319 protein-coding genes, 2 tRNA genes, 16 pseudogenes and 1 riboswitch (1 of these 338 cut by a window edge) are annotated in these 400,916 nt (G+C 70.7%); of the genes and pseudogenes, 200 read left to right on the top strand and 137 right to left on the bottom strand.

Annotated elements, in window-relative coordinates; all coding sequences use genetic code 11:
• Both ccrA and AC07FA_RS09400 read right to left on the bottom strand, forming a co-directional pair.
• Positions 1-940: crotonyl-CoA carboxylase/reductase (gene ccrA, locus AC07FA_RS09405; protein WP_479074230.1), on the bottom strand; the 940-nt coding region annotated here is incomplete at its 3' end.
• 361 nt (positions 941-1,301) lie between these two features.
• A complete protein-coding gene (locus AC07FA_RS09400) occupies positions 1,302-2,093 on the bottom strand; it encodes a GNAT family N-acetyltransferase (protein WP_479074229.1) in 792 nt (263 codons plus the stop codon).
• 148 nt (positions 2,094-2,241) lie between these two features.
• Between AC07FA_RS09400 and AC07FA_RS09395 the strand changes: the two genes are divergently transcribed.
• Positions 2,242-3,012, top strand: a complete 771-nt coding sequence (locus AC07FA_RS09395) for a restriction endonuclease (RefSeq protein WP_479074228.1) — start codon at positions 2,242-2,244, stop codon at positions 3,010-3,012.
• Positions 3,013-3,022: 10 nt separating this feature from the next.
• On the opposite strand, the gene AC07FA_RS09390 is transcribed toward AC07FA_RS09395, so the two are convergent.
• The gene (locus tag AC07FA_RS09390; protein ID WP_479074226.1) at positions 3,023-3,838 is read right to left on the bottom strand and encodes a TetR family transcriptional regulator; all 816 of its coding nucleotides are present in this window, start codon (positions 3,836-3,838) and stop codon (positions 3,023-3,025) included.
• 91 nt (positions 3,839-3,929) lie between these two features.
• Positions 3,930-5,711: a 3-hydroxyacyl-CoA dehydrogenase family protein gene (locus AC07FA_RS09385; RefSeq protein WP_479074225.1), complete on the bottom strand. Its 1,782-nt coding sequence runs from the start codon at positions 5,709-5,711 to the stop codon at positions 3,930-3,932.
• Positions 5,712-6,081: 370 nt separating this feature from the next.
• On the opposite strand from AC07FA_RS09385, the gene AC07FA_RS09380 reads away from it, so the two are divergent.
• The gene (locus AC07FA_RS09380; protein ID WP_479074223.1) at positions 6,082-6,657 is read left to right on the top strand and encodes an adenylosuccinate lyase; all 576 of its coding nucleotides are present in this window, start codon (positions 6,082-6,084) and stop codon (positions 6,655-6,657) included.
• A gap of 43 nt (positions 6,658-6,700) precedes the next feature.
• Here the strand turns inward: AC07FA_RS09380 and AC07FA_RS09375 are convergent, their stop codons facing one another.
• Together AC07FA_RS09375 and AC07FA_RS09370 are read right to left on the bottom strand one after the other, a co-directional pair.
• Positions 6,701-8,326, bottom strand: a complete 1,626-nt coding sequence (locus AC07FA_RS09375) for an alpha/beta hydrolase (RefSeq protein ID WP_479074222.1) — start codon at positions 8,324-8,326, stop codon at positions 6,701-6,703.
• A 153-nt stretch (positions 8,327-8,479) separates the two neighbouring features.
• Complete coding sequence (locus AC07FA_RS09370; RefSeq protein WP_479074221.1) at positions 8,480-9,535, bottom strand: Rv2578c family radical SAM protein; 1,056 nt, start codon at positions 9,533-9,535, stop codon at positions 8,480-8,482.
• Between the two features lie 133 nt (positions 9,536-9,668).
• On the opposite strand from AC07FA_RS09370, the gene AC07FA_RS09365 reads away from it, so the two are divergent.
• Entirely contained in the window at positions 9,669-10,112 is a 444-nt protein-coding gene (locus AC07FA_RS09365) for an SRPBCC family protein (RefSeq protein ID WP_479074220.1), read from the top strand.
• A gap of 188 nt (positions 10,113-10,300) precedes the next feature.
• A complete protein-coding gene (locus tag AC07FA_RS09360; protein WP_479074219.1) occupies positions 10,301-12,736 on the top strand; it encodes an MFS transporter in 2,436 nt (811 codons plus the stop codon).
• A gap of 37 nt (positions 12,737-12,773) precedes the next feature.
• Here the strand turns inward: AC07FA_RS09360 and AC07FA_RS09355 are convergent, their stop codons facing one another.
• Entirely contained in the window at positions 12,774-13,664 is an 891-nt protein-coding gene (locus tag AC07FA_RS09355; protein WP_479074218.1) for a LysR family transcriptional regulator, read from the bottom strand.
• 126 nt (positions 13,665-13,790) lie between these two features.
• Between AC07FA_RS09355 and AC07FA_RS09350 the strand changes: the two genes are divergently transcribed.
• The gene (locus tag AC07FA_RS09350; RefSeq protein WP_479074216.1) at positions 13,791-14,783 is read left to right on the top strand and encodes an aldo/keto reductase; all 993 of its coding nucleotides are present in this window, start codon (positions 13,791-13,793) and stop codon (positions 14,781-14,783) included.
• Between the two features lie 9 nt (positions 14,784-14,792).
• Here the strand turns inward: AC07FA_RS09350 and AC07FA_RS09345 are convergent, their stop codons facing one another.
• Positions 14,793-15,875, bottom strand: coding sequence for a magnesium and cobalt transport protein CorA (locus tag AC07FA_RS09345; RefSeq protein ID WP_479074272.1), 1,083 nt, complete (start codon positions 15,873-15,875; stop codon positions 14,793-14,795).
• Positions 15,876-16,019: 144 nt separating this feature from the next.
• On the opposite strand from AC07FA_RS09345, the gene AC07FA_RS09340 reads away from it, so the two are divergent.
• Positions 16,020-18,719: a SpoIIE family protein phosphatase gene (locus AC07FA_RS09340; protein ID WP_479074214.1), complete on the top strand. Its 2,700-nt coding sequence runs from the start codon at positions 16,020-16,022 to the stop codon at positions 18,717-18,719.
• Positions 18,720-18,744: 25 nt separating this feature from the next.
• Here AC07FA_RS09340 and AC07FA_RS09335 read toward each other — a convergent pair whose 3' ends face one another.
• Positions 18,745-19,260 carry an MmpS family transport accessory protein gene (locus AC07FA_RS09335; RefSeq protein ID WP_479074213.1) on the bottom strand — a complete coding sequence of 172 codons (516 nt, stop codon included), beginning with the start codon at positions 19,258-19,260 and terminating at the stop codon, positions 18,745-18,747.
• Between the two features lie 1,315 nt (positions 19,261-20,575).
• On the opposite strand from AC07FA_RS09335, the gene AC07FA_RS09330 reads away from it, so the two are divergent.
• The 10 genes from AC07FA_RS09330 to AC07FA_RS09285 all read left to right on the top strand — a co-directional run bounded on the left by AC07FA_RS09330 (position 20,576) and on the right by AC07FA_RS09285 (position 39,965).
• Positions 20,576-28,204: a golvesin C-terminal-like domain-containing protein gene (locus AC07FA_RS09330; RefSeq protein ID WP_479074271.1), complete on the top strand. Its 7,629-nt coding sequence runs from the start codon at positions 20,576-20,578 to the stop codon at positions 28,202-28,204.
• Entirely contained in the window at positions 28,191-28,730 is a 540-nt protein-coding gene (locus AC07FA_RS09325) for a hypothetical protein (protein ID WP_479074211.1), read from the top strand. The genes AC07FA_RS09330 and AC07FA_RS09325 overlap by 14 nt, the downstream gene beginning before the upstream one ends.
• A gap of 171 nt (positions 28,731-28,901) precedes the next feature.
• Positions 28,902-29,735 carry a M55 family metallopeptidase gene (locus AC07FA_RS09320; protein ID WP_479074210.1) on the top strand — a complete coding sequence of 278 codons (834 nt, stop codon included), beginning with the start codon at positions 28,902-28,904 and terminating at the stop codon, positions 29,733-29,735.
• The gene (locus tag AC07FA_RS09315) at positions 29,728-31,071 is read left to right on the top strand and encodes a M20/M25/M40 family metallo-hydrolase (protein WP_479074209.1); all 1,344 of its coding nucleotides are present in this window, start codon (positions 29,728-29,730) and stop codon (positions 31,069-31,071) included. The genes AC07FA_RS09320 and AC07FA_RS09315 overlap by 8 nt, the downstream gene beginning before the upstream one ends.
• A gap of 20 nt (positions 31,072-31,091) precedes the next feature.
• Positions 31,092-33,110 (top strand): prolyl oligopeptidase family serine peptidase, encoded by a 2,019-nt coding sequence (locus AC07FA_RS09310; protein WP_479074208.1) that lies wholly within the window; start codon positions 31,092-31,094, stop codon positions 33,108-33,110.
• Positions 33,107-34,051, top strand: a complete 945-nt coding sequence (locus AC07FA_RS09305; protein WP_479074206.1) for a S66 peptidase family protein — start codon at positions 33,107-33,109, stop codon at positions 34,049-34,051. The genes AC07FA_RS09310 and AC07FA_RS09305 overlap by 4 nt, the downstream gene beginning before the upstream one ends.
• Before the next feature lie 127 nt (positions 34,052-34,178).
• The gene (locus AC07FA_RS09300; protein WP_479074205.1) at positions 34,179-35,966 is read left to right on the top strand and encodes an alpha/beta fold hydrolase; all 1,788 of its coding nucleotides are present in this window, start codon (positions 34,179-34,181) and stop codon (positions 35,964-35,966) included.
• 249 nt (positions 35,967-36,215) lie between these two features.
• Positions 36,216-38,267, top strand: coding sequence for a SpoIIE family protein phosphatase (locus tag AC07FA_RS09295; RefSeq protein WP_479074204.1), 2,052 nt, complete (start codon positions 36,216-36,218; stop codon positions 38,265-38,267).
• A 104-nt stretch (positions 38,268-38,371) separates the two neighbouring features.
• The gene (locus tag AC07FA_RS09290; protein ID WP_479074202.1) at positions 38,372-39,010 is read left to right on the top strand and encodes a LysE family translocator; all 639 of its coding nucleotides are present in this window, start codon (positions 38,372-38,374) and stop codon (positions 39,008-39,010) included.
• An 88-nt stretch (positions 39,011-39,098) separates the two neighbouring features.
• Positions 39,099-39,965 carry a hypothetical protein gene (locus AC07FA_RS09285; RefSeq protein ID WP_479074201.1) on the top strand — a complete coding sequence of 289 codons (867 nt, stop codon included), beginning with the start codon at positions 39,099-39,101 and terminating at the stop codon, positions 39,963-39,965.
• Positions 39,966-40,029: 64 nt separating this feature from the next.
• Here the strand turns inward: AC07FA_RS09285 and AC07FA_RS09280 are convergent, their stop codons facing one another.
• On the bottom strand, positions 40,030-40,917 hold the full coding sequence (locus AC07FA_RS09280; protein ID WP_479074199.1) for an alpha/beta fold hydrolase: 888 nt from the start codon (positions 40,915-40,917) through the stop codon (positions 40,030-40,032).
• Positions 40,914-42,329 (bottom strand): carotenoid oxygenase family protein, encoded by a 1,416-nt coding sequence (locus AC07FA_RS09275; RefSeq protein WP_479074198.1) that lies wholly within the window; start codon positions 42,327-42,329, stop codon positions 40,914-40,916. Before AC07FA_RS09275 ends, AC07FA_RS09280 begins: the two co-directional genes overlap by 4 nt.
• 92 nt (positions 42,330-42,421) lie before the next feature.
• On the opposite strand from AC07FA_RS09275, the gene AC07FA_RS09270 reads away from it, so the two are divergent.
• Positions 42,422-43,042 (top strand): TetR/AcrR family transcriptional regulator, encoded by a 621-nt coding sequence (locus tag AC07FA_RS09270; protein WP_479074196.1) that lies wholly within the window; start codon positions 42,422-42,424, stop codon positions 43,040-43,042.
• 104 nt (positions 43,043-43,146) lie between these two features.
• A complete protein-coding gene (locus AC07FA_RS09265) occupies positions 43,147-43,935 on the top strand; it encodes a hypothetical protein (RefSeq protein ID WP_479074195.1) in 789 nt (262 codons plus the stop codon).
• 74 nt (positions 43,936-44,009) lie between these two features.
• Here AC07FA_RS09265 and AC07FA_RS09260 read toward each other — a convergent pair whose 3' ends face one another.
• The 5 genes from AC07FA_RS09260 to AC07FA_RS09240 form a co-directional block, all read right to left on the bottom strand.
• Positions 44,010-45,206, bottom strand: coding sequence for an amidohydrolase (locus AC07FA_RS09260; protein WP_479074194.1), 1,197 nt, complete (start codon positions 45,204-45,206; stop codon positions 44,010-44,012).
• An 86-nt stretch (positions 45,207-45,292) separates the two neighbouring features.
• On the bottom strand, positions 45,293-46,747 hold the full coding sequence (locus AC07FA_RS09255; RefSeq protein ID WP_479074192.1) for an MFS transporter: 1,455 nt from the start codon (positions 46,745-46,747) through the stop codon (positions 45,293-45,295).
• Positions 46,748-47,022: 275 nt separating this feature from the next.
• Positions 47,023-47,751: a TetR/AcrR family transcriptional regulator gene (locus AC07FA_RS09250; RefSeq protein ID WP_479074191.1), complete on the bottom strand. Its 729-nt coding sequence runs from the start codon at positions 47,749-47,751 to the stop codon at positions 47,023-47,025.
• 338 nt (positions 47,752-48,089) lie between these two features.
• Positions 48,090-48,965 (bottom strand): PaaX family transcriptional regulator C-terminal domain-containing protein, encoded by an 876-nt coding sequence (locus tag AC07FA_RS09245; protein WP_479074190.1) that lies wholly within the window; start codon positions 48,963-48,965, stop codon positions 48,090-48,092.
• Positions 48,962-49,606, bottom strand: coding sequence for a GNAT family N-acetyltransferase (locus tag AC07FA_RS09240; protein ID WP_479074189.1), 645 nt, complete (start codon positions 49,604-49,606; stop codon positions 48,962-48,964). Before AC07FA_RS09240 ends, AC07FA_RS09245 begins: the two co-directional genes overlap by 4 nt.
• Before the next feature lie 111 nt (positions 49,607-49,717).
• Between AC07FA_RS09240 and AC07FA_RS09235 the strand changes: the two genes are divergently transcribed.
• On the top strand, positions 49,718-50,761 hold the full coding sequence (locus AC07FA_RS09235; RefSeq protein ID WP_479074188.1) for an alpha/beta hydrolase family protein: 1,044 nt from the start codon (positions 49,718-49,720) through the stop codon (positions 50,759-50,761).
• 11 nt (positions 50,762-50,772) lie between these two features.
• Here the strand turns inward: AC07FA_RS09235 and AC07FA_RS09230 are convergent.
• Together AC07FA_RS09230 and AC07FA_RS09225 are read right to left on the bottom strand one after the other, a co-directional pair.
• Positions 50,773-50,943: pseudogene (locus AC07FA_RS09230) on the bottom strand (hypothetical protein); the annotation flags it as partial.
• Between the two features lie 229 nt (positions 50,944-51,172).
• Positions 51,173-51,526, bottom strand: a complete 354-nt coding sequence (locus AC07FA_RS09225; protein ID WP_479074186.1) for a DUF6204 family protein — start codon at positions 51,524-51,526, stop codon at positions 51,173-51,175.
• 230 nt (positions 51,527-51,756) lie between these two features.
• Between AC07FA_RS09225 and AC07FA_RS09220 the strand changes: the two genes are divergently transcribed.
• Positions 51,757-53,721, top strand: coding sequence for a DUF5107 domain-containing protein (locus AC07FA_RS09220; RefSeq protein WP_479074185.1), 1,965 nt, complete (start codon positions 51,757-51,759; stop codon positions 53,719-53,721).
• A gap of 117 nt (positions 53,722-53,838) precedes the next feature.
• On the opposite strand, the gene AC07FA_RS09215 is transcribed toward AC07FA_RS09220, so the two are convergent.
• The 3 genes from AC07FA_RS09215 to AC07FA_RS09205 form a co-directional block, all read right to left on the bottom strand.
• Positions 53,839-54,192, bottom strand: coding sequence for a VOC family protein (locus AC07FA_RS09215; RefSeq protein WP_479074184.1), 354 nt, complete (start codon positions 54,190-54,192; stop codon positions 53,839-53,841).
• Between the two features lie 59 nt (positions 54,193-54,251).
• Positions 54,252-55,061 carry a class I SAM-dependent methyltransferase gene (locus AC07FA_RS09210; protein WP_479074182.1) on the bottom strand — a complete coding sequence of 270 codons (810 nt, stop codon included), beginning with the start codon at positions 55,059-55,061 and terminating at the stop codon, positions 54,252-54,254.
• Between the two features lie 92 nt (positions 55,062-55,153).
• Entirely contained in the window at positions 55,154-56,638 is a 1,485-nt protein-coding gene (locus AC07FA_RS09205; RefSeq protein ID WP_479074181.1) for a phosphatase PAP2 family protein, read from the bottom strand.
• A 225-nt stretch (positions 56,639-56,863) separates the two neighbouring features.
• Here AC07FA_RS09205 and AC07FA_RS09200 point away from each other — a divergent pair, with 225 nt between their 5' ends.
• The 4 genes from AC07FA_RS09200 (at position 56,864) to AC07FA_RS09185 (ending at position 60,988) form a co-directional block, all read left to right on the top strand.
• Positions 56,864-57,637, top strand: a complete 774-nt coding sequence (locus AC07FA_RS09200; RefSeq protein WP_479074180.1) for an IclR family transcriptional regulator — start codon at positions 56,864-56,866, stop codon at positions 57,635-57,637.
• Complete coding sequence (locus AC07FA_RS09195; protein ID WP_479074179.1) at positions 57,634-58,482, top strand: SMP-30/gluconolactonase/LRE family protein; 849 nt, start codon at positions 57,634-57,636, stop codon at positions 58,480-58,482. The genes AC07FA_RS09200 and AC07FA_RS09195 overlap by 4 nt, the downstream gene beginning before the upstream one ends.
• Positions 58,483-58,726: 244 nt before the next feature.
• Complete coding sequence (locus tag AC07FA_RS09190; RefSeq protein WP_479074177.1) at positions 58,727-59,953, top strand: aminotransferase class I/II-fold pyridoxal phosphate-dependent enzyme; 1,227 nt, start codon at positions 58,727-58,729, stop codon at positions 59,951-59,953.
• Positions 59,954-59,965: 12 nt separating this feature from the next.
• Positions 59,966-60,988, top strand: coding sequence for an MBL fold metallo-hydrolase (locus AC07FA_RS09185; RefSeq protein ID WP_479074175.1), 1,023 nt, complete (start codon positions 59,966-59,968; stop codon positions 60,986-60,988).
• On the opposite strand, the gene AC07FA_RS09180 is transcribed toward AC07FA_RS09185, so the two are convergent.
• On the bottom strand, positions 60,982-61,629 hold the full coding sequence (locus AC07FA_RS09180) for a DedA family protein (RefSeq protein WP_479074174.1): 648 nt from the start codon (positions 61,627-61,629) through the stop codon (positions 60,982-60,984). The genes AC07FA_RS09185 and AC07FA_RS09180 overlap by 7 nt on opposite strands.
• A complete protein-coding gene (locus AC07FA_RS09175) occupies positions 61,623-62,405 on the bottom strand; it encodes an MBL fold metallo-hydrolase (protein ID WP_479074173.1) in 783 nt (260 codons plus the stop codon). Before AC07FA_RS09175 ends, AC07FA_RS09180 begins: the two co-directional genes overlap by 7 nt.
• Before the next feature lie 196 nt (positions 62,406-62,601).
• Here AC07FA_RS09175 and AC07FA_RS09170 point away from each other — a divergent pair, with 196 nt between their 5' ends.
• From AC07FA_RS09170 to AC07FA_RS09150, 5 genes are all read left to right on the top strand, one after another.
• The gene (locus AC07FA_RS09170; protein WP_479074270.1) at positions 62,602-64,722 is read left to right on the top strand and encodes a phage holin family protein; all 2,121 of its coding nucleotides are present in this window, start codon (positions 62,602-62,604) and stop codon (positions 64,720-64,722) included.
• A gap of 68 nt (positions 64,723-64,790) precedes the next feature.
• Positions 64,791-66,896 (top strand): NAD-dependent DNA ligase LigA, encoded by a 2,106-nt coding sequence (gene ligA, locus AC07FA_RS09165; RefSeq protein ID WP_479074172.1) that lies wholly within the window; start codon positions 64,791-64,793, stop codon positions 66,894-66,896.
• Positions 66,897-67,031: 135 nt separating this feature from the next.
• Positions 67,032-67,838, top strand: coding sequence for a rod shape-determining protein (locus tag AC07FA_RS09160; protein WP_479074171.1), 807 nt, complete (start codon positions 67,032-67,034; stop codon positions 67,836-67,838).
• 694 nt (positions 67,839-68,532) lie between these two features.
• Complete coding sequence (secD, locus tag AC07FA_RS09155) at positions 68,533-70,827, top strand: protein translocase subunit SecD (protein ID WP_479074169.1); 2,295 nt, start codon at positions 68,533-68,535, stop codon at positions 70,825-70,827.
• A gap of 93 nt (positions 70,828-70,920) precedes the next feature.
• Complete coding sequence (locus AC07FA_RS09150; RefSeq protein WP_479074167.1) at positions 70,921-71,226, top strand: 4a-hydroxytetrahydrobiopterin dehydratase; 306 nt, start codon at positions 70,921-70,923, stop codon at positions 71,224-71,226.
• Positions 71,227-71,262: 36 nt separating this feature from the next.
• On the opposite strand, the gene AC07FA_RS09145 is transcribed toward AC07FA_RS09150, so the two are convergent.
• A complete protein-coding gene (locus AC07FA_RS09145) occupies positions 71,263-72,225 on the bottom strand; it encodes a LysR family transcriptional regulator (protein ID WP_479074165.1) in 963 nt (320 codons plus the stop codon).
• Between the two features lie 91 nt (positions 72,226-72,316).
• On the opposite strand from AC07FA_RS09145, the gene AC07FA_RS09140 reads away from it, so the two are divergent.
• Positions 72,317-73,057, top strand: coding sequence for a class I SAM-dependent methyltransferase (locus AC07FA_RS09140; protein WP_479074163.1), 741 nt, complete (start codon positions 72,317-72,319; stop codon positions 73,055-73,057).
• 53 nt (positions 73,058-73,110) lie between these two features.
• On the opposite strand, the gene AC07FA_RS09135 is transcribed toward AC07FA_RS09140, so the two are convergent.
• On the bottom strand, positions 73,111-73,962 hold the full coding sequence (locus AC07FA_RS09135; RefSeq protein ID WP_479074161.1) for a Rossmann-fold NAD(P)-binding domain-containing protein: 852 nt from the start codon (positions 73,960-73,962) through the stop codon (positions 73,111-73,113).
• 81 nt (positions 73,963-74,043) lie between these two features.
• On the opposite strand from AC07FA_RS09135, the gene AC07FA_RS09130 reads away from it, so the two are divergent.
• Together AC07FA_RS09130 and AC07FA_RS09125 are read left to right on the top strand one after the other, a co-directional pair.
• Entirely contained in the window at positions 74,044-75,033 is a 990-nt protein-coding gene (locus AC07FA_RS09130) for an AraC family transcriptional regulator (protein WP_479074160.1), read from the top strand.
• A 20-nt stretch (positions 75,034-75,053) separates the two neighbouring features.
• On the top strand, positions 75,054-75,998 hold the full coding sequence (locus AC07FA_RS09125) for a class I SAM-dependent methyltransferase (protein WP_479074159.1): 945 nt from the start codon (positions 75,054-75,056) through the stop codon (positions 75,996-75,998).
• Between the two features lie 4 nt (positions 75,999-76,002).
• Here the strand turns inward: AC07FA_RS09125 and AC07FA_RS09120 are convergent, their stop codons facing one another.
• The 5 genes from AC07FA_RS09120 to AC07FA_RS09100 form a co-directional block, all read right to left on the bottom strand.
• The gene (locus AC07FA_RS09120) at positions 76,003-76,623 is read right to left on the bottom strand and encodes a hypothetical protein (protein ID WP_479074158.1); all 621 of its coding nucleotides are present in this window, start codon (positions 76,621-76,623) and stop codon (positions 76,003-76,005) included.
• Positions 76,624-76,718: 95 nt separating this feature from the next.
• Positions 76,719-77,201 carry an RICIN domain-containing protein gene (locus tag AC07FA_RS09115; RefSeq protein WP_479074156.1) on the bottom strand — a complete coding sequence of 161 codons (483 nt, stop codon included), beginning with the start codon at positions 77,199-77,201 and terminating at the stop codon, positions 76,719-76,721.
• Between the two features lie 122 nt (positions 77,202-77,323).
• Positions 77,324-78,160, bottom strand: coding sequence for an aldo/keto reductase (locus tag AC07FA_RS09110; RefSeq protein WP_479074154.1), 837 nt, complete (start codon positions 78,158-78,160; stop codon positions 77,324-77,326).
• A gap of 109 nt (positions 78,161-78,269) precedes the next feature.
• Positions 78,270-80,069: an AMP-dependent synthetase/ligase gene (locus AC07FA_RS09105; RefSeq protein WP_479074153.1), complete on the bottom strand. Its 1,800-nt coding sequence runs from the start codon at positions 80,067-80,069 to the stop codon at positions 78,270-78,272.
• 279 nt (positions 80,070-80,348) lie between these two features.
• A complete protein-coding gene (locus AC07FA_RS09100) occupies positions 80,349-81,233 on the bottom strand; it encodes a LysR substrate-binding domain-containing protein (protein ID WP_479074151.1) in 885 nt (294 codons plus the stop codon).
• Positions 81,234-81,349: 116 nt separating this feature from the next.
• On the opposite strand from AC07FA_RS09100, the gene AC07FA_RS09095 reads away from it, so the two are divergent.
• Positions 81,350-82,369, top strand: a complete 1,020-nt coding sequence (locus AC07FA_RS09095; RefSeq protein ID WP_479074149.1) for a bile acid:sodium symporter family protein — start codon at positions 81,350-81,352, stop codon at positions 82,367-82,369.
• Positions 82,370-82,465: 96 nt separating this feature from the next.
• On the opposite strand, the gene fdhD is transcribed toward AC07FA_RS09095, so the two are convergent.
• From fdhD to AC07FA_RS09075, 4 genes and pseudogenes are all read right to left on the bottom strand, one after another.
• On the bottom strand, positions 82,466-83,314 hold the full coding sequence (fdhD, locus tag AC07FA_RS09090; protein ID WP_479074148.1) for a formate dehydrogenase accessory sulfurtransferase FdhD: 849 nt from the start codon (positions 83,312-83,314) through the stop codon (positions 82,466-82,468).
• 5 nt (positions 83,315-83,319) lie between these two features.
• A pseudogene (locus AC07FA_RS09085) lies at positions 83,320-83,460 on the bottom strand (2Fe-2S iron-sulfur cluster-binding protein); the annotation flags it as partial.
• Positions 83,461-83,545: 85 nt separating this feature from the next.
• Positions 83,546-84,073, bottom strand: a pseudogene (locus AC07FA_RS09080) (molybdopterin-dependent oxidoreductase); the annotation flags it as partial.
• Positions 84,046-84,438, bottom strand: a pseudogene (locus AC07FA_RS09075) (ketopantoate reductase family protein); the annotation flags it as partial. The pseudogenes AC07FA_RS09075 and AC07FA_RS09080, both read right to left, overlap by 28 nt.
• A gap of 153 nt (positions 84,439-84,591) precedes the next feature.
• On the opposite strand from AC07FA_RS09075, the gene AC07FA_RS09070 reads away from it, so the two are divergent.
• The 17 genes from AC07FA_RS09070 (at position 84,592) to AC07FA_RS08990 (ending at position 106,688) form a co-directional block, all read left to right on the top strand.
• A complete protein-coding gene (locus AC07FA_RS09070) occupies positions 84,592-85,542 on the top strand; it encodes a beta-ketoacyl-ACP synthase III (protein WP_479074147.1) in 951 nt (316 codons plus the stop codon).
• A gap of 64 nt (positions 85,543-85,606) precedes the next feature.
• Positions 85,607-86,284, top strand: a complete 678-nt coding sequence (locus AC07FA_RS09065) for a GntR family transcriptional regulator (protein ID WP_479074146.1) — start codon at positions 85,607-85,609, stop codon at positions 86,282-86,284.
• 276 nt (positions 86,285-86,560) lie between these two features.
• A complete protein-coding gene (locus AC07FA_RS09060; protein WP_479074145.1) occupies positions 86,561-87,742 on the top strand; it encodes an ROK family transcriptional regulator in 1,182 nt (393 codons plus the stop codon).
• Positions 87,743-87,961: 219 nt separating this feature from the next.
• A complete protein-coding gene (locus tag AC07FA_RS09055) occupies positions 87,962-89,461 on the top strand; it encodes a sugar ABC transporter ATP-binding protein (protein WP_479074144.1) in 1,500 nt (499 codons plus the stop codon).
• On the top strand, positions 89,458-90,510 hold the full coding sequence (locus AC07FA_RS09050) for an ABC transporter permease (protein WP_479074142.1): 1,053 nt from the start codon (positions 89,458-89,460) through the stop codon (positions 90,508-90,510). Before AC07FA_RS09055 ends, AC07FA_RS09050 begins: the two co-directional genes overlap by 4 nt.
• A gap of 68 nt (positions 90,511-90,578) precedes the next feature.
• Complete coding sequence (locus AC07FA_RS09045; protein ID WP_479074140.1) at positions 90,579-91,625, top strand: substrate-binding domain-containing protein; 1,047 nt, start codon at positions 90,579-90,581, stop codon at positions 91,623-91,625.
• Between the two features lie 71 nt (positions 91,626-91,696).
• Positions 91,697-92,929 (top strand): Gfo/Idh/MocA family protein, encoded by a 1,233-nt coding sequence (locus AC07FA_RS09040; protein ID WP_479074139.1) that lies wholly within the window; start codon positions 91,697-91,699, stop codon positions 92,927-92,929.
• A 12-nt stretch (positions 92,930-92,941) separates the two neighbouring features.
• Positions 92,942-93,946: a sugar phosphate isomerase/epimerase family protein gene (locus tag AC07FA_RS09035; protein WP_479074138.1), complete on the top strand. Its 1,005-nt coding sequence runs from the start codon at positions 92,942-92,944 to the stop codon at positions 93,944-93,946.
• Positions 93,947-94,225: 279 nt separating this feature from the next.
• Positions 94,226-97,954 (top strand): ThuA domain-containing protein, encoded by a 3,729-nt coding sequence (locus AC07FA_RS09030; protein WP_479074136.1) that lies wholly within the window; start codon positions 94,226-94,228, stop codon positions 97,952-97,954.
• A 139-nt stretch (positions 97,955-98,093) separates the two neighbouring features.
• The gene (locus AC07FA_RS09025) at positions 98,094-99,212 is read left to right on the top strand and encodes an inositol-3-phosphate synthase (RefSeq protein WP_479074135.1); all 1,119 of its coding nucleotides are present in this window, start codon (positions 98,094-98,096) and stop codon (positions 99,210-99,212) included.
• A 164-nt stretch (positions 99,213-99,376) separates the two neighbouring features.
• On the top strand, positions 99,377-100,627 hold the full coding sequence (locus AC07FA_RS09020; RefSeq protein ID WP_479074269.1) for an SCO3242 family prenyltransferase: 1,251 nt from the start codon (positions 99,377-99,379) through the stop codon (positions 100,625-100,627).
• Complete coding sequence (locus tag AC07FA_RS09015; protein WP_479074134.1) at positions 100,624-101,484, top strand: sugar phosphate isomerase/epimerase family protein; 861 nt, start codon at positions 100,624-100,626, stop codon at positions 101,482-101,484. Before AC07FA_RS09020 ends, AC07FA_RS09015 begins: the two co-directional genes overlap by 4 nt.
• 21 nt (positions 101,485-101,505) lie before the next feature.
• Complete coding sequence (locus AC07FA_RS09010; RefSeq protein ID WP_479074132.1) at positions 101,506-102,198, top strand: EboA domain-containing protein; 693 nt, start codon at positions 101,506-101,508, stop codon at positions 102,196-102,198.
• Complete coding sequence (locus AC07FA_RS09005; protein WP_479074131.1) at positions 102,198-103,046, top strand: TatD family hydrolase; 849 nt, start codon at positions 102,198-102,200, stop codon at positions 103,044-103,046. Before AC07FA_RS09010 ends, AC07FA_RS09005 begins: the two co-directional genes overlap by 1 nt.
• A gap of 4 nt (positions 103,047-103,050) precedes the next feature.
• The gene (eboE, locus tag AC07FA_RS09000; protein ID WP_479074130.1) at positions 103,051-104,226 is read left to right on the top strand and encodes a metabolite traffic protein EboE; all 1,176 of its coding nucleotides are present in this window, start codon (positions 103,051-103,053) and stop codon (positions 104,224-104,226) included.
• On the top strand, positions 104,223-105,632 hold the full coding sequence (locus tag AC07FA_RS08995; RefSeq protein WP_479074129.1) for an alkaline phosphatase family protein: 1,410 nt from the start codon (positions 104,223-104,225) through the stop codon (positions 105,630-105,632). Before eboE ends, AC07FA_RS08995 begins: the two co-directional genes overlap by 4 nt.
• A 36-nt stretch (positions 105,633-105,668) precedes the next feature.
• Entirely contained in the window at positions 105,669-106,688 is a 1,020-nt protein-coding gene (locus AC07FA_RS08990; protein ID WP_479074127.1) for a sugar phosphate isomerase/epimerase family protein, read from the top strand.
• A 55-nt stretch (positions 106,689-106,743) separates the two neighbouring features.
• Here the strand turns inward: AC07FA_RS08990 and AC07FA_RS08985 are convergent.
• Positions 106,744-107,307, bottom strand: a pseudogene (locus tag AC07FA_RS08985) (MFS transporter); the annotation flags it as partial.
• Between AC07FA_RS08985 and AC07FA_RS08980 the strand changes: the two are divergent.
• A pseudogene (locus tag AC07FA_RS08980) lies at positions 107,296-107,610 on the top strand (aldehyde dehydrogenase family protein); the annotation flags it as partial. The pseudogenes AC07FA_RS08985 and AC07FA_RS08980 overlap by 12 nt on opposite strands.
• 21 nt (positions 107,611-107,631) lie before the next feature.
• Here AC07FA_RS08980 and AC07FA_RS08975 read toward each other — a convergent pair.
• A complete protein-coding gene (locus AC07FA_RS08975; RefSeq protein WP_479074125.1) occupies positions 107,632-108,936 on the bottom strand; it encodes a DUF2254 domain-containing protein in 1,305 nt (434 codons plus the stop codon).
• Between the two features lie 201 nt (positions 108,937-109,137).
• Here AC07FA_RS08975 and AC07FA_RS08970 point away from each other — a divergent pair.
• Positions 109,138-109,225, top strand: a tRNA-Leu gene (locus tag AC07FA_RS08970).
• A gap of 75 nt (positions 109,226-109,300) precedes the next feature.
• Here the strand turns inward: AC07FA_RS08970 and AC07FA_RS08965 are convergent.
• A complete protein-coding gene (locus AC07FA_RS08965) occupies positions 109,301-110,968 on the bottom strand; it encodes a hypothetical protein (protein WP_479074124.1) in 1,668 nt (555 codons plus the stop codon).
• Between the two features lie 239 nt (positions 110,969-111,207).
• On the opposite strand from AC07FA_RS08965, the pseudogene AC07FA_RS08960 reads away from it, so the two are divergent.
• The 6 genes and pseudogenes from AC07FA_RS08960 to rbsD form a co-directional block, all read left to right on the top strand.
• Positions 111,208-111,898 (top strand): annotated as a pseudogene (locus AC07FA_RS08960) (MFS transporter); the annotation flags it as partial.
• A gap of 261 nt (positions 111,899-112,159) precedes the next feature.
• Positions 112,160-113,176 carry a LacI family DNA-binding transcriptional regulator gene (locus AC07FA_RS08955; RefSeq protein WP_479074123.1) on the top strand — a complete coding sequence of 339 codons (1,017 nt, stop codon included), beginning with the start codon at positions 112,160-112,162 and terminating at the stop codon, positions 113,174-113,176.
• Positions 113,173-114,714 carry a sugar ABC transporter ATP-binding protein gene (locus tag AC07FA_RS08950; RefSeq protein WP_479074121.1) on the top strand — a complete coding sequence of 514 codons (1,542 nt, stop codon included), beginning with the start codon at positions 113,173-113,175 and terminating at the stop codon, positions 114,712-114,714. The genes AC07FA_RS08955 and AC07FA_RS08950 overlap by 4 nt, the downstream gene beginning before the upstream one ends.
• Complete coding sequence (locus tag AC07FA_RS08945; protein WP_479074119.1) at positions 114,704-116,659, top strand: ABC transporter permease/substrate-binding protein; 1,956 nt, start codon at positions 114,704-114,706, stop codon at positions 116,657-116,659. Before AC07FA_RS08950 ends, AC07FA_RS08945 begins: the two co-directional genes overlap by 11 nt.
• 76 nt (positions 116,660-116,735) lie before the next feature.
• Positions 116,736-117,662, top strand: coding sequence for a ribokinase (locus AC07FA_RS08940; RefSeq protein WP_479074268.1), 927 nt, complete (start codon positions 116,736-116,738; stop codon positions 117,660-117,662).
• Entirely contained in the window at positions 117,659-118,048 is a 390-nt protein-coding gene (gene rbsD, locus AC07FA_RS08935) for a D-ribose pyranase (RefSeq protein ID WP_479074118.1), read from the top strand. The genes AC07FA_RS08940 and rbsD overlap by 4 nt, the downstream gene beginning before the upstream one ends.
• A 16-nt stretch (positions 118,049-118,064) precedes the next feature.
• Here rbsD and AC07FA_RS08930 read toward each other — a convergent pair whose 3' ends face one another.
• The 8 genes from AC07FA_RS08930 to AC07FA_RS08895 form a co-directional block, all read right to left on the bottom strand.
• Complete coding sequence (locus AC07FA_RS08930) at positions 118,065-118,886, bottom strand: N-formylglutamate amidohydrolase (protein WP_479074116.1); 822 nt, start codon at positions 118,884-118,886, stop codon at positions 118,065-118,067.
• 67 nt (positions 118,887-118,953) lie between these two features.
• Positions 118,954-119,934: a sphingomyelin phosphodiesterase gene (gene sph, locus AC07FA_RS08925; protein ID WP_479074115.1), complete on the bottom strand. Its 981-nt coding sequence runs from the start codon at positions 119,932-119,934 to the stop codon at positions 118,954-118,956.
• A gap of 60 nt (positions 119,935-119,994) precedes the next feature.
• Positions 119,995-121,248, bottom strand: coding sequence for a TIGR02679 family protein (locus AC07FA_RS08920; protein ID WP_479074113.1), 1,254 nt, complete (start codon positions 121,246-121,248; stop codon positions 119,995-119,997).
• Positions 121,245-125,360 carry a TIGR02680 family protein gene (locus AC07FA_RS08915; RefSeq protein WP_479074112.1) on the bottom strand — a complete coding sequence of 1,372 codons (4,116 nt, stop codon included), beginning with the start codon at positions 125,358-125,360 and terminating at the stop codon, positions 121,245-121,247. Before AC07FA_RS08915 ends, AC07FA_RS08920 begins: the two co-directional genes overlap by 4 nt.
• On the bottom strand, positions 125,357-126,619 hold the full coding sequence (locus AC07FA_RS08910; RefSeq protein ID WP_479074111.1) for a TIGR02678 family protein: 1,263 nt from the start codon (positions 126,617-126,619) through the stop codon (positions 125,357-125,359). The genes AC07FA_RS08915 and AC07FA_RS08910 overlap by 4 nt, the downstream gene beginning before the upstream one ends.
• On the bottom strand, positions 126,616-128,148 hold the full coding sequence (locus tag AC07FA_RS08905; protein ID WP_479074267.1) for a TIGR02677 family protein: 1,533 nt from the start codon (positions 128,146-128,148) through the stop codon (positions 126,616-126,618). Before AC07FA_RS08905 ends, AC07FA_RS08910 begins: the two co-directional genes overlap by 4 nt.
• Before the next feature lie 449 nt (positions 128,149-128,597).
• Complete coding sequence (locus AC07FA_RS08900) at positions 128,598-128,987, bottom strand: hypothetical protein (RefSeq protein ID WP_479074110.1); 390 nt, start codon at positions 128,985-128,987, stop codon at positions 128,598-128,600.
• A 329-nt stretch (positions 128,988-129,316) separates the two neighbouring features.
• Positions 129,317-129,790, bottom strand: a complete 474-nt coding sequence (locus AC07FA_RS08895; RefSeq protein WP_479074108.1) for a GtrA domain-containing protein — start codon at positions 129,788-129,790, stop codon at positions 129,317-129,319.
• A 313-nt stretch (positions 129,791-130,103) separates the two neighbouring features.
• On the opposite strand from AC07FA_RS08895, the pseudogene AC07FA_RS08890 reads away from it, so the two are divergent.
• The 6 genes and pseudogenes from AC07FA_RS08890 to AC07FA_RS08865 form a co-directional block, all read left to right on the top strand.
• A pseudogene (locus AC07FA_RS08890) lies at positions 130,104-130,762 on the top strand (alpha/beta fold hydrolase); the annotation flags it as partial.
• A gap of 1,149 nt (positions 130,763-131,911) precedes the next feature.
• The gene (locus AC07FA_RS08885) at positions 131,912-132,925 is read left to right on the top strand and encodes a hypothetical protein (protein WP_479074106.1); all 1,014 of its coding nucleotides are present in this window, start codon (positions 131,912-131,914) and stop codon (positions 132,923-132,925) included.
• A gap of 70 nt (positions 132,926-132,995) precedes the next feature.
• A complete protein-coding gene (locus AC07FA_RS08880) occupies positions 132,996-134,261 on the top strand; it encodes a DUF4145 domain-containing protein (RefSeq protein WP_479074104.1) in 1,266 nt (421 codons plus the stop codon).
• Positions 134,258-135,115 (top strand): carbohydrate kinase family protein, encoded by an 858-nt coding sequence (locus tag AC07FA_RS08875; RefSeq protein ID WP_479074103.1) that lies wholly within the window; start codon positions 134,258-134,260, stop codon positions 135,113-135,115. Before AC07FA_RS08880 ends, AC07FA_RS08875 begins: the two co-directional genes overlap by 4 nt.
• The gene (locus tag AC07FA_RS08870; RefSeq protein ID WP_479074101.1) at positions 135,112-135,738 is read left to right on the top strand and encodes a 2'-5' RNA ligase family protein; all 627 of its coding nucleotides are present in this window, start codon (positions 135,112-135,114) and stop codon (positions 135,736-135,738) included. The genes AC07FA_RS08875 and AC07FA_RS08870 overlap by 4 nt, the downstream gene beginning before the upstream one ends.
• A complete protein-coding gene (locus AC07FA_RS08865; RefSeq protein WP_479074100.1) occupies positions 135,735-136,514 on the top strand; it encodes an inositol monophosphatase family protein in 780 nt (259 codons plus the stop codon). Before AC07FA_RS08870 ends, AC07FA_RS08865 begins: the two co-directional genes overlap by 4 nt.
• A gap of 25 nt (positions 136,515-136,539) precedes the next feature.
• On the opposite strand, the gene AC07FA_RS08860 is transcribed toward AC07FA_RS08865, so the two are convergent.
• The 3 genes from AC07FA_RS08860 to AC07FA_RS08850 form a co-directional block, all read right to left on the bottom strand.
• Positions 136,540-138,672: a UvrD-helicase domain-containing protein gene (locus AC07FA_RS08860; RefSeq protein ID WP_479074099.1), complete on the bottom strand. Its 2,133-nt coding sequence runs from the start codon at positions 138,670-138,672 to the stop codon at positions 136,540-136,542.
• A gap of 95 nt (positions 138,673-138,767) precedes the next feature.
• On the bottom strand, positions 138,768-140,936 hold the full coding sequence (locus AC07FA_RS08855; protein WP_479074097.1) for an AIPR family protein: 2,169 nt from the start codon (positions 140,934-140,936) through the stop codon (positions 138,768-138,770).
• Between the two features lie 98 nt (positions 140,937-141,034).
• Positions 141,035-142,618 (bottom strand): serine/threonine-protein kinase, encoded by a 1,584-nt coding sequence (locus AC07FA_RS08850; RefSeq protein ID WP_479074095.1) that lies wholly within the window; start codon positions 142,616-142,618, stop codon positions 141,035-141,037.
• 220 nt (positions 142,619-142,838) lie between these two features.
• Between AC07FA_RS08850 and AC07FA_RS08845 the strand changes: the two genes are divergently transcribed.
• The 3 genes from AC07FA_RS08845 to AC07FA_RS08835 are packed head-to-tail and all read left to right on the top strand — an operon-like array spanning position 142,839 to position 145,280.
• Entirely contained in the window at positions 142,839-143,276 is a 438-nt protein-coding gene (locus AC07FA_RS08845) for a hypothetical protein (RefSeq protein ID WP_479074094.1), read from the top strand.
• Between the two features lie 52 nt (positions 143,277-143,328).
• The gene (locus AC07FA_RS08840) at positions 143,329-144,768 is read left to right on the top strand and encodes a hypothetical protein (RefSeq protein ID WP_479074093.1); all 1,440 of its coding nucleotides are present in this window, start codon (positions 143,329-143,331) and stop codon (positions 144,766-144,768) included.
• The gene (locus AC07FA_RS08835) at positions 144,765-145,280 is read left to right on the top strand and encodes a hypothetical protein (protein WP_479074091.1); all 516 of its coding nucleotides are present in this window, start codon (positions 144,765-144,767) and stop codon (positions 145,278-145,280) included. Before AC07FA_RS08840 ends, AC07FA_RS08835 begins: the two co-directional genes overlap by 4 nt.
• A gap of 13 nt (positions 145,281-145,293) precedes the next feature.
• Here AC07FA_RS08835 and AC07FA_RS08830 read toward each other — a convergent pair whose 3' ends face one another.
• A complete protein-coding gene (locus AC07FA_RS08830; protein ID WP_479074090.1) occupies positions 145,294-145,809 on the bottom strand; it encodes an ATP-binding protein in 516 nt (171 codons plus the stop codon).
• A 166-nt stretch (positions 145,810-145,975) separates the two neighbouring features.
• On the opposite strand from AC07FA_RS08830, the gene AC07FA_RS08825 reads away from it, so the two are divergent.
• A complete protein-coding gene (locus tag AC07FA_RS08825; RefSeq protein WP_479074266.1) occupies positions 145,976-146,839 on the top strand; it encodes a helix-turn-helix domain-containing protein in 864 nt (287 codons plus the stop codon).
• Positions 146,836-147,048, top strand: a complete 213-nt coding sequence (locus AC07FA_RS08820) for a DUF397 domain-containing protein (protein ID WP_479074088.1) — start codon at positions 146,836-146,838, stop codon at positions 147,046-147,048. The genes AC07FA_RS08825 and AC07FA_RS08820 overlap by 4 nt, the downstream gene beginning before the upstream one ends.
• A gap of 59 nt (positions 147,049-147,107) precedes the next feature.
• On the opposite strand, the gene AC07FA_RS08815 is transcribed toward AC07FA_RS08820, so the two are convergent.
• The 6 genes from AC07FA_RS08815 to AC07FA_RS08790 all read right to left on the bottom strand — a co-directional run bounded on the left by AC07FA_RS08815 (position 147,108) and on the right by AC07FA_RS08790 (position 157,844).
• Positions 147,108-150,317, bottom strand: a complete 3,210-nt coding sequence (locus AC07FA_RS08815) for a type I restriction endonuclease subunit R (protein ID WP_479074087.1) — start codon at positions 150,315-150,317, stop codon at positions 147,108-147,110.
• Between the two features lie 2 nt (positions 150,318-150,319).
• Positions 150,320-150,940, bottom strand: a complete 621-nt coding sequence (locus AC07FA_RS08810; RefSeq protein WP_479074085.1) for a DUF4276 family protein — start codon at positions 150,938-150,940, stop codon at positions 150,320-150,322.
• Complete coding sequence (locus AC07FA_RS08805) at positions 150,937-152,244, bottom strand: AAA family ATPase (protein WP_479074084.1); 1,308 nt, start codon at positions 152,242-152,244, stop codon at positions 150,937-150,939. Before AC07FA_RS08805 ends, AC07FA_RS08810 begins: the two co-directional genes overlap by 4 nt.
• The gene (locus AC07FA_RS08800) at positions 152,241-153,497 is read right to left on the bottom strand and encodes a restriction endonuclease subunit S (protein ID WP_479074083.1); all 1,257 of its coding nucleotides are present in this window, start codon (positions 153,495-153,497) and stop codon (positions 152,241-152,243) included. Before AC07FA_RS08800 ends, AC07FA_RS08805 begins: the two co-directional genes overlap by 4 nt.
• Positions 153,494-155,611: a type I restriction-modification system subunit M gene (locus AC07FA_RS08795; protein ID WP_479074081.1), complete on the bottom strand. Its 2,118-nt coding sequence runs from the start codon at positions 155,609-155,611 to the stop codon at positions 153,494-153,496. The genes AC07FA_RS08800 and AC07FA_RS08795 overlap by 4 nt, the downstream gene beginning before the upstream one ends.
• A gap of 79 nt (positions 155,612-155,690) precedes the next feature.
• Entirely contained in the window at positions 155,691-157,844 is a 2,154-nt protein-coding gene (locus AC07FA_RS08790; RefSeq protein ID WP_479074080.1) for an N-6 DNA methylase, read from the bottom strand.
• A gap of 217 nt (positions 157,845-158,061) precedes the next feature.
• On the opposite strand from AC07FA_RS08790, the gene AC07FA_RS08785 reads away from it, so the two are divergent.
• The 9 genes from AC07FA_RS08785 (at position 158,062) to AC07FA_RS08745 (ending at position 168,930) form a co-directional block, all read left to right on the top strand.
• Positions 158,062-159,288 carry a DNA sulfur modification protein DndB gene (locus AC07FA_RS08785; RefSeq protein ID WP_479074078.1) on the top strand — a complete coding sequence of 409 codons (1,227 nt, stop codon included), beginning with the start codon at positions 158,062-158,064 and terminating at the stop codon, positions 159,286-159,288.
• Between the two features lie 93 nt (positions 159,289-159,381).
• Positions 159,382-159,936, top strand: a complete 555-nt coding sequence (locus AC07FA_RS08780; protein WP_479074077.1) for a hypothetical protein — start codon at positions 159,382-159,384, stop codon at positions 159,934-159,936.
• 227 nt (positions 159,937-160,163) lie between these two features.
• Entirely contained in the window at positions 160,164-161,834 is a 1,671-nt protein-coding gene (locus AC07FA_RS08775; protein WP_479074076.1) for a DUF6119 family protein, read from the top strand.
• A gap of 553 nt (positions 161,835-162,387) precedes the next feature.
• Positions 162,388-163,218 carry an ABC transporter substrate-binding protein gene (locus AC07FA_RS08770; protein ID WP_479074074.1) on the top strand — a complete coding sequence of 277 codons (831 nt, stop codon included), beginning with the start codon at positions 162,388-162,390 and terminating at the stop codon, positions 163,216-163,218.
• 50 nt (positions 163,219-163,268) lie between these two features.
• Positions 163,269-164,057: an amino acid ABC transporter permease gene (locus tag AC07FA_RS08765; RefSeq protein ID WP_479074265.1), complete on the top strand. Its 789-nt coding sequence runs from the start codon at positions 163,269-163,271 to the stop codon at positions 164,055-164,057.
• A gap of 7 nt (positions 164,058-164,064) precedes the next feature.
• Entirely contained in the window at positions 164,065-164,832 is a 768-nt protein-coding gene (locus AC07FA_RS08760; RefSeq protein WP_479074072.1) for an amino acid ABC transporter ATP-binding protein, read from the top strand.
• 159 nt (positions 164,833-164,991) lie between these two features.
• Positions 164,992-166,272: a cytochrome P450 gene (locus tag AC07FA_RS08755; protein WP_479074071.1), complete on the top strand. Its 1,281-nt coding sequence runs from the start codon at positions 164,992-164,994 to the stop codon at positions 166,270-166,272.
• Positions 166,269-167,495 carry a cytochrome P450 family protein gene (locus tag AC07FA_RS08750; RefSeq protein ID WP_479074069.1) on the top strand — a complete coding sequence of 409 codons (1,227 nt, stop codon included), beginning with the start codon at positions 166,269-166,271 and terminating at the stop codon, positions 167,493-167,495. The genes AC07FA_RS08755 and AC07FA_RS08750 overlap by 4 nt, the downstream gene beginning before the upstream one ends.
• A 421-nt stretch (positions 167,496-167,916) precedes the next feature.
• Complete coding sequence (locus AC07FA_RS08745) at positions 167,917-168,930, top strand: LacI family DNA-binding transcriptional regulator (RefSeq protein ID WP_479074067.1); 1,014 nt, start codon at positions 167,917-167,919, stop codon at positions 168,928-168,930.
• A 79-nt stretch (positions 168,931-169,009) separates the two neighbouring features.
• Here the strand turns inward: AC07FA_RS08745 and AC07FA_RS08740 are convergent, their stop codons facing one another.
• The 5 genes and pseudogenes from AC07FA_RS08740 to AC07FA_RS08720 all read right to left on the bottom strand — a co-directional run bounded on the left by AC07FA_RS08740 (position 169,010) and on the right by AC07FA_RS08720 (position 176,918).
• Entirely contained in the window at positions 169,010-170,989 is a 1,980-nt protein-coding gene (locus AC07FA_RS08740) for a beta-galactosidase (protein ID WP_479074065.1), read from the bottom strand.
• A 14-nt stretch (positions 170,990-171,003) separates the two neighbouring features.
• A pseudogene (locus tag AC07FA_RS08735) lies at positions 171,004-173,230 on the bottom strand (1,4-beta-glucanase).
• 67 nt (positions 173,231-173,297) lie between these two features.
• A complete protein-coding gene (locus AC07FA_RS08730; RefSeq protein WP_479074263.1) occupies positions 173,298-174,194 on the bottom strand; it encodes a carbohydrate ABC transporter permease in 897 nt (298 codons plus the stop codon).
• Between the two features lie 41 nt (positions 174,195-174,235).
• Positions 174,236-175,246 carry an ABC transporter permease gene (locus tag AC07FA_RS08725; protein ID WP_479074063.1) on the bottom strand — a complete coding sequence of 337 codons (1,011 nt, stop codon included), beginning with the start codon at positions 175,244-175,246 and terminating at the stop codon, positions 174,236-174,238.
• Position 175,247: 1 nt separating this feature from the next.
• Positions 175,248-176,918, bottom strand: a complete 1,671-nt coding sequence (locus AC07FA_RS08720; RefSeq protein WP_479074061.1) for an extracellular solute-binding protein — start codon at positions 176,916-176,918, stop codon at positions 175,248-175,250.
• Between the two features lie 393 nt (positions 176,919-177,311).
• On the opposite strand from AC07FA_RS08720, the gene AC07FA_RS08715 reads away from it, so the two are divergent.
• From AC07FA_RS08715 to AC07FA_RS08685, 7 genes are all read left to right on the top strand, one after another.
• Complete coding sequence (locus tag AC07FA_RS08715; RefSeq protein WP_479074059.1) at positions 177,312-180,182, top strand: glycoside hydrolase family 3 C-terminal domain-containing protein; 2,871 nt, start codon at positions 177,312-177,314, stop codon at positions 180,180-180,182.
• Positions 180,179-182,455, top strand: a complete 2,277-nt coding sequence (gene yicI / locus AC07FA_RS08710) for an alpha-xylosidase (protein ID WP_479074058.1) — start codon at positions 180,179-180,181, stop codon at positions 182,453-182,455. The genes AC07FA_RS08715 and yicI overlap by 4 nt, the downstream gene beginning before the upstream one ends.
• Positions 182,456-182,747: 292 nt before the next feature.
• Positions 182,748-184,250, top strand: a complete 1,503-nt coding sequence (locus AC07FA_RS08705; protein WP_479074057.1) for an aldehyde dehydrogenase family protein — start codon at positions 182,748-182,750, stop codon at positions 184,248-184,250.
• 65 nt (positions 184,251-184,315) lie between these two features.
• Entirely contained in the window at positions 184,316-185,881 is a 1,566-nt protein-coding gene (locus AC07FA_RS08700) for a GMC family oxidoreductase (RefSeq protein ID WP_479074056.1), read from the top strand.
• Positions 185,878-186,939, top strand: a complete 1,062-nt coding sequence (locus AC07FA_RS08695; RefSeq protein ID WP_479074055.1) for a quaternary amine ABC transporter ATP-binding protein — start codon at positions 185,878-185,880, stop codon at positions 186,937-186,939. Before AC07FA_RS08700 ends, AC07FA_RS08695 begins: the two co-directional genes overlap by 4 nt.
• On the top strand, positions 186,939-188,924 hold the full coding sequence (locus tag AC07FA_RS08690) for an ABC transporter permease (protein WP_479074054.1): 1,986 nt from the start codon (positions 186,939-186,941) through the stop codon (positions 188,922-188,924). The genes AC07FA_RS08695 and AC07FA_RS08690 overlap by 1 nt, the downstream gene beginning before the upstream one ends.
• A gap of 1 nt (position 188,925) precedes the next feature.
• Positions 188,926-189,909 (top strand): ABC transporter substrate-binding protein, encoded by a 984-nt coding sequence (locus AC07FA_RS08685; protein WP_479074053.1) that lies wholly within the window; start codon positions 188,926-188,928, stop codon positions 189,907-189,909.
• A gap of 58 nt (positions 189,910-189,967) precedes the next feature.
• On the opposite strand, the gene AC07FA_RS08680 is transcribed toward AC07FA_RS08685, so the two are convergent.
• The 4 genes from AC07FA_RS08680 to xylB all read right to left on the bottom strand — a co-directional run bounded on the left by AC07FA_RS08680 (position 189,968) and on the right by xylB (position 195,317).
• A complete protein-coding gene (locus tag AC07FA_RS08680; RefSeq protein WP_479074052.1) occupies positions 189,968-191,377 on the bottom strand; it encodes a cytochrome P450 in 1,410 nt (469 codons plus the stop codon).
• Positions 191,378-191,636: 259 nt separating this feature from the next.
• Complete coding sequence (locus tag AC07FA_RS08675; protein ID WP_479074050.1) at positions 191,637-192,491, bottom strand: hypothetical protein; 855 nt, start codon at positions 192,489-192,491, stop codon at positions 191,637-191,639.
• A complete protein-coding gene (locus AC07FA_RS08670; protein ID WP_479074049.1) occupies positions 192,491-193,765 on the bottom strand; it encodes a VWA domain-containing protein in 1,275 nt (424 codons plus the stop codon). The genes AC07FA_RS08675 and AC07FA_RS08670 overlap by 1 nt, the downstream gene beginning before the upstream one ends.
• Positions 193,766-193,835: 70 nt before the next feature.
• Positions 193,836-195,317: a xylulokinase gene (gene xylB, locus AC07FA_RS08665; protein ID WP_479074048.1), complete on the bottom strand. Its 1,482-nt coding sequence runs from the start codon at positions 195,315-195,317 to the stop codon at positions 193,836-193,838.
• A 206-nt stretch (positions 195,318-195,523) separates the two neighbouring features.
• On the opposite strand from xylB, the gene xylA reads away from it, so the two are divergent.
• Positions 195,524-196,693 carry a xylose isomerase gene (gene xylA, locus AC07FA_RS08660; RefSeq protein ID WP_479074047.1) on the top strand — a complete coding sequence of 390 codons (1,170 nt, stop codon included), beginning with the start codon at positions 195,524-195,526 and terminating at the stop codon, positions 196,691-196,693.
• 112 nt (positions 196,694-196,805) lie between these two features.
• Here the strand turns inward: xylA and AC07FA_RS08655 are convergent, their stop codons facing one another.
• The 5 genes from AC07FA_RS08655 to AC07FA_RS08635 all read right to left on the bottom strand — a co-directional run bounded on the left by AC07FA_RS08655 (position 196,806) and on the right by AC07FA_RS08635 (position 200,478).
• Positions 196,806-197,243, bottom strand: a complete 438-nt coding sequence (locus AC07FA_RS08655) for a protein-tyrosine phosphatase family protein (protein WP_479074046.1) — start codon at positions 197,241-197,243, stop codon at positions 196,806-196,808.
• A complete protein-coding gene (locus AC07FA_RS08650; RefSeq protein ID WP_479074045.1) occupies positions 197,240-198,499 on the bottom strand; it encodes an ROK family protein in 1,260 nt (419 codons plus the stop codon). Before AC07FA_RS08650 ends, AC07FA_RS08655 begins: the two co-directional genes overlap by 4 nt.
• Before the next feature lie 122 nt (positions 198,500-198,621).
• Positions 198,622-199,245 carry a DUF305 domain-containing protein gene (locus tag AC07FA_RS08645; protein WP_479074262.1) on the bottom strand — a complete coding sequence of 208 codons (624 nt, stop codon included), beginning with the start codon at positions 199,243-199,245 and terminating at the stop codon, positions 198,622-198,624.
• Positions 199,246-199,271: 26 nt separating this feature from the next.
• A complete protein-coding gene (locus AC07FA_RS08640) occupies positions 199,272-199,928 on the bottom strand; it encodes a DUF3105 domain-containing protein (protein ID WP_479074043.1) in 657 nt (218 codons plus the stop codon).
• Positions 199,929-200,049: 121 nt separating this feature from the next.
• Positions 200,050-200,478 (bottom strand): hypothetical protein, encoded by a 429-nt coding sequence (locus AC07FA_RS08635; protein ID WP_479074042.1) that lies wholly within the window; start codon positions 200,476-200,478, stop codon positions 200,050-200,052.
• A gap of 175 nt (positions 200,479-200,653) precedes the next feature.
• Between AC07FA_RS08635 and AC07FA_RS08630 the strand changes: the two genes are divergently transcribed.
• The 3 genes from AC07FA_RS08630 (at position 200,654) to AC07FA_RS08620 (ending at position 203,649) form a co-directional block, all read left to right on the top strand.
• Positions 200,654-201,091 carry a MarR family winged helix-turn-helix transcriptional regulator gene (locus AC07FA_RS08630; RefSeq protein WP_479074041.1) on the top strand — a complete coding sequence of 146 codons (438 nt, stop codon included), beginning with the start codon at positions 200,654-200,656 and terminating at the stop codon, positions 201,089-201,091.
• Positions 201,092-201,373: 282 nt separating this feature from the next.
• Positions 201,374-203,146, top strand: coding sequence for an FUSC family protein (locus tag AC07FA_RS08625; RefSeq protein ID WP_479074040.1), 1,773 nt, complete (start codon positions 201,374-201,376; stop codon positions 203,144-203,146).
• Entirely contained in the window at positions 203,143-203,649 is a 507-nt protein-coding gene (locus AC07FA_RS08620; protein WP_479074039.1) for a MarR family winged helix-turn-helix transcriptional regulator, read from the top strand. The genes AC07FA_RS08625 and AC07FA_RS08620 overlap by 4 nt, the downstream gene beginning before the upstream one ends.
• A 13-nt stretch (positions 203,650-203,662) precedes the next feature.
• Here the strand turns inward: AC07FA_RS08620 and AC07FA_RS08615 are convergent, their stop codons facing one another.
• Complete coding sequence (locus AC07FA_RS08615) at positions 203,663-204,460, bottom strand: IclR family transcriptional regulator (RefSeq protein WP_479074038.1); 798 nt, start codon at positions 204,458-204,460, stop codon at positions 203,663-203,665.
• Positions 204,461-204,868: 408 nt separating this feature from the next.
• On the opposite strand from AC07FA_RS08615, the gene AC07FA_RS08610 reads away from it, so the two are divergent.
• From AC07FA_RS08610 to AC07FA_RS08585, 6 genes are all read left to right on the top strand, one after another.
• The gene (locus AC07FA_RS08610; RefSeq protein ID WP_479074036.1) at positions 204,869-206,500 is read left to right on the top strand and encodes a sensor histidine kinase; all 1,632 of its coding nucleotides are present in this window, start codon (positions 204,869-204,871) and stop codon (positions 206,498-206,500) included.
• The gene (locus AC07FA_RS08605; RefSeq protein WP_328906935.1) at positions 206,497-206,904 is read left to right on the top strand and encodes a roadblock/LC7 domain-containing protein; all 408 of its coding nucleotides are present in this window, start codon (positions 206,497-206,499) and stop codon (positions 206,902-206,904) included. Before AC07FA_RS08610 ends, AC07FA_RS08605 begins: the two co-directional genes overlap by 4 nt.
• Positions 206,901-207,269, top strand: a complete 369-nt coding sequence (locus AC07FA_RS08600) for a DUF742 domain-containing protein (protein ID WP_479074035.1) — start codon at positions 206,901-206,903, stop codon at positions 207,267-207,269. The genes AC07FA_RS08605 and AC07FA_RS08600 overlap by 4 nt, the downstream gene beginning before the upstream one ends.
• Positions 207,250-207,864, top strand: coding sequence for a GTP-binding protein (locus tag AC07FA_RS08595; RefSeq protein ID WP_479074033.1), 615 nt, complete (start codon positions 207,250-207,252; stop codon positions 207,862-207,864). Before AC07FA_RS08600 ends, AC07FA_RS08595 begins: the two co-directional genes overlap by 20 nt.
• Before the next feature lie 161 nt (positions 207,865-208,025).
• Complete coding sequence (locus AC07FA_RS08590) at positions 208,026-209,558, top strand: cytochrome P450 (RefSeq protein ID WP_479074032.1); 1,533 nt, start codon at positions 208,026-208,028, stop codon at positions 209,556-209,558.
• A gap of 66 nt (positions 209,559-209,624) precedes the next feature.
• Positions 209,625-210,971 (top strand): 6-phospho-beta-glucosidase, encoded by a 1,347-nt coding sequence (locus AC07FA_RS08585; protein ID WP_479074030.1) that lies wholly within the window; start codon positions 209,625-209,627, stop codon positions 210,969-210,971.
• Positions 210,972-211,036: 65 nt separating this feature from the next.
• On the opposite strand, the gene AC07FA_RS08580 is transcribed toward AC07FA_RS08585, so the two are convergent.
• The 3 genes from AC07FA_RS08580 to AC07FA_RS08570 form a co-directional block, all read right to left on the bottom strand.
• Positions 211,037-214,654 (bottom strand): DUF4132 domain-containing protein, encoded by a 3,618-nt coding sequence (locus AC07FA_RS08580; RefSeq protein WP_479074029.1) that lies wholly within the window; start codon positions 214,652-214,654, stop codon positions 211,037-211,039.
• Between the two features lie 130 nt (positions 214,655-214,784).
• A complete protein-coding gene (locus AC07FA_RS08575; RefSeq protein ID WP_479074028.1) occupies positions 214,785-215,225 on the bottom strand; it encodes a hypothetical protein in 441 nt (146 codons plus the stop codon).
• Positions 215,219-215,677: an ATP-binding protein gene (locus tag AC07FA_RS08570; RefSeq protein WP_479074027.1), complete on the bottom strand. Its 459-nt coding sequence runs from the start codon at positions 215,675-215,677 to the stop codon at positions 215,219-215,221. Before AC07FA_RS08570 ends, AC07FA_RS08575 begins: the two co-directional genes overlap by 7 nt.
• 204 nt (positions 215,678-215,881) lie before the next feature.
• On the opposite strand from AC07FA_RS08570, the gene AC07FA_RS08565 reads away from it, so the two are divergent.
• The 3 genes from AC07FA_RS08565 to AC07FA_RS08555 all read left to right on the top strand — a co-directional run bounded on the left by AC07FA_RS08565 (position 215,882) and on the right by AC07FA_RS08555 (position 217,871).
• Positions 215,882-216,742 (top strand): helix-turn-helix domain-containing protein, encoded by an 861-nt coding sequence (locus AC07FA_RS08565; protein WP_479074026.1) that lies wholly within the window; start codon positions 215,882-215,884, stop codon positions 216,740-216,742.
• The gene (locus AC07FA_RS08560; RefSeq protein ID WP_479074025.1) at positions 216,742-216,978 is read left to right on the top strand and encodes a DUF397 domain-containing protein; all 237 of its coding nucleotides are present in this window, start codon (positions 216,742-216,744) and stop codon (positions 216,976-216,978) included. The genes AC07FA_RS08565 and AC07FA_RS08560 overlap by 1 nt, the downstream gene beginning before the upstream one ends.
• A 74-nt stretch (positions 216,979-217,052) precedes the next feature.
• Positions 217,053-217,871, top strand: coding sequence for an SAM-dependent methyltransferase (locus tag AC07FA_RS08555; RefSeq protein ID WP_479074024.1), 819 nt, complete (start codon positions 217,053-217,055; stop codon positions 217,869-217,871).
• A gap of 10 nt (positions 217,872-217,881) precedes the next feature.
• Here AC07FA_RS08555 and AC07FA_RS08550 read toward each other — a convergent pair whose 3' ends face one another.
• Together AC07FA_RS08550 and AC07FA_RS08545 are read right to left on the bottom strand one after the other, a co-directional pair.
• Positions 217,882-219,369 carry a polymer-forming cytoskeletal protein gene (locus tag AC07FA_RS08550; protein WP_479074023.1) on the bottom strand — a complete coding sequence of 496 codons (1,488 nt, stop codon included), beginning with the start codon at positions 219,367-219,369 and terminating at the stop codon, positions 217,882-217,884.
• A gap of 59 nt (positions 219,370-219,428) precedes the next feature.
• Positions 219,429-219,845 carry a cupin domain-containing protein gene (locus tag AC07FA_RS08545; RefSeq protein WP_479074022.1) on the bottom strand — a complete coding sequence of 139 codons (417 nt, stop codon included), beginning with the start codon at positions 219,843-219,845 and terminating at the stop codon, positions 219,429-219,431.
• 53 nt (positions 219,846-219,898) lie between these two features.
• Here AC07FA_RS08545 and AC07FA_RS08540 point away from each other — a divergent pair, with 53 nt between their 5' ends.
• Genes AC07FA_RS08540 through AC07FA_RS08530 form a run of 3 tightly spaced genes read left to right on the top strand, consistent with a single transcriptional unit; the run spans position 219,899 to position 221,987 of the window.
• Complete coding sequence (locus tag AC07FA_RS08540; protein ID WP_479074020.1) at positions 219,899-220,864, top strand: helix-turn-helix domain-containing protein; 966 nt, start codon at positions 219,899-219,901, stop codon at positions 220,862-220,864.
• Between the two features lie 45 nt (positions 220,865-220,909).
• Complete coding sequence (locus AC07FA_RS08535) at positions 220,910-221,356, top strand: YchJ family protein (RefSeq protein ID WP_479074019.1); 447 nt, start codon at positions 220,910-220,912, stop codon at positions 221,354-221,356.
• A 43-nt stretch (positions 221,357-221,399) separates the two neighbouring features.
• Positions 221,400-221,987 carry a GNAT family N-acetyltransferase gene (locus AC07FA_RS08530; RefSeq protein ID WP_479074018.1) on the top strand — a complete coding sequence of 196 codons (588 nt, stop codon included), beginning with the start codon at positions 221,400-221,402 and terminating at the stop codon, positions 221,985-221,987.
• Positions 221,988-221,990: 3 nt separating this feature from the next.
• On the opposite strand, the gene AC07FA_RS08525 is transcribed toward AC07FA_RS08530, so the two are convergent.
• The 6 genes from AC07FA_RS08525 to AC07FA_RS08500 form a co-directional block, all read right to left on the bottom strand.
• The gene (locus AC07FA_RS08525; RefSeq protein ID WP_479074017.1) at positions 221,991-224,075 is read right to left on the bottom strand and encodes an MDR family MFS transporter; all 2,085 of its coding nucleotides are present in this window, start codon (positions 224,073-224,075) and stop codon (positions 221,991-221,993) included.
• A gap of 55 nt (positions 224,076-224,130) precedes the next feature.
• Positions 224,131-225,009: an ATP-grasp domain-containing protein gene (locus AC07FA_RS08520; RefSeq protein WP_479074015.1), complete on the bottom strand. Its 879-nt coding sequence runs from the start codon at positions 225,007-225,009 to the stop codon at positions 224,131-224,133.
• 26 nt (positions 225,010-225,035) lie between these two features.
• Complete coding sequence (locus AC07FA_RS08515) at positions 225,036-226,250, bottom strand: acyl-CoA dehydrogenase family protein (RefSeq protein WP_479074013.1); 1,215 nt, start codon at positions 226,248-226,250, stop codon at positions 225,036-225,038.
• Positions 226,251-226,254: 4 nt separating this feature from the next.
• Positions 226,255-226,728, bottom strand: a complete 474-nt coding sequence (locus AC07FA_RS08510) for an SCP2 sterol-binding domain-containing protein (protein WP_479074012.1) — start codon at positions 226,726-226,728, stop codon at positions 226,255-226,257.
• 97 nt (positions 226,729-226,825) lie between these two features.
• Positions 226,826-227,089, bottom strand: a complete 264-nt coding sequence (locus tag AC07FA_RS08505) for a hypothetical protein (RefSeq protein ID WP_479074011.1) — start codon at positions 227,087-227,089, stop codon at positions 226,826-226,828.
• Between the two features lie 196 nt (positions 227,090-227,285).
• Positions 227,286-228,500, bottom strand: coding sequence for a PucR-like N-terminal domain-containing protein (locus AC07FA_RS08500; RefSeq protein ID WP_479074009.1), 1,215 nt, complete (start codon positions 228,498-228,500; stop codon positions 227,286-227,288).
• Positions 228,501-229,116: 616 nt separating this feature from the next.
• Between AC07FA_RS08500 and AC07FA_RS08495 the strand changes: the two genes are divergently transcribed.
• From AC07FA_RS08495 to AC07FA_RS08415, 17 genes are all read left to right on the top strand, one after another.
• A complete protein-coding gene (locus AC07FA_RS08495; RefSeq protein WP_479074007.1) occupies positions 229,117-230,049 on the top strand; it encodes a hypothetical protein in 933 nt (310 codons plus the stop codon).
• A gap of 161 nt (positions 230,050-230,210) precedes the next feature.
• The gene (locus AC07FA_RS08490; RefSeq protein ID WP_479074006.1) at positions 230,211-230,876 is read left to right on the top strand and encodes a hypothetical protein; all 666 of its coding nucleotides are present in this window, start codon (positions 230,211-230,213) and stop codon (positions 230,874-230,876) included.
• Positions 230,877-231,190: 314 nt separating this feature from the next.
• Positions 231,191-232,678 (top strand): DUF6801 domain-containing protein, encoded by a 1,488-nt coding sequence (locus AC07FA_RS08485; protein ID WP_479074005.1) that lies wholly within the window; start codon positions 231,191-231,193, stop codon positions 232,676-232,678.
• 554 nt (positions 232,679-233,232) lie between these two features.
• Positions 233,233-234,216, top strand: a complete 984-nt coding sequence (locus AC07FA_RS08480) for an ABC transporter ATP-binding protein (protein WP_479074004.1) — start codon at positions 233,233-233,235, stop codon at positions 234,214-234,216.
• Complete coding sequence (locus AC07FA_RS08475; RefSeq protein ID WP_479074003.1) at positions 234,213-235,058, top strand: MlaE family ABC transporter permease; 846 nt, start codon at positions 234,213-234,215, stop codon at positions 235,056-235,058. Before AC07FA_RS08480 ends, AC07FA_RS08475 begins: the two co-directional genes overlap by 4 nt.
• A 3-nt stretch (positions 235,059-235,061) precedes the next feature.
• Complete coding sequence (locus tag AC07FA_RS08470) at positions 235,062-235,865, top strand: MlaE family ABC transporter permease (protein ID WP_479074001.1); 804 nt, start codon at positions 235,062-235,064, stop codon at positions 235,863-235,865.
• A complete protein-coding gene (locus tag AC07FA_RS08465; protein WP_479074000.1) occupies positions 235,865-237,172 on the top strand; it encodes an MCE family protein in 1,308 nt (435 codons plus the stop codon). The genes AC07FA_RS08470 and AC07FA_RS08465 overlap by 1 nt, the downstream gene beginning before the upstream one ends.
• On the top strand, positions 237,169-238,200 hold the full coding sequence (locus tag AC07FA_RS08460; protein ID WP_479073999.1) for an MCE family protein: 1,032 nt from the start codon (positions 237,169-237,171) through the stop codon (positions 238,198-238,200). The genes AC07FA_RS08465 and AC07FA_RS08460 overlap by 4 nt, the downstream gene beginning before the upstream one ends.
• Positions 238,197-239,213 (top strand): MCE family protein, encoded by a 1,017-nt coding sequence (locus AC07FA_RS08455; protein WP_479073998.1) that lies wholly within the window; start codon positions 238,197-238,199, stop codon positions 239,211-239,213. The genes AC07FA_RS08460 and AC07FA_RS08455 overlap by 4 nt, the downstream gene beginning before the upstream one ends.
• Before the next feature lies 1 nt (position 239,214).
• Positions 239,215-240,336: an MCE family protein gene (locus AC07FA_RS08450; protein WP_479073997.1), complete on the top strand. Its 1,122-nt coding sequence runs from the start codon at positions 239,215-239,217 to the stop codon at positions 240,334-240,336.
• Complete coding sequence (locus AC07FA_RS08445; protein ID WP_479073996.1) at positions 240,333-241,487, top strand: MCE family protein; 1,155 nt, start codon at positions 240,333-240,335, stop codon at positions 241,485-241,487. Before AC07FA_RS08450 ends, AC07FA_RS08445 begins: the two co-directional genes overlap by 4 nt.
• Complete coding sequence (locus tag AC07FA_RS08440; protein ID WP_479073995.1) at positions 241,484-242,737, top strand: MCE family protein; 1,254 nt, start codon at positions 241,484-241,486, stop codon at positions 242,735-242,737. The genes AC07FA_RS08445 and AC07FA_RS08440 overlap by 4 nt, the downstream gene beginning before the upstream one ends.
• A complete protein-coding gene (locus AC07FA_RS08435; RefSeq protein ID WP_479073994.1) occupies positions 242,734-243,255 on the top strand; it encodes a hypothetical protein in 522 nt (173 codons plus the stop codon). The genes AC07FA_RS08440 and AC07FA_RS08435 overlap by 4 nt, the downstream gene beginning before the upstream one ends.
• On the top strand, positions 243,252-243,893 hold the full coding sequence (locus AC07FA_RS08430) for a hypothetical protein (protein WP_479073993.1): 642 nt from the start codon (positions 243,252-243,254) through the stop codon (positions 243,891-243,893). Before AC07FA_RS08435 ends, AC07FA_RS08430 begins: the two co-directional genes overlap by 4 nt.
• A gap of 75 nt (positions 243,894-243,968) precedes the next feature.
• Positions 243,969-244,499: a nuclear transport factor 2 family protein gene (locus AC07FA_RS08425; protein ID WP_479073992.1), complete on the top strand. Its 531-nt coding sequence runs from the start codon at positions 243,969-243,971 to the stop codon at positions 244,497-244,499.
• 41 nt (positions 244,500-244,540) lie between these two features.
• Positions 244,541-245,293, top strand: coding sequence for a hypothetical protein (locus AC07FA_RS08420; protein WP_479073991.1), 753 nt, complete (start codon positions 244,541-244,543; stop codon positions 245,291-245,293).
• A gap of 20 nt (positions 245,294-245,313) precedes the next feature.
• Positions 245,314-246,567: a lytic transglycosylase domain-containing protein gene (locus tag AC07FA_RS08415; protein ID WP_479073990.1), complete on the top strand. Its 1,254-nt coding sequence runs from the start codon at positions 245,314-245,316 to the stop codon at positions 246,565-246,567.
• On the opposite strand, the gene AC07FA_RS08410 is transcribed toward AC07FA_RS08415, so the two are convergent.
• The gene (locus AC07FA_RS08410) at positions 246,556-247,617 is read right to left on the bottom strand and encodes an ATP-dependent DNA ligase (protein WP_479073989.1); all 1,062 of its coding nucleotides are present in this window, start codon (positions 247,615-247,617) and stop codon (positions 246,556-246,558) included. The genes AC07FA_RS08415 and AC07FA_RS08410 overlap by 12 nt on opposite strands.
• Before the next feature lie 89 nt (positions 247,618-247,706).
• Between AC07FA_RS08410 and ligD the strand changes: the two genes are divergently transcribed.
• Positions 247,707-248,720, top strand: coding sequence for a non-homologous end-joining DNA ligase (gene ligD / locus AC07FA_RS08405; protein ID WP_479074261.1), 1,014 nt, complete (start codon positions 247,707-247,709; stop codon positions 248,718-248,720).
• On the top strand, positions 248,717-249,784 hold the full coding sequence (locus AC07FA_RS08400) for an ABC-2 transporter permease (RefSeq protein ID WP_479073988.1): 1,068 nt from the start codon (positions 248,717-248,719) through the stop codon (positions 249,782-249,784). Before ligD ends, AC07FA_RS08400 begins: the two co-directional genes overlap by 4 nt.
• 14 nt (positions 249,785-249,798) lie before the next feature.
• Here AC07FA_RS08400 and AC07FA_RS08395 read toward each other — a convergent pair whose 3' ends face one another.
• Together AC07FA_RS08395 and AC07FA_RS08390 are read right to left on the bottom strand one after the other, a co-directional pair.
• Positions 249,799-252,030 (bottom strand): OmpL47-type beta-barrel domain-containing protein, encoded by a 2,232-nt coding sequence (locus tag AC07FA_RS08395; protein WP_479073987.1) that lies wholly within the window; start codon positions 252,028-252,030, stop codon positions 249,799-249,801.
• The gene (locus tag AC07FA_RS08390) at positions 252,027-254,459 is read right to left on the bottom strand and encodes a ThuA domain-containing protein (RefSeq protein ID WP_479073986.1); all 2,433 of its coding nucleotides are present in this window, start codon (positions 254,457-254,459) and stop codon (positions 252,027-252,029) included. Before AC07FA_RS08390 ends, AC07FA_RS08395 begins: the two co-directional genes overlap by 4 nt.
• A gap of 270 nt (positions 254,460-254,729) precedes the next feature.
• Between AC07FA_RS08390 and AC07FA_RS08385 the strand changes: the two genes are divergently transcribed.
• Complete coding sequence (locus tag AC07FA_RS08385; protein ID WP_479073984.1) at positions 254,730-255,740, top strand: multicopper oxidase domain-containing protein; 1,011 nt, start codon at positions 254,730-254,732, stop codon at positions 255,738-255,740.
• 7 nt (positions 255,741-255,747) lie between these two features.
• On the opposite strand, the gene AC07FA_RS08380 is transcribed toward AC07FA_RS08385, so the two are convergent.
• Positions 255,748-257,931 carry a DEAD/DEAH box helicase gene (locus AC07FA_RS08380; RefSeq protein WP_479073983.1) on the bottom strand — a complete coding sequence of 728 codons (2,184 nt, stop codon included), beginning with the start codon at positions 257,929-257,931 and terminating at the stop codon, positions 255,748-255,750.
• Positions 257,932-258,126: 195 nt separating this feature from the next.
• Between AC07FA_RS08380 and AC07FA_RS08375 the strand changes: the two genes are divergently transcribed.
• Entirely contained in the window at positions 258,127-258,918 is a 792-nt protein-coding gene (locus tag AC07FA_RS08375) for a VOC family protein (protein WP_479073981.1), read from the top strand.
• 72 nt (positions 258,919-258,990) lie between these two features.
• Complete coding sequence (locus AC07FA_RS08370; protein WP_479073979.1) at positions 258,991-259,245, top strand: WhiB family transcriptional regulator; 255 nt, start codon at positions 258,991-258,993, stop codon at positions 259,243-259,245.
• 68 nt (positions 259,246-259,313) lie between these two features.
• On the opposite strand, the gene AC07FA_RS08365 is transcribed toward AC07FA_RS08370, so the two are convergent.
• The 4 genes from AC07FA_RS08365 to ssgD form a co-directional block, all read right to left on the bottom strand.
• The gene (locus AC07FA_RS08365; RefSeq protein WP_479074260.1) at positions 259,314-260,222 is read right to left on the bottom strand and encodes a chitosanase; all 909 of its coding nucleotides are present in this window, start codon (positions 260,220-260,222) and stop codon (positions 259,314-259,316) included.
• A gap of 192 nt (positions 260,223-260,414) precedes the next feature.
• Positions 260,415-261,389, bottom strand: coding sequence for an acyl-ACP desaturase (locus tag AC07FA_RS08360; RefSeq protein ID WP_479073978.1), 975 nt, complete (start codon positions 261,387-261,389; stop codon positions 260,415-260,417).
• 116 nt (positions 261,390-261,505) lie between these two features.
• Positions 261,506-262,282: a dimethylargininase gene (gene ddaH / locus AC07FA_RS08355; protein WP_479073977.1), complete on the bottom strand. Its 777-nt coding sequence runs from the start codon at positions 262,280-262,282 to the stop codon at positions 261,506-261,508.
• A gap of 211 nt (positions 262,283-262,493) precedes the next feature.
• On the bottom strand, positions 262,494-262,910 hold the full coding sequence (gene ssgD, locus AC07FA_RS08350) for a spore wall synthesis regulator SsgD (RefSeq protein WP_479073976.1): 417 nt from the start codon (positions 262,908-262,910) through the stop codon (positions 262,494-262,496).
• 181 nt (positions 262,911-263,091) lie between these two features.
• Between ssgD and AC07FA_RS08345 the strand changes: the two genes are divergently transcribed.
• Positions 263,092-264,195, top strand: a complete 1,104-nt coding sequence (locus AC07FA_RS08345) for a WD40/YVTN/BNR-like repeat-containing protein (RefSeq protein WP_479073975.1) — start codon at positions 263,092-263,094, stop codon at positions 264,193-264,195.
• 29 nt (positions 264,196-264,224) lie between these two features.
• Here the strand turns inward: AC07FA_RS08345 and AC07FA_RS08340 are convergent, their stop codons facing one another.
• Complete coding sequence (locus AC07FA_RS08340) at positions 264,225-264,512, bottom strand: YciI family protein (protein ID WP_479073974.1); 288 nt, start codon at positions 264,510-264,512, stop codon at positions 264,225-264,227.
• Positions 264,513-264,661: 149 nt separating this feature from the next.
• On the opposite strand from AC07FA_RS08340, the gene AC07FA_RS08335 reads away from it, so the two are divergent.
• Together AC07FA_RS08335 and mmpA are read left to right on the top strand one after the other, a co-directional pair.
• Positions 264,662-265,339, top strand: a complete 678-nt coding sequence (locus AC07FA_RS08335; RefSeq protein ID WP_479073973.1) for an endonuclease V — start codon at positions 264,662-264,664, stop codon at positions 265,337-265,339.
• A 49-nt stretch (positions 265,340-265,388) separates the two neighbouring features.
• Positions 265,389-265,532 (top strand): morphogenic membrane protein MmpA, encoded by a 144-nt coding sequence (mmpA, locus tag AC07FA_RS08330; protein ID WP_479073971.1) that lies wholly within the window; start codon positions 265,389-265,391, stop codon positions 265,530-265,532.
• A 10-nt stretch (positions 265,533-265,542) separates the two neighbouring features.
• On the opposite strand, the gene AC07FA_RS08325 is transcribed toward mmpA, so the two are convergent.
• A complete protein-coding gene (locus AC07FA_RS08325; RefSeq protein ID WP_479073969.1) occupies positions 265,543-266,733 on the bottom strand; it encodes a saccharopine dehydrogenase family protein in 1,191 nt (396 codons plus the stop codon).
• A gap of 202 nt (positions 266,734-266,935) precedes the next feature.
• Between AC07FA_RS08325 and AC07FA_RS08320 the strand changes: the two genes are divergently transcribed.
• The 4 genes from AC07FA_RS08320 to AC07FA_RS08305 are packed head-to-tail and all read left to right on the top strand — an operon-like array spanning position 266,936 to position 272,701.
• On the top strand, positions 266,936-268,087 hold the full coding sequence (locus AC07FA_RS08320; RefSeq protein ID WP_479073968.1) for a CaiB/BaiF CoA transferase family protein: 1,152 nt from the start codon (positions 266,936-266,938) through the stop codon (positions 268,085-268,087).
• 10 nt (positions 268,088-268,097) lie between these two features.
• Positions 268,098-269,240 carry an acyl-CoA dehydrogenase family protein gene (locus AC07FA_RS08315; protein ID WP_479073966.1) on the top strand — a complete coding sequence of 381 codons (1,143 nt, stop codon included), beginning with the start codon at positions 268,098-268,100 and terminating at the stop codon, positions 269,238-269,240.
• 36 nt (positions 269,241-269,276) lie between these two features.
• Positions 269,277-270,491, top strand: a complete 1,215-nt coding sequence (locus AC07FA_RS08310) for an acetyl-CoA C-acetyltransferase (protein ID WP_479073964.1) — start codon at positions 269,277-269,279, stop codon at positions 270,489-270,491.
• 38 nt (positions 270,492-270,529) lie between these two features.
• Positions 270,530-272,701 carry a 3-hydroxyacyl-CoA dehydrogenase NAD-binding domain-containing protein gene (locus AC07FA_RS08305; RefSeq protein WP_479073962.1) on the top strand — a complete coding sequence of 724 codons (2,172 nt, stop codon included), beginning with the start codon at positions 270,530-270,532 and terminating at the stop codon, positions 272,699-272,701.
• Positions 272,702-272,732: 31 nt separating this feature from the next.
• On the opposite strand, the gene AC07FA_RS08300 is transcribed toward AC07FA_RS08305, so the two are convergent.
• Positions 272,733-273,464, bottom strand: coding sequence for a MerR family transcriptional regulator (locus AC07FA_RS08300; RefSeq protein ID WP_479073961.1), 732 nt, complete (start codon positions 273,462-273,464; stop codon positions 272,733-272,735).
• A gap of 252 nt (positions 273,465-273,716) precedes the next feature.
• On the opposite strand from AC07FA_RS08300, the gene AC07FA_RS08295 reads away from it, so the two are divergent.
• The 4 genes from AC07FA_RS08295 (at position 273,717) to AC07FA_RS08280 (ending at position 278,680) form a co-directional block, all read left to right on the top strand.
• The gene (locus AC07FA_RS08295) at positions 273,717-274,346 is read left to right on the top strand and encodes a TetR/AcrR family transcriptional regulator (RefSeq protein ID WP_479073960.1); all 630 of its coding nucleotides are present in this window, start codon (positions 273,717-273,719) and stop codon (positions 274,344-274,346) included.
• A gap of 119 nt (positions 274,347-274,465) precedes the next feature.
• Positions 274,466-275,362: an oxygenase MpaB family protein gene (locus AC07FA_RS08290; protein ID WP_479073958.1), complete on the top strand. Its 897-nt coding sequence runs from the start codon at positions 274,466-274,468 to the stop codon at positions 275,360-275,362.
• Between the two features lie 133 nt (positions 275,363-275,495).
• Positions 275,496-276,839, top strand: a complete 1,344-nt coding sequence (locus tag AC07FA_RS08285) for a M14 family metallopeptidase (protein WP_479073957.1) — start codon at positions 275,496-275,498, stop codon at positions 276,837-276,839.
• 74 nt (positions 276,840-276,913) lie between these two features.
• Positions 276,914-278,680: a BCCT family transporter gene (locus AC07FA_RS08280; RefSeq protein ID WP_479073956.1), complete on the top strand. Its 1,767-nt coding sequence runs from the start codon at positions 276,914-276,916 to the stop codon at positions 278,678-278,680.
• Positions 278,681-278,833: 153 nt separating this feature from the next.
• On the opposite strand, the gene AC07FA_RS08275 is transcribed toward AC07FA_RS08280, so the two are convergent.
• On the bottom strand, positions 278,834-279,766 hold the full coding sequence (locus AC07FA_RS08275) for an NAD(P)/FAD-dependent oxidoreductase (protein ID WP_479073954.1): 933 nt from the start codon (positions 279,764-279,766) through the stop codon (positions 278,834-278,836).
• A 109-nt stretch (positions 279,767-279,875) separates the two neighbouring features.
• Between AC07FA_RS08275 and AC07FA_RS08270 the strand changes: the two genes are divergently transcribed.
• Positions 279,876-281,513: an ABC-F family ATP-binding cassette domain-containing protein gene (locus AC07FA_RS08270; RefSeq protein ID WP_479073953.1), complete on the top strand. Its 1,638-nt coding sequence runs from the start codon at positions 279,876-279,878 to the stop codon at positions 281,511-281,513.
• A 60-nt stretch (positions 281,514-281,573) separates the two neighbouring features.
• On the opposite strand, the gene AC07FA_RS08265 is transcribed toward AC07FA_RS08270, so the two are convergent.
• The 3 genes from AC07FA_RS08265 to AC07FA_RS08255 all read right to left on the bottom strand — a co-directional run bounded on the left by AC07FA_RS08265 (position 281,574) and on the right by AC07FA_RS08255 (position 285,289).
• On the bottom strand, positions 281,574-284,063 hold the full coding sequence (locus AC07FA_RS08265; protein WP_479073951.1) for a Tex family protein: 2,490 nt from the start codon (positions 284,061-284,063) through the stop codon (positions 281,574-281,576).
• Positions 284,064-284,215: 152 nt separating this feature from the next.
• A complete protein-coding gene (locus tag AC07FA_RS08260; protein WP_362838937.1) occupies positions 284,216-284,344 on the bottom strand; it encodes an LPFR motif small protein in 129 nt (42 codons plus the stop codon).
• Between the two features lie 81 nt (positions 284,345-284,425).
• On the bottom strand, positions 284,426-285,289 hold the full coding sequence (locus tag AC07FA_RS08255) for an SCO6745 family protein (RefSeq protein ID WP_479073950.1): 864 nt from the start codon (positions 285,287-285,289) through the stop codon (positions 284,426-284,428).
• 121 nt (positions 285,290-285,410) lie between these two features.
• Between AC07FA_RS08255 and AC07FA_RS08250 the strand changes: the two genes are divergently transcribed.
• Together AC07FA_RS08250 and AC07FA_RS08245 are read left to right on the top strand one after the other, a co-directional pair.
• Positions 285,411-286,373 (top strand): GlxA family transcriptional regulator, encoded by a 963-nt coding sequence (locus AC07FA_RS08250; RefSeq protein ID WP_479073949.1) that lies wholly within the window; start codon positions 285,411-285,413, stop codon positions 286,371-286,373.
• A 30-nt stretch (positions 286,374-286,403) separates the two neighbouring features.
• Entirely contained in the window at positions 286,404-287,039 is a 636-nt protein-coding gene (locus tag AC07FA_RS08245) for a DJ-1/PfpI family protein (RefSeq protein ID WP_479073947.1), read from the top strand.
• On the opposite strand, the gene AC07FA_RS08240 is transcribed toward AC07FA_RS08245, so the two are convergent.
• Positions 287,026-287,820 (bottom strand): enoyl-CoA hydratase/isomerase family protein, encoded by a 795-nt coding sequence (locus tag AC07FA_RS08240; protein ID WP_479073946.1) that lies wholly within the window; start codon positions 287,818-287,820, stop codon positions 287,026-287,028. The two genes, AC07FA_RS08245 and AC07FA_RS08240, sit on opposite strands and share 14 nt — an antisense overlap.
• Positions 287,821-287,897: 77 nt before the next feature.
• On the opposite strand from AC07FA_RS08240, the gene AC07FA_RS08235 reads away from it, so the two are divergent.
• A complete protein-coding gene (locus AC07FA_RS08235) occupies positions 287,898-288,536 on the top strand; it encodes an HdeD family acid-resistance protein (protein WP_479073944.1) in 639 nt (212 codons plus the stop codon).
• Positions 288,537-288,670: 134 nt separating this feature from the next.
• Positions 288,671-289,126, top strand: coding sequence for an ATP-binding protein (locus AC07FA_RS08230; RefSeq protein WP_479074259.1), 456 nt, complete (start codon positions 288,671-288,673; stop codon positions 289,124-289,126).
• Positions 289,127-289,147: 21 nt separating this feature from the next.
• Here the strand turns inward: AC07FA_RS08230 and idi are convergent, their stop codons facing one another.
• The 4 genes from idi to galE form a co-directional block, all read right to left on the bottom strand.
• Positions 289,148-289,741, bottom strand: a complete 594-nt coding sequence (gene idi / locus AC07FA_RS08225) for an isopentenyl-diphosphate Delta-isomerase (RefSeq protein WP_479073942.1) — start codon at positions 289,739-289,741, stop codon at positions 289,148-289,150.
• A gap of 170 nt (positions 289,742-289,911) precedes the next feature.
• Positions 289,912-291,180, bottom strand: a complete 1,269-nt coding sequence (locus AC07FA_RS08220) for a GNAT family N-acetyltransferase (RefSeq protein ID WP_479073941.1) — start codon at positions 291,178-291,180, stop codon at positions 289,912-289,914.
• 216 nt (positions 291,181-291,396) lie between these two features.
• Positions 291,397-292,338 carry a cation diffusion facilitator family transporter gene (locus tag AC07FA_RS08215; protein ID WP_479073940.1) on the bottom strand — a complete coding sequence of 314 codons (942 nt, stop codon included), beginning with the start codon at positions 292,336-292,338 and terminating at the stop codon, positions 291,397-291,399.
• A 168-nt stretch (positions 292,339-292,506) separates the two neighbouring features.
• Positions 292,507-293,490: a UDP-glucose 4-epimerase GalE gene (galE, locus tag AC07FA_RS08210; RefSeq protein WP_479073939.1), complete on the bottom strand. Its 984-nt coding sequence runs from the start codon at positions 293,488-293,490 to the stop codon at positions 292,507-292,509.
• Between the two features lie 378 nt (positions 293,491-293,868).
• Between galE and AC07FA_RS08205 the strand changes: the two genes are divergently transcribed.
• The 18 genes from AC07FA_RS08205 to AC07FA_RS08120 all read left to right on the top strand — a co-directional run bounded on the left by AC07FA_RS08205 (position 293,869) and on the right by AC07FA_RS08120 (position 313,709).
• The gene (locus tag AC07FA_RS08205) at positions 293,869-295,551 is read left to right on the top strand and encodes a DUF5941 domain-containing protein (RefSeq protein ID WP_479074258.1); all 1,683 of its coding nucleotides are present in this window, start codon (positions 293,869-293,871) and stop codon (positions 295,549-295,551) included.
• Positions 295,548-296,285 carry a phosphocholine cytidylyltransferase family protein gene (locus AC07FA_RS08200; protein WP_479073938.1) on the top strand — a complete coding sequence of 246 codons (738 nt, stop codon included), beginning with the start codon at positions 295,548-295,550 and terminating at the stop codon, positions 296,283-296,285. The genes AC07FA_RS08205 and AC07FA_RS08200 overlap by 4 nt, the downstream gene beginning before the upstream one ends.
• Positions 296,273-297,334 carry an iron-containing alcohol dehydrogenase family protein gene (locus tag AC07FA_RS08195; RefSeq protein WP_479073936.1) on the top strand — a complete coding sequence of 354 codons (1,062 nt, stop codon included), beginning with the start codon at positions 296,273-296,275 and terminating at the stop codon, positions 297,332-297,334. The genes AC07FA_RS08200 and AC07FA_RS08195 overlap by 13 nt, the downstream gene beginning before the upstream one ends.
• Positions 297,312-298,091 carry a CDP-alcohol phosphatidyltransferase family protein gene (locus AC07FA_RS08190; RefSeq protein ID WP_479073935.1) on the top strand — a complete coding sequence of 260 codons (780 nt, stop codon included), beginning with the start codon at positions 297,312-297,314 and terminating at the stop codon, positions 298,089-298,091. The genes AC07FA_RS08195 and AC07FA_RS08190 overlap by 23 nt, the downstream gene beginning before the upstream one ends.
• 8 nt (positions 298,092-298,099) lie before the next feature.
• On the top strand, positions 298,100-298,972 hold the full coding sequence (locus tag AC07FA_RS08185; RefSeq protein ID WP_479073934.1) for a glycosyltransferase family 2 protein: 873 nt from the start codon (positions 298,100-298,102) through the stop codon (positions 298,970-298,972).
• A 110-nt stretch (positions 298,973-299,082) separates the two neighbouring features.
• The gene (locus AC07FA_RS08180; protein ID WP_479073933.1) at positions 299,083-300,012 is read left to right on the top strand and encodes an ABC transporter permease; all 930 of its coding nucleotides are present in this window, start codon (positions 299,083-299,085) and stop codon (positions 300,010-300,012) included.
• Complete coding sequence (locus AC07FA_RS08175; RefSeq protein ID WP_479073931.1) at positions 300,005-300,790, top strand: ABC transporter ATP-binding protein; 786 nt, start codon at positions 300,005-300,007, stop codon at positions 300,788-300,790. The genes AC07FA_RS08180 and AC07FA_RS08175 overlap by 8 nt, the downstream gene beginning before the upstream one ends.
• A gap of 409 nt (positions 300,791-301,199) precedes the next feature.
• On the top strand, positions 301,200-302,120 hold the full coding sequence (gene hpnC, locus AC07FA_RS08170; RefSeq protein ID WP_479073930.1) for a squalene synthase HpnC: 921 nt from the start codon (positions 301,200-301,202) through the stop codon (positions 302,118-302,120).
• Positions 302,121-302,149: 29 nt separating this feature from the next.
• Positions 302,150-303,070 (top strand): presqualene diphosphate synthase HpnD, encoded by a 921-nt coding sequence (gene hpnD, locus AC07FA_RS08165; RefSeq protein WP_479073928.1) that lies wholly within the window; start codon positions 302,150-302,152, stop codon positions 303,068-303,070.
• 139 nt (positions 303,071-303,209) lie between these two features.
• Positions 303,210-304,598, top strand: a complete 1,389-nt coding sequence (gene hpnE / locus AC07FA_RS08160) for a hydroxysqualene dehydroxylase HpnE (RefSeq protein WP_479073927.1) — start codon at positions 303,210-303,212, stop codon at positions 304,596-304,598.
• Positions 304,595-305,698 carry a polyprenyl synthetase family protein gene (locus AC07FA_RS08155; protein WP_479073925.1) on the top strand — a complete coding sequence of 368 codons (1,104 nt, stop codon included), beginning with the start codon at positions 304,595-304,597 and terminating at the stop codon, positions 305,696-305,698. Before hpnE ends, AC07FA_RS08155 begins: the two co-directional genes overlap by 4 nt.
• Before the next feature lie 107 nt (positions 305,699-305,805).
• Entirely contained in the window at positions 305,806-307,806 is a 2,001-nt protein-coding gene (gene shc, locus AC07FA_RS08150) for a squalene--hopene cyclase (protein ID WP_479073924.1), read from the top strand.
• Positions 307,806-308,459: a phosphorylase family protein gene (locus AC07FA_RS08145; RefSeq protein ID WP_479073923.1), complete on the top strand. Its 654-nt coding sequence runs from the start codon at positions 307,806-307,808 to the stop codon at positions 308,457-308,459. Before shc ends, AC07FA_RS08145 begins: the two co-directional genes overlap by 1 nt.
• A 6-nt stretch (positions 308,460-308,465) precedes the next feature.
• Positions 308,466-309,485, top strand: a complete 1,020-nt coding sequence (hpnH, locus tag AC07FA_RS08140; RefSeq protein WP_479073922.1) for an adenosyl-hopene transferase HpnH — start codon at positions 308,466-308,468, stop codon at positions 309,483-309,485.
• Between the two features lie 45 nt (positions 309,486-309,530).
• Positions 309,531-311,441, top strand: a complete 1,911-nt coding sequence (dxs, locus tag AC07FA_RS08135; protein ID WP_479073921.1) for a 1-deoxy-D-xylulose-5-phosphate synthase — start codon at positions 309,531-309,533, stop codon at positions 311,439-311,441.
• Positions 311,438-312,835, top strand: a complete 1,398-nt coding sequence (locus AC07FA_RS08130; protein ID WP_479073920.1) for an aspartate aminotransferase family protein — start codon at positions 311,438-311,440, stop codon at positions 312,833-312,835. Before dxs ends, AC07FA_RS08130 begins: the two co-directional genes overlap by 4 nt.
• Positions 312,836-312,900: 65 nt before the next feature.
• On the top strand, positions 312,901-313,509 hold the full coding sequence (locus AC07FA_RS08125; protein ID WP_479073919.1) for a helix-turn-helix domain-containing protein: 609 nt from the start codon (positions 312,901-312,903) through the stop codon (positions 313,507-313,509).
• Between the two features lie 26 nt (positions 313,510-313,535).
• Positions 313,536-313,709: a DUF6126 family protein gene (locus AC07FA_RS08120; RefSeq protein WP_479073918.1), complete on the top strand. Its 174-nt coding sequence runs from the start codon at positions 313,536-313,538 to the stop codon at positions 313,707-313,709.
• A 13-nt stretch (positions 313,710-313,722) separates the two neighbouring features.
• On the opposite strand, the gene AC07FA_RS08115 is transcribed toward AC07FA_RS08120, so the two are convergent.
• Positions 313,723-314,535, bottom strand: a complete 813-nt coding sequence (locus AC07FA_RS08115; RefSeq protein WP_479073917.1) for a tyrosine-protein phosphatase — start codon at positions 314,533-314,535, stop codon at positions 313,723-313,725.
• A 550-nt stretch (positions 314,536-315,085) separates the two neighbouring features.
• A riboswitch (cyclic di-AMP (ydaO/yuaA leader) is annotated at positions 315,086-315,244 on the top strand.
• Between the two features lie 4 nt (positions 315,245-315,248).
• Between AC07FA_RS08115 and AC07FA_RS08110 the strand changes: the two genes are divergently transcribed.
• Together AC07FA_RS08110 and AC07FA_RS08105 are read left to right on the top strand one after the other, a co-directional pair.
• Positions 315,249-316,217, top strand: coding sequence for a M23 family metallopeptidase (locus AC07FA_RS08110; protein WP_479073916.1), 969 nt, complete (start codon positions 315,249-315,251; stop codon positions 316,215-316,217).
• Positions 316,218-316,403: 186 nt separating this feature from the next.
• A complete protein-coding gene (locus tag AC07FA_RS08105) occupies positions 316,404-317,258 on the top strand; it encodes an SGNH/GDSL hydrolase family protein (RefSeq protein WP_479073915.1) in 855 nt (284 codons plus the stop codon).
• Here AC07FA_RS08105 and AC07FA_RS08100 read toward each other — a convergent pair.
• The 5 genes from AC07FA_RS08100 to AC07FA_RS08080 are packed head-to-tail and all read right to left on the bottom strand — an operon-like array spanning position 317,244 to position 322,441.
• Positions 317,244-318,125 (bottom strand): STM4011 family radical SAM protein, encoded by an 882-nt coding sequence (locus tag AC07FA_RS08100; RefSeq protein WP_479073914.1) that lies wholly within the window; start codon positions 318,123-318,125, stop codon positions 317,244-317,246. The two genes, AC07FA_RS08105 and AC07FA_RS08100, sit on opposite strands and share 15 nt — an antisense overlap.
• Before the next feature lie 8 nt (positions 318,126-318,133).
• A complete protein-coding gene (locus AC07FA_RS08095) occupies positions 318,134-319,507 on the bottom strand; it encodes an STM4012 family radical SAM protein (protein ID WP_479073913.1) in 1,374 nt (457 codons plus the stop codon).
• Complete coding sequence (locus AC07FA_RS08090; protein ID WP_479074257.1) at positions 319,504-320,316, bottom strand: STM4013/SEN3800 family hydrolase; 813 nt, start codon at positions 320,314-320,316, stop codon at positions 319,504-319,506. Before AC07FA_RS08090 ends, AC07FA_RS08095 begins: the two co-directional genes overlap by 4 nt.
• Before the next feature lie 34 nt (positions 320,317-320,350).
• Positions 320,351-321,484 carry an STM4014 family protein gene (locus AC07FA_RS08085; protein WP_479073912.1) on the bottom strand — a complete coding sequence of 378 codons (1,134 nt, stop codon included), beginning with the start codon at positions 321,482-321,484 and terminating at the stop codon, positions 320,351-320,353.
• 6 nt (positions 321,485-321,490) lie between these two features.
• Positions 321,491-322,441 (bottom strand): STM4015 family protein, encoded by a 951-nt coding sequence (locus AC07FA_RS08080; protein ID WP_479073911.1) that lies wholly within the window; start codon positions 322,439-322,441, stop codon positions 321,491-321,493.
• Between the two features lie 172 nt (positions 322,442-322,613).
• Here AC07FA_RS08080 and AC07FA_RS08075 point away from each other — a divergent pair, with 172 nt between their 5' ends.
• Both AC07FA_RS08075 and AC07FA_RS08070 read left to right on the top strand, forming a co-directional pair.
• Positions 322,614-322,940: a hypothetical protein gene (locus tag AC07FA_RS08075; protein WP_479073910.1), complete on the top strand. Its 327-nt coding sequence runs from the start codon at positions 322,614-322,616 to the stop codon at positions 322,938-322,940.
• A gap of 96 nt (positions 322,941-323,036) precedes the next feature.
• Complete coding sequence (locus tag AC07FA_RS08070) at positions 323,037-324,038, top strand: DUF6745 domain-containing protein (RefSeq protein WP_479073909.1); 1,002 nt, start codon at positions 323,037-323,039, stop codon at positions 324,036-324,038.
• Positions 324,039-324,092: 54 nt separating this feature from the next.
• Here the strand turns inward: AC07FA_RS08070 and AC07FA_RS08065 are convergent, their stop codons facing one another.
• The gene (locus AC07FA_RS08065; RefSeq protein WP_479073908.1) at positions 324,093-324,704 is read right to left on the bottom strand and encodes a TetR/AcrR family transcriptional regulator; all 612 of its coding nucleotides are present in this window, start codon (positions 324,702-324,704) and stop codon (positions 324,093-324,095) included.
• Between the two features lie 56 nt (positions 324,705-324,760).
• Positions 324,761-325,978 (bottom strand): Glu/Leu/Phe/Val dehydrogenase dimerization domain-containing protein, encoded by a 1,218-nt coding sequence (locus AC07FA_RS08060; protein ID WP_479073907.1) that lies wholly within the window; start codon positions 325,976-325,978, stop codon positions 324,761-324,763.
• Between the two features lie 192 nt (positions 325,979-326,170).
• Between AC07FA_RS08060 and AC07FA_RS08055 the strand changes: the two are divergent.
• From AC07FA_RS08055 to AC07FA_RS08010, 10 genes and pseudogenes are all read left to right on the top strand, one after another.
• Positions 326,171-326,610, top strand: a pseudogene (locus AC07FA_RS08055) (PPOX class F420-dependent oxidoreductase).
• Positions 326,611-326,721: 111 nt separating this feature from the next.
• The gene (locus tag AC07FA_RS08050; RefSeq protein WP_479073906.1) at positions 326,722-327,963 is read left to right on the top strand and encodes an MBL fold metallo-hydrolase; all 1,242 of its coding nucleotides are present in this window, start codon (positions 326,722-326,724) and stop codon (positions 327,961-327,963) included.
• A gap of 68 nt (positions 327,964-328,031) precedes the next feature.
• A complete protein-coding gene (locus AC07FA_RS08045) occupies positions 328,032-328,154 on the top strand; it encodes a hypothetical protein (protein WP_479073905.1) in 123 nt (40 codons plus the stop codon).
• A complete protein-coding gene (locus AC07FA_RS08040) occupies positions 328,155-328,325 on the top strand; it encodes a hypothetical protein (RefSeq protein WP_479073904.1) in 171 nt (56 codons plus the stop codon). It begins immediately after the preceding gene.
• A 3-nt stretch (positions 328,326-328,328) separates the two neighbouring features.
• Positions 328,329-328,514 (top strand): hypothetical protein, encoded by a 186-nt coding sequence (locus AC07FA_RS08035; protein ID WP_479073903.1) that lies wholly within the window; start codon positions 328,329-328,331, stop codon positions 328,512-328,514.
• 473 nt (positions 328,515-328,987) lie between these two features.
• Positions 328,988-331,108, top strand: coding sequence for a sensor histidine kinase (locus tag AC07FA_RS08030; RefSeq protein WP_479073901.1), 2,121 nt, complete (start codon positions 328,988-328,990; stop codon positions 331,106-331,108).
• Positions 331,109-331,115: 7 nt separating this feature from the next.
• Positions 331,116-331,550 (top strand): roadblock/LC7 domain-containing protein, encoded by a 435-nt coding sequence (locus AC07FA_RS08025; protein WP_479073899.1) that lies wholly within the window; start codon positions 331,116-331,118, stop codon positions 331,548-331,550.
• A gap of 2 nt (positions 331,551-331,552) precedes the next feature.
• Positions 331,553-331,924: a DUF742 domain-containing protein gene (locus tag AC07FA_RS08020; protein ID WP_328911596.1), complete on the top strand. Its 372-nt coding sequence runs from the start codon at positions 331,553-331,555 to the stop codon at positions 331,922-331,924.
• Complete coding sequence (locus AC07FA_RS08015; protein ID WP_479073898.1) at positions 331,902-332,525, top strand: GTP-binding protein; 624 nt, start codon at positions 331,902-331,904, stop codon at positions 332,523-332,525. The genes AC07FA_RS08020 and AC07FA_RS08015 overlap by 23 nt, the downstream gene beginning before the upstream one ends.
• On the top strand, positions 332,522-333,103 hold the full coding sequence (locus tag AC07FA_RS08010) for a GAF domain-containing protein (protein WP_479073897.1): 582 nt from the start codon (positions 332,522-332,524) through the stop codon (positions 333,101-333,103). The genes AC07FA_RS08015 and AC07FA_RS08010 overlap by 4 nt, the downstream gene beginning before the upstream one ends.
• A 40-nt stretch (positions 333,104-333,143) precedes the next feature.
• Here AC07FA_RS08010 and AC07FA_RS08005 read toward each other — a convergent pair whose 3' ends face one another.
• The 5 genes from AC07FA_RS08005 to AC07FA_RS07985 all read right to left on the bottom strand — a co-directional run bounded on the left by AC07FA_RS08005 (position 333,144) and on the right by AC07FA_RS07985 (position 341,168).
• Positions 333,144-335,054 (bottom strand): DUF2264 domain-containing protein, encoded by a 1,911-nt coding sequence (locus tag AC07FA_RS08005; protein WP_479073896.1) that lies wholly within the window; start codon positions 335,052-335,054, stop codon positions 333,144-333,146.
• 21 nt (positions 335,055-335,075) lie between these two features.
• Positions 335,076-337,478 carry a polysaccharide lyase 8 family protein gene (locus AC07FA_RS08000; protein ID WP_479073895.1) on the bottom strand — a complete coding sequence of 801 codons (2,403 nt, stop codon included), beginning with the start codon at positions 337,476-337,478 and terminating at the stop codon, positions 335,076-335,078.
• A gap of 20 nt (positions 337,479-337,498) precedes the next feature.
• Positions 337,499-338,857, bottom strand: a complete 1,359-nt coding sequence (locus AC07FA_RS07995; protein WP_479073893.1) for a M60 family metallopeptidase — start codon at positions 338,855-338,857, stop codon at positions 337,499-337,501.
• 167 nt (positions 338,858-339,024) lie between these two features.
• Positions 339,025-340,119, bottom strand: coding sequence for a LacI family DNA-binding transcriptional regulator (locus tag AC07FA_RS07990; RefSeq protein WP_479073892.1), 1,095 nt, complete (start codon positions 340,117-340,119; stop codon positions 339,025-339,027).
• Between the two features lie 62 nt (positions 340,120-340,181).
• Positions 340,182-341,168 carry a hydroxyacid dehydrogenase gene (locus AC07FA_RS07985; protein WP_479073890.1) on the bottom strand — a complete coding sequence of 329 codons (987 nt, stop codon included), beginning with the start codon at positions 341,166-341,168 and terminating at the stop codon, positions 340,182-340,184.
• A gap of 339 nt (positions 341,169-341,507) precedes the next feature.
• On the opposite strand from AC07FA_RS07985, the gene AC07FA_RS07980 reads away from it, so the two are divergent.
• From AC07FA_RS07980 to AC07FA_RS07955, 6 genes are all read left to right on the top strand, one after another.
• Positions 341,508-342,455 (top strand): ABC transporter permease, encoded by a 948-nt coding sequence (locus AC07FA_RS07980; RefSeq protein ID WP_479073889.1) that lies wholly within the window; start codon positions 341,508-341,510, stop codon positions 342,453-342,455.
• A 91-nt stretch (positions 342,456-342,546) separates the two neighbouring features.
• Positions 342,547-343,407 carry a carbohydrate ABC transporter permease gene (locus AC07FA_RS07975; protein WP_479074256.1) on the top strand — a complete coding sequence of 287 codons (861 nt, stop codon included), beginning with the start codon at positions 342,547-342,549 and terminating at the stop codon, positions 343,405-343,407.
• 47 nt (positions 343,408-343,454) lie between these two features.
• Positions 343,455-345,128: a type 2 periplasmic-binding domain-containing protein gene (locus AC07FA_RS07970; RefSeq protein ID WP_479073887.1), complete on the top strand. Its 1,674-nt coding sequence runs from the start codon at positions 343,455-343,457 to the stop codon at positions 345,126-345,128.
• Positions 345,125-346,591 carry a M1 family metallopeptidase gene (locus AC07FA_RS07965; RefSeq protein WP_479073886.1) on the top strand — a complete coding sequence of 489 codons (1,467 nt, stop codon included), beginning with the start codon at positions 345,125-345,127 and terminating at the stop codon, positions 346,589-346,591. The genes AC07FA_RS07970 and AC07FA_RS07965 overlap by 4 nt, the downstream gene beginning before the upstream one ends.
• 8 nt (positions 346,592-346,599) lie before the next feature.
• Complete coding sequence (locus tag AC07FA_RS07960) at positions 346,600-348,798, top strand: right-handed parallel beta-helix repeat-containing protein (protein ID WP_479074254.1); 2,199 nt, start codon at positions 346,600-346,602, stop codon at positions 348,796-348,798.
• A gap of 27 nt (positions 348,799-348,825) precedes the next feature.
• Positions 348,826-350,013, top strand: a complete 1,188-nt coding sequence (locus AC07FA_RS07955) for a Gfo/Idh/MocA family protein (protein WP_479073885.1) — start codon at positions 348,826-348,828, stop codon at positions 350,011-350,013.
• Positions 350,014-350,061: 48 nt separating this feature from the next.
• Here AC07FA_RS07955 and AC07FA_RS07950 read toward each other — a convergent pair whose 3' ends face one another.
• The gene (locus tag AC07FA_RS07950; protein WP_479073884.1) at positions 350,062-351,105 is read right to left on the bottom strand and encodes a LacI family DNA-binding transcriptional regulator; all 1,044 of its coding nucleotides are present in this window, start codon (positions 351,103-351,105) and stop codon (positions 350,062-350,064) included.
• 276 nt (positions 351,106-351,381) lie between these two features.
• Here AC07FA_RS07950 and AC07FA_RS07945 point away from each other — a divergent pair, with 276 nt between their 5' ends.
• Genes AC07FA_RS07945 through AC07FA_RS07935 form a run of 3 tightly spaced genes read left to right on the top strand, consistent with a single transcriptional unit; the run spans position 351,382 to position 354,101 of the window.
• Complete coding sequence (locus AC07FA_RS07945) at positions 351,382-352,245, top strand: ABC transporter permease (protein ID WP_479073882.1); 864 nt, start codon at positions 351,382-351,384, stop codon at positions 352,243-352,245.
• A gap of 24 nt (positions 352,246-352,269) precedes the next feature.
• Positions 352,270-353,289, top strand: a complete 1,020-nt coding sequence (locus AC07FA_RS07940; RefSeq protein ID WP_479073881.1) for an ABC transporter substrate-binding protein — start codon at positions 352,270-352,272, stop codon at positions 353,287-353,289.
• Entirely contained in the window at positions 353,286-354,101 is an 816-nt protein-coding gene (locus AC07FA_RS07935) for an ABC transporter ATP-binding protein (RefSeq protein ID WP_479073880.1), read from the top strand. Before AC07FA_RS07940 ends, AC07FA_RS07935 begins: the two co-directional genes overlap by 4 nt.
• 193 nt (positions 354,102-354,294) lie before the next feature.
• Here AC07FA_RS07935 and AC07FA_RS07930 read toward each other — a convergent pair whose 3' ends face one another.
• A complete protein-coding gene (locus AC07FA_RS07930; RefSeq protein ID WP_479073879.1) occupies positions 354,295-355,152 on the bottom strand; it encodes a sugar phosphate isomerase/epimerase family protein in 858 nt (285 codons plus the stop codon).
• A gap of 66 nt (positions 355,153-355,218) precedes the next feature.
• Entirely contained in the window at positions 355,219-358,704 is a 3,486-nt protein-coding gene (locus AC07FA_RS07925; RefSeq protein WP_479073877.1) for a ThuA domain-containing protein, read from the bottom strand.
• Positions 358,705-358,869: 165 nt separating this feature from the next.
• On the opposite strand from AC07FA_RS07925, the pseudogene AC07FA_RS07920 reads away from it, so the two are divergent.
• A pseudogene (locus AC07FA_RS07920) lies at positions 358,870-359,265 on the top strand (MmcQ/YjbR family DNA-binding protein); the annotation flags it as partial.
• A gap of 42 nt (positions 359,266-359,307) precedes the next feature.
• Here AC07FA_RS07920 and AC07FA_RS07915 read toward each other — a convergent pair.
• Complete coding sequence (locus AC07FA_RS07915) at positions 359,308-360,207, bottom strand: transketolase family protein (protein WP_479073876.1); 900 nt, start codon at positions 360,205-360,207, stop codon at positions 359,308-359,310.
• Between the two features lie 38 nt (positions 360,208-360,245).
• Complete coding sequence (locus AC07FA_RS07910) at positions 360,246-360,944, bottom strand: transketolase (protein WP_479073874.1); 699 nt, start codon at positions 360,942-360,944, stop codon at positions 360,246-360,248.
• Between the two features lie 127 nt (positions 360,945-361,071).
• Here AC07FA_RS07910 and AC07FA_RS07905 point away from each other — a divergent pair.
• Positions 361,072-361,145 (top strand) — tRNA-Pro (locus tag AC07FA_RS07905).
• 162 nt (positions 361,146-361,307) lie between these two features.
• Here AC07FA_RS07905 and AC07FA_RS07900 read toward each other — a convergent pair.
• A pseudogene (locus tag AC07FA_RS07900) lies at positions 361,308-361,689 on the bottom strand (site-specific integrase); the annotation flags it as partial.
• Between the two features lie 208 nt (positions 361,690-361,897).
• Here AC07FA_RS07900 and AC07FA_RS07895 point away from each other — a divergent pair.
• Complete coding sequence (locus AC07FA_RS07895; RefSeq protein WP_479073873.1) at positions 361,898-362,917, top strand: hypothetical protein; 1,020 nt, start codon at positions 361,898-361,900, stop codon at positions 362,915-362,917.
• 13 nt (positions 362,918-362,930) lie between these two features.
• The gene (locus tag AC07FA_RS07890) at positions 362,931-364,016 is read left to right on the top strand and encodes a hypothetical protein (RefSeq protein ID WP_479073871.1); all 1,086 of its coding nucleotides are present in this window, start codon (positions 362,931-362,933) and stop codon (positions 364,014-364,016) included.
• 1,019 nt (positions 364,017-365,035) lie between these two features.
• On the opposite strand, the gene AC07FA_RS07885 is transcribed toward AC07FA_RS07890, so the two are convergent.
• Positions 365,036-365,794, bottom strand: a complete 759-nt coding sequence (locus AC07FA_RS07885) for a MerR family transcriptional regulator (protein WP_479073870.1) — start codon at positions 365,792-365,794, stop codon at positions 365,036-365,038.
• 171 nt (positions 365,795-365,965) lie between these two features.
• On the opposite strand from AC07FA_RS07885, the pseudogene AC07FA_RS07880 reads away from it, so the two are divergent.
• From AC07FA_RS07880 to AC07FA_RS07870, 3 genes and pseudogenes are all read left to right on the top strand, one after another.
• Positions 365,966-366,061, top strand: a pseudogene (locus tag AC07FA_RS07880) (M15 family metallopeptidase); the annotation flags it as partial.
• Between the two features lie 28 nt (positions 366,062-366,089).
• Positions 366,090-367,028 carry a MerR family transcriptional regulator gene (locus AC07FA_RS07875; RefSeq protein WP_479073869.1) on the top strand — a complete coding sequence of 313 codons (939 nt, stop codon included), beginning with the start codon at positions 366,090-366,092 and terminating at the stop codon, positions 367,026-367,028.
• A gap of 75 nt (positions 367,029-367,103) precedes the next feature.
• Positions 367,104-367,598: a GNAT family N-acetyltransferase gene (locus tag AC07FA_RS07870; RefSeq protein WP_479073868.1), complete on the top strand. Its 495-nt coding sequence runs from the start codon at positions 367,104-367,106 to the stop codon at positions 367,596-367,598.
• Between the two features lie 298 nt (positions 367,599-367,896).
• On the opposite strand, the pseudogene AC07FA_RS07865 reads toward AC07FA_RS07870, so the two are convergent.
• Positions 367,897-368,044: pseudogene (locus tag AC07FA_RS07865) on the bottom strand (IS1380 family transposase); the annotation flags it as partial.
• 66 nt (positions 368,045-368,110) lie between these two features.
• Positions 368,111-369,085, bottom strand: coding sequence for an LLM class flavin-dependent oxidoreductase (locus AC07FA_RS07860; protein ID WP_479073866.1), 975 nt, complete (start codon positions 369,083-369,085; stop codon positions 368,111-368,113).
• 86 nt (positions 369,086-369,171) lie between these two features.
• Between AC07FA_RS07860 and AC07FA_RS07855 the strand changes: the two genes are divergently transcribed.
• Entirely contained in the window at positions 369,172-369,951 is a 780-nt protein-coding gene (locus AC07FA_RS07855) for a helix-turn-helix domain-containing protein (protein ID WP_479073865.1), read from the top strand.
• Here the strand turns inward: AC07FA_RS07855 and AC07FA_RS07850 are convergent.
• From AC07FA_RS07850 to AC07FA_RS07810, 9 genes are all read right to left on the bottom strand, one after another.
• A complete protein-coding gene (locus AC07FA_RS07850; protein WP_479073864.1) occupies positions 369,930-370,352 on the bottom strand; it encodes a hypothetical protein in 423 nt (140 codons plus the stop codon). The genes AC07FA_RS07855 and AC07FA_RS07850 overlap by 22 nt on opposite strands.
• A 190-nt stretch (positions 370,353-370,542) precedes the next feature.
• The gene (locus AC07FA_RS07845; RefSeq protein ID WP_479073862.1) at positions 370,543-371,118 is read right to left on the bottom strand and encodes a TniQ family protein; all 576 of its coding nucleotides are present in this window, start codon (positions 371,116-371,118) and stop codon (positions 370,543-370,545) included.
• A gap of 69 nt (positions 371,119-371,187) precedes the next feature.
• The gene (lepB, locus tag AC07FA_RS07840) at positions 371,188-371,856 is read right to left on the bottom strand and encodes a signal peptidase I (protein ID WP_479073860.1); all 669 of its coding nucleotides are present in this window, start codon (positions 371,854-371,856) and stop codon (positions 371,188-371,190) included.
• Between the two features lie 47 nt (positions 371,857-371,903).
• Positions 371,904-373,340 carry a serine/threonine-protein kinase gene (locus tag AC07FA_RS07835; protein WP_479073859.1) on the bottom strand — a complete coding sequence of 479 codons (1,437 nt, stop codon included), beginning with the start codon at positions 373,338-373,340 and terminating at the stop codon, positions 371,904-371,906.
• Positions 373,337-374,146 (bottom strand): serine/threonine protein kinase, encoded by an 810-nt coding sequence (locus AC07FA_RS07830; RefSeq protein ID WP_479073858.1) that lies wholly within the window; start codon positions 374,144-374,146, stop codon positions 373,337-373,339. Before AC07FA_RS07830 ends, AC07FA_RS07835 begins: the two co-directional genes overlap by 4 nt.
• Before the next feature lie 494 nt (positions 374,147-374,640).
• A complete protein-coding gene (locus AC07FA_RS07825; protein WP_479073857.1) occupies positions 374,641-376,674 on the bottom strand; it encodes a DUF8189 domain-containing protein in 2,034 nt (677 codons plus the stop codon).
• 83 nt (positions 376,675-376,757) lie between these two features.
• Positions 376,758-378,179, bottom strand: coding sequence for a DUF8189 domain-containing protein (locus AC07FA_RS07820; protein ID WP_479073855.1), 1,422 nt, complete (start codon positions 378,177-378,179; stop codon positions 376,758-376,760).
• Positions 378,180-378,288: 109 nt separating this feature from the next.
• Positions 378,289-379,800 carry a DUF8189 domain-containing protein gene (locus AC07FA_RS07815; RefSeq protein WP_479073853.1) on the bottom strand — a complete coding sequence of 504 codons (1,512 nt, stop codon included), beginning with the start codon at positions 379,798-379,800 and terminating at the stop codon, positions 378,289-378,291.
• 70 nt (positions 379,801-379,870) lie between these two features.
• On the bottom strand, positions 379,871-380,860 hold the full coding sequence (locus AC07FA_RS07810) for an alpha/beta hydrolase-fold protein (RefSeq protein ID WP_479073851.1): 990 nt from the start codon (positions 380,858-380,860) through the stop codon (positions 379,871-379,873).
• Between the two features lie 411 nt (positions 380,861-381,271).
• On the opposite strand from AC07FA_RS07810, the gene AC07FA_RS07805 reads away from it, so the two are divergent.
• A complete protein-coding gene (locus AC07FA_RS07805; protein ID WP_479073849.1) occupies positions 381,272-382,717 on the top strand; it encodes a glyceraldehyde-3-phosphate dehydrogenase in 1,446 nt (481 codons plus the stop codon).
• 128 nt (positions 382,718-382,845) lie between these two features.
• Here AC07FA_RS07805 and AC07FA_RS07800 read toward each other — a convergent pair whose 3' ends face one another.
• Complete coding sequence (locus AC07FA_RS07800; RefSeq protein WP_479074253.1) at positions 382,846-383,742, bottom strand: DUF2510 domain-containing protein; 897 nt, start codon at positions 383,740-383,742, stop codon at positions 382,846-382,848.
• A 228-nt stretch (positions 383,743-383,970) separates the two neighbouring features.
• Between AC07FA_RS07800 and AC07FA_RS07795 the strand changes: the two genes are divergently transcribed.
• The 4 genes from AC07FA_RS07795 (at position 383,971) to AC07FA_RS07780 (ending at position 387,780) form a co-directional block, all read left to right on the top strand.
• Positions 383,971-384,711 carry a FadR/GntR family transcriptional regulator gene (locus AC07FA_RS07795; RefSeq protein ID WP_479073848.1) on the top strand — a complete coding sequence of 247 codons (741 nt, stop codon included), beginning with the start codon at positions 383,971-383,973 and terminating at the stop codon, positions 384,709-384,711.
• Between the two features lie 128 nt (positions 384,712-384,839).
• The gene (locus tag AC07FA_RS07790) at positions 384,840-385,607 is read left to right on the top strand and encodes a (Fe-S)-binding protein (RefSeq protein ID WP_479073846.1); all 768 of its coding nucleotides are present in this window, start codon (positions 384,840-384,842) and stop codon (positions 385,605-385,607) included.
• Positions 385,604-387,136 (top strand): LutB/LldF family L-lactate oxidation iron-sulfur protein, encoded by a 1,533-nt coding sequence (locus tag AC07FA_RS07785; protein ID WP_479073845.1) that lies wholly within the window; start codon positions 385,604-385,606, stop codon positions 387,134-387,136. Before AC07FA_RS07790 ends, AC07FA_RS07785 begins: the two co-directional genes overlap by 4 nt.
• Positions 387,136-387,780 (top strand): LutC/YkgG family protein, encoded by a 645-nt coding sequence (locus tag AC07FA_RS07780; protein WP_479073843.1) that lies wholly within the window; start codon positions 387,136-387,138, stop codon positions 387,778-387,780. The genes AC07FA_RS07785 and AC07FA_RS07780 overlap by 1 nt, the downstream gene beginning before the upstream one ends.
• 59 nt (positions 387,781-387,839) lie before the next feature.
• Here the strand turns inward: AC07FA_RS07780 and AC07FA_RS07775 are convergent, their stop codons facing one another.
• The gene (locus tag AC07FA_RS07775; RefSeq protein ID WP_479073841.1) at positions 387,840-389,741 is read right to left on the bottom strand and encodes a DUF2264 domain-containing protein; all 1,902 of its coding nucleotides are present in this window, start codon (positions 389,739-389,741) and stop codon (positions 387,840-387,842) included.
• A gap of 190 nt (positions 389,742-389,931) precedes the next feature.
• On the opposite strand from AC07FA_RS07775, the pseudogene AC07FA_RS07770 reads away from it, so the two are divergent.
• A pseudogene (locus tag AC07FA_RS07770) lies at positions 389,932-390,706 on the top strand (sulfite exporter TauE/SafE family protein).
• A gap of 88 nt (positions 390,707-390,794) precedes the next feature.
• Here the strand turns inward: AC07FA_RS07770 and AC07FA_RS07765 are convergent.
• Together AC07FA_RS07765 and AC07FA_RS07760 are read right to left on the bottom strand one after the other, a co-directional pair.
• Complete coding sequence (locus AC07FA_RS07765) at positions 390,795-392,324, bottom strand: amino acid permease (RefSeq protein WP_479073839.1); 1,530 nt, start codon at positions 392,322-392,324, stop codon at positions 390,795-390,797.
• 79 nt (positions 392,325-392,403) lie between these two features.
• On the bottom strand, positions 392,404-393,411 hold the full coding sequence (locus AC07FA_RS07760; protein WP_479073837.1) for a hypothetical protein: 1,008 nt from the start codon (positions 393,409-393,411) through the stop codon (positions 392,404-392,406).
• Between the two features lie 362 nt (positions 393,412-393,773).
• Between AC07FA_RS07760 and AC07FA_RS07755 the strand changes: the two genes are divergently transcribed.
• From AC07FA_RS07755 to AC07FA_RS07745, 3 genes are read left to right on the top strand one after another with little or no spacing between them, the layout of a single operon-like run.
• Positions 393,774-395,207 (top strand): FGGY family carbohydrate kinase, encoded by a 1,434-nt coding sequence (locus tag AC07FA_RS07755; RefSeq protein ID WP_479073835.1) that lies wholly within the window; start codon positions 393,774-393,776, stop codon positions 395,205-395,207.
• On the top strand, positions 395,204-396,661 hold the full coding sequence (locus AC07FA_RS07750; RefSeq protein ID WP_479073833.1) for an FAD-dependent oxidoreductase: 1,458 nt from the start codon (positions 395,204-395,206) through the stop codon (positions 396,659-396,661). Before AC07FA_RS07755 ends, AC07FA_RS07750 begins: the two co-directional genes overlap by 4 nt.
• Positions 396,658-397,917: an NAD(P)/FAD-dependent oxidoreductase gene (locus AC07FA_RS07745; protein ID WP_479073831.1), complete on the top strand. Its 1,260-nt coding sequence runs from the start codon at positions 396,658-396,660 to the stop codon at positions 397,915-397,917. The genes AC07FA_RS07750 and AC07FA_RS07745 overlap by 4 nt, the downstream gene beginning before the upstream one ends.
• A 62-nt stretch (positions 397,918-397,979) precedes the next feature.
• Here the strand turns inward: AC07FA_RS07745 and AC07FA_RS07740 are convergent, their stop codons facing one another.
• Complete coding sequence (locus AC07FA_RS07740) at positions 397,980-398,666, bottom strand: TetR/AcrR family transcriptional regulator (protein ID WP_479073830.1); 687 nt, start codon at positions 398,664-398,666, stop codon at positions 397,980-397,982.
• A gap of 140 nt (positions 398,667-398,806) precedes the next feature.
• Between AC07FA_RS07740 and AC07FA_RS07735 the strand changes: the two genes are divergently transcribed.
• The 3 genes and pseudogenes from AC07FA_RS07735 to AC07FA_RS07725 all read left to right on the top strand — a co-directional run.
• Positions 398,807-399,538, top strand: a complete 732-nt coding sequence (locus AC07FA_RS07735) for an NAD(P)-dependent oxidoreductase (protein ID WP_479073828.1) — start codon at positions 398,807-398,809, stop codon at positions 399,536-399,538.
• Positions 399,539-400,056: 518 nt separating this feature from the next.
• Positions 400,057-400,548, top strand: a complete 492-nt coding sequence (locus AC07FA_RS07730) for a hypothetical protein (RefSeq protein WP_479073826.1) — start codon at positions 400,057-400,059, stop codon at positions 400,546-400,548.
• Between the two features lie 112 nt (positions 400,549-400,660).
• Positions 400,661-400,916: pseudogene (locus AC07FA_RS07725) on the top strand (SDR family NAD(P)-dependent oxidoreductase); its annotated part runs 68 nt beyond the window's last position; the annotation flags it as partial.

Here is a 400,916-nt window from a genome sequence, read left to right as displayed (position 1 = left end):
CGATGTCGACGTCCTCGCCGCCGGTCAGCTCACGGATGCGCTTGCCGAACCGCTTCCACTCGCGCGGGTCCTGGTTGTGCTCGTCCTTCCAGAACTTGTAACCCTCGGCGTTGCGGTCGATGATCGCGGTCGCGCCCATCTTCCGGCAGATGTCCGCCTTCTGGTCGCTGGAGACGACGCAGATCGGGTTGGCGCCGCCGGCCAGCGCGAACTGGGTGGCGTACGAGCCGAGTCCGCCGCTCGCGCCCCAGATCAGCACGTTGTCGCCCTGCTTCATGCCGGCGCCGTTGCGTGAGACGAGCTGGCGGTACGCGGTGGAGTTGACCAGGCCCGGGGACGCGGCCTCCTCCCAGCTGAGGTGCTTCGGCTTGGGCATCAGCTGGTTGGACTTGACGAGCGCGATCTCGGCCAGGCCGCCGAAGTTGGTCTCGAAGCCCCAGATCCGCTGCTCGGGGTCGAGCATCGTGTCGTTGTGGCCGTCGGAGGACTCCAGCTCGACCGAGAGGCAGTGCGCGACGACCTCGTCACCCGGGTTCCAGGCGTTGACGCCCGGCCCGGTACGCAGCACGACGCCCGCCAGGTCCGAGCCGATGACGTGGTAGGGCAGGTCGTGGCGCTTGCTGAGGTCGCTGAGCTTCCCGTAGCGCTCCAGGAAGCCGAAGGTCGAGACCGGCTCGAAGATCGAGGTCCAGACGGAGTTGTAGTTCACCGAGCTGGCCATGACCGCGACCAGGGCCTCGCCCGGGCCGAGCTCGGGGACCGGCACGTCCTCGACGTGGAGGGACTTGCGCGGGTCCTTGTCACGGCTGGCGACGCCGGCGAACATCTCGGCCTCGTCCTTGTGCACGGTCACCGCGCGGTACGACTCGGGGATGGACAGGGCCGCGAAGTCTGCGGCGGTGCTGTCCTGCGATTGGATCGCGTCCAGGATTTCCTTCACGGTGATGCCTCCGGCAAAGCTGGGCGTCGAGAGAACGCTTGAGTGGTCCCCGCTGGCTGGCAGGGGTGGGTGCGGTGTGGAGGTGTGCCGTCGGTTCGGCGGGTGGAGCTTCGGCTTGCTCTGTGGAGCAGAAGGGTTTGCCTGTGACGCAGGCGTCCGGGCGCGCAGACACATGGTTTGCGGGGACAGCCGGCGTACGTGGGATCTCAGCACGCCGGCCGCCCGGACACCTTCAACGTATGGCACTCCGTGACACCTGACAAGGCACCGAGTGCCAACAATTTCTCTCACTTGTCATCCGCAGGGCACGCATGAGCAACACCATGGGCGTTACGGAAGGGTCTGTCCCGCCGACGAGCGGTCAGCGCGCGGGGCGGTACACGTACGGCGTCGTCGTGCTCAGCTCCGAGAATCCCAGCCTGCGCAGGATCGGCGCGGACTGGTCACTGGCGTCGACCTGGAGATGGCGGTAACCGCGCTCCGCCGCGATACGGGCACGGAAGGCGACCATCGCCCGGTAGATGCCCCTGCCGCGCCAGGAGGCCACCGTCCCGCCGCCCCAGAGCCCGGCGAAGCCCGTGCCCGGGCAGAACTCCATCCGGGACGAACTGACCGGTTCCTCGCCGGCCATCGCGAGGACCCCCACGAAGCTGTCCGGGTCCTCCTCCAGCCGGCACAGCACCTGGTGGCCGAGCCGCGACCAGTCCGTGCCGAACGCCTGCTCGTGGGCCCGGCCCATCAGCGCCACACCGGCCGCGTCGGTCACGGTCCGCAGCTCGATGCCCTCGGGCAGGACGACGGCGGTCGCCAGGTCCGCGACCGGGGCGACCAGCAGGGTCTCCGGCGGCTCCGGTACGAATCCGGCCGCCCGCAGCCGCTCCGGCAGGTCAAGGGGCCGGTCGTGGGCGTACACCTTCCACTCGAACTCGTCGTGGCCGAGTGAGGTGAAGTACGCGATCTGGGCGGCGATCGCCGCGTCCGCCCGTACGGAGTCGAGGTCCGGAGCGGACCACACGACCCCGTTCCAGTCGTCGGCAGCGCCGACCTGACGGACGACGTCACCCGCCCGCTCGACCCGTACCCCGGGGCCGTCGGGGCGGGCGTGCTCGCGCATCTCGTTGTCGAAAAGGGCCAGAAGTTCTGTGGGTTGCATCCGGTCACCCGACCACGCGCCCCGTGAACGCACAACGAGGTTTCCGTGGCCCCGAGTCGACGCCGCGGGCCGGGGCAGATGGCAGATGCAAGTGATCTTGGACGATCCGTATCCGGACGACCCGCATCCAGGGAAAGAGGTACCGAAGATGGCGATATCCGCCCGCAGACGGACGGCGCCGAACGGCAGGCCCGTATTCAGCATCCGCCGCACGGCCGTGGGCTTCGCTCTCGCCGCCCTGCTGGTCTGGGGAGGAGGGACCGTCCTGCGGGCAGCCTGGGAGAGCGCCGGGAGGCATCCGGCCGTCGCCGTGGTGGTGGCGGCAGCCCTGGTGACGGGGGCGGTGGCGCTGTTGCGCCACCGCCGTAACCGCAGGATGGCGCGAAAGGCCACCGTGGCGGTCACCGAGGTCACCTACGACCTCGTGGACACCGGGCTCTCGGAGGTGGCCGCGGCCCTGCGGCCGCAGGACGCCGCCGAACCGGTGGAAGCCGCCGGACCGGTGGACTACGCGGTGATGGACGCGGACGAGTTCGAACAGGCCGTCGCAGGACTCTGCGAGCGCGACGGCTGCCGGGACGTCCAGGTCGTCGGCGGAGCGGGAGACCTCGGGGCCGACGTCGTGGCCACCACCCCCGACGGGCGGCGCGTCGTCATCCAGTGCAAGCGGTACGGCCCCGAGAACAAGGTCGGCTCGCAGGACGTACAGCGTTTCGGGGGCACCTGCTTCGCCGTCCACGAGGCCGACGTCGCGCTCGTCGTGACGACCAGCGCCTTCACCGACCCGGCACTCGACTACGCGGACCGGTGCGACATCCTCTGCGTGGACCACGAAGCACTCAGGACATGGAGCGACGAAGGCGCCTCACCGCCCTGGGGGGCGGCGGTTCCGGTGGACGACGGGTACGGCGGACGCTGACCCCGTGGCCTCAGCGGTCCTTCAGCGCCTGCTGGATCGTGCGCATCACCTCGTCGAGCGGTGCGTCCGTGCGCGCCACCGCGACCAGCACCTCGCCCTCCGCGGCCACCGAGGCGGCCGGGGGCTTCGCGGGCTCGGCCCCGGCGGTCCGGCCGGCCCCGATCCCGGACCCGAAGGTGTCCCGGACGATGGCGAAGGCGTGGTCGAGCTGGGCCTCCACATCACCCTGGCCGCCCGCCCGCAGCCAGCGCCGCAGGACATGGTTGTGCGCGGTCACGACGGCCGACGCGGCGACCTCGGCCAGCAACGGGTCGTCATTGCCGACGTGGTGGTCGCGCTCGTCGAAATGGCCCAGCAGATAGCGGGTGAACAGCCGCTCGTAGCGGGCCACCGAGGCGATCTCCGCCTCCCGCAGCGTGGGGACCTCACGGGTCAGTTTGTAGCGCGCCACGGAGACCGCGGGCTTGGCCGCGTACATCTTCATGACTTCCTTGATGCCGCGGCAGACCGTGTCGAGCGGGTGCTCGTGCGCCGGCGCCGCGTTGAGGACGGCCTCGGCCCGCACGAGCGTGTCGTCGTGGTCCGGGAAGATCGCCTCTTCCTTGGAGCGGAAGTGGCGGAAGAAGGTCCGCCGGGCGACGCCCGCGGCGCCCGCGATCTCGTCGACCGTCGTCGCCTCGTACCCCTTCGTCGCGAAGAGTTCCATCGCCGCGGCCGCCAGCTCGCGGCGCATTTTGAGCCGTTGGGCGGCGGCGCGTGTGCCCGCGGCGGTTTCCGGGGCGTCGGGCGCGGCTGAGGTACGGAGGGGCTTGGCGGGCTGGGACATGGTGTGAACGTACTGCATCGGTGCGGGGGGACGCGCCCGTGGGGGCGGGCCGCCGGAACGGCCCAGCAGCCCGCCCCACCCGGCTCCCGGCTCAGCGACGGGCATATTCGCGGAAGCCGCGGCCCGTCTTGCGGCCGAGGCAGCCCGCGGCCACCAGATGCTCCAGCAGGGGGGCCGGTGCGAGGCCCGGGTCGCGGAACTCGCTGTGCAGGACCTTCTCGATGGCCAGCGAGACATCGAGCCCGACGACGTCCAGGAGCTCGAACGGCCCCATCGGGTAACCGCCGCCCAGCTTCATCGCGGCGTCGATGTCGTCGAGCGTCGCGTAGTGCTCCTCGACCATCTTGATCGCGTTGTTGAGGTACGGGAACAGCAGCGCGTTCACGATGAAGCCCGCCCGGTCCCCGCAGTCCACCGGGTGCTTGCGCACCTTCGCGCAGACCTCGCGGACGGTGGCGTGGACGTCGTCGGCGGTCAGCACCGTGCGGACCACCTCGACCAGCTTCATCGCGGGCGCGGGGTTGAAGAAGTGCATCCCGACCACGTCCTCGGGCCGCGTGGTCGCCCGTGCGATCGCTATGACGGGCAGTGACGAGGTCGTGGTGGCCAGCACCGCGCCGGGCCGGCACACCTTGTCCAGGGTGGCGAAGAGCTGCTGCTTGACCGCCAGGTCCTCGGCGACCGCCTCGACCGCGAGGTCGACGTCGGCGAAGGCGTCCAGCGACCCGGCGGCGGTGATGCGCGCGAGGGTCTCGTCCCGCGCCTCGGCCGTCAGCCGGCCCTTGGTGACCGAACGCTCCAGCGACTTCGCGATCCGGCCCCTGGCCGTGTCCGCCTTCTCCTGGCTGCGCGCGGCCAGCACCACGTCGTACCCGGCCTTCGCGAAGACCTCGGCGATGCCCGAGGCCATCGTCCCGGAGCCGGCGACACCCACGGTGCGCACCGGGCGCCCGGCGACCGCCCCCGCGCTCTCCTGCGGCGTCAGCGCGTCCGGGACCACCGTCTGGCCGCCCGGAGCGTTGTACGTGTAGAAGCCGCGGCCCGTCTTGCGGCCGGTCAGACCCGCCTCGCTGAGCTGCTTGAGGACCGGGGCCGGGGCGTGCAGCCGGTCGTGCGACGCGGAGTACATGGCCTCCAGGACCGTACGCGCGGTGTCGACACCGATCAGGTCGAGCAGGGCCAGGGGGCCCATCGGCAGCCCGCAGCCCAGCTTCATCGCGGCGTCGATGTCCTCGCGGGACGCGTAGTTCGCCTCGTACATCGCGGCGGCCTGGTTGAGGTAGCCGAACAGCAGGCCGTCGGCGACGAAGCCCGGACGGTCACCGACGGCGACCGGCTCCTTGCCCAGCTCCCTGGCCAGCCGGGTGACGGTCTCGACGGCCGACGGCGCGGTGAGCACCGAGGAGACCACCTCGACCAGCTTCATCGCGGGCGCCGGGTTGAAGAAGTGCAGGCCCAGCACCCGCTCGGGGTGCTGCGACTCGGCGGCCAGCCGGGTCACGGACAGCGCGTTGGTGCCCGTCGCCAGGATCGCGGTGGGGGAGACGACCGCGTCGAGGTCGCGGAAGACCTGCTGCTTGATCTCGTACGACTCGGGCACGACCTCGATGACCAGCTCGGCCGCAGCGGCGGCCCGGAGGTCGGAGAAGGTGCGGAACCGCGCGAGGACGTCGCTCCGCTCCTCCTCGGTGATCCGCTCGCGCCGCACGGCGCGGGCGGTGGACGCTTCCAGGGAGGCGACGGCCCGGCGGGCGGCCTCGTCACTGATGTCGATGCCGATGACCTCGCGGCCCGCACGGGCCAGGACCTCGGCAATGCCGGTTCCCATGGTGCCGAGACCGACGACGGCGATGGTGCTGAGCGGGATGTCCATCACGGGACTCCAGGGTGAGTGACGACTGAAGAGGAAGCACGGAGCGCGCGAGGAAGACGACCGGGCGCGGGGCGTGCGCGAGCTGCGTGTCGTGGTGTACGGGCCGGGGCGCCACAGGCGTACCCGGAACCGGGAAAGGTGACGGACTCTGTCCCGAGTCGCGTCGCACAAAGCTGCCGAACCGACAAGCACTCCGGGTGGCTGCGTCACCAGGCCACCGGAGCTGCGGGGTTGTGCCCCGCTCACATGAGGTTAACCGGCGAGTAACGAGCGCGCCAGCCCTGGGTCTCTGTGCCCTGGACCACACTTTCCGGCCGCCCGGACGCCGGCCCGGTCCGCACGGTCCGTGATCGCCGATACGCTGAGCGTCATGGACGAGGAGTTCCGGTCGCTGACGGACCGGCTGCGCGACGAGGCGGGGCGGTCGGCGGCGTACGACCGGCTCGTGGCCACCGATGACGACGAGGAGCTGGCCCTGGTCCTCGTGGAGCCCGCGCGCCCTCTGTGGGCTCGGGAGATCGCCGCGTTCCGGCTCGGCTGCGCGGGGGACCGCCGGGCCTTCGAGGCGCTGGTCCTCCTCCTCAATCACCGCGATCCGGAACGCTGCGTCTCCGCCGCCCACGCCCTGGTGCGGCTGGGCGACCCCCGCACGCCCCGCGCCGCCGCCGCGCTGGCCACCAACACCCTGCGCACGGCCTACGCGCTGCATCCGGTGCGGCTGCTGACCGATCTGCGGGCGCCCGAATCGGTCCCCGCCCTGGTCAGCACCCTGGAGCGGCTGCTGAACCGGGACGAGCCGCACTGGCGCGTGGCCCTCGCCTGTGTGGAGGGACTGGGCCGACTGGGTGACGGAGCGGCCCGCCCGGTGCTGGAGGCGGCGCTGCCGCACCCCCGCCTCGGCGGAGCGGCGGCCGAAGCCCTCAGCCGGCTGCCGGCCGGCCGCTGAGCCGCCGGCCGGCCACGGGATGGGGTGGCCAGGGAGCGGATGGTCAGCCGCGGAAGCCGAGCAGTCCGTGCAGCGCCTTGCCCTCGGAACCGCCGGCGCCGTCCGTGCTCCGCAGGGCCTTCTCCGCGGCCAGCGGCTTCGGGTCGGCGAGCGCCTCGCAGACCGCGTCCACCCGGCCGCTCTCGCCGCGCGGGACGGTGCCCTTGGCGAGGTAGTCCACCAGATACGCGTCCAGGCAGGTGTTGCCGCTCAGCGTGATGCCGTGGTTCCCGCCGCCCTGTTCGACGACCAGGCTGGAGCCCTTCAGCTTGCGGTGCAGGGTGACACCGCCCTCGTACGGAGTGGCCGCGTCGTCGGTGGCCTGGAAGAGCAGGACCGGCGGGAGCCGGTGGTTGGTGACCCGTACCGGGTTCAGCGGCTCCACCGGCCACGAGGCGCACGGCGCGTTGTACCAGGTGTTGTTCCAGGCCATGAACGGGGCCTTGGCGTGCACCGTCGCCGTGTCGTTGCGCCAGGTGTTCCAGTCCTGCGGCCATCCGGCGTCCCGGCACTGCACGGCCGTGTAGACCGAGTAGCTGTTGCCGCCCCCCGCGCCGACGGCGCCGAAGTTCTCGTACGCCGAGACCAGCGCGTCCTCGTCGCCGTGGTGGACGTACTCGGCGAACGCCTGGGCCAGATACGGCCAGTAGCCGTTGTAGTAGCCGCCGGGCATGAAGGTGTCCTCCAGCTCGCTCGCCCCCACCTTGCCGCCCGCGGGCCGCACCCTGACGGACTCGCGCATCTCGTACCAGGCGGCCTCGGTCTCCGCCGGGTCGCGGCCGAGGCCGTACGTGGCGTCGTGCTTCGCGACCCAGGCCGCGAACGCCTTGTGGCGCGCGTCGAACGCGTAGTCCTGGCCGAGGTTGTCGTCGTACCAGACCCCCTCGGGGTCCACGACGGAGTCGAGCACGAGACGGCGGACGCGCTCGGGGAACAGCTTCGCGTACACGGCGCCCAGATAGGTGCCGTAGGAGTAGCCGAAGTAGTTGATCTGCCGTGCGCCCAGGGCCCCGCGGATCACGTCCAGGTCCCTGGCGGCGCTGACCGTGTCCATGTACGGCAGCAGGTCCCCGTGCTTCTCGCCGCACGCCTCGGCGAAGGCCGTGGCCCGCGCCCGCCCGGCCTGCTCGTCCTGGTACGAACGCGGTACGGAGTCGGGCCGCACCGGATCGAAGTGCTGGGGAAGGCAGTTCAGCGCCGGGGTGCTCTTCCCGACCCCGCGGGGATCGAAGCCGATCACGTCGTACTGCGCGGCGAGCTTCGCGGGCAGCGAGGCGGCCACGAAGCCGGCCATCGAGAGTCCGCTGCCGCCGGGGCCGCCCGGATTGACCAGGAGCGGGCCCTGCGAGGTCGCGGCCGTGTGCGGAATCCGGGACAGCGCCAGGGTGACCTGACGGCCCGACGGCCGGTCGTGGTCGAGCGGGGAACGGACCGTCGCGCACTGCATCGTCGGATACGACGTGGTCGCGCAGTCCTTCCACGTGAGCGGTGCGGCGCCCGGCCTGGTCTGCGCGGCGCCCGGCGTGCCCGCGCCCGGTCCCGTTCCGGCGGTCGCGGCGGACGGCACGGCGGTCACCAGACCCGCCACCGCCGCGCCGACGGCGACCAGAATTCCTGCACGTTTCGTCATACGGCCTCCCGAGGTGGAGGGAGCGCGGCCGAGGGTGCCGCTGCCCCCGCCGCATGCTCCCCGCATTCGGGCCCCGAAGGACACGTTCTGCCGAGAGTTGACCCATTTGGAGAGGGCGACACGCGTGGCCGGGGTGACGCGGGACACGCGACGTCAGAGCAGGGTCAGCTGGGTGGGCCCGCTTCCGGGACCGTCCGCGACCGGCACGGCCGCCTCGTGCGCCTCCGGTGCGGGGATGCGGCGGGCCTGCCCCCGGTGCGCGGGCCCGATGCCGAACTCGGCCGCCAGCTCGTGCACCCGGCGGGTGATCCGGCGCTGGTACCAGGTGGGCGCGTACGCCCCGTCCGCGTACATCCGCTCGTACCGCCGCACGAGATGCGGGTGGTGCCGGCCGAGCCACTGCATGAACCACTCCCGCGCGCCGGGGCGCAGATGCAGGACGAGCGGGGTCACCGAGGTCGCGCCGGAGGCCGCGATCGCGCGGACCGTGGCGCGCAGCTGCTCCGGGCTGTCGCCCAGGAACGGGATGACCGGGGCCATCAGGACGCCGCAGCCGATCCCGTGGTCCGTGAGGGTGCGGATGGCGTCGAGGCGGCGCTCGGGCGACGGGGTTCCCGGCTCGACCGTGCGCCAGAGCTCGGAGTCGACGAAGCCGACCGAGACGGAGACGCCGACCTCGGTGACGTCGGCCGCCTGCTTCAGCAGCTCCAGGTCGCGCAGGATCAGCGTGCCCTTGGTCAGGATCGAGAACGGGTTCGCGTGGTCCCGCAGGGCCGTGATGATGCCGGGCATCAGCCGGTAGCGGCCCTCGGCGCGCTGATAGCAGTCGACGTTCGTCCCCATCGCGATGTGCGCCCCGTGCCAGTGGCGCGAGGAGAGATGGCGGCTCAGCAGCTCGGCGGCGTTGATCTTGACGACGATCTGGGAGTCGAAGCCGAGCCCCGTGTCGAGGTCCAGATAGCTGTGGGTCTTGCGGGCGAAGCAGTACACGCAGGCATGGGAGCAGCCCCGGTACGGATTCACAGTCCATTCGAACGGCATCCGGCTCGCCCCCGGGACCCGGTTCACGATGGACCGGGCACGCACCTCGTGGAAGGTGATGCCTCGGAATTCGGGTGTGTCGAACGTGCGCGTGGTCACCGCGTCCGCGGCGAAGAGCGCGCTGTTCCCGGCCTCTGGGGTGTTTTCAGCCAAATTGTCCCAGCGCATGGACGCCTCCTTGGTAGCACTGCTCAGAGAATAGAACACTTGTTCCCTTGATCGTGCGCGACCGATTTTGAGGGGCGTGCCCGAGGTGGTTGGCTCAGCACACCCCGAACAGTCGAGTGGTGGAGGAACAGGCATGGCGCAGGTCGAGGCAACGACAGAGCGGATCATCGCGGCGGACGCGGAGGCGGTGTTCGATGCGTTGGCCGACTACAAGGAGGTCCGGGGCAAGGTGCTGACCGGGCACTTCAGCGAGTACGAGGTGCGCGAGGGCGGCGACGGCGAGGGCACCCTCGTGCACTGGAAGCTCCAGGCCACCAGCAAGCGTGTCCGTGACTGCCTGCTGGACGTCACCGAGCCGACCGACGGGCAGCTGGTCGAGAAGGACCGCAACTCCTCGATGGTCACGACCTGGACCGTCACCCCGGCCGGCGAGGGCACGTCCCGCGCCGTCGTCTCGACCGTGTGGGACGGCGCCGGCGGCATCGGCGGTTTCTTCGAAAGGACCTTCGCGCCCAAGGGACTTGGCCGCATCTACGACGAGCTGCTCCAGAACCTCGCCACCGAGGTCGAGAAGTAGCCTCCGGGCGCTGTCGGCCGGCCTCACCGGAACGGGTGGTTTTCCGGGACGGCCGGTTGTGCGCCGTAGTGCCTCCGACCGGCGCATAAGCCCTCCGTGTGCGCCGGTCGTGCCCCCGGTCGCGTTTGCCCCGCCTTGCCGCGTGATGCGAGAAATGGGCGGCGCAGGTGCGACGAGGGGAGCGTTTCGTGGTGGGTGGGATCACTCTGGTGAAGGACGAGCCGGGCGGCTCGGGGGGAGCCGGGGCCCGGACCTCGCCACCCCCGCCGCCGTCCGACGCGGACACCGCCGCCCTCGCCGCGCCGCCCGCCGGGATCAGCCACGGCCGGGTCCGGATGGTCTTCCTCGGCCTGATGCTCACCCTGCTGCTCGCGGCCCTCGACCAGATGATCGTCGCCACCGCACTGCCGAAGATCGTCGGCGAGCTGCACGGCCTGGACAAGATGTCCTGGGCGGTCACCGCCTACCTGCTCGCCTCCACGATCGGACTGCCGGTCTACGGGAAGCTCGGCGACCTCTTCGGCCGCAAGGGCGTCTTCCAGTTCGCGATCGTCGTGTTCGTCATCGGCTCCGCGCTCGCCGGCTGGTCCCGCACCATGGAGGAGCTCATCGCCTTCCGCGCCGTCCAGGGAATCGGCGGCGGCGGACTCATGATCGGCGTCCAGGCCATCATCGCGGACATCGTCCCGCCCCGGGAGCGCGGCCGCTTCATGGGCCTCATCGGCGCGGTCTTCGGCCTCGCTTCCGTCGCGGGCCCGCTGCTCGGCGGCTTCTTCACCGACCATGCGTCCTGGCGCTGGTGCTTCTACATCAACGTCCCCTTCGGTGTGGTCACCTTCGCCGTCATCGCCGTCGTGCTGAAGCTCCCCAAGCCCGCCGTACGCCCCCGGCTCGACGTACTCGGAGCCCTGCTGCTCGCCGCCGCTTCCACCTGCCTCGTGCTGATCACCAGCTGGGGCGGTACCGAGTACGCCTGGGGCTCGCGCACCATCCTGGGGCTCGCCGCCGGAGCTGCCGGAACGACTCTGCTCTTCCTCGCCGTTGAACACCGCGCCCCCGAACCGGTCATTCCGCTGCGTCTGTTCCGCGACTCGGTCTTCACCGTCACGGCTCTCGTCGGCGCGGTCATCGGCGTCGCCCTGTTCGGCGCCGCCAGCTACCTGCCGACCTACCTCCAGATGGTCGACGGCGCCTCCGCCACCGAGTCGGGGCTGCTGATGCTGCCCATGATGGGCGGCATCGTCGGCGCCTCCGTGGTCTCCGGGCACCTGATCTCCCGTACCGGCCGCTACCGGGTCTACCCCCTGCTCGGCAGCGGGATCTCGGCGGTCGGCATGTGGCTGCTCTCCCGGCTCGAAACCGGCACGTCCCGGTTCGAGTACAGCGTCTGGCAGGCCGTCCTCGGCCTCGGCATCGGGCTGGTGATGCCGGTACTGGTGCTCGCCGTGCAGAACTCCGTGCGCCCCGCCGACCTCGGCACCGCCACCAGCGCCAACAACTACTTCCGGCAGATCGGCGGCAGCGTCGGTGCCGCGATCTTCGGAACGCTCTTCGCCGGGCGGCTCTCGGACGCCCTCGACGTACGCCTCCCGTCCGGCACCGCGCTTCCCGACCCGGAGTCGATCACCCCGCAGCTGGTCCATGCCATGGAGCCCGCCCTGCGCGACGCCTACATCCAGGCGTACGCCGACGCGATGCCGCGGATCTTCCTGTACCTCGTGCCGGTCCTTCTGCTCGGCCTGTTCCTCGCCTTCTTCCTCAAGGAGAAACCGCTGGTGTCCCACCCCATCCCCGACACGGCAGCCGCCCCGGCGACCGTTCCCGCCGCCCGGACCGACTCGGCCACCGTGACGGTCGGTCACGCGTCCGGTGTGCCGGTCTGCGGCCACGTCCAGCACCCCGACGGCACGAAGGTCCCGCGCGCCGCCCTCACCCTCATCGACGGCCAGGGGCAGCAGGCCGGCCGGGGCGCCAGCGGCGACGACGGGCGGTACGCGCTGAGCGCGCCCGGCTCCGGTTCGTACGTCCTGATCGCCGCCGCGGGCGGACACCAGCCGCAGGCCGTCAGCGTCACCGTCGGCGAACGGCCCGTCGAGCTCGATGTGGTGCTCGGCGGCGCGGGCCGGCTCGCCGGTACGGTCGTCACGGCCGACGGAATCCCGGTACGCGACGCCGCGGTGACCCTCACCGACGTACGCGGCGAGGTCGTCGCGACCACCCGTACGGGCCGCGAGGGCAGCTATGTGATCACGGAGTTGGTGGCCGGCGAGTACACGCTGGCCGCCAGCGCCCCGGCCTTCCGTCCCGCCGCCCTGCCGGTCAGTGTGCAGGCGGCCCGCGAGACCAGGCAGGACATCGAACTGGCGGGTGGCGCGGTCCTGCGCGGCACCGTACGGGCGAACGGCGGGCGGCCCGTGGAGGACGCCCGGGTCACCCTGCTCGACGCGGCTGGCAATGTGGTCGACACCCTCACCACGGGGCCCGACGGCACCTTCCGGTTCGTCGACCTGTCCTCCGGGGAGTACACGGTGATCGCCGCCGGATACCCGCCGGTGGCCACGGTCCTGCGGATGGCGGGCGGCGGCCGCACCGAACGGGACCTCCAGCTCGGCCACGAGGACTGAGGCCCCGGACAGCACGTCCCCCCCCGGCCCTCCGCCGTCAGCAGCGGCCGTCCGTGCCGACCAGACTCATCAGGGCCCGTGCCCCGGGACTCATCGCCAGGGCCGGCGGGAGTACCACCACACTCTCGTACACCGGCCGGTGCGGGCCCTGCGGTTCCACCTCCACCAGGCGCCGTGCCTCGGGCTTGCGGGCGAAGTGCTGAGGTACCACCGCGATGCCCAGCTTCTCGTGGACCAGCTCCAGGAGGCTGTGTACGTCGTTCACCTCAAGCGCCACCGTGCGCCGCACCCCGGCCGCCGAGAACGCCTCGTCCGCGGCACGCCGGGGGCCCCAGTCCGGATGGAAGTCGATGAACGACTCACCGGCCAGATCCGTCCACGCCACCGAGGACTCCCGCGCGAAACGGTGGCCCGGAGCGCACAGGACGACCATCGGCTCCCTGGCCAGCGGCTTCAGTTCGCCGCGCCACTCCAGCGGGCTGACCGTGGCCGCGAACGCGATGTCGAGCCGTCCGCCCGCCACCCCGTCGAGCAGACTCGACGTGCCCTCCTGCCGGAGCCGGATCTCCATGTGGGGATGAGCCCGGTGGAAGGCGGCCAGCAGCCGCGCGGGGCTGACTCCCGCCACGCACTGCTCGACCCCCACGGTCAGTGTCCCGCGCAGCAGCCCCCGTACGGCGTCGACGGCGTCCTTCGCCGCCCGCGCCCCCGCCAGCGTGCGCTCCGCCTCCACCAGGAGCGCCCGGCCCGCCTCGGTGAGCCGGACCGAACGCGTCGTCCGGCTGAACAACGGGGTCCTCAGCTCCTGCTCCAGCGCGCGCACGGACGCGGACAGCCCCGACTGGGACACGGCGAGACGCTCGGCGGCGCGGGTGAAGTGCTGCTCCTCGGCGACGGCGACGAAGTGCTCCAGCTGACGCAGTTCCATGATTGAGAAATGTAGACGATGAATCCGACCGGAATCTCCTGTTGGACTGCTGGATCGTTCTGCGCCAGCCTGGGGACGCGCACCGAGCCCGGCGCGTATCCAGGACCTCTTCCGTGGAGCCCGCGTATGTACCTCCCGTCGGCCGACCGCTACTCCGCCATGCCGTACCGGCGCACCGGACGCAGCGGGCTGCTGCTTCCCGCGCTGTCCCTCGGGCTGTGGCACAACTTCGGCGGCGACCGGAACCCGGAGGACCAGGGCCGCATCCTGCGCAGGGCCTTCGACCTCGGCATCACCCACTTCGACCTCGCCAACAACTACGGCCCGCCGCCCGGTTCCGCCGAGATCACCATGGGCCGCGCCCTGAAGACGGACTTCGCCCACCTCAGGGACGAGATCGTCATCTCGACGAAGGCGGGTTACGGCATGTGGGACGGGCCGTACGGGGAGTGGGGATCGCGGAAGTACCTGCGCGCCTCGCTGGACCAGAGCCTGACCCGGCTCGGCCTCGACTACGTCGACATCTTCTACTCGCACCGGCCCGACCCCGGGACGCCGCTCGAAGAGACGATGGGCGCGCTCGACACCGCGGTACGCCAGGGCAAGGCGCTGTACGCCGGTATCTCCAACTACTCGCCCGAGCAGACCCGCGAGGCCGCCCGCATCCTGCGGGAACTCGGCACCCCGCTGCTCATCCACCAGCCGCGCTACTCGATGCTGGACCGCCGCCCCGAGGAGGGGCTGCTGACCGCGCTCGACGAGCTCGGCACCGGCTCGATCGCCTACTCGCCGCTGGAGCAGGGCATCCTCTCCGACCGCTACCTGCGCGGCATCCCGGAGGGTTCACGGGCGGCCGGCGCCAGCCCGTTCCTCACCCCGGACGCCGTCACTCCGGAGCTGGTGCGCCGGCTGGGGGCGCTGGACCAGGTGGCCAAGGAGCGCGGCCAGACCCTGGCACAGCTGGCCCTGGCCTGGGTACTGCGAGGCGGCCGGGTCACCTCCGCCGTGGTCGGCGCGAGCAGCGTCGCCCAGCTGGAGAGCAGCGTCGGGGCGGTGGCGAATCTGGAGTTCGGCGACGAGGAGCTGGCCAGGATCGAGGAGATCCTGACCGCCGGCTGACGCCTCCCGTCAGAGCCAGCCGTTGCGGCGGAAGCCGCGGTGGATGACGAAGCAGGCGGTGGCCATGAGGCCGACGACGAGCGGATAACCGTAGGTCCACCGCAGCTCCGGCATGTACGTGAAGTTCATGCCGTACACCCCGCAGACCATGGTGGGGACGGCGATCACGGCGGCCCAGGCCGTGATCTTGCGCATGTCCTCGTTCTGGGCGACGGTCACCTGCGCCAGGTGGGCCTGGAGCACCGAGTCGAGCAGCGCGTCGAACGAGGTGATCTGGTCCGTGGTCCGGGCCAGATGCCCCGCGACATCGCGGAAGTACGGCTGGAACTCCGGGCCCACCGGCTCCATCGGCCGGCTCGCCAGTTCCTGGATCGGCCGGCTCAGCGGTGTCACCGCCCGCTTGAACTCCAACAGCTCACGTTTGAGCTGGTAGATCCGCCCGGCGTCGCCCCGGCCCGCGTGCTCGCTGAAGACCGCGGTCTCCACCGCGTCGATGTCGTGCTGCACCGAGTCGGCGACCAGCAGATAGTTGTCGACCACCTGGTCGGCTATCGCGTGCAGCACGGCGGCGGGTCCCTTGGCCAGCTGCTCCGGGTCCGCCTCCAGGGCCTCCCTGAGCGGGCCGAGCGAGCCGTGGCTGCCGTGCCGCACGGTGATCACGAAGTCGCCGCCCGTGAAGATCATGATCTCGCCGGTGTCCACCACCTCGCTGGTCGCGGTGAGCTCCTCGTGCTCGACGTAGCCGCAGGTCTTGAAGACGGCGAACAGCGTCGTGCCGTACCGCTCCACCTTGGGCCGCTGGTGGGCCGTCACCGCGTCCTCGACGGCCAGGGGGTGCAGCCCGAACAGCTCGGCGACACCGGCGAACTCCTCGGTGGACGGCTCGTGCAGACCGAGCCAGACGAAGCCGCGGCCGGAGCGGCGGACCCGGCGCAGTGCCTCGTCCGCCGGGCAGGCCACCGGATGCCGGACGCCTCCCTCGTACAGCACGCAGTTGACCACCGCGCTGCCCAGCGGCGAGCGTGCGGGGTGGCTGAGGTCCACGCCGGGCCGGGGGGTGCGGCGTACCGCATGGCGTAGTTTGCGGACGATCGGCACTGCGGGCTCCTTCACGCGGCGGGCGGCGCGGCCAGTGTGCCACTGGATCAACGGGCTGCGAGGCCCGGGAGGCGGTCCCCCGGACCCGATCCGGCCGTGCGGCTCGCCTGGCGTATGCGGAGGGTGTAAAAAGAGGGCATGGCCGGACGCTACGGCCGCCCGCGCTCGGTTCTCAGGATGCGTACCGTCGCCGGTCAGGTCTTTCTCCTGCAAGTGGCGATCGTGGTGTTGCTGGTCGCCGCTGCCGTGGCCGCGCTCGTGCTCCAGTCCCGGGCGGACAGCGAGTCGGAGGCCCGCAACCGGTCCGTCGCGGTGGCCGAGACCTTCGCCAACGCACCGGGTACCGCGGCGGCGCTCAGGAGCCCCGACCCGACCGCGGTGCTCCAGCCCAGCGCCGAGGAGGCCCGAAAACGCTCCGGCGTCGACTTCATCGTCGTACTGAACACCGACAGCATCCGTTACACCCACCCGCTGCCCGACCGCATCGGCAAGAAATTCGTCGGCGAGGTGGGGCCCGCCCTGCGCGGCGGCACCGTCGTGGAGCGGATCGACGGGACCATCGGGCCGCTCGTACAGGCCGTGGTGCCGGTCACCGGCCCGGACGGCACCGTCGTGGGCCTGGTGTCCGCCGGAATCACCATCGAGCGCGTGAGCGGCGTCGTCGAGGACCAGTTCCCCCTGCTGTTCGGCTCCGCCGCGGGAATCCTGCTCCTCGCCACGGGCGGCACCGCGCTCGTCAGCCGCCGCCTGCGCCGCCAGACCCACGGCCTCGGACCCACCGAGATGACCCGGATGTACGAGCATCACGACGCCGTCCTGCACGCCGTACGGGAGGGTGTGGTCATCGTCGGAGGCGACGGCAGGCTCCTGCTCGCCAACGACGAGGCGCGCAGGCTCCTCGTCCTGCCGCCGGACGTCGACGGACGTACGGTCGCCGAGCTGGGCCTCGACCCGGTCACCACGGAGCTCCTCGCCTCGGGCCGTACCGTGACCGACCAGCTCCACCCGGTGGGCGACCGCCTCCTCGCCGTCAACCAGCGGTCGACGGACAAGGACGGCGGACCGCCCGGCAGTGTGACGACCCTCCGTGACACCACCGAACTCCGCGCCCTGACGGGCCGGGTCGATGTGGCACGGCGACGCCTGAATCTCCTCTACGAGGCCGGAGCGGAGATCGGCACCACCCTCGACGTGGTGCGCACCTGTGAGGAGCTGGCGGCCTTCGCCGCGGCCGGCTTCGCCGACCTCGCCACCGTCGACGTCGTCGAGGCGGTGCTCCAGGGCGACGAGCCGGCCGCCATCAGCGGCGGAACCGAGATGCGGCGCACGGCACTCAGCGCCGACCAGGAGGACGTGGGTCTGCACCCGGTCGGCTCCACCATCCGCTTCATGCAGACCACGCCCATGGGGTCAGGACTGGGCCGGGGCGACGCCGTCCTCGAAACGGAGCTGGCGGAGTTCTCCGGCTGGCAGCGGCAGAACCCCGAGCGGGCCCGGAGGCTCGTCGACAACGGCGTCCACTCCATGATCGCGGTGCCGCTGCGGGCCCGCGGCGCGGTGCTCGGCGTGGCGATGTTCTGGCGCTCGGCCAACCACGAACCGTTCGACGAGGAGGACCTGTCCCTCGCCGAGGAACTGGTGGCCCGCGCCGCCGTCAGCATCGACAACGCCCGCCGCTACTCGCGCGAGCACACCATGGCGGTGACCCTGCAGCGCAGCCTGCTGCCGCACGGCCTCCCCGAGCAGAACGCCCTCGACGTCGCCTATCGCTACCTGCCCGCGCACGCCGGGCGCGGCGGCGTCGGCGGCGACTGGTTCGACATCATCCCGCTGCCCGGCGCGCGGGTCGCGCTCGTGGTGGGCGATGTCGTGGGCCACGGACTCCACGCGGCCGCCACCATGGGACGGCTGCGCACGGCGGTCCACAACTTCTCCACCCTGGACCTCCCGCCCGGCGAGATCCTCTGGCACCTGGACGAACTGGTCGCCCGCATCGACCAGGGCGAGGCCTTCGACCCGGCCGAGGCGTCGGTCACCGGAGCCACCTGCCTCTACGCGATCTACGATCCGGTCACCGGACGCTGCACCATGGCCCGGGCAGGCCACCTCCAGCCGGTGATCGTCCGGCGGGACGGCACCGCCGAGCTCGCCGACGTGCCCGGCGGCCCGCCGCTCGGGCTCGGCGGTCTGCCTTTCGAGACCTTCGACGTACTGCTCCCCGAGGGCAGCGAGCTGGTGCTCTACACGGACGGGCTCGTCGAGGACCGCAGACGTGACATCGACGAAGGACTGGAGCTGCTGCGCCGCACCCTCGCCGCGCACGCGGCCGACCCGCCGGAGGAGACCTGCGAGGCGGTCGTCCGGACGCTGGTGAGCGACCAGGCCCGCGACGACATCGCGCTCCTCATCGGCCGTACACACAGGCTCGACGCGGCGGACGTGGCCGACTGGGACGTGCGGAGCGACCCTTCGGCCGTCTCCCTCGTACGGGCCGATGTGTCCCGCAAGCTGGACGAGTGGGGGCTGACCGAGGAGTCCTTCATCACCGAACTGATCCTCAGCGAACTGGTCACCAACGCCATTCGCCACGCGGACGGTCCCATCCGCGTACGGCTGATCCGTGACCGCTCGCTGATCTGCGAGGTCTCCGACCACAGCAGTACCTCGCCGCATCTGCGGCAGGCGGCCACCACCGACGAAGGGGGCCGAGGACTGTTCCTCGTCGCCCAGTTCGCCGACCGGTGGGGAACCCGCTACACCGACGACGGCAAGGTCATCTGGACGGAACAGACCCTGGCGGCGGCTCCTCCGCCCCCGCACGTCCGACGGAAGGTATGAGCGCGCCGCCCCGACGGGCCGGCCGTCAGCCTGTGCCCTCCGCGGGCGCGGTCGGCTCCGGTGCGGGCAGTTCGCTCGTGCAGGTGGTGCGTCCGAAGGTCCCCGAGGCCGTGGCACGTTGCAGGTGCCTGCCGTCGATGGCGAGTGTGCAGCTCGCCTGACCGCCCTTCGCGCCGAGGGTGACGTTGACGATGGGGGAGGTGCCGAGCGGCACGTTCACCGTCTTCTTCCAGGGGAGTTCGGCGTTCTTCACGGTGCTCGCCCGGTCGCCTTCGCCGTCTCCGCGGTAGGAGATGTCGGCCACGCCCTCACCGAGCACCTCGTAGGTGACGGCGGCGGTGGGCACCGCGGCCTCCTCGCCGGTCCGTTCGTCGCCGGAGTCGAGGATTCCGTAGGTGACGAGCGCGCCACAGGCAAGGAGCAGTGCCGCGGCGACGGCGATGCCGCGGCGGTCGGGGCTCCGGGACACCGGGCCGGCTGCTTCCGGGGTTTCGGCTTCTTCGGGCTGTTCCGGATCGGTCGTTTCCTGCGTGGTGGGCATGGCCGCGCTTTCGGTCGAAGCGAGTTCGCCTGGGTTATACACCATTCGAATCCGCACATGCCAGGGCGTGGAAATAGCGGGTGAATTGGGGCGGCCCATGTCCCGCGGGTTTTCTGTCGGAGGGTCAAATATCCGAATTCTGACGTCCCTTGACCAGAGTTCGGGCCATCGGTTAGACAGCGTCCGACTTTGATCGACACGTCTCTGGTCAGGCCACTTTCCCAGGTGCGGGAGGTGGTCCGGTTGGCATGCCCGGAGACGGCCGAACGGGTCGGCATTTCAGTGCGACTGGCAGGGGGGTCCTCGCCGGCGTGCCGATGAAGGGAATGGCGTGAAAGTGAGACTCGGGCGGGCCGTGGCCTGCCTCGTGGTGTCGGCGGTCGCTTCCACTCTCCTGCCACAGGTCGCTTACGCGGCTGAGGTTTCGGGTGAGGACGGCGATGGAATCGTTGATGCCTTCACGGGCTGGTTCTCGGACAGCCATGACGAGAACGAGCCGAAGGAGCCGTCGACCGGCGGGACCCCCGTGCTGCCGAGCCGGGAGAAGCTGCCCGCAGGGAAGGCGGCTCCGAAGGCGAAGCGTGTCGCTGAGCTGACGGGGCGGCGGACGGCGAACGAGCGGTTCTGGCAGCTGTCGGACGGCCGCGTGCAGGCCGAGGTGTCGGTGACACCGACCGGGTACCGGGCGGGCAAGTCGTTCAAGGACATCGACCCGACGGTGAAGCCGTCCGGTGCCAAGGGCTTCGCCCTGGCCAACACGACGAACGCGGCGCGCAGTTGGTTCGGCACCGACGCGGACCGGCTGCTGCGGTTCGAGGCCGCCGGCCATACGGTGACGCTGGGCCTGGAGGGTGCGGGCAAGCTCGACCCCGTGGCCGAGGGCAACACCGTGACGTACGAGAACGCGGTGGCCGGCGCGGACCTGTCCTACGTGGTGGGCCCGGGGCGGGTGAAGGAGAACATCGTCCTGGCCGAGCGGCCGAAGGGTCCGGTGTCGTTCACGTTCACCCTGGACGCGGGTGGTCTGACGCCGAAGGCGGGCAAGGACGGCTCCGTCGCGTTCTACGGCGAGGCACCCAACCCGGTGCTCGTCATCCCCGCCGCGTTCATGACGGACGCGAACTCCTCGGCTGATTCCCCCTACGGTTCCGGCTACAGCCCCGCCGTCGAGCAGAAGCTCACGCGGGCGGGCAAGGGCTGGAAGCTGACGGTCGTACCCGATGCGAAGTGGCTGGCCGCCAAGGAGCGGCAGTACCCGGTCACGGTCGACCCGACGATCACGATCGCACCGACGCCGTCGTCCGCGCAGGACGTGATGATCTCCTCGGACGGCCCGGCGTCGAACTACGACGACAACTGGCGTCTGTCGGTCGGCAACACGAGTACGGGCTCCTCGCGTGCCCTGCTGCGCTTCCCGCTCGGTACGGTCCCGGCGGGCACCAAGCTGGATTCGGCCGACCTCAAGCTGTACTACGACCAGACGCACACCGCGGGTGACACCGAGGTGCAGCTGGAAGCGCACCGGGCCACCCAGCCGTGGACCGAGGCCGGCGCGACGTGGAACAACGCCAATGCCCTGACCGGCGAGCTGTCGGGCACCTCCGTCGTCGTCGACGACGGTGACACCGGGCGGACCGCTGCCGTCGGAGCCTGGCCCGCGTCCGGGAACACCGCGTACACGCAGTACGCGCTCAATCAGGACTACCTGTACAACAAGGACACGGTCGCGGGAGACACCTACACCTGGCAGCCGAGTCTGCCGGAGGACGGGGACTACCAGGTCGAGACGCACTACGTCCCGGCCGCCGACCGCGCGTCCAACGCCCCCTACACCGTCACGTACAGCGGTGGCACGAAGGCGTACACCGTCAATCAGCAGGCCGGCAGCGCCGGGGTGTGGAAGACGCTGGGCACCCACCCGTTCAAGGCGGGCACCCTGGGCAAGGTCGTGCTCGGTGACGGGCCCGCCTCCGCCTCCACCACGGTGCTGGCGGACGCGGTCCGCTTCACCAAGGGCGGTGTCGTCACCAAGAAGCCCGGTGAGCTCAACACCTGGCACTCCTTCCCCGTGACCAGGACCGTCCAGTCGTGGATCGACGGCACGAACACCAACAACGGCTTCGTGATCAAGGCCGGCGACGAGACGGCGAACGGGCCCAAGGGCGGGCCGCGTTACGAGGGCAGCGAGTTCGGTTACGCGGGTGAGTCCGCGAACTACCCGAAGCTGGTGCTGACCTACGGCCGCCAGGGCGTCGACCTCGCCGCCCCGGCCACGATCCACGACACCGGGGCCGAGCTCAGCTGGTCGGCGTACACCGACCCGTCGGCTGTGAGCACGGACGACGACCTGGTGGAGTACCAGGTCCACCGGTCCATCAACCAGACGTTCACGCCGTCGGCCGCCACGATGGTGGCGCCGGTCGCGCCGGACACGACGTCGTTCACCGACACCACGGCCGCGCCGACGAAGGCGGACGACGCTGATCCGTTCGGCCGCGCGTACTACTACATGGTCGCGGTCAAGACGAAGGACCGCCAGGTCCTGCCGGCGCAGACACAGCTGGTCCGCCTCCCCAAGGCGGGCCGCACCACCAAGGTGCTGGAAGCATCCGCGGACACCACCCTGTCCTCGGCCGAACCTGCTCTCGCGCACGACACGCTCACCGAGGGTGTTCCGCAGAACTGGATCTCCGCCGGGAACAACTCCCTCAGCTACGGCAAGACCCGCGCCCTGCTGAAGTTCCCCCAGCTCGGCATCCCCGCGACCGCACGCGTACTGGACGCCACGGTACGGCTGTGGGGCACCCAGACCAGCCAGGACGCCCCCGGAGCCGTCTATGAACTGAGGCCCCTCACACGGGACTTCGACGAGACGGCCACCTGGGTGAAGGCGAACGCCGCCACCAGCTGGACCACCCAGGGCGGTGACGTCGGCGCGACCGTGTCCGACACCGGAGCCAAGACCAACGACCCGGCCCGCCACGACTGGAACGTCACCTCACTCGCCCAGTCCTGGGTGAGCACCCCGACGTCCCAGAAGGGCGTCGCCATCAAGATGGCCGACGAGACGGTCCAGCAGGAACGCACCCTGTTCCTGTCCTCCGAGGGTGCTGAGCCCAGGCTCCACCCCAAGATCGTGGTCACCTACATCGACTCGACCACGGCCTCGACGTACTTCGCGCCGCAGACCCCGGCCCGGATGACGCCGAACACCACCTACACGGTCGACTTCAACCTCACCAACACCACCGCGGCCACGTGGAAGGCCACCGACCAGGTCCTCACCTACAAGTGGGCCCTCCCCGACGGCACCGACGTCACCAACGGCGGCAACCAGATCCAGACCGCCCTGCCCAGTGATGTCGCTCCCGGCGACTCGGTCAGCCTCCAGGCCCAGGTCAAGACCCCGATCAACTCCGACTCGGGCAACAAGCGCACCGACTACGCCCTGACGTGGGACGTCCTGAACAAGACGACCAGCACCTGGGTCTCCGGCACCGCCGGCATACCCGGCCTCTCGCAGAACGTCGCGGTGGAGGACCCCACCTCCAACCAGCTCGGACTGGAGAAGTTCTACTCCTACGCGGGGAAGAACACCGGCGCCGGCTCCACGGTCATGAACAACACGGCTTCCGGAAACAGCGTCTGGTCCTACAACGCGTTCTCCAATCCGGGGCGTGGTGTCAGCACCTTCGCCCGCTTCTCCTACAACACGCTCGACACCTCCGACACCGTCCTCGGACACGGCTGGTCCGGCCAGCTGGCCGGACCCACCCGCCTGGGCGCGCCGTTGGAGTTCCACCCCAAGCCGCACCCGACCGAGGTCAAGCTCCCGGACGGCGACGGCACCACGCACATCTTCAGCAAGCAGCCCGACGGCTCGTGGAAGGCCCCGGCCGGTGTCCACTACAAGCTGGAAGCCAAGCCCGGGCTGGACTGCACCCCGGACAAGGACCCGATTCCCGACGCCTGGACGATGAACCGTCCGGACGGCACGCGGTTCGTGTTCGGCTGCGACGGCTACATGACGTCGACCGTCGACAAGAACGGCAACGCGCAGACGTACACGTACGAGGAGCGCAAGTCCAACAACAAGCCGACCAAGTTCCTCAAGTACATCACCGACCCCGCGGGCCGTCAGAGCCTGACCGTGGAGTACTACGCCAAGGGTGAGGTCGCCACGAAGATCGTCGACCACGTCAAGTCGATGACCGACATCTCCGGCCGCAAGGTCACCTTCGAGTACTCCGACAAGGGGCTGCTCACCAAGCTCACCGACGGCGCCGGCTCGTCCCAGCCGAAGGTGTTCGGCTTCGAGTACGACGCCACCCAGGGCAACAAGAACGTCAAGCTGGTCAAGGTCACCGACCCGCGCGCCCACTCCACCGCCCTGGCGTACTACTACCCGAAGGAGGGCGACGACCCGAAGTACCACTGGTGGACCCAGACCCTCACCGACCGGCTCCAGGGCACCACCGACTTCGCGTACAAGGTGAACACGGCCAACCCGAAGTTCACCGACACCACGGTCATCGACGCCGAGCGGAACAGCTCGACGTTCGTCATGGACGACTTCGGCCGCGCCGTGCAGACCACCAACGCCAAGGCGCAGACCACCAAGCTCCTCTGGGACGCGGACAACAACGTCACGTACCTCGAAGAGGCCAACGGCGCCAAAACCGCGTACTGCTACGACCAGAAGACCGGCTACCCGCTCTGGCAGCGTGACGCCGAGAACAACAAGGGCGGAGTCCCGGCGCAGAGCGAGTGCGCGCCCGGTGTCCGCCCGGCCAACGCGCAGACGTACGAGTACAAGCCGCGTCCCGACGGCTTCGGGGCCGACCTGGCCAAGAAGATCTCGCCGGAGGGCCGCAGCTGGCAGTTCGGCTACGACACCTTCGGCAACCTCACGAAGGTCACCGACCCGAAGGGCGTCGCCACCGCGACGGTGGACGACTACGTCACGACGTACGAGTACGACACCTTCGGCCAGCTGACCAAGGCCGTGGACGCGAACGGCAACGCGACCGTGAACACCGGTTTCGGTGCGACGGGTTACCCGGCCACGATCACCGACGCGCTGAACAGGCCGACGGCGTTCGTCTATGACGAGCGCGGCCAGGTCACCCAGGTCACCGACGCGCTGTCCAAGAAGACGACCCAGGGCTACGACGTCTTCGGCCGTCCGACGACCAGCACCTCGCCCAAGGACCAGAACGCCGGGGTGCTCATCACGACACCGGCGCCGGTCTACGACGTCAACGACAACGTGACCCTGTCCAAGGCGCCCAACCTGGCCGAATCGACCGCCGTCTACGACGCGGCCGACCAGCTGATCTCGGCGACCGCGCCCAAGGACACGACAACCGCCGCCGAGCGGGTGGCGACGTACACGTACGACAAGGTGGGCAACCTCAAGAGCTCGACCGAACCCAAGGGCACGCTGACCACGACCACCCCGGACGACTTCCGGACCGTCAGCACCTACAACGAGATCTACCAGCTGACCTCGGTCGCCAACATGGTGGGCGACAAGATCTCGTACGAGTACGACAACGTCGGCAACGTCACGAAGGTCATCGACCCCAAGAAGAACGCGACCGCCGACACGACCGACTTCACCAGCAAGTCGGCGTACGACCTCAACCACCGGGTCACGTCGGTCACGGATGCCGCGGGCACGTCCACGTCGAGCACGTACGACAAGGACTCGCTGACGGTCTCGTCGACGGACGCGGAGAACAACACCACGCTGATCACCTACGACGAGCGGGGTATGCAGAAGGAGGTGAGGACGCCGCACGAGGGCACCAGCCCCCTCACCTACCGCACGACCCGGTACGAGTACGACCAGGTCGGCAACACCACCAAGGTCGTCTCCCCGCGCGGTACCGCCACGGCCGGCACCGAGGACTTCGTCCAGGAGACCACGTACGACCAGCTGAACCGGCCCAAGCGGCAGATCCAGCCGTACGACCCGAACGACACGCGCTACAACCACAAGGTCTGGTCGGAGACCGAGTACGACGAGGTGGGCCGGGTCAGGAAGACCTCCCTGCCGCCGTCGGAGGGCCAGACGGTCCGTAACGACACCGTCTTCGAGTACTTCGACAACGGCTGGACCAAGAAGTCCACGGACCCGTGGGACATCGTCACCACCTACGACTACAACAACCTCGGGCAGCAGACCGCCCGTACGCTCACCTCGGCAGGCGGTTCCTCCAACCGCACCATGACCTGGGGCTTCTACCCGGACGGCAAGCTGAAGTCCAAGGCGGACGACGGTGTGCCGGTGGGCAGCTCGGTGGTCCTGGTCGACAACTCCGACACCCAGAACACCTCCGCGACGGGTACCTGGACGAAGGGCAGCATCACCGGTCAGCAGGGCTACGACCATCAGGTCCACGCCGCGGGCATCGGTACCGAGGCCTTCACCTGGAAGCTCAACATTCCGCAGGACGGTTCCTACACGGCGTACGTCAAGTACCCGAAGGTCACCGGCGCCGCCACGGCCGCGAAGTACACGGTCACGCACTCCAGCGGCACCACGAACGTGACCAAGGACCAGAACGCGAACACCGGGACCTGGGTCTCACTGGGCTCGTTCACCTTCACTCGGGGCAACACGGCCAAGCTCCAACTTGCCCGGAACACCGGCGGCGCGGTCGTCGCCGACGGCGTGAAGCTGGTGCGGAACAACGCGGGCGACACGGACAGCGAGAAGCGCTCGTTCTCCTACGCCTATGACGCCAACGGCAACCTGACGTCGATCGACGACACCTCGTCCGGCGCACGGGTCGACGCGTACACCATCGCCCACACGGGCCTGAACCAGGTACAGAAGGTCACCGAGGCGCTCGCGGGCCAGGAAAAGAAGTCCACCTCCTACACCTACGACGCCAACGGCAAGCCCGAGACGGTCGTGCACCCGGACCAGTTCTCCAGGTACACCTACGACCTCCGGGACCTGGTGAAGACGGTGTCGGTCGGCAAGACCGCCACCGATGCCGCGCCCAAGGTCACGTCGTACACGTACACCGACCGCGGCCAGCGCCTCAAGGAGACCAAGGCCAACGGCAACACGGTCGACCTCACCTACTACCTCGACGGAGTCGTCAGGACCCAGGCCGAGAAGAAGGCCAACGGCACCCTGGTGTCGTCGCACACCTACACCTACGACCCGAACGGCAACAAGTCGCAGGACGTGGCGAAGAAGATGAACGCCGACAACAACGCGGCGTACCTCGACTCCACCACCACCTACACCTACGACCCGGCCGACCGGCTCTCCAAGTCGGTCAAGACCGGCAACGGCGCGGGTACCGACACCTACACCCACGACGACAACGCCAACGTCGTGTCCCAGACCGTCAAGGGCGACACGACCACGTACGACTACGACCGCAACCGGCTGCTCTCCGCGACCACCGCGGGGGCCAAGGCCACGTACGACTACGACCCGTTCGGCCGCCAGCAGTCGGTGACCAGCGGGGGCAAGGTCGTGGAGCGCACCGTCTACGACGGCTTCGACCACGTCACCGAGAGCACGAGCCTCGACGACGCCGGAGCCGAGAAGACCACCAAGTACACCTACGATCCGCTGGACCGCACCGCGACCAAGACCGTGGACGCCAAGACGACCGACTTCGACTACCTCGGTCTGTCCGGCGAGGTGCTGGACGAGAAGGTGGCCGGCGAGCTGACCAAGTCGTACCAGTACAGCCCGTGGGGCGAGCGGCTCTCCCAGGTCAAGCACAACACCGACGGTACGAGTGAGGACGGCTTCTACGGCTACAACAGCCACACCGACGTCGAGACGCTGACCACCGAGGACGGCGACACGAAGGCCACCTACGGGTACACGGCCTACGGGAACGACGACGAGTCGGAGTTCACCGGGATCGACAAGCCCGAGGCGGGCGACCCGACCGAGGAGAGCTACAACCCCTACCGGTACAACGCCAAGCGCTGGGACGCCCAGTCAGGCACGTACGACATGGGCTTCCGCAACTACAGCCCGGGCCTCAACCGCTTCACCACCCGGGACATGTACAACGGTGCCCTCGCGGACATGGGCCTCGGCTCCGATCCGTACACCAGCAACCGGTACGCCTTCACCGGCGGCAACCCCACCAGCTTCATCGAGCTGGACGGGCACCTGCCGTGCGCCGAGGGCATCAAGGACGTGTGCGGTGGCGGCAGCACGATGACCAGCCTCTTCCTGGCACCCTCCAAGCCGGCCAGCGGTGGCGGCTACACGGAGGGCTCGCCCAGTGAGCCCAAGGTCACGTACGACGACGATTTCCCGTACGACCCCAACTCCGAGCCCACCGCGGGCGACTACGTGAGCTGGAACAAGTGGAAGGCCAAGATGATTGGTGGCGGCGTGCTCGCCTCGCTCGGCTTCTACGGTGACGGCGCACTCGACGACGCGGTCCCCGCGTACGCCCACTACAGGGAGAACACGGGGGCGGACTTCGAGGTGAACTACAACGAGGGGTACCACGAGGACGAGGCCATCGGCGCCTTCGTGGACGGCGAGATCGCCCGCGCGCAGAACGCCGCGGAGATCCTCAGCGGCAAGACCGGGAAGTCGACCTTCGACATGACCGGCGGGGCGCGGAGCATGACGGGCAGCGACCTGTACACGAAGACCGAGAACTGGGACAAGACCCTTGGTGATCACAAGATCTGGGGCAGCGCGCAGGTCTCGTCGCAGGGCGACAAGTTCACGATGACGATCACGGTCCACGCCATGGACCGCTACGACTTCAACAAGGGAATGACCGACAAGACCTCGGGTGCGGCGGACGACGAGAACGGCCGCTTCGCTACGCTCGGCTGGGCCAAGCCGTTCATGGTGAGCGGATCGCTCACCCGGGTCGTGACATGGAACAGGGGAGACGTGGGAAGCAGCACGGTGGTGACCAATGGCCCGCGGTGACGTCCGCCGGGCGCGCGGAGGGGTCGTGCTGGTCGCGGCACTGGCACTGATCACCGGCTGCGGCAGCGATGTCGCCGACACGGCGAGTGTCCGGAGCCCCGCCGGGTCGTCGGCCCGTTCGCCGGAGACGGCGGAGCCGGAGCAGACGATCGAGCGGGACAAGGGGCCGGTCCTCGAACGGTTCCCGGAGTTCGGGGACATCACCGGCGTCGAATGGGTCACGAAGAACTTCGGGAGGCCGTCCAAGGTGGCGGGCCCCACGGACTTCCGTGTCTCGGGCGTGGCGCAGCTGGCGAAGGCGGATGCCGAGCGGCTCCAGCGGGAGCACGACTGGGTACCGGCAGAAGAGCCCCCGGCCACGCTGGCGGGGATCTCCTCCAGGGTGCCCAAGGGGGTGGCCTGGGAGGTGAGTGAGGGATTCACCTCCCAGGTGACGGGAGGAGCGTTCGAAGCGACGTTCTTCCTCGACCCCGTGGCCGGGGTCATGGTGTTCGACGCCGTGAATCCGTCGGTCGCCCATCCCTGAGCACTGCCGCAGTGCTCACAAGCCGCCGGCCGTACGCACCCGCGTACGGCCGGCGGCCGCACGTCACCGGGGTGTCCGGCGGCCCCGGAGGGGGACCCCGTCACAGGACTGGACCATTAAACCTTCCTGGGGTTCTGGTCCGGCCGTTCGACGACGCGTAACGTGACGCCGATGAAGATCCTCATCAGCGCGGACATGGAGGGCGCCACGGGAGTGACGTGGCCCGCCGATGTGCTGCCCGGAACTCCGCAGTGGGAGCGGTGCCGCTCCATGTTCACCTCCGACGTGAACGCGGCCGCCCTCGGGTTCTACGACGGGGGAGCCGACGAGGTGCTCGTCAACGAAGCCCACTGGAGCATGCGCAATCTGCTCCTGGAGCGGCTCGACGAGCGGGTGCAGATGCTCACCGGCAAGCACAAGTCCCTCTCCATGGTCGAAGGCATCCAGCACGGTGACGTGGACGCCGTCGCGTTCGTCGGCTATCACACCGGGGCCGGCACGGAGGGCGTGCTCGCCCACACCTATCTCGCCAACTCCATCACCGGGGTCTGGCTCGACGGCGTCCGCGCGAGCGAGGGGCTGCTCAACGCGCACGTCGCCGCCGAGTACGGGGTGCCCGTCGTCCTCGTCACCGGCGACGACCTGACCTGCGTCGACGCCGAGGGATACGCGCCCGCCGCCCGCAAGGTCGCGGTGAAGGACTACGTGTCGCGGTACGCGGCGGTGTGCCGCACCCCGGCCCGTACCGCTGCGGACATCAGGGCCGCGGCCAAGGACGCCACCGCACTCGCCGTGCGTCACGAACCGGTCACGGGCGGCTCCCGCACGGTGGAGCTGGAGTTCGACGCCGAGCATCTGGCGGCGGCCGCCACGGTCGTACCCGGCGTGGCGCCCAGCGGTGAGCGGCGTGTCGCGTACACCAGCGGGACGATGTATGAAGGTATTCGCACGTTCAAGGCGGTGACCACGATCGTGTCGTCCGCCGTGGAGGAACAATATGGCTGAGGCGACCGGCCCGCTCGGTCCGGTGGACGAGCAGGCACTCGACGAATCGGTGACGTTCACCTCCGAACTGATCCGCATCGACACCACCAACCGGGGCGGCGGCGACTGCCAGGAGCGCCCCGCGGCCGAGTACGTGGCCGAGCGGCTGGCAGCCGCCGGACTGGAACCGGCCCTCCTGGAGCGCACTCCCGGGCGCACCAACGTCGTCGCCCGTATCGAGGGCACGGACCCGTCCGCCGACGCACTCCTCGTGCACGGCCACCTCGACGTGGTGCCGGCCGAAAGCGCCGACTGGACCGTGCACCCCTTCTCCGGGGAGGTCCGCGACGGTGTCGTCTGGGGCCGCGGGGCCGTCGACATGAAGAACATGGACGCGATGGTCCTCGCGGTCGTACGCGCCTGGGCACGCGCCGGAGTCCGCCCCCGCCGCGACATCGTCATCGCGTACACCGCCGACGAGGAGGCCAGCGCCGAGGACGGCTCGGGCTTCCTCGTCGACCGTCACGCGGGCCTCTTCGACGGCTGCACCGAGGGCATCAGCGAATCCGGGGCCTTCACCTTCCACGCGGGCGGAGGCATGTCCCTCTACCCGATCGCCGCCGGCGAGCGCGGTACCGGCTGGCTCAAGCTGACCGCCGAGGGCAGGGCCGGGCACGGTTCCAAGGTCAACCGTGCCAACGCCGTGACCACGCTGGCCTCGGCCGTCGCCCGGATCGGCGCGCACCCGTGGCCGGCCCGGCTCACCCCGACCGTCCGGGCGGCCCTCATCGAGATCGCCGCGCTGCACGGCATCCCCGTCGACACCGAGGTGCCCGGGTTCGATGTCGACGAGCTGCTGGGCAAGCTCGGACCGGCCGCCGCACTCGTCGAGTCCACGGTCCGCAACAGCAGCAACCCGACGATGCTGGAAGCCGGTTACAAGGTCAACGTGATCCCGGGCAGTGCCACCGCCTACATCGACGGCCGGATGCTGCCCGGCGGCGAGGAAGAGTTCCACGAGACCCTGGACCGGCTGACCGGTCCCGGAGTCTCCTGGGAGTTCCACCACCGGGAGGTCCCGCTCCAGGCCCCGGTCGACTCACCCACGTACGCCAAACTGCGCGCCGCCGTCGAACGCTTCGACCCGGACGGCCATGTCGTGCCCTACTGCATGTCCGGTGGCACGGACGCCAAGCAGTTCTCCCGGCTCGGCATCACCGGATACGGCTTCTCGCCCCTGAAACTGCCCGTCGGCTACGACTACCAGGCCATGTTCCATGGCGTCGACGAGCGCGTCCCGGTGGACGCCCTGCACTTCGGCGTCCGCGTCCTCGACCACTACCTGCGCACCGCCTGACCCGACACGGGGGGAATCACATGGTCACCACAGCGCCCTACGGAACCTGGCCGTCGCCGATCGACGCGGCACTCGCCGCCTCGCACGACGGCCGCCCCGAGTTCGTCGGCACCGTCGGCGACGAGGTGTGGTGGACGGAACCGCGCCCGGCCGAGGGCGGCCGCCGCGCCCTGGTGCGCCGCCGCGCGGACGGCACCACCGCCTCCGCGCTGCCCGCGCCCTGGAACGCCCGCAGCCGTGTCATCGAGTACGGCGGACAGCCCTGGGCCGGCGCCGAGCGCTCCGAGGGCGGTCCGCTGATCGTCTTCGTGCACTTCGACGACCAGCGGCTCTACGCGTACGAACCGGACGGCCCCGGCGACCCGTGGCCGCTCACCCCCGTGTCCGACGTGGGTGACGGGCTGCGCTGGGCCGACCCGCAGCTCCGCCCGGTCCGCACGGAGAGCGGCGCACAGGGCGAAGTCTGGTGCGTCATGGAGGAGTTCACCGGGGACGCGCCCACCGACGTGCGCCGGGTGATCGTGGCCGTGCCCCTGGACGGCTCGGCCGCCGACGACCGCGGCGCCGTGCGGGAACTCTCCGACGACCGCCACCGCTTCGTCACCGGGCCGAAGATCTCGTACGACGGGCGCCGGGCCGCCTGGATCGCCTGGGACCACCCGCGGATGCCGTGGGACGGCACGGTCGTGATGGTCGCGGACCTCACCGACGAGGACACCTTCACCGGCGTGCGCCCGCTCGTCGGAGACATCGACGAGTCCGTCTGCCAGGTCGAATGGGACCGGGACGGTTCGCTGCTGTTCGTCTCCGACGTCAGCGGCTGGTGGGAGCTCCAGCGCATCCGCCCGGACGCCCCGGTGGGCTCCGTCGTACCGAGCAGCAGGCTCTGCGGCGGCCGGGGCGAGGAGTTCGGCGGCCCCATGTGGCGGATCGGGCTGCGGTGGTTCCGGCTCCTGGACAACGGACTCATCGCCGTCATCCACGGCAAGGGCACCACCCGGCTCGGTGTGCTCGACCCGGAGACCGGCGAGCTCGCCGACGTGGCAGGGCCCTGGACCGCCTGGGCGGAGACCCTCGCCGTACAGGACACCCGGGTCATCGGCATCGCCGCGAGCCCGCACACCGCCTACGAGGTGGTCGAGCTGGACACCGCCGACGGACACACCCGGATCATCGGCGCGGGGCACCGGGACGCCGTTGATCCCGCGTACTACTCCCAGCCGCGGGAGCGCACCTTCACCGGCCCGGACGGGCGCGAGATCCACGCCCACGTCCACCCGCCGCACCACCCCGGTTTCGCCGGGCCCGAGGGCGAGAAGGCCCCGTACGTGATCTGGGCGCACGGCGGCCCCACCGGGCACGCCCCGCTCGTACTGGACCTGGAGATCGCCTACTTCACCTCGCGCGGCATCGGTGTCGCCGAGGTCAACTACGGCGGTTCCACCGGTTACGGCCGCGCCTACCGCGAACGGCTCCGCGAACAGTGGGGCGTCGTGGACGTCGAGGACTGCGCCGCCGTGGCCGAGGCACTGGCCGCCGAGGGCGCGGCCGACCGCGACCGGCTGGCCGTGCGCGGCGGCAGCGCCGGCGGCTGGACCACGGCGGCCTCCCTGACCGGCACCGACGTCTACGCCTGCGGGACGATCCTGTACCCCATCCTCGATCTGGCGGGCTGGGCCACCGACGAGACGCACGACTTCGAGTCGCAGTATCTGGAATCGCTCGTCGGCCCGTTCGCCGAGGTACCGGAGCGCTACCACGAGCGTTCTCCCATGCACCGCACCGACCGGCTCACCGTGCCGTTCCTGCTGCTCCAGGGGCTCGACGACGTGATCTGCCCGCCCGTGCAGAGCGAACGGTTCCTGGCCGAACTGGAGGGCAGGGCGGTTCCGCACGCGTACCTCGCCTTCGAGGGCGAAAGCCATGGATTCCGGCGCGCGGAGACCCTGATCCGGGCGCTGGAGGCTGAACTCTCCCTGTACGCGCAGACCTTCGGCATCGACCGCCCCGACGTCCCGCGACTGGAGCTGGACAAGTGACGCTCAGGCCCCTCACCCGGCCCGCCCGGCTGCGGCCGGGTGCCAGGGTCGCCGTCGTGGCCCCCAGCGGACCCGTACCCGCCGACCGGCTCGACGCGGGGCTCGACCTGCTGCGCGGCTGGGACCTGGAGCCGGTCGTGGCACCCCACGTCCTGGACGCGCACCCGGAGCTGGACTACCTGGCCGGTACCGACGAGGGCCGCGCCCGGGACCTCCAGGAGGCCTGGTGCGACCCCTCGGTGGACGCCGTGCTGTGCGCCCGCGGGGGATACGGCGCCCACCGCATGGTCGACCTCCTCGACTGGACCGCCATGCGGGCGGCCGGGCCCAAGGTGTTCGTCGGCTACAGCGACATCACCGCACTTCACGAGGCGTTCGCCGTGCGGACGGGGATCTCCACGCTGCACGGCCCGATGGTCGCCACGGAGACCTTCCTCAAGGACGCCGCGACCCAGGAGTCGTTGCGCGCCACCCTCTTCGAGCCGGATTCGGTACGCACCCTCGGCCTGGAGCCGGCGACCGCGCTGGTACCGGGCCGTTCCCGGGGCATCACGTACGGCGGCTGCGTCAGCCTGCTCGCCGCCGACATCGGCGCCGCACACGCCCGGAGGTCGGCCCGGGGCGGACTGCTGGTGATGGAGGACGTGGGCGAGGACCCGTACAGGATCGACCGGATTCTCACCCAACTGCTGCGTACCGGCGCCCTAGACGGCATCTCCGGGGTGGCCTGCGGGTCCTGGGAGAACTGCGGACCGTATGCGCAGGTGCGGGCCGTGCTCGCCGACCGGCTCGGCGGTCTGGGCATACCGGTGGTCGAGGAGCTGGGCTTCGGTCACAGCCCTACGGCACTGACGATTCCGCTGGGGGTGCCCGCCGTGCTGGACGCGCCCTCGGACGGCGGCCGGTGCACGCTCACCGTCGACGTGCCCGCCCTCGTCTGAAGTCACCGCACGCGTGCAGAAGTTGAACAGCCTTCAGGAAACGCTGTCATGAGCGTTGACACACCTATGACGCCTGTCACAGCATGAGCGCGGCCCGGTACTTACCGGTCGGTAAGGTGCCCTCGGTGTGGAGGTCTTCGTGTCAGGTGCTGTCTCCAGGTTCCGCAAACCACTCGTCCTCGCAGCGGGAGCGGCCCTGGCCGCGCCCCTCGCCCTCGCCGGCCCGGCCCAGGCCGAAACGGCTTCGTACACCGTCACCCCGCTGAAGTTCACCGTCCGCGCGGGCGACCGCACCTGCACCGTCGACGCCGACCTCTACCGCCCCGCGGGCGTCGACGCCGCGCACCCCGCCCCCGCCGTCCTCGCCACCAACGGCTTCGGCGGCAGCAAGTCCGACGGAACGACCGACGCCATCGGCAAGGCATTCGCCGCCCGCGGGTACGTCGGACTCGCCTACTCCGGACTCGGCTTCGGCAAGTCCGGCTGCCTGATCACCCTCGACGACCCCGCCGTCGACGGCAGGGCGGCCTCCGGACTCCTCGACTTCCTGGCCGGGTCCCGCGCCGCCGACGACGGCACCATGGCCGACTACGTCACCAAGGACGGCGCGGGCGATCCGCGCGTCGGCATGATCGGCGGTTCGTACGGCGGCGCGGTCCAGATGGCCACCGCCGCCGTCGACCACCGGGTCGACGCGCTCGTCCCGCTCATCACCTGGAACGACCTGGGATACGCGCTCGCCCCCAACAACACCGGTGCGCGCCAGGGCGTCTCCTCCGACACCCCCGGCGTCTTCAAGTGGCAGTGGACCAACGGCTTCTACCTGATGGGGGAGGGGCAGACCCTGCTCAACGCGAGCCTGGACCCGTCCAGGTTCGGCAGCCTCACCTGTCCCCACTTCGCGGCGCGGGCCTGCGACACCATCCGGCTGCTGAACTCGGGGCGCTACCCCAAGGACGAGTCGGACGCGATGCTCGCCTACGCGCGCAGCGTCTCGCCCGCCTCCTACCTCGGCCGCGTCAGGACCCCGACCCTCCTCGTACAGGGCCAGACCGACAGCCTGTTCAACCTCAACGAGGCCACCGCCACGTACAAGACGCTCAAGGCGCAGGGCACCCCGACGAAGATGATCTGGCAGTCCTGGGGACACAGCGGCGGCCACGTGCCCGGCGAACTCAGCCTGGGTGAAGGGAATCTGGAGACCAGTTACGTCGGACAGCGCGTGCTCGCCTGGTTCGACCGCTACCTCCAGAAGAAGGACACCGACACCGGCCCGGCCTTCGCCTACTACCGTGACTGGCAGAGCGGTTACGGCACGGCGGGCGCCGTGCCGGCCCTCTCGCAGAAGATGTATCTCTCCGGGGACGGCAAGCTGGTCGACAACCGCTCCAAGGTCGTCCGGGGCAGCCGCCAGTACAGCAACTGGCTGGTGCCGACCAGCCACTCCGAGAGCTCGCTCGCCGGTCTGACCGGACTGCCCGACCGTGCGCCGTACGACACCAAGGGCACCTACCTCGGCTGGACCAGCGCTCCGCTGACCTCACCCGTCGATGTCGTCGGCGCCCCGAAGGCCACCCTGAAGGTCGTGTCACCCAAGACGGAGCGGGTCCAGAACAGCGGCGACGCCTCCGACAAGCTGGTCCTGTTCGCCAAGGTCTACGACGTGGCACCGGGCGGCAGCCGCGAGCTGGTGAACCGCCTCGTCTCGCCCGTGCGGGTCCCCGACGTCACCCGCCCCTTCACCGTGGAACTGCCGGGCATCGTCCACCGGTACGAGACGCGGCACCGGTTCGAGTTCGTGATCGCGGCGAGCGACACCGCGTACTTCGGTAACCGGGGCATCAAGCCGGTGACCGTCGTCAGCGCCCCCGAGGACACCGGAGTGCTGGAACTGCCGGTGGTTCCGGCCGGCTGACCGGCCACCGGGGCGGCGTCCGGGCGGTCACCCGAATGGCGGTATCCCGCTGCCCTCCGGGCCTGGGGTGGAGACACTCTGGGAACCGGGGGGCGACTGCGGGGGTCACGTGTTCCGCCGGCGCACCAAGTGACGGGGGAGGGTGTTCTGCCCCTGTCCGCGACCGTGCGGGGGGCACCCCGCGAAGTTATGCTCGGGACAGCACTGGAGCAGCACCCACGGTGAGACCGGCCCCTGCGGAGTGTACGCATGGCAGCACGTGATCGACCGGACATCGGTGCGCGGGAGCGGCTGGCCCTCAACCGCATGGGCACGTTCGACTGGGATCTGGAACGGTCCACGCTCGTGTTCGACGAAGGAGGCCTGGCCGTCTTCGACCTGCGCCCGGACGAGTTCGACGACATGGCCGATTCGCTGATCCTGCGCGTACCCCCCGAAGAATGCGCCCGGATGGAATCGGCGTTCCGCAAGGCCGTGGCCGCGGGGCAGTCGTCCTACGGCGCCTACTTCCAGATCCGGCGCCGCGACGGAATGCGGCAGTGGACCCACGTACGCGGTCGCATCGTCCGTGACGACGAGGGCGTCCCCTTCCGCGTGCTCGGCATCGTACGGAACGCGACGACGGACCTCTCCGAGTTCAGCGTGGTCAGCCCGCTCGAAGCGGGCCGGCAGCGTATGACCGCCATGGTCCAGGGCACCACCGAGGCACTCGCGCAGGCGGTGACCGTCGAAGACGTCACCGCCGTGCTGACGGGCGCCGGAGGTATGGAGCGGTTCGGCGCCGACGGACTGGTCCTGGGGCTGGTCGAAGGGAGCGGGCTCAAGCTCGTCGGCCTCGCCGGAGAACCGTTGTCGGTCCTCACCGAACTGAAACTCGACCAGGTGGACCAGTCGCTGCCGCTGGCCGAGGCAGTCCTCACCCAGCAGCCGCGCTTCGTGGCCTCGCTGCCCGAGCTGGCCGACCGATTTCCGCGGCTCGGCCCCTACATCCGGCGGCGCCGCCTCGACGCGGCGGCCTTCCTGCCCCTGGTCGCCCAGGCCCGCTCCATCGGCGGGCTGGGGCTCTTCTACCGCGGGCGCACCGAGTTCTCGGCGGAGGACCGCAACCTGTGCATCGGTCTCGCGGGCATCGTCGGGCAGTCCCTGCAACGGGCCATCCTCTTCGACGAGGAGCGGCAGTTCGCGACCGACCTCCAGTCCTCCATGCTGCCGCGCCACATCCCTGACGTCGAGGGCGCGGACATCGCGGTGTGCTACCGGACGGCGCGGAGCGGCAGGGACGTCGGCGGCGACTGGTACGACGTGATCGTGCTGCCCAGAGGGCGCATCGGGATCGTCGTCGGCGACGTCCAGGGGCATGACACGCACGCCGCGGCCATCATGGGGCAGCTCCGCATCGCGCTGCGCGCCTACGCGGGCGAGGGCCACACCCCTGCCACGGTGCTCGCACGTGCCTCGCGCTTCCTGGCGGAACTCGACACGGAGCGCTTCGCCACCTGTACGTACGCGCAGGTCGACCTCGTCTCGGGGGCGGTGAAGGCGGTACGGGCCGGACATCTGGGGCCGATGGTCCGGCACACCGACGGACGGATCGGGTGGCCACGGCTGCGCGGCGGGCTCCCGCTGGGGCTGGCGACGACGTTCGGGGACGACGAGTACCCCGAGACGCGCCTGGACCTCGTGCCCGGCGAGACCCTGGTCCTGTGCACGGACGGACTCGTGGAGGAGCCCGGACTCGACATCGAGGTGGGCCTCGACGCGCTGGCCGAGGCCGTGCGCACCGGCCCGGCGGGGGCGCAGGCCCTCGCCCGGCATGTGACGGAGGGGCTGTGGGGCCGGGCGAAGTCGGGCGACGACATCGCGCTCCTGGTCCTGCGCAGAAACCCGGACGTGGGGACGGACCAGGCGCCGCGCATCCATCAGTACATCCACCAGGCCGACCCGGAGGGGCTGGCGGAGGCCCGCGCCGCCCTGCGGCAGAGCCTTGAGCACTGGGGGCTGGGCATGCTCGCCGACGACGTGGAGGTGGCGGCCGGCGAGCTGCTCGGGAATGTGCTCCTGCACACGGAAGGCGGCGCGGTCGTCACCCTGGAGGTCCTGCTGGAGCCGGACCGGCGGGTCCGGCTCTGGGTCAACGACCGCTCAAGCGCCCGTCCCCACCGGCGCACTCCGGGCGAGGCGGCGACCTCCGGAAGAGGGCTGATGATGATCGAGGCGGTCGCCGACCGCTGGGGCGTCGAACCCCGGGGCGAGGGCAAGGCGGTCTGGTGCGATTTCGTGCCGCCCGCCGCCGAGGAGTGACGGCCGAAGCCGAGGCATGAGCCCGGTGCCGGGGAGTGACGGCCGCCGCCGGGGCCCCGGCAAATGCTTCGGACTTCCGCGAAATCCGTGCTTACATGCGCCCCATGGTGTCTACCGACCGACTCATGGCGTTCGCCGCCATGTCGTTGCTGCTGATCGTGATCCCGGGCCCCAGCGTGCTCTTCGTGATCGGCCGGGCGCTGGCGCAGGGACGCCGTGCCGCGCTGACCACGGTCGTGGGGAACACACTCGGGGCGTACGTGCTCGTCGTGGCCGTGGCACTCGGGGTCGGGTCCCTCGTGGAACGTTCCGTCCTCGCCTTCACGGTGCTGAAGCTCGTGGGCGCGGCGTACCTGGTGTACCTGGGGGTCAAGGCGGTGCGGCAACGCGGATCGCTGCACGCCGCGTTCACCGGTGACGGCCCCGCACACGGAGGTCTGCGCACCCTGGGGGAGGGGTTCGTGGTCGGCGTGGCCAACCCCAAGACCATGGTGTTCTTCGCCGCCGTGCTCCCGCAGTTCGTCGACCGCGGCCAGGGGCACGTGACCGTCCAGATGCTGCTGCTCGGCGTGGTCTTCAACGTCATCGCGCTGGCTAGCGACAGCGTGTGGGGGCTGGTCGCGGCCACCACGCGCACCTGGTTCGCCCGGTCACCGCAGCGGCTGGCCCTGGTCGGCGGGGCCGGCGGACTCGCGATGATCGGCCTCGGCGTCACCGTCGCGGCGACCGGCCGTAAGGACTAGCGCCTGTCCGGCCGTTGAACCGGCGTCGGTGTTTTCCTCGTTGTGGTCCGTGTCCGCGCCACGATCCTGAGGGAAGAGGAGAGCCGCCGTGCCACCGGTTGCGAGAGACGAGTCCTACGAGATGAGCAGGCTGGCCTTCGACCGCCTGATCACCGATGCCGGGGGACGCCCGCCGAGTCCGGGCAGCGAGGACTCGATTCTCGCGGACCTCCACGACGAGGCGGCCGGCGAGATGGTCAGGGTGACCGTGCAGCGCACGGCCGACGGTCAGCCCGCCCACGCGACGGCCACGCAGGACGGCTACACGATCACCTACGATCCGGCCTACCAGCCCCAGGAACACACCGACGCGGCCGCGTTCGTCCGGGCCACCGTCGCCCACGAGCTGCTGCACGTGTCAACGGACGTCCGGTACCAGCGCCCCGCCGATCCCGGCCTGACCTACGTCAACTTCCACCTCCCCGAGGACATCGGCAGCCCGCAGTTCCGCGAGGCGTACCAGGCTCAGTCGACGGCGGCCGAGACGAACCTGGGCCGACTCGAAGAGATCATGCAGCGGGAAGCCGGGAGCAACGTGCTGGACGGCGACATGCGCGAACATCTGCAGGACCGGCTCAACTACGGCATGGCCCAGCCGCATGTGCACTACGACACCGTGCTGGCCGACGTCGTCGTGTACATGGGCGGGATGCGAGCGACGGACTCCGACACCTACCGGTACGCGTCCCAGCTGTCCCACGAGGCCTACAACCGGCGCATCCACGGTACGCGCGACAGCCACCTGGAGCAGCAACTGCCCGGACCCAGGCCTCAGCACCGGCCGTCACTCGCCGAAGCGGCCGGTATGCGGTTGTCCATCGCGCGAGGTCCGGCGGCCGGAGACTCCCAGCAGAGCGTGCCTGTTTCGGGCCCCACCAGCACGCAGAGCACCTCCCGGCGGATGGGCGGGCCCTGACCGCGGAGGCGGCCGGCCCCGACGCCGACCGGCACGCCGCCGTGATGTCCGTACGGGCCCGCCGCTACCGCGTACCCCGGGGCGAGTTCGTGAGGTGACGGTGCAGGAGCCCCGCCACTTCGACGGCGGCCTGTTCCGGGATCCAGTGCCCGATTCCGGTCAGGGTGTGGAAGGTGTACGGGCCGGTCACGAACCGGCGTGTGAGCTCGCCGCCCGCCCGGCCCAGTGCCGGGTCGCTGTCGCTGTTGACGAACAGGGTCGGGACGGCGACCTTGGTGAGCTGCCCGGGTGTGCTGAAGGGCATCGCCCGGTACCAGTGGAGAGCCGGGGTGAGCGCGCCCGAGGTCACCAGGAACTCCAGGTCGCGGGCGAGGGCGGCCGGGCTCTGCCCGCCCGCCATCCGTTCGGTGACGCGTGGTGCCGCGGCCGGGTCGAGCCTGCGGATCAACAGTTCGGGAATCCACGGCAGTTGGAAGAAGAACATGTACCAGGACATCAGGAACTGGCGGCTGGTGAAGAGGGCCCGCATGAAGGCGGCGGGGTGGGGGACGGACAGGGCGGTCAGGGTGGCCACCACGTCCGGCCGGGCGGCGGCGAGCGTCCAGGCGACCGCGGCGCCCCAGTCGTGTCCGACGACGTGCACCGCCCGGCCGCCCGGTCCGGCCGCCTCGATGAGGGCGGCGGCGTCGTCGGCGAGCTGGGACATCCGGTAGGCGAACCTGCCGCGCGGCCGGGCCCGGGGCGAGTATCCCCGCTGGTCGGGCGCCAGTGTGCGGTATCCCGAGGCATGCAGCAGGGGTGCGAGCAGGTCCCAGGAACTCGCCGTCTGGGGGAACCCGTGCAGGAGCACCACGACATCCCCGTCGAGCGGGCCCCGGTCCACGACGTCGAAGACCAGACCGTCGCGCTCGAAGGACGTGAGCCGCCCCTCGGTTCCCCGCGCGGCCGTCATGCCTGGACCCACTGGCCGTGGAAGGTGTAGCCGAGGCTCTCGGGGACGGGGAGGGTGCAGACGGGGCCGTCGGCGACGGCTTGGGCGTCGAAGACGACGATGTTCGTGGTCCCGGCGGTGAGCTGGGCCTCGTAGGCGACGAGCCAGCCCCGCTCGTCGAGCCGGCCCGGGTCGCGCGGGACGAAGAGCGGCTCGCTGACCAGGTGGCCGGGGCCGTAGTCGTAGACGTCGGCCTCGCCGCGCTCGGTGTCGTAGCGTGCGACCGCCGTGAACGCGACGCCCGAGGTGGGGGTGCCGATGGTGGCGCCGTAGACGTTGCGGTGGGCGGTGGTGGAGCGGCGGGGGTCGATGGTGGGCCACTCCGTGGGCAGCCCGTGGAGCTGGTGGTCCTCGACCTTGCCCGAGGGGCTGACGCGGTAGCGCCACAGCCGGCCGACGGGCAGACAGGACGGATCGGTGAGGTGACTCATGCTGGAGATGGCCTCGTGCATGACGGTCCAGGACCGGAAGCGGACCAGGTCGAAGACGATGTCGTCGCCGTCGTCGTAGGCGCCGGCGAAGTGCCACTGGAACCACGGATCGGCCTCGACGACGCGGAACGGGCCTCCCGCGCGGGGAACGAGCAGGATGCGGGTGGCCTCCTCGCCGTGCCACCGCATCGCCTGGAAGGCCGGGACCCGGCCGGAAGCGACGGCGGCCAAGTCGAGGACGACGGGGCCGAGACAGAACACCAGGTGGGTGGCGGTCATCGCGAAGTCGTGGACCATGTAGCGGCGGGGCAGCCTGATGGACCGCAACCGCTCGGTCGGCCGGCCCCGCTCGGTGCGGTAGATGTCCAGCCGGGGGCGCGGGCCGTAGACGCAGCCGAAGTTCCACACCTCGGCGCTGCCGGGGTCCCAGCAGGGGTGGGCCGAGTACGGGCTGCCCAGCCGGCGGCCGAGGGGACCCGACGGCGCGAGCGCACGGTCGAGGTCGCACCGGCCGAGGGTCTCCAGCGTGCCGGGGTCCAGCTCCCAGGGCATGTCGCCCTCCCAGAGCGCGAGCAGCCGGCCGTCGATCACCGTCACCGAGGTGCTGGCCTGGGAGGAGGCCGGGCGCAGCAGCAGGTTGCGGAGCCGGCCGCCCGCGGCGTTGGCTCCGGGCAGGCGCAGCGGCGGCGCGTCCGACTCCGGGGCGTCCAGGGACGCCTGGTAGGAGGGGGTCCTGACATAGCGGGAGCGGACGCGCACGGGGCTGCCGGGAGCGAAGGTCACGGCACTGACCAGGCCGTCCCCGTCGATGAGGTAGTCGGACAGATGGTTGCCCGCGCCATTGCGGTAGAGGGTCCCGGCCAGGCCGCCGGGGACGGCCCCCTGACTCGGCCGGAGCTCGGCATCGACTTCGCGTGCCCAGCCGCCATGACGCAGATCCATGAACACTCCAATGTGATCAGCGAACACATTCATGTGAGCGCTGATTACATTCGCTCCTGGGTGGCGTGTCAAGGTGTGGTACCACTGGCTGTATGAACACCCGGGAGGCCGGCCGGCCTTACCACCACGGATCGTTGCCGGAGACGCTGGTCGCGCACGCCGTCCAGCTGCTGGACGAGGGCGGCGCCGAAGCGGTGACCGTCCGTGAGGTGGCCCGCAGGGCGGGCGTCTCCCCCTCGGCGCCGTTCCGGCACTTCCCCGACCGGGCCGCCCTGCTGGCCGCGGTCGCCGAGGCCGTCGCGGTGGACTTCGGCGCGATCCAGATGGCGGCGGTGAGTTCGGCCGGCTCCGTCCCGTTCCGGGCGTTGGGTACCGCGTTCGTGCAGTACGCACTGGCCCACCCGCACCGGTTCGCGCTCCTGCGCGGCGCCCTGTTCGGCGCGGATCGAACGCCCGCCCTGGACGCGGGGCATCGCGCCTTCACCCAGGGCGTCGTCGAGCTCATCATCGCCGGGCAGCAGCGCGGAGAGCTGCGCCGAGCCGATCCCGAACTGATCAGGATCGCCGCTCAAGCGCTGGTCTACGGCCTCTCGCAGATGTTCGTCGACGAGTACCTCGACGCTTCACGCGCGAACGTACTGATCAACCAGGTCGTCGACCTGTTCGGCCTGGGCGTCCTCGCGCCCGGAAGCGACGTACGCGGAGAGACCTGAACGCAGTAGTCACTCATGCGGAACGTCTCCTTCGGGTCGTGTTCGCCGCGGATTCGTCCGGCCCGACAAGGATTGTGCGGATACGACACCGAGAAGGGCACCCCGTGCAACGACGTGAGTTCGCAGCCGCTTTCACCGCCGCCATCGCCGCACCTGCCGTCCTCGGCACGCCGTCGGCGCACGCCGCGGGCCGTGCGAGCGAGGGGAGTGGAACGGCGGGCCTCCCGCACCACATGTTCGCGGTGCTCGCCTCCGCGCTCGATGACAGGACCGCCGCCCGCGCCCTCGTCCCGCACATCCACGACGTCGGCTTCGACTGGCGGCCGGAGACCGCGGCTCTCGACGAGCTGGACTTCATCGTCGCGTACGGCTTCGGGAACCGGCCCCCGGCCGGCGGCGGCGACCCGTCGAAGGTGCGCTACGAACCCGGTCCGGTCAACGAGGAACTGGCCGGCACCGTCGCAGCGGTCCGCAGGCGCAGGAACGTCCCCGTCTACGCGCAGTGGGAGATCGCGCGCTTCCTCGAGTCGAAGTACCGCATGAAGAACGTGACGTCGATCGAGCCGCTCGTCGCCCCCGACGGCACGATCACCTATCTCAGCACCGACGGAGTCGCCGCCCAGGTCGCCGAGGCCCGCAAGAACCTGCCCGGCGGGATCGGCACGGCCGGCGTCGTCGGCTTCCGCGACCACGTCAAGCGGTGCGTGCTGACCACCCGCGACCGCGGGATGCGGGCGTACGCCCCGCGCGGCTTCGAGATGCCCGGGACGTACGACCCGGAGTCGGGTCAGGTGTGGACGCGCCGCCGCGATCTGTACCTGGTCAATGACATGACGGCCCAGTGGACCGTCCTGCGCCAGAAGCTGATCACCGAGGCGTACCCCAACGGCTGACTCCGCCGGCCGCTTTCGTGTACGGGCTGCTCCTCGTGGAGATCCGCAGCGGCCGGCGAGGGAGCCGGGGCCCGTCAGCCGGCGGGCTGCCCGGGCAGGTCACGGGGTGCCCGCCCCCGGAGATGCGCCAGCAGCCGTCGACGGTGGCCGGGGTCGGCCGCGAGTTCGACTCCGGTCCAGGCCAGTGCCACCGCCGCGTCCAGGAGCGCCCGGTCCGCCTGTGCGGACGTGCCGGCGTCGGCGAACGCGCGGGTGTGCTGGACGGCGCCCCCGGTGTCGTAGCCGATCATCGGGTGGATGGTGGGCAACAGGTGCGAGACGTTGCCCATGTCGGTGGAGCCTCCGCGTTCCGGAGTCCGGCCGACGGTCCGGCCCAGCGCCTCGGCGGCACCGGCGTAGATCTCCGCCATCGCGGTGTCCTGGCGGAGTTCGGCGAAGTCCCGCCCGCGCGTCGTCATCGTCAGTTCGGCCCCGGTCGCCAGCGCCCCCGCTTCGAAGCAGGCTTTCACCCGGTGCTGGAGGCTTCGCATGCGGCCGAGAGTCCCGGCGCGTACCTCGTAGTGGGCGGCCGTACGCGCGGGGATGACGTTGGCGGCCTGACCGCCGTCGGTGATGATGCCGTGGACCACACTGTCGGGCGGGAGCTGCTGGCGCAGCAGGCCGAGCGAGGTCTGTGCGACGGTGAGCGCGTCCAGGGCGTTGACGCCTTCCCAGGGAGCCGCGGCCGCGTGGGCGGGGCGGCCCGAGTAGGTGATGTCCCAGGCGCCGATGGCCAGCGAGGTGGTGGCCACCGTGTCCGTCGCGTTGGCGTGCGCCATCATCGCGGCGGCCACGTCGTCGAAGAGGCCCGCCTCGATCATGTAGGCCTTGCCGCCGGAGTCCTCCTCGGCGGGCGTGCCCAGGAGCTTGACGGTGACGCCGAGCCGGTCGGCGACCTCACCCAGGGCGATCGCCGCTCCCAGGGCGGCGGCGCCGTTGACGTTGTGTCCGCAGGCGTGGCCGATCCCCGGCAGCGCGTCGTACTCCGCGCAGAAGGCGATGACCAGATCGCCGGTGCCCTTCACGGCGGAGAAGGCGGTCGGCAGATCCGCGACCCCGCGTCGCACCGAGAAGCCCGCCGCTTCCGCGAGCTCCGCCAGCGCCGCGGCGGACCGGTGTTCCTCGAAGGCGGTCTCGGGCTCGGCGTGGAGCCGGTGACTCAGGGCGACGAGCGGCTCTCGCCACGATCCGGCGCAGTCGCGCACGGTCGTGCGCAGCGCTGTGGTGTTCAAGGGGTGCTCCTTGCTCCGGTGAGAAGTGTGGACGCGGGCTCCCGGGCCGAGCGGGTTCCCCGGCCCGCGCGAGGGCGGCCGGTGGTTCAGCCGGCCGGCGCGGCGGCGGTGCCTGCCCGGGCCGGATCGGGGCGCAGCCGTACCGTGACCAGGGCGGCGGCCAGGCCCGCCACGGCGCACACCGCCCACCCGGTGGTGTAACCGCCGACGGCGACCCGGCCGTCGGCACCGGAGTGGGCGCTCAGCGTGGCACCGAGGACCGCGGCGCCTACCGCGACGCCCAACGACAGGACGAGTTCGTTGATCCCGGCGGCTGTCGCGGTGTCCTCCTCCGCCACCGCCTCCACCGTCAGGGCACGGGTGGACGACTCGAAGATGCCCATGGCGAGACCGGCGAACGAGGACAGGACCAGATAGTCGAGCAGGGTCGTGTGCCACACCATGAGGCCGCCGAACCCCAGCAGGGTGAAGACACCGGCCGCACCTATGGTGAGCCGTTCCCCCGCGCGCCGGAGCATCGTCGGAGTCAGCAGCGAGGAGGCGACGCTCGCCAGCGTCATCGGCAGCAGCGCCCAGCCGATCGCCGCCGAGTCCAGACCGATGCCGTAGCCGGCCTCGTCCGACGAGGCGGCGAGGAACGTGGCGTTGGCGGCGATCGAGCCGATCGTGGCGAACGAGACGAAGAACGTCACCGCGCTGAGCACCGCGATCCGGGCGTTGCCGAACATACGGACGTCGACCAGCGGATGGGCGACCCGCAGCTCCGCCTTCGGCCAGACCGCCAGGGCGGCCAGCCCCACGAGCCCGCACACCAGGGTCGGCGTGGACCCCCAGCCCCACGTCGATCCCTGTGTCAGGGCCAGTACGACGCCGGAGAGCCCGACCGCGAGCAGCAGGAACCCCACCAGGTCGAAGGGGCGGGCGCCGGCCGGGCGGGCCTCCGCGTCCGGCATCAACACGCAGGCCACGGCGCCGAGGGCACCGGCGGCGACGCCGACCCAGAGACCGAGCCGGGCGTCCTCGGCACCGACCGCGCCCGAGATGATCCCGGCGAACCCGACGGCCAGCAGAAGGGCGCCGACGAGGACCCCGATGCCCACGCGGGACGCCCGCTCACCACCCCGGTTGCGCAGGATGCCGATCATCAGCGGCATGAAGCCGACCACGCCGCCCTGCATGACGGCGCCCACGGTCAGGACGGACAGGGTCGGCCGGAGCGCCATCAGCAGGGAGCCGAGGGCGACGAGCCCCACGGACAGCCGCAGGACACGCCGGTAGCCGTAACTGTCGCCCAGCCGGGAGAGGACCGGCGTGAGCACGGCCATGCTCGTGGTCTGGATGACGTAGATCCAGTTCTGCTGCGCGGTGGTGATGCCCGCCTGCTCGCCCAGGCCGGCCAGGAGTGGCGACAGGTACTGCTGGGTGAAGCCGCTGGCGATCTCCACGGCGATCATCGACGCGAGCACCGGGCGCAGGCCGATCGGCCTGAAGGCGGTGGGGGACGGGGGGACGGACGTTCCGGGTACGGACGTTTTGGGCATGGAGGCACACCTCAAGGACGAAGAGCCGCTGCGGACATGGGCCCGCGGAGGGCATGACAGAGGGGGCGGGGCCGTGCGGAGCCGCCGCCGTGGTGCGGTCGTTCGGCTGCGGGGCGCGTGGGACGCGCGGGGCTCGGCTCGCGCGCCACGGAGGGGCGAGAGGCCGTGCGGGACCGGCCGTTCGGACCGTTCGGGCAGCCCGGAGCGGGCGGCGGGCCGGTGGGCTGCCGCCCGTTCGTCGGCGGGGCGTCAGGGGTGGCGGGGCCGCGTGGGGGTCAGGCGGCGCCGGTGTCCTCCGGCGCACCGGGATCCGCCGCGTCGTCGGGGCCGTGCTCGGCGCAGGGGGCGGCGGGCGGGGAACCCGGTGGCGCCGCGATGCGGGGGACGTTGCCGTCGAGCGCCAGGTCCACCAGCGCGTCCATCTGCGAGAGGAGGAACGCGTCGGCACGCACCTCGGTGCGGAACATCACCACTCCGGACCAGGAGTCCAGCAGCAGATCGACGTCCACGTCGGCCGGCAGATCACCGCGGGCGATCCCGCGCTGAACGGCCGCCCGCGCGTACTGCCTTCGCGGACCGAGCACCTCGGTCCGGAAGCGCTCCATGACGGAGGGGTCGCCCATGTTGGCCCAGAGCGCCGAGAGGACGGACCCCTTGCTGGCGCGGCTGTCGCGCAGGATCTGGCCGAACAGGTGGCGCAGCTCCCGGCGGGTGTCCCCGACGTCCGGTACGTCGTCGACGATCGCCTCCCGGATGAGCAGTTCCCCGACCAGTTCCGACTTGCTCGACCACCGGTGGTAGACGGTTTTGCGGCTGACACCGGCACGTTGAGCGACCTTGTCGATCGTGAGCTCCAGATACCCGAGCTCGGCCAGCACCTCCGCCGTGGCGTCCAGCACCCTGCGGGGGACGTCCGCGGGGTCACGCGTGCGCCCGCCGCTCGTGGTGACGGTGGCGTCCGCCGCGGTGTCCGTGTTCGGCTCGGGGGTACGGCGCAGGCTCATGGACGCTCCCGGGACAGGTCTGCCGGGCTCCTGGATCGGGCCGCCCGCGCATGCAGCTCAACATACGAACGCCGACACGGACGCGTCAACACATTGGGGGAAACATTGTGTAACCCACAGGAGGGTCCCTCGGTTGACGGACTTCGGGCCGGTCCCACAAGAACCCGCCCTGGCTACGCCTGATGGGCCATTCGCGGCTGATGTCGGCGCCCTTGGTCGGCTCATGGGTGGGTAACACAGTGTTTCCCTCAGGCGATACGGCGAGGGCTGTCGGGCCCGCCGGGGATGCCGCCGCACCGCGAAGGGCCGCCAGGTGCGGTACGCGCTCGATCGCGCCGTCAGCGCGTGGCCCGGTCCGCCGCTTCTCGGGTGATGTCGGCGTAGAGGCGGAAGAGGGCCGGGCGGGCTTCGCCGTGGTCGCGTTCGTGCAGGGCTGCCCAGCAGCGGGCGATGAGCTCCCGGGCCTGGGTGCCGGGCCAGGGCCGGGGCAGGAGCTCGGGCGGCAGCAGCGGGTCGGGCTCGATGGCGTGGGTGAGTTCGGCCGCCAGCTCGACCGCGATGGTGAGCAGTGCGGACGCGGGGAGCCCCGCGGGGTCGGTGAGCCGGTCGAGGCGGGGCCGCGTGATGCGGCTGAGGCGGTGGTAGCGGTCGGCGATCTCCTGGAGGGGCCACAGGTGGCGGGCGAGTTCGGCAGGCTCCTGGGTGCCGCCCCTGCGCAGGTCCGTGGTGGTCAGGAGGGTGAGCGCTCCGTGGGCGCCCAGGCGGTGGGCGGCGTCTTCGACGTACGGTTCCCAGGCGTTGGCGCAGACGTAGAGTCCGCCCTGGAGCGGGGCGCCCCCGAGGTGGACGAGCGTCTCGCGCAGGGCGTCGCGGGCCGTGCGTGCCGATTCGGGCACGGCGAAGGCGGCCAGGTGCCAGACACCGTCCCAAGGGGCGAGCCCGGCGTCCTGGCGGAATGCGTACCGCAGGAAGTCCGCGTTGGGGGCCAGGGCCTGGGTGGTGGCTTCGGTGGCGTGCAGCACTGCTTTGCGGCCGCGGCCTTGGTGGGTGAACCGGTTCTCGGCCACGAGGCGTTTGACGCACAGCCGTACCTGCTGGTCGCTCATGCCGAGGGCCGCGGCGACGCTGTACAGCTCGTCCGCGCTGACCGTGCCGTCCTCACGGATCAGCGCGTGGACGAGCATGCGGGTGGGGACCTCGATGGGGTCGGTCATGGTGTGCGCGGTCCTCTCGGCCCCTTCGTCCCGACAGGGCGGTGCATGGTGGTCACCGCGCCGAACCCCAGCAGCCCGCGCAAGCAGGGCGTGTGCTCGGTCCGTACGGCTGTGAAGCCGCGCCGCTCGTACAGGGCTCTGGCGCGCGGATTGGTGTCGATCACGTCCAGTCTGATGTCCCGGCAGTCCTGCTCCGCCGCGACGGCGGCCACTTCCTCGATCAGCAGACTCCCGATGCCGCGGCCGCGTATGCCTGGGGCCACGGCGATTCCGTCCATGACGAGCTGGCCGGGGGCCGGGCGGCGTTCGAAGAGGGCGAGGAGCGCTAGCCGGTGCAGCCCCCGCAGGTGACCGTAGGCGCGCAGCACGGCGGAGGCCGATCCGCCGGTGAGAGCCCGGCCGCCGAGCTGGTAGCCGGCGAGGCCGACGAGCTGCCCGTCGAGGAGCGCGCAGACCGCGCGATCGGTGTTGAGGTGGGCGGCGATGAAGGGCACCGCCTTGTCCGGCGGGTTCAGGGCGGGGCCGAGTTTGCGGCTGAAGGCACCCCAGTACAGCTCGGCCGCCGGCCGCTCGGCTCCGGCCGGAACGCCCCGTCGTATGGACACCGGTCCACTGCCGGTACGTGTCGCGTCAAGCCCCATGCCGTGCCCCCTTCGCGCTGCGATCCGAACATAAATCTATCATTACCCTTACGATCGTTTCAGGAATGATAGTTTCGGCGGCCTCACCCCGAGCAGAGGCGGTCAGATCTCATGAGTCCGAAGATCCAGCTCCGACGCCGCGGGCTCCGCATCGCCGTGTGGTCACTCGTCACGGTCCTGGTCGTCGCCGCCGGTCTCGGCGGAGTCGTGCTGTGGCAGAACTCGTACGCCATGAACGAGCAGCGGGTCTCGATCCGGCACGGCGGCCACACCCTCAACGGCGTACTGGCCACCCCCAAGGACGGCCGCGAGCGCCACGGTCTGGTCGTGTACGTCCACGGCGACGGCCCCGTCGACGCCACCCACGACGACGGCTACAAGCCCATGTGGGAGGCGAACGCCAAGGCCGGGTACGCCTCCCTGTCCTGGGACAAGCCCGGCGTCGCCGACGCGCCCGGCGACTGGCTCGACCAGTCGATGGACGACCGGGCCGACGAGGCGGCCGCCGCGATCGCCTGGGCGCGCGCCCGCCCGGACATCGACGGCGACCGGATAGGGCTCTGGGGCGCCAGCCAGGCGGGCTGGGTCCTGCCGAAGGTCGCCGCCAGGACGCCGGTGAGCTTCGTCATCGCCGTCTCACCCGCGGTCAACTGGCTCCAGCAGGGCCGCTACAACCTCCTCGCCGAACTGCGCGCCGACGGCGCGTCGGCAGCCCGTACCGAAGCCGCGATCGCCAAGAGCGACACCACTCGCCGGCTGCTGCAACGCCACGCGGCCTTCGAGGCGTACGTCGAGGCCGTGCGCGGCGACACGGACGGCATGACCGCCGACCGCTGGGGCTTCATCTCCAAGAACTACACCGCCGACGCCACGCAGGACCTGCGCGCCCTGTGCGGCGTACCCGTGCTGCTGACTCTCGCAGGCCATGACATCAACGTGGATACCGCCGACACCGAGCGCGTCTACCGCAAGGTGCTGGACGCAGGCGGTGGACTGAAGGTCGAGCGCTACCCGGACGCGGCCCATTCACTCCTCAAGCGGTCCATCGAGCGGTCGGACCTCAGGATCACGCTGACCGCGCTCCTCTTCCCTCGCTCGCTGTTCGCCGAAGGATTCCTGGGCGACCAGCGGCAGTTCCTGAAGGATCTCGGCTGAGGCTCGCCGGATCACCGGAGGGGGCGATGCCGGGTTCCTCGGGTGGACCAGTACAGGCCGTAGGAGCGGGTGGGGCGGGTGACGGCGAGCCAGTCACGGGCCGCGGCCGGGGCGCCGCGCACGTCGAGGACGAAGTCGCGGTGGCGCACTCGGTCGAGGGTGTACTCGTGGCACGCCGGAGGAGGAGGTCGACGAGTCGAGCGCCCGCACCCTGGGCGCGGTCCAGATGGCCCTGTTCACCGGCTTGATGACGCCACGCGGACCAGGACTGCCGGCTGCGGTCCGGCCACCGACGGCATCGCGCGGGGGATCGGGGGATGGGCGCCCCCCGCCCGGCGCGCCCATCCGGCGGTCGGCCCCGGTCTGACGGCGGGGGCGCGAAGGGCAGGTGTCGCACTCATCGGCCCCGCGTCACGCCGCCCCCGAGCCGCGCCGTCCCTTGTAGTTGATCTTCATCGTGTCCATGTCCGTCACGGTCGAGCGCAGCCCGCCATGACCGCATCCCCGGCCCTTGAGCTCCGTCTCCGCGCGGTCCTCGGCGATCGCCGCCGCCATCTCGTCGCCGTCCTCCGCGTCCGACACCACCACGTAACGGAAGCTGAAGTGCTTCAGAGCGGCGTCGTACGTCAGCGAGCCCTCCTCGCTGAACTGCATCGCCGTCAGACCGTGCTGGTCGACCTCCGCCAGCAGCCGGGCGCGGGCCTCATCCGTCAGCCCCTCCCACGTCCCCCGCACGATGACCCGGTACGTGTGCTGCGCGCTCATCCTCGGTGCCGCCCTTCCCTGTCCCTGATGTCCTGCGGGGAGCAGGCTACGACGACAACGGTGCGACGCCTACGGAATATCGTGGACCGCGCTGTGCCTCCGGCCCGGTCGTCGGGGCCTTTGCCGAAGACGGACGGCTGCGCCCCTGGTCCGGGCGGCTTCCAGCGTGTTCCATGGTCATCGGGGGGCGCCCGGACCTGCGGCGGCCCGCGCGAGGGAGCGAGGTTGTCTTGGCCACGACCGTACGACGTGCCGTACTGACCCTGCCCGCAGCACCGTTGGGCCCGGAGAACCCGCTGCCCGCCTTGCGGCCGCTCGACGAACCGCACGCACTCGACCACCGCGAGCGGACGGGCCTGCCGCGCGACATGGCGCGGCAGCTGGGCCACGCACCACTGCGCACCGTCCTGCCCACGCGCATCCTGGACGGCTACGGGCGCGAACGCACCCCCACCGCCCTGGACACCATCGTCATCGAGAACGACCGGCTGCGTGTCACGGTCCTTCCCGGGCTCGGTGGCCGCATCCACTCCCTGCACCACAAGCCGACCGGCCGCGAACTGCTCTACCGCAACCCGGTGTTCCAGCCCGCCGCGTTCGCGCTCAACGGGGCCTGGTTCTCCGGAGGCATCGAGTGGAACATCGGCGCCACCGGCCACACCACGCTCGCCTGCGCCCCGGTCCACGCCGCACTGGTCCCCGCGCCCGACGGCGGCACCATGGTCCGGCTCTGGGAGTGGGAGCGGCTGCGCGACCTGCCCTTCCAGGTGGACCTGTGGCTCCCCGACGACTCCGACTTCCTGCACGTCGGCGTACGCATCCGCAACCCGCACGAGCATCCCGCCCCCGTCTACTGGTGGTCCAACATCGCCGTCCCCGAACACGAGGGAACCCGCGTCCTGGCCCCCGCCGACGAGGCATGGCACTTCGGTTACGAGCGGACCCTGAGCCGCGTCCCCGTCCCGGAGAACGGCGGCATCGACCGTACGTACCCCCTGCGCGGCGACCACCCCGCCGACTACTTCTACGAGGTCCCCGACGGGGCACGCCGCTGGATAGCCTCCCTGGACCAGGACGGGACAGGACTGGTCCAGACGTCCACGGACCTGCTGCGCGGCCGCAAGCTCTTCCTCTGGGGCAGCCGCCCCGGTGGCCGCCGCTGGCAGCGCTGGCTGACCGAGCCCGGCACCGGTGGTTACGCGGAGATACAGGCCGGCCTCGCACGCACCCAGCTGGCACACGTCCCCCTCGAACCAGGCGGTGAATTCAGCTGGCTGGAGTCCTACGGTCCGCTGTCCACGGACCCCGCGGCCGTGCACGGCGCCGACTGGGGCCGCGCCCGGGCGGAGGCCGAGGGGCGGCTGGAACGGGCTCTGCCACGCGCCGACGTCGACGCCGCGCACGAGGCCTGGTGCGCCTGCGCCGACACCGAACCGGGCGCATCGCTCGCCACCGGCTCCGGCTGGGGAGCCCTCGAAGTCCAGCGGGCCGGGTACACGCTCCCCGGCACCCCGTTCGACGCGTCCACCCTCGGTGAACAGCAGGAACCCTGGCTGGAGTTGCTGCGCTCCGGCACCTTCCCCGAGCCGCACCGCCCGGCCCCGCCGGGCCCTTCGCTGGTCTCCCGGCACTGGCGCGACATGCTGGAGACGGCCCCCGCCGACCCGCTCACCGAATACCACCTCGGTGTCGCCCAATGGCACGCCGACGACCGCGCGCAGGCCGTCCGCAGCTGGGAACGCGGCCTGTCCCGGGCGACCTCCCGCTGGCCCCTCCTGCGCTGCCTCGCCGTCGCGGCCGAGGACAGCGGCCAGACCGGCCGGGCCGCGGACCACTACGGCGAAGCGTTCGACGACCTGTGCGCACAGCGGGGCGACGACACCTGGGCAGCGGCGACGGACGCGCTCGCCCGCGAGACGATCGGGGCCCAACTGGCCGCCGCCCGCCCGGAGGCGGCCCGCCGCACCTGGTCGGCCCTGACCCCCGCCATGCGCGGCCGGGGCCGCTTCCGCCTGCTGGAAGCCCGCATCCTGCTCGCCGAGGGCGACAAGTCCGCCGTCCGCGCCCTCTTCGACGCCGGCTTCGAAGTCGCCGACCTGCGAGAAGGCGCGGAGGTCCTGGGCGAGCTCTGGAAGGCCGTCACCGACGAACCACTGCCGGACGCGTACAACTACCGGATGCGTCCGGAGCACTGACCACCGCGCGTGTACTGCGCATGCTGTGGGCCGGGACCGTCCTGCTGGACGGCCGCCGGCCCACGCGCGAACTGGCCGACGAGGTGCCGGTGCGCTCGTTCCCCGCCAACTGGGCCGTCAGGCGGCCTGGTTGCGGTCCACGTACTCGAAGACCGAACCGTCTGGATGCAGCGCGATCAGATTGCGTCCGACGGGGGTGGGGACCGGACCGGCGACGATCCGGGCCCCCGCCCGGGTCAGAGCCGCGTGGGCCTCGTCGACGTCCTTGACCGCGATCGTCGCCGAGACCTTGCGCAGCACCTCGAGCTCCGACTCGGGACCGCTCATCAGGAGAAAGCAGCCGATCGCGGCGACCGAGACCCCGCCGCGCTCGAAGCGCAGCGCCCGGGCGCCCGTGAGGCCTTCGTAGAAGGCCGCCGATGCAGCCAGGTCGTCGACGCAGATACGCAGCGTGGTTCCGAGGATTTCCATGCCCACGAGGGTAGTTGGCCGCCCCGGCGCATGTGATCGATTCCTGCCGGACCGGCTCCTCAGGCGCGGCAGAGGATCTCGCCGTGCGGCACCATGAACCAGGCATCGTCCTGGTCGCCCCAGGCGCGCCAGGCGGCGGCGATCTCCGTCAGCTGTTCCGCGTTCGCGTGGCCGCCCTCCACCGCGAGCTTCGCGTACACCGAAGCCGTCGTGCGGTCCGCCCACAGGCTGCTCCACCAGGCACGGCTCTCCGGAGTGCCGAAACACCAGGCGGCCGCCGTCGGCGTGATGTCGGTGAAGCCGGCCTGCCGGGCCCAGGAGAGCAGCCGTCGTCCCGCGTCGGGCTCGCCGCCGTTGGAACGGGCCACCCGCCTGTACAGCTCCAGCCACTCCGCCAGGCCCGTGACCTCCGGGAACCACGTCATCGCGGCGTAGTCACTGTCACGGGCCGCCACGATGCCGCCCGGCCTGCACACCCGGCGCATCTCGCTCAACGCCCGGACGGGGTCGCCCACATGCTGGAGAACCTGGTGGGCGTGCACCACGTCGAAGGAGTCGTCGGGAAAGTCCAGGGCGTGCACATCGGCCGTCGCGAACTCGACGTTGTCCAGACCCCGTTCGGCGGCGACCTCGGCGGCCTGCCCGAGGATCTCGTCCGTGATGTCGACGGCGGTCACCCGCCCCGGAGCGACCAGGGCGGCGAAGTCGGCCGTGATGGTGCCGGGACCGCAGCCGACATCCAGCACCGCCATGCCCGGCCGGAGTTCACCGATCAGAAAAGAGGCCGAGTTGAGCGCGGTACGCCAGCGGTGCGAGCGCAGTACCGACTCGTGGTGGCCATGGGTGTACACGGCCGTCTCCTTCGACATGACCGCACGTCCTCTCTCGGAATGCTTCGACAGCAGGTGAGAACACGGTACGCGGCCATGTCGCATCATGAGATACACGTCTCGCCATATGGTCACGCGGGCATCGGGCAGTACACCGTGAGCGCCTCCGGCAGCTTGTCGATCAGCAACTCCGTACCGGAATGGGCCACTTCGCCGTCGTACGCGTACGGGGTGCCCGGCGTGAGGCCGGAGAGGCGGACGCGGCGCCGGCGCACCGCCGCGTGGGCGGGCGACCGGGTCAGCGGCCCGGCGATCGCCGCCGCCAGGAGTCGCAGCCCCGGCGTGCGGCCGCCGTGCACCACCCGTACGTCCAGCAGGCCGTCCGCCAGGTTGTGCCGGCGGCCCGGCATCGGGCCCACCCGCTGGAACATGCCGTTTCCGGCGAACACCAGCCACAACCTCCGCCTGCGCCCCTGGAATTCGACCTCCAGCGGACTCTTGCCGCGCAGTGCCTCGAACGCCGCGAGCACACCGGCGGGCCAGCCTCCGATACGCGGCGCCCAGTGCTCCCGGGTCCGTACGAGCTCCGGATAGACGCCGAGGCTGAACGCGTTGACGAAGCAGCCGTCGACGCCGCCGGGGCCGGGCCGGATGCGTCCCAGGTCCACCCTGACCGCGCTGCCGGAGGTGAGCGCCATGACCGTGTCCGGCACGGCCTCGATGCCCAGGTCGTACGCGAAGTGGTTCAGCGTTCCCCCGGGGAACACCGCCAGCGGCAGCTTGTTCACCGCCGCGACGGTCGCCGCGCGGTTGATCGTCCCGTCGCCTCCGCAGACGCCCAGCGCCAGGCAGCGCCCGGCCGCCTCGTCCAGTGCCGCGGACAGGTCGGCGGGCGCGCACTCCACCAGCTCGGCGAGGGGCAGCGCGTCCCGGACCAGCGAGGCGGTCGCCGCCGCCGACCCCGACTCCCGGTTGACGACCACCACGAGTCCCTCTCCGGCCGGCAGGGCGGGTGCCTCGGCCGGCGGTCTCCCCGGTGCGGGCAGCTGCCCCCGCGTCGGCACGACCCCGCGCAGCGCGAAGGCCGCCCCGGCGCCGAGCACCGCACCGGCCAGCACATCGCTCGGATAGTGCACCCCCGTGTAGACGCGCGACGCGACGACCGCCGCCGCGACCGGGGCGACGACCGCGCCCCAGCCCTTCGACTCCAGCGCGACACCGGTGGCGAACGCCGCGTGCCCGGACGGGAAGGACGTGGTGAACGGCTGGCGCTTCAGCCTCCGTATCACCGGCACCGCGTCGAGTACCGGCCGTTCCCTGCGTACGGCGCTCTTGCCGACGGTGTTGATCGCGGCCGAGGCGACGGCCAGCGAGGCGACACCGCGCAGCGCCGCGCGGCGGGCGCGCGGGCTGCCGCCGAGCGCGGCCATGCCTGCCGCGGCCCCGAACCACAGCAGCCCGTGGTTCGCGCTGCGGCTCAGCCGCGGAAGCAGTGGCTCCGCACCCGGCCAGTGCCGGCCGGCCACGCTCTCGAAAACGGCGCGGTCGCGCTGGTGGAGCCAGGCCGCCAGGCGGGCGGTCGTGCGGACGGGAGGGCTGGTTCTCAATGACGGCATGGGACAGCGAATACCCTGTCGCGCCGCGTCGAACCAGGAGGCGCGCACGCGTCATGCCGGGCCGGTGAAATACCTTGAATGCGGGCAAGCTCCCATGAAATTCCCCATGCTCCCGTCACCTGCTTCGCCCCGCGCCGTTGCCCCGGCAAGTGCCCTGCGGCTAGCCTGCGTTCGTGATTCCGGTCATTGACCGGAGTGTCGAACAAACGAAATGGGTGGGAGAACATGGGACGACTCGTCCCAGCGGTGACCCGGGCGCTGGATGTACTGGAACTCTTCCTCCAGGGTGACGGAACCCTCTCGGCCCCCGAAGTCACCCGCAAGCTTCAGCTGCCGCGTACCACCGTCCATGAACTGCTCACCACTCTCGCCGCCCGTTCCTACCTGGTGACGGTGCCGGAGCAGCCCGGCCGCTACCGGCTGGGCGTACGGACGTACCAGCTCGGCAGCCGGTACGCAGAGCAGCTCGATCTGGCCGCCGAGGGGCAGCAGGTGGCCCGCGAGGTCGCCGAGAGCTGCGGGGAGACGGTCCATGTGGCCATCCTGGAGGACGCCGAGGTCATCTACATCGCCAAGGTGGACTCCACGCACGCCGTCCGGATGGTCTCGGCGGCCGGCCGGAAACTCCCCGCGCACTGCACCTCCGTGGGCAAGCTCCTGCTCGCCGCCCTGCCGGAGGCCGAGCTCGACGCCCGGCTCGACGGCCGCGAGCTCGTGGCGATGACGGAGAACAGCGTCACCGATGCCGCGGAGCTGCGGGCCGCGCTCGCCGTCGTACGCAAGCGGGGCATCGCGGTCGAGCACCGGGAGTCCAACCCGGACGTGAGCTGTGTGGCCGCGCCGGTACGGAACCGGGCCGGCAACGTCGTCGCCGCGCTCTCCATCTCCGTACCCATGATCCGCTGGAGCGAGGAGCGCGAAGCGGAACTGGCCCGTCTCGCGGCCGGTGGCGCCGACGCGCTCTCCGCCCGGCTCGGACACCGCAAGGGGCAGGCGTGACGTACACCGTCGAGACAGCCGTACGCGAACAGGCGGAGCTCGGCGAGGGGCCTACCTGGGACGCGGCGGCCGGACGGCTGATCTGGGTCGACATCCTCGGCTCGCGCATCCACACGTACGCTCCCGAATCCGGCCGCCGTACGGTCATGGCGACCGGGCAGCACGTCGGAGCGGCGAAGCCGCGTGCGGGTGGGGGTCTGGTGGTGAACCTCCGCGACGGCATCGGCCTGTACGACGCCGCGGGCGCCTTCTCCTGGCTGGTCCACGACCCCGTCCCGGGGCGGCGCGGAAACGACGCGGCGGTGGCGCCGGACGGCGCGCTGTGGGCGGGGACCATGCGCTACGACGAGGACGAGGTCGGCGGGAGCCTGACGCGGGTCGCGGCGGACGGATCGGTGACCGACGCACTGGGCGTCGTCGCGTGCAGCAACGGCACGGGGTGGAGCCCGGACGGCCGCCTGATGTACTACATCGACTCGGGCACGGGCCGCGTGGACGTCCTGGACTTCCTCGGTACGCGCGCGGTGCGCCGGCGGCCCTTCGCGGTGATCGAGGCGGGGGCCGGTACGCCGGACGGACTGACGGTCGACGCCGAGGGGGGTGTGTGGGTCGCGCTCTGGGACGGGGCGGCGGTGCGGCGGTACGCGCCGGACGGGCGGCTGGACCGGACGTATGCGCTGCCCGTGCGGCGGCCGACGGCCTGCGCGTTCGGTGGACCGGGGTTGCGTGACCTGTACGTCTCGACGGCTCGTACGGGGCTGGTCGCGCCGCATCCGTTGTCGGGGTCGTTGCTGGTCCTGCCGGATGTGGGGCGGGGGCTGCCGGGTACGTCGTTCGCGGGGTGAGGGGTCCGTCCTCAGGCGCCGGACGGGCTGGTTCCGGTGTGCCGGTGCGCGTCAGCAGGCCGTACCGCCCGGGGTCGGGTGACCGGGATACGCGGGTGGGGGCGTGCAGGAGGGTCCCCGCCCGACCCGCCACCGCGCAGGTGGAGGACCCGGATACGCGACGCGTGCGCGGGCGGCCCCGGGGAAACCTCCGTATAAAGGGCCGTGAGGGCGACACAGGGACCGCCGGCGGAGGAGGCCCGGGATGCAGAGGACCGAGCGAGAGCAGCGGGAGGACCACGGCCCCGTCCGGTACGGTCCGCCCGCCCCCGACCCCGGCCTCCCCGTGCTTCCGGAGCTCGCCGCCGTGCTCGCCGCCGCCGCCCCCCGGACCCACCCCGAACCACCCGGCGGCGGACGCGTCCTGCGGGAGGCGGCCGCCGCCTACTGGGCGCGCCGAGGTCTGCACACCGCCCCGGAGGCGATCGCCGCCGCCCCCGGCGCCCAGCCCCTGCTGCTGGCGCTGATCGCCGCGCACGGCGGCGATGTCTTCATGCCGCGCCCCTGCCCCGCCTCCTGGACGCCGCAGGCCCGGCTCATCGGTCACCCCGCCTACCATGTGCCCACCCCGGCCGAGTGCGGCGGCATCCCCGATCCGTACGCCCTGCTCGAAACGGTCCGCAGGGTACGCGCCGAGGGCGGCCGGCCCCGGCTCCTGCTGCTCTCCGTGGCCGACGACCCGACGGCCACCGTCGCCCCGCCCGAGCTCGTCCGCGAGGCGTGCGAGGCGGCGGTCGCCGAGGGACTGCACATCATCAGCGACGAGACCTGGCGCGACACCCTGCACCGGCCGCACGACACGGTCCTGCTCAGCCCGGCCGAGATGTGCCCCGAGGACGTCACCGTGCTCTCCGACCTGGCCGGTGCCCTGACCCCGGCCGGCTGGCCGGTCGCGGTCGCCCGGTTCCCGGCCACCGAACGGGCGGCCGCGTGCCGCGCCCGTACGCTCGACGTCCTCACCGCACTCGGTGCCTTCGTCGCGGGCCCCGTCGCCCCGGCCGCCGCCCACGCGCTGCGCGAACCGGAGGCTGTCACGCTCAGGATGCGCCAGGCCGCCGAGGTGCATGCGGCCGTCGCCGCGGCGGCACACCGCGCCGTGCTCACGGCGGGCGCCCTCGCCAGGCCGCCGCAGGCGGGCCGCCACATGTACGCGGACCTCGGCCCGCTCCGCTCGCGGCTGGCGGCGCGGGGCGTGACGGACTCCATGGAACTGGAGGAGTACCTCACGGACCGGCTGGGGGCCCCGACGCCCGGCGGCCACCGATTCGGGGACGAACTGGGTGCCCTGCGGGTGCGGCTGGGCACCGGGCCGCTGCTCGGCTCAACCCAGGAGGAGGAGCTGGAGTCCCTCACCGCGGTGGAGCCCTTGAAATTGCCGCACGTCGCCCAGGCGCTGAGCATGTTCGCAAGCGCCCTCGACGAACTCCGATGAAGGAGCCGCTCGATGACGGAACAGACGCAGCGCCCCGGGACGACCGGGACCACGGCGCCGGACGGCACGACCGCGACACGCCCGCTGGGTGAGGTCCGCGTCTGGCCCCGTACCTTCGCCGACCGTCTCACCACGCCCCTGCCCGGCATCAGGGGCATGACGCGCCTGGCCCGTGAGCGTGCCATGCGGCCCAACGCCGAGGGGCTGCGCGGCATCCACCGCCTGCCGTTCGCCCCCGCTCCGCTGCCCCTGGTGGACAGCGGTACGACCGCGGTGACCTGGGCCGGTCACGCCAGCTGGGTCGTCCGCATCGGGGGGCTCACGGTCCTCACCGACCCGGTATGGTCCCGCCGCATACTCGGGACCCCGGCCAGGATCACTCCCGTCGGCGTCCGCTGGGACGAGCTCCCACCCGTCGACGCGGTCGTCATCAGCCACAACCACTACGACCACCTCGACGCCCCCACCCTGCGCAGGCTGCCCAGGGACACCCCGCTGTTCGTCCCCGCCGGCCTCGGCCGCTGGTGCAGACGCCGCCGCTTCAGCTGTGTCACCGAGCTGGACTGGTGGGAGTCGGCGGAGCTGAAAGGCGTCCGTTTCGACTTCGTGCCCTCGCACCACTGGTCCAAGCGGACCCTGACGGACACCTGCCGGTCCCTCTGGGGCGGCTGGGTGCTCGGTGACCGGCGCGGAGGGCGGCAGATCTACTTCGCCGGGGACACCGGCTACGGACACTGGTTCAAGGAGATCGGCCGCCGCTATCCGGGGCTGGACCTGGCCATGCTGCCGATCGGGGCGTACGAACCGCGCTGGTGGCTCCGTGACGTGCACGCCGACCCCGAGGACGCCGTGCGCGCCTACGAGGATCTCGGGGCCAGGGCGATGGCCCCGATGCACTGGGCGACGTTCCTGCTCTCCGCCGAACCGGTCCTCGAACCGCTCACCCGGCTCCGTACCGAGTGGCAGCGGTCCGGACACCCCCGTGACCGGCTCTGGGACCTGCCGATCGGCAGCTCGCGGGTGTTCGGTCACTGACCGGCGGTTCCGCCGGCTCCGTGCCCGAACCGCACCCGGATCCTGCGCCACACCGTCGGCGCCGCACTGATCAGCAGGGTCAGCCCCACAGCGGCGACCACGCCCTGCCACGGCTCGGGAAAGAGGGAACCGCCCAGAATCCCGATCAGCTGGTACGTCGCGGCCCAGGCCAGACACGCGGGAACGTCCCCGCGGGCGAACCTGCGCAGCGGCATCCGGCCGAGCAGACACGCCAGCATCACCGGAATCCGCCCCGCGGGCACCAGCCTGGACAGCACCAGCACCGTTCCGCCGCGCTCGTCCAGCTTCTCCTGGGCCTGCGCAAGCCGTTCCGGAGCCGCCCTGTCCGTGAGGGCCCGCAGCCACTTCGAGCCGTTCTTGGAACGCACCCCCCGCTGCCCCAGCCAGTAGAGGCAGACGTCACCGAGGAACGCGGCGGCCGAGGCCACCCCGAACACCACCAGCAGCGAGAACGGGGCCGTCTGGTGAAACGCCACCACGGCAGCCGAACTCACCAGTGCCCCCGTCGGAATCACCGGCACCAAAGACCCCAGCGCCACCAGGAGAAACAACGACGGGTAGCCGACGGCCTGCTGGGTCGACTCGTCCGGCAGCTGCCGGAGCACCTCGTCGATCACCATGCGGCCTCCGGCCGCACACACTCACCGTGCTCCAGCCGGTGCACCGCCACCTCGGGGGCGAGCCGCGCGGCCTGCCGCACGAACTCCTCACCGGGCGCGTGGAACTCGTGCGGCCGGATGCCGTCCATCCCGATCGGCCAGTACGTGCCGTAGTGCACGGGGACGGCCGAGCGGGGCCTGAGCCGGGTCAGCGCCTCGGCGGCGCGGGTCGCGTCCAGGTGGTTGTGCCCCAGCCACGGACCCCAGCCGCCGACCGGCAGCAGCGCCACGTCCACCGGGCCGATCGCCTCGGCCATGCCGTCGAAGAGACCGGTGTCCCCCGCGAAGTACGTGCGCGCCTCGCCCTCGACCACGTAACCGAGCGCGGGCGAGCGGTGCGGCCCCACGGGCAGCCGGCGCCCGTCGTGACGGGCGGGGACCGCACGTACCCGCAGGGCGCCCGCCTTCACCTCGTCCCCCGCGGCGACCTCCGTGATGTGCAGGCCCCGCACCCGCCGCAGCATCCGCAGCCCCGGCACGGCGCGGAGCGCCCCGGCGGGCACGAGCAGCCGGCTGCCGGGGGCCAGCCGGGCCAGAGACGGCAGATGGAGATGGTCGGAATGCAGATGCGAGACGAGGACCAGCTCCGCGGCAGAGGCCTCCGGCGGCGGCACCGCGCCGCGACGGCGGCGCAGATGCGCGAAGCGCCGTACGAAAAGGGGATCGGTCAGCACCCGCACCCCGGAATCCTCGATCGTGCACGTGGCATGACCCCACCAGGTGACCTCCACCGGCACGCGTCGCCTCCTCGCTCTTTCCCCGTCGCACACGCGTCGACGCCGCGCACGTGTCGCCTCCGAGCCTAGGGTGTGCGGCTCGGCTTCGGGCCACTACCGGCTGTGAAAGGCTGGTCGCGGGCCCTGGGACGACGGGCCGGGACGTGAGGTGGACGGCGTGAGAGACGCGCGATGGCGTACGACGGGCAGAGCCCTGATGCGGGTGCTGGCGGTCTGGGCGGTGTCCACCCTGACGATGCTCGCGCTCGCCGGCATCCTGCCCGAATTCCAGCTCCAGTCGGACAACGGCGACAGCATCACCAAGACCGCGTTCACCGCGGCCTGGGGCGCGGGCGCCTTCGGACTGCTCTCCGCACTCGTCTGGCCCGTGCTCGTACGGGCGTTGCTCGTGGTGCCCGCGCTCGTCCTGGGCGCTCTCGTCTTCTTCCTCAACGGCTCGCTCCTGCTGATCGCCCTGCGCCTCATCCCCGACGGGCGCGGTGCCGCCGATCCGGAGACCGCGGTCGTCGTCGCCGCGGTGATGTCGGCCGTCGCCTCCGCGACCTCCACGGCCCTCGCCGTCCGTGACGACGACGCCTACCGGCGAAGGCTCTCCCGGCTCGCGGACCGGCGCCGCCGCCGTACCGGCACGGCGGGCACCGCGGACGGCGGCCGCGGAGGCCCGCCGGGCACGGTGTTCATCCAGCTCGACGGGGTCGGCCACGACGTGCTGACGAAGGCCGCTGCCGACGGGCTGATGCCGACCGTCGCACAGTGGCTGGCGACCGGGACGGGTCACCGCCTGATGCCGTGGCACACGGACTGGTCGAGCCAGACGGGCGCCAGCCAGCTGGCCATCCTGCACGGCAGCAACCACGACGTGCCCGCCTTCCGTTGGTACGAGAAGGAGACCGGCACCGTCATGGTCTCCAGCAGACCCGCGAGCGCACTCGAACTCCAGCGCCGCGCCATCGCCCGTACCCACGACGGCGGTCTGCTCACGGTCGACGGAGCGAGCCGCGGCAATCTCTTCAGCGGCGGAGCCGACCAGCTCGCCCTCGTCCTCTCGATGGCCGCCCGGCGCGGCAAGGGGCGGCGTTCGCGCGCCGGGTACTTCGCGTACTTCTCCGACCCGGCCAACGCCGTGCGTACCGCCCTGTCCTTCGTCGCCGAGGTCGGCCGCGAGATCGGCCAGTCGACGCGCGCACGGGTACGGAAGGAGACGCCCCGGATCAAGCGCGGCGGGCTCTACCCCTTCATCAGGGCCTTCGCCACCGTCGTCGAACGCGATGTGGTGGTCGCCGCCGTCATCGGTGACATGTTCGCCGGACGCACGGCCGTCTACGCCGACCTCGTCGCCTACGACGAGGTCGCGCACCACTCGGGGCCGCACAGCCGCGACGCGGAGAAGGTCCTCGAATGGCTCGACCGCTCCCTCGCGCTCATCACGAAGGTCGCCGAACAGGCCCCGCGCACCTACCGGATCGTGCTCCTCTCCGACCACGGCCAGAGCCCGGGCGAGACCTTCGCCGGGAAGTACGGGCTGACCCTGAAGGACCTGGTGCGGGCGGGCTGCGGGCTGCCCGTGCCCCGCCGGGCGCAGCGTACGAGGAGTGGCTCGGAGGCCCGCGACGCGGTCCGGATCGCCCTGCACAGGCCCGTCGAGGCGGGGGAGGCCGAGCACCCGGCGAAACGGTCCGACCCGGTCGTCCTGGCGTCGGGCAACCTCGGGCTGCTGTCCTTCCCGGACCTCGCCGGACGGGCCTCGCGCGAAGAGATCGAGCGCCGTCACCCCGCGCTGCTGGGGACGCTCGCCAACCATCCGGGGGTCGGCTTCCTGCTCGTACGGAGCGAGGAGCACGGGTCCGTGGTGCTGGCGGCCGGCTCCGAGGTCCCGGTGTCGGAGCTGACGGACGGGGAAGGGCCGCTCGCCGGGTTCGGTCCCGGTGCGGCGGACGCCGTCCGGCGCACCGACACGTTTCCGCATGTCGCCGACGTCATGGTCAATTCGATGTACGACCCCGGCACGGGAGAGGTGCACGCCTTCGAGGAACAGATCGGCTCGCACGGCGGGCTGGGCGGAGAGCAGTCGCGGCCGTTCCTGCTCTGGCCCGCCGGGCTGACCGATCCGCTCGACGCCGTGGAGGCCCAGGGAGCGCTGGTCGGCGCCGAGGCCGTGCACCGGGTTCTGGCGTACTGGCTGCGCGAGGCATCCGGACCGCAGGTGCCACTCGCCCCGGACGGCCTCGGGGCCCCGGCCCCGGCCCCGGACGAGCACCGGCCGCCCGGGGGTGACACCGTGCCCGGCACCCTGGGCCGGCCGGCCGGCGGACCATGACGTGATCCGCCGGCCCACCGCCTGGCTGCTCGGCGGCATTGTCAGTGGTGGGCGGCAGGATGGGGGGCATGACGACGAACCCAGCTGTTGTGCTCGCCGACGCGCCCGCGTACGCCGCCGCTGTCGACCAGGCCGCGCAGGCCGCCGCCGCGTACTACGCCACGGGCGAGAGCACGCTCGACGACGACGCGTACGACCGTCTGACGCGGGGGATCGCCGCCTACGAGGCCGAGCACCCCCAGGAGGTGCTGGCGGCGTCGCCCACGGGCAAGGTCGCGGGCGGCGCCGCCGTCGGGGACGTACCGCACACCGTCCCCATGCTCTCGCTGGACAACGTGTTCTCCGCCGAGCAGTTCGTCACCTGGACCGCGTCCCTGGAGCGGCGCATCGGCAGACCCGTCGCCGCCTGGAGCGTGGAGCCGAAGCTCGACGGTCTGGCTGTCGCCGCGCGCTACCAGGACGGCCGGCTGGACCGGCTGATCACCCGCGGCGACGGCACCGCCGGAGAGGACGTGTCGCATGCGATCGGTACCGTCGTCGGTCTGCCCGAGCGGCTCGGCTCACCGGTGACGATCGAGGTGCGCGGCGAGGTCCTCATGACCAACGAGCAGTTCGAACAGGCCAACACCGTGCGTACGGAGCACGGCGGCGCCCCCTTCGCCAACCCGCGCAACGGGGCGGCCGGCACACTCCGCGCCAAGGACCGGCCCTACCGGGTCGAGATGACGTTCTTCGCGTACGGGGCGCTTCCGCTGCCCGGTTCCGGTGAACTGACCGCCACCCTGGCCGAGCTCCCGCACAGCGAGGTCCTCGCCTACGTCTCCGGGCTCGGCGTGCACACGGCGGCGGACACGGCCGCGGCGCCGCGCACCGTCACCACCGCGGAGGAGGTGCGGGCGAGGGTCGAGGAAGTCGCCGCGCTGCGCGCCTCGTTGCCGTTCGGCATCGACGGCATCGTGATCAAGGCGGACCTGGCCGCCGACCAGCGGGAGGCGGGCTCCGGCACGCGGGCGCCGCGCTGGGCCATCGCGTACAAGCTCCCGGCCGTCGAGAAGGTCACCCGGCTCCTGGGCGTCGAGTGGAACGTCGGCCGTACCGGCATCATCGCGCCGCGTGCCGTCCTGGAACCGGTCGAGATCGACGGATCGACCGTCAGCTTCGCGACCCTGCACAACCCGGCCGACATCACCCGGCGGGATCTGCGCCTGGGCGACCGGGTGATGGTCTACAAGGCGGGCGACATCATCCCCCGTATCGAGGCACCCGTCGCGCATCTGCGGACGGGTGAAGAGCGGCCGATCGAGTTCCCGCAGACCTGTCCGCAGTGCGATTCGGAGATCGACACCAGTGAGCAGCGCTGGCGGTGCACGCGCGGGCGCAACTGCCGCCTGGTCGCGTCCGTCTCGTACGCGGCGGGCCGCGACCAGCTCGACATCGAGGGCCTCGGTTCGACGCGGGTGGTGCAGCTCGTCGACGCCGGTCTGGTCGCCGACTTCGCCGACCTCTTCACCCTGGAGCGCGAGCAGCTCCTCGCCCTGGACCGGATGGGTGAGACGTCCACCGACAATCTGCTGGCCGCCATCGAGACGGCCCGCAGCCGCCCGCTGTCGCGGGTGTTCTGCGCACTCGGAGTGCGGGGCACGGGGCGCTCCATGTCCCGGCGTATCGCCCGGTACTTCGCCACGATGGACCGGATCGTCGCCGCCGACGCCGAGACGCTCCAGCTGGTCGACGGCATAGGCAAGGAGAAGGCGGCGGGCGTGGTCGTGGAGCTGGCGGAGCTCGCCCCGCTGATCGAGAAGCTGGTGAGCGCGGGCGTCAACATGACGGAGCCCGGTGCGACGCCGCCGCCGGAACCGGGGGCGGAGCAGGCCGGAGAAGCGGGCGCCGAGGACGGGGAAGGACGGCCGGAGCTGCCCCTCGACGGGATGACCGTGGTCGTCACCGGGGCCATGACCGGTCCGCTGGAGAAGCTGTCCCGCAATCAGATGAACGAGCTGATCGAGCGCGCGGGCGGGAAGTCCTCGTCCAGCGTCTCCAAGCGGACGAGTCTGCTGGTCGCGGGGGAGAAGGCCGGGTCCAAGCGCACCAAGGCCGAGGATCTGGGAGTCCGGATCGCGGCGCCCGACGAGTTCGCCGAGCTGGTCGACGCGTTTCTGGCCACGGAGGTCTGACGGAGGGACCCTTTGATTCCTTGAGGAAGTGGCGTTCTCTTCCCCGGTATTGCATAGTGAGGGCTCGGTCATGCCTCGCTATCAGCGGGTCATCGGTGCGTGGGCGGCTGCGGTGGCGGGCCGGGGTGAGGGGCGATGAGTTCTTTGCGCGACGGACGGCGACACGGTAGGCCGGTCCACCGGCACCCCCGGGCCACCCGGGGCATCGCCATCGATCTCGGCAGCTCGCGGACCCGCGCCTGGGTGCCGGGGCGCGGCCTCGTCCTCGACCCTCTGCCGGACGACGTCTCAGGGCGGCCCGTACGGCGCGGACGCATCGTCGACCCCGAGTCCTGCGGCAGGCTGCTCGGCCGCATCGCCGACGCGGCGCTGGGACCCGACCGCAGTGACACCGTGATGGTCCTCAGTCATCCGGTCCTCGCCGGAGCGGAGCACCGGCGGGCGGCGAGGGAACTCCTCACCGCCCTCGGGCCGGCCGGCGTCGTCGTCCTCGACAGCGCCAGGGCCGCCGCCGCGTACGCGCACCCCCGGGGCCGCGGTCCGCTGCTCGTCATCGACATGGGCGCCGAACTGACCGAAGTGACCCTGCTCGTCGACGGGACGGTCACGGACGCCCGGCAGGCGGAGACCGGACTCAGCGACCCCACGGCGGATGCCGTCCCCGGCGCCGTCGTCCGGACCGTGCTGGACATGATCATGTCGATGTGGCGGCAGGACCGGCACGGGGCGCTCCGCGGCGCGTTGCGCAAGGGGCCCGTGCTCGCCGGAGGCGGTGCCCTGCGCCCCGACATCACCCACCGGATCGCGGTGCGCCTCGGCGTGCCCGTCCGCCTCGCCGACGACCCGTCGACCGCTGTCGTGCGTGGTGCGGGACTGATCCTCGGCTCCGTCCTGCGCCACCCGGACGCGGTGCCCGCCGCCCTTCCCGGCCGACCGGGGTGAACCCCCTCCCGGGGCCGCCCCGGGGGACCGCGCACCCGGCAGGCAGGCCGCACCACCGGACCGCGGGCGCCCGGCACATCCTGGCCGCGCTCCTCCTCACCGTCCTCGCCCTCGTCGGCGGCGCCCCCGCGGCAGGGGCGGCGGGTCTCCCGGCGCACGCGTCCGCAGGACCGCCGTCGACCGCCCACGCACCCGCCGCGCAGCCTCCTGCCCACCACACCGACCGGACGGCGCGCCCAGGACACGTCCAGGACACCCGCAGGCCCCGCGCCCACGGGTCAGCTATCCAGGACACCCGCAGGCCCCGAGCCCTCGGGGCCGCCGTCCAGGGACCCCGCCGTCCCGTACCCCCGGCAGCGTCCTTGCCCCGGCGTGCCGGGGCACCGGGCGGCGATCCCGCCGGGCCTCCCCGGGCCGGTACCGAGCGCCCCCACCTCACGCAGTGCCTCGCAGCACCCGGCCACCCCGCCCTGCCGCCGGGCCCGTTCCGTACGGCAGTGGCGGGCGCCGCAGGGCCGCGCCCGGCCGAAGCTCCCGTCCGCGCCCCCGGCCGGGCCCGCGCGGCGCTGCCCGGTGTACGGGGTCCTCCCGCAGGGCCGCCGGTCGGCCGACCGGTCCCACGGACCTGTTCCACAGAGCAGCCGTTCCGTCCTCGCTGAGATGAGGGCGGCCGGCGCCCCCTCGGAGGATTCCCATGACTCGCGCCACCACGGTGCGAGCGGTTCTGGCTGCCGCCGTACTGCTCGTCTCCGTGTACATCACGCTGACCATGTCACCCGCACTCGGCCTCGACCTGCGGGGCGGCACCCGCATGGTGCTCCAGGCCAAGGACTCCGGTACCGCCGTCGCGGACCGGGAGACCACCGACCGCACGCTTGAGGTGCTCCGCCAACGCATCGACTCCCTCGGCGTCGCCGAGCCGACCCTGACCCGCTCCGGCGAGAACCGCATCATCGTCGAACTCCCCGACGTCCAGGACCCGCGCAAGGCGGCCGACGTGCTCGGCAGAACCGCCCAGCTGACCTTCCACGCCGTGAGGGGACCGGACACTCCGGCGACGGACGGCGAGCAGGGCCGGACATCCCTGCCCGACGAGCGGGGCCGCCCCCTCGCGCTCGGCCCCGCCGCACTCTCCGGCGCCGGAGTGAAGGACGCCACCGCCGTCTTCGACGCCCAGCAGGGCGCCGGCTGGACCGTGGACCTCGCCTTCCACAAGGGCGCCGCCCGCGACTGGACCAGCCTGACCGGCCGAGCCGCCTGCCACCCCGTTCAGGACGACCGGCGCCGCGTGGCCATCGTCCTGGACCGGCAGGTGATCTCCTCCCCCCAGGTCGACCCCTCGGTCGGCTGCGACGTCGGCATCCCGTCCGGATCGACCCGCATCACCGGTTCCTTCTCGGCCGACGAGGCCCGTGAGCTCGCGCTTCTCGTGCAGGGCGGCGCACTGCCCGTCCCGGTGGAGATCGTCGAACAGCGGACCGTCGGACCGACGCTCGGAGCCGAGGCCATCGACGCCGGAGCCGCGGCCGCCCTCATCGGAGCCGCGGCCACCGCGCTCTTCATCACCTTCGTGTACCGGCTCTTCGGCGCGCTCGCCGCGGTGGCCCTCGGCGCGTACGGCGTCATCTCGTACGCCGCGCTGGTGGCCCTCGGGGTCACGCTCACGCTTCCCGGGCTCGCCGGATTCGTCCTCGCCATCGGGATGGCGGTCGACGCCAACGTCCTTGTCTTCGAGCGGGCCCGCGAAGAGTGCGCGGAGCGCCCGGGCCGCTCCCTGCGCTCCGCGCTCGCCGCCGGATTCCGCAAGGCCCGCAGCGCGGTGGCCGACTCGAACGTGACCACCCTCATCGCGGCGGGACTCCTCTTCCTCCTGGGCTCGGGACCGGTCAAGGGCTTCGGCGTCACGCTCGCCATCGGCGTGCTGGCCTCGATGTTCTCCGCGCTCGTCATCGCCCGCGCGCTCACCGAGACGGCCGCCCGCTCGCGGTTCGTCAGCGACTACCGGGGCGTCAACGGCATCGCACGCCCGGGCCGCGTGCGGACGTGGCTGACCCGCCGCGATCCGCGACTGTTCGCCGCACCGCGCCGCTGGCTCCTGGTCTCCGGGGCGCTGGTCGCCCTCGCCGTGCTCGGCATCCTGGTGCGGGGCGTCGGCCTCGGCGTCGAGTTCACCGGCGGTCGCCTCGTCGAGTACTCCACGAGCCGTCCCGTCGACGTGGAGACCGCCCGTACGGCCCTCGCCGCCGCCGGTTTCGGCGACGCCGAGGTCACCACCGCGGGCGCGGGCGACCTCTCCGTACGCACCGGAGCGCTCGACAACGACGAGGAGCACGCGGTCCGCGCGGCGCTGGCCGCGGAGGGAGGGGAGACGGCCAAGGTCCGTGACGAGCTGATCGGCCCCAGCCTCGGCGAGGAACTGAGGCGCCACGCGCTGATCGCGCTCGCCGTCGCCGTGTCCGTCCAACTCGCCTACCTGGCAGTCCGGTTCCGCTGGACGTTCGCCGTGGCGTCGGTCGGGGCGCTGGTCCACGACCTCGTCCTTCTCGTCGGCGCGTTCGCCTGGCTGGGGCGGACCGTCGACGGCGTCTTCCTGGCCGCCCTCCTCACCGTCATCGGCTACTCGGTCAACGACTCGGTGGTGGTCTTCGACCGGGTCCGCGAGCTGTGGGCCGGGAACCGGAGCCTGCCTCTCGCCACCGTCGCCGACCGGGCCGTCCTGCAGACCGTCCCCAGAACCGTCAACACCGGCATGGGCGCGCTCTTCATCCTCACCGCGCTCGCCGTGCTGGGCAGCGACTCCCTGGCGGACTTCGCTCTCGCCCTGCTCATCGGCGTCTGCGTCGGTACGTACTCCTCGGTGCTCACCGCCGTGCCGCTCGCCCTCGTACTGGAAAGGAGCAGCAAGGCCCCGCCACCGGTCCGCACGTCCGGGCGCCGGACGGCTCCGGCGGCGCGCCGGGGCCCGCGCGACAACGGAGCCAGGGTCTGACGCCGTCGCCGTGTCACTCGCGCCGGGGGCGCCACGGAGACCGTAACGTCACGGGCACTGTTGATCCGCCCGTCGCCGGTAGGGAGCCGTGTCATGGCCGATGAACCGCTGTCGCAGGAAGAGGTCGAGGGGCGGCTGGGCGATCTGCCCGGCTGGTCGCTGGAGGGGGACCGGATCGTCCGCGGTTACCGGCTCCCCTCGCACTTCGCCGCCGCCGCCCTGACCGTCCATGTCGCGCAGATCCAGGAGGAACTGGGCCACCACTCGGATCTCACCCTGGGCTACAACACCGTCGGTCTGTCGGTGAACACCCACTCCGCGGGCGGCGCCGTCACCGAGAAGGACCTGACGCTGGCGACGCGGGTGGAGGCCATCGCTCCGGCACACGGCGCCCACTGAGACCGGCGTCGCGCCCCTGTCACACACGGTCGTGGCTCAGGGCGCGACGCCGAACCGCGGGTGGACCGCGAGCCATCCGGCGTACGTGCCGCTGCGCTCCACCGCCTCCGCGTACGCCGCCCTGGCGTACCCGCCGACGGCGTCGGCCGCACCGTCGGCGGCCGGTGAACGCGGGTGCCAGCCGAGCAGATGACGCCAGCTCAGCGGCGAACCGGTGACCGGCCGGGTCACGAGACCCGGTGTCGGCGGGAACGTCGCCCGGCACAGCCCGACCGCCCGCCCCACCTGCACCAGATGGACGACGGACGCCGTGTCCGTCTCGTACACCGACACCGGGGTGAAACCGGCCCGTGCGCACGCGGTGGCGAAACAGTCCGCGAAGCAGCCGTCGCCCGGGACGTCCGCCCAGCACTCGCCGGCCAGCGCGGACAGCTCCAGTTCGGGCCGGCCCGCCAGAGGGTGGCTCTCCGGCAGCATCACGAACACCGGGTCGACGCCGACGACCCGCCAGCTGAGCCGGTCCGGCTCGGGCGGCGGACTCTCGCCGCACGCGCCGATCAGCGCGAAGTCGAGCCGTCCACCGACCAGCAGGGAGGCGATCTCCGCCACCGACCAGCTGGTGTACGTGGACACGGGCGCCCCCGGATGGGCGGCGGCCAGACGGTCGACGAGTCCGCCGAGCAGCGGGCCGTGCGTCCCACCGAGGCGGAAGCGCTCCATCGACCCCCGGGCATGGGCGAACCGCACGGCCTCCTCCTGGAGTTCGCTCACGGCGGGCAGCACCACCCTGGCCCGTTCGAGCACCAGTTCACCGAGCGGAGTGGGCCGGCAGCCCGTGTGGTCGCGGTCGAAGAGCGGTCCGCCGAGTGCCTTCTCGATCCGCCGCAACTGGGCACTCAGCGCGGGCTGCGCCAGCCCCAGGGAGGCGGCGGCCTTGGTGAGGCTCCCGGTGTCGGCGATGGCACGTACGGTCCGCAGATGGCGCAACTCCAGCTCCATGACCGCACGTTATGGGCCGGGGGATGCGGCGGCAATACGCGCGTGTCCTTCCTGCCCCGCGATGCCGGACCTGTGTCCTACAGTCATTCATGTGCTGGACTACAACATCGAGGCAGCGGTCTACGACACCACGCGCGGCGGCGTGCCCCGCGCCGAGGCCGCGGCCCGTGCCGTTCTCGGCCTGATCCCTCCCACCGCCCGCACCCTGCTGGACATCGGCTGCGGTACGGGTCTCGTGACCGAACGCATGGCGCTCGGCCGCCCCGGCCTCCGGGTGATCGGCGCCGACGCCTCCCACGGCATGGCGCGGATGGCGCGGCAGCGGGTCGCCGCGGTGACACTCGCCGACGTACGGCGGCTGCCGCTGGCCGACGCCACCGTCGATGCCGTCAGCGCGGTCTGGCTGCTGCATCTGCTGCGGTCCGAGGGCGCCGTACGGGACGTGGTGGCGGAGGCGGCCCGGGTCCTGAGACCGGGCGGAGTCCTCGTCACCACGGTCGACAAGGACGCGGGGCACGACGTGGGAAGCGATATCGACGAGCTCTTCGGCCCCTACCTCACGTCGGACCCGTCGGACGGTGCGGAGAAGGTCGGCGGATACGGGGAGCGGTACGGCCTGGAGTGGGTGGGGGAGGCCCTGTTCCTCGGTCATGGCCAGGGGCGCTCCCCGCTGACCACGGCCAGGGCGGTGCGCCAGGGGAAGTTCGCCTCGCGGCTCGCTCTGCCCGGGAACGCGGCCGAACGGCTCGCGATGCGCCTCACCGGCCTGCCGGAGCCGGACCTGCCGCGCCCCGACCCCGCGTTCCGTCTGCTGGCCTTCCGCCGCGCCTGACGGCGCGGCCGGCACCCGCCGCCGCCCTCCCGCCCCCGTCACACCCGCCCCCGTCACACCCGCCAGGCGCCGTCCCCGGCGGCCTCCCTGACGAAGGTGCCGAAGTCCTTCGGTTCCCGGCCCAGGAACCGCTTCACGCCGTCCGTCGTCACCGCGTTGTGGCCGTCCAGCAGCATCGTGAACAGCTCGGCCAGAAAGCCCGCTTCGGGCTCCGGCATGCCGTACTCCGCCAGCGCCGCCGCGTACTGCGGCCCCGTCACCGGGACGTACCGCACCTCACGCCCCGTCACCTCAGTGATCTCCGAAGCCACCTCGTCGAAGGTCAGCAGCCGGGGCCCGGTCAGTTCGTGCACCCCCTCCTCGGGTCCGCCACCGGTGAGCGCGGCGACGACCACGTCCGCCAGGTCGTCGGCATCCACGAACGGCTCCGCGGTGGTTCCGGCCGGGAACACCAGCTCACCGCCCCGCACCCCGTCCACCAGAGCGCCCTCGCTGAAGTTCTGCGCGAAGAACGCCGACCGCAGAACGGTGAGCGCCACGCCTCGGGCCGCTCCGCGCAACGCCTCCTCCGCGACGACCGCCTGCGGCTCGCCGCGCCCGGAGAGCAGCACCACCCGTCGTACACCGCTCTCCGCGGCGATCCGGCCGAACGCGGCCATGGCCTCCGCGGCGCCGGGCGCGGCGAGGTCGGGGTAGTACGCGACGTACGCCGCGTCCGCGCCACGCAGCGCCGCTTCCCAGCCCGCCTCGTCCTCCCAGTCGAACGGGACATCGCCGCCGCGCGAGCCCGACCGCACCGGGACTCCGAGAGCGGTGAGCCGCTCCACCACCCGGCGGCCGGTCTTGCCCGTGCCGCTCGTCACCAACACTGTGTCCTGCTGCGGGTTTTCCGTCTGCGTTTTCATGACTCAAGGTTCGCCCGGCGGCCCTGCCCGCGACATCCTCGACCGTCTCGCCTCCATGCGCGTGCGTCTACGCTGGCGCGCATGGACGCACTCGCCGGACTGCTGGACGGACCGCGGGCCCGGGGCGCCTTCCTGCTCCGGATGGTCATGGAGCCGCCCTGGTCGGTACGGATCGAGGACCGGGCCCCGCTCTGCCTGATGTCCATGACCCGGGGCGAGGCGTGGATCGTGCCCGCAGACGGGCGGGAGCCCGTCCTGCTGCGCCCCGGCGACATCGCGATCGCCCGCGGCCCCGAGCCGTACACCGTCGCCGACGCTCCCGGCACCTCGCCGCGCTCCCGTATCGGCCCGGGAGGTGTCTGCACCACGCTGTACGGGGAGCCGCTCTCCGATTCCATGCGTCTGGGCGTACGGACCTGGGGCAACGCCCCCGCCGGGTCGGCGACGATGCTCATCGGGACCTACCTCCTCGAAGGTGAGATCAGCCGGCGGCTCCTCGACTCGCTGCCCGCGCTGCTCGTCCTGCGCGCCGACGCCAGGACCGGGCCGTTGCTGCGTCTGCTCGACGACGAGATCTCCCAGGATGAGCCGGGCCAGAGCGTCGTGCTGGACCGGCTGCTCGATCTGCTGCTGATCGCCGGTCTGCGCACCTGGTTCGCCCGGCCCGGTGGCCAGGCACCTGCCTGGTACGTGGCGATGGGCGATCCGGTCGTCGGACAGGCGCTGCGGCTCCTCCAGGACGATCCGGCCCGTCCGTGGACGGTCGCCGGTCTGGCCGCCGCGACCGGAGTCTCCCGGGCGGCGCTGGCACGCCGGTTCACCGAACTGGTCGGGGAGCCCCCGATGGCGTATCTGACGGGCTGGCGCTTCGCCGTCGCCGCCGATCTGCTGCGGGGCACCGACGCGACGGTGGAGGCGGTCGCGCGGAAGGTCGGCTACAGCGGTTCCTTCGCCTTCAGCAGCGCCTTCAAGCGCGTGCGGGGCATGAGCCCGCAGGAGTACCGCGGCGCGCCACCCGGCACCCTGGAGACCGGCTTGCCGAACCAGCAAAGAAGTTTGCCCAGGGCGTGACTCCCGTGCAGGCTGACGCCATGACCAACCACACCGAGCACGGACACGACGGACACCACAAGCAGGCGCAGGGGCACGGCCACGCCGCACACGGCCACGGCCACGGTCACGGACCCGGTGCCGGCGACTTCGACTGGGACGTGATGGGTCCCATGCTGGAGCAGGAGGCCGAGCTCGGCCTCGGGCAGTACGAGGAGGCGGCCCGCTGGGTCGCCGGACTCCGGACCGGCTCCGAGGTGCGCCGCGTCCTCGACATCGGCAGCGGTCCCGGCGTGGTCACCTGCCTGCTCGCCGAGGTGTTCCCGGCGGCCGAGGTCGTCGCGGTGGATGCCACCCCCGCCCTCCTGGAGCGCGCCGCAGCCCGCGCGCGACGCCTCGGTCTCGGCGACCGGGTGCGGACCCTGCACGCCGAACTGCCGGACGACCTGGGCGCTTTGGAGGAGGCCGACCTGATCTGGGCGGGCAACTCGCTGCACCACATGGGCGACCAGCGCGGTGTGCTGGCCGGGTTCGCGGGACTGCTGCGCCCCGGGGGCGCCGTCGCGCTCGTCGAGGGCGGGCTTCCCACCCGTCAGCTGCCGCGCGACATCGGCTTCGGCAGGCCCGGCCTGGAGGCCCGCCTCGACGCGGCTTCCGCGGACTGGTTCGCGGACATGCGGGGATCCCTGCCGGACACCAAGCAGGAGACCGAGGACTGGAACGCCCTGTTCGGCGCGGTGGGTCTGAAGCCGCGGAGCACCCGCAGCTTCCTGCTCGACCTGCCCGCCCCGCTCTCCGCGACCGCCCGCGAGCACGTCGTGGCGAGCTTCGCCCGCCAGCGGGAGATGTTCGAGGGCCGGCTGACGGCCGAGGACATCGCCGTACTCGACCGGCTGCTCGACCCGGCCGACCCGGCCGGGCTGCACCACCGCGACGACGCCTTCATGCTCGCGGCCCGCACGGTACACGTGGCCGCGCGAGGCTAGCGGCTCAGTGTCCGCCGCGCGGCTCCACGCAGCCGCCCTCCATGTACGGGCCGTGGGCCTCGACGTTCACGGGCGGGCCCACACCGCCGCTGACGCACGGGGCGCCGCCGGGAACGGAGAGGCTGAAGCCGAGCGCGTGGCCCGCCCCGTACACCTGGGTGCTTTCGGCCGGATAACCGAGGCCCTCCAGGACGGCTCGCAGGGCCTGCTCGTCCGACGGGCCGGACCCGCCGGTCTCGCGCAGGGCGTCGGTGATCCGGTCGGCGTGGGCCTCCCCGCGGCATTGCTGTTCGGGGCTGAGCGGCGCCTGCTGCTTGAAGGCGTGGTTCTCCCGGTAGCGGGCCGCCTCGGGGTCCTCGGACTCCTCGGGCCCCGTGCCCGCCGCCCCGCTGGGAGAAGGACTCGGGACGACGTCCGCGCAGCGCGCCGCCACGTCCCGGAACTTCTTGTCGTGCTTCGCGCGGGCCGCATCGGCCAGCTTCTCGTAGTCCTGCGCGGTGGACGGCCGGGCACCGGCGGACGAGGCGCCGCCGGAGGGGCTGTCGGCCGAGGACACGACCCGTTCGGTGCCGCAGCCGGTCACCAGGAGCAGACCGGCAGCCACGGCCAGCGGTAGACGTCTCACGAGGGCACTCCATTTCCGTACGGCAGGGGCCGGTCGATTGTGGGATGAACGGATGGTCGTGGTCATGAGTACGCGTACTCATGACCACGACCCCGCTAAGCCGCGCCGGAGTCGGGCACCGGCTCCAACTGCCACCACTGACCGGGGGAGTCGGTGTCCTCCCACTGCTGGACGTTGGCCCCGTCCTCCGTGCTCGCACCGGCGACCTCCAGGACGAGGCCGCTGATGAAACTGACGAGGGTGACGGTGCCGGGTGTCTCCAGGTGCTGTTCGATCAGCCACTCCTGGGCGCCGAAGTTGTTGGCCCTCCACTGCTGGATGTTGGCACCGTTCTCCGTGGAGGCGTTGGCGACGTCCAGACGTTTGCCGCTGTGCGCGTTGACCAGATGATGGAGCGCCGCACCGTCGTGCACGGGCGCGATCCGCCAGTGCTGCGCGGCCGAACCGTTCTCCTTGCCCTGCTGCACGTTGGCGCCGCCGCCCTTCGCCGCGCCGTACACCTCCAGCAGGAGGCCGCTGGCCACATTGCGCAGGCGGTAGGTGCCCGCTTCCACGACGGGCGCGGTGTCGGCGCTCATGTTCCGTACTCCTTCGGCGTGTTCGGACGGCGGAGGCCAGTATCCACCGGTGGCGGACGCACGACGCCGCCGCCGGCCCGTAAAGGCCGACGGCGGCGTGGCAGCACCGGGTGCCCGGTGGATCAGGCGTCGTAGTCGAACTCCGCCGGGTCCGGACCGAGGCGCTTGCCCTCGTCCAGAGCGGCGAACGCCGCGAGGTCGTCGTCGTCCAGCTCGAAGCCGAACACGTCGAGGTTCTCCACGATCCGCGACGGGGTCACGGACTTCGGGATCACCACGTTGCCCGTCTGGAGGTGCCAGCGCAGCACCACCTGGGCGGGCGTCCGGCCGTGCTTCCGGGCGATCGCGACGACGGTCGGGACCTCCAGGAGGCCCTTGCCCTGACCCAGCGGCGACCACGCCTCGGTGGCGATGCCGTGCTGGGCGTGGAAGGCACGCAGTTCGGCCTGCTGGAGCTGCGGGTGCAGTTCGACCTGGTTGACCGCGGGGACCACGGAGGTCTCGGCGATCAGGCGCTCCAGGTGCGCGGGCAGGAAGTTCGACACGCCGATGGCCTTGGTGCGGCCGTCCGCGAGAATCTTCTCCAGGGCCTTGTACGTGTCCACGTACGCGTCCTTGACCGGCAGCGGCCAGTGGATCAGGTACAGGTCGACGTAGTCGAGACCCAGCTTGTCGAGCGACGCGTCGAAGGCGCGCAGCGTCTTGTCGTAGCCCTGCTCGCTGTTCCACAGCTTGGTGGTGACGAACAGCTCGTCACGGGCGACACCGGAGGCGGCGATGGCCTTGCCGGTGCCTGCTTCGTTCTCGTAGATCGCGGCGGTGTCGATGCTCCGGTACCCGGACTCGATGGCCGTGGCCACCGCTTTCTCCGCCTCGTCGTCCGGCACCTGCCAGACACCGAAACCGAGCTGCGGCATGTCGACACCGTTGTTGAGGGTGAGGGAGGGGACCTGGCTCACGAGCGGTCGATCCTTACGTTGTCGGTTGGTACTCCGAGTGTCAACGATCACGGAGGCGTACGCATTCCCGCCCCCGCGCATTCCCGCTCGCGCGAGCGGGACACGCGGTTCAGCGATAGAGCGCGTCGACCTCGGCCACGTACGCCGTCTCGATCGCCTTGCGCTTCAGCTTCAGCGAAGGGGTGAGCAGCCCGCGCTCCTCGGTGAACTGGTGCGCCAGTATCCGGAACGTACGGATGGACTCGGCCTGCGACACCGCCGTGTTGGCGGCCACGACCGCGCGGCGGACCTCCATCTCCAGATCCGGGTCCCGCACCAGTTCCTCCGGGCTCAGCGGCGAGCGGCCCTGCATGGCGAGCCAGTGGTCCACGGACTCCTGGTCCACGGTCACCAGCGCCGCGATGTACGGACGGTCGTTGCCGACGACGATGCACTGCGCCACCAGCGGATGTGCCCGCACCCGCTCCTCGAGACCCACCGGTGACACGCTCTTGCCGCCCGAGGTCACCAGGATCTCCTTCTTCCGCCCGGTGATCGTCAGATAGCCGTCCTCGTCGAGCGCACCGAGGTCGCCGGTGGCCAGCCAGCCGTCGCGGAGCGTCGCCTCGGTGGCCTTCGGGTCGCCCAGATAGCCGGAGAAGATGTTCGCACCGTGCACCCACACCTCGCCGTCGTCGGCGATGTGCACGGTCGAGCCGGGGATCGGCTGCCCGACGGTGCCGTAGCGGGTGCGTTCCGGCGGGTTCGCGGTCGCCGCGGCGGTGGACTCGGTGAGGCCGTACCCCTCGTAGACGAGGACGCCGGCGCCCGCGAAGAACAGGCCGAGCCTGCGGTCCATCCCGGAGCCGCCCGACATCGCGTGCCGCACCCGGCCGCCCATCGCGTCGCGGACCTTCTTGTAGACCACCTTGTCGAAGAACTGGTGCTGCATCCGCAGTCCGGCGGAGGGGCCGGGTCCGGTACCGAAGGCGCGGTGCTCCATGGCCTCCGCGTACTTCACCGCGATCTCGACGGCCTTCTCGAACGGCCCCAGCCGGCCCTCCGCCTCGGCCTTGCGCCGGGCCCCGTTGAAGACCTTCTCGAAGATGTACGGGACGGCGAGGATGAACGTCGGCCGGAACGAGACCAGGTCCGGCATCAGGGCGCGCGCCGAGAGCTCCGGCTGATGGCCCAGCTTCACCCGGCCCCGCAGCGCCGCGATCTCCACCATCCGGCCGAAGACGTGGGCCAGCGGGAGGAAGAGCAGGGTCGCGGCCTCGTCGCCCGGCTTGGAGTGGAACACCGGCTCCCACCGGCTGACCATGGTGTCGGACTCGAACATGAAGTTGGCGTGCGTGATCACGCATCCCTTGGGGCGGCCCGTGGTGCCCGAGGTGTAGATCACCGTCGCCACCGACTCCGGCGTCACGGCACGGCGGTGCCGGTGCACCACCTCCTCCTCGATCTGCTCGCCCGCCGCGACGAGCTCGCCCACCGCGTCGGCGTCCAGCTGCCACAGCCGCTTCAGATGGGGGAGCCGGTCGACGACCGAGCCGATGGTCATCGCGTGGTCCTCGTGCTCGACCATGACGGCGGTGACCTCGGCGTCATGGAGCATCCACAGCACCTGCTCGGCGGATGACGTGGGGTAGACCGGTACCGACTGGGCCCCGACGGTCCACACCGCGAAGTCGAAGAGCGTCCACTCGTAGCGCGTACGGGACATCAGGGCGATGCGGTCGCCGAACCGGACGCCGTGGGCGATCAGCCCCTTGGCGAGGGCCAGCACCTCGTCGCGGAATTTCGCGGCGGTGACATCGCGCCAGTGTCCGGACGCGTCCTTGCGCCCCAGCGCGATCCGGTGCGGATCGTCCTCGGCGTTGTCGAACACGGCATCGGCGAGACCGCCGACGTGGGGCGCGGCCGCCATGGGTGGGACAGTGAATTCGCGCAATGAACTGCTCCTCGTGGCCTCCGCACAGCGCCGCGACGCTACCCCACCGGGCGCTGTCACGGGAGAGTGTGAAGCCTCCGTAAAGCGTGGCATCTGCACAGGTCAGCCGTAGAAATCCGGCCAAGTGGGCAAGGCACGGGCACACTTCCGACCACGGAGTATGGGGCTTGCGCCCGAATCTCCACCGAATCTGTACACCACGATCACTCCCACTCTGTACGGGTACACGGCTCTTGTCCGCATACGGCCGCGCCGTCACGCGGACTCCCGGCCGCCGATTCCCCGGTGCAGCCGGTCGCCGCCCGCCAGGATCGCCGCGGCCAGGGCGTCGGCCGCCTCCTGCGCCCCGCCCCGGTTCCTGCCGTGCAGCAGGACGAAGTCCACGTCGCCGAGCTCCGGCAGTCCCGCCCTGGCCGGCACCGGGGCCAGTCCGGGCGGGATCAGCCCGCGGGTGTGCGCCATGACCCCCAGGCCCGCGCGGGCCGCCGCGACCAGTCCGCTCAGACTGGTGCTCGTGCAGGACACCCGCCAGGACCGGCCGTGCTCCTCCAGGACCTCCAGGGCCCGGGCGCGGGTGATCCCGGGCGGCGGGAAGACGATCAACGGCACGGGGCGGTCCGGGTCGATCCGCAGCTGCGGTGCGCCGATCCAGGCGAGCGCGTCCCGCCAGACGAGCTCGCCGTGTGTGTCGCCCGTGCGCCGCTTGGCCAGCACCAGGTCGAGCCGGCCCGCCTCCAGCTGCTGGTGCAGGGTCCCCGACAGCTCCACGGTCAGTTCCAGTTCGACCTCAGGGTGGTCGCGCCGGAACGATTCCAGGATCTCCGGCAGTCTGGTGAGGACGAAGTCCTCGGACGCGCCGAACCTCAGCCGGCCGCGCAGCCGGGTGCCGGTGAAGAAGGCCGACGCGCGCTCGTGCGCCTGGAGGATCGACCGGGCGAAGCCGAGCATCGCCTCGCCGTCCTCGGTGAGATCGACGCTGTGGGTGTCCCGGGCGAACAGCTGCCGCCCGGTCGCGTCCTCAAGCCGCCGCACGTGCTGGCTGACCGTGGACTGGCGGACGCCGAGTCTGCGAGCGGCCTGCGTGAAGCTCAGGGTCTGCGCGACGGCGAGGAAGGTGCGGAGCTGCGCGGGGTCGTACATGGGCGCAGGTTATCGCGATCCGTGATCACAGTCAGAGCGGTATGCGGGATTCCCGATCGCGATGACCGGGAGCACGATGGAGAGGGCACGACCTGACCGAGAGACACGTGGAGCACATGAGCCGCCGCACCCTGAAGCCGCCGTCCTGGCTGCCGATCGACCCGTACATCCTGGCGTTGGTCGGGACGGTCGTGCTCGCGGCGCTGCTGCCCGCGTCCGGAAGCGCGGCGGAGGTGGCGGGCGGGGCGTCCACCGGAGCGGTCGCCCTCCTCTTCTTCCTCTACGGCGCCCGGCTCTCCACCGCCGAAGCGCTCGAAGGGCTGAAGCACTGGCGCCTCCATCTCACCGTCCTGGCCTGCACGTTCGTCGCGTTCCCGCTGCTCGGACTGGCCAGCGGGGGACTCGTGCCGTACGTCCTGACGCCTCAGCTCCAGGAAGGCCTGCTCTTCCTCTGCCTGGTCCCCTCGACCATCCAGTCCTCGATCGCGTTCACCTCGATCGCCCGCGGCAACGTGCCGGCGGCGATCTGCGCGGGCTCCTTCTCCAGCATCGCCGGGATTCTCCTCACCCCGCTGCTCGCCGGCCTGCTGCTCGGCGGGAGCGGTGGCGGCTTCTCGGCCGACGGGCTGCTGAAGATCGTCCTCCAGCTGCTCGTGCCGTTCCTCGCCGGGCAGGTGCTGCGCCGTTGGATCGGCGGCTTCCTCGTCCGCCACAAGAAGGTCCTCGGCTTCGTGGACCGCGGATCGATCCTGCTGGTCGTCTACACGGCGTTCAGCGAGGGCATGGTCGCCGGCATCTGGCACCAGGTCACTCCGGCCCGCCTCGGTGCGCTGCTCGCCACCGAAGCGGTGCTGCTCGCGCTGATGCTCACCCTGACCTGGTACGGAGCCAAGCGCCTCGGATTCGGCCGGGGGGACCGGATCGCCATCCAGTTCGCCGGGTCGAAGAAGAGCCTGGCGGCCGGGCTGCCGATGGCGAGCGTCCTGTTCGGCGCGCACGCGAGCCTCGCGGTGCTGCCGCTGATGCTCTTCCACCAGATGCAGCTGATGGTCTGCGCGGTGATCGCGAAACGGCGCTCGCGCGACCCGCTGCCGACGAGCGGCGCGGCGGCGCAGGAGACCGTCGGCGTGGGCTGAGACCGCCTCTCCGGGGTGGCCCCGGCAGGGTCCGGCCGGCGCAGGGGGCGCTCCCCGCCGGCCGGACCCCTGACCCGTGCAGCGGGCGGGGCCGCCTCAGCCCTTGCCGGCCGTCGCCTCCAGGGCGATGCGGTGCTCACCCGCGTACACGTTCATGGACGGGCCCCGGAGGAAGCCGACCAGGGTCAGTCCGCTCTCGGCCGCCAGATCGACGGCCAGCGACGACGGCGCGGAGACGGCGGCGAGCATCGGGATACCCGCCATCACCGCCTTCTGCGCGAGTTCGAAGGACGCCCGGCCCGACACCAGCAGGATCGCCCGCGAGAGCGGCAGCCGGTGGTCGGTGAGGGCCCGGCCGACGAGCTTGTCGACCGCGTTGTGCCGTCCGACGTCCTCCCGGATGTCGAGCAGTTCGCCCGTCTCCGAGAACAACGCCGCCGCGTGCAGACCCCCGGTCCTGTCGAACACCCGTTGTGCCTCGCGCAACCGGTCGGGGAGGCCGGCGAGCAGTTCGGGAGCCACCCGGACCGGGGGAGTATCGGCGACGGGATGACGCGTCGTGGTGCGGACGGCGTCGAGGCTCGCCTTGCCGCAGAGACCGCACGACGACGTGGTGTAGACGTTGCGTTCGAGCGTGATGTCGGGGATCACGACCCCCGGCGCGAGTCTCACGTCCACCACGTTGTACGTGTTGACGCCGTCGGCCGTCGCCCCGGCGCAGTACACGATCGACTGCACCTCGGAGCCTTCGCCGATCACGCCCTCGCTCACCAGGAAGCCCGCCGCCAGGGCGAAGTCGTCGCCGGGGGTACGCATCGTGATGGCGAGCGGCTTGCCGTTCAGCCGGATCTCCAGCGGCTCCTCGGCGACCAGTGTGTCGGGGCGGGTGGAGACGGCCCCGTCACGGATGCGGATGGTGCGGCGGCGCTCGGTGACCCGTCCCATGGCGGTTAAACCCGATTCTGTACGTGTTGGTAGCCGAAACGGCCCTTGATGCAGAGGTTGCCGTGGGTCACCGGGTTGTCGTGCGGCGAGGTGACCTTGACGATCTCATTGTCCTGCACATGGAGGGTGACGTTGCAGCCGACGTGCTCCAGGACCGGCAGGACGTTGACGAGTGTCTCGACGTTGTTGACGGCGGTCGGCTTGCCGAAGAGTCCCTTCTCGACGGGGAACGGCGAGCGGGATGTCGGTGCCGACGTCGAGGCCGAGCCAGCTCTCCGCCCACTCCGCGGTCGAGGTGCGGCGCGGGTCGACGGCGTACATCCGGGCCCCGTTGCGGATGCCCTTCAGGACGTGCTTACAGGTGCGGTTGCAGGAGTCGACGTTGTTGGTCCCCATCACCACCCGGGTGAACTTCTGGGCCACGTAGTTCATCTCGTTGGTGGCCCGGGCACAGGACAGCATCGCGAAGGCGTCGGGGCCGTACGTCTCCCGGGTCTGCCGGAATCCGGCAGCCGCGCGGTTCAGCGCCTCAGCCCAGCTCGCGCGGCGCAGGGTCCCGCCCTCGTCGCGTACCAGTGGGTGGGTCAGTCGTTCGTACGTCTTCGGCTGCCGGCCGCTGCGGCGCCCGCCGCCGTTGCCGGTGGTGCGGCTGATGCTCATGGCGCGCTCCCTGCTGGGGCGGAGGAGGTAGTGGCGAGGAGGTCGGCGAGCGCGTGCACGGCGCGCAGCGTCGGGCCCGCGAGGCCGTGGAAGTACCACCAGGGGATGCCGTTCTGCGCGGCGATCACGGCGGTGCGGTCGTGCATGAGCGGATGGACCAGGGGGCCCGACACCGCGTACGAGTTGGCTTTCAGGCCGAGGAACACATAGTCGACGGGTCCGACGTCCGAGGGGTCGTCGGTGGCCGAGGGGCGCGCCGTGAAGTCGCCGCGCGGACTGAGGACGCGTACGCCGTCGCGGCGCATGGCCGCCAGGTGCGGACCCCGGGCGATGAGATGGACCTCGGCGCCGACGCGGTGGAGCGCGGCCCCGACATAGGCACCGATGGCTCCGGCACCGACAACTGCGACTTTCACGGGGCTCTCCGTTCGGTGAGAGGACCGAGCGAGGTGTAAAGTCGACAGAATATTGTCTACAGTATGCGGTCCGGAGGGTCAAGGCTGTTGTCAAGGCTCCAACGCCCGGCCCGGAATCCTGTGGGGTTACGTGTCCTCGTACCGGACAGTAGCGACCAAGACTGGATGGTTCCTGCCATACGTAGCGAGGGGAACCCGTACATGACCGGCTCACGTGTCGTGGCGCTCGGCCACTATCAGCCCGCCAAGGTGCTCACCAACGACGATCTGGCCGCCATGGTCGACACCAGCGACGAGTGGATCACCAGTCGTGTCGGCATCAAGACCCGTCATGTGGGTGGTCCCGACGAGCCGGTGGACGAGATGGCCGCACACGCGGGAGCCAAGGCGCTGGCCGCGGCCGGCCTGCTGCCCTCGGACATCGATCTGGTCCTGGTGGCCACCTCCACGGCCATCGACCGCTCGCCGAGCATGTCCGCGCGGGTCGCGGCGCGGCTCGGCATGGGCTCGCCCGCCGTCATGGACATCAACGTGGTCTGTTCCGGCTTCACGCACGCCCTGGCGACCGCGGACCACGCGATCCGGGCCGAGGCCGCCACGCGGGTCCTGGTCATCGGCGCCGACAAGATGGCCGACATCGCCGACTGGACCGACCGCACCACCTGCGTCCTGCTCGGTGACGGCGCGGGCGCGGCGGTCGTCGTCGCGGACTCCGGGACGGGCGACCGCCCCGGAATCGGCCCGGTCCTGTGGGGCTCGGTGCCCGAGATGGGCAACGCCGTACGCATCGAGGGCACCCCGCCGCGTTTTGCCCAGGAGGGCCAGTCCGTCTACCGCTGGGCCACCACGCAGCTGCCGCCGATTGCCCGCAAGGTATGCGAAAAGGCGGGGATCGCCCCCGAGGACCTCGCCGGGGTGGTGCTGCATCAAGCCAATTTGAGGATCATCGAACCGGTCGCGAAGAAGATCGGCGCGATCAACGCGGTCATCGCCCGGGATGTGGTGGATTCCGGTAATACATCCGCGGCTTCCATCCCGATGGCGCTCTCCAAGCTGGTGGAGCGCGGGGAGATCGAGAGCGGTGCTCCGGTGCTGCTTTTCGGCTTCGGCGGCAACCTCTCGTACGCCGGTCAAGTGATCCGCTGTCCCTGACCCGCATTGTGCTCGGTAGACTGTAGACGATAAGCAATTGCTCGTCGCCTGGAGGGGGACCGCGATGTTGTCCACAGGACTGCCGCAAGGGGCTGTGCCGAAGCTGGAACGGCCCGGTCCGCTGCGCGAGCGTGTCTACGAGGCGCTGCTCGAACTGATCACCACGCGAGCGCTGCGACCCGGCCAGCACCTGGTCGAGAGCGAACTCGCGGGGCATCTCGGAGTGTCCAGGCAGCCGGTGCGCGAAGCGCTCCAGCGGCTGAACACCGAGGGCTGGGTCGACCTGCGCCCCGCGCAGGGCGCCTTCGTCCACGAGCCCACCGAGCAGGAGGCGGACCAGCTGCTCTCGGTCCGTACGCTCCTGGAGGCCGAGGCGGCCAGGCTCGCCGCCGCCAACTCGGGCACGGCGGGCATCGCGGCGCTCGAAGAGCTCTGCGCCAAGGGCGAGCAGGCCGTGGCCGACGACGACGTGGACCTGGCGGTCGCCACCAACGCCGCCTTCCACGCCAAGGTCATGGAGCTGGCCGGAAACGTGGTCCTCGCCGAACTGGCCGGGCAGGTCGACCGCAGGGTCCGCTGGTACTACACGCCGGTGGCCCGCCAGCGCGGCACCCAGTCGTGGATCGAGCACCGCGCGCTGATCGCGGCGATCTCCTCACGGGACGAGCAGCGGGCCACGGAGGTCATGCGCGCGCACACGGAGCACACGCGCGAGACGTACCACCGCCGCGAAGAGGCGTAGAAGAGCCGGGACAGGGGTGCGCGGCGAGGCGCGGCAGCGCACGCCGGGCACGCCGTCGGATCGGACTGATGGGGTATCGGGACCTCCCGGTGCCCCATCGGTGTGTCCGGACCGGACCGCCCGCCAGAGCGGTGGGCGCCATGCCTTTGTCCTGGGTGTGGAGAAAGTTGGAGCGGATTGCTGCGCAACTTCTTCCCACTCCGGGAAAGCGCTGCTACGTTCCCCTCCAAAGCCCGACGGACTGTCCGATGTGGCGGGGAGGGACGTGTGAGACGCATGACGGCTCGGCCCGCGAACGCGCATCAGGCGCGACTGCTACGGCTGTTGCGCGACGGCGGTCCCAACTCCCGTGCGCAGCTCGGCGACGAGGTCGACCTCTCGCGTTCCAAACTCGCCGTCGAGGTGGACCGGCTGCTGGAGACGGGCCTCGTCGTGGCCGACGGACTCGCCGCCTCGCGCGGCGGACGCCGCTCCCACAACATCCGGCTCGCCCCGGCACTCCGGTTCCTCGGCGTCGACATCGGTGCCACATCCATCGATGTGGCCGTCACCAACGCCGAGTTGGAGGTCCTCGGGCACCTCAACCACCCCATGGACGTACGCGAGGGTCCCGTCGCCGTCTTCGAGCAGGTGCTGTCGATGGCGGCCAAGCTCCGGGCCTCCGGGCTCGCCGAGGGCTTCGACGGCGCGGGCATCGGCGTACCGGGCCCCGTCCGCTTTCCCGAAGGCGTGCCGGTCGCGCCGCCGATCATGCCCGGCTGGGACGGCTTCCCGGTCCGCGAGGCGCTCAGCCAGGAGCTGGGCTGCCCCGTCATGGTCGACAACGACGTGAACCTCATGGCGATGGGGGAGCAGCACGCGGGCGTCGCACGCTCCGTGGGCGACTTCCTCTGCGTCAAGATCGGTACGGGTATCGGCTGCGGCATCGTCGTCGGCGGCGAGGTCTACCGCGGTACGACGGGCAGCGCCGGGGACATCGGCCACATCCAGGTGGAACCGGACGGCCGGGCCTGCGCCTGCGGCAACCGGGGCTGCCTGGAAGCCCACTTCAGCGGCGCGGCGCTCGCCCGCGACGCGGAGGACGCGGCGCGCTCCGGGCAGTCGGCGGAGCTCGCGGCCCGGCTCGAAGCGGCCGGCCGGCTCAACGCCGTCGACGTCGCTGCCGCCGCCGCGGCCGGTGACGCCGCCGCTCTCGACCTGATCCGTGAGGGCGGCAACAGGGTCGGCCAGGTCATCGCCGGACTCGTCAGCTTCTTCAACCCCGGTCTGGTGGTGATCGGCGGCGGTGTGACCGGCCTCGGTCACAACCTCCTCGCCAGTGTCCGCACCCAGGTCTACCGGCAGTCCCTGCCGCTGGCCACCGGCAACCTTCCCATCGTGCTGGGGGAGCTGGGACCGGCCGCCGGAGTGATCGGCGCCGCCCGGCTCATCAGCGACCACCTGTTCTCACCGGCCTGATCCTCGGACCGGTCAGCACCACGGCACGTCCGCACCAGAGCACATCCAGCTCGTCCGGCTCATCCAGTACCTCCCGCGCCTCGCCCTGCCCACTCACCGGCCCAGCACCCGCCGAGGGGATTCGTCATGGCACCAGAACCGGCATCGCCGTCGGTACCGGCACCGGAACCAGCACAGGTCCCGGCCCCGGAAACAGCACCCGAACGACCCCTGCTCACCATGTCCGGCATCACCAAGTCCTTCCCCGGAGTGCGCGCCCTGGACGGCGTGGACCTGGAAGTACAGGCCGGCGAAGTCCACTGCCTCCTCGGGCAGAACGGCGCCGGCAAGTCCACCCTCATCAAGGTGCTGGCCGGAGCCCACCAGCCCGACGGCGGCGAGATCACCTGGCGCGGCGCACCCGTCGCGCTCAGGTCGCCCATCGCCGCGATGCGCCTCGGGATCGCCACCATCTACCAGGAACTCGACCTGGTGGAAGGCCTGTCGGTCGCCGAGAACATCTTCCTCGGACACGAACCGACCACCGCGGGCTTCGTCGTCCGCACCCGTGAGGCCCGCACCGCGGCGGGCGAGCACCTCAAACGCCTCGGCCACCCGGAGATCGACCCCGCCCGCGCGGTCGGCGACCTCTCCGCCGCACAGCAGCAGATCGTCTCCATGGCCCGGGCGCTCTCCCACGACGTACGGCTCATCGTGATGGACGAACCGTCGGCCGCCCTCGACCCGGACGAGGTCGACAACCTCTTCCGGATCGTCGACGGGCTCACCGCCGAAGGCGTCGCCGTCGTCTACATCTCCCACCGGCTGGAGGAGATCCGCCGTATCGGCGACCGGGTGACCGTACTCAAGGACGGCAGGGCCGTCGCCGTGGGGCTTCCCGCCACGTCCACACCCACGCGCGACATCGTTGCCATGATGACCGGCCGCAACGTCGAGTACGTCTTCCCCGAACGCACCGCGGACACGGCCGGGCGGGCCGCCACGCAGCCCGTACTCACCGTCGAAGGGCTGTCCAGGAAGGGCGAGTTCGAACCGCTCGACCTCGAACTGCGGCCGGGCGAGATCGTCGGTCTCGCCGGACTGGTGGGCTCCGGACGCTCCGAGATCCTGGAGACCGTCTTCGGCGCGCGCAAGCCCACCACGGGGCGGGTCACCGTCGGCGGCAAGCCACTGCGCCCCGGCAGCGTCCGCGCCGCGGTGGCCGCCGGAATCGGGCTGGCACCCGAGGAACGCAAGGCGCAGGCGCTGCTGCTGACCGAATCGGTCACCCGTAACGTCTCCGTCTCCTCCCTCTCCCGCTTCGCCCGGGGCGGCTGGCTCGACCGGGGGGCCGAACGGAAGGCCGCCAGGGCCGCCACCCAGGAGCTCTCGCTGCGGCCCGACAACCCGGACGCGGCCGTCCGCACCCTCTCCGGCGGCAACCAGCAGAAAGCGGTCCTGGCCCGCTGGCTGCTGCGCGGCTGCCGGGTCCTGCTCCTCGACGAACCCACCCGCGGTGTCGACGTCGGCGCCCGCGCCGAGCTGTACGCCGTGATCCGCCGGCTGGCCGACGACGGCCTCGCCGTACTGCTCGTCTCCAGCGAGGTACCCGAAGTGCTGGGACTCGCCGACCGGGTGCTGGTGCTCCGCGAGGGCCGCGTCGTGCACGCGGCCGACGCCGGGGAGCTGGACGAGCACCGCGTACTCGATCTCGTGATGGAAGGGAGCCCGGCATCATGACGCAGCCCGTCTCTTCGGCGCAGCACAACGGGCCGGACAAGGGGGTCCTGAGCGGCCCGGCCGACGCCCCGCCCTCGAAGAAGGAGGGAGGCCGGCGCGCGTTCGGTCTGCGCGCCGACGTCCGTAACCTGTCGTTGCTCGGCGTACTCGCCGTGCTGATCGCCGTCGGCGGCATCACCGAACCGGACGCCTTCCTGGACACCGGCAACCTTCAGCTGATCCTGACGCAGGCGTCCGTCATCGGAGTCGTCACCGTCGGCATGACCTTCGTCATCACCAGCGGAGGCATCGATCTGTCGGTGGGCGCGATGGTGGCCCTCGCCTCCGTCTGGGCGACGACGCTCGCCACCCAGGAGTACGGCTTCACGGGCATCCTGTTCACCGCCGTGATCGTCGGACTCGCGGCAGGACTCGTCAACGGGCTCCTCATCGCGTACGGCGGAATGGTGCCGTTCATCGCGACGCTGGCCATGCTCGCGTCGGCCCGCGGGCTCGCCCTCCAGATAACCGACGGCAAGACACAGATCGTCACCGTGCCGTCCGTCCTCGACCTGGGCCTCCCCGACTCGTACATCCTGGGCATCCCGCCGCTGGTCCTGGTCTTCGCCGCGGTCACCCTCGCCGGCTGGCTGATCCTGAACCGGACGACCTTCGGGCGTCGTACGGTCGCGGTCGGCGGCAACGCGGAAGCGGCCCGGCTGGCCGGCATCGACGTCCGCCGCCAGCGGCTCTACCTCTACCTGCTCTCCGGACTCTGCTGCGGCATCGCCGCCTTCATGCTGATCATCCTGTCCGGATCGGGCCAGAACACCAACGGCAACCTCTACGAGCTGGACGCCATCGCCGCGGCCATCATCGGCGGCACCCTTCTCAGCGGCGGACGCGGCACCATCGTCGGTTCCGTCCTGGGCGTCCTCGTCTTCACCACGATCACCAACATCTTCGCGCTCAACAACCTGCAGAGCGATGTCCAGCAGATCGCCAAGGGCGCGATCATCGTCGCCGCCGTCCTGGTCCAGCGCCGCACGCTGCGCAACGGAGAGACCTGATCCAGCGGTCCTCCCCGCCACCACCCGCTGTTCCGTACGCACCGCACCGGATGAAGGGTTTGACAGCCATGCCAGAAACCAGCCGCAGAGGACTGCTCTTCGGCACCGCAGCCGTCTCCGCGGGCGCCTTCCTCACCGCCTGCACCAGCAACGAGCCCAAGAAGTCAGCCGACGACTCGGTCGCGCAGAGCAATCAGCCCGCCGCGGACGACAAGCCCGGCAAGCCCGTCACCATCGGCTTCGCCGGACCCCAGGCCGACCACGGCTGGCTCAACGCGATCAACGTCAACGCCAAGTCGCGGGCCGAGAAGTACTCCGAAGTGACCTTGGAGATCACCGAGGGATCCAACGACACGGCCGTCCAGATCGGCCAGGTCAAGACCCTCATCAACAAGAAGGTCGACGTCCTCGTCATCCTGCCCGCGGACGGCAAGGCGCTCACCCAGGTGGGCCTCGAAGCGATGAGGGCGGGCATCCCGGTCATCAACCTGGACCGCATCTTCGCCTCCCCGCAGGCGTACCGCTGCTGGGTCGGTGGCGACAACTACGGCATGGGGCTCAACGCCGGTCACTACATCGGAGAACAGCTCAAGGGGAAGTCGGACGCCAAGGTCGTCGAGCTGGCCGGCATCGACAGTCTGGAACTCACCAAGCAGCGCAGCCAGGGCTTCGCCGACGCCCTGAAGAACTACTCCAACGTCAAGCTGGTGGCCCGTCAGGCGGCCGACTTCACCGTGGAGTCGGGGCAGGCCAAGATGGCCCAGCTCCTCCAGGCGCAGAAGAAGATCGACGCCCTGTGGAACCACGACGACGACCAGGGAGTCGGCGCGCTGCGCGCCATCCAGCAGGCAGGACGCGACGAGTTCATCATGGTCGGCGGCGCGGGGGCCAAGTCGGCGATGGACGCCATCAAGGCCGGCAACAGCGTCCTCAAGGCGACCGTCCTGTATCCGCCGACGATGGCCGCGTCCGCCATCGACCTGGCGCGCGCCCTGGGACAGAGCAAGGGCATCGGGGGTCTCTCCGAACTGGAGATCCCGACCTCGCTCACTCTCTACTCGGCCGTGGTCACCAAGGAGAACATCGACCAGTACCTGCCGACGGGCTTCAGCTGATCCGGCCGTAGGAGGGAGCTGACCGCCCCTCCTGCCGTGCCCACCGAACGACCGACGAGGAGGAAGCCCGGATGTCCCGTAGGGAAGAGACGGAGCAGGAGGCCGCAGCGCCGCCGACACAGGCGCCGGACACGGCGACGCTCGGAGTCGGCATGGTCGGATACGCGTTCATGGGGGCCGCCCACTCGCAGGGGTGGCGCACCGCGGGACACGTCTTCGACCTGCCGATGCGGCCCGCTCTTGCCGCGATCTGCGGACGCGACCGGACCGCGGTCGACGCCGCCGCCGCCAGACACGGCTGGGCGGCGGCGGAGACCGACTGGCGCGCCCTGATCGCCCGGGACGACGTACAGCTGGTGGATATCTGCACCCCCGGCGACAGCCACGCGGAAATCGCCATCGCCGCCCTCGAAGCGGGCAAGCACGTGCTGTGCGAGAAGCCGCTCGCCAACACGGTCGCCGAGGCGGAGGCCATGGTGGCGGCCGCGGAACGGGCGGCCGCGCGCGGCCAGCTGGCCATCGTGGGCTTCAACTACCGCAAGGTGCCCGCGATCACCTATGCCCGCACCCTGATCGCGCAGGGCCGGCTCGGCGCCCTGCGGCACGTACGGGCCACGTACCTCCAGGACTGGCTGGTCGATCCCGAATCGCCCCTCACCTGGCGGCTCAAGCGCGAGCAGGCCGGGTCCGGCGCGCTGGGCGACCTGGGGGCGCACATCGTGGACCTCGCCCAGTACCTGACGGGGGAACCGCTGGTGGGGGTGTCGGCGGTCAGCGAGACCTTCGTACGGACCCGGCCCGTGCTCGCCGGGCCCGGGGCCGGGCTCTCGGGCGCCGCGGACAGTACCGCACGGGGGGCGGTCACCGTCGACGACGCGGCCCTGTTCACGGGCCGGCTCGCCTCCGGGGCGCTGGCCTCCTTCGAGGCGACCCGGATGGCGGCGGGCCGCAAGAACGCGTTGCGCCTGGAGATCAACGGGGAGCTCGGCTCGCTCGCCTTCGATCTGGAACGGCTCAACGAACTCTCCTTCCACGACCACACCGAACCGGCGGTGAGCGCGGGGTTCCGGCGCATCCTCGTCACCGAACCCCAACATCCCTACCTGGAGGCGTGGTGGCCGCCGGGCCACGGCCTCGGCTACGAGCACACCTTCGTCCACCAGGCCGCGGACGTGGTGCGCACGATCGCCGCAGGGTCGGCACCCGTGCCGTCGTTCGCCGACGGACTCCAGGTGCAGCGGGTGCTCGCCGCCGTCGAGGAGAGCGCCGAGAAGAACTCCGTCTACACCCCGGTCCCGTTCTAGGAGGTCCCGCGCATGCCCCGTCCCTTCACGCTCTTCACCGGTCAGTGGGCCGACCTGCCGCTGGAGGAGGTCTGCCGGCACGCCAGGGACTTCGGTTACGACGGCCTCGAACTCGCCTGCTGGGGCGACCACTTCGAGGTCGACAAGGCGCTCGCCGACCCCGGCTACCTGGACGGGCGGCACGAACTGCTCGAAAAGTACGGGCTGACGTGTTACGCCATCTCCAACCACCTGGTCGGTCAGGCCGTCTGCGACAACCCGATCGACGAGCGTCACCAGGCGATCCTGCCCGGCAGGATCTGGGGCGACGGGGAGCCCGAAGGGGTACGCAGGCGGGCCGCCGAGGAGATCAAGAACACCGCACGCGCCGCCGCGGCCTTCGGCGTGCAGACCGTGATCGGCTTCACGGGTTCGTCGATCTGGCACCTGGTCGCGATGTTCCCGCCGGTGCCGCCGCACATGATCGAACGCGGCTACGAGGACTTCGCCGAGCGCTGGAACCCGATCCTCGACGTGTTCGACGCGGAGGGGGTGCGCTTCGCCCACGAGGTGCACCCCAGCGAGATCGCGTACGACTACTGGACGACGCGGCGCGCGCTGGAGGCCGTCGATCACCGGCCGGCGTTCGGGCTGAACTTCGACCCGAGCCACTTCGTGTGGCAGGACCTCGATCCGGTCGGCTTCCTGTACGACTTCCGGGACCGGATCTACCACGTGGACTGCAAGGAGGCGCGCAAGCGCCTCGACGGGCGCAACGGCCGGCTCGGCTCGCACCTGCCGTGGGGCGACCCGCGGCGCGGCTGGGACTTCGTCTCGGCGGGCCATGGTGACGTGCCCTGGGAGGACGTCTTCCGGATGCTGCGGTCCATCGGGTACGAGGGGCCGGTCTCCGTCGAGTGGGAGGACGCCGGGATGGACCGGCTGACGGGGGCTCCGGAAGCGCTTGCTTCGCTGAAGCGGTTCGATTTCGATCCGCCGGCTTCGTCGTTCGACGCGGCGTTCGGCAGCGCGGACTGAGCGGGCCGGGCCTGCCCACCGGGGGCTCCGCCACGGAGCCCCCGGGGGTCGCCCCGTGCTGCCCGCATCCCGCTTTGTCCTGCCGCAGGAAGAAGTTCAACTTAACCGCTGCGCAAGGGCTTTCCGTCCCGGACGAACAGGTCTACCGTCCCATTGGTGTACACGACATGACTCGCGTCAGCGGGGCCCGTCCGGCCCCACTGACGTGCGCGGCAGTCCCCGCGCTGCACGGCCACGGCTCCACCCGCCCGTACAACCGGCTCTCTCCGGAGGACACTCGTGCACAGAACCAGAACCCGATACCGAGGCCGACAGCACACCGGATTCCGCACATCGCTCGCCCTGCTGACCGGTGGTCTGCTCACCGCCACGACCCTCGCGCTCGGCGTCGCTCCCGGTGCCTCCGCCGGACCGCGGACGCAGAACGCCGCCGCTGACGCCGCCGCCGAGGAATTCCAGCAGGTCACCCTCGCCAAGGGCGGCGCCGAGACCGGTGAGCCCATGTCGCTGGCCGTCCTCCCCGACCGCAGCGTCCTGCACACCTCCCGCAGCGGCGAGCTGCGCATCACCGACAGCGCGGGCAACACGAGGGTCGCCGGCACCATCCCCGTCTACTCGCACGACGAGGAAGGGCTCCAAGGCGTCGGCATCGACCCCGGCTTCAGCGAGAACCGGGCGATCTACCTCTATTACGCACCCCCGCTGGACACCCCCGCCGGCGATGCCCCGGCCAACGGGACGGCCGCGGAATTCGCCGAGTTCGACGGAGTGAACCGGCTCTCACGCTTCGTGCTCAACCCGGACGGCACCCTCGACAACGCCAGCGAGAAGAAGATCATCGACATTCCCGCCACCCGCGGGATCTGCTGCCACGTGGGCGGCGACATCGACTTCGACGCGCAGGGCAACCTCTATCTGTCGACGGGCGACGACTCCAACCCCTTCTCCTCGGACGGCTTCACGCCCATCGACGAGAGCCCGGACCGCAACCCGGCGTACGACGCCCGGCGCACCTCCGGCAACACCAACGACCTGCGCGGCAAGATCCTCCGGATCAAGGTCGCCGCGGACGGCTCGTACACCGTTCCCGAGGGCAACCTCTTCGCACCCGGCACGGACAAGACGCGGCCCGAGATCTACGCGATGGGCTTCCGCAACCCGTTCCGCTTCTCCGTCGACAAGGCGACCGGCATCCTCTACGTCGGTGACTACGGCCCCGACGCCGGTGCCGCCGACCCGAAGCGCGGACCGGCCGGACAGGTCGAGTTCGCCCGGGTGACGAAGCCCGGGAACTTCGGCTGGCCGTTCTGCACGGGCGCCAACGACCCGTACGTCGACTACGACTTCGCGACCAGGACGTCCGGCGCCGCCTTCGACTGCGCCGCGCCGAAGAACACCTCGCGGCACAACACGGGACTGGTCGACCTGCCGCCGGCGGAGACCGCCTGGATTCCGTACGACGGTGGTTCCCTGCCCGAGTTCGGCAGCGGCTCCGAGTCCCCGATGGGCGGGCCCGTCTACCACTACGACCCGGACCTCGACTCGCCGGTGAAGTTCCCCGAGGCGTACGACGGCGACTTCTTCGCCGGAGAGTTCGGCCGGCGCTGGATCAAGCGCATCGAGCACGACGCCAACGGCGCGGTGCAGTCCATCAACCCCATTCCGTGGACCGGCACCCAGGTCATGGACATGGCCTTCGGGCCGGACGGGGCGCTGTACGTCCTGGACTACGGCACCGCCTGGTTCGGCGGGGACGAGAACGCCGGTCTCTACCGCATCGAGAACGCCACGGGCGGACGCTCACCCGTCGCCGAGGCGAGCTCGGACAAGACCTCCGGCACCGCACCGCTCAAGGTCGCCTTCTCCTCGGCCGGTACGGCGGACGCGGACGGCGACACCCTCACCTACGCCTGGGACTTCGGTGACGGCGGCACGTCGACCGCCGCCAACCCCACGTACACGTACAAGAAGAACGGCACCTACACCGCGACCGTCACCGCCAAGGACCCGAGCGGCCGCACCGGTTCGGCGAGCGTCCACGTGACCGTGGGCAACACCGCGCCGACCGTCAAGCTGGAACTCCCCGGCGAGGGACAGCTGTTCACCTTCGGCGACGAGATCCCGTTCAAGGTCACCGTCACCGACCCGGAGGACGGCACCGTCGACTGCTCCAAGGTCGCGGTCCGCTTCATCCTCGGACACGACAGCCACGGCCACCCCGTCACCACGGTCAACGGCTGCACCGGCGTGATCAAGACCGAGGCGGACGGCGGACACGACCCGAACGCCAACATCTTCGGAGTCGTCGACGCCTCCTACACCGACGGCGGAGGCGGCGGCCAGGCCGCGCTGACCGGCAGCGACCAGGCCCAGCTCCAGCCGCGCCACCGGCAGGCGGAGCACTACAGCGCCCAGTCCGGAGTCGCTCCGCAGGACAAGGCGAGCGCACACGGCGGAAAGACCGTCGGAGACATCCACAACGGCGACTGGATCTCCTTCGAGCCGTACCTGCTCACCGGCTCGACGAAGCTCACCGCCCGGATCTCCTCCGCCGGAGCGGGCGGCTCGCTCGAAGTACGGACCGGTTCGCCCACCGGCACCCTGCTGGGCTCCTCCACCGTCCCGGTGACGGGGAGCTGGGACACCTTCCAGGACATCGACGTCCCCCTGCGCAAGGTCCCCAAGCGGACCACGGAACTCTTCCTGGTCTTCAAGGGCGGCGCCGGAGCGCTCTACGACGTCGACGACTTCGAACTGTCGTCGGCCGCACCGGACAGGAACGCCAGGCGGGTCCTGGTGTTCTCCAAGACGGGCGGCTTCCGTCACGACTCCATCCCGGCGGGCATCACCGCGCTGAAGGAGATCGGCGGCGAGAGCGGCATCACCGTCGACGCGACCGAGGCGGCCGGACAGTTCACCCCGGCCAACCTGGCACGCTACGACTCCGTCGTCTTCCTCTCCACGACCGGTGACGTCCTCAACAGCGACCAGCAGAAGGCGTTCGAGGACTACGTGGCCGGCGGAGGCGGATACATGGGCGTCCACGCCGCCGCCGACACCGAGTACGACTGGGAGTTCTACGGCGGACTCGTCGGCGCGTACTTCGCCTCGCACCCGCAGATCCAGCCGGCCACCGTGCGCGTCGAGAACCACGACCACCCGGCGACGGCCCACCTGGACGAGGCATGGGACCGCACCGACGAGTGGTACAACTACCGCACCAACCCCCGGGACAAGGCCCAGGTGCTCGCCACGCTGGACGAGACCAGCTACACCGGCGGCACGATGAAGGGTGACCACCCGATCTCCTGGTGCCAGACGTACCGGGGCGGCCGTTCCTTCTACACCGGCCTCGGCCACACCAAGGAGTCGTACGCCGAACCGGACTTCCGCAAGCACCTCCTGGGCGCGATGCGTTACACGACCGGTCAGGCCACGGCCGACTGCGAGCCCGACACCGGCTACCGGACGATCTTCAACGGGAAGACGCTCGACGGCTGGAAGCAGGCGGGCCCCGGAACGTTCGGCATCGCCGACGGCGAGCTGCGCACCGAGGGCGGCATGGGGATGCTCTGGTACCAGGCCAAGGAGCTGAAGTCCTACTCCCTGAAGCTCGACTGGAAGATGGCCGGCGACGACAACTCCGGCGTCTTCGTCGGCTTCCCGGCGTCCGACGACCCCTGGTCCGCCGTCAACAACGGCTACGAGGTCCAGATCGACGCCACCGACGCGGCCGACCGCACTACGGGCGCCGTCTACGGCTTCAAGTCCGCCGACCTCGCCGCCCGCGACCGCGTCCTCAAGGCGCCGGGGCAGTGGAACAGCTACGAGATCCGGGTCGAGGGCGAACGCCTCCGGGTCTACCTCAACGGCGTGAAGATCAACGACTACACCAACACCGATCCGGTCCGCAGCCTGAAGAACGGCTACATCGGCCTCCAGAACCACGGAGCCGACGACCAGGTGTCCTTCCGTGACATCCGGTTGAAGCAGCTGCCCGCGAAGTAGGGCGGCCCCCGGCCGACGGTGGGCGGGGGGAAGTCCGAGGCCCCCCGCCCACCGTCCTCCACCCGGCACCACAGCCTTCGTACCCATCTCGCTCCACCGTGCCCCACCCCGTCAGGAGCCCCAGCCAGGGAGGCAGCCCGTGACCGCACAAGCCGTCCGTACCGGAGTCTGGTTCATCGGAGCACGCGGCTCCGTCGCCACCACCGCCACCGCGGGGTGCGCCGCCATCGCGGCCGGGCTCCACCCGGCGACCGGCATGGTCACCGAGACGCCGCCCTTCGCCGACAGTGGACTGCCACCGTTGAACTCCCTGGTCTTCGGCGGCCACGACACCATCGACTGCCCCCTGCCGAAACGGGCCGAGGCGCTCGCCGCCGGGGAGGTCCTGCCGTACGGTCTGCCGTCGGCGGTGCGCGCCGAACTCGCCGCAGCCGACGCGGAGATACGGACCGGCGGCCCCCTGCCCGGTGACACGCGCACCGACGACCAGCTCATCACCGCGTTCGCCGCGGACCTCGCAGACTTCGCCCGCCGCCACGAGCTGGCGCGCACGGTCGTGATCAACGTCGCCTCCACGGAGCCGCTTCCCCGGGAGGGCGACGCACGCCTTCCCGCCAGCTCCCTCTACGCGGCGGCGGCGCTCAGGGCCGGCTGCCCGTACGTCAACTTCACCCCGTCCACGGGCCTGCGCAGCCCGGCCCTCCAGGACGCCGTCGACACCTGCGGACTTCCCCACGCGGGTCGCGACGGCAAGACAGGCCAGACGCTGCTCCGTTCCGTGCTCGCCCCGATGTTCGTGCAACGCGCCCTGCCGGTACGGGCATGGTCGGGCACCAATCTCCTGGGCGGCGGGGACGGAGCGGCGCTGGCCGACCCGGCGGCGGCAGCGGCCAAGAACGCGGGCAAGGAACGCGTACTGGCCGACACGCTGGGCACCGCGCCCGAGGGCGAGGTGCATATCGACGACGTCCCGGCGATGGGCGACTGGAAGACGGCGTGGGACCACATCGCCTTCGACGGTTTCCTCGGCTCGCGCATGATCCTCCAGACGATCTGGCAGGGCTGCGACTCGGCGCTGGCCGCCCCCCTGGTCCTCGACCTGGCCCGGCTGCTGGCCCGCGCCCACGAGCGCGGTCTCACCGGCCCGCGCCCCGAACTGGGCTTCTACTTCAAGGACCCGGACGGCGGTCCGGCCGCCCTGTCCGAGCAGTACACGGCCCTGCTGGCGTTCGGCGAACGGCTGCGGGGCGAGCGATGAGGCTCCTCCGCCGGCGTGGGGCGGCCGGGCTGCTGCTGGCACTGACGGCGACCGTTGTGGGCGTGGGCGCCGCGCGGGGGGCTCGCGGGGCGAGGGCCGGCGGCGAGCGGGCCGCTGCCGGGGGGTCCGGTCCGGCGGTGGCTGGTTCAGCGGGGGGCGGTTCGGTGGGGGCCGGTGTGGTGGGGACCGGCCCCGCGCGGTCGGGCTCCGCGCCGCAGACCGCCGCGGACACAGACGGCCTGTCCGGTGCGGGTGGGACTGCGCCCGCACCGGACAGGCACCCCACCACGAGCGGCCGGGGCGGTGCCCGTCCCGTAGCCGGGCCCCGCCCGGCCGGGTTGCGTGAGCGGGCGGGCGCGTGGGCGGAGCTGCTGAGGGTGTCGGCCCTCTTCACCGTCCCGGGCGACGCACTGGCGGGAGCGGCCGCGATGGGCCGGCGGCCCAACCGGGGCACCGCGCTGGCCGTCGGCGCCTCCCTCTGCCTGTACGAGGCGGGGATGGCGCTCAACGACTGGGCGGACCGGGAGGAGGACACCGTGGACCGCCCGCACCGCCCGATTCCCTCGGGCCGCATCGCTCCCGGCGCGGCTCTCGTCGTGGCGGGCGCGCTGACCGCGGCGGGCCTGGCCCTGGCCGCACGGGCCGGCCGGCCCTCCCTCGCGGTGGCCTCGGGACTCGCGGTCACGGTGTGGGCCTACGACCTGTACTTCAAGCACACCGAAGCGGGCCCGGCCGCCATGGCGACGGCCCGCTCCCTGGACCTGCTTCTGGGCGCGACGGCGACCGCGTCGGCATCAGTACATGGTGCGTCGGCATCAGCACATGGGGGGTCGGCTCGCGCATCGGCACCCTCCTCGGCAGCACCGGCACGGACCCGGTCGACGCCATCGGCGCCGGTTCCGCCAAGGGAACCGGCCCCAACGTCGCCCAAGGCTCCGCCGCCACCAGCCCTCGCCGCCTTCCCCGCCGCCGCCCTCCTCGGCGCGCACACCTACGCCGTCACCCTCGTTTCCCGGCACGAGGCGCAAGGCGGCTCCACCACCGCGCCGCTCGTCGCACTCGCCGCGACCCTGGGCCTCGGCGCCGCCGTCGCGACCGAGCACCGGCGGCCCGGCGGCCCCGCCCAGGACCCGGGCAGGCGTGACCCGGGGCGGCACCCTGCCCGTGCCGCGGGCCGCCTTCTCCTGACCGCCTTCGCCGGCGCCTACCTCCGTACCGCCGCCCGCCCCCAGCTGCACGCCGCGCTCAACCCGTCGCCGGCCCTCACACAACGCGCCGTCGGCGGCGGCATCCGCGCCATGATCCCGCTCCAGGCCGCCCTCGCCGCCCGCGCGGGCGCGCCCGTCACCGGGCTGGTGCTCATGGGGCTCGTCCCGCTCGCGCGCACGCTCGCACGGAAGGTGAGCCCGACATGACGCTGCACTTCGGATACGGCACCAACGGGCTCACCGACCTCCGGCTCGACGACGCCCTCGGGCTGCTCGCCGACCTCGGGTACGAGGGCGTCGGGCTGACCCTCGACCACATGCACCTCGACCCCCTCGCCCCCGACCTCGCCGCCCGCACCCGTCACGTGGCGCGCCGGCTCACCGGTCTCGGGCTCGGCGTGACCATCGAGACCGGTGCCCGTTACGTCCTCGACCCGCGCCGCAAGCACGGTCCGTCCCTGCTCGACCCCGACCCGGAAGCCCGCGCGGCCCGCACCGCACTGCTCGTCCAGGCCGTCGACATCGCCGCCGACCTCGGCGCGCACGCCGTGCACTGCTTCAGCGGCATCACCCCACCGGGGACCGGGGACCCAGCAACGGCCACCGTCGCCTGGCAGCGGCTGGCCGACGCGCTCGCCCCCGTCCTCGACGCCGCCACCCGCACCGGCGTCCCTCTCGCCATCGAGCCCGAGCCCGGTCATCTCCTCGCCACACTCGCCGACTTCCACCACCTCCGCACCCTCCTGGGTGACCCGGAACCGCTCGGACTCACCCTCGATATCGGCCACTGCCAGTGCCTGGAGCCCGCTCCGCCCGTCGACTGCGTCAGGGACGCGGCCCCCTGGCTGCGCCATGTCCAGATCGAGGACATGCGCCGCGGGGTGCACGAACACCTGCCCTTCGGTGACGGCGAGATCGACTTCCCGCCCGTCCTGGAAGCGCTCGCCGAAGCGGAGTACGGCGGCCTCACGGTCGTCGAACTGCCCCGGCACTCGCACGCCGGTCCCGAACTCGCCCGCTCCTCGATCGAGTTCCTGCGCAAGCACAGTCCGTCGAGCCACTGAACCGCCGAAGGGAGCAATGCCATGCCGATGACCCCGCTGCTGACCCGCGAGGAACTCGACGCACAGCTCGGCGGAGCCGCACGCGCCTGGCTCGACGAAGCCCTCGCCGAGGCGGAGCACGCCGCGGAGCACACCGCCGAGCACGCCGCCCAGCACACCCCCGCCCACGCCGCCGGACATCCGGGCGCCGGAGTCTCCTTCGCCGTGCCGTCGTGGGAGCTGCGGTACGCCGCAGCCGGCCGCCACTGCGGGCTCGACCGCGCCGACTCCGTACGCTCCCTGCTGCTCCTCGAAGCCCGGGCCGGACTGCCCGCCGTGACGAGGCTCTACGAACAGGGCACCGCGGCCGAACGGCGCGCCGTACTCCTCACGCTGCACCGGCTGGATATCGGCTCCGCCGCCCTGCCGCTCGTCGAGGACGCCCTGCGCACCAACGACACCCGGCTCGTCGCCGCCGCCGTCGGCCCGTACGCCGCGGCGCACCTCGACGCGCACCAGTGGCGCCACGCCATTCTCAAGTGCCTCTTCACCGGTGTCCCCGTGGACTCCGTCGACGCACTGGCCCGCCGCTCGCGGGGCGACACCGAACTCGCCCGCATGCTCGGCGACTTCGCCGCCGAACGGAGAGCGGCCGGGCGGGGCGTACCCGCCGATCTCGCGCACGTACTCGCTCTCACCGCTCCCGCCCCCACGGTCCCCCCGGAGGAGTCCTGATGCGCATCTTCGACCCCCACATCCATATGACCTCCCGCACCACGGACGACTACCGCGCGATGTACGACGCGGGTGTGCGCGCCCTCGTCGAACCCTCCTTCTGGCTCGGTCAGCCCCGCACCTCGCCCGCCAGCTTCTTCGACTACTTCGACGCCCTGCTCGGCTGGGAGCCCTTCCGCGCCTCCCAGTACGGCATAGCCCACCACTGCACGCTCGCCCTCAACCCCAAGGAGGCGAACGACCCCCGCTGTTTCCCCGTCCTCGACGCCCTGCCCCGCTATCTGGTCAAGGACTCCGTCGTCGCCGTCGGTGAGATCGGCTACGACTCCATGACCCCGGCCGAGGACATCGCCCTGGCCACACAGCTCCAGCTCGCCGCGGACCACGGTCTGCCCGCGCTCGTCCACACCCCGCACCGCGACAAGCTCGCGGGTCTGCACCGCACCATCGACGTCATCCGCGAATCACATCTCCCCCCGGAGCGGGTGCTGCTCGATCACCTCAATGAGACGACCGTAAAGGACGCCACTGACAGTGGCTGCTGGGCCGGCTTCTCCATCTACCCGGACACCAAGATGGACGAGGACCGCATGGTCACCATCCTGCGGACCTACGGCACCGAGAAGATCCTCGTCAACTCGGCCGCCGACTGGGGGCAGAGCGACCCGCTGAAGACCCGCAAGGTCGCCGACGCGATGCTGAAGGCGGGCTTCACCGAGGACGACGTCGACCAGGTCCTCTGGCGCAACCCCGTCGCCTTCTACGGGCAGAGCGGCCGGCTCCAGCTCGACGTCGCCGCTCCCGACCCCCTGCACGAGGGGAATTCCATCCTGCGCGGCGGGGAGTGAAGCGATGCGCTTCCGTCACCCCGACGGCTCCACCGTCCACCTCGCGTACTGCACGAATGTGCACCCCGCCGAGACCCTCGACGGTGTGCGGGCACAGCTGCGCGACCACAGCGAACCGGTACGCAAACGTCTCGGCCGCGACCGCCTCGGCATCGGCCTGTGGCTCGCCAGGGACGCGGCCCGCACCCTGATCAACGACCCCGCCGCCCTGCGCTCCCTGCGCGCCGAACTGGACCGCCGCGGCCTCGAAGTCGTCACGCTCAACGGATTCCCGTACGAGGGGTTCGGCGCCGAGGAGGTCAAGTACCGCGTCTACCGGCCGGACTGGACCGACCCCGAGCGCCTCGCACACACCACGGACCTCGCCCGGCTGCTCGCCGCCCTGCTGCCCGACGACGTCACCGAGGGCAGCATCTCGACCCTGCCGATCGCCTGGCGCACCCCGTACGACGGCGATCCCGACGCGGCCCGCATCGCACGAGCCGCCCTGACCACCCTCGCGCAACGCCTCGACGCCCTCGCCGAGCTCACCGGAAAGTCCATCCGGATCGGCCTCGAACCCGAACCGGGCTGCACGGTCGAGACCACCGCCGACGCCATCGGCCCGCTCACCGCGATCGGCCACGACCGCATCGGCATCTGCATCGACACGTGCCACCTCGCCACGTCCTTCGAGGACCCGGACACGGCGCTCGACGCCCTCGCCGGGGCCGGCGTCTTCGTCGCCAAGGCCCAGCTCTCCGCCGCCCTGCACGCCGAACAGCCCCACCTGCCCGACGTGCGCACCGCACTCGCCGCGTTCGCCGAACCCCGCTTCCTGCACCAGACCCGGATGAGCACCGCCGCCGGACCGCGCGGTACCGACGACCTCGACGAGGCACTGAACGGCCACGCGCTGTCCGACAGCACCCCCTGGCGCTCCCATTTCCACGTACCACTGCACGCACCCCCGGCGCCCCCGCTGACCTCCACCCTCCCCGTGCTCCGGTCCACGCTGACCCGGCTCGTCGGAGGCCCACGGCCGCTGACCCGGCACCTGGAGGTCGAGACGTACACCTGGCAGGCGCTGCCCGCCGAGCTGCGTCCCCGTACCCGCACCCAGCTCGCCGACGGCATCGCCGCCGAACTCACCCTCGCCCGCGATCTCCTGGTCGACCTCGGGCTCAAGGAGCTCCCGTGACCGCACCCGAAGCAGAGACCACCTCCACCGTCACCCCGACCCCCCTGCTCGTCCTCGACGTCGTGGGACTCACTCCCCAGCTCCTCGACCACATGCCGAACCTCAAGGCCCTGGCCGGCGACGGCACCCAGGCACCGCTCACCACGGTGCTCCCCGCCGTCACCTGCGCCGCCCAGTCCACCTTCCTCACCGGCACGACCCCCGCCGAGCACGGAATCGTCGCCAACGGGTGGTACTTCCGCGAGCTGGGCGACGTCCTGCTGTGGCGCCAGCACAACGGACTCGTGGCGGGCGACAAACTGTGGGACGCCGCCCGCCGCGCCCATCCCGGCTACACCGTCGCCAACATCTGCTGGTGGTATGCCATGGGCGCGGACACCGACTTCACCGTCACCCCGCGTCCCGTGTACTACGCCGACGGCCGCAAGGAGCCCGACTGCTACACCCGGCCGCCCGCCCTGCACGACGAGCTCACCGAGAAGCTCGGCACCTTCCCCCTCTTCCACTTCTGGGGGCCGGGCGCCGACCTCGTCTCCTCCCAGTGGATCATCGACGCGACCCGGCACATCCTCGCCACCCGCGCCCCCGACCTGGCCCTCTGCTACCTGCCGCACCTCGACTACGACCTCCAGCGCTACGGCCCCGAGGACCCGCGCTCCCACCGGGCGGCGACCGAACTCGACCGGGCCGTCGCACCGCTGCTCGAAGACGCCCGCCTCCAGGGGCGCACCGTCGTGGTGCTCTCCGAGTACGGGATCACCCGCGTCGACCGGCCCGTCGACATCAACCGCGCTCTGCGCCGGGCCGGCCTGCTGGAGGTCCACACCCAGGACGGCATGGAATACCTCGACCCGATGGCCTCACGCGCCTTCGCCGTCGCCGACCACCAGATCGCGCACATCTACGTGCGCCGCCCCGAGGACCTCGAAGCCACCCGCGAGGCGCTCGCCGGGCTGCCCGGCATCGAGCAGCTCCTCGACGACGAGGGCAAGAAGGCCCACCACCTCGACCATCCCCGCTCCGGGGAGCTCGTCGCCGTCGCGGAACCGGACGCCTGGTTCACGTACTACTACTGGCTCGACGACGACCGCGCCCCCGACTTCGCGCAGCTGGTCGAGATCCACCGCAAACCGGGCTACGACCCCGTCGAGCTCTTCATGGACCCCCAGGACCCGTACGTCCGGGTGAAGGCGGTCAGCGCGGTCGCCCGCAAGAAGCTCGGCATGCGCTACCGCATGGCCGTCGTCCCGCTCGACCCCGCGCCCATCCGCGGCAGTCACGGCCGCCTGCCCACGAGCGACGAAGAAGGACCGCTCATCCTCTGCTCCACCCCCCACGCGTTCACCGGCCGCGTCCAGGCCACCGAAGTGAAGTCCCTGCTCCTCCGGCTTGCCGGACTGCACTGAGCAACCCCCGCTCACTCATCAAGGAGTTACGTGATCATGAGCCGCACCCCGAAGGACGCCGAACTCGCGCGCAGACTCAGCCGCCGCAACGTCCTGGGCGTCGTCGCCGGAGCCACCGCGGCCACGCTCCTCGGCACCGCGAGCGCCGAGGCCCGTGGCAGGGGCCGTGCCGTCCTGCCTCCCGGGCGCCTCGGCATCCAGCTCTACAGCCTCCGCGACAAGGTCTCCACGCTCGGCTTCGCGCCCGTCTTCACGGAGCTGGAGAAGTACGGCTACGACGAGATCGAGTTCGCCGGCTACTCCCAGGGCTCGGCCGGCGCCATCACCCTGGCCCAGTTGAAGCGGCTGGCCCGGGACCACGGGCTGAACCCGATCGGCAGCCATGTCGGCTACTACGACAACAACAACCCCGGCGCCTACACCTTCGCCCAGAACCTCACCAAGGTCCTGGACGACGCCGAGGCCCTCGGCCTCAAGCACATCGGCACGGCGTCGGGTCCCTTCCGTTACGGCTCGACCGTCGACGGCTGGAAGCGGGCCGCCGAGGAGTTCAACACCTACGGGGCGGCGGCCCGCGAGCGAGGGATGAAGTTCTACCAGCACAACCACGCGGAGGAGTTCTCCTTCGCGACCGACCAGCCGGACGTACGCCTCTACGACGTCCTGCTCGCCGAGACCGACCCGGATCTGGTGTATCTGGAGATGGACATCTACTGGGCGTATGCCGCCCAGTTCCGCTTCGGCAAGAAGGCCGACGGCACGCCGGCCCCCTTCAATCCGGTCGACTACGTACTCAGGCAGCCCGACCGCTACCCGCTCTTCCACGTCAAGGACGGCATCCGGGACGACACGGCCCGTGACGGGTACCGCATGTCGGACGTCGGTGACGGCGACATCGACTACAAGACGTTCCTCAGCCGCGTCACCGAGCGGACCCCCCGCGGCCGGACCTACCACCACTGGCAGACCGAGCACGACAACCCGGTCGAGTCCTTCGCGTTCGCGCGCAAGTCCAGCGCGCACCTGCACTCCCTGCGGGAGAGGTGCGGCGAGTAGCCGTCCCGGCACCGCGTGAACGGCCCCGGGGCGCCACGGCTCCCCGGGGCCGGCTTCAGTCCGACTCCCGGCTGATGGGCATCGGATTGGGCTCGACTCCCTTCCTGGGCCTGCCCGGTGCGGTGAGGAACAGTGCGATGAACGCGGCGAACAGAGAGATCGAGCCCGCCAGGGTGAACGCCCCGCTGTGGCCCCAGTTGTCCACCACGACCTTGCCCATGCCTGCTCCGAGCAGGCCGGACACCAGCTTGGAGCTGTAGACCAGGCCGTAGTTGGACGCGTTGTTGTTCTCCCCGAAGTAGTCGGCTGTCATCGCCGCGAACATCGGGAAGATCGCGCCGCCGCCGAATCCGGAGACCGACGAGAAGACAAGGAAGAGCGGCAGGTTCTCGATGTTCGCCGACCAGAGAATGCCGTACTGCGCGAGTCCGAGGACGACACAGACGAAGATCAGACACCTCTTGCGTCCGTACCGGTCGGAGAGCCAGCCGATCACGCCGCGCCCCGTGCCGTTCACGATCGCCTTCAACGACATCGCGGTCGCGACGATGCCACCGGCGAACCCGGCCTCCTTGCCGATGTCGACCTGGAACGCGATGCCGAAGATGTTCACACCCGAGGCCTCGTGGACACGGAGGCCGGACTCCTGGCCGCCATGAACGCCTCGAACGGCGCCCTGGTCGCCACCCTCTCCACCGACGAACCGGCGACGTACGACCGCCTGGCCCCCCAGATCCGCGCCTTCAAGGCCGGCCACGGCACCCCCCGTTCCCGAGGCGACCGCGACGAACTCTTCGGCGGCTTCGGCGCCTCCTGGCGCGGTGCCTTCGTCGGCGGCGAGCTGCTCGTCCGGGCCGTCACCGAAGGCCCGGCGACGGAACGGCTCCCGGGCAACTTCCCCGACCACCACCTCATGCCGTAGCCCGGTCCGCCCCGGCCGCCGTCAGCCGATCCCCTGATGGTCCGGTGACAGGGCGAACTCCCGCTCGGCCGCCTCGGGCACCGTGCGCTCCACCGACTGCACCAGCAGCGCACGGTGCCTGACCAGCGGCTTCCTGCGCTCCTCGGGGGCCAGCAGCATCAGATCCCCGATCCCGGCCAGCAGCCGCCGCGAAACCTGCGGACTGCCGACCGCGCACCAGCGGATCTCCTCGAACGCGAGATCCACCAGGTCCGTCCATCCGGGCACGTCCTGGACGAGCCTGACCTCGCCCCGGGCGTCCCGGTGATGCACGGTTCCGAGCGGCCGGTTCACGACCGCGGCGAGGAACTGCACGATCCGGTCCAGGCACTGCACGGCGGTCGTCGGATCGTTGACGGCCGTCGACAGGGCCCGCAGGGCGATGTCCGACAGCTGGCGCAGGCCGAACGACAGATCCTGGTGGAGGGTGCGTTCGACCCCGACGGAGATCGTGTACCGCAGCACGCGCCGGGGCGGCGCGGCACCGCCGTGGACGGCGAGCACCGGTGTGCCCGGCACGACGAAGTCCCCGATCCGCGGGATCAGCCGCAGGACCACACCCTGCCGGCGCGCGGCCCGCACCAGCCGTGCCACGTTCACGTCCTGGAGGACTCCCGCCCGGCCCCAGTGCATGACCTGCCCCGTCTCGGCCGGGAGCGGAGCCCCCTCCGGCGCTCCGACCGGCATCCGTCCCAGCACCCGGAACGAGTGGCGGGTGATGTGGTCGAGAACCGGACCGACCTGCATGAGCCGCAGCGTGGAGCTGACATAGGCGATGAACAGCAGCAGGCTCAGGCCGACCATCCCCAGCGTCAGCAGGCTCTGCAACAGGGGTACGGACGTGACCCGCCGGGGATCGGTCTCGCTCTCGTAGGAGGTCAGCACCAGCAACGAGAAGGAGAACGTCGCCAGGAAGACCGTGAGTGTGAGCTTGCTGATCCTGCTCCGTACGAAGATCCGCACCACCCGGGGCGTGAGCTGCCCGCTGGCCATCTGGACGGCCACCAGCGAGATGCTGAAGACCACACCGATGAAGGTCATCATCGCCGAGCTGATCGTGGTGACGATCGTCCGGGCATCCGCGGCGAACGAGATCAGGTCCCTGACCTCGTCGTACGCCCGCGCGTCCTGGAGGTGCCCGACGATCTCCGTGTCCAGGGTGGAGGCGCCCCACCACAGCACGAAGGTGCTGAGCAGCCCCAGCGTCGGAGCGAACCAGAACGTGTCGCGCAGATGCTCACGCACGGGGGACAGCGGGCGGGGCCGCCGGTAGGGGCGATCACTCATGGACGCGAAGGTAGCCGTGACCACTCCGCGTACGCGGCAGGCGACGGACCGTACGCGCGTCGGAACATACGGGTGCCGATGGGCCCTCCTGGTCCCGCCGCGCGCCACTGACCACGGAAAACGCAGGTGAGAGGCACCCCAAACCCCTGGTATTGTTTTCTTTGTCGCCGCGGGGAACACGCCGCGAACGACAGACACCTTGTCCGGGTGGCGGAATGGCAGACGCGCTAGCTTGAGGTGCTAGTGCCCTTTATCGGGCGTGGGGGTTCAAGTCCCCCCTCGGACACCACAGTGAAGACAACTCCCGGAGCGGCTCGATCCGCTCCGGGAGTTGTTTTTTTGTGGCTCGATCAGCCGCTGCCCGTTACGACAGGGGCTTGGTGCACGCGGTGGCCGTGCCGTTGCTGATGCAGGCCCGTACGAACTGCCCGCTCGTCGCCTTCATGATCTTCTCGGCGGCGACCTTCGTGTACGTCCCTCCGGGCGCCTTGTCCTCCAGCCACACCGTCGTACCCGTGGCCGTCGTGTGGGCCCAGGCGTAGTAGTCGGAGACCGACCAGGACGGACGGGAGCCGCTCAGCGTGACCTGCTGACCGGTGGCCAGTTTGGCCGTCGACCAGTCCGTGGCGACCGCCGCCCACTCGGTGACCGATGAGGGAGCCACGCCCTCGCACACCTCGCCGGTGGTGCAGGGGCCCATGATCCCTTCGAAGTCGCTGATGTCCATGTTGTTGCCCAGCTGGGTGGCGAACGCCCAGGTCTTGCCGTCCACGACCAGTCCGGCGATTCCCTTGCCGGACAGCGGGTCCAGGGCGGTCATCTTCGTCCTGCCCGTTGCCGTGACCCGGGTTCCGGGGATGGGCACCGGCCGCTGGGCGCGGGAGTCGGCGCCGGGGCTGCTGTGCGTCATCAGGGTGGCGAAGACGCCCGGGCGGTTCGGCGGGAGCTCGGCCTCGCCCCAGTAGTACATGTGGTGCGGGTCCCAGGCCGGGCGGCCCTGCCAGATCTTCAGACGGCCACCCTGGTAGACGCTGGCGTCCTCCACGAGGCGCGGCTCGTAGTTCGGCATCCACTCGGTGACGGTCGCCGAGTCGACGCCCGCGCAGGGCAGCGTGGCGCACGGCGCCTGGGTCGGAGGGGTCGTCGTGGCATCCGGGTCCCGGGTGCACTTGGTGCCGCTGCTGTCGCTGATGCAGGCGCGCAGCTCCGGCAGCCATGAGTAGGCGCGGGTCGAGCCGGAGGTGGTGCGCGAGGCGCCTTCCGGCGTGAACTCGGTGTACACCTCGCCCCAGCGGCCGGCCCCCTGCCACGCCTCCAGCCAGAACCTGCCGCCTGCGGAGGTCAGTTGGCCCTCGGCCCAGCCGAGGTAGCTTCCCTGCTTCATGCGTCCGTCGACCTTCTGGACCGTGGCGCCGGACGGCAGCGCCACGCGGTCGTACTCGGAGCGTTCGACGTAGGACCAGTCGGATGCGGCGACCGCACCCGGGTCGACGTCGGAACACCAGCCCGTACACGGGCCGTTGGGCACGACCGAGGACGTGGTGGCGTTGACGCAGCCCGTCTCCTTGCCGTCCGTGATGCAGGCGCCGTTGGCGTACGGGACCCGGTACCTCGTCGTGTCGTACAGGAACATGCCGGTGGTGCCGGTCGTGTCACGGTACGAACGGGGGTGCTCCATCGACGAGATGATGTTGATGCCGTCGCCGAGGTTCTCCTCGGTCCGCAGCCAGCCGCGTCCCTGCGACGTGCCGGCGAGGGTCACCTCGGCCCAGGAGTAGAGCGATCCGCCGGTGTCCCAGGCAGGCTTGCCCGTGTACAGCCTGAGCCGGGTACCCGAGGCGAGCGTGGCCTCCTTGAGAAGCTTCGGGGCGCCACCCGTGTGCCATGCCGTGACGCTCCCGGGGTCCGACCCCTGGCACGGCAGTACGGGACAGGGCGCCGCCTGGGCCGCCGCGGCCGCCTTGGCCGAAGGTGCCGCTCCGGCGGCGGTCGCCGCCGGAGCCGTCATCAGTGCGGAGGCGGTGACCGCCACGGCAACGGGCGCGCACCACGCCCATAACCGTCTCCATCGCCCTCTGTCCGTCGTACTCCGTGCATCCCCGTTTCGCATGTCATCTCCTCCGCTGAGTACCACTGCCGGGCCGTGACGGAAGTGATGCAATGCGCCGTGGCTCTCCCGTCTGTCTCTGCGGGGTCTTCGCGGCGGGTCGCATGGCTCGTTACGCGCCATCCGCGGAAGGGGCTCGGGACCGCTCAGGGGCGTGGCCAGGGGTGGCTGTGGGAGGCGCGCTCGGTCTGCCGTTCTCCGCGGCCGTCGCCGAGCACGCGAGCTGGCGGGTGCTGTTCTGGGTCGCCGCCGCGCTGAGCCTCCTGGTCGCCGTGCTCGCCTGGCTGTTCGTGCCCGGCGGCCGGCCCGGGGCCGGCTCGGCCCGCTTCGACGTACTGGGCGCCGTCGGTCTGGGCGGCGGGCTCGTCTCGCTGCTGCTCGCCGTCGCTCTCGGCGGCCCGCGGTCCCAAGGTCACCCTCGCCGTGGGAAGTCTGGTCGTCGCCATCGGCTACGCGTCCTCGCTGCTGCTCCTCGGCTCGACCTGGGGCCTGCTCGTCGTGACCATCATCTGCAACGCGGGCGTCGGCCTGGCGTACGGGGCGATGCCGGCCCTGATCATGGGCGCGGTGCCGCCGGGGGAGACCGCTTCGGCCAACAGTTTCAACACGCTGATGCGTTCGATCGGCAGCTCCGTCTCGGCCGCCGTGATCGGTGTGGTCCTCGCCCAGATGACGACGGACTTCGGCGGATTCCCGCTGCCGTCCGAGGACGGCTTCCGGGCGGCGATGCTGATCGGCTCCGGTGTCGGCCTCACGGCGGCGGTCGTCGCCTCCCTCATCCCCGTACGCCCCGCGGCCGCTTCCGAACCCCGGACCACGACCGGGCCGCTTCCCGCGGCCGAGGTCAAGGCCTGAGGTGACCAGCGGCTGAGCTTGTCACCCGGAGCAGGGCGATCCGGTCGCAACCGTCGTCGTCCCGCTCCCCGTGAATCCCCTCCACCTCGCGCAGCGGCTGTCCGCTGTCGGCCAGGCCTCTTCGTCACGATCCGATCTCGGACGGGCGGAGAGGTCTTGTTTTCAGCCATGTAATCGATTCCAATCATCCCTGTAATCGATTCCACGGCCATCGACCGCTGGTTTCGAGGCTTACGGAAACCACAAGGAGGTGGTCCGGAAATGGCGAGCATCAAGGATGTCGCGGCCCAGGCGGGAGTGTCTGTCGCCACGGTCTCCCGTGTTCTCAACAGCCATCCCTCCGTCAGCCCCGACGCGCGCAGACGCGTCCTCGCCGCTGTCGAGGCCCTCGGCTACCGGCCCAATGCCGTGGCCAGGTCGCTGCGCACCGACCAGACGCGCACCCTCGGCCTGGTGATCAGTGACGTACTCAACCCGTACTTCACCGAACTGGCGCGCTTCGTCGAGGAGGAGGCCCGCGCCCACGGCTACAGCGTCATCATCGGAAACGCCGACGAGCGGCCCGAGTTGCAGGACCACCACGTCCGAACGCTGCTCGACCGCCGGATCGACGGACTTCTCGTCTCCCCGGCCGACGGCGGTACCCCGCTCATGCTGGACGTCGCGCGCAGCGGTACGCCGATGGTCTTCGTGGACCGCTGGATCCCGGGCGTCGACGTCCCCGTGGTGCGGGCCGACGGCCGCGACGCCATCCGGGACCTGGTCGCCCATCTGCACCGCCTCGGCCGTCGCGGACTCGCGATCATCGCGGGCCCGGCGGCCACCACCACGGGCGACGAGCGCGTCGAAGCGTTCCGTGAGGCGCTGCGCGACCACGGACTCGCGCTGCCCGACGCCTACATCGGGCAGGGCGACTTCCAGGCCGACAGCGGCCGTCGCGCCACCGAGAGGTTCCTCGCACTCCCCGAACCGCCCGAGGTCGTGTTCGCGGCCGACAACCTGATGGCGCTCGGGGCGCTGGACGCGATCCGCGCTCGCGGGCTGCGCGTCCCGCAGGACATCGGGCTCGCGGCCTTCGACGACATCCCGTGGTTCGTGCACACCGATCCGCCGATCACGGCGATCGCCCAGCCGACCGGCGAGCTGGGCCGTGCCGCCGTACGGGCGCTCGTCGACCTCATCGAGGGACGGTCCCCGCAGTCCGTCACCCTCCCCGCCCGCCTCGTCGTACGCAGCTCCTGCGGCGAACACGCTTCGAATCAGAGGAGCAACTTGTGAGCAGCCCCGACGAGTTGCTGCGCATTGAAGGCGTACGCAAGTCCTTCCCCGGCGTCGTCGCGCTCGACAGCGTCGACTTCGACCTGCGACGCGGCGAAGTGCATGTGCTGCTCGGTGAGAACGGAGCGGGCAAGAGCACCCTCATCAAGATGCTCTCCGGTGCCCATCGCCCGGACAGCGGGCGGATCCTCGTCCAAGGGCGCGAGGTCCGCATCCACTCCGCGCAGGACGCCGAACGGCTCGGCATCGCGACCATCTACCAGGAGTTCAACCTGGTGCCCGATCTGACGGTCGCGGAGAACATCTTCCTCGGCCGGCAACCGCGTCGCCTCGGGCTCATCGACCGCGGGCGAATGGAGGCGGATGCCGAGGAACTGCTCCGCCGGGTCGGCGTGCGGGTCTCTCCGAGGACCAAGGTGCGTGAACTGGGCATCGCCCGGCTTCAGATGGTGGAGATCGCCAAGGCCCTCAGCCTGGACGCGCGCGTCCTGATCATGGATGAGCCGACGGCGGTTCTCACCTCCGAGGAGGTCGAGAAGCTCTTCCGCATCGTGCGGCAGCTCCGCGAGGAGGGGGTGGGGATCGTCTTCATCACCCATCACCTCGAGGAGATCGCGGCGCTCGGCGACCGCGTCACCGTCCTGCGCGACGGCCGCAGCATCGACCAGGTGCCGGCCTCGACGCCGGAGGCGGAGCTCGTACAGCTCATGGTGGGACGCAGCATCGAGCAGCAGTATCCCCGCGAACGCCCGAAGGCCGGGGAACCCCTGCTCTCCGTCCGCGGACTGACCCGGAACGGCGTCTTCCACGACATCGGCTTCGAGGTCCGGGCGGGCGAGGTCGTCGGACTGGCGGGCCTCGTCGGCGCCGGGCGCACCGAAGTGGCCCGCGCCGTGTTCGGCGCCGACCCCTATGACGCCGGCACCGTCGACGTGCTCGGCGAACGGCTGGCCAAGCACGACGTGGCCGCCGCCATGAGCGCCGGGATCGGCCTCGTACCCGAGGACCGCAAGGGCCAGGGCCTGGTCCTCGACGCCTCCGTGCAGGAGAACCTCGGCCTGGTCACGCTGCGCTCGGCGAGCCGCTCGGGCCTCGTGGACCTCAAGGGGCAGCGCACCGCGGCAGCCCGGATCGCCGAACAGCTGGGCGTACGGATGGCCGGCCTCGGCCAGCATGTCCGCACCCTGTCCGGCGGCAACCAGCAGAAGGTCGTCATCGGCAAATGGCTGCTCGCCGACACCAAGGTGCTCATCCTCGACGAGCCGACCCGCGGCATCGATGTCGGTGCCAAGGTCGAGATCTACCAGCTCATCAATGAACTGACGGCCTCCGGGCACGCGGTCCTGATGATCTCCAGCGACCTGCCCGAGGTCCTCGGCATGAGCGACCGGGTGCTGGTCATGGCACAGGGCCGCATCGCCGGTGAACTTCCCGCGCACGAAGCGACCCAGGACGCGGTGATGGCGCTCGCGGTCAGCGCTCCCACCCCCACGACAAACCCCGCAGTGAACGAAGTGGAGGGCCCCCGTGGCCACTGACACGCTCAAGAGCGATACGGGCGCCGGTGGCGCCGCAGCCCGGACGGGCCGCCGCATCCTGCTCGACAACGGCGCGCTGAGCGCCCTGGTGGTCCTGGTGGTGGCGATGTCGCTGCTCTCCGGAGACTTCCTGACCACGCAGAACCTGCTGAACGTCGGTGTGCAGGCCGCCGTCACCGCGATCCTCGCGTTCGGCGTCACCTTCGTGATCGTCTCGGCCGGCATCGACCTGTCGGTCGGCTCCGTCGCGGCCCTCTCCGCGACCGTCCTGGCATGGTCGGCGACGTCCGAGGGGGTGCCCGTATGGCTGGCGGTCATTCTCGCCGTCGCCACCGGCATCGCTTGCGGCTTCGTCAACGGCGCCCTGGTCTCGTACGGCAAACTGCCGCCGTTCATCGCGACGCTGGCCATGCTCTCGGTCGCCCGAGGGCTGTCCCTGGTCATCTCTCAGGGCAGCCCGATCGCCTTCCCGGACTCGGTCTCCGTGCTCGGCGACACGCTCGGCGGCTGGCTGCCGGTCCCCGTCCTCGTGATGATCGCGATGGGGCTCGTCACCGCGCTCATCCTGGCCCGGACCTACATCGGCCGCTCGATGTACGCGATCGGCGGCAACGAGGAGGCGGCACGCCTGTCCGGCCTGCGCGTCAAGCGGCAGAAGCTCGTCATCTACGCCCTGTCCGGCCTCTTCGCCGCTGTCGCGGGCATCGTGCTGGCCTCCCGTCTCGTCTCCGCGCAGCCGCAGGCGGCACAGGGATACGAGCTCGACGCGATCGCCGCGGTCGTCATCGGCGGCGCCAGCCTGGCGGGCGGCGTCGGCAAGGCGTCCGGCACCCTGATCGGCGCGCTCATACTCGCCGTGCTGCGTAACGGCCTCAACCTGCTCTCGGTGTCCGCCTTCTGGCAGCAGGTCGTCATCGGCGTCGTCATCGCACTCGCCGTACTCCTGGACACGCTGCGCCGCCGGGCCGGTTCCGGAGCCGTACCCGCGTCCGGCGCACAGGGTCCGGGGCGGAAGGGGCCGGGGGCGGCCAAGCTGGCGCTCGGCGCCGTGTGCGTGGCGGCCGTTGTCGCCGCCGTGTCGTTCTTCAACTCCGGCACGTCCGGTGTGACCACCAAGGTGGGCATGTCGCTCTCCACCCTCAACAACCCCTTCTTCGTCCAGATGAAGGCGGGCGCACAGGCGGAGGCCAAGGCCGCCGGGGTCGACCTCACCGTCACCGACGCGCAGAACGACGCGTCCCAGCAGGCCAACCAGCTCCAGAACTTCACCAGTTCGGGGATGAAGTCCATCATCGTCAACCCGGTGGACTCGGATGCGGTCGGCCCAGGCGTACGGAGCGCGAACAAGGCGGACATCCCGGTGATCGCCGCGGACCGGGGCGTCAACAAGGCGGACACCGCGACCCTCGTCGCCTCCGACAACGTCGCCGGCGGCAGACTCGCCGCCCAGGCGCTGGCCGGCAAGCTCGGCGGCAAGGGCAGCATCGTGATCCTCCAGGGGACCGCGGGCACCTCCGCCAGCCGCGAGCGCGGGGCGGGCTTCGCCGAGGGCATCAAGGCGTACCCGGGCATCAAGGTCGTCGCACGACAGCCCGCGGACTTCGACCGCACCAAGGGGCTGGACGTCATGACCAACCTGCTCCAGTCCCACCCCGACGTCACCGGTGTGTTCGCCGAGAACGACGAGATGGCGCTCGGCGCGGTCAAGGCGCTGGGAAGCAAGGCCGGCACGTCCGTGGCCGTCGTCGGCTTCGACGGAACCCCCGACGGTCTGAAGGCAGTCGAGGCGGGCACGCTGTACGCGTCCGTGGCCCAGCAGCCGAAGGAACTGGGCAGGATCGCCGTCCGGAACGCGGTCAGGGCCGCGCAGGGCAAGGAGGTCGACAGCATGGTGAAGGTGCCGGTCAAGGTCGTCACCGAGAAGAACGTCGCCGACTTCTCCTGAGCGCCTTTCACTTGAGCGCCCGTCACTCTCCAACGGAGTGACCACGGAAAGCACGGAAGCACGGAAAGCGGGAGAGATGCACGAGTACGGCCACGACCACGACCGGTACGACCTGTTGGTCGTGGGATCGGCCAACGCCGACCTGGTGATCGGCGTCGAGCGCCGCCCCGCACCGGGCGAGACGGTGCTCGGCTCCGATCTGGCCGTCCACCCGGGCGGCAAGGGGGCGAACCAGGCGGTCGCCGCCGCCCGCCTGGGCGCCGGCACCGCCCTGCTGGCCCGGGTCGGCGACGACGCCCACGGCCGGCTGCTGCTGGAATCACAGCGTGCCGCGGGCGTCGACACCTCAGGCGTCCTCGTCGGCGGGGCGCCCACCGGGGTCGCACTGATCACGGTGGACCCCTCGGGCGACAACAGCATCGTGGTGTCGCCCGGGGCCAACGCCCGGCTGACACCGCAGGACGTCCGGGCCGCCGGGTCGCTGCTGGCCGCGGCGCGGGTCGTCTCCGTACAGCTGGAGATTCCGCTGGAGACCGTGGCGGAGGTGGCTCGTACGCTGCCCTCGGACACCCGGCTCGTACTCAACCCCTCGCCGCCCGCGCCCCTGCCCGATCAGGTGCTCGCGGTCTGCGATCCTCTGGTCCTGAACGAGCACGAGGCCCTGTTCATCCTGGGCGACACGGCGGGGCACACACCGGAGGACCGGGCGCGGGCACTGCTCGCGCTCGGCCCGAGGTCGGTCGTGGTCACGCTGGGGGCGGCGGGCGCACTCGTCGCCGACAGCCGTACGGATGACCTCGTACGCGTACCGAGCCCGAAGGCCGACGCCGTGGACACCACCGGGGCCGGTGACGCCTTCACCGCCGCGCTTGCCTGGCGGCTCGGCCAGGGCGAAGAGCTGGTGAAGGCCGCGGAGTTCGCCGTCCGGGTGGGCGCCGCCGCAGTCACCCGCAAGGGTGCGCAGGACTCCTTCCCGACTGCCGACGAGGTCTCCGCACTGTGAAGAAGTCAGGCATTCTCAACCGCCATCTGTCGGGCGCGCTGGCCGAGTTGGGCCACGGCGACGGAGTCCTGGTCTGTGACGTAGGCATGCCGATTCCGGACGGCCCCCGGGTCGTCGACCTGGCGTTCCGGGCCGGGGTTCCGTCGTTCGCCGAGGTGCTCGACGGGCTGCTGGCCGAACTCGTGGTGGAGGGCGCGACGGCCGCGTACGAGGTACGGGAGGCCAATCCGGGGGCCGCGCGCCTCCTGGACGAACGGCTCCCGGACATCGCGTTCATCCCGCACGACGAGCTGAAGGCACGTTCCGCGGACGCCCGGCTCGTCGTGCGGACCGGGGAGGCCCGGCCCTACGCCAACGTGCTGTTGCGCTGCGGTGTCTTCTTCTGACTCCGGTGAACGTGTCTCATACCCGCTCCGCCTGACCGTCGCCCCGGGACAGCGCACCCACCAGGGCGGCCAGCGCCGCGGCCAGGGTGGTCAGGCCGGAACCGGCCGGGCCCCCTGGCTCGCGCATATAGACGTCGCGCCGGATCTCGATCATCAGCGCGGTGACGCGCGGGTCCTTGCCGTAGTGCTTCAGCGGCACATACGTACCGGGGAAGGGGCTGTTCAACCCCGTCCCGCCGAACCCGGCGAACGCCTTCTCGGCCTCGGCCAGCAGCGCGGGCGGCGTGTGGAAGGCGTCGGTGCCCAGACAGACGGGCGGACGCGGTCCCGTGCCGTGCAGTTCGTAGGGCAGCGGGGCGGTGGGATAGGAGTGGACGTCGACGACGACGGCACGCCCGGTGGCGGCGAGCCGTTCGTCGACGGCCGCGGTCATCGCCGCCGCGTACGGGCGGAAGTAGCGTTCGATCAGCGGCTGGGGGTCGACGTCCCGGGCGCGCAGGCGCTCGCGATGCGTGGTGTGCGTATAGACGGCGCCCATGCCGACGGCCAGCATCTCCTCGCGCTCGTCCGGGAACCGTTCGGGATCGATCACGAGCCTCGACAGTCCGTTGACGAACCTCCAGGGCATCACCGGAGCGGCCGTCGCCGCCCGCGCCGCCAGTTCGGCGGTGTGGGAGTCGGTGATGTGGTCGATCTCCTGCTCCAGGGCCCCGTCGTCCAGCACGATCCCCGTACGCACCTCCGCGGGCACGAAGCGGGACGCGTGCGGTACGTGGAGCAGCACCGGCGAGGCGGCCGCTCCCGGCAGGAGCCGGAACGGCGGGGGAGCGGGGCCCATGGAGAGGTTCCTTACGTGCGGCTCAGGGCGGACAACGGCGTCGGCGGACAGGGGCTGCCGGGGGGTGTCACTGCCCGGACGCGACCACCGGGTAGTGATCCGAGAGGTTCGTGTACGTGTACGAGGTACCCCAGCTGGACACCGTCCAGGGGGCGCTCTGCTCCTTGATCACTTCGTTCGTCCAGCCGGACGGCTTCACGTGTCCGGCACGGTGCAGGACGTGGTCGAGGTCCTCGCGCGGGTCGTCCGGGTAGCGCTCGGCGGCGATCGAGTTGTCCTGGGTGTCGAAGGAGTAGAGGTGGCCCGTCCGGGCGTCCGCTCCGGCGAGACCGGCGTCGGCGAGGAGGGACGCGTACTCGGAGGAGTGCGAGTCGACGTTTAGGTCACCTGCCACGATGACCTGTTCGGACGCCGGGATGTTCTTCGCGTCGAGGAACGCGTCGATCTGCTTGAACTGCAGACTGCGCTTCTGGGCCGCCTCACCGGCCTTGCAGCCGGGGTCGGTCGACTGCGCGTGGGTTCCCACCACATGGACGCGGGCACCGTCGACGTTCAGCACGGCATAGGCGAAGCCCTTGTTGGACCACCAGTCGGCGCCGCAGGCGTCCTTGAAGATGTGCTGCTCCTTGCGGATGACCGGCCACTTGCTCAGCACGGCGACGCCGCCGTCCTCCGGAGTCGTGGAGGAGTAGGCGCCACCCGTCGCGTCCCAGCCGCTCGTGCTGCGGCCCACCACCGGAGTGCGGTACGGGTACTCGGCGGAGGCGTTCCGCAGGAGTGCGTCGGAGGTCGCGTTGTCGAACGCCTCCTGGATCACGACGACATCATTGCCGCGGAAGAACGCCGCCTTCGGTATCTCCGCGGCCCGGTGACTCTGACCCCAGTTCGGATAGAGGCTCGTGCTGAAGAGAAAGGCGTTGTAGGAGAGCACGCGCAGTGAGGGCGTCTCGGCGGCGGAGGCGGGAGGAGCACCGACGGTGAGCGTGACCGCGGCGAGTGCGGCGGACAGCGTCACGCCCGAGAGGCGGCGGAGCGAGGAGTGCGGCATGAGGGTCTCCAGGTTCTGCTGAGGGGGGTGAACCGGCGACACACATCAAATCAGCGGGAGTTACTTGCGGGTAGACCTCGGGTGGACCCGATCTGTCGATCCGCGCACAACCGCGCCGAGGTCGGCCAGCAGTTCCTCGGCCACGTGCTCCTCCAGGACGGCCGTCCCCCGTGCGGCGAGGGCCGGAGCCAGCTCGGCGTCCCAGGGGGCGTCGGTGATCCGGCCGACGGCGGGGCCCGAGGGCACACGGGTGTGCGCGGCGACGAAGTCGGCGGTGGACATGCGCCAGAGCGTGGCAGTGCTCCGGGCGAGGACATGGGCGGCGATGCGCAGGCCCTCTCCGTCGAAGTCGCCGTGGTGGCGCAGCGGCGCACCGGCTTCGGCGAGACGGTCCAGCAGGAGGACCACCGCGCTGTTCGGCCACCCGGAGGTGCAGACCATGGGCGGGCAGGCCGGTCCGAAGCGCTGAAGGGCCAGGGCCGGAATGCTGGGGTTCTCCGTGAGATGCACGGTCGTACGCGGGAAGTGGAGCTCACCGGAATGGCGCAGCTGGGCCAGCGTGAGGTGGGTCGCGTGACCCGCTGCGGAGAGTGCCGCCAGGGCGCCGGCCACCGCACCCCGGCCCGTCGGCCGCAGGCCCGCGGTGAGCACCGTCGTGGAGAGCGCGTCGTCGGCGAGACCGGCACGCGACCACAGCGCGCGCCGGTCCGCGGCCGTCTCGGGCGCCGGCACACCGTAGAGGGTGGACAGGGCGCGCAGCACCAGGGAGGAGAGACGGGTGCCGTCGTCGAGTGCGTGGGAGTCGTTGAGCAGCCGGGTGGCGAAGACCGGCAACGGCTCTCCGCAGGCGGGCAGTTCGGCCAGGACACCGAGGGCTTCGCCGAGTATGCGCCTGGTGGCCGGGACGGAGCCGCCGATCACTCCGGCCCGCCGGACCGCAGCGGTCCAGGCGTCGAGCGCGGGCTGCGCCAGGACAACCGGATGCGTGGCGAACCACTCCCACAGGGCGGCACGGTTGGCGCTGACCGAGGCGCGGTCGGCCGCCCGGTCGCCGAGCGGGCCGACGATGGTGGCCACCACGGTACGGGTGTCCTCGCCGCAGCTGTCGAGAAGGACCTCGTCGAGCCGCGCCAGTGTCACCGTGGGCCGCGGTCCTGGGAGCCGGTCGAGGCCGAGGAGGTCCGCGAGCGCACTCCGGGCGGCCTCGTCCAGCGGCCCGGTCCGGACCCGTGTGACCGGCTGTCCGGCGGAGAGGCGTGTGTGGAACGCCTGCCACAGCGGGGCCAGTCCGGGACGGTCGAGAGGGTGCTTCACCGCTGCTCCTCGCGGGGCGACGGAACGGCCGTCCCGGCTTCGGCCGGTGCCTCGTCCGCCACCAGGTCCGCGCCGTTCCACACGAAGCGTGCCGTGGTCACCGCGTCGTCGTCGGGGCCGCCGCCCCCGGTGATCAGCTGGTGCACGGCGATGCCGTCGAGCTCCCGGTACGTGCACCACTCGTGGTCCGAGGTGAGCATGAGATCGAGGTCGAGCGAACACAGCAGCTCGAAGACCTGGCCGCGGTTGGTGGAGTCGACACCGACGAAGACCTCGTCCAGCAGGATCAGCCGCGGCGCCCTCGGCACCGCCTGGTAGTGCGCGGCCACCGCCGCGAACAGCGGCAGATGCAGCGCGATGGCCTTCTCCCCGCCGGACAGCGCGCCGTGCAGCTTCTTGGTGAGCAACTGCCAGCCCTGCCCGTTGGCCCGGTCCAGCTTCACCACGAACTGGTGCCACGCGGTGTAGTCCAGCACCCGGGTCAGCTGCTCCTCCCAGTTCTTCGCGGTGTCGGACGCCTTGGCCTCCTCGATCCGTTCGCGGAAGAAACGGTGCAGTGCCTCCCGGTCCCCGTCCGACGTCCGCACCGGGTCCTTCAGCAGCATGTCGCGGGCGGCCCTGGTGCCCGGGGGCAGACCCGGATCGACCTGCCACACCAGACGCACGGCGACCCGGGACGCCGTACGCACGCGCTCCAGACGGGCGTTCATCGCGTCGACCAGCTCGTTGGCCTGCCGGATACGCGCCGCGAGATGACGCCGGGTGTTCCCCGTGAGCGTGCGGTCGAACAGCTCGCGCTCATCGGTGGTGATCTCGTCCCGGCTGCGGTCGCGCTCCGCCGTCAGCGCGGCGAGCAGGCCCGCCGCGCCCATGCGGACGCCGTCCATGGCGGCGGAGAGCACCTGCACGTCGTCATGCGTCTCCATCGCCAGGTCGGCCCGCTCGCCGAGCGCCTGGCGGCTCATGTGGACGGTCTCGCTGAGCCGCCCGAGCGCGTCCGCGACGTTCTTCGGCTCGTACGGAACGGACGGCCACAGCGCCCCCAGGGTGCGCGCCGTCTCCAGCGTGGCCTTGGTCCCCTCACCCGCCCGCACCTCGTCCTCGGCGCCCGCGTCGGCGGGAAAGCCCAGCCGCAGCAGATACCGGAAGCGGTCCGCTGCGGCGTCGCGCGCGGTCACCGCGGCATCGCGCCGTGCCGCCGCCGCGGAGCGCTCACTGTTCAGTGCGCCTATGCGGCCTTCGAGCGTCCGCAGCAGGGTGGTGCACGCGCGCAGCTCCGACTGTGCGCGCTGGTACGCCGCCCGCATCTCCTCGATACGGGCGAGCGTCTCCTCGTACTCGGCACCGATGGTGTGCTCGATCTCCTCCAGCTGGGCGGCAAGCGCCCGCGCCGTCGATGCCGCGCGGGCCGCCTCCGCCTCGTGTTCCTGCGCCGCCCGGCCGGAACGCTCGGCCCGGGACCGCAGCTCCGCGGCCGTACGCCGCTCCGAGGCCAGCTGCACATGGGCGAGAAGCCACTGGCTTCCGGTGTCCTGAAGCCCCTGGACCGTCTCCGCCACCGCCCGCAGCGCCTGCGCGTCGGCGGGCAGCCCGTGCTCGGACGCCACATGGTCGAGGCCGTCCTGCGCCGTCCTGGCGGCGGACTCGCACCTGGTGAGGCGCGCGACCGCGTCCCGTACCGCGTCGTCCCGTGCCTCGGTGTCGGACTGCGCCCGGTCGAGCTCGCGCTCCGCCGTGGCGACGGCACGGTGATCGGGGCGGCACTGCCGGTCGAACTCCAGCGTGTCCCGGCGGGCCGCGACCGCTGCCAGCTCCGCTTCCAGCCCGGCCAGCGTGTGATCCAGGGCGCCGATCGCCTCGGCCAGCCCGGCGAGGCCTCGCTCCCGGGACCTGGCTCGCGCCGAGGCTCCGATGTAGGCGACGTCCGACTTGGCCCAGCTGCCCGTGGCGCTGGCCAGCCGCCAGGTACCGTCCCCACCGATCGCGGCGCCGTGCTCCGGGGGCAGCGTCTCCCCGTACGCGATACCGCTCAGCAACTGACCGATGCGCTCCGCCGACACGGGCGCCCCCGGCTCGGGCCGGAGCACCTCCCCGAGATGGCGGCCCGGGGCCGGCTCGGCCCACTCCGCCTCGGCGAACGTGTCGTGGCCCAGCGCGAACGCGCCCCCGTACGGCGCGACCCACGCGTCGAGCAGACCGCTGGCCTCCAGCGCGGCTTCGACCGCGTTGCGCGTGGCCGCGGGCACCGCGTCGTGGAAGGCCACCAGTTTCCACAGGGGCGCACCGGACAGCCGGGAACGGTCGGCGGTGCGGAACGCCGGTGTCGGGGGCGGCAGTTCAGCGGTGTGGCGCAACCGCTCCGCCTCGGCCGCCAGAGCCTCGCGCTCCGCCCGCGCCGTGGCGACGCGGGCGGTGACCGTCGCCTCGGCCGTGGTCAGGGTGTGGTCGATCGTACGAGCCGCGGCGTCCACCAGCGCCAGCACCTCGGCCTCGCCGGTGGCCCGGCCGGCCAGATCCTCCAGGGCGCTCTCGTCGAAGGAGAGCTCCCCGCACTGCCGGGCCCAGCTCCGCAGCCGCTCCGCCTGCGTCCCGGCCGCCTGCTGATACCGGGCCGCGGCCTCCGCACGCCGTTCGGACGCCGCGGCGAGCCCGGCCCGGGAATCCTCCACCCGCTCCTCGGCGGACGTGCGCTCGGCGAGGGCGGCGCGCAGCGCGTCGAGCGCTTCGCGTACGTCCTCCACCTGGCTCCGCCGGCCCCGGACCGCACCGTGCAGAATCTGCCGGGCCCGGTCCGCGTTGCCCGCTTCGAGCGCGCCGCTCACCTCCGTACAGGCCGCGGACATACCGGCCCGCCGCGCCACCTGCCAGGAGTCGCTCTCCGCGATGCGGACCCGCTCCGCCTGCGCCTCCGCCACCTCCAGGGCCCGGGTGTGGCGGGCCTGGTCCTGGTCCGCGGTGGTCCGGGCCTCACCGGCCGCCAGATGCCGGGCCTCCGCGTCCCGGTGCGCCTGCGCCGCCCGCTGACGGAGCAGGTCCAGGTCCCGCCCCGCCCGGTAGGCGTCGGACTCCGTCAGCACCTCGATGCGCGCGGACAGTTCGGCGCCCAGGGCCTCGGTCTCGTCCTGTTGTTCCTCGGCCTTCTCTTGCTCGGCCACGGCGAGGCGCAGAGCCTCCTCACTCTCCGTCGCCGTGCGGGTCCGGTTGTCCATGTCGGTCGTCGCCGAGATCAGGGCGGCGGCCCCTGCGCGCAGCACCCGCTGGGCGTACGAGCGCTGGCGGGCGCCCAGCGCCTGCGCGGCCTGCACCTCGTCCTCCAGCCGGGCCAGATGCTCCCGGCGGCGGTCCAGCCGCTCGAACCCGTCGGCCAGTTCGGAGATCTCACCCTGGTCGAGCGGCGGCAGGGCGCGCGACAGCAGTTCCGAGAGCAGCGACGGATCGAGGCGCTGGGACAGCTTCGGTGTGCGCAGCTGAAGCAGCGCGGTGATCAGCGCGTTGTAGCGCTGCTCGCTGAGGCCGGGGAACAGGGTCCGGCGCACCGTGTCCCGGTAGTCGGACGCCGACGCGTGCACGTCCCCGTGCCCGGACAGCTCGGAGGCGAGCGCCGCCCGGGTGAGGGGCTGCCCCGACTCGTTGACCAGGGAGATACCGCCGGGGATGCCGACCCGTCGACTGCTGGTGAAGAAGTCCGTGGTGACGGTCGTGGTCCGCTCCCCGGCCTGTAGCCGCGCGCCGATGGTGAGGAAGCCTTCCGTGCCGTCCTCGCCCCGCTCGGTCCGGAACTCCAGCCACACGTACCCCACGCGGGTGAGCCCCGTGGCGCCCTCGCCCATGAGGTTCCAGTGCATGGTGCGTTCCGAGCCGCCGAAGGTGGACAGCCGGTGGGGGCGCAGGCTCGCGTCGAAGAGGAACGGCAACAGGACTTCCAGCGCCTTCGACTTTCCGGTGCCGTTCGGCCCGCGCAGCAGGAGGCGTCCGCGGTGGAAGGTGAACACCTCGTCGTAATAACGCCACACGTTGAGCACGCCGGCCCGGGTCGGCTGCCAGCGCTCGCCGGGGCCAGGGCCCCCGGAGGGGGAGCCGGAGGCACGGAGGGGGAGTGAGGTGACCGTCATGCGGGGTGTTCTTCCTTGAGAGTGGCACGGGTGACGCGGTAGCGGGCGGCGGCGGGCCTGGGCACGACCCGGCCGCCCTCGCGGCGTACGAGCCGGAAGTCGGCCAGGACCTGCACGGCATCGTCGGCGAGCGCCGCCGCACCGCCCTCCGCCCGGTAGGCCTTGGCCCAGCGGGGGAAGCGGTCCAGAATCCGTCCGGCCTCGACGGCCAGCTGCTCGGGCGCGCACCCGGCGGGCGCGGCGTTCAGCGCGTCCAGGAGCAGCAGTGCGGCGACCTTGGCGTGGTTCGCGTCGTCGGGGAACCGGCTGTCCGTGGCGATGGCGTCCGGGTCGACCAGCAGGAACCCTTCGGCCCGCTCCTCCAGCACGAAACCCGCCTGTTCGGCGGCGCGCCGCAGGATCTGCCGGCCGGTGGGCGAGGCCAGATAGCCGAGCTCGGCCTCGGACAGCTCGTCCCGGTGCAGCACCGGCTCGTCGAACAGTCGCCGCAGCACCGAATGCCGCAGCCACAGATTGCGCTGGACCGGCGAGAACGGTGTCTCCGGCCCCGCGTCGTCCTCCGTGTCCCCGGCGCCGGGCAGCCCGTACCGCCGCTCCCGCACGAGCCCGGCCAGCAGTGCGTCGAAGCCGACCGGTACGTCGGCGGCCGGCACCGCCAGCCGGGAAGGCCCGCACGGGGCTGCGAGCAGCCGCATCAGCACACTGGAGTCCACCCGGTAGAGCACCTTCGCCTCGGCCGAGTCGGCGAAACTGTCCGTCGTCCCGTCCACGGTCTGCAACGCCCCGTACGACTCCAGCAGCCGGAGGACGTCGACGAACGCGACCCGCTCCGCCCGCTGGGCCGTGTCGAAGGCGGGCAGGGCCTCGTCCGCCGATGCCGCCTGCACGACCCGGTCGGCCAGCAGCCCGATCGTGGTGACCGGCACGGAGAGCAGCTCGGCCGCGGTGAGGCACAACAGGACGTAACGCCGCCGGTCGAACGGGGCGCGGCCCGCCCGGGTCCGCCGGGCCGGACGGGACGCGTCGGCGGCCACGTTCACCTTCAGCAGCCGGGCGTACCCGAGACGGGGCTCGACGGCCAGCGTCCAGCCGCAGTGGTAGTCGAACCAGTGCGTCAGCGGGTCCCGGCGGCGGCGCACGAGGTCGAACACCACCGGGTCGGCGCGCTCGGTGAGCAGCGGGCGCACCAGCAGCGTGCGGATGCAGCGGGACATCTCCTCCCGCTCGGCCACCACCAGTTGATTGGCGAAATTACTCATCCGGCCGCCGCCTCCCGTTCCCTGGGCACCGGGACTCCGGAAGCACCCGCCGTGTGCACCTCGATGACGTAGTCCGGACAGCTCAGCGTGCCCCGCGCAGTCCGCAGGACAGCGGGCTGTCCCTGCGCGTCGGCGGGTGGCCGCAGCACCACCTCGACCCGTCCGTCCCCGGTCACGGCGCGCCGCACGCCCGTCGTGTCCGGACGCACCGCCAGCGCCCGTCCCAGCAGATCGAGGAGCCGCTCGAACACCTCGTGGTCGAGCGCCCCGAAATGGGAGAGGCGCACGGGGGATTCCGTACGCAGCAGACTCCACGCGGCTTCCAGCTCGGCCCGCTCCACCCGCGCCCGCTCGGCCCGCTCCGCCTTCAGCGCGGCCACGTCCCGCACCCGCCCGGTGCGGGTGAACCGTTCCGTACGCCCACTGGTGCGCAACAGCGCGGAGACCTCCACGGGCGGGGCGTCGTGCCAGCTCTCGGTGGCGGCGACGAGCTCCGGGTCGGCATGGGCGAGATGCGCGTGGCGTGAGGGGCCGAGCCCGAAGGCGGTCGCCCACAGCCGATGCAGATCGTCGTCGCCGGGTGCGGCGGCGAACCACCGGGCCAGCTCCCGGAAATCCTGCACGGCGCCGGTAGACCGGCGCCGTGACTCGGTGATCCGGTCCAGCACCTGGAGCAGAGTGACGATGGCGCGGCGCGCCACATGGTGCAGATGCTCCACCCGCGGGGGCGAGCCGTCGGCGGGCAGGAACCAGGCGCGCAACCCGTCCCAGCGGGCCTGCCGGCGTGCCAGCCACGCGGGTGCCGGATCGTCCCCGCCGGCCGGCGGCAGCTCGGCCCCGCGCAGCGCCCGCTCCCACAGCGTCCGCGGGCCGTGCTCCTCGACCCGGGCGACGGCGGCCGAGACCGCGTGGGCCCGTTGATCGAGGTTGGTGAGGAACTCCTGGAGGTAGGCGACCGTGGCCCCCTTCACCTCATGGAAGGTGGACAGCTCGGCACCGTCGGTCCGCAGCAGCCGCTGAAGCTCCCCGTTGAACTGCTTGGTGTTCCCCCGGAGGGCGTCCAGGTGCCCCTCCAACTCCTGAAGGGTGCTGAAGATCCGCCGGTCCCCGGTGGTCGCGTCCTGCGCCAGCCGGTCCAGCTCCGCCAGCCGGTCCGCGATCGCGTCGAGCACGGCGGTCTGAAGCGCCCCGGTCGACACCAGCACGGAGAGGGCGTGCTGCACCCCCGCGAAGGCGGCCTCCCCGCGCCGCGTCAGCGAATACTGGAGATTCCGCCGCTCGTACTCCTCCGCCGTGCGGTAGTTCTCCGCGTGGTTCTGGATGACGTCCAGCAACTCCCACTCCCGGAGCTGCTTCAGAGCGCCCGTGAGATCGTCGTCCGTCAACGCGCCGAACCACCCGACACCCCGCAGCTGCTCACGGACCTCGTCCAGCCCCAGCGCCGTCACCAGCCGCTCGTTGGCATCGCCGAAGGTCTGGAGGATCGCCGAGTACAGCGGGGCCCTGTCGCCCATGGTGAACCGGAACATCTCGGCCGGGACCCGGTGTGTCGTCGCCACTGCTCGCTCCCTGCTCCTCGATGTTCCGACGCCCTGCCAAGAACAGTAGACGGCGCCACTGACACGACGGACATACCAGGCCAGGGAGGTTGAGCCGCCACGCGCCCGCCCCGCCTGCCGCTACCGTTGATCCGCACGGTGACAGCGTCGGTGCCGGGGAGGGCGCATCGCGCGGAGCGCCGGGAACGGGGAGCGCCACATGCTGGAATCCATGTCGCTGGCCGCCATCACGGCGGTGCTCGGCGCGGTCGGCTCAGGCATGGCCAACGAGGCCGGAAAGTGGGCCTGGGAGTCGACCGGCGGCTTCGTCCGGAGAATCGCGGGGCGCGAAGTGCCCGCCCCCGGGGCGCGGGACGAAGTCGACGAGGTGGCCCGCCTGGTGCACGAGCGCGTGAGCGGCGATCCGCGGCTCGCCGCCCTCAGCCGTCGAATTCCTGGGACTGCTGCGCCTGCGGCAGTGGCGCCACCCGTAGGCGTACGCGTGCTTCGACGAGGCCGGAACCATCCTGGACGCGATGGACGCGCACGACGAGGGAGCCGCCGATCTCCCGCGCGCACGGGTCCTGTTGGAGCGTCACCGCGGGGGCGGGCCCCGCGCGGCCTCGGGTGGACGCGAGGCGGCCGCCGAGACTCTGAGCAGGGCGATCGACCGCTTCCGGGCGCTCGGCGACACGTACAACACGGCCCGCGCGCTGACCGACCTCGCGGAAACGCGACTGGAGGGCGACGAGACGGACGCGGCGCTCCCCCTGATCGACGAGGCGATCACGACGCTCACCGGGCTGCGAGCCGAATACCACCTGGCCCATCTCCGGGGCATGCGCGACCGCTGCACGGCCCCTGAGGCCGGTGCCTCTCACGGAGCGGCGAGCGGAACGACCCGCACCCGCCGTGAGGGGCCGGTCGACCTGCTCACGGGAGCCGGCACCGATCGCGCGGGCGCCCACGACAGTCAACCAGCGAAAACCGTCCGGCGGGCGACCGGGGCGGTGTCGGGGGCGTCGGCATCAGTGACGGAACGGGCCGCGCACCTCGTACGAAGGTGCGTCCACGCATGGGGCGCGACCGCCCGCCCCGCGCCGCGCGCACCAAGCCCCGCCCGGCGGTCGGGGCGCCGTCCAGGGGCCCGCACGGCACGTCAGGCGGCCATCGCCACCGACGCCTTGCCCAGTGCGGCATCACCGGCCGTCGCCCGCTCGGCGAAGACGACGACCCGCAGAAGAGCGAACCGCCCGACACCCGCCAGCGCCGAAGCCGACAGATAGACGGTCTGCTCGACCAGGGCCGACGGTTCGGGCCGCACGGCGTACAGACACAGCAGCGCCCCCGTGGTGAACGCATAGCTCACGGCCACCGTCAGCCCTGACTGGAGGTGGACCCCCCAGCCGCTCCGCCCGCTCCGGAACGAGACCCGGCTGTGTAACTCGGTCGCGATCAGCGTGGAGACGACCGTGACCAGCGCGTTGGCGAGGGCCATCGGCATCCGGTCGTTGAGCAGGACGAGCACCCCGCTGGAGGCGAGCCCGACACCGCCGCCGCATACGACGAAGCGCACGAAAGCCGCGAGAGCCGGGTGAGTGGCACGCGTCGGCCGGTGCGAGGGGGCGGTCACGGGAGTCCTCCGGAGGTTGTGTGAAGCGATGCTTCGATTCCACCCCAGAACCTACGGACCGGTCGTCACCCGAGCGAACGGGTTTATCCCCGACTTCGCTGGGGGGTTACCCCCATGGCCGTCTGGGGGTCGCCCCCGGCCTCGGAAGCACCGCCGGTCCCGGCGTCCCACCCGAAACGTGGTCGAAATGCCCCGTGCGGCAGAGGTTTCTACGCTGAGCAGAGAGCACTGAGAAGGAATCGGTGACACGACAGGAGGCGAGCCTGTGACCGACGCCCCGGAACCCGGACCGCACGCGTCCTGCGCGGAGCGTCTGCACGCGGTGGGCGACCATGATGTACGCCTGAGCCACCACGTGGTGCACGGCTAGCGTCGCGCGCACCGGATCGTGGGCGAGGGTCCGGCGGTCCTCCTGATCCACGGCATCGGTGACTCCTTGGCAACCTGGGCGAACCTGATCCCGGGGCTGGCCCGGAACACACGGTCATCGCCCCCGATCTCCTGGGCCACGGCGCCTCCGACAAACCGCGGGCCGACTACTCGGTGGCGGGCTACGCGAACGGCATGCGCGACCTCCTGGGAGTCCTGGGCATCGAACGCGCCACCCTCGTCGGTCACTCCCTTGGCGGTGGCATGGCGATGCAGTTCGCCTACCAGTTCCCCGAGCGCACCGACCGCCTGATCCTGGTGAGCGCGGGCGGAGTGGGCTCCGACGTCATCCCCGTCCTCAGGGCCGTCTCGCTCCCCAGCGCCGACCTGATGCTGTCCGCCCTGCGCCTGCCCGGCATGCGCGCCCAGGTGGGCCTCTTCACCCGCCTGATGAAACTGCTCGACACGGACCTCGGCCAGGACGCCGCCGACCTGGTGGACGCCCTCCCCGACGCCACGTCCCGCAGCGCGTCCATCAGCACCCTGCGAGCGGTGGTGGACTGGCGCGGCCAGGTCGTCACCGTGCTCGACCGCTGCTATCTGGGGAGGGCATGCGCTCGTCGAACGCGGCGAGCGCGCGTTCGTTCGCCCCTGCGAGGCTCTGTGGTGTGCCGTCGCCGTAGCTACGTTCCTGGCCTGCCGCGATGTCGGCCATCAGCTCGTTGACTGCACGATCCACATCGAGCGGGTCACGTTCTTCCTGATGGCGCTGGGCCGCCGCAACCCGGTGGCCGCCATCGCCTCGGGCCGCATTCTCGCCCGGGGCCGCAGGGCGTGGCTCGCTCCGCGCTTCCCGGAGCCGTTCAGGGCGCCCTGAACCGGGCGGAGCATTCGCATGCCAACGCCCCGGGATGCCCAGGCGTGGTGTGTTCATAGGCGGGGAAGTGGCCGCTTGAGGCAAGCTTTCCCCTCCGCCTTGCTCAGGACGCTCCCGCTTCGACCGGGAACGGACTCGAGTCTCCCGTCCAGGGCACGTCCAGCCCGTCGCAGGCGACGAAGAGCAAGGTCTACAACCCGGCGTTCAACGACCTGGCCACCGCAGAGAGACCGTGAACCTTCTCGTCGGTCTGAAACGGCTACGGTCCGCTGGCCCAGAACCCGCCCGTCACCTCGGCGTAGGTCTACTGGAGCGGGACCTCAGGCCGTATCGGTAGCCACACCAGCATCCTCTCCCGCCACGATGGCGGCGACATACGGGCGGTGGTCGACGAGAGCGCCCCCAACTCGTTGGTGCGGGGCTCGGCTCGGCAGGTGGCATACACGACAATGTCGTCGACGATCGCGTGGGAGCGTTGTTGATCGAGTTCGGTACACAGGGCGAGGTGGGCGCCCGGTAACCTGTCCCAGCGTCGCGCAGTATTCGGGGGAAGCGGGGGTGCCGGTGCAGGAACAGAAGGCTTGTGGCCAGGTTCTTGGTCGTGGTGCGGAGGCGGGACACCGGTGACCGAGATGGGTTCCGTCGCCGGCGTGCGCCAGGCGCTTACCGTCATCCTGCCGGTCCGGCTCCCGGCAGCGCCCGGGTGGCAGGAGGGTCCCTTACCCTTCGAGCTTGGTCACCACCGGACCGATGTGGCGACCCGGCAGACCTACTTCACCCAGGCGGCCGGGCGGGCGTTGTATGGAACGCCGGACCGGCCCTGCCGCTGGCACCGGATTGCCGACGTCACACACGGTCCTCTGCGACTGCACGGCATGGAGCTCCTGCACATCGCCACCGCACAGGATCATCAACATGCCCTGGCAGTCCTGCACTTCACCGTCGAAGGACCAGTGCTCCTCGATGTACTCCGGGCCATCGGCCGACGGGAATCGGCGGAACTCGACCCGCTCACCGGACCGATAGCCCCCGAGGCGCTGCTGGACGGCATCGCGGAGGCCAGGACCACCGCGGCCCCGTTCGCAGCCGCGCACGCCTATACGGTCGCTTTTCTCACCCCCGGACCGGCGCACACGGCCGTACTCCGTGGCGAGGACGCGCTCCCGGCCACCGCTGAGCGCTGGCTCTGGTCTCTCGCCTCCCGCTCGAACGAGGCCGACTTCCCCACGCCTCCTGAGCAGTTGCGGGACCAGACCGCACACGCCGTACGGATCTCCGCCGACTGGAGCGCGCTCGTACTCAGACACGGCGCGGCGTTCCTCGGCCATCGCCCGGACCGGGGCGACGGCGACTTCTACGACTTCGCGGCCTTGCACGTCCGCTCGGTCTACCTCGATGCCATGCTTCTCGGGATCGCCCAGCGCGACCACATCGACGAACTCACCGACGGGCTCTCCGCCGTCTTCGACGGTCCCGGACTCGGCCGGCGTGTGGCCGCGCTGGAACTGGACATCGCCGGTTTCCGCAGCACCTACTGGCGCCAGCATCTGACGGCCCACGGCCCGGCCAATGAACTGCTAGTCGCCTATCAGGACCAGTACCGGCTGCCCGAGCGCTTCCAGGACATCCTCGCCGAGGCCGCCGACTATGCCAGGCTCGTACAGACCCAGGACGGCCAGCAGGTCGCCGGGGCTCTCGGGGTCCTCACCATCCTGGGCCTGCCGCTGGGGACCGCACTGAGCATCCTTCAGGTGCTGGGTGACGAGAAGCCCGGCCATCTCCTGATCGCCCTCGGTGCAGCGTTCGCCGCCACGGCCATGGCCTTCGCCACCCGCTACGGGCGCCTTGTCCTGGCCTCTCTGAGGGGCTGGTCGGGGCGGCGCGATTGAGAGAGGCTGGCCTGCACAAAGGCCCTGTCGGTACCATCAGTTGCACACTGCCGAAGAGGACACGGACGACGTGACGGTCAACGAGCGTGAGTCGCTCCGGCTTTACAAGAAGGCTCTGAGATACGCCGAATCGGATCCAGAGGTGTTTCTCAGTACGGCGAGACGGGCGGCGGAGTCGATCCTCTTGGACATTGCCATGCAGGAGGCAGTCGGCTCCAAGCCGACGCTGGAATCCCTGCTTACGGTGCTCACCGCCAAGGGGCTTGTACCTTCGAAGGTCGTGCTCGCCATTCGCACGATTCAGAACTACGGCAACTTCGGCAGCCACGCACACAAGGCGGCGGACGAGGAGATCTCCGCCGAGGACGTACGGCCCTGTCTCAACGCGCTCACACAACTGGCCGCCTGGTACGGACAGACGAGCTCGTCTCTCGCCGAGAACGAGGAGCGGCATGCACTCGCCGCTGTGCAACACCGGGCCGGAACGACACGCCTCGCTGACTCGACGCTCATCGTGGTGAAGGCTCTCCTGCTCGGCTGCGGCTTCGAACAGGCCCTGGCCCAGCGTAACCACCGGGTGGTTTCGGTTCAGCGGCCCTGGTCGGATCACCTGGTAAAGGATGTCGCGGAGCGCGGGCTGGACCTTGCGATCTACAACGAGCAGCGGCTGACGCGGATGACCGAGGACGATGAGGAACTCCGCTCCCAAGTGGTGTCCGTCGGACGGGTGGGGCACTCCATGGGTGGCCGAAACTTCTACCTGCTTGCCGCGCGCGGGGGGCGTTGGGGAGACACGACAGCGGTGGAATTCCTCCGGAATCCGGCAGGCGCCGAGATTGCCGTCCCCCGGCACAGCGATATGTTCGCCAATATCCTGGCGGCGTTCTCGACGGACGAGGCAGGACTGCACGAGCGCGGCATACGGATTCTCGATGTCCCGCACCATCTCGGTCTTGAGCTCTTCCATCTGAACAGGGATGTCCTGGCGGTCGGCGGGCAGAACTTGCGGATGCATGCCCGGGACGAGGACGACTACTTCGAACTGCTCAACTCGGACACTCTCCCGCAGAGTGCGCAGGCCCAATTACGCTCGGCCGCCGCTAATGTGCTCATCGCCAACCGAGTGTGGCTCGCCGAGATGAGAATGCAGCCGGCGGAGCTCCACCGCGAACTGATGCGCAGGTTCCATGACATGGGCTCGGACGAGGAACGCTTCGAAGAGCTTGTGCACGACCTGATCACCCATGCCTCGTTCCCCCACCAGAGTAGTCAGCACAGCCGGGAACGCCTTGTGCGGCACGTCCTGTTCGAGAGTTACCGGCTGGGGGACCCGTGACGCGGCCGAAGCGTGTGCTTGCGGTCGGAGGCACTAACTTCGACATCATCGTGGCCGCGGAGCGCCTGCCGGAGGAGCACGAAAAGCTGCGAGGCAACGCGTACGCGGCACGGCCCGGGGGTTCTGCTGCCAACACGGCCCTGGGCCTGGCCCGGCAGGGCTGCGAGGTCCGTCTGGTCTCCGCGGTGGGCGACGACGTGCTGGGCAAACTGTGCCTGGAGGACCTGCGCGCCGGTGGCATCGACACCTCGCTGATCCACCTGGACACCTCGGAGCGGACGAGCATGGCAATCGTGTTGTCGTCCGGGACCGGGAAGCGGATGATGACGTTCGCCGGAGCCGACCGTGACCTCGCGATCAAGGCCGTCACCGAGCACGATGTACGCGATGTGGACCATGTGCATGTCGTCGGCGAGCCCTCGCCATCCCTCACGCGTGTCGTCGACCTCGCCCGCCGTGCCGGCCGCTCGGTCTCGGTCGAATGGAACGGTCGCGACATGAGCTCCCTCGCCACGGACGTGCAACTGAATCTGATGAACGCGGACGAGGCGCGTCGGCTGCCCGGGGCGCTGGTGGACGACGACGCCGGCACTGCGCGCCGGTACGCCGAGCGGCTGTCCGGAGATGTGATTCTGACCATGGGGTCCCGCGGTGCCGTCTGGGCATCGCCCGTCGGTGAGGTCTTCCACGAGCCGACGGAGGCCGTCGAACCCGTGGACCGTACCGGAGGCGGCGACGCCTTCAACGCGGGTGTCATCGCGGCGTGGCTGCACGGGGATCCGCCGACAGCCTGTATGCGCCGCGGGCTCGATGCGGCCTTGCACGTGATTTCGAGGATAGGAGCTCATCCATGACCAGATGGCTTGGTGTCGCATTGCTTCCGAGCGCGGACCACACCCGCACTGCGATCCAATTGCAGAAAGACGTGGGGGGTGAGCATCGGCTTCAGCCCCCGCTGAGCCCGGAGGGAAACCTTCCTCATCTCACCGTATTCCAGGGCCCGTTCGTGGACACCCTGGACCCGGTGCGGGAGCTGGCGAGCATCGGCGCCTCGGTGAGCCTGCCGAGCGAGGTCCATCTCACCTCCACGGGAATCGTCTATCAGCCCACGGGCTGGCTGTTCATGTCGGTCGAGCGGCCACTCCTGCTGGACAAGCTCCAGGAATCGGTCCTGGGCGTACTCGACCCCTACCTCGACCGCTCGGCGTTCGACACGGCCAAGGACACCAGCAGGTTCACGGAGAGCGAGCGCGCGAGTTTCACTCGGTACGGGTACCGGTACACCGGCGACGCGTACGCGCCGCACATCACCCTGGGCCGAACTGGCGAAGAGGCTGCCCTGGAGCTGGTCAGGACCGCCCCCGAGAGGACCTCCGTACCGGTCCATTGGACCTTCGACCGCCTCAGCTTCTATGTGATGGGGGAGCACGGAGCCCATGCCGAGAAGCTTGTCGAGCGGCCGCTCGACCTGACGTGAGTGAGGACCGGGAGCTGCGCGCTGTCGCCGAGGAGGCCATGGACGCGGGGGCGCGGTGGCTCGCCGCGGCGGGGGACGAGTGGGTGCGCACGCGGGTCAAGCCCTCGGGCGAAGAGGTCACGGACGCTGATGTCGAGGTCGAGCGACGGGTGACGCGTGTCCTGAGGCAGCGCACCCCCGGGATCCCGGTGATCGGCGAGGAATCGTCCGACGAGGGGCCGCTGCCGCCCAGGTGCTGGCTGCTGGATCCCATCGACGGCACGATGAATTTCACCCGGGGTGCCCCAGGACACGCCCTCTCGCTGGCGTACGTGGCGGACGGCACGCCGTCCTTGGGCGTGGTGCATGCGCCGGCCCTCGGCAGGCGCTGGAGCACGGGGGATACGCGTCCTGCGTCCACCGGTCCGGCCGGTGCAGTGGAGTTGTCGCGGGCGGTAGTCGGCCTGACCGGCGTCGGTTCCGGCAGGCCTCGAGCCGGGACGTTCATCGGTCTGCTGTACGACGAGGCTTACCGCGTCCGCTTGCAGGGGGCCATGAGCCTGGACCTGGTGGGCGTGGCCGAGGGCTGGCTCGACGCGTGTGTGTGCATCGGACCCAAGCCGTGGGACGTGGCGGCCGGGACGGCGCTTGTGCGGGAACGCGGCAAGGCGGTGCTTGGCCTGGATGGGGGAGAGTTCGGGTTCGGCTCGCCTGTCCTGGCTGCGGGCTCGGAGCCACTGGCCCGTGGGCTGATGTCCGTGTGGCGCTCGATCGCCTCAGAGGAGGGGCGTACCTGAGAAGAGGCTTCCTCCTGTACCACCCTCAAGCGGCTCCCGCCTCGACCAGGAACGGACTCGGGTCGCCTGACCAGGACACGTACAGCCCGTCGCGGGCGCGGGTGCAGGCAACGAAGAGCAAGCAGCGCTCGGCCATGAGGTCCGCCTCGTGCTGGAGGCGGTCCACTTCGACCGGCGTCACGGCGCGCGGAAAGGGCAGCGCCCTTTCGTGAACCCCTATGACGGCCACGCACCGGAACTCCAGCCCCTTGAAGGAGTGCATCGTTCCGATGCGTACGGTCGGCGCGTCCTCGGATGCGTCGGACCGTAGCTGTGCGGCAGGGATGCCGGCGGCCGTCAGTCGTTCGATTGCATGGGCGCAGTTTTTGTTGAAGCGTGCGCTGACGCCGATCTCGCCGGGGCTGACACCGGCCTCGGTCCAGGTGCGGACCTGCGCGACGAGCGCGTCCAGTTCGGCCTCCTCGGAGGCAGCCGCGTACACGGCCGGGCCGCTGCCGTGGAGGGCAGAACGGTATCCCAGCAGGGTCTCGTTGCGGTCGTCGTCCTCAAGTTGTGCGATGGGACGGCCGACGAGCAGTGCAGTGGACCAGCTGAGGATCTCGTGGGTGCTGCGGTAGTTCTTCCGCATCTTCGTCGAGCGGCCCGCGACCTTGATGCCGAGGGCCTTGAGTGACACCTTCGAGTCGTAGATGCGCTGGTGGGGGTCACCGGCGATGAACAGGTCGTCGGGGCGTGGGGGAGCAGCGGCGCGCAGGAGCCGCCACTGGGTGGGGTGCAGGTCCTGCGCCTCGTCCACGACGATGTGGCGGTACAGAGGTCCCTTTGATTCGAGCAGGTCGGCAGCCTCGGCGCACGTACCCAAGTAGGTGCGCAGGCCGTCGGTGCTGAGCCCGTCGGAGAACTCCTGGACCGTACGCCACACCAGGGGGCGTTCGGCGGCAGGGAGGCGGCTGCCTCGCCCACGCCGGTCGGCAACCTCGTACTCCGCCGGACTCCGCAGGTTCTGCGCGAGGATGACGTGCTTGTACTCCTGCACGAGGAACTGGATCGTGCCGGTGAAGCCGGTGGTGCGCGCGGCCTGCTCCCAACGGGCCTCCTCCTCGCCGCCCCGCAGCGGACGGCGTGAGGTGGAGACGACTCGGCTGGCCAGGGCGTCGACGGTGGTGATGTCCACGCGGTCGCGCAGCTCCTCGTCCCCGACGAGTGCCGCAAGCCCGTTGCGCAGCGCGGCGACGAGAGCGTTGGTGTAGGTGGTCAGCAGGATGCGCTCGCCGTCGCGCAGGTACGCCAGCAGGTGTCGCACCCGGTGCAGCGCGACGACGGTCTTGCCGGTGCCGGGGCCGCCTGTCACCTGCGCCGGCCCGGAGTAGCTGGCCCGGTAGGCGACCTTGTGCTGGGAGGGGTGGAGGAAGATGCGCCAGGCAGTGAACGGCTTGTCGAGGATGTCACGCAGCTCGTCGGAGGCGGTGATGAGGGCGATACGGGTGCGGGTGTGACCGATGGCGGTCGCATAGTCGCTCGTGTCCACCGGATCGGCGGAAGAGGTGGGGAGGTTGAGGGACACCAGGTCACGCCAGACCTCCTCGACGGTGAAGCCCTCGGCCAGGTACTCCAGCACTTCCCGCTGGTCCTGCGGGAAGTAGGGCGCGAACACCTCCAGCTGTTCCTTGGTGGTGAGAGCGCGGGCCTGGCGAAGGGTGGTCCCGTCGATGCCGAGGGCGGACAGGTCGCCGTCGGAGACCTTGGAGAAGAGCCGGTCGTCGGGCGCGGCTGCCATCTGCTCGTACGCGGGGGTGAGTTCATCGAGCATCGCGATGTCGCGGATCTCGATGGCTCGGGTGACCGCGTTGATGCTGGCCTTCTGTTTGATCGCCCAGGCGATGGCCTTGTCGTGGGGCATTACGCGCAGCAGGACGAAGGTGTCTCCGTGGTCCGGGGCGAGGACGACGCCGCGTGTGCCCTGAGAGATTCGGATGGTGCGGATGTGCGGGTCCTTGGCCTGCTTCAACGTCTCCAGTTTCAGACCCGGGTCCTTGAAGAGCTGGTCCAGCGTGAGGCATTCGAACTTCTCCCAGGCCCCGAACACACCCTCCCGCACGGAGCCCTGAAGTTTGCCGAGCTGGGCGCAGAAGCCGATGTCGAAGGCAAGGTGCGGCACGGAACAGTTCTCCTCACGCGAGTGCGGGGCGCGGCGGCGGGTGGTGTCGCCTCCGCGGCCGAGACGTGGACGGCGTCTCGGCCCGGGGATGTCCGTCAGGCGACGTAGATGGGCTCCGCGCCTTCGTCCGGTTCTTCCAGTTCGTCGAGAACCCGCCAGGCCAGGTCGGCCAGTGTCTCGCCCGCAGCCGTGGACCAGCGCGCGGTTCCCTGGTTCGCCACGGGCCGCTTTTCCCACTGCGCGAGCTTCCACATGAGGGAGACCAGGCCTGAGGGTGAGTACGGATTGCCGTCGGCGGCCCAAAGGAGCGGCTTGGTGCGGTGCGGTCGCCACGTCGCTCGCGACCGCTTGTCGTCCTCGGCCAACCAGTCCCGCAAGGCCTCGGCCTCCAGCGGGTATCCCGTCGTGAGCGTGAGCGGGTCTCCCTCGGAGAGAACCGCCTTGTCGATCAGGACGGAGACCGCGTTCGGGCGCCGACGCTTGCGTTGGGCCGGTACGCGACGGTACTTGTCCGGGCTTGCGAGGCCCCCGGGCGCCGCTGCGGCGCCGAGTACATGGTCGGCGATCTCGCGGCAGCGGTCGACATCTGCGCATACGGCCCGGATCTGCGAGCGATCGGTATAGAGCTCGTCGATCGTGGAGGTCACAGCGGGCAACAGCTCGTTCACCAATTGCGGAACCTGCGCAGCGGCCTGAGCGGCCCACTCCAGTTTCGGGTCCGGCTCGTTGATGGCCTCGGTGTCGAGGCGGCGGAAGACCAGATGAGTGAGCAGGTAGGCGCCGTGCTCTGTGAGGGCGACGGCTCGTCCCTCGTAGCGCCGACGCAGGTCATGGAGATTGCGGCGGACCTCCCTGAGGACCCGCACTGTGTTCCACAGAAGGTAGGCACTCGGCTGCGGACGGAACAGGACGTCGTAGATGCCCTGGGTCCCCCGTTCCCACAGCACGTCCAGGGTCGTCGCGATGCGGGCCGCGTACTGGCTGTCAGGGTGCGCGCAAGCCAGTGCGCAGGCGGCCTCGACGACCGAGCAACCGGTGTCCGGATGCGGATCCAGTTCGCTGCGGCGGACGCTGTACTCCAGCCCGAGTTCGGCACGCATCTCCTCGAGGATGGCCGCCTGGACCGAGTCGAGAGCGATGAAATCGCGTGCTTCCACGCGGTTCTGACGGTTTGTGGCCTGCGTGGTCTGCTTGGCGAAGTCGGCGGCTTTGCCCGTCACGATGATGCGTACGCCGACCTGCGCCGACGCGGCGGCTTCGTCAGCGGCGACCGCCTCGGCGACGGACCTGACCGTCTGGGCTCCGTTGACGACACTGGCGTTGTGCAGTGTCAGGCTGAGCGGTCGCGTGTGCGGCGTTCGCATGGACTGCTGTGTCTTCTCGACCGACTCGCAGAGGACGGTGACACCGTTGTTGAAGTACCAGAAGTGGGCCGGTTCCTCGGTGAGGGTGTCGATCAACTCGTTGTTGATCGGCGTCCTGCCGAGGGGATCGCGGATGTTCAGGTTGAAGAGGTTCGAGCCGTGATCCACCCACTGGGCCACCTGTTCGGCCTCGATGACACCTTGATACGACTCGTACGGAGCGCTGATCGCGAACCATGGGAACAGATCGGCCGTGAGCTCGACAGGCCTGGGCGCCAGATCCTTACGGACCGACGACCACACCTCCGGAGAGAGGATGACGCGATGGTCCAGAACGTCCCCGTGGCGGTTGAACTCCTTCTCTCCGTCGATCAAGGCATGGCGAAACCCCTGGCCCACGTCATCGGCCCGCATGAGGACGACGACCTGAGTGACCGGAACGGGTCCCTTCGACATGACGGTCTTTGCGAGCTCGGCCAGTTGGCGGCCACGGGGATTGAACGCGGCGAAGTCCTCGTCGTCGATGAGCCGCAGGCCTGACAGCAGCTCCATGACGGCCAGCCGCTCACCCTTTGCCGTGCCGTTCTTGCTCCATTTTCCTTGCACCAGATAGACGTGCGGATCCGGCCCGTCGACGACGGCGATGGCATCGATGCCTTTGTCGGCCACGCCGTCGATGACCGTGCGAGCTGCCTCCTGCGGACTGAATCCGGTAACCATACGAACGGCCTGCGCTGTCAGCGCCCGCGACAGCAGACGCGGCTCCTGCTCACTCGGTTGCATCCCTTCCAGGTCACTGGCATCGAGCAGCCCCGGGTCAAGATAGACGGTCCGCAACGCCTTTTCGACCTGGCGTACTTGCAGGATCACGTCGCCGTTGTTGCTGTCGGCATCCCTCATGCTCCGCCCCTCCCCATGACCCGACCACGCACGATTGGGTGCGCCTACCGCTCGGCAAGATCGTCCCACGTCCGATGGGGCCTACCAGGCTTTTCTCACTATTGGGAATCATCGAGCCCGAGGCGGATCACGGCGAGCGCCTCGGCGATCTCGACGCTCATCTCGTCCGCGGGCCCGAACAGCATGCAGATGTCCTCGTGGAGTGGTTCGAGAATCTGCAGGGCTTCGGCCGCACGTCCCTGGGCAAGAAGCAGCATCCCGATGTTGTGCCGCAGCTCGACTGCCTCTTCGCTGACGTCGCTGTCGAGGGTCCGTACGACGTCCAGTACGCCCTGGAGGGCGGCGAGCGCGTCGGTGACCTGGCCCAGTTCTGCGCGGCAGCGGGCGGCCTGGGCGCGGCAGGCACGGGCCTGCTCGCCGGTGGGGCCACTGATGCGGGCATAGGCGTCGGCGAGGCTGTCGAACTCCGGCAGGGCGGCCCGGTAATCGCCACCGAGGAGACGGATCGCGGCACGCTGGCGACGCAGCGCCAGAACCGGCTTGCTCTCGGACCCGAGGGCGAGAGCGGCGGGCGCGATGACCTCACCGAGCACTTCGGCGGCCTGCGCGAAGCGCTCCTCCTCCAAGAGGGCGTCGGAATGGTCGTACGCCTCCTTGATGTCCTGGCGCAGCTGCGCGGGCACGGGGACCGGTGGGACCAATGGGGCGGGGCCGGCCGACGCCGGACTCCCCGCCGCCGATGCCCGGGCACGTGCCCGGGGCGCGTACGGATGTCGGAACAGACCCGTCGGGTCGGGTACGCCGGCCGGCCCGGACTCGGCAGCGGTGGGCTCATGGCCGGGCGGCGGGAGGAACGGCAGCAGCCGCTCGTACACCTCCTGCGTGTCGGCGGGCCGCTGCTCGGGGGCCTTGTGCAGCAGGTGCAGGACCAGCTCCTCCAGCGCCTCGGGCACGTCCGGCCGCAGCTCCCGCAGCGGCGTGGGAGCTGCGTTGACGTGCTGGAACATGAGCAGGTACTCGCTCTCCGCAGAGAACACGACCCGCCCGCTGAGCAGCTCGTGCAGCACGCAGCCCAGCGCGTACAGGTCGGTCTGCGGAGTGATGCGTCCACCGCGTACCTGCTCCGGCGACATGTACTGGTAGGTGCCGACAGGACTGCCGGTCGCGGTCAGCTTGGTGACGTCGGTTCGCAGAATCGCCGCAATCCCGAAGTCGAGGACTTTCACCGTGCCGTCTCGGGCCACGAGGATGTTCCCCGGCTTCAGGTCGCGATGGATCACCGGTACGTCGTGGGCATGCGACAACACGGTCGCAACCTGCGCGGCGACGGCGACCGCCCAGCTGACGGGCAGAGGATGCTCGGGGTGGAGGTATGCGGAGAGCGATATGCCGTCGACGAGCTCCATCACCAGGAACAGCCGCTCGTACGACTCGTCGAGAACCGCGTCGTACACCTGCGGCACTCCGGGGTGCTGGATGCGCGCGGTGATGCGGGCCTCGCGGCGGAACCGCTTGGCGAACTCCTCGGCGAGTTGCGGGGAGGTGATCGACGCCTGCCGAATGACCTTCACGGCGACGGGCCGGTCGAGGACGGCGTCGTAGCCGCGCCATACGACGCCCATGCCGCCCTCGTTGAACGGCTCCAGCAGCTCGTACCGGCCAGAGATCACCTGCTGCGGCACCTTGCCCCCGATGTGCGTGTGCTGACCGGGGCGCACTGCGGCGCAGGCCCCGACATGGTTGGTGCCAAGTCTCTCCGGTAGCGCGATCTCCAGTCCAGCGATGGCGCGGCCGGCGGGAGAAGGGCTGGGACCTGTACGTCGCTTTCGAGCCGTTCGAGGGGGATGGTGAAAGCCGTTTTGTATGTTTGGCGGGAGCGATCACACTGACGGAGGGGAACCCATGGCCTGGGAAGAGTGGGATCAGATCAAGGCGGATGTGACCACCCGGCATGCCGTCCAGACACAGCTGAACCAACTCGCTCCGGTGGCAGGTGGCGCCGCCGGCTGCCCTGATCTCGCCTCGAGCCCAGCAGCGAAGAAGGCAGCGGCGAAGGCGATCAATGACGCACTGGAGCCCAGCGTCGAGAGAGACGGCAAGCACGCTGCTGAGAGTGTGAACGCAGCAGTCAAGGAGTTCGGTGCCAGGGATGGTTACGGTTGGGACACCTCCGCTGAGTTGAAGAAGGCGCACAAGACGTGGGAGAAGCAGGTCAAGGTGCTGCTCAGCCGCTTGGCGTCAGAGAAGCACGCCCTGGCAAAGACGGGCATCGACCTCCAGAACAACGATCTCGATGTCGCCGCGCAGCTGGCTCGGCAGTCCCGGATCGACAACTGCTGATCAGTCGACCGTCCGGCTCCAGGGGGGATGTATGCCGACCTACCACGAAGTGATGAGCACCGACCTGTCCAAGCTCACCACAGCCGCCGATAAGTGGCGCGAAATGGCGGGCAAGTTCAAGACGATCGAGGACCAGTACAAACGGGATGTCCATGGCGTCTCGCTCGGAGAGTCGTGGGTCGGCCTGAGCGCTGACGCCGCCAACTACCGGTTCACCGTGACGCTCATGGAACTCCAAGGGGCGCAGAAGGAGGCCGAGGCGGTTGCTTCCATCCTGAGCGAAGCGCACACCCAGCTCGCAGATCTCCGAAGCAGGATAGAGACCGTGCGCGCCGACGCCGTCAAGGACGGAATGCGAGTCTCCGATCAAGGGGTCATCGCCTTCGATACCGAACGGCTCAGCCAGAGCGCGCGCACCGCATACGTGCACGACCCCAGCTACCAGGAGAGCGCACGCGCAGCGGAGGCCGAGTGGGCTGACCGCCTCGGCCAGGCAGTCAAGTCGGTCACCGACGCCGACGACGGCATCAGACTTGCCCTTGCAGCCGCCGTTCTCGACCCCGACGCCCTGGACGGCACGTTCAACGGCTTCAACAGACACCCCACAGACAGCCCTTTTCCTTCCCTGGAGGAGGCTGGCAAGGCCGCCAACATGCCTGAGGGCAGGAAGGCTGTAGCGGAGTGGTGGCGTGACCTGGAGCCGGTGACCCGCGGCATCCTGCTGAGGGAGCGCAGCGACGAGCTGCGAGCGGCGGGGATCATGGACCCCCAGTACAAGTGGACGTCCGCCGACGAAGGCTCGGGAGCCTTCGACTCCGAGGAGCCCACACCCCGCGACCTGTTGTTTCTGGCCCGGGCAGAGGGAATCGCGGCTGGGGGTGACGTCACGGGAGAGGTCGCGGCGTCCCGCAACATGGAACATTACCTCCGCGGCACCGGTGAACCGCTCGACCTGGACGTCGACCGCATTCTGCATGCCGATTCCGGGTTTCGGTCCGAGATCGGCACGCTTCACGTCGCTGAGAATCAGCAGGCATGGCGCCAGAAGGCTCTCGATGAATTCGAGAGGGCGGGTGGCGACAAGGCGGTCGTCGTTCCCGTCGAAAGCCAGGCGCTCGGCCGTACGTTCGGTGAGGACGAATGGTTCCACGCGGTCGGGTCGCACCAGCAGAACGTCTCGGGCCTGGTCACTGTCACCCCGGGCGAGGGTGGCGAGCCCAAGGTCTCGCTCGACTACCAGGTCAACGTGTGGGACCGCTACAACTGGGACTCCGGCAAGGCGACGACGTTTCCCGGTGGAGTCGTTATCCCGGACGACGACATGGGACGACTGCACAAGGTGGGATTCGCTCAGGAATTCGACATGCGGGGCAGCAGCTCCACATTCACCCACGACCTGAACAGCGGCTCAGCCCCCGGGGTGACACCGGCAGATCCCGGCCGTGAAGGCTCTCGCGGGGACGTCTCGCGCGGCGACGAGGAGAACAGGTGAACACCCGATCCGCCCCCTGGACACGCCTGTTCGCGGCTCTCTGTGCCGCCCTGCTCCTTACCTCCTGCTCGAATGCCGACGCGGACGACCCGAGCGTGACCGACGGACGTACCGCGCACTGGGGAAAGGGCATGGGCGCTTCCGAGGCGTCCGAGTTCATGAAGGTGAAGGTGCCCGAGGGCGCGAAGGAGGTGAAGGGCGCCGTTCAGGTCAACCCGCAAGAAGACATCTACCTGCTCTCCTTCGTCACCGACGAGCAGTCTGCCGTAGGGATCGCGGAAGATCTCCGTCCCGAGAAGCCACTGCGCACCAGGAACCACGACCTTCCGCCCGCGACCGAACTCTTCGGGCACCTCGGTCTGGCTGAGCCGCAGACCCAGAAGGGCGCCCGTTGGGCGGGGGTGTGTCCGCCCTGCGTGGGTGACAAGCGACGGGGTGGAGTCGGGTGGATCGAGATCCACGTCCTTGAACTGGACGCTGACAACACCCGGGTATACATGCAGGCGTTCTGACCTTGTGTGCGACCTACGACTCGGCCGGCGGACTGCAGCCGTCGCCGGTGACGCAGTGTGCTTCGAGGTGACCGGTCAAGGTGAATGTCGCCCACACCGTCTTGCCGGGCCCGTCGATGCACGGATACCAGCCCCAGCGGTCGGTGAGTGCGGCCACCAGGAGCAGGCCGCGACCTCCGTCCAGATCGTCCGACGGTTCGGCGAGCACGGGGGTGCGTTCACCGCGCGTGTCGGTGACCTCCACGCGAACAGCCGAGCCCTCTGCGGACAGCCGAAGGCGGAAGTCACGTCCGGGTACGTGCCCGTGGCGTACGGCGTTCGCGCTGAGCTCCGCCACGATCAGCGTCAGCACGTCATGGGCATCGCTCGCGTAGGGGATGCCCCAGGCGTGGAGGCGTTCGCCGGCCAGGCGTCGGGCGAGACGGGCGCCGCGTGGGGTGGAGCTGAAGCGCATCGTGAAGTGGTGCCAGGGGAACAGGGGTTGGGCGGTGCGGGTGGGGCGTACGGGGAGTGGCTGCTTGCTCGTCATGCCTTCACGGTGACGCTCGGTGGCGTAGCGTGACCAGCGGTGACGCGCCGTCGAGTGCTCGTTGTACGCGATGGCGCGCGGTGTGTACGTGGCACGCCGCGTGACGATCTCCGGGGCGCGGCGTTGGGCCGGTGAGGTGGTGAGGCCGATGGACTCTTCGGAGCCGATGGGGCTGGGCGAGCGGGGCGAGCCGGGCGTACGGGATGACGCCGGGCCTCGTCCGGAGGACGAGCCGGGCTCGGGTGTGGTGACCGCGTTCGGGAGGCAGTTGAAGCTGCTGCGGGTGCGGGCGGGACTGGACCGGGCGGAGTTCGGCAAGCGGGTGGGGTACGCGGCGCAGTCGGTTGCCTCGTTCGAACAGGGGCGGCGGATTCCGCCGCCGAAGTTCATCGACCGGGCGGATGAGGTGCTGGACGCCGGGGGTTTGCTCACGGCGTTGAAGGAGGAGTTGGCGCGGGCGCAGTATCCGGCGTTCTTCCGGGACATGGCGCGGCTTGAGGCTGAGGCCGTCGAGTTGTGCGTGTACGACACCCACGTAGTCAACGGGCTGTTGCAGACGGAGGAATACACGCGGGCGTTGCTCGCGATGCGTCGCCCGTTGCTGGACGAGGAGACGATCGAGCTTCGAGTGACAGCACGTCTCGCTCGGCAGGGAATCTTCAGCCGCTGGCCTGCACCACTGCTGAGCTTCGTTCTAGAGGAGTCAGTTGTACGAAGGTGCCTTGGCGGAAAGCCCGTGCTGCGAGGCCAACTCGAACAACTTCTCCTCATTGGCCAGAATCGAAATGTGGAGATCCAGGTCATGCCGCTCGACCGTGAGGACAACGCCGGGGTGGACGGCCCATTCACCGTGATCACGCGCAAAGGTGGAGAGCATCTCACGTACATGGAAGTCCAAGGCCGGAGCAGCCTGCTGACAGATCGCGAAGAGGTCCGTCTGGCCGCGGCGCGCTATGGGATCATCCGGTCCCAGGCTCTCACTCCGCGAGAGACCCTGGGATACGTCGAGAAGTTGCTGGGAGAGCTATGAACACCGCAGAACCCTCGGTTGCCGTTCCGGAACTCGCCTGGGTCAAGAGCAGTTACAGCGGCGCCGAGGGTGGTCAGTGCGTGGAGGTGTCCGCCGCCCCCGGAGCCGTACACATCCGGGACTCGAAGACGGCCGCTGGTCCGGTTCTGACCGTCACCCCCCATGCGTGGGCCGGGTTCGTCGGGCTGGCGACAGACCAGCCGATTTGAGCCGTACGCAACAACGCGGGACCTGCCGCCCACCACCGGCGACAGGTCCCACGCGTACGTCACGCCGCGTCGTCCACACCTTCCTCGCGGCGGATCATCCGCCACGCCGCACGACGCGCGCTTCGGTTGAGGGAGGACTGGAAACCCTTGTCCGGCGCGAAGTACCGCTTGCCGAGGTCGGTGATGAGGCCCACGTGCTCCTCCACCTTGTCGGCAAAGACCTCGTCGAAGACTTCGCCGAAGTTCGCCTCGTCGTTCACGACGGCCACCCGGCGTACCTCGGAGTCCGCCACGGCGGCATTGAAGGCGGGCAGCAGGTCCTGCTCGGTGAAGTCGGTGCCGAACTTGCTGTTGAACCGGTCGATCAGTTCGGACAGCAGAGACTTCTCCGGCTCCTGGGCTCCCCCCGTTCCGTCGCCGAAGCCCGGCATGGTCGTCGGACCCTCGGGGGAGAGGCTGACATCGTGCTTGCCGGTCTCCTCCACCCGGAGGTGACTGAGGTCGACCTCTCCGATGTCCACCCCTCCGTCCGCCCTGCGCGGCAGCCGGTTGAGGAGGTGGCGGCCGTACAGGTGCAGCCGCTCAAGCTCGGCGTCTTGGTACGGGACGATCTGTGCGAGGAAGCCGTACTTGCGGACGTAGTCGTTGAGGTCGGCGCGGAAGTCCTCGGCGGTCTGCTTATCGTCCTCGTCGTCGCTCGCCTGGAGGGCGGTGAAGCGGGCGACGGCGGGGGAGAGCAGCCGGTAGAGCTCGGCGTGCAGCTTCTCCCATTTGGCCTGTGAGCCGGCCGCCTTCTCCTGGGCCTCGAAGTACGCCTCGGCGAACTCGTCCATCTCCTTCGCCGCGAGAATGGGAGCGGACATGACCCTACTCTGCGCCTGGTAAAGGAGGTTCGGGTCGGAGGGGAGGGTCATCGCCTCCTCGAAGTACGGGCGGAAGGCATCCTGGATGTCCTCGGCCTTGTTGACGAAGTCCAGCACCGCGAGGTCCGCCTGGGCCTTGCGTTCGGCGGTCCGGTTGAGCCGGGACAAGGTCTGTACGGCCGCGATGCCGCTGAGTGTCTTGTTGACGTACATCGTGGTGAGGAGCGGCTGGTCGAAGCCGGTCTGATACTTCTCTGCGACGACGAGAATCCGGTACTCCTGCTGGCCCTTCCCGCCGGAGCGGATCGCCTTGTCATCGGCGCGGGTGTACGCGAACGCCTTCGGTAGCGCGCTCTCCGCGATCCCGCCGTTCTCCTTCGGCTCGGTCGTCTCGTCGCCGTCGATCGTGAGCGAGCCGGAGAAGGCGACGAGAACTCCGAGCTCCGGATACTTGGTGTCGTACCCGCGGTCTGCGAGGTAGCTCTTGATAGCACGGGCCATCTGTACGGCAGACTGCCGCGAAGCGGTCACCACCATCGACTTGGCGCGACCTCCCAGCCGGCCGCGGGTGTGCGCGACGAAGTGCTCGACGATCACCTGCGCGTGCTGGGCGACGGTGTACTCGTGCGTCAGCGCGTACCGGGCGAGCAGCGGGTTCGCCTTGGTCGGGTCGACCTCCACCTCGTCGGGGTTCTTGTTGACGAGCTTCCAGTACGTCTCGTACGTGACGTAGTTGCGCAGCGGATCGAGGATGAACCCCTCCTCGATCGCCTGCCGCATCGAGTAGGTGTGGAACGGCCGGAACTTCGCCTCGCCCTCGACGTCCTGGAGCGTGCCGAAGAGCTGGAGCGTCTTGTCCTTGGGGGTGGCAGTGAACGCGAAGTAGGAGAGGTTCGAGGCCATGGAGCGGTTCTTGGCCTCCTGCTTCAACTGTTCCTGAAGGGTGAGGGCGGGCTCTTCCGCCTGTGCCTCCGTGGAACCCGGGTCGTCGGAGTCGGAGTCCAGACCGAGGTCGCGGAGGGCTTTCCGTACGTCGGTGGCGGCGCCGCCGGACTGCGAGGAGTGCGCTTCGTCCACGATGATCGCGAAGTTGGAGCCCTGGATCTCGGTGGGGTTGCGCTTGACGTAGTCGAGCAGCGCCGGGAAGGAGTGCAGGGTGACTGTGACGATCTTGCCGGTGTCCCGGGAGAGCGCCTTCGCCAACTGGGCGCCCTTTGCCCCGTACTGCTCGTCGATCTTCACGACGAGTCCCGCGGTCTGTGAGAAGCCACCGATCGTCTCGCGGAGCTGCGAGTCGAGGTTGCGGCGGTCGGTGATGACGATGACCTTGTCGAAGACCGGCTCGCCGGGGCGCACACCCGAGGCTAGTGCTTCGGTGGCCAACTCGCGCGGATCGGTGGGCGTGTGCAGGTCACTGAGGCGGTGGGCGAGCCAGCCGATGGTGTTCGACTTGCCGGAGCCGGCGGAGGCCATGACCAGGTAGTTGTGCCCTGCGCCGTGCGCGGCGGCATGCGTGGTGAGCTTTTTGACTGCGTCCCACTGCTGGTAGCGCGGGAAGATCGTCTTCTTTGTGCTGCCGCCCCCCGGCGTCTTCTCCTTGTGGACGTGCACGAACCGGTGGAGCAGGTCGAGCCAGTTGTCCCGCTGCCACACCTGCTCCCACAGGTACGAGGTGGAGTACGTGCCCGGCGCGCTCGGCGCCGGGTTTCCGGCGCCGCCCGGCCGGCCGGGGCCCGCGGAGCCGGTGTTGAAGGGCAGGAACTGGGTCTTCTCACCGCGCAGTCGGGTGGTGACGAAGACGAGGTCCGGGTCGACCGCGAAGTTTGCGACTACGCGGTGCTGGAAGATCAGCTCAGTGGCGTCTCGCTTCGTGCGGTACTGGGCCTTGGCGTCCTCGACCCCTTGCCGGGTGAGCGGATTCTTCAACTCGGCTGTGGCGAGCGGGATTCCGTTCAGGAACAGGGCCAGGTCGAGCTCGTTGTCCTTGTCGGCGCGCTTGGTCGCGTACTTCAGCTCACGTACGACCGTGAGGCGGTTGGCCCGGTAACCATCGAGCACGGAGTCGTCCGCGACGAGGTTCGGCTTGAAGTAGGCGACGCGGATCAGGACGCCCTGGTCCTTGACCCCGTTGCGCAGCACGTCGATGACGCCCCGCTTGGGATCGGCGAGGGCTTGGCCGAGCCGCTTGGCGAAACCGCGCTGGGCGTCGTTCTGGTCACGGTGGTAGTAGGTGTCGACGAGGTCGTGCCACGCGTCACCCTGGGTCTCGCCGATGAAAGTGAACAACTCGTTGGTGTCCAGGCCGAGGTCTGCCTGATAGTCCTTCGGACTCGCCTCGCGCCAGCCGCGCTCGGACATAGAGGCGACTATGGCGTCGCCGAAGGCGGACTCATGGTGAACGGCCATGACTATGCTCCCCGTTTTCCGGTCAGAAGATAGGCGACGTCTCGGCAGAACTTGTCGAAGGAGGGTGAGTTGGCGCGAGCCATGGCGATGTCGAAGGCCATGGTCAAGCCCGGCTGATGTTCCTTGGGCTTGTAGGGTCGGCCGGCTGGACGGTGCCGGGTCAGCCACTCCTTGCAGCCGCGGATGTCCTCGGGACGCGGCGGCGAATCCAGGTCACCGGCCATTCCCTGGACTCCGCGCAATGACGGGGTAGCGGCGAGAAACCAGGACTCGTACTCCCGGTGCGCCAGGACCACGGCTGTCGGCAATCCGGGACGGGCACGTTCGATCCGCTCGCGGAGCGCGGGGCCGAGCGTGGCCGGACAGTCGTCGTCGGAGTCGAAGAGCACGAGTAATCCTTCTACGTCCTGTGCGGTCGACAGCGCTGCGTCGACCGCGTCTTCGATTCCGCGCTCGACGAGCAGGGAATCCCGGCCGACACGGAAGGGGCGCGGTAAGTCCAGCCAGACCTCGGGAGCCAGTTCACTGTGGAGACGCCAGAGGAGTACCGGCAGGGCCTGGACCTCGCCGTGCCCTTCGACGATGGTGACGATCCGTCGGGGCCTGGCGGACGGAGTATTCACCGGGTGCCCCGAGCCAGCTGAGCGGGACGCAGTTGTTCCTTGCGATGGAGCTCGGGGAGCATGTCGGGGCGTTCCTTCAGGTAGCGGCGGGTGTGTTCGTCGAGTTCACCGACGTACGTCACTCCACCCGCCATCTCCACCATGCGCAGGTGCTCGGGCCGGACGTGCTCGTCGTCCAGGAAGTCGGAGCTCTGCGTGGTCACGATGACCTGAGTGCGGAGAGAAGCACTCTCCGCCGCCTCGAAGAGCGCCCCCGCCTTTGACGGGTGGATCGCCAGCTCCGGCTCCTCGATGGCAAGCAGCGGGATGGTCCCGTTGGCGGCATCGGGCTGGAAGAGTGCCGTCAGCACGCCTGCCGCTCGCACCGTGCCTTCGGAGAGCTGTTGCTGGTGGAACACCTGCACATGCGGGTCACCAGCGGCGACAGCACCTGAATTGACCGCTTCCCAGTACGGCAGGGGGTTGGTCTGATCCGCCGTCCAGAATCGGGCCTGAAGCGAGGAGAAGTTTCCCTCGCGCCGCTCGTCCACGCCGAGAGAAGCCGGAACGACGGCCCGCAGGGAGGAGTCAGTCTCCTCCTTCAGCAACGGGTACTCGTCAGCCATCAGTCCCAGCACATGCCCGATGTGTTCCCCGGCCGGGCCGAGTCGGGAGTGCCGGGATGCCTCGTCGTCGATCGCTCGCAGCGCTGCTGAGTCCAGCTCGTAGAAAGCCGTGTTGAGGAGGGCGGTCTCGACGGAGAAGAACGGCCCTTGCAGCGCGGCGGCCGAAAGGAACAGGCGGTCACGTCGGCCGGTCAGGGCGCGGCGCGACACATCGAGGCCCTCGGTGGAGTCAAGACCGTCCGGGGTGAGGACGAAGGACTCCGTCGTGTCGTCGGCGAGCTGTAGCCGGCTCTCCTCGCGCAGGATGGTGTGAGCCCCCTCGCCGGACGGGTCCCTGCCAATCTCGATGGCATAGAGCGCGGGGCGAGGGAGATCGTCGCCCTGTTCGGGTACGAGCTGGAGGTCCAGGCAGATCGAGAAGGAAGCCGCCTGCTCAACCCCCTCTCGCTCGGGCGACCGGAACAGCACCCGGTCGAGCCCACCGCGCGCGGCCAGCGCCTTGGCCGGTGAGTGTTCCAGAGCATCGCGAACGAAGCGGATCGCATCGAGGAAGTTGGACTTTCCGGCGGCGTTGTATCCGGCGAGGACGGTGAGGGGGCCGAGAGCTACGTCGCAGGTGGCGACGGACTTGTAGTTCGCGATGCGGACGCGGGTGACGAAGGGGACGGGGTGGGAGGAGCGCTCGGGCTCGGTGGTCATGGCGAGTCAACTCCTCGACCGGAGGCGGTGGAGACGTCGAACTGGCCGGTTACGGCGGCGGTGATGAGGGCTTGGCGGCGCTCGGCGAGGAGGCGAATGGATCCGCTTAGAACCGCGCGGGCCCGCGCGGTCGACTCAGCATCCAGGTCAAGGGCAGCCACGACAGCACCTTGATCGCCTACAGGCACCTTCGGGATCACACAGTCCTTGACGACGCTGGTTGGAAGGTTGTTCGCCATGCCGGCCGCGCCGGAAATTCCGTTCTTGATGTGCTCTCGGGCCTGATGGCTTCGGAGCATGTGTGCCACGAAATCTGCCTGGCTACGTGTGTGGTCAAGCTTCAGCCGGTAGACCTTGTCGCACAGCAGCAAGTTGTGGCTAATGTTTCGCACGATGCCGACACTGCCAATGAGGTCAGTTGAGCCACTGGCGCGCGACATGAGCAGGTCTCCCTGCCGGAGCTTGTACTCACGGCGCGGTTCCATGCCGGAGGGAAGTGCCTTGTGCTGGTCCGGATCGAACTGGCCAGAGTTGACGCAACCGGCCTTGACTACCCCCCATTCCGCATCTGCCACCATTCGGTCCTCACACTGCGGGGACCAACCTTGCTCAATTCGCATCAGCATGTGCCGCAGGCGGATGCTGCCGAATCGCTCTTTGAGCCTTTCGGTGAGTTCGGAGAGCCGACTCAGGCGATGGTCCTCAAGGAGCTGAGCCTGTAGGGCCCGCATGGACGTGAGGCAGTCGATGCGGGAGGTCTCGGTGTCGAGGAAGTCGGCGAGGCGGCGCTGCTCGTCCGAATCGGGGACATCGAAGCCGATGTTTGCGTACCGCTCAGCGTTGAAGTTTTGGATTGTTGAGGCGACCGATTCGGAGTGAATGGTGTGCTGGAATGGGGCGCTCCGGGCCACATAGGCGAGGAATCGATGGTCTACATCCTGGCGAGGACGGAACCGAACTAGATACCCGGCAAATGTTGTGCCTTCGTCCGCGGCGCGGACCAGGTATGACTGCCCAGGAGGGGTGCCGCTCCGCGAGAGTAGGAGGTCGCCTTCATGCAGCGCGAATCTCTCCTCGGGGATGTCTGATACGAACACACCCTGTTCTGCCGGAGTGAGCGTGCCGCTGCTGATGTCCGTTGTGCGGAGTAGCCGTTTCCCCGACTCAGCGTAGTTCTCAGCCGCTGTGTTCAGTCCGTATTGTCCCGCATCTACGCAAAGATTCTTCAGGCGAACGTGGCTCCAGAGGGTCATTCCGTCACCTCGCCCAGCAGCGCCTGGATCTCCGCCTCAAGCGATTTCAACTCCGCGTCGATCTCCGCCAGCGGCCTCGGCGGCTCATACACGTAGAAGTGACGGGTGAACGGGATCTCGTAGCCGACCTTCGTCTTCGTGTGGTCGATCCACGCGTCCGCGACATGCGGGTGTACCTCTCGCTTGAGGTAGTCCTCCACGTCCTCGTCCAGCGGAACGTTCTCGTAGTCCCGCATCTCCGTGTCCGGCTCCGGAGCACCGCCCTTGAGCTTCTGGAGTTCGCCCTCGGGGTCACGCACTCCCACCGTGTCCCTGACCGCCTTCGCGAACGGCGCTCCGCTCGGCCACAGCAGGCCGGCTTCGATCACCGCGTCCTTGAGCGCGACCGTCGCCTCCGACTTCGTCGGCCACGACGTACCGATCAACGGCCGCAGCGCCTCCGCGAACACCGCCGCCTCGGCGTCCACCAACTCCTGGACCCGCGCCGCCTCCTCGTCCGTCAGCTTGCGGCGGGCCTTGACCACCGCGGCCAGCTCCGGGTGCTGCGGAAGCGCCCGCTCCTCGGCCCACTTCTGGACCGGCTTGGAGGCGATGAGCGCGGCCAGGGTCTCGTCCGTCAGCTCGAACCGCAGCTTCAGCGGGCGTTCGACCGTGATGCGGTGGTAGCCGAAGTCCTCATTCCGGAAGACCTTCACCTTGCCGTGCTCCGCGTGCTCCGGGTCAGCGGCGACGTGCAGCGCCTCCCCGTACAGCTTCGTGATGTCGCCGATGTGGTTCGGGCGGTTCCCCGTGCCGTCACCCAGTTCCTTGCGCTTGTCGCCGAGCGACTTGCGCATCTTGAGCCATGAGCCGCGCGCGTCCAGCAGGACAACCTTGCCCTTGTGGTCGGCTGACTTCCTGTTTGTCAGGATCCAGAAGTACGTGGAGATACCGGTGTTGTAGAACAGCTGGTCCGGGAGGGCGACAATCGCCTCCAGCCAGTCGTTCTCCAGGATCCACCGGCGGATGTTGGATTCGCCGGACTCGGCGGCACCACTGAACAACGGCGAACCGTTGAAGACGATGGCGACGCGTGAGCCGCCCCCACCGCTCACGTCCACCGGCTTCATCTTCGAGATCATGTGCTGGAGGAAGAGAAGCGAGCCGTCATTGATGCGGGGCAGGCCGGCGCCGAAGCGGCCGGAGTCGCCGAGCGTTTCGTACTCCGTCTCGACGTCGTCCTTGACCTTCTTCCAGTCCACGCCGAACGGCGGGTTGGCGAGGATGTAGTCGAACGTCTGGCCCGCATGGCCATCGTCCGAGAAGGAGTTGCCGAGAACGATGTTCTCCGGGTCCTGGCCCTTGATCATCAGGTCGGAACGGCAGATCGCCCAGGACTCGGGGTTGAGCTCCTGCCCATACACCTTCACCCGGGCATTCTTGTTGAGCGACTTGACGTGGTCCTCGGCGGCGCTGAGCATCCCGCCCGTGCCACAGGCCGGGTCCATCACCGTGCGTACCGAGCCGGGCAGGGTCAGGGCGTCCGCGTCGGGGGCGACGAGGAGGTTGACCATCAGTTTGATGACCTCGCGCGGAGTGAAGTGCTCGCCCGCGGTCTCGTTCGACTGCTCGGAGAAGCGGCGGATCAAGTCCTCGAAGATGTACCCCATGTTGTGGTTGGGCACGACCTCGGGACGCAGGTCCAGGTCGGTGAACCGGCCGATGACGTCGTACAGCAGCTTCGCCGATTCCAGCTTCTTGATCTGCTGGTTGAAGTCGTACTTCTCCAGGACCTCGCGGGCGTTGTCCGAGAAGCCCGCGACGTAGAGCTGGAGGTTCTGCGCGGCGTTCTGTGCATCGTGGGCGATCTTCTTCAACGTGAGCGACGTCGTGTTGTAGAAGGAGTGGCCCGACGCCCTGCGCAGGAAGCGCCCCTTGTCGACCTCCTGGCCTTCGAGTTCGGCGACGACCTCGATGACCTTGTCGCGCGTCGGCTCAAGGACGCACTCCAGGCGGCGCAGCACCGTGAACGGCAGGATGACCTTGCCGTAGTCGGACTGCTTGTAATCGCCGCGCAGGAGGTCGGCGACGGACCAGGCATGGTTCGCCAGTTCCGTGTGCTTACTGCTGTTCAACGCGTTCCCTTCGATGGCCCCGGCCCGCTTGGGACGGTTGCGATCCAGTGTGGTCGATATGTGGAGATGCCGTTGCCGTTCAAGCCAACGGGCTCTCCGGCGGTGGGAGCAGCGCTCCGGCCGTCAGACCGGTGAGCAGCGCGCGTGCCGTCTCCTCGCCGAGTGCGGCCGTACGGCGGGCTGCGGCGCGTAGTTCGTGTGCGCGTCGGAACGCGGCCCCGTACCGTCGCTGCTCCTCCAGCGGAAGCAGCGGTACGCGCAGCCTGCCGGGCGCGACCTGCAGGATGGTGCTGCCCGTGGAGGCTCCGGCGATGTTGTCCTCGGCTCCGAGGAACCCTGCGAGGAACCAGGGGTCGAGCCGTGTCGGGTCCGGCCGCAGCAGGTGGATGTGGTGGCCGAGCAGGGCTTCGGCGTCCGCCTCGTCCGCGACGCGGGCCATCATTCCGTTGCCGCCGGCTACACCTCGTACGAGAACATCACCCGTGGCGACGGTGTGCGCCGCATCGGTACGCAGGTCCTCCGCCGAGCCCGAGGGGCTGGCGCCGCTTCTGATGTCGGACGCGGTGAGCACCGGGCGTTCCCTGCCGCCCGTGTCCGGGCTCTCGCCGCGGGTGTCCCCACGGCTGCCGGGGACGGCCGCCCGCAGCAAGGAGAGCGCGCCTCCTCGGGCGAGATCGGAGACCGTAGCCGTACGCCACGCCCATACGGACTCTGTGACTGCTGACTTCCACGGCCCGAAATCCGCCGCGCTCTCCAGCGCGGTGAGGGACGTGACGAGCAGCTTGCGCCGTTCCTCCGCGCGCTCTGCCACCTCAGCCGGATCGATGTCGACGGGTGCGGCCCGCACCTGTCGGGCCGGAGTGAGATCGACGAGGTCGTCGACGAGATCGATGGTCGGGACGGCGCGCGCCGCGCCGGGTGTATCGGTGAAGGATTCCGGATCCCCCCTGTACGCGGTCCAATGGGCCAGGACCTCGTCCGACACACTGCTCCAGTCCACACCGGCACGGCGGGGTCGCAGACGGGAGTGTGTAGCCTGCGGCGAGCTCGCAGCGCTTTCGCGCTGGTCCCCGCTCACGTCCAAGAACAGCACGGACGCACTCTCCGCGCCACCCGGCTCCGGGCGCTGAAGAACCCACAGGTGCAGGCCGATGTGCAGCGGAGCGGAAGCGCCGACGGGCAGACCGACGACGGCACGCAGCGCGCCGCTGCGTACGAGCTCGGCACGGATGCGACGGCCGGAGGTGCGTGCGGCCGTCGCCGGCGGTAGCAGGATCACCGCGTAGCCGCCCGGCTCCAGGTGCGCCAGTGCGTGCTGCGTCCAGGCCAGCTCCGATTCGATCCGCGGCGGCACCCCGTAAGCCCACCGCTGGTCGTATGAGAGCTCCTCGTGGCCCCAGTCGCGATCGCCGTACGGCGGATTGCAGAGAACGCCGCCCACCCTCAGTTCAGGGAAGGCGTCGGCGCGCAGGGAGTCGCCCGCGCGTACGGTGACCTGCGCATCCGGTGCCGACAGCAGCAGGCGTACCGCACTGCGCTGAGCCTGTACGGGCAGTGAGTCCTGGCCGTACAACTCTGTCGCTCCCCGACGGGCCGCTGCCGCGAGCAGGCTGCCGCTGCCGCACGCCGGATCGAGGACGCGCGCTGTGTGATCCGGCAGGAGCCGTGCCATGAGGTCCGCGAGTCCCGGAGGCGTCTGATAGGTGCCGCTGGAGGCTGTGTCGTCCAGTTCGCGTTCGGCGAGGACATCGAGCGTGCTCTGCGCACCTTCCTTGTGTACGCAGCGAATCAGGGCGCGGAGAGCGCTGACGTCGTCCGGACGGAAACGGACGGCCTCGGCCTCCGGGACCGAGCCGGCCAGCTCGGCCGCAGCGCTGTCGGCCTGCGCGATGACGTCGGAGTCGGGCAGGCCGTCAAGCACGGTGAGCTCGTCCGCGCTGCGGCGTGAGGCCGCCAGGACGAGAGGGAACAAGCGGCCTGCGACGCCGGACCCCGACCCGTGGAGCCGCAGTACGGTGCGCAGCTCCTCGGACGGTGTTGCGGCGGACGACTGGCCGCGCGCCTCCAGCCACATCCGTACCGCTTCCAGGTCGTATAGCGGACTGCTGTCGGTGCCGCCGGACGGGGCCGGGAAGTCGTCGTGCCGACGGCGCCAGTTGCTGACAGTGGCACGCGTGACCCCCGCGATTCGGGAGATCTCGGCGGCGGTCACCTGAGCTGATGGCTGGGGCATGGGTTCCTGGGCCTCTCGGGAGTGAACAGTAAACACTGTACAGCGCGAGTCAAATCCCTCAAGGCGTTTGACAGTGCTTTCATGGCGATGCTTATCTGGTGGAGCTTCTGGTTGGCGGCGCTCGTCACGGCGAAAGTCTTCGGCGTGCCTGTTCCCCACACCTTGCGACGCGGTGCCCAGACGTGTGCCGCTCCTCTGATCCCGAGGGAGACGCCTCATGCACATCACCCTGCCGACCACGGTCGTCGAAGGAACCCAGCTCACCGTCATGCCGTTCCGGGCGGACGCCGTGATCGGGACCATGTCCGTGGCGACCCTCGTCCAGCTCGTCCCCTCGCCCCGCCGCGAGGAGGACACCAAGACGCTCAAGGCCGCGTCCGGCGCGGTACGGCGCCATGCCGAGCTGCGGGCCCTGGTGCAGCGTGCGCTGAAGTCCACGCAGAAGGGGAAGAACGTCGGCTCGTACGCCGAGTACATCGCCGACGGCGTGAAGGGGGAGCTGGGTGCCGGCTGGTCCACGCCGCCGATCACGTTCTGGCACGCGGGCCCGCTCGCCGCCCTCAGCGACGAGCTGCTGCCCGGCACCGGACTGCGGACGTTGACCATCACCCCCGGCACCTGCGTCGTCGCCATCGACGGCGAGACGCAGACGACGGCCTGGCACGAGCTCTACGACGACCCCGAGCGGTTTGGGCTCACCTACGCCGAACTCGCCCACATCCGCGTCCCCTTCGAGCTGTACGTGGACCTGTCCGTCGCCGATGCCCGTCAGATCTTCTACGACCGCAATGTGCAGGGCGTCGTCGTCGCCAAGAACCTGGCCATGTCCATGGATCAGCGGGACTTCGCTACCCGTCTCGCGCACCGACTCGCCGACTCCGTCAAGGTCGAAGTCGACGACAAACTCGTACCGTTCACGAAGCTCGTCAACGCCAGCAAGCGGCAGGTCGGCAAGACCGACCCGGAGGTCATCACGCTCTCCGCACTGCGTGCTCTCGTCATCACCGCGATCTACGGGCGCGCCGGACTGACCCGCTCGGCGGAGACCGTCCACGAGGACGAGCTCCCCTCCGGGGCGAACGCCGAGCACGTGGAGGGGAATGTCGTCCCCACGTTGGCCCGGCTGATCTCCGACCACTTCCCGCACTTCGCCTCGCGCAGTGCCATCACCGCGCCGGCCGTACTCGCGGGCCTCGGCATCGTCGTGCACCAGACCACCCCGTGGGCCGACCCGATGAACGCGCTGGGCCCCGAGGACCTGTACCGGCTCCTCGCCGACATCCAGTGGGACCGCGAGCCCCGCTACTGGGACGGCGTCGCGGCGAAGGCGAGCGCCACGGGACGGCTCAGCTTCAGCGGCGGAGTCAAGGACTCCGGCGGGCGGGTCGCCGACGCGATCCTCTACCCCGGCACCGAGGCGGGGCGCAGGATCCGCGGCCAGTAGCAACGGGTCCGACACGCGCCGCACCAGCCCGGCCCGTCGTTCCGGCGGGGGCATCCCGAACTCACCCATCACCGAGCCTACTTGGAGCACGCCATGAACACTCCGCAGTATCAGGGCCCCGGACCGTACAGCGCACCCCAGTACGGCGTCCCGGCCCCGCCGGCCCCCGCGCCGCGCAAGCCCTCGCGCGGCAAGGCATGGCTCACGCACGGCGCGGTCGCCTTCGTCGCCCTGCTCATCGGCACGGGCATCGGCTCCAGCGGAGACGCTGAAGCGGGCGGCCAGGCCGACGCCACCGCGAAGCCGGGTCCGACGGTGACCGTGACCAAGACAGCCAAAGCTGCTCCCACGCCGACGGTGACCAAGACGGTGACGGCCAAGCCGAAGAAGACGAAGGAGGCCGGTCCTGTGAGCACCTTCAGGGGGGACGGGGAGTACCTGGTCGGTGAGGACATCGCGGCAGGGACGTACAAGACCGGCGGCAGTGACGGAGCGTTCGGCTGCTACTGGGCCCGGCTCAAGGACGCCAGCGGTGAGTTCGACGCGATCATCGCCAACAACAACCTGGACGGACCGGGGCGCGTGACCCTCAACAAGGGCGAGTACTTCCAGACCCAGCGGTGCCAGGAATGGACGAAGGTCAGCTGACCGGTCGGCGCAGCGCCTTCACCGTCGACCTCTGCAATGCCATCACCGCCGTGACAAGCGACGAGAAACCTCTTCGACAAGCGGGAGGGGCCGCTTGGACACGGCTGGCGAGCCGGGGCGAAGTCACCGTCACCGATGCTTCGGGCGCCGTGCCGGCCGCCGACAGCCCTTGCCCTTGGCAGCTGATCAGAACATGCACCGATTCCTCAGCGTGAAAGGCATCACCCATGGCATTGCCGCAGAAGCCGCAGACCGAGAAGCCCGTCCCCGATACCCGTAAGTGCTCCGTGTACCGGCTCAAGACCCCTGAAGGACCGGGACTCGATCTCCGTGAACTAGTCCTGGAACACCACCTGCAGCGCGAAGGGTACAGCACCCATACCTTCGAGCACGATGGCATCGAAGGGCTTGTCGTGTCCGGCACCATCACACGTGGCCGAGCCGACTGGTGTGCCGTGGTGGAAAGGCTGACGGGCATCTCCGTACAGGAGGCGAACCACGCCGCAGCGGGACTGGTACTTGTGCGTACGGAGCGAGCGGTGTACGCCCTTACCTACGGAGTGGGCCATCACATGATCGATCCGTTCCGTCTCGACGCCGATTTCGGACTCGAGTTCGCCACGCGCTGCCTCGACGACGACCACATTCTTCTTGTGCGCCGGCAGATCATGGACGCCCGCGGACGTACTGACGAGAACGCTACTGCTCGCGGTGAACGTATCGGCGACTTCGGCATCGAGCGGGTCGGGGCAATCATCACCAAGATCAGCGGGATGGTATCGACACTTCCTCTGACGTACATCGACGGTGAGAAGCGCCGTACTGTACGAGTGGTCAGCAGTGACAGCACCATCCAACTTCCGCTGGGGACCAGCCCGGCGACCTTCCTCAACGATCTGCACGCGATCGAGGAAGTGTGTGCCCGCCCTGACCCCTTGCCCGAGCTCGACTTCATTGACCGCATACGTGCGCTGAAGGGGAAGCACGAGATAGTGCAGCGGCTGGAGGCCCGGCTGGAAGAGCTTCTTGCAGACAGCTTGTGCCTTCGCCTTGCTGTCAGCGTTCCCAGTGAGTGTCTGGACAACTACGCGGGCGCGCAGACCTATCGGATCACTAAGGGCTCCCGATCCAAGCAGTCACAGGACTTGGAACTGAAGGACCTCCTGGCCTTTGTCCATGAGCGTCCTGCGGGGAGCCGCCTGAAGGCACTTAAGGACGTTCGGGTGCAGTTGTTCAGCGATGCGGATTGCGAGCTGCCCGCCAGCGGCAAGACCTCAGGCCATCGCTGGCTGATGGCTGACGTGCCCATGGGTGCGGGGCGCTACTTCTACTGCCAGGGCCGCTGGTACGAGATCGGCGCCGACTACCTCACGTCCATCGAGGAGGAGCTCAGCGAACTGTTGGAGCGTCAGCCGAGCGTCACGCTGCCCTCCTGGTCCAAGGGGGGCGAGGGCGCGTACAACATCGACGTTGCCAAGCAGAAGGGCTACACCCTCTTCGACAAAAAGAGCATCGTCACCCCGAAGTTCCGCGGTGGTGGCCTGGAGATCTGTGACGTCCTTGGGCCGCGAAACCAGCTCATCTGCGTCAAGCAGGCAAGGGACAAAACTGCCCCTCTCAACCACCTCTTCGCGCAAGGCCGGGTGGCTGTCGAGGTGCTGCGCAATGATCCACAGGTACGGGCGAAGTTTCTTGCTGCCCTTGCCGAGCACAACCCCAACCATCCCGTCCAGGAGGACCTGGGTGCTGTCACCCTTGTCTACGCGATTCTGCTGAAGGTCGGTCAGGACATCACCGTGAACTCGCTGTTCGCCTTTGCCCAGGTGTCGCTGCTCCAGGCCGTCCATCAACTGCGAGCAATGAACGCACGGGTGGAGATCGTCGCGATCCGGCGCTGACGCCGGAGTGCGGGGGGCGATCGAGATCAAGGCGAAATGGGCAGGTCAGGACAATTGTCGGTGCTACCCGTTGCTCTGCTCGGGTGTATGACACGACCGACCTTGTGTCGGGGGGCCCATCAGGCTGCCGTCGAGGCCGAAAACCGGCGGCTGGCCGGGCAAGACCAGCAGCACTTGCCGGATGACCCGCTTCGGCATGACCTTTGCCGACGGAGCCGTATCGGTGGCATCGCAGCCGCCGGCCCGCCCGGACTGCACGATCCACATCGAGCCCACGTTCTCTCCCGATGGCGCTGGGCCGCCGCAACCCGGTGGCGGCCATCGCCTCGGGGCCGCATTCTCGCCGGGGGCCGCAAGCCCTGGCTCGCTCCCCGCTTTCCGGGACTGTTCAGGCTCCCTGAACCGCCCGGGGAGGAGCAAGTGAAGCGGGACGAAGTCCCCAACCACCAGGGCAGGGTGGACTTTCGCCCGGTGCTCCGACATTCTGTGCGGACTTTGATCGCGGCTCGGCGTTGATCCGCGAGTCCGTCCTTCGTGCGCAAGGGGAACCGCCATGAGCTCGTCCCGCCTGCCCTCCCGCCGGATCGCCGCGGTCTGCGCGGCCGTCGCGCTGGCTCTTCCGCTCAGTGCTTGTAGCAGCAGCGATGACGGAGCGACCGTCAAGGGCGCGAAGTTGGTCAAGTCCGGCCAGATAACCACCTGTACGCATCTGCCGTACGCACCCTTCCAGTCCGAGAAGGACGGAGAGGTCGTCGGCTTCGACGTCGCGATGATCGACCTGGTCGCGGAGGACCTGGGTGTGAAGCAGGTCGTGGTGGACAAGTCGTTCGAGACGATCAAGACCGGCGCCGACCTCAACGCGAGTGTCTGCGACGTGGCCGCCGCCGGCATGACGATCACCGACGAGCGCAAGGCGAATCTGGACTTCTCCGTCCCGTACTTCGACGCCACCCAGGCCCTGTTGGCCCGCAAGGGCGTCAAGGCGGCGTCGGTCGAGGACATCACCGCGCAGAAGCTCAAGCTCGGTTCCCAGTCCTCCACCACCGGCGAGGACTTCGCCCGTGAGCACGGTGCCGACCCGCAGTCCTTCGAGAGCTCCGACGCGGAGCTCAACGGTCTGCGTACCGGCCAGGTGGATGTCATCGTGCAGGACTACCCGGTCGTGCAGAACTGGCTCAAGGACTCCGCCAACTCGGCGAAGTTCGAGATCGTGGGCAATCTCGAAACCGGTGAGCAGTACGGCTTCGCGGTCCGCAAGGGTGGCAACCCCAAGCTGCTCGCGGCGATCGACAAGGCCATCAAGGACGCGAAGGCCGACGGCACATACAAGAAGCTGTACGAGCAGTGGATCGGGCCCATGCCGAAGGGTGTCGACGCCCAGTGACCACCCTGATCAACGGCAAGGACCGGGAGGAGACGGCTGCGCGGCCCCGGATGTCGCCGCGCCGCCGGCGCCGTATCTCCCGCGGGGCGCAGTACGCCGTCTTCGTGATCGCCGTGGTGGCCGTGGGCGCGCTGGCGGACTGGCGCCAGCTCCAGGAGCAGTTCCTGGACCCGTCGGTGGCCCAGCGGCTCTTCCCCGAACTCATCACGGTCGCGCTGCTGAACACCATGGTGTACACGCTGACCGGCTTCGGCGTCGGGCTCGTCCTGGGCCTCGTCGTCGCGCTGATGAGGCTGTCGTCCGTCGCGCCCTACCGCTGGCTCGCGATGGCGTACATCGAGTTCTTCCGCGGCCTGCCCGCGCTGCTGATCTTCATCTTCGTGGGGGTGGGCGTGCCGCTCGCCTTCCCGGGGATCGTTTTCCCCGGGGAGACGTACGGGCAGGTCGCCTGCGCCCTCGGTCTGGTGTCCGCCGCGTACATGGCGGAGACCATCCGGGCGGGCATCCAGGCCGTACCGCGCGGCCAGCTGGAGGCGGCCCGCACCCTGGGGATGTCGCACGCCACCGCGATGCGGTCGATCGTGATCCCTCAGGCCTTCCGGATCATCGTGCCGCCGCTCACCAACGAACTGGTCCTGCTTTTCAAGGACTCCTCGCTGGTGCTCTTCCTGGGGGTCACGCTCCAGCAGCGTGAACTCACCAAGTTCGGGCGTGACCTGGCCAGCACGACGGCCAACACCACCCCCATCTTCGTCGCGGGCCTCTGCTACCTCCTGGTCACTGTTCCGCTCGGCTATCTCGTACGGCGCCTTGAGGCCCGTCATGCACAGGCAAGGTGATCACGGGATGGCGGACATCGCCGCGGCGATCGAGATCCAGGGGCTGCACAAGTCGTTCGGCGACGTCGAGGTGCTGCGCGGAATCGACTTCACGGTCGCGCCGGGCGAGGTCGTGTGTGTCGTCGGCCCCTCGGGGTCGGGGAAGTCGACCCTGCTCCGCTGTGTGAATCTGCTGGAGGAACCGACCAGCGGAACGGTCACGGTCGGCGGTGTCGACATGACCGATCCGGACATCGATCTGGACGCGATGCGCCGACGGATCGGCATGGTCTTCCAGCAGTTCAACCTCTTCCCTCATCTGAACGTCCTGGACAACCTGACGATCGCCCAGCGCCGGGTTCTCGGGCGAGGCAGGGAGGAAGCCGGCCGCGTCGCCCGGGAGAACCTCGCCAAAGTCGGCCTGGCCGACCGCGAGGACAGCTTCCCCTCCCAGCTCTCCGGTGGGCAGCAGCAGCGTGTGGCCATCGCGCGGGCCCTGTCGATGGGTCCCGGGCTGATGCTCTTCGACGAGCCGACCAGTGCGCTCGACCCCGAACTGGTGGGCGATGTCCTGGGGGTCATGCGCACCCTGGCCGACGAGGGCATGACGATGATGGTCGTCACCCACGAGATGGGCTTCGCCCGTGACGTGGCGGACCGGGTGGTCTTCATGGACGACGGCCGCGTGGTCGAGCAGGGCGCCCCGGAGGATGTACTGGCCCGGCCGGAACACCCCAGGACCAAGGCGTTCCTCGCCCGGGTCCTGCATCCGGACGCCGTGCGGCCCGAGGCCTGACGGGAGCGACCGAGTGAGTGGACGCTGTCCCTCTGTGTGCACTCAGGAACGATTCCGCACGCGATTGATGGTCCAGACCACGCTCAACCTCCCTATAGTGGGGCCGCGTTGATCGCATGATCGCGACGGCGTGAAGCTTCCGCCACAGGAGTCAGGACGATGACGCACCCCTCTTCCCGCTCCGGTGGCGGCTGCCCCGTGCCTTCCGGGGCGACCGCCGTCGCGCTCAGCGGTCCCGGGTTCCAGACCGAACCCCAGGCCCTCTACCGATCCATGCGTCGTGATCACGGGGCCGTTGTGCCCGTGGAGTTGACGGGGGGAGTCCCGGCCTGGCTGGTCATCGGCTACCGGGAGCTTCATCAGGTCACGAGCGACGGCGCGTTGTTCCCCCGGGACGCCGGGCTGTGGAACCAGTGGGGCAGTCTGCCCGAGGACTGGCCGTTGCTGCCGATGGTCGGGCGGCCCATGCCGTCCATCTACTTCACCGCCGGTGCCGAGCACCAGCGGCACGCCGACATGGTGGGGCCCGCGCTGGAGGGCGTGCGACCGCACGAACTGCGCGCGCACTGCGAGCAGTTGGCCGACCGGCTGATCGACGACGTCTGCCGCGCCGGGAGCGCCGATCTGATCTCCGACTTCGCGGAGCCCCTGCCCGTGCTCGTCCTCGCGCGCCTCATCGGGTTCCCGGACGAGGAGGGGCTGCGGATCGCCCAGGTGCTGAAGGAACTGGCCGACGGCGGGCCGGGGGCGCAGGAGGCGCATGTCCGGTTCGGGGAGCACATGCGGCGGCTGCTGGCCGCTCGGCGGGCCGACCCGGGGGATGACGTGACCTCCCGGATGCTGGCCCACGCCGAGGCGTTCACCGACGAGGAGTACGTACTCGATCTGATGGCCATCACGGCCGCCGGGCATCTGACCACGGCCGACTGGATCGGCAACTCCATGCGGCTGATGCTCACCGACGACGAGTTCGCCGACGCGCTCGCGGGTGGCCGGCGCAGCGTCGCCGAGGCCATGAACGAGGTGCTCTGGGAGGACGGCCCCACCCAGATCCTGGCCGGGCGCTGGGCGGCCAGGGAGACCCGGCTCGGCGGCCGGTCCATCAGGGCCGGGGACATGCTCCTGCTCGGGCTGGGCGCGGCCAGCGCCGACCCGCACATGCGTCAGCAGCTCTCCGCGACGGGAAGCCTGTCGGGGCAGGGCGGGAACAGTGCGCATCTCGCCTTCAGCCATGGCGAGTACCGCTGCCCGTTCCCCGCGCAGGAGATCGCCGAGATCATCGCCCGTACCGGCATCGAAGTGCTTCTCGACCGGCTGCCCGACCTCGAACTGGCCGTCGCCGCCGAGGATCTCGTACGGCGTCCCTCCGCCTTTCTGCGCGGGATGACGTCGCTTCCCGTCCGCTTCACCCCCGTACGTCCGACAGGAGACTCGTTGTGAAGTGCCCCCATGCCGCCGTGGTCATCGATCCCCTGGTGCAGGACCTCGACGGTGAGACCGAACGGCTGCGGGACGCCGGGCCGCTGGCGCGGATCGAACTGCTCGGTGTGCCGGCCTGGACCGTCACCCGTCACGCCGAGGCGCGCAGCCTGCTCCTCGACCCCCGGCTGGTGAAGGACCTCGACGCCTGGGAGCTCTGGCGGAGCGGTGAGGTGACGCGTGCCTGGCCGCTGATCGGCATGATCGACGCCGGGCGTTCCATGTTCACCGTGGACGGGGCGGAGCACCGGCGGCTGCGGACCAAGACGTCCCAGGCGCTCACGCCGCGTCGGCTGGAAGAGATGCGTCCGGACATCGAGAGGTTCACCGAGGCGCTGCTGGACGAACTCGCCGCGCGGGGCAAGGACGGTGCCACGGTCGACCTCAAGAGCGTGTTCGCCCAGCCGCTGCCCATGCGGGTGGTCGGCCTGCTCATGGGCGTGGACGAGGCCGAGCACGCCATGCTGACCCAGCGGTACAAGGCGTTCTTCTCCATGCTCACCCCGCAGGAGGAACGGCTCGCCCTGCTCGCCGAGCTGGATGTCTTCTACACGCGGCTGGTGCGGGAGAAGGCGGCCCGGCCCACCGACGACCTCACCACCGCGCTCATCCTCGCCGACGAGGGCGGCGAGCCGCTCACCGAGGAAGAGGTGGTCGGTAGCCTCAAGGCGATGGTGGCCGCCGGGCACGAGACCACGATCGGGCTGATCCTCAACGCCGTACGGGCGCTGCTCGCCCACCCCGGCCAGTTGCGGAGGGTGCTGGACGGCGAGGTCTCCTGGGAGACGGTGATCGAGGAAACGCTGCGCTGGGACACCCCCACCACGCACCTGCTGATGCGCTTCGCGACGGAGGACATCCAGGTGGGCGACGACGTGATCGCGAAGGGGGAGGGCGTGGTCATCTCCTACCGGGCCATCGGCCGCGACACCGTGCAGCACGGGGCCGACGCCGACGCCTTCGACATCACCAGGGCCACCCCCATCCGCCACATGACGTTCGGGCACGGCCCGCACATCTGTCCCGGAGCCGCACTGTCCCGGGTGGAGGCGGGCATCGCGCTGCCCGCGCTGTTCGGGCGCTTCCCCCGGCTGCGGCTCGCGGTGGCGGACGAGGAGATCCGTAAGCTGCCGGTGATGACGCAGAACGACATGGAGTCCTTCCCCGTCCTGCTGGAGGGGTGAGCGGGCGCCCCGTGGTCCGGGCACTCAGCGAACAGACGGGGCGTGACTGGATGGGCCGACTGCTGGAGCTCCTACGATCCGAACTCCACGCGCGCCGGGCCGGTCTGCCGCCCGGCGCCGTCTGAGGGAACGCGGGGGGAAGCGCGCGGGAAGTGCGGCCGGCTTGCCCGGCAACCTTTTCGCCGTCGGCGGCGACTACTGAGCGTCCCTTGCGTGCGCGTCCCCGCCCCCGGCGGGCCCGCCCGGCAGGGGCGGTGGGACAGCGCGCCATCGAAGCGCTTCGATGGCTCTCTGGACAGGCCGAGTGCAGGGCTCTAGGCTCCAAGGTAACTATGCATGTCAGAAGGTCAAGGTTCGCTGAGACAGTTTGTCGAAGCGCTTCGAATATTCCGTCATTCGTCGTCCCGCAATGGAGAGCTGAATGGTCACGCTTGCCGAGGTCGCCCAGCACGCCGGAGTCTCCGCGAGCACGGTGAGCTACGTCCTCAGCGGGAAGCGCTCGATCTCGGCCTCCACGCGCGAGCGGGTGGAACAGAGCATCCAGCAGCTCGGCTACCACCCCAACGCGGGCGCCCGGGCCCTCGCCAGCAGCCGGTCCAACATCATCGCGCTGATGGTGCCCCTGCGCACCGACATGTACGTGCCCGTGATGATGGAGATCGCCATCGCCGTCGCCACCACCGCCCGCACCCACGGCTACGACGTCCTCCTCCTCACCGGGGAAGAGGGTCCCGCGGCCGTACGGCGGATCGCCGGGAGCTCCCTCGCGGACGCCATGATCCTGATGGACGTCGAGCTCCAGGACGAGCGGCTGCCCCTGCTCCGGGAGACCGGCCGGGCCGCCGTGCTCATCGGGCTGCCCGCGGACACGGCGGGGCTGACCTGCGTGGACCTCGACTTCGAGGCGACCGGGGCACTGTGTGTGGACCACCTCGCCGGTCTCGGACACCGCGAACTCGCCGTGATCGGTGAGGCCGCGGCCGTGTACGAGCGGCACACCGGTTTTGCCGAGCGGACGGTGGACGGCGTCCGGGCGCAGGCCCGCGCATCGGGCGTCCGGGTGCTGCACCGGCCCTGCGAGGGCGGGTACGCGGCGATGGCCGGCACACTGGCCCGCATCTTCGACGAGCGGCCGGGCACCACCGGGTTCATCGTGCAGAACGAGGCCGCCGTCGAGCCGCTGCTCAACCTGCTGCAACAGCAGGGCCGGGCCGTGCCGGAGGACGTGTCGGTCGTCGCCATCTGCCCCGACCAGGTGGCCGCCCAGGCATCGGTGCGACTCACCTCGGTCGCCATACCGGCACAGGAGATGGGCCGACGGGCGGTCGAGCAGGTCGTGGCCAAGCTCGCGGGCCGTGGCTCCGACGAAGTCGAGCTCCTGACGCCCGAGTTGACCATCAGGGCCAGCACGGGACCGGCCCCCGCGGGAGCGTGAGCGGGAGCCGGTACCCCGTACCGTCGGCCATGGCGCACCGGCCCCCGGGGGAGCGGGAGCCGGTACGCCGTGCCGCCGGTCATGCCGCCGTGGTGCTCCTGAGCGCGGCCACCCCGTAGCGGTCCAGTTCCACGCCGCCGTCCGTCTTCGCGCCGGTCAGCAGATCGATGTGCGGTCCCGGCAGCGGTACGGTCACCCGGTTGCGGCCGTGGTGGAGCAGGAACAGCACGTCACCCCGGCGGACCGCCTCCACCCCGGCGGGCAGGCCGGTCAGTACGGGGCGGACCCCCGCCTCCCCGGCCACGCGGCCCAGCAGCTCGCGCAGGGCCTCCGGGCAGGGCAGCGTCGACACGTACCACGCGGTGGCCTTGCGCAGCACCGCGGGCAGGCCGTCGAGCTCACCGCCGCGGTAGGCGGCGACCGTCTCCGCAGTGCCGTCAGGTTCCAGCTCCTCGGACCACAGACCTGCGTCGAAGCCGTCGCACTCCACCACCGCGCCCGCGTCGAGCGGCCACCACTCGTGCACCGTACGGATCCCGAACAGCTCACGCAGCCGTACGTCCATCCCACCCGGCCTGATCCGGTCGTCCTCGTCGGCGACACCGGTGAAGAAGCCGCAGACCAGCGTGCCGCCACCCCGTACGTAGGCGAGGAGGTTGTCGGTCGCCGCGTCCGTGAGCAGATAGAGGTGGGGTACGGCGACCATCCGGTATCCGCTCAAGTCGGCTTCCGGACGGGCGAACTCGGTCGCGATCCCGTTCTCCCAGAGGCCGCGGTGCCAGGACTGGACGACCTCCGGGTACGAAAGGAGCGAGGACGGCCGCCCCTCCTGCGCACCCGCCCACCACGCGTCCCAGTCGTGCAGGATCGCCACGTCGCCGGCCACCGCGGCGCCGCTCACCTCCGGGCCGAGGAGTCCGAGCTCCGCCCCGATCCGCTTGATCTCGCCGAAGGTGCGCCCCTGTTCGCCCGCGTGGCTGAGCATCCCCGAGTGGAACTTCTCGGCGCCCTGCCGGGACTGCCGCCACTGGAAGTAGCAGATGGCGTCGGCGCCCCGGGCCACCGACTGCAGCGACCAGAGCCGGTTGAGCCCGGCCGGCTTGGGGTGGTTGACCCCGCGCCAGTTGACCGGTCCCGCGGCCTGCTCCATCACCATCCACGGCCCCCCGGCCTGCGAGCGCGTCATGTCGGCGAGCATCGCGTTGTACTGGCCGCCCTGCGGGTCGCGCGGATCGGGATAGACGTCGACCGAGACGATGTCCTCCTCGGCCGCCCACGCCCACGCGTCCTGACCGGACCACAACGGCATGAAGTTGGTGGTCACCGGGATGTGCGGACTGTGCCGGGCGACGATGTCCCGCTCGGCGAGATAGCACTCCATCAGGGCGTCGGACGTGAACCGCCTGAAGTCCAGCAACTGCGCCGGGTTGTGCAGGTACTGGGCCTTGCGGGGCGGCAGGATCTCCGCCCAGGAGTCGTAGCGCTGACTCCAGAAGGCGGTGCCCCACGCCTCGTTGAGCGCCGACACCGTGGTGTACCGGCCGGCCAGCCAGCGGCGGAAGTGACCGGCGGTGGCATCGCACCAGCAGTGCGTGCAGTACTCGTTGTTGATGTGCCACACCGTGAGCGCCGGGTGGTCCGCGTACCGCGCCGCCAGGTCCTCGGTGAGCGCGGCGGCGTAGCGCCGGTAGACGGGCGAGCTGGCGCAGAAGTGCTGCCGAGACCCGTACCAGATCACCGAACCGTCCTCGGCGCGCGGCAGCGTCTCCGGGTGCCGTGCGCCCATCCAGGGCGGTGGCGACGAGGTGGGTGTGGCGAGGACGACTCCGATGCCGTGCTCGTCCATCAGGTCCATCAGCCGGTCGAGCCAGCCGAACTCCCGCGCCCCCGGGCGCGGTTCGATCATCGCCCAGGAGAAGACGCCGAGGGTGACGGAGTTGACGCCGGCCTCCCGCATGAGCCGGGCGTCCTCGGCCCACACCTCCTCGGGCCACTGCTCGGGGTTGTAGTCGCCGCCGAAGAGGATGCGGCCTCGGGTGGCGTCGCGCAGGGAGGGCATGGACGTCTCGTTTCTCACTCGGGGTCCGCGTACTGGATGCCGCGGCCGTTGGTGCCGAGGTAGACGCGGCCGTGGACGCGGGGATCGCCGGTGATGACCTCGCCGGTCCAGCCCCACTGGTGCGCCTGGTCGTTGATCCGGACCCAGGTGGCGCCCGCGTCGTCGGAACGCAGCACCGCCACACCGTCGTACGTGGCGGAGACCCGGCCGGATCGCCGGGTAGCCGGCTCTGGGCCGCCGGCCCGTCGAAGGCGCCGCCCTGCCGAAGCCGAGGGCGTGGGATGCCTGGCAGCCCGCCACCTTGGTGAAGACGAGGCCGCCGTCCGTCGAGCGGAACAGTCCGTTGTCCTTCGCCGACAGCCACAGGTCGCCGCTGCGGCCGGGAGCCGCGGCGATCCGGAACTGCACGTCTCCGGCGGGGAGTTGCGAGGCTCCCCTGGTGAAGGTGACGCCCGAGTCCTTGGACACGAAGACCGCGCCCGTGTCGGTGTCGTAGGCGTAGAAGCGGGCGGAGTCGAGTGGATCGGCGACCGGCGTCGCGCCCTTCGGGAAGGTGGTGACCTCCGTCCAGGTGGCGCCGCTGTTCGTCGAGCGGTGGGCGGCGTACTTCGTGCCGTCCCAGTGGATGAACGACCAGAGGAGCGTTCTGCCGTCCGCGCTCACGGCGATCGGGCCGGGCGCGGAAGCGGCGAGGGACGGCTGCGAGGCGAAGGGCTGCCAGCTCGCGCCGCCGTCGTTCGAATACGCCCCGGCGGCGCCCCCCGAGGGCCAGCCTGTCCGTACGACGTACGACGGTCTGAGCGTGGCCAGTGCGAGCCCGGTGGCCGAGCCGGACACCGGGTTCGACGCCATGCCGCGCGACGGGGACGCGGTCAGGGATTCGTGGTACATCACGCCGATGTCCCCGAGCCCGCTGAGCAGTTGTGCCCCGCCCGAAGGAGGCGCGATCAGCTGGCGCACCGCGGACTCCTCCAAGCCCCTGATCTCCGGCGCCCAGTGCACGAGGTCGCGTGTCCCGAAGACCGTGGCGCCCGTGCCGTACACGATGTGCCGCGAGTCGAAGGGGTCGACGGCGAGGGCCTGGATCCACCAGCCGAACTTCGCGTCGGTGCCGCCCCAGCGCAGATACGGGGTCTCGGACACGTCGAGAACCGCGGAGTCCTTGAGCGAGGTCCAGCTCGCGCCGCCGTCCGTGGAACGGAAGAGGGTGTCGACGGGCCCCCAGCGGTTGTTGGTCGACACGACGACCGTGCCGGGGCGGCTCGCGTCGACGGCGACACCGCCGTATCCGAACGCGTCGCCGCCGCCCGGTGCGACGGGAGAGACGTCGGACCACACACCCGTCACCGTGTCGAGACGGTGGACGGAGCCGTTGGACTGGTTGTTGGGGCCGGAGCCGTCCGCGTAGGTCACGTACAGCGCCCGTGTACCCGCGTCGTACGCGGCGCGGATCGGTACCTTCGTCGCCGCGGCGCCCGCGGACGGCTGCCCCGGCACCGCCTGCCAGCCGCCCGAACCGTCCGTACGGTAGAGCGCCGTGCCGCCGTCACCCCACCCCGCGTACACCGTCCGGCCCGCCGCCACGAGCAATGTGACGCCCTGGCCGCTCGCCGACGCAGTGGCGGGGAAGGCGGCCGGGGCCCAGGTGGCGCCGCGGTCGGTGGAGCGCAGCAGTCCGTCGTGGCGGGTGCCGAGCCAGAGCGTCTCGCTGTCGCGCGGGTCGACGAGCAGCCGCTCGCCCGCACCGCGCCCGTCCTCGTTCGCCCCCAGCCGTACGGTCAGGTCCGTGCGGGCCCAGGTCGCGCCCCGGTCGTCCGACCGGAGCACCGCGCCCGGGCCCGCCCAGGACTGGGCGTACGTACCGAGTGCGAGGTACAGCCGGTTGGGGAAGGCCGGGTCGACTGCCAGGGCCTCGACGCCCAGCAGGTTCCAGTCGTCCCAGCCGAGGTGGTCGGTGAGCGCGGTCCAGCGGGCCGCGGCCGCGTCCCACCGGTAGGCGCCGCCGATGTCGGTACGGGCGTACGCCAGGCCCGCGACGGCCGGGTGGAAGAGCACGCCCGTCACGAAGCCGGTGCCGCCGATAGCGGCGGTCCGCCAGCGGTATGCCTGGGCGGCCGCCCCCCTGCGCCGGGGCGCGGCCCCGGCGGGGGCCGCGACCGCCAGGGTGGAGGCCGCCGCCGCGACGGCCGCTCCGGCGAGCACGGTGCGGCGACGGGGCAGGGGGAGGGACGAATCGCGCATGACGAACACCTTCCGTTGGGGGAGTGGCGGGGTCGTACGTGCGGGGGAGCGGAGGACGGCGGCCGGCTCAGCCCTTGATCGCGCCGGTGAGCATGCCCTTCCTGAAGTGCTTCTGGACGAACGGCGAGAGGACCGCGACGGGCAGCAGGGCCAGCACCATCACGGCCATCTGGACGGCGAGCGGGGAGAGCCCCCCGGTGTTGATGGCTTGCGCGAGGCCGACGGGCCGCTCCTGCTTGAGGACCAGCTGGTTCATGATGTTCTGCAGCGGGAGCATGTCCGGGTCGCTGATGTAGATCGAGGCGTTGAACCAGGCGCTCCAGTAGCCGACCGCGTAGAAGAGCGTGATCACCGCGATGACGGCCCGGGAGAGCGGCATGACGATCTGCCACAGGATGCGGAAGTCGCCGGCCCCGTCGATCCGGGCGCTCTCGATGAGTTCCTGAGCGGTGCTCATGAAGAAGGCGCGCAGGACCAGGATGTTGAAGACGTTCAGGGCGCTGGGGAGGATCAGCGACAGATAGGAGTCGGTGAGGCCGAGGCCCTGCACCACCAGGTAGGTGGGGATGAGTCCGGCGCCGAAGAACATGGTGGCGAGAAGGACCACCAGGAACGGCCGGTGAAGGACCGATCCGGTGCGGGAGAGCCCGTAGGCGCACATGACCGACACGGTCATGCTGAACAGTGTGCCGACCAGTGTCACGCAGAGGCTGACCACCGTGGCCCGGGTCACCTGGCCGCCGCCCAGAAGCTCCTGGTAGGCGACGAAGGTGATGCCCCGGGGGATCACGACCAGTCCGCCGGTCCCGGTGATGGTCTCCACCGAGGAGAGGCTGGTGACGATCACCACCCAGAGGGGGAAGAGCACCGCGAGGCAGACCCCGGTCAGGACGACGCCCTTGGCCGCGAGGCCGGCCCTCGTCGGCTCCTCCTCCCAGACGGGCCGCAGCCTGCCCCGTACCATCGGGCCCTGCTGCCGTCCGTTGAGTTTCCCTGCGAGCAGGCTCACTTCTTGTACACCCCCTGCTCGCCCATGAGATGGGCGACCTTGTTGGCCGCGAGCACGAGCAGCAGGCCGACGATTCCCTTGACGATGCCGACGGCCGCCGCGTAGCTGAAGCCGCCGTTGGTGATGCCGACGTTCCATACGTAGGTGTCCAGGACCTCCGACGCGCCGGGGCCGACCGCCGTCCGTTGCAGCAGGATCTGCTCGAATCCGACGGTCAGCGCGTTGCCGACCTGGAGGACGAGCAGCAGGGCGACGACGGGGCGCAGCGCGGGCAGCGTGATGTGCCACATCCGGCGCCACCGGTTCGCACCGTCCATCGCGGACGCCTCGTACAGGTCGGGACTGACGGAGGCGAGGGCCGCGAGGAAGACGATGACGCCCCAGCCGGCGTCCTTCCAGATCATCTCGAAGGTGATCAGGAACTTGAACAGACCCGGGTCGGTCATCAGGTCGATGCCGTTGTGTCCGTGGTCCCGCAAGGTCTGCGAGATGAGGCCCGCGCCGCCGAACATCTGCTGGAAGACGGTGACGACGAGCACCCAGGAGAAGAAGTGCGGCAGGTAGAGGATCGCCTGCGCGACGGCTCGGACGCGCGGGCGGACGAAGCTGTTGACGAACAGGGCGAGCAGGACAGGGACCGGGAAGAACAGCGTCAGCTGGATCAGGAAGATCGCGAGCGTGTTGCGCAGTGCCGCCCAGAACAGGCGGTCGTTCACCATCGCCTGGAACTGGTCGAGGCCCACCCAGGGGCTCTGCAGGATGGCCTGGAAGGCGTTGTCCGCGATGTACGGGTCGTACTCCTGGAAGGCGACGACGTTCCCGGCGAGCGGGACGTACGCGAAGACGACCAGGAGGAGGATCGCCGGCAGCGTCATGAGGATCAGCGTGCGGTCACGCCGCAGCCGGTGCCGCAGTGTGATCCCACCCGTCGCCCTGACCGCCTCGACGCGCCGTTTCCTCACGGCCGGGGGAGCCTCGGCCCTGGTGCGGGGTTCGGTGTCGACCATGTCAGGAGGCCGCGTCGCCGGTCTCGTCGAGCAGCTTCTTGTACCAGTCGCGGAGCTTGTCGCCGCCGCGCGAGCGCCAGTCGGAGACGTTCTGCTGCATGTCGCCGACCTTCTTGCGGCCGCGGACGATGTCCTTCTCCAGGTCCTCGAACTGGGCGTTCAGTTCCGCGTACCGGGCCGGTTCCTGGATCTGCATGCCGTAGAAGAGCGGCTTTCGTGTGTGCGCGCCCTGGCGCTGCTGCCACTCGACCATGCCCTTGGCGACGTCCGGGTGGTCGGGGAAGGCGCGGAAGGCGGCCGGGCCCGCGATGTACTCGTAGGTCGCGAAGACCTGGTTGTTGCCGTCCTCGGTCTTGGCGATCATGCCGTCCTTGACGGTGTGGTGCACCCCCTCGACGCCGTACGCCTTCAGACGCTGCTCCTTGGAGCCGTACGGGGCGGCCGTGAAGTTGGCGAGGGCGAGGATGTCCTCGATCTTCCTCTTGTCGGCCTTCTCGCTGATGAAGCACCAGATGTTCGAGGGCGGCGCCGCGTACAGGGTGGGCGTGCCGCCGTCGTGGGCGAAGATGTCCATCGCCGCCATGGTGAACGTCGGGTCGGCCAGCCGCTGGACGGCCGTCGCGCCGTACCAGTCGGAGATGTCGCCGTTGTACATCATGAGCTTGCCCGAGGAGAACAGGTTCTTCTGGTCGCCGCGTTCGGCCTTGACGTCGGGGTGGACGAAGCCGGCCGAGTACAGCGAGCGCGACCACTCCAGGGCTTCGAGGTACTCGTCGGTCTCGTAGCGGTTGACCAGCTCGCCGTCCACGAGCTTCCAGTAGTGCGGCTTCTCGGCCAGCACCCCGAAGAAGGAGAACGCCGACCAGGTCATGTCACCGCAGGCCCACACCTTGCTCTTCGGAGCGTTCATCTCCTTGCAGAGGTCGTAGAACTCCTGCGTGGTGGTGGGGACCTCGTACCCCTTCTCCTCGAAGACGCCGGGCCGGTAGAAGGGCGCGATGTTCGGGGTGGACTCGGCCGGGAAGGGCAGGCCGCGCAGCTTGCCGCCGAAGACCGCCCGCTGCCAGGCGCCGGTCGGGATGGCCGCGAGGTTCGGGTACGCCTTGACCTTGTCGCCGGCCAGGTAGGGGCCCAGATCGGCGAACTTGTTGGCGATCGCGCTCGGGATCTTGCCGTTCAGCTCCCAGCTGGGCACCACCACGGCGTCGGGGACGTGGCTGGAGGCGAGGACCGCTCCCAGCTTCTGCCCGTAGACGTTGCCGTCCTGGTTCTGCCACTTGACCTTGACGCCGGCCGCTTCGTCCATCGCGGTCCAGTACGCGTTGCCGGTCCCCGGCGAGGTGCCCCACAGCGGGGCCATGATGCTCACCTCGCTGCCCTTGCCCAGCTTCTCCGGTACCGACGTGACCAGCTGGCCGGCGGGCTTGGCGGTGGTGAAGCCGATCGCCGAGCCGTTCCTGGCGGGGATGTCCGGGGTGACGGCCGCGGAGGGGACGTACGCCGGAAGCAGGCCCTTGAGCTTCTTGCCGGTCGTGGTGCCCTCGTTCTTCGCGTTGTCCGAACCGCCGCAGGCGGTGAGCAGCGGTATCCCGCCGCCCACGGCGGCCACGACGACCGCGGTGGAGGCGAGGAAGCTTCTCCGGCTCGGGGAAGAGGAGGAATTCGGCGTCATTGCGTCAACCCTTCGAGGCGCACCAGGACGACACACGGCGGGCGTCCGCCGATCGGCTCCTGTGTCTGAGGTGGGGCGTTAGTGACCGGGCCGGATGAACCGGCCTGTTCCGAAACGCTGTCGAAGCGCTTCGATGTTGCAGCGAGGTTAAGTGAAGCCATCCGGCCGCACAAGAGTCCGATCCTCGATTCCTCCGAGCTGTTCCTGTTCTGTTTCCCCTGTGCTGTGGGCGTCGGTTGGGCCTCGATCGGGCACCCGGGCGCGGCTGAGCAGTGCCGCACCCTTGACACCTGCCGGTTCCGGCACCGAGCATCGAAGCGCTTCGAAAGATCTTCTCCGGCCCGGCGCTCGACGGAGCGCTCAGTCATCCCACCTCTCCAAGGGGACCCGCACGTGACGGACCATTCGCTGCCCTTCCGCGACCCGCGGCTGCCCTTCGCCCGGCGCACCGACGATCTGCTCCGGCGGCTCACGCTCGACGAACGGATCGCGATGCTCCACCAGTTCGCGCCGCCGGTGGAGCGGCTGGGACTCGGGGCGTTCCGTACCGGACAGGAAGCACTCCACGGAGTCGCCTGGATGGGCCCCGCGACCGTCTTCCCGCAGGCCGTCGGACTCGGCGCGACCTGGAACGACGAACTGGTCCGCCGCGTCGGCGAAGCCGTGGGCGACGAGGTCCGCGCCAAGCGCGCCGAGGACGACCGGGTCGGGCTCAACGTCTGGGCCCCGACAGTGAATCTGCTGCGCCACCCGCTGTGGGGCCGCGGCGAGGAGGGGTACGCCGAGGACCCGGCGCTGACCTCCGCCCTCGCCGTCGCCTACACCCGGGGGCTGCGCGGTGACGACCTCCGCTACTGGCGTACGGCCCCGGTCCTCAAGCACTGGCTCGCGCACAACAACGAGACCGACCGCGACACGGCCTCCTCGTCGGTCCGCCCGCGTGTGCTGCACGAGTACGACCTGCGGGCCTTCCGCGACGCCGTACGGGCCGGCGCGGTCGCCGGCGTCATGCCCGCGTACAACCTGGTCAACGGCCGCCCCAACCACGTCTCGCCGCTCCTCGGCGGGCAGCTCCGCCGCTGGACCGAACAGTCCCTCGTCGTCTGCTCGGACGCCGGGGCGCCGTCCAACCTGGTCGACTCCGAGCACTACTTCGACACCCACGAGGAAGCCACCGCCGCCGCCCTGAAGGCCGGCGTCGACAGCTTCACCGACCACGGCCAGGACTCCGCCGTCATGACGGGGCGCATCCGTGACGCGCTCGCCAAGGGCCTGATCGACGAGAGCGACATCGACACGGCGGTGCGCCGGCTGCTCGCCCTGCGCTTCTCGCTGGGTGAGTTCGACCCGGACCTCGACCCGTACGCGGGCACCGCCGGCTTCGACACGGCCGGGCACCGCGCCCTCGCGCAGGAGGCCGCCGAGCAGGCCGTGGTGCTGCTGAAGAACGACGGGCTGCTGCCCCTCGTGCCGGAGGCCGGCCGGACCGTGGCCGTCGTCGGGCTGCTCGCCGACGCCTGCAAGCTCGACTGGTACAGCGGCACACTCCTGCACCGCTCGACCCCGCTCGACGGGCTGCGGGAGCGGTACGGCGCTACGGACGTCCTGTTCGCGGAGGGCGCGGACCGGGTCCGGCTGAAGTGCGCCGACGGCTGGCTCCAGGTCCCCGCGGCGGACGAGGACGCCGACCGGGTACGCGGCGCCGAAGGGGCGCTCGACCCGGCGCTGCTCGCGGGCCGCACCGACCTGCCGCCGCTCACCTGCGGGGAGCACGCCGCCGACCTCGCACTGGTCGACTGGGGCGGCGGTGTCCTCACCCTGCGTACGGCCGCGGGCCGTTATCTCTCGGTCGCGGACGACGGATACGTACGGGCGTCCGCCGACGAACCGGGAGGCTGGGTCGTCCAGGAGACCTTCCGCCTGGAAGCGGTGGAGGGACACGGGGGCGGGCACCGCCTTCTGCACATCGGGACAGGTGGATACGTCTGTGTCGCCACCGACGGGGCAAAGGTTGCCGACTCCGGCGGAAAAGTTTCCGCCGCCCTCGGCACGGTCTTCGAGGTCGAGGTCGTCGAGCGCGGCGAGGACGCCGTGGCCCGGGCCGCGGCGGCCGCCGACACCGTGGTCGTCGTCGCCGGGAACGACCCGCACATCAACGGCCGGGAGACCGAGGACCGTACGACGCTCGGCCTGCCGCCCCAGCAGGAGCGGCTGTGGCGCGCCGCGCACGCCGCCAACCCCCGCACGGTCCTGGTGCTGACCTCCGCCTATCCGTACGCGGTCACGGAGGCCGCCGCCGCCCTGCCCGCCCTGCTGTGGACGGCGCACGGCGGGCAGGCCGCGGGCACCGCGCTGGCGCGCGTCCTGGCGGGTGACGTCTCCCCGGCCGGACGGCTCCCGCAGACCTGGTACGCCTCCGACACCGACCTGCCTGACCTGCTGGACTACGACATCATCGGCTCCCGCCAGACCTACCTCTACTTCCGGGGCACCCCGCTCTATCCGTTCGGCCACGGCCTCACGTACGCCGACTTCGCGTACGCCGGTCTGAGTGCCGCGCGTGAGGAGGACATGATCCGGGTGTCGTTCACCGTCACCAACACCGGCGCTGCCGCCGCCGACGAGGTCGCGCAGCTCTATGCGCGAGCCGTCGAACCGGCCGCCGAGCTGCCGCTGCGCAAGCTGGTCGGCCACCGCAGACTGCGCATCGCGCCGGGCGCGGGGGAGCGCGTCGAGTTCCTCGTCCCGGTGGCGGAGCTCGGCCACTGGGATGTGGCGCACGGCCGCTGGACCGTCGAGCCGGGCCTGTACGAACTGCTGGCGGGCGCCTCCAGCGCCGACATCCGCGCCGCCGTCACAGTGGTCGTGGACGGTGAGCCGTCCGGCCCCCGGCCCGTCCTGGAGCGAGGACTTGAGGCGGCCGACTACGACGAGCAGCGGGAAACGGTGATCGTCGACCGTGCGAAGACGGAAGGTGACGCGGTGTCACCCGTCGGCGGGTTCGGCCAACTCCTCTTCAGGCGCTGTGACTTCGGTGACGGGACGCGGTCCGTCACGGTGTCGGCGGCGGGGCGGGGGTCCGTGGTGGTGACGGTGGAGGGCGTGTCGGCGGACATCGTCGTGCCGGGCGGCGAGGGACCGTACGACGTCCGCACCCATCACGCGGAGCTCACCGTCCGCGGAGTCCATGACGTACGTGTCGCGCTGCGCGGCGACGTACGCCTCGCCCGCCTCGCCTTCGTTTCCGGCAAGGAGTCCTCATGAAATTCACCGACGGCTTCTGGCTCATGCGTGAGGGCGTCCGTGCCTGCTACGCGACCGAGATCCGCGATCTGCGCGCCGAGGACGACCGGTTCACCGCCTACGCGGCGGTCAAGCACGTCGCCGAACGCGGAGACACCCTCAACACCCCGCTGATCACCGTCGAATGCTTCTCACCGGCCGAGGGGGTCATCGGCGTACGCACCACCCATCACGCCGGAAGGGCGAGACGCGGGCCCGACTTCACCCTGTTGCCCGGCCCTGATCCCGCGTCCCGCGCCCAGGTCCGCCGGGACGGCCCGGTCACCGAGCTGACCAGCGGCCCGCTGACCCTGCGCATGGACGGCGACGGCCCGTGGGGCATGACCTTCCTGGACGACGTGGGGCGACGCCTCACCGGCGTCGACGCCAAGGGCACCGCATTCGCCACCACACCCGACGGCGCACACCACATGATCACCCAACTCGCCCTGGCGGTGGGCGAGAACGTGTACGGCCTCGGCGAGCGCTTCACGCCGTACGTGAAGAACGGCCAGAGCGTCGACATCTGGCAGGCCGACGGCGGCACCAGCAGCGAACAGGCCTACAAGAACATCCCGTTCTACCTCTCCTCGCGCGGCTACGGCGTCTTCGTCAACCACCCGGGCAAGGTCTCCTTCGAGATCGGCTCGGAGTCGGTGGGACAGGTGCAGTTCAGCGTCGAGGACCAGTCGCTGGAGTTCTACGTCGTGGCCGGGCCGACGCCCAAGGAGGTGCTGGCCCGCTACACCGCGCTGACCGGACGGCCGGCGCTGCCGCCCGCCTGGTCCTTCGGCCTCTGGCTGACCACCTCGTTCTGCACCTCGTACGACGAGGAGACGGTCACGTCCTTCGTGGACGGGATGGCCGAGCGCGACATCCCGCTCACCGTCTTCCACTTCGACTGCTTCTGGATGCGCGAGTACCAGTGGTCGGACTTCCTCTGGGACCCGGACGTGTTCCCCGACCCGGAAGGCATGCTGGCCCGGCTCAAGGAGCGCGGACTGCGGATCAGCATGTGGATCAACCCGTACATCGCGCAGAAGTCCGCCCTGTTCGCGGAGGGCGCCGAGCACGGGTATCTGGTGCGCAGGCCCAACGGCGACGTCTGGCAGTGGGACCTGTGGCAGCCCGGTATGGCGCTGGTCGACTTCACCGACCCCGCCGCACGCGAGTGGTACAACAGCAAACTCCGGGTCCTCCTCGACCAGGGAGTCGACTGCTTCAAGACGGACTTCGGCGAGCGCGTCCCCACCGACGTGGTCTGGCACGACGGCTCCGACCCCGAGCGGATGCACAACTACTACGCGCAGATCTACAACCGCACCGTCTTCGAACTCCTGGAGAAGGAGCGCGGCCACGGCGAAGCGGTGCTCTTCGCCCGCTCGGCGACGGCCGGGGGCCAGCAGTTCCCGGTGCACTGGGGCGGCGACTGCTTCGCCTCGTTCACGGCCATGGCCGAGTCGCTGCGCGGCGGCCTGTCCCTGAGCCTGTCCGGGTTCGGCTTCTGGAGCCATGACATCGGCGGCTTCGAGGGCACTCCCGACCCGGAGGTCTTCAAGCGGTGGCTGGCCTTCGGGCTGTTGTCCTCGCACAGCCGGCTCCACGGCAACGTGTCCTACCGGGTGCCGTGGGCCTTCGGGGAGGAAGCGGTGGACGTGGCACGGCAGTTCACGCTCCTCAAGCACAGGCTGATGCCCTATCTGTACGGAGCGGCCGCCGAGGCGCACCGCACGGGCGTCCCGGTGATGCGGCCCATGCTGATGGAGTTCCCCGAGGACCCGGCCACCCGCACGCTGGACCGTCAGTACATGCTCGGCCCCGATCTGCTGGTCGCCCCGGTGTTCTCCGCCGACGGCGAGGTCGAGTTCTACGTCCCCGAGGGCACCTGGACCTCGCTGCTGACCGGTGAGCGGATCACCGGCCCGGCGTGGCACCACGAGACGCACGGCTTCGACAGCCTGCCGCTGCTCGTCAGGCCCGGAGCCGTACTGCCCTGGGGCGCCGACGACCAGCGGCCGGACGGGGACTGGCTGGACGGACTCACCCTGCGGGTCTTCGGCCCGGACGGACCGGACGGCCCGGTGGCCGTTTCCGTACCCGATCTGTCGGGCGCTCCGGCCGCCGTCTTCCGCGTCGTACGCGAGGGCGGCGCGGTGCGGGTGACGGCGCAGGGGACGGACCGGGTGTACCGCGTGAGCGTGGAGGGCTCGGGGGCGGCGGGGGAGGGGTCCGGCACGGTCACCGCCGCCCTCTGAGCCCGCCACGCCCGCCACGCGTTCCTGCCGAGAGCGCCTGCCCGCTCACACGTCGTCCACGGCCCGCCGGGCGGTCCCGCACCAGGGACCTCCGGCGGGCCGTCGCGCATGCCGGGGGGCCCTCTGGCTGCTCAGAGTGAGCCGCATCACTCAGCGTGAAGTTCCTGGCATACATTCCGCCGGACCGGGGAGGGGTCCAGGCCGCTGGTGCGACCGAATCGCGGCCGCCCGCGCAGACGCTCCCCGGCCGATCCGGCGGGGAGTATTTCGGTACGGAAGGCAGATACAGGACATGGCGGCGCTCGACACCATTCATATCGACGGCATCTGGCAAGCCGCCGCATCAGGCGCGACGCGCGAGATCCTCGACCCCGCCGACGCCACCGTCCTGGCGCTCGTCTCCGAGGGCGGCACCGAGGACACCGACCGTGCGATCGCCGCCGCGCGCCGCGCCTTCGATGACGGCCCCTGGCCCCACCGGCCGGTCGCCGAGCGCGCCGGGCTGCTGCGCCGCGTCGCCGACCTCCTCCAGCGCGACCGCGAGGAGATCGCCCTGACCGAGAGCCGCGACACCGGCAAGACGCTCGAAGAGGGGCGCGTCGACGTCGACGACGTGACCAACGCCTTCCGCTACTTCGCGGACCTCGTGATGAACGAGAGCGGCGGCCGGGTCGTCGACGCAGGCGACCCCGACGTGCACAGCATCGTCGTGCACGAGCCGGTGGGCGTCTGTGCCCTGATCGCCCCCTGGAACTACCCCCTCCTCCAGGCCAGCTGGAAGATCGCCCCCGCCCTCGCCGCGGGCAACACCTTCGTCCTCAAGCCCAGCGAGGTCACGCCGCTGTCCACCGTCCATCTGATGCGGCTGCTGTCCGAGGCCGGGCTGCCGGACGGGGCGGCCAACCTCGTCACCGGCGCGGGCGACCCCGTGGGCGCCCGGCTCTCCGAGCACCCGGACGTCGACCTGGTCTCCTTCACCGGCGGACTCGCCAGCGGTACGAAGGTGGCGCGGGCCGCCGCCCCGACCGTCAAGAAGGTCGCCCTGGAGCTCGGCGGCAAGAACCCCAACGTCGTCTTCGCCGACGCCTGCGCCACCGAAGCCGGCTTCGACACCGCCGTCGACCAGGCCCTGAACGCCGCGTTCTTCCACAGCGGGCAGGTCTGCTCCGCCGGGGCCCGGCTCATCATCGAGGAGTCGGTCCGCGAACGCTTCGTCACCGAGCTCGCCCGCCGCGCCGACGCCATCAGGCTCGGCCGCGGAACCGCGGACGGCGTCGAATGCGGACCGCTGGTCTCCGCCCAGCAACTCGCCAAGGTCGAGGCGTACGTCGCCTCCGCGCGGGAGGAGGGCGCGGTCGTCCGCTCCGGCGGCGCACGCCCCGAACCCTCCCCGGTACGGCCCGCCGACGGCTACTTCTACCGGCCGACCGTGCTGGACGGCTGCCACCGCGGGATGAAGGTGGTCCGCGAGGAGACCTTCGGCCCGATCCTCACCGTCGAGACCTTCCGTACCGAGGAAGAGGCCGTCACTCTGGCCAACGACACGGACTACGGACTCGCGGGTGCCGTCTGGACCACCGACGCGGGCCGCGCCCGCCGGGTCGCCGGACGGCTTCGGCACGGCACCGTCTGGATCAACGACTACCACCCGTATCTCCCGCAGGCCGAGTGGGGCGGATTCGGCAAGTCCGGTACGGGCCGTGAGCTCGGCCCCACCGGACTCGCCGAGTACCGCGAGTCCAAGCACATCTACCAGAACCTCAACCCGCGCCCCCAGCGCTGGTTCGCCGGCTGACCGATCTGCCGACCTGTTCGCGGCACCCCGTACACGCACGAACCTTGCAGAAGGAGCAGTGACCGATGCATCCGACCCCCCGCACAGACCGGCCCGAACCCGTCGACTACGTGATCGTCGGAGGCGGTACGGCCGGCTCGGTCATCGCCTCCCGCCTCACGGAGAATCCCGATGTCACCGTCACCGTGATCGAGGGCGGCCCCACCGACATCGACCGCGACGACGTGCTCACCCTGCGCCGCTGGCTCGGACTGCTCGGCGGAGACCTGGACTACGACTACCCCACCACCGAACAGCCCCGCGGCAACTCCCACATCCGCCACAGCCGCGCGCGGGTGCTCGGCGGCTGCTCCTCGCACAACACCCTGATCAGCTTCAAGCCCCTGCCCGGTGACTGGGACGAGTGGGCCGAGGCGGGCGCCGACGGCTGGGACGCGGCCGCCATGGACCCGTACTTCGACCGGCTGCGCAACCACATCGTGCCGGTCGACGAGAAGGACCGGAACGCCATCGCCCGCGACTTCGTCGACGCGGCCCAGGCCGCGGCCGCGGTCCCGCGCGTCGAGGGCTTCAACAAGAAGCCGTTCCACGAAGGCGCCGGCTTCTTCGATCTCGCCTACCACCCGGAGAACAACAAGCGCTCCTCCGCGTCCGTCGCCTACCTCCACCCGCACATCGAGGCCGGCGACCGCCCCAACCTCTCGATCCTGCTGGAGACCTGGGCCCACCGGCTGGAGTTCGACGGCAACCGCGCCACCGGTGTGCACGTCCGCACCAAGGAAGGCGAGGAGCTGCTGCTGCGCGCCACCCGCGAAGTGATCGTCTGCGCGGGCGCCGTGGACACCCCCCGGCTGCTGATGCACTCCGGGATCGGGCCGAAGCAGGACCTGGAGGCGCTCGGCATCCCGGTCGTCCACGACCTGCCTGGCGTCGGCGAGAACCTGCTCGACCACCCGGAGTCGGTCATCGTCTGGGAGACCGACGGGCCCATCCCGGAGAACTCCGCGATGGACTCCGACGCGGGCCTCTTCGTGCGGCGCGACCCCGGATCCCGGGGCCCCGACCTGATGTTCCACTTCTACCAGATCCCCTTCACCGACAACCCGGAGCGCCTCGGCTACGAGCGTCCCGAGCACGGTGTGTCGATGACGCCCAACATCCCCAAGCCGCGCAGCCGGGGCCGGCTCTTCCTCACGAGCGCCGACCCCGAGGTCAAACCCGCCCTGGACTTCCGCTACTTCACCGACGAGGACGACTACGACGGCCGCACACTGGTCGACGGGATCAAGCTCGCCCGCGAGATAGCGAAGACCGAACCGCTCGCGCACTGGCTCAAGCGCGAGGTCTGCCCCGGCCCCGGGGTCACCTCCGACGAGGACATCAGCGAGTACGCCCGCAAGGTCGCGCACACCGTCTACCACCCGGCGGGCACCTGCCGGATGGGCGCGGCCAACGACACCGGCGCCGTGGTCGACCCCCAGCTGCGCATCCGGGGGCTCGAATCCATCCGGATCGCCGACGCCTCCGTCTTCCCGACGATGCCCGCCGTGAACCCGATGATCGGCGTCCTGATGGTCGGCGAGAAATGCGCGGAACTGCTCGGTTCGACCACTGGAGGCGATGTCCGATGACCGCGACCGATACCCCTGTCTTCACCGTCAGGAACCTCTGGAAGGTCTTCGGCCCCAAGGCCGACCGCATCCCCGGCAGCGAGCACGCCGAGCTGCCCCCGGCCGAGCTGCGCGAGCGCACCGGCTGCACCGCGGCGGTCCGGGACGTCTCCTTCGACGTCCGCAAGGGCGAGGTCTTCGTCGTCATGGGCCTCTCGGGCTCCGGCAAGTCCACCCTCGTACGCTGTCTGACCCGGCTCATCGAGCCGACCAGCGGCACCCTGGCCATCGACGGCGAGGACGTGCTCGCCATGGACCGCACGCGCCTGCGCGAGCTGCGCCGCCACCGCGCGGCCATGGTCTTCCAGCACTTCGGACTGCTGCCGCACCGCACCGTCCTCGACAACGTCGCCTACGGCCTGGAGATCCAGGGCCTGAGCAAGGACGAACGGCGTCTCAAGGCGGCCGAGCTGGTGGAGAAGGTCGGCCTCGCCGGACTTGAGGGCCGCCGCCCCTCGCAGCTCTCCGGCGGCCAGCAGCAGCGCGTCGGCCTGGCCCGCGCACTCGCCGTCGACCCGTCCGTGCTGCTCTTCGACGAGCCGTTCAGCGCCCTCGACCCGCTGATCCGCCGGGAGATGCAGGACGAGGTCGTCCGGCTGCACCGTGAGGAGGGCCGGACCATGGTCTTCATCACCCACGACCTGAGCGAGGCGCTGCGCCTGGGCACCCGCATCGCGCTCATGCGCGACGGCGGCATCGTCCAGCTCGGCACCCCCGAGGAGATCGTCGGATCACCCGCCGACGACTACGTACGCGAGTTCGTCCGCGACGTGCCGCGCGAGCAGGTCCTGACGGTCTCCACCGCGATGCGGCCCCCGACCGCGGGCGAGGGAGACCGCGGCCCCGCGGTCCGCCCCGACGCCACCGTCTCCGAGGCCATCGAAGCGGTCGCCCGCTCCGGCGACCCGGCGGCCCGGGTGATGAAGGACGGCAGGCTCGTCGGCGTCGTCGACCACGAATGCCTGCTCGGGGTCGTCGCGGGCACGGGGGCCGCCGGCACCCGGGAGGTGGCCGCCTGATGGCCACCGCCCAAGCCGCCACCACCTCCGCCCTCGCGGGACCGCCCGGCCGACGGCCGCTCATGGCGCTGCTCCGCCGCCCCGCTTTCGCGAAGCTGCTGGTGCTCGCAGTGATCGCCGCCGTCGCCGTGCCCGTGGTGCAGTCCCGCTGGGGCGGCGCGGCCTGGCCCGGCGCCCTGACCGTCGACCTGACGGCTCCGCTCGGCGAGGTCAACGACTGGATCATCGCCAACCGTGACAGCCACCCCCTGTTCCTCTACTTCTTCGGCCACATCAGCAACGCCGTCGTCCTCTCGGTGCGCGGTGTCTATCTGCTGCTCCTCGCCCTCGGCTGGGCCGGAGTCACCGCGGTCGCCGCGGTCGTGGCCTGGCGGGTCGCGGGACTGCGGCTCGCCCTCACCGCCGCGGTCTCCTTCCTCGTGTGCGGCCTGCTCGGCATGTGGGTGCCGACGATGCAGACCCTCGCCCTGATGGCCGTCGCCGTCCTGGCGTCCGTGGTGCTCGGCGTCCTCCTCGGCCTCGCGGCCGGGCTCTCGGACCGTACGTTCCGGGTACTGCGCCCCGTACTCGACACCATGCAGGTGCTGCCGGCCTTCGCCTATCTGCTGCCCGTCGTCCTGGTCTTCGGCATCGGTGTGCCCGGCGCGGTCCTCGCGACCGTCGTGTACGCGGCGCCGCCGATGGCACGCCTCACCGCACTCGGGCTGCGCGGCGCGGACCAGGGCGTCATGGAGGCGGTCAGCTCGCTCGGCGCGACCGGCAGGCAGCGGCTGTTCACGGCCAGGCTGCCACTGGCCCGCAAGGAACTGCTGCTCGGCCTCAACCAGTCGATCATGATGGCCCTCTCCATGGCCGTCATCGCCTCGGTGATCGGCGCCGGTGGCCTCGGCGACCGCGTCTACCAGGCACTGTCCTCGGTCGACGTCGGCGCCGCGCTGGCCGCGGGCATCCCGATCGTTCTGCTCGCCGTCGTCCTCGACCGTACGACCGAGGCCGCAGGACACCGGATCGGTGCGGAGCCCACCGGCCCCGGCGTCCTGCGGGGCGCGCGCGGCTGGGCCGTGGGCGCCGGAATCGTGGCGGCCGTCGCCGTCGTGGGACGGTTCACGGGCGGCCGGATCTGGCCCGAGGGCGCGATCGTCGCCGTCGCCGGACCGGTCAACACCGCCAAGGAGTGGATGGTCGACCACCTCTACACCGGAGTTCCGGTCGTCGGCGGCACCGCCGACTGGGCCGCCCACTTCACCGGCTGGATACTCAACCCCCTGCGCAGCGGGCTGCAGGGCCTGCCCTGGTGGTCCGTGCTGCTGATCGTGGCCGCGCTCGCCTGGACGATCGGCACCTGGCGCACCGCGCTCACCGCCGTACTCGCCATGGCCGCCATCGGTGTCCTCGGCGTCTGGGAGCCCTCGATGGACACCCTCAGCCAGGTCGTCGCCGCCGTCGCCGTCACTCTGGTCCTCGGCTTCGCCATCGCCATCGGCGCCGCGCGCAGCGAACGGCTCGAACGCCTGCTGCGCCCGGTCCTGGACGTCTTCCAGACCCTGCCGCAGTTCGTCTACCTCATCCCGGTCGTCGCCCTCTTCGGCGTCGGCCGCGCCCCGGCCGCCGCGGCTGCGGTCGTCTACGCGCTCCCGGCCGTCGTCCGCATCACCACCCAGGGCCTGCGCGGCGTCGACCCCGCCGCCATGGAGTGCGCCCGCTCCCTGGGCGCCACCAGCGGTCAGCAGCTGCGCCAGGTCCAGCTGCCGCTGGCGCGCCCCGCGTTGCTTCTCGCGGTGAACCAGGGCGTCGTCCTGGTGCTCGCCGTGGTCATCATCGGCGGACTGGTCGGATCGGGTGCGCTCGGATACCTCGTCGTCCTCGGACTCGCCCAGGGAGATCTGGCCACCGGCCTGGTGGCGGGCGCCGCCATCGTCTGTCTGGGACTGATGCTGGACCGGGTCACCCAGCCCACCACGCGCACCGCGCGGAAGGAGAGCTGACATGGCTCGTACGCCGATCCGCACCCGTACCCGTGTCCTCGCCGCCGCGACGTCGGCCGCCGCCCTGCTCGCCGTCACCGGCTGCGGCGCGGCGGACATGACGAAGCAGACCTCGCCCTTCGCCGCACCGGCGGGAATCAAGACCGTCACGCTCTCCGTGCAGTCCTGGGTCGGCGCGCAGGCCAACGTGGCCGTCGCCCAGAAGCTGCTGGAGGACGAGCTCGGCTACCGCGTCGACCTCGTCCAGACCGACGAGGTCCCCGCCTGGGACGCCCTCAGCCAGGGCCGCGTCGACGCGATCCTGGAGGACTGGGGCCACCCCGACCAGGAGAAGCTGTACGTCGAGGAGAAGAAGACCATCGTCCCGGCCGGCGACCTGGGCGTCACCGGCCACATCGGCTGGTACGTACCGAAGTACTGGGCGGACGAGCACCCCGATGTCACGGACTGGAAGAACCTCGACAAGTACGCCGACGAACTGCGCACCCCGGAGAGCGGTGACAAGGGCCAGCTCATGGACGGTTCACCGTCCTACGTCACCAACGACACCGCTCTGGTGAAGAACCTCGGCCTGGACTACAAGGTCGTCTTCGCGGGCTCCGAGGCCGCCCAGATCACCCAGATCCAGCAGTTCGCCAAGGAGAAGAAGCCCTTCCTGAGCTACTGGTACCAGCCGCAGTGGCTGTTCAACGAGGTCCCGATGGTCGAGGTGAAGCTCCCCGAGTACACCGAGGAGTGCGGAGCCAAGGACCCGGAGAAGATCGACTGCGCATATCCCACGACACCCCTGCAGAAGTACCTCAACGCCGACTTCTCCAAGCGAGGCGGCGAGGCTGCCGCCTTCCTGAAGAAGTTCACCTGGACGGAAGACGCGCAGAACGAGGTGTCCGAGATGATCGCCTCGCAGAAGCTCACCCCGCAGGAAGCCGCCGAGCGCTGGATCGAGAAGAACCCGCACGTGTGGAAGAAGTGGCTGAAGAAGTAGGACGGCCGTGAGGTGAGGGCGCTGCCCCGGACGACGGTCCGCGGCAGCGCCCGTACCGTCAGCGCGCCCGGACCGTCGCCGTCACATCCCGGTCGGGCTGAAGGGTCAGCGACGGTACGTGGCCGATGGTCCCCGGGTCCACGTCCAGATCGAACCGGCGCGCCAGGACCGCCAGGATCAGGACGGCCTCCACCATCGCGAAGCGCGTCCCGAGGCAGACCCGGGGGCCGCCACCGAACGGGAACCACGCGTACTCCGCGATCTCGTCGCCGCCCTCCGGGTCCCAGCGCTCCGGCCGGAAGCTCTCCGGCTCCGGGAACCAGCGCGCGTCGCGCTGGGTCGACCACTGACTGCTCCACACCCGGGTGCCCTCCGGCATCGGAACACCGCCGATCCGCGCGCCCTCCTTGGCCACCCCGGTGACCAGCCAGATCGTCGGATACAGACGCAGGGTCTCCTTCACCACCCACTGGGTGTAGGTCAGTCGCGCGTAGTCGTCGAAGCCGGGTTCGCGGTCGCCGAGCACCCGGTCCAGCTCCTCGGTGAGGGCCGCGCGCGCCCGCGGGTTGCGCGAGAGCAGGTACCAGGCCCACACCAGCGTCGAACTGGTCGTCTCGTGGCCGCCGATGTAGAGGGTGACCGTCTCGTCGCGGATCTCCTCGTCGGTGAGGTGCGCACCGGTCTCGTCGACGGCGGTGAGCAGCCGGCTCAGCAGGTCGGGGCGCTCCCCGCCGCCGTCGCGGTGGCGGGCCACCACCCGGGCCACCTCGGCGTCGATGACGGCGGCGGCCTTCTTGATCCTGGTCCGGCCGGGCGTCGGCACCCAGTCGGGAAGGATGGCGCCGATCCCGCTGAACTCCTTGCCGATCTCCTGCTGGGCGACGTCCATCGCCCGGCCCATGGACTCCGCGTCGGCCGGGGTGTCCACGCCGAAGATGGTGCGCACCGCGATCTTCTGCGTCAGCGCCGCCATCTCCCGCTTGACGTCGACGCGTTCACCGCCGGACCAGGTGTCCGCCAGCTCCACCGCGCACTCGGCCATCGTCGAGGCGTACGACTTCACCTGCTTGGGCCGCACGGAGGGCTGGACCAGTGACCGCTTGCGCCGCCAGTCCGTGCCCCGCGCCACCACGACGCCGTTGCCCATCACCGTGCGGAACGCGATGCCCAACGCGGGCTGGTCGAAGGTGCGTTCCGTCTCGGTGAGCAGCTCGCCTATGCAGTCCGGGTCGGAGACGAACACACAGCGGTTGCGGCCGAAGCGCCAGCTCACCATGTCCCCGTGGCCGCGAAGCCGCTCGAAGAAGGCGAGGGGGTCCTTCGCGAACCGGGGCAGATTTCCGAGGAACGGCAGCCCTCGCGGGCCCGGTACGAGGCTGTGGCCGCGCGGTCCGGCGACGGCAGCGGTGCCGCCGTCCGTACCGGTGGCCGTACCCGCGTCCGTAGGCGTATCCGTATCCCTGGGCATGAAAGGACTCCGCTCCCTGGTGGCGCACCGCAGCCGGCACGCAGTGACCCGTCCCCCGTCGGGCACGACGGGGGAGCACTCCGGCAGGGCGTACGAACGGCAAGGCCGGGAACCGTCATCTGCCGTGAGGAGTACGTGAGTTGTCGAGCGTAGCCGTACGGGACCGGCTGTCCGGACACGGCGGTGCGGTGCTCCGGCGGATCCCGGCCACCCGGGACGGGCCCGGCGCGGCTCCGGACCCGTCCCGGGTGGCTGTCGGTCAGACGCCCGGGGGCACCCGGGACGGACGGCCGCTGCCGCGCGTCAGCGAGTAGCCGAAGACGGCCGCCAGCGCACCGAGCACGCCGCCGCCCACGGTCCACAGCCAGCGGTCCGTCCACCAGCCGGAGGCCCAGCCGTCGTCGGGTTCGCCGCCGAGCGGGACCCGGTCCTCGCCGGTGCCGTCGTCCGACGCCCGGTCCACGAAGGACACGCCCGGAACCAGCGGCTCGGCGAGCGCGCCGTCCACGTCATGGGCGCCGCCTCCGTCGACGGAGGTGACCTCCAGCTCCGTCCCCACCGGCAGTCCGAGGTCGGTGGCGGGCAGATCGAGGACCGTCAGACGTACGTAGTAGCTGCCGGGCAGCGGATCGTCGGCCCACGGCTCCGACCAGGCGCGTACGGTCCGCAGGACACAGGTCAGCTCGACCGAGGCGGCGTCGGCCGCCGCCTTGCGCGTCTGGTGGCCGTACATGCACGCCTGCCGCCGCCGCAGTCCGTCGTACACCTCGACCTGCCAGGTCGACGCGCCGTGCCGGGTGGCGCTCTCGGGGAGCGTGACCTTCGCGCGCACGGTCGCCCGCTGTCCCGCGTCGGCGGGGAAGACCCAGTACAGGTAGTCGCCCGTGGACGCTTCGGCGGTGGCCCGCTGTCCCTGCTGGACGGCGGTGGCGGTACGGAAGGTGGTGCCCGCTTCCGTGGGCCCCGCCTCGCCGTCCGTCGCGGCGTCGGTGCCGGGGCTGCTGCTCGCGTCGGTCCTCTGGACCGACGGAGCGACGGCCGTCGCGGAAGCCGCCGAGGTCAGCAGGGCGAGACCGGCCAGCAGGCCGGCCGCCACTCCACGTGTCGTACGCATCAGTTGGTCCTCCATACGGCGACGCGCCAGCGTGAGATCCAGCCGGTCAGCAGGCCCGCGACCAGTCCGGTGAGGACCAGCACGCCGAGCAGCCACCAGCCGCGGCCGAGACCGAACGCGGCGACGTCCGCCGCCTCGTCCGGAGCGTCCACCACGTCGATGGTCAGCTCGACCGGAAGCCCGGGCGAGGTCTTCACGGAGGCGGGTGCCGAGAAGGAGTTGGCGACCTGGAGGCAGACGGCCTCGGGGCTCGGCTCCTCGTCGTCCGCGCCGTCCTGTTCGGCCCTGGGATAGCGCAGCCCGGACGAGATCACGTCCGTACGGCCCGTGCCGGCCTCCGAACCGCGGACGATCTCCCGGCCGTGCACGGTCAGGGCCCGCAGCAGGACTCCGTAGTCGTTGTTGACGGCACGGTCGGCCGCCACGCTGACCGAGGCGCGCAGTTCCTGGCCGGGCAGTACGTCCACCCGGTACCAGCGGTGCTCGCCGAACTTCTCGCGGTCGGTGTAGAGACCGGCCTTGAGGGCGGGGGCCGCGGCACAGCTGTCGGCGCCCTCGGCCGCCACCGGAGTGACGACGGGCTCGGCGGCACGGTCCACCAACTGCTTGACCCGGCCGGAGAGTTCCTCGGTGTGCGTGACGGCGGTGTAGGTGCCGCCGGTGGCCTCGGCGATGCAGGTCAGCTGCTGGCGGATCTTGGCGTTGGGCACCAGGCCCAGCGTGTCGATGACGAGGTGAACCCCGCGTGCGGCGATGTCGCGGGCCACCTCGCACGGGTCGAGCGGGCCGCAGGTGTCCTCGCCGTCGGTGATGAGGACGATGCGCCGGGTGGCGTCGCCGCCCTCCAGGTCGTCGGCCGCACCGAGGAGCGCGGGACCGATCGGGGTCCAGCCGGTGGGCGCCAGGGTGGCGACCGCGGTCTTGGCCTCGGTGCGGTCCAGCGGGCCGACCGGGTACAGCTGCTTGGTGTCCTTGCAGCCGGTCCTGCGGTCGTCGCCGGGGTAGTCGGCGCCGAGCGTCCGGATGCCGAGCTGCACCTCGTCGGGCACCGCGTCCAGCACTTCGTTGAACGCCTGCTTCGCGGCAGCCATCCGGGACTGGCCGTCGATGTCGCGGGCGCGCATGGAACCGCTGACGTCGAGAACCAGCTCGACCTTGGGCGATGTGGAGCCGGTGGGTTCGTCGGCGGCGGCCGGGAGGGCGGTGCCGAGCCACGCGGCCAGGGTGGCGAGCAGTACGCACACCCCGGCCCGCGGCCGTCTTCTTATGATCATCGCCGGATCTTATTGAAGATCGGTTGGCATCCCAAAACGCGCGCCGCGCAGGCCGGTTCGCGGCCCGGTCTCAGCCTCCGAGCACCGGCCCCGCAGTCCGCTCCAGCACCGAACCGACCCGTTCCCAGGTGTCCATGTCCCGTTCGGCCGCCGGGAGTTGACGGTCGTCGTCGCCGGTGTTCCAAGAGGCCGCCACGGCCACGGGATCGCCGCCGCCGGCCGCCGACGCGGCGAGCGCCGCGGCGCCCCGGGCGACCAGCTCGCCACCGGCGGGCACGACGAGGGGGCGTCCGGAGAGGCGGCGCACGGTCTCCACCCAGGTACGGCCACCGGCCCCGCCGCCGATCAGTCGCAGCGGCCGGGCGGCGACGGCGGGATCGGCCGGGTCGAGGCCGCAGGCCCGCAGCAGCTCGTCGAGGGCGCGCAGAACGGTGAAGGCCGCGCCCTCGTAGGCGGCGCCCAGCAGCTGCTGCGGGGTCGTGTCGTGCCGCAGGCCGGTGAGCAGGCCGGACGCCAGGGGCAGGTCGGGGGTGCGTTCGCCGTCCAGGTAGGGCAGCAGTACGGCCTCCCCGCCGGGTGCGGTGTCGTCGCGGTGCAGTCCCAGCAGGGCGGCCACCTTGTCGACGGCGAGCGTGCAGTTGAGGGTGCAGGCCAGCGGGAGGTACGTACCGTCCGCGGCGGCGAAGCCGGAGAGGGCCGCCGAGACGGGCCGGGTGCGGGACGCGGCGAACACCGTTCCCGAGGTGCCCAGGCTGAGCACCGGGTGGTCCAGGAGCCCGGCTCCGCCCAGCCCCAGTCCGACGGCGGCGCTCATGTTGTCCCCGGTGCCCGCCGCGACGGCGATCCCGGCCGGCAGGCCGAGGGCCTCGGCGGCGGCGCTGGTCAGAGAGCCGGTCCGGGTCGCCCCGGTGGCGGCCACCTCCGGCAGGAGAGCCCCGTCCAGGCCGAGGAGCGCGAGCAGTTCGGGGTCGTACGCACCGGTGGCCGTGGAGTACCAGCCGGTCCCCGAGGCGTCGCCGGGATCGGTGAAGGCGGTGCCCGTGAGCCGCTCGGTCAGGAAGTCGTGGGGGAGCCGTACGGCGGCGGCCGCCGCGGCGGCGCCGGGGTCGTTCTCGCGCAGCCACTGCCACTTCGTCGCGGTGAGGGAGGCGACCGGCACGGAGCCGGTGCGCGCGGTCCAGGCGCCGGGGCCGCCCAGCGCCGCGGTGAGGGCGGTGGCCTGCGGGGCGGACCGGGTGTCGTTCCACAGCAGGGCCGGGCGCAGCGGCCGGCCCTCCCGGTCGAGCACGACGAGGCCGTGCTGCTGCCCGGCGACGGCGATACCGGTGACGGCGGAGGCCCCGACGCCGGACTCCTTGATCCCGGCGGCCACGGCCAGGGACAGCGCCTGCCACCAGAGCTCGGGGTCGCTCTCGCGGGCCCCGCCCTCCCCGGTGACCGTGTGCGGGGCGCGGCCGATGGCGAGCACCTCGCCGGTCACGGCATCGGTCACCGCCGCCTTGGTGGACTGGGTGGAGCTGTCCACGCCGATGACGACGCTGCGCGGCGGCATGGGCTACCTCTTCTCGACAGGGGATTTGAGCGTGCGGCTAACAAATTACGTGAACGTGATCCCCCGGACCAGGGGTGGACGAGGTTTTGTGGTGGTGGGGGTTACGTCGCCGGGGCGTCCCGTGCATGATTAGTCATGACACTGAACAAATAGGGTCGGCCGGTAATCCGGTACCGGACCCGACAGCACTCGAAGGCGGCCAGACGATGACGGAACGCTTCACGCCCACACCGGAGGACAAGTTCAGCTTCGGTCTGTGGACGGTGGGCTGGCAGGGGCGCGACCCGTTCGGTGACGCGACCCGCGCGGCGATCGACCCGGTCGAGTCGGTGCGGCGGCTCGCCGAGCTCGGCGCGTACGGAGTCACGTTCCACGACGACGACCTGATCCCGTTCGGCTCGACGGACGCGGAGCGCGAGGGGCTCGTCAAGCGGTTCCGGCAGGCGCTGGACGCGAACGGCCTCGTGGTGCCGATGGCCACGACGAACCTCTTCACCCACCCGGTCTTCAAGGACGGGGCCTTCACCGCCAACGACCGGGACGTCCGCCGGTACGCGCTCCGCAAGACCCTGCGCAACATCGATCTCGCCGTCGAGCTCGGCGCCACCACCTATGTGGCGTGGGGCGGGCGCGAGGGCTCGGAGTCCGGCGCGGCGAAGGACATCGGGACCGCGCTCGACCGGATGAAGGAAGCCTTCGACCTGCTGGGCGACTACGTCACCGAGCAGGGCTACGACCTGCGCTTCGCCATCGAGCCCAAGCCGAACGAGCCGCGCGGCGACATCCTCCTGCCGACCATCGGCCACGCCCTCGCCTTCATCGAGCGCCTGGAGCGCCCGGAGCTGGTCGGCGTGAACCCGGAGACCGGGCACGAGCAGATGGCCGGGCTCAACTTCCCGCACGGTATCGCCCAGGCGATGTGGGCCGGAAAGCTCTTCCACATCGACCTCAACGGCCAGTCCGGCATCAAGTACGACCAGGACCTGCGCTTCGGCGCGGGCGACCTGCGCCAGGCGTTCTGGCTGGTCGACCTGCTGGAGCGCGGTGGCTACGAGGGCCCGCGCCACTTCGACTTCAAGCCGCCGCGGACCGAGGACTACGCGGGCGTCTGGGCCTCGGCCGAGGGCTGCATGCGCAACTACCTGATCCTCAAGGAGCGCGCCGCGGCCTTCCGCGCGGACCCGGCCGTGCAGGAGGCGCTGACCGCGTCACGCCTGGACGAGCTGGCCCTGCCCACCGCCGGGGACGGGGTCGCGGGACTGCTCGCCGACCGTTCGGCGTACGAGGAGTTCGACATCACGGCGGCCGCCGAACGCGGCATGGCGTTCGAGGCCCTGGACCAGCTGGCGATGGACCACCTGCTCGGGGTGCGCTGACCCCGGCCGCGTACGAACCGGGCGCGGGCCCGGGGCCGCGGCGGGCGCGGGACGGAAGCGGCGGCTTCCTTCCCCCGCCCGTCGTACGCACCCGGGCCCGCGCCCGTCCGCGTCACACGAGGGCGTCGAAGCGCCGCACGAAACGCTGCTGCCACGGTGTCTCGACCGCGCGGTGGTGGTAGCCGCCGCGGACGAACGCCACCGCCCGGTCCGCCGGGACCCCGTCCAGCACCGCCATGCACGCCAGGGCCGTCCCCGTACGTCCGATGCCACCGCCGCAGGCGACCTCCACCCGGTCCGTCGCGGCCCGCGCCAGCGCCTCGCCGAACACCTCCCGGGCCCGCTCGCGGTCCGCGGGAAGCCGGAAGTCGGGCCAGCGCACCCACCGCGACTCCCAGGCTACGGGCGCCGGCTCCTTGCCCAGCAGATACACCCCGAAAGTGGGGACAGGCCCGGCGGGAAGCGGGTGGCGCAGCCCCCGCCCGCGCACCAGCAGGCCGGAAGGCAGGGCCAGCACACCCGCGTCATCGGTTCCCCAGGTCTCGCTCATCGTGTCGCCGCCTTCGGTTCGTTGCGCCCCGCGTACGCCACGGGGTCGGCCAGTACGTCCTGTGTCACCAGGGCCGCCGCGCCCCGGGCGGCGTCCCCCGCGACCGACGAGGCGCGCAGCCGTCCGCTGCCCGGGGACCAGAGGCCGGACACCACCCGGCCCGTCAGCTCCTCGTCGGCCGGCGGCGCGAGCCACGGCATCAGGCTCCGGTAGATGCCGCCGAGCACCACCGCCTCGGGGTCGATCAGATTCACCGCGCCCGACAGCACCCTGCCCAGCATCCGGCCGGCCTCCGCCACCGCCGCCACCGCCCGCGCGTCGCCCGCCCGCGCACGCCGCTCCAGTTCGGCCACCGGGCCGGGGCGGGCCTCGTCGATGCCCGCCGCCCGCAGCAGCGCGGTCTGTCCCGCGTACTGCTCCAGGCAGCCCCGGGAACCGCAACGGCACTCCGGACCCGCCGGGTCCACCACCACGTGTCCGATCTCCCCGGCGAAGCCGTGCGCGCCGCGCAGCAGTTCGCCGTCGAGCACCAGCGCTCCGCCGACCCCGATCTCGCCGGTCAGATAGAGAAAGCTGCGCGCCGTGTCGAGGCCGCCGAACCACAGCTCGGCCAGCGCCGCGAGATTGGCCTCGTTCTCCGAGCTCACCGGCAGCGCCGCCCGGCCGGGGCGCAGCCCGGCGAGCGCGCTCGCGAACAGCTCCTCGGCCGGCACCTGGTTCCAGCCCAGGTTGGGCGCCTGACGCACCGAACCCCCGGACACCAGACCCGGCAGCGCGAGCGCCGCCCCGACGGGGTACAGATCCTGTTCGCGCGCCGATTCCAGGGCGCGGGCGGCGATCCCCGCCGCCCGGGCCACCACCTCGGCGGGCGGCGCGCCCCGGTTGTCGAGGTGCTCGGTCTGGCGGACCCGTCCGGTGCCCGCCAGATCCACGACGCACACCGACACATAGTCGATGTTGATCTCCACGCCGAGGCCGGCCGGTCCCGTACGCGCCACCTTGAGGGCCGTGCCCGGGCGCCCGGCCTGCCCGCTGAACGTCTTCCCGGACTCGGTGAGGAAGCCGCTGTCGAGGAGCTGCTCGACCAGAGACGACACGGCGGCCCGGGTCAGCCCCACCCGGCCGGCCACTCCGGCCCTCGTCGCTTCCCCGGCCTCGCCCTCGTCCCGGACGGCCCGCAGCACGAGACTCAGATTGTGACGCCGCACGGTGTCCTTGTCCGCCTTGGGCCCCAGGGGTGTGAGGTTGCTCTTCATATAGTCGTCGACCCTATCTCCCGGCCGGCCACCGCCGACCGCCGAACAGCGCGAAGGGCCGCCCCGTCGCCCGGCGGACCGGGGCGACGGGGCGGCCTTCGCAGGACGGCTGCCCGCGCCCGTCAGGCGGTGGCGCCGCGCTGTTCGAGCATGTCCGCCATGAGCCCGATCTCCGACTGCTGGCCGCGGACCATGCCCGCCGCCAGGTTCTTGATCTCCGGCGTGCCCGCCGAACCGGCCGCCGCCCGCGCCATCTCGGCGCCCGCGCGGTGGTGGACGGTCATCAGCCGCAGATACAGGACCTCGGCCGCCGTGCCCTCGGCCTCACGCAGCTCGTCCAGCTCCGCGTCGGTGGCCATGCCCGGCATCAGCGAGCCGTCACCCGCGGCCGTGACGGTGTGCCCCATCCACTCCATGGGCGGCCGCTCCGAACTCTTCGGCCTGCCCCACATCTCCAGCCAGCCCAGCATCATGCCGCGCTGGTTGGCCTGGGTGTTGATGATGTCGTACGCGAGACGGCGTACGTCCTCGTCGTCCGTCCGGTCCCGGACGATGAAGGACATCTCGACCGCCTGCTGGTGATGGACCGCCATGTCGCGGGCGAAGCCCACGTCGGCGGAGGTCTCCGCGGGCGCGGCCGAGGACGACGTACCGGAAGCGGAGGGGGCCGCCGAGGACGGCTGCCCGATCGTGAGCACCACCAGCCCCAGCGCCAGCAGGAACACCACGGCGCCCGCCAGCACCATCGGGCGGGGGACGCGTACGGCGGAGGTCACTTGTCCAGCCCGCCCGAGCAGGCGGCGCCCGGCTCAGGCGTCTGCGGGCCCTGGACGTACTTGGCGAAGAACTGGGCGACGCGCGCGTCGGTGGCGCTCTTCACCGTGACCTGCTTGCCCCAGGCACTGAGGATCAGCGGGTCGTCCTGGTCGGAGACGGGGCTCATCAGGGAGTACGGGGTGGACGAGACGCGCTTGCCGAGCGCCTTGATGTCCGCGTCCTTCGCCTTGTCGTTGTACGTGACCCAGACCGCGCCGTGCTCCAGGGAGTGGACCGCGTTCTCCTTCGGTATCTCCTCGGTGTAGACGTCGGCGTCGCAGTTCATCCACACCTGGTTGTGGTCGCCGCCGACGGGCGGGTTCATCGGGTAGTCGACCTTCTTGCTCACGTGGTTCTGCTTCAGCTTGTCCCAGGTCCGCTCGCCCTTGACCGGGGAGGCCTTGGCCTGCTCCTCGGCCTTGTCCTTGTCGTCGGCCGCGGCCATCAGATAGCCGCCTCCGGCGACGAGTGCGGCGACCACGGCGACGGAGGCGCTGATGGTGATGATGCGGACGCGCCGCTCGCGTGCCCGTTCCTTGCGGCGGGCTTCGTCGAGCTTGGCCCGGCGGGCGGCGGCGGGGGTGTTCTGGTTCTTGTTCTTGGCGGAAGCCATGGCAGGTCCTCGGGTTCAACGGGACGCACGCGCGGGCGCGCGCGGTGCGTGGGGAAGAGGCAAGGGGCGGCACCGCTCCCGGCACCGGCGGAACCGCCGGGTGCGAGGAGGGGCCCCGCCTCTAGATCCGTTGGATCTGCAGCCGGAGACGGTCCACGGCGCCCACACCGTCGTTGGACGGGCCGCGGATGGCGGCGGCGCCGGTGAGCGGGACGGCCGGGACCGCCGCGAGAGCGGTGGGAAGGCCGGCGAGCGCGGGCGGGCCGGGCAGCACGACGGCAGAGGAGTGGTCCGAGGCGCCGTGGCAGGAACTGCCCATGCCCCGGTGGTCCGGTGCGTGCGCCATGACGAGCGACGCGGCCGTACCGGGCGTCGGGGTCATGGCCCGGGCGGGCGCCGAGAGCCGGGCGTCGCCGGGCGGCGGAGCGGCCGCCGCGGTGCTCAGTGAGCAACAGAACACCATCGCCAGGAGGACCAGGACCCAGCCCACAGCGGCGGGCACACGTGTGCCGCTCCGTCGCCGGTCCGTCCGCTCGCTCAGCCTGGTCATCGCCGCCATCGTAGTGGTGTGTGAAGATTCAAGGAGTATGGGGTCGCAGGTTCGCGGGTTAGTGTGCCCAGACGGCCACACGCTCGAACATATCTGCGGGCCGGGTTCCGCGCCGTGGTCTTCGTACACTGAGCGCGCAGGAAACCCCGGGGAGCAGAGCGAAAGGACGGCGTCCGTGGCCGCGGTCGACTTGAGCACGCATCCGGGGCACCTGGCCAGACGCCTCCAGCAGGCCCACCACCTGCTGTGGAACACGATGGTCTCGGAAGAGATCACCTCGCCCCAGTTCGCCGTGCTGAACACCCTGGTCGCCGAACCCGGGCTCGATCAGCGGACCGTGGGGGAGCGGGTCGGGCTCGACCGTTCCACCATCGCCGAACTGATCAGCCGGCTGCTGCGCCGGGAGCTCCTGGACAAGGTGCGCGACCCGCACGACGGCCGCCGTTCTCTGCTGCGTCTGACGGAGGACGGCGCCCGCACCCACGGCAGGCTCGCGCAGCGCGCCGCCCGTATGAACCACGTCTTCCTCGGCCCGCTCTCCGCCGAGGAGCAGCAGGTCTTCCTCGAACTGCTGCGCAGGGTCTCGGACGCCACGGAGAACCTGCGCACCTGAGACGTCCGCGACCCTGCGGAGCCGAGACGTCCGTGCGCCTCAGCTCTCGCCGTACGACTTGTGAATACCGAACGCGGCGCCCTGCGGGCCGCGAAGGACGGCGATCCGGGGTCCGTCCGGGTTCTGGTGGGCGGCAGCATCAGGTCGCCGCCCGCGCTCAGCGCGTGCGGACCTGCACGCACCCACGAGTGTCTCCCTGCACGCCATGGCCGGCCGGGCCCACCGGCCATCGGGCCGCTGCGCCAAGTCTTTTACGTGTGTAATACCTGCTAAGATATTTAAGTGAGTGATACAGCTATTCGGTACCGGCGGCCCTCCGTCCGCACTCTCCGGGCAGCCGGAGCACTGCGCCTCGCGCGCCCCTCGGACACCTGGTTCAAACCGGCGCTCAGCGTCGTCGTCGCCTCCGCCGTGCCCGACCTGCTGCTCTTCGCCGTGGACCGCCTCGACCTCGTGATGTACACGATGGCGGGGTCGCTCTGCGCGCTCTACGGCCACAGCCTGCCGTACGCCCGACGGGCCGGCACCGTGGCGCGCGTGGTGCTCGGCATGCTCGTCGGCGTCGCGATCTCGCTGGTCGTCGCCTCGGTCACTGACTCGACCGCGATCCTGATCGCCGTCGCCGCGATGCTGGCCGCCGCGCAGAAGGCACTCTGTGACGCGACCCGCATCGGTCCGCCCGGCCCGGTGATCTTCACCTTCGTCACCTCCGCCGCCCTGTTCACCCCCCAGGAACTCGGCCAGGTCCCCGGACGCCTCGCCCTGACCCTTGCCGCGGGCACCGTTTCCTGGCTCGTCACCGTCGGCCCCGCACTGCTGCGCAGGGAGGGCCCCGAGCGCCGCGCCACCGCCCGCGCCCTCGACGCCGCCGCGGCGTACGCCGCCGCCCCCGGCCACCGCACCCGCCACGCCGCTGCCGCGGCCGTCCACACCGCCTGGCAGTCGCTGCTCGCCACGGGCCGCTCCACCCCCGTACGCCGGGAACTGGAACGCCTCGTCGTCCACGCCGAGGCCTCGCTCGCGGCGACGGCCGTCGAGGAGCGGCAGGGCCGCGAGGCACCGGTGCACGACGCGGGCACCGCCCCCGGAGCGGCACTCCTCTTCGCCGACAGCGCCGCGTCGGCACCCGCCGCCGATCCTGCCCACCTCCGCGCCTGGGCCGCCGCGACGCGAGCGCGCGGGCCCGTGCCCACCCCGCCCCCCGTGCCGGGCACCACGGCGGAGCTCTTCGGCGCCGACGCCGAACGGGCCGCTCACCGCGAACTCCGCGGCCGCCGCCCGCTCCTGCGCGCGCTCGCCCCCGGCTCCCCGCTGCTGCCCATCGCCGCCCGTACCCTCATCGGCTGCGCCCTGGCCGGATACGTCTGCGCCGCCCTCGGGGCCGGCCGCCCCTACTGGGCGATCGTCACCGCCGCCTCCCTCTACCAGGCCAATATCACCCTGTCCTGGAACCGGGCCCTCCAGCGCACCCTCGGCAACCTCATCGGTGTGCTGGTCTTCGCCGCCGTCCTGCCGCTCAGCAGGACCGGCCCGCTCGCCCTCGTCGCCTGCTGCCTGTTCTTCAACTTCGCCGCCGAGGCCCTCATCACCCGCAACTACTGGCTCGGCTCGGTCGCCGTCACCCCGATGGCCCTCCTGGTCCTGGAGTTCAGCGGTACCCACCCGGCCGGTGAACTCATCGGGGACAGGGTCGTCGACACGCTGGTCGGCGCGGTCGTCGGCTTCCTCGCCGCGACGGCCGTCACCAACCGGCGCGCCTCCGGGCACGTCGAGAAGGCCCTGGCCGCGACCGACGCGGCCCGCGCCCACGCCGTACGGGCCATCGCCGACCCGGCGTCCGGACCGGCCCGGCTCGACGCGGCACGACGCGGGCTCACCGGCTCCCTCGTCGAACTGCGCACGGCCACCGACGCCGCGGCCGGCGAATGGTGGCAGCGCGCCCTGCCCGAGGAACAGCTCCTCGCAGCCGAGCAGGCCGGACACCGTACGCTCGCCGCAACAGCACGAAGGCAAGGGCTGATCGCCCTCGGGCCTCCACAGGACGGAGCGGCGTGACCGACGACATCGTGGCCTCGGTGGTACGGCAGTGGCAGGCCGTCAATCCGGAGCTCGACACCGGCCCGATGGAGCTCATCGGCCGCATCAACCGCTGCGCCGCGCTGCTCCAGCAGGCGGAGGACGCCCCCCTGCGCTCCGCCGGGCTGACCCGCGCCGAGTTCGACCTGCTCGGCGCCGTGCGCCGTACCGACCGCGAACTCACGCCCGGCGAGCTGGCCCGCGAGACGTTCTCGTCGGGCGCCGCCGTCACCAAACGCCTCCGCGCCCTCCAGGAACGCGGTCTGGTCGACCGCCGCGGCGACGCCCGTGACCGCAGGGTCGCCCATGTCCGCCTCACCGACGAGGGCCGGGCCCTGGTCGACCGGCTGCTGCCCCAGCAGCTCGCGTACGAACGCGCCGTCCTCTCCGGCCTCGACGACGAGGCCCGCAGTCGGCTGAGCGCGCAGCTCAGCGAACTGCTGGTGCAGCTGGAGGGCCGGATCGGCGGCGCCCGCCGCTGATCCGGCCCGAACATCAGGGCGCTTCCGCCGGCCTCAGCAGCGAGGCCGACCGCCGCAACCGCCGTGCGAACTCCACCAGTGCCGCGTCGTCACCCCGGTCGGCCGGCGCCGCGGCGGTCAGGGCCAGCCGGTCGCGGGGGCCCGCCCCGCAGAGGGGGACGGCGACGGTGTGCATGCCCCGGACCGACTCACCGCGGCTGACCGCGTGACCGAGATCGCGGATCTCCGCCAGCTCGTCCAGCAGCTCCGCTCGCGAGGTGAGCGTGCGGGGAGTGGACGCGGGCAGCGTCTCCCGCGGGTAGAGGGCGCACACCTGATCGGCCGTCATCCGTGAGAGCAGCAGTTTGCCGCCCGAGGTCGCATGGGCGGGGTGCGTGCGCCACATCTCCAGCACCACCCGCACCGGCTGGGACGACTCGCGGCCGTCGGTGACGATGACCCGGTCCCCGATCAGCGCGGCACTCTGTACGGTCTCGCCGGTACGCCGGGCGGCGTCCTCGAGTACGTCGGTGAGGCGCGCCCGCAGCGCCGCGCCGAAGCCGGCCGGCCGGCCGAGCCGGATCAGTTCGGGACCCGCCGAGTACCCCCGGCCGGAGGGGTCCCGGGTCGCGAAGCCCCGTCCCTCCAGGGTGAAGAGCACCCGGTGCGCGGTGGACCGGCCGACCGACAGGAGCTCCGCGGCCTCGGAGACGGTGAGCGTGTCGTGGGTGAGGAAAAGTCGCATCAGCCGCAGGCCGGTGTCCAGTGACTCGATGGTGCAGCCCCGCGTGGCCGCGATGGCTTCTTTCCGGTGAATCAGTCCGTCGGTCATGAATCTGCTCCTTTCGATCCGGTTCGATCACCTGTTCCGCTGTCCCGTGGTGAGGGACAGGAGTAGTGGCTCAGGAATCGAATAGGGCGCCCGTGTGCGGTGATCGGTGCGCGTGCGGCGCTTCAGCATCCCGCACCACGGGACGTACGAGCACCGGAACCACGCGCCCTCGCCGCCGATTACTCCCCGCACACGTCCGACGCCATGGAGTGCAAAAACTCGTGAGTGTATTACTGCCGGAGTGCTCGCGCAGGGGGTTGGGTGAATATGCCGAGGCGGTGTTCTGATCTGGCTAAGCTCACGCGCATCGAAGTCGAGTTGATATGAATTCGAGCACTTGTTCACGACTGTCATCACAAGTGCGCAGATCTTCCGAATGCCCCCCGAATCAACCGCCAGAGGGTTTAGATGGTTCGTGTTGAATCACCACCGATTGACCGAGAAATCCCCGTAGTCCGTGCTGTGTTGCTGCCCCTTGTGCTGATGGCCGGCGCCACCGCCGCCGGCGCCGCGCTGGTGACCGAACCCGCGCGGATACCAGTCGTCTGGTGCGGTGCGATCGCCACGCTCGTGGTCGCCGTGTTCACCGTCGTACTCAACCGTCGCCGCCGCGCCATGAACGTCCAGCGTGCGCACTATGAACAGCGCATCGCCTACCTGGAACACCGCATCGCCGCGCACGACGCGGAGACCGTGCGGCTGACCAAGGAGCTGCTGCCTGCCGCGATCCGCCGGCTGCGTGCCAGCAACTCACCCGAAGAGGTGATGCGGGACATCGTCGACGCGGACGAGTCGTACCGCAATCTCCCCGAGGCCCTGCGCGGCCTGGTCTTCCAGATCCTCGACATCATCGACAACGAGGAGGCGATGCGTGACTCCGCGCAGCGCGCGTTCGTCAGTGTCGCCCGTCGCGTCCAGGCCATCGTCCACCGGCAGGCCAGCGAACTGCGGGAGATGGAGGACCACCACGGGCGCAACCCCGAGGTCTTCGACGACCTCCTCCGCATCGACCACGGCACCGCGCTGATCGGACGGCTCGCCGACTCCATCGCCGTGCTCGGCGGTGCCCGGCCCAGCCGCCAATGGCCCAAGCCCGTACCGCTGTTCAGCGTGCTGCGCGGTGCGATGTCCCGCATCCTCGAATACCAGCGCGTCGATCTGCACTCGATCGCCAAGGTCGCCATCGTCGGCACCTCGGTCGAACCGCTCATCCACGCCTGCGCCGAACTCCTGGACAACGCGACGCGGTACTCGCCGCCGCAGACCCGGGTGCACGTCACCGCGGTCGAGGTCCAGACCGGCGTCGCCATCGAGATCGAGGACGGCGGCGTCAGCCTCAGCGAGGAGGCCCGCGCCCGCGCCGAGAACATGCTCGCCCAGGCGCAGGCCGGCATCAACATGAACGACCTCGGCGAGTCCCCGCGCCTGGGCATGGCCGTCGTCGGCCGGATCTCCCGGATGTACCAGCTCCAGGTCTCCCTGCGGCAGTCCGCGTACGGCGGTGTCCGCGCCGTGGTGATCGTGCCGCGCGAAATGCTCACCACGGGCCCCGCTCCCGGTATCGCCCACGGCATCGGCGCCACCTCGCGGCCCCAGAGCTCGCTCGACATGTCGCAGCTCCAGCACGTCGTACCGCCGCCCGGCAAGCGCAAGTCCCGGCCCGTGTCCACGGAACTGCCGCCCTCGGTGGCCGCGGGCATGCCGGGCTACACGGAGAAGCCGGCCACCCCGGCGGTACCGGCTTCCGCCCTGGAGGACGACGTCCCCGTGGTGACCGAGTGGACCGAGGGCGGACTTCCGCAGCGCCGCAGCCGCGGCCGCGCCCCGCTCGGTTCGCACAACCTCCCGCAGCAGACGGCGCAGCCCTCCGTCCCCGCCGCGGGAGCGCACAACGGCCACAACGGCGGGCGGAGCAACGGCGAACCGCCGCCGCCCGGGCTCTGGCTTGAGGCATTCACCCAGGCGGTCAACGGTGTGCCCCAGGAACCGAAGAACGACGAGGACTCTGATGACGCGTGGGACAAGGGAGACCTGAAGTGATCCAGCAGCGCGGAAACATGGACTGGATGCTCAAGGAACTGGCCGACGACGTGCCGAGCATCCACCAGATCGTGGTGCTCTCCTCGGACGGTCTGCGCATCGCCCGGCACGGCGGCGACCCCGACGTCGCCGACCGTCTCGCCGCGGCCTGCGCGGGCCTGCAGAGCCTCGCCGCCGCCGTCGCCTCCGAAATCCCGTACAGCGACGGCCTGATGCGCCTCGTCGTCATCGAGGTCGACGGCGGGTTCTTCTACCTGATGGCAGCCGGGGCCGGCTCGTACCTCGCGGTGCTGGCCGACGAGACGGTCGACGCCGGACTGGTGGGAGCACGTATGCGCGACATGGTCGTCCGGATCGGCGCCCACCTTTCGAGCCCGCCCCGACATGACGGGCAGGCCGGATGAGTGCTCCCCGACGAGAACGCCGAAAGGCCGACCCGGCGCTGAACGATCCGGAACGGCTGTACGTGATCACCGGCGATCCCGACGGCGAGCGCGCGGCGCTCGACCTCGTCACGATGGTTGTCTCCCAGGCAGAACCCTCGCCGACGGTCCAGCCCGAGCAGGCCGCGATCCTGCGGCTCTGCCGGGCGCCGTTGTCCGTCGCCGAGATCTCCGCCTATCTGAGCCTGCCCTTCAGTGTCGTGACCTCGCTCCTGACCGAACTGCTCGCGAGCGAACAGATCGAATCGCGTGCGCCCATCGTCCGCGCCACTCTCCCGGACCGATCCCTTCTCGAAGCGGTGATGCATGGACTTCAGAAGCTCTGACACGATCACTGGCCCCCGGAGCGAGGACGTCCTGCCGACCACGGCCACGGCCGCGGTGAAGGTCGTCATCGTCGGCGGATTCGGGGTCGGCAAGACCACGATGGTCGGCTCGGTGAGTGAGATCCGGCCCCTGACGACCGAAGAGACCATGACCCAGGCCGGCGTCGGCGTGGACGACAACGCCGGGGTGGAGAGCAAGACCGCCACCACCGTCGCCATGGACTTCGGCCGGATCAGTCTCAGCGAGGAACTGATCCTCTACCTCTTCGGCACCCCAGGCCAGGAGCGGTTCTGGTTCCTGTGGAACGGGCTGTTCGAAGGAGCCCTCGGTGCTGTCGTCCTGATCGACACCCGGCGGCTCGAGGTCAGCTTCGATGTGATCGGCCGGCTGGAGGAGCGCGGCGTGCCGTTCGTCGTCGCCGTCAACACCTTCCCCGACGCACCGCATCACCCGGTCCAGGCGCTGCGTACCGCACTCGACCTGCCGGACGAGGTCCCGATGATCGACTGCGATGCCCGGCTGCGGGTCTCCAGCCGTGACGTGCTGATGACCCTGATGCGGTATCTGCACAGCCTCGCCGTACCCCTCGCCTGACGAAGGTGCGCGCTCGCGGCCCCCGCGCCCGCCCCGCGCGCACCTTCCCTCCGCGCACGTCCCGCACGCGCGGCCGCACGCGGCGCGCCGTCCCCACGAGCGCGCCCGCACCCCGCGCGCCCCTCGCCCGAACCCCGGGCGGCCCGACCCCTGGAGCGATTGTGACCACGCCCTTCCACCACGAACCCGGAACGGCCCCGGGGCCCGTGCCGCCCCCCGAGTGCCCCGCCCACGGCCTCGCCCCCGGCGGACTGCGCCGGTTCTACGGCCCCGAGGCCGAGAACGACCCGGCCGGCCTCTACGACAAACTGCGCGCCGAACACGGCACGGTGGCGCCCGTCCTGCTGCACGGAGACGTACCCGCCTGGCTCGTCCTGGGGCACAGCGAGAATCTGCATGTGACCCGGACGCCCTCGCAGTTCTCCCGGGACTCGCGGCGCTGGCGGGCCCTCCAGGACGGCAGCGTCGCCCCCGACCACCCGCTCGCACCGATCTTCACCTGGCAGCCGGTCTGCGCCTTCGCCGACGGCGCGAACCACGAGCGTCTGCGCGGCGCCGTCACCGACAGCATGGCGCGCATCGACACCCGCGGGGTACGCCGCCACGTCAACCGCTTCAGTAACCGGCTCGTCAACGACTTCTGCCTCAAGGGCACAGCCGATGTCGTCAGCCAGTTCGCCGAGCACCTGCCGATGATGGTGATGTGCGCGATCTTCGGCATGCCCGAGGACTACGACGACCGCCTCGTGCAGGCAGCCCGTGACATGACCCGCGGCACCGAGACCGCCGTCGCGAGCAACGCCCATGTCGTCAGCGCGCTCAGCCGGCTCGTCCAGCGCCGGCGTGCCGCTCCGGCGCCGGACTTCACGTCCTGGCTGCTGGAGCACCCCGCCTCGCTCACCGACGTCGAGGTCACCGAGCATCTCCGTCTGATCCTCATCGCCGCGTACGAGTCGACCGCCAACCTGATCGCCAACGTGCTGCGCATGGTGCTGACCGATCCGCGTTTCCGTGCCCGGCTCAGCGGCGGCCACATGACCGTCCCCGAAGCGGTGGAGCAGACGCTGTGGGACGAGCCGCCGTTCACCGCCGTGTTCGGCCGCTGGGCCGTGGGGGACACGGAGCTGGGCGGCCAGCAGATCAAGGCGGGCGACGCGCTGCTCGTCGGAATCGCCGCCGCCAACACCGACCCGAACGTACGCCCCGACCTCGCCGCCAACATGGAGGGCAACCGCGCCCACCTGGCCTTCAGCGGCGGACCGCACGAATGCCCGGGTCAGGACATCGGCCGTGCCATCGCCGACGTCGGGGTCGACGCGCTGCTCATGCGCCTGCCGGACATGGAGCTCGGTGTCGAGGAGAGCGAGCTGCGCTGGATCGGGAACATCATGTCCCGGCACCTCGTGGAACTGCCGGTGAAGTTCGCGCCGGGCCCGCAGATGGAGATCGACGCCGACCCGCTCACGCTGATGAGCCGGCCCCGGCCGCGCGACGACTGGCAGGTGTCGTCCCCGGCCCGGCCCACCTCCGCGCCCGGCTTCGGCACGGATGTTCCGCCGCCCGCCCACGCACCCGCCGTCGCCCCGCAGGAACCGGGAGCGCCGGACCCGGCACCCCCGATTCCCGGGCAGCGCAGGGCAGGCGCACCGGCCCGGCTGTGGCAGGCCGTGTCGCGCTGGTGGAACGGGTACTGACGCGCCGTCGGCGCCCGCACGGGTCTTCGGTCCGCGCGGGCGCCGACTTCCGTACCATCGAGCAGCGTGAAGCTGACAATTCTTGGCGGTGGCGGATTCCGGGTGCCTCTGGTGTACGGGGCACTTCTCGGCGATCACGCCGAGGGCCGCGTGACGCACGTGACGCTCTACGACACGGACGCGGATCGGCTCGGTGCCGTCGCCCGGGTCCTCGCCGAACAGGCGGATGGGGTCGGTGACGCGCCCGTCGTCGTCGCCACCACCGATCTGGACGAGGCACTGCGCGGTGCGGACTTCGTCTTCTCCGCGATCCGCGTCGGCGGCCTGGAGGGCCGCGCTGCCGACGAGCGGGTGGCGCTGGACGAAGGCGTACTGGGCCAGGAGACGGTCGGCGCGGGCGGCATCGCGTACGGACTGCGCACGGTGCCCGTCGCGGTGGAACTCGCCGGGCGCATCGCCCGGCTCGCCCCCGACGCCTGGGTCATCAACTTCACCAACCCGGCGGGACTGGTCACCGAGGCCATGTCCCGGCACCTCGGCGACCGGGTCATCGGCATCTGCGACTCGCCGGTGGGGCTCGGCCGCCGTGTCGCGCGCGTCCTCGGCGCCGACCCGGACCGGGCCCGGATCGACTACGTGGGACTCAACCATCTCGGGTGGCTGCGCGGGCTGTACGTCGACGGCCGCGACCTACTCCCGCGCCTCTTCGCGGACCAGGAACTGCTCGGCTCCTTCGAGGAGGGCAGGCTCTTCGGCACCGACTGGCTGCGGTCACTCGGCGCGATCCCCAACGAGTACCTGCACTACTACTACTTCAACCGGGAGGCGGTCCGCGCCTACCAGGAGGCCGAGCAGACCCGCGGCGCGTTCCTCCGGGAGCAGCAGGAGGGCTTCTACGCCCGGATGAAGGACCCGGCAGCCCCGCCGCTGACCACCTGGGACCGGACGCGCGCCGAGCGCGAGGCGACGTACATGTCGGAGAACCGTGACGTGGCGGGGGCCGGGGAGCGCGAGGAGAGCGATCTGGAGTCCGGCGGGTACGAGCAGGTCGCCCTCGCCCTGATGCGGGCCGTCGCCCGCGACGAACGGACCTCCCTCGTCCTGAACGTCCGCAATCGCACGACCCTGTCGGTGCTGGACGAGGACGCCGTGATCGAGGTGCCCTGCCTCGTCGACGCCAACGGGGCCCGTCCCGTCGCCGCCGACCCGCTGCCGTACCACGCGGTGGGCCTGGTCACGGCGGTCAAGGCCGTCGAACGGGCCGTACTCGACGCGGCGGAGACCGGCTCCCGCGCGGCAGCCGTCCAGGCGTTCGCCCTGCACCCGCTGGTCGACTCGGTCTCCGTCGCCCGCCGTCTGGTCGACGGGTACACGAAGGTCCACCCTGGCCTCGCCTACCTCGGCAAACCGTGAGATCAGGGCGTTTCCAGGGCCCGTATTCCGCCGCTGACCGGACGCCCGCCAGTCCGTACGCGGGCTCAGGCGACGGCGCCCTCGGTGAGTTCCGTCAGGTCGGCGATGAGCTCAGAGACGGTGAGCGGGTCCAGGTCGCCGAGGCGCAGGGAGTAACCGCGCCGCACCCAGTGATCAGCGGGCTCGCTGCCGAGCCACACCGTTTCGAGGGTCTGGTCGGGGAACATGTCGACCACTCCGACCGCGATGCCCGTGTCCAGCGCGATCACCAGATACTGGTCCTCGCCGAGCCGTTTCGAGATCCACCGCTCCACCCCCGCGTCCTGGGGCACCCCGCGCTGCCAGCCGCGCCGCTGGAGTCCGAGCACCTTGCCCGTGGGTACCGTGAGGCCCTCGAAGCGGGTCAGCCGGTAACCTCCGGCCTCCTCCTCGCTGAGCCCGAACACCGCTCGACCCAGCTGGGGGAAGGGCTGAAGGATCTCGTGGTCCGCGAACACCTGGCACCACACGTCGAGTCGGCCGTCCAGGTCCAGCGGGTGGGCCAGCCGTACGGTCGCGCCCTCGGTGAGGGTGAAGACGTCGTCCTCCGCGTCGGCGAACGTCCGGTCCTGCGCCACGCGGAACGCCGTGGTCGTCCCGTCCGCCTCGCTCAGCCACACCAGCCGGCGCACCAGATGCCCCATCAGTGGGTGTGCGACCAACAGTCCGGTGAACTCCGGCACCGTCCACGACCGCCCGGCGACCATCGCGGACTCCAGCCGCCGCACCTGGTCGGAGGCGATCGTCCGCACATCCTTCTTCAGGGCCATGAACCGCTTGCGTTCCGCCGGGGCCAGCTCGGCGTCGTCCCGAGCGCCGGGCATCGGCAGGTCCTTGCGGCGCTTGCCGTCACCGTCCAGGACGTACGGCCGCAGTTGCTCGTCGAAGCCGACGGTGAAGCGGCGGCTGCCGTAGTCGACGACCGTCGAACCGTCGGCGTCGAGCCCCAAGTCCGGCACCAGCCGGTCGGAGAGCTGATCGCCGGTCAGTCCGAGACCCGCCGCGACCTCGTCGATCTTCTCCTTGGCACGCTCCTTCAGCCCCTTGAACTTCACCCGCTGCGCGATGCCGTGCAGCTGCACGAGTGCGAAGTCGGTCCCGATGGCTGCCAGCACGCCGAGCCCTTCCACCGCCCGGTGGTGCGCACCCTCACCGGGCCACGACCGGATGACCGGGGTCAGCCGGCGGACCGTGGTGTCGTCACCCAGCAGACCGAGCGCGTGCAGCGCCCAGGATTCCCTGGCGGGGAGACCGGCCGTCGTCCACCCCTCGAAGAGCGCCCAGGCGAACTCGGCGAGCGAACCGGCGTCCGCCACCTCCTTGAGGACGGCGACTCCCGGATACACCTCACCGGGCTTCGACAGCGCCAGCATCGTCACCACATGGCGCGCCGACCGCTCGGGAAGCGCGCCACCGGACCGCACCACGATCTGCGGGAGCGGCGCGGGCTCGGCCCACCCCGGCAGCACCGGCATGGTGGCGGGCAGCAGCCGCTCCAGCGGGTCGGCGGCGAGCAGCGCGCCGATGGCTTCGGCCGCTCGGGCGCCGTACGCCCCGCCGGCCTCCAGGACCACCTGGTCGCCGTGGACCGCGGCGATCTGGAGCAGGGCCTGCTCGGCCGCCCGCCGCCGGGCGCCCGCTGGGCCTACGGCGTCCGGCACCAGGAGCCCGGCGGCGGCGACGCCGTGCCTGGCGAACCACGCGCGGGCCGTCGCGGCCGTGGACTTGAGCCGGACCGACCAGTCCGCCATGTGGCGGGCCACGGCCACATCGACGAACGGCAGCAGCAGCGGCGCGAGGGAACTCGGCTGGCGGGGCACGGCCCGCAGCAGCAGAGGCAGGGCGACGACGCCGAAGCGCGCGGCGATCGGCTTGAAGGTGTCGAGGCCGTCCCAGAGGTCGGTCGGGTCCCACGAGTCGAGGAGGGGAGTGACCAGTTCCGCGGGCCCGTGGACGTACACCCACGCCGGCTGGAGGTCCCCCGCGTCGAGCGTGTAGCGCAGACCGGCGAGGTCCTTCTCCCAGTCGCCTTCACCGTGCCGCTCCGTGTACCAGCTGGAGCAGGCCGCCCACGCGGCCTGTTCACCCGGCAGCCACTCCACCGAGGACCCGGTCGGCGCCGAGAGGCCGGCGACGACCGCGGCCGTGACCGTGGAGCGCTCCCGTGACCACGGAGGGGACGTCAGCACCGACGGCAGGGCCTCGGCCGGAGCGTCGGCGATCCGGTCGACGGGGTGGAGCAGAGGTTCCACGATCTCCGCGAGCCCCGCTTCCAGTGTCGGGAGCAGGTCCGCCACCAGGTCGCGGTGGGCGCCGATATGGCCGAGGAGCAGCCGCCGCGCCGCCGCGGGCACCGCGTCGGCAGTGTCGCGCAGCTCGGTGGCGAGCAGGCGGAGCGCCCGCACCGGATAGCGGCGCATCGCTTCGAGGAGTGCCGCGTGGGCGTGCTTCGAGTCCGAGTGCGCCAGCAGGGCCAGGAACGCCTCGTCCGTCGGGATCTCCACCAGCGCGCCGGCGACGGTGGCGTCGTCCGCGTAGCTCCTGCCGCCCAGACCCTCGGCCAGCAGCGGGGCGATGTCCGTGCCGATGCCTTCGGCGACCGTGGCGATCAGGGCCAGACTGTGACCGTGGCTGGGACGGTGCGGGAACACCTTCACCTGGTCCCCGGAGTTGAGCGAGCAGTACAGCATGGAGCACAGGGTCGGCTCGCGCTCGGCGATCACACCGGGATCGGAGCAGAGGTCGGCCACCCAGCCGGTTTCGCTGGGCGCCAGGTAGGACGCGAGGATCTTGCGCTGCGGGTCGGTGCGGTGCCTGGCCAGCGCCTCCACCGTCGCCCGGTAGGTCTCCTCGTCGGTCGCGGCCAGCAGCGCGCGGATGCGGTCGGCCGCCGGGCGGCGCCTGGCCGACCAGTACGAGTAGCCGGTGAGGGGGTACTGCCGCAGCCACGGGTCGTACCGCCGGTTGCCGTCCAGTTCCCAGTGGGCTTCGAGCGTGAACAGTTCCATGGTGGCGCGCGCCGCGAACGGCAGTCCGTAACGCGCCGTCCAGAGGTCCGCCCAGGTGGCCGGTGACATGCCGCGTCCCACGACGGCGGCCAGCGCGGCGGCACCGACGGGGGAGGGGCTCCCGGCGAGATGTGCGCGGCCGTGCTCCGCGAGCGTGGCGTCCGTGCCCGATGCGTCCAGGACCTCGTGGACCCACGCGGTCTCCCGGGACAGCTCTGCTTCGAGGGCTTCCATGTCCGGGCGCTTGGCCCTGCCGGGGGTCCTTTTCACGCCACCGCGCCGCGGGTGGAGCGCCCGCCGCCAGCCGGCGGGCAGGACGAAGGTGTCCTCGTCGGGGCGGCCCGCGGAGTTGTCCCCGGCAGCCGGAGCATCCATCTCCGACGACGCGCTGGAGGAAACCGCGTCCGCGTCGGCGGGAGCCGCGGCCGAGGCCCCGACCTCGCGATACCCCTTGCGTTCCTTCTCCGCGATCGTCTTGGTGACCTGCGCGTCCGCCGCCCGCACCGACGCGTACTCCTTCGACTGTGTACGTCCGTCGGTTCCGCACCGCCCGTACCGCACCGTCACGACGGCGCCGTCGGCCCCGGTCTCCCAGAACTTCGACGCGCTGCCCTCGACAAACTCCCAGCGGCGCACAGAACCGCCCCCCTCCACACCACGGACACCCGCTCCATGGCGGGTTTCGATCAGTGAGGCCACATTAGAACCAGCCACTGACAACGCCCCGGACAGGTGCGGGGGAGGGCCCCGCCGGGAGAGGTCCCGCTCAGGTGGCGGGTACGGCCCTCGGCGGGCCCGTCCGCGCCCAGGAGGGAGTCACGCCGGTCACCTGGCACACCATGAGGAAGAGCGGAATGGGCGGGGTGTAGGGCGTACGGCTGTCCGGTGTGTGGATGAGCCGTGGCCGCACCGAAGGGACGAAGGCCCCGGGGGCGTACGAAGCCTGCTCGGGCCAGTCCAGGTCGAGGTCCGAGCCCGCGGGAACGATCCACCACCAGCGGTCGGCGTCGGCGAACACGCACCCGGTGCGCGGCAGATGGGACATCAGCCGGAACCCGTAGCGCGCGGGCACCCCCACCGCGTCGCAGCCGAGGCTGGCGGAGAGCGCGGGCGGCAGCGAAAGCCTCACCCGGCCCCCGCCGCCACCCAGCTCGGGCGCCCGGGAGCGGCGCGCTCCGCGCAGCTGGGACAGGGCGTTCTTCAGCATGGCTGCTCCGTGCCCTGCGGCAGTTCCGCCCAGACGATGCGGCCCGACGCGTCTCCGGCGTCGTGGGACCCCCAGGCGCTGCTCATCGCGTCGACGAGCAGCAGGCCGCGTCCGTGCTCGTCGTCCGGGGTGCGGCACAGCCGCGGGCCGCCGGGCTGGTGGCCCTGGTCCTGCACCGCTATGCGCAGCCGCCGGTCGAGACGTCTGAGCTCGCAGACGACGCGTGAGCTCGCGGTGTGCACGACCGCGTTGGTGACCAGTTCGGACACGATGAGGAGCGCCGCGTCGCAGGCGTCGCCGCCGAGGCGCCACGCGTCCAGCCGGACCCGTGTCAGCCGTCTCGCACCGGCCACCGACTCCGGCTGCGCCGGCAGGGCGAAGCAGTAACGGAGCGCCTCCGTCCCGGGGCTGAGGTCCACGAGCCGGGGGATGAGCGCACTGCCAGGTGCCACGACCGATTCCTCACAGTGGGGGACGCGTCACGCTTCGCACCTTCGCGAGAAGCGCGGGCGTGACCATACGAACTGGTTCACTACCCAACTCTCTCTCTGTCGCGAACACTTGGCAAGGGGCACTCTGAAAATTGCAGAGTGGCTGTGTCTTTGACGCCACCCACATGGCACACTGCTCGCACACAGCGCATGGGGAGGTCTGAAGTGAGCGAACCGCGGTCCGCCCCGACCGTGGGCCAGGTCGTCCTCGGCAAGCGCCTGCAGGATCTGCGGGAACGCGTGGGCCTGAGCCGCGACCAGGCCGCCAAGGTGCTCCGGGTCGCTCCCGCGACCATACGCAGGATGGAGACGGCCGAGGTCGGACTCAAGATCCCTTACGTCCAGCTGCTGCTGAAGGCGTACGGGGTCGAGGACGGCGAGGCCGACTCCTTCGTCGAGCTCGCCGAAGAGGCCAACAAGCCCGGCTGGTGGCAGCGCTTCCACGACGTGCTGCCCGACTGGTTCAGCATGTACGTGAGCCTGGAGGGCGCCGCGAGCCTCCTTCGTATGTACGAGCCGCACTTCGTCCCCGGTCTCCTGCAGACCGAGGACTACGCACGCTCCGTCATGCGTACGGGAGCCGTCGGCCAGACCAGGCCCGAGGACATCGAGCGCCACGTGTCCCTGCGGATGGCGCGGCAGTCCCTGCTCACCAGGGCGGACGCCCCCAGGCTGTGGGTGGTCATGGACGAGACCGTCCTGCGCCGTCCGGTGGGGAGTACCGAAGTGATGCGCACCCAGATCGACCGGCTGCTCGAAGCCACCGAGATGCCCCATGTGACGCTCCAGATCGCCGAGTTCGCGACCGGTCACCACCCCGGCACGTACGGCCCCTTCGTCCTCTTCCGCTTCGCCGTCCCCGAACTGCCCGACATGGTCTACAGCGAGTACCTGACCGGTGCCGTCTACTTCGACGCGCGTCCCGAGGTGGCCTCCTACCTCGAAGTCATGGACCGCATGGCGGCTCAGGCCGCGACTGCACAACGCACGAAGGAAATCCTCCGGGACTTCCGCAAGGAGCTGTGATGAGCGACATCTACAACGGTATGCCGGCCGCCGACCTCGGCTCCGAAGGCTGGGCGAAGCCCTGGAGCGGCGGCAACGGGGGCAACTGCGTCGAGGCCATGAAGCTGGCCGACGGCAGAGTCGCCGTACGCCAGTCCGCGGACCCCGAGGGTCCCGCCCTCATCTACTCCAACGGCGAGATAGCCGCCTTCATCCAGGGCGCCAAGTCAGGTCAGGCCGACTTCCTTCTCACCTGACGCACCGGCACATATTCTCGCCCCACGCACTGTTCGCTGTGATCGCCGACCTACGAACCCCAACGGAGCGCGATATGACCGGGCACGATCCACAGGCCAGCCATGTCATCGAGATCGACACCAGCAAGCCGCATCCCGCGCGGATGTACGACTGGTTTCTCGGTGGCAAGGACAACTACCCGGTCGACGAACAGATGGCCCAGCAGTTGCTGGCCCTGGACTCCCGTGGCCGCGACATGGCCAAGGTGAACCGGGCCTTCATGCACCGCGCCACCCGCTGGCTCGCCGGCAACGGCGTACGCCAGTTCCTCGACATCGGCACGGGCATACCCACCGAGCCCAACCTCCACCAGATCGCCCAGCAGGCCGCCCCGGACGCGCGCATCGTCTACTGCGACAACGACCCGATCGTCCTCGCGCACGCGGCGGCCCTGCTGCGCTCCACGCCCGAGGGCGCCACCGAGTACATCCAGGCCGACGCGCGCGAGCCCGGAACGATCCTCGAAGAGGCCGGCAAGGTACTCGACTTCAGCGAGCCGATCGCCCTGTCCCTGCTCGCGCTGCTGCACTTCCTGGACGACGAGGACGGCGCCGCCGAACTGGTCGGCCGGCTCGTGGAGCAGCTCCCCTCCGGCAGCTATCTGGTGCTCTCGCACACCACGGGCGACTTCAACCCGGAGGGAGCCGCCCAGGCCCGCGCCATGTACAAGGCCCGCGGGATGACGCTGCGTCCGCGCTCCCGCGCCGAACTGACCACGTTCTTCGACGGCCTGGAGCTCGTCGAGCCGGGCGTCTCGCTCTCCGCCGATTGGCACCCGGAACTCGGCGAGGTCATCGACGTCCCGGGCGACGAACCGATCCCCGGATACGCGGGCGTCGCCCGCAAGCCCTGACCACGCGCGGTCACTGCCGGCTGACGGACCGGGTGATGCCCGCGGCGATCGTCGTCGCGAGCAGCCACCCGGTCACGATCAGCAGATACGATAGCCACTGGTACCAGCCCGTCGGGTTGTACGCCTTCTCCTGGCCGAAGTCGATGATCGGCAGCAGCAGGTCCAGCGTGTAGAACACCGGGCTGAACGGCGGCGCCTCGTCCTCCTTCAGCGGGCGCGGATGGTGTGCCGCGTACGCCACCGCGCCGGCGAGGAGCAGCGAGAAAAGCCAGGCGGCCGCACGGACCGGCCGGAAGCCGTACCCCACCGTGGCGTCCTGGAGATACCCCCAGACCCTCGCGTACCCGGGCAGTGTCCCGCGGTGCCGGCGCTGCTTGGCGAGGAGCACCGTGCGGGCGGCGTCGTCGTCACCGATCCGGCGGTACGCCGCCGTCAGCTGCTCGTAGGCGTAGGGCGCGTAGCCCTCCACCTCGCGTTCGAGGAGCGGCAGCCGCCGCTGCGCGGGCAGATGGGGGAGCAGTGAGGTGTACGTCAGTCCGTCCAGCCGGACCTCGGGCGGCCACACCTTCGGGTCGGCGTGGATGAGGTCGATCTGGGAACGCCGCAGATTCACCCCGCCCTCGATCGGCTCCGCCTCCCGGAGCCACAGCTCGCCGACCACGCAACTGCTCGCACGCAGCGCGACCCCGCCCGGATGCGAGAGCTGGGCGTACGCGAAGTTCAGCTGGCCGGGGATGCGGGCCCCGCGCACATTGACGCGCCCCTGTACGCGCATCCGCATGCCGCGCACATCGGAGCCGACCGTGACGTTCTCCGCCTGAAGGGCCGTGGCTCCCGGATTCACCAGCACCGCGTCGTCGAGCTGGATCTGTCCGGTGACCGCGGCCCCGTCGATCCGGACCTCGCCGTGCACCTCAAGCCGCGGCCACCACAGATCGTCCTCGGTGACGGCGTGGTTCAGCTGGAGCACCGGCTCCTCGTTCGGGGCGGTCGTGCCGTCGGCGTGCACCCCGATCCTGGTCCGGTCGAAGAACACCGCCCGCGTGATCCGCGCGCCGCCGAGCCGCACAGGGCCGGGAATCCGGCAGCCGGTCAGCCGCAGCACCCCGTCGACGCGCAGCGTCGCCGCGTCCAGGCCCGGCAGCACCGAACCGCTCAGATTCAGCTGCCGCACCTGTGTCCCGTACAGGTTCGGGGCCGCCTCGAAGGAGCAGCCGGCCAGCAGCACCGCGCACTCCGCCACCGCGTACCGCACGTTCAGGGCCCCGGAGATCCGCGCGCCCCACACCCGCAGGGCGGACACCTCGCCCTCCGCCTGTTCCCCGGCGAGGAGCAGCGCCCGGAGCACCTCGGCGCGCACGGTTCGCTCGGTGCCCCAGTCCGCCCCGCCCTCCGGGTCGTCCTCGTCCGCCACCCCCGTACGGAAGTCGACGAGAGCGCCGCGCGGGAAGGCGTCCCGGACGCGGCGCTCGGCGGGGGTCAGGCCGGTGATCTCCATCGGCGGGACTCTGTCCCGCCACCGGTCACAGTGTCAACCCCGTTCCTCGGCAGCCGCGTTCAGAGGGTGAGCGCGTGCCCGGTCGTCGCGTCGACATGTTCCGGGACCTCCTCGTGGTCGTCGCCCACGGTCAGCGTCCCGGAGGGTTCGAAGAGCATGATCGAAGCGCCGTCCGCCGAGCGCGGCTTGTGCCAGGTGCCCCGGGGGACGACGAACACGGCGCCCCGGCGAAGCGTGACGGACCGCTCCCCGCCGTCCTCGCGCAGCCCGATGTCCAGGGAGCCGTCGACCACGAGGAAGAACTCGTCCGTGTTCTCGTGCACATGCCAGACGTGCTCGCCATGGACCTTGGCGACCCGTACGTCGTAGTCGTTGACCCGGGTCACGACCCGCGGGCTCCACAGCGCGTCGAAGGACCTCAGCGCGTCGTTCAGCAGGATCGGTCCGGCCGGGGCCGGTGCGGTGTCTTTGCTCATGCCACTCATCCTCGGCCCTGGCCCGTGGTGCGCGGGAGTGCTAGGAATCGCACATGGCGAAAGAATCCTCGCACCGGGTCGTCGTGATCGTCTCGGCCGGCTCCAACCCCTTCGAGCTGGGTGTGGCCACCGAGCTCTTCGGCCTGCGCCGCCCCGAACTGCCCGTCCCCTGGTACGCGTTCGAGCTCTGCGCCGCCACCGCCGCCGTACCCATGCACGCAGGTTTCTTCCAGCTCTCCGGAGTCGCCGGGCTCGACGCGGCCGACCGCGCGGACACCGTCATCGTGCCGAACCGCCCCGACCCGGAAGCCGCGCCCGACCCGGCCGTCCTCGACGCGATCCGTCGCGCCGACGCCCGTGGTGCCCGGCTGGTCAGCTTCTGCACCGGCGCGTTCACGCTCGCCGCCGCGGGCGTCCTGGACGGCCGGCGCGCCACCACCCACTGGCGATGGGCCGAGGCCTTCACCGCGCGCCATCCGCGGGTGCGCCTCGACCCCGGTGTCCTGTTCGTCGAGGACGGCCGGGTGATCACGGCCGCGGGCAGCGCCGCCGCGCTCGATGCCGGCCTCCACATCATCCGCAGCGACCACGGCGCCGAGATCGCCGCCGCCGTCAGCAGGCGTCTGGTCTTCCCCCCGCAGCGCGACGGCGGTCAGCGTCAGTTCGTCGAACACCCGCTGCCCGATCCGGCCGGCTCCTCGCTGGGCCCGCTCCTGGAATGGGCGCAGCAGCACCTCGGCACCGGGCTGAGCGTGACCGGACTCGCCGCCCGGGCCGCCGTCAGCCCCGCCACCCTCCACCGCCGCTTCCGTGCCCAGCTCGGCACCACCCCGCTCGGCTGGCTCACGGAACAGCGCGTCACCCTCGCCCGCCGCCTTATCGAGCGCGGCGAGGTACGCCTGGACGTGGTCGCCAGGGCCAGCGGTCTCGGCACCGCGACCAGCCTGCGCACCCAGCTCCGCCGCCGCACCGGCCTCACTCCCGGCGAGTACCGTGACCGCTTCGGCCCGGCCCGCTGAGCGACCGCCCCCGCACCCCACAATCCCGCAGGTCACAATGGAGGCATGTCACGACGCACCTCCCGCCCGCGCCGCCCCACCGGCACCGGAGCTCCCGTACCGCGGATCACTCCGGAGTCCCCGTGCCCGTGCGGCCTGCCCGCGACGTACGCGGCCTGCTGCGGGCGCCTGCACGCCGGCGCCACCGCCCTGACCTGCGAGGCGCTGATGCGTTCGCGGTACACCGCCTTCGTCGTCCAGGACGCGGGGTACCTGCTCCGCACCTGGCACCCCGACACCCGGCCGCCGGCGGTCGACTTCGATCCCGGGATGCGCTGGGTGCGCCTGGAGATCCTGGACACGACGGAGGGCAGCCCCTTCCACACGACGGGAACGGTCACCTTCCGCGCGCACTACACGGACGACGGGCGCCCCGACTCGCTCCACGAACAGAGCCGCTTCGTCCGTCACGAGGGCGACTGGGTCTACGCGGCGGCCGTTTTCGTCGAGTGAAAACCGTTGTCCCGGGCCGCACACCGGACCGTACGATCCGTGCATGAGCGAGGACACGGCTGAGCGGGACACGGTACGAGATCTCTGCTGGCGCGGCCGGAACGTCGCCTTCACACCCCTGGAGACCGACGACGCCGAACTGATCCGGCGCTGGCGCTTTGATCCGGTGAACGCCCACGCGACCGGGGTCTGGCCGGGTTCGCTGTACGAGCTCCGCGAGCGCATCGAGCGCTATCTCGACGACACCAGCCGTGACGACTTCCTCGTCCTCCTCCCGGACGGCACCCCCATCGGGCACATCGCCCTCACCGACCAGCAACTGGCCGAGGGTTCCGCGGAGGCCTATCTGATCCTGGCCCCGGAACACCGGGGCGAGGGCCACGGCGCGGACGCCCTCGATGCCCTGACGGACCTGGCCTTCGGTGAGCTGCCGATCCAGCGCGTCGAGGCACAGACCCACACGGACAACACCGCGGCCCTGAGCGTCCTCGCCGGAGCGGGCTTCGTCCACGAGGGCGTGCGCCGCTCCGCGTGCCTGCACCGGGGGCGCCGTCACGACCTCGCGCTCCTGTCCCTGCTGCGCCCCGAATGGGAGGCCCAGGACCGTCCGAGGTCCTGGGACCGGGTCTGAGGGTCACACCGAGGCGCCCACCCGCGTCGATCCGCGCACCGCGGGCGACAGTTCCTGCGCGAGGTCCTCGGCCAGCAGCCGCTTGGCGATCACGTCGACGGCCGCCCGCAGCTGACGGTCGTCCGGGCGCGCTCCGTCCTCGGCCAGGCGCGCGTTGAGCCAGCCCGCCCAGGCGTCGGAGATCGTCGCGGCCTCCCGCCGGCCCGCCGCCGTGTGGGCGAAGAGATGGCCGTCCCCGGAGAGATAGCCCTCCTCGATCATCCGGTCGAAGACGGGCACCAGGACCTCGGGCGGGAGGCGGTGCCGGGTCGCGATCAGGCCGAGGCCCGCATGGCCGACCATCCTCGTGAACAGGTCGACCTGCATCACCGCCCAGGCCCCCGCCATGTCGAGCCGGGTGTCCGACTCCGCGACGATCCGTCTCGCCGTGGCCGGGCCGGCGTCGTGCAGGATCTTGGCCACCGAGAACTCCAGCAGCCTCGCCGAGTCCCCGGCACCGGGCTGGGCGAAGCCCTCGCCCATGTCCGTCGAACCGGCCCGCGCGGAATCCCGGAGCTTCACCTGCTTCAGGAAGAGCGCCACGACGAAACCGATCAGGGCCACCGGCACGGTCCACAGGAACACCGTGTGCAGCGTGTCCGCGTACGCCTGGGCGAGCGGCGCGGACTGCTCGGCGGGCAGGGCGTGCACGGCCTGCGGGTTCTGCGAGGCCAGCGCCAGAGTGGCGGGATCACCGCCGGCCCGCGCCGCCTGGGCCACTCCTTCGGCCAGGTTCGGTCGGAGCGCGTTGGCGTAGATCGTGCCGAAGACCGCCGTTCCGAAGGCACTGCCGAGCGTACGGAAGAACGTCACGCCCGAGGTCGCCGTGCCCAGGTCCCCGTAGTCGACGGTGTTCTGTACGGCGATCGTCAGCACCTGCATGGCCAGACCGATGCCGAGCCCCAGCACCAGCATGTACACCGACTCCAGCCAGACTCCGGTGTCCGGACCCATCCGGGAGAGCAGGTACATCCCCACCGCGATGATCAGTGTGCCCACGATGGGGAACACCCGGTACTGCCCGGTCTTGCTCACCACGTTGCCGCTGAAGATGGAGGCGGCCAGCAGGCCGACGACCATCGGCAGCGTGCGCACCCCCGAGAGCGTGGCGGAGTCCCCGTCCACGTACTGCAGGTACGTCGGCAGGAAGATCATGGAGCCGAGCATCGCGAAGCCGACGATGAAGCTGAGGATCGAGCAGACCGTGAACACCGGATTCCGGAACAGCCGCATCGGCAGCATCGGTTCCCTGGCCCGCGCCTCCACCAGGCAGAACAGCGTCAGGGCGATGATTCCCGCCACGAACAGGCCGATGATGGCCGGTGACCCCCAGGCGTACTCGTTTCCGCCCCAGCTCGTCGCCAGGATCAGTGCGCTGGCGCCGATCGCGACGAGCGCGATCCCCGTGTAGTCGATGACGGGGCGTCCGGCCGCCCTCACCGACGGAATGTTGCGGGCCGCCGCGATGACCACGACGATCGCGATCGGCACGTTGACGTAGAACGCCCAGCGCCAGGTCAGATGGTCGGTGAACAGCCCGCCCAGCAGCGGTCCGATGACCGTGGAGATCCCGAAGACCGCACCGATCGCGCCCTGGTACTTGCCCCGTTCGCGCAAGGGGATCACATCGGCGATCAGCGCCATCGACGTGACCATGAGACCGCCCGCGCCGATGCCCTGCATACCCCGCCAGATGATCAGGAGCAGCATGTCCGAGGCGAGACCGCACAGGAACGAACCGGTGATGAAGACGATCGCCGAGACCTGGAAGACCAGCTTGCGCCCGAACAGGTCGCCGAACTTGCCGACCAGGACCGTCGCCACGGTCTCGGCCAGCAGATACGCGGTGACCACCCACGACATGTGGGAGGCGCCCCCGAGGTCCGAGACGATCGTGGGCAGTGCCGTTCCCACGATCGTCTGGTCCAGGGCGGCCAGCAGCATGCCCAGCACGATGGTCGCGAACACGATGTTGCGTCGGCGCGGATCGAGCACGGGCGGCGCGGCGGCACTCTGCGCGGCGGGGGCGGTCTCGCTGGCAGTGGTCACGCTTGCACCCTCACACCCGCCCCGGGGCGGCGCATGCGGGGAAGGACCGGACGGGTCAGGCCAGCAGAGCGCGTACGGAGGCCTTCATCCGGGCGACGAACGCCTCCCGGACCTCCTCGGGAATCCGGTCCAGCGAAAGATACGGATTGAGATCCTCCAGCTCGACGAGGAGCAGCTCACCCTCCGGGGTCCGGCAGGCGTCGACCCGCTGGATGCCGTGCGTGAGGCTGTTCCACCGGATGAAGGTCTGGGCGAAGACGAGATCGGCCGCGCTCGGCTCGTACGGCTCCAGCACCCAGCGCCGCTCGGTGTCCGGCGCGTACAGGGCGTACTGGAAGTCGTGGTCGATGAAGTAGAAGGACACCTCGTAGCGGAAGCCGATCCTCGGCTGGACGAGGAGCGTGCCGTCCGAGCCCTCCGGCAGTACGGGCTCCGGGGTGAAGAACAGCCCGACCGAGTCAGCCCCCGCCTTCGGCTTGACGGCGTACTCCGCCGCCTCCGGCAGCAGCCCGAGATCCGCCGCCCGGTCCACGGTGGGGATCACCGGCAGGCCGGCGCGCGTCATCTCGACCAGATACTGCTTGCCCGCCATGTCCCCGCGGCCGTCCAAGGGGTTGTAGACCGGCGTCCTCAGCTCACGTGCGCGGGCCCGGAAGGCGTCGTACGCCTCCTGGTAGTGCATCACCGGACCGCTGTTGCGTATGACCACGGCGTCGAAACCGTCCAGCATGGCCGCGGCGTCGCGCGGGTGGCAGACCACGACGTCGAACTCCTCCCGCAGCCGCCGGCTCAGGAAGACGTCCTCGTCGCAGTAACGCCGGCCGCGCGCCTCGTAGGTGTAGTCGGTGACATAGAGGACGGTGGGGCGACGACCGGCGGGTGCGGTGGACAAGGCGTTCTCCTGGGGTGTGGGAGCGGACGTGCTGTCCGGCATTCTCTCCCTCCCCGAAACGGCGATGCTCAGCGGATATGACGTCCGGAGACCGCCCGCGCGATGACGAGCCGCTGGATCTCACTGGTCCCTTCGAAGATCGTGTAGATCTTGGCGTCGCGGTACATCCGCTCCACGGGATGCTCCCGGCTGTATCCGGCGCCCCCGAGGATCTGGACGGCCTTCTCGGTCGCCGACACGGCCAGTTCACCGGCGCGCAGTTTGGACATGGAGCCCTGGCCGGCGTCGAAGGACCGGTCGTTGCGGGCCATCCAGGCGGCCTGCCAGATCAGCAGCCGTACGGCCTCGATCTCCGTACGGATGTCGGCCAGGGCGAACGCGATCGACTGGTTCTCGATGATCGGGCGGCCGAAGACCTCCCGCTGCCCCGCGTACTCCAGCGCGTATTCGTACGCGGCCCGCGCGATGCCGAGCGCCTGCGCGCCGACGGTGGGGCGGCTGACCTCGAACGTGGCCATCGCGGCCTGGCCCTTGGTGTTCGTACCCTCGCGCGCCCTGGCCAGCCGGGCGTCCAGCTTCTCCTTGCCGCCGAGCAGGCAGTGACCTGGTATCCGGACGTCGTCCAGGAACACGTCCGCGGTGTGCGAGGCGCGCAGCCCCAGCTTCTTGATGGTGCGCCCCGCTTCGAGGCCCCCGGTGCGCGGCGGCACGACGAACGCGGCCTGGCCGCGGGCGCCGAGCGCCGGGTCGACCGACGCCACCACCACATGGATCTCGGCGATACCGCCGTTGGTGATCCACGCCTTCTGCCCGGTGAGCACCCATTCGTCGCGGGCCTGGTCGTAGCGGGCCCTGGTCGCCAGGGCGGACACGTCGGAGCCGGCCTGGGGTTCCGAGACGCAGAAGGCCGCGACCTTCGGGTCGGCCTCGTCCCCGTAACACTGCGGTACCCACTCGGCGAGCTGGTCCGGAGTGCCGGAGGCGAAGATTCCGGCGACGGCGAGCGAGGTGCCGAAGAGCGCCATGCCGATTCCGGCGTCGCCCCAGAAGAGCTCCTCGTTGGCGATCTGGAGGGAGAGCCCGCTCGGATCGCCGTACATGTCGGCGAGCGATTCGAATCCGTACAGGCCGATGCGCGCCGCCTCCTGAATGACGGGCCACGGGGTCTCTTCCCGCTCGTCCCATTCGGCGGCCGCGGGGCGGACGACCTGGGCGGCGAAGCCGTGCACCCAGTCGCGCAGATCCTGCTGCTCCTCGGTGAGCGCGAGAGAGAAGTAACTCATCGGCTCAGGCCTTCGGGATGTCGAAGTAGCGGGTCAGGCCCGAGGCCAGACCGACGTCACCGGCCACCTTCAGCTTGCGCAGCATGAACATCGTCACGGGATTGCCGTTGCCGGAGACGAGCTTGAGGAATTCGGCGTCGGCCATCACCAGGGTGGTGCGGGGTTCCGCGTCCGAGCGGCCCTCGCGGACGGAGCAGCGGCCCTCGTCGATCGAGGTCTCGAAGACCTCGTCGCTCTCGCCGGTGATCTTCCAGCGGATCAGGGCGGTGAGCTGCCCTGCGGCCTCGGGGCGGAACTGCTGCTTCATCCGGCCGAACACCGCGCGCAGCACGCGGGCGCGCAGCTCGCCCCGCATGACCTCGCCGAGCTGCTGGGCGGACAGTCCCTTGACGATGCGCGCGAACTCCTGGGGGGACACGGCCGCGAAGTCGAGTCCCGCCAGTTCGGCGGTGAGGTTGCCGGTGCTCTTGTCGGCCACGCCAGTTCCTTACTCCGAAGTAAACTTACTTTTGAGTAAGGTAAGTGCCGCGCGGTCGCTCCGCAAGCGTCCGGCCGGCCGGCGGTGGACAGAGGGCTCACCAGGCGGAGCCGGCATGCACGGCCAGCATCGGGTGATAGGCGGAGAGGACCTTGTTGGCCCGGGCCAGGTCGGAGAGTGCCTGCTCGCGGTCCGCCTGGTCCTCGATGCCGAGGCGAGGTCCGCGGAACCTGCGGACCTCGCGCGCGGCGCAGTCGGCGTCGAACTCCGCCTGGAGGATGTGCGGGGGAGTGCAGGACCCGATCAGTGCGGCGACCCGGTCGGGGATCGGTACGGGGACGAGCAGATGCGAGGCGGTCATGTGGGGTTCCCTCTCGGATGGTTGGCCAGGAGGCGGTGCGTGCGGCCGCCGGGGGGCGGCCGACTCCTCCATGTGTACGGGACGCGGTTCCAGGTTTCTCGTTGAGTACGTCTCCGTGTCGCAACCGTTTGGGACTGACCGTCTATTTCGCCTTACTTGTAAGTAAGTTGACCTGTGGCCGAAGGCGTGATCCGCCTCAGCCCGGGTCGCGCTCGCTGCGGGCCCGCAGCCGCAGGGCGCGCAGCACCGCCTCGGTGGAGAACCGGGCCTCCGGGTCGACCAGTTGTTGACCGAATATCGACTCCAGGCTGCGCATGCGGTACCGGACCGTCTGGGGGTGGACCCCCAGCAGTTCGCCCATCTGGGCGGCCGTTCCACGGGTGTCGAGCCAGATGCTCAGGGTCTCGATCAGCCGCTCCCGGCGGGCCGTGCTGATCCCGCCGACCGGGGCCAGTTCGCGTTCGGTGAGCTGATCGAGCAGGGCCGGGTCGGAGAGCAGCCACAGGGTGGTGAGGTGGTCCTCGCAGCGCACGAAGGGCGCGTCGTCGATGACGCCCGAGTCGACGAGTTCGAGCACCCGGCGCGCCCAGCGGATCGAGTCCGAGGCGAGGGCGGTCGGGACCGTCAGGCCGATCGCGGCCCGCGCGGTGGGCAGGGACTGTTCCAGCATGAGTCTCCGGGCCTCGTCGAAAGGCCCGGGGATCAGTAAGTGCGGCTGGGGGTCGCTGAGATCGGCCAGGATGTCGCGGTCGGCGTTGAACCGGTCGAGGCCGGCCGGGGCCCGGATGGCGACCAGGGTGACCTGTTCGGGCAGCGCCCACCCGGTCTGCTCGCACAGCTCGGCGATGGCGGTACGGGGGACGGGACTCCCGGCGAGGACCAGATGCAGGAGACGACGGCGCATCGCCTCGCTCTGTTCGCCGGACTGCGACTGGGCTTCGAGAAAGCCCTCGCGGGAAAGCGATTCCAGTTCATCGATGTACGCGAACACGGCGTCGGCGAAACTGAGCATCAGCATGGGCGAGAAGTTATGGGTGCGGCCGACCTTCTTCGCCCGCCGCAACGCCACTCGGGCGCCCAGCCGGTAGGCGCCCTGGAGCGTGTCCATGGTGCGGCCCTCGTACGCTTCGAAACGGCCGAAACGGCGGCACATGTCGTCCCGGAGCGTCGTCGAGGTGGTCGGTTCGGCGACCAGGTCGACGAATGAGGCGAGGCTCTGTTCCACGCCCACGCGGATGGCCTGACCATTGGGACCGTCAAGTAGACGAGCGTATTCCGGATAGGCCCGGGTGACCTCGACGCCGATCTCCTTGATCAGGCTCGGCAGTTCGGGACGCATGATCGCGGCGAATTCCTGGGGGAGGGGCCCCAAGGGGTCTCCGATGTCCAACGGCTGTATGAGATGTGGCATGACGTGTCCCCTTGCTCTCGGCGCCCGGTGGTGGGGTGAGGCGGTGGGGGGAAAGCGCTCCCACGAACCGACAGGTGCGTACCAAGTCCGCGACGAAGATAGACCAAGTCAAGGGCAGTGCCCACTACTTGGACAAGATCGGACTGCGGGGGGCACACATCTCGGCCGCGCCGCGGGAACTTCGGCAGGGGCGTGATGGGAGCGCTTGTTTTCGGGCAATGCGTTTCGGCCGCCGCCCCCGGTCCGCCGGCTGCTGAACGTCCCTGTGGCTCCGGCCCCGCTCTCCCGTTCCGTGTACACCGCCGGCCGGGTTCTTGATCCGGGAGGGGTGCTCTTTTCCCCGTCCGTACGCACCCGTTGATAATGCGGGCACACTCAGGTGCTCATTTCTCTATTAAAATCCGGGCCCTGAAAAAGATCTTAAGCCGCAGGATTGTGTCGCCCTGTTTCCCGTGAGTAACATCACGGCTTGGCTAATTAGGGCGCGAAATCTGCCCGAAATTTGCCGCTCAGATCTTCCGGCTGCTGGAACGTCACGCGCCGACGTGCATTGCCGAAACCGATCGCTCCGAGCACAACGCCGTCATCACGTCGGCACGTCAAATGAGGGGACGACATGAGATCCGTGTCCAACAGAACGCGTGTGGGGCTGCTGGCAGGCTTCACGGCGTTCACCGCCCTGCTCTCCACCGGTACGGCCACCGCGGCCAGTCAGCTGAACGGCCACTGGGCGCCGTTCAACCGTTGCCCGGTGGATGCCCCCGCCATGCTGGCGGCGGACGGTGTCACCGACATCGCGACCTGCATCTCCTCCAGTTCCGCGAGCGGCTCCATCAAGCTCGGCTCCTCACAGGTGCCGACCACCAACACCGACCTGCAGCTCGGAGTGATCCAGCACAGCGACGGCACCACCACGCTCGTGCCGCCCGCCGAGGGCGCCCTCGTCGCCGATTCCGCGGATATCCCGGGCGGTCTGCTCGGCATCATGTGCCCGAGCGGGATTCCCTTCATCTCGGGAATCTGCCGGCAGCTCACCGACGTCAACCTGAACCGTGTCACGGCCACCATCGAACCGGCAGGCGCACCTCGTGACTTCAATATGGCCGCGGCGTTCTCGGCCGGTGAGCCCATTCTCACCATCCCGGTGCGCATCCACCTGAAGAACCCGTTCCTCGGTGACAAGTGCTACATCGGATCCACCTCGGACCCGGTCCTGCTGAAGCCGCAGAACGCCACGGCGCCTTCGCTCTCCCTCCAGCAGTTCGAGGGCGACGGGACCCCGAGCGAGTCCGGTGCGATGGGCCGTTACACCTTCTCCGGGGCCAACCAGGCCGACACCGCCTTCGCCGTCCCGGGTGCCACCGGCTGCGGAGCCGGCCTCCTCAACTGGGCGGTCAACCTCAAGACCGGGCTGCCGTCCGCCTCGGGCAACAACAACGTGAAGCTGAACAACACCTCGACGTACTTCGCGAGCCCCTACGACCCCGCATCCCTGGCCCCCGACGAGGGCAAGGCGTTCTCGCAGTTCTGGCACTCGGCGGTGAAGTAGGACGCCGGATGCCGGTGCCACGTTCTCTCTTTCCGCGAGGTCCGCGGAAGGAGCATCGGAGATCAGCGCGACTGTCGGTCCTGTATCGAGCGCATCTGGGAATTCCGCAGATGCCGCCCACGCGAAAATCGCTCAATTCCCCAAGGAACAGGAGAAGTTTCATGTCCAAGCGAACCCGCATTCTCACCGCAGTGGGCGCCGCGGCCGCGGCGGTGGCCCTGGCCGCGCCTTCCGCCGTCGCCGCGCCGACCAGCTGGACCATCACACCGACCGGAGCGTTCACCGGGAGCGCCGGTCTCACGGTCCTGACGGACAACAACGGCAACAAGATCCAGTGCGCGTCGTCCGCGGCGGGGGGCTCGGCGCCCACGTCCCCGGTCGCCGGCAGCCCCGCGAAGCTCGCGAACATCACCTCCATCTCCTTCAACTCGCCGTGCACCGGTCCGTTCAGCAGCACCTGGACCGTGACGACCAACGTCTCGCCGGCGTGGGAGATCTGGGGTCTCGACTACGCGGCCGGTGCGGGCACCAACAGCACCGGACAGGTCACGGGAGAGATCCGGGCGATCAAGGCGACCGTGAGCGGCACCAGCGTGCTGGGCCCCTGCACGTTCAACGTCACCGGCAAGGTCGCGGCCAAGTACAACAACCCGACGAGCGGCGGAGCCAACGGCACCCTCAACACCAACGGTGGCGGCCTCACGCTGACCATCAGCAACAAGGTGGGCGGCGGCTGCGGCATCGTCGGCGCAACGGCCAGCTTCGCGGGCCTGTACACCATCGTGAGCACCGCGACGGGTAAGTCCCCGGTCATCGTCGGAACCTGAGCGACCCCCGATGACCGCCCGTAGGTGAAAGAGGTGCCCGGCCGCCCGCATCCGGCGGCCGGGCACCCGCACGGAGCCCGCGGGTGCGCACGGATTGACAACTCGACGGCCCCGTCTTGTCACGCGGCGCCAAAGTCCGTACGCCGTCGTGCCGATTACACGGTCAGCTCTTCCCAAGGGATTCCGGCGTGCGTACCGTACCCGCCGGTAGAGACCGTGCTCCATCTGTCTGATGGGCCGTTGCCGAGTGGTGGACCCCGGTTGAGCGGACCCCGGCGACAACGGGTCCACGCGTGCCGGAAGGACTCAACTGCATGACTGTCGACCCGCGGGCCGCAGCGAGGCGCCCGCTCCACCTCGCCGTGGGCGGGGCGCTCGTGGTCGCTACCGCCCTCATTCCGAGTGCCGAATCGGCGGCCGCCCCCCAGAAGTCAGAAGTCCTGCTCTCCTACACGTGCTCCTTCCCGTCCGGAACGCAGGAGATCGATGTCCGGGTCTCCGCCGAGCTTCCGACCGCCGTGCGGACGGGGGAGAAGATCCAGCCCGAGGGGGTCTCGGTCGAGGTGGACCTGCCGCAGTCCTCGCTGAGGCAGTTCGTCGAGACGGGGGCGGCCACCGTCTCGGCGGTCGCGGAGCTGACGGTCCGCCACACTCAGGGGGACGAGTCGGCCGACGCTTCCTGGAAGGACCTCAAGGCCCCACCGGTGCCCGTGCCGGCGGAAGGCGGAGCGGTACTCGTCGCCACCGGCGAGGTGCCCACGGTGTCGTTCGGCAGTCCGGGCCGCGCCACGATGGCGCCGGTCGGCCTCGGCCTCGCCTTCACTCCTCTGACGGCCGAGGGCGCTGCGACCACACCCCCCGGGCTCGCCGTCCCGTGCGAGCCGGCCGGTGAACAGGAGAGCACGCTCGGCGCGATCACGGTCCGCGGGTCCACCGACCCCGTCGTACCGGGACCCGCCACGAGCAGCCCGGCACCGCGGCCGGAAGAGCCCCCTGCGACGGCCGGGCCCGGCCTCTCGCCCTCTGCCAGGGAGAGGATCGAAGGGCTCATGGACCGACGCCGGGACGCCCTGGACGACGATCCACCGTCGAGCTGCCCGGTCGAGATTCCGCCCGAGTGGGTGATGACGACCGCGGAGGCGTACGCCGCCGGTTACGCGAACGCCGTCAAACTCGACGGCGCGACCGCTCTGGGCCCGGCCTTCATGAAGGTCGTCCTGAACAAGCGGTACATCGCCGACGGATGCGCCAGCACCATCGACGTGACGTCCGCGGTGGACTTCGACCACAAGGGGAAGAGGCAGCTCCCGCCGAGCAAGGCCACGTTCCTCACCTACGGCTTCATGCCGACCACCGCCACCATGGTCCTCGAACAGGTGGGAGACCCCGCCCACGTCCACAGCCATACGGTGACCGACTCCCCGGCCTGGCCCGAGGAGACCACGATCACCGCGCAGCTCTCGATGCGGCTGTACGACGTCGAGGTGAACGGGGTCCCGCTCGACGTGGGGCCGAACTGCCGCACGGCCAGACCCTTCGAGCAGGTGCTGAGGGGCTACGGGCAGAGCTACCCGCGCTTCGGATATCTGGTGGCCTTCGGCGGGCCCCTCACCGGATACGCCCATATCCCGCCGTTCGAGGGGTGCGGTGTCGACGAGGACCTCGACGCCGTCTTCACGGCCGCCGTCTCCAGCGTGGGCAAGAAGGCGGACAACTACACCAAGATGATGCAGGCGCCGCTGTGCGTGGCGACGAATCCGGGAGTGAACTGTCCGCCTGCCGTCCCCAAGCCCGAGCGCTGAACACCCGCTGTACCGAAGAAGCTCTTCCGGGCCGTCCGCCCGGAAGAGCTTCTGTGTTTCTGACAGTTTTCCTTTGCCGATCACTCACTCACTGACAAAGAATTCGGGTCCCGGCGCAACGTTCGAGGAAAGTATGTATCCAGTATTGCGCAGTCAGGTTACTGGCCCGTAGCGTCCCGGTTGAGCAGATCGGAAGCATGTCCCCACCTGCTCGTCCGATGTACGTGGGACTCCTGGGCGCACCCCTCTTCGGGCCAGGAACTCCCGCCGTCGGGGTCCCGCGGCTCCGGCCCCCCCGGGCCGCGGGGCCCCGGCACACACGGAGTTGCTTGCGCAGATGACGACAAAGCCGTGGAGCGGGGTTGTCATTCGGTGACAAGTGATCCGCGCCGAGATCCATGTCCGACGATTTCCGCTGTTCAACGGCTTGTCCTGGCGGTTTCTGCGGACATAACGTGCGCCTCCTGGTGCATGTGCGACGAACCGCCATTGGTTTTCTCAGAGCCGGAGTGCTGACAGATGACGTCGTTCACCTCAACCTCGAAGGAGGGCCGATGGGAATCGAAGTAGTCGTCGAAGGCCTGACCAAGTCCTTCGGAAAGCAGAACATCTGGCAGGACGTCAGCCTCACGCTGCCGGCCGGTGAGGTGAGTGTCATGCTCGGTCCTTCAGGAACCGGAAAGACCGTGTTCCTGAAATCCATCATCGGTCTTCTGAAGCCAGAACAGGGCCGCGTCCTCATCAACGGCGTCGACATGGTCAACAGCCCCGAGCGGGACATCATGGAGACCCGGAAGCTTTTCGGCCTCATGTTCCAGGACGGCGCTCTTTTCGGCTCGATGTCGCTCTTCGACAACATCGCTTTCCCCTTGCGTGAGCACACCCGCAAGAAGGAATCCGAGATCCGGCGCATCGTCATGGAGCGGATCGACATCGTCGGACTGCTCGGCGCCGAGGGGAAGTTGCCCGGCGAGATATCCGGCGGAATGCGCAAGCGCGCCGGCCTGGCCCGCGCACTCGTCCTCGACCCGCAGATCATCCTCTGCGACGAACCGGACTCCGGACTCGACCCGGTCCGTACCGCCTATCTCTCCCAGCTGCTCATCGACCTCAACGCCCAGATCGACGCGACGATGCTCATCGTCACCCACAACCTCGACATCGCGGCCACCGTCCCGGACAACATGGGCATGCTGTTCTGCCGCAACCTCGTCACCTTCGGGCCGCGTGAGGTGCTGCTCACCAGTGATGTGCCGGTCGTCTCGCAGTTCCTCGCCGGGCGCCGGGAAGGCCCCATCGGCATGTCGGAGGAGAAGGACGCGGCCACCCTCGCCGCCGAGCAGGTGAACGGGAACGGATACGGTGCGGGGCCCCGCACCGTCGTACCGCAGCTGGAGCCCTCGCCCGGTATGCCCGTACGGCAGGCCGCCCTCCGCCGACGCGAGCGGGTCATCTCCATGATGGGCCAGCTGCCGGAGGCCGCCCGTACCGCGATCCTGAACAGCTACACCCCGACCGTGGGCGGTGCGCGCCCATGACCGCTCCGCTGCCGGTGCGGCCACCCGAGCCGCCCGCCGAGAACGCGCCGAAGCCGCCCGGACAGAGGCCCCCGACGCGGCTGCTCGCCCCGCTGCGCGAGACCGGGAAGCTGTTCGCCCTGACGGCCGCGGTGACCCGGGCGATCTTCCGCAGGCCCTTCCAGATGCGGGAGTTCATCGAGCAGTTCTGGTTCATCGCCAGCGTCACCATCCTGCCCGCCGCCCTCGTGTCCATCCCCTTCGGCGCGGTCATCGCCCTTCAGGTCGGTTCGCTCACCGAGCAGCTCGGTGCCCAGTCCTTCACCGGCGGCGCCAGCGTCCTCGCCGTGATCCAGCAGGCCAGCCCGCTCATCGTGGCGCTGCTGATCGCAGGCGCGGGCGGCTCGGCGATCTGCGCCGACCTCGGCTCGCGGAAGATCCGTGAGGAGCTGGACGCGATGGAGGTCATGGGCGTCTCGCCCATCCAGCGCCTCGTCGTCCCCCGCGTCCTCGCCACGATGCTCGTCGCCGTCCTGCTCAACGGCCTGGTCTCGGTCGTCGGCACCCTGGGCGGCTACTTCTTCAACGTGATCATGCAGGACGGCACGCCGGGCGCGTACCTCGCCAGCTTCTCCGCGCTCGCGCAACTGCCCGACCTGTACATCAGCGAGTTCAAGGCACTGATCTTCGGCTTCATCGCCGGCATCGTCGCCGCCTACCGCGGACTCAACCCGCGCGGGGGTCCCAAGGGCGTCGGCGACGCGGTCAACCAGTCCGTCGTCATCACCTTCATGCTCCTGTTCTTCGTGAACATGGTCCTCACGACGATCTACCTCCAGATCGTCCCCGCGAAGGGGAGCTGACCGATGCCGATGCTCAGCTGGCTCGACAAGTCGGGCGACCACCTCACCTTCTACGTACGGGCGTTGGTCTGGATCCCGCGGACCCTGCGCCGCTATCTGAAGGAGGTCCAGCGGCTCCTGGCCGAAGTGGCCTTCGGCAGCGGCGGCCTCGGGGTCATCGGCGGCACCGTCGGCGTGATGATCGCGATGACCCTGTTCACCGGCACGGTCGTCGGCCTCCAGGGATACGCGGCCCTCAACCAGATCGGCACCTCCGCCTTCACCGGCTTCATCTCCGCCTACTTCAACACCCGCGAGATCGCCCCCCTGGTGGCGGGACTCGCCCTCTCCGCGACGGTCGGCGCGGGCTTCACCGCCCAGCTCGGCGCGATGCGGATCAACGAGGAGGTCGACGCCCTCGAAGCGATGGGCGTGCGCTCCATGCCCTACCTCGTCACCACCCGGATCATCGCGGGCGTGGTCGCGATCATCCCGCTGTACGCGATCGGGCTCCTCTCCTCGTACGTCGCCTCCCGCTACATCACGGTCCTCTTCAACGGCCAGTCCGCGGGCACGTACGACCACTACTTCGATCTCTTCCTCTCCCCGGACGACGTGCTGCTCTCGGTGCTCAAGGTGCTGATCTTCAGCGTCCTGGTGATCCTCGCCCACTGCTACTACGGCTTCCACGCCACGGGCGGTCCCGCCGGAGTGGGTGTGGCCGTGGGCCGGTCGGTGCGCAACGCGATCGTGCTGATCAGCGTCACCGACTTCTTCCTCTCCCTCGCCATCTGGGGCGCGACGACGACGGTGAAGGTGGCCGGCTGATGAATACCCAGAACGTCCGGACGGTCCGGCGCAGACTCGCCGGAGTCACCTTCCTGCTCGTGCCCGCCGTGCTCGTGTGGGTGTCCGTCTCGGTGTACGAGAAGGACTTCACCGACAGCGCCACCGTGACCGTACGCACCGGCTCCGTCGGCAACGAGATGCACGACAACGCCGATGTGAAACTGCGCGGCGTCGTCATCGGACACGTCCGCGACATCGCGGCCGAGGGCGACGGCGCCAGGCTCACCCTGGACATCGAGCCGGAGAGGCTCGGACAGATACCCGACGACGTCACCGCCCAGATGCTGCCCACCACACTCTTCGGCGAACGCTTCGTGGCGCTCGTCCCGCCGCCCATCCCGTCCAGCCGGGCACTGCGGGCGGGAGCCGTCATTCCGCAGGACCGCTCCAGCAACGCCATCGAGCTGGAACAGGTCCTCGACAACGTCCTGCCGCTGCTGACCGCGGTGAAGCCGGAGAAGCTCTCCGCCACCCTCAACGCGGTCTCCCAGGCGCTCGAAGGGCGAGGCGACAAGCTGGGCGACACGCTCGTCACGCTCGACGCGCACCTGGCCGAGTTCAACCCCCAGCTCCCCACCCTCAACGCGGACATCAAGGAGCTCGTCAAGGTGAGCCGGGTGTACGGGGATGCCGCGCCCGACGTCCTGGACGCGCTCACCGACTTCACCACCACCAGCTCCACCATCGCCGAGCAGCAGGCGGAACTGGCGGATCTGTACGGGTCCACGACCGCGTCGGCGCAGGACGTCACCGCTTTCCTCCGGAAGAACCAGGACAACCTCATCCGGCTCTCCGCGTCCGGCCGGCCGACCCTGGAACTGCTGGCGCGGTACTCGGACGAATTCCCCTGCACGCTGCGGACCATCGCCGGATTCATCCCGGCCATGGACAAGGCGCTCGGCAAGGGCACCAAGCAGCCCGGACTTCACGTCACGGTCAAGTCCGTACCGTCCAAGGGAAAGTACGTGCCGGGCAGGGACGCCCCGGTCTACGACGCGACCGGCGGACCGCACTGCTACTCGGTGCCGTACGTCGGCAGGAGCGTGCCGACCGCCGACGCCCGCGGGGCGGACGCTTCCGGCGACGCCACGGACGGCCCCCCGGACACCGGCGGACTCCCGGCCACCCCCGACACCGCCCTCGGTATGCCCAACTCCCCGCAGGAGTCCCGGCTCGTCAACGAACTGGTCGCTCCCTCACTGAAAGTCCAGCCGCAGACCCTGCCCGACTGGAGCAGCGTGCTCATCGGTCCGGCCTTCCGCGGTGCGGAGGTGAAGCTCAAGTGAAGCGCCGCTCCCTCGCGGGACCGCTCGCGAAATCGATCGTCTTCGTACTGGTGACCGTCCTGGCCACCGTCGCGCTGGCGTTGTCCATCGCCAACACCGGCGTGGGGGACACCACCACGTACCGGGCCAGGTTCACGGACGCCACCGGACTGATCGTCGGTGACAGCGTCCGGATCGCCGGAGTCGAGGTCGGACAGGTCGAGTCCATCGAGGTGGCCGACAGGCGGCTGGCCGAGGTCGGCTTCGCCGTCCGCAAGGGGCGCAGGCTCCCCGCCTCCGTGACCGCCTCGATCAAGTACCTGAACATGGTCGGCCAGCGGTACATCGACCTCGACCAGGGCGTCGGACCCGTCGGCGAGAGCTTCGCGGCCGGATCGACCATCCCGCTCTCCCGCACGACCCCTGCCCTCGACCTCACCCAGCTCTTCAACGGCTTCCAGCCACTGTTCGAAGGGCTCTCCCCGCCGGACGTCAACCAGCTCGCGGGTTCCATCGTCCAGGTGCTCCAGGGCGAGGGCGGCACCGTCGACAGCATCCTCCAGCACGTCGGCTCGCTCACCAGCACCGTGGCCGCCAAGGACAAGGTGATCGGCCAGGTGATCAAGAACCTCAACACCGTCCTGAAGACGGTCAACGACCGCGAGGCCGGCTTCAACGACCTCGTCGTCACCCTGGAGAAGCTCGTCACCGGCTTCGCGGGCGACCGCGAGCCCCTGGGAGAAGCGGTCACGGCCATGGGCGCGCTCACCACGGTCACCGCCGACCTGCTCGACGACGGCCGCAAGCCGCTCAAGGACGACATCAAGCAACTCGGGCGGCTCTCCGACCAGTTGGTGAAGGGCACACCGCAGATCGAGAACTTCCTCCAGAAGACCCCGGCCAAGATGGCGGCGATCGGCCGCCTCACCTCGTACGGCTCGTGGCTCAACCTCTACCTCTGCGAAGCCAAGGTCGCCGGGGTCACGAACGACGACGGCAGCGCGCCGCCCACCGGCATCGCGATCACCCAACCGAGGTGCCTGGCATGAGAATCACACCCGTACGGGAACGCAACCCCGTCGCCGTCGGCCTCGTCGGACTCCTCGTCCTCGCGCTCGTCGGGCTCGCCGCCTACCGCGCCGACTCGCTGCCCTTCATCGGCGGCGGCACCACCTACAGCGCGGACTTCACCGAATCGGCCGGGCTCGCCGACGGCGACGAGGTGCGGATCGCCGGCGTGAAGGTCGGTGAGGTCACCGGAGTCTCGCTCGACGGGAACAGGGTGAAGGTCGAATTCGAGGTGAAGGACGCCTGGATCGGCAACTCCTCCACCGTCGGCATCGCCATCAAGACCCTCCTCGGCGAGAAGTACCTCGCCGTCGACCCGCTGGGCGACGCCCCGCAGGACCCCGGCTCCCGCATCGCGGCGAGCCGCACCACCTCCCCGTACGACGTCACCCAGGCGTTCAACGGACTCGGCGAGACCATCGGCGAGATCGACACCGCCCAGCTCGCCAAGAGCTTCGAGACGATCTCCGCGACCTTCAAGGACTCACCGCCCGACGTCCGCAGCGCGGCCGACGGCCTCTCCGCACTGTCCAGGACGGTCTCCGAGCGCGACGCCCAGCTCGTCACCCTCCTCAAGGGCAGCAAGCAGCTCACCAAGACCCTGGCCGCCAAGAAGAGCAGCTTCGAAACCCTGCTGGAGGACGGCAACCTCCTCCTCGGAGAGATCCAGGCGCGCCGCGACTCCATCCATCTGCTGCTCACCGGGACCCGTGATCTGGGCACCCAGCTCACCGGAGTCGTCGCGGACAACAACAAGCAGCTGAAGCCCACCCTCGACTCGCTCGGCAGGGTCACGGCCGTCCTCGTGAAGAACCGCAAGAGCCTGGACAAGGTGCTGTCGCTGACCGGTTCGTACAACCGGCTCGTCGGCAACACGCTCGGCAGCGGCCGGTGGTTCGACAACTACGTCTGCGGGGTCGTCCCGAAGAACTACCTGCCGCCCCAGAACCCCGAGGTGCCCGGATGCATGCCTCCGAAGCAAGGCGGCCACTGACATGAGACTCACGCGCACCGTCTCCATCGGCGCCGGACTCGCCGTCGTGGCCGTCGCCGCCGCCTCCGGAGTGATGGCCCTGGAGGAGGAGGGGAAGACGACAGTCACCGCCTACTTCGACCAGGCCACCGGGGTGTACGCCGGATCGGATCTGCGCATCCTCGGCGTGAAGGTCGGCACCGTCGAATCCGTCACGCCGCGGGGCGAGGAGGTCAAGGTCACCCTGCGGCTCGACGAGGGCGTCAAGGTCCCCGAGGGGGCGCACGCCGTCGTCGTCGCCCCGAGCCTCGTCGCCGACCGGTACGTCCAGCTCGCTCCCGCGTACGACGGGGGAGCGCAGCTCGCCGACAACGCGGTACTGCCCGCCGCGAACAACGCCACCCCCGTCGAGGTCGACCAGCTGTACGCGTCCATCACCGAGCTCTCCACGGCGCTCGGCCCCGACGGAGCCAACGCCGACGGAGCGCTGGCCGGACTCCTCGACACGGGGGCGAAGAACCTCGACGGCAACGGAAAGGCCATCGGGGACTCCATCGAGCAGTTCGGCAAGGCGACGAAGACCCTGGACAAGAGCAGCGGAAACCTCTTCGACACGCTCTCCTACCTCCAGACGTTCACCACGATGCTCAAGGAGAACGACGGCAACGTGCGCTCCGCCGAGCAGCAGCTCAACTCCGTCACCGGCTTCCTTGCCGACGACAAGAAGAACCTCAGCGCGGCGCTCAAGGAACTCGGCACCGCCCTCGGCCAGGTCAAGACCTTCATCCAGGACAACCGCGGCGCACTCAAGAAGAACGTCGACGCCCTCGTACCGCTCACCCAGTCCCTCGTCGACCAGCGGGCCTCGCTCGCCGAAGCCATGGACACCCTGCCGCTGGCCGCCGGCAACGTCCTGAACGCCTACGACCCGGCCAACCGCACACTCAACGGCCGGACCAACCTCAACGAACTCTCCATGGGCGGCCCCCTGGTCGACGGCGCGGCCGGCGCGACGGGGCTCGCCGGTCTCCAGCCGGTGGACACCGACCGCCGCAAGGAACTGCCCGTGCTGCCGCTCCCCGAGATCGGCACCGTCTACGGCACCCCCGAGAAGACCACGACGCAGAAGGGGGCGAACCGATGAGCCGTGCCCTCCGCAGACCCGGACCCCGCACGACCGGCATCGCCGCCCTGCTCGCCGCCGGAATCGCGGCCACCCTGGTGGTGACGACCGTCGACGTACCGACGTTCAGCGGCATCGACCAGGTGCCGCTGCCCGGCGGCGCCGACCTCGGGGACCATCCGTACGAGATCACCGCGGAGTTCGGGGACGTCCTCAGCCTCGCCCCCCAGTCCTCGGTGAAGGTCAACGACGTCGCGGTCGGGCGGGTCACGAAGATCTCCCTCACACCCGGCAGCTGGACCGCCAAGGTCACCATGCGCCTCAACGGGAAGATCGAGCTCCCCGAGAACGCGTACGCCCACCTGGAACAGTCCAGTCTCCTCGGCGAGAAGTTCATCCAGCTCTCCCCGCCGGCCGCCGGCACCGCCCGGCGCACCCTGGCCGACGGCGGCCGGATTCCGCTCGACCGCACCAACCGGAATCCGGAGGTCGAAGAGGTCTTCGGCGCCCTGTCGATGCTCCTCAACGGTGGTGGGATCAACCAGCTCAAGACCATCACCACCGAACTCAACAAGGCACTCGCCGGGCAGGAACCACAGATCCGCTCGATGCTCGGCCGCGTCGACACGCTGGTCACGAACCTCGACGACCACAAGGAGGACATCACCGAGGCACTCGACGGTGTCAACCGCCTCGCGGCCACCCTCGCCACCCGGAAACAGGACGTCGGGACCGTCCTCACCGGGCTCAGCCCCGGCATGAAGGTCCTGGAGAAACAGCGGGGCTCCCTCCTCACCATGCTGCGTTCGCTCGACACGCTCTCCACCGTCGCCGTCGACACGATCAACAAGAGCAAGGCCGACATGATCGCCGACCTCAAGGCCATCGCCCCCACCCTCCAGGCCCTCGCCGACTCCGGCCAGGACCTGCCCGACTCCCTCCAGGTGCTGTTCACCTATCCGTTCACCGACGAGGTGCTGCGCGGGGTGAAGGGCGACTACCTGAACGTCTATCTCGATGTGACGGCGATGCCGGGCACCCAGATCATCCCGGCGCTCACCCCGGACGATCCCCAGCCCCCGCCGCAGCCCGCGCCCGGCGCCCCGTCCGGTGCGGCGCTTCCGCTGCCCCTCCCGTCCGTCCCGGAGACCTCGCAGAGGAGCGCACGATGATCACTCGCGGGGTCCGGCTGAAGAACATCGCCTTCCTGCTCATCGCCGTCCTCGTGCTCGGCTATCTGGGCGTGCGGTACGCGGACCTCGGCCACTACGTCGGACTGCGCGGCTACTACACCGTCACGGTCCAGCTCCCGCAGACCGGCGGCCTGTACACGCACTCCAACGTGACGTACCGCGGGGTGTCCGTGGGCCGGGTCGGGCCGATCGAGCTCACCGACGACGGTGTCGAGGCGGAGCTGCGCATCGAGGACGACGCACCGCCGATCCCGGACAGCCTGCGCGCCGTGGTCGCCAACCTCTCGGCCGTCGGCGAGCAGTACATCGATCTCAGGCCCACCCGCGAGGACGGGCCGTTCCTCGGGAACGGCTCGGTCATCGACGAGGCGGACACCACCATCCCGGCGCCTCCCACCGACGTCCTCACCAGCGTCAACGACCTGGCGAGCTCGGTGGACCTGGAGAATCTGCGCACGGTCGTCGACGAGTTCGGCGCCGCGTTCAACGGACGCGGCGACGACCTCCAGGTCCTCCTGGAGACGGGGAGCGAGTTCGTCCAGGCCGCGGACGACGCCCTGCCGGTCACCACGAAGCTGATGACCGACGGGGAGACCGTCCTGCGCACCCAGGCCGAGGAGGGTGAGGCCCTCAAGGGGTTCGCCTCCGGGGCCAGGGAGCTGGCCGCCGAGCTCAAGGGCTCCGACACCGATCTGCGCAGACTGATCGCCGCGGCGCCCGACGCCGCCGGACAGATCAGCGGACTCCTGCGCGACCTCGACCCGAGCTTCGGAGTGGTGGTCGCCAACCTCCTCACCACCTCCGAGGTGGCCGTCACACGCCAGCGCGGCCTGGAGGAACTCCTCGTGAAGCTCCCGGCCGTCGCCGCGGCCGGGGCGAGCGCGGTCGACGAGGACGGGGCGAGGTTCGGTATGTCGGTCACCTTCTTCGAGCCGCTGCCCTGCACCGCCGGATACGGCGGCACGGCCTACCGCAACGGCCTCGACACCAGGCCCGCCGCCCCGGTCAACACCAAGGCCCGCTGCACCTCCTCGCCCGGCACCGGAATCAACGTCCGGGGCAGCGCGAACGCCCCCAGGGGAGGCCCCGTGCCCGAGCCGGTCAGGCCCGGCACACTCATGGGAGCCGGAGCGGACGCTCCGCTTCCCGGCGCACTCGGCGCAGCCGCCGTCACCCGGCCCGAGGCCCACGGCATGGCCGGCCTGCTGGGGCTCGGAGGCGGCCGGTGAAACGGCGTCCGAGGAACGCCGCCGGCTGGGCCGCGCTGCTCGCCGCCGTACTGATCTGCGCACTCGGCGGCTGGTCCTACGCCCAGGCGCGGGGCGACGACACCCTCGCCTACGCCAAGGCCCGCGACGCCGCGCTGGCCGACGGGAAGCGTCACATCGCCCGGCTCACCAGCCTGGACGGCAGGAACGCCGGCAGTGTGAAGAGGGGGCTCACGGCCTGGCTCGGATCGTCGACCGGTCCGCTCCACGACCAGCTGGAGCGGACCCGGAACAAGGACGCGAGCGACCTGACGAAGTCCGGAGCCACGGCCCGCGGAAAGGTCACCGACGCGGCGCTCACCACGCTCGACGAGCGCGCCGGCACGGCGGCGCTCATCGCGACCGTCGACGTCGAGGTCAGTCCGCGCACCGGAAAGGGCGGCACCCAGCGCAAACGCTTCGAAGCCACCCTCGCCCGGACCGGGGACGGCTGGAAGGTCACGGCGCTGACGGCGATCCCGGTCGGCGGCGGCGCATGAACGAGAGGGCGGGGACGGCGACAGTGGGCACCGGCGTGGACACCGAGGACACCGAGGTCAACGAGGCGGTGGACGCGGCGCGGGCCGCCGGGCCGCCGGCCGACGACACGGAGGACGGGAGCGGGGCACACGGGCCGGGCCGCCGGTGGGCCAGGATCGCCGGCGCGGCCCTGGCGGTCGCCCTGCTCGTCGCCGGTGGTCTGCTCTTCACCGAGGGCCGGCAGCTGCGCGACACCCCGGCGACGTCCAACCGGGCGCTGACGGACACGGAAGCGACCACCGAGGTCACGGGGGACGTCAGCAACGCGCTCGGCAGGGTGTTCTCCTACAGCCCCCGGGCGACCGCCGCCACCAAGGCGTCGGCGAAGGAGGTGCTCGCGGGCAAGGCGCTCAAGCAGTACGCCGCGCTGTTCGGCCAGGTCGAGAAGCAGGCGGCCGACCAGAAGCTGACACTGACCAGCCAGGTCGTTCGGGCCGGAGTGACGCGGCTGACGGCACGCAGCGCCCATCTCCTGGTCTTCCTCGACCAGGTCTACGAACGCCAGGGCAAGGCGCCCACCACGGCCGCCGCCCAGCTCTCCGTCTCGGCCGAACTCCGGGACGGACGCTGGTACATCGTCGAGATCACCTCCCGGTAGCGGGGCGGCATCCCGCACAGGCGCACGGCACGCGACTCGGAACGGACCAGATCCGCAGGCAGGGGAGAGACAGCAATGGCACGGGTACGGACGACGCGCAATCCGCTGCTGGTGGCGGCGATCGTGCTGACGGTCGCGGCGGCGGGCGCGGCAGGCTGGGGCGGGGTGTCCCGGTACGACGCGGCCCACGACGACTCGGCGGCGTACGCGCAGGCCCGCGACGACGTGCTGGCCGCCGGCGAGCAGGCCGTGCAGAACATGAACACCCTGGACCACCAGAAGGTGGAGCAGGGTCTGGACAGCTGGGAGGACTCCACCACGGGCGATCTGCACCAGCAACTCGTCGAGGGCCGGGACGCGTTCGTGAAACAGATCGAGACGGCGAAGACGGTCAGCACGGCCAAGGTCCTGTCCGGGGCGGTGACCGAACTCGACGACCGGTCGGGCAAGGCAGCGGTGATGGTGGCGCTCCGGGTCACCGTGACCGCACCGAAGGGCGAGCCCGCGGTGAAGGAGAGCAGGATGCTCGGGCAGCTCACCCGGACGTCCGGGGGGTGGAAGCTCAGCGCACTCGGCCAGGCGCCCGTCGGCAACACGGCCGGCTGACGCGCCCGACTCCCCGCCCCGCCACCGAGAGGACCCCGGACATGTCGACGACACGTCATCTCGTCAACCGTCAGCGCCGCCTGGCCACCGCGGCCGCGGAACGCGCCGCCCCCGCGACCGCCACCGAGCCGAAGCCCAGCCCCGGACCGCCCGACGAGCCCGGCCGGCCGGCCGGGCCGAAGAGCCTGGACGACACCGGCCCCGAAGCCGGCCCCGAAGCCGGCACCGAGGCGGAGGACGAATCGCCACCGGAGACGCTCCCGAGGTGGTACGCACCCGCGTTCCGTGTCCGGCTGCCGGCCGTCCTGTGCACACTCACCGTGCTGCTCGGCGCCTTCGCCGCCTGGTCGTTCACCTCGGCCGACCGGCTGCGCGACGACCCGTCCCGGCAGAACACCGCGCTCACCGACATCGGCCGGACCAGTGAGGTGAAGGGCCAGATCACCGAGGCGGTCGGCGCCGTCTTCTCGTACAACTACGCCTCGCCCGCCAAGGCGCAGCAGGCCGCGAAGACCTACCTGGTCGGCAAGGCGATCGGCCAGCACGAGGAGATGCTCGCCGAGGTACGGGCGCAGGCGCCGAAGCAGAAGCTCGTCCTCACCACCACCGTCACGGAGAGCGGCGTGGAACTGCTCGACGGCGACCGCGCCCGGCTGCTCGTCTTCGCCGACCAGAGCAACACCCGTACGGGCAAGGCGGACGAGACCACGTACGCGGCGGCGATGTTCGCCGTGGACGCCGTACGCCGGGGCGACAGCTGGCGGATCTCCGCCATCGACACGTTCACACAGTGATCCGGGAGAGAGGAGCACGCATGAGGATCAACGGCACAATGCGCCGCGGACTCACCGGCACCGCCACCGCCGTGGCGGCGATGGCGGCGCTCACCGCGTCCCAGGCACCGGTCTTCGGAGGTCAGCCGCTGAACGGGAAGAACGCGGCGGCCCAGGACGACGTGGTCTGGACCGAGGTGCCCAACGACGACTCGTACCACACGGAGTTACCACCGCTGAGGACACCGGAGCCGCCCCGAGGCGGGGCGAAGCCCGGACCCGTGGACCTGGGGGCACGGGCCGCGGCGGGCATCCCCACGACGGTCCTGGCCGCCTACCGCAGGGCGGAGGGCGCGCTCGGGCGCAGCGACCCCGGCTGCAACCTGCCGTGGCACCTGCTCGCGGCGATCGGCAAGGTGGAGTCCGGGCAGGCACGCGGAGGCCGGGTCGGCTCGGACGGCACCACACTCGGCCGCATCCTCGGCCCGGTGCTCAACGGCGCGGGCTTCGCGAACATCAGCGACACCGACGGCGGAGCCTACGACGGCGACGCGCGGTACGACCGGGCCGTCGGGCCGATGCAGTTCATCCCCTCCACCTGGGCGCACTGGGGCAAGGACGGCAACAACGACGGGCGCCGCGACCCCAACAACATCTACGACGCCGCGCTCGCCGCGGGGCACTACCTCTGTGCCGGGACGCGGAATCTGAACCAGCGGGGTGATCTGGACCGGGCGATCCTCAGCTACAACCACTCGGAGACGTATCTGCGTACGGTGCTGTCCTGGCTGGAGTACTACCGCCAGGGCACCCACCCGGTCGCCGACGGCCAGGGCGTCATCCCCGAGAGCCCCGGCGCGGGCGGCACGTCCGAGCCCAAGGCGCCCGTCGGTGGTCCCGGCGGTCCCGCCGAGCCGGGAGGCAAAAGCCCCGGCAAGGGAGGCGGCGGCATCGTCATCGGGCCGCAGCCCACGACCCCGCCGCCGCTGCCCACACCCCCCGCCGCCGGCAGGCCGCCGAGCCCGAGCCCCGATCCGACGGAGACCGGCCCCACGGACCCGGGCCCCGGCCCCGACCCGACGGACACCGGATCGCCGAGCCCCGACCCCTCGCCCACGGATCCGACGCCACCGACCACCCCTCCGACGTCCCCGGACCCGGACCCGGGCACCAGTGCCCCGGGCTGCCCCACGGACCCCCCGTCCCCCGATCCGTCCGACACCACGTCTCCCGGGACCGGTACGGAGACGGAGGCACCGGACCCCTGCGCCGGCACGGCCGGGTCAGCCGCCTGACAGCACCTCGGACAGGTCGTACCGCACCACTTCCTCCAACTGCGCGTAGGTGCAGCCGGCAGGGGTGCGGTCCGGCCGCCACCGGCGGAACTGGGTGGTGTGCCGGAACCGGTCGCCCTCCATGTGGTCGTAGCCGACCTCCACGACCCGCTCCGGCCGCAGCGCCACCCACGACTGGTCCTTCTTTCCCGACCAGCGGCTCGGGGTGCCCGGCAGCCTGGCCCCCTCGTGCGCCGCGGCGTCCGCCCAGGCCGCCCACGGGTGGTCCTCGGCGCCGCCGCGCAGCGGCTCCAGCTCCTGCGCGAGCTCCGCGCGCCGCTGCATCGAGAAGGCGGCGCACGCCCCGACGTGCTGGAGGACGCCCCCGGAGTCGTACAGGCCCAGCAGCAGCGAGCCGACGACCGGGCCGCTCTTGTGGGCGCGGTAGCCCGCCACCACACAGTCGGCGGTCCGCTCGTGCTTGATCTTGTACATCGCGCGGGTGTCGGGCCGGTAGGGCGCATCGAGCGGTTTCGCCACGACACCGTCGAGCCCCGCGCCCTCGAAGTGCTCGAACCACTCCTGGGCGGTGGCCAGGTCCGTGGTGGCCGGAGCGAGATACACCGGCGCCGAGGCCCGGGCGAGCGCCGCCTCCAGCACCGCCCGCCGGTCCGCCAGACGGGTGGGGAGCAGCGACTCGTCGTTCACCGCGAGGACGTCGAAGGCCACGAAGGCCGCCGGGGTCTGCTCGGCCAGCATCCGCACCCGCGAGTCGGCCGGGTGGATGCGCTCGCTGAGCCGGTCGAAGTCGAGCCGCCCGTCGTGGATGACGACGATCTCCCCGTCGATCACGCAGCGGGGCGGCAGATTGTCCCGCAGCGCGACGAGCAGCTCGGGAAAGTAGCGGTTGAGCGGCTTGCCGGTCCGGCTGCCGATCACCACCTCGTCGCCGTCCCGGTACACGATCGCCCGGAAGCCGTCCCACTTGGCCTCGTACTGCATCCCGGGCGGGACCGTGGACACGGACTTGGCGAGCATCGGTTTCACGGGCGGCATCACCGGAAGGTCCATGCGCCCGATTGTTACCCATACCTCCCTGGACGTCTCCCGATATGCGGCAGAGGTGAGCCCGGCCTACGGTGGCCGACATGGGAGCAGCGGTGGAGCTGGACGCAGGAGGACGGCCGGTACGACTGTCCAACCCCGACAAGGTCTACTTTCCGGACAAGGGCTATACGAAGCGGGACGTGGCCGAGTACTTCCTCGCGGTGGGAGGCGGCATGACCCGCGCCCTGCGCGACCGGCCGACCACCCTTCAGCGCTTCGTGGACGGGGTCACGGGCGAGTTCTTCTACCAGAAACGTGCGCCGAAGAACCTCCCCGACTGGATCCCGACCGCACGGATCTCCTTCCCCAGCGGGCGGTTCGCCGACGAGATCTGCCCCACCGAGATCGCCGCCGTCCTCTGGGCGGCCAACCTCGGCACGCTCACCTTCCACCCCTGGCCGGTACGGAGCGCCGACACCGACCACCCCGACGAGCTGCGCATCGACCTCGACCCGCAGCCCGGCACGGACTACGCCGACGCGGTCACCGCCGCCCACGAACTGCGCTCCGTGCTGGACGAGCACGGACTGCGGGGCTGGCCCAAGACCTCCGGCGGCCGGGGTATCCATGTCTTCGTGCCGATCGAACCCCGCTGGACGTTCACCGAGGTCCGGCGCGCCACCATCGCCATCGGCCGGGACCTGGCACGGCGCATGCCGGACCGCGTCACCACCGCCTGGTGGAAGGAGGAGCGCGGCGAACGCATCTTCGTCGACTACAACCAGACGGCCCGTGACCGGACGATCGCCTCCGCCTACTCCGTACGCCCCTTCCCGCACGCCCCGGTCTCCGCACCGCTGCGCTGGGAGGAGATCGACGACGTCGAGCCGCGCGACTTCGACATCAGGACCATGCCCGCCCGGTACGCCGAACTGGGCGACCTCCACGCCGACATGGACGACCACGCCTTCAGCCTGGAGAAGGTGCTGGAACTCGCGGCGCGGGACGAGCGGGACCGGAGCCTGGGCGACATGCCCTACCCGCCGGAGTACCCCAAGATGCCCGGCGAACCGAAGCGCGTCCAGCCCAGCCGTGCCCGGCACGACGAGGACGGCGACGAGGCGTGAGCGCAGGGCACCGCGAACACGGCGCACACGGCCGGCCACCGACGCGCGGCGAGAAGTGGGAGGCGTACAAGAAGTCGCCCTATCTGCCCGCGAGCGTCCTGCTGTTCATCCTCGCCGCCGCTGCCGGGCTCTTCGCCGGGTCCTACACCTACACCATGGCCAACCCGACACCCCGCGCGATCCCGGCCGCGCTGGTCGGGCCCGCCGAGGCGCCGCGCACGAAGACGTTCGTCGACGGGATGGAGGAGGCGCTCGACGCCTCCCTGCGCCTGCGTCCGTACGCCACCCGGGCGAAGGCCCGGCAGGCGATGGAGGACCAGAAGGTCTTCGCGATCCTGCGCCCCGCGGGCGGCGGGGTCGCGCTCGACGTCGCCGGAGCGTCCGGCGCCTCCGTCGCGCAACTGCTCGCCGAGTCCGCGGTGAAGGTGAGCGACGGCGTGGGCGTCCCGGTCACGGTCACCGACGTGAAACCGCTCCAGAGGGGCGACCCGCGCGGACTCGCGCTGTTCTACATCTCGCTGGCCGCCGTCATCATCGGCTTCGTCGGAGCGATCCAGCTGAGCGTCCACGCACGCGCGCTCGTCCCCCTTGAACGGATCGCGTTCACCCTCGGCTACGCGCTCCTCGGCGCCTTCGCCATCGCCGCCGTCGTGGACTGGCTGCTCGGCGCGCTGGATCTGCCGTTCGTCGAGTCCTGGCTGATCCTGGCCCTCACGATGTTCGCCTCCGGCATGGTCTTCACCATGTTCAACACGATCATGGGGCGCTGGGCGATGCTCCCCACCTGGGGCCTCATGGTGCTGCTCGGCAACCCGTCCTCAGGAGGCGCCGTCTCCTGGCCGCTCCTGCCTTCGGCGCTCGGGCACATCGGGCGCTGGCTGCCGCCGGGCGCGTCCGTCAGCGCCCAGCACACGGCCGTCTACTACCAGGGGCACCAGTTCGTCCTTCCGTACCTGGTGCTCGGCGGCTGGGCCCTGGTGTCCTGCACGGTGTTCTGGGTGTGGCGCCACCGGCACCCAGGAGGCCGCGCCCACATGCCCGAGCACGCGGCCGCGGCCTCCTGAGGCGGTGTCGCGGGTTACAGCTCCTTGATACGGATGTCGCGGTACGAGACCACGTCCGTGGTGCCGTGGACCTGGAGCCCGACATAACCGGAGGCGAACCGCCGGCCGTCGGTGCCCGGGTCGTCGCCCCGCGGCGGCTCGAAGAGCTGACCGCCGCTGTTCTCGAACTCGTTGATCAGGACACCGTTGCGGTAGACCGAGTAGTGCTGGTCCACCACCCGGATCTCGTAGTCGTTCCAGGTGCCCTTGGGCGTGACCCCGGCGCCGCCGAGACCCACCCGGTCGAATCCGTACAGCGAGCCCGTCTTGTACATGTCGCCGTCCGGCCGGTCGTTGATCTGCACCTCATGGCCGTACTTGATGGCGACCCACTCCGGACGCGGCTCCTCCGGGTTGTCGTGGACGTACGGGAAGCGCACGAACACACCACTGTTGGCGTTGCCCGTGCCGGGCGCGTCGTCCCGCCACTGGAGCTTCAGGGAGAAGTCCCCGTACTGCCGGCCCGGGAACCAGAGCATGCCCATGCCCGGGACCGTCGTCGAGCTGGTGATGGTGCCGTCGGCGTTGAGCCCGAACCTGCCGCCGCCGACCTGCTCCCACTTGGCCAGCGACGCGGCCGTGCCGTCGAACAGCTTCCGGTAGCCGTCGACCTGGCCCGGCCTGCCGATACCGGACTGCTTCGCCGCCCGGTAGATCGTCCGGTGCTCGCGTGCGTCGATCACACCGTCGGACAGGAGCTTGTCCAGGACCGTGTCCACGTGCTTGAGGAACAGCGCGTGCGAGGACCAGTCCTTCTCGTCCTCGATCAGCTCGTTGATCGTGCACCGGTTGCGGGTGACACGGTTCGGGACGCCGCTGTCGACCGTGCCGACGATGACCGTCAGCCGCTCGTCGAACTCCGGGCAGTTCGGCGCCGGAACGCCGCCGCCCTCGGCGACCGTGAACGACACCTGTTTCGCTTCCGAGGTGTTGCCCGCCTTGTCCGTCGCCCGGTGGGCGAAGGTGTGGGAGCCGATCCGGTCGACGATCACCGGGGTGGTGTACGCGAGGTACGGGCCGCCGTCGAGGGAGTACTCGGTCTTGTCCACCCCGGAGCCCGCGTCGGTCGCCGTGACCGTCGCCTTCGCGCTGGTGATGAAGGCGCCGTCCGAGTTCTTCTCGCCGGTCAGCGCCACCGTCGTCTCCGGCGGCGTCCGGTCCTGCGAGGGCTGCTCGACGACGGTGAAGTCGACGGCCTTCTCCGCGGCCGCGTTGCCCGCCTTGTCGGTCGCCCGGTAGCGGACCTTGTGCGTGCCCACCTCATGGACCATCACCGGCGCGGTGTACGGCTGCCAGGCACCGTCCGCCCCGATCGCGTACTCGATGGTGTTGACGCCGGACCCGGTGTCGGACGCGGTCACGGTGACCGTGGCCATGCCGAGGTACGCGCCCTGGGCGTCCTTCTCGCCCGACACGGTCGCCGAGGTCTCCGGCGGGGTCTCGTCGTCCGTGGGCGGCGCGGCGACCTGGAAGTCGACGGCCTTCTCCGCGGCCGCGTTGCCCGCCTTGTCGGTGGCGCGGTAGCGGATCGTGTGACTGCCGACCTGGTTCACCACGACGGGCGTGGTGTACGGCTGCCAGGCGCCGTCCGCGCCGACCGCGTACTCGACGGTGTCGACGCCCGAACCGGCGTCGGTCGCCGCAACGCTGACTGCGGCCTGGCCGATGTACGCGCCGTCGGCGTTCTTGTCGCCGTCCACCTTCACCGAGGTCTCCGGCGCGGTGGTGTCCTCGCCGCCGCCCTCGGTCACGGTGAGAATGCCCTGCATCGACCCGTGGCCGGGAATGGTGCAGTGGTAGAAGTACCGACCGGGGCTCAGCGTGACCTGGACGCTGTGTCTGCCGCCCTCGCTGTCGCTCGGGTTGGCGAGGATGTTCAGCTGGACGTCGTTGTTGAACTCCGGGTCCGAGACGCTGAACGTCAGCGTGTGCGGCATGCCCGTCGTGTTGCCGGTCGCCGCGCTGTTCTCGAACACGATGGTCGCGGCGCCGGCCACCGCGGTCGTGGGCGCGGACAGATAGTGGTCGATGGGGTCACCGGCGGTCCAGGTGAGCACCTGGTCCGCTGCCGCCGCCTCCCGGTCGTCCTCCCGGCCGTACGCGGCCGTCGAGGTGAGCCCGAGGATCAGCAGGAAGGAGGCCAGCAGGGCCGGCCACAGCCGGGCGGGCCGGTATCGGAGCCGTGCGAAGAGGGGACGGTGTCTCACTGAACTTCCGCCTTCCTGGCCAGATCGGCGGCGGCCGGAGTCGGGCCCCCGCCCTTGTACGTCACGCGCCAGAGCGCGGACTTGGAGTCCGAGGTGAAGAAGCCCCGCCCGTAGTCCAGGACGTAGAGCGAGCCGTCCGGGGCGAACTTCCAGTCCATGAGGTTGCGGATGCCGTCGGCCCCGACCGGGATGATCTTCTTCAGGGACTCGGCGTGCGTGGGCAGCCCGCCCCGGCCGACCGTCTTCGGGTCGGTCAGTACCGCGTGCCGGGGCTGGTCGCCGTCGTAGAAGTCACCGACGAACCACTTGCCGTCCCAGTACGAGGGCCACTTGTCGGTGCTGGTGCTCGCCGCGTCGTACCGGTACACCGGGCCGTTCATCGTGGCCTGGCCGCCGCCCTTGAGCCACGGCAGGAGCTGCTTGCCCTCCTCCGCCTTGTAACTCGGGATGCCGTTGGCGTCGCGCGGGTAGTCGATGCCGCCGCCCTGCGGCGAGTACCAGATGGTGTTGGAGGTGACGGGCGGCAGTTTCACCAGGCCGTCGTTGTTCGGCGACTCGTTCCTGGGCGCGTCGCAGTCGTACCAGCCGAGCGGTACGGACGGGTCGGGCAGGCCGCGGTCCCGGTAGGGCTGCTTGTTGCCCATGCAGTACGGCCAGCCGTGGTTGCCCGCCTTGGTGATCGCGGCGAAGGTGTCGTACTTGGCGGGTCCCCAAGTCGTGCTCGGGGCGCCCGCGTCGGGGCCGACCCAGCCCGCGTACAGGGTGTCGGTCGCCGGGTCGACGGAGATCCTGGCCGGGTTGCGCACACCCATCACATAGATCTCACCGCGCGTCTTGCCACCGCCCTCGTCCGGCTCCTCGCCGGTGAAGAGATTGCCCTCGGGCAGGGTGTACGTGCCGTCGGCCTCGGGGTGGATGCGCAGGATCTTCCCGTTGAGGTTGTTGGTGTTGCCCGAGGTGCGCCGGGCGTCCGCGTACGACACGCCCTTGTAGTTCGGCGCCGGGTTGTTCCCCGAGTAACCACCGCTGGAACCGGAGGAGTTGTTGTCACCCGTCGCGATGTACAGGTTGCCCTTGGAGTCCCAGGCCATGCCGCCGCCCGCGTGGCAGCAGCTGTGGATCTGGACCGGCCAGTGGAGCAGCACCTTCTCGGAGGCCATGTCCAGCTTGCTCGTGGCCGGGTCGAAGGTGAAGCGGGAGACCTGACGCACCGCCATCCGCTTGTCGCGGTCGATCTTCGCGTGGGGGGTGTAGTGCAGATACACCCAGCCGTTCCTCGCGAAGTCCGGGTCGAGTTCGATGCCGAGAAGACCTTCCTCGACCTTGACCGTCTCGTCGCCGCCGCCCTTGTTGCCGAAGACGGTCAGTGCTCCCGCGAGGGTGACCTTCCCGGTCCCGGGGTCGTAGACGTGGATCTCGCCCTGGCCCTTGCCGATGTTCGGGTCGTTCCAGTCGATGACGACCGGCCGGCTGCTGTCGGCGCCGCCGCGGCCGATGTAGAAGACCCGGCCGTCGGGGGCGGTGACCAGGCCGTGCGGTTCGCCGATCTGGTCGTTCTGACCCGGCTGGTTGGGCCGGGTGACCCGCTCGGCCTGGTAGTTGCCGTTGATCGTGGCCTTGCAGTCGGCCTGCGAGATACGGGAGGTCCAGGCGAGGGCGCCGCGCAGATGCTCGCGGAAGTCCGTCTCCGCGAAGCTGTCGACGGTGCCGCCCATGCCCGTGTAGAAGGAGCGCCCGCCGTCGTAGTCGCGGCACCAGGAGACCGGGTGGTCCCAGCCGTTGGCGCTCGCGCCGGGCTTGTAGGTGCTCTCGCGGACGCGCGCCACGGTGTGCACGTCACCGGACGGATTCTTCGTCCAGTTCAGCCACTTGTCGGGCCGCTTCCACTCCAGCGGGAGATTCTTGGTCGCCGGGTGCTGCCGGTCACCGATCTCGACCGTCGCGCGCTGGGCGGTGGCCGGGCTGTCGGCGGCGGGCCGTGCTCCGACCAGTCCGGTGAACCAGTCCGAGTACGGCTCCGTGCGCGCCGCGTCATGGATGCCGAGGAACCCTCCGCCCGCCTCCATGTAGGACTCCAGACCCGCCTCCTGCTCCGGGTCGAGGACGTCGCCGCGGGTCAGGAAGACGACCGCGTTGTACCGGCCGAGCTGCCGCTCGTCGGTGAAGACACCGGCGTCGTCGGTGGCGACCGTTCTGAAGCGGCCGGCGGTCGGGCCGCTCAGCCCGATCTTCTCGATCGCCGCGATACCCGCGTCGACGGTCGGTGACTCCTCGCCCGCCGAGGCGTGGAAGACGAGCACCCTGACGTTGGCGCCGCCGGGCGGCGACGGAAGAGACAACGTTGTCGCCCGGTCCATCGGCTCCGGATAGGGTCCGGCGCTCGCGGCACCGCCCCCGAGCAGGGAGGCGGTCAGTGCGCCGGCCGCCACGGCCGCCGCGATACCTCGTCGTGATCTGGACCGGTGATGTGGTGTGCGCTGCATGTGGTCACCCACCCCTCTTTGGTCACTGCAACAGCGCATGAAGCTAGACCTCTTTTCGCGACTCGCCAATAGCTATGGCAGCAATGGCACGAACTTTGTCCTGGGTGTGGATAAACGGAGATCCCACGGCTACCGTATGGGCCGTCCAGGGGGCATCTCTGCCCCCATGCGTCTCCAAGAACCCGTCAGTCGCCTTTTCGCAGTGGGGAGTTCGACATGGACCGAAGGACCTTCAACCGGCGCATGCTGGCGGGCGGTGCGGCTGCCGCGGCGACGGGGGTGACATCGTTGTCGCTCGGTGCGGTCGAGGCCAGTTCGGCGGAGACCCCGCCCAGGACCGCCCCGGCGGGAGGCGAGGTGCGCAGGCTGAAGATGTACGCCGAGAAGATGCCGGACGGCTCGCTCGGGTACGGCTTCGAGAAGGGCAAGGCGTCGGTCCCCGGGCCGCTCATCGAGCTCAACGAGGGCGACACCCTGCACATCGAGTTCGAGAACACCACGGACGTCGACGCCAGCCTGCACGTCCACGGCGTCGACTACGACATCGCCAGCGACGGCACGCGGATGAACAAGAGCCATGTCGAACCGGGCGGCACCCGCACCTACACCTGGCGCACCCACGCCCCGGGCCGCCGGAAGGACGGCACCTGGCGGGCCGGCAGCGCCGGGTACTGGCACTACCACGACCACGTCGTCGGTACGGACCACGGCACCGGCGGCATCCGCAAGGGGCTGTACGGGCCCCTGGTCGTCCGGCGCAGGGGCGACATCCTCCCGGACAAGACGTTCACGATCGTCTTCAACGACATGACGATCAACAACAAGGCGGCGCACCAGAGTCCGAACTTCGAGGCCACGGTCGGCGACCGGGTCGAAGTCGTGATGATCACGCACGGCGAGTACTACCACACCTTCCACATCCACGGTCACCGCTGGGCGGACAACAGAACCGGGCTGCTCACCGGGCCCGACGACCCCAGCCGCGTGATCGACACGAAGATCTGCGGGCCCGCCGACTCCTTCGGCTTCCAGATCATCGCGGGCGAACAGGTGGGGGCCGGGGCCTGGATGTACCACTGCCACGTCCAGAGCCACTCCGACATGGGCATGGCGGGGCTGCTGCTGGTCGCCAAGCCGGACGGCACGGTCCCGGGCTACGAACCGCACCACGTGGCCGGGGCCGGGAAGGCCGCCGGAGCCGATGCGGGGGAGACGCACCAGCACTGATCCCCGGTCAGCCCCCGGCGGCCAGCCGGCGCTGTTCCTCCTCGACGATCCGCCGGGCGAGCGACCCGTCCGACACATCGACGGCATCGGGCGTCGCCTCGGCGAGATCGCTGCGCCGTGCGTACGCGTCGAAGAGCCGGTCCTTGCGCGCGAGGATGTCCAGCATCCGCTGGTCGACGCTGTCCGTCGCCAGGAGCCGGTGCACCTGGACCGTGCGTATCTGCCCCATGCGATGGGCGCGGGCCACGGCCTGGTGCTCCATCGTCGGTTTGATCTGCGGCTCGCACAGGATGACCACCGAGGCGGCCTGCATGTTCAGCCCGACACCCCCGGCCTGGATCTGGCTCAGCAGGACCGCGTGACCCTCTGCCGCGCCGAACCCGTCGACCAGGTCCTGGCGGCGGGCGGCCGGCAGGCTCCCGGAGACCGGTCCGAACACGCCCTCGCCCAGGGCCTCCTGGACCGTGGCCAGTACCTCGCGGAAGTACGAGAACACCACCACCTTGAGTCCGTTGCTCTCCGCCTCCGCGACCAGCTCGCACAGCCGGGCCAGCTTCGCGGAGGTGGCCGGCCGCGCGTACGCGGCACGGCGCATCCGCATGAACTGCCCGGATTTCACGGCCTCGCGGTAGGCGTCGAGATCGGCCGCGCTGAACTCCTCCCACTCGTCGACCTGGACCAGCGCGGGCAGTTCGCCGAGCACGTCCACCTGGTTGCGCCGCAGATAGGCGGGGGCGACGGCCCTGCGGAAGGCGAGCGAACCGGCGGCGCCATGGGTGGTGGAGACGGCCGGGGCCAGCTCGGGCCTGAGCTGGCGGACGAGGCTGCGGAACTCCTCGACCCGGTTCTCCATCGGAGTGCCGGTCAGATACAGCACCCGCTCGGTACGCCGCGCCCAGCCGGCCACGCTCCGGGCGCGGCGGGTCGCCGGATTCTTCACGAAGTGGGCCTCGTCCACCACCAGCATGCCCGGCTGCTCCGCCCCGGCCCACGCGTCCGGCAGGGTGTGCAGGGCGTCGAAGGTGGTGAGAGCGACCCCGCCGCTCCCGCACCACTCGGCGAACGCCTCGCGCCGCTCCGGCCCGTGTACCGCGAGAGCGCGCAGTGTCGAGCGGGCGCGGATCTCCCGCGTCCAGTTGATCAGCACGCTCGCCGGGCACACCACCAGGAAGTGCGTCTCGCCCCGGGCGGAGAGATGGGCGAGCGCGGCGATGGCCTGGACGGTCTTGCCGAGCCCCATCTCGTCCCCGAGGATCACCCGCTTCTGCGCCAGGGCGAACCGCGCCCCGAACGACTGGTACCCGCGCAGCGACACCCGCAGATGCGCGTCGTCGAGCCGCAGCCCGCGCACCCGGTCCGCGATCCCGGCCGGGAGGAAGCCCTCGGCGGCGTCCCGGTCGGGGCCGGTGCCCGACATCTCGGCCAGCAGGCTGTAGTACTCGGCGGACCGCAGCTCGAAGTCGACCCAGGCTCCGGGCGCGGACTCCGGCGCCCGCAGCAGGTCGACCGACACCTGCCCGAACAGCAGGGGCAGTTCCCGTTCGTCCGCCTCGGCCACGACGGCCCGTACGGAGAGGGCCGCCGCCAGCGCCTGTTCCCGGGCCGCCCGGCCCGCGAACAGCATGCGCAGCCGGCCCCCGGCCGGTCCGGCCGTGGCCAGCAGGGACTCCAGCCGCGCCAGCAGCCCGCGCGCGGCGTCACGGGCGCGCCGGACGTCGGGCCCCGCCTCGACCAGCCGGTTGAGGGCCACCACCAGGGCGGTCGTCGGTTCGTCGGGAGCGTCCACGTCGATGCGTACGGAGACGGTGTCGCGGACCGCGTGCGCGATCTGGCGTGCCGCGGCCAGTGCCTGGTCGGCGGTCTGCGCCCCCACACCGGGGATCTGCCGGAGCTCGTACCGGCTCGCCGCGTGCACCTGGGCGACCGTTCCGTAACCGGCCTCCTCGACCGCGCCGATCCGCAGCCGCCCCTCGGTCACGTCCTTGAGCCGCGACACCGGGATCGCCGCCAGCTCCTGGCCGACGAGGGCGTCCAGGAGCGGATCGAGTGCGGCGCGTACGGCGTCGACGGCCCGGCCGTGATCGGCCAGTACCGCGCGGGCCGTCTCCAGCAGCCGCTCCGCACGGCCGAACAGCTCCCGGGCGGCTCGCCCCGTGGGCGCCTCGGCGCGCGTCGCCCCGGCCTCAGTCATGTCCGTCCCTCTGTCCCCACAGCCTTGCCCTCACCGTGGCCCTCACCCGGCCGGTGCTCATGGTCCCACGGACCCTCTCCCGGCCGGTCCGTGCCGGACTGCGGTTGTCAGTGCCCGGTGCGAGACTCGGTCGAGCGGGGAAATCCTCCGCGCCACGAGACGAGCGAGGCAGCCGGCTCGCTGAAGGGGCCCACCATGCTCAACCCCAGCTTTGTCACCGGAGTCCCCAACTGGATCGACCTGGGCACGCCCGACCTGGACCGGGCCACCGCGTTCTACCGCGGCCTCTTCGGCTGGGAGCTGGTACCCGGCGGCCCCGAGACCGGTGAGTACGGGATGTACCTGCTGAACGGGAATTCGGCGGCGGGAGTGATGACCGTGCCGGAGGACCAGGCGAAGCCCTCCTGGTCGGTGTACTTCCAGTCGCCCGACGCGGACGCCACAGCCAAGGCCGTCGCGCAGGCCGGGGGCAATGTGCTCTTCGAGCCGATGGACGTCCGCGAGTTCGGGCGGATGGCCGGCTTCACGGACAACGAGGGGGCGTACTTCGGCGTCTGGCAGCCGGGCACCAACAGCGGTCTGGGCGTCATCCAGGAACCGGGCTCCCTGGTCTGGTCGGAGCTGCACACCCCCGAGGTGTCCGCGGCCGCCGCGTTCTTCCAGACGCTCTTCGGCTGGGAGGCCGACGAGATGACCTTCCCCGGCGGCTCCTACACCACGGTCCGGCCCGCGGGCGCCGGCCCGGAGTCGTCCTTCGGCGGACTCGTCCACCTGGGCGATGTACCGGCCGAGGCCGACCGGGGCCCGCACTGGGTCCCGTACTTCGCGGTCGAGGACTGCGACGCCGCTTCGGCGGACGTCGAACAGCTGGGCGGCAGCGTGACGGTGGCGCCCCAGGACATCGAAGGGGTCGGAAGGATCGCCCATGCCGCCGACCCGTTCGGCGCGGTGTTCGCCATGATCAAGCCGGCACCGATGCAGGGCTGAGCTCGTTCTCCGGTGCGCCTCATTGACGCACCGTTGATCAGTTGTTTATCGCCGCCCGGCACGGTGGTCACCATGCTGATCAACACCATGACCGACGAAGCGCTCGCCTGGCAGGAGACGGCGCTCTGCGCGCAGGCGGGACCCGAGTTCTTCTTCCCGGCCCCGGGGAGTTCGACGCGTGAGGCCAAGCAGTTGTGCAACGCGTGCGAGGGCCGGGTGGCCTGCCTGGAGTACGCGCTCGCCAACGACGAGCGGTTCGGCGTCTGGGGCGGACTGTCCGAGAAGGAGCGGGACCGGATGCGCAGAGGAGCGCGCGAACAGGGGTGACCGCCGGGTGCCGCGCCCTCCGGTTCAGGACGCAATGCCCTCTGGTTCAGGGCGCAACGGCCTCCGGTTCAGGACGGAATGCGGAAGGTCTCGCCGTACGTCTGCCACACCAGAGGCGCCCGCAGTTCCAGATTGCCCGCGCGCAGGAACACCCGTTGCGCGGTGTCGATCCGTGAGGTGTCGCGCTGCGTCGTGCGCGCCCGGATCACCGACCTGCCCGCGTCCAGGAAGGCATGGAGATACGCGGTCTCGTCGCCGCCCTCGGCCGCGGTGTCGGCCCGCGCCATCGCCGCGTCGCGGATTCCGTAGAAGCCCGTCGCCTCGATTCCGGGGCCGTGCAGCACCATCGCGTCGTAGTACACGAACTGCCCCAGCGTGCCGAGCCCGTCCAGTTTCGCCAGCCGGACCGCGGGCTCGAAGTAGAGCCTGTCCCGGAACTCCTCCTGGGCGTCGCGGAACGCCTTGTCCTGGGCCGCGGCCTTCCACGCGGCCGTGAAGCCGGGGTCGAGCCCCTCGTGCGAGTCGGTACCGTCCACCGCGCGCAGCGCGGGAAGGAACGGGGCGAGCGGGTTGTCCGGATGCTCCGCGGTGAAGGACTCGACGAGCTGAAGCATGTCGTTCGTCCCGGAACAGAAACCGACGATCCCCGCCGTGTAGCCGGTGCCGTCCCCGACGTCCTCGATGGTGCCGTACTGGCTGCGCCAGTCCAGGGTGGAGCTCTCCGCGCTGGCCACCAGCTGCGAGGCGATCTCCTTCATGCGCGGCTCCGCCAGCCCGGCGGGCAGACCGGCTATCTCCGCGTCCTCCGCCTTCTGCTTGGCCGAGGCGGTGGCGGTGGCCTCGTCACCGGCAGGTGCGGCAGGCGCGGGCTCCGCGGCCTGCGGCGAACCCGTGGGCAGCGCCGGATCGCCGCTGCTGCCGAACACGATGGATGCGGCGATGGCGATCGGTGCGCCGAAGAGGAAAAGACGCGTCACTGGCTTCACCCGGCACAGAGTACGGTCCGTGGAACGCGGGGGCCGGCCGACCCCCGCACGTCACCGGTCACCCCCGCGCCCGGGGTCGGGCCCGCGCCGTCCACGCGAGCGGGAGGCGGCCCGCGCGCGGGTCACGGCGACGGAGCAAGTGCGCCGGGCACCGGCCCGACGCCTCACTGACGGGGACCTGACTCAGGCCTTGTCGCGTGCCGCCATCCGCACCTTGCGGGCGGCCAGCTTCTCGTCGAACTTCGACGCCTCGCTGTCCAGACCGCTCATGTACATACCGAGCTCCTCCTGCGCCTTCAGCCCGTCCGGGCCGAGGCCGTCGATGTCGAGGACCTTCAGGTAGCGCAGCACGGGCTGGATGACGTCGTCGTGGTGGATGCGCATGTTGTAGATCTCGCCGATCGCCATCTGCGCGGCGGCCCGCTCGAAGCCCGGCATGCCGTGTCCGGGCATCCGGAAGTTGACCACGACATCACGCACGGACTGCATCGTCAGATCCGGGGCCAGCTCGAAGGCCGCGCCCAGGAGATTCCGGTAGAAGACCATGTGCAGGTTCTCGTCGGTCGCGATCCGCGCGAGCATCCGGTCACAGACCGGGTCACCCGACTGGTGGCCGGTGTTGCGGTGCGAGACACGCGTGGCCAGCTCCTGGAACGCGACGTACGCGACGGAGTGCAGCATCGAGTGGCGGTTGTCGGACTCGAAGCCCTCCGCCATGTGTGCCATCCGGAACTGCTCCAGCTTGTCCGGGTCGACGGCGCGCGAGGTCAGCAGGTAGTCGCGCATCACGATGCCGTGCCGGCCCTCTTCGGCGGTCCAGCGGTGCACCCAGGTGCCCCAGGCGCCGTCGCGGCCGAAGAGGGAGGCGATCTCGTGGTGGTAGCTGGGGAGGTTGTCCTCGGTCAGCAGGTTGACGACGAGGGCGATCTTGCCGATGTCGGTGACCTTGGACTGCTCGGCCTCCCACGCCTGGCCGTCCTCGAAGACGCCGGGGAAGTTGCGCCCGTCGGAGAACGGCACGTACTCGTGCGGCATCCAGTCCTTGGCGACCTTGAGATGGCGGTTGAGCTCCTTCTCCACCACCTCTTCCAGGGCGTACAGCAGCTGGGCGTCGGTCCACGCCTTCGAACTGCCGAGATGGGGAGAGGTGATCGTCACGGGGGCTCCTGGGGACGGGAGAATTACTTACGGCTTCGTAGGTTACGTGACCGTAGGTTAAAGCGAGGGTAAGGCCCGGGCCAAGCCCGTCCCCGCGGGCGTCCGGTTACGCCCCGTTATGCGCGCAGGTCGCGGACGCGTACGGAGAGGCAGGTCACGCAGCCTTCCAACTTCTCGTACTCGCTGATATCCACCACAACGGGTTCGAAACCGAGCTCGGTGAACAGCTCGGCCGACTTGGGCGCGCTCGCGGCCATCAGCAGCTTTCCGCCGCCGAGCAGCACCACGTGCGCGCCCGCCTCCTCCGGGACCGGCAGGAAGCGGCCGAAGAGCGACGGCTCGTCCACCAGGGGCGGATATCCGATGACCGTGCCGTCGGGGAGCGCCGTCACCGCGGACTTGAGGTGCAGCACCTTGCTGATCGGTACGGCCACGACCCGGGCTCCCAGCGGCTCGAAGACGGCCCTCAGCTGCCGTACCCCCTCCGCGTTCGTCCGGCCGCCCCGGCCGACGTAGATCGTGTCACCGGTCTTGAGGACGTCGCCGCCGTCCAGCGTGCCCGGCTCGCGGACCCGGTTCACCGAACAGCCGAGCCGTGTCAGCGCCTCCTCGACGGCGGGGGTCTCGCCCCTGCGTGACTCGGCCCCGGACCGGGCGATCAGGGCGACGTTCCGGAACATCACCACCGTGTCCTCGACGAACACGCCGTCCGGGAAGTCGTCGGCGGCGGCCACCTCGACCGTCTCCCAGCCGTGTTCGCGCAGGGCCGCCGTGTAGCGGTCCCACTGCGCGTGGGCGAGGGCGGCGTCGACCGGTGTGCGTTCGATATGGGTGACGAGCCCGTCGGCGAGACGCGGACTCACGCGGCGGACGAGGGCTATCGTGCTGGGCATGGGCAGCGCTCCTCAAGAAGGGGGGACTCGATGCGGGGAATGCGGGTCCGGTCGGCTCCCAGCAGGGCGGCGCCTACTGTGCCGGCATGTGGCCGCTGGCAGCGGTCGTAGCCGCGCACGGCGGGGACCGGGGGCTCGCCCCCGCGCCGAACGGCGGTTCGAAGACCTGGGCGTTACTTCACCGGTAGGGCATGCCGGGCGGTCCAGCGGGTCAGCAGGGCCCGCCCAGCAGGTCGGTCAGATTCCGGTCGAGGTCCAGGAAGCGGTGCTCGTCGCCGACCGGCACGAGCTCCTGGGCGCGCTCCAGGAACCGGCGCAGCTCCGCGGTCCGCACATGCACCATCGCCACGCCCTCGGCGGCATGGAACTCCAGCACCGTCCGCTCGTAGCCGAAGGGCCGCACCCGTACGTCGCCCACGCCGGCCGGGGCGTCCACGCCCGTCGTGAGCAGTTCGCGCGAGAACTCCCAGGAGACCTCCGTCCCCTCCAGGGTCGCCGGTGCCGGAAACGCCATGCGGACGGCGAACGGGTCCTTGCGGTCGTACTGCAAGGTGGCGGGCAGAGTTTCCATCCGCGGAGCGGATGCGACCATGCGGGCCTGTACGGACTGCTCGATGACGCTGGACAAGACCTGCTCCCTCTCGCGCGCGGTGAATGGTTCCCGGCATTGGAGTAGACGACGGAACCGTTCGTTTCGTGCACTGAGGTGCGGCGTGAGCTGCGTCACCGCACACCTCACCGGGGCATGTGCCCGCTTTCGCGCGGTGCACGCTGGACGGCCCGCCGCCCGTGGGTTAACTTCCAGCGCCATGAAGGCCATGGGAAAGACGAGACGACTGATGGCAACGGCGCTGTGCGGGGCGGCTGTTACCGCCGTTCTGACCGCGCCCGCCGCACAGGCCGCACCGGACGCGCCAGCAGGCACGGAGGGACGGAGCCCGGGGTGGTCCCTCACCGACACGGGCACGACGGCGCGCTTCCGGGGGCTCGCCGCCGTCAGCCGCAGCTCCGCCTGGGTCGCCGGCTCGAAGGGCACCGTCCTGCGCACGTCCGACGGCGGCAGGCACTGGCGCGACGTCTCGCCGCCCGGGGCGGACGGGCTGGAGTTCCGTGACGTCGAGGCCTTCGACAGCCGGCGCGCCGTGGTGCTGGCCATCGGTGAGGGTGAGGCATCCAGGGTCTTCCGTACGGACGACGGTGGAGCGACGTGGGCGGAGTCCTTCCGCAACACCGACGCGCGCGCCTTCTACGACTGCCTCACGTTCTTCGACCACCGGCACGGGCTCGCGATGAGCGACCCGGTGGACGGCGCGTTCCGCATCCTGTCGACCGACGACGGCGGCCGCAGCTGGAAGGTGCTGCCCCCGGACGGGATGCCCGCCGCCCTGCCCGGCGAGGCGGGCTTCGCCGCGAGCGGCCAGTGTCTGGTCAGCTCGGGGCCGAAGGACGTCTGGCTGGCCACCGGCGGCGCGGCCACCGCGCGCGTCCTGCACTCCGGGGACCGGGGCCGGACCTGGACCGCGACCGAGTCGACGATCCCGGCGGGCGACCCGGCGCGGGGCGTCTTCGGTGTCGCGTTCCGCGACCGTACGCACGGCATCGCGGTCGGCGGCGACTACCGCGCCGACCAGCAGTCGCCCAAGAGCTCCTCGGTCACGGCCGACGGGGGCCGCGGCTGGCAGCAGTCCGCCACCCCACCTCCCGCCTACCGCTCGGGCGTCGCCTGGCTGCCGCACAGCCGGTCCGGCGCTCTCGCGGTCGGGCCCACGGGTACGGACCTCACGCTGGACGGCGGCCGGACCTGGCGCACGGTCGACACCGGCTCGTACGACACGGTGGACTGCACGCCCGACCTGGGCTGCTGGGCGTCGGGGGAGAAGGGACGGGTGGCCTTCCTCAGCGCCCGCCGCTGAGCAGTCCCTCGTACGACCACTGCCGACGACTACTGTCGATACGACGCCAGTTCGGGTGACGTCTTCGTCGCGATGAACTCCGTGATCCGGTAGGCGCACACGCCCTCGGAGGCGAAGGGGTCGGCCGCCGCGATCTCCTCGATCCGCGCGCGGTCGTCCCCGACGGCCAGGATCACTCCGCCGTCGCGGGGGTTCTTGCGGCCCGAAGCCAGGAACACCCCGGCGGCGTACTGGGCGTCCAGCCAGACGATGTGCTCCTGCATCAGCGCGTCGACGCGCTCGACGGGGGCGGTGTAGGTCAATTCGAGTACGAACATGATCGCCAGGCTACGGGACGCCTGTTCGCACGGCTCCGGGATACCGGGCCGGCCGGTGGGCCGGCCGTCACCGACAGCCTCTGACCGGCCGGGACGTGACGCCGGCGGGCGAGAGCGGCCGGACGACCGGGGCTAAGCTGGGCCGCATCATGACAACTTTCCCCATGCCCGCCGACGAGGCCGAAGCCCGCGCCGTCCAGGATGCCCTTCGTGCCCGCGTGGTGCTCGACGAGCCGGGTCCGCCGCCCGGTACCGGCCGGGTCACCGGCGTCGATGTCGCCTACGACGACGAGCGGGACGTCGTCGTGGCGGCGGCCGTCGTCCTGGACGCCGCGACGCTCGACGTGGTGGAAGAGGCCACCGCCGTCGGCCGGATCACCTTCCCCTATGTCCCGGGGCTCCTCGCCTTCCGCGAGATTCCCACCGTGCTGGAGGCGCTGGAGTCCCTGAGCGTCGACCCCGGGCTCGTCATCTGCGACGGCTACGGGCGGGCGCACCCGCGCCGGTTCGGGCTGGCCAGCCATCTGGGCGTGCTCACCGGGCTGCCGGTCATCGGCGTCGGGAAGAACCCGTTCACCTTCCATTACGACGCGCCGGGGCCCCGCCGAGGCGACTCCTCACCGCTCCTCGACGGGGACGAGGTGGTGGGCCGGGCGCTCCGCACCCAGGAGGGCACCAAGCCGGTGTTCGTCTCCGTCGGCCACCGGATCGACCTCGACAACGCCTGCGCGCACACGCTCAGACTGGCCCGGCGCTTCCGGCAGCCGGAGACCACCCGCAGGGCCGACGCGCTCTGCCGTCAGACCCTGCGTGAGGCGACCGCCTGAGTATCCGTACGGATGGCGCCCGCCGCTCCCGGTCGGCAGGCTGGAACGCATGAACACGCATCGCACGACTGTCCGAGCCGTACCCGTTCAGCATGCCCAGCGCCGCGTCGCGGTGGGCATGCTCCTCGGCGGCGTCGCGGGGCTCGTCTGGGCCGGTGCGATGCTCTGCACCCTGGCCTCCTGGGTCCTCTGACCCGCGGGTCTCAACGGACCGCGGCCACCCGGAAGCCCATCCCGGCAGCCGTCAGCCGCTCCAGCAGCGCATCGCCCATCGCCACGGCGGTGGTGACCTGTCCCGAGGTCGCCGGAAGGTCGTCCAGCGCCAGGCAGAGCGCCGACTCGGCGAGCATCTTCGCCGTCTCGTCGTAGCCCGGATCGCCGCCCGACACCTCTGTGAAGACCCGGCGTCCGCCGCCCTCGCCGACGAAGCGCACCGTGAACCAGCTCTGCTTCCGGCGCCGCTCGTCCGGCCCCTGCCCCGGTTCGTACCGCCCCATCAGCCAGTCCCTGGCGGCGGGGAGCTGGGCCGCGGCCAGAAGGGCCCCGATGGCCGCGGTGCCGCCGAGCGCCACCGGCAGGTGCTTCACCGAGGCGAAGTGCCGGTAGCGGAAGTCGGGGCCGTAACGCTCCAGGGCCCGCGCCGAACGTGCCACGACCTGCGGGTCCAGGGTCGGCAGCGGGAGCGCCCAGGTGCCGGTCTCCCCGCTGAAGTGCGGGGCCCCCAGCGGGGACCGGGCCCGGCGGCCCACCAGACGGGGCTCGTGCAGCCGCCGCCCCTTCGCGGCCCGCAGCATCTGCGGGCCGCGGCCCATCGCGGTCAGGGCCGAGGCGAACGTACCGCCGGAGAAAGCGGCGTTGCTGCGGACGAAGCCGTCGACGGTCAGCGGCACCCCGGTCGGGAGCTGCTGGACCGTGAAGTACACACCGAGGTCGTGCGGCACGGAGTCGAAACCGCAGGCGTGCACGATCCGCGCCCCCGTCTCGCGGGCCCGTGCGTCGTGCTCCAGATACATCCGGTCGACGAACTCCGCCTCCCCCGTGAGGTCAGCGCAGTCCGTCCCGGCCTCCGCGCAGGCGGCCACGAGCTTCTCCCCGTACCAGACGTACGGTCCCACCGTCGTGGCCACCACACGCGTGGACTCGGCCAGCGCCCGCAGCGACGCCGCGTCGTCGGCGTCCGCGTGCAGCAGCGGCAGATCCGCGCAGTCCGGGTCGATGGCGGTGAGGTGGTCCCGGAGCTGTTCCAGCTTGGTCCGGTTCCGGCCGGCCAGGGCCCAGCGGCACGTGCCGGGAGCGTTCGCGGCCAGATATTCGGCCGTGAGCACCCCCACGAAGCCGGTGGCACCGAAAAGGACGACGTCATAGGGGCGTTCTGCCCCGTTCTGCCTGTTCACGAGTGCCTCCGCAGGGGCCGGCGCCGATGTAGCAGGCAGAGGTTAGCGGAGGTGGACGTGGCGGCGCGCCCCGGGCCGGTTCCGTACGGGACGATCCACGGAAAGAGCTAAGCGCTTGCTCGGCCCAAGGGGTTGTGCGGAGCGCTGCCCGTTCTTAGCATCGTTGATGTTACATCGGTTGTGTCACACCTCTGGGGGCTTGATGGCAAGGGCAGGGAGCGTTCCGCAGGGCCCGCTGACCGGGGTACGCGTGGTCGAACTGGCCGGCATCGGCCCGGGTCCCTTCGCCGCCATGCTCCTGGCCGACCTCGGCGCCGACGTGGTCCGGGTGGACCGGCCGGGGGGTGCGGGGCTCGGTATCGACCCGGCCCTCGACCTCACCAACCGCAACAAGCGCTCGGTCCTCGTCGACCTCAAGGCCGAGGACGGACCGGCCCGGGTGCTGGAGCTCGTCGAGCGCGCCGACATCCTGATCGAGGGCTACCGGCCCGGAGTCGCCGAGCGTCTGGGCGTGGGCCCCGACGCCTGCCTCGCCCGCAATCCGCAGCTCGTCTACGGGCGGATGACCGGCTGGGGCCAGGACGGCCCGCTGGCCCAGCGGGCCGGGCACGACATCGCGTACATCGCACTCACCGGCACCCTCTCCATGATCGGGAAGCCCGGAGAGCCCCCGGCCGTCCCCGTCAACCTGGTCGGCGACTACGCGGGCGGCTCCCTCTACCTCGTCGTCGGGGTCCTCGCCGCACTCCAGCACGCCCGGACGCCGGGTGGCGCGGGCCAGGTCGTGGACGCGGCGATCGTCGACGGCGCCGCCCATCTCGCCACGATGATCCACGGGATGCTGGCGGCCGGCAGCTGGCAGGACCGGCGCGGCTCGAACCTGCTGGACGGAGGCTGCCCGTTCTACGGCGCCTACGAGACGGCCGACGGGCAGTACATGGCGGTGGGGCCGCTGGAGCAGCGGTTCTACGAGGAGTTCGTCGCGCTCCTCGGGATCGCGGACAAGGCTCCCGACCGGGCCGACCTCAGCCGCTGGGGCGAGCTGCGCACCGCCGTCGCCGAGCGGTTCCTGACGCGTACGCGGGCGGAGTGGACCGAGGTCTTCGAGGGCACGGACGCCTGCGTCGCGCCCGTCCTGTCGCTCCGTGAGGCCCCGCACCATCCGCACATCGCCGCCCGCTCCACCTTCGTCGAACACGACGGACTCACCCAGCCGGCCCCCGCGCCCCGCTTCTCCGCGACGCCGGTCTCCGTGCGCCGCGGGCCCGCCCGCCCGGGCGCCGACCCCGACGACGTGGCCCGCGACTGGGACGTACCGGGCATCCGCAGCAGCTCCACCGACGACCGGCTCTAGGAGGCCCCCAGTGCAGCGGCAGATCTTCACCGCAGAACACGACGCGTTCCGCGAGACCGTCCGTACCTTCCTCACCAAGGAAGTCCTCCCGCACTACGCGCAGTGGGAGAAGGACGGCATCGTCTCGCGTGAGGCCTGGCTCGCCGCCGGACGGCAGGGGCTCCTCGGTCTCGCGGTCCCCGAGGAGTACGGAGGCGGCGGCGACACCGACTTCCGTTACAGCGCCGTCCTCGCCGAGGAATTCACCCGCGCGGGCACCCCCGGCCTCGCCGTCGGCCTGCACAACGACATCATCGGCCCCTACCTCACCGGGCTGGGCACCGAGGAGCAGAAGCGGCGCTGGCTGCCCGGCTTCTGCAGCGGCGAGACCATCACGGCCATCGCGATGACCGAACCGGGCGCGGGCTCCGACCTCCAGGGCATCCGCACCACCGCCGAGGACAAGGGCGATCACTGGCTGCTGAACGGCTCCAAGACGTTCATCTCCAACGGCATCCTCGCCGACCTCGTCGTGGTCGTCGCCAGGACCACCCCCGAGGGCGGCGCGAAGGGACTCTCCCTGATCGTCGTCGAGCGCGGGGCGGAGGGCTTCGAACGGGGCCGCAACCTCGACAAGATCGGCCAGAAGTCCCAGGACACCGCCGAGCTGTTCTTCAACGACGTCCGTGTCCCCAAGGAGAACCTCCTCGGTGAGCGGGACGGCGCCTTCATCCATCTGATGACCAACCTGGCACAGGAACGGATGGGCATCGCGGTCGCCGCGATCGCGGGAGCCGAACACCTCCTGGAGATCACCACCCAGTACGTCAAGGAGCGCGAGGCGTTCGGCCGACCGCTCTCCAAGCTCCAGCACATCCGGTTCGAGATCGCCGAGATGGCCACCGAATGCGCCGTCACGCGGACCTTCCTCGACCGTTGCATCGTGGACCACTCGGACGGCGTGCTCGACGCCGTACACGCCTCGATGGCCAAGTGGTGGGCCACCGAACTGCAAAAGCGCGTCGCCGACCGCTGCCTCCAACTCCACGGCGGATACGGCTATATGGCCGAATTCCCGGTGGCCAGGGCGTTCACCGACGGCCGCATCCAGACCATCTACGGCGGCACGACCGAGATCATGAAAGAGATCATCGGCCGCTCGCTCCTCGCCTGACCTCCGCTGCGCAACCACCCTCGAAAGGCTGCTGTCTTGAGTACCGAAGCGTTCGTCTACGACGCGATCCGCACCCCGCGTGGCCGGGGCAAGGCCAATGGCGCCCTGCACGGCACCAAGCCGATCGACCTGGTCGTCGGCCTCATCCACGAGATCCGCGACAGGTTCCCCGGCCTGGACCCGGCGGCCATCGACGACATCGTCCTCGGCGTGGTCAGCCCGCTCGGTGACCAGGGCTCCGACATCGCGCGTGTCGCAGCCATCGCCGCCGGGCTCCCCGACTCCGTCGCCGGTGTCCAGGAGAACCGCTTCTGCGCCTCCGGCCTGGAAGCGGTCAACCTGGCAGCCGCCAAGGTGCGCTCCGGCTGGGAGGACCTCGTCCTGGCCGGCGGTGTGGAGTCGATGTCCCGCGTCCCGATGGGCTCCGACGGCGGCGCCTGGGCCATGGACCCGATGACCAACTACGAGACCGGCTTCGCCCCGCAGGGCATCGGCGCCGACCTCATCGCCACCATCGAGGGCTTCTCCCGCCGCGATGTCGACGAGTACGCCGCCCTCTCCCAGGAGCGCGCGGCCGAGGCGTGGAAGGACAACCGCTTCGCCCGCTCCGTGGTCCCCGTCAAGGACCGCAACGGCCTCGTCGTCCTCGACCACGACGAGCACATGCGGCCCGGCACCACCGCCGACTCGCTCGCCTCGCTCAAGCCGTCCTTCGCCGCGATCGGCGAGATGGGCGGATTCGACGCGGTCGCCCTCCAGAAGTACCACTGGGTCGAGAAGATCGACCACGTCCACCACGCGGGCAACTCCTCCGGCATCGTCGACGGCGCCGCACTCGTCGCCATCGGCTCCAAGGAGGTCGGCGAGCGGTACGGCCTCACCCCGCGCGCCCGGATCGTCTCCGCCGCCGTCTCCGGCTCCGAGCCGACCATCATGCTGACCGGGCCCGCGCCCGCCACCCGCAAGGCACTCGCCAAGGCCGGGCTGACCATCGACGACATCGACCTCGTCGAGATCAACGAAGCCTTCGCCGGCGTCGTCCTGCGCTTCGTCAAGGACATGGGTCTCTCCCTGGACAAGGTCAACGTCAACGGCGGCGCCATCGCGCTCGGCCACCCCCTCGGCGCCACCGGCGCGATGATCCTCGGCACGCTCGTCGACGAGCTGGAGCGGCGCGACAAGCGGTACGGCCTCATCACCCTCTGCGTCGGCGGCGGCATGGGCATCGCCACCGTCATCGAGCGTCTCTGACCGTCCCGGCCACCCCTGCTTACGGAGAAGACAAGCCAATGACCGAGAGCACGACCATCCGCTGGGAACAGGACGAGACCGGCGTCGTCACCCTCGTCCTCGACGACCCCAACCAGTCCGCCAACACGATGAACCAGGCGTTCAAGGACTCCATCGAGGTCATCGCCGACCGCGCCGAGGCCGAGAAGGACTCCATCCGGGGCATCATCTTCACCTCCGCGAAGAAGACGTTCTTCGCGGGTGGCGACCTCAAGGACATGATCAAGGTCGGCCCCGAGAACGCCCAGCAGGCGTTCGACACCGGGACGGCCATCAAGCGCTCCCTGCGCCGCATCGAGACCCTCGGCAAGCCCGTCGTCGCGGCGATCAACGGCGCGGCCCTCGGCGGCGGTTACGAGATCGCGCTCGCCAGCCACCACCGCATCGCCCTGGACGCGCCGGGCTCCCGCATCGGCCTGCCCGAGGTCACTCTCGGCCTGCTGCCCGCGGGCGGCGGCGTCACCCGCACCGTACGGCTGATGGGCATCGCCGACGCGCTGCTCAAGGTCCTGCTCCAGGGCACCCAGTACACTCCGCGGCGCGCCCTGGAGAACGGCCTGGTCCACGAGGTCGCGACCAGCCCCGAGGAGATGCTCGACAAGGCGCGTGCGTTCATCGACGCCCACCCCGAGTCGCAGCAGCCCTGGGACGTCAAGGGATACAAGATCCCCGGCGGTACCCCGTCCAACCCGAGGTTCGCCGCCAATCTGCCGGCCTTCCCCTCCAACCTGAAGAAGCAGCTCGCGGGCGCCCCCATGCCCGCCCCGCGCAATATCCTCGCCGCCGCGGTCGAGGGGGCGCAGGTCGACTTCGAGACCGCGCTGACCATCGAGGCCCGGTACTTCACCGAGCTGGTCACTGGCCAGGTCGCGAAGAACATGATCCAGGCGTTCTTCTTCGACCTCCAGGCCGTCAACTCCGGCGCCAGCCGCCCCAAGGGCATCGAGGAGCGCCCCGTCCGCAAGGTCGCCGTGCTCGGGGCCGGGATGATGGGCGCGGGCATCGCGTACTCCTGTGCGCGCGCCGGCATCGACGTCGTCCTCAAGGACGTCACCACGGAGGCCGCCGCCCGGGGCAAGGCGTACAGCGAGAAGCTGCTCGACAAGGCGCTCTCGCGGGGCCGTACGACCGAGGCGAAGCGGGACGAACTGCTGGCCAGGATCACGCCGACCGGCGACCCGGCCGACCTCGCGGGCTGCGACGCCGTGATCGAGGCCGTCTTCGAGGACACCTCGCTCAAGCACAAGGTGTTCCAGGAGATCCAGGACATCATCGAGCCCGATGCGCTGCTCTGCTCCAACACCTCCACGCTGCCGATCACCGTCCTCGCGGAAGGTGTGTCCCGGCCGGTGGACTTCATCGGGCTGCACTTCTTCTCGCCCGTCGACAAGATGCCGCTCGTCGAGATCATCAAGGGCGAGCGGACCGGCGACGAGGCCCTGGCACGCGCCTTCGACCTGGTCCGGCGGATCAAGAAGACGCCCATCGTGGTCAACGACTCGCGCGGCTTCTTCACCTCGCGTGTCATCGGCCAGTTCATCAACGAGGGCGTCGCCATGATCGGCGAGGGCGTCGAACCGGCCTCGGTCGAGCAGGCCGCGGCACAGGCCGGCTACCCGGCCAAGGTGCTCTCCCTGATGGACGAGCTGACGCTCACCCTGCCCCGCAAGATCCGCAACGAGACGAAGCGGGCCGTCGAGGAGGCGGGCGGCACCTGGGCCGGGCACCCCTCCGACGCCGTCATCGACCGGATGGTCGACGAGTTCGGGCGCCCCGGGCGCAGCGGCGGCGCGGGCTTCTACGAATACGACGAGGAGGGCAAGCGGACCCGCCTGTGGCCCGGCCTGCGCGAGCACTTCGCCCGGCCCGGCGCCGACGTCCCCTTCGCCGACATGCAGGAGCGAATGCTCTTCTCCGAGGCGCTGGACAGCGTCCGCTGCCTGGAGGAGGAGGTCCTCATCACGGTCGCCGACGCCAACATCGGCTCCATCATGGGCATCGGCTTCCCGGCCTGGACCGGCGGAGTGCTCCAGTACATCAACGGGTACGAAGGCGGCCTGCCCGGCTTCGTGGCGCGCGCCCGGGAACTCGCCGAGAAGTACGGCGATCGCTTCCTGCCGCCCGCCCTGCTCGTGGAGAAGGCCGAGAAGGGCGAGACCTTCCACGACTGACCCGCTCCGCGCGGGCCGCGTCCATCCGGTGCTACCGCGCCGTGAACGCGGCCCGCAGCTCCTCCTTCAGCGAGCGCTGGAACGCGGTCACCAGGGCCTGCACCACCATCGGCTGCATGTGCGCCGAGAGCGACTTCATCGCCGCGACATGCTCCGGATCGGACTCCCGCTCCCGGTACGGGCCCCACACCTCGTCCCGGAACAGCCGGGTCAGCTCCTGCGCCGCCGAGCGGGTGTGCTCCAGCAGGACCGTGCGCGCGGCAAGGATCGTCTCGTGCGCGATCGGTACGTCCAGGAGCTCCACGCCGAGCCGGAGCAGCCCCGGATCGACCCGGAAACCGTCGCTGCCCGCCTCGGGCCGCTCCAGCACGGCCATCGCCTCCAGCAGACCGAGATCCGGCTCGGTGAGCGCCCGCCCCGCGCGCCGCTCCAGCTCGGCCCGTGTCATGTCCTCGGCCTTGTCCGGAGCCCAGGACGCCACCAGCGCCCGGTGGATCGCCAGATCGCGCGCACTCAGATCGGGCGGCAGCTGCTCCAGATACCGCTCGATCGCGGCCAGCGTCATGCCCTGGTGCTGGAGCTCCTCGATCAGGGCCAGCCGCGCGAGGTGGTCGCGCCCGTAGTGCCCGACCCTGCGCGGCCCGATCACCGGGGGCGGCAGCAGCCCCCGGGTGCTGTAGAAACGCACGGTGCGGACAGTGACCCCGGCGCGCGCCGCAAGCTCGTCGACGGTGAGCGTCGGCTCCTCGGTCCCGGTCGCCATGTCTGCTCCTCGCTGCTCTCGCTCGTACTGCCGGGTAGTGCATGACCTGCGCACCATGGGTTCAACAGTATTGCTGTCTCACCACTGTTGTGAAAGTGCGCGGCGGTATCGGCGGCCGCGGGGCGTGTCCGTCACGGTGCACGACCACGACTGACGGACCCGGCGTACGCCATCTGGTGTCCGGATGTCTCCATATCCATGTGTCGACCTGGCTATCGTGGAGGGGAACAGGGGCGGATCGGGGGAGGGCCCATGGCGCGACGGAGTACGAACGAGGCACTGCTCGCCCGCGCGCTCACGGAGACGCCGCCGTCCGACGCCCTGAGCGAGCAGATACTCGACGCGGCGCGTGAGCAGTTCATGACCCACGGGGTCCGGCGTACGACCGTCGACAGGATTGCCGGACACGCCAGGGTTTCCCGGCTCACCGTGCTCCGGCGGATCGGCGGCAGGGACGATCTGCTGGCAGCCTGTCTGCTGCGCGAGTACCGCCGCTTCGTCGTGGACGTGGACGAGGTGGTCGCGGCCCTGCCCACCCGGGAGGAACGGCTCGTCGAAGGCTTCGTCGCCGTCCTGCGGCACGTCCGCGAACACCCGCTCGTCGCCGGGCTGTTGCGGATCGAGCCGGAGACCGTGCTGCCCCTCCTCACCGCGGAGGACGGCCCCGTCCTGCTCGCCCTGCGCGGATACCTGGCCGACCGGCTGAGCCACGCCGAGTGTGCGCGGGGGCGGCCGGAGGCGGACACCGAGCCTGCCGCCGAGCTGGCGGTGCGGATCATCGTCTCCTTCCTGCTCAACCCGGCCGGCTCCTTCGCGCTCGACGACGACGAGCAGCTCAGGCTCCTCGCGCACCGCTGTCTGGTGCCCCTCCTGGCCGGCTGAGGGGCGGCCCCCCCCCCGGGCCCCGCCCCTCAGCGCACCGGACCGCCCGTGATCGCATACTGGAACACATCCGGGCCGGTCACGGGACCGCACGCCCGCCGATCGCCGGGAGCCCCCGCATGGACCGCGCAGCATCCGAGGCGCCGGACGAGGACGTGGCCCCCGCGCCGCCCCCGCCCGGCGGAGTGCTGTGGAGCCTGACCGGCGACATCCGCTCCCTGCTGATACTGCCCGCCGCCCTCACCCTCCAGGTCGCCCACCCGGCGGTCGGCGCGGGCGTCGACGAGCACTCCGTCTTCCGCACGGACCCGTGGGGACGCGGCGAGCGGTCCCTGCGTTCGCTCCAGCTCTGGGTGTACGGCGGGGACGCGGCGGCCGAGGAAGGACGCCGGCTCCGCGGACTGCACCGGACCATCCAGGGGACCGACACCCGTGGCCGCCGCTACCACGCCCTGACGCCCGCGAACTACGCCTGGGTCCACGCCACCGGATTCCCGGTGTACCGGCACGCGGCGCGCTACCTGGTCCGCCCGATGAGCGAGGCGCAGGAGCGGGCCCTCTACCGCGAATGGCTTCAGGTGGGCCGGATACTCGGCATCCACGACCGGGACATGCCGCAGACGGTCGAGGAGTTCTGGCCGTACTACCGCAGGATGCTGGCCCAGGAGATCGAGGCGACCGCCGTCGTCCGTGAACTGGTGGCCACCGACGCGGCCGTCCCCCCGCCGGACCGCGGCCCGCTGCCCGTACGGCTCCTGCTCCGGGCGCTGTGGCCGGTACTGCTGCCGCCCCTGGCCCGGTTCCGCGGCTTCGTCACCGTGGGGCTCATGCCGCCCGACGCCCGTGCGGCGATCGGACTGGAGTGGACCCCGCGGGACGAGCGGAGGCTGCGTCACTTCTGCGGAGTCGTCAGGACGGTGGTCCCCGTGCTTCCGGAGCGACTGCGTTATCTGCCCCTCGCCCGCAGGGCACGGGCGGCGCACCGGCGGGCCGGGCCGTCCCTGGCCGGCAGCTGACACGCTTCACCGGTCCGTCGCCGGATGATCGCCCCCTGTTGCACAGCAGTTGACCGAGGTACCTTCCGCACACGCTGATACGTGGGCGGGCACCGTCGTGCCCGCCGCACCGCATCCCGGGAGGCAGCCGCAGATGACCCCTCGCATCGCCCGTGCACTCCGCAGCACCCGAGCCCCAGGCGTTCCCCGCGGGCGCCGCGCCGGCCTGCGCGGCCTCGCCCTGACCGTCGCCGCGGCGGCGCTCGCCGTGCCGTTCGCCACCGTCCCCGCCGAGGCCGCGCACTCCGCGCCCCGTACCGGATTCGAGACGAGCAACGGGGCCCGCTGGACCGGGCAGCCGGAGGAGCAGGAGTTCCTCGCGGCGGTCGACCGGGCGAGTGACCGTGTCGCGGTCGAACGGATCGGCACGACGAAGGAGGGCCGCCCTCTCCAGCTGGTCCGCATCGGCGCCCACCGGCCGGCCGCCCACACGATGCTGCTGATCTGCAGTCAGCACGGCAACGAACCGTCCGGCCGCGAGGCATGTCTGTCCACCGTCCGGGATCTCGCCTTCGCCAGGGACCGGGCCACCAGCACGTTCCTCGCCCGTACGCATGTGCTGGTGCTGCCCACCGCCAACCCCGACGGACGGGCGGCGAACACCCGGGGCAACGCGGACGGCGTGGACATCAACCGTGACCACATCGCGCTCCAGACGGCCGAAGGCCGTGCCATGGCCGCTGTCATCCGTGACCAACGGCCGGACGTGATCTACGACTTGCACGAGTACGGGGCCACCCCGCCGTACTACGACAAGGACCTCTTCGTCCTCTGGCCCCGCAACCTCAACGTCCACGACGGGGTGCACGACGCCTCGCAGACCCTGTCCGACCGGTACGTCAGGCCGGTGGCGGGGGAGTCGGGCTACAGCAGCGGCATCTACGGAATCTGGACCGACCCGGTCACCGGAGACCCCATCAAGCAGACCGCGGGCGACGGGCAGGAACGTATCCTGCGCAACGCCTCGGGCATCAAACACGCGGTGGGTCTGCTCATCGAGTCCCGTGTCGACGCGCTCTCCGCCGCCGAGAAGGCCGACCAGGCACTCAACCACCGGCGCAGGGTCGAGTCCCAGCAGGCCGCGCTCGACGGCCTGTTCGCCTTCGACGACGAGCAGCGCGGCCGGATCGAGGCCGCCACCGGGGCGTCCCGCGTGGCGGGCTTCTCCGACCGGGGCCCCGTCCACCTCTCCGGCGCGGACAACGACCCCGCCGAGCCGGACGAGATCCTCACGGACCCGCCCTGCGGCTACCGGCTCACCGCCGCCCAGTACGCCGACGTGGGGGACGAACTGGCCCTTCACGGGGTCACCTCACGGCGCGACGGTGACGGAGCGTACGTACCGCTGAGGCAGTCGGCACGTCAGCTCGTACCCCTGCTCCTCGACGAGCGAGCGGCATATCACCTCACAAACGGGCAAGCCGTTACGGCTTGTTGATCCCGGAAGATACCGGCCCCATGTGGTACTGCCTACGGAGAGCGATTTTTCGGACTCCGTGAAAGGTGCCATTTGTGTCGCAGGACGATCAGAGAACGGATGGGCGGGGGGAGCTGTCGGTCACGGCCGACCTCCCCGCCGAACCGCACCACGGCCGGCGTCCCGAGACGGACCGGGTGGTCTTCGGAGTCACAGCGGTATTCACTCTCGCCTTCGTGGTCTGGGGTGCCACGGCCACGGACTCGCTGGAGAGCGTCTCCAGCACTCTGCTCAACGGACTGATCCACAACGGCGGCTGGGCCTTCATGCTCGCGGCGTCCGGCTTCGTCGTCTTCGCGCTCTGGCTCGCGATCAGCCGGTACGGGAAGATCTCGCTCGGGCAGGAGGGCGAGGAACCCGAATTCCGTACCGTCTCCTGGGTCGCGATGATGTTCAGCGCCGGCATGGGTATCGGTCTGATGTTCTACGGGGTGAGCGAGCCGCTTGCCCATTTCATCAATCCGCCGCCCGGTACCCACCCCGTCGACGACGCCGAAGCGATGCAGACGGCGATGGCCACCACCCTCTTCCACTGGACGCTGCACCCCTGGGCGATCTACGCGGTGGTCGGCCTGGCCATCGCGTACAGCACCTACCGGCGGCGCAGGCGTCAGACGATCAGCGCGGTCTTCGAACCGCTCATCGGCGAGCGGCGCGCCCACGGAGGGGCGGGCCGCGTCATCGACATCCTCGCCATCTTCGCCACGCTCTTCGGCTCCGCCGCCTCGCTGGGTCTCGGCACCCTCCAGATCGGCAGTGGGTTCCAGGAACTGAACTGGATGGAGAAGACGGGCACGGGCCTGCTCGTCGCGATCATCGCCGTGCTGACGGTCGCCTTCGTCGCCTCGGCCGTCTCCGGCGTCGAGAAGGGCATTCAGTGGCTGTCCAACATCAACATGGTGCTGGCGCTGATTCTCGCCGTCTTCGTCTTCATCGCGGGCCCCACGATCATCGTGCTCGACCTGCTGCCCACCTCGATCGGCGCGTACTTCGGTGATCTCGCCCAGCTCGCCGGCCGTACCGAGGCCACCGGCGAGGGGGAAGTGGCCGACTGGCTCGCGAGCTGGACGGTCTTCTACTGGGCCTGGTGGATCTCCTGGACGCCCTTCGTCGGCATGTTCATCGCCAGGATCAGCCGCGGCCGGACCATCCGTCAGTTCGTGGGCGGCGTGATCCTCGTGCCCAGCACCGTCAGCCTGGTCTGGTTCGCGGTCTTCGGCGGTTCGGCGATCAGACTCCAGGAAGCCGACAGGCTCGGCTCCGCGGACACCCCGGAGGCCCAGCTCTTCGGTGTGCTCCAGGAGTTCCCCATCGCCACCGTGATGAGCATTCTGGTGATGGTCCTGGTCGGCATCTTCTTCGTCTCCGGGGCCGACGCCGCGTCCATCGTGATGGGCACGCTCTCCCAGAAGGGCGTACTCGAACCCGCCACCTGGGTCGTCGTCTTCTGGGGCGTCGTCACCGGCGCGGTGGCCGCCATCATGCTGCTCATCGGCAACGGAAAGGGCGACGCGCTGGCCGGACTCCAGAACCTCACCATCCTGGTCGCCGCACCGTTCACCCTCGTCATGCTCGGCATGTGCGTCGCCCTGATGCGGGACCTGCGACAGGACCCGATGATCGTGCGGCAGGAGTTCGGTGTCGAGGCGGTCGAATCGGCGGTCATCGAGGGCCACGCGAAGTACGACGGCGACTTCGAGATCCGGATCGGCCCCGGCACCAGCTCCATCACCACGGAGCGCATGAGCAAGGCCGCCAAGGCCGACACGGCGGACGAGCCCGACCCCGGTCCGGACGCCTGACAGCGGACACGGGGGCGGCCCGGGCAGACCGGGAGGGGGTCCGGCCCGCGCGCCGGATACGGGTCTGGCTCGGCACGCCGGACCCGGACCCGACCCGGCGCTCCGGGGTACGCCGAGACGCGGAGGCGGCCCCGGCACGCCCCCCGTGGTGTCTCAGCCCGCCAGCCGGGCCGCCTCCCGCGCGCACCCCCAGGCGACCGTCACCCCGGCGCCCCCGTGCCCGTAGTTGTGCACGAGGCGCCCACCGCCCGGCAGCGGCCCGGCCGCGATCCGTACCCCGGCGTCCCTGGCCGGCCGCAGCCCCACCCGGTGCCCGATGATCCGGGCCCCCGCTATCTCCGGCCTGACCCGGGCGCAGCGCGCCACGATCTCCTCGGCCGTACGGGCATCGGGTTCCGTGCGCGCGTCGTCCACCTCGGCCGTGCCACCGAGCACGAGCCCGCCGGGCTGCGGAAAGAAGTACGTCGTCGCGCTCGACGCCGGGTCCGCCTCCGTGAACCACTCGTCGATCCCCGGGTTCTCCACCACGGTCAGCTGGCCGCGCACCGGCCGGACCCCGGCATCTGGAACCAGCTCGCGCGCCCCCAGGCCCGTGCAGTTCACGACCGTCGGCGCCTCGGCCGCCGCCTCGTCGAAGCCCGTCGCCGTACGCCGCTCGACCACACCCCCGGCCGCCGCCAGGCGCCGCTCCAGCCAGCCCAGATGCACCGGCATGTCGAGGAGCGGCAGCGTCACCCGCAGCCCGTCCGCCACCTCGGCCGCGTCCCGGAGCTGCCGGGCCCACGGCCCGAGCCCGGCGAACCGCTCGCCCCGGTGCACCCCCGCGACCAGCCGTACACCCGTCTCCCCGGGCGTGGCGGCCAGTTCCTCGTACACCCGCAGCGTCGCCAGAGCCCACTCCCCGACCAGCGCTTCGGGCTCGATCCGGTACGGCCACCACAGGGCGCCGGCCACCGCTGACGTCGTCGACGCAGCCGGTTCCCGCGCCCAGACCCGGACCCGGCGGCCGGACTCCGCGAGCACCACCGCGGTGGTCAGCCCGATCACCCCGCTCCCCACCACGATCACGTCCGCCATCGCTGTCACCCCTGCCGCTCCGGTTCCGACCGCACTCCTGGCTGGACGCTAACGGATCACCCCGCAATCCGGCCGGGCTGGTCCGGCCTTCCCGGAGGCCGATTAGGATCGTGCCCTGATGACTGCCACTCTCGTCGCCAAGGATCTCGCCGCCGGACACGGCGACCGCACTCTCTTCGCAGGGCTCGACCTCGTCGTAGCGCCCGGCGACGTGATCGGTCTCGTCGGAGTCAACGGCGCCGGAAAATCGTCCCTGCTCCGCCTCCTCGCCGGGCTCGACCGCCCCGAGGAGGGCGAGCTGCGCCTCTCCCCGCCCACCGCCACCGTCGGACACCTCCCGCAGGAGCCCGAGCGGCGCCCGGAGGAGACCGTGCGGGCGTTCCTCGCCCGCCGGACCGGGGTCGCCGACGCCCAGGAAGCGATGGACGCCGCGACCCAGGCCCTCGTCGACGGAGCGCCGGGCGCGGACGACGCGTACTCCGAGACGCTGGAGCGCTGGCTGTCCCTCGGCGGCGCCGACCTGGACGAACGGGCCGAGGAGGTGGCCGCCGACCTCGGCCTGACCGTCGGCCTGGACCTCCCGATGACGGCGCTCTCCGGCGGCCAGGCCGCCCGCGCCGGACTCGCCTCGCTCCTGCTGTCCCGGTACGACATCTTCCTGCTGGACGAGCCCACCAACGACCTGGACCTGGACGGTCTGGAACGCCTTGAGCGCTATGTGGCAGGTCTGCGCGTGGGCACGGTCGTCATCAGCCACGACCGTGAGTTCCTGATGCGTACGGTCACCAAGGTCCTGGAGCTGGACCTGGCCCAGCAGGAGATCAACCTCTACGGCGGCGGCTACGCGGCCTATCTGGAGGAGCGCGACCGTGCCCGCCGGCACGCCCGCGAGGAGTTCGACGAGTACGCCGACAAGCGCTCCGCCCTGGAGAACCGCGCCCAGACGCAGCGCTCCTGGATGGACAAGGGTGTCAAGAACGCCCGCCGCAAGGCCACCGACAACGACAAGATCGGCCGCAAGTTCCGCAGCGAGTCGAGTGAGAAGCAGGCCGCCAAGGCCCGGCAGACACAGCGCATGATCGAGCGTCTCGACGTCGTCGATGAGCCGCGCAAGGAGTGGGAACTCCGGATGGAGATCGCTTCCGCCCCGCGCTCCGGCTCGGTCGTCGCCTCGCTCCGGGACGCCGAGGTCGTACGTGGCGACTTCGCGTTCGGCCCGGCCACGCTGCAGATCGACTGGGCGGACCGGGTCGCCATCACCGGAGCCAACGGAGCGGGCAAGTCGACCCTGCTCGCCGCCCTGCTCGGCAGGCTCCCGCTCGACTCGGGGCATGCCACGCTCGGCTCGGGTGTGGTCGTCGGCGAGGTCGACCAGGCCCGTCGGCTGTTCCATGGTTCGGAGAGCCTGCTCGACGCGTTCTGCGCGGCCGTGCCCGACACCGAACCCGCCGAAGTCCGCACCCTGCTCGCCAAGTTCGGCCTCCGCGCCGACCATGTGACGCGCCCCGCGACGACCCTCTCCCCGGGCGAGCGCACCCGCGCGGCGCTCGCCCTCCTCCAGGGCAAGGGCGTCAACCTCCTGGTGCTCGACGAGCCGACGAACCACCTGGACCTGCCGGCGATCGAACAGCTGGAGTCGGCGCTCGACTCCTACACGGGCACGCTGCTGCTGGTCACACACGACCGACGGATGCTGGAGGCGGTCCACACGACGCGCCGCCTGGAGGTGGCGAACGGCAAGGTGACGGAGCTCTGACACCGGCTGGGGCGGGGAGGGGACAGCCCGCGCGGCGGCCGCCCCCACCCGCGCCACCCCCTACCGCTTCTTCCCGCCCCCCTGCTTCGGGTCCACCAGCCCCGCCCGCCGCAGCGCATCCGCCATCGCACTGTTCCCCGGCGCTGCGGCCGGCGCCTGGCGCGCACCGCCGCCACCGCCACCGCCCCCACGCCGGTCACGCCCCTGACCGCTCGGAGCTCCCTGGCCGCCACCGCGCTGGTCACCGCTCTGGCCACCCGCACCGCCCTGACGAGGCCGAGGCGGCCTGCCCGCCCGTGCCCCGCGCTCACCGCTCTCGTTCTGCTCCCGCTTCCGGCCGCCGTCCTGCCCAGGCTGGCCCGCGGACACCGCCTCGTCGTCCAGCCGCAGCGTCAACGAGATCCGCTTGCGCGGAATGTCGACGTCCATGACCTTGACCTTCACGACGTCACCCGGCTTCACGACATCCCGCGGGTCCTTCACGAAGGTCCTGGACATCGCCGAGACGTGCACCAGACCGTCCTGGTGCACACCGATGTCCACGAACGCCCCGAACGCCGCCACGTTCGTGACGACTCCCTCCAGCACCATCCCGGACGCCAGATCGCCGATCTTCTCGACGCCCTCCTTGAAGGTGGCCGTCTTGAACGCTGGACGCGGGTCACGGCCCGGCTTCTCCAGCTCCTTCAGGATGTCCGTGACCGTCGGCAGACCGAACTTCTCGTTCACGAAGTCATCGGCGCGCAGCGTCCGCAGCACTCCCGCGTTGCCGATCAGCGACGCCACCTCGCTGCCCGTCGTCTTCACCATCGCCCGCACCACCGGGTACGCCTCCGGGTGCACGCTCGACGCGTCCAGCGGGTCGTCCCCGCCCCGGATGCGGAGGAAGCCCGCGCACTGCTCGTACGCCTTCGGCCCCAGCCGCGCCACATCCTTCAGCGCCCGGCGCGAACGGAACGGCCCATGCGTGTCGCGGTGCGCGACGATGTTCTCCGCGAGGCCCGAGCCGATGCCGGACACCCGTGAGAGCAGCGGCGCGGAAGCGGTGTTGACGTCGACGCCGACCCCGTTCACACAGTCCTCGACGACCGCGTCCAGCGAGCGCGACAGCTTCACCTCGGACAGGTCGTGCTGGTACTGGCCGACCCCGATCGACTTCGGGTCGATCTTCACCAGCTCGGCCAGCGGGTCCTGGAGACGCCGGGCGATCGAGACCGCGCCGCGCAACGACACGTCCATGTCGGGGAGTTCCTGCGAGGCGAAGGCCGACGCCGAGTACACCGAAGCGCCGGCCTCCGAGACCATCACCTTGGTGAGCTTCAACTCCGGGTGCTTTTCGCACAGTTCACCGGCGAGCTTGTCCGTCTCGCGGGACGCCGTGCCGTTGCCGATCGCGATCAGATCGACGGAGTGGGTCCTCGCCAGCCGCTCCAGCTTGGCCAGCGACTCGTCCCACTTGTTGGCGGGGACATGCGGGTAGATGACATCGGTCGCCACCACCTTGCCGGTCGCGTCGACGACGGCGACCTTCACGCCCGTACGGAAACCGGGGTCGAGCCCCAGCGTCGCCCGGGTCCCGGCCGGCGCGGCGAGCAGCAGATCGCGCAGGTTCGACGCGAAGACGCGTACCGCCTCGTCCTCCGCCGCCGTCCGCAGCCGCAGCCGCAGATCGATCCCGAGGTGGACCAGGATCCGGGTCCGCCAGGCCCAGCGCACCGTGTCGCCGAGCCACTTGTCGCCCGGACGCCCGCGGTCGTTGACCCCGAAACGCCGGGCGATCATGTTCTCGTACGCCGAGGGTCCCGGCCGCTCCGCGGCCTCCGGCTCCTCCGGCTCCAGGACGAGATCGAGCACGTCCTCCTTCTCGCCCCGCAGCATGGCCAGCACCCGGTGCGAGGGCAGCGCGGTGAACGGCTCGGCGAAGTCGAAGTAATCGGCGAACTTCGCGCCCGCCTCCTCCTTGCCGTCCCGGACCTTCGCCGTCAGCCGGCCGCGCGACCACATGCGCTCGCGCAGCTCACCCGTGAGGTCGGCGTCCTCGGAGAACCGTTCGGCGAGGATGGCGCGGGCGCCGTCCAGCGCCGCCGCCCCGTCCGCCACGCCCTTCTCCGCGTCGACGAAGGCGGCAGCCGCCACGAGCGGATCGGCCGACGGGTCGCCGAGCAGCCCGTCCGCCAGCGGGCCGAGGCCCGCCTCGCGGGCGATCTGCGCCTTCGTCCGCCGCTTCGGCTTGAACGGGAGGTAGATGTCCTCCAGGCGCGCCTTGGTGTCGGCCGCCCGGATCTGTGCCTCCAGCGCCTCGTCGAGCTTGCCCTGCTCGCGTACGGATTCGAGGACCGCCGCACGACGGTCCTCCAGCTCCCGCAGATACCGCAGCCGTTCCTCGAGCGTGCGCAGCTGCGCGTCGTCGAGCATTTCGGTGGCTTCCTTGCGGTAGCGCGCGATGAACGGCACGGTCGACCCGCCGTCGAGCAGCTCGACGGCCGCCCTCACCTGACGCTCACGTACGCCGAGTTCCTCGGCGATCCTGCCTTCGATGGACGTCGTCACGGTTTTCCCGACTCGCCTTCTCGTACTGGCTGTGCTGGCCGTGGGCCACGCGGTGATCCACAGCCGGGGTGGTCCCCTTCGCCTGCATTGTGCCGGGTGGCCGGGTGCCGTGTCGCGTGACCTCGTCGGATGCCGTGCCGCGGACCGTTCGCTCAGGCGCGCCGGGTCCGGCCGCCGCGCGACGCGCCGCCGAAGAGCTTGGCCACCAGCCGGAAGGGGAGCGTCACCACGGTGGCCACGGCGGAGCCGATGGTGCGGAAGATGTCTGCGATCGTGCGCATGGTGTTCTCCTTCGTCGCGGTGTGCTGTGTGCTCGTGCGTTCTCCGCCTGACCCCGACCGCGGCTCGTAAACGTCCCTGGCTCAGCCCTTGCCCACGAGCTCGTCCGGGAAGGCTCCGGCGGATGCCGCCGCGAACAGGTAGCCGCGCCCGAGCTCGGTCAGCCGCTCGACACCCTCCGCGCCCAGGTGTTCGTACGGAGCGGCGTCCATCCGGTCCGTCGCCTCCTCAAGGCCGGCCCGCAGTGCCACGCCCGCCTCCGTCAACTCGCCCTCGGCGTCCAGGAGTCCGCGTGCGCGCAGCCGTCCGGCCGCCGCCTCCCAGTCGGCGCGGCGCCAGCCGCGGGTGGCGAGAATCCAGCGCGGCGCCATGCCCTTGCCGGTCGCGGTGTGGCTGACCATGGCTTCGACCGGGTCCAGGCCTGCGGAGACGAGCGCCGCGAGATGGGCGTCGCCGCGGTGTTCGCGCAGGAGGGTCGCGGCGTGCCAGTACGCCAGGTGCGGCTCGTCAGGGACGGGGAGATCGGCGTGCGCGGCGTACAGCGGCCGGGCGTGGCGGGTGCAGCCCTCGGTGGCGCGCAGCGCCAGCTGTGCGGCCTCGGCCAGCTCGGCCGAGGCGATCGTCTCCTCGCCGAGCAGCCGGCGGAGCGTCGAGTCGGCCGCCCGCAGCCGGGCGTCCAGCACCGCCTGCGGGGAGGCGACGGACCACACGGCGGGCAGATGGCGTGCCACCAGCTCGTGGTTGAAGTTGTAGAAGGTCGCGCTGACGGTGCCCGCTCCGACGGCGCCCATCGCGGCGCTGCGCGCGGCGAAGTAGGCGGCATTGGAGTCGTCGATGCCCAGCCCGCCCATCTCCTTCCCGAGGTCGGGGGAGAAGTAGACCGTGGAGTGCAGCGGGTTGAGGGCGTTGTGGCAGCGGCGTCCGGCGCGGGGAGGCAGAGTACTCATGCCCCGCAGGTTACCGACTGGTCGGTACGTCGGGGAAGCGGGGTGACGAGGATTTCGCGTGGCAGGAAAGGTGGGGTACTCGTCATTGCGGCCATCGGACCGGCCGCCCAGGATGGCGGACATGAAGCAGCGATCCGTACTCGTCGTCCTCTTCGACGGCGTCCAGAGCCTCGACGTCACCGGCCCGATGGAGGTATTCGCCGGTGCCGCCCGGTTCCCCGGCGTCTCGTACGAGCTGCGCACCGCCTCCCTGGACGGCTCCCCGGTCCGCAGCTCCAGCGGACTCACCCTCGTCCCCGACAGCACGCTCGCCGATGCCGGGGAGCCCCATACGCTCCTCGTCCCCGGCGGCCAGGGCACGCGCGCCCCCGATCCCGCGCTGATCGACTGGCTCCGCGACCGCGCCTCGCACGCCGACCGGCTCGTCTCCGTGTGCACCGGCGCGCTGCTGCTGGCCGGGGCGGGACTGCTGGACGGCCACCGCGTCACGACGCACTGGGCGGTCTGCGAGCATCTGGCCCGCACCTGCCCCGCCGTCGAGGTCGACCCGGACCCGATCTTCGTACGGGACGGGAAGCTGGCGACCTCCGCCGGTGTCACGGCCGGCATCGATCTCGCGCTCGCGCTGGTCGAGGAGGACCACGGCCGTGAGGTGGCGCTCACCGTGGCCCGTCATCTCGTCGTCTTCCTGCGGCGGCCCGGGAACCAGGCCCAGTTCAGCGCCCAGCTCACCGCCCAGACGGCCCGCCGTGAACCCTTGCGGGACGTCCAGCACTGGATCACGGAGCACCCCGAGGACGACCTCTCCGTGGAAGCGCTCGCCGCCCGCGCCGGGCTCTCGCCCCGGCACTTCGCCCGCGCCTTCCACGCGGAGACCGGTATGACACCGGGCCGCTATGTCGACCGCGTACGCCTCGAACAGGCCCGCCGGCTGCTGGAGGACACCACGGACGGGGTCACCCGGATCTCGCGGTCCAGCGGCTACGGCACCCCGGAGGCGATGCGCCGCGCCTTCGTCAAGGCACTGGGCACGGCGCCCGCCGAGTACCGGCGACGCTTCCGCCCCTCCCACCCGCCGTCCTGACCAGCAGGACGCAGACCGACAGGAATCACCGTGCAGATCGCCATCGTGCTCTTCGACCGTTTCACCGCACTCGACGCCGTCGGCCCGTACGAGATGCTGAGCCGCAGCCCGGGCGCCGAGACGGTCTTCGTCGCCGAGCGGACCGGCCCCGTCCGCAACGACAGCGGAAGCCTCTCGCTCGTCGCCGACCGGACGCTCGCCGACGTGCCGTCGCCGGACGTCGTGATCGTGCCCGGCGGCCCCGGCCAGAGCGACCAGATGGAGAACGAGGCGCTCCTCGGCTGGCTGCGCTCGGCCGACGCCACCAGCACCTGGACGACCTCCGTGTGCACCGGCTCGCTGCTGCTGGCCGCCGCCGGACTGCTGACCGGCAGGCGCGCCACCTCGCACTGGCTCGCCCTCGACGTCCTGAAGGGGTACGGCGTCGAGCCGACCGGCGAACGGGTCGTCACCGACGGCAAGTACGTGACGGCCGCGGGTGTCTCGTCCGGCATCGACATGGGGCTGACCCTGCTCGGCCGGATCGCGGGCGACGAACATGCCCGGGCGGTCCAGCTCCTGACGGAGTACGACCCGCAGCCGCCGTACGACTGCGGATCGCCGGCCAAGGCCCCGGCGGCCCTGGTGGAGGAGTTCCGCACGAAGAGCCGCTTCATCCTCCAGTAGTCGCGCCGTCGGCGGGGCCGACGGGGCTCGTCGTCCAGGTGAAGACGGGCGCCCGCCGCTCCAGGAACGCGGCGACCCCCTCCGCGGTGTCGCCGCTGCGGCGCGCCTGTTCCGCCCAGTACGGGTCCCGGTCCTCGCGCCCCGAGGCGAACTCCTTCGCCGCCGCCTGCGTCAGCTGCGAGCGGGAGGCCAGGACGCGTGCGAAGGAATCGACCCGCTTGTCCAGTGCGCCGGCCGGCAGCACCTCGTCGACCAACCCGGTTCGCAGCGCCCGGTCCGCACCGATCAGCTCGCCCGAGAACAGGAGGAACTTCGCCGTGGCCGGCCCCACCAGCGCGACCAGCCGCCGCGTGGACGACGAGGGGTAGACGATGCCGAGCTTGGCCGGGGTGATGCCGAAGGAGGCGCCCTCCTCGGCGAACCGCAGATCGCAGGCGGCCGCCAGCTGGCTGCCGCCGCCCACACAGAACCCGCGCACGGCGGCGAGCGTCGGCCGGGGGAAGGCGGCCAGCGCCTCCTCGGCCGTCACCGCGAGGGTCTGCGGGCTGCCGCCCGGTTCCTGGAGGGAGGAGATGTCGGCTCCGGCGCAGAAGGTGTCACCGGCGCCCGTCAGCACGAGCGCACGCACCGCACGGTCGGCGGCCAGCCGCTCCAGCAGGGCGGGCAGCTCCCGCCACATGCCCGCCGTCATCGCGTTGCGCTTGGCGGGATTACTGATGACGACGGTGGCGATCCCGTCCACCACGGTGTGCTCCAGCCGGGGCTGATCCGTACGGTCCATGCGCCGGATGCTATCCGGACCGTTCGAACCTATGATCAAGAAGGGGCCGCGAAGTCACGCACGGTGAGGAGCTGTCGATGGCCGGTCCCACAGCCGGGGGCAAGAAGCTCAGCCGCAGTTTCAGCTGGCTCACCCTGCTCGGCGTCCTGCTCGTCATCGCCGGTCTGGTGGGTCTCGTCTACACGGGCGTGGCCACCCTGACCTCGATGCTGCTCTTCGGCTGGCTGCTGCTGATCGGCGGCCTCGTCGGACTGCTCCACGCGCTCCAGTCCAGAGGCACCAGCTTCTTCTGGCTCGGCGTGGTGGTCGCCGCACTGAACATCGCGGCCGGAGTCGTCGTGATCCGCCACCCGGAGGGCACCGCCGAGGCCCTGACCATGTTCGCCGCGCTGCTCTTCCTCACCGGTGGCGTGTTCCGTCTCGTGGGCAGCGTCGTCGTACGCGGCCCGCAGTTCGGGTGGACGCTGTTGCAGGGCGCGTTCGGCCTCCTGCTGGGGCTGCTGGTGCTCTTCGACTGGCCGCACAGCAGCCTCTACGTGCTCGGCTGTTTCTTCTCGCTCGCGCTGCTGTTCGACGGCCTCGGACTGATCGCGTTCGGAGTCGGCGGCCGGCGCATCGTCGGTATGGTCGAGGACCAGAGGGTGTCCGAGGCGAAGCTCGACAAGCCCGCGTCGGGCAAGGCATCAGAAGGCCGTCAGAAGCGGTCCAACAACTGACGCCGTCATACCCACTCGATCAAATGTCGTCGATAAGTGACTACTTGTCATCAGTGGCAGATGCGGACCAAGCGGTTCCCAACACTCTTTACTCGACGGTCAGTGATGTGCGAGTCGAGAGCGGGTACCCGATCATGGAGAGCCTCGGGAGTGTCCCGGCCCATACCGTGTCGTACGAGGGGGTGTGGCGTTTCACCGCCCCCGCGGTCGACGTCTCGGTGCCCCAGGCACGGCACGCCGTACGGGATCTGGTGAACCGCCAAGGTGTGCCCGTCGAGGACGACATCTTCCAGAGCCTGCTGCTGATCGTCTCGGAACTGGTCACCAACGCGGTGAAGCACGCGGCGCTCCTCTCGCCCGAGCTCGCCGTCGAGGTGGCCATCGGCGCCGAATGGATCAGAGTCTCGGTCGAGGACAACCATCCGTACCGCCCCACCGCCCTGGAGACCGACTACGCCCAGACGGGCGGGCGCGGGCTGCTCCTGGTCCGGGAGGTCACGGCCGAGGCCGGCGGCACCTGCGACGTCGAGCACACCGCGGGCGGCGGGAAGATCATCTGGGCGGCGCTGCCGTTGAAGACGCAGCTCTGACCGCCCCGTACGAACGGGCCGTCACCAGCCCGCGGACGGCCCCGTCAGCTCTCTGATCGCCGGTCGCGCGGCATCCAGCACGGTCATGAACCACGCCGAGAACGGCGCCTCCGCATGCCGCTCGGCCAGCTCCCGCGCGGTCACGAAGGCCGTCTCGCCGACCTCCTCCGCATCCGGGTTCAGCCGCTCCTGGGCCATGCCCACGAAGAGGTGGTTGAACTCCTGCTCCACCAGGCCCGATGCCGGGTCCGGGTGGTTGTAACGGACCGTGCCCGCCGCCGCGAGCAGCGAGGGCGAGATCCCCAGCTCCTCGAACGTGCGCCGGGCGGCGGCGGCGAAGGGCGCCTCGCCCGGATAGGGGTGGCCGCAGCAGGTGTTCGACCAGACGCCGGGGGAGTGGTACTTGCCGAGAGCACGGCGCTGGAGCAGCATCCGCCCCTGCTCGTCGAAGAGGAACACGGAGAACGCCCGGTGCAGCTGGCCGGGCGCCTGGTGGGCAGCGAGCTTCTCCGCGGTGCCGATGGTGGTGCCGCTCTCGTCGACCAGTTCGAGCATGATCGCTTCTGCAGTGCCGCTCGGCGAACTGTGCGCCGCGGTGGCTGGTGTGGTCGGCATACCCATCCTTCGCTTTGGTCCCCGGCCCCGTGCGCCGGGCCCCTGGAGTCCGGTCAAGTCTGCCGCACAAAAGCCGCTTGTCCGTACTTCGGCTCCGGGCATGTTCCCCTGCCGCGCCCTCGCGGCGCGGCAGGGGAACCCGGCCCCCGGCCGGAAGCGGAACGCCAGGCTCAGACTCCGAAGGCCGCCGGATACCGGATCATGCCCGTCGGCACGGGCACGGAATCATCGAGCACCAGCGCCATCATCGCCTCGTCGGGCACCTCGAAGCCGGGCCGGATGCCGAACCGCGACGCCGGTACGAAGCCGAACGCCCGGTAGTAGTCCGGGTGGCCGAGAACCAGGGCCAACGGCTCGCCCCGCAGCCGGGCCGCGTCCAGCACCGCCCGTACCACCGCCCGGCCCGCGCCCTGCCGTTGGTACGCGGGAGCGGTGGCCACCGGGGCCAGCGCGAGCGCCGGTGTGTCCCCGACCCGGCACCGGGTCAGCAGGGCGTACGCCACCACGGAACCGTCCGGCGCCTGCGCGACGTACGAGAGACCGGGCAGCCACGCCCCGGGGTCGTCGCGCAGCGCGTCGACGAGACGCGCCTCGTCGGCCGTCGGGAACGCCGCCGCGTTGACGGCGTGCACGGCGGCCCGGTCCGCCTCCGTCTCCGGCCGGGTCGGCCAGCGCGGATCTGCGGGGCGCAGCACATAGCCGGCGTACCCGTACTCAGCGCCGTGCTCACGCCGCATGGCCAGCTCCTCACGGGTGGACGCGAGCGCCCACTCCATACCCGGAGCCGAGGGATCGGCAGCTGCCACGTGCTCCGCGAGCGGGACGTAGTACTCGTCCCAGTCGCTCTCGGGCTGCACCAGCACCCCGAGCACATGGCACCCCGCGGCGACGGCCGCCGCCGTGTTCGCGGCCACCGGGCGCAGCGAACCGTGCCGCTCCCAGAAGGCGCGGGCTTCGTCGGTGGGCGCGTCCGTCGTCCAGACGCACTCGGTGATCACCAGCGAACCGCCCGGGGCGAGCAGCCGCTGCCAGTCCCGCAGCGCGGTGTCGAAGCCGATGGTGTACGCGGAACCCTCCGCCCAGACCAGATCGAAGGATCCGTCAGGGAAGTCGGGACCGGTGAGGTCGGCCATGTCGGCCCTGACCGTACGGATACGGCTCCCGAGCCCCCGGGACTCGGCGGCCTCGCGCAGCTCGTCGAGGAACGGCTCGTGCAGATCGACGGCCGTCACCTCGGCGCCCGCCTCCGCCGCGAGCAGCAGAGAGGCCCGGCCTGGGCCGCAGCCCAGATCGAGGACGCGCGGACGGACCGGCTGCGGGCCCGCGAGGGCGAGCAGCCGCCGGGTGGTGGCATCGGAGCCGGGGCTCTGCCGGGGAAGGTTGTGGTGCAGGGAGAAGAACGCCTCGTAACGCACGGCGGCGTCGGAGTGGTCGGTCAACGTGGGAAACCCTTGTGTGTGAGGGCTCCGGCCAACGCGGCGACGGATGAGTCGGGGAGTTAGCCGAGAACCCGGGAGACGAGAGAGGACCGCATGCTGCGCAGGGCAGCCGTCGCCGTGACCGTCATCAATCTCAGCTCCTCATTCACACAGGGTGTCGCACCGCGGGAGGACCCGCGGAACTCGGGGAACCCTAGCACCGGCCGCCCGCGGGCGTCAGAGGCAGAGCTTCGCCTCGTGCTCGGCATGCCCGGCCGGTTCCAGCTGGAAGGTGCAGTGCTCCACGTCGAAGTGATCGCCGAGACAGCCCTGGAGCTCGTGGAGGAGCTTCTCGTGCCCTATCGAGTCCAGCACCTCCTGGTGCACCACCACATGCGCGGAGAGGACCGGCATGCCCGAGGTGATCGTCCAGGCGTGCAGGTCGTGGACGTCCAGCACCCCGGGCAGCGCCGTGATGTGTGCCCGGACCTCGCCCATGTCGACGCCCTTGGGCGCCGCCTCCAGCAGGACGTTCAGGGTCTCCCGCAGCAGCTTCACCGTACGCGGCACGATCATGAGGCCGATGACCAGCGAGGCGATCGGGTCGGCGGCCTGCCAGCCGGTGGCCATGATGATCCCCGCCGACACCAGCACGGTGACCGAGCCGAGCGTGTCCGCCAGCACCTCCAGGTAGGCGCCCCGCACATTGAGGCTGTCCTTCTGCCCGCGCATCAGCAGGGACAGCGAGACGAGATTGGCGACCATACCCACGGCGGCGAAGGCGATGGCGAGCCCGCCCCTGGTCTCGGCGGGCGTGATGAAACGGTCGACCGCCTCGAAGACCAGATAGCCGCCGACGCCGAGCAGCAGCAGACAGTTGGCCAGCGCGGCGAGGATCTCGGCCCGCGCGAAGCCGAAGGTCCGGTTGAGGCCGGCCGGCTTGTTGGCGAAGTGGATGGCGAGCAGCGCCATGCCGAGCCCCAGCGCGTCGGTCGCCATGTGCGCGGCGTCCGCGATCAGGGCCAGCGAGTCGGAGAGCAGGCCACCGACGATCTCCATGACCATGACGCCGAGCGTGATGCCCAGGGCGATCCGCAGCCGCCCCTTGTACGCGGCGGCCGCCGTGCCCGTGGGCGGCGGACCGCCGTGCGTGTGCCCGTGATCGTGGCCAGCCCCCATGAAAACGCCTCCGGTCCGGTGGTGACGACACAGACGTGATCCGCCCGATGCAGCCCAGTCAACTACGGGTGGGGGGTATCGGGCAACACGGCACTGAACACCGTTGTCATATGCTCTGACCTGCGGAAACGTTCGCAGGTCAGAGCGGTGCGGGGATCTCGTACGGGGTCAGAGAACGCGCGCGCCGGGATGGCGCAGGCACCAGCCCTCCCAGGCTGACTCCACCATCTCGCGCACTCCGCGACGTGCGCTCCACCCCAGCTCCTGCGACATCCGGGCGGCCGAGGCGACGGCCCTGGCGGCGTCACCGGCCCGGCGCGGCTCGACGAGGGGAGGCACCGGGCGCCCGGTGACCTCGCCCACCAGATCGGCCAGCTCGCGCACCGAGACGCCTTCGCCCCGGCCCACGTTCACCGTCAGGTCCCCCGCACCCGTCTCCTTCTCCAGCTTCCGGGCGACCGCGAGATGCGCGTCGGCGAGATCGGCGACGTGGATGTAGTCCCGGACGCAGGTGCCGTCCGGCGTCGGATAGTCGTCGCCGAAGATCCGGGGGGCCTCCCCGCGCGTCAGCCGGTCGAAGAACATCGGGACGACATTGAAGACACCGGTGTCCGCCAGCTCGGGCCGGGCCGCGCCCGCCACGTTGAAGTAGCGCAGACAGGCGGTCGATAGGGAGTGCGCCCGCCCCGTCGCGCGCACCAGCCACTCGCCGGCGAGCTTCGTCTCCCCGTAGGGGTTGATGGGGGCGCACGGGGTGTCCTCGGTGATGAGATCCACATCCGGGACGCCGTAGACGGCCGCGGACGAGGAGAAGAGGAAGCGCCGCACACCGGCGGCGACCACGGCTTCGAGCAGTACGGCCAGCCCGGCGACGTTCTCCCGGTAGTAGAGCAGCGGCTGTTCCACGGACTGCCCCACCTGCTTCTTCGCCGCGAGGTGCACCACACCGGTCACCGCGTGCTCGGCGAGTACCTGGTCGAGCAGCGTGCGGTCCGATGCCGAGCCCCGCACGAGCGTGATGTCCGCGGGCAGCCGCCCCGGCATGCCCGTCGAAATGTCGTCGAGGACGACGACCCGCTCCCCGGCCGAGGCCATGGCCTTCGCCACATGCGCCCCGATGTAACCCGCTCCGCCTGTGATCAACCACGTCATGGGCGTCAGTTTAGGCGCTGCCCCCACCGCGGTTTGTGGGCCGAGGTGTTGATCGACGATGATGATCGCGAACGGCGCCGGATAGTGCCCGACCGTCCCGAACAGGGCTTGAACGGGCGGTGAACTCGGCCTTCCGTTCATCCGATAGCCTCAGCCGACGCGCCGCGGGCCCACCTCAGGGCCGCACTGTCGCGCGCCGTTTCCGTCAGCGCCAAGGAGTGAGTTCGTCTGTCGACCGCCATCCTCACCGGAGCGCCGGTACCCGGATCGTCGCTCGAGGACGATCTGCGGTCACTGGGCTTCGACGTACGGGCCGCCAACGACGCGACCGAGGCCGCCGAACTGCTCGCCGCGGTTCCGGCCGGCGGACGCGTCGCGCTGGTCGACCCCCGGTTCGTCGGTCACGTCCACGCCCTGCGCCTCGGACTGACCGACCCCCGTTTCGCCGCCGCCACCGTCCCTGGCGCGCTCACCGCGCAGCCCGAGGCCCGGGCGGCACTGGTGCGGGCCCTGAACAGGACCGTGGCCGCGGTCGGCGCGGGGAACCCCGTCGGGCCCGCTCCCGCGGACCCGGACACCGAGGACCGTACGGTCCCGGGCCGCCTCGCCGTGGCCCTGGAGACCGACGGCACCCCGGTGCAGCGCCCCGAGCTCGGGTCGCTCACGGCCGCCGTGCCCACCGGCCCCGATGCGCGCGCCGCCGCGCAGGGAGCGGTCGCAGCGGTCGACGACGAGGCGGTGCGGCTGCGCAGTGCGGTGAAGGCCCACGACGGCTTCGTCACCACCTTCTTCATCAGTCCCTACTCCCGCTACATCGCCCGCTGGTGCGCGCGGCGCGGGTTCACCCCGAACCAGGTCACCACCGCCTCGCTGATCACCGCGCTCATCGCGGCGGGCAGCGCGGCGACCGGCACCCGCGGCGGCTATGTCGCCGCCGGGGTGCTGCTGCTCCTCTCCTTCGTCCTGGACTGCACGGACGGCCAGCTCGCCCGCTACTCGTTGCAGTACTCGACGATGGGTGCCTGGCTGGACGCCACGTTCGACCGGGCCAAGGAGTACGCGTACTACGCGGGCCTCGCGCTCGGAGCGGCCCGGGGCGGCGACGACGTATGGGTCCTCGCGCTCGGCGCGATGGTGCTCCAGGCCTGCCGCCACATCGTCGACTTCTCGTTCAACGAGGCCAATCACGACGCGGTCTCCAACACGAGCCCCACGGCGGCCCTCTCCGACCGGCTCGACAGCGTCGGCTGGACGGTCTGGCTGCGGCGGATGATAGTGCTGCCGATCGGCGAGCGCTGGGCCATGATCGCCGTACTGACCGCGGTGACCAGCCCCCGGATCGTCTTCTACGCCCTGCTCGTCGGCTGCTCCCTGGCCGCCTGCTACACCACGGCCGGCCGTCTGCTGCGCTCGCTGACCCGCAAGGCGCGGCGTACCGACCGGGCGGCCCGGGCGCTCGCGGACCTCGCCGACTCCGGGCCGCTCGCGCGGGCCGTCGCCGCCGTGAGCCCGCGGCCGCGCGGCGGCTTCACGGCCCCGCTGGTGGCGCTCACCGGCGCCGCGGCGGTCGTCGCGGCGGCCCTCTTCCTGCCGTACGGCGGCTGGCTGACCGTCGCCGCCGCCGCGCTCTACGCGGTGCTCTCCGGGATCGCGGTGTCGCGCCCGCTCAAGGGTGCGCTCGACTGGCTCGTCCCCCCGGTCTTCAGGGCCGCGGAGTACTGCACCGTCCTCGTGCTGGCGGCCCGCAGTGACGTCCCGCACGCCGTTCCCGCGGCTTTCGGGCTGGTCTCGGCCGTCGCCTACCATCACTACGACACGGTGTACCGCATTCGCGGCGGCACCGGCGCGCCGCCCCAGTGGCTGGTGCGGACGATCGGTGGACACGAGGGCCGGACCGTTGTGGTGGCCGTGTTCGCCGCCGTACTGACTCAGCATTCAGGTTTCACCACGGCACTCACCGCACTCGCGGTGGCCGTGGCTCTGGTGGTGCTCGTGGAGTCCATCCGCTTCTGGGTGTCCTCCTCGGCCCCCGCCGTACACGACGAAGGAGAACTCGCATGATCGGCCTCGTACTGGCAGCCGGTGCAGGACGACGTCTGCGCCCGTACACGGACACGCTCCCCAAGGCGCTCGTCCCTGTCGACGGTGACACGACGGTCCTCGACCTCACGCTCGCCAACTTCGCCGAGGTCGGACTCACCGAGGTCGCGATCGTGGTCGGCTACCGCAAGGAAGCCGTCTACGCCCGCAAGGCGGAGCTCGAGGCGAAGTACGGCGTGACGCTCACGCTGATCGACAACGACAAGGCCGAGGAGTGGAACAACGCCTACTCCCTCTGGTGCGCCCGTGAGGTCCTCAAGCAGGGCGTCATCCTCGCCAACGGCGACACCGTGCACCCCGTCTCCGTCGAGAAGACCCTCCTGGACGCCCGCGGCAAGGGCCAGAAGATCATCCTCGCCCTCGACACGGTGAAGAGCCTCGCCGACGAGGAGATGAAGGTCATCACCGAGGGCGACAAGGGTGTCCGCCGCATCACCAAGCTGATGGACCCGGCCACCGCGACCGGCGAGTACATCGGCGTCACGCTCATCGAGCCGGAGGCCGCCGAAGAGCTGGCCGACGCGCTGAAGACCACGTTCGAGCGTGACCCGGACCTCTACTACGAGGACGGCTACCAGGAGCTCGTCAACCGCGGCTTCACCGTCGACGTGGCCCCCATCGGCGAAGTGACCTGGGTCGAGATCGACAACCACGAGGACCTCGCGAAGGGCCGGGAGATCGCGTGCCAGTACTGACCCGGCTCATTCCGTCCCCGGTCGTCGTCGACATCAGCCGGGGGGCGATAGGGGACCTGGCAGGTCTCCTCGCTGACCAGCGGATCTCCTCCTCCGGCAAGCTCGCCTTCGCCGTCAGCGACGGCTCGGGACAGAAGCTCCGGGAGAAGCTGTCACCCCTCCTTCCGGGCGCCGACTGGTACTCGGTGACCGACGGCACCATCGACTCCGCCGTGAAGCTCGCCGACGGCATCAAGGGCAAGCGGTACGACGCCGTGGTCGGCCTCGGCGGCGGCAAGATCCTCGACGTGACGAAGTACGCCGCGGCCCGGGTCGGTCTGCCGATGGTGGCTGTCGCGACGAACCTCTCGCACGACGGCATCTGCTCCCCGGTGTCCACCCTGGACAACGACAACGGACGCGGCTCCTACGGAGTCCCCACGCCCATCGCCATGGTCATCGACCTCGATGTGATCCGTGCCGCCCCCGTCCGTTTCGTCCGTTCCGGTGTCGGTGACGCGATCTCCAACATCTCCGCGATCGCCGACTGGGAGCTCTCGCGCCAGGTCACCGGCGAAGCGGTCGACGGCCTGGCCGCCGCCATGGCCCGTACCGCCGGTGAAGCCGTGCTCCGCCACCCCGGTGGCGTCGGCGACGACGAGTTCCTCACGGTCCTCGCCGAAGGGCTCGTCCTCTCCGGTATCGCGATGTCGATCAGCGGCGACACCCGCCCCTCGTCCGGCGCGTGCCACGAGATCAGCCACGCCTTCGACCTGCTCTTCCCCAAGCGCGCGGCGAGCCACGGCGAGCAGGTCGGCCTCGGCGCCGCCTTCGCGATGCATCTGCGCGGGGCGGCCGAGGAGTCCGGTCTCTTCGCCGAAGTGCTGCGCAGGCACGGGCTGCCCGTACTGCCGCACGAGATCGGCTTCAGCGCCGAGGAGTTCGTGCAGGCCGTCGAGTACGCCCCGCAGACGCGTCCGGGACGCTTCACCATCCTGGAACACCTCAACCTCTCCACCGACCAGATCAAGGACGCATACGCCGACTATGCAAAAGCCATCGGTAGCTGAGCTCCGACCGGTCGTCCACCCCCCGGGTGTGAAGGACCGGCGCAGCGGCGAGCACTGGGCAGGCCGTCTCTACATGCGCGAGGTGTCCCTGCGCATCGACCGGCACCTGGTGAACACCAGGGTCACGCCCAACCAGCTGACCTACGTGATGACCGTCGCGGGCGCCCTCGCCGCTCCGGCGCTGCTCGTCCCGGGCATCACGGGCGCCCTGCTCGGCGTGCTGATGGTCCAGCTGTATCTGCTGCTCGACTGTGTCGACGGTGAGGTCGCCCGCTGGAAGAAGCAGTACTCGCTCGCCGGGGTCTACCTGGACCGGGTCGCCGCCTACCTGTGCGACGCCGCGGTCCTGGTCGGCTTCGGTCTGCGCGCCGCCGACCTGTGGGGCGAGGGACGGATCGACTGGCTGTGGGCCTTCCTCGGCACCCTGGCCGCGCTCGGCGCGATCCTGATCAAGGCCGAGACCGACCTCGTCGGTGTCGCCCGCCACCAGAGCGGGAAGCCGCCGGTGCAGGAGTCGGCTTCCGAGCCGCGCTCCTCCGGCATGGCGCTGGCCCGCAGGGCCGCCGCCGCGCTGAAGTTCCACCGCCTGGTCCTCGGGGTCGAGGCGTCGCTGCTGATCCTGGCCGCGGCGATCGCGGACAGCATCAGGGGTGACCTGTTCTTCTCGCGGCTCGGCGTCGCCGTCCTGGCCGGGATCGCGCTCCTGCAGACACTGCTCCACCTGGTGTCCGTGCTCGCGTCCAGCAGGCTGAAGTGAGTCTTCCCATGAAACTCGGCGCAGTCGTCATCACGATGGGTAACCGGCCGGCCGAGTTGCGTGCCCTCCTCGATTCGGTCGCCCGGCAGGACGGCGACCGGATCGAGGTGGTGGTCGTTGGCAACGGCGCGCCCGTGCCGGACGTGCCCGCGGGGGTACGGACGGTGGAACTGCCCGAGAACCTCGGCATCCCCGGCGGCCGCAACGTCGGCATCGAGGCGTTCGGCCCGTCCGGCGCCGACGTCGACGCCCTGCTCTTCCTGGACGACGACGGGCTCCTCCCGAACACCGACACCGCCGAGCTCTGCCGGCAGGCGTTCGCCGCGGACGACAGGCTGGGCATCGTCACGTTCCGGATCGCCGACCCGGAGACCGGGGCCACCCAGCGCCGGCACGTTCCCCGGCTCCGCGCGTCCGACCCGATGCGCTCGTCCCGGGTGACGACCTTCCTCGGCGGCGCCAACGCCGTACGCACCCAGGTCCTCGCGGAGGTCGGCGGGCTGCCCGACGACTTCTTCTACGCCCACGAGGAGACCGATCTGGCCTGGCGGGCACTGAACGCCGGCTGGATGATCGACTACCGCGCGGACATGGTGCTGAACCACCCGACCACCGCTCCATCGCGGCACGCCGTGTACCACCGTATGGTGGCCCGGAACAGGGTCTGGCTGGCACGCCGTAACCTCCCCGCGCCCCTGGTTCCCGTCTACGTCGGCGTCTGGCTGCTGCTGACCCTGCTCCGCAGGCCGTCCGGTCCCGCACTCAAGGCATGGTTCGGCGGCTTCCGGGAAGGCTGGGCAACGCCCTGCGGACCTCGACGCCCGATGAAGTGGCGTACGGTGTGGCGGCTGACCAGACTGGGCCGCCCTCCCGTGATCTGAGAAGCTCGTCTCTGAGAGCATGAGGCGTACTTTCTTTTTCTTTCCGGGACCTGTCCGCCTGAGCCGCGCCCGCGACTGGCTGCGCAACGTGAAGACGAGAGTTTCAACTTGTGAGTGACACAACCCATGACGGCTCGGTCGCGCTGAGCGCCCAGCCGTCCGCCGACGAGGGCCTCAGCGCGGCCCAGGTGGCCGACAAGTACGGCCTGACGGTGAGCGGCGCCCGGCCGGGGCTGACCCAGTACATCCGGCAGCTCTGGGGCCGGCGCCACTTCATCATGGCGTTCTCCCGGGCGAAGCTGACGGCGCAGTACAGCCAGGCCAAACTCGGCCAGCTGTGGCAGGTGGCGACACCGCTGCTGAACGCCATGGTCTACTACCTGATCTTCGGGCTGATCCTGGGGACCAGGAAGGGAATGACCCAGGAGGTCTTCATCCCGTTCCTGGTGACCGGCGTCTTCGTGTTCACCTTCACGCAGAGCTCGGTCATGGCGGGGGTCCGCTCCATCTCCGGCAACCTCGGACTGGTCCGGGCGCTGCACTTCCCCCGCGCCTCCCTGCCCATCTCCTTCTCGCTCCAGCAGCTCCAGCAGCTGATGTTCTCGATGATCGTGCTGGTGGCCGTGGCCGTGGGCTTCGGCAGCTATCCGACGCTCTCCTGGCTGCTGGTCCTGCCCGCGCTGGTCATGCAGTTCTTCTTCAACACGGGTCTGGCGCTCGTCATGGCCAGGATGGGCAGCAAGACGCCCGACCTGGCCCAGCTCATGCCGTTCGTGATGCGGACGTGGATGTACGCGTCGGGTGTCATGTTCTCCATCCCGGTGATGCTCGCGGACAAGCCGCAGTGGATCGCCGACGTGCTCCAGTACAACCCGGCGGCCATCTACATGGACCTGGTGCGCTTCGCGCTCATCGACGGTTACGGCTCCGAGAACCTGCCGCAGCACGTCTGGGCGGTCGGGCTCGCCTGGGCGCTCTTCGTGGGCGTCGCGGGCTTCGTGTACTTCTGGAAGGCAGAGGAACGGTACGGCCGTGGCTGAGGACAAGATCCAGGGGAAGATCCCCACCGTCATCGCCGACGACGTGCACATCGTGTACCGCGTCAACGGTGCGGGCGGGGGCAAGGGCAGCGCCACCGCGGCACTGAGCCGGATAGTGCGCCGCGGCAAGGGCGAGTCGCGCGGCGTCCGCAAGGTCCACGCCGTGCGCGGCGTCACCTTCACCGCGTACCGCGGCGAGGCGATCGGCCTCATCGGGACCAACGGCTCGGGCAAGTCGACCCTGCTCCGGGCCATCGCCGGACTCCTTCCCACGGAGCACGGCAAGGTCTACACCGACGGCCAGCCCTCGCTGCTCGGTGTGAACGCGGCGCTGATGAGCGATCTCACCGGTGAGCGCAACGTCGTCCTCGGTGGCCTGGCCATGGGGATGAGCCGCGAGGAGATCCGCTCGCGCTACGACGAGATCGTCGAATTCTCCGGGATCAACGAGAAGGGCGACTTCATCACGCTGCCGATGCGGACGTACTCCTCCGGTATGGCCGCCCGGCTGCGCTTCTCGATCGCCGCCGCCAAGAACCACGACGTCCTCATGATCGACGAGGCGCTGGCCACCGGTGACCGCAAGTTCCGCATCCGCTCCGAGGAGCGCATCCGCGAACTCCGCAAGGAAGCGGGCACCGTCTTCCTCGTCAGCCACAACAACAAGTCGATCAGGGACACCTGCGACCGTGTGCTGTGGCTGGAGAAGGGCGAACTCCTGATGGACGGGCCCACCGAAGAGGTCCTGAAGGCGTACGAGCGGGAGACCAGCAAGTAGTCGCCCCGCCGTTCCTGTGGCCTCCGCCCGAGCACGCCGGGCGGAGGCCACAGCGGTGTACGGGGCCCGCGGTACGGCGCGGAACCGATCTCCTCCCGTCGGATGACGTCAATTCGCCTGGCGCCGGGGAAGGTTGGCTGAGATTGCGGTTTCGCGGCAACGCGCCGACACACCCCGCCGGGGGCGTGTGAGCTGTACAACGTAAGCTGTAGCGGTGCTGATTCGTGGCAAGTAGGGCGATACGGCCCAGGGCAAGCCGCCCTGCTGCTCCCCTGCACTGGGTAGAGCGAGCGGCGTGTCCGAAAAGGGATGTTTTGGGTCAGCAGTGTAGAACGGGAGATGTGACGGCAATGACGGAAGATCTCCAGCTCCGACGTGGTCTCGCCGTCCCCGCGCCGGGCGGTACGCAGTGACCCGTACGCATCACACGCGCCCCGACGCGACGGCGGCCGGCACGCTCGGCAAGGCCGCGGACGAGAACTTCCCCGTGGCCCCGTTCTTCCTGCCCCGGGCCTGGCGCGACGATCTGATGGCCGTCTACGGATTCGCCCGCCTCGTCGACGACATCGGTGACGGCGACCTCGCCCCCGGCGGCGCCGACGCCCGCCACCTCGGCCTGGAGTCGGCGCAGACCGACGACCGGCTCGCCATGCTCGACGCCTTCGAGGCCGACCTGCACCGTGTCTTCGCCACCACCGGGGACGGTCCGCGCCACCCCCTGCTGCGCGCGCTGCGCCCCACCGTGCGGCGCTGCGCGCTCACCCCCGAGCCGTTCCTCGGACTCGTCGAGGCCAACCGCCAGGACCAGAAGGTCCGGCGCTACGGGACGTACGGCGAGCTCCTCGCCTACTGCGAGCTCTCCGCCAACCCCGTCGGCCGGCTGGTCCTCCAGATCACCGGCACCGCCAGCCCCGAACGCGTCCGCCGCTCCGACGCCGTCTGCACGGCCCTCCAGATCGTCGAGCACCTCCAGGACGTCGGCGAGGACCTCGGACGCGACCGGATCTACCTGCCGGCCGACGACATGGCCCGCTTCCACGTCCGCGAAGCCGACCTGACGGCACCGTCCGCGAGCGCCTCGGTGCGCAGCCTCGTCGCGTACGAGGCCGAACGCGCCCGTGACCTGTTGGATGAAGGCACCCCACTGGTGGGTAGCGTCCACGGCAGACTCAAGCTGCTGCTCGCCGGATTCGTCGCCGGAGGGCGCGCCGCCCTCACCGCGATCGGGGCCGCCGGGTTCGACGTACTGCCCGGACCGCCCAAACCCACCACGCCCAGCTTGCTGCGCGAGGTGGGAGTTGTCTTGCGAAGAGCGCGTAGAGAGGGGTGAGCCGGACCGTGGAGGGACAGACGACGTACATGTCGGCACCGGTACAGGCCGCATACAGTTACTGCGAGGCCGTCACCGGACAGCAGGCCCGTAACTTCGCGTACGGCATCAGGCTGCTGCCGTACGAGAAGCGCCAGGCCATGTCGGCGCTGTACGCCTTCTCCCGTCGGGTCGACGACATCGGCGACGGTGAGCTGGCCCCGGAGATCAAGCGGACCCGGCTGGAAAGCACCCGGGAACTGCTCGACCGGATCAGGGGCGGTGCGGTCGACGAGGACGACACCGACCCGGTCGCGGTCGCGCTCGCCGACGCCGCCCGGCGTTTCCCCCTGCCGCTCGGCGGGCTCGACGAGCTCATCGACGGGGTGCTGATGGACGTGCGCGGCGCGACGTACGAGAGCTGGGACGACCTCGCGACGTACTGCCGGTGTGTCGCGGGTGCCATCGGGCGGCTCAGTCTGGGCGTTTTCGGTACGGAACCGGGCACACCCGGCGCCGACCGTGCCGCCGAGTACGCCGACACCCTCGGCCTCGCCCTCCAGCTCACCAACATCCTGCGCGACGTCCGCGAGGACGCCGCCAACGGCCGTACGTATCTGCCCGCCGAGGACCTGGCCAAATTCGGCTGCTCCGGCGGATTCCACCGGGCCACCCCGCCGCCCGGCTCCGACTTCGCGGGCCTGGTGCACTTCGAAGTCCGGCGCGCCCGGGCCCTGTTCGCCGAGGGGTACCGGCTGCTGCCGATGCTCGACCGCCGCAGCGGGGCGTGCGTGGCCGCGATGGCCGGGATCTACCGCCGCCTGCTGGACCGGATCGAGCGCGACCCCGAGGCCGTGCTGCGCGGCCGCGTCTCGCTGCCGGGACACGAGAAGGCGTACGTGGCGGTGCGTGGCCTGTCCGGACTCGACGCGCGCCACGTATCGCGCCTCACGACGAGGGGACGGGCCTGATGCCCTTCACCGGCCGCGCCCCGTGGTGCCGCGTCCCGGAAACCGCCCCCCGTACCGGACCGGGGGCAACCCTCCAGTGGCCTGACGCGTCCCTGACTGCGACGATCTGGGTGGCGGAGAACCGGCGAGAGGGGGACGCATGAACGACGAGAGCCCGCGTTCCTCCCGCGCGGTGGTCGTCGGCGGCGGCCTCGCCGGAATCACGACGGCCCTGCGTCTCGCGGACGCCGGGGTTGACGTGACCCTGCTCGAAGGACGGCCCCGGCTCGGCGGACTGGCCTTCTCCTTCCGCCGCGGAGAGCTCAGCGTCGACAACGGCCAGCACGTCTACCTGCGCTGCTGCACGGGCTACCGGTGGTTCCTCGACCGGATCGACGGCGCCCGGCTCGCCCCGATGCAGGACCGCCTCGACGTACCCGTGCTCGACGTCGGACGCGCCGCGGGACCGCGCCTCGGCCGGCTGCGCCGCACCGGCCTCCCCGTACCCCTGCACCTGGCGGCGGGGCTCGCCGCCTACCCGCACCTCTCGCTGGCCGAGAAGGCGAGCGTCGGGCGGGCCGCACTCGCGCTCGGCCGTCTCGACCCGGCGGACCCGGCACTCGACGGCATCGACTTCGCGACCTGGCTCGGCCGGCACGGCCAGTCGCCGCGCACCATCGAGGCCCTGTGGGACCTCGTCGGCGTGGCCACGCTCAACGCCACCGCCGAGAACGCCTCGATGGCCCTCGCCGCCATGGTCTTCAAGACAGGGCTCCTCTCCGAGCCCGGCGCGGCCGACATCGGCTGGGCCGCCGTGCCGCTCGGCGAGCTCCACGACACCCTCGCGCGCAAGGCGCTCGACTCCGCCGGCGTACGGACGGAGCTGCGCACCCGGGTCGGTTCCGTCTCCCGCACCGAGGACGGCCGCTGGGCCGTGGAGACGGACAGCGAGCGGATCGAGGCGGAGACCGTCGTCCTCGCCGTCCCGCAGGGCGAGACCCACGAGCTGCTGCCCGAAGGCGCGCTGCACGACCCGGACCGGCTGCTCGACATCGGCACCGCGCCCATCCTGAACGTGCACGTCGTCTACGACCGCAAGGTGCTGCGCAGGCCGTTCTTCGCCGCTCTCGGCTCGCCGGTCCAATGGGTCTTCGACCGCACCGAATCCTCCGGGCTCCAGGGAGGCGGACAGTACCTCGCGGTGTCCCAGTCCGCGGTCCAGGACGAGATCGACCTGCCCGTCGCCGAACTGCGCAGGCGCTATCTGCCCGAGCTGGAGCGGCTTCTTCCGGCCGCCCGCGGGGCGGGCGTCCGCGACTTCTTCGTCACCCGGGAGCGCACCGCGACGTTCGCCCCCACACCCGGCGTCGGGCGGCTCCGGCCGGGCACCCGTACCCGCGCACCCGGCCTCCACCTGGCCGGCGCATGGACCGCGACCGGCTGGCCCGCGACGATGGAGGGTGCGGTGCGCAGCGGTTTCAGCGCTGCGGACGCCGCTCTCGGCGCTCTGGGCCGCCCCCATGAACATCCGCTCCAGGAGGCGGTATGAGCAGTACCACCGGAACAAGAGGAGAGTCAGTGACCCCGGCGAATCCGGCTATCGACACCGTGGCAGACACCGCGGACGTCACCGCGCTTCTGGAGCGCGGACGGGCCATGTCAGCGCCGGTGCTGCGGGCCGCCGTGGGCCGGCTCGCGCCGCCCATGGACACCGTCGCCGCCTACCACTTCGGCTGGATCGACGCCCAGGGCCGCCCCGCCGACGGTGACGGCGGCAAGGCCGTGCGCCCCGCGCTCGCCCTGCTGTCCGCCGAGGTGGCGGGTGCTCCGGCCGAGACCGGTCTGCCCGGCGCCGTGGCCGTCGAGCTCGTGCACAACTTCTCGCTGTTGCACGACGACCTGATGGACGGCGACGAGCAGCGCCGCCACCGGGACACCGTATGGAAGGTGCACGGCCCGGCCCAGGCGATCCTCGTCGGCGACGCGCTGTTCGCGCTCGCCAACGAGATCCTGCTGGAGCTCGGCACCGTCGAGGCGGGCCGGGCGGCCCGCCGGCTGACCACCGCGACCCGCAAGCTGATCGACGGCCAGGCCCAGGACATCTCCTACGAGCACCGCGAGCGGGTCACCGTCGAGGAGTGCCTGGAGATGGAGGGCAACAAGACGGGCGCCCTGCTCGCCTGCGCCGTCTCCATCGGTGCGGTCCTCGGCGGGGCGGACGACCGCACCGCCGACACGCTGGAGGCGTACGGCTACCACCTCGGCCTCGCCTTCCAGGCCGTCGACGACCTGCTCGGCATCTGGGGCGACCCGGAGGCCACCGGCAAGCAGACCTGGAGCGATCTGCGCCAGCGCAAGAAGTCCCTGCCGGTCGTCGCCGCGCTCGCCGCGGGCGGACCGGCCTCGGAGCGCCTCGGTGAGCTGCTCGCCGCCGACGCGAAGAGCAGCGACTTCGACAGCTTCTCCGAAGAGGAGTTCGCCGCCCGCGCGGCACTCATCGAGGAGGCGGGCGGCCGCGAGTGGACCGCTCAGGAAGCCCGTCGGCAGCACGCGGTCGCCATCGAGGCGCTGCACGGTGTCGACATGCCTGAACAGGTGCGGGCGCAGCTCACCGCGCTCGCCGACTTCGTAGTCGTACGAAAGAGATGATGACTATCCGCTCCATATGACTCGCAGTCGCCGGCCGGCGCCCTGACAGGGCGCCGGCCGACGGAGACCCCAGCACAGCAGAGGACCAACTGCACGAAGGGGAAGCCATGACAGCGACGACCGACGGAAGCACCGGAGCCGCGAACCTCCGCGCAGCCTCGGCCAGCGAACCGACCGAGACAACCATCGCCGCGGACGGCGTTCTCGCCGCCGCGCGGCAGGCCGCGGAGCGCTCGGTGGAGCACCTCCTCGGCAGGCAGGACGAGCAGGGCTGGTGGAAGGGCGACCTCGCCACCAACGTCACCATGGACGCCGAGGACCTGCTGCTGCGGCAGTTCCTCGGGATCCAGGACGCGGCCACGGTCGAGGCCACCGCGCGCTTCATCCGGGGTGAGCAGCTGGGCGACGGCACCTGGGCCACCTTCTACGAGGGGCCCGGCGACCTCTCCGCCACCATCGAGGCGTACGTGGCACTGCGGCTGGCCGGAGACCGGCCGCAGGACCCGCACATGGCCCGCGCGGCCGGCTGGGTGCGGGAACAGGGCGGCATCGCCGGGGCGCGCGTCTTCACCCGGATCTGGCTCGCGCTCTTCGGCTGGTGGAAGTGGGACGATCTGCCGGAGCTGCCACCCGAGTTGATGTTCTTCCCCACCTGGGTTCCGCTCAATATCTATGACTTCGGCTGCTGGGCCCGCCAGACCATCGTTCCGCTCACCATCGTCTCGGCCAAGCGCCCGGTCCGGCCCGCCCCCTTCGCCCTGGACGAGCTGCACACCGACCCGGCCTGCCCGAACCCTCCCAAGCCCCTGGCGCCGACCGTGAGTTGGGACGGCATCTTCCAGCGGCTCGACAAGGCGATGCACCTGTATCACAAGGTCGCACCGCGCAGGCTGCGGCGCATCGCCATGAACGCGGCGGCCCGGTGGATCATCGAGCGCCAGGAGAACGACGGCTGCTGGGGCGGAATCCAGCCGCCCGCCGTGTACTCCGTGATCGCCCTGCATCTGCTCGGCTACGACCTCGACCACCCGGTCATGCGGGCCGGACTCGCCTCGCTCGACCGGTTCGCCGTCTGGCGCGAGGACGGCGCCCGCATGATCGAAGCGTGCCAGTCCCCGGTCTGGGACACCTGTCTCGCGACGATCGCGCTCGCCGACGCCGGGCTCCGCCCCGACCACCCGGCCCTGGTGAAGGCCGCCGACTGGATGCTCGGCGAGGAGATCGTCCGGCCCGGTGACTGGTCGGTGCGCAAGCCCGAACTGGCCCCGGGTGGCTGGGCGTTCGAGTTCCACAACGACAACTATCCCGATATCGACGACACCGCCGAGGTGGTCCTCGCGCTGCGCCGGGTCCGCCATCCCGACCCCGCCCGCATCGAAGCGGCCATCGAGCGGGGCGTGCGCTGGAATCTGGGCATGCAGTCGCGCAACGGGGCCTGGGGGGCCTTCGACGCGGACAACACCAGCCCGTTCCCCAACCGGCTGCCGTTCTGCGACTTCGGCGAGGTCATCGACCCGCCGTCCGCCGACGTCACCGGCCATGTGGTGGAGATGCTGGCCGTCGAAGGCAGGTCCCACGACCCCCGTACCCGAAGGGGAATCGAGTGGCTGCTCGCCGAACAGGAGCCGAGCGGGGCCTGGTTCGGGCGCTGGGGCGTCAACTACATCTACGGGACAGGGTCCGTGGTGCCCGCGCTGATCGCCGCCGGACTCCCCGCCCATCATCCTTCCGTCCGCCGTGCCGTGAGCTGGCTGGAGTCCGTACAGAACGACGACGGCGGCTGGGGCGAGGACCTGCGCTCCTACCAGGAGGAGAAGTGGATCGGGCACGGCTCCTCGACCGCGTCCCAGACGGCGTGGGCACTCCTCGCACTCCTGGCCGCGGGGGAGCGTGACGGCAGGGCCGTGGAGCGGGGGGTGACCTGGCTGGCCGGGGCCCAGCAGGCGGACGGCTCCTGGGACGAGCCGTACTTCACCGGGACCGGGTTCCCCTGGGACTTCTCCATCAACTACCACCTCTACCGGCAGGTCTTCCCGCTCACCGCGCTCGGCCGGTATGTGTACGGCGATCCGTTCGCCGACCGCGCCCCCCTCCGTAAGGGGGCCTGATGGGCCATGCGCAGGGGCCGCCCGGCCCCGCGAGCCCGCTCCTGATCGCCTGCGCGCTCTCCATCGAGCACCTCGCGCTGCGCAGCGGCAGGAGCGGCGGGGCCCCGGGCCCGGTGACCGTCATCAGGACGGGGGTGGGGCCGAGGGCGGCCGAGGCGGCCGTCGGGCGCGCGCTGGGCCTGGAGCGGGCGGCCGGCGCCGCGGTCATCGCCTCCGGCTTCTGCGCGGGCCTCGCGCCCGGCATGCACCCCGGGGACCTCGTGGTGGCCGAGGAGACCCGGGACGCCCGTGGCCGGTCGGCCTGCACCGGCACGGACGTCCTCGTCGACGCCCTGGCCAGGGCGGTGCCGGGCCGCACCGTCCACACCGGTCCGCTGACCGGATCCGACCATGTCGTACGCGGACCCGAGAGGGCCCGGCTCAGGGGCACCGGAGCCATCGCGGTGGACATGGAGTCCGCCGCCACGCTGCGTACCGCACTGCGCGACGGGCCGCGCGCGGTTGCGGCCGTACGGGTGGTCGTGGACGCTCCAGAGCACGAGCTCGTCCGTATTGGCACGGTTCGCGGTGGAATATCAGCTTTCCGTGTTCTCCGTGCTGTCCTGCCGGCTTTCCATGAATGGCACCGATCTTTGCTGCTCCCCAGGAGGTGAGCCCAGATGGCCATGCCGCTCCGTCAGTCCATCAAGGTTGCGACGTATCTCATCGAACAAAAGCTCCGCAAGCGGGAGAAATTCCCGCTGATCGTCGAGCTGGAGCCCCTGTTCGCCTGCAATCTGGCGTGCGAGGGCTGCGGAAAGATCCAGCATCCGGCAGGCGTGCTCAAGCAGCGCATGCCCGTGGCCCAGGCCGTCGGGGCGGTGCTCGAATCAGGTGCCCCGATGGTGTCCATCGCCGGCGGCGAACCGCTGATGCACCCTCAGATCGACGAGATCGTACGGCAGTTGGTGGCCAAGAAGAAATACGTCTTTCTCTGCACCAACGCGATGCTGATGCGCAAGAAGCTCGACAAGTTCACCCCCTCGCCCTACTTCGCCTTTGCCGTGCACATCGACGGGCTGCGTGAGCGGCACGACGAGTCCGTTGCCAAGGAAGGCGTCTTCGACGAGGCGGTGGCGGCGATGAAGGAAGCCAAGCGCCGGGGCTTCCGGGTCACCACCAACTCCACCTTCTTCAACACCGACACTCCGCAGACCATCATCGAGGTCCTCAACTACCTCAATGACGACCTCAAGGTCGACGAGATGATGATCTCGCCCGCCTACGCCTACGAGAAGGCCCCCGACCAGGAGCACTTCCTCGGTGTCGAGCAGACCCGTGAGCTGTTCAAGAAGGCCTTCGCGGGCGGCAACCGGGCCCGCTGGCGCCTCAACCACTCACCGCTCTTCCTGGACTTCCTGGAGGGCAAGGCCGATTTTCCGTGCACGGCGTGGGCGATCCCCAACTACTCGCTCTTCGGCTGGCAGCGGCCCTGCTATCTGATGAGCGACGGGTACGTACCGACGTACCGCGAGCTCGTGGACGACACCGACTGGGACAAGTACGGACGGGGCAAGGACCCGCGCTGTGCCAACTGCATGGCGCACTGCGGCTACGAGCCGACCGCCGTCCTCGCCACCATGGGTTCGCTGAAGGAGTCCCTGCGCGCCGCACGGGAGACCATCGGCGGGAACAGGTGACGTCCATGACCGTGAGCTGAAACCGGACCAGAGAGGGGCCCGAGCGTGACGCTTCTGGAATCCATCAAGGGGCCGCAGGATCTCAAGGCACTGAGCGGACCGGAACTCGACGAACTCGCCGGTGACATCAGAAAGTACCTGGTCCGCGCGGTGTCCAGGACCGGTGGTCACCTCGGGCCCAACCTCGGGGTGGTGGAGCTCTCCATCGCCCTGCACCGGGTCTTCGACTCGCCCGTCGACCGCATCCTGTGGGACACCGGGCACCAGAGTTACGTGCACAAGCTCCTCACCGGGCGTCAGGACTTCTCCAAACTGCGCGGAAAGGGCGGTCTCTCCGGCTACCCGTCCCGTGAGGAGTCCGAGCACGACGTCATCGAGAACTCCCACGCCTCCACCGTGCTCGGCTGGGCCGACGGCCTCGCCAAGGCCAACGAGGTGCTGGGCCGCCCCCATCACGTCGTCGCGGTCATCGGGGACGGTGCGCTCACGGGCGGGATGGCCTGGGAGGCGCTGAACAACATCGCGGCCGCCGAGGACCGTCCGCTGATCATCGTGGTGAACGACAACGAGCGCTCGTACGCCCCGACCATCGGTGGCGTCGCCGACCATCTCGCCACCCTCCGTACGACCGACGGCTACGAGCGCTTCCTGTCGTGGGGCAAGGACGTGCTCCAGCAGACCCCCGTCATCGGGCAGCCGCTCTACGGATCGCTGCACGGCGCCAAGAAGGGGTTCAAGGACACCTTCGCCCCGCAGGGCATGTTCGAGGACCTGGGCCTCAAGTACGTCGGGCCGGTCGACGGTCACGACACCGCCGCCGTCGAGGCCGCGCTGAGCCGTGCCAAGCGCTACCACGGGCCGGTGCTCGTGCACTGCATCACCGAGAAGGGGCGTGGCTACCCGCCCGCGCTCTGTGACGACGCCGACCGGTTCCACACCGTCGGCGTGATGGACCCCCTCACCTGCGAACCCCTCGTGCTCCCCGCCGGCCCTTCCTGGACCTCCGTCTTCGGCGACGAGATCGCCGCGATCGGGGCAGAGCGGCCCGACGTCGTCGCCATCACCGCGGCCATGCTGCACCCCGTGGGACTCACCAGGTTCGCCGAGGCGTTCCCCGGCCGGATCTGGGACGTGGGCATCGCCGAGCAGCACGCGGCCGTCTCGGCGGCGGGTCTGGCCACCGGCGGTCTCCACCCCGTCGTCGCGGTCTACGCGACCTTCCTCAACCGGGCCTTCGACCAGTTGCTGATGGATGTCGCCCTGCACCGGTGCGGGGTGACCTTCGTCCTCGACCGGGCCGGAGTCACCGGGTCCGACGGGCCCTCCCACAACGGCATGTGGGACATGTCGGTGCTCCAGGTCGTCCCCGGACTGCGGATCGCCGCCCCGCGCGACGCGGACCAGCTCCGCGCGCAACTGCGCGAGGCCGTCGACGTGGACGACGCCCCGACCGTGCTCCGCTTCCCCAAGGAGTCGGTGGGGGAGCCGGTTCCGGGCGTCGGACGGATCGGCGCCATGGACCTCCTGCACCGCGCCGACGATCCCGACGTGCTTCTGGTGTCGGTCGGCGCGCTGGCACAGGTCTGCCTCCAGGCCGCCGACCTGCTCGCCGGCGCCGGTATCCGCTGCACGGTCGTCGACCCGCGCTGGGTGAAGCCGGTCGACGAGCAGCTGGCCCCGCTCGCCGCCGGCCACCGGCTGGTCGCCGTCGTCGAGGACAACAGCCGTAGCGGAGGCGTCGGTTGGGCGGTGGGACAGGCGATGCGCGACGCCGGAGTCGACGTACCGCTGCGGACGTTCGGCATTCCCGAGGAGTTCCTCGCCCACGCCAAACGGAGCGAGGTGCTCGCCGACATCGGACTCACGCCGGTGGAGATCGCCGGCCGGATCGGCGCCGCCCTCGCGGCCGGGCGCGCGAAGGCGCAGCAGCCGCTGCTGAAGGAGGGCGGGGCATGAAGGACGACAGGCCCAAGGGCTTCGATCTGACGCGGCTCCTCGCCGAACGCGGGGGAGAGCGTTACGAGCTGCACACCAGACACCTCAACCACCAGCTGCCGCGCATGCTCCGCACGATCGGCTTCGACAAGGTCTACGAACGGGCCGAGGGCGCCTACTTCTGGGACGCGGAAGGCAACGACTACCTCGACATGCTCGCCGGATTCGGGGTGATGGGACTCGGCCGGCACCACCCTGTCGTACGCAAGGCGCTGCACGACGTCCTCGACGCCTCGCTGGCCGACCTCACCCGGTTCGACTGCCAGCCGCTCCCCGGACTGCTGGCCGAGAGGCTGCTCACCCACAGTCCGCATCTGGACCGGGTGTTCTTTGGCAACAGCGGTACGGAGGCCGTCGAGACGGCACTGAAGTTCGCCCGGTACGCCACCGGGAAGCCCAGGATTCTGTACTGCGCGCACGCCTTCCACGGGCTGACGACCGGCTCCCTCTCGGTCAACGGGGAGGCCGGCTTCCGCGACGGGTTCGCCCCCCTCCTGCCGGACACCGCGATCGAGCTCGGTGACCTGGACGCCCTGCGGCGCGAGCTGAAGCGCGGCGACGTCGCGGCGCTCGTCGTCGAGCCAATCCAGGGCAAGGGAGTGCACGCCGCGCCGCCCGGCTTCCTGCGCGCCGCTCAGGAGCTGCTGCACCGGCACAAGGCGCTGCTCATCGTGGACGAGGTGCAGACGGGCCTCGGCAGGACCGGCGACTTCTACGCGTACCAGCACGAGGACGGTGTCGAGCCCGACCTGGTCTGTGTCGCCAAGGCGCTCTCCGGCGGCTATGTGCCGGTCGGGGCGACGCTCGGCAAGGACTGGATCTTCAAACGTGTCTACTCGTCCATGGACCGGGTCCTCGTCCACTCGGCGAGCTTCGGTTCCAACGCGCAGGCCATGGCGGCGGGTCTCGCCGTACTCGCGGTGATGGAGGACGAGGAGACGGTGGCGAACGCCCGCCGTACGGGCGATCTGCTGCGTGAGCGGCTGGCCGCGCTCGTCGACCGCTACGAGCTGCTGCACGAGGTGCGCGGCCGCGGCCTGATGATCGGCATCGAATTCGGCCGGCCGTCCTCACTGAAGCTCCGCAGCCGCTGGACCATGCTCCAGGCGGCCCGCAAAGGCCTCTTCGCGCAGATGGTCGTGGTGCCGCTGCTGCAGAAGCACCGGATCCTCACGCAGGTGTCCGGGGATCATCTGGAGGTGATCAAGCTGATTCCCCCGCTGGTCATCGGTGAGCCGGAGGTGGACCGGTTCGTGAGCGCCTTCACCGCGGTGATGGACGACGCGCACGGCGGGGGCGGGCTGATGTGGGACTTCGGCAGAACCCTGGTGAAACAGGCGGTCGGCAACCGCTGATCCGCAGGATGTGCCTCTGAGGCAAAAAGTTTGCCTCAGAGGAAGGATCCTGGCCCAATGGAGTCATGAATCCTCCTGACGAAGGGGCGGCCGACGAACTGCCCGGGGTCGCTCCGCGCCTGCGTGACCTGCGCCATGGCCGAGGCCTCACCCTGGAGACCGCCGCCCAGCGGGCGGGACTCTCACCCGCCCATCTCTCGCGGCTGGAAACCGGCCGCCGACAGCCCTCGCTGCCCATGCTGCTGGGTCTGGCCCGCGTCTACGGTACGACGGTTTCCGAGCTTCTGGGGGAGGCGCCGGCCCAACGTGACGCGATCGTCCGGGGCGGCCCGTTCACGGGCGCCGAGGCCGACGGCTGGATGTACCGGCAGGCCGGCGCTTCCGGCCGGGCCATGCAGGCGCTCCGCGTCCGGGTGCCGTACGGCGCACAGGGCGACCTGGTGCGCGTCCACCCCGGCGAGGAGTGGCTGTACGTGCTGGAGGGGCGGCTGAGGGTCGTCCTCGGTGAGACCGTGCACGACCTCGGACCCGGGGACAGCGCGCACTTCGACTCGCTCACCCCGCACCGGATCGCCGCCGCCGACGGCGGCGGCGCGGAGCTCCTCTTCGTCCACACACTGCTGCAGAGCCCGGCGGCCGAACTCTGTCTGGGCAGCGGACTCCACCGCCGCTGACCCCTGACACCGAAGGAAGGACTGTCATGTCCGATTCAGAGCACTACGATCCACTCAGCCCGCGGTCCCGGAAGAACTACGAAACACAGGAGCGGAAGTTCCCGCGTGGTGTCGTGATCAGGCTGGTCGCCTACCTGGTCGCTGGACACGTCTTCGCGGCCTTCCTCTACCTGCTGTTCGAGGTGGCGGGCAAGGGCTGAGGCCGACGGGTGGTCACGCCGCCTCGGTGAGGCGTTCCCGCAGCCGGTCACGGGTCTCGGGGGAGAGCTTCAGCCCCTCGGTGAGGTAGCGCTCGGTGCCGCCCCAGGTCTCCTCGATCGTGCTGAAGGCGGCCGCCAGATAGTCGGCGCGCGCGCCGAAGAGCGGGTTGAGGAGCTCCATGACCTCGTCGGACATACCGACCGCGGAGGTGTCGCTGCGCTGCACCTTGTACCGGCGGTGGGCGTCGTTGGACATCAGGTAGTCCGCCTCGATCGCCTCGCGCTCCACGCCGACGGCGAGCAGCGACACGGCTATGGACAGCCCCGCGCGGTCCTTGCCCGCGGCGCAGTGCATCAGGGCGGGGACGCTGTCCTCGGCCAGGGCGTGCAGCACCCGGCTGTGCTCTCCGGTGCGCTCCTTGATGATCGCGCGGTACGAGGCGATCATGCGGTCCGCCCCCTTGCCGTCCGCGAGGATCGAGCGCAGCTGCTGGATGTTGCCATCGCGGACCAGCCGCCAGAACTCGGCACCGTCGGCCGGGTCGGAGAGCGGGATGCTGACGTTGCGCACGCCCGTCAGCTCCACGTCGTGGCCGTCGAGCTTGCGGTCGGCCGCGTTGCGGAAGTCGAAGATCGTGTGCAGCCCGAGCCCGTCGAGGAACGCCACGTCCTGCTCGGTGGCGTGCGCCAGGTGACCACTGCGGTAGAGCCGCCCGAACCGCACCCGGCGGCCGTCCGTGGTCGGCAGGCCCCCGACGTCACGGAAGTTGCGCACACCGGTGAGCTCCGTGTGCGTCGGGGGGACCTGCGGCAGCTGCTGCGTCACGGTGACTCCTGGAGTGTCTGGCGTCGGCGCTGCTCGCCGACGAGGGCACGGTCGTGACGATACGACATTGATTCCTCAGGCAATCATCTTGCCCCGGAGGCCGCCGTTCCGTGCGGCGCCGTAGCCCATCGGGCTTACGCGGTCGATGATGTGCGGAACTGTTCGAATCTGGGGGCGATGTGGACGTCGGGCATCAGGAGAGCCGAGCGGGCTCCGGGGTGATCTCGACGCGAGGGTGCTGAGGCTCCGTCGAATTCCGTGATCGAGGCATGTCCGTATTGGCGTATTTAGAGGAACATGCCCTGCTTATGGGGGAGATGGCGGTCGACGGGTGAGCGGGATCATATCCGTGACGGTGTGTGGCGGCCCGGCCGACGGGTATTCCGCGCACCGTACGGAATGCCAAGATCCGTAATCCACGGAGTGTGACGGGAAATCCGCGCCGGAATTGAATCGTGCATTCCGGTGCGTCGGGCATGGCTTGTTCCGGCCGTCCCTGCTCGCTTACGGTCACCGTCAATCCGGACGGACCGCCTAATCCTGCCGCCGCCCGGAATCCGCACCCACTCACGCGTGGCAGGAGCGGGGGACCCAGGTAAGCCGCCGGTCCGGAGGAATCCGGAACGGCTCGGGGTGAAGTCGCGCCAGCGCGACCGGGCATCTCCAGCCCGAACCCGACAGCTCACCTCGTAGGCGCCGGAGAGGAATGCCCCATGCCCGCAAAGGGTAAGCACCGTCGTACGAAGTCCAGCCCGATCACCCGTGGCATCTTCGCCGCCGGGACCGGCGGCGCCGTCCTCGCCCTTCCGCTGATCGGCGCCACCGGTGCGCACGCCGCGGAGCAGGCCGCGCCCGTCACCAAGCCCGCCGCCGCCTCGGTCGCCGCGGCGCACACCGCCCCCGCCGCGGTGTCCAAGGCCGCCCCGAAGACCTACTCCGTCGTCTCCGGCGACTATCTGTCGAAGATCGCCGCCGAGCAGAAGATCAAGGGTGGCTGGCAGAAGCTGTACGAGGACAACCGCGAGGCCGTCGGCGAGAACCCGAGCCTGATCTTCCCCGGCACCGAACTCACCCTCGGCGCCAAGGCGTCCGGCTCCGCCGAGGCCGCCCCGTCGAAGGCCGCCGCCCCGAAGGCTGCCGCTCCCAAGGCCGCCGCCCCGAAGGCCGCCCCGTCGAAGGCCGCGGCTCCGAAGGCGGAGACGTCCTCCAACTCGGCCTCCTCCGCCGCCGAGTCGGCCACCTCCACGGACACCGGCGCCTCGGAGAGCAACAGCTCCGGCTGGACGACCCCCGTGGAGAACGCCACCGTCACCACGCCGTACCGCGCCTCCGGCTCCATGTGGTCCAGTGGCTACCACACCGGCGCGGACTTCCAGGCCGCGTCCGGCACCAGCGTCCGGGCCATCGGTCCCGGCACCGTGGTCTCGGCCGGCTGGAGCGGTTCGTACGGCAACGAGGTCGTCATCAAGCACGAGGACGGCATGTACTCCCAGTACGCCCACCAGACCTCGCTGAACGTGTCGGTCGGCGACACCGTCACCGGCGGCCAGCAGATCGGCCTCTCCGGTTCCACCGGCAACTCCAGTGGTCCGCACCTCCACTTCGAGGTCCGCACCGGCCCGAGCTACGGCTCGGACGTCGACCCGATCTCGTACCTGCGTCAGCACGGCGTCTCCATCTGAGACGAGCAGCGGTGAAGAAGGGCGGTGCGCGGCGGCGCGCCGCCCTTCTTCGCGTTCTCACCGGTGCGACCGGGGCCACCACTTATTCCGGCTTTACCAAAAACTGACCGGGTGGTCTATCTCACCACCCGTCAACCCCTTATTACGGTCGCGTAGGTCACATTCGCAGGTGCAGGATGAGCGCTTGTGGCAGACGATTCGAAACTCAATCAGCGCGGTCTCCAGAACGTCATCGGCGTCAACAGCGTCATAGGGTCGTACGCGGCGATTGGCGACAGCTTCACCGAGGGCGTCGGAGATCCCGGCCCCGGCGGGACCTTCGTCGGCTGGGCGGACCGTTTCGCGGTGCTGCTGGCGGATCAGCTTCCGGTCCCCGACGACGGGACGGGCTCGCTCGCATCACGGCACGGCGGTTTCCGTTACGCCAACCTCGCCGTACGCGGACGGCTCCTCGACCAGATCGTCGAGGAACAGGTGCCGCGGGCCAAGAAGCTGGCACCCGACCTCGTGACCTTCTGCGCGGGCGGCAACGACATCATCCGGCCGGGGAGCGACCCCGACGACGTGGCCGAGCGCGTCGAGCGCGCCGTCGCCGACCTGACCGGCGCGGTCGGCACCGTCATGGTCACCACCGGTTTCGACCCCCGCCACATGCCGGTGCTGCGGCACCTCCGGGGCAAGATCGCCACGTACACCGCCCATGTGCGCTCCATCGCCGACCGCTACGACTGCCCGGTCCTCGACCTGTGGTCGCTTCGGTCCGTGCAGGACCGCCGGGCCTGGGACGACGACCGGCTGCACCTCTCGCCCGAGGGACACACCAGGGTCGCGCTCCGTGCCGCCCAGGTGCTCGGCATCGACGTGCCGGCCGACCCCGACCAGGCATGGCCGCCGCAGGCCCTGCGCCGCCCGCTCGACGTCCGGCGCGACGACATCCACTGGGCCCGTGAGCATCTGGTCCCGTGGATCGGACGGCGGCTGCGCGGCGAATCCTCCGGGGACCACGTCGAGGCCAAGCGCCCGGATCTACTGCCGCTCTAGAACCCGCTCCGGCCCGGTGAGAGCGCGCCGGGCCGGTATCCGCTCCAGCACGCCGCCCGCGAAGACGTCGTACAACGGCAGCGTCTCCAGGTGCACATAGCCGATATGGCAGTCGCAGACGGCGAGGGGACAGCCGCGCGGGCCCAGGGCCCGGCGGTAGCTCCCGTCGTAGAGGTTGCCGAGCTCCGCACGGACGAAATGGCACCGGCGCACCGTGCCCTCGCCGTCCACGGAGATGACCGACTCACCGGTCCGGCAGGGCAGCCCGGCCGAGGTGTGGGGGTGCCGGCTGTACGGGAACAGGGGGTCCAGAGCCGTCCAGTGGTCCGCCTCCTCGTCCGTATAGGTGTGCCCCTCGGCGGCGTTGACCCAGAGATAGACCTCGTCGGGCAGCGCGGCCCGCAGCCGCCGCGCCTCGTCGAGGTGATCGTCGAGTCCGACGATGCCGACGCTGTGCCGGACACCCAGTTCAGCGAGGTCGCGGCAGGTGCCGAGGAACCGGTCGTACGGAGTCTGGCCCGGGTGGTACGTGCACCACAGGGCCACCTTGCCGAGGTCGGCGTCCGCCAGCCAGCCGGTGCGGCAGCTGAGGTTGGTCTGGATGGCGACCCGGCCGATGTGCGGCAGCCGCGAGAGCTCGACCAGTGCGCGGCGGTACCAGGACCGGACCAGTCCCTCCCCCCACGGTGTGAACAGCACCGACAGGCGGTCGCCCGTCTGTGCCGCCGCCCACGCGGTGAAGCGCTCCAGGGCGGCGCGGTCGGCGCGCAGTTGCTCGGGAGTGTCGCGCCGCTTGGCGAACGGGCAGTACGGACAGGCGTAGTCGCAGGAGGCCAGCGGCCCCCGGTAGAGGATCGTCAGGTCCATGGCGGGGCTCACTTCGTCTCGTACGCGGCCATCGCGGCCCGTACGGCGGGGGAGAACAGCTCCGGACCCAGGGCGTCCGAGTGGGCCAGACCCTCCGGGGAGAGGCGCAGCCTGCCGCGGCCCGCCGCCCCGTCCAGCCAGCCGCGCGCCGCGAAGCGGTCCAGCTCCACGGGGAAGTCCTCGTACGGGTCCGTGCCGAACCGTGCGCGGTACTCCACGCGCTCCATGCCCTCCGCCTGGAGGAGGGACTGCAGCAGATGGCGCCGGCGCGCCTCGTCACCGTCGGCATACCGCCCCACCTCGGCCCGGGAGAAGTCCTCCGTCGTCGTGAAGCCGTCGATGATGCCCCGGATCTCCCGCATCTCCACCGCGTAGCCGAAGGAGTAGTGTAGGGACGAGGTGTACGAACGGGCGCCGCAGCCGAGACCGATCATCCCGTCGGTCTGGCAGGCGTGGTCGTCGGGGCCCTCGTGCGGGGCGTCGGCGCGGCGGAACATCCGCATCGACACCTGCTCGTAGCCCTCGGTGAGGAGATGGTCGCGCCCCGCCCGGTAGAGACGCAGCCGCTGTGCGTCCCAGACGGCGTCCGCCGCGGCCTCGGTCCCGGGCGGTGTTCCCGCGCCGAGACGGTCCAGGCCCGTCAGCGGGCGTACGTACAGCGGATAGAGATACAGCTCCTCGGGGCGCCAGGCCAGCGCGGAGTCCAGTGAAGCGCGCCAGGTGTCCTCGGTCTGGCCGTCGATGCCGTAGATGAGATCGATGTTGAGGACCGGGATGCGCGCCTCGCGGATGCGGCCGAGGGCCGCCTCCACATCGGCCCGGCGCTGCGGGCGGACCGCGGCGCGGGCCTCGGCGTCCACGAAGCTCTGTACCCCGATGCTCACGCGGGTGGCCCCCCGGTCGGCGAGGACCGCCAGCCGGTCCGCCGTCGCCGTGGAGGGCGAGGTCTCCACCGACAGCGGGACGGACCGCAGGTCGGCGCCCATCCGCTTCTCGGCGATGTCGCAGAGCCGCTCCAGCTCGCCCGCGGTCAGATAGGTGGGAGTACCCCCACCGAACGCCGCGGCGGCGAAACGCACCGGCCCCTCGTCGCCCAGCGCGTCGCGGACGGCGGTGGCCTGGCGGTCCAGCGCGTCGAGGTAGCGCGTCGTCAGCTCCTCCGGCGCGCCGATCCTGGTGAACAGATTGCAGAAACCGCAGCGCACCTCGCAGAACGGTATGTGGATGTACAGGGAGAGCGCGTCCTTGCGCTCCGCCGCCCACAGCTCGCTCAGCAGGGGCCGCCCGGCGGGGTGTTCGTCCAGCGGGCGGTACGCCGTCTTGTGCGGATAGGCGTAGACGTAATTCTGGTACGGCCTGACGGCGGGAGTGGTGACGGTCATCGGGCGGCCCCCGGATCGAGGAGGAAATGGGCGTAGGGCACGGTCCAGACGGCTTCGTGACCGAGGCGGTGACCGGTGTATCCGTCGTCGCCGTAGGCCGTGCCGTGGTCCGAGCAGACGATGGCGAAACACCGGCGGCGGCTGCTCGCCGCGGCGAAGAGCCGGCCGATGTGACGGTCGACGTACTCCAGGGCGGCGGCGTGGGTGTCCCGGGAGTCACCCGCGTCGGGCGTGGCGCCGTCCCGGTGGAACCAGTTGGGCTGGTGGAGGGCGGCCACGTTGACGAAGAGGAACAGCCGCTGTTCTTCGGGGAGTTCCGCGACCACCTGCTCGGCCCGGGCCACCTGCTCCTCGAACGAGGTGGGGGAGGCGACGCCGAAGGCGGGCTCCCAGTGGCTCTCCTGGAACAGGTCCGGAAGAACCGAGCCCAGGGGCCCCCGCTTGTTGAAGAACCCGACGCCCCCGATGCACACCGTGCGGTAGCCGGCACCGGCGAGTCCGGAGACCAGATCGGGGGTGTCGAAGACGAAGGTGCCGTCCGCCGTGGTCTCACTGCCCGCGAAGCGCGCCGCGAACAGCCGAGGATGAGGGCCTGGGGCGGCGGGCGTCGGAAGGAATCCGGCGAACATCGCCTGGTGGGAGGCGTAGGTGAAGCTGCCCGGCGCATGCCGCTTCTCCCAGACGCCGCCGGGCAGGTGGCGGGCCAGGTTGGGGATGCGCCCGGCCGCCGCCAGCTCCGCCGCGACATCGTGGCGCAGGGTGTCCAGGGTCACGAGCAGCAGATCGTGGCTGCCCACGATCCGGCTCATGTCGGGTTCGGCTCCCGCCCGGTACGGGTCGGGGTCAGTGGGCAGCGTCGGCACGGTGGTTCCTCGTCCGGTTCGGTACGGCGGCGACCTGCGCCGCATAGGTGTCCAGGTTCTCGGCGCCGCTGCCGGGCAGACCGGTCAGGCGGGGCAGCAGATCACCGAAGGCGTTGACCTCGCACACGGCGAAGCGCCGCCAGCCGGTGGCGGGCAGCAGATCGACGCCCACGCACAGCGTGTCGGGGAAGCAGGCGGCGGCCCGCTCGCACACGGCCAGGGCGTCGGCCCAGCTGCCGCCGGCGGCCTCGACCGCGGCCCTGACCGCGTCGAGGTCGCCGCGCTCGCCGCCGAGATGGAGGTTGGTCATGGGGGAGCGGCTGGTCCGTACGACCGCGTGCGTCGCCCGGCCCGCCACCACCACGACCCGCAGGTCGGCGGCCCGGCCGCGCTGCGACGCCTTCGGCAGCCAGCGCTCGATGTGCAGGCCGTCCGGCGCGAGTGCGTCGACGAGCGCCGCGACCTCGGACTCCGTCGTACAGCGGCGCACCCGCAGCGAGTTGAACAGGCGCCCCGCCGCGTCCCGCTCGACCGACGTGGTCGCCCGCACCCGGCCGTCGCCCGCCGTCTCCACCGCCAGCACCCCGGAGGCGGACGAGCCATGGGCGAGCTTCACGAAAGCCCGCCGTATGCCGCGCTCCCGCATCAGCGCGCGCACATCGGTCCACCCCCGCACGGCGGGCGCCCCGGGCCCGGACGTCGGGGACTCCGGTACGGGCACTCCGGCGCCGCTCAGCACGGCGTGGCACAGCCGCTTGTCGAACATCACCGCGATGTCCGCGGGGTCGTCGAGCAGGACCGCACCCGCCCCGGATGCCGCCCGGGCCACGTCCCGTACGGCCGTGGTGAACGCCGCGTACCACCGGGCGGAACCTTCCACCCTGGTCGGGTCGTCGACCCCGCGCAGCAGCCGTTCGACCTCGGCGTCCTCCCCGGGTGAGTCGATCCGGACGGTCTCTCCCGGCCGGAAGACCGTCTCGCCGCGCAGCACCGCCCGCCAGGGCACCACCCGTGGCCCGGGCAGCCCGGCGGCGCGCACGGCGTCCTGGAAGAGGGTGACGCGGCGATTCCCCGGATTCCCGACAACCGCGAACCGCGGCGCCCGCCTGCACATCTCAGCTCACTCCGCCACGGTCGTGTAGCGGCCCTCGGCACCTCGGTCGTCCCACGGCGTATTGCGCTCCGAGAGATCGACCCGCACACCGTGCGGCTCAAGGGCCTCGCGGACGCGGCGTTCCATCGGCTCGGTGAGGAAGTGGTGATGCAGATCGATCGCGTCGAGATGCGTGAGCGGCTGACCTTCGAGGAGCGCGGCGGCGCCCTCGTCACCCATCGTGCCGGAGGACAGGTCGAGCGTGTGGAGCTGCGCGACGACCGGGGCCGAGGCGATCGCCGTCGCGATCTCGTTCTGCAACTCGCTGTTGCGCAGGCCGAGATGGCGCAGTGCCGGGAAGCGGGTGCCGGACAGCAGGGGCTGGAGATCCGCGAGCGTGGCATCGCCCCCGTACGCCGAGACACCCAGCCAGAGCTCCATCCGCTCCAGCGCTGGCAGTTCACTGTCCAGCACGCCGCGGACCACCTCCGCGGGCAGGCCGCCGGACTCGATGATCAGCCCGCGCAGCGTCTCGTGCTTGAGGGGCGGGAACCGCAGACCCGTCCCGCCGCGCACCCCCAGGGCCTGAAGACGGGGGAACGCGGTGAGCAGCAAGGTGACGTCCCCGTGCTCGATCCATGAGATCTCCGCCTCCTCCTGCAGCAGATCCCCGACGAAGACCGCCTCCAGCGAGGTCAGCCGGTCGGCGGCCGCGACGACGAGACCGACCGGGTACGAGGAGTCCTTCTCGTACGATTCGCCCCACTGCCCGATGATCAGGGCACGGACCCCGGCCGGATCGACCTCGTCGAGGAAGGCGTCGAACTCCTCCTCCCACGTCCGGTCCTCGTCCTCGTACGGGTCGATGCCGATGCGCCAGGCCGCGGCGTCGGCGGCGGGCCGGACCACGGCGGCGCCGCTCGCGAAATCGACGGCGGGCAGACCGATCAACTCGTGCAGATGGTCGACATCGGACATGGTCCTGAGCTCCTGTCGCTGGGGGCTGATGTCCGCAAGGTGTATCAAGGCCCACTGACAACCCCACGACCGGGGACGGACGACGGACGCTCCACCGTCGATTGTCAGACCCCCGCCGTAGCGTTTTCCACGTGGTCGGCACAGTGGGTGCCAGGCCGGAGGGGAGACGTCTGTGTACCGCCAGGGCGATGTGCTGATCGTGGAGTTGGAGGAGCCGGCGGTGCCCGCGCACCTGCTGGAGGCACCGGGAGAACCGCGTGACGGGCGGGGGCGTCTGGTGCTCGCGCTGGGCGAGGTGACGGGCCATGCGCACGCGGTCCTGGGGCCAGGGCGGCTGATGCGGGAGGCGGGGGCGTTCGGCCCGATGCTGCTCCATCTGCCCGAGGGGGGACGCGTGGTGCACGAGGAGCACGCGGTGATACCGCTGCCGAAGGGCTGGTTCCGCGTCGTGCGCCAGCGGGAGTACGCGCCGGGGGCGGTCCGCGTCGTCGCGGACTGACCCGCGCTCAGGAGCGCACTCCTGGAGCCGGTGGTCGGCGCGCAGGAACAGGAACAGGAATCAGGGAACGCAGAGAACAGGGGACGGGGACAACCGATGCAGCATGTGAACTCTTGGCGGGCCGTGGCAGCGGCGACGGGCCCGGCGGACCGGGCGGCGGCCGAGGAGGGCGTACGGCTGGCCTACCGCGGCGCGGGGCTCGCCGAGCCGGAGACGATCGTCTGGGCGGACTCGCCGAGGGCGGCGGTCGAAGCGGTGGAGAAGCTCGCGGGTGCGGGCCGTTCGGTGCGCGAGGAGGTCCGCACCCGGCCGTGGGCGGACGAGCGGCGCAGGATGTACGACGAGCTGGGCCCGGCGGGCTGGTCGGCGCTCTGGTCCGCCACCGGCGCCCAGCTCTGGGAGACCACCGCGGCCCTGGCCGAACGGATACGGGCCGGAGTGGTCACGGACCTCTCCGAGCGCCCGGAGGACGAGTCCGATGTGCGGCTCGTGCTGCTCGACGCGGTCCTCGGCCAGCACGACGCGGCCTGGCTCGCCGCGTTCGACGGCCGCGGAGACCGGCTGACCGGGCTGGCCGAGGTCGCCAGGAACGCCGGCTGGTGGTGGCCGTACGAGCACGCCGTCGTCATCAGCGAGCGGCCCGTGGCCCTCCACCGCGACGAGGCGGGACGACTCGACCGCGGGGACGGCCCGGCGCTCTCCTACCCGGACGGGTTCGCGCTGCACGCCTGGCGGGGCATGCCGGTGCCGGCCGAATTCCTCGCGGGTCTGGCGACCCTGACTCCCGAACGGATACGCGGCGAGGAGAACGCGGAACTCCGCCGTGTGATGCTGGAGTACTACGGCTACGACCGCTATCTGACGGAGTCCGGCGCCGAGCCCGTGCACCGCGACGAGACGGGTGTTCTCTGGCGGATCGCTCTCGACGGCGACGAGGACGTGGTGATGGTCGAAGTGGTCAACTCCACCCCGGAGCCGGACGGCACCCACCGGACGTACTGGCTCCGGGTACCGCCCAGGACCAGGACGGCGAAGGAAGGCGTCGCGTGGACCTTCGGACTGGACGGCCAGGAGTACGCACCGGTCCGTCAGACCTGATCCGGGGAGCGGGGGAGGGTGGCTCGGGGCCAGGAGAGGGGAGGGGAAGCCGGCTCAGGCGGTCAGCGCGGCGTGCTCCAGGCCCAGTTCGCGGGCGAGCGCCTCGTCGGTCCACTGGAGCATCGTGGCCCGCGAGAGCGGACCCGCGTACGAGGTCATCTGGACGGCCAGACCGTCGAGCAGGGCGGTGAGCCGCCAGGCCACGGACATCGGGTCGTCGCAGTGGAACTCACCGGCGGCGGCGCCCTCCTCGATGACCTCGGCCAGCTCCGCCTTCCACTGCTGGTCGAGATCACCGGCGACATTGCGCAGCGCGGGATCGCGCAACGACGCCGCCCAGCCCTCGATCCACAGGCGCCAGCCCTTGGCCTGACCCGTCGGCGCGTACCACCGGACGGCCGCCCGCAAGCGCCGCACGGCGCTGGTGCGGCGCGTCAGCAGCTTGCGGAGGTGGGCGAGGTCGGCCTCCGCCGCGTAGGCGAACGCGGCGGCGACCAGCTTCTCCTTGGTCGAGAAGTGGTAGAGCACCAGCGCGTTGCTCACCCCGAGGACGGACGCCACATCGGCGATCCGCACCGCGGACACACCCCGAACCTCGATCTGTTCGACGGCAGCACGCAACAGCTCCTCGCGTCGCTCCGCCACGCCCAACCGCACTCTCGCCACGCGGCCACCCTAACGAACCGGCCGCGCGCCGGGGGCCCAGGGCCGGTTCGCACGGGTCACCGGTACCAGCCGAACCGCTCAGCCATCACCGGCAGACGGTCGGCGACGAGGGCGTGAGCCGCCGCACGAGGGGTGGAGCCGTCGGCCTCGGCACGGGCCAGCATCAGTTCGATCAGCGCACGCATCGAGCGGCGTGTGTGCCCGAACGCCTCGTCGGCGTCGGCGCCGATGTCCCCGAACAGCGTCCACCACCACCAGGCGTTGGTACCGGAGTTGACGACCACGTCGGGCAGCACCGTGACGCCGCGTTCCGCGAGCAGCAGCTCCGCATCCGGCAGTACGGGCATGTTCGCCGCCTCGACGATCCAACGGGCCCTGATCCGGTCCTGGTTCGAGGCGTCGATCGCGTACGACACGGCCGCCGGGACCAGGATGTCGGCGTCCGCCGCCAGCCAGGCGTCGGCCGGAAGCTCCCGGTCCGCCTCCCGGAGTACGGAGCGGTCCACCGTTCCGTACGCGTCCCGCGCGGCCAGCAGCGCTTCGACGTCCAGGCCGGCCGGATTGACGAGGGTGCCCTTGATGTCGGCGACCGCGACGACCTTCAGCCCGGCCCGCGCCAGGAAGCGAGCCGTCGCCCCGCCCATGGTGCCGAGTCCCTGCACGGAGACGCGTGCGCCGTGAGGTGCCACACCCGCCAGGTCCAGCGCCGCGAGCGCCGACTCGGCCACCCCGCAGCCGCCGACCAGCTCATCGAGCCCGATGCCGTCCACCGTCACGGCGAACGCGTCAGCCAGCCGCCGCCGTGCCGCCGCCTCGTCGTCGAGCAGCGGATAGACGGCCTGGACCGAGGACACGAGCCCCGCCTCCGCCGCCGCCCGGTCGAGCAGGTCCTGAGTGAGGCCGAGATCCTCGCCGGTCGTCCAGACACTCTCCACGTACGGGCGCACCGCGCGCAGATAGCGGACCAGGACGCCGTACGCGTCCGGGTGGCGCGGATCGCAGTCGATCCCGCCCTTGGCGCCGCCGAGCGGGATGTACCTGGCCCGGTCGTCGTCCGCGTCGAAGTGCAGGGCCTCCTTCATCGTCATGCCGCGGGCCAGGCCGGTCACCTCGTCGAGGGTGCAGCCCTCCCGCATCCGCAGTCCGCCGCTGGAGACGCCCCGCACCAGCCGGTCGACGACCAGGTGCCCCCGGCGGCCGGTGACGTGGTCCGTCCAGGTCAGCGAGATGAGCGGGGCGGCGGGCTGTGGGGGCGGTGGGTATGTCGCCGGCACGGGTGGGCTCCTCGGTCGGGGCCGCGGGGCGCCCCGTTGGCCTTGGTACTGAATCGCCAGTCAGTATCAGGATGAGGGGCCGCCGCTGTCAAAGGAGGCGCGGACGGCGTCGGCCGCGTTCGCCGGCCGCGTCGCCCGGTGAGGCAGCGGCGTTCTCGGAATCCCCTGGCGCCCGGGGACGTTGGAGTCGGCATGACTGAACTCGGAACCGGGCACGACGCACTGCTGCGGCTCATCGGTGAGCACGACGCCGGGGTGCTCGTGACGCTCAAGCGGGACGGCAGGCCGCAGCTGTCGAACGTGAACCACGCCTATGACCCCCAGGAGCGGCTGATCCGCGTCTCCATCACCGAGGGCCGGGCCAAGACCCGCAATCTCCGCAGGGACCCGCGAGCGAGCTATCACGTCACCAGCGAGGACCGCTGGGCCTGGACGGTCGTGGAGGCGGAGGCCGAGCTGACCCCGCCCGCCGCCGACCCCCGTGACGCGACGGTGGAAGCACTGATCGCCCTCTACCGCGATGTCAGGGGGGAGCACCCGGACTGGGACGACTACCGGCAGGCCATGGTCCGCGATCAGAGGGTGCTCCCACTCTGCGTATCGAACATGTATACGGACAGTTGCACCCCTGACGCCGCACGGACGCGGCGGCGCGGTCCGTACTGCTCCGTTCACCGCCCTGATCTCGCCGCGACAGACGGCACGCACATAATGAGATGACATCCACTCCCTCAGGAGACGTTGTGACCGGCGCCGATCATCTGCCCTCGTTCCGTACGAGACTCCGCTCGATGCGCTCCGCGGCATTCGGGGCCGATCCGGCCGGGGCCCGCATGGAGCGCATTCTCCGCTCGCCCAACTTCGCCGACGGGGTGTTCCAGAACCCGGTGGGGGTTCGGACGCCCACGTCCGGTTCCAAGCTGGAATTCGCGAAGGGCTACTTCAGCAAGGAGCAGCGGGTCCACAGGGCGCCGGCCGGTGACGTGCCGCTGCACGCCACCACCGCCGCTGACCTCGCGAAGCCTCCCGTCACCGGGCTCCGGCTCACCTGGATGGGGCATTCGAGCGTGCTCGCCGAGATCGACGGCCGCCGGGTGCTCTTCGACCCGGTCTGGGGTGAGCGCTGCTCCCCCTTCGCCTTCGCCGGGCCCAAGCGGCTGCATCCGGTGCCGCTGCCGCTGGCCGCGCTGGGACCCGTCGACGTCGTCGTGATCTCCCACGACCACTACGACCACCTCGACCTGCCGTCGATCCGCACCCTGGCCGGCACGGACACGGTCTTCGCGGTGCCGCTCGGTGTCGGTGCTCACCTGGAGCGGTGGGGGGTGTCCCCCGACCGGGTGCGTGAGCTGGACTGGAACGAGACCACCGAGGTGGCGGGGATCAGCCTCACCGCCACGCCCGCGCGTCACTTCTGCGGCCGGGGACTGCGGAACCAGCAGCACACGCTCTGGGCGTCCTGGGCGGTCGCCGGCCCCGAGCACCGCATCTATCACAGCGGTGACACGGGCTACTTTCCCGGCTTCGCGGACATCGGCGCCGAGCACGGCCCGTTCGACGCGACGATGATCCAGATCGGCGCGTACTCGCAGCACTGGTCCAGGGAGCACACGGCCACGACGCCCCTCCCCGGCGCGTGGCCGGACATCCACATGACCCCCGCGCAGGGGGTCCAGGCCCACCTCGATCTCCAGGGGAACGCGCCGCACGGCGTGCTGATGCCGATCCACTGGGGCACGTTCAACCTTGCCCCGCACGCCTGGGCGGAGCCGGCGGAGTGGACGAAGGATGCCGCGCAGGACGCCGGCCAGGCGGCCGCGTTCCCGAGGCCGGGAGAGCCGTTTGAGCCCGGTGCTGCCCTGCCCGTCGACCCCTGGTGGCGGGCCGTGTCCACCCCGCTCGCCCGTCCGTGGCGCCGCCCCGGGCCCGTGGAGGCGACCGAGGCGAGCCCGCGCGGCGACCTCGACCTCGCGGGCGGCCGGTAGCCGGCCGGCGAGGCCCGCTTCCTCGGTTACAGGTGGTGGCCGAGCGGACGGCGTTGATGAGGTAGGTGGTGGCGGTTGAGCTGGTCTTCATGAGCGCGGTGACGCTTCCGCAGCCACCCTTCGCCTGGAAGACGGGGCCCGCGTACTGCGAGAAAGTGCCTTCGTCGCTCGTGCAGGCGACGGCGGTGTAGTTGGAGCAGAGCTTCAGCTTCATCCACTTGGCCGTGCTGGTGTTGTTGTCGAAGATGGCGCAGGTCGGCTGGTCGTTGATGCCCCCCGAGTACGGCTCCTTCCCGTACGTGAAGAGCGTGCCCTTCCGGTCCGTGGCCGTGGGCAGCGCGGACGCGTTCTCCAGGACGTAGCCGGTGCCGCAGAGGGTGGCCGCCGCCTGGACCGCTTCCGGATTCGCCGCAGCTTCGGCGCGAGTCGCGCTGTCCGCGGCCGCCGAGACGCGCGGGGCGCCGGAGACCGGCTGCGGGCCGTCCGCCGCGTGGGCGGGTGCCACGGCGAAACAGAGGGAGAAGGCCGCGCTGATGGCGACGCATACCTGAGCGAGCGGCCGGAAAGTACTGGGCACCGTTGAACTCCTGGTGTCGGAAGGCGTTTTGGTCGGCGATGACGAGAGCCGATACGTCGCGGATGCGCATGCCTGCGGGCGCCTCGCCGCGAGGCAAGGTATGTGAAGGTTCCGTGTGCGATCAAGGGTTCGATTTGGCCATGGCGGCTTCTCGCGGGCCGTCGCGTCCCCCGGTGCCGCTTCGAGCGCGCGAAGCCGGCGACGCGGATGTCAATCACGCGTATTCGTCCGCGCGTGCGAGAGGTCATACCAGAGCGGGACGCACGGCGGGCAAGTTCGACAACTGCACGCCGCGCATACGCGGTTGACGACTACCGTGTGTGCTCGGCGATCAACGGTGGGCTCATATCCTCCGAGCCTGCCCGACCGTTGACCCCAGCCTGACCGACTGCCGTAGGCGACACCACTGAACGCTGATTCCGGGTGCCCCACGTACCGAGGACGATGATGTCTCAACTTCGCGCACCCACCGCGCGACCGGAACGCCGAGAGGGCGGGCGGCACGGCCGTCCGGGTGCCCGCTCCCATTCGGCCACGGCCAGGCCGCGTGCCGTTCAGCCGCCACCCGACGCCCGCATACGCCCCCAACTGATCCGGACCGCTCTCCTGCCGACGATCGCCGCCGTGCTGAGCGGCGCCGCGGCTGTCATCTTCACCATCCGGGCCTCCGGCGAACGCCCTTCCGCCAGTCTCTGGGCCGCGCTCGGCGGATCGGGCGCTCTGGCCGTCGCAGCCGTCGCCGCGGCGTTTCTCGGTGCGGGCCGCGTCGCCTCCGGGGTCCTCGACCGCTGCCAGGCGCTGCGGCGCTCCAGCGCCCAGGGCCAGGCCGACCTGCAACGCGTGGTGGAACAGCTCCGCAACGGTGAACCCGTGCCGGCCCGCCGCCCCCCGCAGCCCAGCGAACCGGGGGCCGACGCCTTCGACCTGCTCGCCCAGGAACTGGGACGCTCGCAGGACAAGGCCGTCGCGGCCGTCGTGCAGGCGTCCCGGCTCTTCAGCAACAACGGAAACGAACAGAAGGTCGAGGTCTTCGTCAACCTCGCCCGGCGTCTCCAGTCCCTCGTCCACCGCGAGATCCAGATCCTGGACGAGCTGGAACACGAGGTCGAGGACCCGGACCTGCTCAAGGGCCTCTTCCACGTCGACCACCTGGCCACGCGCATCCGCCGGCACGCAGAGAATCTCGCCGTGCTGGGCGGGGCCGTCTCCCGGCGGCAGTGGAGCAACCCGGTCACCATGACGGAGGTACTGCGCTCGGCGATCGCCGAGGTCGAGCAGTACCCACGGGTCAAGCTCGTGCCGCCGATCGACGGCACGCTGCGCGGCCACGCCGTCGCCGACGTGATCCACCTGCTGGCCGAACTCGTCGAGAACGCCACCGTGTTCTCCGCCCCGCACACCCAGGTGCTGCTGCGAGCCCAGCACGTCACGGCGGGTCTCGCCCTGGAGGTCGAGGACCGGGGGCTCGGGATGCCGGGCCCCGAGCAGAAGCGGATGAACGCCCTGCTCGCCGACCCGGACCAGGTCAACGTCGGCCACCTGTTGCAGGACGGCCGGATCGGTCTCTTCGTCGTCTCCGCGCTGGCCCGTCGCCACGGCATCGCCGTACGCCTCCAGAGCAATATCTACGGGGGCACGCAAGCCGTGCTCATCCTGCCCCAGGCCCTGCTGGGCGTCGAAGACGAGGCCGGAGGGGTGATGAACCCCGATGCCGTACCGGTCCCGCCGCCCGGAGCCGTACACCGCCCGCCCGCCGAGGACGGCGCCGGCCGGGCGGGGACGGCGCCTCCCCAGGCATCTCAGCCGCACACCCCTCAGCCCCACACCGCTCAGCCGCAGACACCCCAGCCCCACACCGCTCAGCCGCACACGGTCCGGCCCCCGTCGCCTCCGCCGCAGCCGCTCCGCGCCGAACGCGTGGACCGTCCGGAGACGGCCGGGAACCTCCCCGGCGTCCAGACTCCCGGCGAGACCGGGGGAGGACTCGGCGCCGTCACCGGCACAACCTCCGGAGCTGGCGGCGCCACGGGCCGCCCCCAGCTTCCCCGGCGCAGCAACCAGGAGCATCTCGTCCCGCAGCTGCGGGAGGCGCCCGCTCCCCGCGTCGGGGACGAACACGCCGTGCACGACCCCGGTCTCGTGGCCGCGTTCCGGCGCGGAGTCGACCTCGCCGAGGCACGGTCGGCCGAGGACACCGCCGAAACCGTCTACGGAGCGAGCCACGAAGGCCCTGCGGCGGTCGGCCCGGCCCCCGGTACGCAGCGGGACGCCGGCCCCGTACCGCTCCCGGTCCGCGGTCCGGGACCGCGCCGGGTCCCCGAGCCGCTGCGGCAGACGTACCCCGATCCGCAGCCGCCGGACCCGCTCCGGGCCGGGCCCCGCGAAGCGGCGCACCCCGAGCCGCACCTGCTCGACCCGCACCTGTCTGCCCCCCTCGTGCCGGACCGGCACCACCCCGGCCCGTACGTGCCCGACCCACGCCCGTCCGACGCGCACCGGACCGATCCCGCCGCGCCCGGCTACGCGCCCGCACAGGGCAGCCCCGCACAGAACACCCCCAAGGAGTAGATGCACCATGGCGAGCGAAATGCCGTCCGGTCAGATCGCCGATCTCGACTGGCTGTTGAGCGGGCTGGTCCAGCGCGTGCCCTATACGCGCAGCGCGGTCCTGCTCTCGGCCGACGGTCTGGTGAAATCCGTCCATGGCATGGACCCCGACAGCGCCGACCACATGGCGGCCCTGGCCGCCGGTCTGTACTCCCTAGGCCGCAGCGCCGGAGCCCGCTTCGGTGACAACGGCGACGTACGGCAGGTGGTCGTCGAACTCGACTCGACGCTGCTCTTCGTCTCCACCGCCGGGTCCGGCACCTGCCTCGCCGTGCTGGCCGGACGCGAGGCGGACGCGGCGGTGCTCGGCTACGAGATGGCCATGCTGATCAAGAGCGTGCGGCCCTATCTGATGACCCCGGTACGGCAAGCGGCCGGGGCACCGTACACCCCGGGGCTGTGAGGGTGCCGGCCCCGCAGGACGGGCCATTGCTCGACGACGCGGCCGGCCGGCTCATCCGCCCGTACACCGTGAGCAACGGCCGGACGCGGCCGACCACCGTGCTCGACCTGCTCTCCCTGGTGATGGCCACCGGGAGCGAGCCCCAGATCCATCTGGGGCCCGAACACTCCGTGGCCCTGGGACTGTGCGACGGCCCCACGTCCGTGGCCGAGATCGCCGCACACCTCCGGCTGCCCGCAGTCGTCACCAAGGTGCTCCTGTCCGACCTGGTCGACTGCGGTGCGGTCACCGCGCACGCCCCCGCTTTCCATGACACGCCCACCGACCGATCCCTGCTGGAGGCAGTGCTCGATGGTCTACGACGACAGCTCTGACAGCACCGGAAGCTCCGAATTCTTTCCCGTGGCCCTCAAGGTCCTGGTCGCGGGCGGGTTCGGCGTCGGCAAGACGACGTTCGTGGGCGCGGTCAGCGAGATCGCACCGCTGAGCACGGAGGAACTGCTGACGCAGGTCAGCGTGGCGACCGACAGCCTCGAAGGCATCGAGTCCAAGACGGCCACCACCGTGGCCATGGACTTCGGCCGCATCACGCTCTCCGAGCAGCACGTGCTCTACCTCTTCGGCACCCCCGGCCAGGAACGGTTCTGGTTCATGTGGGACGAACTCTCCAAGGGGGCACTGGGCGCCGTCGTGCTCGCCGACACCCGGCGGCTCGCCGAGTGCTTCGCCGCCGTCGACTTCTTCGAGAGGCGCGGCATCGGCTTCATCGTCGCGGTCAACGAGTTCGACGGTGCCTACCGGTACGAGCCCGACGAGGTACGGGCCGCACTCGACCTCGGCCCCGAGGTGCCCGTGGTCCTCTGCGACGCCCGGATCGCCAGTTCGGGCACCGGCGCCCTGGTGACCCTGGTCCAGCACCTCATCAACGCCACCACCGCCCCGGCCCCGGTGGCCGGTTTCGGAGCCCATCCGTGACCCGCTACGCGACCGGCCGGCTGCTGCTCACCCCGGTCGACCCGGACGGGTCGGTCCGGGCCAGGCGGCTGCGCGGACTGGACCTCGGGGAGCGGGCCGATGCCTCGTTCGAGAGCTTCGACGCCTTCGCCGACAGGGTGGCCGAAGTGACGGCGACGCCCTTCTCGATGGTCAACTTCATCGACGAGAACCGCCAGTTCTTCGCAGGGCTGCACACCCCGGCGGGGACGCGGAGCGGCTCGGACCTGGGGGCCGCGGCCGCGAGCAGCGGCCGGAGCGGACGCCACATGGCGCGCGACCACGGCTACTGCCCGCACGTTCTCCTGCGCCGCAAGGCCCTCGTGCTGGACGACGTGTGCGACTACCCGCGCTTCGCGGGCAACCCCGTCGTCGACGAAATAGGCATTCGTTCCTATCTCGGGGCTCCGCTCATCGACCGTACGGGCATCGCCCTCGGCACGGTGTGCGCGGTCGACACCGTGCCCCGCCCCTGGGGCCGGGCCGGCCTCGACACGATCAAGTCCCTGGCCCAGGAGCTCGTCGGCTACATCGACCGCAGGGAGCGCCGCCGCGGCTGACGCGGGCCGCGCCGGCTCCGCACCTCTGGGCGCGCCCCGGTCACACCTCGACCGTCGTACCGTCCAGGAACGTCAGCTCCACCGAGGCGTCCCCGGCGCCGGCCCGCACGGACACCGCGTCGCGCAGCGCCTGCGGATGGATCGTGTCGCGGGACAGTGCCACCAACGACACATGGGTGCTCCGGCCTCCCGGGTGGCGGTCGAGCCGCAGGTACGGGACGGCCGAGCGCGGCCCGAACGCGTTGGACTGGACGTCCCGGGCCACCTCCGCCGTACCGTCGCCCCAGCCGTACAGCGCGATGACGGCGCTGCTCAGTCCGTCGGCGGTACGCGACAGCGCCCAGCCCGGTCCGGTCCGGGCGGCCGGGCTCTCCGTGTGCGCCACCGCATGACCCCCCTCCCGCACCGACACCCCTGCCGGGGCCTCGACCCGGTGGACGCGGATCTCCCAGGGGCCGTGCAGCACACTCGTCGTCCCGACGCGGTACGCACGGTCGTCGCCCGGGAACCGGGCCGCGTACCAGGAGGCGGCGATCCGGTCCTCGCAGCGCAGGGGATGGATGCGGGCACGCCGTGACGGTGTCCCGTCGGACGCCAGGAGCGCCAGGTGGTTGTCGACGGAGCGTGCCACCGCGTGCGGGGCGGACTCGGGCGCGGTGGCGGTGGAGTAGGCGAGCTTCGCGTAATGCGGGTCCTCCGTATCCTCGCCCGGGCCGGAGCCTTCGTCGTGGGGCGGCTGATGGTCGCTGCCGTGGTTGACCAGCCGGACGATGCCGTCGTGCCGGGTGCCGTGCAGCAGCCAGCCGGGTGCCGGGAGTGCCGTGTACGTATCGGACTCCTCGACGGGAAGGGGCAGTTCCCGCTCGGTCCAGACCGGGTGCTCCGCCGGAAGCAGCAGCCCGAGGAACCCCTTGCTCGCCCAGTAGGGGGAAGCCGGTCCGGAGTACGGCTGGGTGACCGGGAGGAAGGTGTCGTACCAGCCCAGCGGCAGCAGGCCCCGCTCGTCCGGCACCCCGCGCTCGACGAAGTGCCGGAGCGTGCCCGAGGCGAGGCGGCGGGTCAGCCCGGGTGCGAGGGGGGTGCAGTCGGCCAGCGCACCCATCCATACCGGAGCGAGCGCGGCGAACCGGTACGTCAGGGAGCGCCCCTGGTGTACGGGGGCACCGTCCCCGCCGAAGAAGTGCGGGTAGTCGACGAGGAACCTGCTCAGGCGCTCCCGGTAGACCCCCGTCCGGCCGCCGTCGTCATCGCCCGCGATCCGTGACCACAGCAGCGGGTACAGGTGCATCGCCCAGCCGATGTAGTAGTCGAAGTTCCGGCCGTCCCCGTCGGTGTACCAGCCGTCGCCGACGTACCAGTCCTCGATCCGGTCGAGGCCCGACTCGATGTCCTGACGGCTGTACGGGGCACCGACCGAGGCCAGGAACTGTTCCGACACCACCTGGAAGAGCCGCCAGTTGTTGTCCCACGTACGCCCACCGACGAAGCCCGAGAACCAGTCGACGACCCGCTCCCGCACCCCGGCGTCCAGCCGGTCCCAGATCCACGGCCGCGTCTCGTGCAGGGCCACCGCGATCGAGGCGGCTTCGACCATCTGCTGCGAACAGTCCGTCAGTTCGGGCCACGGCTCCCTGCCGCCCCGGTCCGTGCCGGCGGCCAGCCCCGCCGCGTAGCGCTCGATGAGACCCGGGTCGACCGCGCCGCCCGCGCCGGCGATCCGGCAGGCGGCCAGCAGGAACGACCGGGCGAACCCTTCGAGTCCGTCGGACACGACACCCGACCAGCTGTTCCGGCCGGGCAGCCGGTACTGGGCGAGGCCGGGGGTCGCGTACGGCACGAGCGCGTCCAGCATCCGGTCGGCCGTCGCCTCCCAGTGGGCGCGGGTCCAGCCGGTACGTGACGACAGGACCCGGTCGGGTGGCGGCAGGCGCAGATGCGGGGCGACGGACATGGTGCTGCTCCTCGGGGTGGGCTACTGGACGAGTTCGGCGTGATGGGTGCGGCCGCGCGACCCGCCGACCGCGACGGTGAGGACGCCCCTGCGGCCGGTGGTGACGCCCACCGTGCTGTCGGCGCCGCTCACCGCGCTCACCGGGTACGGCAGCTCCAGGGAGAGCGTGGTGAGGGTGCGGCCGGGGTCGGACACCGCGACGGAGATCCGGCCGTCGCGCTGCTGGACCAGCACGGAGGCCGGCCCGGAGGAGGTGATCCCGGCCGCCGTGCCCGCACTCCAGAAGTTCACCGCGGTCAGTCCGAGCCGCCGCACCTCCACGGCCTGCGCGGCCGCGTCGTTGGCGACGACGCGCACCGGGCGGGAGTGCGCCCACACCGCGGTCGCCTGGGGCGAGGCGCCGGGCAGCAGGACATGGGCGTACCCCGCCCCGGTCGGGGAGGAGCCGTGATCGACCCAGAGAGTGAGATAGCGACGCGTGACGGGAGCCGTCGAACCGCCGGTGTCGGCACCGGTGTTGAGGGAGCGCCAGGTGCCCGTGCGCTCCTCCCGCAGAGCGCGCAGCGCGGTCCTGCCGGGGAAGACATAACCGCCGACCCCTTCGACATGGGCCCAGCCCGCCTTCCCGAACTCCCCCGACCAGCCCTGGGACTCGGCCTGCCGTACCCCGTCGATCACGAGGTGCGGCGTACCCTCACGGCCCAGATTGCGGTTCTCGACCACGGTTTCGACCGTGCGGCCGTCCGTGGCGGTGATGCCCGCACCGAGCGCGACCACCATGTTGTCGAGCAGGAACCACGACTTCTTCGCCCGCAGGGTGCTGCCCGACGCGCTGATCAGCTCCATCGAGGCGGCGCCGTAACGGTCGTGCAGCACCGCGCCGCCCGCGACGGTGTTCGCGGGCCGGTATGTGGACGTGCCGCCGCCCGTACCGAGATCCGTCCGGGTACGGGTGTCGACCGTGGTGCCGGGAAGGCGGTACGGATCCACGGTCGGCCAGAACCCGTCGTTGAACTGCCCGAGATCGTCCGCGTCGTAGAGATATCCCATGCCGTCGCCGGTGTACCAGCCGTGCAGGTTCTCGCCGTTGCCCGCCTCGTACGCCGATATGCGCCGGGACGACAGCGAGAGTGTGTACGCCCAGCGCGGCCGGCGGTGAACGACCCGGTCCATGTCGGCGAAGACGAAGAGGCCCGTGGTGCGGTCCTCGGCCCGGATGCCGTCATCACTCAGGACGTCCTTGGCGAGCGCCAGTTGGGGAAGGGAGGCCAGCCCGGCGAACGGAGTGGTGCGGTTACGGGTGATCCATCCCTTGACGACCGCGCGCCAGCGAGCGGCGTAGGCGTCCGGCGCGCCGGTGGCCAGCAGCAGAATTCCGGCGACGGCCGCCGCCCCGTCGCGGTGGTCGCCCGCCCGCTCCCGGGAGACGGCACGGCCGCGCACGGCGTCCATCATCAGCCCGTCGAACATCACCGGAGTGAAGCTGCGCTCGACGGCCTCGTACATCACCGACACGTTCGGGTCGGTCACCGCCCACCGCGAACCGGCGAGCAGCGCCAGCAGATGGGCGGTCCCGTTCAGGAGGATCGCCCCGTACGTACCGGTGTAGGCGACCACGGCGTGCTGGACGAACGAACCGTCCTCGTAGAAGCCGTCGCCCGAAGTGGCGTACCGGAACAGGCTGTTGCGGCCGGAGTCGCGCACGTCCGACAGGGCGTCCCGGGCCGAGGCGATCTTCGCGCCGTCACCGCCGAGCAGCCCGCGCAGCGCGACGATCACCGCCTTGTCGGTGCGGTTGGCGCCGGTCTCCGAGAGGGTGGGGGAGTTGGTGCGACGGTCCGCGTTGGGGCAGAAGCGGTCGACGACCGAAAGATAGTCCGCCAGATCGGTGGCCGGGAGCCGGTCGCGCAGCAGGACGGCCGTGTCCATCAGGGCGCGCGGTGCGCCGATCTCCCAGAACCACCAGTTGCCCGTCTCGCGCCTGGCCGGGTTGTAGGCGGTGTCGTACGCGAAGCGCAGCGCCGCCACGATCGCGTCGGCCACGGAGGCGTCGGCGGTCAGTGAGGTGCCGGGCGTGGCCCAGGCCGTGGCCAGGGTGCGGAGCCTGGTGTAGCTCTGACCGAAGTTGCCCGGGTCGGTCACCGGGGCGAGGTCGGGCCAGAGGGCGGTGCGCGCGGCACCGCGGTCGAGGGTGTCCCACAGGCCCCTCGCGGTGCTGTCCAGTGCGCTGACGGCGATGGCGAAGTCGGGGTCCGCGGGGTCGAAGTCGCCCCCGGTGATCAGGGTTTCGGCCCGCTGGAGAAGTGTGGCGGTGTCGGCGTCGAGGGGCTCGGCCCCGCTGGCCGGACCGGGCTGCGCCGTGACGAGGGCGGTGGCACCCGTCAACGCCGTCGCGGCCAGGAGGGAACGTCTGCTGAGTCGCATCGGGTTTCCTTCCGCCGTGGTCAGTCGGTGAGCGTGCTGGGGTCGACGGGCGGCTGCGGCAGATTCAGCGCCGCAAGCTCCGCCTTGCCGGTCGCGTCGATGGGGAACGCCCAGGTGTTCACGAAGAAGTCCGTGAGGTCGTATCCGGCGACACGGCTGGAGTAGGTGGCCAGGGCCCGGTAGCGCTTGTCGTTCTCCGTGTAGTGGGACTGCGGGTTCTCCTCCCGTACCAGCTGGTGCATGCGGGGCCAGAAGCCGTCGCCGAAGGCCAGCTCCAACTGCCGGAGCGGAACGAGCTTCTCGTAGGCGCCGAAGGACTTCTCGTACGTCAGCCCGGCCGTGCCGAACTTGCGCTGCGCGGACTGGAAATAGGTCAGCCCCGTCGTCGCGTCGACTGTCAGGAGGTTGGACGGCTGGTTCAGGGTGCGCTGCGCGGCCAGCGAGTAGATGTTGACGGTGACCTCGGTGAGGCCGCCCGGCTTGTAGGCGAACTGCTGATGCAGGTGACCGAGCTCGTGGTAGAAACCCCAGCCACGGGTCCGCAGCCCGGTCACGGTCGTGGCGCGGTCCAGATACGCGCGGGGGAAGCCGTTGTAGCCGTGGGTCGCGAAGGCGCCGACTCCGGTCGGCACCTTGGTGACCTCGGTGAAGTGGTACGGCCCCGCCTTCCGCCGGTGCACCGCCTTCGACCCGTCCAGTCCGCTGATCCGGGCGTGCGACTCGATGAGCGTCTCGATCAGCTCCAGCAGGGCGGTGTGGTCCTCGGCGCGGTACAGGAGCGCGCCGTCACGGGAGAGCGTCAGGATGGTGCGGGGGGCGGTGAGTTCGACGTACGGCGATGCGGTCAGTGTGTCCAGACGGTTCTGGTACTCCGCCTCGGTGGTCTCGCCCAGGGCGAAGACGGGCATCTGCACGGCCCCGGAGCGGAACAGCACGCTCGCCCGTTCGCCCGCACCGGTCAGCGACAGATAGACCGGCCCGCCGTGCGGGTCGGTCACCTCGTTGGCTCCGGCGACCAGGGGGTAGCGGCGCGGTTCCTTGATCTCGCCGTAGTAGTCCCAGGCCCCGATCCAGAGTGTGGGGACGAGGCCGTCGTGCGGCTGGACGGTCAGTGACAGTGCCGCGCCCGCCGGGACGTAGAGCCCGGTGGGGTCGAACTCGCTGCCGCGCAGGGCCTGTCCGAGCCGGAGCCGCTCCGCCTCGGCGGCCGGCCGGGCGGTGAGGAGGATCTCGGACAGGGGGCGGCGGGACCGGGCGGCGGCGGGACTCGCGGCGGCGCCGAGGGCGGCCAGGGCTCCGGCCCCCGCCGCCGAGGCGAGGACGGTGCGACGGCTGACGGAGGCGCGGGCGGACGAAGCGGAAGGCTTGGGGGTGCGCATGCGGAACTCTCCCTGCAGACGATGAGTGCGGGACGGCGGCGTGCGGAAAGGCTGGACTGCGCGACAGCATGTAAGCGGTTGCTACGGAGCCGCAAGAGGGGGTGGAAAGTTACTGTGATTTTCTATGGCCGACTGCGGTCAACGACGGACATCGGCGTAGTAACCGGTCACACCCGGCTGTTCTTCGTGGACCGGGGCGCCACGGAATCGCGCACCACGATGTGCGTGCCGAGCCGCAGTGCGCCCGTCGTCGGCTCGCGCCAGTCGTCCTCGTCACCGCCCGACACGGCCAGCCGCACGGCCTGCCGCCCCATCTCCTCCAGCGGTACGTGCACCGTGGTCAGCCTGGGCCGCATCTCCTGCGCGACCGGGATGTCGTCGTACCCCACCAGGGAGATGTCCTGCGGGACCCGGAGCCCGGCCTCCTCCAGCGCCTGGGCGGCTCCGGCGGCCACCATGTCGTTGGCGGCGAACACCGCGGTGAACTCCGGTCCGTCCCGCAGTAGTTCGGCCATCCTGCGATGACCGAAGCCGCGGCTGAAGGCACCCGGCTGCGCCAGTTCGGGGTCGGGTGTCACCCCGCGCAGCTCCAGCGCGCGCCGGTGTCCGGCCAGCCGGTCACGGGTGGTGGAGAGCTTGGGCGGCCCGCCCAGGTACAGGATGCGCTCGTGGCCCTGCATCAGCAGATGGTCGGTGATGGCGAAGGCACCGCCCTCGTTGTCGTACTCCACCGAAGCGGTCGGGGCGTGCTCGCCCAGCGGCGGCCTGCCGCACAGCACGAGCTTCGAGCCGCCCGCGTCCAGCTCCCTTGCCCTGCGGGCCAGTTCGGACGTGTAGGTGCGGTCGGCGATGCTGCCGCCCACCACGATCACCGCGTCGGCCCGGCGCTCGTGCATCAGCTCGATGAAGGCCAGCTCGCGCTGCGGATCGCCCTGGGTGCAGCAGACCAGACAGAGGCGGCCGCCGAGCGCGGCCTCCCGCTCAACCCCGCGGGCGATGTAGGCGTAGAAGGGGTCGATGACCTCGTTGACGATGATGCCGACGGTCCGGTTGGAGACCCCGGCGAGGGCGCGGGCGTGTGCGTTGACCACGTAACCGAGCTCGCGCATGGCGGACTCGACGCGTTCCCGGGTGGCCTGTGCGACCGGGTAGTTCCGGTTGAGTACGCGCGAGACGGTCGCCGTGGAGACGCCCGCGAGCAACGCCACATCGGTGACCGTCGCCCGCCGCTGTCCGTCCCCGGCCGTGCTCTGCCGGCGCATCCGGCCCACCCCCTGCTGACTGTTGTGTGACGACGAGCCTAGAGCCTGCGGGGCCGTGCGGTTCATGCGATCCTCCCCAGATCGGCCCGGCGCACCGGGTGCGCGAAGGCCGTGCCGTTCGCGTACCGCCGCAATTCGTCGACGGCGAGCGCCCCGAGACGTCCCACCTCGTTGCCCTGGGCACCCGCCAGGTGCGGGGTGATGAAGACGTTCGGCAGCTCCCACAGGGGGTGCCCGTCCGGCAGCGGCTCGGGTGACGTGACATCGAGTACGGCGTCCAGACGCCCGCTGACCAGGTGCTCCGTGAGGGCCTCGGTGTCCACCAGCGGTCCGCGTGCCGTGTTGACCAGCAGAGTGCCGGGGCGCATCAGCGCGATTCTGCGTGCGTCGATCAGGCCGCGTGTCTCCGGGGTGTCCGGGGCGTGGACGGTGACCACGTCGCTCGTGGCGACGAGGGTGTCCAGGTCGGTGGGGGTGACTCCGAGGCGGTGGGCCTCGGCGGGGGTGACGTAGGGGTCGTACAGCAGGACGTCGGCGTCCAGGACCCGGAGCAGTTCGATGACCCGCCGGCCGATCCGGGAGGCGCCGACGACGCCGATGGTCAGCCCGTGCGTGCCGAGCCAGTGCTGCCGGTCCAGGTCGGCGCCCGTGCGGTGGGTGCGGCGGGAGCGGAACAGCTCGGCCAGCGGGAAGACCCGCTTGGCGCCCATGATGATCGCCGCCAGCGTGTACTCGGCCACCGGCACGGCGTTGGCCGCCGCCGCCGAGGAGACGACGATGCCCCGGTCGAAGGCCACCGGCGACAGAAACGTCTTCACCGTGCCCGCCGCGTGGATCACCGCCCGCAGGGCGGGCGCCCGCTCCAGCAACGCGGCGTCGACGGGCGGGCAGCCCCAGCCGGTCAGCAGAACCTCCGCCCCGGCCAGCGCCGCCACGGCGTCCGGTGAGTCGAACTCGCTGATCACAGCAGGGCTGTTCAGGTCGGCGACCTCCTCCAGCCCAGCCCGTACAGGAGGCGGGAAGACGTCGTCGAGCAGTCCGGGGCTCATGACCAGGACCGTGCGCGGCCGCTTCGGTGGCGGTGTCGCTCCCTCGGCCCCGGAACGAGCCGGCGCCTCTTCGGTGGTTCGCACCCTGCCTCCGGACAGTAATCGCGTTCTATGGAATGACCGGCACGCTAAGGAGCCCGACACCCGACCGTCAAGCGACCCCGACGCTCAACTGTCCGCTTAACACCGTGATTTACCCAAACACGGTGCCAGATCGATTGCCGGGAGCAGCGCGTAACGCAGCCGTTTCCGCGAATCTCTTGACGCTGGGGTTAACCGCTTACTAACTTGCGGCCGCAGAAGGCTCACCACGCGCCGCCCAGCCGAACAGGACGCACCATGGCTGAAACAGCACCCCCGCTGCCGAGGGAACAGACCCTGTGGCAGCGGATCAAGCGGGACCGGGTGATGCTGCTGCTCACACTGCCCGGCCTGCTCTACTTCATCGTCTTCCACTACGTGCCGCTGCTCGGCTACGTCGTCGCGTTCCAGGACTACGAGCCGTACCTCGGCTACATGCACAGCGTCTGGGTGGGGTTCGCCAACTTCACGGCGGCGTTCGGTGAGCCGGCGTTCTGGACCGCCACGTTCAACACCCTGGAGATCGCCCTCGTCCAGCTGGTGTTCTTCTTCCCGATCCCCATCGCCCTGGCGCTGCTGCTCAACAGCATCGTCAGCGACCGCATCCGGCGCTTCGTGCAGAGCGTCGTCTATCTGCCGCACTTCATCGGCTGGGTCATCATCGTCTCGATCTTCCAGCAGATCCTGGGCGGCGCGGGCCTCCTGCCCGACGTCCTCGGAGGCCTCGGGCTCCCGCGCTACGACATGATGAGCGACCCCGACGCCTTCCCCTGGCTGCTCACCCTCCAGGTGGCCTGGAAGGACGCGGGCTGGGGCACGATCATCATCCTCGCCGCGCTGCTCAACATCGACCGGCAGCAGTACGAAGCCGCGGCGATCGACGGGGCAGGGCCCCGCCGACGGCTGTGGCACGTCACCCTGCCGGGCATCGCCCCCGTCCTGATCCTCCTGCTCATCCTCAACCTCGGGCAGATCCTCTCCGTCGGTTTCGAGCAGATCCTGCTCCAGCGCGACGCGGTCGGACCGGACGCCGGAGAGGTCCTGGACACGTACGTCTACTACCACGGCATCAAGGACAACGACTGGGGCGTCGCCGCCGCCGTCGGACTCGTCAAGGCGGTCATCGGCACCGCGCTCGTCCTGGGCGCGAACAAGCTCGCCCACCGCCTCGGCCACGAAGGGGTGTACCGCGGTGCTGACCGCTGAGAAGACGCTGCCGGAATCCGTCACGACGGAGCCGGTGAAGAAGACCGGCCGCACCGCCCCGAAGTGGAGATCCGACGGCCGGCCGCCGTGGATGGAGAAGCCGACCCGTGCCGGACAGCTGGCCAAGGGCCTGGCCGTCCTCGTCGTGGTCGGCGCGGTCGCCTACCCGCTGCTCGGTGTGATCGGCACCAGCTTCGCCTCGCAGACCGACATCATCCGCTCCACCGGGCTCGTGCTGTGGCCCGACCACCCGACCCTCGACGCCTACCGCACCATCTTCACCGGCGGCGTCGTGACCCGGGCACTGATCGTCAGCGTCGGCATCACGGTCGTCGGCACGCTCGCCAGCCTCCTCGTCACGGTCGGCATGGCGTACGGACTGTCCCGCCGCGAGGTCACCGGTTCCCGCTTCATCCTCATGACGGCACTGTTCACGATGCTGTTCAACGCGGGGATCATCCCCAACTTCCTGCTGGTCAAGGGCCTCGGCCTGTACGACACCTACGCCGCGCTCGTCATGCCCACCCTGGTCAGCGCCTTCAACCTGGTCGTCCTGCGGTCCTTCTTCATGAACCTCCCCGAGGAGCTGTACGACGCGGCGAAGGTCGACGGAGCCGGCGACCTGCGGATTCTCGTACGGATCGTGCTGCCGCTCTCCAAGGCCGTCCTCGCCGTGATCAGCCTCTTCTACGCCGTGACGTACTGGAACGCCTTCTTCAACTCGCTCCTGTACCTGAACGACTCCGCGAAGTGGCCGCTGCCCATGGTGCTGCGGACCTACGTCCTCCAGGGCCAGAGCCTCAACAGCGCCTCCGTCGGAGAGGCGCTCGCCCCGCAGCAGGCCGTGCAGATGGCGGTCCTCGTGATCGCCGTCGTGCCGATCCTCCTGGTCTACCCCTTCCTCCAGCGCTACTTCACCAAGGGCGTGCTCACCGGAGCCATCAAGGGCTGACCGCCGGGAACACCGGCCTCTTCTTCCCTTCACTCAAGGAGATTTCCGTGTCGAGCTCCACCCCCATCAACCGCAGAGCGCTGTTCCGCATGGGTGCGGGCGCCGGACTGGCCGTGGCCGCGGCACCGTTTCTCGCCGCCTGCGGCGACGGCGGCACGACAGCGAAGGCGGAGGCCAAGAGCGCCTCACTGCTGCCCGGCACCGCCGTCCGCAACATCGGGCTCAAGCCCGACCTTCCCGGTACCGCCGCAGGCGTCCCGCAGGGCTTCTTCCGCTATCCCGCCAGGCCGCTGCGGGCCACCAAGGGCACCCCGCTCAAGGGGGCGTCCCCGATCAGCGTGACGGCGGAGACGTTCTCCCCGCCGCCACCCGCCCGTGCGAGGAACGCCGCCTGGCGGGAGATCGAGAAGCTGCTCGGGGGCAAGGTCGACTTCGCCGCCGTGCCGGCCGACGACTACGGCACGAAATTCTCCACGATGGTCGCCAGCGACAGCCTGCCCGACCTCTTCATGTACCCCGAGGTCGGCGGCGTCGACAACAAGGCCGCCTTCCTCCACGCCAAGTGCGCCGACCTCACCCCGTACCTCGCCGGCGAGAAGATCAAGGACTACCCGAACCTCGCCGCCATACCGAAGGCCGCCTGGCAGGCCGCGATCTTCGGCGGAAAGCTCTACGGCATCCCGATCGCGCGTACGGGCACCGGCGGAGCCGGCTTCTACCGCCATGACCTGTTCGCGGAGATCGGAATCACGAGCCTCGACCAGATCACCGGCCTCGACCGGTTCGTCGAGGCGTGCAAGGAGCTGACCCGCCCCGAGAAGGACCAGTACGCGATCATCGCGGGGGCCACCAACGTCCTCGCGATGTCGGCTGGCGCGCCGTACTTCTGGCGGCTCGACGCGGCCACCGGCGCGTTCACCACCGACCTGGAGACCCCGGAGTACCGCCAGGCCGTGGAGACCGCCCGCTCCCTCTACGCCGCGGGCTGTTTCTACCCCGGCACCCTCCAGATGTCCGGGGCGCAGAAGGCCCAGTACACGGACATGTTCAAGAACGGCAAGGGCGCGTACGTCTACGACGGCATGCCCACCTACCTGGCACCGGGCGTCGGCTACATCGCCGCGATGAAGGCGATCGACAAGGCCTACGACCCGCGGCCGTTCGTCCCGTTCGGCAAGGACGCCATCGCCTGGATGGACAACGTCGCACTCCAGAGCACGCACATCAGGAAGGCGTCAGGCGAACGCGTCCAACAGGTGCTCGCACTCGCCGACTTCGCCGCCTCCCCCTTCGGCAGCCAGGAGCACATGCTGATCAACTACGGCGTCGAAGGTACCGACTTCAACCGCGACGCCCAGGGCAATCCCACGCTCACCGAGCAGGGCACCCAGGACGTCACCGTGCCCTGGAAGTTCATGGCGTCCGCCGTGCCCGCCGTCTTCAGCGCCGACTCGGAGGACGGCGTCCGGCATGTGCACAGGACGCTGAGCACCATGATCCCGATCATGGAGCAGGACCCCACCCTCCAGTACTCCTCGCCCACATGGGACTCCAAGGGCAGCGGCAGCCTGCTCACGCTCAAGCAGGACGGGCTGAAGGACATCATCGCCGGCCGCAAGCCCATGTCGGCCTACGACCAGCTGGTCAAGGACTACCTCGCCAAGGGCGCGGAGCAGGCACGCGGCGAGTTCGAGGAAGCCTTCCAGAAGGGGAAGAAGTGACCACACGACGCTCCGCCCTCAGACTCGGCGGCGCCGCCGTCGCGGCCGCCGTCGCCGTGCCCGTACTCGGCTCGCCCGCCTCCGCACACCCGCACGGCTTCGACCCGGCTCCCGGCTCCGACGGCGTCGGCGATCCGCTCTTCCCGACCCTCGGCAACGGCGGCTACCAGGTCGTCCACTACGACCTGACCTTCGACTTCACGCCCGTGACGTACGACTTCACGGCCGTGGTGCGGATGCGCGCCAAGGCCACCCAGGACCTGTCCGCGTTCAACCTGGACACCGACGGACACACCATCGGCTCCGTCACGGTCGCGGGGCGCGCCGCCCTCTGGGCGCTCACCCCCGGAAAGAGCGGCCAGGAACTCACCGTCACCCCGGCCGCCCCCCTGCACGACGGCGAGCCCTTCACCATCGAGATCCACTACCGCGGCAACGGCAAGGCGCCCCGGCTCGGACTCACCGGCTGGAAGTTCGGCACGGACGGCGGCTTCGCCTCCGCCGCCCAGTCCTCCCGCGCCGACACCTTCCTGCCCTGCAACGACACCCCGTCCGACAAGGCGACCTGGACCTTCCACATCAGCGCGCCCGAGGGCTTCGTCGCCACCGCCAACGGTGAGCTGCTCCACAAGACACCGGGTGCGAACGGCTCCACCGTCTGGCACTTCGGCCTGCGCGAACGCATGGCGACCGAACTCATCGGCATCGCCGTCGTCAAGGGCACCTACCTCTACGGGACCAGCCACCGGGGACTCCCGCTGCGGCACGTCGTCCCGCAGGGCCAGGAGGAGAAGTACGGCCCCGTCGTCGCCCGTACCGCCGACCATCTGGCCTGGGCGGAAGCCAGGTTCGGCCGCTATCCGTTCTCCGTCTACGGCATGCACATCTACGACGGATACACCGACGCGCTGGAGAACCAGACCCTCTCCCTCTTCTCCACCAACTGGTTCAAACTCAACGCGGACGGCAATCCGGCGTACGAGAACACCATGGTCCACGAGCTGGTCCACCAGTGGTACGGCGACTCCGTCACCCCCGCGGACTGGCAGCAGGCCTGGCTCAACGAGGGGCCCGCCGTCTACTACGCCGCCCTGTACAGCGAGGAGCGCGGCTGGTCCGTCCTCGCCGACAAGATGAAGGCGACCTACGCCAAGCTCGACGCCGTGCGCGCCAAGGACGGCCCGCCCGGACTTCCCAAGGCCCTCGGCGGCACCAACATCTACGACGGCGGCGCCCTCGTGCTGTACGCCCTGCGCCGGCGCATCGGTGACCGCGCCTTCGACCGTGTGATGCGGATCTGGCCCGAACGCTTCAAGGACCGCAACGTCTCCAGCGAGGACTTCATCACCCACACCGTGAACGTCACCGGTGACCCGTCCCTCGACACGTTTCTGCGCGACTGGCTCTTCGGAGCCGTCAACCCGCCCATGCCCGGCCACCCCGACTGGAAGGCCAACGCGTGAACTCCCCGATGAAGGCCCTGCGGCTCACCGCTGCCGCCTCCGCGACCGCCCTCGCCGCCCTCCTCGTGGCGCCCTCCGCCCAGGCAGCCCCGGACACCCGCACCCTGTACGCCGCCCCGGACGGCCAGGGCGGCTCCTGTACGGTCGCGCGGCCCTGCACCCTCGAAGGCGCCAGGGACGCGGCCCGCGCCGAGACCGGCCGGGACGTCCGCGTCCTGCTCAAGGACGGTACGTACCAGCGCGACGAACCGCTCCGACTCGGTTCCGCCGACTCCGGCGGGGAGGGCCGCACCGTCACCTGGACCGCGGCCCCGGGCGCCGGCCCCGTCCTCTCCGGCGGCCGGGCGATCACCGGCTGGACGGCGAACGCCGACGGCACGTGGACCGCCGACGCCCCGGCCGGGGTCACCCCGAGACAGCTCTTCGTCAACGGCGAGCGCGCCGTCCGCGCCCGAGGCGAGGCCTGCGCCCCGAACGTCTGCGACGCCACCAGGACCGGCATGACCGGGGCGAACGCCACCGGCATAGCCCAGTGGCAGCGCCCCACGGACGCCGAGGCCGTCATCCGGGTCCGCTGGCGCAACTACCACTGCCGGATCGCGGCCGTCAGCGGTGACATCCTGACCTTCGCCCAGCCCTGCTGGACCAACTCCGCGAGCGGCACCAACCGCACCGGGCCCGCCTGGGACTCCACGACCGTCGACTCCACCCGCTACAGCGGTGTCGCCTTCTTCGAGAACGCCCCCGAACTCATCGACCAGCCGGGCGAGTTCACCTGGAACTCCGAGGCGCGCACCGTCACCTATCTGCCGCGCAGGGGTGAGAACATGCGCAGCGCCCGGGCGGTCACCCCGCACACCGAGCGCCTGCTCGTCCTCGACGGCGCCCACGACCTCACCGTCAGCAGGATCGGCTTCGCCCACGCCGCGTACCGCCAGCCGGACACCGACGAGGGTTACGCGGGCATGCAGGCCGGACTCACCCTGACCGGCGCCACCGGACCCGTCGACCATGCGGGCCGCTACTACACCAAGCCCTCGGCCGCCGTCACCGTACGCGGCGGACGGCACATCACGATCGACGCGGCACGGTTCAGCGGGCTCGGCGGCGCCGGAGCGATCCTGGAAGCCGGCACCAAGGACAGCTCACTGACCAGGTCCGCCTTCAGCGACCTGTCATCGGGCGCGATCTACGTCGGCGACACCGAGCCGATGCCCGGCGCGGAACTCACGGGCGAGCGGAACACGGTGGCGTACAACACCATCAGCCGATCCGGTGTCGAGTACACCGACTCCGTCGGTATCTGGGCGGGGTACGAGGCCGAGCTCAGCATCGACCACAACAGCCTCGACCACCTCCCGTACTCCGGGATCTCGGTCGGCTGGGGCTGGAACCAGCCCGAGGCCCAGAAGTCCGTCCTGCGGGACAACAAGGTGACCGCCAACCGCATCACCCAGGTCATGGAGGTCGCCCACGAGCAGCACGACGGCGGTGCGATCTACACCCAGGGAGCACAGCCGGGCACGGTGCTGTCGGGGAACTACATCAACCGCTCCGCGTTCGGAAACACCGAGCGCGACGGCAACGGCATCTACCTCGACGAACAGTCCTCCCACATCCTCGTCGAGAAGAACGTCATCACCCGAATCGGCTACAAGTGGGTCTCCAACTGGGCGGGTTACGGCATCGAGAACACGGCCCGGTCCAACTGGACCGACACGGCCGCCCCCGCCCTCTCCGGCCGGGGCTCCGTGATGACGGACAACCTCACCGGCCTGGACCGGCTGCCCGCCGAGGCGCTCGCCGTCGCGGCCCGGGCCGGCGCCCACGGCGGCCCGGTCGAGCAACTGCGCACCGACCTCGCACGCACCGGCACCGCCACCCAGTCCTCGACCGACGGGACGAGCACCGCTGAGCGGGCTCTCGACGCCGACACCAACACCGACACCCGCACTCTGTCCGAACCGGGAGCCTGGTGGCAGGCCGACCTCGGCGGCACCCACCGCGTCCGCCAGATCGAGATCTGGAACAACTCCTCCATGACGACCGCCGACTTCGACGTCATCACGGACGACGGAACGGTCCATGTCGAAGGAAAGTCCTTGCGTCCGACCGTTCTGAACCTGGACAGCAGCACCCGCACCGTGAAGATCATGGTTTCCGGGAGCGGACGCGTGGCCCTCTCGCAGGTCCTCGTCCACCCCTGACCTGCCCCACTGAGTGAAGGAAGACCCATGACCGACCTCCGTATCGGCGTGCTCGGCTTCGGCCTGCGCGGCTCACTCGCCCGCACCGCCCACCGGCCCGGCTCAGGAGCCCGCGTCACCGCGCTGGCCGAGCCGGACCCCCGCGCCCGTACGGAGGCGGCCGCGGCCTTCCCCGACGCCGTCATATCACCCGGCCACCGCGAGGTGATCGAGGACCCCGAGACCGACGCGGTGCTGGTGCTCACCCCCGACCACACCCACGCGGACCTGGCCTGCGAGGCCCTGCGCGCGGGCAAGCCCGTCTTCGTGGAGAAGCCGCTCGACATCAGTATCGAGCGCTGCGACACGATCCTGCGCACGGCGTACGAGACCGGAACCCGGCTCTACATCGGCCACAACATGCGTCACATGCCCGTCGTGCGGCTGATGCGCGACCTCGTCCGGGGCGGTGCGGTCGGCCAGGTCAAAACCATCTGGGTCCGGCACTTCGTCGGCTACGGCGGCGACTGGTACTTCAAGGACTGGCACGCCGAACGGCGGTACACGACCGGGCTGTTGCTCCAGAAGGCCGCCCACGACATCGACGTCCTGCACTGGCTGGCCGGCGGATACGCCCAGGACGTGCAGGCACTGGGCGACCTGATGGTGTACGGCGACAATCCGCACCGCCGCGAGCCCGGGGAGCCGAAGGCCGACGACTGGTACACCAAGGACGGCCACTGGCCGCCGCACACCCAGCGGGAGCTCAACCCCGTCATCGACGTCGAGGACGTCTCCCTCCTCAACATGCGCCTCGACAACGGGGTGCTGGCCGCCTACCAGCAGTGCCACTTCGCGCCCGACTACTGGCGCAACTACACCGTGATCGGGGACGCGGGGCGGCTGGAGAACTTCGGTGACGGCCCCGGCGGATGCGTCAAGGTGTGGAACACCCGGCGCTCCGGCTACCGCCCGGAGGCGGACGAGATCCACGAGATCCCGGCCGCCGAGGACAACGCGGGCCACGGGGGCGCGGACCCGCTGCTGGTCGACGAGTTCCTCCGGTTCGTACGGGAGGGGGGCCGCACGGACACCTCACCGGTGGCGGCCCGGATGGCGGTCGCGGCGGGGGTGCGGGCGACGGAGTCCCTGCGGAACAACGGCACCCCGCGCCAGGTGCCACCCCTGGACCCCGAACTCGTGGCCTACTTCGAGCGGGGACAGGTCCGCGCCTGACGCGATGTCGCCGGGGGAGTGGGCGTGGCCTCCGGCCACACCATGCCCTCAATCGCCGGACGGACCTGTGCCCCGCACCGGCGGAGCGCCCGTACTGCCGCGCAGCACCACCTCGCCCTCGATCCGCAGCACCCGCGACCGCTGCCCCGCCCCCGGCTCCCGCAGCGCCAGCGCGATCGCGCTCTCGCCCATCGCGGTCAACGGCAGCCGTACGGTGGTGAGGGGCGGCGACAACTCCCGTACCAGCGGAATGTCGTCGAACCCCGCGAGCGACACGTCCTGCGGCACCCGCAGGCCCTCCTCGCGCAACGCGGCCAGCGCGCCGACCGCCATCACATCGGTCACGGCGAAGACGCACGTCGGCCGGGGCGCCCCGGCCGCGAGCAGCCGGCGCGCCGCGAGGTAGCCGCCCTCCCGGGTGAACGCGCCCTCCACGACCCGGTCGAGGAGGGCGCCCGTACCCGCGAGGCCTTCCCGGAACCCGGCCAGCCGGTCGGCGACCGTGGTCAGCGCGGGCGGTCCGGTGAGCACGGCGAACCTGCGGTGACCGAGGCCGGCCAGCGAGCGGGCGAGGGCGGCGGCCCCGGCCCGGTTCTCCGGCTGCACGGTGTCCACCCGCAGGCTGCGGTGCCGGCTGACGACCGCGACGCGCCCGCCGAGGCGTACGTACGGTTCCAGTTCGCCGTCCATGGCCCGCTCCCACGCCCGGTCCTGAAAGCCCGAACCGATCAGCAGGATCGCGCGGGCCCGCTGCGCCCGCAGCATGGAGACATAGGCGATCTCCCGGGCCGGTTCCCGGAAGGTCGAGGCCAGCATCACCAGCAGGTCCTGTTCGGCGGCGGCGCGCATCACCCCGCTCGCGATGGCGGCGAAGTAGGGGTCGCTGACGTCGTGGCAGATGACGCCCACCGTGCGGTTGGCGGATGCGCTGGCCAGGGCCTGGGCGTGCGCGTTGGGGATGTACCCGAGCCGGTCGGCGGCCGCCCGTACCCGCGCGCGGAGATCGTCTCGCACCCGGGCGGTGCCGTTCAGGGCCCGCGAGGCGGTGGCGGGGGAGACCCCGGCCTCCCGGGCCACGGCGTCGAGTGTCACATGTGCCGGTGCACGCGCCGGGGCATGGACGGGGGCGTACACCGGGCGGAGGCGTCCCGGTGCCGGGTGGAGCGGTGCTTCCCGTTCACTCAACTCGACCCCCGGGGGTGCGGTGGTGGCAGGGCCCCGAAACTTCGGGACGACCTATTGACCGTGCGTGCAGACAGTCATTAGCGTGGCGACACCTTATCAGAAAGCGCTTTCTGAAAGCGCCTTCTCGACACCGCAGCAGCACACAGCTCTCCACAACTGCCCCCGAAGTGCAGGGAGTTCACAGTGAGCCAGAGCGCGTTGGCCAAAAGTCCCGCGGAAGTGGCGGGAGTTGCCCGAAGGGACGGGCCGTCGGCGGGGGAGCGGCTCGCCCGCGCGGCCGAACAGGGCTGGCGCCCCGTCGCTCTGCTGCTCGCCTGCCTCGCCCTCTGGTGGGCGGTCGCGGCGGCCGAGCTGGTCGAGCCCTATCTCGTACCCTCGCCCGGCGCGACCCTCGACGTACTCACCGGCAAGTCCGCCTATCTGTGGCAGCACAGCTGGGTGACCACGTACGAGACGCTGCTCGGCTTCGTCATCGCCGTCGCCGTCGGCGTCCTGGCCGCGGTCGTGATGGTGTACTCGTCCACGGTCGAGCGGACGCTCTACCCGATCCTGTTGTTCGCCCAGGTCGTACCGAAGATCGCGATCGCCCCGCTGTTCGTCGTCTGGCTGGGCTTCGGGATCGCGCCGAAGATCCTGATCGCCGTCCTCATCGCCTTCTTCCCGGTCGTGATCTCGATGGTCACCGGCCTCAAGGCGGTCGACCCCGAGATGCTCCAGCTGTCGGCGACGATGGGCGCCAAGCCCTGGCAGACCTTCGTCAAGATCCGGTTCCCGGCCTCGCTGCCGCACCTGTTCTCCGGGCTCAAGGTCGCCGTGACGCTGGCCGTGACCGGGGCCGTCGTCGGCGAGTTCGTCGGCGCGAACGAGGGGCTCGGCTACGTGATCCTCCAGGCCAACGGAAACCTGGACACGCCGATGCTCTTCGCGGGACTGCTCGTGATGTCACTGATCGGCGTCGTCCTCTTCGTCCTCGTCGAGATCGCCGAAAAGCTTCTGCTCCCGTGGCACGCCGGCCGCCGGGACGCGTCCGCCACGACCACGTTCTGACCTCGTCGCGAGAAGGGCCCGCCCATGCATGCGCGCAGACTCCTGACCGGTGCCGTACCCCTCGTCCTGCTGGCCACCGCCTGCGGCGGCAACGACGCCTCGACCACCACCAGCGACTCGGGGAAGAAGCTGGACAAGGTCACGCTGACGCTCAACTGGTACCCCTACGGTGAACACGCGCCGTTCTACTACGGCGAGCAGCAGAAGATCTTCGAGAAGCACGGCATCGACCTGACGATCCAGGCGGGCCAGGGCTCGCAGAAGACGGTGCAGGCCACCGCCGCGGGGCAGACCGACTTCGGCTGGGCCGACACACCCGCGCTGCTGGCCGGGGTCGACCAGGGCGTCAAGGTCAAGAGCCTCGGCGTCTTCCTCCAGACCACCCCGGCCTCGGTCCAGTCCTTCGAGGCCAAGGGCATCGCGTCGCCCGCGGACCTGAAGGGGAAGACGATCGCCGGCACCGCCGGGGACGCGCTCTCCAAGACCTTCCCGATCTTCCTGAAGAAGAACAACCTCAAGGAGTCGGACGTCAGGGTCCAGAACACCGACCCGGCGGGCAAGATCGCCGCGGTCATCTCGGGGAAGACCGACGGGCTGCTCGGCTACGCCAGCGACCAGGGGCCCACCATGCGGGACAAGGCGCGGAAGCCGGTCTCCTATCTGCGGTTCTCCGAGCACGGGCTGAACTTCTACTCCAACGGTCTGCTGGCCGGAGAACGGCTTCTCGCCTCCAGGTCCGGCCTGGCCGGGCGCATGGTGGAGGCGGTGAGCGAATCGTGGGCCGCCGCCGAGAAGGCGCCCGGTCCGGCGGTCGCGGCGATGGAGGGGGCGTCGGAGCAACTGCCCCCGAAGACGGTCCTGGCCGAACAGTTCAGGACGACGCTCACCCTGCTGCACACCGCCTCGACGCGGGGCAAGGCGCCGGGGGTCAACAACGAGGCGGACTGGCAGCAGACCATCGACGTCTTCGCCGAGGCCGGCCTGGTCGGCAGGCCCAAGGCCGTGGCGGACTACTGGGACGCGAAGACGGCGCTGAAGGGATGACCATGCCCAAGGAAGACGCGACACTCACCGCGGCTCCGGTCGCGGCGGCGGTGGGCCTGTCGGACGTGGCCGTCCGCTTCCGCAGCAGGCAGAGGGACGTCACCGCCCTGCGGGACGTCTCGCTCGATGTGAGGCCGGGCGAGTTCGTCGCCATCGTCGGTCCGTCGGGCTGCGGCAAGTCGACCCTCCTCAAGCTCGTCGCCGGTCTCCTGAAACCGTCGTCGGGCGAGGTCCGCCTCGGCACCGAGCGGGTCGACGGGCCGCGGCACGACATCGGTTACGTGTTCCAACGCGCCGCCCTCCTGGAGTGGCGCTCCGCGCGACGCAACATCCTGCTCCAGGCCGAGATCCGGAAGATGCCCGCGGCGCAGGCGCGCGGGCGGGCCGACGAGCTGATCCGGATGACCGGCCTCAGCGGATTCGAGGACGCCTGTCCGCACGAGCTGTCCGGCGGCATGCAGCAACGGGTGGCCCTGTGCCGGGCGTTGCTGCACGAGCCGCCGGTACTGCTGATGGACGAGCCGTTCGGCGCGCTCGACGCCCTCACCCGCGAACAGATGAACGTGGAGCTCAACCGGATCTGGCGGGAGACCGGCACCACGGTGCTGCTCGTCACGCACTCGATCTCGGAGGCGGTCTATCTGGCCGACCGCGTGGTGGTGATGAGCCCGCGGCCGGGCACCATCACCGAGCTCGTCGAGGTGGGACTGCCGCCGGAGCGCGCGTACGCGGAGACGCTCGGCCGGCCGGAGTTCCGTGACGCGACGGCCCATATCCGGGGCCTGCTGGGTGCGGCTTCGGCGCGCGACTGACGGGGGCGCGCGGCCGGTGGCCGCGCTGACCCGGTCGCGTACGGACACCCCGTTCACGACGCCCAGCTCACTTCCCGCGACGGTGGACGCCACGCTCGCCCGGTACGGGGAACTGCTCGCCGCCCACTGAGACGGTCCGGCCCCGGGCGGCCGAGCACCCCGCCCGGGGCCGGACCGACGCGCGCGGCGCCGCTCAGTACCGCAGTCGCGACAGGTACGTATGGCTGGCGAGCGCCGAGGCGAACGGGTCGGCCGGTGCGTCGTGCTCCACCAGCCACTGCTTCACCCCGCCCTGCCGTGCCGTGTCGAACATGGCCGGGAAGTCCAGCACCCCGGACCCGACATCGGCGAAGCTCCCGTCGGGTGCCATGTCCTTCACATGCAGGGCCGGGAACCGGCCCGGATGGCGTACGAAGAGCTCACCCGGCGCCGAGGCCCCGCCGTTGGCCGCCCAGTACAGATCCAGCTCGAAGCCGACCAGTTCCGGATCGGTCTCGTCGAGCAGGATGTCGTACAGGCTCACACCGTCCACGACCTGATGGTCGCTGCCGTGGTTGTGGTAGAGCAGCTTCAGCCCGGCCTCGCGGGCGGCGAGCCCCACCCGGTTGAACTCCCGTGCCATTTCCCGGTATCCGGCCGGTGAGTGCAGCGAACCCGGCAGACTGGGCACGACGATCCACTTCCCGCCGAGGGTGTGCACGTCCTCCAGCGCCTTCGGCAGCCCGGCGCCCCGCACGGTGTCGTACCCGACGTGTTCCAGGACCGCCTTGAGGCGGGTCTCGTCGAGCATCCGCCGGATGTCCGCCGCACTGTGACCGTGCCGCCCGCTCACCCCGACCGTCGCGTACCCGATGGCGGCGAGGCGCTCCAGCGTGCCCTTGAAGTCGACGGCGAGTGGCGCACGCATCGTGTACAGGTGCATCCCGATGCCGGACGGCGGGACCGGCCGGCACGCGGCACCCTCCGCGGCGGACGCCGCTCCCGTGCCGAGGCCGACCGACGCGGCGGCCCCCAGGACCGTACCGAGGAACGCTCTTCGTGTGCCGTTCATATCTGTCCTCTCTCAGCTCACGCGGATGTCTCAGCTCACGCGGATCTCTCGGCTCGCGCGCATGCCTCAACTCACGTCGATGCGAACCGAACCGGTACTCGTGTCCCCCTTGTCGTCGGTCACCGTCAGATGCGCGGTGTACGCACCAGGGCGGCCGTAGACGTGCGTGGCCGTCGCACCCTCCGGGGCGGAGGGCTTGACGTTGTCCCCGAAGTCCCAGTGGTACGAGGCGATCGTGCGCCCGGCCACTGGCTCGACCGCGCTGCTCAGCGCGACCGTCAGCGGCGACGTCCCGGCCGCGGGGGCCGCGGTGACGCCGACCGTCGTACCGGGCCTCTTCTGGACTCCGGGGCCGTTGAAGTGCAGCCAGTCGACGGCCAACAGATCAGCCTTCTCGCTGCTCCAATCCGGGTTGGTGAACACCGCGTACAGCTGCACGCCGCTCCCGGGGTCCGCCAGCTCCGTCGTCGGGGAGACGACCTTGCCCCAGTCGCCCGTGTGCGGAACGGTCACCTGGCCCAGGAGCGGGCCCGTCGGCGATCCGGCCCGGAATTCGACGCTCCCGCCGATTCCCCCGGACGCCGCACCGACCGTCACCGAGTCGATGCCCTTCAGATGCACCGGATCGAAGCTGACCCAGTCCCCGTCCTCGATCTCGGTCAGCCGCTTGCCGCCCGAGGCGTCGGCTCTCGAAGCGGTCACGACGCCGTCGTGCGTACCGCCGGTCTTCGTGAAGTGCTCCGCCTCCCGGAACGAGGTCCGCAGCGTCAGCGAGGTGGAGCCGGTGAGGGCAGGAGCGCCCGGTGCGCCCTTGTCCGTGTACTGCGCCGTGATGCCGTAGTACAGATTCTGTCCCGGCCCGTGACTGTCCCCGGCGTCCGTGACGATCTCTCCCGTGCATCCGCTGTAGTTGTCCAGCGGATGCAGATGGGTGTCGTGGCCGAGCTGCGACTGCACGACCACGCGCGAACAGTCGATGGGGCCGTTCCCGCCGTCCTCCTTGTCGTTCACCTTGACCGTGAAGGGAATGGTGTCGCCGAAGCTGAACATCCCGCCGTTCGGCGGCTGTTTGATCGTCACGACCGGCCGGGTGTTGCCGACGGTGATGTCCTGCACGGCCAGTGCCGTCAGGCCCCCGGGTCCGGTGACCGTCAGACGCGCCGTGAACACCCCGGTGGCGCGGTAGGTGTGGGACGGGTTCACCTCGGTCGAGTCCGTGGTTCCGTTGCCGTCGAAGTCCCAGGCGTAACCGACCTGTTGGCCGCCGGGAAGCCCTGAACCGGCGCTGGAGAAGGCGACGGTGAGCGGCGCCGGACCGTTGTCCCGGTCCGCCGTGATCTTCGCGTCGGGCAGTCGGCCGTCACCGACGTAGTCGATCCGGTAGATGCCCGATCCCTCGTTGCTCCCGCCACGGCCGGTACCGCTGCCGAGACCGAAGTCGATGACGTAGAGCGCGCCGTCGGGACCGAAGTCGGCGTCGAACGGCTGATTCCACTTCATGTCCTCGAAGATGCCGTTGACCGACTGCACATCGCCGGCGGCGGCCGGCGCGAACCGGGGATCGGTGAACGTCTGATCCTTCTGCTGGATCGAGAACGTCTTGAACCACCGCCGGGTCAGCTCGTAGTTCAGCCACTTTCCCTCGAAGTACTCCGGGAACTTGGTGCGGTACGTGTTCGCCGGGTCGTAGTCGTAGACGGGACCGCTCATCGGGCCGCCGCCTCCGGTGCCCAGCTCAGGGAACTCGGGGGACGCGGAGTAGGCGTACCAGACCGTCGCCGGCCGGGCGGGCGGCAGTTCCCGCAGCCCGGTGTTGTTCGGGGAGTCGTTGACGAGCGCTCCGCAGTCGAACTTCGGACCCGACGTCCTGGTGGTGAAGTCGTAGTCGTTGAAAGGGGTGTTGTCGCCGATGCAGTACGGCCAGCCGAAGTTCCCCGCCTCGGTGATCCGGGTGTACTCGACGGTGCCCTCGGGGCCCCGGTCCGCGACCGCCGAGCGGGCGTCCGGGCCGTAGTCGGCGACCATGAGCGCGCCACTGGCCGGGTCCGTGGTGATCCTGAACGGATTGCGCATGCCCATGGCGTAGATCTCGGGGCGGGTCTTCTCCGTGCCCGGCGCGAAGAGATTGCCCTCGGGAACGGTGTACGTACCGTCGTCCTGCGGAGTGATCCGCAGAACCTTTCCCCGCAGGTCGTTCGTATTGCCGGACGTGCCCTGAGCGTCCCAGGCGCGCCGGCCCTCGCCCTCGTCGATCGGCGCGAAACCGTCCGAGGCGAACGGGTCGGTGTTGTCCCCCGTCGCCGCGTACAGATGGCCGTCCTTGTCGAAGGCGAGCGACCCGGCCATATGGGAGTTGGCGCGGCCCTCTCCCCGGAAGGTCGGCACGGTCAGCAGCCGCTTCTCGGATGCCGGATCGACCGTATTGCCGGTGACGGTGAAACGCGACAGATTCAGCCGCTTCTCCGTCTTGTCGGAATGCAGCAGATAGAGCCAGTGATTCTCCGCGAATCCCGGATCGAGGGTGAGTCCGAGCAGCCCGTCGGACTGACTGGTCATCTCCGGGGTGTACGCCAGGTCCAGCGCCGTGGTCACCTTCATCGTCTGCTGGTCGATGACCTTCAGCTTCCCGGTGCGCTGCGCGAAGAACACACGGCGGTCGGGGGCGACGGCCAGCTCGAACGGGTCCGCCAGGTCGCTGGTGACCAGCGGTGTCCGCTGGAAGGACCCGGTGCGTGTCGCGGTGCAGTCGCCGGGCTTCGCGCCGGCGGCCCACTCGATTCCGCCCAGCAGATGCTTGACGAAGCCCGCTTCCTGGAAGGCCGACGAGGCGTGTCCGCCCGCCGTGAACCAGGACCGGCCGCCGTCGTAGTTCTGGCACCAGGACCACGGATGGTCCACACCCTCGTCGAGGCCGGTCACGCCGTCGCGCACCTTGATCTGCGCGAGCGTGTGCACCTTGGAGGTCGGGTTGGTGCGCCAGTTGTACCACTCCTCCGTACGCTCCCAGAGCTCGGGAAGCCCCTTGGTGGAGGGGTGGGCATGGTCGAGCACCTTGACCCTGCCCGTCTGCACGGCGGGGTGCTGGTCGAAGATCGCGCCGACCAGGCCCTCGTACCAGTCCCAGTCGCGCTCGCTCGCGGACGCGGCGTGCAGACCGACCCAGCCGCCGCCCGCCCGGATGAACCGCTGGAGGGCCGCGCGCTCGTCGGCGGTCAGCAAGTCACCCTTCTCGGGTGTGGAGTTGGTGTTGTTGAAGACGATGGCCTGGAAGCGTGAGAGGTCGGAGTCGTTGAACACGGCCGAGTCGACGGTCGCTTCCACGTCGAATCCGTTCTCGGCGCCGAGTTTCTTGACCGCTTCGATTCCGGCGGGAATCGAGTCGTGGGAGAAGTTCGTGACCTCCGAATAGACGAGGACACGAAAAGGCGCTGCCTGGGCCGGTGACGGAGAGGCCACCAGAAGGCCGAGGATCAGCGCGAATAAGGAGGTGAGGGCGAAGACGGGTGAAGGGAATCCTCGCACCGAGCCATGACGGATCGGACGACTACTCATGGGCGCTCCCTGTGCGGTAGATGCCGACTGCGGGATTAAGAAAGCGCTTTCTGGAGTACGTCGTTCAGAGTAGGTTCCCGCCTTCAGCGGGGTCAATGGGTCGGTAGCGACCTCTGTGACCAGCCGACGTGACCGTTGGCGGCCGGTGCCGGACGCTGCGGTCGGATGCGACCCGCCCCGTATGCGCCGGGGCCACCGGACCGGAGGACCGTGGATGACGCCACCGCCGATGACGTCCGCACCATCGCCCTGTCCCTGCCCGGCACGGCCGAGAAGCCGGCCTGGGGGCAGCCCACGTTCCGGGTGGCCGGGAAGATCTTCGCCGGGCTCGGGGGCGACGGCGCCACGATGGGGGTGAAGTGCCCCATCGAGGACCGGGCCGAGCTGATCGCCTCCGAGCCGGAGAAGTTCTTCATCCGCGAGGGCCACGACGACCACTACGCCTGGCTGCGGGTGCGCCTGGCCGCCCTCGGCGGCACCGATGAGCTGAAGGCCGTCCTCACCGACTCCTGGCGCCAGGTGGCCCCACGCGAACTGCTGCACGCCCACCCGGAGTTGAGCGGGTTGGTGGTGGCGTCGGCGTCCCGCCTGCCGGACTGCCGCTCACCGCCGTACGAAGCCGCTGATCCGCTCCCGCAGTCCTTGCGCGTCCAGCCCGTGCGCCACCAGGTGTTCGGCCATCTGCCCGTACCGGCGAAGCTCCGCGCGGCCCACACCGAGGCCGAGCACACGGTGGGGCAGGTCCGCGAGCGCGTCATTGGCCGCCGCTGTGGAGGTGCCGGCCAGATAGGGCTCGACGATCACCACATCCGCGCTCTCCGTGGCGCCTGCTGCCCGGCGCAGCCCGGTCGCGTCGAAGGGGCGCACGGTGGTCGCGTACAGCACGGTCACATCCAGGCCCTCGGTGGCGGCGAGGACGTTGTCGAGCATCGGACCGACCGCGATCACGACCCCGCTCCGCCCCTCGCGCACCGTCGTGAAACCGCCCGAGCCCACGGGACGGCCGGCCCGGTTCGACTGGAGGGAGAGCCGGACGTACACCCGGTCCTCCCCGGTGGCCGCGAGCCGCAGCAGTGCCTCGGCCTCGTCGGGATGGCCCGGCACGTGCACCGTCCAGCCGTCGAGCGTGTCGAGGAGCGCGACATCGCCGGGCGACATATGGGTGAAGCCCCCGGCCGGCCAGTCGTACGAGGCCCCGGCGCTGACCAGAACCCCTCCGGCCCCCTGATGGCCGAGGTCCAGCTTCACCTGCTCGAAGGGCCGCTCCACGAGGAAGCTGGCGAAGGTGTGCATGATCGGCCGCATCCCGGTCAGCGCCATCCCGGCGCCCGCGCCGATCAGCAGCTGCTCCCGGATGCCCACGTTGATCACCCGGTCCGGGTGCGTGCGCTGGGCCCGGTCGAACCCGTCCCGGCTGATCTCGGCCAGGACGAGTGCCAGCCGGGGGTCCTCGTCGAGGAGCCGCGACGTGGTGGCGATGAAACGGTCACGCATGGTGTCCATGAGAACTCTTTCTCCGTCGTCCGGTGTCCGTGCTGCGCTTACTTGGGGGCGGCCGTGGCCACCACGGCCCGGGGCCGGCCGGGATGCGGCGCCGTGAAGGCCGCGTACATCGCCTCGTGGTCCCGTCCGTCCACGGTCGCGACGGACCATCCGGCGCTCTCGAACCTGGAGGCGATGCCACCGGGTCGGCCGTAGGTGGCCGAGGCGTTGTCGATCACGAGGGTGTGCAACTGCTCAAGACCCGCCGGACCGGCGTACGCGATCGCCTCGTGGTTGCTGCCCTCGTCCAGCTCGGCGTCCCCGATCAGCACCCAGACCCGCGGATCGCCGAGCCCCTGTGCCCGCAGCCCCAGGACGCTCCCCACGGCCAGCGGCAGCCCGTGCCCCAGGGACCCGCTGCCGATCTCGGCCCCGGGCACCAGCAGCCGGTCCGGATGGTGCCCGAGCGGCGAGTCGTACGATCCGAAGCCGGGCAGCAGCGCCTCGTCGAGGAACCCGTGCGCGGCCAGGACGGCGTAGTACGCCATCGGCCCGTGCCCCTTGGAGAGCAGGAACCGGTCCCGCCCCTGATCGTCGACGGTGCCGGGTGTGACGCGCAGCACCCGGTTGTAGAGCACCCAGAGGGCGTCGAGTGTGGAGGTGGCGGCGGGCCCGTGCTTCTCGTCGCCCGTCATGAGGCTCATCAGCCGGTTCAGCTCGCGGTAATCGGGCGTCGGCCCGACGGTGGTGTTCGTCATGGGGACGAGCGTCGGACATCAAGTTCGGTTGAGGTCAAGACCCGAAAGGCGTTCGTGACCACCGGTCCAAGTGCGGTATTGTTCTCATGCGCGTTCGGCCAGGGGAAACCCCAGGTCAGACGGGCACCGGGACGTGGCGCAGCTTGGTAGCGCACTTGACTGGGGGTCAAGGGGTCGCAGGTTCAAATCCTGTCGTCCCGACTGGAGACAGTCGCAGGTCAGGGCCGGTTTCGGAGAGATCCGAAACCGGCCCTGAGTCGTTTCTGGGGACCAGTTGGGGACCAGCCTCCTTGACCGGCGTCAGCGGGTCATGACGATCGGGCTCGGCAGGGAGCGCGGTGCGCGGAGCACGCTGAGGTGGGCCCGCTTGCCCTTGTCGGTCAAGCCGCCGGGTGCGGGGGTTGTCTGGCGTCGCACCGTCCAGATCCACTGGTTGGTGTCGATGTCCGACGCGACATCCGGAGACTTCACCGATTCGTGCGGCAGTGGACGCGGCGAAGAGGACGACGTCTTTCCAGCCGCGATAGTGGTCGTGGGGTGCGGCCACGAGGGCGTCGGCCAGTGCGAGGAGGGTCTCCCAGTCGGGCAGGGCCAACGCGCGTGGGTCGAGGAGTTCGTCCTCGGCCTGCCTTTAGAGTTTCTGCCAGCCGGTTACCCGGGCGGGGTTGACCCTGATGATGCCGTCACGGACGGCCTGCTCCATGATGCGGACCAGGACGGCGATGGTGTTCTTCACGGTCGAGCGGCGAGCGCAGGACTGGAGCGCAGGCTACGGGACAGGGGCGCCTCTCGCGCCTCTGGCTGCGCGTCGACCCGTCGGCCTCAGGCCAAGGGTGGAAGACAGTTTGTCTTCGGGTTCGCGCCGTCTCAGTCGGCGGCCGGGAACAGGGGTGGCGTGGGCACCCCCTCCGGCGTGTGTCACGATCTCCCCCAACCTGTGGGGGTGTTGCTGAATGGCGCAGGACATTGCGCTGCGGCCGGTGGTGGATCCGGCCCTCGAGGACTCGGAGCGCGCGCTGCTGGAGAAGTCCGCCGACGGACTCTTCCCAGCCACGCTGCCGCTGCCCGAGGAGCCGGGGCTGGGCGGCCGTACCAAGGCGGACATCTGGATGGCCCTGGGGGTCTCCGCGGTGTGCGCGCTACTGCCGGTGACGATCCTGTGGGCGCTGATCGGCGTGTGGCCCGGCCTGGCCGTCGGGCTCGCGGCGCAGGCGGGGCTGATCTGGGTCGGGGTCCAGTTCGGGTTCGAGGCGTTCATCCTGACCGTCGTGGGCGTGCACCTGCTGGCCTGGCTGCTGATCGTCGTCCTCGGCTGCGGGACCGACGAGCGGCAGCGGGTGGCCCGGCTGCGCCACGGCCGCTACTACCTGGCCGAGGACTTCGGCGACGACTCCCTGCGCGAGCTGCTGGGCCACTCACCGCTGCGCCGGATGGAGCGCGCCCAGGCCGCCGTGACGGCGGTACTCCAGTCGCAGGTCGACCGGGACGGGCTGCTGGACGACATCGCCAACGACGTGACGCTGCCAGCCCAACAGTACGAGATCGCCCAGCGCCTGGCCGAGCTGACCCGGCTGGCGCGAAGGGTGCGCAGCGCTGCCGGGGACGCCTCCGGCTCGCGGGTGGAGGAGGTGCTGCGGACTCAGCGGCAGGCGCTGCGGCTGTCGTCGAGCGCGCTGGAGGAGCGGGTGGAGGCGCTGGAGCGGTACGCCGAGAACACCCGCGCGGCGGACGCGGCGTACCGCGAGTGGGAGGCCGTACGAGAGCTGGAGCAACTCGGCGAGGACATGCACGAGCTGGTGGTGAACACGGTGCGGGACGAGCTGGCCGTCGCCGAGATCGAGGGGCTCGCCGACCGGTCCCGGCTCCAGGACCTGCACCGGATGCTGGACGAGGCGCGGGAGGCGGGGCTGCTGGCCACACGGTTCGCCGACGAGCCGGCCGACCGCCGGTCCGGCGACAGCGGCCGGGCGTGAGGGGGAGGACGACATGACGCAGACATCCCAGCCGAGACGCGAGTTCCACTCCGGCCGCGGCAAGAAGACCTTCGACCGGATCCCTGGCGGGTTCTACCTGGTCGGCGCCCTGGTGATCCTCTTCGAGGTGGTCACGCTCGGCGCGGTGGGCCTGGCCCTGGCCGTCGGCGACCCGAGCGACGACGGGGCATCCCCGGACAAGGAATCCCGGCGGGTCGAGGTCACCTACATCGCGACGGGCGACCACCCCTCGGTGAACCTCACCGTCGGGGAGGCCAACGGCAACCACGAGCCCCACGGGGTCGTCATCCTGCCGTACCGCAAGACCGTCGAGCTGGCGGCGGGCGCCGACTTCTATCTGGACGTCAGAAGCCGCGAGGACCAGGAAGGGGGCACTCTCACGTGCACCGTGTTGGTCGGCGGCAAGGTGGTCCAGCAGGCGCACAGCACACCGGACTCCTCGTCCGCCACCTGCGCGGGCAGCACCGCGGATGCCCCGCAGCGGGGCATCCCAGTGCCCACTCTCACCCCCGGCGCCTCCCCGCTGCCCGAGGAGCGGCGGCTCACCGGGACGGTCAAGGTGCCGGACTACCCGGGCGAGGGCTCGCCGGTCATCGGCACCGTCACGGACTCCTCCCTGGAGTACGCGGAGCTGGGCGGCACGTGGGACCGGAGCAAGACGCTGGATCCGGTCTTCGATGGCTTCACCCGCGAGCAGGAGGGGCGCCAGCGCGCACTCGTGAAGTCCACGCAGGTGGACGAGGACATCATGGCCGCGGCCGGCGGCACCGGGGAGCTGCGGGGGGTGGCGGGCGCGGTGATGGACGAGCGGCGGCGCTACGAGTACCCCCGCGACCAGGCGATCCTGGTCGACGTCGCCTCGCAGCCGCTGAAGGTCGACGGCCATGACGCCTGGCTGCTGGTCAGCGAGATCCACTTCCACAAACGCGGGGTGCCATCCACGATGGACCTGAACGCGGTCCTCGTGGTCGACACCGGGCGGGTCCGCCCCTCGGTGCTGTGGGTCGTACTGCCGGAGACGAACAAGAAGCTCTGGCCGGACCTAAACACTCTGGTCGCATCCGTCCAGCTCCGCTGACCTGCACCGATACGGGACGGGCCCGGGCGCGCGACGCGTCCCGGGCCCGTCCGGTAGAGCGCGACGCTGGCCGGGCACGGCATCGAGTCGGCGGCGACCACATCGACGAGCGTGCCCGACGCACGGGTGCGGTGCCAGACGATCGTGCGGTAGCGCGAGCGGAGCCACTGCTCCACGTGCCCGTACGTGGTGGCGGTGGCTGGCCATCCGTAGAGGCGTGCAACGTTCAGGCGCAGCACCTCGCGGTCGCGCTGGGCGGGGACTGCCTCGCGGATGTCGGGACGCTGCGAGCCGAGCCCGGCGTGTTCGGGCCGGTGGCCTCCGACCCCACGGTCTCCCGGCTCGTCGCCGCCCTCGCCGCAGCCGGGCCGAAGGCCCTGTCCGCGATCAGGACCACTCGGGCCGGCGTGCGCCGGCTGCTGCTCGAGCGCGCGATGCCCGAAGTGCCCGGCCGACGCCCCGGCTGTTTCGTGGTCGAACGCGACGGAACGATGATCGGCATGATCACGCTCGATCCCCGCGGTGCCGAGAGGCGTACTCCTCACGCGCCAACCGAGCCTACCTGCGAAAGCGCGGAATCCGGTGCACGATCCCGGAGCCTGCCGACCAGGCCGGCCACCGCAAACGCCGGGGAACGGCTGGCGGGCGGCCTCCGGCCTTCGACCGCGAGGACTACAAGGCCCGGCACGCGGTTGAGTGCGGCATCAACCGGCTGAAACGGAACCGGGCGGTGGCGACCCGGTTTGACCAGCTTGCGGTCCGCTTCGAGGCAAGCATCCTTATCGCAGCTATCAACGAATGGCTGTGACCTGGCGTAAGTGCCAGCCCCGGGTGAACTTGTTCGCGAGTGCCAGCAGCGATCGTTCTGCTGTTTGGAGGCACTCATTCGGCCTGGGCTCGATGGTCACGATGACGGGCAGCACCTCGCTCGGCGACTGATAGGCCGGGCGAGGTGAGCCTGTTGGTGCGACGGACCAACTGCTTTCCGGGCTGGTCCCCTGTGACAGCCCGGCGCCCAGTCAGCTGAGCCGAGTTGTGGCGTACGCCTCGATGGCGTCGCGCTGGTACGCGGCCAGGCCCGGTGCGATCGCCTCGTACGCGGAGCGCCAGGCGCTGTTGTCCACGCAGGAGCGCCCGACGGCGCGGTACTCCTCGGCCGACACGGGCCGCAGTTCGGTCATGGCCTGGTACTGGGCGTCGATCTGGGCCTGCACGGGCGCGGCGTCGGCCGGGTGGCCGGCGGCCATCAGGTCGGCCAGCAGGATCATCTGCGTCGTTCGCTCGCGCTGCCCGGCCTCGATCTCCTGCGGGGTCATTACGGCGACCCTTCGGGCAACTTCCTCGGCGTGCTCGGGGAAGGCGTGCAAGCTTTCCTGGTACTGGGAGGGCTGGATGCCCTCGAACAGGTTCTCCGGTCGGTTGATGGTCATGGGGTTGCCATCCTTTCTGGACTGTTCCAGGTCGGCGATCGTGCGGGAGACGGTGCCTGCCAGGGCGTCGAGCCGGTCCCGCTCAGCAAGCAGTCGCAGGTGGTGGCCGCGCAGCGCGTCCACCTCGTCGACCTGCTCAGCCAGGATCCGGCCGACCTCGGGAAGCCCTACGCCCAGCGCCCGCAGCACGAGAATCTGCTGCAGCCGCAGCAACTGATGCTCCTCGTAGTAGCGGTGGCCGTTGGCCCCGATCCGGGCGGGCGGCAGCAGGCCGACCTCGTCGTAGTGCCGCAGGGTCCGGGCGGTCACGCCCGACATCCGAGCGACCTCCGCGATAGGCCAGTCCATCGCTGTCTCCCTCACGGTCGCGTCACCGGGCCGGTTTCTCCGGCCCTGTTAAGGACGGTAGAAGCTGCCGCAGCGGCAACCGCAAGCCCGCACCCTCACGATCTTGATGGCCGCCCGCGACTTTCCCCGACGGCCCACTCAGCACACCAGTAACTTCCAAACAGGGCCTAGTCTCCCCATGAGATCCACTCGGCGGCGAGCAGATACGTGTCACCCCCCGACATCGCTCCGCACAGCGCCGGCGCGGCCGTCGGGGACTTGAGTCTCCCGTAGGGGGAGACACAAAGGTGGGGACATGAACGGCGACACGCTCTACTCGATCGGCGAACTTGCTCGACGGACCGGTCTCACGGTCAAGACCATTCGGTTCTACTCCGATCGCGGAATCGTGGCGCCGACCGACCGCAGCCCGGCCGGCTACCGCCTCTACGGCATCGACGCCGTCGCACGCCTGGACCTCGTGCGTACCCTGCGTGAGCTGGGACTGGACCTTCCCACGATCCGCAAGGTCGTGGACCGCGAGCTCTCGCTTCCCGAGGTCGCCGCAGCGCACGCCGAAGCACTGACGGTGCAGATCCGCGTCCTGCGCCTGCGGCGCGCGGTGCTGACGGCGGTGGCCGAGCGCGGGGCCACACCTGAGGAGACAGAACGCATGCACCAGTTGGCCCGGCTTTCCGAGGACGAACGCAGCCGTCTGATCGGCGATTTCCTCGACACCGTCTTCGGCGGTCTTGACGCCGCCCCCGCATTCGCGGGGGTCATGCGCTCGATGACCCCCGAGTTGCCCGACAACCCGGAGGCAGAGCAGGTCCAGGCGTGGGTGGAGCTGGCCGAAATGTCCCTGGACCCGGGTTTCCGCGCCGTCGTGCGGCGGATGGTCGAGGACCAGGCGGCCGAGCAGACCCGAAGCGACGTGACGGCCCCGCGCCGCGACATTGCCGCAGCCGTCCGTGACCAGGTCGGCCCGGCCCTGACCGCCGGCATCGCCCCGGCCTCACCCCAGGCCGATCCGATCGTCGCGCAGTTCACGGCGTACTACGCGCACCTCCTCGGCCGCCCCGACGACATCGAGCTTCGCCGCCGGCTGGCGACTCGACTGGAGAGCGTGAATGACCCCCGCAGGGAGCGGTACCTCCAGCTGCTCGCAGTGGTCAACGGCTGGCCCGCCCCGGAGAGCCTGGCTCCAGTGTTCGACTGGTCCGTCCAGGCTCTGCGCGCCCGGACACAGCAATGATGGGGGCGGTCACAAGGCGGCACCGGGCGGACGCGGCTGGCATCGGGTGAGAACGCCGCCACACATGATCGGCTGATGAGTGTCCCGGTCGTACTTCAGGTGGCCACGTCGCTGGTCTCTCCCGCTCTCGTTCTTCGCCCCTGGCGCATGGAAGACGTCGCCGCGTTGGTCGAGGTGAGCCGGGATCGGACACTGCGCCAGTGGGCGAGCTCTGTCGTGGACACCGATGCCGACGGGACACGCTGGGTGCAGGCTCAGCAGCAGGGCTGGGCAGCGGGGGACCGGTTCGGCTTCGCTGTCTTTGAGGCACGAACTGGTTCAGTTCGCGAACAGTTGGTGGGCAACGTGGTCCTCAAGGGGGTCACCTCCGGCACACCGGCGGCCGAAGTGGGCTACTGGACCGCGGCGCACGCTCGCGGGCGGGAAGTGGCCTCCCGCGCTCTGGAGGCACTCACCAACTGGGCCTTCGACACCTTCGAAGCCGACGGGCTGGAGCGTCTCGAACTCCTGCACCAGGTGGACAACCTGGCATCCGGGTTGACACCTGCCGGTGGGATCAGGTCCCAATGAAGCATCGCCTCACTCGCGTCCGGGGCCTTGCCCCTGGCCTGATCCCAGTGCTGACGATGGACCCAGGCCCGCTGCGGAGCGGGAACGATCGACACCCGCGCGAAGAAGACCTCCCGGCGCAGATCGATCCGGTGCGGATGGAACTCCACCAGCGCACAGTCACCATGTCCCCCGAAAAAGCGGAAGACCTTGGTCCCGTCCGGGACGAGCCCAGCCTCCTTGGCGGCCGGCACGACATGTCGACGCCGCCAGGCACTCTGCGAGATCATTACCGCCTCCTCCTTCCGGCCATCATGCCGAGCATCACCGCCAGATCGGCGGCGACCCGGACCCGGATCGTGACCGGTCCCGCGTGGCCGCAACGGCCGCAGCACATCGCCGTACGCAGCCGTCAGCCCAGTCGCATCGGCGAGATCCGCCAGCAACCGCGCTCCGGCATGCCCGACCCGTCAGCGGTGACATGAATCCTGGGAGCTTTCCGTAATCGTTGCATCGAGTCGGCTGGGCCAGGCTCAGGAGCCTTCCGTGGTGGAGGCGTGATCCGCTGTCGCCTGGACGGCGAGGATCAGGTCTGCAACCCGTTCGAGCTGGGCGCGCTGGGAGGGCAGGTCCAGGGCGCCGAGGCGTACGACGATGTGCCGAACGCCGGCGGCAACGTACCGTCCTAGGCGCTCAAGCACTTGGTCGGCAGAACCGGTGACAACTGCCTGGATCCTCTCCAACTCCCGCAGCGGCATGCCGTATGTGGCCCGCGCGTAGCCGTCCAGTGCCCGACGGCCGCTCTCGACGTCGTCATCGATCCGTAATGAAACGAACAATGCGGGCGTGATGTCCTCGGTCGCACGTCCGGCGTCGGCCGCCGCTTTGCGGACATTGCGGAGGCCGGATGCGTAGTCGGCGGGATCAGGCGGGTAGGGCAGCCATCCGTCGTACATCCGGCCAGTGCGGGCCAGCGCCGCGGGGGTCGCGCCGCCGAGCCAGATGAGCGGGCCGTCAGCTCGGGACGGCCTGGTCGTGGGCGGGATGTCATCGAACCGGAGGATCTCGCCATGGAAGGCGTCGGCGCCGTCCCACAGGGCCCGCCACAGCGCGACAGTCTCGTCCAAGCGGGCGAAGCGCCTTTCCCACGGCAGCTCGGACAGCGTGTAGAGGGGTCGCCCGAAGCGGCCGGGGAAGCCGGCGCCGACGGCCACGGTGAGCCGTCCACCGGACAGCAGGTCGATCGACGCAAGTGACTGCGCGGCCTGGATCGGCCGACGCAGGAACGGCATCAGTGCAGCTGTCCCCAGCGTCACGGTCTCGGTCACCGGGGTGAGCGCGGCCAGCATCGTGAGCGCCTCGATGCGCGGGCTGATCAGGGAATCGTTGACGAAGAGCGAGGAGAAGCCCGAGCGTTCGGCGTAGCGGCCGAAGGCAACCAGCTCGCGAGGGTCGTCGGCAGCGCCCCACTGGGCGGTTCCGGTCGGAAGCAGTACACCGATGTCCATGGCGGCAATGTTCACGACCGGTGCGTGTGGCGACAATTCCCTGCAGGGAATGGCCTGGGACCCTCCGCCGCCGTTACAACAGGCTCGTGGACTTCCCTAGTGCGCTTCGCGAACGTCGTACCCGCCGTCATCTCAGCCAGCTCGACCTGGCGCTGCGAGCGGGCACCACCCAGCGCTACCTCAGCTTCATTGAATCCGGCAGGTCCGTCCCCGGCCGGAACATGGTCGTGCGCCTGGCCGAGTCGCTGGAGCTGCCGCTGCGGGAGCGCAACGAGCTGCTGCTGGCCGCCGGGTACGCGCCCGCCTACCCCGAGAGCTCACTTGACGATCCGGTGCTGGCCCCCGCGCGCACGGCAATCGACCACATCCTCCACGGGCATCTGCCGTATCCGGCGCTGGTTGTGGACCGGGGTGGTGACCTGATCGCCGCGAACACCGCATTCGACCTGATCACCGAGGGCGCGGCTGCCGAGCTGGTGGGCCCGGGCACGAACATCTACCGCCTTGCGCTGCATCCCGACGGCCTGGCTCCCCGCATCCGCAACCTCGCCGAATGGGCGCGCCACATCCTGGCACGCCTCGGCCACCTGGAGGAGTTGCGCGCCGAGCTCACCGGGTACGTTCCCGAACCGGAGCCGCCCGCCGGACTACTGGGTTTCGCAGTTCCGCTCCGCCTGCAGTCCTCGTACGGTGAGCTGCGCCTGATGACGACCGTGACGACCTTCGCCACCGCCGTCGACGTGACACTTGCCGAGCTGAAGCTGGAGGCGTTCCTGCCGGCGGACCCGGCGACGGCCGAGGCTCTCTCGGCGGCCGCCGCGGCAATGGCTTGCGCTGGCGCCGGTCAGGAGCCCGGGAACATGTAATCGGTCTTGATGCGGCCGTTTTCGTCGAGTACGAGCATGTCCGAACCGCCACCCACCACGTCGCCGGTTTCGGTGGACACCGCCTCCCAGCCGATCCTGACCACGCCATTGAGGCGTATCGCACCGGGGCGCGCCCGGAAGGTGAATCCCTGTTTCTCGACGAACCGCTCGTAGCTCCGGGCCACTCGGGTCTCGATGGCGTCGTATCCCCGAGCCTCCAGAGTCGGGTGGTCGAAGCCGAGTTCCGCGGCGGTCTCCCGAATCTCCGCGGGCGGGTGAAGGATGTGGGTGCCGTCCTCGGCCCACAGCCGCTCGATGGCCGCGCGGCGCTCTGCGGCGTCGGCCACATTCCACTGAGCCATGTAGTGGTCGGCCAGCTGCTGCGGCTCGATCTCGATCATCTTCGTCTCCTTGCCGGGCAGGTCCATTCGGACCAGATCCTGCGGGGTGCGGCGGAGACCGACAATTCCCTGTAGGGAATGGACTTTCAACTGATCGCCCGCTCCGACAGCCGCGGCCGTTCCCGGCCGCTCCGAGCAGCGGGAACACCTCGCCGCTGGTGACAACCGGGCTGAAAATCTGGAGCAGGTGTCAGCAACCCCGACCCTCTGGTGTCAAGTAGCGCGAAAACCTCGTCGCCGAAACCCAGGTCAGCCTGTGAAGCTCGCGAACCGCTGCGACGCAACCGCTCTGAACGAGGCCTGATGCGACTTTTCGAGATAGGTGACACCAAGCCCTGTTCAGTCCGCTGGTCCGCGCAGACGGCCACGGCGATCGGCTCCCTGACGGGAGGAAGCTGGTCACCGGCGTGCACCAGCTTCTCAACAAGAACGCCCACATGTTCTGCAGGACGCCGCCGTCTTCCTGGAGCCCCGCTTCGGCCAGCGGCGGGTAGCCGTCGGCGTACTGCCGCAGTCCGAGCGCGGCGACCTCGCCCGGGGTGAGGCGGGTGGCGGCGGCGAATGCCGTCGCCACCTTGGGGCGAAGAGCAACCAGCAGGTGCGCGGGCAATCGTGTGACCCGGCCCGGTGTGTGCGGGGCCAGTATGGTGAGCTCGCCGATCCGGGCGGGTGAGCGGCCCAGGCGGTGAGCGAGCCCCAGCAGGTAGCCGGGCAGGGATTCCTCGGGCAGCGGTGCGAGACTGCGGACCAAAGGCGTCGTCGTCATCGAAGACGGTGTTCCTGGAGCGGAGCGCTGCCACAGACGCTCGTCCACCTCACCGCCTACGACACGGTCCTATTCCACGGGCCACGGCGGCGGCACAGCCGCGAGCGGCCGGCGGGCCCTCCGCCCGGCCGCGTACCCCCCGATCCCCAGACCGGTCCCGACCAGGGTCAGCACGATCCCGAGGACTCCGAGCGCCACCGGCACCGCCGCCACGGCGAAACCGTTCTGCACTCGCCCGAGCACCCCGGAAGCCGCGACGCTGCCCGACCGCTCGTCGAGGAAGAACCGCGAGTCGTTCGAGTTCCCCCGGTGATCGCCCAGCAGGAACAACCGTCCTTCCGGCACCTGCACGTCGTACGGTCCGGTTCCCGGGTTCACCTCGCCGCGCATGACGTACGGTTCGTCGACCGGCTTCCCGTTCACCGTGATCCGGTCTCCGTCGCACACCACGTGATCGCCGCCCATCCCGATGACCCGCTGCAGGACCGGACCGCCCTCATAGCGATCGGGCACGTGGACGAGTACGACATCGCCCCTGCGTATCTCGCCCGCGTCGAGGCGCTCGATGACCAGCCGTTCGCCCCTGCGGTAAGTGGGCTCCATCGCCTGGCTCATGACGGTGGCCCCTTGGTAGTTCGTGAAGAAGTACCCGATGCCTCCCAGTGCCAGGACGAGCCCGAGTGGCACCAGGACCCGGGCCGCGACTCTCAGCCCGCTGCCCGCTCCCCGCTGTTGCATGAACACCCCTCCTTCGAACAGCCCGAGGCCGGGCCGACCAGCAGAGGCTAAGTGGTCCCGGGACGGGAACGCAGCCGGGGGCACCCCGGCAGCGGGGGCCGGTCCTTGGTGCGTACGGCGGGGAGCCAGGCCGTGGAGGGCGCGGAGCCGGGCGGGAGTCGGACGCGGTACCAACGGGTGGAACGCCGGTCCTCCTCGTCGACGATGGGCTGCCCGTCGGTCAACTGGCAGTCGGCGGCCAGGACGTCGCCGTGCCACACCCGGGTCGGTACGACGTTGTCCGCGGTGTACGGATGCAGTGGGTCGACCGCCAGGCCGAGACTGCACCGCAGGTCCCGGTCGGTCCGGTCCTGGCAGCCGCGCTCCGCGTTGAAGACCCGGAGCGCGCCGGCCGTCACGCCCGTACGGCCGGGGGACGCGGAAGGGCTCTCCCGCACGGTGTCCGACCACAGGGTGGCGCCGGCGGTCCCGCACAGCGCGGCAGCGAGGGCGGCGGCGCGAGCCGCGCCCCGCAGCCTGCCTGCCCCTGCCCCGCGCGTCCGCTCCCGGACGGCGATGCGGGAGAGCAGGCTCTCGGCCGTGTGCGGATTGCGCGCCGCGTGGGTCGGAGCCAGGCAGTCGGCGGCCAGCGCACGCCAGAACGGTGGCACCGCGTGGTCCATGCGCAGCGGCGCACGCCCCTCGCCGTACTCCTGCACGGAGGCGCCCCGCGCCACGGGTGTGGCGCCGGAGAACGGCGAGGCACCGGACGCGAACATTTCGTGGATGACGATGCCCAGTGCCCAGATGTCGGCACTCGGCCGGACCCGCACGCCGAGCTCCCCCAGGGGGGCCCTCCAGCGTTCGGGCGGGAGGTAGTCCAGGGTGCCCATGGGGGGCACGTACCCGTGCGTCCCGGTCAGCTCGGTGGCGAGGCCGAAGTCGGAGAGCTTCACGGAGCCGTCCGTGCCCAGCAGGATGTTCTCCGGCTTGAGATCGGCGTGCACCCAGCCCGACCGGTGGAGATGGGCCAGCCCCTCGCAGATGCCCGCGATCAGCCGGCCGCGATCGGCCTCGGGCACCCCCGCGTCGAGGAGTTCCCGCAGACTGCCCGTGGCCCGCTCCATGACCAGCACGATCGCGCCGTCCAGGGCGGGATGGTCCGGTGCGGTGACGACGAAGGACTCCAGGAGACCGATCAGCCGGGGATGCCCGGCCCGGCGGCCGAGTTCGACCTCGCGGTGGGCGGATTCCACGATCCTGCGCGCCTGGCGCGGCGCGAGCCCCGCGGTCGGCATGATCTTGAGCGCGACGTCCCCGCGGCCCGATGTGCCCCCGCGGTCCGGTTCCGGGCCGCTGCCGGCCGGCCGTGCCGCGTAGACCGTCGACCAGCCCCCGGCCCCGATCGGCTCGGTGACCACCCAGCCTCCCACCCGGTAGCCGGGCGGAATCAGGTCCGTACGGTCGGATCCCGTGGTGCCGCCCAGGCCGTGCGGCGGTGTCATCGCGGGGTCCGCCGCTCCCGCCCGCCGGCCCCTGCCAGGGACGGCAGCAGCGCGAGGTGTTCCTCCCGTACGAGCCCGAACCGCAGCGCGAGACCGACGATCTCCTCCCGCTTGCCGTTGCGCCGCTCGCCCTTTCCGGGTTCGTGGGCGTCCGGGGCGCCGATGCGCAGTTTCTCCTCGGCGAGGTAGTCGATGTGCGAGCTGATCGCCCGCGCTGTCAGGGTGCCGGAGGTGACGTGGCCTCTGAGCCGCTCGACGATCTGGGGAGTGGTGGGCACCGCCACCCGGGACTCGTCGCGCAGGCGCGGTTCGCAGAGCGCGACGAGGACGAGGAAGTACGTGGCCGTCTCGTCCAGGGAGTACGCGGTGACCGTGCGGCTTCCCCAGGGGAGGCCCATGGCCTCCGGGTCCAGATAGACGTGGTCGGGCGCGAAGACCTGGAAGGAGACGGTGAGGTTGCCGCGGGTGGGCAGCACCACGCGGGAGAACTCGAACGGGACGGGTGCCGCGACCCGTCGCGGCGGCACCCGCAGGTACTCACCGGCGCCCTCCGGGTTCTCCACCAGATAGTTGTGGATGGAGCTGTGGTTCGTCAGCTGCCAGTGGTCGTCGGTCACACGGATCTCACCGGCGAGCCGGGAGATCGCCGCGTCGGCGAGACGAAGCTCGACCGGGGTCGTCGAGGAGCCCCGTCCGAAGCGTGCGACCTCGCCCGGACCGAGCCGTAACGTCACCGCGTCACCGCACGGTTCACCGCCGCCGGTGCCCCCGCTGCCCCGCGGCAGATGGACGACTACGCCGCTCACCGCTCCCCCTGTTCCGCCCGTCGCAGTTGTCGGACGAGCGGAACGATACTCACGTCAAGGCGGAGTTCACCGGCGTGCTTCGGCCACTTCGGCCGGGACCCGCCGTGGCGGCCGGTGGCCCGCCGCAGCGGCGCGAGGCGGCTCCCGCGGCGTCCTCCCGGCGAGGTGCGGCAATCACCCCGCGGCGACGTCCCGCGCTGTGACCCAGGGCACCTCTTCTCTGGGGCGGGAGCGGTGATTTGGTGCCGTTTTTGGGTGTCTGTCGAGCCGATCGGCCGAAGAACTCGCACTGGTGTGTGAAGGGTCGGGGTGCCGATGCCGAGGGCCGGAGTGCGGCACGCACCGTCCCGCCCCGGGCGCGGACGCTCTGTCCCGCCCGGCGCAAGGTGGGAAACGTCACCGAGCCCGGAGGCGGAGGCAGGCGATCCAGCAGCTGCGCGCGCGACCGAATCGCCTGTTCGCCTCCTTCACTTGGCGAAATCCGCACTCCGCGCTCAGGGAGCGGGGCTGCCCGCGACGACGGGCGCGACCACGCGATCGCCGAAGGCCGTCCACGGTTGCCATCCGCCGCTCGGCCGGCTCTGGACGCGGGTCCGTATCCGGCCCTCGGTGGTGACGGCGAAGACGTGCAGCCGCCCGGTGGAGTCGAGTGCGGCGGCGGGCGTGGCGGTGAGCCCGGTACCGGGTTCACCGAACTCCCCGCCGGGATCCCAGCTCCCGCCCGGCGCCACCTGCCAGCGGTGACTGAGCCGGGCGCCGCCCGGAGTCAGGGAGAGCGCCTCGAGCCGGCCGTCGGCGTTGGCGGCGAACGCCGGGGCGGCGGCGCTCCAGCCGAACATCGGCTGCCACGTGTCCCAGCCGCCGCTCGCCACGGTCTGGCGTCGGGAGAACGTACCCACGCCCGACGGCCCGATCGCCGCCACGGTGAGCCGGCCGCTGCCGTCCCTGGACACACGCGGCGCGGCACCGGCCGCGGTACCGAAGCTGTGCCACGCGGCGGTCCAGGGGCCGCTGGGAGACTCCTGCCACCGGTGGCGGATTCCGGCGCCGCCGGGGGAGAGGGCGAACACCTCCAGCCGGCCGTCGGCGTTGGCCGCGACCACCGGTGGCGCCCCCGCGGCTCCGCCGAAGCCCGGCTCCCACGGGTCCCAGGCCAGCGAACCGGGCGACCACTGCCGTCGCCGTGCGAAGGAGGCTCCGCCGGGGCTCAGCGCGAAGACCTCCAACCGCCCGTCGGCGTTGCGGGCCACGGCGGGGGCCGCGCCGGCCGGACCGCCGAACTCCTCCCAGTCGTACCAGCCGCCGTCCGGCCGCTGCACCCGGTGGTGGAGGTTCGTACCGCCCGGGTCGAGTGAGAACACCTCCAGCCTGCCGTTCGTGTTGCGCCCCAGCGTGGGGACCGCGCCGGCCGGCCCACCGAAGGTCTCCCACTCCGACCAGGTGTCGGTGCCGGGGTCGAGCTGGACCCGCCGCAGCATCGAGCGGTCGGCGGCGTCGAGCGCGAACACCGTGAGCCGGCCGTCGACGTCGAGACCCGCCACCGGGTTGTCCGCGCTCTGCCACGGCGGAGGCGTGTCCCGCCAGTGCAGGGGAGCGACGGAGAGCCCCTGCCGGAACCATCCCGCGGCGCTCGCGTACCACGTGTCCCCGTCGGCGAACACCTCGACCGCGTGACCGGGAACGTGGCCCGCGTAGCCGGTGAGACCGAAGCGGAACGGGTCCCGGGACGCCAGCACGTCGGTGCCCTCGTAACCGTTGCGTGGCCCGATGAACAGGTAGTACCAGCCGTCCCGTTCGACGACGTACGGAGACTCGGTGACCGAGACCGTCGTATCGGTACTGGCGTCGGTGAACGCGACGCCCGGTGCGCTCCAGTGCACCAGATCGGCGGACCGCCGGTACGCCACGACGTGGTGGCCGCCGCCCGTGCCCGAGAGTTCGGTGTAGTACATGACCCACTCGCCGCCGACCCGCAGCACCATCGGGTCACGCGCCGCGAGCCCCCGGAACAACGGGCCGGACGGCTCGCGGGTCCAGGTGAACAGATCGGTCGACGTGGCGAGGTTGATCGCGGCACCACTCTCGCCGCCCGCTGCGTAGAACATCCAGAACCTGCCGTCCGCCTCGACGACGTGCGGCGCCCACACGTGTTCCTCGCCGAAGTAGGACGGGTCGACGGTGAGCGCGTCGGCGTGGGTGGTCCACGGTCCGTGCGGGGCGGGCGCGGAGGCATGGGCGAAGGAGATCTCCGCACCGCTGTCCGGGGATTCACCTGGCGGCGCGCTGTCTCCCACGATGCTGAACAGGTGCCAGCGGTCCTGCGCCTTGATCAGCGTGTGGTCGTTGAGGTAGCGCGGCCCGGCGTTCGTGGACGGGTCGTAGACGTGCGCGAAGGGTCCCGCGCCGATCCACCGGGGAAGCGGAACGGTCCCGGCCGTTGCCGCCCCGGCCGGGGCGGCGCCCAGGAACGGGAGCGTGCCGGCCCCTGCGGCCCCCCGTAACAGGTTCCGTCTGCTGATCGGATGCATGAGTCTCTCCAGAGAGACCGCGCGGCCGGCCGTGCCGTGCGGGCAGGGCCGGCCGCGGGTCGTGGGGGACGGTCGGAGGTGGGTCAGTTGAGGGCGGGGCCTGCGCTGTTGTTGACCCAGGCCCAGTCGGACCAGGTGGAGAAGCCGGTCTGCCACTTGTGGAAGGTGCCGGCGTGGCTGGTGCCGAAGATCTCGATGCGGCCGTCGGCGTTGGCGGTCGCGGTGACTTCCGTGCCTCCGCCGCCGAAGGTGGTCCATTCGCTGTAGGGAGCGTTCACGGCGGTCTGCCAGGCGTGCATGGCCGTGGCGCCGTTCATGGCGAACACCTCGACGCGCCCGTCCGGGGTGCGTTCGCTGCTGAGCTGCGAGTCGGCCGGACCGCCGGTGGGCTCCCACTCCGACCAGCTGGTGGGGCCGGTCTGGTATTTGTGGAAGACACCGACCGGGCCCGAGGCGAAGACTTCCAGGCGTCCGTCGGCGTTGTGGTCGACGGTGAGGTCGCGCCCGCCGCCGCCGAAGGTGCCCCAGGACGACCAGCTCCCGTTGGGGGCTGTCTGGTACTGGTGCTGGAAGGTGTCACCGTTGAGGGCGAACACCTCCAGACGGCCGTCCGGTGACTTCTCCATCTCGATGCGCCCGTCCGCGGGGCCTCCGCCGGTGGGCTCCCAGTCCGACCAGCCACCGTTCGGAGCCACTTGGTACTTGTGGAAGAGCCCGGCAGGCCCCGAGGCGAAGACCTCGATGCGGCCGTCGGCGTTGACACCCGCCGCCGTGTCCCGTCCGCCGCCGCCGAAGGTCTCCCAGTTGGACCAGCCGCCCGACGGAGTCAGCTGGTAGCGGTGCTGGAAGGTGCTTCCGTTGATCGCGAACATCTCCAGACGGCCGTCCGCGTTGGGTGCGATCGCGAGCTCGGCGTTGCCGGGACCCCCCAGCGGTTCCCAGTCCGACCAGTCACGGTTCGCTCCGAGCTGCCAGGCGTGGTGCACACCATCGGCTCCGGCCGCGAACACCTCAAGGCGTCCGTCCGCCCCCCGTGCCGAGACCACCCGGCCCGACTCCACCGGATACACCAACGGCTGGGGGCCGGTCCCCGGGTTTCCGAGCCGCGCGACCGCGTCGCGTGCGGTGTCCATGTACTGCCAGTGCGTGCCACGGTTGTACGTGGACCAGGGCCGCCAGTTCGCACCGCCGGAGGAGATCCGGAACGCCTCGTTGGCGTTGCACTGGGCGTCGTACGCGCAGGAGTCCTGGACGTCCGGGTGGAACTCGTCGTTGATCTGCCACAGGCCCCGGTCCGTCGACCCGGGGGCGTCGACGTTGCCCGCGGTGTTGGACGCGGCCGGGTTGCAGCCGGACTCGGCCAGGGCGACCGCCACGGCGGTGACCAGGGCGTCCCCGCGCCAGCCCGCCCGGTGGCCGACCTCGGCGCAGAGATCGCTGGGTGCGGCGTACGCCGGCGAGGCCCCGACGAGCAGCCCTCCGGCGACGAGCAGCGAAGCCAGCATCGACAGAATGGCCCGCTGCGGAACGCGGCGCCGCGGTGAAGCGGTTCTCGCCGGTGAGGAGTGCCGAACGCTGATCACTTACTGCCTCCTTCGGATGTCATGAGGTGGGTCAGTTGAGGGCGGGGCCTGCGCTGTTGTTGACCCAGGCCCAGTCGGACCAGGTGGAGAAGCCGGTCTGCCATTTGTGGAAGGTGCCGGCGTGGCTGGTGCCGAAGACCTCGATGCGGCCGTCGGCGTTGGAGGTCGCGGTGACCTCTGTGCCTCCGCCGCCGAAGGTGGTCCATTCGCTGTAGGGAGCGTTCACGGCGGTCTGCCAGGCGTGCATGGCCGTAGTGCCGTTCATGGCGAAGACCTCGACGCGCCCGTCAGCCGTGCGCTCAGTGCTGAGCTGGGAGTTCGGGGGGCCGCCGGTGGGTTCCCAGTCCGACCAGCTGGTGGGGCCGGTCTGGTATTTGTGGAAGACGCCGACCGGGCCCGAGGCGAAGACTTCGATCCGTCCGTCGGCGTTGTGGTCGATGGTGAGGTCGCGGCCTCCGCCGCCGAAGGTGCCCCAGGACGACCAGCTCCCGTTGGGGGCTGTCTGGTACTGGTGCTGGAAGGTGTCTCCGTTGAGGGCGAACACCTCCAGACGGCCGTCGGGTGACTTCTCCATCTCGATGCGCCCGTCGGCGGGGCCTCCGCCGGTGGGTTCCCAGTCGGACCAGCCGCCGTTCGGGGCCGTCTGGTATTTGTGGAAGAGCCCTGCCGGGCCTGAGGCGAAGACCTCGATGCGGCCGTCGGCGTTGACACCGGCAGCCGTGTCGCGTCCGCCGCCGCCGAAGGTCTCCCAGTTGGACCAGCCGCCCGACGGGGTGAGCTGGTAGCGGTGCTGGAAGGTGTTCGCGTTGATCGCGAACATCTCCAGACGGCCGTCCGCGTTGGGTGCGATCGCGAGCTCGGCGTTGCCGGGGCCGCCCAGCGGTTCCCAGTCCGACCAGTCGCGGTTCGTTTCGCGCTGCCAGGCGTGGTGCACGCCATCGGCTCCGGCCGCGAACACCTCAAGGCGTCCGTCCGCCCCCCGTGCCGAGACCACCCGGCCCGACTCCACCGGATACACCAGCGGCTGGGGTCGCGGACCACTGCCCGGGATGCAGGGCAGCACCACGCCGCCCTCCGCGAGGTAGACCTCGGGGTCGATGCCGTACTGGGCGGACGGGTCTCCCCAGATCCGCAGATGGAGATGGGGGCCGGACGAGTTGCCCTCGGCGCCCATCAGGGCGATCTGCTGGCCGGCCACGACATGGTCGCCGACAGAGACGTCCCGCCGGGACATGTGCCCGTACTCGGAGATCCTTCCGTCCGGGTGCTGGACGCGGATCCACTGGCCGTAGTCGCCCGTGTACCCGGAGATGGTCACCTCGCCGTCGCCCACGGCGTAGATCGGTGTTCCGACGTCGTTGGCGATGTCGACGCCGTTGTGGCCGCTGTGGTAGGGCTGGCTCACGAAGCCGGCGGCCGGGCACGCCGCGGCGGAAGTGGCGGTCCTGGCCGTGGCCGGGGTCGCCGCGAGCAGCACCGGCAGAAGGGCGGCTGTCGCCGCGAGAGCACAGTTCAGTGCGCGTCGGGAAAGTCCGGGAAGCACGTGACGCTCCTCCCCCTTGGTTTTCTCGGGGTGAGTGGGATGGAAGGGAATGGGGTGCGAGGAGCGCCGCTCACGCCTTGCGCAGGCGGCCGATGATGCCGTCGATGTCGCGCTGCATCATGTCGTGGCGGATGAAGTGGCCGCCGGGCAGCTCGTACCACTCGTGCGGGATTCCCGCGTTGCCGAGGAGCGAGCGGAACTCCCGCTGTCCTGCGAGCACTTGGCTTTCGTTGGCGGTGTCGAACCAGTTGACCGGATCGGGGCTGGTGCCGGCGACCAGGAAGACGCGCTTGTTGCGGTAGCTCTCGATCCGCTGCACCGGGTTGTCCGCGCTGACCCGGGCCTCGTCCCAGAACGGCGCCCCGTAGACCGTGCCGCCGTTCAGGTCCAGGGCCGCGGAGGAGGCGTTGGCCCAGTGGGCCACGAGGCCGTTGTCCCGGCGCAGGCTGGCCGGGCCGGAGTGGGCGCTCACCGAGGCGAAGTGGCCGTAGTACTTGGCGGCGTACTTCAGCGCGCCGAAGCCACCCATCGAGAATCCGGACACGGCACGGCCGTCGTACTCGGCGTAGGTGCGGAAGTTCGCCTCGATCCACGGGATCAGCTGCGCGATGTGGAAGTGCTCCCAGTTCCGCGGTCCGGCGTTGGAACTCACGGGGTTGGAGTACCAGCCCGCGTGCCCGCCGTCGGGCATGACGACGATGATCGGCTTGCCCGCGGTCCACTGACGGATGCCCTCGCGGTCGAACGTGATGAAGTCCTGGTCCGTACCGCCTCCGTGGAAGAGGTAGAGGACGGGGTACGTGCGTCCGCTCCAGTGGTAGTCGTCGGGGAGGAGCACGTTGAGGGCCGGATTCCAGCCGATCGCGCTGGTGGAGAACCGGTAGTACCACATGCGGTGGTCGGCCTCGTTGCGGTCCACGATGCTCAGGCCGAAGCCGTCGCCCGCGGCGGATGCCGGTGACGCCGCGGCGAGCATGCCTCCGCCGCCGAGGGCCATCGCGGCCGTGAGGCCTCCGGCGGTCTTGAGGATGTTCCTGCGACTGGGGTGCTGCGCGCTCAACGTGACCTCCTGGTCGGGAGCGTGTCGATGTGCCCGGGCGCAGCGGAAGGCCCACCGCACCGCTTCGGACCGTGCCCGGGCCGTCGGATCGGACCGTACGAGCGGGCGTCTGGAAGGTAGCAACGGGCGTGGGCCAGGAGACCCCGGAAGGTTACGGACTGACAGGCGCGAGCGCGTCGGCTAAGGAGACGTCACAGAAGCACGCGAGCGGCGGGCGGGGCGGCGATGGGGCCCGTCCGTTCCAGCCCCGCGTCCGCCGAGCCCTCGCGCGCGCGCCGTTCGCACTGCCCTCGGGCGGGGCCCCTCAGCTACCCCGTCCCACCCGGGCCGGCCGCTCTGACCACACCGTTTGAATGATCAAAGTGCCATGGGGTTAGCATATGAGCGCCGCCTAGCTCGAAAGATAAACCTGTGACTGTCAATGACGACTCGTTCACCAACTGGAAGAACCGCGAAGAGATCGCGGAGTCGATGATCCCCGTCATCGGGAAGCTGCACAGGGAGCGGGACGTCACCGTCCTGCTTCACAGCCGCTCCCTGGTGAACAAGTCGGTGGTCAGCATCCTCAAGACTCACCGGTTCGCCCGCCAGATCGACGGTGAGGAGCTCTCGGTCACCGAGACGCTGCCCTTCCTGCAGGTCCTCACCACGCTGGACCTCGGTCCTTCGCAGATCGACATCGGCATGCTCGCCGTGACGTACAAGGCCGACGACCGCGGTCTCTCGGTCGAGGAGTTCACCGCGGAGGCCGTCGCGGGGGCCATGGGTGCCAACAAGGCCGACCGTCGGGAAGGGCGTGACGTCGTCCTCTACGGGTTCGGCCGCATCGGCCGTCTCGTCGCCCGGCTGCTCATCGAGAAGTCCGGTTCCGGAAACGGTCTGCGCCTGCGCGCCATCGTCGTCCGTCGGGGCGGCGAGCAGGACATCGTCAAGCGCGCCTCGCTGCTGCGGCGCGACTCGATCCACGGGCAGTTCCAGGGCACGATCACCGTCGACGAGGCGAGCAGCAAGATCATCGCCAACGGCAACGAGATCAAGGTGATCTACGCCAACGACCCGTCCGAGGTCGACTACACGGCGTACGGCATCAAGGACGCCATCCTGATCGACAACACCGGTAAGTGGCGCGACCGCGAGGGCCTGTCGAAGCACCTGCGTCCCGGGATCGACAAGGTCGTCCTGACCGCGCCGGGCAAGGGTGACGTCCCCAACATCGTCCACGGTGTCAACCACGACACGATCAAGCCGGACGAGCAGATCCTCTCCTGCGCCTCGTGCACCACCAACGCGATCGTTCCGCCGCTGAAGGCGATGGCGGAGGAGTACGGCGTCCTGCGCGGTCACGTCGAGACGGTTCACTCGTTCACCAACGACCAGAACCTGCTGGACAACTACCACAGCTCCGACCGCCGTGGCCGTTCGGCGCCGCTCAACATGGTGATCACGGAGACGGGTGCCGCCGCAGCCGTGGCCAAGGCGCTCCCCGACCTCGACGCGAGGATCACCGGCAGCTCGATCCGGGTCCCGGTGCCGGACGTCTCGATCGCGATCCTGAGCCTGCGGCTCGGCCGGGAGACGACCCGCGAGGAGGTTCTCGACTACCTCCGGAACGTCTCGCTGACCTCGCCGCTGAAGCGCCAGATCGACTTCACCACCGCTCCCGACGCGGTGTCGAGCGACTTCATCGGTTCGCGCCACGCCTCGATCGTCGACGCCGGGGCCACCAAGGTCGAGGGCGACGACGCGATCCTCTACCTCTGGTACGACAACGAGTTCGGCTACTCCTGCCAGGTCATCCGGGTCGTGCAGCACGTCTCCGGGGTGGAGTACCCGACCTTCCCGGTTCCGGTGGCCTGATCAGGGCGGATCGTCGTCCCGGCCCGGGCGCGTGACGAGCTGAGGACCGCCTGACGAGCCGAGGACACGGAGGCCGTACCGGAACGTTCCGGTACGGCCTCCGACGCGTCACGGCTGTCCGCGCCCTGCTACGCGGTCTTGCCGGACCCCGAGCCGCCCGCGTTCGAGGCGGCCTTGATGCCCTTCGTGATCTCGTCCAGGACGGAGAGCTTGGGCGCCTTGTCGTTGATGTCGAAACCGGACCGGATGACGACCAGCTGATCCTTGGCGGTGGGCGAAGGGAAGGCCAGCGACTCCACGTACCCGTCGTCGCCCTTCTTCGTCACCACTTCCCAGCGCACCAGATAGCCCTTCTGGCCGGCGACGGTGACCGCCTCGGACTTGAGTGTCCGGTGCGAGGTGATCCCTTCGTAGATCTTCTCGCCGTACGACTCCTCCGCGTTGGCCGCGATGTCCTTCTTCGCCGCGGCCTCCGCGGTGGCCGCCTTCAGATCGAGAGCGGCCGCCGGAGCGGAGAACACCCCGCCGCGCACGCACTTCTGCTTGGCGTCGCCGGGACAGGCGTACTCACCGGTGGTCAGCCCGGCGCCGACGACGCCCGACGATCCGGTCCAGCCGTCGGGTACCGGGATGCTGATCCCGCTGGCCAGGTCCGTCGCGTAACCGTCCTCGCTCGGCGGCATCCGCTGGTCCGGGGCCTGGTCACCACCCCCCTTCTCGCCGTCCTCGGGCGCACCGGGCCTGCCGGGTGCGCCGGAGGGCGGAGCGGAAGGGGACGGGGCCGCGGCGACGGCGTCATCCGTCCGATCGCCGGAGTCCTGCCCCAGCAGAAACGCTCCGCCTCCGACTGCGGCGAGGAGCACCACGCCGGCGGCGATGCCTGCGCCGATGCGCACCCGGCGGCGCCGGACCGCCGCGGGCGGCAGGCGGAGCTGGTCCGTCCAACGGCTCCCGTCCCACCAGCGTTCCTGGGCGGGGCCGATTCCTGAATGCCCGGGGTCTGGATGCCAGCCGGGCGGGCTCATCTGGGTCACGCTGTGCACATTAAACGGACAGCGTGAGAATCACATGAATTGGGAGTGTGGGCGCGGGGAGCACGCGGGCAGGGCAACTCCGCCCGGAGCCGGACGACTTGCGTCCGCATCCGCCGTGCGTGCCGAGCGGGGCGCGGTCACCCGAACGGCTTTGGTCCGACCACATGTGCTGTGTGACATAGTCGGATCATGCGTATCGCCCGGACCAGGGAGTAGCGGATGCCCGTCGAGTGGCAACCCGTACGGCAGTCCCGCACCCACGAACTCGTCCTCCAGAGCATCGAGGAACGGGTCTTCGCGGGTGAGCTCAAGGCAGGGGACCGGCTGCCGCCCGAGCGGGAACTGGCGCCGGTTCTCGGGGTCAGCCGGTCCGCGCTGCGCGAGGCGCTACGGGTCCTGGAGACCATCGGCGTGCTGGTGGCCCAGCCCGGCCGGGGCCCCGATTCAGGGGCGCGGATCGTGCGCAATCCGGACGACGCCCTCGGCCGTCTGCTGCGTCTGCACTTCGCGCTCGGCAGTTACAGCCTGCACGACGTGCTGGAGGCCCGCGTGGTGCTGGAGCGCTCCAGTTTCGAGGCCGCCGCACGCCACGCCGCGGACGACGATCTCGACGCGGCGGAGCAGCTGCTCGTACGCATGGGGGAGCCGGATGTCGGCGTGGCCGAGTTCAACGATCTGGACACCCGCTTCCACGTGCTGATCGCCCGCAGCTCCGGCAATGAGCTGACCTCCACGCTCACCTCCGCCGTACGCGAGTCGGTGCGTCCGCTGATCCTCCGGGCGCTGGAAGAGGCCGAGGACTGGCCCGCCACCGCCGCCGCGCTCAACGCCCACCATCTGGAGCTGCTGCGGTTGGTACGGGAAGGGCGGGGCGACGACGCGGCCGACCTGGCCGAGCAGCACATCCGTGGCCTGCACGGAAGGCTCGTCGACGAGAGCCCCGGGGATTCGCCGGGCTGAGCCACGCCCACACGCGACAGGAGCGGGGACGGTGCGGGACGCACCGTCCCCGCTTTCGCGTTCCCCGCGCTTCCTCATTCGGCCCGAGGCTAGTATGGTCCGACCATACAAACGATCGGGGAGGCCCCATGCGCATCGGACTCTTCGCCACCTGTCTGGGAGACACGCTCTTCCCCGAGGCGGTGAAATCCACCGCGATCCTGCTCGCACGGCTGGGCCACGACGTTGTCTTCCCGCCGGAGCAGACCTGCTGCGGCCAGATGCACGTCAACACCGGCTACCAGCGTGAGCCCGTCCCGCTGGTGCGCAACTTCGCCGAGCAGTTCGGCGACGCCTCCATCGAAGCGGTGGTCATGCCGTCGGGGTCCTGCGCGGGTTCGGTCCGCCACCAGCACGAGATCATCGCCGAACGGTACGGCGACGCCTCGCTGCGCGCCGGAGTCGCCACCGTCAAGGCCAAGACGTACGAGCTCTCGGAGTTCCTCGTCGACGTCCTCGGTGTCTCGGCGGTCGGCGCCCACTTCCCGTACCGCGTCACCTACCACCCCACCTGCCACTCCCTGCGCATGCTCCGGGTCGGTGACAAACCGCTGCGGCTGCTGCGTGCCGTCGACTCCATCGACCTCGTCGAGCTCCCCGAGGCGGACTCCTGCTGCGGCTTCGGCGGCACCTTCGCCGTCAAGAACGCCGAGACCTCCACCGCGATGCTCCAGGACAAGATGCGCACCATCGCCTCCACCGGCGCCGCTGTGTGCACCGCGGGCGACTCCTCCTGTCTGATGCACATCGGCGGCGGACTCTCCCGTATCAAGGCGGGCACGCGCACCCTGCACCTCGCGCAGATCCTCGCCTCCACCCGCACCTCGCCGTACGTCCTGACGGAGGCCGCCGTATGAGCACGTTCCTCGGCATGCCCGCCACCCCGCCCCGCTCCCCGTACGGGACGGGCAACCTGCGCGGCGAGCGGAAGTTCCCCGAGGCCGCGCACGACGAACTGCGCAACGGACAACTGCGCCGCAACCTCGGCAAGGCCACCCGCACCATCCGGGCCAAACGCCTCGACGTCACCGGTGAGCTCCCCGACTGGGAGGAGTTGCGCGACGCGGGCGCCGCCATCAAGACCGACACCATGAACCGGCTGCCCGAGCTCCTGGAACAACTGGAGCAGAAGGTCACCGAGCGCGGCGGCACCGTCCACTGGGCGCGGGACGGCGAAGAGGCCAACGAGATCGTCGCCCGGCTGATCAAGGAGACGGGCAGCAGCGACGTCATCAAGGTCAAGTCGATGGCCACCCAGGAGATCGGCCTCAACGAGCACCTCGAATCCATCGGCGTCACGCCGTACGAGACCGACCTGGCCGAACTCATCGTGCAGCTCGCCCACGACAAGCCCTCACACATCCTGGTGCCCGCGATCCACCGCAACCGCGACGAGATCCGGCAGATCTTCCTCGACGAGATCCCGGGCGTCGACCCGGGGCTCGACAACGTGCCCGCCCACCTCGCCGCCGCCGCCCGCGCCTATCTGCGCGAGAAGTTCATGACGACGAAGGTGGCGGTCTCCGGCGCCAACTTCGGTATCGCCGAGACCGGCACGCTGTCCGTGGTGGAGTCCGAGGGCAACGGCCGGATGTGCCTGACCCTGCCCGACACCCTCATCACCGTCATGGGCATCGAGAAGGTGCTTCCGCGCTTCCAGGACCTCGAAGTCTTCCTCCAGTTGCTGCCGCGCTCCTCGACCGGCGAGCGCATGAACCCGTACACCTCGATGTGGACCGGTGTGACACCCGGCGACGGCCCGCAGAACGTCCACCTGGTCCTGCTCGACAACGGACGCACCGCCGCGCTCGCCGACCGGATCGGCCGCGAGGCACTCAACTGCATCCGCTGCTCGGCCTGCCTCAACGTCTGTCCGGTGTACGAGAGGGCCGGCGGCCACGCCTACGGCTCGACCTACCCGGGACCGATCGGCGCGGTCCTCACTCCGCAGCTCGCCGGGATGCACGCGGCCGAGGGCGACCCCAACAGCTCCCTGCCGTACGCCTCCACTCTCTGCGGAGCCTGCTTCGACGCCTGCCCGGTGAAGATCGACATTCCCTCGCTGCTCGTCGAACTGCGCCATCAGAACACCGAGGAGTCCGGGACGACGGCCGAGAAGCTCGCGATGAAGGCCACGGCCGGCGTGATGAAGCGGCCGAAACTGTTCACGGCCGCCCAGAAGGCCGCGGGTCTCGGCCGGGCCGTGGCCGGACGGGACGGCACGATCTCCCGTCTGCCGGCCCCGTTCGACGGCTGGAGCGACAGCCGCGACACGCAGGCCCCGCCCAAGCAGACCTTCCGCTCCTGGCTGGCATCCGACGAGGGTGCCGCCGCGATGCGTGCCGCCGCCGACGAATACACCGACCCCGGTCAGGAGAAGGCATAGTGACCACCCCTCAGGCCGGCGCCCGGGAGACCGTGCTGAGCCGGGTCCGTGACGCCCTCGCCCTGGCTCCGACGCCCGGGATCACCATCCCGCGCGCCTACCGCACCGGACGCACACTCCCCGACGACGAACGTCTCGCTCTCCTGAGCCACCGGCTCGTCGACTACAAGGCGCGGGTGCACACCTGCACGGCCGCCCGCACCGCCGATGTCGTGGCCGACGTCCTGCGAGAGATGGGCGCGCGGCGGATCGGCGTGCCGGACGGACTCGACGAGGAGTGGCTCAGCCGCTACGACGGGGAGGTGCAGCGGGACTCCGCCGACATCCCCGCGCCGAGTCTGGACGCGCTGGACGGGGTGGTCACGGCCTCCGCCGTCAGTTGTGCCGAGACCGGCACGATCTTCCTGGACGGCTCGCCCGGCCAGGGCCGCCGGGCGCTCTCCCTCGTCCCCGACCTGCACCTGTGTGTCGTCGACCTGTCGACGGTCGAGGCAGGGGTACCGGAAGCGGTCGCCCGGCTGGTCCCGGAACGGCCGACCACACTGATCAGCGGGCCTTCGGCCACCTCGGACATCGAACTGGAGCGGGTCGAGGGTGTGCACGGTCCCCGCACGCTGGTGGTGGTGATCCGCACGGACGTGTAGCGCCGCGCGTCCGTCCGACGGCCGGAGGAACCGGTCACCGGACGGACCCGGCCGGCTCCTCAGCCGTGTGTGACCACCAGGGGTTCGAAGTCGATACGGGTCGTGGACCCGTCGTCCGCCCAGTCGGCCTCGATCCGGCTGCCTTCGACACGCACCCCGCTCACCACCGCGGGGAGCGGGCCCGGGTCGCTCAGGCCGGTGAGCGAGGCGAGCGACAGCAGCATCGCCGTGCCCTCCGCGTCCGCGGCCAGCCGCGGCATCACAGCCCAGTTCGTGTACGCCGTGCCCTGCGGAGCCCGCACCTCCTCGGCGTGCGTCTCCCAGCCGTGCAGGCCGTGCAGCGCGGACGTCAGCGCGTCGTCGCGGCCGGTCGCCCAGCCCGTCTGCTCGACGCGCGATCCGGCCGGGACACCGAGGACGCGGTGGGCCCGGAGTTCGTAACGGCCCCGGACCACGGTCACGCTCTCCACCCGCATCCCCGGCACCATCGGCGCGCCGGAGGCGAACACCGGCAGATGCCAGGACGCGGCCCACCCCCAGCCGTCGCCCCCGCCCGCACCCAGCGGGCGAATGCGGCGACGGTGGCTGCGCAGACCCGCGACGACCACGGCCAGATGGTTGTCCGCCTGATTCGCCTTCGCCGTGGGGCCGGTGACGGTCGAGTACGACTGACGGCTGTACAGCGGGTCCTCCTCCGCCGCCGACTCGCCCTCGTGCGGCCGGACATGGTCGCTTCCGTGGTTGTGCAGCCGTACGATGCCGTCCGCCCGGGTGGACTGGACGAGAAACCCCGGAGCGGGGAGCGCCAGCACCCGGTCCGGGCCCTCGCTCGGTGCCGGCTCCTCGGTCGCGGTCCACAGCGGGTGACCGGCCGGCGCGAGCAGCGAGACGAAGCCCTTCGACGCCCAGTACGGCGAAGCGGGGCCGGAGTAGGGCTGGAGCGTCGCCTCGTGCGGTCCGTGCCAGCCCAGGCTCAGCAGCCCGTCCCGGCCCACGGCGCCCCGGTCCAGGAAGTAGCGCAGCGACCCGCTGATCAGCCGTCGCGACGCGCCGGGGGAGAGCGGGGTGTGCCCGGTGAGGGCGCCGAGCCCGACGGCGGCACCGGCCGCGAAACGGTAGGAGAGCGACCGGCCGAAGTGGATCGGCGCACCGTCGGAGCCGAACAGCAGGGACAGCCCTTCGAGGTGCTCGCGCAGCCGCTCGCCGTAGTGCGTGGACAGTTCCGTGTCGCCCGCCAGATGCGCGTGCAGCATCGGATACAGGTGCAGGGCCCAGCCGTTGTAGTGGTCGAAGGCGCGTCCGTCACCGTCGGCGTACCAGCCGTCGCCGCGGTACCAGCCCTCCATCAGCTCGTGCGCCCGGTCCAGCGCGCGGGCCGTCTCCGCGTCACCGCGGCCGACCGACTCCAGGAATCCGGCGACGGCGTGCGGGAAGAGGTACCAGTTGTTCGGGGACGGCGTGTGCCGCAGCGCCCCGCGCAGCCATTCCTCCGCACGGTCCTGCACCCCGGCGTCCAGCCGGTCCCAGAGCCAGGGCCTGGTGAGCCGCAGTCCGATGGCGACCGATGCCGACTCCACCATCGGCTGACCCTGGACGCAGTGGTCCAGGATCAGCGGCCATGACTCCGTGTCGCCGCGGCCAGGTGTCCGGGTCCCTGCGGCGAGACCGTCCGCGTACCGGTCGAGCCAGCCGTGCGGATCCTTGCCCTCGGCGCCCGCGACCCGGAAGCCGGCGGCGAGGAACGTACGGGCGTACCCCTCCAGTCCGTCGGACCGGACACCGGAGGCGGACGGCCTGCCGGGGAGGTCGAGCAGCGCGCGCCCGGGAGTGGCCCACCGCCAGGCCGCGTCGAGCAGGCCGTCCGCGGCGGCTTCCCAGTGCGCCCGGGTGTAACCGGTGTACGGGCTTGATTCACGGTCTTCGGCGGGGAGCGCGGTGCCGAGTGCGAAGGGGAGGGTCATTCGAGGGCGCAGCCTTTCTCGGGACACCCGAATCCTGATCGACTGATCGGTGAGGGTCAATAGATCGCTCAGAAGAAGATCGAAACGATCAATCGATCAACGGCTGAGGGGTGTCCGCACGCCGAACAGCGTTCTCCGTGCTGGGCGCACCGGCCGCCGAAGAGCGGTGGTGTCTACCATCTGATCCGGCATGGACACTCTCACTCTCTGGCAACTGGCCGCCCTGGCGGCGGCATCCACCCTCGTCGGCTTCTCCAAGACGGCCGTCAGCGGAGCCAACACGATCAGCCTCGCGGTCTTCGCGGCCGTGCTCCCGGCCCGCGAATCGACCGGAGTGCTGCTGCCGGTCCTGATCGCCGGTGACCTCCTGGCCGTCGCCGTCTACCGGCGTCACGCCCACTGGCCGACCCTGCTCCGGCTGTTCCCCCTCCGTCGCCGTGGGTGTCGTGGCGGGAACCCTCTTCATGATGTGGGCGGACGACGAGGCGGTACGCACCTCGATCGGCGTGATCCTGCTCCTCATGTCGGGCGTCACCATCTGGCGCCGGCGCACCGCCGAACGCGGAGCGAACGCACCGGAGGACGAGCGGACCGGGGGGCCGACGCGCGCCGCACGGTTCAAGGCGCGGAGTTACGGGGCGCTCGGCGGATTCACGACCATGGTCGCCAACGCGGGCGGCCCCGTCATGTCCCTCTACCTGCTCTCCGCTGGATTCCGGAAGCTCGGTTTCCTGGGCACATCGGCCTGGTTCTTCCTCATCGTCAACGTGTCCAAGGTGCCGTTCAGTGTGGGCCTCGGTCTCATCGACGGGCACTCCTTGCTGCTGGACGCCTGCATGGTGCTCTTCGTCGTCCCGGGTGCCTGCATCGGCCGTAAGTGCGTGGACAAGATCAATCAGACGCTCTTCGAACGGATCGTCCTCGCAGCCACCGTGCTGGGCGGGCTCCAACTGCTGCTGCGCTGAAGGGGCCCGCCCGTCTGCCCGTGTGCCCGTCTGCCCGTGTGCCCGTCTGTCCGTGTGCCCGTCTGTCCGGACGGCAGCGACCGGCGGGTCAGACGATGCCCTCGGCGATCTCCGCCTGCTCGCGTGCGTTCCCGTACGCCTTCGGAGTCCCGTACGAACGCCGTGCGACGAACCACCACACGGTGGCCAGGACCAGCACGGTGACCAGGGCGATCGACGCGTAGTTCATCGACTCCATCGTCACCGGCGCCGACTGCGGCAGCAGGAACAGCACGGACACGATGCCGACCCAGACCACGGCGATCCAGCCGATCGGCTTGGACCAGCGCCCCAGGTGCCACGGGCCGCGCTCGAAGCGGTCCCCGGCCCGCAGCTTCAGGTAGATGGGGATGGCGTAGGCGGGCGTGATGCCGATGACGTTGATCGCCGTCACCGCCCCGTACGCGGTCGCCGAGTACAGCGACGGCAGGGCGAGGAGGGCCGCGACACAGACGGAGAGCCAGACGGCCGGGACGGGCGTCTGGGTGCGTGCGCTCACCTTCCGCCACAGGGCCGAGCCCGGCAGCGCGTTGTCACGGCTGAACGCGAAGACCATCCGGCTGGCGGCGGCGACTTCGGCGTTTCCGCAGAACAGCTGGGCGGCGATCACGATGAGCAGCATGGCCGTGGCACCGGCCGTGCCCAGTGCGTCGATCAGGATCTGCGCGGGCGGCACCCCGGTCGCGCTGTTCTGGGTGCCCGCGTAGTCCTGGATGGCGAAGGTCAGACCGGCGAGCAGGACGAAGCCGGCCACCCAGGACACCCAGATCGCCCGGACGATGCCCTTGGCCGCCGTGACGGACGCGTTGGACGTTTCCTCGGAGAGATGCGCGGAGGCGTCGTAGCCGCTGAACGTGTACTGGGCCAGCAGCAGTCCGATGGCCGCCACGTACAGCGGGTTCTCCCAGCCGGTGTCGTTGACGAACTCGGTGAAGACGAACGAAGGGGACTGGTGGTCGGACGGCACGATCGCGAGCACGCCCACGATCACCGCGACACCTGCCAGGTGCCACCACACGCTGATCGAGTTCAGCACGCTCACGAGGCGTACACCGAACAGGTTCAGTACGGCGTGCAGCAGCAGGATGCACAGGAAGATCACCATCGTGGAACCGGGCGTCGGATCGAAGCCCCACTGGAGGTTGAGCAGCGCTCCGGTGAACAGGGCGGCGCCGTAGTCGATGCCGGCGATCGCGCCCAGCAGTCCGAGCAGGTTCAGCCAGCCGGTGTACCAGCCCCACTTGCGGCCGCCGAGCCGGTCGGCCATGTAGTAGAGCGCCCCGGACGTCGGGTAGGCGCTGGTGACCTCGGCCAGAGCCATACCGACACAGAGCACGAACAGACCGACCCCGGCCCAGCCCCAGAGCATCACCGCCGGGCCGCCCGCGGACATGCCGAAGCCGTACAGGGTCATGCAGCCGGACAGGATGGAGATGACGGAGAAGCTGATCGCGAAGTTGCCGAAACCGCCCATGCGGCGGGCCAGCACCGGCTGGTAGCCCAGCTCGCGGAGTCGCTGTTCTTCGTCCTTGGGTGGAGCGGCCTGTGAGCTCGACCGGGTCTGGGCGGGTATGGACATGGGAGCTCCTCCGGGTGGGGGGTGGGGACGGAAGGGGGGAACGGGTCGGTGAGGACGCGGCGCCGAGCTGCTCGCAGGCTCAGCCGTGCGGGCCGCGGACGGGATCGTGTGCGGCGGTGAGACATCGGCCGCGAGCCCGCAGGAACACATCCTCGGCCCCGGCGGGGTCACCGGGCGTCCGGGTGCGGTCGGCCCACGGGGCCGATGTGTAGTACGGGCCGAGCGCCCGGAAGACCGGGGCCGCGTCGGCGAATCGCAGCGAGCCCCACAGGGCGTGCGCCAGGTGGTTGAGGTCCAGGAGCGAGCGGGCGGCCGGCTCCGAGCGGTGGAACCAGCGGTGCAGCGCCCGCTGGGCGTCCCGTTCGCCGTCCTCGGTGACCCAGTGGAGATCGAGCGCCTTCTCGTTGCCGCGCTCGCGGCGGTAACGCTCCACCCTCACGTACAGCGGAAGCATGTGGAGTGCGGAGCCGTCGGGAGCCGCCGAGGCCGCCCACTGGGCGAAGTCCACCGCCTCCGACAGGGACCCGCCGGCCCGGCGGGCGTACACGAACTGGAGCATCCGGTGGTACGCCTCGCGGTTGTACGGATCACGCTTGTCCGCCTCGGCGAGCAGCCCCCACGGGCCGGGAAAGAGCATCGGCCCGGGCGGCGGCAGCCGGTGTTCCTTCAGCCGCTGCCGATCGTCGAGCTGGGCCAGGGCGAGCAGACAGACCCACGGCACCGGGTCCGCGGGAGCGGCGTGTGCGGCGGACCGGCAGCCTTCCCACGCCTCCTGCCACAACTCCCTCGCCTGTGAGTGCCTTTCGCGGTGGGCACGCACCGCCCGCTCGACGACGACCCGGGCGTGCATGACGGTGGCGGCGACACTCAGCGGCTCCTCCGCCTGCCAGGCGGCGACGGCGTCGGAACCGGCTGCCGCGGTCGCGAGGACCTGGGTCCGCTGGGTCCACGACGCCCAGTCGGGCGTGCTCTCCAGCAGATCGCGCATGGAGAGCCAGCGCCCGGTCCGCAGCTCCTGCAACGCCCCGCGCAGACCGTGGTCATGACCGGCGGGGTGATAGACCGGCCGGAATTCACTGGGGGGCATCGGCGTGCCCTGCCCCGGTACGGCCCGAAGGGACGAGGTGATGCGCCGGGCATCGGGGTAAGGGGCATCGTCTGGTCGTCATCAGTCCTCAAGGCGTGGGGGGTCGGCCGGCTCCTGGCAGCGAACTGCCACGGAGCGTCCGCTTGTTGCTCGGCGCCGAGCGAGGAGCCGGTCATGGCGCTCCCCGGTGCGGACTTCCGGATCTTAAAGGGTCGGGCGCTCAAGTAGCCGCATTCCCGGGGAAGTTGCCCAAGATCGTGGGACCCGCCTTCCAGGGTTGACGTAAGCCGTGGTCTGCACAATTCTGTGTAGGGACGGCCAGTGATCACGATTGCGGCGGATTGCGTACGACTGGAGTGGTGATGACAGGCCCGGTGCTCGCCGTCGACCAGGGAACCTCCGGCACCAAGGCGCTGGTGATCTGCCCGGAGCGCGGTGTGATCGGTTCCGGTTCCGCCCCGGTCAGGCCCCGCTACGGAGCCGGGGGAGCGGTCGAGGCGGACCCCGCCGAGCTGCTCGGCTCGGTCCTCGACGCAGGCCGTCAGGCCCTGCGCGAGGCGGCCGAACCGGTCAGCGCCGTGGGCCTCGCCAACCAGGGCGAAACCGTCCTCGCGTGGGACCCCGCCACCGGCCGCCCGCTCACCGAAGCGATCGTCTGGCAGGACCGGCGGGCGCAAGCGATCTGCGACGAACTGGGCGCCGAAGAAGAGGAGTTGCGCCACCTCACGGGACTGCCCCTCGACCCGTACTTCGCGGCCCCCAAAATGGCGTGGATACGGCGTGAACTGACCCGCGAGGGAGTCGTCACCACCAGCGACTCCTGGCTCGTCCACCAACTGACGGGCGCCTTCGTCACGGACGCGTCCACCGCCGGGCGCACCCAGCTCCTCGACCTGGACCGGGTCGACTGGTCGCCCACCGCCCTGGAGATCTTCGGCCTGTCCGGGGAACGGCTCCCGTCCGTCGTCGACGCCGACGGGCAGGTCGGAACCACGACCGCGTTCGGCGCCGAGATCCCGCTCACCGGCCTTCTCGTCGACCAGCAGGCCGCCCTCCTGGCCCAGCACGCCCTGGACCCGGGCACCGCCAAATGCACGTACGGCACCGGGGCCTTCCTCCTCGCCCAGACCGGGCCCGAACCACGCCGGGGCTCCTCCGGCCTCGTCAGCTGCGTCGCCTGGCGGCTCGGCGGACGCACGAGCTACTGCCTGGACGGACAGATCTACACCGCGGCGTCGGCCGTACGCTGGCTCACCGACCTCGGAGTGATCGCCGGCGCGGCCGAGCTCGACCCGGTCGGCCTCTCCGTGTCCGACGCCGGTGGCGTCACCTTCGTACCGGCGCTCGCGGGCCTCGCCGCTCCCTGGTGGCGCGGCGACCTGCGCGGCTCGGTGACGGGCCTCGGTCTGGACACCACCGCGGGCCACCTGGTGCGCGCCCTGTGCGAGGGCATCGCCGCCCAGGTCGTCGAGCTCGCCGACGCAGCCGCGGCCGACCTCGGCTCGCCGCTGTCGGTACTGCGCGTCGACGGCGGCCTCACCCGCTCGGCGCTGCTCATGCAGACCCAGGCCGACCTGCTGCAACGACCCGTGGAGGTGTCCGCCCGGCCGGATGTCACGGCGCTCGGCGTCGGCGCCGTCGCCCGCCTCGGCCTCGACCCGCGCCTGCCGGTCAGGGAGGCCCTGCCCACGTGGGAACCCTCGGCCCGCTACGAACCTCGGATCGGCGCGGACGAGGCGGCGACCCGCCGTGCACACTTCCGCGCGGCGGTGGGCACCCTGCTGGAACGCTCATGACCGCCGGGACCGCCCGGGGCGGAACTCCGTCGGGGAACGTCACGGTCACCCGGACCGGAGATCTGGCCGGGTCCGGTGCGGCCGACGACGCGTACGACGTCACCGTCATCGGCGCCGGAGTCGTTGGCGCGGCCATCGCCCGCGAACTGGCCCGCTACCGCCTGCGTACCGCCCTCGTCGACGCTTCCCACGACATCGGCGACGGCACGTCCAAGGCCAACACCGCGATCCTGCACACCGGTTTCGACGCCGTGCCCGACTCGCTGGAAGCCCGCCTGGTCCGCGAGGGCCGGCATCTGCTGGCCGCCTACGCGGCGGAGACCGGCATCCCCGTCGAGCGGGTGGGGGCCCTCCTCATCGCCTGGGATCACGAGCAACTGGCCATGCTCCCGCGTCTGCTGGCGAAGGCGGAGCGCAACGGATACCACCGTGCGCGCATGCTCGGCGCCGAGGAACTGGCCACACGCGAACCGCGGCTCGGTCCGGGCGCGCTGGGTGCGCTGGAGATCCCCGACGAGAGCATCATCTGCCCCTGGTCGACACCGCTCGCCTACGCCACACAGGCCGTCCGGGCAGGCGTCCACCTGCACCTCAACTGCCGTGTGCGGCACATCGCGGACGACCACGGCACCCACCTCCTCACCACCTCCAGAGGTGCCCTGCGCACCCGGTACCTCGTCAACGCGGCCGGGCTCCACGCCGACGAGATCGACCGGCAGTTCGGGCACGACGCCTTCACCGTGACCCCACGCCGCGGCGAGCTCATCGTCTTCGACAAGCTCGCCCGCGATCTGGTCAGCCACATCCTCCTGCCCGTGCCCACCGCCGCCGGTAAGGGCGTCCTGGTGGCACCGACCGTCTTCGGCAACGTGCTGCTCGGCCCGACCTCCGAGGAGATCGACGACAAGAGCGCCACCGATTCCACGGCGGACGGCATCGACTTCCTCCGGAGGAAGGGCCGGCGGATCCTGCCCGCCCTGCTCGACGAGGAGATCACCGCCGTCTACGCGGGACTGCGGGCCGCCACCGGCCGGGAGGACTACCGGATTCAGGACCACCCCGCCCTGCGGTACGTCGCCGTCGGCGGTATCCGGTCCACCGGGCTGACCGCGTCCATGGCGATCGGCGCACATGTCACCGGACTCCTCGCCGGGGCCGGACTCGGGCTCGGCACGCCGCGCGAGCTTCCGCCCGTCACCGTGCCCAACCTGGGCGAAGCCTTCCCCCGCCCGTACCTGAGCGCCGGGCCGATCGCCGAGGACCCCGCGTACGGCACCCTCGTCTGCCACTGCGAGCACGTCACGCTGGGCGAGATCCGCGACGCCCTGCACTCCACGATCCCGCCCGGCGGCCCGGACGGCCTCCGGCGCCGCACGCGCGCCGGGAGCGGCCGCTGCCAGGGATCCAACTGCGGTGCCGCGGTCCGCGCACTGTCCGAGGAGGCCAGGCCGTGACACGGCTCGAACGGTCCGTGGACGTACTGGTCGTCGGCGGCGGGCCCGCGGGTCTGGGCGCGGCGGCCGAACTCGCCGCTTCGGGCGCCGGCCACGTCGAGCTCCTGGAGCGCGAACAGGACGCCGGCGGAATCCCACGCCACTGCCACCACGGCGGATTCGGCGGACGCGATACGGGACGAGGACCCGGAACAGGTCTGCGAGGCGGAATGAGCGGTCCCGCGTTCGCCCGCGAGTGCGTGGCCGCGGCCATCGGCGCCGGCGCCACCCTCCGTACCGGAATCACGGTCACCGGCTGGGACGGGCCACGCACCGTGGAGACCACGGGACCCGCCGGGCTGGAACGGATCACCGCACGCGCCGTCGTCCTCGCCACCGGCGCCCGCGAACGCCCCCGCAACGCCCGCCTGGTCCCCGGCAGCCGGCCGTCCGGTGTCTACACCACCGGCGGGCTCCAACGAGCCGTCCACACCCACGGACAGCGCATCGGCACCCGTGCGGTCGTCATCGGCAACGAGCCCGTCGGCCACGCCGCCGCGCACACCCTGCGCGTCGCCGGACTGGAGGTCGTCGCCATGGTGACCGGCCAGCCCGCGTCCCCGCTGCCCGCACTCCTGCGCTCACGGGCCGGTTCCCCGCTCCTCACCGGCGCGACCGTCACCGGTCTGACCGGCAGGCCCCGGCTTTCCGGAGTGGAACTGCGCCACACCGACGGCCGCACCACGACCCTGCGCTGCGACACGGTCGTCTTCACCGGCGACTTCGTTCCCGAACACGAACTGGCCAGACGGGCCGGGCTCGCACTCGACCCGGGCACCGGAGGGCCCGCGTACGACACCGGATTCCGCACCTCGCGAAGCGGGGTGTTCGCCGTCGGCAACCTGCTGCACGCCGCGGAGGGCGCGGGCGTCGCCGCAGCCGAAGGCCGCGCCGTAGCCGTACCGGTCCTGCGCTTCCTGGCAGGCCACGACCGGCCGGCAGACCGCCTGATCTCCCTGGCGGTCGACTCACCGCTCCTGTGGGTCGCACCCAACCGCATCGCCCCGGACGCGGCCCTGCCCCTCGACGGCCACTTCGCCCTGCGCACCGCCCGGCGACTGCCCCGCCCGCACCTCGTCGTCAGCCAGGACGGGCGTGAACTTCACCGACAGCGACGTCTGCTGCCCGCTGTGCCGGGCCGTCCGCTGTATCTGGGAGCCGGATGGCTGGACCGCGTCGACCCACAGGGCACCACGGTGCGCATCACGGCTCTCTGAACCGGTCTCGGCCCCGACCACGGTCCCGAAAGCACACCCTGCACGCGCCGCGCACGCGTCGCTCACGGATGAGCTCGGTGCGCGTCGAGGAGCCTCTCCAGCCCGTCGAGGATCAGGTCGAGCCCTGGTGCGAACTCGTTCGCGTAGGCGTAACCCGGGCGGAGAGCGTGGTCGGTGATCATCTCGGTGAGGTGGGGATACGTGTCGGCCGGCAGCTGCTCGACGATCGTCTCCGCCACCTCCTCCAGATCCTGGGAGGTATCGAACGGCAGGCTCGACTCCTGTAGGACGAACCCGTAGACGTAACTGTCCAGGGTGGAGAACGCATGGGCCGCCGCCCCGATCGAGAACCCCGCGTCGCGCAGCCGCCCGATCACCCAGTCATGGTGCCGCAGCGTCGCCGGGCCGGGATTGCGCCGGGACTCCAGCAGCCCCAACGCCCAGGTGTGACGCGAGAGCACGGTACGAGCCGAGGCGGCACGCCGACGCATGGCGGACTTCCAGTCGGCCGCGTCAAGGGGCAGCTCGATCTCACCGAAGACCAGATTGACGATCCCGTCCAGGATCTCGTCCTTGTTCGCCACATGGTGGTACAGCGACATCGCCTCCACCCCGAGCTGCTCGGCCACCTTCCGCATGCTCACCGAGGCGACTCCGCGCTCGTCGGCCACGCGCACGGCCGCCTCGAAGACGCGATCCCTGCTGAGCGAGCGACGGCGCTTCTGATCTGCCTCGGGGGTGGATGCCACCTGTCATCTCCGGAGTCTCTTGACGACCTTACGACTGTAAGGATAATAGCTCCCAGCCCTTCCCTTACAGCTGTAAGGGAAGGGCTTGCGATGGCGTCGGCTTGCCGGAACACCCGGCAACCGACTGGAAGGGGGAACGCGTGGACACGCGACAGGCACAGGAAAAGGCCGACGGCCAGAGGCGGTTGAAGGTCTGCATCGTCGGAGCCTCGGGCAAACTCGGGCGGTACATGGTCCAGCAGGCCCTGGACCGGGGCTACGAGGTCGTGGGCGTCTGCCGTGAACAGAGCGTCGGGAAGCTGGCGGACTTCGAGGGGCGCATCACCGTCCTCGCGGGGGCCACGGACGACCAAGAGGTCATCGGGCGCGCGGTCGCCGGCTGCGACGGAGTCCTGACGGTGCTGGCCCCATGGGGCGTCCACGGCTACTCGACCGGAACGGCCCAGGCGGTGCTCGACCACGCTCCGGCGGGGGCACGCCTGGTCTTCTCCTGCGGCTGGCACATCACCCGCGACGGCAAGGACGTGTACTCGCTCAAGCTCCGCGCGTTCCTCAAGATCTTCGGCCCGTTGGCCCGACTGCTCCGGGTGGGCGACATCGACGACCAGGTGGAGGCGTGCCGCCGGATATTCGCGAGCGACGCCCTCTGGACGGTCGTTCGAGGCAGCAACCTCGAAGAGGGCCCGAGCCAAGGACTGCCGGTCTGGAGCCGACGCGTCGGCGACCCGGTCCTCGCCGACAACATCACGCGCAGGATCGACTTCGCACTGTTCATGGTGGAAGCCCTCACGAACGACGAACTGATCCGCGAGGCCCCGGCCATCGTCAGCCGCCAGACCTCCTCGGCCCGCACGCACGCCACCTCGGACTGACGCGCCAACGAACCGAAACGGGGCAAGCACCGAAGCCCTCCGGCACGCGAGTCCGGAGGGCTTATAAGTTGGACGCTCGCCTGTAGGAAGTCAGGTCAAGCCCCATCGGCACGCTACGCGACGTGCAACAGAGAGTTCGCTCGGACAAGAAGATTTTTATGCCCCCATCCGCGGGAGTCGCGGATTTCATGTTTCCTTCGCAGCCGTCAGGATCCGAACCTGCGACACCCGCTTCAGGAGTGGAATCGAGTCCTTAACGGTGGCGACCGGCCCTGTCCCGTGTCCTCGCGCCACCGCACCTGGACAAGGTGTGGATCTTTTGTTCCCGGCGGCCAGGCCAACCGTAGGTGTGGCGTGCGGCTCGTCGCGTCACGCGATGGCGCGCTCATGTGTGCAAGTCTTCCGCCGGGTTGGGGGCGGGTGTGGAGCGCTGTATCGGGGGGAGGGATCAGCGGTCACCGCCTGCTGTGAGCCTGGTTTGCACATCTCGGAGCAGCGAGTGGTCCAGGATGGGTCGTATGGACCAAGCAGTAGCGGCCTTGTGCGGGGCGGGCATCGCAGTTGTCGGGACGCTGGGAGCTTCCTGGCTGACCTATGTGGGCACTCGGCGGCAGGCTCGGGACCATGGGCGGATTGAGCATGCGCGCCAGCTCAGGGCCGAGCGACGAGATGCATATCTGTCGTTTATGGAGCTGCTGGAGCCCCTGGAACACCTGCCCTCTGAGCCCGCATCGTCACTTTCGCCTGAGGAATTCGAGCTGCTGAGATCTCAGGTAGAGTCGATTCCGTTGCGAGGCGAGTCTCGGCTGACCAGAATTCGACTTTGCGGCCCTGAGGAGGTTGCCAGGGCGACAACGTCTCTATTGAGCGATACCTATCGGATGGTCCACCTCTTCCTGCATAGGTCGGAAGAGCAGCGGCAGATTGATCTTGCCTTCGAATCTTTCCTGGACGCGCAATCGGACTTCATTACGCAGGCTCAAAAGATTATGACGGAGCCTCTAATCTAGTGTTCCCGCTGAGCAGGTGGCGCCACTCGGGCAAGGCCGAGTGAATGGCATAGCGCAGTGCGAGGGGTGGCCGGCGGGGCCACCGGCATCGGTGCCGAGATCGGCCCAGACGATGACCGACCGGGTCCGTGCAGAGGCTCGCCCCATCGGCATCCTCGTGAACAACGCCGGGGCGTACGCACGTGTCCCGTGGCAGGACACCGACGAGGCTGCCTGGAAATACTCCCTCGACGTGAACCTCACCGCGCATTACCGGGCCTGCCACGCGGTGACCCCTGGCATGGTCGAACCGTGCTGGGGCCGCATCGTGAACATTGGCAGCGTCAACGCCCGCGTCGGCCGGACCAACCTCGTCGCGTACAGCGCCG

This window comes from Streptomyces sp. NPDC045968, assembly GCF_056430475.1.
Note: the sequence above shows the minus strand (reverse complement) of the source record. Positions and strands in the feature narration are given on the sequence as shown.

What these genes read in the sequence shown, in the direction of transcription:
- AC07FA_RS09400 (WP_479074229.1), bottom strand. Translation starts at nt 2,093, where the DNA reads ATGCAACCCACAGAACTTCTGGCCCTTTTCGACAACGAGATGCGCGAG.
- AC07FA_RS09395 (WP_479074228.1), top strand. Translation starts at nt 2,242, where the DNA reads ATGGCGATATCCGCCCGCAGACGGACGGCGCCGAACGGCAGGCCCGTA.
- AC07FA_RS09390 (WP_479074226.1), bottom strand. Translation starts at nt 3,838, where the DNA reads ATGTCCCAGCCCGCCAAGCCCCTCCGTACCTCAGCCGCGCCCGACGCC.
- AC07FA_RS09385 (WP_479074225.1), bottom strand. Translation starts at nt 5,711, where the DNA reads ATGGACATCCCGCTCAGCACCATCGCCGTCGTCGGTCTCGGCACCATG.
- AC07FA_RS09380 (WP_479074223.1), top strand. Translation starts at nt 6,082, where the DNA reads ATGGACGAGGAGTTCCGGTCGCTGACGGACCGGCTGCGCGACGAGGCG.
- AC07FA_RS09375 (WP_479074222.1), bottom strand. Translation starts at nt 8,326, where the DNA reads ATGACGAAACGTGCAGGAATTCTGGTCGCCGTCGGCGCGGCGGTGGCG.
- AC07FA_RS09370 (WP_479074221.1), bottom strand. Translation starts at nt 9,535, where the DNA reads ATGCGCTGGGACAATTTGGCTGAAAACACCCCAGAGGCCGGGAACAGC.
- AC07FA_RS09365 (WP_479074220.1), top strand. Translation starts at nt 9,669, where the DNA reads ATGGCGCAGGTCGAGGCAACGACAGAGCGGATCATCGCGGCGGACGCG.
- AC07FA_RS09355 (WP_479074218.1), bottom strand. Translation starts at nt 13,664, where the DNA reads ATGGAACTGCGTCAGCTGGAGCACTTCGTCGCCGTCGCCGAGGAGCAG.
- AC07FA_RS09350 (WP_479074216.1), top strand. Translation starts at nt 13,791, where the DNA reads ATGTACCTCCCGTCGGCCGACCGCTACTCCGCCATGCCGTACCGGCGC.
- AC07FA_RS09340 (WP_479074214.1), top strand. Translation starts at nt 16,020, where the DNA reads ATGGCCGGACGCTACGGCCGCCCGCGCTCGGTTCTCAGGATGCGTACC.
- AC07FA_RS09335 (WP_479074213.1), bottom strand. Translation starts at nt 19,260, where the DNA reads ATGCCCACCACGCAGGAAACGACCGATCCGGAACAGCCCGAAGAAGCC.
- AC07FA_RS09330 (WP_479074271.1), top strand. Translation starts at nt 20,576, where the DNA reads ATGATCTCCTCGGACGGCCCGGCGTCGAACTACGACGACAACTGGCGT.
- AC07FA_RS09325 (WP_479074211.1), top strand. Translation starts at nt 28,191, where the DNA reads ATGGCCCGCGGTGACGTCCGCCGGGCGCGCGGAGGGGTCGTGCTGGTC.
- AC07FA_RS09320 (WP_479074210.1), top strand. Translation starts at nt 28,902, where the DNA reads ATGAAGATCCTCATCAGCGCGGACATGGAGGGCGCCACGGGAGTGACG.
- AC07FA_RS09315 (WP_479074209.1), top strand. Translation starts at nt 29,728, where the DNA reads ATGGCTGAGGCGACCGGCCCGCTCGGTCCGGTGGACGAGCAGGCACTC.
- AC07FA_RS09310 (WP_479074208.1), top strand. Translation starts at nt 31,092, where the DNA reads ATGGTCACCACAGCGCCCTACGGAACCTGGCCGTCGCCGATCGACGCG.
- AC07FA_RS09295 (WP_479074204.1), top strand. Translation starts at nt 36,216, where the DNA reads ATGGCAGCACGTGATCGACCGGACATCGGTGCGCGGGAGCGGCTGGCC.
- AC07FA_RS09290 (WP_479074202.1), top strand. Translation starts at nt 38,372, where the DNA reads ATGGTGTCTACCGACCGACTCATGGCGTTCGCCGCCATGTCGTTGCTG.
- AC07FA_RS09280 (WP_479074199.1), bottom strand. Translation starts at nt 40,917, where the DNA reads ATGACGGCCGCGCGGGGAACCGAGGGGCGGCTCACGTCCTTCGAGCGC.
- AC07FA_RS09275 (WP_479074198.1), bottom strand. Translation starts at nt 42,329, where the DNA reads ATGGATCTGCGTCATGGCGGCTGGGCACGCGAAGTCGATGCCGAGCTC.
- AC07FA_RS09270 (WP_479074196.1), top strand. Translation starts at nt 42,422, where the DNA reads ATGAACACCCGGGAGGCCGGCCGGCCTTACCACCACGGATCGTTGCCG.
- AC07FA_RS09255 (WP_479074192.1), bottom strand. Translation starts at nt 46,747, where the DNA reads ATGCCCAAAACGTCCGTACCCGGAACGTCCGTCCCCCCGTCCCCCACC.
- AC07FA_RS09250 (WP_479074191.1), bottom strand. Translation starts at nt 47,751, where the DNA reads ATGAGCCTGCGCCGTACCCCCGAGCCGAACACGGACACCGCGGCGGAC.
- AC07FA_RS09245 (WP_479074190.1), bottom strand. Translation starts at nt 48,965, where the DNA reads ATGACCGACCCCATCGAGGTCCCCACCCGCATGCTCGTCCACGCGCTG.
- AC07FA_RS09240 (WP_479074189.1), bottom strand. Translation starts at nt 49,606, where the DNA reads ATGGGGCTTGACGCGACACGTACCGGCAGTGGACCGGTGTCCATACGA.
- AC07FA_RS09235 (WP_479074188.1), top strand. Translation starts at nt 49,718, where the DNA reads ATGAGTCCGAAGATCCAGCTCCGACGCCGCGGGCTCCGCATCGCCGTG.
- AC07FA_RS09225 (WP_479074186.1), bottom strand. Translation starts at nt 51,526, where the DNA reads ATGAGCGCGCAGCACACGTACCGGGTCATCGTGCGGGGGACGTGGGAG.
- AC07FA_RS09215 (WP_479074184.1), bottom strand. Translation starts at nt 54,192, where the DNA reads ATGGAAATCCTCGGAACCACGCTGCGTATCTGCGTCGACGACCTGGCT.
- AC07FA_RS09210 (WP_479074182.1), bottom strand. Translation starts at nt 55,061, where the DNA reads ATGTCGAAGGAGACGGCCGTGTACACCCATGGCCACCACGAGTCGGTA.
- AC07FA_RS09205 (WP_479074181.1), bottom strand. Translation starts at nt 56,638, where the DNA reads ATGCCGTCATTGAGAACCAGCCCTCCCGTCCGCACGACCGCCCGCCTG.
- AC07FA_RS09200 (WP_479074180.1), top strand. Translation starts at nt 56,864, where the DNA reads ATGGGACGACTCGTCCCAGCGGTGACCCGGGCGCTGGATGTACTGGAA.
- AC07FA_RS09190 (WP_479074177.1), top strand. Translation starts at nt 58,727, where the DNA reads ATGCAGAGGACCGAGCGAGAGCAGCGGGAGGACCACGGCCCCGTCCGG.
- AC07FA_RS09185 (WP_479074175.1), top strand. Translation starts at nt 59,966, where the DNA reads ATGACGGAACAGACGCAGCGCCCCGGGACGACCGGGACCACGGCGCCG.
- AC07FA_RS09180 (WP_479074174.1), bottom strand. Translation starts at nt 61,629, where the DNA reads ATGGTGATCGACGAGGTGCTCCGGCAGCTGCCGGACGAGTCGACCCAG.
- AC07FA_RS09170 (WP_479074270.1), top strand. Translation starts at nt 62,602, where the DNA reads ATGCGGGTGCTGGCGGTCTGGGCGGTGTCCACCCTGACGATGCTCGCG.
- ligA (WP_479074172.1), top strand. Translation starts at nt 64,791, where the DNA reads ATGACGACGAACCCAGCTGTTGTGCTCGCCGACGCGCCCGCGTACGCC.
- AC07FA_RS09160 (WP_479074171.1), top strand. Translation starts at nt 67,032, where the DNA reads ATGAGTTCTTTGCGCGACGGACGGCGACACGGTAGGCCGGTCCACCGG.
- secD (WP_479074169.1), top strand. Translation starts at nt 68,533, where the DNA reads ATGACTCGCGCCACCACGGTGCGAGCGGTTCTGGCTGCCGCCGTACTG.
- AC07FA_RS09150 (WP_479074167.1), top strand. Translation starts at nt 70,921, where the DNA reads ATGGCCGATGAACCGCTGTCGCAGGAAGAGGTCGAGGGGCGGCTGGGC.
- AC07FA_RS09145 (WP_479074165.1), bottom strand. Translation starts at nt 72,225, where the DNA reads ATGGAGCTGGAGTTGCGCCATCTGCGGACCGTACGTGCCATCGCCGAC.
- AC07FA_RS09135 (WP_479074161.1), bottom strand. Translation starts at nt 73,962, where the DNA reads ATGAAAACGCAGACGGAAAACCCGCAGCAGGACACAGTGTTGGTGACG.
- AC07FA_RS09130 (WP_479074160.1), top strand. Translation starts at nt 74,044, where the DNA reads ATGGACGCACTCGCCGGACTGCTGGACGGACCGCGGGCCCGGGGCGCC.
- AC07FA_RS09125 (WP_479074159.1), top strand. Translation starts at nt 75,054, where the DNA reads ATGACCAACCACACCGAGCACGGACACGACGGACACCACAAGCAGGCG.
- AC07FA_RS09115 (WP_479074156.1), bottom strand. Translation starts at nt 77,201, where the DNA reads ATGAGCGCCGACACCGCGCCCGTCGTGGAAGCGGGCACCTACCGCCTG.
- AC07FA_RS09105 (WP_479074153.1), bottom strand. Translation starts at nt 80,069, where the DNA reads ATGGCGGCCGCGCCCCACGTCGGCGGTCTCGCCGATGCCGTGTTCGAC.
- AC07FA_RS09100 (WP_479074151.1), bottom strand. Translation starts at nt 81,233, where the DNA reads ATGTACGACCCCGCGCAGCTCCGCACCTTCCTCGCCGTCGCGCAGACC.
- AC07FA_RS09095 (WP_479074149.1), top strand. Translation starts at nt 81,350, where the DNA reads ATGAGCCGCCGCACCCTGAAGCCGCCGTCCTGGCTGCCGATCGACCCG.
- fdhD (WP_479074148.1), bottom strand. Translation starts at nt 83,314, where the DNA reads ATGGGACGGGTCACCGAGCGCCGCCGCACCATCCGCATCCGTGACGGG.
- AC07FA_RS09070 (WP_479074147.1), top strand. Translation starts at nt 84,592, where the DNA reads ATGACCGGCTCACGTGTCGTGGCGCTCGGCCACTATCAGCCCGCCAAG.
- AC07FA_RS09065 (WP_479074146.1), top strand. Translation starts at nt 85,607, where the DNA reads ATGTTGTCCACAGGACTGCCGCAAGGGGCTGTGCCGAAGCTGGAACGG.
- AC07FA_RS09060 (WP_479074145.1), top strand. Translation starts at nt 86,561, where the DNA reads ATGACGGCTCGGCCCGCGAACGCGCATCAGGCGCGACTGCTACGGCTG.
- AC07FA_RS09055 (WP_479074144.1), top strand. Translation starts at nt 87,962, where the DNA reads ATGTCCGGCATCACCAAGTCCTTCCCCGGAGTGCGCGCCCTGGACGGC.
- AC07FA_RS09050 (WP_479074142.1), top strand. Translation starts at nt 89,458, where the DNA reads ATGACGCAGCCCGTCTCTTCGGCGCAGCACAACGGGCCGGACAAGGGG.
- AC07FA_RS09045 (WP_479074140.1), top strand. Translation starts at nt 90,579, where the DNA reads ATGCCAGAAACCAGCCGCAGAGGACTGCTCTTCGGCACCGCAGCCGTC.
- AC07FA_RS09040 (WP_479074139.1), top strand. Translation starts at nt 91,697, where the DNA reads ATGTCCCGTAGGGAAGAGACGGAGCAGGAGGCCGCAGCGCCGCCGACA.
- AC07FA_RS09035 (WP_479074138.1), top strand. Translation starts at nt 92,942, where the DNA reads ATGCCCCGTCCCTTCACGCTCTTCACCGGTCAGTGGGCCGACCTGCCG.
- AC07FA_RS09015 (WP_479074134.1), top strand. Translation starts at nt 100,624, where the DNA reads ATGACGCTGCACTTCGGATACGGCACCAACGGGCTCACCGACCTCCGG.
- AC07FA_RS09010 (WP_479074132.1), top strand. Translation starts at nt 101,506, where the DNA reads ATGCCGATGACCCCGCTGCTGACCCGCGAGGAACTCGACGCACAGCTC.
- AC07FA_RS09005 (WP_479074131.1), top strand. Translation starts at nt 102,198, where the DNA reads ATGCGCATCTTCGACCCCCACATCCATATGACCTCCCGCACCACGGAC.
- eboE (WP_479074130.1), top strand. Translation starts at nt 103,051, where the DNA reads ATGCGCTTCCGTCACCCCGACGGCTCCACCGTCCACCTCGCGTACTGC.
- AC07FA_RS08990 (WP_479074127.1), top strand. Translation starts at nt 105,669, where the DNA reads ATGAGCCGCACCCCGAAGGACGCCGAACTCGCGCGCAGACTCAGCCGC.
- AC07FA_RS08975 (WP_479074125.1), bottom strand. Translation starts at nt 108,936, where the DNA reads ATGAGTGATCGCCCCTACCGGCGGCCCCGCCCGCTGTCCCCCGTGCGT.
- AC07FA_RS08955 (WP_479074123.1), top strand. Translation starts at nt 112,160, where the DNA reads ATGGCGAGCATCAAGGATGTCGCGGCCCAGGCGGGAGTGTCTGTCGCC.
- AC07FA_RS08940 (WP_479074268.1), top strand. Translation starts at nt 116,736, where the DNA reads ATGCACGAGTACGGCCACGACCACGACCGGTACGACCTGTTGGTCGTG.
- AC07FA_RS08930 (WP_479074116.1), bottom strand. Translation starts at nt 118,886, where the DNA reads ATGGGCCCCGCTCCCCCGCCGTTCCGGCTCCTGCCGGGAGCGGCCGCC.
- sph (WP_479074115.1), bottom strand. Translation starts at nt 119,934, where the DNA reads ATGCCGCACTCCTCGCTCCGCCGCCTCTCGGGCGTGACGCTGTCCGCC.
- AC07FA_RS08915 (WP_479074112.1), bottom strand. Translation starts at nt 125,360, where the DNA reads ATGACGGTCACCTCACTCCCCCTCCGTGCCTCCGGCTCCCCCTCCGGG.
- AC07FA_RS08910 (WP_479074111.1), bottom strand. Translation starts at nt 126,619, where the DNA reads ATGAGTAATTTCGCCAATCAACTGGTGGTGGCCGAGCGGGAGGAGATG.
- AC07FA_RS08905 (WP_479074267.1), bottom strand. Translation starts at nt 128,148, where the DNA reads ATGTTCCGGTTCACCATGGGCGACAGGGCCCCGCTGTACTCGGCGATC.
- AC07FA_RS08900 (WP_479074110.1), bottom strand. Translation starts at nt 128,987, where the DNA reads ATGGGCCAGGTGGTATTCGGCTCGCAGCCCGGTGAGCGTCGTGATCGC.
- AC07FA_RS08885 (WP_479074106.1), top strand. Translation starts at nt 131,912, where the DNA reads ATGGAGCTCCTGCACATCGCCACCGCACAGGATCATCAACATGCCCTG.
- AC07FA_RS08870 (WP_479074101.1), top strand. Translation starts at nt 135,112, where the DNA reads ATGACCAGATGGCTTGGTGTCGCATTGCTTCCGAGCGCGGACCACACC.
- AC07FA_RS08855 (WP_479074097.1), bottom strand. Translation starts at nt 140,936, where the DNA reads ATGAGGGATGCCGACAGCAACAACGGCGACGTGATCCTGCAAGTACGC.
- AC07FA_RS08845 (WP_479074094.1), top strand. Translation starts at nt 142,839, where the DNA reads ATGGCCTGGGAAGAGTGGGATCAGATCAAGGCGGATGTGACCACCCGG.
- AC07FA_RS08840 (WP_479074093.1), top strand. Translation starts at nt 143,329, where the DNA reads ATGAGCACCGACCTGTCCAAGCTCACCACAGCCGCCGATAAGTGGCGC.
- AC07FA_RS08830 (WP_479074090.1), bottom strand. Translation starts at nt 145,809, where the DNA reads ATGACGAGCAAGCAGCCACTCCCCGTACGCCCCACCCGCACCGCCCAA.
- AC07FA_RS08825 (WP_479074266.1), top strand. Translation starts at nt 145,976, where the DNA reads ATGGGGCTGGGCGAGCGGGGCGAGCCGGGCGTACGGGATGACGCCGGG.
- AC07FA_RS08820 (WP_479074088.1), top strand. Translation starts at nt 146,836, where the DNA reads ATGAACACCGCAGAACCCTCGGTTGCCGTTCCGGAACTCGCCTGGGTC.
- AC07FA_RS08815 (WP_479074087.1), bottom strand. Translation starts at nt 150,317, where the DNA reads ATGGCCGTTCACCATGAGTCCGCCTTCGGCGACGCCATAGTCGCCTCT.
- AC07FA_RS08805 (WP_479074084.1), bottom strand. Translation starts at nt 152,244, where the DNA reads ATGACCACCGAGCCCGAGCGCTCCTCCCACCCCGTCCCCTTCGTCACC.
- AC07FA_RS08800 (WP_479074083.1), bottom strand. Translation starts at nt 153,497, where the DNA reads ATGACCCTCTGGAGCCACGTTCGCCTGAAGAATCTTTGCGTAGATGCG.
- AC07FA_RS08790 (WP_479074080.1), bottom strand. Translation starts at nt 157,844, where the DNA reads ATGCCCCAGCCATCAGCTCAGGTGACCGCCGCCGAGATCTCCCGAATC.
- AC07FA_RS08785 (WP_479074078.1), top strand. Translation starts at nt 158,062, where the DNA reads ATGCACATCACCCTGCCGACCACGGTCGTCGAAGGAACCCAGCTCACC.
- AC07FA_RS08780 (WP_479074077.1), top strand. Translation starts at nt 159,382, where the DNA reads ATGAACACTCCGCAGTATCAGGGCCCCGGACCGTACAGCGCACCCCAG.
- AC07FA_RS08775 (WP_479074076.1), top strand. Translation starts at nt 160,164, where the DNA reads ATGGCATTGCCGCAGAAGCCGCAGACCGAGAAGCCCGTCCCCGATACC.
- AC07FA_RS08770 (WP_479074074.1), top strand. Translation starts at nt 162,388, where the DNA reads ATGAGCTCGTCCCGCCTGCCCTCCCGCCGGATCGCCGCGGTCTGCGCG.
- AC07FA_RS08765 (WP_479074265.1), top strand. Translation starts at nt 163,269, where the DNA reads ATGTCGCCGCGCCGCCGGCGCCGTATCTCCCGCGGGGCGCAGTACGCC.
- AC07FA_RS08760 (WP_479074072.1), top strand. Translation starts at nt 164,065, where the DNA reads ATGGCGGACATCGCCGCGGCGATCGAGATCCAGGGGCTGCACAAGTCG.
- AC07FA_RS08755 (WP_479074071.1), top strand. Translation starts at nt 164,992, where the DNA reads ATGACGCACCCCTCTTCCCGCTCCGGTGGCGGCTGCCCCGTGCCTTCC.
- AC07FA_RS08745 (WP_479074067.1), top strand. Translation starts at nt 167,917, where the DNA reads ATGGTCACGCTTGCCGAGGTCGCCCAGCACGCCGGAGTCTCCGCGAGC.
- AC07FA_RS08740 (WP_479074065.1), bottom strand. Translation starts at nt 170,989, where the DNA reads ATGCCCTCCCTGCGCGACGCCACCCGAGGCCGCATCCTCTTCGGCGGC.
- AC07FA_RS08730 (WP_479074263.1), bottom strand. Translation starts at nt 174,194, where the DNA reads ATGGTACGGGGCAGGCTGCGGCCCGTCTGGGAGGAGGAGCCGACGAGG.
- AC07FA_RS08725 (WP_479074063.1), bottom strand. Translation starts at nt 175,246, where the DNA reads ATGGTCGACACCGAACCCCGCACCAGGGCCGAGGCTCCCCCGGCCGTG.
- AC07FA_RS08720 (WP_479074061.1), bottom strand. Translation starts at nt 176,918, where the DNA reads ATGACGCCGAATTCCTCCTCTTCCCCGAGCCGGAGAAGCTTCCTCGCC.
- yicI (WP_479074058.1), top strand. Translation starts at nt 180,179, where the DNA reads ATGAAATTCACCGACGGCTTCTGGCTCATGCGTGAGGGCGTCCGTGCC.
- AC07FA_RS08705 (WP_479074057.1), top strand. Translation starts at nt 182,748, where the DNA reads ATGGCGGCGCTCGACACCATTCATATCGACGGCATCTGGCAAGCCGCC.
- AC07FA_RS08700 (WP_479074056.1), top strand. Translation starts at nt 184,316, where the DNA reads ATGCATCCGACCCCCCGCACAGACCGGCCCGAACCCGTCGACTACGTG.
- AC07FA_RS08695 (WP_479074055.1), top strand. Translation starts at nt 185,878, where the DNA reads ATGACCGCGACCGATACCCCTGTCTTCACCGTCAGGAACCTCTGGAAG.
- AC07FA_RS08690 (WP_479074054.1), top strand. Translation starts at nt 186,939, where the DNA reads ATGGCCACCGCCCAAGCCGCCACCACCTCCGCCCTCGCGGGACCGCCC.
- AC07FA_RS08685 (WP_479074053.1), top strand. Translation starts at nt 188,926, where the DNA reads ATGGCTCGTACGCCGATCCGCACCCGTACCCGTGTCCTCGCCGCCGCG.
- AC07FA_RS08680 (WP_479074052.1), bottom strand. Translation starts at nt 191,377, where the DNA reads ATGCCCAGGGATACGGATACGCCTACGGACGCGGGTACGGCCACCGGT.
- AC07FA_RS08675 (WP_479074050.1), bottom strand. Translation starts at nt 192,491, where the DNA reads ATGCGTACGACACGTGGAGTGGCGGCCGGCCTGCTGGCCGGTCTCGCC.
- AC07FA_RS08670 (WP_479074049.1), bottom strand. Translation starts at nt 193,765, where the DNA reads ATGATCATAAGAAGACGGCCGCGGGCCGGGGTGTGCGTACTGCTCGCC.
- xylB (WP_479074048.1), bottom strand. Translation starts at nt 195,317, where the DNA reads ATGCCGCCGCGCAGCGTCGTCATCGGCGTGGACAGCTCCACCCAGTCC.
- xylA (WP_479074047.1), top strand. Translation starts at nt 195,524, where the DNA reads ATGACGGAACGCTTCACGCCCACACCGGAGGACAAGTTCAGCTTCGGT.
- AC07FA_RS08655 (WP_479074046.1), bottom strand. Translation starts at nt 197,243, where the DNA reads ATGAGCGAGACCTGGGGAACCGATGACGCGGGTGTGCTGGCCCTGCCT.
- AC07FA_RS08650 (WP_479074045.1), bottom strand. Translation starts at nt 198,499, where the DNA reads ATGAAGAGCAACCTCACACCCCTGGGGCCCAAGGCGGACAAGGACACC.
- AC07FA_RS08645 (WP_479074262.1), bottom strand. Translation starts at nt 199,245, where the DNA reads ATGGTGCTGGCGGGCGCCGTGGTGTTCCTGCTGGCGCTGGGGCTGGTG.
- AC07FA_RS08640 (WP_479074043.1), bottom strand. Translation starts at nt 199,928, where the DNA reads ATGGCTTCCGCCAAGAACAAGAACCAGAACACCCCCGCCGCCGCCCGC.
- AC07FA_RS08635 (WP_479074042.1), bottom strand. Translation starts at nt 200,478, where the DNA reads ATGACCAGGCTGAGCGAGCGGACGGACCGGCGACGGAGCGGCACACGT.
- AC07FA_RS08615 (WP_479074038.1), bottom strand. Translation starts at nt 204,460, where the DNA reads ATGACCGACGGACTGATTCACCGGAAAGAAGCCATCGCGGCCACGCGG.
- AC07FA_RS08610 (WP_479074036.1), top strand. Translation starts at nt 204,869, where the DNA reads ATGGTTCGTGTTGAATCACCACCGATTGACCGAGAAATCCCCGTAGTC.
- AC07FA_RS08600 (WP_479074035.1), top strand. Translation starts at nt 206,901, where the DNA reads ATGAGTGCTCCCCGACGAGAACGCCGAAAGGCCGACCCGGCGCTGAAC.
- AC07FA_RS08595 (WP_479074033.1), top strand. Translation starts at nt 207,250, where the DNA reads ATGGACTTCAGAAGCTCTGACACGATCACTGGCCCCCGGAGCGAGGAC.
- AC07FA_RS08575 (WP_479074028.1), bottom strand. Translation starts at nt 215,225, where the DNA reads ATGCTGAAGAACGCCCTGTCCCAGCTGCGCGGAGCGCGCCGCTCCCGG.
- AC07FA_RS08560 (WP_479074025.1), top strand. Translation starts at nt 216,742, where the DNA reads ATGAGCGACATCTACAACGGTATGCCGGCCGCCGACCTCGGCTCCGAA.
- AC07FA_RS08555 (WP_479074024.1), top strand. Translation starts at nt 217,053, where the DNA reads ATGACCGGGCACGATCCACAGGCCAGCCATGTCATCGAGATCGACACC.
- AC07FA_RS08550 (WP_479074023.1), bottom strand. Translation starts at nt 219,369, where the DNA reads ATGGAGATCACCGGCCTGACCCCCGCCGAGCGCCGCGTCCGGGACGCC.
- AC07FA_RS08545 (WP_479074022.1), bottom strand. Translation starts at nt 219,845, where the DNA reads ATGAGCAAAGACACCGCACCGGCCCCGGCCGGACCGATCCTGCTGAAC.
- AC07FA_RS08540 (WP_479074020.1), top strand. Translation starts at nt 219,899, where the DNA reads ATGGCGAAAGAATCCTCGCACCGGGTCGTCGTGATCGTCTCGGCCGGC.
- AC07FA_RS08535 (WP_479074019.1), top strand. Translation starts at nt 220,910, where the DNA reads ATGTCACGACGCACCTCCCGCCCGCGCCGCCCCACCGGCACCGGAGCT.
- AC07FA_RS08530 (WP_479074018.1), top strand. Translation starts at nt 221,400, where the DNA reads ATGAGCGAGGACACGGCTGAGCGGGACACGGTACGAGATCTCTGCTGG.
- AC07FA_RS08520 (WP_479074015.1), bottom strand. Translation starts at nt 225,009, where the DNA reads ATGCCGGACAGCACGTCCGCTCCCACACCCCAGGAGAACGCCTTGTCC.
- AC07FA_RS08515 (WP_479074013.1), bottom strand. Translation starts at nt 226,250, where the DNA reads ATGAGTTACTTCTCTCTCGCGCTCACCGAGGAGCAGCAGGATCTGCGC.
- AC07FA_RS08505 (WP_479074011.1), bottom strand. Translation starts at nt 227,089, where the DNA reads ATGACCGCCTCGCATCTGCTCGTCCCCGTACCGATCCCCGACCGGGTC.
- AC07FA_RS08500 (WP_479074009.1), bottom strand. Translation starts at nt 228,500, where the DNA reads ATGCCACATCTCATACAGCCGTTGGACATCGGAGACCCCTTGGGGCCC.
- AC07FA_RS08495 (WP_479074007.1), top strand. Translation starts at nt 229,117, where the DNA reads ATGAGATCCGTGTCCAACAGAACGCGTGTGGGGCTGCTGGCAGGCTTC.
- AC07FA_RS08490 (WP_479074006.1), top strand. Translation starts at nt 230,211, where the DNA reads ATGTCCAAGCGAACCCGCATTCTCACCGCAGTGGGCGCCGCGGCCGCG.
- AC07FA_RS08485 (WP_479074005.1), top strand. Translation starts at nt 231,191, where the DNA reads ATGACTGTCGACCCGCGGGCCGCAGCGAGGCGCCCGCTCCACCTCGCC.
- AC07FA_RS08480 (WP_479074004.1), top strand. Translation starts at nt 233,233, where the DNA reads ATGGGAATCGAAGTAGTCGTCGAAGGCCTGACCAAGTCCTTCGGAAAG.
- AC07FA_RS08475 (WP_479074003.1), top strand. Translation starts at nt 234,213, where the DNA reads ATGACCGCTCCGCTGCCGGTGCGGCCACCCGAGCCGCCCGCCGAGAAC.
- AC07FA_RS08470 (WP_479074001.1), top strand. Translation starts at nt 235,062, where the DNA reads ATGCCGATGCTCAGCTGGCTCGACAAGTCGGGCGACCACCTCACCTTC.
- AC07FA_RS08465 (WP_479074000.1), top strand. Translation starts at nt 235,865, where the DNA reads ATGAATACCCAGAACGTCCGGACGGTCCGGCGCAGACTCGCCGGAGTC.
- AC07FA_RS08455 (WP_479073998.1), top strand. Translation starts at nt 238,197, where the DNA reads ATGAGAATCACACCCGTACGGGAACGCAACCCCGTCGCCGTCGGCCTC.
- AC07FA_RS08450 (WP_479073997.1), top strand. Translation starts at nt 239,215, where the DNA reads ATGAGACTCACGCGCACCGTCTCCATCGGCGCCGGACTCGCCGTCGTG.
- AC07FA_RS08445 (WP_479073996.1), top strand. Translation starts at nt 240,333, where the DNA reads ATGAGCCGTGCCCTCCGCAGACCCGGACCCCGCACGACCGGCATCGCC.
- AC07FA_RS08440 (WP_479073995.1), top strand. Translation starts at nt 241,484, where the DNA reads ATGATCACTCGCGGGGTCCGGCTGAAGAACATCGCCTTCCTGCTCATC.
- AC07FA_RS08430 (WP_479073993.1), top strand. Translation starts at nt 243,252, where the DNA reads ATGAACGAGAGGGCGGGGACGGCGACAGTGGGCACCGGCGTGGACACC.
- AC07FA_RS08425 (WP_479073992.1), top strand. Translation starts at nt 243,969, where the DNA reads ATGGCACGGGTACGGACGACGCGCAATCCGCTGCTGGTGGCGGCGATC.
- AC07FA_RS08420 (WP_479073991.1), top strand. Translation starts at nt 244,541, where the DNA reads ATGTCGACGACACGTCATCTCGTCAACCGTCAGCGCCGCCTGGCCACC.
- AC07FA_RS08415 (WP_479073990.1), top strand. Translation starts at nt 245,314, where the DNA reads ATGAGGATCAACGGCACAATGCGCCGCGGACTCACCGGCACCGCCACC.
- AC07FA_RS08410 (WP_479073989.1), bottom strand. Translation starts at nt 247,617, where the DNA reads ATGGACCTTCCGGTGATGCCGCCCGTGAAACCGATGCTCGCCAAGTCC.
- AC07FA_RS08385 (WP_479073984.1), top strand. Translation starts at nt 254,730, where the DNA reads ATGGACCGAAGGACCTTCAACCGGCGCATGCTGGCGGGCGGTGCGGCT.
- AC07FA_RS08380 (WP_479073983.1), bottom strand. Translation starts at nt 257,931, where the DNA reads ATGACTGAGGCCGGGGCGACGCGCGCCGAGGCGCCCACGGGGCGAGCC.
- AC07FA_RS08375 (WP_479073981.1), top strand. Translation starts at nt 258,127, where the DNA reads ATGCTCAACCCCAGCTTTGTCACCGGAGTCCCCAACTGGATCGACCTG.
- AC07FA_RS08370 (WP_479073979.1), top strand. Translation starts at nt 258,991, where the DNA reads ATGCTGATCAACACCATGACCGACGAAGCGCTCGCCTGGCAGGAGACG.
- ddaH (WP_479073977.1), bottom strand. Translation starts at nt 262,282, where the DNA reads ATGCCCAGCACGATAGCCCTCGTCCGCCGCGTGAGTCCGCGTCTCGCC.
- AC07FA_RS08345 (WP_479073975.1), top strand. Translation starts at nt 263,092, where the DNA reads ATGAAGGCCATGGGAAAGACGAGACGACTGATGGCAACGGCGCTGTGC.
- AC07FA_RS08340 (WP_479073974.1), bottom strand. Translation starts at nt 264,512, where the DNA reads ATGTTCGTACTCGAATTGACCTACACCGCCCCCGTCGAGCGCGTCGAC.
- AC07FA_RS08335 (WP_479073973.1), top strand. Translation starts at nt 264,662, where the DNA reads ATGACAACTTTCCCCATGCCCGCCGACGAGGCCGAAGCCCGCGCCGTC.
- mmpA (WP_479073971.1), top strand. Translation starts at nt 265,389, where the DNA reads ATGAACACGCATCGCACGACTGTCCGAGCCGTACCCGTTCAGCATGCC.
- AC07FA_RS08320 (WP_479073968.1), top strand. Translation starts at nt 266,936, where the DNA reads ATGGCAAGGGCAGGGAGCGTTCCGCAGGGCCCGCTGACCGGGGTACGC.
- AC07FA_RS08305 (WP_479073962.1), top strand. Translation starts at nt 270,530, where the DNA reads ATGACCGAGAGCACGACCATCCGCTGGGAACAGGACGAGACCGGCGTC.
- AC07FA_RS08300 (WP_479073961.1), bottom strand. Translation starts at nt 273,464, where the DNA reads ATGGCGACCGGGACCGAGGAGCCGACGCTCACCGTCGACGAGCTTGCG.
- AC07FA_RS08295 (WP_479073960.1), top strand. Translation starts at nt 273,717, where the DNA reads ATGGCGCGACGGAGTACGAACGAGGCACTGCTCGCCCGCGCGCTCACG.
- AC07FA_RS08290 (WP_479073958.1), top strand. Translation starts at nt 274,466, where the DNA reads ATGGACCGCGCAGCATCCGAGGCGCCGGACGAGGACGTGGCCCCCGCG.
- AC07FA_RS08285 (WP_479073957.1), top strand. Translation starts at nt 275,496, where the DNA reads ATGACCCCTCGCATCGCCCGTGCACTCCGCAGCACCCGAGCCCCAGGC.
- AC07FA_RS08270 (WP_479073953.1), top strand. Translation starts at nt 279,876, where the DNA reads ATGACTGCCACTCTCGTCGCCAAGGATCTCGCCGCCGGACACGGCGAC.
- AC07FA_RS08260 (WP_362838937.1), bottom strand. Translation starts at nt 284,344, where the DNA reads ATGCGCACGATCGCAGACATCTTCCGCACCATCGGCTCCGCCGTGGCC.
- AC07FA_RS08255 (WP_479073950.1), bottom strand. Translation starts at nt 285,289, where the DNA reads ATGAGTACTCTGCCTCCCCGCGCCGGACGCCGCTGCCACAACGCCCTC.
- AC07FA_RS08250 (WP_479073949.1), top strand. Translation starts at nt 285,411, where the DNA reads ATGAAGCAGCGATCCGTACTCGTCGTCCTCTTCGACGGCGTCCAGAGC.
- AC07FA_RS08240 (WP_479073946.1), bottom strand. Translation starts at nt 287,820, where the DNA reads ATGGACCGTACGGATCAGCCCCGGCTGGAGCACACCGTGGTGGACGGG.
- AC07FA_RS08235 (WP_479073944.1), top strand. Translation starts at nt 287,898, where the DNA reads ATGGCCGGTCCCACAGCCGGGGGCAAGAAGCTCAGCCGCAGTTTCAGC.
- AC07FA_RS08230 (WP_479074259.1), top strand. Translation starts at nt 288,671, where the DNA reads ATGGAGAGCCTCGGGAGTGTCCCGGCCCATACCGTGTCGTACGAGGGG.
- idi (WP_479073942.1), bottom strand. Translation starts at nt 289,741, where the DNA reads ATGCCGACCACACCAGCCACCGCGGCGCACAGTTCGCCGAGCGGCACT.
- AC07FA_RS08215 (WP_479073940.1), bottom strand. Translation starts at nt 292,338, where the DNA reads ATGGGGGCTGGCCACGATCACGGGCACACGCACGGCGGTCCGCCGCCC.
- galE (WP_479073939.1), bottom strand. Translation starts at nt 293,490, where the DNA reads ATGACGTGGTTGATCACAGGCGGAGCGGGTTACATCGGGGCGCATGTG.
- AC07FA_RS08200 (WP_479073938.1), top strand. Translation starts at nt 295,548, where the DNA reads ATGATCGGCCTCGTACTGGCAGCCGGTGCAGGACGACGTCTGCGCCCG.
- AC07FA_RS08190 (WP_479073935.1), top strand. Translation starts at nt 297,312, where the DNA reads ATGCAAAAGCCATCGGTAGCTGAGCTCCGACCGGTCGTCCACCCCCCG.
- AC07FA_RS08185 (WP_479073934.1), top strand. Translation starts at nt 298,100, where the DNA reads ATGAAACTCGGCGCAGTCGTCATCACGATGGGTAACCGGCCGGCCGAG.
- hpnD (WP_479073928.1), top strand. Translation starts at nt 302,150, where the DNA reads ATGTCGGCACCGGTACAGGCCGCATACAGTTACTGCGAGGCCGTCACC.
- hpnE (WP_479073927.1), top strand. Translation starts at nt 303,210, where the DNA reads ATGAACGACGAGAGCCCGCGTTCCTCCCGCGCGGTGGTCGTCGGCGGC.
- AC07FA_RS08155 (WP_479073925.1), top strand. Translation starts at nt 304,595, where the DNA reads ATGAGCAGTACCACCGGAACAAGAGGAGAGTCAGTGACCCCGGCGAAT.
- shc (WP_479073924.1), top strand. Translation starts at nt 305,806, where the DNA reads ATGACAGCGACGACCGACGGAAGCACCGGAGCCGCGAACCTCCGCGCA.
- AC07FA_RS08145 (WP_479073923.1), top strand. Translation starts at nt 307,806, where the DNA reads ATGGGCCATGCGCAGGGGCCGCCCGGCCCCGCGAGCCCGCTCCTGATC.
- hpnH (WP_479073922.1), top strand. Translation starts at nt 308,466, where the DNA reads ATGGCCATGCCGCTCCGTCAGTCCATCAAGGTTGCGACGTATCTCATC.
- AC07FA_RS08130 (WP_479073920.1), top strand. Translation starts at nt 311,438, where the DNA reads ATGAAGGACGACAGGCCCAAGGGCTTCGATCTGACGCGGCTCCTCGCC.
- AC07FA_RS08125 (WP_479073919.1), top strand. Translation starts at nt 312,901, where the DNA reads ATGAATCCTCCTGACGAAGGGGCGGCCGACGAACTGCCCGGGGTCGCT.
- AC07FA_RS08120 (WP_479073918.1), top strand. Translation starts at nt 313,536, where the DNA reads ATGTCCGATTCAGAGCACTACGATCCACTCAGCCCGCGGTCCCGGAAG.
- AC07FA_RS08110 (WP_479073916.1), top strand. Translation starts at nt 315,249, where the DNA reads ATGCCCGCAAAGGGTAAGCACCGTCGTACGAAGTCCAGCCCGATCACC.
- AC07FA_RS08100 (WP_479073914.1), bottom strand. Translation starts at nt 318,125, where the DNA reads ATGGACCTGACGATCCTCTACCGGGGGCCGCTGGCCTCCTGCGACTAC.
- AC07FA_RS08095 (WP_479073913.1), bottom strand. Translation starts at nt 319,507, where the DNA reads ATGACCGTCACCACTCCCGCCGTCAGGCCGTACCAGAATTACGTCTAC.
- AC07FA_RS08090 (WP_479074257.1), bottom strand. Translation starts at nt 320,316, where the DNA reads ATGAGCCGGATCGTGGGCAGCCACGATCTGCTGCTCGTGACCCTGGAC.
- AC07FA_RS08085 (WP_479073912.1), bottom strand. Translation starts at nt 321,484, where the DNA reads ATGTGCAGGCGGGCGCCGCGGTTCGCGGTTGTCGGGAATCCGGGGAAT.
- AC07FA_RS08080 (WP_479073911.1), bottom strand. Translation starts at nt 322,441, where the DNA reads ATGTCCGATGTCGACCATCTGCACGAGTTGATCGGTCTGCCCGCCGTC.
- AC07FA_RS08070 (WP_479073909.1), top strand. Translation starts at nt 323,037, where the DNA reads ATGCAGCATGTGAACTCTTGGCGGGCCGTGGCAGCGGCGACGGGCCCG.
- AC07FA_RS08030 (WP_479073901.1), top strand. Translation starts at nt 328,988, where the DNA reads ATGTCTCAACTTCGCGCACCCACCGCGCGACCGGAACGCCGAGAGGGC.
- AC07FA_RS08025 (WP_479073899.1), top strand. Translation starts at nt 331,116, where the DNA reads ATGGCGAGCGAAATGCCGTCCGGTCAGATCGCCGATCTCGACTGGCTG.
- AC07FA_RS08015 (WP_479073898.1), top strand. Translation starts at nt 331,902, where the DNA reads ATGGTCTACGACGACAGCTCTGACAGCACCGGAAGCTCCGAATTCTTT.
- AC07FA_RS08005 (WP_479073896.1), bottom strand. Translation starts at nt 335,054, where the DNA reads ATGTCCGTCGCCCCGCATCTGCGCCTGCCGCCACCCGACCGGGTCCTG.
- AC07FA_RS08000 (WP_479073895.1), bottom strand. Translation starts at nt 337,478, where the DNA reads ATGCGACTCAGCAGACGTTCCCTCCTGGCCGCGACGGCGTTGACGGGT.
- AC07FA_RS07995 (WP_479073893.1), bottom strand. Translation starts at nt 338,857, where the DNA reads ATGCGCACCCCCAAGCCTTCCGCTTCGTCCGCCCGCGCCTCCGTCAGC.
- AC07FA_RS07990 (WP_479073892.1), bottom strand. Translation starts at nt 340,119, where the DNA reads ATGCGCCGGCAGAGCACGGCCGGGGACGGACAGCGGCGGGCGACGGTC.
- AC07FA_RS07985 (WP_479073890.1), bottom strand. Translation starts at nt 341,168, where the DNA reads ATGAGCCCCGGACTGCTCGACGACGTCTTCCCGCCTCCTGTACGGGCT.
- AC07FA_RS07980 (WP_479073889.1), top strand. Translation starts at nt 341,508, where the DNA reads ATGGCTGAAACAGCACCCCCGCTGCCGAGGGAACAGACCCTGTGGCAG.
- AC07FA_RS07975 (WP_479074256.1), top strand. Translation starts at nt 342,547, where the DNA reads ATGGAGAAGCCGACCCGTGCCGGACAGCTGGCCAAGGGCCTGGCCGTC.
- AC07FA_RS07960 (WP_479074254.1), top strand. Translation starts at nt 346,600, where the DNA reads ATGAAGGCCCTGCGGCTCACCGCTGCCGCCTCCGCGACCGCCCTCGCC.
- AC07FA_RS07955 (WP_479073885.1), top strand. Translation starts at nt 348,826, where the DNA reads ATGACCGACCTCCGTATCGGCGTGCTCGGCTTCGGCCTGCGCGGCTCA.
- AC07FA_RS07940 (WP_479073881.1), top strand. Translation starts at nt 352,270, where the DNA reads ATGCATGCGCGCAGACTCCTGACCGGTGCCGTACCCCTCGTCCTGCTG.
- AC07FA_RS07935 (WP_479073880.1), top strand. Translation starts at nt 353,286, where the DNA reads ATGACCATGCCCAAGGAAGACGCGACACTCACCGCGGCTCCGGTCGCG.
- AC07FA_RS07930 (WP_479073879.1), bottom strand. Translation starts at nt 355,152, where the DNA reads ATGAACGGCACACGAAGAGCGTTCCTCGGTACGGTCCTGGGGGCCGCC.
- AC07FA_RS07925 (WP_479073877.1), bottom strand. Translation starts at nt 358,704, where the DNA reads ATGAGTAGTCGTCCGATCCGTCATGGCTCGGTGCGAGGATTCCCTTCA.
- AC07FA_RS07915 (WP_479073876.1), bottom strand. Translation starts at nt 360,207, where the DNA reads ATGGACACCATGCGTGACCGTTTCATCGCCACCACGTCGCGGCTCCTC.
- AC07FA_RS07910 (WP_479073874.1), bottom strand. Translation starts at nt 360,944, where the DNA reads ATGACGAACACCACCGTCGGGCCGACGCCCGATTACCGCGAGCTGAAC.
- AC07FA_RS07895 (WP_479073873.1), top strand. Translation starts at nt 361,898, where the DNA reads ATGGCGCAGGACATTGCGCTGCGGCCGGTGGTGGATCCGGCCCTCGAG.
- AC07FA_RS07890 (WP_479073871.1), top strand. Translation starts at nt 362,931, where the DNA reads ATGACGCAGACATCCCAGCCGAGACGCGAGTTCCACTCCGGCCGCGGC.
- AC07FA_RS07885 (WP_479073870.1), bottom strand. Translation starts at nt 365,794, where the DNA reads ATGGACTGGCCTATCGCGGAGGTCGCTCGGATGTCGGGCGTGACCGCC.
- AC07FA_RS07875 (WP_479073869.1), top strand. Translation starts at nt 366,090, where the DNA reads ATGAACGGCGACACGCTCTACTCGATCGGCGAACTTGCTCGACGGACC.
- AC07FA_RS07870 (WP_479073868.1), top strand. Translation starts at nt 367,104, where the DNA reads ATGAGTGTCCCGGTCGTACTTCAGGTGGCCACGTCGCTGGTCTCTCCC.
- AC07FA_RS07860 (WP_479073866.1), bottom strand. Translation starts at nt 369,085, where the DNA reads ATGGACATCGGTGTACTGCTTCCGACCGGAACCGCCCAGTGGGGCGCT.
- AC07FA_RS07850 (WP_479073864.1), bottom strand. Translation starts at nt 370,352, where the DNA reads ATGATCGAGATCGAGCCGCAGCAGCTGGCCGACCACTACATGGCTCAG.
- AC07FA_RS07845 (WP_479073862.1), bottom strand. Translation starts at nt 371,118, where the DNA reads ATGACGACGACGCCTTTGGTCCGCAGTCTCGCACCGCTGCCCGAGGAA.
- lepB (WP_479073860.1), bottom strand. Translation starts at nt 371,856, where the DNA reads ATGCAACAGCGGGGAGCGGGCAGCGGGCTGAGAGTCGCGGCCCGGGTC.
- AC07FA_RS07835 (WP_479073859.1), bottom strand. Translation starts at nt 373,340, where the DNA reads ATGACACCGCCGCACGGCCTGGGCGGCACCACGGGATCCGACCGTACG.
- AC07FA_RS07825 (WP_479073857.1), bottom strand. Translation starts at nt 376,674, where the DNA reads ATGCATCCGATCAGCAGACGGAACCTGTTACGGGGGGCCGCAGGGGCC.
- AC07FA_RS07820 (WP_479073855.1), bottom strand. Translation starts at nt 378,179, where the DNA reads ATGCTGGCTTCGCTGCTCGTCGCCGGAGGGCTGCTCGTCGGGGCCTCG.
- AC07FA_RS07800 (WP_479074253.1), bottom strand. Translation starts at nt 383,742, where the DNA reads ATGAGCCCGCCCGGCTGGCATCCAGACCCCGGGCATTCAGGAATCGGC.
- AC07FA_RS07795 (WP_479073848.1), top strand. Translation starts at nt 383,971, where the DNA reads ATGCCCGTCGAGTGGCAACCCGTACGGCAGTCCCGCACCCACGAACTC.
- AC07FA_RS07790 (WP_479073846.1), top strand. Translation starts at nt 384,840, where the DNA reads ATGCGCATCGGACTCTTCGCCACCTGTCTGGGAGACACGCTCTTCCCC.
- AC07FA_RS07785 (WP_479073845.1), top strand. Translation starts at nt 385,604, where the DNA reads ATGAGCACGTTCCTCGGCATGCCCGCCACCCCGCCCCGCTCCCCGTAC.
- AC07FA_RS07775 (WP_479073841.1), bottom strand. Translation starts at nt 389,741, where the DNA reads ATGACCCTCCCCTTCGCACTCGGCACCGCGCTCCCCGCCGAAGACCGT.
- AC07FA_RS07765 (WP_479073839.1), bottom strand. Translation starts at nt 392,324, where the DNA reads ATGTCCATACCCGCCCAGACCCGGTCGAGCTCACAGGCCGCTCCACCC.
- AC07FA_RS07760 (WP_479073837.1), bottom strand. Translation starts at nt 393,411, where the DNA reads ATGCCCCCCAGTGAATTCCGGCCGGTCTATCACCCCGCCGGTCATGAC.
- AC07FA_RS07755 (WP_479073835.1), top strand. Translation starts at nt 393,774, where the DNA reads ATGACAGGCCCGGTGCTCGCCGTCGACCAGGGAACCTCCGGCACCAAG.
- AC07FA_RS07750 (WP_479073833.1), top strand. Translation starts at nt 395,204, where the DNA reads ATGACCGCCGGGACCGCCCGGGGCGGAACTCCGTCGGGGAACGTCACG.
- AC07FA_RS07730 (WP_479073826.1), top strand. Translation starts at nt 400,057, where the DNA reads ATGGACCAAGCAGTAGCGGCCTTGTGCGGGGCGGGCATCGCAGTTGTC.